Source organism: Agromyces sp. 3263 (genome assembly GCF_031456545.1).
Classification (GTDB): Bacteria; Actinomycetota; Actinomycetes; order Actinomycetales; family Microbacteriaceae; genus Agromyces.
In genome coordinates this window covers 2,099,651-2,561,023 of record NZ_JAVDUV010000001.1, presented here as the reverse complement: position 1 = coordinate 2,561,023, position 461,373 = coordinate 2,099,651, and the positions used below count along the sequence as shown (strand labels likewise).

General features: G+C 71.0%; 387 protein-coding genes, 4 tRNA genes and 1 pseudogene (1 of these 392 running past the window's edge). 168 read left to right on the top strand and 224 right to left on the bottom strand.

Annotated features, from left to right (window positions below; all coding sequences use genetic code 11):
• Window positions 1–21,791, bottom strand: partial view of a hypothetical protein gene (locus J2X63_RS11655; protein WP_309977217.1) — the 5' portion only. It extends 7,018 nt beyond the left edge of the window; only the first 21,791 of its 28,809 coding nucleotides appear in the window; the start codon lies at window positions 21,789–21,791; its stop codon lies off the left edge, out of view.
• A gap of 411 nt (window positions 21,792–22,202) precedes the next feature.
• Between J2X63_RS11655 and J2X63_RS11650 the strand changes: the two genes are divergently transcribed.
• A complete protein-coding gene (locus J2X63_RS11650; protein ID WP_309977215.1) occupies window positions 22,203–22,493 on the top strand; it encodes a hypothetical protein in 291 nt (96 codons plus the stop codon).
• A gap of 60 nt (window positions 22,494–22,553) precedes the next feature.
• Here the strand turns inward: J2X63_RS11650 and J2X63_RS11645 are convergent, their stop codons facing one another.
• Complete coding sequence (locus tag J2X63_RS11645; protein WP_309977213.1) at window positions 22,554–23,543, bottom strand: formylglycine-generating enzyme family protein; 990 nt, start codon at window positions 23,541–23,543, stop codon at window positions 22,554–22,556.
• Window positions 23,544–23,752: 209 nt separating this feature from the next.
• Here J2X63_RS11645 and J2X63_RS11640 point away from each other — a divergent pair, with 209 nt between their 5' ends.
• Genes J2X63_RS11640 through J2X63_RS11620 form a run of 5 tightly spaced genes read left to right on the top strand, consistent with a single transcriptional unit; the run spans window position 23,753 to window position 30,701 of the window.
• Complete coding sequence (locus tag J2X63_RS11640) at window positions 23,753–25,291, top strand: ABC transporter substrate-binding protein (protein WP_309977211.1); 1,539 nt, start codon at window positions 23,753–23,755, stop codon at window positions 25,289–25,291.
• Between the two features lie 55 nt (window positions 25,292–25,346).
• Window positions 25,347–26,288 (top strand): ABC transporter permease, encoded by a 942-nt coding sequence (locus J2X63_RS11635; protein ID WP_309977209.1) that lies wholly within the window; start codon window positions 25,347–25,349, stop codon window positions 26,286–26,288.
• Window positions 26,285–28,042, top strand: coding sequence for a dipeptide/oligopeptide/nickel ABC transporter permease/ATP-binding protein (locus J2X63_RS11630; RefSeq protein ID WP_309977208.1), 1,758 nt, complete (start codon window positions 26,285–26,287; stop codon window positions 28,040–28,042). The genes J2X63_RS11635 and J2X63_RS11630 overlap by 4 nt, the downstream gene beginning before the upstream one ends.
• A gap of 2 nt (window positions 28,043–28,044) precedes the next feature.
• A complete protein-coding gene (locus J2X63_RS11625; RefSeq protein WP_309977206.1) occupies window positions 28,045–28,920 on the top strand; it encodes an ATP-binding cassette domain-containing protein in 876 nt (291 codons plus the stop codon).
• On the top strand, window positions 28,920–30,701 hold the full coding sequence (locus J2X63_RS11620) for a sulfatase (RefSeq protein WP_309977205.1): 1,782 nt from the start codon (window positions 28,920–28,922) through the stop codon (window positions 30,699–30,701). Before J2X63_RS11625 ends, J2X63_RS11620 begins: the two co-directional genes overlap by 1 nt.
• Here the strand turns inward: J2X63_RS11620 and J2X63_RS11615 are convergent.
• Together J2X63_RS11615 and J2X63_RS11610 are read right to left on the bottom strand one after the other, a co-directional pair.
• Window positions 30,644–31,258, bottom strand: coding sequence for a PadR family transcriptional regulator (locus tag J2X63_RS11615; protein WP_309977203.1), 615 nt, complete (start codon window positions 31,256–31,258; stop codon window positions 30,644–30,646). The two genes, J2X63_RS11620 and J2X63_RS11615, sit on opposite strands and share 58 nt — an antisense overlap.
• A gap of 141 nt (window positions 31,259–31,399) precedes the next feature.
• Window positions 31,400–31,489 (bottom strand) — tRNA-Ser (locus J2X63_RS11610).
• A gap of 100 nt (window positions 31,490–31,589) precedes the next feature.
• On the opposite strand from J2X63_RS11610, the gene J2X63_RS11605 reads away from it, so the two are divergent.
• Window positions 31,590–32,393, top strand: coding sequence for an SGNH/GDSL hydrolase family protein (locus J2X63_RS11605; protein WP_309977201.1), 804 nt, complete (start codon window positions 31,590–31,592; stop codon window positions 32,391–32,393).
• 9 nt (window positions 32,394–32,402) lie between these two features.
• Window positions 32,403–33,770, top strand: a complete 1,368-nt coding sequence (gene radA / locus J2X63_RS11600; RefSeq protein ID WP_309977199.1) for a DNA repair protein RadA — start codon at window positions 32,403–32,405, stop codon at window positions 33,768–33,770.
• A 17-nt stretch (window positions 33,771–33,787) separates the two neighbouring features.
• Here the strand turns inward: radA and J2X63_RS11595 are convergent, their stop codons facing one another.
• From J2X63_RS11595 to J2X63_RS11570, 6 genes are all read right to left on the bottom strand, one after another.
• Window positions 33,788–34,198 carry a dehydrogenase gene (locus tag J2X63_RS11595; protein WP_309977196.1) on the bottom strand — a complete coding sequence of 137 codons (411 nt, stop codon included), beginning with the start codon at window positions 34,196–34,198 and terminating at the stop codon, window positions 33,788–33,790.
• Window positions 34,199–34,374: 176 nt separating this feature from the next.
• A complete protein-coding gene (locus tag J2X63_RS11590; RefSeq protein ID WP_309977194.1) occupies window positions 34,375–34,713 on the bottom strand; it encodes an ATP-dependent DNA ligase in 339 nt (112 codons plus the stop codon).
• A gap of 321 nt (window positions 34,714–35,034) precedes the next feature.
• The gene (locus J2X63_RS11585; protein ID WP_309977192.1) at window positions 35,035–35,688 is read right to left on the bottom strand and encodes a hypothetical protein; all 654 of its coding nucleotides are present in this window, start codon (window positions 35,686–35,688) and stop codon (window positions 35,035–35,037) included.
• 63 nt (window positions 35,689–35,751) lie between these two features.
• Entirely contained in the window at window positions 35,752–36,255 is a 504-nt protein-coding gene (locus J2X63_RS11580; RefSeq protein ID WP_309977189.1) for an amino-acid N-acetyltransferase, read from the bottom strand.
• 160 nt (window positions 36,256–36,415) lie between these two features.
• Window positions 36,416–38,941, bottom strand: coding sequence for an ATP-dependent Clp protease ATP-binding subunit (locus J2X63_RS11575; protein ID WP_309977187.1), 2,526 nt, complete (start codon window positions 38,939–38,941; stop codon window positions 36,416–36,418).
• A gap of 135 nt (window positions 38,942–39,076) precedes the next feature.
• A complete protein-coding gene (locus J2X63_RS11570) occupies window positions 39,077–39,583 on the bottom strand; it encodes a hypothetical protein (RefSeq protein WP_309977186.1) in 507 nt (168 codons plus the stop codon).
• A gap of 111 nt (window positions 39,584–39,694) precedes the next feature.
• Here J2X63_RS11570 and J2X63_RS11565 point away from each other — a divergent pair, with 111 nt between their 5' ends.
• A complete protein-coding gene (locus tag J2X63_RS11565) occupies window positions 39,695–40,690 on the top strand; it encodes a pirin family protein (RefSeq protein ID WP_309977184.1) in 996 nt (331 codons plus the stop codon).
• Between the two features lie 18 nt (window positions 40,691–40,708).
• On the opposite strand, the gene cls is transcribed toward J2X63_RS11565, so the two are convergent.
• The 18 genes from cls to tilS all read right to left on the bottom strand — a co-directional run bounded on the left by cls (window position 40,709) and on the right by tilS (window position 57,207).
• Window positions 40,709–42,184, bottom strand: a complete 1,476-nt coding sequence (gene cls / locus J2X63_RS11560; RefSeq protein WP_309977182.1) for a cardiolipin synthase — start codon at window positions 42,182–42,184, stop codon at window positions 40,709–40,711.
• Entirely contained in the window at window positions 42,181–42,357 is a 177-nt protein-coding gene (locus tag J2X63_RS11555) for a hypothetical protein (protein ID WP_203230693.1), read from the bottom strand. Before J2X63_RS11555 ends, cls begins: the two co-directional genes overlap by 4 nt.
• 37 nt (window positions 42,358–42,394) lie before the next feature.
• A complete protein-coding gene (locus J2X63_RS11550) occupies window positions 42,395–42,544 on the bottom strand; it encodes a hypothetical protein (RefSeq protein ID WP_309977178.1) in 150 nt (49 codons plus the stop codon).
• 33 nt (window positions 42,545–42,577) lie between these two features.
• Entirely contained in the window at window positions 42,578–44,125 is a 1,548-nt protein-coding gene (gene lysS, locus J2X63_RS11545) for a lysine--tRNA ligase (protein ID WP_309977177.1), read from the bottom strand.
• 144 nt (window positions 44,126–44,269) lie between these two features.
• Window positions 44,270–45,148 (bottom strand): pantoate--beta-alanine ligase, encoded by an 879-nt coding sequence (gene panC / locus J2X63_RS11540; protein WP_309977176.1) that lies wholly within the window; start codon window positions 45,146–45,148, stop codon window positions 44,270–44,272.
• A complete protein-coding gene (locus J2X63_RS11535; RefSeq protein WP_309977173.1) occupies window positions 45,145–45,903 on the bottom strand; it encodes a DUF2520 domain-containing protein in 759 nt (252 codons plus the stop codon). The genes panC and J2X63_RS11535 overlap by 4 nt, the downstream gene beginning before the upstream one ends.
• Complete coding sequence (locus tag J2X63_RS11530; RefSeq protein ID WP_309977171.1) at window positions 45,893–47,557, bottom strand: PH domain-containing protein; 1,665 nt, start codon at window positions 47,555–47,557, stop codon at window positions 45,893–45,895. The genes J2X63_RS11535 and J2X63_RS11530 overlap by 11 nt, the downstream gene beginning before the upstream one ends.
• Entirely contained in the window at window positions 47,554–48,078 is a 525-nt protein-coding gene (locus tag J2X63_RS11525) for a PH domain-containing protein (RefSeq protein WP_309977168.1), read from the bottom strand. Before J2X63_RS11525 ends, J2X63_RS11530 begins: the two co-directional genes overlap by 4 nt.
• Window positions 48,071–48,544, bottom strand: a complete 474-nt coding sequence (locus J2X63_RS11520; RefSeq protein ID WP_309977166.1) for a DUF3180 domain-containing protein — start codon at window positions 48,542–48,544, stop codon at window positions 48,071–48,073. The genes J2X63_RS11525 and J2X63_RS11520 overlap by 8 nt, the downstream gene beginning before the upstream one ends.
• Window positions 48,541–49,026 carry a 2-amino-4-hydroxy-6-hydroxymethyldihydropteridine diphosphokinase gene (folK, locus tag J2X63_RS11515; protein WP_309977164.1) on the bottom strand — a complete coding sequence of 162 codons (486 nt, stop codon included), beginning with the start codon at window positions 49,024–49,026 and terminating at the stop codon, window positions 48,541–48,543. The genes J2X63_RS11520 and folK overlap by 4 nt, the downstream gene beginning before the upstream one ends.
• Window positions 49,023–49,394, bottom strand: a complete 372-nt coding sequence (folB, locus tag J2X63_RS11510) for a dihydroneopterin aldolase (RefSeq protein ID WP_309977163.1) — start codon at window positions 49,392–49,394, stop codon at window positions 49,023–49,025. Before folB ends, folK begins: the two co-directional genes overlap by 4 nt.
• A complete protein-coding gene (folP, locus tag J2X63_RS11505) occupies window positions 49,387–50,178 on the bottom strand; it encodes a dihydropteroate synthase (RefSeq protein ID WP_309977911.1) in 792 nt (263 codons plus the stop codon). The genes folB and folP overlap by 8 nt, the downstream gene beginning before the upstream one ends.
• Window positions 50,179–50,197: 19 nt before the next feature.
• Window positions 50,198–50,794 (bottom strand): GTP cyclohydrolase I, encoded by a 597-nt coding sequence (gene folE / locus J2X63_RS11500; RefSeq protein WP_309977161.1) that lies wholly within the window; start codon window positions 50,792–50,794, stop codon window positions 50,198–50,200.
• Between the two features lie 25 nt (window positions 50,795–50,819).
• Complete coding sequence (gene ftsH, locus J2X63_RS11495) at window positions 50,820–52,838, bottom strand: ATP-dependent zinc metalloprotease FtsH (protein ID WP_309977159.1); 2,019 nt, start codon at window positions 52,836–52,838, stop codon at window positions 50,820–50,822.
• A gap of 83 nt (window positions 52,839–52,921) precedes the next feature.
• Window positions 52,922–53,638, bottom strand: a complete 717-nt coding sequence (locus tag J2X63_RS11490) for a DUF2652 domain-containing protein (RefSeq protein WP_309977157.1) — start codon at window positions 53,636–53,638, stop codon at window positions 52,922–52,924.
• Window positions 53,639–53,694: 56 nt separating this feature from the next.
• On the bottom strand, window positions 53,695–55,389 hold the full coding sequence (locus tag J2X63_RS11485; RefSeq protein ID WP_309977155.1) for an MFS transporter: 1,695 nt from the start codon (window positions 55,387–55,389) through the stop codon (window positions 53,695–53,697).
• A 104-nt stretch (window positions 55,390–55,493) separates the two neighbouring features.
• On the bottom strand, window positions 55,494–56,045 hold the full coding sequence (hpt, locus tag J2X63_RS11480) for a hypoxanthine phosphoribosyltransferase (RefSeq protein ID WP_309977153.1): 552 nt from the start codon (window positions 56,043–56,045) through the stop codon (window positions 55,494–55,496).
• A 106-nt stretch (window positions 56,046–56,151) separates the two neighbouring features.
• Window positions 56,152–57,207 (bottom strand): tRNA lysidine(34) synthetase TilS, encoded by a 1,056-nt coding sequence (gene tilS, locus J2X63_RS11475; protein ID WP_309977151.1) that lies wholly within the window; start codon window positions 57,205–57,207, stop codon window positions 56,152–56,154.
• A gap of 89 nt (window positions 57,208–57,296) precedes the next feature.
• Between tilS and ppa the strand changes: the two genes are divergently transcribed.
• The gene (gene ppa / locus J2X63_RS11470) at window positions 57,297–57,782 is read left to right on the top strand and encodes an inorganic diphosphatase (RefSeq protein ID WP_309977149.1); all 486 of its coding nucleotides are present in this window, start codon (window positions 57,297–57,299) and stop codon (window positions 57,780–57,782) included.
• Between the two features lie 306 nt (window positions 57,783–58,088).
• Here ppa and J2X63_RS11465 read toward each other — a convergent pair whose 3' ends face one another.
• On the bottom strand, window positions 58,089–59,390 hold the full coding sequence (locus J2X63_RS11465; protein WP_309977147.1) for a C40 family peptidase: 1,302 nt from the start codon (window positions 59,388–59,390) through the stop codon (window positions 58,089–58,091).
• A complete protein-coding gene (locus tag J2X63_RS11460; protein ID WP_309977145.1) occupies window positions 59,383–60,717 on the bottom strand; it encodes a M23 family metallopeptidase in 1,335 nt (444 codons plus the stop codon). The genes J2X63_RS11465 and J2X63_RS11460 overlap by 8 nt, the downstream gene beginning before the upstream one ends.
• Window positions 60,718–60,962: 245 nt before the next feature.
• Here J2X63_RS11460 and J2X63_RS11455 point away from each other — a divergent pair.
• The 3 genes from J2X63_RS11455 (at window position 60,963) to J2X63_RS11445 (ending at window position 61,325) form a co-directional block, all read left to right on the top strand.
• Window positions 60,963–61,035: transfer RNA gene (locus tag J2X63_RS11455), tRNA-Glu, on the top strand.
• A gap of 53 nt (window positions 61,036–61,088) precedes the next feature.
• A tRNA-Asp gene (locus J2X63_RS11450) sits at window positions 61,089–61,162 on the top strand.
• 90 nt (window positions 61,163–61,252) lie between these two features.
• A tRNA-Phe gene (locus tag J2X63_RS11445) sits at window positions 61,253–61,325 on the top strand.
• Between the two features lie 380 nt (window positions 61,326–61,705).
• On the opposite strand, the gene J2X63_RS11440 is transcribed toward J2X63_RS11445, so the two are convergent.
• Together J2X63_RS11440 and J2X63_RS11435 are read right to left on the bottom strand one after the other, a co-directional pair.
• Entirely contained in the window at window positions 61,706–62,164 is a 459-nt protein-coding gene (locus J2X63_RS11440; RefSeq protein WP_309977143.1) for a DUF6325 family protein, read from the bottom strand.
• Window positions 62,165–62,319: 155 nt separating this feature from the next.
• Window positions 62,320–64,443, bottom strand: a complete 2,124-nt coding sequence (locus J2X63_RS11435; RefSeq protein ID WP_309977141.1) for a LuxR C-terminal-related transcriptional regulator — start codon at window positions 64,441–64,443, stop codon at window positions 62,320–62,322.
• Window positions 64,444–65,243: 800 nt separating this feature from the next.
• Here J2X63_RS11435 and J2X63_RS11430 point away from each other — a divergent pair.
• Both J2X63_RS11430 and J2X63_RS11425 read left to right on the top strand, forming a co-directional pair.
• A complete protein-coding gene (locus J2X63_RS11430) occupies window positions 65,244–69,524 on the top strand; it encodes a hypothetical protein (protein ID WP_309977139.1) in 4,281 nt (1,426 codons plus the stop codon).
• Window positions 69,525–69,636: 112 nt separating this feature from the next.
• The gene (locus tag J2X63_RS11425; protein ID WP_309977137.1) at window positions 69,637–70,584 is read left to right on the top strand and encodes a DUF1214 domain-containing protein; all 948 of its coding nucleotides are present in this window, start codon (window positions 69,637–69,639) and stop codon (window positions 70,582–70,584) included.
• 96 nt (window positions 70,585–70,680) lie between these two features.
• Here J2X63_RS11425 and J2X63_RS11420 read toward each other — a convergent pair whose 3' ends face one another.
• Entirely contained in the window at window positions 70,681–71,106 is a 426-nt protein-coding gene (locus tag J2X63_RS11420; protein WP_309977135.1) for a PaaI family thioesterase, read from the bottom strand.
• A 143-nt stretch (window positions 71,107–71,249) separates the two neighbouring features.
• Window positions 71,250–72,152, bottom strand: coding sequence for a hypothetical protein (locus tag J2X63_RS11415; RefSeq protein WP_309977133.1), 903 nt, complete (start codon window positions 72,150–72,152; stop codon window positions 71,250–71,252).
• 61 nt (window positions 72,153–72,213) lie between these two features.
• Here J2X63_RS11415 and J2X63_RS11410 point away from each other — a divergent pair, with 61 nt between their 5' ends.
• Window positions 72,214–73,029, top strand: coding sequence for a hypothetical protein (locus tag J2X63_RS11410; RefSeq protein ID WP_309977132.1), 816 nt, complete (start codon window positions 72,214–72,216; stop codon window positions 73,027–73,029).
• Here the strand turns inward: J2X63_RS11410 and J2X63_RS11405 are convergent.
• Window positions 72,993–75,884 carry an AAA family ATPase gene (locus J2X63_RS11405; RefSeq protein ID WP_309977130.1) on the bottom strand — a complete coding sequence of 964 codons (2,892 nt, stop codon included), beginning with the start codon at window positions 75,882–75,884 and terminating at the stop codon, window positions 72,993–72,995. The genes J2X63_RS11410 and J2X63_RS11405 overlap by 37 nt on opposite strands.
• Window positions 75,885–75,991: 107 nt before the next feature.
• On the opposite strand from J2X63_RS11405, the gene J2X63_RS11400 reads away from it, so the two are divergent.
• Window positions 75,992–76,906 (top strand): alpha/beta hydrolase, encoded by a 915-nt coding sequence (locus J2X63_RS11400; protein WP_309977128.1) that lies wholly within the window; start codon window positions 75,992–75,994, stop codon window positions 76,904–76,906.
• A gap of 291 nt (window positions 76,907–77,197) precedes the next feature.
• The gene (locus tag J2X63_RS11395; RefSeq protein WP_309977126.1) at window positions 77,198–77,533 is read left to right on the top strand and encodes a hypothetical protein; all 336 of its coding nucleotides are present in this window, start codon (window positions 77,198–77,200) and stop codon (window positions 77,531–77,533) included.
• Between the two features lie 63 nt (window positions 77,534–77,596).
• On the opposite strand, the gene J2X63_RS11390 is transcribed toward J2X63_RS11395, so the two are convergent.
• Window positions 77,597–78,172, bottom strand: coding sequence for a mismatch-specific DNA-glycosylase (locus J2X63_RS11390; RefSeq protein WP_309977123.1), 576 nt, complete (start codon window positions 78,170–78,172; stop codon window positions 77,597–77,599).
• A complete protein-coding gene (locus J2X63_RS11385; protein ID WP_309977121.1) occupies window positions 78,153–78,740 on the bottom strand; it encodes a helix-turn-helix domain-containing protein in 588 nt (195 codons plus the stop codon). Before J2X63_RS11385 ends, J2X63_RS11390 begins: the two co-directional genes overlap by 20 nt.
• Before the next feature lie 91 nt (window positions 78,741–78,831).
• On the opposite strand from J2X63_RS11385, the gene J2X63_RS11380 reads away from it, so the two are divergent.
• Window positions 78,832–79,431, top strand: a complete 600-nt coding sequence (locus J2X63_RS11380; protein ID WP_309977120.1) for a dihydrofolate reductase family protein — start codon at window positions 78,832–78,834, stop codon at window positions 79,429–79,431.
• 105 nt (window positions 79,432–79,536) lie between these two features.
• On the opposite strand, the gene J2X63_RS11375 is transcribed toward J2X63_RS11380, so the two are convergent.
• A complete protein-coding gene (locus J2X63_RS11375) occupies window positions 79,537–81,042 on the bottom strand; it encodes a CitMHS family transporter (protein ID WP_309977119.1) in 1,506 nt (501 codons plus the stop codon).
• A 208-nt stretch (window positions 81,043–81,250) separates the two neighbouring features.
• Here J2X63_RS11375 and J2X63_RS11370 point away from each other — a divergent pair, with 208 nt between their 5' ends.
• The 3 genes from J2X63_RS11370 (at window position 81,251) to J2X63_RS11360 (ending at window position 84,452) form a co-directional block, all read left to right on the top strand.
• On the top strand, window positions 81,251–82,921 hold the full coding sequence (locus tag J2X63_RS11370) for an ATP-binding protein (protein ID WP_309977117.1): 1,671 nt from the start codon (window positions 81,251–81,253) through the stop codon (window positions 82,919–82,921).
• Window positions 82,918–83,586: a response regulator gene (locus J2X63_RS11365; RefSeq protein ID WP_309977115.1), complete on the top strand. Its 669-nt coding sequence runs from the start codon at window positions 82,918–82,920 to the stop codon at window positions 83,584–83,586. The genes J2X63_RS11370 and J2X63_RS11365 overlap by 4 nt, the downstream gene beginning before the upstream one ends.
• Before the next feature lie 152 nt (window positions 83,587–83,738).
• On the top strand, window positions 83,739–84,452 hold the full coding sequence (locus J2X63_RS11360) for a helix-turn-helix domain-containing protein (RefSeq protein ID WP_309977113.1): 714 nt from the start codon (window positions 83,739–83,741) through the stop codon (window positions 84,450–84,452).
• Window positions 84,453–84,465: 13 nt separating this feature from the next.
• On the opposite strand, the gene J2X63_RS11355 is transcribed toward J2X63_RS11360, so the two are convergent.
• A complete protein-coding gene (locus J2X63_RS11355; protein ID WP_309977111.1) occupies window positions 84,466–86,394 on the bottom strand; it encodes an FAD-binding monooxygenase in 1,929 nt (642 codons plus the stop codon).
• 204 nt (window positions 86,395–86,598) lie between these two features.
• Here J2X63_RS11355 and J2X63_RS11350 point away from each other — a divergent pair, with 204 nt between their 5' ends.
• Complete coding sequence (locus tag J2X63_RS11350) at window positions 86,599–87,126, top strand: N-acetyltransferase (RefSeq protein ID WP_309977109.1); 528 nt, start codon at window positions 86,599–86,601, stop codon at window positions 87,124–87,126.
• 14 nt (window positions 87,127–87,140) lie between these two features.
• Here J2X63_RS11350 and J2X63_RS11345 read toward each other — a convergent pair whose 3' ends face one another.
• A complete protein-coding gene (locus J2X63_RS11345; protein WP_309977107.1) occupies window positions 87,141–87,869 on the bottom strand; it encodes a hypothetical protein in 729 nt (242 codons plus the stop codon).
• A gap of 96 nt (window positions 87,870–87,965) precedes the next feature.
• A complete protein-coding gene (locus J2X63_RS11340; protein ID WP_309977105.1) occupies window positions 87,966–88,901 on the bottom strand; it encodes a helix-turn-helix transcriptional regulator in 936 nt (311 codons plus the stop codon).
• Between the two features lie 259 nt (window positions 88,902–89,160).
• Between J2X63_RS11340 and J2X63_RS11335 the strand changes: the two genes are divergently transcribed.
• Both J2X63_RS11335 and J2X63_RS11330 read left to right on the top strand, forming a co-directional pair.
• Window positions 89,161–89,586, top strand: coding sequence for an ATP-dependent DNA ligase (locus J2X63_RS11335; RefSeq protein WP_309977102.1), 426 nt, complete (start codon window positions 89,161–89,163; stop codon window positions 89,584–89,586).
• 50 nt (window positions 89,587–89,636) lie between these two features.
• A complete protein-coding gene (locus J2X63_RS11330; protein WP_309977100.1) occupies window positions 89,637–89,849 on the top strand; it encodes a hypothetical protein in 213 nt (70 codons plus the stop codon).
• Here J2X63_RS11330 and J2X63_RS11325 read toward each other — a convergent pair.
• Window positions 89,836–90,882 carry a PHP domain-containing protein gene (locus J2X63_RS11325; protein WP_309977098.1) on the bottom strand — a complete coding sequence of 349 codons (1,047 nt, stop codon included), beginning with the start codon at window positions 90,880–90,882 and terminating at the stop codon, window positions 89,836–89,838. The genes J2X63_RS11330 and J2X63_RS11325 overlap by 14 nt on opposite strands.
• Window positions 90,883–91,005: 123 nt before the next feature.
• Between J2X63_RS11325 and J2X63_RS11320 the strand changes: the two genes are divergently transcribed.
• Window positions 91,006–91,980 (top strand): LacI family DNA-binding transcriptional regulator, encoded by a 975-nt coding sequence (locus J2X63_RS11320; RefSeq protein WP_309977097.1) that lies wholly within the window; start codon window positions 91,006–91,008, stop codon window positions 91,978–91,980.
• Window positions 91,981–92,106: 126 nt separating this feature from the next.
• Here J2X63_RS11320 and J2X63_RS11315 read toward each other — a convergent pair whose 3' ends face one another.
• Complete coding sequence (locus J2X63_RS11315) at window positions 92,107–93,999, bottom strand: adenylyl cyclase (protein WP_309977095.1); 1,893 nt, start codon at window positions 93,997–93,999, stop codon at window positions 92,107–92,109.
• 160 nt (window positions 94,000–94,159) lie between these two features.
• Window positions 94,160–95,203, bottom strand: coding sequence for a zinc-dependent alcohol dehydrogenase family protein (locus J2X63_RS11310; protein WP_309977094.1), 1,044 nt, complete (start codon window positions 95,201–95,203; stop codon window positions 94,160–94,162).
• A gap of 204 nt (window positions 95,204–95,407) precedes the next feature.
• Between J2X63_RS11310 and J2X63_RS11305 the strand changes: the two genes are divergently transcribed.
• The 11 genes from J2X63_RS11305 (at window position 95,408) to J2X63_RS11255 (ending at window position 109,677) form a co-directional block, all read left to right on the top strand.
• Window positions 95,408–96,343 (top strand): EamA family transporter, encoded by a 936-nt coding sequence (locus tag J2X63_RS11305; protein WP_309977092.1) that lies wholly within the window; start codon window positions 95,408–95,410, stop codon window positions 96,341–96,343.
• Window positions 96,344–96,447: 104 nt separating this feature from the next.
• Window positions 96,448–97,152, top strand: coding sequence for an alpha/beta hydrolase (locus J2X63_RS11300; protein WP_309977090.1), 705 nt, complete (start codon window positions 96,448–96,450; stop codon window positions 97,150–97,152).
• A 356-nt stretch (window positions 97,153–97,508) separates the two neighbouring features.
• A complete protein-coding gene (locus J2X63_RS11295) occupies window positions 97,509–99,035 on the top strand; it encodes a sugar transferase (protein WP_309977088.1) in 1,527 nt (508 codons plus the stop codon).
• Window positions 99,035–99,523: an adenylyltransferase/cytidyltransferase family protein gene (locus tag J2X63_RS11290; protein WP_309977086.1), complete on the top strand. Its 489-nt coding sequence runs from the start codon at window positions 99,035–99,037 to the stop codon at window positions 99,521–99,523. Before J2X63_RS11295 ends, J2X63_RS11290 begins: the two co-directional genes overlap by 1 nt.
• Window positions 99,524–99,527: 4 nt before the next feature.
• A complete protein-coding gene (gene gmd / locus J2X63_RS11285; RefSeq protein ID WP_309977084.1) occupies window positions 99,528–100,646 on the top strand; it encodes a GDP-mannose 4,6-dehydratase in 1,119 nt (372 codons plus the stop codon).
• A 2-nt stretch (window positions 100,647–100,648) separates the two neighbouring features.
• Entirely contained in the window at window positions 100,649–101,647 is a 999-nt protein-coding gene (locus J2X63_RS11280; RefSeq protein ID WP_309977082.1) for a GDP-L-fucose synthase, read from the top strand.
• A complete protein-coding gene (locus J2X63_RS11275; RefSeq protein WP_309977081.1) occupies window positions 101,644–102,351 on the top strand; it encodes a hypothetical protein in 708 nt (235 codons plus the stop codon). The genes J2X63_RS11280 and J2X63_RS11275 overlap by 4 nt, the downstream gene beginning before the upstream one ends.
• 71 nt (window positions 102,352–102,422) lie before the next feature.
• Window positions 102,423–106,049, top strand: coding sequence for a fibrinogen-like YCDxxxxGGGW domain-containing protein (locus J2X63_RS11270; RefSeq protein WP_309977080.1), 3,627 nt, complete (start codon window positions 102,423–102,425; stop codon window positions 106,047–106,049).
• Between the two features lie 58 nt (window positions 106,050–106,107).
• Window positions 106,108–106,800 carry a CDP-alcohol phosphatidyltransferase family protein gene (locus J2X63_RS11265; protein WP_309977078.1) on the top strand — a complete coding sequence of 231 codons (693 nt, stop codon included), beginning with the start codon at window positions 106,108–106,110 and terminating at the stop codon, window positions 106,798–106,800.
• Complete coding sequence (locus J2X63_RS11260; protein ID WP_309977076.1) at window positions 106,797–108,179, top strand: O-antigen ligase domain-containing protein; 1,383 nt, start codon at window positions 106,797–106,799, stop codon at window positions 108,177–108,179. The genes J2X63_RS11265 and J2X63_RS11260 overlap by 4 nt, the downstream gene beginning before the upstream one ends.
• Window positions 108,169–109,677, top strand: a complete 1,509-nt coding sequence (locus tag J2X63_RS11255; RefSeq protein WP_309977075.1) for an oligosaccharide flippase family protein — start codon at window positions 108,169–108,171, stop codon at window positions 109,675–109,677. The genes J2X63_RS11260 and J2X63_RS11255 overlap by 11 nt, the downstream gene beginning before the upstream one ends.
• A 43-nt stretch (window positions 109,678–109,720) precedes the next feature.
• Here the strand turns inward: J2X63_RS11255 and J2X63_RS11250 are convergent, their stop codons facing one another.
• The 3 genes from J2X63_RS11250 to J2X63_RS11240 are packed head-to-tail and all read right to left on the bottom strand — an operon-like array spanning window position 109,721 to window position 111,646.
• Window positions 109,721–110,284, bottom strand: coding sequence for a glycosyltransferase (locus J2X63_RS11250; protein WP_309977073.1), 564 nt, complete (start codon window positions 110,282–110,284; stop codon window positions 109,721–109,723).
• Window positions 110,281–110,730: a UDP-N-acetylglucosamine--LPS N-acetylglucosamine transferase gene (locus tag J2X63_RS11245; protein ID WP_309977072.1), complete on the bottom strand. Its 450-nt coding sequence runs from the start codon at window positions 110,728–110,730 to the stop codon at window positions 110,281–110,283. The genes J2X63_RS11250 and J2X63_RS11245 overlap by 4 nt, the downstream gene beginning before the upstream one ends.
• Before the next feature lies 1 nt (window position 110,731).
• Window positions 110,732–111,646 carry a glycosyltransferase family 2 protein gene (locus tag J2X63_RS11240; protein WP_309977070.1) on the bottom strand — a complete coding sequence of 305 codons (915 nt, stop codon included), beginning with the start codon at window positions 111,644–111,646 and terminating at the stop codon, window positions 110,732–110,734.
• A gap of 108 nt (window positions 111,647–111,754) precedes the next feature.
• Between J2X63_RS11240 and J2X63_RS11235 the strand changes: the two genes are divergently transcribed.
• On the top strand, window positions 111,755–112,858 hold the full coding sequence (locus J2X63_RS11235; protein WP_309977069.1) for a Gfo/Idh/MocA family oxidoreductase: 1,104 nt from the start codon (window positions 111,755–111,757) through the stop codon (window positions 112,856–112,858).
• A complete protein-coding gene (locus tag J2X63_RS11230; protein ID WP_309977067.1) occupies window positions 112,855–113,736 on the top strand; it encodes a hypothetical protein in 882 nt (293 codons plus the stop codon). Before J2X63_RS11235 ends, J2X63_RS11230 begins: the two co-directional genes overlap by 4 nt.
• 9 nt (window positions 113,737–113,745) lie before the next feature.
• Here the strand turns inward: J2X63_RS11230 and J2X63_RS11225 are convergent, their stop codons facing one another.
• Window positions 113,746–114,594, bottom strand: a complete 849-nt coding sequence (locus J2X63_RS11225) for a Wzz/FepE/Etk N-terminal domain-containing protein (RefSeq protein WP_309977065.1) — start codon at window positions 114,592–114,594, stop codon at window positions 113,746–113,748.
• A gap of 185 nt (window positions 114,595–114,779) precedes the next feature.
• On the opposite strand from J2X63_RS11225, the gene J2X63_RS11220 reads away from it, so the two are divergent.
• Window positions 114,780–116,336, top strand: a complete 1,557-nt coding sequence (locus tag J2X63_RS11220) for a family 16 glycosylhydrolase (protein ID WP_309977064.1) — start codon at window positions 114,780–114,782, stop codon at window positions 116,334–116,336.
• Window positions 116,337–116,434: 98 nt separating this feature from the next.
• Window positions 116,435–117,778: a hypothetical protein gene (locus J2X63_RS11215; RefSeq protein WP_309977063.1), complete on the top strand. Its 1,344-nt coding sequence runs from the start codon at window positions 116,435–116,437 to the stop codon at window positions 117,776–117,778.
• A gap of 10 nt (window positions 117,779–117,788) precedes the next feature.
• Here the strand turns inward: J2X63_RS11215 and J2X63_RS11210 are convergent, their stop codons facing one another.
• The 4 genes and pseudogenes from J2X63_RS11210 to pip all read right to left on the bottom strand — a co-directional run.
• The gene (locus J2X63_RS11210) at window positions 117,789–118,658 is read right to left on the bottom strand and encodes an alpha-1,2-fucosyltransferase (RefSeq protein ID WP_309977061.1); all 870 of its coding nucleotides are present in this window, start codon (window positions 118,656–118,658) and stop codon (window positions 117,789–117,791) included.
• A 70-nt stretch (window positions 118,659–118,728) separates the two neighbouring features.
• Window positions 118,729–119,490: an alpha/beta hydrolase gene (locus tag J2X63_RS11205; protein WP_309977059.1), complete on the bottom strand. Its 762-nt coding sequence runs from the start codon at window positions 119,488–119,490 to the stop codon at window positions 118,729–118,731.
• Between the two features lie 10 nt (window positions 119,491–119,500).
• Entirely contained in the window at window positions 119,501–120,379 is an 879-nt protein-coding gene (locus J2X63_RS11200) for a neutral zinc metallopeptidase (RefSeq protein ID WP_309977057.1), read from the bottom strand.
• A gap of 264 nt (window positions 120,380–120,643) precedes the next feature.
• Window positions 120,644–121,600: pseudogene (gene pip / locus J2X63_RS11195) on the bottom strand (prolyl aminopeptidase); the annotation flags it as partial.
• Window positions 121,601–121,727: 127 nt separating this feature from the next.
• Between pip and J2X63_RS11190 the strand changes: the two are divergent.
• Genes J2X63_RS11190 through J2X63_RS11175 form a run of 4 tightly spaced genes read left to right on the top strand, consistent with a single transcriptional unit; the run spans window position 121,728 to window position 124,271 of the window.
• A complete protein-coding gene (locus J2X63_RS11190; RefSeq protein ID WP_309977055.1) occupies window positions 121,728–122,222 on the top strand; it encodes a DUF427 domain-containing protein in 495 nt (164 codons plus the stop codon).
• Window positions 122,223–122,253: 31 nt separating this feature from the next.
• Window positions 122,254–123,264, top strand: a complete 1,011-nt coding sequence (locus J2X63_RS11185) for a malate dehydrogenase (RefSeq protein WP_309977053.1) — start codon at window positions 122,254–122,256, stop codon at window positions 123,262–123,264.
• Window positions 123,265–123,272: 8 nt separating this feature from the next.
• A complete protein-coding gene (locus J2X63_RS11180) occupies window positions 123,273–124,067 on the top strand; it encodes a glycoside hydrolase family 16 protein (protein ID WP_309977051.1) in 795 nt (264 codons plus the stop codon).
• 30 nt (window positions 124,068–124,097) lie between these two features.
• A complete protein-coding gene (locus J2X63_RS11175; RefSeq protein ID WP_309977049.1) occupies window positions 124,098–124,271 on the top strand; it encodes an HPP family protein in 174 nt (57 codons plus the stop codon).
• Here J2X63_RS11175 and J2X63_RS11170 read toward each other — a convergent pair.
• The 10 genes from J2X63_RS11170 to J2X63_RS11125 form a co-directional block, all read right to left on the bottom strand.
• The gene (locus tag J2X63_RS11170) at window positions 124,249–125,043 is read right to left on the bottom strand and encodes a TetR/AcrR family transcriptional regulator (protein ID WP_309977047.1); all 795 of its coding nucleotides are present in this window, start codon (window positions 125,041–125,043) and stop codon (window positions 124,249–124,251) included. The genes J2X63_RS11175 and J2X63_RS11170 overlap by 23 nt on opposite strands.
• A 72-nt stretch (window positions 125,044–125,115) precedes the next feature.
• Complete coding sequence (locus tag J2X63_RS11165; protein ID WP_309977045.1) at window positions 125,116–127,245, bottom strand: acyl-CoA dehydrogenase; 2,130 nt, start codon at window positions 127,243–127,245, stop codon at window positions 125,116–125,118.
• A 203-nt stretch (window positions 127,246–127,448) separates the two neighbouring features.
• Window positions 127,449–127,850, bottom strand: a complete 402-nt coding sequence (locus J2X63_RS11160; RefSeq protein WP_309977043.1) for a hypothetical protein — start codon at window positions 127,848–127,850, stop codon at window positions 127,449–127,451.
• A gap of 50 nt (window positions 127,851–127,900) precedes the next feature.
• Window positions 127,901–128,332 (bottom strand): hypothetical protein, encoded by a 432-nt coding sequence (locus tag J2X63_RS11155; RefSeq protein ID WP_309977041.1) that lies wholly within the window; start codon window positions 128,330–128,332, stop codon window positions 127,901–127,903.
• Window positions 128,333–128,485: 153 nt separating this feature from the next.
• Window positions 128,486–130,315: a glycoside hydrolase family 3 N-terminal domain-containing protein gene (locus J2X63_RS11150; RefSeq protein ID WP_309977039.1), complete on the bottom strand. Its 1,830-nt coding sequence runs from the start codon at window positions 130,313–130,315 to the stop codon at window positions 128,486–128,488.
• A gap of 99 nt (window positions 130,316–130,414) precedes the next feature.
• On the bottom strand, window positions 130,415–130,846 hold the full coding sequence (locus J2X63_RS11145; protein WP_309977037.1) for a hypothetical protein: 432 nt from the start codon (window positions 130,844–130,846) through the stop codon (window positions 130,415–130,417).
• 105 nt (window positions 130,847–130,951) lie between these two features.
• Window positions 130,952–132,865, bottom strand: coding sequence for a DNA helicase RecQ (gene recQ, locus J2X63_RS11140; protein WP_309977909.1), 1,914 nt, complete (start codon window positions 132,863–132,865; stop codon window positions 130,952–130,954).
• 152 nt (window positions 132,866–133,017) lie between these two features.
• Window positions 133,018–133,665 (bottom strand): copper resistance protein CopC, encoded by a 648-nt coding sequence (locus J2X63_RS11135; protein WP_309977035.1) that lies wholly within the window; start codon window positions 133,663–133,665, stop codon window positions 133,018–133,020.
• Window positions 133,665–134,378 (bottom strand): YcnI family protein, encoded by a 714-nt coding sequence (locus J2X63_RS11130; RefSeq protein WP_309977033.1) that lies wholly within the window; start codon window positions 134,376–134,378, stop codon window positions 133,665–133,667. The genes J2X63_RS11135 and J2X63_RS11130 overlap by 1 nt, the downstream gene beginning before the upstream one ends.
• Before the next feature lie 71 nt (window positions 134,379–134,449).
• Entirely contained in the window at window positions 134,450–135,079 is a 630-nt protein-coding gene (locus J2X63_RS11125) for a hypothetical protein (RefSeq protein ID WP_309977032.1), read from the bottom strand.
• Between the two features lie 104 nt (window positions 135,080–135,183).
• Here J2X63_RS11125 and J2X63_RS11120 point away from each other — a divergent pair, with 104 nt between their 5' ends.
• Window positions 135,184–136,134, top strand: coding sequence for an EamA family transporter (locus J2X63_RS11120; RefSeq protein ID WP_309977031.1), 951 nt, complete (start codon window positions 135,184–135,186; stop codon window positions 136,132–136,134).
• A gap of 70 nt (window positions 136,135–136,204) precedes the next feature.
• Here J2X63_RS11120 and J2X63_RS11115 read toward each other — a convergent pair whose 3' ends face one another.
• Window positions 136,205–138,742: a DEAD/DEAH box helicase gene (locus J2X63_RS11115; RefSeq protein WP_396133132.1), complete on the bottom strand. Its 2,538-nt coding sequence runs from the start codon at window positions 138,740–138,742 to the stop codon at window positions 136,205–136,207.
• An 81-nt stretch (window positions 138,743–138,823) separates the two neighbouring features.
• Between J2X63_RS11115 and J2X63_RS11110 the strand changes: the two genes are divergently transcribed.
• On the top strand, window positions 138,824–141,211 hold the full coding sequence (locus J2X63_RS11110) for a beta-galactosidase (protein WP_309977030.1): 2,388 nt from the start codon (window positions 138,824–138,826) through the stop codon (window positions 141,209–141,211).
• Window positions 141,212–141,239: 28 nt separating this feature from the next.
• On the opposite strand, the gene J2X63_RS11105 is transcribed toward J2X63_RS11110, so the two are convergent.
• Window positions 141,240–141,998, bottom strand: coding sequence for a hypothetical protein (locus J2X63_RS11105; protein ID WP_309977028.1), 759 nt, complete (start codon window positions 141,996–141,998; stop codon window positions 141,240–141,242).
• 226 nt (window positions 141,999–142,224) lie between these two features.
• On the bottom strand, window positions 142,225–142,887 hold the full coding sequence (locus tag J2X63_RS11100; RefSeq protein ID WP_309977026.1) for a TetR family transcriptional regulator: 663 nt from the start codon (window positions 142,885–142,887) through the stop codon (window positions 142,225–142,227).
• 97 nt (window positions 142,888–142,984) lie between these two features.
• On the opposite strand from J2X63_RS11100, the gene J2X63_RS11095 reads away from it, so the two are divergent.
• Window positions 142,985–143,302 carry a hypothetical protein gene (locus J2X63_RS11095; RefSeq protein WP_309977024.1) on the top strand — a complete coding sequence of 106 codons (318 nt, stop codon included), beginning with the start codon at window positions 142,985–142,987 and terminating at the stop codon, window positions 143,300–143,302.
• A 75-nt stretch (window positions 143,303–143,377) separates the two neighbouring features.
• Window positions 143,378–145,438, top strand: a complete 2,061-nt coding sequence (locus tag J2X63_RS11090) for a hypothetical protein (RefSeq protein ID WP_309977022.1) — start codon at window positions 143,378–143,380, stop codon at window positions 145,436–145,438.
• 9 nt (window positions 145,439–145,447) lie between these two features.
• Here the strand turns inward: J2X63_RS11090 and J2X63_RS11085 are convergent, their stop codons facing one another.
• Both J2X63_RS11085 and J2X63_RS11080 read right to left on the bottom strand, forming a co-directional pair.
• Complete coding sequence (locus J2X63_RS11085; protein ID WP_309977021.1) at window positions 145,448–146,227, bottom strand: DUF1353 domain-containing protein; 780 nt, start codon at window positions 146,225–146,227, stop codon at window positions 145,448–145,450.
• Between the two features lie 38 nt (window positions 146,228–146,265).
• A complete protein-coding gene (locus J2X63_RS11080; protein ID WP_309977019.1) occupies window positions 146,266–147,186 on the bottom strand; it encodes an AEC family transporter in 921 nt (306 codons plus the stop codon).
• Between the two features lie 169 nt (window positions 147,187–147,355).
• Here J2X63_RS11080 and J2X63_RS11075 point away from each other — a divergent pair, with 169 nt between their 5' ends.
• Window positions 147,356–147,823 (top strand): aromatic ring-opening dioxygenase LigA, encoded by a 468-nt coding sequence (locus J2X63_RS11075; protein ID WP_309977017.1) that lies wholly within the window; start codon window positions 147,356–147,358, stop codon window positions 147,821–147,823.
• A gap of 109 nt (window positions 147,824–147,932) precedes the next feature.
• On the opposite strand, the gene J2X63_RS11070 is transcribed toward J2X63_RS11075, so the two are convergent.
• From J2X63_RS11070 to J2X63_RS11040, 7 genes are all read right to left on the bottom strand, one after another.
• Window positions 147,933–148,745: a hypothetical protein gene (locus J2X63_RS11070; RefSeq protein WP_309977015.1), complete on the bottom strand. Its 813-nt coding sequence runs from the start codon at window positions 148,743–148,745 to the stop codon at window positions 147,933–147,935.
• Window positions 148,746–148,973: 228 nt separating this feature from the next.
• The gene (locus J2X63_RS11065) at window positions 148,974–149,963 is read right to left on the bottom strand and encodes an aldo/keto reductase (protein WP_309977013.1); all 990 of its coding nucleotides are present in this window, start codon (window positions 149,961–149,963) and stop codon (window positions 148,974–148,976) included.
• 81 nt (window positions 149,964–150,044) lie between these two features.
• Entirely contained in the window at window positions 150,045–150,902 is an 858-nt protein-coding gene (locus J2X63_RS11060; RefSeq protein WP_309977011.1) for a PhzF family phenazine biosynthesis protein, read from the bottom strand.
• Window positions 150,903–150,949: 47 nt separating this feature from the next.
• Window positions 150,950–151,555, bottom strand: coding sequence for a hypothetical protein (locus J2X63_RS11055; RefSeq protein ID WP_309977009.1), 606 nt, complete (start codon window positions 151,553–151,555; stop codon window positions 150,950–150,952).
• Window positions 151,556–151,694: 139 nt separating this feature from the next.
• Window positions 151,695–152,135 carry a VOC family protein gene (locus tag J2X63_RS11050; protein ID WP_309977007.1) on the bottom strand — a complete coding sequence of 147 codons (441 nt, stop codon included), beginning with the start codon at window positions 152,133–152,135 and terminating at the stop codon, window positions 151,695–151,697.
• A 40-nt stretch (window positions 152,136–152,175) separates the two neighbouring features.
• Entirely contained in the window at window positions 152,176–152,649 is a 474-nt protein-coding gene (locus tag J2X63_RS11045) for an SRPBCC family protein (protein WP_309977005.1), read from the bottom strand.
• Complete coding sequence (locus tag J2X63_RS11040) at window positions 152,646–153,053, bottom strand: metalloregulator ArsR/SmtB family transcription factor (RefSeq protein ID WP_309977004.1); 408 nt, start codon at window positions 153,051–153,053, stop codon at window positions 152,646–152,648. Before J2X63_RS11040 ends, J2X63_RS11045 begins: the two co-directional genes overlap by 4 nt.
• A gap of 108 nt (window positions 153,054–153,161) precedes the next feature.
• Here J2X63_RS11040 and J2X63_RS11035 point away from each other — a divergent pair, with 108 nt between their 5' ends.
• Together J2X63_RS11035 and J2X63_RS11030 are read left to right on the top strand one after the other, a co-directional pair.
• The gene (locus tag J2X63_RS11035; protein ID WP_309977002.1) at window positions 153,162–153,692 is read left to right on the top strand and encodes a GNAT family N-acetyltransferase; all 531 of its coding nucleotides are present in this window, start codon (window positions 153,162–153,164) and stop codon (window positions 153,690–153,692) included.
• 81 nt (window positions 153,693–153,773) lie between these two features.
• The gene (locus J2X63_RS11030; protein ID WP_309977000.1) at window positions 153,774–154,211 is read left to right on the top strand and encodes a VOC family protein; all 438 of its coding nucleotides are present in this window, start codon (window positions 153,774–153,776) and stop codon (window positions 154,209–154,211) included.
• Here the strand turns inward: J2X63_RS11030 and J2X63_RS11025 are convergent.
• Window positions 154,208–154,645 carry a MarR family transcriptional regulator gene (locus tag J2X63_RS11025; RefSeq protein ID WP_309976998.1) on the bottom strand — a complete coding sequence of 146 codons (438 nt, stop codon included), beginning with the start codon at window positions 154,643–154,645 and terminating at the stop codon, window positions 154,208–154,210. The genes J2X63_RS11030 and J2X63_RS11025 overlap by 4 nt on opposite strands.
• 122 nt (window positions 154,646–154,767) lie before the next feature.
• Between J2X63_RS11025 and J2X63_RS11020 the strand changes: the two genes are divergently transcribed.
• From J2X63_RS11020 to J2X63_RS11000, 5 genes are all read left to right on the top strand, one after another.
• Complete coding sequence (locus J2X63_RS11020; protein ID WP_309976996.1) at window positions 154,768–155,997, top strand: MFS transporter; 1,230 nt, start codon at window positions 154,768–154,770, stop codon at window positions 155,995–155,997.
• Between the two features lie 75 nt (window positions 155,998–156,072).
• The gene (locus tag J2X63_RS11015) at window positions 156,073–156,909 is read left to right on the top strand and encodes an aldo/keto reductase (protein ID WP_309976995.1); all 837 of its coding nucleotides are present in this window, start codon (window positions 156,073–156,075) and stop codon (window positions 156,907–156,909) included.
• 48 nt (window positions 156,910–156,957) lie between these two features.
• Window positions 156,958–157,659 carry a type 1 glutamine amidotransferase domain-containing protein gene (locus J2X63_RS11010; protein WP_309976994.1) on the top strand — a complete coding sequence of 234 codons (702 nt, stop codon included), beginning with the start codon at window positions 156,958–156,960 and terminating at the stop codon, window positions 157,657–157,659.
• A gap of 98 nt (window positions 157,660–157,757) precedes the next feature.
• Complete coding sequence (locus J2X63_RS11005; RefSeq protein ID WP_309976993.1) at window positions 157,758–159,941, top strand: glycogen debranching N-terminal domain-containing protein; 2,184 nt, start codon at window positions 157,758–157,760, stop codon at window positions 159,939–159,941.
• Window positions 159,938–161,056 carry a glycosyltransferase gene (locus J2X63_RS11000; RefSeq protein ID WP_309976992.1) on the top strand — a complete coding sequence of 373 codons (1,119 nt, stop codon included), beginning with the start codon at window positions 159,938–159,940 and terminating at the stop codon, window positions 161,054–161,056. The genes J2X63_RS11005 and J2X63_RS11000 overlap by 4 nt, the downstream gene beginning before the upstream one ends.
• Before the next feature lie 168 nt (window positions 161,057–161,224).
• On the opposite strand, the gene J2X63_RS10995 is transcribed toward J2X63_RS11000, so the two are convergent.
• The 3 genes from J2X63_RS10995 to J2X63_RS10985 form a co-directional block, all read right to left on the bottom strand.
• The gene (locus tag J2X63_RS10995; RefSeq protein WP_159602901.1) at window positions 161,225–161,431 is read right to left on the bottom strand and encodes a cold-shock protein; all 207 of its coding nucleotides are present in this window, start codon (window positions 161,429–161,431) and stop codon (window positions 161,225–161,227) included.
• 99 nt (window positions 161,432–161,530) lie between these two features.
• Window positions 161,531–162,484: a fatty acid desaturase family protein gene (locus J2X63_RS10990; protein ID WP_396133131.1), complete on the bottom strand. Its 954-nt coding sequence runs from the start codon at window positions 162,482–162,484 to the stop codon at window positions 161,531–161,533.
• A 284-nt stretch (window positions 162,485–162,768) separates the two neighbouring features.
• On the bottom strand, window positions 162,769–163,431 hold the full coding sequence (locus tag J2X63_RS10985) for a UdgX family uracil-DNA binding protein (protein WP_309976991.1): 663 nt from the start codon (window positions 163,429–163,431) through the stop codon (window positions 162,769–162,771).
• Between the two features lie 66 nt (window positions 163,432–163,497).
• Between J2X63_RS10985 and J2X63_RS10980 the strand changes: the two genes are divergently transcribed.
• On the top strand, window positions 163,498–164,370 hold the full coding sequence (locus J2X63_RS10980) for an NAD(P)-dependent oxidoreductase (protein ID WP_309976990.1): 873 nt from the start codon (window positions 163,498–163,500) through the stop codon (window positions 164,368–164,370).
• A gap of 103 nt (window positions 164,371–164,473) precedes the next feature.
• Here J2X63_RS10980 and J2X63_RS10975 read toward each other — a convergent pair whose 3' ends face one another.
• Window positions 164,474–164,677: a cold-shock protein gene (locus tag J2X63_RS10975; RefSeq protein ID WP_022893782.1), complete on the bottom strand. Its 204-nt coding sequence runs from the start codon at window positions 164,675–164,677 to the stop codon at window positions 164,474–164,476.
• A gap of 369 nt (window positions 164,678–165,046) precedes the next feature.
• Here J2X63_RS10975 and J2X63_RS10970 point away from each other — a divergent pair, with 369 nt between their 5' ends.
• The 4 genes from J2X63_RS10970 to J2X63_RS10955 are packed head-to-tail and all read left to right on the top strand — an operon-like array spanning window position 165,047 to window position 167,038.
• Window positions 165,047–165,604, top strand: a complete 558-nt coding sequence (locus tag J2X63_RS10970; RefSeq protein ID WP_309976986.1) for a VanZ family protein — start codon at window positions 165,047–165,049, stop codon at window positions 165,602–165,604.
• A 4-nt stretch (window positions 165,605–165,608) separates the two neighbouring features.
• The gene (locus tag J2X63_RS10965; protein ID WP_309976984.1) at window positions 165,609–166,418 is read left to right on the top strand and encodes a sulfite exporter TauE/SafE family protein; all 810 of its coding nucleotides are present in this window, start codon (window positions 165,609–165,611) and stop codon (window positions 166,416–166,418) included.
• Window positions 166,415–166,735, top strand: coding sequence for a DUF2510 domain-containing protein (locus J2X63_RS10960; protein ID WP_309976982.1), 321 nt, complete (start codon window positions 166,415–166,417; stop codon window positions 166,733–166,735). The genes J2X63_RS10965 and J2X63_RS10960 overlap by 4 nt, the downstream gene beginning before the upstream one ends.
• A 9-nt stretch (window positions 166,736–166,744) precedes the next feature.
• Window positions 166,745–167,038: a DUF1905 domain-containing protein gene (locus tag J2X63_RS10955; RefSeq protein WP_309976980.1), complete on the top strand. Its 294-nt coding sequence runs from the start codon at window positions 166,745–166,747 to the stop codon at window positions 167,036–167,038.
• A gap of 25 nt (window positions 167,039–167,063) precedes the next feature.
• Here J2X63_RS10955 and J2X63_RS10950 read toward each other — a convergent pair whose 3' ends face one another.
• Window positions 167,064–168,305: a DUF6596 domain-containing protein gene (locus tag J2X63_RS10950; protein ID WP_309976978.1), complete on the bottom strand. Its 1,242-nt coding sequence runs from the start codon at window positions 168,303–168,305 to the stop codon at window positions 167,064–167,066.
• Between the two features lie 24 nt (window positions 168,306–168,329).
• Window positions 168,330–168,704 (bottom strand): YciI family protein, encoded by a 375-nt coding sequence (locus tag J2X63_RS10945; RefSeq protein WP_309976976.1) that lies wholly within the window; start codon window positions 168,702–168,704, stop codon window positions 168,330–168,332.
• A gap of 198 nt (window positions 168,705–168,902) precedes the next feature.
• Between J2X63_RS10945 and J2X63_RS10940 the strand changes: the two genes are divergently transcribed.
• The gene (locus J2X63_RS10940) at window positions 168,903–170,042 is read left to right on the top strand and encodes a YbdK family carboxylate-amine ligase (protein ID WP_309976974.1); all 1,140 of its coding nucleotides are present in this window, start codon (window positions 168,903–168,905) and stop codon (window positions 170,040–170,042) included.
• Between the two features lie 27 nt (window positions 170,043–170,069).
• Here the strand turns inward: J2X63_RS10940 and J2X63_RS10935 are convergent, their stop codons facing one another.
• From J2X63_RS10935 to J2X63_RS10925, 3 genes are all read right to left on the bottom strand, one after another.
• On the bottom strand, window positions 170,070–170,555 hold the full coding sequence (locus tag J2X63_RS10935) for a hypothetical protein (RefSeq protein ID WP_309976972.1): 486 nt from the start codon (window positions 170,553–170,555) through the stop codon (window positions 170,070–170,072).
• A gap of 332 nt (window positions 170,556–170,887) precedes the next feature.
• Entirely contained in the window at window positions 170,888–171,472 is a 585-nt protein-coding gene (locus J2X63_RS10930) for a hypothetical protein (RefSeq protein WP_309976970.1), read from the bottom strand.
• Window positions 171,473–171,573: 101 nt separating this feature from the next.
• Entirely contained in the window at window positions 171,574–171,801 is a 228-nt protein-coding gene (locus J2X63_RS10925) for a hypothetical protein (RefSeq protein WP_309976968.1), read from the bottom strand.
• A 125-nt stretch (window positions 171,802–171,926) separates the two neighbouring features.
• Between J2X63_RS10925 and J2X63_RS10920 the strand changes: the two genes are divergently transcribed.
• From J2X63_RS10920 to J2X63_RS10910, 3 genes are all read left to right on the top strand, one after another.
• Window positions 171,927–172,631: a GAF and ANTAR domain-containing protein gene (locus J2X63_RS10920; RefSeq protein ID WP_309976966.1), complete on the top strand. Its 705-nt coding sequence runs from the start codon at window positions 171,927–171,929 to the stop codon at window positions 172,629–172,631.
• Window positions 172,628–173,350 carry a GAF and ANTAR domain-containing protein gene (locus tag J2X63_RS10915; RefSeq protein ID WP_309976964.1) on the top strand — a complete coding sequence of 241 codons (723 nt, stop codon included), beginning with the start codon at window positions 172,628–172,630 and terminating at the stop codon, window positions 173,348–173,350. The genes J2X63_RS10920 and J2X63_RS10915 overlap by 4 nt, the downstream gene beginning before the upstream one ends.
• 136 nt (window positions 173,351–173,486) lie before the next feature.
• On the top strand, window positions 173,487–173,837 hold the full coding sequence (locus J2X63_RS10910) for a hypothetical protein (RefSeq protein WP_309976962.1): 351 nt from the start codon (window positions 173,487–173,489) through the stop codon (window positions 173,835–173,837).
• Here the strand turns inward: J2X63_RS10910 and J2X63_RS10905 are convergent.
• The 8 genes from J2X63_RS10905 to J2X63_RS10870 all read right to left on the bottom strand — a co-directional run bounded on the left by J2X63_RS10905 (window position 173,819) and on the right by J2X63_RS10870 (window position 182,196).
• Window positions 173,819–174,133, bottom strand: a complete 315-nt coding sequence (locus tag J2X63_RS10905; RefSeq protein ID WP_309976960.1) for an ATP-dependent DNA ligase — start codon at window positions 174,131–174,133, stop codon at window positions 173,819–173,821. The two genes, J2X63_RS10910 and J2X63_RS10905, sit on opposite strands and share 19 nt — an antisense overlap.
• A 124-nt stretch (window positions 174,134–174,257) precedes the next feature.
• Window positions 174,258–175,142, bottom strand: coding sequence for a MurR/RpiR family transcriptional regulator (locus J2X63_RS10900; protein ID WP_309976958.1), 885 nt, complete (start codon window positions 175,140–175,142; stop codon window positions 174,258–174,260).
• Entirely contained in the window at window positions 175,132–176,199 is a 1,068-nt protein-coding gene (murQ, locus tag J2X63_RS10895; RefSeq protein WP_309976956.1) for an N-acetylmuramic acid 6-phosphate etherase, read from the bottom strand. Before murQ ends, J2X63_RS10900 begins: the two co-directional genes overlap by 11 nt.
• On the bottom strand, window positions 176,196–177,446 hold the full coding sequence (locus tag J2X63_RS10890) for an anhydro-N-acetylmuramic acid kinase (protein WP_309976955.1): 1,251 nt from the start codon (window positions 177,444–177,446) through the stop codon (window positions 176,196–176,198). Before J2X63_RS10890 ends, murQ begins: the two co-directional genes overlap by 4 nt.
• Window positions 177,443–179,011, bottom strand: coding sequence for a glycoside hydrolase family 3 N-terminal domain-containing protein (locus J2X63_RS10885; protein ID WP_309976953.1), 1,569 nt, complete (start codon window positions 179,009–179,011; stop codon window positions 177,443–177,445). The genes J2X63_RS10890 and J2X63_RS10885 overlap by 4 nt, the downstream gene beginning before the upstream one ends.
• Complete coding sequence (locus tag J2X63_RS10880) at window positions 179,008–179,919, bottom strand: carbohydrate ABC transporter permease (protein ID WP_396133152.1); 912 nt, start codon at window positions 179,917–179,919, stop codon at window positions 179,008–179,010. The genes J2X63_RS10885 and J2X63_RS10880 overlap by 4 nt, the downstream gene beginning before the upstream one ends.
• A gap of 5 nt (window positions 179,920–179,924) precedes the next feature.
• Entirely contained in the window at window positions 179,925–180,827 is a 903-nt protein-coding gene (locus J2X63_RS10875; RefSeq protein WP_235934459.1) for a carbohydrate ABC transporter permease, read from the bottom strand.
• A 73-nt stretch (window positions 180,828–180,900) separates the two neighbouring features.
• Complete coding sequence (locus J2X63_RS10870) at window positions 180,901–182,196, bottom strand: sugar ABC transporter substrate-binding protein (protein ID WP_309976947.1); 1,296 nt, start codon at window positions 182,194–182,196, stop codon at window positions 180,901–180,903.
• Window positions 182,197–182,359: 163 nt separating this feature from the next.
• On the opposite strand from J2X63_RS10870, the gene J2X63_RS10865 reads away from it, so the two are divergent.
• The 3 genes from J2X63_RS10865 to J2X63_RS10855 are packed head-to-tail and all read left to right on the top strand — an operon-like array spanning window position 182,360 to window position 185,163.
• Complete coding sequence (locus tag J2X63_RS10865) at window positions 182,360–183,379, top strand: BadF/BadG/BcrA/BcrD ATPase family protein (RefSeq protein WP_309976946.1); 1,020 nt, start codon at window positions 182,360–182,362, stop codon at window positions 183,377–183,379.
• 16 nt (window positions 183,380–183,395) lie between these two features.
• Entirely contained in the window at window positions 183,396–184,673 is a 1,278-nt protein-coding gene (gene glsA / locus J2X63_RS10860) for a glutaminase A (protein ID WP_309976944.1), read from the top strand.
• Between the two features lie 34 nt (window positions 184,674–184,707).
• Entirely contained in the window at window positions 184,708–185,163 is a 456-nt protein-coding gene (locus tag J2X63_RS10855) for an NUDIX domain-containing protein (RefSeq protein ID WP_309976942.1), read from the top strand.
• A 292-nt stretch (window positions 185,164–185,455) separates the two neighbouring features.
• Here the strand turns inward: J2X63_RS10855 and J2X63_RS10850 are convergent, their stop codons facing one another.
• The 5 genes from J2X63_RS10850 to J2X63_RS10830 all read right to left on the bottom strand — a co-directional run bounded on the left by J2X63_RS10850 (window position 185,456) and on the right by J2X63_RS10830 (window position 191,419).
• Window positions 185,456–187,114: an acyl-CoA dehydrogenase family protein gene (locus J2X63_RS10850; protein ID WP_309976940.1), complete on the bottom strand. Its 1,659-nt coding sequence runs from the start codon at window positions 187,112–187,114 to the stop codon at window positions 185,456–185,458.
• 75 nt (window positions 187,115–187,189) lie between these two features.
• A complete protein-coding gene (locus J2X63_RS10845; protein ID WP_309976938.1) occupies window positions 187,190–188,191 on the bottom strand; it encodes a glycoside hydrolase family 43 protein in 1,002 nt (333 codons plus the stop codon).
• Window positions 188,188–189,090, bottom strand: a complete 903-nt coding sequence (locus J2X63_RS10840; protein ID WP_309976937.1) for a carbohydrate ABC transporter permease — start codon at window positions 189,088–189,090, stop codon at window positions 188,188–188,190. Before J2X63_RS10840 ends, J2X63_RS10845 begins: the two co-directional genes overlap by 4 nt.
• On the bottom strand, window positions 189,087–190,109 hold the full coding sequence (locus tag J2X63_RS10835) for a sugar ABC transporter permease (RefSeq protein WP_309976935.1): 1,023 nt from the start codon (window positions 190,107–190,109) through the stop codon (window positions 189,087–189,089). The genes J2X63_RS10840 and J2X63_RS10835 overlap by 4 nt, the downstream gene beginning before the upstream one ends.
• A gap of 2 nt (window positions 190,110–190,111) precedes the next feature.
• The gene (locus J2X63_RS10830) at window positions 190,112–191,419 is read right to left on the bottom strand and encodes an ABC transporter substrate-binding protein (protein WP_309976933.1); all 1,308 of its coding nucleotides are present in this window, start codon (window positions 191,417–191,419) and stop codon (window positions 190,112–190,114) included.
• Between the two features lie 179 nt (window positions 191,420–191,598).
• Between J2X63_RS10830 and J2X63_RS10825 the strand changes: the two genes are divergently transcribed.
• Together J2X63_RS10825 and J2X63_RS10820 are read left to right on the top strand one after the other, a co-directional pair.
• Window positions 191,599–192,609, top strand: coding sequence for a LacI family DNA-binding transcriptional regulator (locus tag J2X63_RS10825; protein ID WP_309976932.1), 1,011 nt, complete (start codon window positions 191,599–191,601; stop codon window positions 192,607–192,609).
• Window positions 192,610–192,707: 98 nt separating this feature from the next.
• Entirely contained in the window at window positions 192,708–194,531 is a 1,824-nt protein-coding gene (locus J2X63_RS10820; RefSeq protein ID WP_309976930.1) for a glycoside hydrolase family 2 TIM barrel-domain containing protein, read from the top strand.
• Window positions 194,532–194,541: 10 nt separating this feature from the next.
• On the opposite strand, the gene J2X63_RS10815 is transcribed toward J2X63_RS10820, so the two are convergent.
• Window positions 194,542–195,198: a TetR/AcrR family transcriptional regulator gene (locus J2X63_RS10815; RefSeq protein WP_309976929.1), complete on the bottom strand. Its 657-nt coding sequence runs from the start codon at window positions 195,196–195,198 to the stop codon at window positions 194,542–194,544.
• A gap of 108 nt (window positions 195,199–195,306) precedes the next feature.
• Between J2X63_RS10815 and J2X63_RS10810 the strand changes: the two genes are divergently transcribed.
• The 4 genes from J2X63_RS10810 (at window position 195,307) to J2X63_RS10795 (ending at window position 201,582) form a co-directional block, all read left to right on the top strand.
• Window positions 195,307–195,993 (top strand): DUF998 domain-containing protein, encoded by a 687-nt coding sequence (locus J2X63_RS10810; RefSeq protein WP_309976927.1) that lies wholly within the window; start codon window positions 195,307–195,309, stop codon window positions 195,991–195,993.
• A gap of 208 nt (window positions 195,994–196,201) precedes the next feature.
• Window positions 196,202–197,935 carry an ABC transporter ATP-binding protein gene (locus tag J2X63_RS10805; protein ID WP_309976925.1) on the top strand — a complete coding sequence of 578 codons (1,734 nt, stop codon included), beginning with the start codon at window positions 196,202–196,204 and terminating at the stop codon, window positions 197,933–197,935.
• Window positions 197,936–198,000: 65 nt separating this feature from the next.
• Complete coding sequence (locus J2X63_RS10800; RefSeq protein ID WP_309977903.1) at window positions 198,001–200,067, top strand: ABC transporter ATP-binding protein; 2,067 nt, start codon at window positions 198,001–198,003, stop codon at window positions 200,065–200,067.
• A gap of 177 nt (window positions 200,068–200,244) precedes the next feature.
• A complete protein-coding gene (locus tag J2X63_RS10795; RefSeq protein WP_309976922.1) occupies window positions 200,245–201,582 on the top strand; it encodes an MFS transporter in 1,338 nt (445 codons plus the stop codon).
• A gap of 197 nt (window positions 201,583–201,779) precedes the next feature.
• On the opposite strand, the gene J2X63_RS10790 is transcribed toward J2X63_RS10795, so the two are convergent.
• Both J2X63_RS10790 and J2X63_RS10785 read right to left on the bottom strand, forming a co-directional pair.
• Entirely contained in the window at window positions 201,780–204,824 is a 3,045-nt protein-coding gene (locus J2X63_RS10790; protein WP_309976920.1) for a DEAD/DEAH box helicase, read from the bottom strand.
• A 98-nt stretch (window positions 204,825–204,922) separates the two neighbouring features.
• Complete coding sequence (locus tag J2X63_RS10785) at window positions 204,923–208,810, bottom strand: S8 family serine peptidase (RefSeq protein WP_309976918.1); 3,888 nt, start codon at window positions 208,808–208,810, stop codon at window positions 204,923–204,925.
• 75 nt (window positions 208,811–208,885) lie between these two features.
• Here J2X63_RS10785 and J2X63_RS10780 point away from each other — a divergent pair, with 75 nt between their 5' ends.
• Both J2X63_RS10780 and J2X63_RS10775 read left to right on the top strand, forming a co-directional pair.
• Complete coding sequence (locus tag J2X63_RS10780; protein ID WP_309976916.1) at window positions 208,886–209,896, top strand: helix-turn-helix domain-containing protein; 1,011 nt, start codon at window positions 208,886–208,888, stop codon at window positions 209,894–209,896.
• Window positions 209,897–210,072: 176 nt separating this feature from the next.
• Window positions 210,073–213,183: a M14 family zinc carboxypeptidase gene (locus tag J2X63_RS10775; protein ID WP_309976915.1), complete on the top strand. Its 3,111-nt coding sequence runs from the start codon at window positions 210,073–210,075 to the stop codon at window positions 213,181–213,183.
• 78 nt (window positions 213,184–213,261) lie between these two features.
• Here the strand turns inward: J2X63_RS10775 and J2X63_RS10770 are convergent, their stop codons facing one another.
• Window positions 213,262–215,334 (bottom strand): hypothetical protein, encoded by a 2,073-nt coding sequence (locus J2X63_RS10770; RefSeq protein WP_309976913.1) that lies wholly within the window; start codon window positions 215,332–215,334, stop codon window positions 213,262–213,264.
• Between the two features lie 206 nt (window positions 215,335–215,540).
• Here J2X63_RS10770 and J2X63_RS10765 point away from each other — a divergent pair, with 206 nt between their 5' ends.
• On the top strand, window positions 215,541–216,365 hold the full coding sequence (locus tag J2X63_RS10765; RefSeq protein ID WP_309976911.1) for an MOSC domain-containing protein: 825 nt from the start codon (window positions 215,541–215,543) through the stop codon (window positions 216,363–216,365).
• Window positions 216,366–216,374: 9 nt separating this feature from the next.
• Here J2X63_RS10765 and J2X63_RS10760 read toward each other — a convergent pair whose 3' ends face one another.
• Window positions 216,375–217,166 carry a zinc permease gene (locus J2X63_RS10760; RefSeq protein ID WP_309976909.1) on the bottom strand — a complete coding sequence of 264 codons (792 nt, stop codon included), beginning with the start codon at window positions 217,164–217,166 and terminating at the stop codon, window positions 216,375–216,377.
• 157 nt (window positions 217,167–217,323) lie between these two features.
• Between J2X63_RS10760 and J2X63_RS10755 the strand changes: the two genes are divergently transcribed.
• Together J2X63_RS10755 and J2X63_RS10750 are read left to right on the top strand one after the other, a co-directional pair.
• Window positions 217,324–218,796 (top strand): maltokinase N-terminal cap-like domain-containing protein, encoded by a 1,473-nt coding sequence (locus J2X63_RS10755; RefSeq protein ID WP_309976907.1) that lies wholly within the window; start codon window positions 217,324–217,326, stop codon window positions 218,794–218,796.
• A gap of 10 nt (window positions 218,797–218,806) precedes the next feature.
• Entirely contained in the window at window positions 218,807–219,229 is a 423-nt protein-coding gene (locus J2X63_RS10750; protein ID WP_309976906.1) for a nitroreductase family deazaflavin-dependent oxidoreductase, read from the top strand.
• A gap of 24 nt (window positions 219,230–219,253) precedes the next feature.
• On the opposite strand, the gene J2X63_RS10745 is transcribed toward J2X63_RS10750, so the two are convergent.
• Both J2X63_RS10745 and J2X63_RS10740 read right to left on the bottom strand, forming a co-directional pair.
• Entirely contained in the window at window positions 219,254–219,976 is a 723-nt protein-coding gene (locus tag J2X63_RS10745) for a hemerythrin domain-containing protein (protein ID WP_309976904.1), read from the bottom strand.
• A gap of 191 nt (window positions 219,977–220,167) precedes the next feature.
• Window positions 220,168–220,425, bottom strand: coding sequence for a hypothetical protein (locus J2X63_RS10740; RefSeq protein ID WP_309976902.1), 258 nt, complete (start codon window positions 220,423–220,425; stop codon window positions 220,168–220,170).
• Between the two features lie 165 nt (window positions 220,426–220,590).
• On the opposite strand from J2X63_RS10740, the gene J2X63_RS10735 reads away from it, so the two are divergent.
• On the top strand, window positions 220,591–223,503 hold the full coding sequence (locus J2X63_RS10735) for an AAA family ATPase (protein WP_309976900.1): 2,913 nt from the start codon (window positions 220,591–220,593) through the stop codon (window positions 223,501–223,503).
• Between the two features lie 96 nt (window positions 223,504–223,599).
• On the opposite strand, the gene J2X63_RS10730 is transcribed toward J2X63_RS10735, so the two are convergent.
• On the bottom strand, window positions 223,600–223,872 hold the full coding sequence (locus tag J2X63_RS10730) for a DUF4242 domain-containing protein (RefSeq protein ID WP_309976898.1): 273 nt from the start codon (window positions 223,870–223,872) through the stop codon (window positions 223,600–223,602).
• Between the two features lie 104 nt (window positions 223,873–223,976).
• On the opposite strand from J2X63_RS10730, the gene J2X63_RS10725 reads away from it, so the two are divergent.
• A complete protein-coding gene (locus J2X63_RS10725; RefSeq protein ID WP_309976897.1) occupies window positions 223,977–224,276 on the top strand; it encodes a hypothetical protein in 300 nt (99 codons plus the stop codon).
• A gap of 37 nt (window positions 224,277–224,313) precedes the next feature.
• On the opposite strand, the gene J2X63_RS10720 is transcribed toward J2X63_RS10725, so the two are convergent.
• Complete coding sequence (locus tag J2X63_RS10720) at window positions 224,314–225,030, bottom strand: nucleoside/nucleotide kinase family protein (protein ID WP_309976895.1); 717 nt, start codon at window positions 225,028–225,030, stop codon at window positions 224,314–224,316.
• Between the two features lie 125 nt (window positions 225,031–225,155).
• Between J2X63_RS10720 and J2X63_RS10715 the strand changes: the two genes are divergently transcribed.
• Together J2X63_RS10715 and J2X63_RS10710 are read left to right on the top strand one after the other, a co-directional pair.
• Window positions 225,156–225,887 (top strand): DUF1345 domain-containing protein, encoded by a 732-nt coding sequence (locus tag J2X63_RS10715; protein ID WP_309976893.1) that lies wholly within the window; start codon window positions 225,156–225,158, stop codon window positions 225,885–225,887.
• Between the two features lie 100 nt (window positions 225,888–225,987).
• Complete coding sequence (locus tag J2X63_RS10710) at window positions 225,988–226,404, top strand: CBS domain-containing protein (RefSeq protein WP_309976891.1); 417 nt, start codon at window positions 225,988–225,990, stop codon at window positions 226,402–226,404.
• Window positions 226,405–226,410: 6 nt separating this feature from the next.
• Here the strand turns inward: J2X63_RS10710 and J2X63_RS10705 are convergent, their stop codons facing one another.
• The 5 genes from J2X63_RS10705 to J2X63_RS10685 all read right to left on the bottom strand — a co-directional run bounded on the left by J2X63_RS10705 (window position 226,411) and on the right by J2X63_RS10685 (window position 231,611).
• The gene (locus J2X63_RS10705; protein ID WP_309976889.1) at window positions 226,411–226,923 is read right to left on the bottom strand and encodes a methylated-DNA--[protein]-cysteine S-methyltransferase; all 513 of its coding nucleotides are present in this window, start codon (window positions 226,921–226,923) and stop codon (window positions 226,411–226,413) included.
• Window positions 226,924–227,154: 231 nt separating this feature from the next.
• Window positions 227,155–228,171 (bottom strand): LacI family DNA-binding transcriptional regulator, encoded by a 1,017-nt coding sequence (locus tag J2X63_RS10700; protein ID WP_309976887.1) that lies wholly within the window; start codon window positions 228,169–228,171, stop codon window positions 227,155–227,157.
• An 80-nt stretch (window positions 228,172–228,251) separates the two neighbouring features.
• Entirely contained in the window at window positions 228,252–229,079 is an 828-nt protein-coding gene (locus J2X63_RS10695; protein WP_309977902.1) for a carbohydrate ABC transporter permease, read from the bottom strand.
• A 161-nt stretch (window positions 229,080–229,240) separates the two neighbouring features.
• A complete protein-coding gene (locus J2X63_RS10690) occupies window positions 229,241–230,227 on the bottom strand; it encodes a carbohydrate ABC transporter permease (RefSeq protein ID WP_396133130.1) in 987 nt (328 codons plus the stop codon).
• A 76-nt stretch (window positions 230,228–230,303) separates the two neighbouring features.
• On the bottom strand, window positions 230,304–231,611 hold the full coding sequence (locus tag J2X63_RS10685; RefSeq protein ID WP_309976885.1) for an extracellular solute-binding protein: 1,308 nt from the start codon (window positions 231,609–231,611) through the stop codon (window positions 230,304–230,306).
• A 197-nt stretch (window positions 231,612–231,808) separates the two neighbouring features.
• On the opposite strand from J2X63_RS10685, the gene J2X63_RS10680 reads away from it, so the two are divergent.
• On the top strand, window positions 231,809–233,893 hold the full coding sequence (locus J2X63_RS10680) for a beta-galactosidase (protein ID WP_309976883.1): 2,085 nt from the start codon (window positions 231,809–231,811) through the stop codon (window positions 233,891–233,893).
• 162 nt (window positions 233,894–234,055) lie between these two features.
• The gene (locus tag J2X63_RS10675; RefSeq protein WP_309976882.1) at window positions 234,056–236,257 is read left to right on the top strand and encodes a glycosyl hydrolase 53 family protein; all 2,202 of its coding nucleotides are present in this window, start codon (window positions 234,056–234,058) and stop codon (window positions 236,255–236,257) included.
• A gap of 283 nt (window positions 236,258–236,540) precedes the next feature.
• Here J2X63_RS10675 and J2X63_RS10670 read toward each other — a convergent pair whose 3' ends face one another.
• From J2X63_RS10670 to J2X63_RS10655, 4 genes are all read right to left on the bottom strand, one after another.
• Entirely contained in the window at window positions 236,541–237,950 is a 1,410-nt protein-coding gene (locus tag J2X63_RS10670; protein ID WP_309976879.1) for a DUF222 domain-containing protein, read from the bottom strand.
• A 153-nt stretch (window positions 237,951–238,103) separates the two neighbouring features.
• Window positions 238,104–239,453 carry a hypothetical protein gene (locus J2X63_RS10665; protein ID WP_309976877.1) on the bottom strand — a complete coding sequence of 450 codons (1,350 nt, stop codon included), beginning with the start codon at window positions 239,451–239,453 and terminating at the stop codon, window positions 238,104–238,106.
• A gap of 89 nt (window positions 239,454–239,542) precedes the next feature.
• Complete coding sequence (locus J2X63_RS10660) at window positions 239,543–239,761, bottom strand: hypothetical protein (RefSeq protein ID WP_309976875.1); 219 nt, start codon at window positions 239,759–239,761, stop codon at window positions 239,543–239,545.
• A 421-nt stretch (window positions 239,762–240,182) separates the two neighbouring features.
• Window positions 240,183–240,398, bottom strand: a complete 216-nt coding sequence (locus J2X63_RS10655) for a hypothetical protein (protein ID WP_309976873.1) — start codon at window positions 240,396–240,398, stop codon at window positions 240,183–240,185.
• A 161-nt stretch (window positions 240,399–240,559) separates the two neighbouring features.
• On the opposite strand from J2X63_RS10655, the gene J2X63_RS10650 reads away from it, so the two are divergent.
• The 4 genes from J2X63_RS10650 (at window position 240,560) to J2X63_RS10635 (ending at window position 244,556) form a co-directional block, all read left to right on the top strand.
• The gene (locus J2X63_RS10650; protein WP_309976871.1) at window positions 240,560–241,198 is read left to right on the top strand and encodes a DUF4232 domain-containing protein; all 639 of its coding nucleotides are present in this window, start codon (window positions 240,560–240,562) and stop codon (window positions 241,196–241,198) included.
• A gap of 83 nt (window positions 241,199–241,281) precedes the next feature.
• Window positions 241,282–242,604 (top strand): NAD(P)/FAD-dependent oxidoreductase, encoded by a 1,323-nt coding sequence (locus J2X63_RS10645; protein ID WP_309976869.1) that lies wholly within the window; start codon window positions 241,282–241,284, stop codon window positions 242,602–242,604.
• Complete coding sequence (locus J2X63_RS10640) at window positions 242,594–244,264, top strand: cytochrome b N-terminal domain-containing protein (protein ID WP_309976867.1); 1,671 nt, start codon at window positions 242,594–242,596, stop codon at window positions 244,262–244,264. Before J2X63_RS10645 ends, J2X63_RS10640 begins: the two co-directional genes overlap by 11 nt.
• A 40-nt stretch (window positions 244,265–244,304) precedes the next feature.
• Window positions 244,305–244,556: a hypothetical protein gene (locus J2X63_RS10635; RefSeq protein WP_309976865.1), complete on the top strand. Its 252-nt coding sequence runs from the start codon at window positions 244,305–244,307 to the stop codon at window positions 244,554–244,556.
• 51 nt (window positions 244,557–244,607) lie between these two features.
• On the opposite strand, the gene J2X63_RS10630 is transcribed toward J2X63_RS10635, so the two are convergent.
• Window positions 244,608–245,108, bottom strand: coding sequence for a MarR family winged helix-turn-helix transcriptional regulator (locus tag J2X63_RS10630; RefSeq protein ID WP_309976863.1), 501 nt, complete (start codon window positions 245,106–245,108; stop codon window positions 244,608–244,610).
• A 107-nt stretch (window positions 245,109–245,215) separates the two neighbouring features.
• Between J2X63_RS10630 and J2X63_RS10625 the strand changes: the two genes are divergently transcribed.
• Window positions 245,216–246,178 (top strand): NADP-dependent oxidoreductase, encoded by a 963-nt coding sequence (locus J2X63_RS10625; protein ID WP_309976861.1) that lies wholly within the window; start codon window positions 245,216–245,218, stop codon window positions 246,176–246,178.
• Between the two features lie 298 nt (window positions 246,179–246,476).
• Here J2X63_RS10625 and J2X63_RS10620 read toward each other — a convergent pair whose 3' ends face one another.
• Window positions 246,477–246,728 (bottom strand): hypothetical protein, encoded by a 252-nt coding sequence (locus tag J2X63_RS10620; protein ID WP_309976859.1) that lies wholly within the window; start codon window positions 246,726–246,728, stop codon window positions 246,477–246,479.
• A gap of 218 nt (window positions 246,729–246,946) precedes the next feature.
• On the opposite strand from J2X63_RS10620, the gene J2X63_RS10615 reads away from it, so the two are divergent.
• Entirely contained in the window at window positions 246,947–247,222 is a 276-nt protein-coding gene (locus J2X63_RS10615) for a DUF1876 domain-containing protein (RefSeq protein WP_309976857.1), read from the top strand.
• A 38-nt stretch (window positions 247,223–247,260) separates the two neighbouring features.
• Here the strand turns inward: J2X63_RS10615 and J2X63_RS10610 are convergent, their stop codons facing one another.
• The 3 genes from J2X63_RS10610 to J2X63_RS10600 form a co-directional block, all read right to left on the bottom strand.
• Complete coding sequence (locus J2X63_RS10610) at window positions 247,261–248,841, bottom strand: DUF3482 domain-containing protein (RefSeq protein WP_309976855.1); 1,581 nt, start codon at window positions 248,839–248,841, stop codon at window positions 247,261–247,263.
• Window positions 248,838–250,346 carry a DUF2868 domain-containing protein gene (locus tag J2X63_RS10605; protein WP_309976853.1) on the bottom strand — a complete coding sequence of 503 codons (1,509 nt, stop codon included), beginning with the start codon at window positions 250,344–250,346 and terminating at the stop codon, window positions 248,838–248,840. Before J2X63_RS10605 ends, J2X63_RS10610 begins: the two co-directional genes overlap by 4 nt.
• Window positions 250,347–250,456: 110 nt before the next feature.
• Window positions 250,457–250,945 carry a DUF6326 family protein gene (locus J2X63_RS10600; protein WP_309976851.1) on the bottom strand — a complete coding sequence of 163 codons (489 nt, stop codon included), beginning with the start codon at window positions 250,943–250,945 and terminating at the stop codon, window positions 250,457–250,459.
• A gap of 212 nt (window positions 250,946–251,157) precedes the next feature.
• Here J2X63_RS10600 and J2X63_RS10595 point away from each other — a divergent pair, with 212 nt between their 5' ends.
• The 7 genes from J2X63_RS10595 to J2X63_RS10565 all read left to right on the top strand — a co-directional run bounded on the left by J2X63_RS10595 (window position 251,158) and on the right by J2X63_RS10565 (window position 260,160).
• Window positions 251,158–251,832: a TetR/AcrR family transcriptional regulator gene (locus J2X63_RS10595; RefSeq protein ID WP_309976849.1), complete on the top strand. Its 675-nt coding sequence runs from the start codon at window positions 251,158–251,160 to the stop codon at window positions 251,830–251,832.
• A gap of 122 nt (window positions 251,833–251,954) precedes the next feature.
• On the top strand, window positions 251,955–253,790 hold the full coding sequence (locus J2X63_RS10590; protein WP_309976847.1) for a tyrosinase family protein: 1,836 nt from the start codon (window positions 251,955–251,957) through the stop codon (window positions 253,788–253,790).
• A gap of 31 nt (window positions 253,791–253,821) precedes the next feature.
• On the top strand, window positions 253,822–254,685 hold the full coding sequence (locus J2X63_RS10585) for a DUF2182 domain-containing protein (RefSeq protein ID WP_309977898.1): 864 nt from the start codon (window positions 253,822–253,824) through the stop codon (window positions 254,683–254,685).
• Window positions 254,686–255,563: 878 nt separating this feature from the next.
• Entirely contained in the window at window positions 255,564–255,956 is a 393-nt protein-coding gene (locus tag J2X63_RS10580) for a helix-turn-helix domain-containing protein (RefSeq protein WP_309976845.1), read from the top strand.
• Window positions 255,953–258,712 (top strand): protein kinase domain-containing protein, encoded by a 2,760-nt coding sequence (locus tag J2X63_RS10575; RefSeq protein WP_309976843.1) that lies wholly within the window; start codon window positions 255,953–255,955, stop codon window positions 258,710–258,712. The genes J2X63_RS10580 and J2X63_RS10575 overlap by 4 nt, the downstream gene beginning before the upstream one ends.
• Before the next feature lie 29 nt (window positions 258,713–258,741).
• Complete coding sequence (locus J2X63_RS10570) at window positions 258,742–259,416, top strand: VWA domain-containing protein (RefSeq protein ID WP_309976842.1); 675 nt, start codon at window positions 258,742–258,744, stop codon at window positions 259,414–259,416.
• Window positions 259,417–260,160 carry a PP2C family serine/threonine-protein phosphatase gene (locus J2X63_RS10565; RefSeq protein ID WP_309976840.1) on the top strand — a complete coding sequence of 248 codons (744 nt, stop codon included), beginning with the start codon at window positions 259,417–259,419 and terminating at the stop codon, window positions 260,158–260,160. It begins immediately after the preceding gene.
• Here J2X63_RS10565 and J2X63_RS10560 read toward each other — a convergent pair.
• From J2X63_RS10560 to J2X63_RS10510, 12 genes are all read right to left on the bottom strand, one after another.
• On the bottom strand, window positions 260,157–262,457 hold the full coding sequence (locus tag J2X63_RS10560; protein WP_309976838.1) for a DUF262 domain-containing protein: 2,301 nt from the start codon (window positions 262,455–262,457) through the stop codon (window positions 260,157–260,159). The genes J2X63_RS10565 and J2X63_RS10560 overlap by 4 nt on opposite strands.
• Entirely contained in the window at window positions 262,454–264,199 is a 1,746-nt protein-coding gene (locus J2X63_RS10555) for a DUF262 domain-containing protein (protein WP_309976836.1), read from the bottom strand. Before J2X63_RS10555 ends, J2X63_RS10560 begins: the two co-directional genes overlap by 4 nt.
• A gap of 151 nt (window positions 264,200–264,350) precedes the next feature.
• A complete protein-coding gene (locus J2X63_RS10550; RefSeq protein WP_309976834.1) occupies window positions 264,351–266,414 on the bottom strand; it encodes a DEAD/DEAH box helicase in 2,064 nt (687 codons plus the stop codon).
• Window positions 266,414–267,754 carry a BREX system ATP-binding protein BrxD gene (gene brxD / locus J2X63_RS10545; protein ID WP_309976832.1) on the bottom strand — a complete coding sequence of 447 codons (1,341 nt, stop codon included), beginning with the start codon at window positions 267,752–267,754 and terminating at the stop codon, window positions 266,414–266,416. The genes J2X63_RS10550 and brxD overlap by 1 nt, the downstream gene beginning before the upstream one ends.
• A 10-nt stretch (window positions 267,755–267,764) precedes the next feature.
• Entirely contained in the window at window positions 267,765–268,547 is a 783-nt protein-coding gene (locus J2X63_RS10540) for a hypothetical protein (protein WP_309976830.1), read from the bottom strand.
• Window positions 268,548–269,071: 524 nt separating this feature from the next.
• Window positions 269,072–271,705 (bottom strand): BREX-2 system phosphatase PglZ, encoded by a 2,634-nt coding sequence (gene pglZ, locus J2X63_RS10535; RefSeq protein ID WP_309976828.1) that lies wholly within the window; start codon window positions 271,703–271,705, stop codon window positions 269,072–269,074.
• A gap of 29 nt (window positions 271,706–271,734) precedes the next feature.
• Window positions 271,735–275,406 carry a hypothetical protein gene (locus J2X63_RS10530; RefSeq protein ID WP_309976827.1) on the bottom strand — a complete coding sequence of 1,224 codons (3,672 nt, stop codon included), beginning with the start codon at window positions 275,404–275,406 and terminating at the stop codon, window positions 271,735–271,737.
• The gene (pglX, locus tag J2X63_RS10525) at window positions 275,403–278,975 is read right to left on the bottom strand and encodes a BREX-2 system adenine-specific DNA-methyltransferase PglX (protein ID WP_309976825.1); all 3,573 of its coding nucleotides are present in this window, start codon (window positions 278,973–278,975) and stop codon (window positions 275,403–275,405) included. Before pglX ends, J2X63_RS10530 begins: the two co-directional genes overlap by 4 nt.
• A complete protein-coding gene (gene pglW / locus J2X63_RS10520) occupies window positions 278,972–283,108 on the bottom strand; it encodes a BREX system serine/threonine kinase PglW (protein ID WP_309976823.1) in 4,137 nt (1,378 codons plus the stop codon). Before pglW ends, pglX begins: the two co-directional genes overlap by 4 nt.
• Before the next feature lie 553 nt (window positions 283,109–283,661).
• Complete coding sequence (locus J2X63_RS18955; RefSeq protein WP_396133129.1) at window positions 283,662–284,123, bottom strand: winged helix-turn-helix domain-containing protein; 462 nt, start codon at window positions 284,121–284,123, stop codon at window positions 283,662–283,664.
• A gap of 138 nt (window positions 284,124–284,261) precedes the next feature.
• Window positions 284,262–285,203, bottom strand: coding sequence for an HNH endonuclease (locus J2X63_RS10515; protein ID WP_309976821.1), 942 nt, complete (start codon window positions 285,201–285,203; stop codon window positions 284,262–284,264).
• 36 nt (window positions 285,204–285,239) lie between these two features.
• The gene (locus J2X63_RS10510) at window positions 285,240–285,647 is read right to left on the bottom strand and encodes a DUF1761 family protein (protein WP_309976819.1); all 408 of its coding nucleotides are present in this window, start codon (window positions 285,645–285,647) and stop codon (window positions 285,240–285,242) included.
• A gap of 171 nt (window positions 285,648–285,818) precedes the next feature.
• Between J2X63_RS10510 and J2X63_RS10505 the strand changes: the two genes are divergently transcribed.
• Window positions 285,819–287,615 (top strand): acyl-CoA dehydrogenase, encoded by a 1,797-nt coding sequence (locus J2X63_RS10505; protein WP_309976817.1) that lies wholly within the window; start codon window positions 285,819–285,821, stop codon window positions 287,613–287,615.
• Between the two features lie 31 nt (window positions 287,616–287,646).
• Here J2X63_RS10505 and J2X63_RS10500 read toward each other — a convergent pair whose 3' ends face one another.
• Window positions 287,647–288,948, bottom strand: coding sequence for a hypothetical protein (locus J2X63_RS10500; RefSeq protein WP_309976814.1), 1,302 nt, complete (start codon window positions 288,946–288,948; stop codon window positions 287,647–287,649).
• Between the two features lie 45 nt (window positions 288,949–288,993).
• Here J2X63_RS10500 and J2X63_RS10495 point away from each other — a divergent pair, with 45 nt between their 5' ends.
• Window positions 288,994–289,470, top strand: coding sequence for a nuclear transport factor 2 family protein (locus J2X63_RS10495; protein WP_309976812.1), 477 nt, complete (start codon window positions 288,994–288,996; stop codon window positions 289,468–289,470).
• Window positions 289,471–289,563: 93 nt separating this feature from the next.
• Here J2X63_RS10495 and J2X63_RS10490 read toward each other — a convergent pair whose 3' ends face one another.
• Window positions 289,564–290,910, bottom strand: coding sequence for a hypothetical protein (locus J2X63_RS10490; RefSeq protein ID WP_309976810.1), 1,347 nt, complete (start codon window positions 290,908–290,910; stop codon window positions 289,564–289,566).
• A 102-nt stretch (window positions 290,911–291,012) separates the two neighbouring features.
• Between J2X63_RS10490 and J2X63_RS10485 the strand changes: the two genes are divergently transcribed.
• The gene (locus J2X63_RS10485; RefSeq protein WP_309976808.1) at window positions 291,013–292,173 is read left to right on the top strand and encodes a DUF2510 domain-containing protein; all 1,161 of its coding nucleotides are present in this window, start codon (window positions 291,013–291,015) and stop codon (window positions 292,171–292,173) included.
• On the opposite strand, the gene J2X63_RS10480 is transcribed toward J2X63_RS10485, so the two are convergent.
• From J2X63_RS10480 to J2X63_RS10465, 4 genes are all read right to left on the bottom strand, one after another.
• The gene (locus tag J2X63_RS10480; protein WP_309976805.1) at window positions 292,157–293,458 is read right to left on the bottom strand and encodes a DUF6596 domain-containing protein; all 1,302 of its coding nucleotides are present in this window, start codon (window positions 293,456–293,458) and stop codon (window positions 292,157–292,159) included. The genes J2X63_RS10485 and J2X63_RS10480 overlap by 17 nt on opposite strands.
• A complete protein-coding gene (locus tag J2X63_RS10475) occupies window positions 293,440–293,823 on the bottom strand; it encodes a YciI family protein (RefSeq protein WP_309976803.1) in 384 nt (127 codons plus the stop codon). The genes J2X63_RS10480 and J2X63_RS10475 overlap by 19 nt, the downstream gene beginning before the upstream one ends.
• Before the next feature lie 193 nt (window positions 293,824–294,016).
• A complete protein-coding gene (locus tag J2X63_RS10470; RefSeq protein ID WP_309976802.1) occupies window positions 294,017–294,682 on the bottom strand; it encodes a response regulator transcription factor in 666 nt (221 codons plus the stop codon).
• Window positions 294,679–295,800, bottom strand: a complete 1,122-nt coding sequence (locus J2X63_RS10465; RefSeq protein ID WP_309976800.1) for a histidine kinase — start codon at window positions 295,798–295,800, stop codon at window positions 294,679–294,681. Before J2X63_RS10465 ends, J2X63_RS10470 begins: the two co-directional genes overlap by 4 nt.
• A gap of 128 nt (window positions 295,801–295,928) precedes the next feature.
• On the opposite strand from J2X63_RS10465, the gene J2X63_RS10460 reads away from it, so the two are divergent.
• The gene (locus tag J2X63_RS10460; protein WP_309976798.1) at window positions 295,929–296,873 is read left to right on the top strand and encodes a hypothetical protein; all 945 of its coding nucleotides are present in this window, start codon (window positions 295,929–295,931) and stop codon (window positions 296,871–296,873) included.
• A gap of 22 nt (window positions 296,874–296,895) precedes the next feature.
• On the opposite strand, the gene J2X63_RS10455 is transcribed toward J2X63_RS10460, so the two are convergent.
• The 8 genes from J2X63_RS10455 to J2X63_RS10420 all read right to left on the bottom strand — a co-directional run bounded on the left by J2X63_RS10455 (window position 296,896) and on the right by J2X63_RS10420 (window position 305,332).
• Window positions 296,896–297,504: an ankyrin repeat domain-containing protein gene (locus J2X63_RS10455; RefSeq protein WP_309976796.1), complete on the bottom strand. Its 609-nt coding sequence runs from the start codon at window positions 297,502–297,504 to the stop codon at window positions 296,896–296,898.
• The gene (locus J2X63_RS10450; protein ID WP_309976794.1) at window positions 297,501–298,991 is read right to left on the bottom strand and encodes a chlorohydrolase family protein; all 1,491 of its coding nucleotides are present in this window, start codon (window positions 298,989–298,991) and stop codon (window positions 297,501–297,503) included. The genes J2X63_RS10455 and J2X63_RS10450 overlap by 4 nt, the downstream gene beginning before the upstream one ends.
• A gap of 7 nt (window positions 298,992–298,998) precedes the next feature.
• Window positions 298,999–299,859 carry an ATP-binding cassette domain-containing protein gene (locus tag J2X63_RS10445; protein WP_309976792.1) on the bottom strand — a complete coding sequence of 287 codons (861 nt, stop codon included), beginning with the start codon at window positions 299,857–299,859 and terminating at the stop codon, window positions 298,999–299,001.
• Window positions 299,856–300,707 carry an ABC transporter ATP-binding protein gene (locus tag J2X63_RS10440; protein ID WP_309976789.1) on the bottom strand — a complete coding sequence of 284 codons (852 nt, stop codon included), beginning with the start codon at window positions 300,705–300,707 and terminating at the stop codon, window positions 299,856–299,858. The genes J2X63_RS10445 and J2X63_RS10440 overlap by 4 nt, the downstream gene beginning before the upstream one ends.
• Window positions 300,704–301,594 carry an ABC transporter permease gene (locus J2X63_RS10435; protein ID WP_309976787.1) on the bottom strand — a complete coding sequence of 297 codons (891 nt, stop codon included), beginning with the start codon at window positions 301,592–301,594 and terminating at the stop codon, window positions 300,704–300,706. Before J2X63_RS10435 ends, J2X63_RS10440 begins: the two co-directional genes overlap by 4 nt.
• Complete coding sequence (locus J2X63_RS10430; protein ID WP_309976785.1) at window positions 301,591–302,541, bottom strand: ABC transporter permease; 951 nt, start codon at window positions 302,539–302,541, stop codon at window positions 301,591–301,593. Before J2X63_RS10430 ends, J2X63_RS10435 begins: the two co-directional genes overlap by 4 nt.
• A 4-nt stretch (window positions 302,542–302,545) precedes the next feature.
• The gene (locus J2X63_RS10425; protein ID WP_309976783.1) at window positions 302,546–304,177 is read right to left on the bottom strand and encodes an ABC transporter substrate-binding protein; all 1,632 of its coding nucleotides are present in this window, start codon (window positions 304,175–304,177) and stop codon (window positions 302,546–302,548) included.
• Between the two features lie 84 nt (window positions 304,178–304,261).
• A complete protein-coding gene (locus J2X63_RS10420) occupies window positions 304,262–305,332 on the bottom strand; it encodes an amidohydrolase family protein (RefSeq protein WP_309976781.1) in 1,071 nt (356 codons plus the stop codon).
• Window positions 305,333–305,418: 86 nt separating this feature from the next.
• Between J2X63_RS10420 and J2X63_RS10415 the strand changes: the two genes are divergently transcribed.
• Both J2X63_RS10415 and J2X63_RS10410 read left to right on the top strand, forming a co-directional pair.
• Window positions 305,419–306,102, top strand: coding sequence for a FadR/GntR family transcriptional regulator (locus tag J2X63_RS10415; protein WP_309976779.1), 684 nt, complete (start codon window positions 305,419–305,421; stop codon window positions 306,100–306,102).
• Complete coding sequence (locus J2X63_RS10410) at window positions 306,086–307,333, top strand: MFS transporter (protein WP_309976777.1); 1,248 nt, start codon at window positions 306,086–306,088, stop codon at window positions 307,331–307,333. The genes J2X63_RS10415 and J2X63_RS10410 overlap by 17 nt, the downstream gene beginning before the upstream one ends.
• A 61-nt stretch (window positions 307,334–307,394) precedes the next feature.
• Here the strand turns inward: J2X63_RS10410 and J2X63_RS10405 are convergent, their stop codons facing one another.
• A complete protein-coding gene (locus J2X63_RS10405; RefSeq protein WP_309976775.1) occupies window positions 307,395–307,826 on the bottom strand; it encodes a DUF1761 domain-containing protein in 432 nt (143 codons plus the stop codon).
• A gap of 286 nt (window positions 307,827–308,112) precedes the next feature.
• Here J2X63_RS10405 and J2X63_RS10400 point away from each other — a divergent pair, with 286 nt between their 5' ends.
• Window positions 308,113–309,732, top strand: coding sequence for a glycosyl hydrolase family 28 protein (locus J2X63_RS10400; protein ID WP_309976773.1), 1,620 nt, complete (start codon window positions 308,113–308,115; stop codon window positions 309,730–309,732).
• 79 nt (window positions 309,733–309,811) lie between these two features.
• Here the strand turns inward: J2X63_RS10400 and J2X63_RS10395 are convergent, their stop codons facing one another.
• The 5 genes from J2X63_RS10395 to J2X63_RS10375 all read right to left on the bottom strand — a co-directional run bounded on the left by J2X63_RS10395 (window position 309,812) and on the right by J2X63_RS10375 (window position 316,006).
• Window positions 309,812–310,153: a gamma-glutamylcyclotransferase family protein gene (locus tag J2X63_RS10395; RefSeq protein WP_309976771.1), complete on the bottom strand. Its 342-nt coding sequence runs from the start codon at window positions 310,151–310,153 to the stop codon at window positions 309,812–309,814.
• A gap of 99 nt (window positions 310,154–310,252) precedes the next feature.
• Window positions 310,253–311,536 carry an extracellular solute-binding protein gene (locus J2X63_RS10390; RefSeq protein ID WP_309976769.1) on the bottom strand — a complete coding sequence of 428 codons (1,284 nt, stop codon included), beginning with the start codon at window positions 311,534–311,536 and terminating at the stop codon, window positions 310,253–310,255.
• Between the two features lie 70 nt (window positions 311,537–311,606).
• Window positions 311,607–312,431: a carbohydrate ABC transporter permease gene (locus tag J2X63_RS10385; protein WP_309976767.1), complete on the bottom strand. Its 825-nt coding sequence runs from the start codon at window positions 312,429–312,431 to the stop codon at window positions 311,607–311,609.
• A complete protein-coding gene (locus tag J2X63_RS10380; protein WP_309976765.1) occupies window positions 312,431–313,378 on the bottom strand; it encodes a sugar ABC transporter permease in 948 nt (315 codons plus the stop codon). Before J2X63_RS10380 ends, J2X63_RS10385 begins: the two co-directional genes overlap by 1 nt.
• 42 nt (window positions 313,379–313,420) lie before the next feature.
• Complete coding sequence (locus J2X63_RS10375) at window positions 313,421–316,006, bottom strand: hypothetical protein (protein WP_309976763.1); 2,586 nt, start codon at window positions 316,004–316,006, stop codon at window positions 313,421–313,423.
• Between the two features lie 93 nt (window positions 316,007–316,099).
• Between J2X63_RS10375 and J2X63_RS10370 the strand changes: the two genes are divergently transcribed.
• Entirely contained in the window at window positions 316,100–317,140 is a 1,041-nt protein-coding gene (locus J2X63_RS10370) for a LacI family DNA-binding transcriptional regulator (RefSeq protein ID WP_309976761.1), read from the top strand.
• On the opposite strand, the gene J2X63_RS10365 is transcribed toward J2X63_RS10370, so the two are convergent.
• Genes J2X63_RS10365 through J2X63_RS10350 form a run of 4 tightly spaced genes read right to left on the bottom strand, consistent with a single transcriptional unit; the run spans window position 317,124 to window position 320,996 of the window.
• Window positions 317,124–318,035, bottom strand: coding sequence for an NAD(P)-binding domain-containing protein (locus J2X63_RS10365; protein WP_309976759.1), 912 nt, complete (start codon window positions 318,033–318,035; stop codon window positions 317,124–317,126). The two genes, J2X63_RS10370 and J2X63_RS10365, sit on opposite strands and share 17 nt — an antisense overlap.
• On the bottom strand, window positions 318,032–318,694 hold the full coding sequence (locus tag J2X63_RS10360) for a bifunctional 4-hydroxy-2-oxoglutarate aldolase/2-dehydro-3-deoxy-phosphogluconate aldolase (RefSeq protein WP_309976758.1): 663 nt from the start codon (window positions 318,692–318,694) through the stop codon (window positions 318,032–318,034). The genes J2X63_RS10365 and J2X63_RS10360 overlap by 4 nt, the downstream gene beginning before the upstream one ends.
• Entirely contained in the window at window positions 318,691–319,770 is a 1,080-nt protein-coding gene (locus J2X63_RS10355) for a hypothetical protein (RefSeq protein WP_309976756.1), read from the bottom strand. Before J2X63_RS10355 ends, J2X63_RS10360 begins: the two co-directional genes overlap by 4 nt.
• On the bottom strand, window positions 319,770–320,996 hold the full coding sequence (locus J2X63_RS10350; protein ID WP_309976754.1) for an enolase C-terminal domain-like protein: 1,227 nt from the start codon (window positions 320,994–320,996) through the stop codon (window positions 319,770–319,772). The genes J2X63_RS10355 and J2X63_RS10350 overlap by 1 nt, the downstream gene beginning before the upstream one ends.
• Before the next feature lie 144 nt (window positions 320,997–321,140).
• Here J2X63_RS10350 and J2X63_RS10345 point away from each other — a divergent pair, with 144 nt between their 5' ends.
• Window positions 321,141–321,959 carry an NAD(P)-dependent oxidoreductase gene (locus J2X63_RS10345; protein WP_309976753.1) on the top strand — a complete coding sequence of 273 codons (819 nt, stop codon included), beginning with the start codon at window positions 321,141–321,143 and terminating at the stop codon, window positions 321,957–321,959.
• A gap of 124 nt (window positions 321,960–322,083) precedes the next feature.
• A complete protein-coding gene (locus tag J2X63_RS10340) occupies window positions 322,084–322,809 on the top strand; it encodes a hypothetical protein (RefSeq protein WP_309976752.1) in 726 nt (241 codons plus the stop codon).
• On the opposite strand, the gene J2X63_RS10335 is transcribed toward J2X63_RS10340, so the two are convergent.
• The gene (locus J2X63_RS10335) at window positions 322,810–323,376 is read right to left on the bottom strand and encodes a DUF1697 domain-containing protein (RefSeq protein ID WP_309976751.1); all 567 of its coding nucleotides are present in this window, start codon (window positions 323,374–323,376) and stop codon (window positions 322,810–322,812) included. It lies immediately after the preceding gene.
• A gap of 122 nt (window positions 323,377–323,498) precedes the next feature.
• Between J2X63_RS10335 and J2X63_RS10330 the strand changes: the two genes are divergently transcribed.
• Window positions 323,499–323,954: a hypothetical protein gene (locus J2X63_RS10330; protein ID WP_309976749.1), complete on the top strand. Its 456-nt coding sequence runs from the start codon at window positions 323,499–323,501 to the stop codon at window positions 323,952–323,954.
• A gap of 13 nt (window positions 323,955–323,967) precedes the next feature.
• On the opposite strand, the gene J2X63_RS10325 is transcribed toward J2X63_RS10330, so the two are convergent.
• The 3 genes from J2X63_RS10325 to J2X63_RS10315 form a co-directional block, all read right to left on the bottom strand.
• Entirely contained in the window at window positions 323,968–325,755 is a 1,788-nt protein-coding gene (locus J2X63_RS10325; protein ID WP_309976747.1) for a hypothetical protein, read from the bottom strand.
• 122 nt (window positions 325,756–325,877) lie between these two features.
• Window positions 325,878–326,372 (bottom strand): hypothetical protein, encoded by a 495-nt coding sequence (locus J2X63_RS10320; protein WP_309976745.1) that lies wholly within the window; start codon window positions 326,370–326,372, stop codon window positions 325,878–325,880.
• A gap of 35 nt (window positions 326,373–326,407) precedes the next feature.
• Window positions 326,408–326,773, bottom strand: a complete 366-nt coding sequence (locus tag J2X63_RS10315) for a helix-turn-helix domain-containing protein (protein WP_309976743.1) — start codon at window positions 326,771–326,773, stop codon at window positions 326,408–326,410.
• 94 nt (window positions 326,774–326,867) lie between these two features.
• Here J2X63_RS10315 and J2X63_RS10310 point away from each other — a divergent pair, with 94 nt between their 5' ends.
• Window positions 326,868–327,764, top strand: coding sequence for an SDR family oxidoreductase (locus J2X63_RS10310; protein WP_309976741.1), 897 nt, complete (start codon window positions 326,868–326,870; stop codon window positions 327,762–327,764).
• Window positions 327,765–327,809: 45 nt separating this feature from the next.
• Here J2X63_RS10310 and J2X63_RS10305 read toward each other — a convergent pair whose 3' ends face one another.
• Both J2X63_RS10305 and J2X63_RS10300 read right to left on the bottom strand, forming a co-directional pair.
• Complete coding sequence (locus J2X63_RS10305; protein WP_309976740.1) at window positions 327,810–329,099, bottom strand: hypothetical protein; 1,290 nt, start codon at window positions 329,097–329,099, stop codon at window positions 327,810–327,812.
• A gap of 181 nt (window positions 329,100–329,280) precedes the next feature.
• On the bottom strand, window positions 329,281–329,745 hold the full coding sequence (locus J2X63_RS10300) for a pyridoxamine 5'-phosphate oxidase family protein (protein ID WP_309976739.1): 465 nt from the start codon (window positions 329,743–329,745) through the stop codon (window positions 329,281–329,283).
• 139 nt (window positions 329,746–329,884) lie between these two features.
• On the opposite strand from J2X63_RS10300, the gene J2X63_RS10295 reads away from it, so the two are divergent.
• Complete coding sequence (locus J2X63_RS10295) at window positions 329,885–330,868, top strand: DUF2510 domain-containing protein (RefSeq protein ID WP_309976738.1); 984 nt, start codon at window positions 329,885–329,887, stop codon at window positions 330,866–330,868.
• A 192-nt stretch (window positions 330,869–331,060) separates the two neighbouring features.
• Window positions 331,061–332,176 carry an epoxide hydrolase gene (locus J2X63_RS10290; RefSeq protein WP_309976737.1) on the top strand — a complete coding sequence of 372 codons (1,116 nt, stop codon included), beginning with the start codon at window positions 331,061–331,063 and terminating at the stop codon, window positions 332,174–332,176.
• A 6-nt stretch (window positions 332,177–332,182) separates the two neighbouring features.
• On the opposite strand, the gene J2X63_RS10285 is transcribed toward J2X63_RS10290, so the two are convergent.
• Complete coding sequence (locus J2X63_RS10285; RefSeq protein ID WP_309976735.1) at window positions 332,183–332,836, bottom strand: NAD(P)-binding domain-containing protein; 654 nt, start codon at window positions 332,834–332,836, stop codon at window positions 332,183–332,185.
• 178 nt (window positions 332,837–333,014) lie between these two features.
• Here J2X63_RS10285 and J2X63_RS10280 point away from each other — a divergent pair, with 178 nt between their 5' ends.
• Both J2X63_RS10280 and J2X63_RS10275 read left to right on the top strand, forming a co-directional pair.
• A complete protein-coding gene (locus J2X63_RS10280; RefSeq protein ID WP_309976733.1) occupies window positions 333,015–333,731 on the top strand; it encodes a hypothetical protein in 717 nt (238 codons plus the stop codon).
• Between the two features lie 25 nt (window positions 333,732–333,756).
• Window positions 333,757–334,578, top strand: a complete 822-nt coding sequence (locus J2X63_RS10275) for an NAD(P)-dependent oxidoreductase (RefSeq protein ID WP_309976731.1) — start codon at window positions 333,757–333,759, stop codon at window positions 334,576–334,578.
• A 60-nt stretch (window positions 334,579–334,638) separates the two neighbouring features.
• Here the strand turns inward: J2X63_RS10275 and J2X63_RS10270 are convergent, their stop codons facing one another.
• Both J2X63_RS10270 and J2X63_RS10265 read right to left on the bottom strand, forming a co-directional pair.
• On the bottom strand, window positions 334,639–338,439 hold the full coding sequence (locus J2X63_RS10270) for a hypothetical protein (RefSeq protein WP_309976729.1): 3,801 nt from the start codon (window positions 338,437–338,439) through the stop codon (window positions 334,639–334,641).
• Between the two features lie 183 nt (window positions 338,440–338,622).
• Entirely contained in the window at window positions 338,623–339,186 is a 564-nt protein-coding gene (locus J2X63_RS10265) for a helix-turn-helix domain-containing protein (RefSeq protein ID WP_309976727.1), read from the bottom strand.
• A gap of 105 nt (window positions 339,187–339,291) precedes the next feature.
• Here J2X63_RS10265 and J2X63_RS10260 point away from each other — a divergent pair, with 105 nt between their 5' ends.
• Entirely contained in the window at window positions 339,292–340,491 is a 1,200-nt protein-coding gene (locus J2X63_RS10260) for an FAD-dependent monooxygenase (RefSeq protein WP_309976724.1), read from the top strand.
• Between the two features lie 268 nt (window positions 340,492–340,759).
• Window positions 340,760–341,674 carry an NADP-dependent oxidoreductase gene (locus tag J2X63_RS10255; RefSeq protein WP_309976721.1) on the top strand — a complete coding sequence of 305 codons (915 nt, stop codon included), beginning with the start codon at window positions 340,760–340,762 and terminating at the stop codon, window positions 341,672–341,674.
• 9 nt (window positions 341,675–341,683) lie between these two features.
• Here J2X63_RS10255 and J2X63_RS10250 read toward each other — a convergent pair whose 3' ends face one another.
• The 5 genes from J2X63_RS10250 to J2X63_RS10230 all read right to left on the bottom strand — a co-directional run bounded on the left by J2X63_RS10250 (window position 341,684) and on the right by J2X63_RS10230 (window position 346,517).
• Window positions 341,684–342,859 (bottom strand): FAD-binding oxidoreductase, encoded by a 1,176-nt coding sequence (locus J2X63_RS10250; RefSeq protein WP_309976719.1) that lies wholly within the window; start codon window positions 342,857–342,859, stop codon window positions 341,684–341,686.
• Between the two features lie 85 nt (window positions 342,860–342,944).
• Window positions 342,945–343,997, bottom strand: coding sequence for a Gfo/Idh/MocA family oxidoreductase (locus tag J2X63_RS10245; RefSeq protein WP_309976717.1), 1,053 nt, complete (start codon window positions 343,995–343,997; stop codon window positions 342,945–342,947).
• Window positions 343,997–344,767, bottom strand: a complete 771-nt coding sequence (locus J2X63_RS10240) for an amino acid ABC transporter ATP-binding protein (RefSeq protein ID WP_309976715.1) — start codon at window positions 344,765–344,767, stop codon at window positions 343,997–343,999. Before J2X63_RS10240 ends, J2X63_RS10245 begins: the two co-directional genes overlap by 1 nt.
• The gene (locus J2X63_RS10235; RefSeq protein ID WP_309976713.1) at window positions 344,764–345,552 is read right to left on the bottom strand and encodes an amino acid ABC transporter permease; all 789 of its coding nucleotides are present in this window, start codon (window positions 345,550–345,552) and stop codon (window positions 344,764–344,766) included. The genes J2X63_RS10240 and J2X63_RS10235 overlap by 4 nt, the downstream gene beginning before the upstream one ends.
• Window positions 345,553–345,638: 86 nt before the next feature.
• Window positions 345,639–346,517: an ABC transporter substrate-binding protein gene (locus J2X63_RS10230; protein WP_309977896.1), complete on the bottom strand. Its 879-nt coding sequence runs from the start codon at window positions 346,515–346,517 to the stop codon at window positions 345,639–345,641.
• Window positions 346,518–346,741: 224 nt separating this feature from the next.
• On the opposite strand from J2X63_RS10230, the gene J2X63_RS10225 reads away from it, so the two are divergent.
• Window positions 346,742–347,845, top strand: a complete 1,104-nt coding sequence (locus J2X63_RS10225; protein WP_309976711.1) for a LacI family DNA-binding transcriptional regulator — start codon at window positions 346,742–346,744, stop codon at window positions 347,843–347,845.
• A 26-nt stretch (window positions 347,846–347,871) separates the two neighbouring features.
• Here the strand turns inward: J2X63_RS10225 and J2X63_RS10220 are convergent, their stop codons facing one another.
• Entirely contained in the window at window positions 347,872–348,207 is a 336-nt protein-coding gene (locus tag J2X63_RS10220) for a hypothetical protein (protein ID WP_309976710.1), read from the bottom strand.
• Between the two features lie 83 nt (window positions 348,208–348,290).
• Window positions 348,291–348,842 carry a dihydrofolate reductase family protein gene (locus J2X63_RS10215; RefSeq protein ID WP_309976709.1) on the bottom strand — a complete coding sequence of 184 codons (552 nt, stop codon included), beginning with the start codon at window positions 348,840–348,842 and terminating at the stop codon, window positions 348,291–348,293.
• A 177-nt stretch (window positions 348,843–349,019) separates the two neighbouring features.
• Here J2X63_RS10215 and J2X63_RS10210 point away from each other — a divergent pair, with 177 nt between their 5' ends.
• Complete coding sequence (locus tag J2X63_RS10210; RefSeq protein WP_309977894.1) at window positions 349,020–350,060, top strand: nitronate monooxygenase; 1,041 nt, start codon at window positions 349,020–349,022, stop codon at window positions 350,058–350,060.
• A gap of 30 nt (window positions 350,061–350,090) precedes the next feature.
• On the opposite strand, the gene J2X63_RS10205 is transcribed toward J2X63_RS10210, so the two are convergent.
• The 7 genes from J2X63_RS10205 to J2X63_RS10175 form a co-directional block, all read right to left on the bottom strand.
• Complete coding sequence (locus tag J2X63_RS10205; RefSeq protein ID WP_309976708.1) at window positions 350,091–350,774, bottom strand: VOC family protein; 684 nt, start codon at window positions 350,772–350,774, stop codon at window positions 350,091–350,093.
• A 100-nt stretch (window positions 350,775–350,874) separates the two neighbouring features.
• Window positions 350,875–351,831: an EamA family transporter gene (locus J2X63_RS10200; RefSeq protein WP_309976707.1), complete on the bottom strand. Its 957-nt coding sequence runs from the start codon at window positions 351,829–351,831 to the stop codon at window positions 350,875–350,877.
• A 147-nt stretch (window positions 351,832–351,978) separates the two neighbouring features.
• The gene (gene gap, locus J2X63_RS10195; RefSeq protein ID WP_309976706.1) at window positions 351,979–352,977 is read right to left on the bottom strand and encodes a type I glyceraldehyde-3-phosphate dehydrogenase; all 999 of its coding nucleotides are present in this window, start codon (window positions 352,975–352,977) and stop codon (window positions 351,979–351,981) included.
• Window positions 352,978–353,096: 119 nt separating this feature from the next.
• Entirely contained in the window at window positions 353,097–353,282 is a 186-nt protein-coding gene (locus tag J2X63_RS10190; protein WP_309976704.1) for a hypothetical protein, read from the bottom strand.
• Window positions 353,283–353,371: 89 nt separating this feature from the next.
• Complete coding sequence (locus J2X63_RS10185; RefSeq protein WP_396133128.1) at window positions 353,372–353,917, bottom strand: metallophosphoesterase family protein; 546 nt, start codon at window positions 353,915–353,917, stop codon at window positions 353,372–353,374.
• Between the two features lie 19 nt (window positions 353,918–353,936).
• The gene (locus tag J2X63_RS10180) at window positions 353,937–354,797 is read right to left on the bottom strand and encodes an ion transporter (RefSeq protein ID WP_309976702.1); all 861 of its coding nucleotides are present in this window, start codon (window positions 354,795–354,797) and stop codon (window positions 353,937–353,939) included.
• Between the two features lie 76 nt (window positions 354,798–354,873).
• Window positions 354,874–355,830 carry a helix-turn-helix domain-containing protein gene (locus J2X63_RS10175; protein ID WP_309976700.1) on the bottom strand — a complete coding sequence of 319 codons (957 nt, stop codon included), beginning with the start codon at window positions 355,828–355,830 and terminating at the stop codon, window positions 354,874–354,876.
• A gap of 90 nt (window positions 355,831–355,920) precedes the next feature.
• On the opposite strand from J2X63_RS10175, the gene J2X63_RS10170 reads away from it, so the two are divergent.
• The 5 genes from J2X63_RS10170 to J2X63_RS10150 all read left to right on the top strand — a co-directional run bounded on the left by J2X63_RS10170 (window position 355,921) and on the right by J2X63_RS10150 (window position 362,830).
• Window positions 355,921–357,540 (top strand): response regulator transcription factor, encoded by a 1,620-nt coding sequence (locus J2X63_RS10170; protein WP_309976698.1) that lies wholly within the window; start codon window positions 355,921–355,923, stop codon window positions 357,538–357,540.
• Between the two features lie 107 nt (window positions 357,541–357,647).
• Window positions 357,648–358,769, top strand: a complete 1,122-nt coding sequence (locus J2X63_RS10165; protein ID WP_309976697.1) for an NAD(P)/FAD-dependent oxidoreductase — start codon at window positions 357,648–357,650, stop codon at window positions 358,767–358,769.
• A 229-nt stretch (window positions 358,770–358,998) separates the two neighbouring features.
• Entirely contained in the window at window positions 358,999–361,290 is a 2,292-nt protein-coding gene (locus J2X63_RS10160; protein WP_309976695.1) for an immune inhibitor A domain-containing protein, read from the top strand.
• Window positions 361,291–361,373: 83 nt separating this feature from the next.
• Window positions 361,374–361,772 (top strand): hypothetical protein, encoded by a 399-nt coding sequence (locus J2X63_RS10155; protein WP_309976693.1) that lies wholly within the window; start codon window positions 361,374–361,376, stop codon window positions 361,770–361,772.
• A gap of 29 nt (window positions 361,773–361,801) precedes the next feature.
• On the top strand, window positions 361,802–362,830 hold the full coding sequence (locus J2X63_RS10150; protein WP_309976692.1) for an aldehyde reductase: 1,029 nt from the start codon (window positions 361,802–361,804) through the stop codon (window positions 362,828–362,830).
• A gap of 55 nt (window positions 362,831–362,885) precedes the next feature.
• On the opposite strand, the gene J2X63_RS10145 is transcribed toward J2X63_RS10150, so the two are convergent.
• The 4 genes from J2X63_RS10145 to J2X63_RS10130 all read right to left on the bottom strand — a co-directional run bounded on the left by J2X63_RS10145 (window position 362,886) and on the right by J2X63_RS10130 (window position 368,118).
• The gene (locus J2X63_RS10145; protein ID WP_309976690.1) at window positions 362,886–364,826 is read right to left on the bottom strand and encodes a beta-L-arabinofuranosidase domain-containing protein; all 1,941 of its coding nucleotides are present in this window, start codon (window positions 364,824–364,826) and stop codon (window positions 362,886–362,888) included.
• 2 nt (window positions 364,827–364,828) lie between these two features.
• The gene (locus J2X63_RS10140; protein ID WP_159606217.1) at window positions 364,829–365,755 is read right to left on the bottom strand and encodes a carbohydrate ABC transporter permease; all 927 of its coding nucleotides are present in this window, start codon (window positions 365,753–365,755) and stop codon (window positions 364,829–364,831) included.
• The gene (locus J2X63_RS10135) at window positions 365,755–366,687 is read right to left on the bottom strand and encodes a sugar ABC transporter permease (RefSeq protein WP_309976687.1); all 933 of its coding nucleotides are present in this window, start codon (window positions 366,685–366,687) and stop codon (window positions 365,755–365,757) included. Before J2X63_RS10135 ends, J2X63_RS10140 begins: the two co-directional genes overlap by 1 nt.
• 138 nt (window positions 366,688–366,825) lie before the next feature.
• Window positions 366,826–368,118 carry a sugar ABC transporter substrate-binding protein gene (locus J2X63_RS10130; protein WP_309976685.1) on the bottom strand — a complete coding sequence of 431 codons (1,293 nt, stop codon included), beginning with the start codon at window positions 368,116–368,118 and terminating at the stop codon, window positions 366,826–366,828.
• A 168-nt stretch (window positions 368,119–368,286) separates the two neighbouring features.
• Between J2X63_RS10130 and J2X63_RS10125 the strand changes: the two genes are divergently transcribed.
• A complete protein-coding gene (locus J2X63_RS10125) occupies window positions 368,287–369,315 on the top strand; it encodes a LacI family DNA-binding transcriptional regulator (RefSeq protein ID WP_309976683.1) in 1,029 nt (342 codons plus the stop codon).
• 7 nt (window positions 369,316–369,322) lie between these two features.
• Here J2X63_RS10125 and J2X63_RS10120 read toward each other — a convergent pair whose 3' ends face one another.
• Together J2X63_RS10120 and J2X63_RS10115 are read right to left on the bottom strand one after the other, a co-directional pair.
• On the bottom strand, window positions 369,323–370,570 hold the full coding sequence (locus J2X63_RS10120) for a serine hydrolase domain-containing protein (RefSeq protein ID WP_309976680.1): 1,248 nt from the start codon (window positions 370,568–370,570) through the stop codon (window positions 369,323–369,325).
• A gap of 106 nt (window positions 370,571–370,676) precedes the next feature.
• Window positions 370,677–371,165: a nucleoside deaminase gene (locus tag J2X63_RS10115; protein WP_309976678.1), complete on the bottom strand. Its 489-nt coding sequence runs from the start codon at window positions 371,163–371,165 to the stop codon at window positions 370,677–370,679.
• Between the two features lie 98 nt (window positions 371,166–371,263).
• Here J2X63_RS10115 and J2X63_RS10110 point away from each other — a divergent pair, with 98 nt between their 5' ends.
• Window positions 371,264–371,551 carry a hypothetical protein gene (locus tag J2X63_RS10110; RefSeq protein ID WP_309976676.1) on the top strand — a complete coding sequence of 96 codons (288 nt, stop codon included), beginning with the start codon at window positions 371,264–371,266 and terminating at the stop codon, window positions 371,549–371,551.
• A 46-nt stretch (window positions 371,552–371,597) separates the two neighbouring features.
• Here J2X63_RS10110 and J2X63_RS10105 read toward each other — a convergent pair whose 3' ends face one another.
• Entirely contained in the window at window positions 371,598–373,295 is a 1,698-nt protein-coding gene (locus tag J2X63_RS10105; protein WP_309976673.1) for a DUF885 family protein, read from the bottom strand.
• A gap of 101 nt (window positions 373,296–373,396) precedes the next feature.
• Window positions 373,397–373,840, bottom strand: coding sequence for an Hsp20/alpha crystallin family protein (locus J2X63_RS10100; protein ID WP_309976671.1), 444 nt, complete (start codon window positions 373,838–373,840; stop codon window positions 373,397–373,399).
• A 212-nt stretch (window positions 373,841–374,052) separates the two neighbouring features.
• Here J2X63_RS10100 and J2X63_RS10095 point away from each other — a divergent pair, with 212 nt between their 5' ends.
• Window positions 374,053–374,721 carry an NAD(P)H-binding protein gene (locus tag J2X63_RS10095; RefSeq protein ID WP_309976669.1) on the top strand — a complete coding sequence of 223 codons (669 nt, stop codon included), beginning with the start codon at window positions 374,053–374,055 and terminating at the stop codon, window positions 374,719–374,721.
• Between the two features lie 36 nt (window positions 374,722–374,757).
• On the opposite strand, the gene J2X63_RS10090 is transcribed toward J2X63_RS10095, so the two are convergent.
• Window positions 374,758–375,546, bottom strand: coding sequence for a transglutaminase family protein (locus J2X63_RS10090; protein ID WP_309976667.1), 789 nt, complete (start codon window positions 375,544–375,546; stop codon window positions 374,758–374,760).
• 108 nt (window positions 375,547–375,654) lie between these two features.
• Between J2X63_RS10090 and J2X63_RS10085 the strand changes: the two genes are divergently transcribed.
• The 5 genes from J2X63_RS10085 (at window position 375,655) to J2X63_RS10065 (ending at window position 382,472) form a co-directional block, all read left to right on the top strand.
• On the top strand, window positions 375,655–376,689 hold the full coding sequence (locus J2X63_RS10085; protein ID WP_309976665.1) for an FUSC family protein: 1,035 nt from the start codon (window positions 375,655–375,657) through the stop codon (window positions 376,687–376,689).
• A gap of 131 nt (window positions 376,690–376,820) precedes the next feature.
• Window positions 376,821–377,663 carry a tryptophan-rich sensory protein gene (locus J2X63_RS10080; protein WP_309976663.1) on the top strand — a complete coding sequence of 281 codons (843 nt, stop codon included), beginning with the start codon at window positions 376,821–376,823 and terminating at the stop codon, window positions 377,661–377,663.
• Window positions 377,664–377,760: 97 nt separating this feature from the next.
• The gene (locus J2X63_RS10075) at window positions 377,761–380,730 is read left to right on the top strand and encodes an aminotransferase class III-fold pyridoxal phosphate-dependent enzyme (RefSeq protein ID WP_309976661.1); all 2,970 of its coding nucleotides are present in this window, start codon (window positions 377,761–377,763) and stop codon (window positions 380,728–380,730) included.
• Between the two features lie 9 nt (window positions 380,731–380,739).
• On the top strand, window positions 380,740–381,795 hold the full coding sequence (locus tag J2X63_RS10070; RefSeq protein WP_309976659.1) for a DUF2207 family protein: 1,056 nt from the start codon (window positions 380,740–380,742) through the stop codon (window positions 381,793–381,795).
• Window positions 381,792–382,472 carry an alpha/beta family hydrolase gene (locus J2X63_RS10065; protein ID WP_309976657.1) on the top strand — a complete coding sequence of 227 codons (681 nt, stop codon included), beginning with the start codon at window positions 381,792–381,794 and terminating at the stop codon, window positions 382,470–382,472. The genes J2X63_RS10070 and J2X63_RS10065 overlap by 4 nt, the downstream gene beginning before the upstream one ends.
• Before the next feature lie 11 nt (window positions 382,473–382,483).
• On the opposite strand, the gene J2X63_RS10060 is transcribed toward J2X63_RS10065, so the two are convergent.
• Window positions 382,484–383,428, bottom strand: coding sequence for an NADP-dependent oxidoreductase (locus J2X63_RS10060; RefSeq protein ID WP_309976655.1), 945 nt, complete (start codon window positions 383,426–383,428; stop codon window positions 382,484–382,486).
• 123 nt (window positions 383,429–383,551) lie between these two features.
• Between J2X63_RS10060 and J2X63_RS10055 the strand changes: the two genes are divergently transcribed.
• Window positions 383,552–385,231: a molybdopterin-dependent oxidoreductase gene (locus tag J2X63_RS10055; protein WP_309976653.1), complete on the top strand. Its 1,680-nt coding sequence runs from the start codon at window positions 383,552–383,554 to the stop codon at window positions 385,229–385,231.
• Between the two features lie 247 nt (window positions 385,232–385,478).
• Entirely contained in the window at window positions 385,479–386,195 is a 717-nt protein-coding gene (locus J2X63_RS10050) for a hypothetical protein (RefSeq protein WP_309976651.1), read from the top strand.
• A 2-nt stretch (window positions 386,196–386,197) separates the two neighbouring features.
• Here J2X63_RS10050 and J2X63_RS10045 read toward each other — a convergent pair whose 3' ends face one another.
• The 5 genes from J2X63_RS10045 to J2X63_RS10025 all read right to left on the bottom strand — a co-directional run bounded on the left by J2X63_RS10045 (window position 386,198) and on the right by J2X63_RS10025 (window position 391,838).
• Complete coding sequence (locus J2X63_RS10045; protein ID WP_309976649.1) at window positions 386,198–386,953, bottom strand: SDR family NAD(P)-dependent oxidoreductase; 756 nt, start codon at window positions 386,951–386,953, stop codon at window positions 386,198–386,200.
• A 131-nt stretch (window positions 386,954–387,084) separates the two neighbouring features.
• Window positions 387,085–387,456, bottom strand: a complete 372-nt coding sequence (locus tag J2X63_RS10040) for an HNH endonuclease signature motif containing protein (RefSeq protein WP_309976647.1) — start codon at window positions 387,454–387,456, stop codon at window positions 387,085–387,087.
• Window positions 387,457–387,475: 19 nt separating this feature from the next.
• The gene (locus tag J2X63_RS10035) at window positions 387,476–389,233 is read right to left on the bottom strand and encodes an amidase (protein ID WP_309976645.1); all 1,758 of its coding nucleotides are present in this window, start codon (window positions 389,231–389,233) and stop codon (window positions 387,476–387,478) included.
• Window positions 389,230–390,276, bottom strand: coding sequence for an agmatine deiminase family protein (locus J2X63_RS10030; RefSeq protein ID WP_309976643.1), 1,047 nt, complete (start codon window positions 390,274–390,276; stop codon window positions 389,230–389,232). Before J2X63_RS10030 ends, J2X63_RS10035 begins: the two co-directional genes overlap by 4 nt.
• The gene (locus tag J2X63_RS10025; protein ID WP_309976641.1) at window positions 390,273–391,838 is read right to left on the bottom strand and encodes a cytosine permease; all 1,566 of its coding nucleotides are present in this window, start codon (window positions 391,836–391,838) and stop codon (window positions 390,273–390,275) included. Before J2X63_RS10025 ends, J2X63_RS10030 begins: the two co-directional genes overlap by 4 nt.
• A gap of 93 nt (window positions 391,839–391,931) precedes the next feature.
• Here J2X63_RS10025 and J2X63_RS10020 point away from each other — a divergent pair, with 93 nt between their 5' ends.
• Window positions 391,932–392,558: a TetR family transcriptional regulator C-terminal domain-containing protein gene (locus J2X63_RS10020; RefSeq protein WP_309976639.1), complete on the top strand. Its 627-nt coding sequence runs from the start codon at window positions 391,932–391,934 to the stop codon at window positions 392,556–392,558.
• 86 nt (window positions 392,559–392,644) lie between these two features.
• Window positions 392,645–396,256, top strand: coding sequence for a TM0106 family RecB-like putative nuclease (locus J2X63_RS10015; RefSeq protein ID WP_309976637.1), 3,612 nt, complete (start codon window positions 392,645–392,647; stop codon window positions 396,254–396,256).
• Window positions 396,257–396,292: 36 nt separating this feature from the next.
• Here the strand turns inward: J2X63_RS10015 and J2X63_RS10010 are convergent, their stop codons facing one another.
• Entirely contained in the window at window positions 396,293–396,727 is a 435-nt protein-coding gene (locus J2X63_RS10010) for a YdeI/OmpD-associated family protein (protein ID WP_309976635.1), read from the bottom strand.
• A gap of 81 nt (window positions 396,728–396,808) precedes the next feature.
• On the opposite strand from J2X63_RS10010, the gene J2X63_RS10005 reads away from it, so the two are divergent.
• Window positions 396,809–397,087 carry a glutaredoxin family protein gene (locus J2X63_RS10005; protein ID WP_309976633.1) on the top strand — a complete coding sequence of 93 codons (279 nt, stop codon included), beginning with the start codon at window positions 396,809–396,811 and terminating at the stop codon, window positions 397,085–397,087.
• A 30-nt stretch (window positions 397,088–397,117) separates the two neighbouring features.
• Here the strand turns inward: J2X63_RS10005 and J2X63_RS10000 are convergent, their stop codons facing one another.
• Window positions 397,118–398,110 carry an LLM class F420-dependent oxidoreductase gene (locus J2X63_RS10000; RefSeq protein WP_309976631.1) on the bottom strand — a complete coding sequence of 331 codons (993 nt, stop codon included), beginning with the start codon at window positions 398,108–398,110 and terminating at the stop codon, window positions 397,118–397,120.
• A gap of 164 nt (window positions 398,111–398,274) precedes the next feature.
• Here J2X63_RS10000 and J2X63_RS09995 point away from each other — a divergent pair, with 164 nt between their 5' ends.
• Window positions 398,275–398,670 carry a hypothetical protein gene (locus J2X63_RS09995; RefSeq protein ID WP_309976629.1) on the top strand — a complete coding sequence of 132 codons (396 nt, stop codon included), beginning with the start codon at window positions 398,275–398,277 and terminating at the stop codon, window positions 398,668–398,670.
• Here the strand turns inward: J2X63_RS09995 and J2X63_RS09990 are convergent.
• Both J2X63_RS09990 and J2X63_RS09985 read right to left on the bottom strand, forming a co-directional pair.
• Entirely contained in the window at window positions 398,667–399,851 is a 1,185-nt protein-coding gene (locus tag J2X63_RS09990; protein ID WP_309976627.1) for a hypothetical protein, read from the bottom strand. The two genes, J2X63_RS09995 and J2X63_RS09990, sit on opposite strands and share 4 nt — an antisense overlap.
• 98 nt (window positions 399,852–399,949) lie before the next feature.
• Window positions 399,950–401,410: an FAD-binding oxidoreductase gene (locus tag J2X63_RS09985; RefSeq protein WP_309976625.1), complete on the bottom strand. Its 1,461-nt coding sequence runs from the start codon at window positions 401,408–401,410 to the stop codon at window positions 399,950–399,952.
• 224 nt (window positions 401,411–401,634) lie between these two features.
• Here J2X63_RS09985 and J2X63_RS09980 point away from each other — a divergent pair, with 224 nt between their 5' ends.
• Window positions 401,635–402,684, top strand: a complete 1,050-nt coding sequence (locus J2X63_RS09980) for an LLM class flavin-dependent oxidoreductase (protein ID WP_309976623.1) — start codon at window positions 401,635–401,637, stop codon at window positions 402,682–402,684.
• Window positions 402,685–402,768: 84 nt separating this feature from the next.
• Here the strand turns inward: J2X63_RS09980 and J2X63_RS09975 are convergent, their stop codons facing one another.
• Entirely contained in the window at window positions 402,769–403,185 is a 417-nt protein-coding gene (locus tag J2X63_RS09975; RefSeq protein ID WP_309976619.1) for a transferase, read from the bottom strand.
• Window positions 403,186–403,389: 204 nt separating this feature from the next.
• Here J2X63_RS09975 and J2X63_RS09970 point away from each other — a divergent pair, with 204 nt between their 5' ends.
• The 3 genes from J2X63_RS09970 (at window position 403,390) to J2X63_RS09960 (ending at window position 407,397) form a co-directional block, all read left to right on the top strand.
• On the top strand, window positions 403,390–404,694 hold the full coding sequence (locus J2X63_RS09970) for a nucleotide disphospho-sugar-binding domain-containing protein (protein WP_309976617.1): 1,305 nt from the start codon (window positions 403,390–403,392) through the stop codon (window positions 404,692–404,694).
• A gap of 133 nt (window positions 404,695–404,827) precedes the next feature.
• On the top strand, window positions 404,828–406,549 hold the full coding sequence (locus tag J2X63_RS09965; protein ID WP_309976615.1) for an energy-coupling factor transporter ATPase: 1,722 nt from the start codon (window positions 404,828–404,830) through the stop codon (window positions 406,547–406,549).
• Window positions 406,546–407,397: an energy-coupling factor transporter transmembrane component T gene (locus tag J2X63_RS09960; protein ID WP_309976613.1), complete on the top strand. Its 852-nt coding sequence runs from the start codon at window positions 406,546–406,548 to the stop codon at window positions 407,395–407,397. Before J2X63_RS09965 ends, J2X63_RS09960 begins: the two co-directional genes overlap by 4 nt.
• Before the next feature lie 247 nt (window positions 407,398–407,644).
• On the opposite strand, the gene J2X63_RS09955 is transcribed toward J2X63_RS09960, so the two are convergent.
• Window positions 407,645–408,607 (bottom strand): FKBP-type peptidyl-prolyl cis-trans isomerase, encoded by a 963-nt coding sequence (locus J2X63_RS09955; protein WP_309976611.1) that lies wholly within the window; start codon window positions 408,605–408,607, stop codon window positions 407,645–407,647.
• A 108-nt stretch (window positions 408,608–408,715) separates the two neighbouring features.
• Here J2X63_RS09955 and J2X63_RS09950 point away from each other — a divergent pair, with 108 nt between their 5' ends.
• Window positions 408,716–409,603 carry a class I SAM-dependent methyltransferase gene (locus J2X63_RS09950; RefSeq protein WP_309976609.1) on the top strand — a complete coding sequence of 296 codons (888 nt, stop codon included), beginning with the start codon at window positions 408,716–408,718 and terminating at the stop codon, window positions 409,601–409,603.
• 1 nt (window position 409,604) lies between these two features.
• Here J2X63_RS09950 and J2X63_RS09945 read toward each other — a convergent pair whose 3' ends face one another.
• Window positions 409,605–410,462 carry a sulfurtransferase gene (locus J2X63_RS09945; protein ID WP_309976607.1) on the bottom strand — a complete coding sequence of 286 codons (858 nt, stop codon included), beginning with the start codon at window positions 410,460–410,462 and terminating at the stop codon, window positions 409,605–409,607.
• Between the two features lie 161 nt (window positions 410,463–410,623).
• Here J2X63_RS09945 and J2X63_RS09940 point away from each other — a divergent pair, with 161 nt between their 5' ends.
• The 6 genes from J2X63_RS09940 to mnhG are packed head-to-tail and all read left to right on the top strand — an operon-like array spanning window position 410,624 to window position 416,951.
• Entirely contained in the window at window positions 410,624–413,662 is a 3,039-nt protein-coding gene (locus tag J2X63_RS09940) for a Na+/H+ antiporter subunit A (protein WP_309976605.1), read from the top strand.
• Window positions 413,659–414,120, top strand: a complete 462-nt coding sequence (locus J2X63_RS09935; RefSeq protein ID WP_309976603.1) for an NADH-quinone oxidoreductase subunit K — start codon at window positions 413,659–413,661, stop codon at window positions 414,118–414,120. Before J2X63_RS09940 ends, J2X63_RS09935 begins: the two co-directional genes overlap by 4 nt.
• Window positions 414,117–415,709 carry a Na+/H+ antiporter subunit D gene (locus tag J2X63_RS09930; protein ID WP_309976601.1) on the top strand — a complete coding sequence of 531 codons (1,593 nt, stop codon included), beginning with the start codon at window positions 414,117–414,119 and terminating at the stop codon, window positions 415,707–415,709. The genes J2X63_RS09935 and J2X63_RS09930 overlap by 4 nt, the downstream gene beginning before the upstream one ends.
• Window positions 415,710–415,729: 20 nt before the next feature.
• The gene (locus J2X63_RS09925) at window positions 415,730–416,323 is read left to right on the top strand and encodes a Na+/H+ antiporter subunit E (protein WP_309976599.1); all 594 of its coding nucleotides are present in this window, start codon (window positions 415,730–415,732) and stop codon (window positions 416,321–416,323) included.
• Window positions 416,320–416,592 carry a monovalent cation/H+ antiporter complex subunit F gene (locus J2X63_RS09920; RefSeq protein WP_309976597.1) on the top strand — a complete coding sequence of 91 codons (273 nt, stop codon included), beginning with the start codon at window positions 416,320–416,322 and terminating at the stop codon, window positions 416,590–416,592. The genes J2X63_RS09925 and J2X63_RS09920 overlap by 4 nt, the downstream gene beginning before the upstream one ends.
• Entirely contained in the window at window positions 416,589–416,951 is a 363-nt protein-coding gene (gene mnhG, locus J2X63_RS09915) for a monovalent cation/H(+) antiporter subunit G (RefSeq protein ID WP_309976595.1), read from the top strand. Before J2X63_RS09920 ends, mnhG begins: the two co-directional genes overlap by 4 nt.
• Before the next feature lie 114 nt (window positions 416,952–417,065).
• On the opposite strand, the gene J2X63_RS09910 is transcribed toward mnhG, so the two are convergent.
• The 7 genes from J2X63_RS09910 to paaA all read right to left on the bottom strand — a co-directional run bounded on the left by J2X63_RS09910 (window position 417,066) and on the right by paaA (window position 423,701).
• Window positions 417,066–418,829: a cell wall-binding repeat-containing protein gene (locus J2X63_RS09910; protein WP_309976593.1), complete on the bottom strand. Its 1,764-nt coding sequence runs from the start codon at window positions 418,827–418,829 to the stop codon at window positions 417,066–417,068.
• A gap of 101 nt (window positions 418,830–418,930) precedes the next feature.
• Entirely contained in the window at window positions 418,931–419,716 is a 786-nt protein-coding gene (locus J2X63_RS09905; protein WP_309976591.1) for an enoyl-CoA hydratase/isomerase family protein, read from the bottom strand.
• 62 nt (window positions 419,717–419,778) lie between these two features.
• Complete coding sequence (paaE, locus tag J2X63_RS09900; RefSeq protein ID WP_396133151.1) at window positions 419,779–420,891, bottom strand: 1,2-phenylacetyl-CoA epoxidase subunit PaaE; 1,113 nt, start codon at window positions 420,889–420,891, stop codon at window positions 419,779–419,781.
• A gap of 89 nt (window positions 420,892–420,980) precedes the next feature.
• Window positions 420,981–421,508 carry a 1,2-phenylacetyl-CoA epoxidase subunit PaaD gene (paaD, locus tag J2X63_RS09895; RefSeq protein WP_309977892.1) on the bottom strand — a complete coding sequence of 176 codons (528 nt, stop codon included), beginning with the start codon at window positions 421,506–421,508 and terminating at the stop codon, window positions 420,981–420,983.
• A gap of 23 nt (window positions 421,509–421,531) precedes the next feature.
• Window positions 421,532–422,410, bottom strand: a complete 879-nt coding sequence (paaC, locus tag J2X63_RS09890; protein WP_309976587.1) for a 1,2-phenylacetyl-CoA epoxidase subunit PaaC — start codon at window positions 422,408–422,410, stop codon at window positions 421,532–421,534.
• A complete protein-coding gene (paaB, locus tag J2X63_RS09885; protein ID WP_159601545.1) occupies window positions 422,407–422,712 on the bottom strand; it encodes a 1,2-phenylacetyl-CoA epoxidase subunit PaaB in 306 nt (101 codons plus the stop codon). Before paaB ends, paaC begins: the two co-directional genes overlap by 4 nt.
• A complete protein-coding gene (paaA, locus tag J2X63_RS09880; RefSeq protein WP_309976584.1) occupies window positions 422,712–423,701 on the bottom strand; it encodes a 1,2-phenylacetyl-CoA epoxidase subunit PaaA in 990 nt (329 codons plus the stop codon). The genes paaB and paaA overlap by 1 nt, the downstream gene beginning before the upstream one ends.
• A gap of 140 nt (window positions 423,702–423,841) precedes the next feature.
• On the opposite strand from paaA, the gene paaI reads away from it, so the two are divergent.
• From paaI to J2X63_RS09860, 4 genes are all read left to right on the top strand, one after another.
• Window positions 423,842–424,261, top strand: a complete 420-nt coding sequence (gene paaI / locus J2X63_RS09875; RefSeq protein ID WP_159601541.1) for a hydroxyphenylacetyl-CoA thioesterase PaaI — start codon at window positions 423,842–423,844, stop codon at window positions 424,259–424,261.
• Between the two features lie 117 nt (window positions 424,262–424,378).
• The gene (gene paaK, locus J2X63_RS09870; protein ID WP_309977890.1) at window positions 424,379–425,638 is read left to right on the top strand and encodes a phenylacetate--CoA ligase PaaK; all 1,260 of its coding nucleotides are present in this window, start codon (window positions 424,379–424,381) and stop codon (window positions 425,636–425,638) included.
• Between the two features lie 36 nt (window positions 425,639–425,674).
• On the top strand, window positions 425,675–426,331 hold the full coding sequence (locus tag J2X63_RS09865; protein WP_309976582.1) for a TetR/AcrR family transcriptional regulator: 657 nt from the start codon (window positions 425,675–425,677) through the stop codon (window positions 426,329–426,331).
• 46 nt (window positions 426,332–426,377) lie between these two features.
• On the top strand, window positions 426,378–426,764 hold the full coding sequence (locus J2X63_RS09860; RefSeq protein ID WP_309976580.1) for an STAS/SEC14 domain-containing protein: 387 nt from the start codon (window positions 426,378–426,380) through the stop codon (window positions 426,762–426,764).
• A 10-nt stretch (window positions 426,765–426,774) separates the two neighbouring features.
• Here the strand turns inward: J2X63_RS09860 and J2X63_RS09855 are convergent, their stop codons facing one another.
• Genes J2X63_RS09855 through J2X63_RS09840 form a run of 4 tightly spaced genes read right to left on the bottom strand, consistent with a single transcriptional unit; the run spans window position 426,775 to window position 429,174 of the window.
• Window positions 426,775–427,581: an ABC transporter permease gene (locus tag J2X63_RS09855; RefSeq protein ID WP_309976578.1), complete on the bottom strand. Its 807-nt coding sequence runs from the start codon at window positions 427,579–427,581 to the stop codon at window positions 426,775–426,777.
• Window positions 427,578–428,339 carry an ABC transporter ATP-binding protein gene (locus tag J2X63_RS09850; protein ID WP_309976576.1) on the bottom strand — a complete coding sequence of 254 codons (762 nt, stop codon included), beginning with the start codon at window positions 428,337–428,339 and terminating at the stop codon, window positions 427,578–427,580. The genes J2X63_RS09855 and J2X63_RS09850 overlap by 4 nt, the downstream gene beginning before the upstream one ends.
• Window positions 428,336–428,911 carry a TetR family transcriptional regulator gene (locus tag J2X63_RS09845; protein ID WP_309976574.1) on the bottom strand — a complete coding sequence of 192 codons (576 nt, stop codon included), beginning with the start codon at window positions 428,909–428,911 and terminating at the stop codon, window positions 428,336–428,338. Before J2X63_RS09845 ends, J2X63_RS09850 begins: the two co-directional genes overlap by 4 nt.
• A gap of 23 nt (window positions 428,912–428,934) precedes the next feature.
• Entirely contained in the window at window positions 428,935–429,174 is a 240-nt protein-coding gene (locus tag J2X63_RS09840; protein ID WP_309976572.1) for a hypothetical protein, read from the bottom strand.
• Window positions 429,175–429,298: 124 nt separating this feature from the next.
• Here J2X63_RS09840 and J2X63_RS09835 point away from each other — a divergent pair, with 124 nt between their 5' ends.
• The 3 genes from J2X63_RS09835 to J2X63_RS09825 all read left to right on the top strand — a co-directional run bounded on the left by J2X63_RS09835 (window position 429,299) and on the right by J2X63_RS09825 (window position 432,878).
• On the top strand, window positions 429,299–430,351 hold the full coding sequence (locus tag J2X63_RS09835) for an LLM class flavin-dependent oxidoreductase (RefSeq protein WP_309976570.1): 1,053 nt from the start codon (window positions 429,299–429,301) through the stop codon (window positions 430,349–430,351).
• A gap of 19 nt (window positions 430,352–430,370) precedes the next feature.
• Window positions 430,371–430,682, top strand: coding sequence for a YciI-like protein (locus J2X63_RS09830; protein WP_309976568.1), 312 nt, complete (start codon window positions 430,371–430,373; stop codon window positions 430,680–430,682).
• A gap of 63 nt (window positions 430,683–430,745) precedes the next feature.
• Complete coding sequence (locus J2X63_RS09825; RefSeq protein ID WP_309976566.1) at window positions 430,746–432,878, top strand: DEAD/DEAH box helicase; 2,133 nt, start codon at window positions 430,746–430,748, stop codon at window positions 432,876–432,878.
• A 46-nt stretch (window positions 432,879–432,924) separates the two neighbouring features.
• Here the strand turns inward: J2X63_RS09825 and paaZ are convergent, their stop codons facing one another.
• The 7 genes from paaZ to J2X63_RS09790 all read right to left on the bottom strand — a co-directional run bounded on the left by paaZ (window position 432,925) and on the right by J2X63_RS09790 (window position 444,025).
• Entirely contained in the window at window positions 432,925–435,024 is a 2,100-nt protein-coding gene (gene paaZ / locus J2X63_RS09820) for a phenylacetic acid degradation bifunctional protein PaaZ (RefSeq protein ID WP_309976564.1), read from the bottom strand.
• Window positions 435,025–435,145: 121 nt separating this feature from the next.
• A complete protein-coding gene (locus J2X63_RS09815) occupies window positions 435,146–436,015 on the bottom strand; it encodes a 3-hydroxyacyl-CoA dehydrogenase family protein (protein WP_309976562.1) in 870 nt (289 codons plus the stop codon).
• Entirely contained in the window at window positions 436,012–436,797 is a 786-nt protein-coding gene (locus J2X63_RS09810; RefSeq protein ID WP_309976560.1) for an enoyl-CoA hydratase/isomerase family protein, read from the bottom strand. Before J2X63_RS09810 ends, J2X63_RS09815 begins: the two co-directional genes overlap by 4 nt.
• Window positions 436,797–437,993, bottom strand: coding sequence for an acetyl-CoA C-acyltransferase (locus J2X63_RS09805; RefSeq protein WP_309976557.1), 1,197 nt, complete (start codon window positions 437,991–437,993; stop codon window positions 436,797–436,799). Before J2X63_RS09805 ends, J2X63_RS09810 begins: the two co-directional genes overlap by 1 nt.
• Window positions 437,994–438,255: 262 nt before the next feature.
• A complete protein-coding gene (locus tag J2X63_RS09800; RefSeq protein WP_309976555.1) occupies window positions 438,256–440,523 on the bottom strand; it encodes a family 43 glycosylhydrolase in 2,268 nt (755 codons plus the stop codon).
• A gap of 188 nt (window positions 440,524–440,711) precedes the next feature.
• Window positions 440,712–443,015, bottom strand: coding sequence for a DEAD/DEAH box helicase (locus tag J2X63_RS09795; protein ID WP_309976553.1), 2,304 nt, complete (start codon window positions 443,013–443,015; stop codon window positions 440,712–440,714).
• A gap of 281 nt (window positions 443,016–443,296) precedes the next feature.
• Window positions 443,297–444,025: a hypothetical protein gene (locus tag J2X63_RS09790; RefSeq protein ID WP_309976551.1), complete on the bottom strand. Its 729-nt coding sequence runs from the start codon at window positions 444,023–444,025 to the stop codon at window positions 443,297–443,299.
• A 165-nt stretch (window positions 444,026–444,190) separates the two neighbouring features.
• Here J2X63_RS09790 and J2X63_RS09785 point away from each other — a divergent pair, with 165 nt between their 5' ends.
• The 6 genes from J2X63_RS09785 to J2X63_RS09760 all read left to right on the top strand — a co-directional run bounded on the left by J2X63_RS09785 (window position 444,191) and on the right by J2X63_RS09760 (window position 450,580).
• Window positions 444,191–445,204: an alpha/beta hydrolase gene (locus tag J2X63_RS09785; protein WP_309976549.1), complete on the top strand. Its 1,014-nt coding sequence runs from the start codon at window positions 444,191–444,193 to the stop codon at window positions 445,202–445,204.
• Window positions 445,205–445,281: 77 nt separating this feature from the next.
• Window positions 445,282–446,313, top strand: coding sequence for a YihY/virulence factor BrkB family protein (locus J2X63_RS09780; protein ID WP_309976548.1), 1,032 nt, complete (start codon window positions 445,282–445,284; stop codon window positions 446,311–446,313).
• A 91-nt stretch (window positions 446,314–446,404) separates the two neighbouring features.
• On the top strand, window positions 446,405–447,697 hold the full coding sequence (locus J2X63_RS09775) for a sensor histidine kinase (RefSeq protein WP_309976546.1): 1,293 nt from the start codon (window positions 446,405–446,407) through the stop codon (window positions 447,695–447,697).
• Window positions 447,694–448,365, top strand: coding sequence for a response regulator transcription factor (locus tag J2X63_RS09770; RefSeq protein WP_309976544.1), 672 nt, complete (start codon window positions 447,694–447,696; stop codon window positions 448,363–448,365). Before J2X63_RS09775 ends, J2X63_RS09770 begins: the two co-directional genes overlap by 4 nt.
• A gap of 148 nt (window positions 448,366–448,513) precedes the next feature.
• A complete protein-coding gene (locus J2X63_RS09765) occupies window positions 448,514–449,908 on the top strand; it encodes an acyltransferase (protein ID WP_309976542.1) in 1,395 nt (464 codons plus the stop codon).
• 72 nt (window positions 449,909–449,980) lie between these two features.
• Entirely contained in the window at window positions 449,981–450,580 is a 600-nt protein-coding gene (locus J2X63_RS09760; protein WP_309976540.1) for an antibiotic biosynthesis monooxygenase, read from the top strand.
• Window positions 450,581–450,589: 9 nt separating this feature from the next.
• Here the strand turns inward: J2X63_RS09760 and J2X63_RS09755 are convergent, their stop codons facing one another.
• Window positions 450,590–451,381 (bottom strand): IclR family transcriptional regulator, encoded by a 792-nt coding sequence (locus J2X63_RS09755; protein WP_309976538.1) that lies wholly within the window; start codon window positions 451,379–451,381, stop codon window positions 450,590–450,592.
• 90 nt (window positions 451,382–451,471) lie between these two features.
• Here J2X63_RS09755 and hutH point away from each other — a divergent pair, with 90 nt between their 5' ends.
• The 4 genes from hutH to hutI all read left to right on the top strand — a co-directional run bounded on the left by hutH (window position 451,472) and on the right by hutI (window position 457,791).
• Entirely contained in the window at window positions 451,472–453,046 is a 1,575-nt protein-coding gene (hutH, locus tag J2X63_RS09750; RefSeq protein WP_309976536.1) for a histidine ammonia-lyase, read from the top strand.
• Window positions 453,047–453,186: 140 nt separating this feature from the next.
• Entirely contained in the window at window positions 453,187–454,713 is a 1,527-nt protein-coding gene (locus J2X63_RS09745; RefSeq protein WP_309976535.1) for a peptidoglycan DD-metalloendopeptidase family protein, read from the top strand.
• Window positions 454,714–454,801: 88 nt separating this feature from the next.
• Window positions 454,802–456,523, top strand: a complete 1,722-nt coding sequence (locus tag J2X63_RS09740) for a urocanate hydratase (protein WP_309976533.1) — start codon at window positions 454,802–454,804, stop codon at window positions 456,521–456,523.
• Window positions 456,520–457,791, top strand: a complete 1,272-nt coding sequence (hutI, locus tag J2X63_RS09735) for an imidazolonepropionase (RefSeq protein ID WP_309976531.1) — start codon at window positions 456,520–456,522, stop codon at window positions 457,789–457,791. The genes J2X63_RS09740 and hutI overlap by 4 nt, the downstream gene beginning before the upstream one ends.
• A 61-nt stretch (window positions 457,792–457,852) precedes the next feature.
• On the opposite strand, the gene J2X63_RS09730 is transcribed toward hutI, so the two are convergent.
• The 4 genes from J2X63_RS09730 to J2X63_RS09715 form a co-directional block, all read right to left on the bottom strand.
• Window positions 457,853–458,149 (bottom strand): DUF503 domain-containing protein, encoded by a 297-nt coding sequence (locus J2X63_RS09730; RefSeq protein WP_309976529.1) that lies wholly within the window; start codon window positions 458,147–458,149, stop codon window positions 457,853–457,855.
• Window positions 458,150–458,193: 44 nt separating this feature from the next.
• Window positions 458,194–458,451 (bottom strand): DUF6510 family protein, encoded by a 258-nt coding sequence (locus tag J2X63_RS09725; RefSeq protein ID WP_309976527.1) that lies wholly within the window; start codon window positions 458,449–458,451, stop codon window positions 458,194–458,196.
• The gene (locus tag J2X63_RS09720; protein ID WP_396133150.1) at window positions 458,451–459,191 is read right to left on the bottom strand and encodes an FAD-binding oxidoreductase; all 741 of its coding nucleotides are present in this window, start codon (window positions 459,189–459,191) and stop codon (window positions 458,451–458,453) included. The genes J2X63_RS09725 and J2X63_RS09720 overlap by 1 nt, the downstream gene beginning before the upstream one ends.
• Window positions 459,192–459,277: 86 nt before the next feature.
• Window positions 459,278–459,868 (bottom strand): sulfite oxidase-like oxidoreductase, encoded by a 591-nt coding sequence (locus J2X63_RS09715; RefSeq protein WP_309976523.1) that lies wholly within the window; start codon window positions 459,866–459,868, stop codon window positions 459,278–459,280.
• Between the two features lie 129 nt (window positions 459,869–459,997).
• Here J2X63_RS09715 and moaA point away from each other — a divergent pair, with 129 nt between their 5' ends.
• Both moaA and J2X63_RS09705 read left to right on the top strand, forming a co-directional pair.
• Window positions 459,998–461,065: a GTP 3',8-cyclase MoaA gene (gene moaA, locus J2X63_RS09710; protein ID WP_309976521.1), complete on the top strand. Its 1,068-nt coding sequence runs from the start codon at window positions 459,998–460,000 to the stop codon at window positions 461,063–461,065.
• Entirely contained in the window at window positions 461,058–461,318 is a 261-nt protein-coding gene (locus J2X63_RS09705; protein ID WP_309976518.1) for a MoaD/ThiS family protein, read from the top strand. The genes moaA and J2X63_RS09705 overlap by 8 nt, the downstream gene beginning before the upstream one ends.
• Window positions 461,319–461,373 lie beyond the last annotated feature (55 nt).

Below are 461,373 nucleotides of genomic sequence, written 5' to 3'. Positions count from 1 at the left end.
TCGTCGTGCCCGGCGTTGTCGCCGCGGATCACCGCGATCTTCGCCCGGATGCAGGTGCCGCCCTGGCAGATCTCGACCCACTGTCCCTCGGCGAATCCGTCGGCGAGCCAGCTGCCCGAGAGCGGCCGTACGAGGCGCCAGGCGCCGCCGACGAACTCGGTCGTCGCGGTGCCGTCCCAGATGCCCGAGCGGGTGAGGAGGTTGATGCTCGAGCCGGTGCCCGAGCCGCAGCCCGCGACCGACGCGTTCAGCACGAGGCTCTTGCCGTCGGCCGGAACGCCCACGATCGTGTAGACGGTGACGCCGCACGAGGAGATGCGGATGCGCTGGCCGGCGACGAAGCCCTCGTCGACGAAGCTGCCGAGGTCGCTGCCGTTCGCCCGGGTGACGGTGTTGCCCGCGAAGCCCAGGTTGCCGAGGAACCGGCGGCTCGGGACGTCTCCGCCGACGACCTGGTAGCCGGCGGGGGTGACCGCGACGCCGCCGACCGAGACCACGTCGACGAGGCCGTCGGTGAGGAGCGCGATCGTCACGGTGCCGTTCGGCGCCTTCGTGAGCCGGATCGTGTACCCGTCGGTGCCACCGGGGATCGTGCAGGCCTCGTTGCCGCACTTGACGATGACGGTGTCGGTGCCGGTCGGGATGGACACGACGTTCGGGGTCTCGTCGTCGTAGACGAGCACGTCGGTGCGCTGCGGTCCGCTGCGGAGGTTCGGGAACGGGTAGGCGGCTGCGGCGGCCGGCGTGGTGAGCAGCGCGTCGAGCTGGTAGTTGATGACCGCTGTGAGCGCGTCGCCCGGGTCGGAGTTGTTGCGGGCGTGCACGATGATGCGCAGCGGCACGTTCCAGTTCGTCGAGTCGAAGCTCACGGCGTAGTAGGTGCCGCCGTTGCCGTCGGAGAACTGCTGCCAGCGCGCCGCGGGCACCGCCGAGAAGTCGAGGGTGATGAGGCGCTGGCTGTCGGCGTCCATCCAGATGCGCACCCAGATGGTGTCGCCCACGGCCGGCTTCTTCGCGAGCGAGAGCAGGATGTCGTCGGTCCGCTCGGTCGCGGCGCTGCCCTCGATGACGATGGTGCGTCCGTCGACCGTGCTGCCGCCCGGGGTCACCGGCACGGCGTAGACGCCCGGGGTGTCGTTGTCGTAGACCAGCGCGTTCACCTGGCGCACGGCCGCCCCGTGGAAGCGCAGGTCGTCACTGATCACCGAGTGCTGGATCACCACGATGCGATCGCCCTCGGCACGCGGGTCGTCGACCGCCCACAGGTAGACGCGCTGCGGGGTCTTCCAGTTGTCGCCGACGGTGGTGAAGGTGAGCACGACCGCGCGGCCGTTCTCGTCGACCACGACGCCGTTCACGACCTTGTGACGCTGGAACTCGCTGAACTCGTCGCACTGGCTGTCGGCGGTGCCGATGCAGAGCCAGACCGTGTCGCCGATGCCGTCGGCGAGCGGGGCGGGGTTGAGGTCGGCGCCATTCGCCTCCTGCGACGGCGACCACGCCGCCGAGACGGTCACGTAGACGTTCGCGGTGGGCTTCACGGCGAGCTCGACGGTGTAGTAGTCGTAGCTCTTCACGACCTCGGAGCCCGCCGCACCCTCCCGCACGGCCGTGCCGCCGGTGTGCTCGCGGATGACGACGATCCCGCCCGCGCCGGTGGCCACGTTGTAGGGCACGCCGTCGGTCGGCAGCCCGTCGTAGCCGGGGTCGTTCGGCGCCGTGACGAGGTGGTCGACCGCGCCCGAGAGCCCCTCGAGCTCGCGCGTCACGATGTCGGCGGTGACGTCACCGGTCACGCTGATCAGGTCGGAGCCGAGCCCGCCGATGACCCGGTAGGCCACCCCGTAGGCCGTCGACTGCACGAAGAACTGGTCGTCGCCCTCGAGCCCGTCGACCTCGACGATCTCGACGGTGGTGTACTTCACGTTGAGCCCGCCGCCGTAGATGGCCGTGTCGGTGATGGCGAAGTCGTCGGCGAACTCGGTGCCGAGGATGACGAGCTTGTCGAAGCCGGTGCCGCCGTCGACGTTCACGGGGGCGTTGACGTTGTACTGCACCTCGTCCTCGCCGCCGCCGGCGCGGATGTCGAGGGGACGCGAGGTCGAGAAGCCGAGGCCGATCACGGGCACCGCGACGCCGTTCGCATCGAGCGGGATGACGTCGTCCTCCCACATCGTGTGGTCGAGGTCGATGTTCGAGCCCGCGAGGTGGGTGAACGTGAGGTGCGCATCGGCGTTGTTGCAGACGTTGTCGTTGTTGTTGTCGAAGCGGATGTACCCGCCCGCGAGCACGCACTTGCCGTCGTCGGCGCCGTCGGCGGCGTCGGTCGGGAAGACGCCGTTCGCCGGGCGGTAGTCGACGTCGGTGAGTCCGCAGCCGGCGATGTTGTCGGCGTTCGCGTCGCAGACCGCGGCGATCGCGAAGGCCCGCACGACGAACAGGTCGTTGTGGTCGTCGCCGTTGAGCTGGAGCTCGGCCTGGTTCGAGTAGACCGTGAACCGGTCGTTCCCGGTGCCGCCGGTGGCGAGGAGCGGGGCGTGGGTGCCCGGGCTCAGCCAGCCGCGCGTCGTCGGCACCAGCGACGGGAAGGTGTCGGCCGGCAGCAGTGCCCCGCCGTCGGGCGCCGACTGCCCGTCGCGCTGGGTGCCGAAGATCTGGCCGATCTGGAACGTGTCGTTGCCCGCGCCGCCGTCGAGCGTGATCGTCGCCGTCGTGTCGTCGACGTAGAACGCGTCGTTGCCGCCCTGCCCGAAGACCGAGATGCGGCCGTTGATCGCGGTGTCGTAGTTGATGCGCTGCACGAGCGGGCTCGGCTCGTTGCCGGCGATGCGGTCGCGGTAGCTGCCGATACCGCCGTCGGCCGCCCCGGAGCCGGCCAGGAGGGCGACGAAGGCCGGGTGGTTCGCGAGCTCGGTGGGAGTGAGGCATCCGCTCGGCACGCCCGCGCTCAGGGCGAACGGGCTCTCGTCGTCGATGCACTTCAGTGCCCGCAGCAGGAAGATGTCGTCGGTCGCGGCGTTCGTCGTGGTGCCCGGCAGGTACCCGTTGTACGCGGCCGCGAGGTTGTCGGCGCCGTAGATCGCGAGCTCGTCGACGCCCGCGTCGGGGGCGCCGGTGTCGAGCACGTTGATGACGTAGTTGCGGATGTTGCCGTGGCTGCCGTTCGTGTACACGGCGTAGGAGTCGCTCTCGCCCTGGCCGTCGAGGTTCAGGGTGTGGCCGGCTCCCGTGCCCGTCTGCAGGCCGGTGGGGCTCGTCACGACGTTCATCGACTGGAGGTACCAGACGGTGATGCGGTCCTCACCGTCGGCGGTGCCCGAGGCGAGCGTCGCGTTGCCGTGGATCGTCGCCTTCGAGCCGAAGAAGATGTACCCGGGGTCGCCCAACTGCTCCTTGTTGAGCGCCGCGTTCGTCGTCTGCGCGAGGTCGAGGCCGCTCGGGTCGCCGAGGTCGATGAGGTCGACGTCGCTGCCGCCCCAGACGTTCGTCTGGCGGCCGGCGACCGGGTTCGCGGCCGACGGTGCGCAGGTGCCCACGGGGTAGCCGGAGGCGCCGCCGAGCGTGACCACGCAGTCGGCGATGATGCGGCCGCGCAGGATCATCGTGGTGCCGTGCTCGGGGTCGGGCACGGCGAGCGTCCCGTTCGTGTCGAGGTTGCCGAAGTCGCCGCGGAGGTCGATCGAGAGGTCGGCGAGGATCTGCGAGTTCTGGTGCAGCGTGATGTCGTCGCCGACGCGCAGCTCCACGCTCCCCTGCTCGGCGAACACCGTGCCGTTCGGGATGTCGCGCAGGTGGTCGGGGCTGTTGCCCGGCGCCGTCGAGTTGTCCTCGGCGAAGTTCGCGCTGCCGTTGCGGATCAGGTAGAGGTCTTCGTCGAACTCGGCCGACTCGCGCACCGTGATCCGGATGTTCCCCGCGGTCGCGTGGGCGAAGAGCAGGCGCAGGTAGCCGTCGGTCTCGGTGAGGAAGATGCCGGCGGATGCTTCGAGCGCGACGTCGTCGGCGAGAGCGGCGAGACCCGCATCCGAGGTGCCGTTCGCGTTGTTCGCGCAGTTCACGTTGGTGCACGCGAACGGCGAGTCGACGAGGGAATCGATCTCGAGGTCGTTCGCCGCGGTGCCGATCGAACCGTCGTGGGCATCGAGGTCGATCGTCTGGCCGATGACATCGGCGGCCGCGTCGTTCTGGGCGTCGAGGATCGAGCCGGCGCGGCTGCGGAGCGACACGTTGCCGGTCGAGAGCGAGTCGTCGCCCTCGGTGTGCACGATGCCGACCTGCAGGTCCCCGGCCACCTGGTCGATGAAGATGCCGGCGGTCTTGTCGTCGTCGGCGGCGGTGTCGTACGCGTCGAGGTCGCCGAGCGGCCCGCCCACGGCGTTCACCTGGATCTCGAGGAAGTCGCCCGGCAGGCCGATGCCGCCGACGCCCGAGACGCTGCCCGGCTGGCCGAGGAGATTGTCGCCGGCGTACAGGGTGATGTTGCGCCCGGTCACGTCCACGCCGTTCGGGGTTCCGGCCGCGCAGTCGAGGTCGTAGACGTCGACGCAGGTGCGGTCGTCGTCGGTGTCGATGACCCCGGCGTCGAGCTCGGCGTCGAGGATCATCCGGGGCGAGCGCAGGGTGACGTCGGCGTCGATGACGGCCTGGCCGCACGCCGTGGCGACGGCGCCGGTGCACAGCCCGGTCGCGTGGATGTGGCCGACGCGGAGGTCGCCCTTGGCGCTCTGCTCGACGACCACGATCGAGCCGTTGGTGAGCACGTCGATCTTGCCCGAGCCGTTCGTGACGCCGTGCGTCGCACCCGTCTCGTCGTCGGTCCACGTGGCGTCGACGTCGGTGGAGGCCGTCACGGTCAGCTCGGTCGCGGTGGACGGGTGGAAGATCGCGATGTTGTGTCCGGCGCGGATGTCGCTGAAGGTGTAGCTGGACTTCCGCGGGCTGAGGTCGGTGCCGAACGCGACGAGCACGACCTGGCCGCCCACGATGACGGGGGCGTCGATGCCGCCCGAGCATCCGGCGCCGTCGGGCCGGAAGTAGCAGGTGGTCGGCACGCTCTCGAGCACCGGGCCGCCCGGCAGGTTGTCGGGGGTGAAGATCTGCACGTTCACGTCTGCCACGAGTGCCGGGGCGATGCCCTCGGCGCTGTCGCGGAGGATGACGACGGCGTCGTGGCCGGCCTTGATCGACGCGATGACCGGGGCGAGCGGTGCGGTGTTCGCGACGAGCGAGTCGCGGCGGACCACGGTCAGGTCGAGGAAGAGGTCGACTCCCGCCTCGGCGTCGAGGTGGATGAGCTTGAGCGTCGCGGGAACGCCGACCTCGCCGGTGTGGGTGATCTGGTAGAGCACCAGGGTGATCGGCTGGGCGACGGTGCCGATGGAGCCGAGCTCGGAATCGAGGGTGACGCGGTTCGCGAAGAAGATCTCTGCGCCGGCATCCGCACCCCGGAGGATGGAGCCGCGGTCATTGGTGATGCGCAGGGAGCCGATGGTGTTGACGATGTCGCCGTCGATGGTGAGGTCGAAGCCGGTGGTCGCGGTGGTGCGGAGGCTCTCGATGACCACGTCGGTGGCGGGGAAGATGTGCTCGACTTTCCAGAACCAGAGCGTGGCCGGGGGCGCGTGCGGCCCGTTGTCGACCGAGACGTTGATGGTCGCCTCGGGCGTCGTGGTCAGGTGCGAGTTGAGCGTGTTGATCGACTGGCTCGGCGTGCCCGCCGTGCCCTTGATGAAGATCGCCTTGTCGGAGGAGTTGCGGGTGAGCAGCGTGTTCCACGTCTCCTGCATGTAGAACATGCCCTGGGTGCCGTGGATGACGCCGTTGCACGAGCTCGTGCAGCTTCCCGGGTGGTTGGCCTCGAAGAGCGCCTCGGGCTGCTCGTCGTAGAGGATCGGGTCGATCCAGATCGTGCCGCCGCCGATGGTGTCGCCGATGCCGAGGGCAGGCCCGAACTCGCTCGCCCGCACAGTGACGTTGTCGGTCTTGGCGATGATGGTGCCGCTCGCATCGACGATGAGGATCGGGTTCGGCTCGCCGAGCAGGTAGACGGTGGACTCCCACAGGATGTCGCGTGCCGGCGCGTATGAGAGCGTCGCGTCGGCGCTGCCGAAGTCGAACAGGCCGCCCGAGCGGTGCGCGTGCACGTACAGCTTCGAGAAGTACTGGTAGGCGGCGACGTGGAGGCCCGAGGTGCGCAGCACCGACTCGTCGGCGCCCACGACCGCGGAGGTGGTGCTGACGCTCACGTCGGCGCGGGCGTCGGTGTCGCCGCCGCCGCAGCCGCAGTTCGCGTTCGCGTCGGCCTGCAGGTTGAGGTTCTCGTGCGCGGCGCGGATGAAGATGTCGGCGCCCTCGACCGACGAGCCCGTCAGGAGACTGACCGTCGCCGTGCTGTTGAGCTTCACGTACGCCCCGGCGTCGGAGTCGGCGCCGAGGGCGTACGCGTCGGCGTCCGACCGGGCGATGCCGCGCGCCTCGAGCAGCGCGCCCTGGATGTCGCCGTTCGCGGCGTTCACGGTGTACTGGCGGCCGACGGCGGCCGAGAGCTGGATGTCACCGCCGAGGATGCTGCCGGTGCCGCCGACGGTCGTCGAGACGGATGCCGCGTGGTCGTGGCCGATCTGCACGCCCTGGCCTGAGTCGTCGTTGGCGTCGGCGTTGGTGCCGAGGCCTCCCGAGCCGGACGAGGCGTGGGCGGTCGCGTCGAAGCCCGCTGCCGCGTCCACGAGCACGGTGCGGTTGGCGAACAGGTCGCCGGCGACGAGGGTACGGACGTCGAAGCCGAGCTCGAGGTCGATGTCGGTGTCGGCGCCCGAGATGAGCCCGCCCGTGCGGTTGACGCCCTCGCCGTTCGCGGTGATGAAGCCGACGGCGGTGATCTCGATGTCGCTCGAGGAGAAGATCGAGGCGCCGTCGGCGACCGTGACCGTCACGGTGTTCACGACGTCGGCGTTGGCGTTCGCGGCGCCGAACCCGACGAACCCGCCGCCCTTGGCCACCGAGCTCACTGCGGCGTTCGCGTACGAGGTGCCGTTGACCTTCACCGAGCCGCCACGGAGCGTTCCGCCCTGCACGTCGACGGTCACCGTGGGCCGCACGTCGACCTCGGAGAACACGTCCTTGAAATCGAACCCGCCACCGCCGATGCCGGTCGAGGTGGCGCTCGGCACGCCGTTCACGGAGCCGTTGAGGTCGGCGAGGAGCGCGCCCGGGCCGCCGACGCCGATGAGCACGTGCGGGGCGCCGACGAGGGCGCCGCCCGGCAGGTCGAGGTACAGCTGCTGGGTTCCGGTGCCGCCCGAGACGGTGGCGATGCCCTCGTCGACGAGGCGGTGCGTGCCGAGCTTGTCGACGAGTCCCGTCTGCACGGTGCCGGCGGCGTCGAGGAGCTGGAACTGCGTCCCGTTCAGCACGTCGATGAAGTACATGTTCCCTTCGACGAGTCCGATCGACTCGTGGCCGACGCGGCGCAGCCGGTGGTCGGCCTTCAGCCCGGCGACGGAGGTGTCGGGCACGAGGGCGATGATCTGGATGTTCGTGCTGCACGGAGTGTTGTTGTCGGCGTTGTTCGGTCCGCCGGGAGTCGGGTCGTAGGTGCCGATGCCCGCGTGGCACGCGGAGTCGGCGAGGCGGATCATGTGGTCGCCGGCCCCGAAGCCGCTGATGTTCTCGAGCACGATCCACACGTGCTGTCCGTTGAAGAGGCCGCCGATCGCCGGGCCGCCCGTGACCGTGTAGATCCACTCGGAGTCGTCGATCGCGCCGTGGCTCGGGGCGTAGATCGTGTTCCACGAGGCGGTGTGGCTGATCGCGCCCGAGCTCTGGTCGAGCTTGCCCGCGCCGTCGGTGTGGATGTCCACGAGGCTCGACTTGAAGTCGATGGTCGCGGGCGCGTGGTACACGACGGCGCGTCCGTCGAGGCCGGCGGTGCTGCCGACGGTGAAGATGCTGCCCCCGGTGACGTCGGGGTTCACGAGCGAGACGACGGTGCTGCCCGCCTGCGTGAGCGGCGTCGTCGAGAGTCGCAGGTCGAACTCGTCCACCGCGTAGACGTAGTAGGCGTTGCCGCACGTGAGGCCGCTGACCGGAAGGGTGCCGAGGGCGCCGCCGCCGTTGCAGTTGTAGACGACCTTGTCGCCCGTGCGCAGGTTGTGCCCGCCGGGGAAGTGGAGGGTGGCGGTGGCGACCGAGACGATGCCCGCCGCGTTGAACTGCACCCCGAGGCGCAGGGTGTTGTCGTCGACCTTGATGACGCCGTAGGTGCGGCCGTCGCCGAGGCCCGCGATCGCGTTCGGGTTCGGGATCGTGCCGGCTTCGACGTCGGGGTCGGTGGATGCCGGTGCGCTGTAGGTGATCGTGCTGCCGGTGTCGATGCCGTGCGGGAGGGCGAAACAGATGGTGTCGGCGCCGTTGCAGTTGATGGCGAGGATCGTGCCGTCGGAGAGCGTGGCGAGCGCAGCGCCGTGCCGCGCCGTGAGCGAGAGGAGCCCGCCTGCCTGTGCGAAGCCGCCGGTGACGGTGGACGAGACGACCGGCTTGTCGACCGACTTGGCAGTGAAGCCGGCGGTGATCGAGATGAGGCCGCCCGTGGTCGCGTTGGCGAAGGAGTCGGCGTCGGTGAGCGACTGTGCGAGCACGGTGAGCGTCTGCGTCGCGGTCACCTCACCGCCGCCGAGCCTCGCCGAGACGGTCGGTGCGGTGTTCGCCTCGGCCGTCGAGGCATTCACCGCGAGGATGCCGGCCGAGAAGCTGTCGACGCTCGCGTTGGTGGCATCGTCGCCGATGGCCTTGACCTCGATGACGAGGGCGCCGGCGTCGCCGACCTTGCCCGCCGCGGCATCGATGTGGGTCGTGCCCACGTCGCCGTCGAGCTCGGCCTTCGTGACGGCCTGGTCGATCGCCGTGGGCGAGACGGTGCTGATGCTCACGCCGCCGGCCGCGATGCCGCCCGAGACGGCGGTGGCGCGGTTCACCGAGTGTGCGAAGAGCGTGAGCTTCTGGGTGATGCCCGACATCTCGGCCGGGTCGCCGACGACCGCCGCGGTGACGGTGGCGTTGGTGATCTTCGCGGTGGCTTCTCCGCCGTTCACTCCCGCGAGCCCGGCCGCCACCGCGTTGAGCTTGGCGTACACGGTGTTCGTGCCACTGGCCTCGACGGTGAAGTTGCGTGCCGCGATGACGGTGCCGTCCCAGCGGGCGGTGGTCGGTGCGGCGATCGTGGCGATCGGCGCGCCGACCGCGATGCCGGCGAAGGCGCCGATCGTCATGACGTTCGAGACCGCGGTCGCCGAGTTCACCGAGGTGGCGAGGAACGAGACATCCGCGCCGGATGCCGCCATGGAGCCGGCTCCCGTCGCCGACACGGCCGAGGTGACCTCGGCGTGGGCGATGCCGACCGCGAGGCTCGCGAGCGCCACGGCCGCCGTGAGCACCCGTGCCTCGGCGGTGCCGTGCGCGTCGGCCGACACCTCGACGAGGCCCGCGCCCGTGATGGCGCCGTTCATGCTGGCGCGCACCTCGTTGTCGACGTCGGCGAGGGCGATCATGGCCTTGAGGTCGATGAGCCCGCCCGAGACCGCGTCGACGATGCTCTTGGCGAGGTTGCCGTCGCCGTGGGTCTTCGCGGTCACGCGGATGGTGCCGGTCGAGGAGAGCGTGCCGCTCGAGACGAGTGCCCGGATCCACGCGTCGCCGGTGATCTCGGTGCTGGCCCACGCGCCGCTGATGCCGATGAGGGCGATGGCGCCCATGAACGTGTCGGCGGTGGCGCGGTTCTCGGCGTCGGCCTCGACGGTGAGGCCCGAGGCGCCGAGCACGTTGCCGGCGATCTCGGCGAGGGTGTGGCCCGAGAGCACCGCGAACACGACCTGGATCTGCACGCTGACGCCGCCACCGCCGCCGCCCGGCGCGACGACGGCCGCCTCGTTGTCGGCGGTGGCGCGCACGGTGACCGCGCCGGTCGTCGTGGTGGCCCCGCGGAGCACGGCCTCGAGGTTCCGCGACGAGTTCGCCCGGGCGACGGTCGCGCCGAGCGCGAATGCCCCGATCGTGACGTTGAGGGTCTTCACCGTGACGTGACGATCGCCGTCGGCGGTGATCGAGACGCCACCGCTGCCGATGGTGCCGACGGGGGCCGCCGAGGCGGCCGCGATGCCCGAGAGGTCGACGAAGGTGATGACGCCGCCGATGCCGATCGCGCCGCCCGCGAGCGAGATGGCGAGGGCGTCGATCGTGACGTTGTCGGTGACCTTCGCGATGTAGCGGCCGACGGTGCCGGCGCCGCCCACGGCGACCGTTCCGGTGAGGGTCTCCGCCCGGTTGTCGCCGGCCACGCTCACGTAGGCGATCGCGAAGCCGACCGCTCCGGCGCCGACTGCCACGCCGATCGAGTAGACGTTGAGCGTGCGGTTCGCGCTCGACTCCACGAGGATGCCGAGTCCGGCCCGTCGCAGCTCCGCTCCGCCCTCGATGTGCGCCCGCTGGGTGCCCGTGTCCTTGATCACGGCGACCTGGCCGCCGATGCCGACGAAGCCGCCGCCGGCCGCGAGGCCGAAGGCCAGCGAGTCCTCGACCATGATCGCGCGAACGCTGATCTCGTCGGACCCGCCGCCGCCGGCCGTGATGACCGCCGTCGAGCCGATCGAGGCATCCGTGCGGCTCCTGATGTTGAGCACGAGCACCGAGCCGCCGCCGCCGACGAAGCCGCCGCCGATGGCGCCCGCGATGCCGAGCACCTGCAGGTCGTCGATCGCCCAGACGCGCACCGAGTGGCCCGCCGTCACGAGTCCGTCGATGCTCGCCGTGGTGCCGTCGCTCGGCGGGGTGCCGAGGGCGCTCGCGGTGAGGCCGTTCGTCGGTGCTGCCCCGGCGATGCCCGAGGAGGCGCCGGCCATGGCGGCCGAGACGCGGTCGTTCGTCTTCTCCTCGCCGTCGACCATGACCCACTCGCTGGGCGTGGCCTCGGGGTTCGCGCCGACGGTCGTGGCGTGCACCTTCGCGCGGTACTTGTGGCCGTTGAAGGTCACGTACGAGTTCGCGTCGTCCATGTCGTAGGAGGTCGCGGCGTTCCACGCGGCGTACGTGCGGGTGCTGGTGGTGCCGCCGAGGGCGTCCTTGTAGCCGCCGTCGCCCTTCGCGATGTCGTCGGCCTCGTCGGTGTTGTCCTTGGCGGTGGGCGCGGCATCCGTCTCGCCCTGCCACTGGCCGTCGGTGCCCGGCGTGCTCGTCGCGTGCTCCTGCGTCGCCGCCCAGCGCTTGCCGCCGTAGGTGACCACGTCGCCCTTGCGGTAGAAGAGGTTCACGTCGCCCGCGGTGGCGGCCGAGAACTCGCCGCGGAACGGTCCGCCATCGGCCTCGTGGTAGGTGCCCGACTGCTGCGTGCCGATGGCCCAGATCGAGAGCGAGATCGCGAGACCCACCGCGCCGCCGGCGATGCTCACGGCGATCGAGCTCACGTCCTTGATCGAGAGGGCGAAGACCTCGACGTCGTCGTTGGCCTTCACGGTCGCGCCCGAGCCGATCGAGGCCTGCACGCTCGTGTCGGCGATGCCGATGTCGATGCCGCCGGCGACGCCGACGAAGCCGCCGGCCGCGCCGCCCGCGATGGTGAGCGACTTGAAGCGGTCGACCGCCGAGACGTTGACGCTCTGCGATGCGGATGCCCCGGCCGAGAGGTTCACCAGCGAGCCGCCGCCGATGAACGCCTTCACGATCACGTGGAGGAGGGTGACCGCGATGCCGCCGGCGACGCCGACGAAGCCGCCGCCGATCGCGGGCACGAGGCCGAAGATGTCCTCGGAGGAGTAGGCCTGCACGGCGACGCCGTGGAACGGTGCGCCCGCACCGTAACGGCCGAAGCCGTTGCCGACGATCGTGCCGCTGTAGACGTCGGGCAGCCCGGTGCCGGTGGCGAGGGCGTCGACGACGGAGCCGGCACCGAGGAACGCCTGGGTGTTCTTGTCGAGGAGGGCGATGCCCACCGCTGCGCCGACGCCGACGAGGCCGCCCGCGAGTGCGGCGGTGATCAGGATCGCCTTGCTGTCGTCGCCCGCCAGCACGAGCACGTTGTTGCCGGCCTTCAGCGTGGCGCCGCCGGTGGTGCAGGCGACCCCGTCGCCGGCCGGGTCACCGGTGCACGCGAAGGTGCGGGTGTTGAGGATCGACACGGCGAGCGTCGCGGCGACGCCCACGGTGCCGCCGCCCGCGCCGACCACGACCGAGACGACGGCGTCCGTGGCGGTGGCGATGATCGCGATGTCGTTCCGGGCCCGCACGATCGCGCCGTTGCCGACGTGCGCGCGGGTGTTGAGGTTGACGACCCGCACGCCGATGGGGATCGCGACGCCCGCGGTGCCGGCGATCGAGAGAGCCCCGGCGATGCCGAGGTGGTAGAACTGGCTGGCCGTGGCGACCCGCACCGACTGGGCGGCGTTGGAGCCGACGGCGACGTCGGTGCAGCCGGCGTTGCAGTTGATCTTGGCGTTCGCGCCGATCCAGGCGTAGGTGTGGATGTCGTCGACGTTCACGGCGCCGGCCAGGTTCACGGCGGCGGTGCCGGCGACGCCGGCCGAGATGCCGACCACGGCGATGTCGTCGCTGCTGTTCGCGGTGACCGCGACCCCGCGGAACGTGTCGGTGCCGGCGGTGATGAGCCGGGGGCCGTAGGCGGCCGCGTCGCCGCCGGGGGTGACGCCGCTCTTGACGATGCTGTGGCTGCGGCCCGACGTGGAGGTGACGTTCAGGCCGGTGAGGATCACGCCGCCCTTGTCCTCGGGCTTGTTGCGCAGCTTCAGCTGGTTCGGGCCGAGGCCGGTGGTCTCGGCATAATAGGTGGCGCCGTCGATGAGTCCGCCGATCGGCACGCCGCCGCCGGAGCTGTAGACGATGGTGTCGCCGTCGGCGAAGCCGTGGTCGTAGGGCAGGGTGATCAGGCTGCCGCCGGTGACCGCGCCGCCCTTCAGCGGGTTGAACCGCAGCGACTCGTCCTGGCGCACGCCGGCCTGGTCGGTCGGGATGAGCCGGTGGCTCTCGCCCGTGCCGCCCGACACGTTGATCGCGGCATCCGACAGGTCCTGCACCTTGTGGAGCTTGACCCGGAACGCGTCGATGACCTCGACGTAGTAGACCTGCTGCGGGGTGACCTCGTCGCCGGGGGTGTCGCTCAGGCCGGCGATGTTCGCGCCGTAGCCCGAGTCGTAGATGACCTCGTCGCCGTTCTGGAAGCCGTGGGCGAAGCCGAGGTTGATGACGTCGCCGCCCTCGAGGGCGATGGAGGCGTCGAAGCGGGTGTCCTGCGTGGTCACCGTGTAGCCGCCGGTCGCGACGGTGAGCGGGGTGCCGTTGCCGAGCCCCACCACGACCGAGAACGCGCCGAGGTAGGCCCGGGTGTGCTTCGTGACGACGGGAACACCGACCGCCGCACCGACCGCCGCCGTGCCGCCGCCCGAGATGTTGCCGGCGATGACGTTGAGGCGCAGGCGGTCGTCGGCCGACACGCGCACGCTGCCCGACACCTGCAGGTCGGCGCGGTCCGCGGCCGAGGTGCCGTCCTGCACGTAGGCCGTGGTGTCGACCGTGATGACCGAGACGCCGGCGTTCACGTTGACCGCGGCGGTGCCGCCGAAGCCGCCACCGACCGAGAGCGAGTCGATGCCCTCGGTGGAGCGCGCGTCGACCGTGAGGTTGCCGCTCGCCCGCACGACCGAGCCCCTGCCGATCCACGCCTCGGTGGTCTTGTGGAGGACCTCCACGTCGACGCCCGCGCCGACGCCGGCGGTGCCGCCGTAGGTGAGCTGGCCCGCGAGCGAGAGGGTCGTCGTGTCGTCGGTCGCGAGCACCGCGACGTTCGTCGTCGGCTGGCTGGCGCTGCCGAGCAGGCTCGCCCTCGTGACATCCGTCGTCGTGTTCACGACGACCGAGCCCGCGACCCCCGCGGTGCCGCCGCCCGAGCCGCCCACCGCGATGAGGAGGAGGTCGCTCGACTGCGTCGCCGCGATGGTGAGGCCGGCGCCACCCGCCTGGATGTCCGCGCCCGCGGCGACCTGCGCCTCGACGACGGACCCGCGAACGACGACGACTGCGGATGCCCCCACGCCCGCCGAGCCGCCGCCGATCGCGAGGTTTCCAGCGGCCACGTCGGCGTCGGCGTCGCGGCTGGCAGTGATGGTGACCGCGCCGAGTGCGTGCACGTCGGTCGCGGCGCCGATGTGCGCGCGCACCTTCGGGCTCGATCCGCCCTGGTTGACGACGAAGACGATGACCGCGCCGGTGACGGCGACGGAGTTCAGGCTGACGCCGCCCGCGATCGCCAGCAGGAACCAGTCCTCGGTCGCGCCGGCGTCGACGGTGACGGAGCCGCCGGTGCGCACGTCGGCCGAGTCTCCGATGAAGGCCAGCACGTTGGAGTTCGCGACGACGACGATCACGGTGATGCCGACGCTCGCGGAGCTCTGGCTGAGCGAGAGCGTGCCGCCGACGTCGTCGACGGTGAGGCTGTCCTCGGCCCGTACGGTGACGGTCTGGCCCGCGCCCCCGACGACGCCGGCCTGGTTGACCTGGGCGCCGGTGCCGATCCACGCCTGCGTGTCGAAGTCGAAGATCTCGATGATGAAGGCGCCCGAGACCGCCGCGCCGCCCGAGCTGGCGCCGCCGGCGATCGCGACCGAGGTGAGCTTCAGCCAGTCGATCTTGCCGTCGAGCGGCGCCGGCACCTCGGGCACGAGCGAGAGCAGCGTCGAGGTGGCGGTGACGGCGATCGCGCCCGAGGCGTCGGCCGTCGTGACGTTGCCGGCTCCGGTCGCCGAGTCGATCGCGGCCTTCGTCGTGACCTCGAGGTAGTTGACCGAGAAGGCCGCGCCGATCGCGGCGTCGTTGCCGGTCGAGAGCGCCCCGGCGATGGCGAGGTTCTGCAGGCCCATAAGCTGGGCCGCGCCCACCGTGATGCCGCCGGCCGGCGCGTCGAGGTCGGCGCCCTGGCCGACGAGCGCCTCGGTGGTGAGCAGGAGGATCTGGACGGCGGCGCTGCCCGCGAACGAGGTCGACTTGCCGCCGCCGGCTGCGAAGCCCCACACCACGAAGTCGTTGCGTTGCGGCACCCCGCCGACGCTCGGGGTCGTGGCCTCGACCGTGATGCCCGAGTGGCCGCTGACCCCCGCGTCGGCGCCGACCGCGGCGCGGTTCGTGAGGTCCTGCACGTTGAGGCCGATCGCCGCACCCACGCGGGTGCCGTTCGACGAGAGGTCGATGGCCGAGCCCATCGCGAGGGCCTTCGCGTTGGCCCAGAGCGTCGAGCGCACCACGACGGCCCCGGTCGTCGCGGTCACGTCGACGTTCGCGGCGATGCGCGCAGTGCTCGTGGCGACGACCCAGTTCACGGCCACGGCCGCGGCGACGGCGGTCGTGCCGCTGCCGGTGCCCGACTGGCTCGACGACTGGCTGCTCGCGCCCGTGGCGCCGTTCGAGCCGTTCGTGCCGCCGTTCGACGACGGCATCGCGGCGGTGCTCGACGAGGTGCCCTGCGTGTTGGGGTTCGAGCCGTTGACCTGCTCGTTCGACTTCTGGTCGCCGTTGGAGTCGGACTCGTCGGCGCCCTTCGCGCTCGCGACGGCCTTGGCCTCCGACCGGATCTCCGAGATCGCCAGCGCGTTCACGGCGCTGCCGGTGGTGTTCCGTGCGACCTCGGCGAGCGTGGCCCAGTCGACGACGGCGTTGATCGAGAGGTCGGCGCCGACCGCGGTGCTCTTGCCCGCGGCATCCGCGTTGCCCTCGGTGACGATGTGCGTGAGGTGCGTCGCCCGCACCGTGACGACGCCGGTGCCGACGTAGGCGGTGCCCGAGGTGCCGAGCCGTGCGGTGACCCGGTCGCCGACGCTCACGACGAGCGCGACCACCGGGGTGACCGCGGTGCCGCCCTCGGTGCCGCCCTCGGCCGTCGTGATCATCTCGCGGAAGCCGAGCGCGTCGATCGTCAGTGCGGAGCCGCCGGTCAGGGTCGAGCCGTTCTGGGCCTCGGCGCGCACGTCGCTGCCGTCGATGACCTGCAGGGCGACGGATGCCCCGACGCCGGTCGCCGAGCCGACCTCCGCCTTGCCCGAGGCCGATGCCGCATCGCGCTCGTTGCTCTGCGCCGAGATGGCGACCGCGCCGCTCGTGAGCGTGGCGGAGGCTCCCGGCTGGAGGAGCGCCTCGGTCGTGTTGTCGAGGATGTTGATGGCGAGGGCTCCGGCGACGCCGACGCTCGTCGACTTGCTCGCGCCGGCCCGTGCGGTCGCGGTGACCTCGTGCTCCCACAGCCGGAACAGCTGGTCGGTGCTCGGGCTCCCCGGGAAGTGGTCGCCGTCGGTGACGGTGACGCCGGCCTGCAGGATCCACTCGTGCGATCCGTTCCGCTTGTAGAAGCCGGGCGCCTTGGAGCCGTCCTGCTCGGTCAGGCGGAACCAGTCGCCCTCTGCGGTCTCGTCCTTCGGCAGCTCCGACTTCTCGTTGACGACGTCGGCGGTGATCCACACCCACGTGGTGCCGTTGTACTTCCACACGCTCTGGGCGGGCTTGCCGTCGCGGGCGGTGGTGAGGAGGAAGTAGTCGCCGCTCGCGGGCGAGCCGGGCAGTGCGGCACCGCTCGCGATGGTGGTGTCGGTGTCGATGGCCCAGTTCGAGCCGTCGAACTTGTAGATGCCGTCGTTCCCGCCGGTGCCGCCGTTGGTCCTCACGTACGCGAGGTCGTCCTTCGACGGGCCGGGCAGCTCCTTGCCCTCGTCGACGATCTTCCACTCGGTGCCGGTCCAGCGGCGGATGACGTCGTTCGCGTCGCCGCCCGCGAGCCCCGCCGTGAGCACGAGTCCCGTGCCCGTGATGGTCGCGGTGCCGGTGACGGCCCGGTTGACGATGCCCACGGAGTTGACGGCGACGCCGGCGCCGATGCCGACCGAGCCGTCGGTGGCCGAGTCGCCCTTGGCGTTCGCCGAGACATCCGTGTTCGCGAGCGACTTCAGCGTGACCACGCCACCCGACGCGATCACCACGCCGTTGCCGAACCAGGCGCGCGAGGTGGTGACGACCACGTTGATCGCGATGGCGCCGGCGATCGAGAGCGAGTTGCCGCCGTCCTCGTTCGACGCGGCCTTCGGCGTCGACGACGACTGAGTCTGCCCGCCGTTCGTGTTGCGCGACTGGTTCGCGTTGCCCAGGTTCGCGTCGGCCTTCTGGTTGACGTCCTTGCCGCCGCCGTCCTTGCCCTCCGACGGCGAGGCGCCCTTCGCGGATGCCTCGGCAAGCGTCGTGGCCTCGACGGCCTGCGTGGCGCCGAACGTGACGGCACCGGTGGCGGTGATGCTGCGAGCACTGCCCGAGTCGACGACGACGCTGTCGAGGACGGCGAGTGCGAGCGAGACACCGATGCCGGCGGTGGACCCCGCCTGGGTGTCGCCCTTGGCGGTGGTGCCGGCCTTCACACCCTGGGTGGCCTGGGCGGTGACGCTCGAGGCCGTGAGTGCGGTGGTGCTGCCGCCCAGCGATGCGCTGGTGCGGATGGTGGCCAGCGTGATCGCGATGGCCGGGACGACGGTGACCGATCCGGATGCTCCGCCGGCTTCCGCTTCCGTGGTGAGGGTCAGGTCCTCGGTCGCGGTGATGGTGAGGGCGCCGGCGCCGGTGAGCGGCGGGCCGCGGGTGGGATCGAGCACCTGGTCGATGCCCGCGTACACCCGGTGGGTGACGAGGTTGAGCGCGAACGCGGCGCCGATGCCGACGGTGCCGGTGCCCGACTGGGTCGCCTTGCCCGACGCCTTGTCGACGGTCTTCGACTGGGCGATGAGCGTGACGGCCCCGCCGCCGGTGACGACCACGCCGGGCGTGGGGCTCGGCGCCGATCCCGGGGCTTGGCTGCCGTGGATGACGCCCAGCGTGGTGGCGTCGACCAGGTTGAGCGCGAATGCGCCGGCGATCCCCAGCGTGCCCGACCCGTCGGTCGCGCCGGCCTTGGCGATCGCCTGGAAGGTGTGGGTCGTGTCGGATGCCACCGGCTTCACGGTCGCGCTGAGCGTGAGGCCGTTCGCGGTGAGCGCCGCGCCGACCCCGGTGCTCGCCTCGTTGCGGAGGGTGACGCGGTTCACGGCGAGGCCGGCGCCGACGCCGACCGAGGTGGCGCCGGTGGACGAGCCGTCGGCCGTGGCCGAGGCATCCGTGTTGTTGCGAGTCGTGAACGACGCCGGGCCGGTGGCCACGAGCACGACGCCGTCGCCGAGGCGGGCGGTCGTGGTCGAGTCGACGAGGTTGAAGGCGATGGCCGCGGCGACGGTGACGGCCGTGCCGTCCTCGTTCTTCGCGGCCGGGGTGCTCGACGCGCCACCGCCCGAGGAGCGGCTCGACGCGTTGCCGAGCTTGGCGTCGGACTTCTGGTTCGCGTTCTTCCCGGTGGAGTCGCTGTTCTCGTCGGGTGCGGCCGCGGCGCTGGCCGTCGCACTCGTAGCGGTGGTCGAGACGCCGTCCGCGGCCATGCTCACCGCGCCGCCCGACGTGAGGTTGCGGAGGATCGACGAGTCGGCCTCGTGGTCGGCCGAGGTGAGCGCGAACGAGATCGTGGCGGCGAGGCTCGACCCGCTGCCCGCGGTCGTCGCACCCGTGGCGGTCGTGGTGGCCTTCGCCGTCTGGTCGGCCTTCGCGGTGACGGCGCCCGACGTGGTCAGCGCGGGGCCGGCGAGGATCGAGGCGACGGTGCGCACGTTCGAGATGGCGATGCTCGCGACGCCCGTGAGCGAGGCCGTCGAACCGCCGCCCGCGCCCCCCTGGGTCTCGGTGGTGGTGTCGTCGAGGCCGGTCGCGAGGATGTTCAGCGCCTTCACGCCGGTGATGGCGGATGCCGCGGCGAGCCCGGCCCGCACGCCCACGTTGATGATGCTGATGGCCACTGAGGCGCCGACGCCGACGGAGCCGCCGTCCTGCTTCGAGGTGGCCTTCGCGGCGTTCTTGTGCGAGCCCCGGGCGGTGAGCGCGAGGTTCGCGTTGTTCACGGAGTTGCCGGCGCCGCGCACCTCTGCGACGGTGTCGCCGGTCACGGAGTTGAACGCGAGCGAGCCGGCGATGCCGACGCTGCCGCTGTTCTTGCGGCCTGAGATCGACGTGGCGGCGAAGCTCGAGTCGCCGGTGGCCGGCCCCCGCGCCTCGACGGCGACGCTCGCAGCCTGGAGGGCCGCGCCCGCGCCGATGAACGCGGCGGTGGCGACGTCGATGACGTTGATGGCAACGCCGATGGCGAGGCCGAAGCCGTTGCTGCCCTGGGTGGTGCCGTCGGCGGTGCCGGCGTCGGCGGTCGTGGCGACGGTGTTCTTCGCGGTCGCCTTCACGCTCTGCGCGCCGGTCGTCGTCACCTTGGCGCCGGTGATGTGGGCCTTCGTGTCGGTGTTCAGCACGGCGACCGAGAGGGCGCCCGCGATGTCGATGCTGCCGTCCGAGGTGGAGGACTGCCCGTTGCCGCGGCCGGGCGAGTTCGCCGACTGGTTGTTCTGGGTCGCGCCGCCCTTGCCGGCCTTCGAGGTGGCCGTGACGGATGCCTCCTGCTCGGCGAGGATCGCGAGCGAGGCGGCCGTGGTCGGGGTGGCGCTCGTCGAGGTGATGCCGGCCTCGGTCGTCTGGTCGAGGTGCACGATGGCGACGCCGGCTCCGGCGGTGGCCTCCTTGGCGTCGCCGACGCCGGTGAGGGTCGCGTGGTTCGACGCGGTGATCCCGAGGCCGCCGGTGACGGCGAGGCGCGCGGTCCCGGTGACGAGGCTCTTCGACGTGGCGGTGACGCTGACGACCGCGACGGCGGCGTCAAAGCTCGCCGAGCTGCCGTCGGCGCCGGCACTGCCCTCGTCCTTGCTCGCGTCGGCCTGCGGGGTGGCCCCCGCGTCGACCGTCGAGGTCGCGGTCAGTGCGACGTCGCCGCCCGCGGTCACGACCGAGGCGCCGCCGACCGTGACGGTCGCGTCGGAGAAGACGATGGCGGCGTCGCCGTACTGCTTGTTCAGCGTGAAGGGGCCGACGATCGAGTCGGCGGTCATGGTCACGTCGCCGGTCGCGGTGATCGTCGCCGCGCCGCGCAGTTCGATGGTCGCGCTCGAGTTCACGATCGCCGCGTAGGCGGTGGCGGCCGTGGCATCCGGGATCACGGTCGCGTCGGCGTCGAGCACGACGTCGTGGCCGGTGATGGATCCGCCGTCGATCACGATCGACACGTCGGCGTCGTGGTCGAGGCATCCGATGATCGAGAAGTCGTCGAAGTCGGTGCAGTCGGCCGCGTTCAGTCCCTCGGTGGTCGTCTCGGCCGCCGTCAACGTGACGTCGCCCGTCGTCGAGATCGCGCCGGTGAGGGTGATCTGCTCGACGTTGATGACGAGGTTCGCGCCGGCGAGGGCGATGGTGCCGAGGATGGTGATGGTGTCGTGCCCGTCGCCGCCGTTGATCGTGAGCGAGACGGTGGGGCCGGTGAAGTCGGTCTGCTCGAACGAGCCGTTGGTGCTGCGCAGTCGCAGCCCGCCGACGATCGACTCGAGCACGGCCTGGTCGTCGTTGCCGCTCAGCGTGAAGACGACGTCGGTCGCCGTGCCCACGTTCGTGATGGGCTCGATGTGCGAGTAGACGACCGTCGTCGCGCCGAGGTGCAGGATGCCCGACGATCCGTCGGCCGGCAGCGAGAGCAGCGATCCGGCGCCGACCGTGACGAGCGTGTCGAAGCCGTCGGCCCCGTCGAACACGACCGTGATGGCCGCGTCGGCCGCGCGGCGGTCGAGGGTGAGCACGTCGTCGCCGGCGGAGCCGATGATGCGGATCTCGGTGATGCCGGCGAGCGAGCGGGTCTCGTCGCCGAAGGTCACGGTGCCGTCGGCGTTGAACACGAGGGTGTCGGCGGTGCCGTCCATCGTGAGCTGCCAGACGGCCGGCATCGGGGGGCCGGATGCCTCGGGCGCGGCGCCTCCGGCGGTGCCGGTCGCTCCGGGGCCGGCCGAGCCGGCGGGCTGGGCGGGCTGGTCGTTGTGCAGCGCCTCGGCGGTCGTGGACGGCGCGGACGCGGCATCCGTCGAGGCGGCGTCGCCCGACGTGGTGGCACTGCCGGTCGCAGCCGCCGGCTCGGCGGCCGGGTCACCCGGGGCGGGCGCCGGGGCGGCATCGGGAGCGGGAGCCGGGGCGGCCTCGGGCGCCGGGGCGGGCTCAGGTGCCGGCGCGGGCTCGGGCTCGGGCTCGGGCGCCGGGGCCGGGTACATCCGGTCGTCGCTGTTCCAGCGCTGCTCGCCGGGCGAGAGCACGCGGCTCATCAGGTCGCCGCCGCCCTCGAGGTCGCCGAAGCCGGCGATGTGGCCGTACTCGTGGGCGAGCACGGTCGCCAGGTCCATCGCGCCGCCGTACGCCGACCAGCCCCAGCCGGCCGCGTCGGGGTCGACCGCGATGCTGTCGCCGTAGGTCACGGCGAGCGTGGCACCGGGCAGGTCCTCGAGGTACAGCCCCGCCCAGCTGACGTCCCAGCCGGGCCACTGCGCGGCGGCGGATCCGGCGGTGGCCCAGAGGTCGCCGTCGGAGATGACGCCGGTTCCCGGGGCCGGGCCCACGTCGGGGGCGTCCTGGTGCTCGCCGCGCTGGAGCAGCTCGAACAGCTGCTCGGACGTGAGCGTCACGGGCACCGAGCGTTCGTGGGCGGCGCTCGTCGGAGATGCGAGCGCCGCGGCCGGGCTCGTGCCCGGCATGCTCATCACGAACGCCGTGAGGAACGCGACGACGGCGGCGACAGCCGTCCGTGTCGTGCGTCCCAGCGCGTTCGATGCCATGCGTCCGTTCCCCGTGGTTCGGTCGTACGTCAGTGGAGGCGGGCAGGCGCACGCGCCTGCCGAACCTGTCGCCGCGGATGCGGTGACCTGCGTGCAGTACGTCGAACTTCCTCCGGGGATGCGCTGGAACAGCCATCGTTCCTGCGCCGGGTTGAGAAGGCTCAGTCGAGGACAGTACGCCCGGCCCGACGCCAGCGTCAATGACCGCCACGCCGTTCCGGTCCGCGGAACGCGCCCCAATTCGGGGGCCACCTGCGGGCACCGGCCGACCGATGCGCACGCGGACATCGACACATGCCGCGACCTGCATGTCAGCCGTTCCGGGCCCATGAGTCGGTAGGTTCCGGGCCCATGAGTCGGTAGACTGACCGCTTACCCGATGGTCGCCCTCACACCCGAACGAGGAACACCGTGCTCACCAGACGAGGAAGTCTGTACGTCATCCATGCCGGCGTCGCCGTGCGGTATGACGACGGCGAAATCACGCTCACCCACGCCGATCGTTCGATCGTCACCTCCGACCCCGACTTCGTCGAGGGCGTCCTGACGGCGGCGGTCCGGCAGGGGATCCGCGTCGCGACGAAGCGCCCTGTCGCGAGCAGGAATCCCGCATCCGGTGACGCCGCCGGTCGGCCGTCGGTGCCAGCCGACGAGCGCCCCGAAGGCAATGTGCAGCCTCACGGCGGATCCGCCTGGCACTGAGCCCCGCTCCGCGCGCGGCCCGAGCCGACCTCACCCGGCAGAAGTGCGGGCTCGACGGTTTCAGGGCTGGAGCGCGACGGTACGGAAGCCGGCGTTGCTCATCGACGCATCCGGAGCAGTGGAGGAGCGCGCCGAGTTGCGGAACCGGTTGCAGTAGCTCGGGTGGCAGAGGTACGAGCCGCCGCGCAGCACTCGGCGGGTGCCCGTCGATGGGCCGTGCGGGTCCGTGTCGGAGGCGTCGGAATATGCGTCGCGGTGGAACCAGTCGCTGCACCACTCCCAGACGTTGCCGACCATCTGCCACAGCCCCCACCCATTCGGTTGGTACGACTCCACGGGAGCGGTGGTCGCCCACCCGTCGGCGGCCGTGTTCGTGGCCGGGAACCGGCCCTGCCAGATGTTCGCCCGCCAGCCTGGAGCATCGACCGGCTCGTCGCCCCAGGGGTAGGTCGCGCCGTCGATGCCCGCCCGGGCGGCGTACTCCCACTCGGCTTCGGTCGGGAGTCTGCGGCCCGCCCACCTGCAGTAGGCCCACGCGTCGTTCCAGCTGACGTGCACCACGGGGTGATCCTCGCGGCCGGCGGTGGTGGACAGCGGGCCGTCGGGGTGCGCCCAGTCCGCGCCGCGCACCGCGACCCACCAGGGGATGCCTCCGGCCGGGCCGACGACGTCGGCGCGGTTCGCCGCGACCTGGAGGTGGAAGACCGCAGATGACCCGAATCGCTCCGCATCCGTGACGTAGCCGGTCGCGCCGATGAACACGGCGAAGTCGCGGCTGCGCACGGTCGTCGCGTCGATCGAGAAGGCGCTGAGCCCGACCCGATGCAGTGGGAGCTCGCCATCGCCGTCGTTCCGGTCGCCGCGCGCGTCGCCCATCACGAAGGCGCCGGCCGGGATCGGCCGCTGCTCGACCGCATGCCGGCTGCGGGGCGAACCTGCGAACGAGGCGACGGGCACCATGCTGGGCGCCGCCACCAGGCTCGGAGTGGTCGCCGTGGTCGACGCGCAGGCGCATCCGCAGTTCGACTGCGCGTTCCGCGGTGCCGGCATCATCGCCCCTCTCAGTGGCCCGCCTCCATGAGGCAGCCGGTCGGTTTCGGATGCTCCGCCATATCGCCACCTCGGCGGTCACGGTCTTGACAGCCGACGTGGACTCGATACTATTTGACGAATCTATTAGAGGACAAGTCATCTAGTGGATCCCCGCCCACACCGCGCTCCACCGAGTCCGCAGCGCAACCCATTCAAAGGAGAATGACGTGCAACCTCGCACTTCCCGACCGCTTCGGCGGATCGCCACCGGGGCCCTCGCGCTCGCGCTGGCCGGCACCGCCTTCACCGCCTGCTCCGCGGGAGGCGAGCCCGATGCTGAACAGTCCGCAGGCGCGACGCTGACGATCGCCTCCATATTCGACAACAACTCGTTCGACCGCGGCGCGCTCGAGATCGGGAACCGCGTCCACTACTGGATGCCCGTCTACGACACGCTCCTCGTGCTCGATCCCGACGCGCAACTGCAACCGAACCTCGCGACCGAGTGGTCGTACAACGACGACAACACCGTGCTCAGCCTCACCCTCCGCGACGGCGTGGAGTTCACCGACGGAACGCCGTTCGATGGCGAGGCGGTGAAGGCCAACCTCGAGTACCTGAAGGCGGGCACCGGCCAGAACGCGTACATGGCTGCGTCCATCGACGAGGTCGAGGTGGTCGGCGCCACCGAGGTGAACCTCAGGCTCACCGCCCCCGACCCGGGGCTGTTGAACTACCTGGCCGTGGTGGGCGGTGCGATGGCCAGCCCGACGACCCTCGGCGCGGGCGACGAGGCGACCACGGCGATCGGAAGCGGACCGTACGTCCTCGAGAAGGCCACGCCCGGCAGCGAGTACGTGTACGAGCGCAACGAGGACTACTGGAACAGCGAGGCATTCCCCTACGACGAGATCGTCGTCAAGCCGATCTCCGACTCGACGGCCCGGCTGAACGCGCTCAAGTCCGGCCAGGCCGATGTGGCGCTCGTGGACCCGCCGCAGGTGTCCGAGGCCGAGGGCAGTGGGCTGACCGTCGAACGGTACCCCACCGACTGGCAGGGTCTGTTCCTGAACGACCGCGCGGGGGCGACCGTTCCGGCGCTCGCCGACGTGCGGGTGCGTCAGGCCATCAACCTCGCGATCGACACGAGATCCATCCTCGAGAACCTCGCCCGCGGCGAGGGGGAGCTCACGTCGCAGACGTTCAACACGAGCAGCGACGCGTTCGTCGCCGACCTGGACGACGCGTATCCGTACGACCTGAAGCGGGCCAAGGCCCTGATGGCCGACGCCGGCTTCGAGGACGGCTTCGCGGTGACGATGCCCGACCTCTCGTCGTTCCCGCAGATCACGCCGATCCTCAAGCAGCAGCTCGGCCAGATCGGCATCGACGTGACGTTCGAGAAGATCGCGGCGGATGCCACGATCCCGGAACTCCTCTCGGGCAAGTACCCGATGTTCTGGTTCTCGCTGGGAAGCCAGTCGCCGTGGCAGGACTTCCGCAAGTTCGGCACCGCCGGCTCGCCCTGGAACACTTCGCATGTCGACGACCCGACGATGACCGCCCTGCTGGAAGCGGCGCAGTTCTCGACCGGCGACGAGCAGGTGGCGGCGTTCCAGGCCGCCAACGAGTATCTCGTCGACCAGGCGTGGATGGCTCCGTGGTTCCGCGCCAACACGCTGCTGGCCACGTCGACCGACGTGCGGGCGACGCCGCAGGCGTGGAACGTCGTTCCCTGGATCCGGAACTTCGCACCCGCACAGTGATCGACCCGGAGGGCGGCCGGCGTGGCCGCCCCTCCGGCATGAATGGAGCATCCGCATGACGTTGTTCATCCTGCGCCGGGCCATGGCCGGTGTCGTCCTGGTCTTCGTGATCTCGACCGTCTCGTTCCTCCTCATCTCCTCGACCGCGGCCGATGCGGCACGCAACATGCTCGGCGAGAGCGCGACCGAGGCCGAGCTCGCCGCGAAGGCCGCGGAACTGGGATTGGACCGGCCCCTGATCGAGCAGTACCTCGACTGGCTCGCCGACGCCCTGCAGGGCGACTTCGGCGTCTCGTGGTTCACGAGCGAACCGGTCACCGACATGGTGTCGAACCGGCTTCCCGTCACGCTGTCGATGGTGATCCTCGCGGTGCTCGCCACTGCCGTGATCAGCCTCGTCCTCGGCGTGACCGCCGCGGTCCGCGGCGGGGCCGTGGACAAGGTGCTCCAGTTCGTCTCCGTGATCGGATTCTCGCTCCCGAACTTCTGGGTCGCGCTCATGCTGGTGCTGGTCTTCGCCGTGAACCTCTCGGTGTTCCCTGCGACCGGGTACGTGCCGTTCGGCGACGATCCGGGTGCGTGGGCGCTGAGCCTGGTCCTGCCGGTGACGGCGCTGGTGGTCGGTGGCATCGCGTCCGCGGCCCAGCAGATCCGCGGCGCCTTCCTCGACGTCCTCGAGCACGACTACGTGCGCACGCTCGAGGCGCGTGGCGTGCGACGCAGCTCGCTGCTCCTGCGACACGTGCTGCGCAACGCTGCGCCGCCCGCGCTCACGGTGCTGTCGCTGCAGTTCATCGGGCTCCTCGGCGGGGCGGTCGTGATCGAGCGCATCTTCGCTGTTCCCGGGCTCGGCACCCTGACTGTCAACTCCTCCATCCAAGGCGATGTCCCCGCGATCATGGGCATTGTCGTGGTGCTCGTCATCCTCGTCGTGGTGGTCAATCTCGTGATCGACCTCGCGAGCGCGTGGATCAGCCCGAAAGCGAGACTGCAATGACCGGCGCACCCTCCACCGTGGCGATCGCCGCGGCCGCCCGACCGCGGACGTCCGTCACCCGGGTCGTCCTCGGGAATCCGCTGGGACGCACCGCCCTCATCGTGCTCGCATTCGTGGTGCTGCTCAGCATCGTCGGCCCGTTCCTCATGGCGAACTCGCCGACCGCGGTGCGGTTGGACATGATCCTGGCGCCCCCCGGCAGCGACTACCTGCTCGGGGGCGACAGCGTCGGCCGCGACATCCTCAGCCGACTCGTGTCGGGCGGGCGGAACACGCTCATCGGCGCCCTCATCGCCGTCTCGATCGCGCTGGTCCTCGGCACATCGACCGGTCTCGTCGCCGGCTACTTCGGGAAGTCCTTCGACAGCGCCTCCAGCTGGGTGTCGAACGCCATCATGGCGCTCCCGGCCATGATCGTGCTGCTCGCCCTGTTCCAGACGCTCGGCGGGTCGGTCTCCGCGAGCATGGCCGTGTTCGGCGTGATGCTGGCACCCGGCTACTTCCGTCTCACGCGCAACCAGGTCATCGCGGTCAGGCACGAGCTGTACGTCGATGCGGCGCGGGTCTCGGGCCTGAGCGATGCGCGCATCATCGCACGGCACATCCTGCGCGTCGTCCGGTCCCCCATCATCATCGACACGTCGATCGTCGCCGGCATCGCGATCATGATCCAATCCGGACTCGAGTTCCTCGGCCTCGGGGACCAGAACACCCCGACATGGGGCGGCATGCTGCAGGACGCCTTCTCGAACATCTACGTCGCGCCGCTGACCGTGGTCTGGCCCGGCCTGATGATCTCCCTCACCGTCGCCGCGCTCGTGCTCTTCGCGAACGCCGTCCGCGACGCGCTCCAGGGCGGCCGGACGGACGGGGCGCCGAGCTCGTCGAAGACCCCGACGCCACTCCGGGCGGCGGTCGACGGCGACCCCGCCGTGCTGCTGTCGGTGCGCGGACTCAGCGTCGCGTACGGATCAGCCGAAGAACCGACCGTCGTCGTCGAGGACGTGGGATTCGACATCCGGGACGGCGAGATCGTCGGCGTCGTGGGTGAATCCGGCTCGGGCAAGACGCAGACGGCGTTCTCCATCCTCGGGCTGCTCCCGCGAGGCGGGCGCGTCGTCGCCGGGTCCATCCTGTTCGAGGGAACCCAGCTCGCCGGGGCGGATCGCTCCGCCTTCCGGGGGCTGCGGGGCACGGGCATCGCCTATGTGCCGCAGGAGCCCATGAGCAATCTCGACCCGGCGTTCCGGATCGGCTTCCAGCTCGTCGAGCCGATGGTGGCCGTGCTCGGCATCTCGAACCGGGAGGCCGAACGGCGGGCACTGGCCCTGCTCGCACGGGTCGGGATCGCCGACCCGAAACGCACATTCGCCGCCTACCCGCATGAGATCTCGGGTGGGATGGCGCAGCGCGTGCTGATCGCCGGCGCGGTGTCGTGCAATCCGAGACTGCTCATCGCCGACGAGCCGACGACCGCCCTCGACGTCACCGTCCAGGCCGACGTGCTCGACCTCCTGCGCGACCTGCAGCAGGAGTCCGGGATGGGCGTCATGCTCGTCACCCACAACCTCGGGGTCGTCGCCGACCTGTGCGACCGGGTGGTGGTCATGCGCCGCGGCTGCGTCGTCGAACAGGGCCCGGTGCACGACATCTTCCGGCAACCGCGACACCCCTACACGCGCATGCTCCTCGAATCGACCCTCGACGGCGTCGAGGCACGGGGCGAGCTCGTGTCCGACGCGAAGGAGAACTGACCATGGGCACCGCCACGACGGGAGCACGCCTGCTCGACGCCCGCGATCTCGTCGTCGAGTTCCCGGTGAAGGGCTGGCGCAAACCCCCGTTCCGCGCGCTCAACGGGGTGTCCATCGACATCCGCCCGGGCGAGACGCTCGGCTTGGTGGGCGAATCGGGCTCGGGCAAGACCACGCTCGGCCGGGCCATCCTCGGGCTCGTGCCGATCGCGAGCGGCGGCATCGAGTTCGCCGGACGCGACATCTCGCATCTCGGCGCCAGGCAGCGCCGGGCGCTCTCGACGGACATCCAGGTGGTGTTCCAGGATCCGTACAGCTCGCTCAACCCCGCCATGACGATCGGCGAGATACTCGGTGAACCGCTCTCGGTCCAGCCGCAGGGCAGGGCGGAGGCCGAGCGCCGCGTGCAGCAACTGCTCGACGCCGTCGACCTCCCCGCGGATGCCGAGCACCGGTATCCGCGCGAGTTCTCCGGCGGGCAGCGGCAGCGGGTCGCCATCGCCCGCGCCCTGGCCCTGGATCCGAAGCTCATCGTGTGCGACGAGCCGGTCTCCGCCCTCGACCTGTCGACCCAGTCCCGAGTGCTCGACCTGCTCATCGAGATCCAGGAGCGCACCGGGGTGTCCTACCTGTTCATCTCGCACGACCTGTCGGTGGTGCGCGCGATCAGCCACCGGGTCGCCGTGATGTACCGCGGGGACATCGTGGAGATCGGCGACGGCGACACGATCACCTCGAATCCGCATCACGCCTACTCGAAGCGGCTCCTGATGGCCGCCCCGATCGCCGACCCGATCATGCAACGCGACCGCCGAGCAGCGCGGCGACGGTTCCTCGACTCGCAGATGCTCATCACCCAGCAGCAGGAGGCCATGTAGTGCGTGCCATCGTCGTGATGTTCGACAGCTTGAACCGCCGTCTGCTGCCCGGGTACGGAGGCGCCGACGTCGACGCACCGAACTTCGAGCGCCTTGCGGCGCGAACCGCGGTGTTCGACCAGTGCTACGCGGGCAGCATGCCCTGCATGCCGGCACGGCGGGAACTGCACACCGGCCGGCACAACTTCCTCCACCGTTCGTGGGGGCCGTTGGAGCCGTTCGACGATTCGGTGCCCGAGATGCTCAAGCAGGCCGGGATCTACACGCACCTCGTGACGGATCACGCGCACTACTGGGAGGACGGCGCGGGCACGTACCATAACCGCTTCAACACCTACGAGTTCTTCCGCGGGCAGGAGGGCGACCTGTGGAAGGGCCACGTCGCCGACCCGGAGCCACCCGCCAACCTCAACCCCGAGCACTTCCTCGCCAGGCAGGACTGGATCAACCGGCTGTACCTGACCGATGAGGCGAAGCATCCGCAGACCATGACGTTCGACGCCGGCCTGCAGTTCATCTCGACGAACCTCGACGAGGACGGCTGGCTGCTGCACCTCGAGACATTCGATCCGCACGAACCGTTCTTCAGCTACGACCGGTACCGGCAGCAGTACGGACTCGGCGACGAGGAGATCGTCTTCGATTGGCCGTCGTACCGTCGGGTCACCGAGACCGACGATGAGATCGAGATCGCCCGACGCTCGTACTTCGCGCTGGTCTCGATGTGCGACCGCTCGCTCGGTCGCGTGCTCGACGTCATGGATGAGCACGACCTGTGGCGGGACACGATGCTCATCGTCTGCACCGATCATGGCTTCCTCCTCGGTGAGCACGGCTGGTGGGGCAAATCGGTGATGCCGTGGTACGACGAGTCCATCCACACGCCGCTGTACATCTGGGACCCGAGGACCGGCGTGCACGGCGAGCGGCGCGAGAGCCTCGTGCAGACGGTCGACATCGGCCCGACCCTGCTCGACTACTTCTCGATCGGCCTCACGCCCGACATGCAGGGCCATCCGCTCGGCGAGGTCGTCCGCTCCGATACGCCGGTGCGCGAGGGAGCACTGTTCGGCGCGCACGGCGGTCACGTCAACGTCACCGACGGACGGTACGTGTACATGCGCGCCTGCGCCGATCCATCGAACTCGCCGCTCTTCGAGTACACGCTGATGCCCACGCACATGCGCAGCCGATTCGCCGTGGAGGAACTGCGCGAGGCGGAGTTCGTCCCGGGCTTCGACTTCACCAAGGGCGTGCCACTGCTCAAGGTGCCCGCGTGGACCCTCGGCAACCCCTGGGAGTACGGCACGCTGCTCTTCGACCTGCAGACGGATCCGGATCAGGACCATCCGTTGCGCGACGACGAGCTCGAGCTGCGGATGGCGTCGCTGCTGGTCGACCTCATGCGCGCGAACGATGCGCCGGCCGAGCAGTTCGTGCGCCTCGGGTTGCCCGCCGAGGGCGACGTCACGCGGAAGCACCTTCAGGTCGACCGGCACTGGGAACAGGCCGAGCGATCGCGCAGCACCGCTGCACGGCGGACCCAGTTCCCCGATGACTCCGTGCTGCGCACGACGCCCCTCCGGGACCTGCTCGCCGACGACCGCGCCCGCGCCGTGCTGGACCGGATCGTCCCGGAGCTCGGTTCGCCGTTCGTGTCGGACTTCGCGGGAGCGGACCCGGTCGTCCTGGCCGCCGCGGCCGTGCCCGGCATCAGCGGGGATCAGCTGGCGGAACTGGCATCCGAGCTGGACGACGGGGCCGGGCTGCTCGATGCGTGATCGCCGTAGCGCGACCACCGTGCCCGCATCCCGTCGAGCCACTCCAGCCACGCGTCAGTCGCGTCTCGGCCCTGCTGGTCGAGCTCGTCGATGAGCTCGGCGAGCAGGTCGGTGTCGTAGTCGATCAGGCCGCTGCCCGCCTCCTCGGCGAGGGAGCGTTCGCGGAATCGGCGCACCTGATCGCGGCGGAACGCGATCTCGCGGTCGATGATGTCGACGATGGTCTCGGGCCGGATCGGACCGAGCAATGCCAGTCGCGCCGTGAAGTCGACCTCCTGCCACCGTGCGGGCGGCTCGTACGGCCTCGCGGCGAGCTCCCGAAGGTAGTCCGCCCCCGCGGTCGTAATGGCGTACACCTTCGCCTCGGGGCCGCTCTTGCGCATGGTCTCGTGCATGATGAGACCCCGCTTCTCGAGACGGCGAAGCGTGCGGTAGATCTGCGACGGATCCGCGTTCGCACGCAAGAAGATGCCCTCGACGTCGAGCCACTTCTTCAGCTCGTACCCACTCCGGGCGCGGCGCGAGAGCAGTGCGAGAAGGACGTCGTCGAAGTTCATGGTGCATCGAGTCTAGGAGCGGCGTCCGACGAGCTGGAGAAGGAGCGTCGGAACTGGGGACGCGGGGACGCTCGGTGCGCAGGCCACACACCGAGAAACCCCCCAACTTCCGCGGAATCTGCGGGAGTTGAAGGGTTTCACTGGCGGTACCGGTGGGATTTGAACCCACGGTGCGCTTTCACGCACACAACTTTTCGAGAGTTGCACCTTCGGCCGCTCGGACACGGTACCGAGGACGATCTTAGACGACATCGCGGCGACGACCAAAACGAGCGGATGCCGCGCCCACGCGTTCAGCAACCGTCCAGCGTGCTCCCATACCGTCGGCGAGGTGGTGACGTCCGACCGAGTCCTGCGCACGACCGCCGTGGCGGCCGCGATCGGGGCTGCCGGAGCGGCGGCCCTCGGATGGCGCCGCTTCCGCGCCCGTCTCACCGCGAACTCGCTCGTGCTGAACGAGACGCTCCCCGTGCACTCGAAGTGGTGGCGCGACCGCGCGAAGGTGCGGGGCGAGCTGCTCTACGTCGCCATCGGCGACAGCGCCGCGCAGGGCATCGGCGCGTCGAGCCCCGACCGCAGCTACGTGGGCGTGCTCGCGGAGGAGATCGGCGCCATCACCGGGCGCTCGGTGCGCGTGGTGAACCTCAGCGTCTCGGGTGCCACCGTGGAGCTGGCGGTCCGCGACCAGCTCCCCCGCTTCCTGAAGCTCCGGCCCGACGTCGTGACCGTCGCGATCGGGGCCAACGACATCGCGCAGTGGGATCCCGCAGCGTTCGAACGCGGCATCCGCACCATCTTCGCGGCCCTGCCCCCGCACGCGCTCGTCGCGAACCTGCCGTTCTTCTACTTCCCGCGCAACGAGCGCAAGGTCGCCGTGGCCAACCGCATCCTTCGCGCCGTGGCCGCCGAGCACGGGCTCACCGTCGTGCCGCTGCACACCGAGACGCGCCACCAGGGCATCCCGGGCATGCTCACCCAGTTCGCGATCGACATGTTCCACCCCAACGACCACGGCTATCGGGTGTGGGCCGACGCGTTCGCGCCATCGCTCGCGGCGCAGCTCGTCGAGCGGTTCCCGACACCCGAGACGGCGGCTCCGGATGTCGCGCCCGCCGTTGTCGGAGGCGACGCCTAGGCTCGGGGCATGGCCAAGCCCACCTCCGCGTTCCGATGCACCGAATGCGGGTGGAGCACCGTGAAGTGGGTCGGGCGTTGCGCCGAGTGCCAGCAGTGGGGCACCGTCGTCGACGCGGCCGAGCAGACCGGCATCCTGCGGTCCCTGCAGGCCGTGGTGCCCACGGCCGCGCGAGCTGCGCGCCCCATCAGCGAGGTCGACGTGGAAGACTCGGCGGCGCATCGCCCCAGCGGCATCGGTGAGTTCGACCGCGTGCTCGGTGGCGGCATCGTGGCCGGGGCAGCCATCCTGCTCTCCGGCGAGCCGGGCGTCGGCAAGTCCACGCTGCTCCTCGAGGTCGCCGCGCGCGTCGCCGCCACCGGGCGCCGCGTGCTCTACGTCAGCGCCGAGGAGTCCACGGCCCAGGTGCGCCTCCGCGCGGGCCGCACGGGCGCGCTGCACGACGAGCTCTACCTCGCCGCCGAGACCGACCTCGCCACGATCCTCGGCCAGGTCGACCAGGTCTCCCCCGAGCTGCTCATCGTCGACTCGGTGCAGACCGTCTCGAGCTCGCTGTCCGACGGGCTGCCGGGCCAGCCGAGCCAGGTGCGCGAGGTCGCCTCCACACTCATCCGTGTTGCGAAGGAGCGGCAACTGCCGGTGCTCCTCGTCGGGCACGTCACCAAAGACGGGTCGATCGCGGGCCCCCGGCTGCTCGAGCACCTCGTCGACGTCGTCTGCCAGTTCGAGGGTGACCGGCAGACGGCGCTGCGCTTCGTGCGAGCGCTGAAGAACCGCTTCGGCCCCACCGATGAGGTCGGCTGCTTCGAGATGACGGGCGACGGCATCGCCGAGGTGCCCGATCCCTCCGGGCTCTTCCTCAGCCGCTCGCGCAACGCCGTGAGCGGCACGTGCGTCACCGTCGCCCTCGAGGGCCGGCGGGCACTGCCCGTCGAGGTGCAGGCACTGGTCGTCTCGACGAAGGCGCCGCAGCCGCGTCGGGTGGTCAACGGCGTCGACCCGTCGCGCGTCGCGATGATCATCGCCGTGCTCGAGCGCCGCGCGGGCCTCCGTCAGCTCGGCGAGCACGACGTCTACGTCTCCACGGTCGGCGGCGTGCGCCTGGCCGAGCCCGGTGCCGACCTCGCCATCGCGGTGGCCATCGCGTCGGCCATGCGCGACCGCGCCGTCCCGCACGAACTGGCGGCGTTCGGCGAGATCAGCCTGGCGGGCGAGGTGCGCCCCGTCACCTCGGCGAAGCAGCGCGGCAGCGAAGCACGCCGGCTCGGCTACTCCACCATCCTCGACGTCGAGGCCGGCAGCGTGCGCGCGGCCGTCGAGCAGGCGATGATGGCGTCGGCTTCCAGTCGCGAGCGCGAGCTCGACGCCGCATTCTGACGGCCCGGCAGCGCCCGCTACGCCTCGAGCGCGCGGAGCAGCTCCCCCGGAGGCGCCTGCATCGGATGCGGTCCCGCGATGTCGAGGAACACCGTGGTGATCGTCGACTCGTACCGGGTGAGGAAGCTGCGCAGCCAGGCCGGGCTCTGCAGTCCCACGGCCGGGGGCAGGTTGGCGGGCTTGTTCGCGGCATCGCTGAACAGCAGCAACGCCACGTCCCCGGTGCTCGGGTCGCGGTACGTCCACACCTCCCCACCGTCGAGGGGCGTGTCGCGCGGGCCGGGCTTGACCAGTGGCACCACCGTGTTGCCATGGCGCAGCGCGAGGGCCACCGCGGCGATGTCCTGCCGCTCGAGCGCCTCGGCGAGCGCCTGCGACCGGAACTCGACGGGCGCGCTGGGCTTGCCTGACTTCTTGCGCTGGGCCATGCCACCAGCGTACCGAGCGGATGCCGCGACGAGGGCGGCTCGCAGCCGGCATCGTGGGGTCGACGGGGCCGCCTTCGTCTTCGTCGACGCGCCTCGGACCCTCACGATTCCGGCTGCGAGCACAGCCTAGGTCGGTTCCCGCGCCATAGGCGGTGAGTCCGCTGTGAACACCGGGATCATGTGGCGACCGCCTCCTCGACGATCGGTGTCGCGGGCTCGTGGTGGGCCACGGCCGACGGTTCGGGGAGCAACCTGAGGCCGCCCATGGAGTTCGCCGACACGGCGAGCTCTTCGATCCACTCGCGGTTGAGCGTGGGGTGCCTGTTGCCGGAGTACACGAACTGCACGGCGGTCTGCGGGCAGACCCAGACGCTCAGCGTCCGCTGATCATCGCGAAGCGTGAGTGCGAAGCTCTCCTGCCTGCGGAGCTTGTTGATGATCACCACCTGCAGGTGCGCCAAGGTGCGATCATCCATCTCGACCGTGGCATCGCGGTCGTACACGAAGCGTCCCATGCTGCATCCCACCTTCGAGAACGAAGCAACCGACATGGCACGGGCGACGCCGAGGCGACAGCATGCATCACGATCACTCAGCGGGGTCCGGGCCAAGCAACTCGTGCGAATTCTACTCCGGTGAGAACCACGCGTCGAGGCCGAGGGCGGCGTGCAAGCGGGCACGTCACAGCCCCCGGATCGCCTTCACCCACCGACGATCGCCGGTGGGTGAAGGCTGTCCAAGCGCAATGAGCCCAGTCACTCGAACTGCCGCTCACACTACAAGGGCTCGAGACGTTCCAGTGTCGGCGTTTCGGGGGACACGCCACCGTCGGCGGCTCAGTAGAGCTGGAACTGCTTCGATGCCTCCGACGCGATGCCGTCGACGGTGACCTCGAGGTGATACGACGCCCCGCCGGCGGGCACGGCTTCACGCGGCCCCTCGCACGTCTCGGCGCTGGACCGGGTGCGGTCCCAGACGATCGGCACGCTCGACGAGATCGGCGTGCCCGGCGTCAGCGACACCTCGGCGTCGATCGGGTCCACCTGACAGTCGGTGGACTGCCAGTAGAGCTCCTCGCCGCTCTTGATCGTGAACACCTGGGCGTTCGTCCCGGCGTTCAGCACGCACACGTTCTTGCCCGTGTTGGTGATCGTCACGGAGAGCTGCGGCTGCTCGCCCGCCTCGTACACCGTCTTGTCGGTGACGGCTTCGACCACCACGTTCTTCGCGGTGCAGGGGTCGCCGTCGACCTCGGTCGCCTCGGTGGGGATCACGGTCGGCGGCGCGGTCGGCTCGCCGGTGGCGTCGGGGGTGGCCGTCGGCGCGGCGCCGGCCGCGTTATCCGGCTCATCGCCCTGGCTCGAACCCGGCCGCACGATCACCAGCACGATCGCGATGATCACGGCGACGAGTCCGAGGAGCACCAGGAGCCGACGACGTCGGTACACCTGCGGCGACTGCCGCCGTGCCGGTGCGGGATTCGTCGACATGCCCTCAGGGTACGACCGGGAGGCCATTCGTCCGGGCAGTCGCCCGGCGCGCCGGATGCCCGGTCAGAGCCGTTTCAGCATGCGCGTGTTGCCCAGCGTGTTCTGCTTCACCCGGGCGAGGTCGAGGAACTCGGCGACGCCCTCGTCGTGCGAGCGCACGAGCTCGGCGTACACCGCGGGGTCGACGGTCTCGTCGCCCATGTCCTCGAATCCGTGGCGCCCGAAGAACCCCACCTCGAAGGTGAGGCAGAACAGCCGGCTGAGGCCCAGCTCGCGCGCCTCCGACTCGAGCGTCTCGAGCAGGGCGTGGCCGACGCCTCGCCCGAGCCACGCGTCGTCGACCGCGAGGGTGCGCACCTCGCCGAGGTCCTCCCACATGACGTGCAGCGCGCCCGCCCCGATGACCTCGCCGTCGGCGGCCTCGGCGACCCGGAACTCCTGCACCGAGCCGTACAGGTCGACCCGCTCCTTGCCGAGCAGGATGCGTCGGGACACGAGCGGCTCCACGAGTGCGATGATCTTCGGCACGTCGCTCGTGCGCGCGCGGCGCACCGTGAAGTCGGTCATCACGTCATGCTATCCGCGCCCGGCAGGCGCGCGGCGCGGAGGCCGCCACGAACCGACACCCTCCGGGCGAGCGGCAGCCGCCACGCCAGCGGACACCGCGGCCGAAACGGCGAAGAGCGGATGCCGCGTGGCATCCGCTCTTCGAACCGTGCGTGGTCGGCTACTCGGCCGCCGCCGCGAGGTCGGGGCTCACGGGCCCCGTGCCGATCGCGGCGCCGGTGTTCACTCCCACGCCGACGGGCAGGGCCCGCTGCGACGTGGTGAACACGAACTCTCCGTCGCGGAAGTCGACGTGCACGTGGTCGCCCGAGTTGAGCTCGCCGTGCAGGATCTTCTCCGACAGGCGGTCCTCCACCTCGCGCTGCACCGCTCGGCGCAACGGCCGGGCGCCGAGGGCGGGGTCGAAGCCGACCTCGATCAGCCGCTCCTTGGCGGGCACCGTCAGCTCGACGGTCATGTCGCGGTCGAGCAGGCGCTCGCTGAGGCGCTTGAGGAACAGGTCGACGATCTGGAGCAGCTCGGGCTTCGACAGCTGCGGGAACACGATGATCTCGTCGACGCGGTTCAGGAACTCGGGCTTGAAGTGCTTCTTCAGCTCCTCCTTCACCTTGCCGCTCATGAGGTCGTACCCGGTGCGGGTGTCACCCTCGAGCTGGAAGCCCACGGGGCCGCTCGAGATGTCCTTCGTGCCGAGGTTCGTCGTCATGATGATGACCGTGTTCTTGAAGTCCACGACGCGACCCTGGCCGTCGGTGAGGCGGCCCTCCTCCAGGATCTGGAGGAGCGAGTTGAAGATGTCGGGGTGCGCCTTCTCGATCTCGTCGAAGAGCACGACGCTGAACGGCTTGCGCCGCACCTTCTCGGTGAGCTGGCCGCCCTCCTCGAAGCCGACGAACCCGGGAGGGGCGCCGAAGAGCCGCGAGACGGTGTGCTTCTCGCCGTACTCCGACATGTCGAGCGAGATCATCGCCGCCTCGTCGTCGAACAGGAACTCGGCGAGCGCCTTTGCGAGCTCGGTCTTGCCGACGCCCGTGGGCCCGGCGAAGATGAACGAGCCCGATGGGCGCTTGGGGTCCTTCAGTCCGGCGCGGGTGCGGCGGATGGTCTTCGACAGTGCGGAGATCGCCTCCTCCTGGCCGATGACCCGCTCGTGCAGCGCCTTCTCCATGAAGACGAGTCGCGACGACTCCTCTTCGGTGAGCTTGAACACGGGGATGCCGGTGGCCTGTGCGAGGACCTCGGCGATCAGGCCCTCGTCGACGACCGCGGTGGTCTTGACGTCGCCCGACTTCCACTGCTTCTCGAGGCGCAGGCGCTCGCCGAGCAGGTTCTTCTCCTCGTCGCGCAGCGACGCGGCCTTCTCGAAGTCCTGCTCCTCGATCGCGGTCTCCTTGGCGGCGCGCACCACGGCGATCTTCTCGTCGAACTCGCGCAGCTCGGGCGGCGACGAGAGGATCGAGAGGCGGAGGCGCGCGCCGGCCTCGTCGATCAGGTCGATCGCCTTGTCGGGGAGGAAGCGGTCGCTGATGTAGCGGTCGGCGAGGTTCGCCGCGGCCACGATCGCGCCGTCGGTGATGGACACCTTGTGGTGCGCCTCGTAGCGGTCGCGCAGTCCCTTGAGGATGTTGATCGCGTGGGGCAGCGAGGGCTCCTGCACCTGGATCGGCTGGAACCGGCGCTCGAGCGCGGCATCCTTCTCGAAGTGCTTGCGGTACTCGTCGAGCGTGGTGGCGCCGATGGTCTGCAGCTCACCGCGGGCGAGGAGGGGCTTCAGGATCGACGCGGCGTCGATCGCGCCCTCGGCGGCGCCCGCACCCACGAGGGTGTGGATCTCGTCGATGAAGACGATGATGTCGCCGCGCGTGCGGATCTCCTTCGTGACCTTCTTCAGGCGCTCCTCGAAGTCACCGCGATAGCGGGAACCGGCGATGAGCGAGCCGAGGTCGAGCGAGTACAGCTGCTTGTCCTTCAGCGTCTCGGGCACCTCGTTCTTCACGATCGCCTGGGCGAGGCCCTCGACGACGGCGGTCTTGCCGACGCCGGGCTCGCCGATGAGCACCGGGTTGTTCTTGGATCGACGCGAGAGGATCTGCATGACCCGCTCGATCTCCTTCTCGCGCCCGATCACGGGGTCGAGCTTCGACTCGCGCGCGGCCTGCGTGAGGTTGCGCCCGAACTGGTCGAGTATCTGCGAGCCGCCCTGCGGCTGCTGCTGGTCGTTCGCCCCCACCTGCACCTGCTCCTTCCCCTGGTAGCCGGAGAGCAACTGGATGACCTGCTGGCGCACGCGGTTGAGGTCGGCACCGAGCTTGACGAGGACCTGGGCGGCGACGCCCTCGCCCTCACGGATCAGGCCGAGCAGGATGTGCTCGGTCCCGATGTAGTTGTGGCCCAGCTGGAGCGCCTCGCGCAGCGACAGCTCGAGGACCTTCTTCGCGCGGGGCGTGAACGGGATGTGCCCCGTCGGCTGCTGCTGGCCCTGGCCGATGATGTCCTGCACCTGCTCGCGCACCGCGTCGAGCGAGATCCCGAGCGACTCGAGCGCCTTGGCGGCAACGCCCTCACCCTCGTGGATGAGACCGAGCAGGATGTGCTCGGTGCCGATGTAGTTGTGGTTCAGCATCTTGGCCTCTTCTTGGGCCAGGACGACGACACGACGGGCTCGGTCGGTGAATCTCTCGAACATCCTCAACTCCTCACCGGCGCCGGCTGGATTCGGGGGCGTCGATACATCGAGCGTAAACACTCGGGATGCCGCGTGGGCGGCTGTTCGCCGTGGGCGCAGCGCCCGTGTCACATCGCGTCGATGGGAGGAGCGTGCCTACTTGATGGGAATGGTGAGTTCGTTGCCGGCGACCTCGACGACGAGCGGCTCGGTCGTGGTGACGTCGGTCGGCGTCCAGAACACCGTCGTGTGCGGCACGAGGTCTTGGGTGCAGATCTCGGTCTCGGGGCGCTGCACGAGGTCGATGGCGACGCGGTTGCCCTCACCGGCCTTCTCCAGGGTGCGGATCTGCTGGCCGACGGTCGGGCAGGTGGAGCTCCCGAAGACCACCATGACGATCTGGCCGCCCTGCTCCCACCACGCGACCTGGGGCTCACCGCTGTCGCTGTCCCACTCGACGCCCTCGACCTCCTCCTCGGAGGCGTCGTCGATCTCGCCGCCCGCCTCGGGGTCGACGTCGATCGGCTCGGCCTCCTCGGCCACGGGGAGGCCGGAGAAGCTCTCGGCGACATTGCCCGACGGGTTGCACGCGGAGAGCAGGAACACGGACGCGAGCGCGACGGCGGCGAAGCCGACGCGACGGAGACGCACGGAGGGAGCCATGCCGCCATGCTAGCGGGCGGTGGCGGCAAAGCGAGGGCTCCGACGCGAGTTGCGTGGCCCCCGCTGCGCGCATCCCGCACCGGTGTCCTGTGGCGCGGGTAGCATGCCGACATGAGCAACCTCGAACGCGATCCGGTCGAGCTCCTCTGCCCGCCCGACGCGCCGACCGGTCCGGTCGTGCAGGTGCTCGCGCCCCGCGACGTCCCACTCGGGGGCCCCCGGGCCATGCGCGTGCGGCGAACGCTCCCGCAGCGGGGGCGCACGACCATCGGCGCGTGGTGCTTCGCCGATCATTACGGCCCCGACGACGTCGCCGAGTCGGGCGGCATGGTCGTGCCGCCGCATCCGCACACCGGGTTGCAGACGGTGAGCTGGCTGTTCGAGGGCGAGATCGAGCACCGCGACAGCGCGGGCAGCCACGAGCTGGTGCGACCCGGCGCCGTCAACCTCATGACCGCCGGTCGCGGCATCTCGCACTCCGAGGTCTCGACGCCGGGAACGACGCGCCTGCACGGCGTGCAGCTGTGGGTGGCCCTGCCCGAGGCATCCCGCCGCATCGGGCCGTTCTTCGAGCACGCCGAGACCGTGCCCGTCGCGGTCGGCGACGCCATCGTGCGCGTGTTCGTCGGCGCGCTCGCCGGCGTCGACTCCGACGTGACCGTGTTCTCGCCCCTGCTCGGTGCCCAGGTCGACCTGCCCGCGCATGGGCGCACCGAGCTCGAGCTCGACCCCGCCTTCGAGCACGGCGTGCTCGTCGACGCCGGGCCGGTGGCCATCGAGATCGACGGTGCGGGTGCCACGACCGAGGTCGCCTGGTCGGAGCTCGCGTACGTCGAGCCCGGTCGCCGCCGACTCGTGCTCGCGGCCGGGGCGGAGCCGGTCCGGGTCGTGCTGCTCGGCGGCGTGCCCTTCGGGGAGGAGCTCGTGATGTGGTGGAACTTCATCGGTCGCAGCCACGACGAGGTCGTGGAGTTCCGGCGCGAGTGGCAGGCCGACGTCATCGGACGCGACAACCCCGACGGCCGGTTCGGCGTCGTCGACGGGTTCGACGGCGACCCGCTCCCTGCCCCCGAGCTTCCCACCGTGCGGCTCAAGCCCCGGCGCTGACGACGGGTCGTCCGATCGCTACTGCAGCGCGGAGGTGAGCCGCGCGAGGTTGTCGAGGATCGTCGACCGCAGGGGCTGGGTCAGCCACTCGTCGAGCGTGAGCTCGCGGCTGTTGCGCCGGTAGCCGTCCTCGACCGCGCGCATCTCGCGCACGAAGGACGCGCCGCGGACGAGGAGCGACACCTCCATGTTGAGCTCGAAGGAACGGATGTCCATGTTGCTCGACCCGATCACGGCGACGTCCTCGTCGATCGTGAAGTGCTTCGAGTGCAGGATGTACGGCGACTGGTAGAGCCAGATCTTCACGCCGGCGCGCAGCAGCGCCTCGTAGTACGACCGCTGCGCATGGTAGACGAGCGCCTGGTCGCCGATCTCCGAGACGAAGAGCTCGACGTGCACGCCGCGCTGGGTGGCGCCGCTGATCGCCCGGAGCATCGCCTCATCGGGTACGAAGTAGGGACTCGTGAGGATGATGCGCTCCTGCGCCGCGTACATGAGGGCCAGGAACAGCTTGAGGTTGTTCTCGTTGTTGTACCCGGGACCGCTCGGCACGACCTGGCAGTCGAGGTCCTGCACCTCGCTCTCCTGCCCGAGCGGAACGATCTCGCGCATCGGCGCCTCACCGGTCTCGAGGTACCAGTCCGTCAGGAAGATCGCCTCGAGGCCCGACACGATCGGCCCCTCGACGCGGGCGACCAGTTCCTTCCACTTCAGGCCCCGGCGGATGTTGGACCGCTTGTTGTACGAGCGGTCGATGATGTTCTGCGACCCCATGAATCCCACGTCGCCGTCGACGACGAGGATCTTGCGGTGGTTGCGCAGGTCGGGGCGCTGGTAGCGGCCCTTCATCGGCTGCACGGGGAGCATGAGCTGCCAGCGCACGCCCATGCGGTCGAGGCGCTTCAGGGTCTTGCGGTAGCCCTTCACGCGCAGCGACGCGATGTGGTCGAGCAGCACTCGCACCTCGACGCCGCGCGCGACGGCGGCGCCCAGCGCATCGAAGAACCCGGCCGTGGTGCGGTCGTAGGCGAAGATGTAGAACTCGACGTGCACGTAGCGCTCGGCACCGTCGATCGCCTCCGTCATGGCGTCGAGCGAGCCCTGGTAGTCGCCGATCAGGCTGGCGCTGTTCGAGCCGATGAGCGGCATCGCGCCGAGCGTGCGGTTGAGGCGCACCACCCCGTCGAACCAGCGCGGCCACGTGGTGCTGTCGCTGACCCGCTCGACGCCGTGCGTCGACTCGCGGATGAACTCGTCGACCTCGGCCTGCTTCTCACGGCGGCGCTTGGGAAGCTTCGGATTGCCGATCAGCCAGAAGACGAGGATGCCGAGGATGGGGATGAAGAAGATGGCGAGCAGCCATGCCATGCCCGCCGTCGGGCGGCGGTTTCTGGGCACCACGATCACCGCGATGACGCGGATGACGAGGTCGATGACGATGACCGCAGCAGCGACGAGCGCAGTGATCTGCGACGCCGAGATGTCGATCGTCATCCGGCGGGGTGTTCGCGCCCGAGCTTGGCTCGCTCTTCCGCCTCGATGCGGGCGTACGCCTTGCGCTCACTGCGGTCGGCGCGGATGATCGCGCGCATCACGAACCAGAAGATCAGCCCGATGAGCACGGTCGGCGCGACCGACCAGATCGCGTTCGCCCAGAATTCGTTCATAGCCCCTCAAGGATACGGGTTCGGCCCGGTTTCGGTGTCAGCCGCCGGTGACGATGCCCCAGATGCCCGAGCCGAGCAGGTACAGGCCGATCGCGCCCACGATGATCCAGATGGCCAGGCGCGTGTTCGACGGGCGCTTCGGGTCGGGGTCGGGCTCGAGCTCGCGCTTCGGGAGGTAGTCGTTCATCTGCGGCATCCGCTCATCGGTGGAAAGGTCGGCTCACTTGACCAGGGGGAAGAGGATCGTCTCGCGGATGCCGAGGCCGGTGAGCGCCATGAGCAGTCGGTCGATGCCCATGCCCATGCCGCCCGACGGCGGCATGCCGAACTCGAGCGCGCGCAGGAACTCCTCGTCGAGGCGCATCGCCTCGGGATCGCCGCCCGCCGCGAGCTTCGCCTGCTCGACGAAGCGTTCGCGCTGCACGACGGGGTCGACGAGCTCGGAGTACCCGGTGGCCAGCTCGAAGCCGCGCACGTAGAGGTCCCACTTCTCGACGACGCCCGGCGTCGAACGGTGCGCGCGCACGAGCGGCGAGGTGTCGAGCGGGAAGTCCATGACGAACGTGGGGCGGTGCAGGGAGCCCTTGACGTGGTGCTCCCAGAGCTCCTCGACGAACTTGCCGGGCAGGGGGTGGTCGATCTCGATGCCCTCGGCGTCGGCGAGCTCCTTGAGCCGCTCGATCGGCGTCTCGGCGGTGATCGGCTCCCCCACCGCATCCGACAGCGTGCCGTACATCGAGATGCGGTCCCACTCGCCGCCGAGGTCGAACTCCGTGCCGTCGGCCCACGTCACGACGTGCGAGCCGCTCGTGGCGATCGCGGCATCCTGGATCAGCTTCTGCGTGAGGTCGGCCATCGTGGTGTAGTCGCCGTAGGCCTCGTACGCCTCGAGCATCGCGAACTCGGGGCTGTGCGTGGAATCGGCGCCCTCGTTGCGGAAATTGCGATTGATCTCGTAGACGCGCTCGATGCCGCCGACGACCGCGCGTTTGAGGTAGAGCTCGGGTGCGATGCGCAGGTAGAGCTCGGTGTCGAATGCGTTGGAGTGCGTGACGAAGGGGCGGGCGGATGCGCCGCCGTGCATGACCTGGAGCATCGGGGTCTCGACCTCGATGAAGCGCAGCCCGTCGAAGGTGCGGCGCAGGCTCGCGTTGACCTTGGCGCGGTCGATGACGTTGCGGCGGGCCTGCTCACGAGCGATGAGGTCGAGGTAGCGGCTGCGCACGCGCGTCTCCTCGGACAGCTCATTGTGCAGGTTCGGCAGCGGCAGGATCGCCTTCGATGCGATGCGCCACCCGGTGACCATGATCGACAGCTCGCCGCGGCGGCTCGTGATCACCTCGCCCTCGACGAAGACGTGGTCGCCCAGGTCGACGAGCTCCTTCCACTCGGCGAGCGACTCCTCGCCCACCTCGGCCAGCGACACCATCGCCTGGATGCGGCTGCCGTCACCCGACTGGAGGGTCGCGAAGCAGAGCTTGCCCGTGTTGCGGGAGTAGACGACGCGACCCGCGAGGCCGACATGCTCGCCGCTCGCCTCGTCGACGCCGAGACCCACGAAGCGGTCGCGCACCTCGGGGATCGTCGCCGTGATCGGCAGGCGCACCGGGTAGGCGCCGAGCCCGAGGTCATCGGATGCCGCGATCAGCCGTTCGCGCTTGGCGAGCCGCACGGCCTTCTGCTCGGAGATCTCGTCGGCGCTGATCTCGTCGGCGCCGGTCTCGGGGGCCGTGGGCTCGGTCGCGGCATCCGTCTGGGTCTGGGCCATCGTTCACTCTCGGTTCGCGGAAACGTGCGTGCACCAGCCTACTTGGGCGAGCCTGAGCGGATGTCGCGGGCCTGGGCCCTGGGACCTCACGCCTCGAGACCCACGCCTCGAGACACCAAGCCTCGAGACCTCAGCCTCGAGAGCTCAGCCCGCCCCGCCGACCTCGACGTAGGCGTTGTCGATGAGGCGGGTGGAGCCCACCAGCGCCGCGACGAGCACGAGGGCACGGCCCCTGAAGTCCTCGGTCACGGGAAGGAACGTGTCGGGGTCGACGACCACGAAGTAGTCGAGGCTCACGCCGTCGTGGTCGCCGAAGGCCGCCACGCCCTCGGCGAGGAGCTCTGATGGGCCCTCGCCGGCAGCGGCCTCCGCGGCCCGCAGCGACTCGGCGAGCACGAGCGCGGCGCGTCGCTCGTCCTCGCCGAGGAAGCGGTTGCGGCTGGAGAGCGCCAGGCCGTCGGGCTCACGCACCGTGGGCACCGTCTCGATGCGCAGCGGCAGGTCGAGGTCGGCGACCATGCGGGAGACGAGGTGCACCTGCTGGGCGTCCTTCTGCCCGAAGATCGCCACGTCGGGCTGCGCGATGCCGAACAGCTTCGCCACGACGGTGAGCATGCCGTTGAAGTGCCCGGGGCGCGACGCGCCCTCGTAGCGCTCGCCGATCGGTCCGGCCTGCACGGTCGTGCCGGCGTCACGGCCGCGCGGGTACATCTCGTCGACGGACGGCGCGAACACCACGTCGACGCCGAGCCCGGCGAGTGCCGCGACATCCGCGTCGAGCGTGCGGGGGTAGCGGTCGAGGTCTTCACCGGGGCCGAACTGCAGCGGGTTCACGAAGATCGACACCACGACCACGTCGGCGAGCTCGCGTGCGCGGCGCACCAGGGCGAGATGGCCGTCGTGCAGTGCGCCCATGGTGGGCACGAGGGCGACGGATGCCCCGGCGGCGCGTCGCTCATCGAGCAGGGCCCGGAGCTCCGCGATGGTCGGCACCGTGCGCGTGCCCGCGGCGACCTCGGTCACTCGCCACCTCCCAGCGGCCGATCCGTGTCGACCTCGTCGATCGTACCCGCCCCGTCGACGAGCGGTCCGGCGTCGTGCCTGGCGAGCGCGTTCTCGACGGAGCTGCGCACGAGCTGCGCGAGGACCGCGCCGGGGCGACCGACGCCGATGCCGTCGAGGAGGCCGCTCGCCTGGTCGACGATCGCCGTGGAGAACGACACGGCGGTGTCGATCGCCTCCGCGTAGGCCGCGCGGTCGCCCTCGGCGACCACGAACGGCTCGCCACCCATCTCGACGACGAGGGCCTGGGCGATCGGCAGCACGGGCGCGGGCGCGGTGACGGCGAACCAGGTGCCGGGCAGCCGGGCGAGGTCGATGCTCGTGCCCGTGAACGACATGGCGGGATGCGCGGCGAGCGGGATCGCCCCGGCCCGTCGCGCCGGGTCGAGCACTCCCGTGCCGAACCGGGCGGCCGTGTGCAGCACGAGCTGCCCCGGCTGCCAGACCCCGGCATCGGCGAGCCCGCCCACGAGGGCCGCGAGCTCGGACTCGGGCACGGCGAGCAGCACGAGCTCGCTGCGCTCGACGATGTCGGGGATGGGCAGCACGGGGACGCCCGGCAGCATGACCGCGGCGCGCTCTCGGCTCGGCGTCGAGACCGCAGCGATGCCGGTGAGCGCATGCCCCGCGTTGGCCAGCGCGGACGCGAGCACCGCACCCACCCGCCCCGCGCCGATCGTGCCGACGCCGAGCCGGCCCGCGCGTTCAGCCGGCATCGGTCGTCTCCCCCGTCGGGGCGGCGACGGACGGCGGCGCGCCCCAGTGGTGCGACGTATCGCTCGCGGCCCGTTCCACCGCCTCGTCGGCCAGCCGCTGGAAGAGGCGGTCAGCCTCGTCGCGCTCGGCGTCGGGCAGGTTCGGCACCACCGGCCCGGCGACCGTGTGGATGCGCACGGAGGCGAGCCGCAGCATCCGCTGCACCGGACCGACGCTCACCGCGACCGACTGCATGCGGGCGAGCGGCACGAACGCGAGGCTGCGCAGCAGCCACCCCCGGCGGATGAGCACGACGCCGTCGCCCGCCGCCCACCCGATGCGGCGCCAGGAGAACGGACGCAGCCAGGCGGCCCGGCGCGGCGTGCGCGAGAATCCCCCGCCGCCGTCGCGGCCGGTGAGGCCCGCGTCGACGAGCGGATCGACCGCCGCCGCCGAGTCGGGGAGCAGCAGCCCGAGCACCCGGTGCACGTCGGCGACCGTGCCGACGGGGAGCACGAGGGTGCGCTGCGCGGCATCGTTGCCGGCACTCACCGACTGGCCCGCCACGTTGATGCGGATGGTCCACCACCCGAATGCGCGCCAGAGGATCCACTGGTTCGCCTCGATCGCATGGATGCGACCCGGCGGGATGGTCTGGTTGCCGGTCGAGAGCAGGCCGTGGCCGATGCGCACCCCGTCGAGCGTGCCGGCGATCGAGTACCGCAGCGACTTCGTGATGCGCGACCAGACGTAGCTCACGAGGCCGATCGCGGCGGGCACGAACGAGAACAGCACCCACAGCTGCCCCGTGGTGACGCCGACCACGATGATCGCGACGAGGATGACCGCCCACGCCGTCGAGCCGCCGAGGAGCGTGGAGCCGATGACCCGGCCGAGGGGCAGGTGCACCACCGACTCGGGGGGCGCGAGCGACGGGTCGAGCTCGGGCGCGAGGAACTCGTCGACCCGCTGGCCGAGCACCGCGGAGACGTTGGCGCGCTGCTGGGTGTCGGGCGCAGGGCTCGACGAGTCGGGAAGCGTCGCGCCCGCGGCATCCGCAGCCTGCGCCGCCCGCTCGGCGCGCGCGCCCGACGCGAGCCGGAGCACGTCGGCGCGCAGTCCGTCGGCGAGGGCCGACCCGAGGTAGGAGAGCTGGACGTTGGCCGACTGCCCCGCCACGGAGACCTCGAGCTTGGCCGTGCCGAACAGGCGCGCGAAGAGCGGACGGGTGACGTTGATGCCCTGGATGCGGTCGAGCCGGGCGCTCCGATGCGAGCGGAACAGGATGCCGCTGCGCACCTCCACCGCCTCGTTCGTGATGCGGAACGTGTGCATGCGCCATGACAGCCAGAACCCGATGATCACCGCGACGATGACGAGGGCGACGGCGAGGATGGCCCAGCCGACGAGCCCGTTCGTGACGATGCCGCCGATCGGGTCGTTCGCCCAGTCGCCCTGCCACTGCTCGTACTGCGCGTCGAAGCCGTCGTCGAGGTCGGGTGCGAAGAGCACGAGGAACATGTCGACGACGCGCTCGCGGAGGTTGGCGACGATGAAGCCGAGCACGGCGATGAACACGAGGCCGCCACGCAGGAGCGGGCTCGCGGGATGCAGCCGGTGCCACTCGCCCTCGGCGAGGTTCGTGACCGGCGGATGCCGGACCGGTGCGGTCACAGCCCCGCCCGGCGGGTCTCGGCGAGCGCGACGAGCTCGTCGCGCAGCCGATCGGCCTCCTCCATCGGAAGGCCGGGCACGGTCACGGCGGTCGATGCGGCGGCCGTCACGAACTTGAGGTCGGCGAGGCCGAGCGCCCGCGCGACGGGGCCGCGGGTGATGTCGACGAGCTGCATGCGGCCGTAGGGCACGGCGACCTGCCGCTGGAACATGATGCCGCGCCGGAAGAGGAGGTCGTCCTCCCGCAGCCGATAGCCGATGGAGCGCACGCGCCGCGGCTCGAACGCGATGCCCACGAGGGATGCGACGCCGATGACGATGGCGGCCCAGAGCGCCCACCACTGGCCCCACAGCAGGTAGGCGATGGTGAAGGCGCCGACGAACACGACCATTCCGATGAGCGACCCGACCACCTCGACGACGACGTACTTCGGCGAGACGCGGAGCCACCCGGTGTCACCGGGTGCCGCAGGCTCGACCGCCGGCGGCTCGCCGGCATGGGCGTCGCGGATCTCAGGCATGCACGTGCCCTTCCTTCTCGGTCTCGGGCTCGTCGGGCGGGAGGGTGCAGAACGCCTCGGCGACGAGGCCGCCGGCGAGCAGGAGGCCTGCCCCGATCGCGGTCGCGAACGCGATCCAGACCGTCTCGGGCGAGGGCACCACGCTGCGCGTAAGGAGGAACACCGTGATGCCGAGGCCGAACCCGAACACGAGCGATCCGCTCAGGCTGCACGCCTTCGCGAGCACGGCCGTGCGCATCGCCCGGAACGGGTCGAGGTGCTTGGTCGCCTTGCCCTTGACGGCCCGGCGCACCGGCCACGCGAACGCCACGACGAGCACACCGACGCCCGTGAGGGTGATCGGCAGCGACAGGGGCGGCACGATGGCGTTCGCTCCGGCGGAGACGATGCCCAGATCGATCAGGTAGCCCGCGACGATGCCGGCGAGCACGAAGGCGACGATCGTGGACGCGTGGGTGCGCTTCATCGGCGCACCACCTCGTCGCGGGCGGCGCGGCGCAACACGGCGACGGGCCCGCGGCCGGTCAGCACGGCGTCGGCCTCGACGTCGAGCCACGGCTGCAGCACGAACGCGCGCTCCCAGGCGCGCGGGTGCGGCAACGTGAGCCGCTCGCTCGCGAACTCGATGCCGTCGACGTCGATGAGGTCGAGGTCGAGGGTGCGGTCGCCCCAGTGCGTCGTGCGCACGCGGCCGTGCGCCGTCTCGATGGCCTGCAGGACGTCGAGCAGGTCGAGCGGCGGGAGCGCCGTGTCGATCACGAGCACGCCGTTGAGGTAGCCCGGCGCGTCGGCGTCGACGCCCGCATCGGTGATGGCGGCCGTCTCGTACACGGGCGACACCGCGACGAGCTCGACGCCCGGAGACTCGGCGAGGGCGCGCGTCGCGGACGCGATCGTGGCCTCGCGTTCCCCGAGGTTGGCGCCGAAGGCGATGACGGCGCGGCTCATGCGCGCCCCCGCACGACCGTGACCGCGACATCCGCGAACGGCACAGGGATGGGGGCCTCGGGCTTGTGCACGGTGACCTCGACCTCGTCGACCGCCGGGTAGCCCAGCGCGACGGCGGCCACCCGCTCGGCGACCGTCTCGATGAGGTCGACCGGGTCGCGCTCGACGGCCGCGACCACCGCCTCGGCGAGCTCGCCGTAGTGCACGGTGCTGCCGAGGTCGTCGCCGGATGCCGCGACGGCGAGGTCGACCGCGACGGACACGTCGATCACGAACTCCTGCCCCTGCTCGCGCTCGAAGTCGAAGACGCCGTGGTGCGCGCGCACGCGCAGGCCGGTGAGGGTGATACGGTCGCGCGTCCTAGCCACGTCGTCCACTCTGCCACGCCCCGAGGACGTCGAGCGCCCGCCTGGTGCCGCGCACGTCGTGCACGCGCACCCCCCAGGCTCCGGCCTGTGCGGACAGGGCGCTGATGACGGCGGTCGGGAGGTCGCGGTCCTCCATCGGCGACCCCTCGGGGAGCAGTGACCCCACGAACCGCTTGCGCGACGCCCCCACGAGGATGGGCAGCCCCAACTCGCCGAGCACGTCGAGCCGCCCGAGCAGCTCCCAATTGTGCACCCCGCGCTTCGCGAAGCCGAGGCCCGGGTCGAGGATGATCCGGTCGGAGGCCACGCCCGCGGCGACGAGCGCGTCGACGCGGGCCGCCAGCTCGTCTCGCACCTCGGCGGCCACGTCGCGGTACTCCGCGAGCGAGTCCATGCGGTCGGAGTGCCCGCGCCAGTGCATCGCCACGTAGTGCGCGCCCGTCTCGGCCACGATGGGCGCCATCGCGGCATCCGCGAGCCCCGCCGAGACGTCGTTGATGATCTCGGCCCCCGCCTCCACGGCGGCGACGGCGGTGGCCGCCCGCATGGTGTCGACGCTGACCCGGATGCCGCGGCCGGCGAGTTCGCGCACGACGGGCACGACCCGGCGCAGCTCCTCGTCGGGCTCGACGCGCGCCGCACCCGGACGCGTGGACTCGCCGCCGACATCGAGCACGTCGGCGCCCTCGGCGGCGAGCTCGAGGCCGTGCGCGACGGCGGCCTCGGCGTCGAACCAGCGCCCACCGTCGCTGAACGAGTCGGGCGTCACGTTGACGACGCCCATCACCAGCGTGGGCACCGGGTCAGTCACGTTCGTGGGCTCCGATGAGCGTGATGATCTCGGTGCGCGCGGCCGGCTCGGCGAGCGCGCCGCGGCTCGCGATCGTGATGGTCGAGCTGCGCTCCTGGCGCGAGCCACGGGTGGTGACGCAGCGGTGCTGCGCGTCGAGCACCACCAGCACGCCCTTGGGGTCGAGACCCGCCTGCAGGGTGTCCGCGATCTCCTCGGCGAGCCGCTCCTGCAGCTGCGGCCGCGCCGCGAGCGTCTCGATCACGGCGGGGATGCGGCCGAGCCCGACCACGCGGTCGCCGGGCAGATAGGCCACGTGGGCGGTGCCGACGAAGGGCAGCAGGTGATGCTCGCACACCGACCGGAACGCGAGGTCGCGCAGCACGACGGCGTCGGAGGTCGCCGGCACCCCGGCATCCGTCGCCCCGATGGGCACGGTGTCGGCGAGGTGGCTCAACGGGTCGACCTGGAGGCCGCCGAAGAACTCGGCGTAGGCCTCGGCGACCCGCTGGGGGGTGCGCTCGAGGCCGGGCCGCGCCGGGTCCTCGCCGATCGCGAGCAGGATCTCGTGCACGGCGCGCTCGATGCGCCCGGTGTCGACACCGGCCATGGCACCCCCTCTTCGGGTCGGTCGACTAGGCCGTCGCGGGGCGAGGCTTCGAGCGCGAGGCGCGCGACGCGGCCGGCTCCTCGAGGGGCGTGTCGCCCGAGTCCACGCCGCCGTCGACGGCGCCCTGGTCGATCGGCGCCTTCGCGGTGGGGAAGGCGATCGGCGGGCGGTCGGAGACGGGGCGACGGTCGCTCGAGAGCCAGAGGGGCCGCTCGGGCAGGCGCTTCACGTCCTTGAAGATCTCGGCGATCTGGTTGTGGTCGAGCGTCTCGTGCTCGAGCAGCTCGGCCGCGAGGTGGTCGAGGATGTCGCGGTTGTCGTTGAGCACCTGCCAGGCCTCGTCGTGGGCCTGCTCGATGAGCGAGCGCACCTCGGCGTCGACCCGCTCGGCGATCTCCTCGGAGTAGTCGCGCTGGTGGCCCATGTCGCGGCCGAGGAAGACCTCGCCCTGCGACTGGCCGAGCTTCACGGCGCCGACGTTCGCGCTCATGCCGAACTCGGTGACCATCTTGCGCGCAGTCGAGGTGGCCTTCTCGATGTCGTTCGACGCGCCCGTCGAGGGGTCGTGGAACACGATCTCCTCGGCGACGCGGCCGCCCATCGCGTAGGTGAGCTGGTCGAGCAGCTCGTTTCGGCTGATCGAGTACTTGTCTTCCAGCGGCAGCACCATCGTGTAGCCGAGGGCGCGACCGCGCGGCAGGATCGTGATCTTCGTCACGGGATCGGTGTAGTTCATCGCCGCCGCGGCGAGGGCGTGGCCGCCCTCGTGGTAGGCCGTGATGAGCTTCTCCTTGTCCTTCATGACGCGGGTACGGCGCTGCGGACCGGCGATGACGCGGTCGACGGCCTCGTCGAGGGCACGGTTGTCGATGAGCTGCGCGTTCGAGCGCGCCGTGAGCAGCGCGGCCTCGTTGAGCACGTTGGCCAGGTCGGCGCCCGTGAAGCCCGGCGTCTTGCGCGCGAGCACCTCGAGGTCGACGCCCTTGGCGAGCGGCTTGCCCATGGAGTGCACCTCGAGGATGCGCTGGCGGCCCTTGAGGTCGGGCGCGTCGACGCCGATCTGGCGGTCGAAGCGGCCCGGGCGCAGCAGTGCGGGGTCGAGGATGTCGGGGCGGTTCGTCGCCGCGATGAGGATGACGTTCGTCTTCGGGTCGAAGCCGTCCATCTCGACGAGCAGCTGGTTCAGGGTCTGCTCGCGCTCGTCGTGGCCGCCGCCGAGGCCCGCACCGCGGTGCCGGCCGACGGCGTCGATCTCGTCGACGAAGATGATCGCCGGGGCGTTCTGCTTGGCCTGGTCGAAGAGGTCGCGAACGCGGCTCGCGCCGACGCCGACGAACATCTCGACGAAGTCGGAGCCCGAGATCGAGTAGAACGGCACACCGGCCTCGCCCGCGACGGCGCGCGCGAGGAGGGTCTTGCCCGTTCCGGGAGGACCGTAGAGCAGCACGCCCTTGGGGATGCGGGCACCGACGGCCTGGAACTTCGCCGGCTCCTTGAGGAACTCCTTGATCTCCTGGAGCTCCTCGATGGCCTCGTCAGCACCGGCGACGTCGTCGAAGGTGACCTTCGGGCTCTCCTTGGAGACGAGCTTGGCCTTGGACTTGCCGAACTGCATGACCCGGTTGCCGCCCCCCTGCATGCCGGACAGCATGATCCAGAAGAAGAGGCCGATCAGCACGAGCGGCAGCAGGATGCCGAGCATCGACAGGAACCAGTTCGGCTGCGGCACCTCGTCGTTGAAGCCGTCCTTCGGGTTCGCCGCGTCGACCGCGTTCACCACGTCTTCGCCGCGAGGCGTGACGTAGTAGAACTGCACCTGCGACCCGAGCTCGTCGTCGGGCTTGGCCAGCGTGAGGTCGACGCGGTTCTCGCCGTCGACGATCTTCGCCGAGGCCACCTTGCCGTCGCTGAGGAGCTCGAGGCCCTGCTGGGTCGAGACCTCCTTGAAGCCGGAGGCGGTGATGAGGCTCGATCCGATCCACACGGCGACGATCGCGAGCAGGATGTAGATGATCGGCCCGCGCAGGATCTTCTTCATGTTCATGGTGGTGCAAGGCTACCGTCGCGATGCTGGATGCAGGCCACGTGTTCGCTGAGGGCTGGTCAGCAGCCGTCGGCCGCGGCTGCTCAGCCGGCGGATGCCGCGGCGCGATACTCCTTGAGCCCCACCATGTAGGGCAGTCCCCTGCCGGCCGCCGCGAAGGTGCGCCCGAGTCGGCCGCCGAGCGACGGGGCGGGCAACGGCTCCGCCGAGCCGTCGAGGTCGCCGACGTCGACGAAGTAGGCGTGCACCGGGCCGAAGCCCTCGAGTTCGGGTTCGACCTCGTGCACGGGGCCGCGCATCGCGTCCTCGCCGGTGCGGTACAGCTCCTCGGAGAGCAGGACGTACTCGGGGATCCCGACCGGGTTCTTCAGCAGGCGGTGCACGAGGATGACGTCGATCCCGACGAGCTTGACCCGATCGCGGATGCTCTGGATGGCCACGTCGCCGACATGCGCGACGAACTTCAGCTTGAGGTCGGCCGCGCCCTTGCATCCGTTGCAGGGGCACAGGTTCGCCGCGACGTACCGTCGCTCGAGGTGGAAGGCCCGGTGCATCGCGAGGGCGGCGTCGAGGATGTCATCGACCGCGGCATCCGTGTCATCGTCGGCGGCCTGGCGGGAGAGGAACGCGGCGTCGCCCTCGATCTCGATGAGGTCGAAGCCCGGGGCGGCGTCGATCATCTTGTCGAGCATGCGCGCGGTGTTCACCTCGGCGTGCGCGAGGCTCATCCGATGGGTGCTCATGTACTCGGTGTAGCCGCCGATGTCGGCGATGAGCAGGACGGCGCGGCCGGATTCCATGCCCAAGGGTCGCACCAAAGCCCCCGGTGCACAATGAACCCGTTCGGGGCGCCCGCTCACGGAGTGGGCGGCGGCGGCTCCCCGTGGGGCTCCGTCGGCTCGTAGCGGTGCAGCAGGTCGTCGACCGTCGACGCGGCCTCGATCGCGCTCGCGGTGTAGCCGAGGACCACGGGGAGGAACCGCTCCGACCCGAGCGACTGCAGTTCGAGCAGGCTCCTCGCCACGACGGTCGCCGTGCGACGGGTGCGCCGGAGCAGGGCGATCTCGCCGAAGCCCTCGCCCGGGCCGAGCGACGCCACGACCCGGCCGTCGCCCACCACGTCGGCGTCGCCGGACGCGATCACGTAGTAGCGGTCGCCGATGTCGCCCTGCGTGAACACGGCCGCGCCCGCGGGGACGGCGACCGGTTCAAGGCCGCGTGCCAGCCGCTCGATCGACGGCAGTGGCAGCGGCCGCAGCATCGGCACCCGCTGCAGCAGCCCGATCCGGGCATCGAGCGCGTCGACGGACCGGTCGAGCCCTCGCAGCCGATGCCAGCACACCACGGCGAGCACGGGGCACACGAGCCCGATCGCGATCAGCGCGGTCTGGACCCCGAACCACTCGATCGTCGTCGAGGCGACGACGGCACCGATCCCGATGAAGACCGCCACGAGGCTCTCCAGCACGCCGAAGACGCGTCCGAGCACCTCGTCGGGAGCCATCCTGGCGATGAGGGTGAAGCCGGCGAGGTCGATCAGGGCGTTGCCCACCCCGATGAAGGCGAGCAGCGCCAGCGCCGCCGATTGGTGGGGAACGAGGGCGACGAGCGTGAGCGGCAGCCCCCAGAGACCCACCCCGACGGCGAACCACCCACCGAGGCGCCCGGATCCGACGAGGAGCGACGCGGCGAGCGACCCCAGCACCGCGCCCACCCCGACCGCGGTCATCAGCGCCCCGACGCCGGGCTCGCCCGTGCCCAGGAGCTCGATGGCGACCACCACGGAGAACACCGTGAGCGCCCCGCGGGTCAGCGCCTGCGCCGCCGCGAGCCCGAGGATGAGGGTCAGGTCGCGATTGCCGGCGACGGCCCGCACCCCCTCGACCGCCTCACGGATGAGGTTCGGACGGCTCGGCGCGGCCGGCCGGGGAGGGGCGTCGTAGCGCAATCGCACCAGGAGGGCCGCCGCCAGGAACGAGGCGCCTGCGGCCACCCAGAAGACGACGTCCACCCCTGTGAACTGGAGGAGCACCGCCGCGAGCAGCGGCCCGACCAGGGTCGCCGCGGAGTCGAGCAGGCCGCGAACCATGTTGGCGCTGGCGAGCTCGTGCCCGGTGCTGCACAGCGAGGGAAGGAGCGCGGAATGCGCCGGGCGGTAGAGGGTGGCCGCGATCGTCGACAGCACGGCGAGCGCGTAGATGACCACCGAGGGGCCCGAGACCGCCACGACGACGGCGGCAGCGGCGGTGGCGATGCCGCGCACGATGGAGACGAGGATGAGGACCCGCTCGCGGCGCCCCCGGTCGGCGATCGGCGAGAGCAGCGGGGCGAGGATCGCGGAGGGCACCATGCGCAGCAGGCCCACGAGCCCGACGGCCGCCGCACCGCCGTCGCGGTAGGCGACGATGCCGAGCGCCACGGTGAAGGCCCACTCGGCAGTCCAGGCGCCCAGGAAGCTGAGTTGCGCCCGGCGCAGGTTCGGGTTCAGCCAGTTGCTCGCGAAGGCAGCGCCAGCGTCGCGCAGAGTGGTGCGGCGCCGGCCATCGCCCATGGCGATGACTCTAGGGCCTGCGTGGGCCGCGGCACAGGGCCGGAAGCCGGGCGGTCAGCCGCGGGCCGGCATGCAGCGCAGATCCGCCAGGGGGCGCCGCCCGCTCAGCTGTAGACGTGCGGCGCGAGGATCGCCACGTCGCGGAGGTTGCGGTACCGCTCGGCGTAGTCGAGCCCGTAGCCGACGACGAACTGGTTCGGGATGTCGAAGCCGAGGTACTTCACGGCGACCTCGACCTTGGCGGCATCGGGCTTGCGCAACAGCGCGCAGATCTCGACCGACGCGGCCCCACGCGACTCGAGGTTGCCGAGCAGCCAGCTGAGCGTGAGGCCCGAATCGATGATGTCCTCGACGATGAGCACATGGCGCCCGGTGAGGTCGGTGTCGAGATCCTTGTTGATGCGCACGACGCCGCTCGACTGCGTGCCCGCGCCGTACGACGACACCGCCATCCAGTCCATGTTCACGTGCGGTCGCAGCTCGCGGGCGAGGTCGGCCATGACCATGACGGCGCCCTTCAGCACGCCGACGAGCAGGATGTCCTTGCCCTCGTAGTCGGCCTCGATGCGCCGGGCGAGCTCGGCGAGCTTCGCGTGGATCTCGGCTTCGGTGACGAGCACCTCGGTCAGGTCGGCCTCGATCTCGCGCGCGTCCATGCCTGTGCTCCCTGGTGTCGTGGGCGAACGGATGCCACGAGCCTACGCTGTGCCCGCCGGCGTAGTGGCCGCGGGCTCAGTGCCCGCGGGCTCAGTGGTCGTGGGCTCAGTGGTCGTGCGGCAGCACCTCGGTCGAGCCGGTGGTGGAGAAGACGACGTGCCGGCCCGAGCGCGACGCCTGCACGCCGCCGGGCAGGTCGAGCGGCCCCTGCCCGTGCCAGTCGGTCACCAGCCGGGCGACCTCGAGCGTCTGCGCGCGCGAGAGGGCGACGCCGAACTCGCTCGAGAGCACGTGCCGGATGATCCGCTGCCGCAGCGCCGCGGGGTTCGCCTCGAGCACCCCGACCGATACCGCGATGCCGGCCTCGGCGGGCTCGCAGATCTCCTCGATGAACTCGTCGATCTGGCTAGTGAACGCCTCGTCGTCCTCGCGCAGCTGCTCGGCCGTGCGCGCGAGCGCCTCGGCGACTCCCGGCCCGAGCTCCGCCTCGAGCACGGGCAGCACCCGCTCCCGCACGCGGACGCGCGTGTAGGCGGGGTCGGCGTTGTGCGGGTCGTCCCACGGCTCGAGCCCCGCATCGAGGCACGCCTGCCGTGTCGTCGCTCGCCGGGTGCCGAGGAGCGGCCGAGCGTAGCGACCCCAGCGCGCGGGCATGCCGGCGAGGCTCGCGGTGCCCGATCCGCGCGCGAGCCCGAGCAGCACCGTCTCGGCCTGATCGTCGAGGGTATGGCCGAGCAGCACCAGCGCCGCGCCGGTCTCGGCGGCGGCCGCGTCGAGCGCGGCGTAGCGGGCGTCGCGGGCGGATGCCTCGGGGCCGCCCTCCCCTGTGACCTCGACCCGGCGCACCACGACCGGGTCGAGCCCGAGGGCGCGCCCGGCGTCTGCGGCTCGCGCCGCGACCTCGGCGGAGGCATCCTGCAGCCCATGGTCGACGATCACCGCGCCGGCTCGGAGTCCGGCGCGCGGCGCCTCGAACGCGGTGGCGGCGGCGAGGGCGAGCGAGTCGGCACCGCCCGACAGGGCCACGAGCACGAGCAGTGCGTCGGCGGGCGAGGCCGCGTCCGCGGCATCCGGAAGCACCGCCCTGACCGCACGACGCACGTCGGCGATCGGCGGCGTCAGGCGGGGACGACGCACGGCAGGCAGCTCGTCGGAAGGCATCAAGTAACCTTATTCCGCCGATCGCGCCCCGTTCCGACCGGGCCGCGGGCCGAGTTCGAGCACGAGCTTCCAACCACGAGGAGAACCACATGGGCGAGTACGCCGCGATCATCGAGATCCCGAAGGGGAGCCGCAACAAGTACGAGGTCGACCACGAGACCGGTCGCGTGTTCCTCGACCGCGTGCTCTACACGACCTTCGTCTACCCCACCGACTACGGCTTCTTCGAGAACACGCTCGGCGACGACGGCGACCCGCTGGACGTGCTCGTGCTGCTCGACTACCCGCTGTTCCCGGGCGTGGGCGTCAAGGTGCGTCCCGTGGGCGTGTTCCACATGACCGACGACGGCGGCGGCGACGCCAAGGTCGTCGCGGTGCCGGCCGGCGATCCCCGCTGGAACCACATCCAGGACGTGAACGACATCCCCGAGTTCACGCGCAAGGAGATCGAGCACTTCTTCGAGCACTACAAGGACCTCGAGCCCGGCAAGTGGGTCAAGACCGAGGGCTGGGCGGATGCCGCAGAGGCCGAGTCGCTCATCGCCAAGGCGATCGAGGCGTTCCCGGGTCACTGACCAGGGCATGAACCGAGCGGATGCCGCGAGCCCGCGACCTCCGTCACGACGAAGGGGCGGGCCTGACGGCCCGCCTCTTCTCGCGTCTGCGCGCCCGCGTCGCCGGGCCGCGCCGCGCGTTCGCCCGTCGTCCTCGCCGCTCCCGTCTCGTCTCGTCTCGTCTCGTCTCGTCTCGTCTCGTCTCGTCTCGTCTCGTCGAAACCTTGTGTTCGGTGCACGCAGCACGCCTCGTGCGCACCGAACACAAGGTTTCGACGCCCCGGAGTGGGGTCGGAGCGGGAGCGGACGTCGGAGCGGGAGCGCTGGTCAGCCGGCGGGGCGGGCCGCCGCGGAGGGCGAGCCCCAGATGAAGTACTCGCGCACGGGCACGCCCTCGCGGGGCGCCTCGAGGATGCGGCCCCCGCCGAGGTAGATCGCGACGTGGTAGTAGTCGCCGCCCGAGCCCCAGAACAGCAGGTCGCCCCGCTGGATCTGCGACAGCGGCACGGCGAGGCCGCGCCCCGCGAGCGTGTAGTACTGGTTCGTCGCCGAGTGCGTGCCGATCGAGATGCCGGCCTGCGCGTACGAGACCTTGGTGAGGCCCGAACAGTCCCAGACGTTCGGGCCGGCGCCGCCCAGCCGGTATGGCTCGCCGAGCTGCTGGCTCGCGAACCAGATGGCGGTCTCGACCGCGCCCGAGTTCGGCGGGGCGGGGGCCGGGTTCGGCGCGGGAGCGCCGCCGCCACTGCCGCCCGAGCCGCTTCCGCCGCCTCCTGAAGCGCCGCCCGGCGAGGCGGGCTGCTGCGCGGCCGCCGCGGCCGCCGCAGCCGCTGCCGCGCGGGCGGCCGCCTCCGCGGCCTCCTGCGCCTGTCCCTCGACGCGCCGCCGCTCCAAGTCGGCCGTCGTGTCCTTGAGGCTCGCGAGCTGAGCGTAGAGCTCGGTCGACTTCTCCTCCTGCTCGGCCACCGCGGCGGCGGCCGCATCGGCGGCGGCACGGGCCTCGTCGGCGCGCTGCTCGGCCAGCGCTGCCAGGCGCTGGCGCTCGGCCGCGGCATCCGCTGCCTGGTCGCGAAGCGAGTCGGCGGTGTTCCGGTCGGCGACGGCCTGCTCGTAGACCTCGTTCGACTGCTCGCCGAGCTTCGAGGCCATGCCGAGCTGCTGCAGGAGCTGCGTCGAGTCGTCGCCCGAGAACACGAGCTCGGCCGTGAGGTCGGCGCCCGCGGTCTTCGCGAGGTGCGCGGCAAGCAGCCCCGCGCGCATCTTGGAGATCTCGGCGATGGCGTCGGCCTCGTCGGCCTGCGTGCCGAGCGCGCGCTCCCGCTCCGCCGCGCGATCGCGCTGGTCGATCGCTATCCGCCACGCCTCGTCGGCCATCATCGAGGCCTGCGCCGCGGCATCCGCGGCCTGCTGCAGCCCGACGAGCAGCGCGCCGACCCGGTCGATCTCGGCCTGCTTGGTCTGCTCGTTCTGCTTGGCCTGTTCGATCTCGCTCCACGACGGGTAGTCGGGCTCGGCCATCGCCGGCCCGCCCGCCGCGACGACCGACGCGGTGACCGCGCCGACCGCCACCGTGGAGAAGACGGTCGCGGGCTTGACCCGGGAGACGGGACGCGTGCGATGGTCAGCCAAGACGGATCCCCCGATCGGCCATGAACGGCACCGGGTCGATGCGGCTGCCGCCCGAGTAGACCTCGAAGTGCAGGTGGCATCCGGTGGACGCACCCGTGGTGCCGCTCGAGGCGATGTTCTGTCCGGCCTCGACCCACGCCCCGACGCCGACGAACCGGCCGCCGTCGCGGATGTGCGCGTAGCCCGTGGAGATGCCGCCGCCGTGGTCGATCTTGATGAAGTTGCCGTAGGTGCCCGACCACCCCGAGAACGTCACGACGCCGCTGTTGGCCGCATAGATCGGCGCGGAGCATCCGGTGCCGAGGTCGACGGCGTAGTGGAACGAGCCCGAGCATCCGTCGCCCGCGCAGATCGGCGAGCGGGGGCCGAAGTCGCCCGTGATGGCGCCGCCCGCGGGCTTCGCCCATCCCGAGGAGGCGACCGTGCCGGGCGAGCCGCTGCGAAGGGCCTCCTGGCGGCGGCGCTCCTCCTCTTCCTTGCGGATGCGCTCACCCTCCTGGTAGGCCGCCGCGGTCTGCGCCTCGGTGTCCTGCAGGAACTTCAGCTGCTGCTCGAGCTCGATCTTCTTCGCCTGCGACTCGGCGAGCGCGGCCTCGGCCGCGGCCTGCGCGGCCTGCGCCGCGGCGAGCGCCTCCTCCGCCGCGATGCGGAGCTTCTCGCGTTCGGCGCGCGCGACCTCGGCCTGCCCGGCGAGCGACGTCGCGGAGTTCTGCTTCTCCTGCGCCCGGTTGTAGATGCCCGAGGTGCGCTCGACCATCTTCTCCATGCTGCCGAGCTTCGCGAGGAGCTTCTCGGTCGCCTCGGCGTTGCCGGCGTCGAGGAAGAGGTTCACGCCCACGTCGCCCGTGCCCGCGCGGTAGAGCTGCGCGGCGACTTGGCCCGCATTGCGCTCCGCGGCCGCGGCCTCGGCTGCGGCGGCATCCGCCTGCGCCTGGATCTGGTCGGCGCGGGCGACGGCGTCGTCGAACTTCTGCTGCGCCACCATGAGCTCGTCGGTGCGGAGCTCGGCCTCGGCGCGCGTCACCTGCACATTGGTCTCGAGCTGGGCGATGAGCGACGTGACCTGGTCGACCGCCGCAGCGCCCGCAGCGGTGTTCGCCTTCGCGGCCTGCAGCTCGTCCCACGTCGGATAGGTGGCCGCCTGCGCGCTCGCGGGAACGGCGACCGCACCGACGAGCGCCATGGTCGCGATGGAGAGGCCGGCCACGAGGTGGCGCGCGCGGCCGCGCAGCGTGCCGGTGCGGCCGCGCAGCGTGCGGGTGCCGAGCGTCCTGGCGCCGGGCATCCGGGCGCCGGCGGTCGGCGTGCGCTGGCTGGTTCGGTCCATGGTTCCCCGTCCACGCGGGCTCTGCGCCCCGCGCTCCTCGCTCTCGTGCGGGCAGTGGCAGCCTTCACGATAGGTGTGGGCCCGGCGCTTTCCGGGCATTTCGGGCGCGTGTGGCGGATGCCGCAGACAAGCGCTCGCGGCATCCGGAACCCTCGTTCCGGCCTCTGTCGGTGCTCGTTTTGCGCTTGTGCGCGTTGGCACGTATGCTTGGCTGTCGGCGGCCGAGCCCCTGGGCAAAGCCACCCGGCCCCATCGTTTAGTGGCCTAGGACACCGCCCTTTCACGGCGGCAGCACGGGTTCGAATCCCGTTGGGGTCACACGACGAGGTCCAGTACAATTCAATAGCCGGTGTTGCAAGACACCACATCGAGGCCCTGTAGCGCAGTTGGTTAGCGTGCCGCCCTGTCACGGCGGAGGTCGCGGGTTCAAGTCCCGTCAGGGTCGCTCAGGCGACAAGCCCTTTCCCTTACGAGAGAAGGGGCTTTCTCCTTATTCGAGGCAGTGCCTCCGATTTCGATCGGTCGGATGCCCCGAGGCTCTGTAGCTCAGTTGGTAGAGCGTTCGACTGAAAATCGAAAGGTCACCGGATCGATGCCGGTCGGAGCCACAAACGAAAACCCCCGGGAGACCGGGGGTTTTCTTGTTTCAGGAACGTTCTGGTTCGGCGTCGCGCTGAGCCCGGGACATCTCGGACGCGGTCAGCGCAGCCCCGAGACGCACGGGTCGCCACGAGCGGTCATTGCAGCTGCTGGTCCGACCGCCCGCTGAGCACATGGGCGGTGCGGTCTTCGCTGCGCCGCTGCATCCCGCCGTCGGTCACGACCTCCGGGTCAGATCCGGCGGCGGCCCGGTGTCACGGCGGCCGCGACCACGGCGGTGCGGGCGACCGGCGCTCGCCCCGGGGTCACTGCAGCGCCGACGACGGCGGCCTTCGCCACGGGCGCACGCACCACTCCGACGCGCCCAACACGTGCTGGTCTCAGCATCTCAGTCTCCGACCTTCTCGAGTTCCTGGTCCGCCTCGAGCGAGGCGATGATGTCCTGCATGGGGATGCGGCCATTCGCGATGAGCTGGCCACCGGCTCGACGCGCCGCCGATGCGAACGGGGCTGCCCAGAGGTTCTCGTAGACGATCACGCCGGCGACGCTGCCCGGGTCCATCGCCGCAGCGAGGTTCTCGACGTCTTCTTCGGCGAGGAGCTCAGCCAGCTCGGCTTCGAGCCGCGCCAATGGCCCCAGGTTCTCCGCGTCCGAGAGTTCCAGCGCGTCGACGGTCCCGTCGTCCGCCTTCTGGAGGATCAGGATGTCGATCACCCTGATCGTGCCGGCGTCGGTGAGCCTGAGCAGTTCCTCGGCCATCTCCCCGGTGAAGTTCGACTGGCCGACGGGGAACTCCACGATCACGAAGTCGACCGGTCCCAGTTCGTCGAGCGACGATTCTGTCATTGCTGATCCTTCCGTCGTGCATGTTGCGCGGTTCGGCGCGTTCCGGAATCACACGGACTCCACCACGGCACATCCGAGATCTGTGACCCCTCCTTCCACCTTGGGGGGTTGCTCCGCACCGCGCGTCGTTCCTTCTGCGTGATCTTCGGCCTGGTTCACTCCCCGAGGAGTCCGACGGCGATCGCCCGTTCGACGGCGTCACTCCTGGAGGTGACGTCGAGTTTCCGATAGATCGATCCGAGTTGCGAGCTGACGGTATTCCTCGAAATGGAGAGCCGGGTGCCGATCTCACGGATCGTGAGGTGGGTCTGGAGGTACGGCAGCAGCCTGAGCTCCGCAGGGGTGAGCGGTATGGCGCCGCCCCAGCCTGACATGCGCTCGATCCGACGCTGCAACACGGCCGCCTCCTCGCGCAGGAGCCCGAGCCGCGGACGGCGATGGATCAGCTCTCGGATCTCGCGCATGAGGTGGATCGCGGACGATGGGTCGCCCAGTTCGACGAACGCCTTCGCGAGTTGGAGTCGAACTTTCAGCGAGACGAACGGAAGCACGTAGGTGCACTGAACCCGCGCGCGCATGGCGCGTGCGAGGTACCGCTCTGCCTTCGTGACGTCGCCGGACTGTATCGACACCCGCGATGCCACCGCCAGCGCCAGCGCCGTCGTGCCGTAGCCTTCCATGTGATTCGCGTCGACGGTGCCCAACGCGACACGCACATGCTCCTCGGCAGCACGCCAGGCGCCGTCCTCGACGTCGAGGAGGGCCAGCTCCGCCTGGCTGAACACGGCCGCTGCCGTATTGCCCGTCGTCATTGCTGTCGCAGCGGCACCCGTGAGGGCGCGGCGAGCGGAGCCCGCGTCACCGACGAGGAGGCACAACGATCCGTAGGTGTAGAGCGCTGGGCCCCGCCACGGGCTCCAAGCCGGTTCATGTTCCAGCGCGAAGCCGGCGTCCTCCAGCGCACGCTCTGGACCATCGGCGCACATCGCGGCACGGAGGAGCCTGCGCACCGAATCGAACGCGCGGCGTTGCTCCGCCGAGACGCTCGGAAGCTCGCTCCGGTCCAGGGCCGACACCCACCGCTCGGCTTCAGCGGCCTCACCCGTCAGGGCGGCCTTCCACGCCGCCAGGATCGCCAAGGGCGGGTAACCCTCGACGGCTGGCTCACCGAGCTCCGCGATCCAGCGGTCGAGGACCGCCACCTGTCCGGAATGGTACGTCGGCATTGCAAGATGCGCGACGAGTCGGGCGGACCGATCACGTTCGCCCGCTGCCAGTAAGTGCTCCACGGCCTGCGCGGGGAACCCATTGGCTTCGAACCACGTCGCTGCTCGCAGGTTGAGGTCGGTGGCCTCCGTCGGGTCCGCCGCCAACAGCTCCGCGAGGAGGAACTCGCGGAACAGCGCGTGGTACCTGTACCACCCGCGTCTCCGGTCGAGCGGAATGAGGAAGAGGTTCAGCGACTCCAGCTCCCGTAGCCGCGCGGTCGAGTCCCCGGCCTCCAGCACCGCGTCGCAGACGTCGCCGGAGAGCTGCTCCAGCACTGACGTTCTGCGGAGAAATCGCTGGGCCTCGTGGGACAGCTGCCCGACGCACTCGCGGTAGAGGTAGTCGGTGATGAACGCGACGCCTCCCGTCAGCGGGAGCGTCTCGCCGCCGGCCCGCGAGAGGAGCGCGCAGAGGAAGATCCCGGTCGGCCAGCCTTCGCAGCGGTCCACCACGGCGGTGAGTCCGTCCGATTCGACGTCGACACCGGCCTGGTCGAAGATCGTCCGTGCCCCATCGATGCCCAGCCGAAGGTCCTCCACCCCGATCTCATGCGCGGCACCGATCGCGCGCAGTCGCGCGAGATGCGGTTGCTGATGACGACTCGCGAGCACCACTTGCGAACCTTCCGGCACCCCGGCCAGCACGATCTCCAACGCGTCCCGGCACGCCAGCGAGTCGGCGAGGTGAAGGTCGTCGACGAAGAGCACGAACGGCGTGGCCGTCCGCCTGAGCGTTGCGGCAAGCAAGGGTGCGGAACGCCCCAGCACCGACGCGCCGACGCCCCGCATCTCGGGGACGATTCGTGCTGCGGACGGCGAGATCGTGGAGCAGGCACTCGCCAAGAGCCAGAGGAGCGCCGCGGCGTCGTCATCGAAGCGGTCGACCGTGGCCCAGGCGACGGCGCGATCCTCGAGAGCCGCCCATTCGGCGAGAACCGTGGACTTGCCGTATCCCGCCGGTGCGGTGATGCCGATGACCCTGGCGCCGCTGGCGCGTGCTTCCTCGATCACCCTTCGTCGGCTCACCCCTCCGGCGGCAGGCGCCGGAATACTGACCTTTCCGTCAAGGAGCACCTGTCGCAGATCATCCCGTGTCCCGACCGCCCCCGAAGTCGACTCTCCCACCGTCGCATCCTATGGCGGCGCAGTGGACCCGTCGGCGAAGCCGCCCCGACCGCAGGCCGCCATCGACGCGACAGTTCGGCGAAACGCGGGCCGGCGCGTCATCCGTCGTCCGTGACGAATTTCACCCGATCTGCACTACGCGCCGCCCTCCCCCGTCGCCTCTACTGAATGCGTATGCCGCATGCGGCACAGGCGCCGATTGTCGGCGCCGCTGGGGGACGCGCTCATGAGCGCGGAAGCGATCGGGGGAGATTGCGTATGGAGTCCTGCACGCCTGGAATCGAGTCGGCGAAGCGGCGCGAACCCGTTGCCACCCGCATCGGCGTGGGGGTTCACGAATGACTCGGCATGGCGTGTCGACTGGTCCGATTCGTTCGGATCGCGGACTCCGACGGCGTGCGTGGCGTCTGTGTGCGGCGCTGTGCGCGTTCGCACTCTGCCTGGCGACGATCTCCCTCGAGAGCACGCCGGCGCTCGCGGCCGGCACGGCCAGCGTCACCATCTCACCGACGGCCTCGACGGTCCAGAGCGGGCAACAGGTCCAATACACCCTCACCCTGCAGTGCAGCGTCACCGATGGCCTCGGTTGCGAGGGCACGACCATCAGCTTCCCCTCGACCGCGATCACGGGTGATGGGGCGGTGACCGACTTCGCCTCGTGGGTGGGCGGTTCCTCATGTCCCGGCGTGACTCGGACGGTCGCGGCAGGTGTCGTCTCGTTCAACTACGGCTTCGTTCCGAACGGCACCAACCAGTGCACCTTTCCGGTGACGACCCCGGGGTATCGCACCATGAACGGCACCCAGGTCACCATCACCCCGACGCTCAGCGGCACCAACTTCCCCTCCGCCACCGGGGCACCAGCGACCCTCACCGTGACGGCGGCCGCGCAGGGTTCGTTCGCGAAGAGTGCGCCCGTGACGATCGGCACCGGCGCGGGCATGCAGTTCTCGCTCACCATCGGGTGCGGCGGCATCACCGGGGTGTATTCGATCGAGACCCTGACCGTGACCGACCCGCTGCCTGACAATTTCACCTTCGCGTCCGCATCGGTCACCGCGCCGATGCCCGGTACGCCGACCTACGACCCCGCCACCCACACGCTCACGTACTCGGGATCCGCGGGCAGCATCTGCAATGGAACCATCACGGTGCGTGGCTTCGCCCGTGACGACGGGGTCCCGGATGCCACGGGCGAGACCATCTCGAACACGGCGACCGCGACGTGGACGTACTGGGACGGCACGACCGGTTCGGGGCAGAGCTCCACGACCACCCGCGTCGTCCCCGTGGTGCCCCAGCCCTTCCTCAGCAAGGGCGTGGGCTCGCAGGCGTTCCCCGACAGCGGACAGTACACGTTCCCGCCTGACGGCCAGAGGTATCCGTACACGTATCCCGGCGACTGGAACCAGTCCGGCAGGTCGGCCTGGTACGACATCGGACTGCAGACGGTCGGAACCAATTCCGGCGTCGTCTTCTCCGTGAAGGACCCGATGCCATGCCTCGACACCCTCTCGGCCCAGGTGTACTCCTCGCTCCCTGCGGGCGGACCGTATTGCACGAACCCCGCGTTCATCCCCCGGCTGATCCAGGCAACGGGCTTCACTCCCATCGCATCGAACGCGATCACGGTGATCCACACCGACGGCACCTCCGCGGCGATCCCGTTCACGCCGGGCACGGGATGGGTGATCCCGGCATCCCCAGCCGTCGCAGAGATCGACTTCCCACCGTTCGCCACCCAGGCGGCGAACACCGCGGCACAACTGCACTTCGTCGTGAACGGGTACAGCGCTCCGTCGGTCGCCACGACCACGCTCCTCAGGAACACCGCGACCGCTGACGCGTATCTCATCGACCTGCAGGACACCCCGGTGGTCCCCACCGAGACGGCGAACCGAGACCTGATGGTCGTGAGCCCGAACGCGCCCAGCGGTGTCGTGGTGAACGCCGTCCACGGCGTGGCGTACGACGGCGGCTCCAGCTGCACCACCAGCTCCTCGCTCGGCAACGGCGAGTTCGCGACCATCGAGCTCGGCACGGCGCCGTCGCAGGCGATCTACTTCGACTGGCTCACGCCAGCGGGATCCACGCTCATCGTGAGCCCGAACACCGCATTCCGGCTGACCAGCGTGTCCTTCCCCACCAATCAGTACACGTCTCCGATCGTCACACCCACGATCGTTCCCGACTACAACGGCACCGGCAGAACCCTCTACCGATGGGTGATCCCGGCCGGCGTGATCCAGGCGCCGGGCAACTACGCACTGGTCACCACGAACAACATGAAGCTGTCCCTCGGCGCCGGCTGCGGCGGCACGTACACCAGCGACGTCACCGTCGGCTACGGGAACCCGGTCACGGCCTGCCTGGGCTCGCCGACCGCCCCACCGCCCGGACAGAAGTCCCCGAACCTGGCGGTGCTGCGAGCGAACGGCTCCCCCATCCCGGGCAACTTCTGCGGCGTCGTCGCCACGTTCGCGGTGGCTCCGATCAATCCCGCCTTCTCCGTCGGCAAGACCGTGCAGGGCAACCTCGACGCCGGTCCCGTGTCCGCCGGCGGCGTTGGCAGGGTGAGCCCCGACGGCGGGCTCGCCCGCTACGACGTCGTCTTCACCAACACGGGCAGCACCAACCTGAAGGACCCCGTGCTCTACGACCTGCTCCCCCGCATCGGCGACACCCAGGCATCGTCATCGACCCCTCGGGGCTCGGAGTTCCCCGTCACACTGACCGACGTCGGCCCGGTGCCGGCCGGGGTCACGGTGTCCTATTCGACGGCGACGAACCCCTGCCGACCCGAGGTGCTGCCCACCAACCCCGGCTGCGTCGACGACTGGTCGACCACCGCTCCATCCCCGATCGCGCAGACCACCGCACTTCGATTCGCGTACGACGGCCTCGTCTACGTCGCCGCGTCGGCGAATCAGCCGAAGAACATCAGCATCCCGATCGAGGTCTCCACGCCCGACCAGATCGCCGGCCTCACGGCATGGAACACCGTCGGAAGCACCGCGACGGCGGGTGACCAGCGGATGCCCGCAGCCGAGTCGTCGACCACGGGGCTGACCGCGGCGGACCAGATCCTGACGCTCACCAAGGCGGCCGATGTGGCCGAGGTGCAGAATCCGGCCCAGCCCGGCGACGTGATCACCTACACGTTCACACTGACGAGCGCTGCGGCCGTCACGCTCACCGACGTCTCGATCAGCGACCCTCTGCCTGACCTCTCCACGCTGGAGTACACCTGGCCAGGCACCCCGGGCACGCTTGCCCCCGGTCAATCCGTGACCGCCACCGCAACCTATGCGCTGACACAGGCGGACATCGATGCCGGCCAGGTCGCCAACACGGCCCAGGGCCAGGGCACACCGCCGACCGGCCCGGTCGCCCAGTCGAACCCCGCGTCGACGGACACGCCGCTGGCTCAGGCGGCCGAACTCTCCATCGTGAAGTCGGCATCTCCATCGAGCGCCGACGACTACGAGGAAGGGCAGCTGGTCACGTACACCTTCGTCGTGACCAACGAAGGCAACGTCACCCTCTCGGACGTCGCCGTCGATGAGACCGCGTTCTCCGGAACGGGTACGCTGTCCGCCCTCGACTGCCCCGCGGCGATGAGTCGGCTCGACCCGCAGGAGCAGCAGACCTGCACAGCCGGCTACACGCTGACCCAAGCCGACATCGAAGCCGGCGAGGTGACCAACAGCGCCACAGCCACCGGAATCGCGCCCGACGAGACATCCGTGACGACCCCGCCGTCCGATGCCCTGGTGCCGATCGATCCGGCGCCCGCGATCAGCCTGACCAAGACCGCGACCCCCGACACGGCCTCAGCCGCCGGCACGACGATCACCTATTCGTTCCGCGTGACGAACACCGGAAACGTCTCCGTCAGTGATCCGACGATCGTGGAGACGGCGTTCACGGGCACGGGATCAGCGCCCGAAGCCGACTGCCCCACAGGGTCCGTGCTCCCGGGACAGTTCGTCACCTGCAGCGCCACGTACGCGGTGACCCAGGCGGATGTGGATGCGGGCACCATCGCGAACACCGCCACCGCCGCGGCCACCGCCGCCAGTGGCGACGACCCCACCTCAGCACCGTCCACGGCCACCGTGACGCTCGCGCAGACGCCCGAGCTGAGCCTCGTGAAATCAGCGAGCGCGCCGGCGCTCGAGGAACACGTCGTCGGCGAGACGATCACGTACTCGTTCGTCGTGACCAACACCGGCAATGTGACCATGACGAACATCGCCGTCGAGGAAGGCGCGTTCACCGGCTCCGGGCCCCTTCCTGCGCCGAACTGCCCGGCTGAGTCCGCCCTTCTCGACCCCGGCGACCAGGTGGTCTGCACCACCAGCTACACCGTCACGCAAGCCGATGTCGACCACGGTGAGATCGTCAACACGGCGACCGCCCTCGGCCTTCCGCCGGGGTCGGAGACACCGACCCCGTCCAACCCCTCGACGATCACCCTGCCCGAGTCGCCGAACCCGTCACTCACGCTGGCCAAGACGTCGGACACGGACACGGTCACGGCTGCCGGTCAGGTGGTGCGGTACTCGTTCACCGTCATGAACACCGGCAACACCACGCTCGCCGATCCGTCCATCGTCGAGGGCGCCTTCACCGGACATGGCGCGTTGACGACACCCGTCTGTGAGGACGACGGCGCGCTCGTGCCGGGCCAGACGATCGTCTGCACGGCCCGATATACGGCCGTCGCCGGCGACCTCACGGGACAGCAACTCGTCAACACCGCCACGGCGTCGGCGACGACGCCGAGCGGCGGCGACGTCGCCTCCGACCCGTCGACCGCTCGCATCCCGACGGTCACGGCCACGACATCCGACCCGCTCGCGTCGACGGGCACGGGATGGGCCTTCTCGGCCGGCGTCGCCGGCATCGCGCTCCTCGTTGCGGGCTGCGCGGTTCTCGTCACCCGACGCCGCCAGACACGATGACCCGTCAGACGCCGGATCGAAGGTGGGACGCTCACGGTCGCTCCGTCCGCGCCCGCGATATCGTGAGCGCAACCGTGCTCGTGGATGGCCCACGGCGGGACCAGGGGGAACGATGACGATCAGCGTCGACAACGAGAACTTCGTCCGAGCCGAGACGGATCGGATGCTCGCCGGTCTGCAAGCTGCTGCCGGCGGCGTGAACCGCTGGAACCACTATCGTGAGCCCACCCCGATCGACAAGCAGACCATCATTCGCATGAACCGCGACACGCTCTACAGTCTCGCGGTGGTCGACGCGTCGAAGGGAGTGACGCTCACAGTGCCCGAGTCCGGCGAGCGATACGTCTCGGTCATGGTCATCGACGAAGACCACTACGTGAAGCGCATCTTCCACGCGGCGGGGACGTACACCCTCACGGCCGACGAAATCGGCACCCCGTACGCCGCCCTGGGCGCGAGGGTGCTCCTCGATGGGACCGACCCCGGCGATCTCGAGCGCGTGCACGCGATCCAAGACGGCTTCGCCATCGACGCGCCCTCGAACGAGCCGTTCGTCATGCCCGACTACGACGAGGAGTCGTTCACCGGGACCCGCCAGGCCATCCTCGCCGAGGTGCAGCGGGTGGGTCTCGACAGCGGGACCCACGGGATGTTCGGCGACAAGGACGACGTCGACCCCAGGCAACATCTCCTCGGAACCGCAGCCGGCTGGGGAGGCCTGCCCGAGACCGAGGCGTTCTACGTGTCCGAAGAGCCGCACCTGCCCGTCGGCGAGTATCACCTCACAGTCAAGGACGTGCCCGTCGACGCCTTCTGGTCGATCAGCCTGTACAACTCGGCGGGCTTCTTCGAAGAGAACCCGCTGGGTGCCTACAGCGTGAACAACATCAACGGTGTGAAGAACCACGACGGGTCGATCACCGTGCGCTTCGGCGGCGATGGCAGCCTGCCGAACACCCTGCCGCTCACCGACGGCTGGAACTACCTCGTGCGGATGTATCGACCCCGGCCCGAGGTGCTCGACGGGTCGTGGACCTTCCCGAAGATCGCACCGGTCTGACGTCAGGGCGGGACGCGAACCTCGAATCGCTCCGACGCTCGCGAACGCACACCGGCTCGACCGGCGCGGGTGCCGCATCGGCGGCTCGGTTCGGCGTCAGGTGATCGGGAACACCAGCAGCGAACTGCTCGCTGCGGCGACGACGTTCCCATCCGCGTCCAGGACCTCGCCCTCGGCGAAGATGACCCGCCTGCCTCGCTTCGTCACCGTGCCGATCGCGGTCAGCTTCCCGGCGCCGAACTGAACGGGACGGAGGTAGCTCACCTTGATCTCGATCGACGTGTATCCGACGCCGACGGGGAGGGTCGAGTGCGCGGCACAGCCCAGTGCGGAATCGAGGATGGTGCACATCACGCCGCCGTGGACCGACCCGAGCGGGTTCGCGAGGGACTCGTCGGGCTCGCACGAGAAGGCGACTCGTCCGTCGTCGACCTCCTCCAACCGCATCAGCATGGGCGACGAGATCGGAGCCGGTGGGAGCTCACCATCGCGGATCGCCCGCAGGAAATCGAGTCCCGCCATCTGTGGCAGTGCAGCCAAGCCGGTGGCGGTGTCGTCCCAGCGAACCGTGCGTTCGCGCACATCTCCAGAGGATTCCGGTTCCACGTCGCTCCGCTCGCCCAGGGTTCCGCACGCTCGACTCGTCGGATGACGCGATCGAGCCTTCAACTGAACTGTATGCCGCTCAGCTCGACCGTGATGGGCGTGCGGCTGGTGTCGGGTGATCGATCGAGCCGTCGCATGTGCACCCGGCGTTTCGTCGGCAGCGTGATGCCGTCGATCTCGACGTGATCGTGAACGTACTGCGCGGTCGGTGAGTAGTCGTTCACCTCGGGTTGCAGGTCTGTGCGTCTCAGGTGATAGGCGTCGTCGAAGTAGTACAGCTGCGTCTGGTTGTGGCTGTCGACGCCGTCGGGAAATGTGACGCAGAGGCCCCGCCAATGCTCGCCGTGCTCGGCGTGCTCGTCGATCTCGCCGCTGGTGATGCCCGGAACGGCGAAGACGAAGGGCTCGACCAGGTAGTGCCAGGTCGTGTAGCAGCGGAAGTATGCCACTTGCCCCTCACTCCACGGGGAGTGCCGCGTGTATCCGCCGAATGTCCGGCGTGGACTGTGCAACTCTTCGATGACCTCCCCGTTGCGGTCCATCACGGTGATCCGATCCAGCGACCGATCGAAGATCATCTGTCGGCCGCCGACGACATCGGTCTGCCGGATCCATTGCCGGTGCGCGCTGGCTTCGACGATCGCGGATCCGGCGAAGCTCGGGTGGCCCTTGAGGTCCCAGAAGGTGCCGCCGTAGTCGACCACGGCGGTGACGTGGGAGACGGAGGCGAACCGGGCGGCCCCATTGGCCTCGAGCACCAGTTCGAGCAGTGACGGCATCAGCTCCTCGTCCCACCGACCGCGACACGAAAGGTCGGGCATCATCGCCGCGGCGAGCGAGCGAGAGGCATTCGCCGCTACCGATGAGTCTGCCGCCCGCTCGCACGGTGTGCCCACGTCCGAGGGCCAACCGTCCGGGTGTCGCCGCGCATCGCTCGCTCGACACGAGGAGTGCCGGAGCATCGTCTGGAGGGTATCCTCACGGCCAGGAGGCTGTCGTCATGGCGCGAGCTGGGAGCCGCAAATGGGACGTGGGCGATTTCACGCGTGGGTGGTACAAGTCCCGGGGAACGGGTACATCGAGGAACGCACGCTCTATTTCGACGCCAACGGCGTCCGGGTCGAAGCACAGCTCCGCGTGATGTGGAACGACGGAACCCGTTCGACACAGGTGATCACGTTCCTTCCCGGTGGAGAACTCAAGAGCGTGGGCGAATTGAGCTACCCCGACGACACCCAGGTCTCGATGCGATTCCACGACGACGGCACCTGGGAGATCGTGCACCGGCATCCAGGCTCAGATGACGTGACGACGTGGCGATACAGCTCGGACGGGTCGGCGCTCGTCAGAGAAGTACGGCCATGCCACGATCTGGACTCCCACGGTGGCGTGATGAAGCTCTGGAACGTCCGTCCCGACGGCTCGCCCGCCGGCGACCTGCAGATGTGGGAGGAGCTGAACGAGACCGCCGGCGGCCAGCGATGCACCATCCACACCAAGGAAGACCGCGATGGCACGTGGACCGTCACGAGGAAGGTATGGGACAGCTCCGGGAGCATCGCGCGCGAGGACGACGCAACACACCGGCCCCCGCCGGCACCTGCACCGGCGCCGCCCACGTCGACGGTGTCGACCGCACCGACGCCGACGGGGGGCACGGAGGTCTCACCGTTCGCAATCATCGGCATCTCGAGACTGCCCGAACCCTCGCTGGCTGCCGGCGCCGGCTGGGCGGGTCCGGTTCCTCCGTCAGTGGATCACATCGTCGATCATTGGCACGAGTACCCGCCCGGCGTGATCACCTACCTGGGATCCGAGGTTGCCGTCACGGAGTCGTAGGACCCCAGACCTGGCCCTCCTGGTCGCAGGGTGGCCCGAAGCCCCTTGCGCGACTCGACCCCGAGCTTGGTGAACACCTTCCCGAGATGCCACTCGACCGTCCGCGGGCTGAGGAAGAGTTGAGCCCCGATCTCGGGATTGCTGCGGCCTTCCGCGGCAAGGCGGGCGATGAGGGTCTCCTGTGCGGTCAGGTCGTTCGCCGTGTCGACGGAGCGGGCGCGAACGGTCTCGCCGGTCGCAGCGAGCTCGCGTCGGGTTCGTTCGACGAAACCCTCCAGGCCCGCGTCGGCGAAGAACTCGAGGGCGGGTCGCAGCTGCTCGCGCGCATCCACTCGCCGACCGATTCGGCGGAGCCATTCGCCGTAGAGCAGCTGGGCGCGGGCCCGAGCCATGCCGATGCGGGTGCGACTGAGCCGTTCGACCGATTCGCGGTACAAGGCCTCGGCATCTTCATCGCTGCTGAGCAGGGCGCGGCAGCGTGCCAGGACGCCGAGCGACCAGTCGCCCGCGCCCGCGACGGCGATCTCGACCAGGTGATCGAGCGCGACAGCCGCTCGACCGGGCTGGTCGCTGCGCACGGCCGCCTCGATGAGTTCCGGATAGACCCAGGTGGACAACCCCAACTCGAACGGATGCTCAGCCGCACGCTCCGCAGCAGCCAGCGCCTCTTCGTAACGTCCGTAGCTGTTGAGGAAGACCGAGCTCGTCAGTTCGGTCCCCATGAGCCAGACCCCCTCACCGCGTGCAGCCACATCGGTGCGGCTGGCGTCGATGAGCGCCCGCGCTCGGGTCTCGTCACCACGCCAGGCGGCGAGCAGGAACGGGATGTGCGGACTCAGTTCGTTGCCCGTGGCGGTGGTCACCGCCTCCGCCTCGACGGCCAGCGCGAGCGCGGCTTCGAGATCCCCGGTGAACAGCTCGACGCTGACCCGCTCGGCGAGGGCGATGGGCAGCGTCCCGAGCGCGCCGGTACGTCGCGCGAGCTCGACGTGTCGACTCGTGAGCTCCAGCCAGCTGACGTCGTCGCCCACCGCTCGGGCCGCGCGAGCTGCCGGCCACAGCCACGGCAGGACGTCTTCGCCGCTGAACGGATCGCTTCGCATGGCATCGAGTGCACGCCGAAGCATCGGGGCGCCCGCGGCGTACCCCTGTTCGACGAGGGTTGCGAGTCCATCGAGAAGCAGCGCAGGCGCCGACGGCAGCCGGCGGTTCGTCTCGTCCCAGCGCGCATCGAGGATGGCTCGCGCCACGTCCTCGAGTGCCGCACCTCCGTCCGCGAGGCGTCCGGCGAACAACGCCGCCGTGAACGCCTCGAGATACGTCTCGCGGGCAAGGGTCGCGTCCAAGGGCTGGAGCCTCTTGGCCGCGAGCAGCAGCAGCGACGGGGCCTCGCGACCCCGGGTCGAAGCGAAGGTGATCTGGGCTCCGAGCAATTGCGCTCGCGCGTCGTCGAGGTCGCTGAGCGGCCCGGCTCGGGCGATCGCGAGCATCGAACGCGCTCCGTCGGTGGAACCCGCCTGAAGTCGCGCGAACGCGGCCGCGAGGGCTCGCCGCGCTCGCTGCTCGGGGTCCGGGGTGAGTTCCATCGATCGTGCGAGGAAGGCTGCGGCCGCCGTCCAGCCACCGCGCACCTGCGCTCGGGCGGCGGCGAGTTCGAGGTCACCGGCGACGACGTCATCCAGACCACTCGCCGCCACTCCCCTGTGCCAGGCCAGGCAATCCGCATTCCCGTCGCCGACCATCGCGTCGGCGAGGATCCGGTGCGCCCTCCTCCGATCGCGCTCGGTGGCGGCGCGATAGATCGCCGACCGCATCAGCGGGTGACGGAATCGAACCTGACCCCCCAGTTCCACGAGGCCCGCGTCCTGCGCCGGTTCGATGGCGTCGACGGGGATGGCCGAGAGCGTGGCCGCCCGCCAGAGCAGGCTCACGTCCCCCATCGGTTCCGCTGCGGCGATCAGCAGCAGCTCGCGCGTGGCTGCAGGAAGCGAGTCCATGCGGCGCACGAAACCGGATTCGATTCGACTGGAGATGGAGCCACGCTGGACGGGGACGATCCCGAAACCCGACTCCGGACGATCGAGCTCGAGCGGCAACTCGATGAGGGCGAGCGGATTTCCTCGCGCTTCCGCGAGGATGCGGCTGCGCACCCGCTGATCGAACGGCCCTGCCACAACCGAATCCAGCAGGACAGCGGCATCCGCCTCGCCCAGGCCGTGGACGGCGAGCGCCGGGACGGCATCGAACGCATCGCCCTCATCGCCCTGGACCGCATCGCGCACGGCGAAGACGATCGCGATTCGCTCAGCAGCCACGCGTCGAGCCACGAACGTCAGCACCTGCGCCGACAGCGCATCGACCCACTGCGCATCGTCGAGGATGCAGAGGAGGGGGGTCGTCTCAGCCACCTCCGCGAAAAGACCCAGGACGGCGAGCCCGACGAGGAATCGATCAGGACGCTCGCCGCCACGCGCGCCGAACGCCGTGTCGAGGGCGTGTCGCTGCGGCTCAGGAAGGTGGGCGGCGACGTCGATGAACGGTGCGCACAGTTGTTGAAGGGTCGCGTAGGAGAGGTCGACCTCCGACTCCACGCCCGAGGCCCGCGAGATCACGAACCCGGCTGCGTGTTGCGCGAGATATCCCAGCAGGGCGGACTTCCCGACGCCCGCCTCGCCACGGAGCACCAGCACTTCGCTGTTCCCTGAGGCGGCGCTCGCCAGAAGCCGGTCCAGCTGTGCGCACTCCTCGCGCCTGCCTCGCAGTGCGCGGTGCTCCTCATTCCTCATGGGCAATCCACCGCCGGTTCCGACAGTAGAGATCGGCGTCCGCGCAGGCAAGAGGCCGACGTTCCACACCCGGGAGCGACCGGGGAGGCAGACCCGGGCATCTCCCGGGCGCGACGCGAGCGCGCCAGGACGAGGGTTGGTGGCATCACAACGAGATCTCGTGAAAGGGGATCATGATGAACACCACAACCAACACCGTCACTCGCTCGACGCTCGACGTGGGCACCGCGCTTCGCGACGGCTACGCCCAGGTCGGCGACGTCGACCTCCACTACGTCGAGGCGGGCGACGGACCACTCGTGCTCCTGCTGCACGGCTTCCCCGAGTTCTGGTACAGCTGGCGCGACCAGATCGCCCCGCTCGTGAACGCGGGCTACCGGGTGGTCGCGCCCGACCTCCGCGGCTACAACCTGTCCTCGAAGCCCGAGGGATTCACCGATTACACGGCTGACAAGCCGGCGGCCGACATCAGTGGTCTCATCCGCGAACTCGGGGCCGGTTCGGCGGCGGTGGTCGGACACGACTGGGGCGGATCGGTCGCCTGGTCACTCGCCATGAACCACCCCGAGGTCGTGAACCGCCTCGTCATCTTGAACGCGGCGCATCCGCGCAAGCTGAACGAGGGGCTCCGCAACCCCCGCCAGCTGCTGCGGAGCTGGTACTTCTTCTACTTCCAGTTCCCCGGACTCCCGGAGCGCCGCGCCGCCCGCGACGGATGGAAGTTCTTCAAGGGATTCCAGCGCGACGCCCGCCCGCCATACACACCGCAGGAGAACGATCGCTACGTGGAGGCCTGGTCCCAGCCCGGGGCCGTGAAGGCGATGATCGACTACTACCGCGCCGCAGTTCGGCTCGGATCCAAGCAGAAGGTCCTTCCGATCGCAGCCCCGACCCTGGTGATCTGGGGACAGGGCGACCGCTACCTCGGTCCCGACCTGGCCGAGCCGCACCAGGAAGACGTGCCCAACCTCGACCGCGTCGAGCGCCTTCCGAACGCCTCCCACTGGGTGCACCACGACGAAGCCGAGCGAGTGAACAGCCTGCTCATCGACTTCCTCGCCCCGGCCCTCGGGAGCCGCAGCCCCCGATGAATCAGCCGCCCGACAGGGCGACCCGTTGAGGGCACCACGTACGCCGAGCACCCCGTGGCCGCCGCCTGCAACACCAGGCGGCGGCCACTGGCCTGGGTGCGGACCGTGCCGTTCTGTCGACCGAGCGATGAGCGACGGCCTTCGACTGCGTCACACGAGCGTGGACATGATCGCCCCGCGTCGCCCGCGCCGCGGCATCCGATCACACGAGTCGTGTGCTGTGCTCTGCCGCGTCGGCCCGGCGAGGTCAAGCCCTGTCGCCCGGCGATCAGGCCGCGTGACGATGGATGCATGGACCGGATACATTACGCGGGCGACTCCGTCGTCACTGGTTCGGAGATCGCTCGAGCAGTGCTGGAGTACGCGAAGGCCTTGGCGAAGGCGAACCAATCCGCGACCGTGGAGATCCCCACGCTCGCGCCCGACGGGTCGATCAGCAGGTCGACACTGCTCATCGGTCCCGCGAGTCAGCTGATCGCCGACGCCGAGGAGGAGGCTGACGGCGAGGAGATCGTCGACGACGAGCTGGTGGGCTACTTCCACGCCGAGACGGCGAAGTTGACGCAGCACGCGTATCCGGCACGCGCGAACGAGACGTCCGACCCTGCCTGGATGGACGAGCTCTGAGCACCGCCGCACGGTGAGCCGGGCGACGGGGACGGTGGCGGGGTCCACCGTCCCGCGCCGCGCTCACCCGGGGTACGGCTCGATGCCGGCCGCGATCGCGACCTCACGGTAGGCCGACGTCAGGTCATCGAGCGAGGCGTGGGCGTTGAGGCCGCTCGGGTTCGGCACGACCCACACCTGGGCGGCGTCCCAGTCGCGCGGCTGGCGCCCGACCCGGGCGTGCGGCTCGTCGAACGCCACCCGGTACGCACTGATCCCGAGGACGGCGACCACCCGGGGTCGCACGGTCGCCACGCGTTCCCGCAGCGCGACGGCTCCCGCTAGCAGCTGCGATGGCGTCAGCTCGGCGGCGCGGGCCGTGGCCTGCGGGACGATGCACGTGAAGCCGACGCCCCGTTGCTCGAGATGACGCACGTCATCGGAATCGAACCCCTTCGATGCGTCGATGAGCCGATCGGTGACGCCGGCTCGATACATGGCGGGCCAGAAGCGGTTGCCGCGCCGCGCGAAGTGCGCCTGCACCGCCACGGTGAGCAGCCCCGGGTTGATGCCGACGACCAGGAGCCGCGTCGGCTGCGGGATGAGGTCGGGAAGCGTTCGGCCGGCGAATGCCGCGAGCTCAGCCCGGCTGAAGGGCATGCCGCGTCGCGGTTTCGTGGCCGTCGGCCCCGTCGCCGTCCGTCCCGTCGCCATCCTGCTCGGCGCCGTCGCGCTCACGCTCGCCGCGGGCGAGCTCGGCCTCGTAGGCGGCACGGAGTTCCCCGAACGGCGACGGCTCGCCCGGCGGTCGCGGCACCCCCAGGTGCTGCTCGCGAAGCTCGTCCATGAACCGATCCCAGAACTCGGGGCCGCCGCGCTCGAGCAGTTCGGCGCGCACGGAGAGCTCGCGGCTCGCCGGCAGGTGACGGCGCCCCCAGGCCCCGAGCTGCGCCAGCACGGGCACGAGCTGGATGGCCGGCTCGGTCAGGCTGTAGACGACCTTCTGCTTGTGGCTCGGGTCGGGCGCACGGGTGACCATGCCGAGCTCGGTGAGACGGCGAAGCCGGTCGGCGAGGATGTTCGACGCGATGCCCTCGTCGGATTCGGCGAGCAGTTCGTTGAAGTGCCGCCGATTGCCGAACATCATGTCCCGGATGACGATGAGCGACCACTTGTCGCCGAACACCTCGAGCGACAGGTTGATCGGACATCCCGACCGCTGTTCCATGTTCGACCTCCGATTTCCGCTTGCAGTCTACAACTGGTCTGCGATAGCCTGCCAACCAATTGCAGATCACAACCAGTTGAGGAGTTCGATCGTGGGCAAGGTGTACAGCGACATCGCCGTCTCGCTCGACGGCTTCGCCGCAGGCGTGAACCAGCGCGAGGAGAAGCCGCTCGGCGAGATCGACGAGAACTGGCTGCACGGGTGGATGTTCGAGACGCCCGACGAGAACCGGGCGGAGATCGACGCGATCGTCGACTCGGGCGCGACGATCATGGGCCGCAACATGTTCGGACCGGTGCGCGGCGAGTGGGACCGCGACTGGCGGGGCTGGTGGGGCCCGAACCCGCCGTACCACGGGCCGGTCTTCGTGCTGACCCACTTCGGGCACGACCCGATCGAGATGGAGGGCGGCACCACCTTCCACTTCGTCACCGACGGCATCGAGTCGGCCATGGAGCAGGCGCGCGACGCGGCCGGCGACCGGGACATCTCGATCGCCGGAGGCGCATCGACCCTGAACCAGTACCTGGCGGCCGGGCTCCTCGACGAGCTTCGGCTGCACGTGACGCCCTGCATCCTCGGCGCCGGCGAGCGCGTCCTCGACGGCGTGCCCGCGCAGCAGCTCGAGCTGGTGTCCGTGCGGCCGGCGTCACGCGTGACCCACCTCACCTATCGAGCCGCGCGACCGTAGGCGGATTTGCCCACGCTCCCCGAGATCGTCCGCGAGCGCGACTGACCCGCGTCATCCGAAGCGCGACTGACTGACCCGCGTCATCCGAAGCGAAACCGACCCGCGTCATCCGAACGGGATCGCCCCGACGACCACGCCGACGGTCAGCATCACGAGCGAGACGATCACGGCGCGCCAGAGCACCTTCTTGTGGTGGTCGCCGAGGTTCACGCCCGCGAGCGACACGAGCAGGAGGATCGCCGGCACGAGGGGGCTCTGCAGGTGCACCGGCTGGCCGGTGATCGACGCGCGGGCCATCTCGACGGGGTCGATGCCGTAGGTCGCCGCGCTCTCCGACAGGATCGGCAGGATGCCGAAGTAGAACGCGTCGTTCGACATGAAGAACGTCATCGGGATGGAGAGGATGCCGGTGATGACGGCGAGGTACGGTCCGAGCGCCTGGGGCACGACGTCGACGACCCAGTCGGCCATCGCGGTCACCATGCCCGTGCCGTTGAGCACGCCGACGAGCACCCCGGCGGCGAGCACCATCGAGACGACGCCGACGATGCTCGGTGCGTGCGCGACGATCTCATCGGCCTGCGCCCGCACCTTCGGGAAGTTCACGATGAGCGCCACGGCGGCGCCGATCATGAAGACGAACGGGAGCGGCACGACGTCGATGACGAGCAGCACCATCACCGCGAGCGTCAGCGCCAGGTTGAACCAGATCAGCTTCGGCCGCAGGGTCGCACGGGCGGGGTCGAGCACCGTGTCGGCCATGACGGTGTCGCGCTCGTCCTCGCCGACGGTCATCGTCCCGGTCGATCCGCCCACCGGGGTGATCGTCATCACGTTCGTCGTCGACAGGGTCGCCCTCGCCCCGACCGACGCCTGCGCCCCGCGCAGGAGACCCAGCCGGTTCCGGATGCTGCCGGCGGCGCCGCGAAGCCCGGACGCGGCATCCGTCGCCCGCTCCCCCGCCCACTCGCTCACCATGAGGTCGCCCGCGGCGAGGGTGCCGAGCCGCTTGCGCTCGCCGAGGCCGAGCATCCAGGCGAACGCGAGCGAGACGGCCAGGCCGACTGCGAGCGAGGGCAGCATGGGCACGAAGATGTCGGTCGGCGAGACCTGCAGCGCCGACGCGGCGCGCACGGTGGGACCGCCCCACGGAACGATGTTGAGTGTGCCGTTCATGAGGCCGGCCACGCAGGTGAGCACCACCGGGCTCATGCCGAGGCGCAGGTAGATCGGCAGCATCGCCGAGGTCGTGATGATGAACGTCGTCGAGCCGTCGCCGTCGAGCGAGACCGCCCCGGCCAGCAGCGCCGTGCCGAGCACGACCTTCGCCGGGTCGTTGCCCAGCAGCCTCGTGATGAAGCGGATCAGCGGATCGAACAGCCCGACGTCGATCATGATGCCGAAGAACATGATGGCGAACATCAGCAGGGCCGCCGTGGGCGCGAGGGCGCCGATGGACTCGAGCACCATGTCGCCGATGCCGAGCCCCGCGCCGGCGAACAGGCCGAAGATCGTGGGGACCACGATGAGGGCGACCATCGGCGTGAGCCGCTTGGTCATGATCAGCGCCATGAAGGCGAGGATCATGGCGAATCCGAGTATGACGAGCATGTCGACTCCTTTGTCGGGCTGGTACGGGTACGGGCACGCTACGCACCGGATGCCCCGTGCGGCGGGTATCGCGCATTGCCCGCCGTTGTGCGCATTGACCGGGTTCTGCGCATTGTTCGCGACGGGTCGCGGACGAAGGGGACGCGGCATCCGGGCGTAGCGTTGGGGCAGGCCCGCGAACACCGCGGGGTGACCGACGGAGGTCGACGTGCGCTTCGCCGACTCGATGCTGCTGCTGGTGCTCGGATGCGTCGTGGCGGTCGTCGCGGTGTGCCTCGCGGTCTTCGCGTGGCTCGGCGTGCAGCAGTTGCGCACGCAGACCGAGGGCGAGGCGCTGAGCATCGCGCGCACCCTCTCGGAGGACCCGGACCTGCGGGCTGCCGTCGCCGGCTACTCCGCGCGGGCCGCGGCTCCCGCGGTCGACGAGCTGCGGGGCGGGCCGATCGCCGCGGCGGCGGGGGCCGTGCAGGCGCGCACGGGTGCGCTGTTCGTGGTCGTGACCGACGACCGCGGCATCCGGCTCGCACACCCCGACCCCGACCGCATCGGCGAGGAGGTCAGCACGAGCTTCGCCGCGGCGCTGGCCGGCGAGGAGACCGTGTCGTGGGAGCGCGGCACGCTCGGCGAGTCGGCCCGGGCGAAGGTGCCCGTCTACGCGCCCGGCACGGCGCGACCCGTGGGTGAGGTCAGTGTGGGCTTCGCGCCCGCGAGCGTCTTCGACGACCTGCCCACCCTGCTCGCGGGCGTCGCCGTCGCCGCCCTGGCCGCGCTCTCGATCGGCGTGCTCGTCGCGGTGCTGCTGCGGCGGCGGCTCGAGCGGCTGACCCTCGGCCTGCAGCCCGAGGAGCTCACCGCGCTCGTGCAACAGCAGGCGGCCGTGCTCGACGGCGTGGGCGACGGCGTGGTCGCCATCGCACCTGACCGGATCATCCGGGTGTGCAACGCGGTCGCCGAGCGGATGCTCGGGGTCGACGATCCGGTGGGCGCCCGCGTCGACGCGCTGGGCCTCGCGCCGGCGCTCGCCGCCGTGCTCGATCCCGCGGCACCTCCGCCCGACCCGACCTCGGCCTTCCCAGCGGGGGAACGCATCCTCTACGTCGACCGTCGCCCGGTGCGCCGGCTCGGCCGGGACCTCGGCGTGGTGTTCGTGCTGCGCGACCGCACCGACCTGATGGCGCTGTCGGAACGCCTCGACGCCGTGGGCTCGATGACGAACGCCCTGCGAGCCCAGCGGCACGAGTTCGCGAACCGGGTGCATGTCGCCGCCGGCCTCATCGACGCCGGCCGGGTCGAGGAGGCGCGCTCCTTCCTCGACGAGCTCCGCGGCCGCGGCCCGATCGCGGCCCCCGGCGGCCGTCTCGAGCGCATCGAGGAACCCCTGCTGCAGGCCATCGTGGGCGCGAAGGCGATCGAGGCGGCCGAGCGGGGCGTACGGGTGACCGTCGCCGAGGGCACCTTCGTGCGCGGCACGCTCTCGGCGCCCGAGGATGTCGGCGCGGTGCTCGGGAACCTCATCGACAACGCCGTTCGGGCCGCGCTCTCCGCCGAGCGCACTCCGAGGCAGGTGGAGGTCGAGCTGCTCGACGACGCCGACGTGCTGGCGATCACCGTCGCCGACTCGGGAGCCGGGGTGGCCGACCCGGCACGGCTGTTCCCCGGGGGCGACGACGCAACAGTGGCCGGAGCGCAGGCCGGGGCGGGGGCGGGCCGAGCGCCGGCCGACGCGGTGCACGGCCACGGCATCGGCTTGCCGCTCATCCGCGACCTCGCCCGCCGGCGCGGCGGCGACGTGTGGCTGGCCGACGCGGGCGGGGGCGAGGGCGGAGCCGTCTTCTGCGCGCGCCTGCCCGGCGTCATGTCCCCTCGGGAGGAACTGTGACTGAACCCGTGCTCGTGCTCATCGTCGACGACGACTTCCGGGTCGCCGGGCTCCACCGCGAGATCGTCGCCGGCCGATCGGGCGTGCAGGTGCTCGAGCCCGTGTACACCGCGGCCGCCGCACGGGCGGCGGTGCGCGACCATGCACCCGACCTCCTGCTCGCCGACGTCTACCTGCCCGACGGCGACGGTATCGCGCTCGTCCGGGAGCTCGACGTCGACGCGTTCGTGATCACCGCCGCATCGGATGCCGCGACGGTGCGCCGCGCGCTGCGGGCCGGCGCCCACGCCATGCTGATCAAGCCGTTCCCGCCCGCGCTCCTGGCTGAACGCATCGACGCGTTCGTGCGCTTCCGCAACGTGCTCGGCGCCGACCGGACGCTCGACCAGGAGGCCGTGGACCGTGCGGTCCGCATCCTGCACGGCAGCGCCTCGCCGATCGCGTCACGATCGCCGACCGAGCAGCTCCTCCTCGAGCGGCTCGGCGATGGCGAGTGCTCTGCCGCCGAGGCCGCCGAACGCGCAGGCATCTCCCGGGCGACCGCCCAACGCCACCTCTCGGCCCTCGTCGACCGGGGGCTCGTGGAGGTCTCGCTCCGCTACGGCACCACCGGCCGCCCCGAGCACCGCTATCGGCGTCGCGCCGGTGCCGGCCACGTCGGCTGATCCCGGGCCCGCACGGGAATGTCGGACTCGGGCATGGACGTCGATGCCGGCTTCGTCGTCGGCGCCATCGTTCGATCATCGAACACATCGTTCATACTGTGATCGAGCGGGACGCCGCCGCTCACCCGACGCACGCTCCTGAGGAGACCGACATGGCCGACGAGACCACTGCGGCGCCGCAGTCGCAGACGCTGTCACGCGGCATCCGGGTGCTCGAGATCCTCGCCGACGCACGCGAGCCGCTCACGATCGACGAGCTCGCGAGCCGCTTGGGCGTGCATCGCTCGGTCGCCTACCGCCTGCTGCGCACCCTCGAGCACCACCGCCTCACGGTGCGCGACGCGCGCGGCCGCATCGTGCTCGGCGCCCGCCTCGCGGCACTCGCCGCCGGAGTCGCCCACGACCTGCAGGCGGAGGCGCTGCCCGAGCTCACGAGCGCGGCGAACGAGCTCGGCATGACCTGCTTCCTCGCCGTGCTCGACGGCGACGAGATCGTGACGCTGACGAGCATCGAGCCGCGGCATGCGATCGCATCGGTCGCGCAGCGGCCGGGCACGCGACACGCGATCGGCATCGGCGCACCCGGCAAGGTCATCCTCGCCGGCCTGCCGAACGCCGACTGGCCGACCGATGCGGATGCCTCGCGGCGGGCCGAGCTCGACGAGGCCCTCGTGCGCGGGTACGCGACGAGTCACGACGAGGTCATCCCCGGACTCCGCTCGACCGCCGTGCCGCTCGCGCTGCCGAGCGGCCAGCCGGCCGCCCTGGCCGTGGTCTACGTGTCGAGCGCGCGAACCGACGCCGAGATCGCGGCGCGGCTGGGCGAGGCGTCGCGATCGATCCGCGGTGCGCTCGGCGCCGCCTAAACCGTCGGCGCCCTCACACCTCTGACGCCGTCACCGGCTGATCCGCCCGTAGGATGGGCGCGAAGAACGCGGCGAGCTCGTCGGTCGCACTCAGCGGCAGCACGTTCGCCACGTACTGGTCGGGGCGCACCACGACGACGACGCCGCCGCGGTCGACGCCCCGCTCCTCGAAGAGGTCGTGCTCGGGGTCGGCCGCGTACACCTTCTCGTAGTCGACGAGCTCGAACGGACCCGACCGCGGCAGGAACACTTCGGGCACGACGCCGAGGTCGACCTCGGTGTAGGGCTGCTGGTAGACCACCTTGACGTCGAACCAGGCGTCGCGGTCGGCGCCGTCGGGGGTCGCCGCCAACGGCGAGTCCGCCGCGGTGTCGAGCCACTCGGCGAGGGTCGCGACACCGGATGCCGCGCCGGCGCGTGCGGCGTCGGCGAAGACGTAGATGCGCCACCGCCCGTCGGCGGTCGCGTGGTGGCCGAGGTGCACCGGGTTCGCGTCGCACACCCGCACCACCTCGGCCGACCTGAACCGCTTGCCGATCGGGAAGCCCTCGGCGAGCGCCTGGTGCGAGGCCTCGGCGACGACGAGCGACGGCGCGTACTGGGTCATGAAGCCCGCGGGGAACTCGAATGTCTGCGCGTAGAACTCCTCGAGCTCCGACGGCGAGGCGAACTCCTCGGGTTTCTTCGCCATCATCGTCGACCACTGCTTGTCGAAGTCGATGAGGTTCTGCGCGACGACCTGCCGTTCGGCCGAGTACGTGGCCAGCAGGGCTTCGGGGGCGCGCCCCTCGAGCACGTGCCCGAGCTTCCAGCCGAGGTTCCAGCCGTCCTGGATGGAGACGTTCATGCCCTGGCCGGCCTTGGCGCTGTGGGTGTGGCAGGCGTCGCCGGCGATGAACACGCGCGGGGTGCGCGAGCCCGCGGCATCCGTCGGCACGTCGTCGAACCGATCGGTGAGGCGGTGCCCGACCTCGTAGACGCTGTGCCACGCCACGTGCCGCACGTCGAGCGTGTAGGGGTGCAGGATCTCGTTCGCGCGGGCGATGACCTGCTCGATGCCGGTCTGGCGCACGTGGTGGTGGTCGTCGGCCGGCACCTCGCCGAGGTCCACGTACATGCGGAAGAGGTAGCCGCCCTCGCGCGGGATGAGCAGGATCGAGCCTGCCTCCGACTGGATCGAGCACTTGGTGCGGATGTCGGGGAAGTCGGTGACCGCGAGCACGTCCATGACGCCCCACGCGTGGTTGGCCTGGTCGCCGGCCATGTGGCATCCGATCGCAGCGCGCACCCGGCTGCGCGCGCCGTCGGCGCCCATCACGTACTTCGCGCGCACGATGCGCCGCTCGCCCTCGTGCTCGCCTGACGTGTGACGGAGCGTGACCGTGACCGGGTGCGCGCCGTCCGCCCCGCCGTCCTGCGCGTCGTCGGCGACCTCGAGGCCCTCGAACTCGTAGCCGAAGTCGGGGGCCAGGCGCGTCGGGGCGTTGGCGGCGAACTCCGCGAAGTAGTCGAGCACGCGCGCCTGGTTGACGAGCAGGTGCGGGAACTCGCTGACGCCGGCCGGGTCGTCGGGCGTGCGCTTGGCTCGCACGATGCGCGACGGGTCGGCCGGGTCGGGCTTCCAGAACACCATCTCGGTCTGCCAGTAGGCCTCGGCGACGATGCGCTCGGCGAACCCGAACGCCTGGAACGTCTCGACGCTGCGCGCCTGGATGCCGTCGGCCTGGCCGATCTCGAGCCGCCCGGGGCGGCGGTCGATGATGCGGGTCGTCACATTCGGGAACATCGCGAGCTGCGCCGCGGCGATCATGCCCGCGGGGCCGGCGCCCACGATGAGCACGTCGACCTCGTCGGGCAGCTCGGCGGGGCGGTCGAGGCCGACCCCGGCGGCGGGCAGCACCCGCGGGTCGCCGGACACGTAGCCGTGGTGGTGGAACTGCACGGGTTCTCCTCACATCATCGTGCGGTGGTCTCGACCGATCACGGTCGATGCGTGTTCGATAATCGAACTTGCAATTCACATATAGCGCATACACGATGCTAGGCGCGGCGGTGCGGGGTGGCAAGCCGGGGTCCGCAGACGCGTCCATGCCTCGCAGGTGGGTCGAGCCGTGCGCCGGGCCGCCCGCCCGCATACACTGCTGCGGTGATCCGACCAGAGCGCCCCGACGACGCCGACGCCATCCACGAGCTCACCGTCATCGCCTTCGACCCGATGCCGTTCAGCGACGGGACCGAGGCGCCCATCATCCGCGCCCTGCGCGCAGCGGGCGAGCTCACCGTCTCCCTCGTCGAAGTGGAGGACGGCGAGGTCATCGGCCACGTCGCGTTCTCGCCGGTCACCGTCGGCGGGGCCGACGTGGGGTGGTACGGCCTCGGGCCGATCTCCGTGCACCCCGGCCGCCAGCGTCAGGGCATCGGCAGCCGGCTCGTCGCGGCCGGCCTCGACGAGCTCCGCGAACGGGGCGCACGCGGATGCGCGCTCATCGGCAACCCCGCGGTCTACGGCCCGATGGGCTTCGTCGGCGACGACGGCCTCACCTACCGCGGACTCGGCGAGGGGCTCGTGCAGCGCGTCGTGCTCGAGGGCGAGTCGGTGCACGGCGAACTGCGGTTCGCCGACGCGTTCGAGGCGTACGAGGACGAGGACCAGGGCAAGGACGCCCACGAGTAGCGGCAGGCGACCCGTCAGGGCACGATGAGGCCGAGCGAGACGGTGCCCGCCGTGCTCAGCCGGGCCACCGCGAGCCCGTAGCCGTCGGGGCCGTACTCCACGCTGAGCCCGTCGAGCGGGAAGATGCCCTGGGTCGTGCACTCTCGCCGGAACGGCCCCGTCGGAAACGCGAGCACGAGGCAGACGTCGGCGCCGTCGAACGCGCGCACGACGAAGGCCGAAGGACCGTCGGTGCGAGAGGCGACCAGCCGAACCGACGCCGGGTCGACCGAGTCGTCGATCCCCGCGATGCGAGCGGCCTCGTCGGCGAGCGGAAGGCGATCGAACAACTGCGGGATCCTCGTGTCCTCGACGGGCACTCCCGGCTCGGGCGTCGACACGATGCCGAACCGCGACGACGAACTCGACGTCGCGGGCACCCGCTGCGCCGTCGACCAGCCGAGCGCCCCTCCCACGAGCAGCCCGACGGACGCCGCGACCGCGGTCCAGCGCACGAGTCGGCATCGCGCGGCATCCGTCCTCGTCACGCCCCGATCGCCGGGTACGACCGCCTCGGCGTCCTCGATCGACTGGCCGGGCTGGACCGATTCGACGCGTTCGACGGGTTCGGCGCGCGCGACCGGCTCGACGCGCCGCGACAGGTCCTCGAGCTCCGCCATGGCCTCGGCCCGCTCCTCGTCCGTGGCATCCGCGCCGTAGGCGATCCGCTGCAACTCGCGGATGCGGCGCTCGGTGGCGTTCACGCCCGGCCCCCTTCACGGCTTCGGAGCCAAGCATGCATCCGCATCGGTCGAGCGGCAAGGGGCTGGATGCCGGTCGGTCCAGCCCGCGGCAGCGCGTCAGCGGGAGCGCAGGGTCTCGGAGGGACGCTCGCCGAATGCCCGCCGGTAGGAGTCGGCGAACCGCTGGTGATGCGCGAACCCCCACGCCCGGGCGACCTTCGCGACCGTCGCATCGGCCCCGGCCGCGCGGAGGTCCGAGCGCGCCCCCTCCAGCCGGATCCGCCGCAGCACCTGCGCCGGCGACTCCCCCAGTTCCCGGGTGAAGGCGAAGTGCAGGCCGCGGGTGGAGATGAACACGGCGCTCGCGACATCCGTGATCGTGATGGGCTCACCGGCGTGCGCGTGCATGTACTCGATCGCCCGGCGGACGACCGCCGAACCACCCCGGCGCTCGTCCGGCGACTCCAGCCAGTTCGTCGGGAACGCGTGGAGGAACGCCGTGGCGAGGTGGTGGAACGTCGCGTTCGCCACGAGCGGCGCATCCAGCAGGCCGGGCTCCCGCGCGAGCGACGACCGGATGCCGCGCAGCACCGTCACCCAGTGATCGGCGAGCTCGGGCGAGTTGGCGACCAGTCCGGTCCGCCGCAACCGAAGCGCGTCATACCCCGTGGCGGCGCGCGCGATGCGCTCCACGGCGGCGAACTCGAGTGCGACGACCGAGGTGCGCCGTTCCTCCCACCGGACTGCGAGTCCGTCGGCCGGCGCCAGGAGCGGCTGGCACGCGTCGAGATCGGTCGGGCCCTGGGTCAGGCGGTACCCGCGACCCGCGCCGCTGATGACCGTCAGCTCGTGCGTCCCGCCGGTCGCGGTTCCCGGCGCGGTCCATGCCGAGTCGATGAAGGAGAACCGGCCGGAGGTCGACATGCTGACGCGCACCCCGAACCGCCCATCCTGATCGACCCCGAACCGGCGCTCGGGAAAGTACTCCGCGAACCACTCGTGGGCGGAATCGACGTCGTCGAACGAGCGGGACTGGTGCTCCAGCTCGGGCATGCTGCGCTCCTCCTGACCTGCTCGGCCCACTTCGACCTCGACGTTCGTCGCTCTGCGGTCCGATCGTCCGCGATCGGTACAGCTCCGTCCGAAGACGGAAGAAGCGCCCGCTGTCGAGGGATCCTCAGACTCACCCGATCGTACCGTGGACGCGTGGTGGGCTCGAATCGACGGTCGGGGGAACCGTCGAACGAGGCGTGCGCACCACGTCCGCGTCGGCGACCCGACGACGCGGATGCAGGACGAGTTGGAGGCTCCCATGGGCATGCTGGTCTACCACAGCACCACGACCCTCGTGATCGATGACCGCGTTCTCGCACACCTGCAGGTCGTCATGATCAACAAGCTTCGTCGCCGGGAGTCGTTCACCTTCACGTGGCGCGACGAGGGCGGCCAGGACTCGGTGTGCTGGATCGGCCCGTCGGTCGCGCTGGAGTTCGTCTACTCGGGCAATCGGCACCCGCTGCTCAACCGCGAGTGGCTCGAACTGCTTGCGCGCGCCGCGAACTCGAACTCGGGGCTGATGGTCATGCCCGAGCCGGCTCCGGCGACGCGCATCGACCAGCCGATCCAACCGCGGACGCCGTCGAGGCCGGTCCCCCTCGATCCGCCGCCGAACCGGCCCCAGCCCGTTCCCGTGTCGGCACGTCGACGTCAGCCTTCGAAATCCCCTGCCGACGCGTGAGACCGCTGTCAAGGGGCGGCGGCGAGCGCCCGCCCATGTCACGCTGAGGCATGGACACCCAGGACGCACCCATCGAAGACGGCCACGACGAGGCCACCAGCGACGAGAAGATCGAGGGAGTCGCGCAGCAGATGCGGGGCGACGACCAGCTCGGCCACGTCGACGACCTGCGCTCGATGGCCGAGCAGCGCCTGGCTGAGGCCGGCCTCCCGGTCGACGACGCGACGGTCGACGCCGTGGTGGACGCCGTCAGGCGCCCCTAGCACCACGCTCCTCGCGCTTCGCCGCCGCCCACTCCAGCAGGCGGTCGGCCGGCCACGTCGTGACGATGCGCTCGGCGGGCACGCCGTTGGCCTCCGCCCGGGCGGCGCCGAGGTCGAGGAACGAGAAATGGCCCGGCGCGTGCGCGTCGGTGTCGATGCTGAAGAGGCATCCGGCCTCGAGCGCGAGCTGGATGAGGTCGTCGGGCGGGTCCTGGCGCTCGGGCCGGGAGTTGATCTCGACGGCCACGTCGTGCTCGGCGCACGCCGCGAACACGGCCTTCGCGTCGAACGTCGACTGCGGCCGCGTGCCGCGCGAGCCCTCGACGAGGCGGCCCGTGCAGTGGCCCAGCACGTTCATGCGGGGGTCGGCGATGGCGCGCAGCATCCGCTGGGTCATCTCGCGCGACTCGGTGCGCAGCTTCGAGTGCACGCTCGCGACCACCACGTCGAGCCGGTCGAGCATCTCGGGCGACTGGTCGAGCGTGCCGTCGAGCAGGATGTCGGTCTCGATGCCCGAGAGCAGCCGGATGCCGCCGCTCGCCTCGTTCGCCGCATCCAGCTCGTCGAGCACCTCGAGCTGCTGCGCCAGCCGCTCGGCGCTGAGCCCGTTGGCGATGGTGAGGTTCGGCGAGTGATCGCTGATCACGAGGTACTCGAGACCCACGAGCTGCGCGGCGCGGGCCATCGTGCCGATCGGCGTGGTGCCGTCGGACCACTCGGTGTGGCTGTGCAGGTCGCCCTTGAGCTGCGCGCGCAGCCCGGCCGCGGGGACCGCCGGGCCGTGCTTCTCGCGCAGGTCGGCGAGGTACGACGGAACGTCACCGGCGACGGCCTCGGCGATCACCGCGTAGGTCGTGTCGCCGATGCCCTTGGTGCGCTTCAGCCGACCGTCGTGCACCCGGGCCGCGAGCTCCTCGGCGGAATAGCCGCCGATGACGTCGGCCGCCCGCCGGAACGCCTTGGACTTGAACGACGATGCGCGGTCGCGCTCCAGCAGGAATGCGATCTCCTCGAGTGCGGCCACCGGATCCATCTGCCCATTCTGGCCCGGGAGGCGTGCGCGGCGACACCCTGCGACGACGGTTCCGGATGCCTCACGGCGACGCATCGCCGCTCGCGCGACTAGGGTGCAGGCAGGCGAGGATCCGGAGGTGCCGTGGGCGGAGTGACGAGTGCGGATGTCGCACGCGAGAGCGGGGTGTCGCGGACGACGGTGAGCTACGTGCTCAACGACAAGGCGGGCGTCTCGGTGTCGCCATCGACCCGACGGCGGGTGCTCGAGACCGCGGCACGACTCGGCTACGCGCCCTCGGCGGCCGCCCGGGCCCTGCGCAGCGGACGCAGCGACCTCGTGCTCTGCGTGCTGCCCGACTGGCCGGTCGGCCCCGTCGTGGAGACGATGCTCGACCACCTCGCCGACGAGCTCGCCGAGCGCGACCTCTCGGTACTCGTGCACCACGTGCGCGGCGATCGCCCCCTCGCCCACCTGTGGCGGGCGGTCACCCCGCGCACGGTGGTCGGGCTCGCGCCGTTCGACCCCGCGGACGTGCGGGCGATGCGGCAGGCGGGCGTCCAGGTCGTGGGCGACGACGTCGATTCGGCCGAGGCGGCGGCGCTCGAGGATCCGCAGCCGCGCATCGGACGGATGCAGGCCGAGCGGCTCATCTCCCGCGGCCGCCGCCGCCTCGGCTACGCCACGACCGACGATCGGCGGGTCTCGGACTTCGCGGAGCGGCGGCTCGCCGGCGTGCGTGCGGCGTGCGTCGAGCACGGGCTCGCCGAGCCGCTCGTGATTCCGGTGCGCGTCGACCCCGGGTCGGCGGCGTCGGCCGTCGCCGCCTGGACGCAGGCCGACGTCGACGGGGTCGCCGCCTACAACGACGAGGTCGCGTTCGCCGTGCTCGCGGGGGCGAGGGATGCCGCGCTGGCGGTGCCCGCCGACCTCGCCGTCATCGGCGTCGACGACGTGCCGCTCGCCGCGCTCGCGTCGCCGCCACTCACGACCGTGACCCAGTCGATCGAGCACGAGGCGTCGTACCTGGCGGCGTGCGTGCTCGCCGCACTCGACGGCGAGGCTCCCCCGACCCGGCCGCATGACCCGCCGACGCTCGTCGCGCGCGAGTCCGCGTAGCGGCGCCGGCAGGACGCGAATCGCCGGCGATGGCCGGCCCCGGGGCATCCGGAGCATCCGGAGCGGTCATCGCCGGCGACTCGACGTGCGGTGCTTCAGTGCGTCAGCGCGTCAGCGCGTCGCGCGTCACGGCAGCGGGTAGTCCGTGACGTACTGGGGCGTGCCGATCACCGAGGTGTCGGCCGTGCCGCCGTACCCGTTCACGACGTGCTCGATGACCCCGGCGCTGAGGTTCACCGTCATGATGTGGTGCAGCGAGATGCCCTCGCCCTCGGGCGTCTCGAACCCGTTCGCGGTGACGATCGACGGGTTGTTCTGGTTGAACACGTAGACGCCGGCGCCGTAGAGCGCATGTTCGGTCACGTTGTCGGCCACCTTGTAGCCGGGGTAGCCGAGCGTGCCGTCGGGCTGCGTCCAGTCCGCCTGGGTGGGCGGGTCGTAGGGCAGCTCGTTCTGGTAGAGCACCGTCGTGCCCCGCTCCCCGTTCCAGACCGTGTTGTACGTCTGGAAGTGCTCGACGAACAGGCCCGTCGCGGTGACGTCATCGCCGTTCACGACCACGCCGACACGCCCGGTGTTCGTGTTCCAGCGGTCGGTGTCGCCGTTCACGCCGTTCGTGAAGCCCTCGACGCCGTGATCGCCCCGCCACACCCAGGTGTGGTCGATGAGCACGTGGTCGCTGTTCACGACGAGCGCGGTGTCGGCCTTGCCGATGTGGGGGCCGCCGACGCGGAAGTACACGTCGGAGAGCGTGATCGGGTTGGCCGGGTCGAGCTGCTTCGCGTGACCCTTGCCGGGCTGGCCGACCTGCAGCAGCACGGGCGACTCGACCGTGCCGGCGTCGATGGTGACGCCCGCGACGACGATGCCGGGGGCGTCGTGCACCTTGAGCGGCACGGCGCCGTCGACCGCCGTGAGCGTCGCGTGGCCCATGCCGAGCACGACGGTGTCGGCGCGCTTCACGTTGATGCTGCTCGCGATGTCGTACACGCCGGGGGTGAGCAGCAGGTGCTTGCCCTTCGCGAGGGCGGAGTTGATCGAGCCGACCGAGTCACCCGGCTTGGCGATGTGGAAGTCGGTGATCGGGATGGTGCGTCCGGGCGTCTCGCCGTCGGCCCAGGTGATGCCGCGGGTTCCCGTGCTCGCCGAGGGCACGCGCACGGCGTAGCGTCCGCTCTCGTCGACGAAGAGGTACGGCTTCTCTCGGCTGACGGGCGTCGCGTCGAGCGTCGTGTACGGCGGGTTCGGGAAGGTCGCGTCATCCGGAGCGCCCTCGACGCCCGAGAAGACCTGGTTCCAGACCGCGTTCGACCATCCGGCGACCACGCTGTCGCGCGTGAGCCACTGCTGCTGGGATCCGCTCACCACGAACGGCAGGCGCGAGTCGGCGATGAAGCCGCCGCTCGCGTACTGGGGGCCTGCGGTGCAGTAGTCCATCAGCGAGAGGTTGCCGCCCGAGATGTCGAGGCGCCGCATGGACACCGCCTGCGACACGGCCCAGAAGTTCGCCGACCCGCGGCATCCGTCCTGGCCGGTGCCGTTCACCTGCAGCGACAGGTTCGAGATCGTGCGCCAGAAGTTGACGAGCGCAAGGCAGTTCGACGTGCCGCCGTCGGCGAGGCAGCGGTTGTAGACCTCGATCTTGCCGGTGACGTCGACGTCGTCGGGCGAGGCGCCGAGCCCGGCGATCTCGGTGTAGTAGCCGACGCGCGCCTGCAGCGGGTCGTCGGCGGTGCCGTAGGCGCCGGGCAGGAAGAGCACGCTGTGCCGGGCGGTCGACATCTCGGCGTCGACCTGTGCGTCGGCGAGGTCGTCGAGCATGGCCTGCACCTCGTCCTGCGGGGTGTCGGGCGAGACGATCGCCACGTTCGGCCCGAAGTCGGGTGCGAAGGGATCGATCTGCTGGCCGGGTGCGGCGTTGGCGGCGCCCGCGGCGCCGGCGACGGTGATCACCGCCGTGACGGTGACGGCCGTGGCGATGCGTCGCGACCGGCGCGCGCGTGGTGATGTGGTGCTCATTCGGTCGTGTCCTCCTCGTCGAGGGTGGGCGCGCACCACGCACGGCCGGGCGTCGTCGCTGACGTCGTCGTGGCACGTGACGCGGTGAGTGACTCGTGTCACCTGATGGCGTATCGCTCAGGCTAGGGAACGCCGGCCGTTCCCACAAGGGGGTGCGAGGCTACAGCTCGACGACGGTCATGCCCGAGCCGGATGCCCCGGCCGTGCCCATCGCCGCGAGGGCCGCGGGCACCTCGTCGAGCGTGATGCGGCGACCGACGAGCTCGATCGGCCGGAAGTCGCCCGACGCGACCGCGCCGAGCATCGACGGGTACTCGTGCGCCGCCATGCCGTGGCTGCCCAGGATCTCGAGCTCTCCGGCGATGACCGCGTCCATCGGCATCGCCGCGAGCGCGCTGTCGCCGAACATGAGGCCGATCTGCACGTGACGGCCGCGCTTCTTCAGGCTCCGCACCGAGGCGAACGACGTCTCGCCGCTGCCGAAGGCGTCGACCGACACGTCGACGCCGCCACCGGATGCCGCGAGGATGCGCTCGGCCGCGCCCTCGCCGCCGCGCACCGGCACCGCCCCGAGCTTCTCGGCCGCGTCGAGTGCGGCGTCCGAGACGTCGACGCCGAAGACCGTCACGCCCGCGGCGACCGCGATCATGATCGCCGAGAGGCCGACGCCGCCGCATCCGTGCACCGCGATCTGCTCGCCCGGAGCGAGCCGACTGCGCGACACGATGGCGCGGTAGGCGGTGGCGAACCGGCAGCCGAGCGACGCCGCCTCGACGAAGCCGAGCGAGTCGGGCAGCCGGATGAGGTTGAGCGCGGCCTCGTCGACGGCCACGAGCTCGGCGAACGAGCCCCAGTGCGTGAACCCCGGCTGGGACTGCGCGTCGCACACCTGCTCGTTCCCGGCGAGGCATTCGGGGCAGCGGCCGCACGCGCAGATGAAGGGTGCGGTCACGCGGTCGCCGACCTTCCAGCCGGCCCCCGGGTCGACCTCGGAGCCGAGCTCGGCGATCTCGCCGGCGAACTCGTGGCCGGGCACGTGCGGCAGCACGACGGTGTCGTCGTGGCCCATCCAGGCGTGCCAGTCGCTGCGGCAGACGCCGGTGGCGCGCACGCGGATCACGGCGCCGCGCGGCGGGCACGCGGGTTCGGGAACGTCCGCGAGGGTGGGCTGCTCACCGAAGGCGTTCACGAGCACGGCGCGCACAGGGCTCCTCCGATTCGGGTCGACGGATGTCGCGGCGGCTCGGTTCGGGTGGCCCGGCGGATGCCGCGGGGCGGGCACCCGTCGCAGCCGGTCGCCCGCGACATCCGCGAGCCTACCGGCCCGCGAGGGGGTGCGAGGCCACGGGCGGAGCGGCGCCAGCCAGGGACTTCCACCGGCTCGTCATGGATTGTGTAACAATGTGGGATGCGATTCGTGGTGGCCGTGCTGCTCGCCTCGGTGTGCTTCGGCACCACGGGGACCGCGCAGGCCCTCGGGCCTGACGCGAGCGCGGCATCCGTGGGCGCCGCGCGCATCCTCATCGGCGGCGGTGCGCTCGGACTCCTCGCCCTCGCCCTCCACTTCGCCGGGCGTCGACGCGGCACGGGGACATCCACCGCATCGACGCCCGGCGTCGGCACGCGGCATCCGCTGCCCTCCTGGGTCGTCGTGGCCATCGGCGCCGCCGGCGTGCTCGCCTACCAACCGGCCTTCTTCGCGGGCACCGCGACGAACGGCGTCGCGGTCGGCACCGTCGTCGCGCTCGGCTCGGCTCCGGTCATCACCGGCGCGGTCGACTGGATGCTGCGGCGGCGGTATCCCGGACACCGGTGGCTCGTCGCCACCGCGATCGCCACCGCGGGCGTCGCGATCCTGGCCACCGCGACCGACGCGGGCCACGCCGCGGCCGACCCGCTCGGGCTGCTCGCGTCGCTCGGCGCCGGCGCCTCGTACGCCGTCTACACGCTCGCGGCCAAGGCGCTGCTCGACCGCGGGTGGACGCCGACGGGCAGCATGGGCGCCCTCTTCGGCACGGCGGCGGTGGTGAGTGCCCCGATGCTCGCGATGACGGATGCCGCATGGCTGGCCACCGGGCCCGGACTCGCCATGGCCCTCTGGCTCGGGCTCGTCGCCACGACGCTCGCGTACGTGCTGTTCGGAGCGGGCCTGCGCGGGCTCGCCCCGGCCACCGTGTCGACGCTGACCCTCGCCGAGCCGCTCACCGCCGGGATCCTCGGGGTCGCCGTACTCGGCGAGACGCTCACCGCCGGCGGGGTGCTCGGGCTCGTGGTGCTCGCCGCCGGCATCGTCGTGCTCGCCACCGGCGGGGCGCGGAGGGCGCCGGCGGTCGTCGCCGCCTGAGCGAGCGACGTCGCGCGGCCGCGGGTCGGAGGCCGCCCAGGCCCGCACCGGGTCCGACGCCGCCGTACGGCTCCGGTGTCGGCGGCCGCCAGTAGCGTCGAGCCATGGACCTCATCCTCGTTCCCGGCTTCTGGCTCGACGCGTCCTCCTGGGAGCGCGTGACACCGGTGATCGAGGAGGCCGGGCACCGGGTGCACCCGGTCACGCTGCCGGGCCTGGAGTCCGTCACCGCCGACCGCGCGGGCATCGGACTGCTCGAGCACATCGACGCGGTCGTGCGGCTCGTCGACACGTTCGACGAGGGCACCCCGCTCGTGCTCGTGGGGCACTCGGGCGGCGGGGCCGTGGCGCACGGCGTGGCCGACGCACGACCCGACCGCATCCACCGGGTGGTCTACGTCGACGCGGGGCCGCTCGCCGGCGGCAGCGCCGTGAACGACGGGCTCCCAATCGTCGACGGCGAGATCCCGCTGCCCGACTGGTCGGAGTTCGACGACGCCGACCTCGTCGACCTCGACGAGGGGCTCCGCGAGGAGTTCCGGGCGCGCGCGATCCCCGAGCCGGTCGGCGCCGCCTACGACCCGATCACGCTCACCGACGACCGCCGCTACGACGTGCCCATCACCGTCATCGCGTGCGAGTTCCCGAGCGCCGCCCTCGTCGAGTGGATCGCGGCGGGTTCGCCCTTCACGGCCGAGCTGGCCAAGGTGAAGCACGTCGACTACGTCGACCTGCCCACCGGCCACTGGCCCCAGTTCACCAAGCCCGTGCAGCTCGGGCAGGCGATCGTCGCGGCGCTCTCGAGCTGACCGTGTCCCCCGAAGACCGCCTCGCGGCCGAAACGACGAATCCTCGCGAATAGCCGTGGCCGGGTCAACCCCCCCACCGCCCCCCGTTCTGGGTAACGCGGCAAGGCGGTTGCAAGCGTAACGTCAGTGAAACATCTCTCCCCTGTGAGATGAACTCATCCTTCCCCTGGGATGGCACACCGCACGACCAGCTGCCGTATCCTGCACGACAGCAGGCCGCTTCCAACCGGTCCCCTCCGGTCATTCTTCGAAACCCGAGTCCCCAATCGAAGAAGCACGATGAAGCCTGCATATTGTCGGCGACCTCGCCGACCCTTGAACACCCGCCCATCCTCCATTCGCATCCGGTCGCACACATGAGCGGCCTGCCGTCGAGGATCACGCCCGCCGCACCGTCGACGGCGCCTCCCGACGTCGCAGACCGACGCGTGGCCGCGGCATCCGACCGCGTCTGGTCAGCCTCCGGCCTGCGGTGGGCGCGCCGCTATCGCGATCGGCTGCGGTTCACCGACGTCTCCGTCGTGGTGGCCGCGACGCTCGCCGCCGTCACGGTGCGGATCATGGTGCTCGGGCCGCCGGTCGCGGCCGATGGGTGGCTTCAGCCGGCGGGTATCCCGGTCATCACCGCGGCGATCTGGCTCATGGCGCTCAGCGCTTTCCGCTCGCGGGATCCGCACGTGATCGGCGTGGGTGCAGCCGAGTACAAGCGCGTGCTCAACGCGACTGCGACCGCCTTCGGGCTCGGCGCCATCCTGCTCCTCGTCCTCCCCGAGACCCCAGGCGCGCGGTGGTACCTCCTCGTCGCCGCCCCGACCGGCGCGATCGCCCTGCTGGTCGGTCGCTGGAAGTGGCGACGGTGGCTCTTCCTCCAGCGCCGACGAGGCAACTACCTCTCCCGAGCGATCGTGGTCGGCGCGCGCCACGACGTCGAATACGTCGCCCGGCAGATCGCACGCGACGCCGGAGCCGGGTTCGTCGTGGTCGGCGCGGCGGTCGACGACGACCGGACGGAACTGACGGTGGCGGGGAGCAGCATCCCCGTCGTCTCAGGCACCGCCGGCGCCGCCACCGCCGCGTCGGCCCACCACGCCGACGCCGTGATCGTGACCGGGCAGTACGGCGACGGCGGCGACGCGATCCGGCAGCTGAGCTGGGATCTCGAGGGCACGGCGACCGAGCTGGTGCTGTCGTCGCGGCTCACCGACGTCGCCGGGCCACGGGTCCACTTCCGCCCCGTCGAGGGCCTGCCGCTCCTCCACGTCGAGATTCCGACCTTCGCCGGGTGGCGCCATGCGGTCAAGCGCACGTTCGACATCGCGTTCTCGGGCACGGCGCTCCTGCTGCTCTCCCCGCTCATGCTCGTCATCGCGCTGCTGGTGCGGCTCGACAGCCCGGGCCCGATCCTGTTCCGGCAGACCCGGTGCGGGCGCGACGGCCAGACGTTCGAGATGCTGAAGTTCCGCTCCATGGTGCAGACCGCCGAACGGGACCTCGAGGGACTGCTCGACCAGAACGAGGGCTCGGGCGTGCTCTTCAAGCTTCGCAACGATCCGCGCGTCACGCGCATCGGCCGGAAGCTGCGCTCGCACTCGCTCGACGAGCTGCCCCAGTTCTGGAACATCCTCGTCGGCGACATGAGCGTCGTCGGACCGCGGCCGCCACTCGTCGCCGAGGCGGAGTGCTACGAGAAGAAGGTGAAGCGTCGGCTGATGATCAAGCCCGGCCTCACGGGCCTCTGGCAGATCAGCGGACGCTCCGACCTGAGTTGGGAGGAGAGCGTCCGGCTCGACCTCTACTACGTCGAGAACTGGTCGCTCCTCGGCGACCTCATGATCGTATGGCGCACGGTGAAGACGGTGCTTCGTCCCAAGGGGGCGTACTGATGGCCGACATCGAGCAGACCGTCGCGCGCCCCGAGGGAGCGCGCATCGGCTACGCCGGGGGCGCCTTCGACCTCTTCCACATCGGCCACCTCAACATCCTCAAGCACGCACGCAGCGCGTGCGACTATCTCGTGGCGGGCGTCGTCGCCGACGAGGCCCTCGTCGCCACTCGCGGCCACGGTCCGATCGTCCCGCTCAGCGAGCGGCTCGAGATCGTCCGGCACATCTCCTTCGTCGACGAGGCGTACCCCGAAACCGCCGTCGACAAGCTCGAGACGTGGAACGAAGTCCGGTTCGACATCTACTTCAAGGGCGACGACTGGAAGGGCACGCGTCGTGGTCGCGACCTGGAGCGGGCGTTCGCGAAGGTCGGCGTCGAGGTCGTGTACTTCCCCTACACGGTGACGACCTCGAGCACCATCCTCCGGCGAGCACTGGCCGCACTCCAGGAGCCCGACGCTCCGGAGCGCAGCGAGGGCGAGGGCTGACGCCATGGCCAAGCGCGCACTCATCACGGGAATCACGGGCCAGGACGGCTCGTACCTCGCCGAGTTCCTCCTGGAGCGAGGCTACGAGGTGCACGGCATCAAGCGCCGTTCCTCGCAATTCAACACGCAGCGGATCGACCACATCTACCAGGACCCGCACGCCGAGGACGCGCAGCTCTTCCTGCACTACGGCGATCTCACCGACGCGTCGAACATCACGAGGATCGTGCGCGACGTCGAGCCCGACGAGATCTACAACCTGGGCGCGCAATCGCACGTCGCCGTCAGCTTCGAGGAACCCGAGTACACGGCCGACGTCAACGCCCTGGGGACGCTGCGGCTGCTGGAGGCGGTCCGGCTCCTGCGTCTGGACCAGGTGCGGTTCTACCAGGCCTCGACTTCCGAGCTGTTCGGGAAGGTGCAGGAGGTTCCGCAGCGGGAGTCGACCCCGTTCTACCCTCGGTCGCCGTATGCCGCGTCGAAGCTCTTCGCCTACTGGATCACGGTCAACTACCGGGAGTCCTACGGCATGTACGCCTGCAACGGCGTGCTCTTCAACCACGAGTCGCCCCGGCGCGGAGAGACCTTCGTGACCCGCAAGGTGACCCGCGGCGTCGCGAACATCGCCCAGGGCCTCGAGCGCTGCCTGTACCTCGGCAACCTGGACTCGCGACGCGATTGGGGGCACGCGCGGGACTACGTGCGCCTGCAGTGGATGATGCTGCAGCGCGAGGAGCCCAAGGACTTCGTCATCGCGACGGGCATCCAGCACTCGGTCCGCCAGTTCGTGCGGTGGGCCGCCGAGGAGGTGGGGGTCACCCTGCGGTTCGAGGGCTCGGGACTCGGCGAGGTCGGCGTGGTCGACGAGGTCATCGGCGACGACGCACCGGGTGTGGCGCCCGGCGACGTCATCGTGCGGGTGGACCCCCGGTACTTCCGGCCCGCCGAGGTGGAGACCCTGCTCGGCGATGCGACGAAGGCGAAGCTCGAGCTGGGCTGGATGCCCGAGATCGGTGTCCGTGAGCTCTGCGCCGAGATGGTCGCCGCCGATCTCGACGTCGCCAAGCAGACCGCGCTGCTGAAGTCGCTCGGCTACCCCACGCTGGTCACGGCGGAGGGATGAGCATGCACCCCACCGACCTCCGAATCTTCGTCGCCGGGCACCGTGGAATGGTGGGCTCGGCGATCGAGCGGCGCCTCCGTTCGCTGGGCTACGCCGAGATCGTCACGCGCACCCGCGCCGAACTCGACCTCACCGACCAGGCCCAGGTCCGGCGATTCTTCGCGAGCGAGCACATCGACCAGGTCGTCCTGGCCGCGGCGAAGGTGGGCGGCATCTACGCGAACAGCATGCTGCCCGCGGACTTCGTCTACGAGAACCTGATGATCGAGGCCAATGTGATCTGGGCGGCTCACGCCCGCGACGTCGATCGACTCCTCTTCCTCGGTTCATCGTGCATCTACCCCAAGTTCGCCACCCAGCCGATGGTCGAGGAGGCGCTGCTCACGGGTCCTCTCGAGCCGACGAACGAGCCCTACGCGGTCGCGAAGATCGCCGGGATCACGCTCTGCGCGAGCCTCCGCACGCAGTTCGGCCGCGACTACCGGGCCATCATGCCGACCAACCTCTACGGCCCGGGCGACAACTACCACCCCACGCGGAGCCATGTCATCCCGGGACTCATCCGCCGCTTCCACGAGGCGCGCGAGACCGGCGCCCCCGAAGTCGTCATCTGGGGCACGGGCGAGCCGCGGCGGGAGTTCCTGCACGTCGACGACCTCGCCCGAGCGAGCGTGCACGTCATGGAACGACCTCGGTCCGAGTTCGACGAGGTGCTCGGCGGAACGCTCGCGCATCTCAACGTGGGCACGGGCGTCGACCTCACCATCCGTGAGCTCGCCGGCCTCGTCGCAGGTGCGGTCGGCTTCGAGGGCCGACTCGAATTCGACCCGACGATGCCCGACGGCACGCCCCGCAAGCTGCTCGACGTCTCCCGCGTGACGGCCCTCGGCTGGAACGCGGAGATCACCCTGCGCGACGGCCTCCGCTCGACCGTCGACGACTTCATGCTCCAGTACGCGGCCCGCTCCGGGGCCGTCGACCCCCTTGGGAGCACGCCATGACCCCACGACGCCTCGAAGACGACCTCGGTCCCGAAGACGAGCTCGGTCCCGAAGACGAGCTTCGGCCCGAGAACCCGCGTTCGCGTCGTACGCGCTGGATCATCGGCGCGGCCCTCGTCGCGGGCGGCGCGGTGATCGCCGGGGTGATCGCCCTCTCCGCGAACCTGACTCAACCACCGGTCGACACCTCGGCGCAATCGACCGTCGAGCCCACGGAGGAACCGCCGCCGCCGCCGCTCTCCGTCGCGACTCCCGAGCCGGCCCCTCTCGGCGATGAGGAGACCGCGACGGTCGCCGCCACGGTGGCGGTCGAGGACCTCGTGGCCGCGGGCAACGAGATCCTGCAGCGCGCCGACGGCGGCACCGAGGGGATCGACGCGATCGCGACGGGCTTCGTCCGCGGTGAACTCGAGGCGCTCGCCGTCGAGCGGAAGCAGCTCGGCTACACCCAGGTCGGCGCCGCCGAGGTCACCAGCGTCGCCGTCCGTTCCATGGACCTCACCTCCGACCCTCCGACCGCCCTCCTCGAAGTCTGCGTCGACACGAGCGGACTCGACGTCCTCGACAGCGCCGGCAAGTCCGTCGGCGATCAGCTCTACCAGCCCGGACACCCGGTGCTGCACCTCTATGGCGCCGTCTTCACGGACGACGTCTGGAGAATCTCGACCCACGAGATCCCCGATGGCGCCTCATGTCCCGAATGAGCAAGGAAACCATGATGAACACCCACACCTCGCCCCGAAGCCGACTCGGAGCACGAACGACGATCGCTCTCATGGCCACCGCCGCGATGGCGGCATCCCTGCTGATGTTCACCGGCTCGCCCCCGTCACCCGCGGCGGCGGCCGAGCCGACGCCCGACGGGCTGAGTCAGCGCACCGCGGCCGGCTCGTGCTGGGAGGTGAAGCAGAACGTTCCCGCGTCTCCCGACGGCGTGTACTGGCTGCTCACGCCCGCACTGAAGGCGCCCGAGCAGTTCTACTGCGACATGACCACCAGCGGTGGCGGATGGGTCCTCGTCGGCCGCGGCCGCGAGGGCTGGAAGAACTACTACCACGGCCTGCGCACCCCCGACGTGCTCCGCAACACCGTGACCGGGCCCGACGCATTCACCGTGGCGCAGCTTCCGTCCCAGATGATCGACGGCCTGCTGAACAACGGCAAGGTGAGCGCCGTCCCCGATGGAATCCGGCTCCGTCGTGCGACCAACACGACCGGCACGACCTGGCAGGAGGCGCGGTTCACGATGCCCAAGCGGGACCGCTGGGTGTGGACGTTCCGGGGTGAGCATCCGGTCGGCACCTACCAGTTCGACGGGGTCGCCGGCTCCGGCGGCACGACCGCCAACTTCGGCAGCAACTCGCAGTTCCGGCGCGTCGACCAGAGCATCAGCGCGGCGCAGGGCTGGGTCGGTGGATTCTCCTTCGGCTCCCAGGTGCTCGGCCAGACCGCTGCCACCTCCTACCTCTACTCCGCGACGAACGGGCTCGGGGGCGCTCGTCCGTTCACGCAGGTGTACCTCCGACCCCAGCTGCGGATCTCCCAGATGGACTTCGGCACCATCCCCGACGGCGGGGCACCGGCGCAGACCCTCCGGCCACAGCCCGACAGCGATGCGCTTCGCACGGTGTGGGGCGTGACCGGCCAGGCGAACGGCGTGGACGGCGAGCTCAACACCGAGGTGGCCGCGTTCGGCCAGGTGGGAAGCACCGTGTACGTGGGCGGCAACTTCCGCTACGTGCAGAAGTCGGCGACGTCGACGGGCACCAGCAAGATCGAGCGACCCTACCTCGCGGCGTTCGACGTGAACACCGGGGAGTTCAAGCCGACCTTCGTGCCGCAGTTGGACAACCAGGTGAAGTCCATCATCGGACTGCCCGACGGACGCCTGGCGGTCGGCGGCCAGTTCACCACGGTGAACGGTCAACCGCATTCCGGCTTCGTGGTGCTCGACCCGGCCACGGGCCAGACCGCGCCCGGCTGGCAGGTCGACGTGGAGAACCGCACGGCGGGCGGAACCGTCCAGGTCCGGGGCTTCTCGCTCCAGGGCGGATTCCTCTACCTGTCGGGCTCGTTCACGCACCTCGTCGGATCCAATGGCGTGACCTCGAGCTCGTGGAACGGCGGACGGATCAACCTCGCCGCCGGCGGCCCCGACAACCAGTGGAACCCCAACCTGAACGGCACCAGCGTCGGGGTGGAGGCCGCCGGCGACGGCACGCGGGCGTACTACTCGGGCTACTTCCGCCAGAGCGGGGCCACCCAGACGCTGAGCGACGCGGCCTTCCAGACCGCCAGCGGCGCGCCGCTGGTGCAGCCCCTGTGGGCCCCGCAGTTCAGCAAGCCCGGCACGAACTTCACGGGCAACATCTGGCAGCTCGGCGTCGCGGAGGCGGCCGGCAAGGTGTACTCGGGCGGATCCGAGCACAGCCTGTTCGGCTACGACCGCAACACGTTCACCCGAACGAGCGGGAGCATCACGAAGGCCGGCGGCGACTTCCAGGTGGTCGAGGCGAATGCCGACACCGTCTTCGGCGGATGCCACTGCGGTGACTTCTCGTACGAGAACGCCTTCGCGTGGTCGGACGTCGGCACGAACTGGACGCAGGGCGACAGCATCAACCTGTTCGGCGGGTGGGATGCGGCGACCGGCAAGTACCTCCAGGACTTCAACCCGATCACCCAGGCCCGTCGCGGGTTCGGCGTGTGGGCGATCTTCCAGGACTCGACCGGCACGCTGTGGGCGGGCGGAGACCTCCTGTACTCCACCCGGGCCGGACAGGTGAACCAGTGGGCGGCCGGCTTCTCGAGGTTCGCCCCGCGTGACGCGGCCGCACCGTCGGCGCCGACCGCGTCGGTCACCCCGACGGATGCCACCCACGCCCTGCTGTCCTGGACCGCCTCGACCGACAATCGCGGCGTCGCGAAGTACGAGGTGATCCGGGGGAACAAGGTCGTCGAGTCCACGACCGCGCAGGAGCTCTCGGTTCCCGTCGAGAGCGCGCCGGTGAAGTACTTCGTGCGTGCCGTCGACGCGGCCGGCAACCGCTCGGCGACGTCCTCGGTCGCTCTGGTGAACCCGCCGAGCGCGAGTGATCTCACCTTCGCGTCCACCGGCGATTCGTGGCGCTGGCGCTACGACTCCACGGCTTGGGCGACGAACTGGCGCGACATCGGCTACAACGACGGAGCCTGGGCGACCGGTGCGTCGTTCCTCGGATTCGGGTCCTCGACCATCGCGACCGACATCTCGGTCGGAGCGCCGAGCCCGCGCCCGCTGAGCGCGCAGTTCCGCAAGTCGTTCACGGTGAGTGACCCAGCGACCGTGATCAACGGCGTCGTGTCCGTCGTCGCCGACGATGGCGTGGTGGTGTCCGTGAACGGCGTCGAGATCGGGCGGGCCAATATGCCGTCCGGCACGATCGGCCAGAACACGTTCGCCAGCGCGGCTCCGCGAACGACGGCCGCGGCATCCAGCCGCGTCCAGTTCACGGTGCCCAGCGGGCTGCTCGTCAGCGGGACGAACGTGATCGCCGCCTCGACGCATCTCAACTACCGCACGTCGCCCGACCTCAGCTTCGACCTGAGGTTCACGGCGAAGCGGGGCACGCCGGCGCCGCTCGCGGCACCGACCGTGACGGCGAGTGCGACGAGCTTCTCGACGGTCGACGTCTCGTGGACGCACCCCTCGCCCGGGAGCGTCACCGAGTACGCCGTGCGGCGGGACGGCGTCGAGGTGGCGCGCGTGCCGGGGTCGACGATGAGCTTCGCCGACAGCGGCTTGACGGCATCGACGACCTACCAGTACAGCGTGGTCGCCATCGCCGGCGCCTCGACGTCACCTGCCGGGACCGCACAGGTCACGACGCCTGCCGAACCGGTCGACCCGAACGTGACCCTCGTGCCGCAGACGGCGAACTGGCGCTGGGATTACGACGGCAGCACGTGGGAGGCGGACTGGCAGCAATCGGGCTTCGACGACTCCTCGTGGGCGGTCGGCCCGGCCCCGCTGGGGTTCAACTCGACCGGTCTCGGCACCGACATCTCGGTGGGGGCGCCGTCTCCGCGGCCCTTGAGTGCCCGGTTCCGGCACGCGTTCACCGTGAGCGACCCGAGCGCGCTCCAGACGGTCACGCTGCGGTTCGTGGCGAACGACGGCGCGATCGTCTACCTCAACGGCACCGAGATCGGTCGCGCGAACCTCCCGGCCGGCACGATCAGCCAGTCGACGTTCGCGACGGCTGCACCTCGCACGAGCACGGCGGTGGCCAACCAGGTCGAAGTCGCTGTTCCTGCGGGCCTCCTGGTCGCCGGGACGAACGTCCTGACGGCGTCCACCCACCTCAACTACCGCACATCGCCCGACCTGAGCTTCCAGCTCGTCCTGTCGGCGACACGGTGACATGGCACCGGGACCCCGATTGACCCCTGCAGGCGAACGACGGAACTACCGTGAGGCGGTGAGCCGGCTCGCGGCGGCGCAGAAGCCGGGCGCCGGAGTTCCCGCCTACCTCCGCTGGGTCAATCGGGGCCTCGGACGCCGTGCCGCTGCGGCTGCCTATGTCCTGCGGCTGTCCCCGAACCAGGTGACGCTCCTCAGCGGCATCCTGTCGCTTGCCGGCATGCTCGTGCTGGTGCTCGCGCCGCCCTCGCCGGCGGCGGCGATCGGCGCCTCGGCGCTGCTCCTCGGCGGGTATGCGCTCGACTCCGCCGACGGCCAGCTCGCGCGGCTCACGGGCTCCGGCTCCGTGGCGGGTGAATGGCTCGACCACGTCGTCGATGCCGCGCGATTGCCGCTGTTCCACATCGCCGTCCTGGTCTTCCTCGTGCAAGCCGGTCAGCCACCGGTGTTCGTGTCGACGGCCGCCGCGTTCGCCCTGCTGTCGTCGGTGTGGTTCTTCGCGCAGACCCTGGCGGAGAAGCTGGCACCGGGCGGCGAGGCGCCCCGACCGGATGCCCCGGTCTGGCTGTCCTTCGCGAAACTGCCGTACGACGTGGGAGTGACCTACCTCATCGTCGCGACGTCCGCCTGGATGCCGGTGTTCCTCACCGCGTACGTGGCCCTGTTCCTGTTCACCGCGGGGGTCGCCGCGCTCTCGCTGGTCCGCAAGTACCGAGCGCTCCGCGCCGGAGTCCGGACTCCGGTCGCGTGACCGTCACCGTCGGCAGGTCCGGACGAGCGGCCACGGCCGGCGCCGGCGTCGGCGCTGCCGTGGGCGCGCGCGCCGGCTCGGGCGCGCACGTGGCCGCGACAATGCGACCGGCGACCCGGCGCGAACTGCCTGCCTGGCCCATCCTCATCCTGCTGTGGGGGCTGCCTGCGTGGTGGGCGTTCGGCCTGCTGCCCTTCTACCTGCTGATCGTCTCCGTGCCGATGCTCGCCTACCTCGTCCATCGCGGGCGCGTCGAACTCGTCCCGGGCACCATCCCCTGGCTGGCCTTCGTCGTCTGGATGCTGCCGTGCGCGCTCATGCTCGACTCGCTGGGCCGAGTGCTGGGCTTCGGCATGCGCTTCGCCCAGTTCGCGGGTGTGGCGATCGCGCTCGTCTACCTCATCAACGCCCGCTCGACCCTGACGCCGCGGCGCGTGCTCGCGGGCCTCACCTTCACGTGGTTCTTCATCATCCTGGCCGGATACCTCGGCATCCTCTGGCCCGACGGGATCCTGACGTTCACGGTCGGGCGTCTCCTTCCCGGTGGGATCCTCGACAACGAGTACGTCAACGACCTGGTGTTCCCCAAGTTCTCCGAGGTCCAGGACCCATGGGGCGCCGAGGAACCGTTCGTGCGCCCATCGGCACCCTTCGCATACACGAACGGCTGGGGCGCCGCGCTCGTGATCCTCACGCCCGTGGCGGTGGCCTGGGCGCTCGAGCGCGGCACGGCGCGCGCCCTGCTCCTCGTGCTCTTCGGCGCGGCGCTGGCGGTACCGCCGGCCGTGGCCTCGAGCAATCGTGGCCTGTTCATCGGCGTCGCGGTGGGCCTCGCATACGTCGTCATCCGGTTGCTCCTACGGGGCAAGTGGCTGGCGTTCCTCTGGGTGTGCGTCCTGAGCTCGGGCGTGATGTTCCTGTTGTCGATCTCCGGCGCACTCGAGGCGATCGTCGAGCGGCAGGAGGTCGTCGACACGACGCAGGGGCGGAGCCTGCTCTACGAGGAGACCTTCGCCCGCACGCTGGAGTCGCCGATCCTCGGGTTCGGCGCACCCCGCCCCTCACTGACGAGCGAGATCACCATCGGCACCCAGGGCGCCCTGTGGAACACCATGTTCTGCTTCGGCTTCGTGGGACTCCTCCTCTTCGCCTGGTTCCTCCTCGGCGGCATCGCCCGCACGTGGTCGGCGCCCAACACGGCGACCCTCTGGCTGCACGCCGCCGTGATCAGCGGCACCGTGGTCAGCGCCTTCTACGGACTCGACCGGCACATGCTCAGCCTCTGCCTCATCCTGGGCCTGCTGCTCCGGGAGCGGTACACGCCAGGTTCGAAGCTCTGGGTCCCCAAGCTCGACCATCGGCCACCGCATGCGCGTTGAACGCCTTGCGCGCAGCGGTCTGCTCAGCCTGATCGGATCGGTGGCATCCGCGCTCTCGGCGCTCGTCATCGCGGTCATCATCGGCAACGCGCTCGGCGCCTATGGCACCGGCCTCTTCTTCCAGGCGGTCGGCTTCTTCACCATCGCGAGCCAGGTGCTCCGGCTCGGGACCAACAGCAGCCTGGTACGGACGATCTCCGAACACCAGGCGTTCGAGCGTCGCGGCGAGACCTGGCGCGTCGTCGTCATCGCCGTCATCCCCGTCGCCGTTCTGGGGATCATCGCCGGTGCGCTCGTGTGGGTGTGTTCGGAGCCACTCGCGAACTGGCTCGCCTCGCCGGGCGAGAGCGCCCAGCTGCGGCCGTTCCTGGAGTTGATGGCGCCGTTCATCAGCGTGGGCGCGCTGCTCGCCGTGCTCCAGATCGCCTCCCGCATGGTCAACGGCATCTCGGCGTACACGCTCGTCCATACGATCATCTACCCCGCCGTGCGACTCATCGCCGTGGGCGTGGTCGTGTACGCCGCGGGCACCGCGTTCACCGCGTTCGGCGCCTGGCTCGCGGTCATCCCGCTCTGGGTGCTCGTGAGCGTCGGACTGCTCGTGTCGCCCCTGCGCCAGGACTGGCGACAGCGCGCCCAGGCGGTGGAGCCGCTCGGCGAAGCGAGTGGCAGGTTCTGGCGCTTCAGCGCGACGAGGGCGGTCGGCGGTTCGCTCGAGATCCTCCTCGAATGGACGGACGTGCTCATCGTCGCGGCCATCGCCTCGCCAGGCGAGGCGGGCATCTACGCGGTGGTCACCCGCACGGTACGGGCGGGCCAGGTCGTCGACCGGGCGATGCGCCTCGCGGTGAGCCCTCGCATCTCGCGACACCTGGCGAAGGGGGAGCTCGCGGAGACCCGGGAGCTGCACACGACCGTGACCCGGGCGATGATCCTCGTCAGCTGGCCCTACTACCTGACGCTCGCCATCATGGGGCCGTCGGTGCTCCTGGTGTTCGGCGCGGAGTTCGAGGGCGGCGCCGTGCCACTGCTCATCCTGAGTCTCACCATGCTCGTCACGTCCAGCGCGGGCATGTTGCAGAGCATCATCCTGCAGGGCGGCAGGAGCTCATGGCAGGTGCTCAACAAGTCGATCGTCCTGACCACCAGCGTCGCGCTCAACCTGGCCCTCGTGCCGATCGTGGGCATCATCGGCGCCGCGATCACCTGGGCCGTCGTCGGCCTCACCGATACCGGCATCGCCGCGTGGCAGGTGCACCGCAGGATGGGCGTGTGGTTGCGACCGCGTCCGTTGCTCCCGGCGATGCTCATCGCGAGCGGGGTCTTCGGAGTCGGCATGGGCATCGTCCGCCTGACGCTCGGCACGTCGCTCGGCGCGCTGGTCGTCGGGCTCGCGGTCGTCGGCCTGGCGTACGCCGGCGCCCTCTGGATGCTCCGCCGCCGGCTGGGCATCGTCGCCCTCTGGAGGGAATTCCCGCTGCTCGGTCGCTTCGCCTGATCGGCCCGGCTCGGCAGGTCAGCGCTTGGCGCGGTCGGCGCACTCAGCGACCGAAGAGGATGCCGCGGACCGAGCGGCCGAGCCGTGCGACCCTCGCCGGCACGGGCAGTCGCTCGGGCAGCGTTCCGAGCACGGATGCCGCGGCCACCACCCCTGGCGTCGGCTCGGACCGTGGCGCCGACGTGGCGATGCTGCCGTCCAGCATCCCGTCGAGGCAGGACCAGAGCTGCTCACGCGTGATCGCCCGATGCACCGTGCCGAGCCGCTCGGCCCGTTCGGTGAAGATCAGTTGGTGCTCGTCCACGACCTCGGCGTCGACGGGGACCCGTGGAACCACGATAGGGACGCGGCCGATGGCCCGCATGTCCATGACGCCCCCGGCGCCGCCCTGCAGCACGATGGCGTCGGCGGTCCGGCACCGATCGAGCAGCTCGCCGTACGGGAGCACGTCGTGGTTCTCGGCACCCGGGAGCGGATGGCTGGGACCGTGCTGCATGATCACGTGCACCTCGGGGTGCTCGGCGACCCACGGCGTCATCCAGTCGACAAGCCGCTGGAACGGCAGGTGGTAGCTCCCCGCGCTCACGACCACGGTCCTGGCACTCACAGCACGACTCCGATGTCGCGGGCCTCGGGATAGACCGACTGCAGCGACGCCCACTGCACGAGGAAGGCGTCGGAGAACGGGTAGACGAGTCGGCCGCTCAGCGATGGCGTGGTGATGCGGTCGACGGGCTCGAGGAACGCGGTGCGAGCGCCGTAGTGGTGCGCCTGCGTGAAGAACGGAAGGGCGATCGCCGCCCCGGTGCTGAAGACGAGGTCCGGTCGCACCTCGCGGAGCACGCGGCGCGCCAGGCGGAAGTTCCGAAGGAGGTTGGGGAGGTTCCGCACGGTCGGGTAATGCGCCTCCACGACGTGCTCGCCGACGAGGCGGGATCGGGCGTCCTCGGTGGGCAGGGTGACCCACGATCGCTCGTGCTGAGCCCACCAGTCCCTGAGCGCGAGCGCCTGGGTCAGGTGACCTCCCGACGAGCAGACGATGAGCACCCGCATCTCAGATGCCCTTCCCGAACCGCTGGACGATCCGGGTCACCTGCTCGGTGGTGAGCACCCGCGCGGCGATGAGCATGGCGAGTGCGGCCTTGACCTGCGTCGGGGAGTGGGCGAGCGAACGCCTCGCCCATCGGAGCCCGTCCTCTCGCTGCCCCGCCGAGACGCGCGCGAATGCGATCTGCGATTCGATCCGCCCGACGGCCCTCCGGTGCTCCGCGAAGTCGGGATGCTTCGCGAGGAGGTACTCCAGGGCGTCCGCGTAGTCCTTCCACCGCCCGAAGAAGTACGACTGTCCCTGCCAGGTCACGGTGACGAACGGCTCGTCGACGACGACGACCTCGCCCAGCGCGGTCGCGCGCAGGAGGAGGTCGTAGTCCTCGCCATAGCTGCGGGGCAGCGCCTCGTCGATGAGCCCCAGGTCGCCCATGAGCGCGGAACGGCGCACGACGAAGCTGCTGGAGTGCAGGCCGGGGAGCCGGTCATGCAACAGCATCGTGTGGTCGACGAGGGTGGAGCCGACCAGGCGTTCGTGCGTCCGCTCACCGTCGTCGACGATCATCGCGGTACCGACGAGCACGGCCGCGGGGTGACGCGCGAACGCCTCGGCCTGCACGGTGAGCTTGCCGGGCATCCAGGCGTCGTCGTCGTCGAGGAACGCGACGAGCTCATGCGATGCCCCCGTGATGCCGGTGTTCCGCGCACCGGCGAGGCCGCGGACGCGCTCGTTGACCACGCCGTGGAGGGTGCGCCCCTCCGGGATGTCCACGTCGGGCAGCACCGGGTCGCACGCATCGAACACGACGATGACCTCGATCGGTCCGTCATATTCCTGCGCCAGAATACTTTCGACCGCCCGCCGCATCATGTCGGGACGATTGTGAGTGGGGACGACAGCAGTGATCGGGGGCGAGCTCATGCCACCTCCCTGCCACTCGTTGAAGGGGTGCCTGCATCCTATCGGCGGGATGCCCGGCGCAGATAGGATGAGGCCAGAGACATCCGTGCGCGGCATCCGGGAGGTCCGATGGTCAGGATCGGGGTCGTCGGCGCAGGGAAGATGGGCCTCTCGCACCTGTCGATCTTGGGGGCGCACCCGTCGGTCGAGGTCGCCGGCGTGTGCGACTCGATGGGCTACCTGCTCGACGTGCTCGAGAAGTACACCGGCGTGGCGAAGTACACCGACGCGCAGCGCATGCTCGACACCGCAGACCTCGACGGAGTGCTCATCGCGACGCCGTCGGCCTCGCATGTCGACCTCGTGGGTGCGGCGCTCGACCGCGGGATCCACGTGTTCTGCGAGAAGCCGCTCTCGCTGAGCGCGGCCGACTCCATGCGCCTCGCGGAGCGAGCCGCCGAACTCGGCCTCGTCAGCCAGGTCGGCTACCACAACCGGTTCGTCGGCACCTTCGGCGAGGTGAAGCGGCTGCTCGACGCCGGCGCCATCGGCCAGGTCAGTCATGCGCTGGCCGAGGCCTACGGGCCGGTGGTCCTCCGCCCCAAGGGCGAGACCTGGCGCAGCCGGCGTTCGGCCGGTGGCGGAGCGCTCTACGACTATGCGGCGCATCCGCTCGACCTGCTGGGCTGGTACCTCGGCGAGCCCGACTCCGTGACCGGTGCGGTGCTCGGCCGGGTGTTCTCGGCCGAGACCGACGACGAGATCTACGGCACCCTCGGATACGCGAGCGGTGCGAGCGCGCAGTTGTCGGTGAACTGGTCGGATGAGTCGTACCGCAAGATGACCACGCGAGTCACCCTGTGGGGCGACCACGGCAAGATCCTCGCCGATCGCCAGGAGATCCAGGTGTTCCTTCGCGACACCGCGTCGGTGCCCGACGGGTACCGGCGAGGCTGGACCGTGGCGAACACGACGGCCCTGACGCCGCCGGTGGGCTTCTACCTGCGGGGCGAGGAGTACAGCGCCGAGCTCGACCACTTCGTGCGCTCGGTCGAACGAGCGAAGCGCGGCGAGACGTGGGACCCGGTCAACGACTTCACCAGCGCGGCCGTGACCGACGTGGTGATCGAGCGCTTCCTGCACCCCGACGACGCCAGCGCGAAGGTCGTCGAGCCGCAGGCGCACGGATGGCGAGCGGCACGGGCGGCTCGCAGGTCGGAGCGGCACGCATGAAGCTCGATCGGCTCCTCTTCGGCGACAACCAGTTCTTCGGCGTGAACCACATGTCCGAGGAGCGGGCCCGCCAGAGCGCCATGCGGTTCCAGGACACGGGCGCGATCATCGAGGTGATCGACAGTGCCTACGCGGCCGGCGTACGTTCGTTCATGTGCACGACGCACGAGCGCATCGCCGAGGTCGCGGAGCACGTGCGCGCGCATCCCGACCGGTATGACGGCTTCACGTTCCTGCCGTGCATGCCGTATGCGCACAAGTACGCCAACGCCGTCACCGAGCACGGCATGCTGGGCGCCCTCCGTCACTTCCTTCCCGACGAGGGCTACCTCAACGCGGCGATGCGCGGCGGGCGGGCGTTCGCCGGCAAGGACGTCGAGGGCCTCGTGACGCTCCTCGTGGATTCCGAGATGAAGATGTTCCGGGGGCTCTCGACGCCGGTCGTGTTCCTGCAGAATGTCGTCGTCGACCTCCTGCTGGGGCTGCGCTTCGACGCGGCGTTCTCCATCTTCGCCGACCACGTGCGTTCCCGATACGGTGCGGAGCCGGGGTTCATCACGATGAACCTGCCGCTCGCGCTCGAGACCCTCGAGCGCGCCGGGATCGAGAACCCCATCGTGTGCTCGAACATGAACAAGCTGTCGTTCCGGGTGTCGGGCGGCACAGCCGCCTACGACGAGGTGCTGGCGACGCGTCGATTCCGGCCGATCGCGATGTCGGTCTTCGCGTCGGGCGCGATCCCGGCGCGAGAGGCGCTCGAGTGGGTGCATGCCCGGCCCCAGATCGAGTCGATCGTGTTCGGGGCGTCGTCGCGCCAGCACATCGAGGCGACTGTCGACATCGTCGAGGAGCTGTGGGGCGAGACGGTCGCGCGCTGAGCGCCGTCGTCAGGAGGAGGAACCCGGGCCCGCCGGTGCCACGTCGCGCACGCCGGCGCTCGCCGGGCTTCCGAGGTCGACCGCCGCTGCATCGTCGGCCGTCCGGGGCTCGGCCCGCTCCAACCCGACGTCCTCCGCCGCTCGCTCGCCACGGCGGGCGAGCCGGTCCCTGATCAGCGCCACGAAGGCGCCGAGAAACAGGCCGAGGAAGAATCCGGCCGCCACGAAGACATAGAGCTTCGGCTTATCCGTGTCGGTCGGCGCGACGGCCGGGTCGATGAGTGCGCCCGCGTCGAAGGAGGTGGCGATCAGCACCGCGCGCTGGTCCTGCAGCGCCTGCACCTGGCTCTCGAGCGAGATGCGCCTGGGGTCGTCGGGGGCGAGGCCGGCGGCCTGCGCGGCGAGTTCGTCGGCGGTCGAGGTCAAGGTCGCGGACGCCTCGGTGATGCGCTCCTCGACGGCCGCCGTGCGCTGTTCCAGGTAGGCCTCCGCGATGGCGTTCGCCTGCTCGGCCGCGGCCTCGGCCGACGGCGCGGTGACGATGAACTCGAGCACCTGCGAGCCACGTGGCACATTCACCTGCAGGGCGCCCCGCAGCTGGGCGACCGACACGTCGTCGACGTTCTCCGCGGCGATGGAGAGCACCTCGGTCGACCGGGCGACGAGCCGCTGGGTCTCCATGTTGACGTCCTGGGTCTGCTCGCCGATGGTGATCGACTCGACCGTGACCGATGCGGTGGCGGTGTACCGGTCGGGCCAGAGGAGGCCGAGCGCGAGCCCGAGGAGCGTCATCAGTATCGTCACGCCGACAAGCCATCGCCAGCGTCGCGCGATGCTGTGAAAGACGTCGTCGAGCATGCGGCCCCCTCGCCATCCGGATGAGTCATCGTAACGTGGCCCCGACGCGGAACCGGTGGAGGCGGGGCCGCAACCGCTCCCACCATCTTCCCGACGGATTCTCAGTTTAGTTTGGCGATCGAGAACCGTGCCCTTACAGTGGGCGTCTGATTCGTGACCAAGTCGAGATGTTAGGTTCCCCAATTTTGCTCAAGGCCAAGCCCCCGCTGACCCCACCGAACAAAACCCCCAACCGCAGATCCCTCACCCGCGTCGCCATCGGCGGCGCCATCGCAGCCGCGCTCGCCATCAGCACGATGGGCGCCGCGGCCATCGCGACGGACGCCACGGCGTCGGCCGCCGATTCCCAGGCCACCGTCCTCCCCTTCGCAAGCTCCGGGTGGTCGTACTACCGGGGCTCCACCGCCCCCGCCTCGTCCTGGACCAGCGGCTCCACGTCGTGGTCGACCGGCACGGCGCCGCTCGGGTTCGGCCTGAACCCCGGCCAGCTCGGCACGCAGCTGGAGCAGGGCAGCCCTGCACCGCTCGCGAGCTACTTCGCGCGTGGCTTCTCGCTCGCGGCAGTGCCCGCGTCGGGCCTGACCCTGCAGACGTGGGCCGACGACGGCGTCGTCGTCTACGTCAACGGCGTCGAGGCGGTTCGCCGCAACATGCCCGCCGGGGCGATCGGCCCGGGCACGTACGCGACGTCGGCTCCGCAGAGCACGGCGGCGCGAGCCGACCTGATCACCGTGCAGGTGCCCGCATCGTCGCTTCGCGCCGGTGCGAACGTGATCGCCGCCGAGGTGCACTCGAACTGGCGCAAGACGTACAACACGAGCTTCGACGCGGCGCTCACCTACACCGTGCCGTCCGAAGCGGACGCGCCGACTCCGCCGGCTCCAGGCACGGGCTCGGACAGCGGCGAGATCGCCGGATGGGGCGCCCCCACCTGGCGCGACGAGTTCACGTTCAAGAACTCCAGCGGCCAGCCGGCCATCGACCCGACGAAGTGGAACGTCCGTGACCGCTCGGACCTCGGGCTCCTGCAGGACGCGGCTGAGCCCGAGTCCAGCCAGGTGAGCGTCGACGCCGCCGGCATCGCACACCTCAAGGCCGACTGGCTCGACCAGCCGTTCAGCCGACCGGCCGGCCAGGCCGGCGTGCCGACCATCACCCACAAGACCGGTTACATGGACCAGCGCAAGCTGCAGTCCGACGACATGTCGTACTCGCAGCAGTACGGCCGCTGGGAGATCCGCGCCAAGACGCCGACCGGGCCCAAGACCTTCGGGTCGCTGGCCGCGTTCTGGCTCCGCAACAGCCAGAGCGGCGAGATCGACATCATGGAGGCGTGGGGCTACAACGAGACGGCGGCCCCCGGCGGTCAGCGCATCGACACCGCGACGACCACGGTGCACACGCAGACGTCGGGCTCGGGCAACCAGAAGTACTACTGGACCCACGCCGACTTCGGCGCGGCCACTCCCGTGTGGGATGACTTCCACACGTACGCATTCGAGTTCACGCCCACCTACGCGGCGATCATCGTCGACGGCAAGCAGCTCACCCGAGTGACGCCGGCCACGCACCCGAACCTGTGGAACCCGTCGTTCTTCGGTTCGCCCCTGCACGTGCGACTGAACCTGCACGTCGGCCCGTCGGCGACGTACTGGGGCCTGCCCGACCCGAACAACAAGTCGTGGACGCAGCCGCTGGACTACCAGGTGGACTACGTCCGGATCTGGAAGTACCAGGGCTGATCCGAGCCCCTGAATGACCGATCGGCCGGTGAGCACCCCTGTGTGCTCACCGGCCGATTGCTAGGATCAGGCATCCCAGCGCGACGGAGGGAAACCGCATGTCGGGCGCATTCGCACGAGGCGTGTTCGAGTTCAAGACGAAGATCGCGCAGCGGCCCGACCGCGCCCACGCCCGCGTGATGCGGCAGGCGGAGCGACTCCCGGGCGAGGTCCTCGCCGCTCGGGCTTCCGAGCGTGCGATCGCGCTGGCGGGGCACGCCTTCTGCACGACGGCCTTCTACCGCGAACTCTACGGTGATGCCGGTTTCACCGAGCGCGATTTCGAGGATGCCTCGAACTTCGCGCACCTGCCCGTGCTGGAGAAGGACGGGCTTCGCGATGCGGGCGATGCGCTTCGCTCCTCGACCGCCCCGCCGAAGCTGCTGCAATCGACGACCGGGGGCAGCACCGGCCGGCCCCTGGTCGTCTGGCAGGATCCCCGCACGCCTGCGGCGTCGCTCTGGTGGCGCGCGAACCGCTGGTGGGGGATACATCCCGCCGACGATTCCGCCTCCGTCTACCGCCGTTCACGGACCCCTGGTCAGGAGGTGGTGCACCGGCTGGAATGGTGGCCCACGCGGCAGATCCTCCTCGACGCGCGAGCCATGGACGACGCGTCGATGCGCTCCTTCACGAGGCTGTGGCAGCGGGTCCGGCCCGCACTCTTCACGGGCTACGTCGACGGCCTCCACGAATTCGCGCAGTTCATCACGAGGGCGGGCCTCGACCTGGCCCCGCCGCGGGCCATCGCCTCCACGGCGTCGGTGCTGACGCCGTCGAAGCGCGCGTTCATCGAGTCCTGCCTGGCCGCTCCGGTCTTCGACTGCTACCGCAGCGCCGAGGTTCCCTGGATCGCCGCGCAGTGCGCGAAGCGCGACGGGCTGCACGTGTTCGGCGACGTCCGGATCGCGGAGGTGGTGGATCAGTCGGGTGAAGCCGCCCCCGAGGGAGTCGAGGGCGACGTCCTCGTCACCGACCTGCTCAATTCGGCCTTCCCGATCATCCGCTACCGGATCGGCGATCGATCGGCGATGCGCTCGGGGCAGTGCGCATGCGGCATGACCCTCCCCCGCATCGATCCCATCCAGGGGCGGATCGTCGACGTGCTGCGGACGCCCGACGGCACCATGGTGACCGGCGGGCTGAGCACCCTCTTCAACGATCGTCCGACGGCGGTCACCCAGTTCCAGTTGCACCAGCACGCCGACTACGCGGTGACCCTCCGCTACGTGCCCGGGGACTCCGGCGAGGTCGCGGCCGCGGCGGCCGAGGAGGTCGCCGAGCGGGTGCGCCGGATGCTCCGTGGCGACGTCGTGGTGCGCCTCGAGCCGGTGGACCGGATCGAGCACCTCGGCGGCAAGGCCAGGCTCGTCACGAGCGACCTCACGTCCAACGCGCCGTAACCGGCACGGATCACAGCCGCACCCAGCTCTCGGGCACGAGCTCGCTCGCATCGCTGTGCCCGTCGGCGAACCAGGCGACGGGCGCGATCACCGGATGCTGCGGGGTGCTCGCCGCGCCGAGCCATCCGCCCCACCAACTGAAGCTGCTGTTGGCGATGATGCGCGTCGAGCACGCGGCCATGAGTGCGATCTCGCCGCCGTCGCGCACGATCGCGTCGGCGGGGCAGAGGCGGTCGCCGTCGCGTGCGAGGTGGTCGCGCACCCAGTCGAGGTCGTCGCTGAACCAGACGCGGTTGACGTGCCCGAGCGCTTCGGCGTGCGCGAGTGCCGCGCCGTAGTACGCCGCGCCCAGCACGCCGTGCCGCGCGTTGGCCGCCTGGAGGTAGTCGCCCCGGCGCACGTGCACCGCGACGCTGTGGGGGTCGTCGCGGAGCGTCGTGGCGAGCGCCCTTCCACGGTCGGTCAGCATGCCCTCGAGCAGCCGTCGGACCTCTGCCCGCACCTGGTCGGCTGACGCCTCGAAGTAGTGCCGGGACTGGAAGTAGCCGAGCAGGTAGCTCGTGCGATCGAGCCGCTCGTCGACCGACGGGTCGAATCCCGAGCGCCGTTGTCGCACGAGGCGCAGGCTCGACCGGTCCGACAGGAGCCCTGCCTTCGCGGCGACCGCGAGTGCGAGGCCCACGGGGCGGGCGAGGCGCGCGGCGCTCGGCACGATCGGCCCGAGTTCGAACGGTCGATCGCCTCCGAGGCGCGTGAGGTCGAAGACCACCCGTCGACCACGCGCCGCGAGATCCGTGGCGTAGGCCCACTGGAAGAGCTGGTTGCCGATGCCGCCCTGCAGGCCGAGCACGATGTCACGGGAACGGATGCGCCACACCATCGAACTCCGCCCTCGTCGACGTTTCGTGGCGCCAGCCTACCGACTCGCGATCCGGATCACGGGTCGCGCCTCACGACGACGGCTGCCCGAGGAATTCCGCGACCGCGGCGGTGATCCCGTCGCGGGTCTCCTCGTCGGACGCCGTCGCCGCGCCGTCACCGGGCTGCGGCCCGTAGTCGCCGAACGCGGCGTGGTTCGCGCCCTCGAGCAGCACCGACACGGTGTCGGGCGGCAGCAGGCCCGCCGACGCCTCGACCTTGGCCGGCGTCGACAGCCCGTCGTTCTCGCCGACGAGCGAGAGCACGCGCAGGTCGGTGTCCGAGAGGTCGTTCGCGCAGTAGCTGCCGAACAGCACGAGCCCGACCACCTCGGGGTCGGCCGCGGCATCCGTGCCCGCCTCGGCGAGCTGGCAGGCGCGCACGCCGCCGAGCGAGTGCCCGCCCACGTACCACTGCGACACGCCGGGCGCCTCGGACGTGAACGTCGAGAGCGGCCGCTGGTCGAAGAACGCGAGGTTCAGCGTGGGCTCGGTGATCACCACGGTGACGCCGGTCTCGGCGACGATCCCGCTGAGCTTCCAGAGGTAGGCCGACGGGTCGACGCGGGCACCGGGGATGAACACGAGGCCGACGTCGCTGCCGCCGTCGGCCGGCTCGATCACGAACGACGAGTCGGTGTGCCGGATCGTGACCTCGGAATCGGTCCACGCCTTCAGCGACTCGGGGCGCTCCCCCGCGAACACCGTGTGCGCCCAGACGAGGAACACCACCACGGCGAGCGCGAGCACCGCCGCCACCCAGAGCGCGATGCGCCCGATGCGGCGGGCTATCACGGCCGCGCCCTCACAGTTGGGAGCCGTCGATGGAGAACGTGTCGCAGGCGCCCGCGCCCTGCTCGTAGCCCGTCTCGAACCAGTTCACGCGCTGCTCGCTCGTGCCGTGCGTGAACGAGTGCGGGTTCACCTGGCCCTGGGTGGCCTCCTGGATGCGGTCGTCGCCGACCGCCGCGGCCGCGTCGATCGCCTGTGCGTACTGGTCGCGCGTGATCGGCTGGAGGAACGGCACTCCGTTCTCGTCGACGGTCTGCGAGGCGGCAGCCGCCCAGGATCCCGCGAAGCAGTCGGCCTGCAGCTCCGTGCGCACCGAGTTCGAGGTGGGTCCGGTGTCTCCGTCCTGTGCGCGCTCGAGGATGCCCGCGAGGTTCTGGATGTGGTGCCCCCACTCGTGCGCCACCACGTACATCTCGGCGAGGGGGCCGCCCTCGGCGCCGAACTGGCTCTCGAGCTGGTCGTAGAAGCTCGTGTCGATGTAGATGGTCTGGTCGGGCGGGCAGTAGAACGGCCCGGTCGCCGACGACGCGTTGCCGCAGCCCGTTCCCGTCGCCTCGGTGAAGAGCACGATGGGCTGCGGGCTGACGTAGTCGAGGCCCACGTTCGGCGCCTCCTCCTGCCAGTAGGCGTCGAGCGATGCCGCGGCGCCCTTCATGCGGCAGTCGATGCGCTCGTTCGCGTCCTGTCCGGTCTGGCATTCGGTGAGCGCCGAATCGCTGGCGGCCGGGTCGCCGCCACCGCCGCCCACCAGTCCCGTGAGGTCCACGCCGAGGAACTGCGAGAGCACGAAGAGGGCGATCACGCCGAGGCCGCCGCCGACCGCGATGCCCGTGTTGCGGCCGCGCCGGGAGACCCGGCCGCCGCCGATGTCGGAGTTCGGGTTGAACGTCATGCTCAGAAACTACCCCGCTGGGTGTCCGGGCCCCCATTCGCGGCGTTCCTCGCCCGACGGGTTGACATCGGGCTCGGATGCCGCGTCGTCATCCTCATCGTCGTCATCGTCGTGGTCATCGCGATCGTCGTCGCGCGCTTCGTCGTCATCATCGTCGTCGTCGTCGTCGTCGTCGTGATCGTCGTCGGCGTGATCGTCATCGGCGTCATCGTCGGTGCCGCGGTCGTCGTCGCCCGGGTCGCCGTCGCGCGCCACGTCCTCGGGGCTCCGCCCGAACCGGTCGGTCGCCCGGATCAGCGCGTCGAGGATCCCGGGCTCGTCGAACGCGTGCCCGGCGTCGCCGATCATGTGGAACTCCGCCTCCGGCCAGGCCCGGTGCAGGTCCCACGCGGTCATTGGCGGCGTGCACATGTCGTACCTGCCCTGCACGATCACCGCGGGGATCCCGGCGAGCCGCGGGGCATCGCGGATGAGCTGCCCCTCGTCCCACCAGCCGCCGTGGCGGAAGTAGTGGTTCTCGATGCGCGAGAACGCGACGGCGTACTCGGGGTCCGTGAATCGCGCGATGGTGTCGGCCTGCGGCAGCAGCGTGATCGTCGACCCCTCCCACTTCGCCCAGGCGATCGCGGCGGGCTCGTGCACCTCGGGATCAGGATCGGCCAGCAGGCGCGCATAGGCGTCGATGAGGTGGGTGCGCTCGAGCACGGGCACCGGCGCGATGAAGTCCTCCCACAGGTCGGGGAACACCGCGGAGGCGCCGCCCTCGTAGAACCAGTCCAGCTCCTGTCGTCGCAGGGTGAAGATCCCGCGCAGCACGATCTCGGTCACGCGCTCGGGGTGCGTCTGCGCGTAGGCGAGCGCGAGGGCGCTGCCCCACGATCCCCCGAAGACCTGCCACCGGTCGATGCCGAGGTGGTGGCGCAGCCGTTCCATGTCGGCGACGAGGTGCCACGAGGTGTTCGCCGAGAGGTCGGCGGCGGGTTCGGAGGCGTGCGGGATCGACAGTCCGCATCCGCGCTGGTCGAAGAGCACGATCCGGTACCGCTCCGGATCGAACAGCCGGCGGTGCACCGAGCTGGTGCCCGCGCCCGGTCCGCCGTGCAGGAAGACCACCGGCTTGCCCTCGCGGTTGCCCGACACCTCCCAGTAGATGTGCTGGCCGTCCCCCACGTCGAGCATGCCCGTCTCGAGCGGCTCGATCTCCGGATACAGGTCTCTCATGACCTCACGGTACGCGACGAGCCGATGCCGCGGTCGGATGCCGCGCCGCGCCGTTGTCCGGTTCGGCAGACACCCTTCCAGCGTCGATCCGATGCCCGCTCACAGGATGAAGGCCTAGCCTCCGGCAATGCAGCCAGTACCGGAGCCGATCCGTCCGGGCCAGGAGTCCGTCTGGGATTATCCTCGGCCGCCGCGCGTCGAGGGGGTCGACGTGCGGGTCACGATCGACCTGGGCGGCGAACGCGTGGTCGACACGCGCGACGTCGTGCGGGTGCTCGAGACGAGTCATCCGCCGGTCTACTACCTGCCGATCGGCGCCTTCGTCCCGTTCTCGCTCACGCCCGCGCACGGCTCCTCGTTCTGCGAGTTCAAGGGCGCCGCCCGCTACCTCGACGTGCGGGGCGGCGCCAGGGTCGCCGAGCGCGCGGCGTGGAACTACCCGTCGCCCGAGGCGGGCTACGAGGTCCTCGCCGAGCGCGTCGCCGTCTACGCGGGCCTGGTCGACGAGTGCACCGTGGGCGGCGAACGCGTGACCCCGCAGCCTGGGCACTTCTACGGCGGCTGGATCACGTCGGCCATCGCCGGCCCGTTCAAGGGCGCCGCCGGATCGCTCGGCTGGTGATCGCGTCGGTGCCCCGGCGTAGGCTCGCACCATGAGCGTCAAGCCGGTCACCATCACCATCACGGGCGCCGGAGGGCAGATCGGCTACGCGCTGCTCTTCCGCATCGCATCGGGCGCCATGCTCGGCCCCGACACCCCCGTGCGGCTGCACCTGCTCGAGATCCCCCAGGGCCTACGCGCGGCCGAGGGTGCCGCGCTCGAGCTGCACGACTCCGCGTTCCCGCTGCTCAGCCACGTCGACGTGTTCGACGACGCGGCGGCGGCGTTCCGGGGCACGAGCGTGGCGCTGCTCGTCGGCGCTCGGCCGCGCGGCCCTGGCATGGAGCGCGGCGACCTGCTCGCCGCGAACGGCGGCATCTTCGGACCCCAGGGCGAGGCGATCAACGCCGGTGCCGCCGACGACGTGCGCGTCGTCGTGGTGGGCAACCCGGCCAACACGAACGCGCTCATCGCGGCGGCGCACGCCCCCGACGTACCGGCCGACCGCTTCACGGCGCTCACGCGGCTCGACCACAACCGCGCGCTCGCGCAGCTCGCCCCCACGGTCGGCACCCCGGTCGGCGAGATCCGCGACGTCACGATCTGGGGCAACCACTCGGCCACCCAGTTCCCCGACATCTCCCATGCCACGGCGGGCGGGCAATCGGTGCCTGCGCTCCTCCAGGCCCGGCTGGGCGGCCCCGAGGGCCTCCGCGAGTGGCTCGTCGACGACTTCATCCCGCGCGTGGCCAAGCGCGGCGCCGAGATCATCGAGGTGCGCGGCTCGTCGTCGGTGGCCTCGGCGGCGAGCGCCACGATCGACCACATGCGCGACTGGGTGCACGGCACCTCCGGCGGGTGGACGAGCGCGGCCGTCGTCTCCGACGGCTCGTACGACGTTCCCGAGGGACTCGTCTCCTCGTTCCCGGTCGAGTCGGTCGACGGCGCCTGGCGCATCGTACCGGGCCTCGAACTCGACGCGTTCGCGCGGCACCGCATCGCGGCATCCGTCGCCGAGCTCCAGGAGGAGCGCGACGCCGTGCGCTCCCTCGGCCTCATCTGACGATCACGATGACGGATGCCGCGCTCGACCTCTCGGGCTACGAGCTCGTCGTCGACGAGCAGTTCGAGGGTGAGGCCCTCGACGAGACCCGCTGGTTGCCGCACTACACGCCGCACTGGAGCTCCCGCGAGGCGACCCGCGCCCGGTACGAGGTCTCCGGTGGCACGTTGAAGCTCCGCATCGACGCCGACACGGCGCCGTGGTCGCCCGAGTACGACGGCGAGGTGCGCGTGTCGCACCTGCAGACTGGTCAGTTCTCCGGCCCCGTCGGCAGCCCGGTGGGCCAGCACCGGTTCCGCGCCGGCCTGGTCGTGCGCGAGGCGCAGGACGAGGAGCGGCTGTGGCTGCCGCACTTCGGCGTCATCGAGGCGCGCGCCCGCGGCATCCGGCACCCGTCGGCGATGGTCGCGCTCTGGCCCGTCGGCTTCGAGGACCAGGGGGCGAACTGCGGCGAGATCTGCATCTTCGAGATCTTCGGCAGCGAGATCGGCGAGCACCACGGCCTCGTCGGCGTGGGCGTGAAGCCGCAGCGCGACCCCCGGCTGGTGCTCGACTTCGAGAAGATGCGCGTCGACGGCGACCTCACGCAGTTCCACGACTACGCGGTCGAGTGGCTGCCGGGCCGGCTCCGCTTCTTCGTCGACGGTCGGCTCGTGAAGACCGTCGAGCAGTCGATCGACTACCCGGCGCAGCTCATGCTCGACGTGTACGAGCTGCCGACGGATGCCCCGCGCGACACGTCGGCTCATCCGTTCGTCTTCGAGGTGGAGTACGTGCGCGAATACCGCCCGCGAGCCGCCTGAGCCGCCTGAGCCGCCGCCTAGGCTTGGACCATGGCCTCCGAATCGAGCAGCTCCGCCCGCCGCACCCAGATCATCGTCGGGCTCGTGGTGGGCGCGATCGTGGGCGTGGGGATCAGCCTCTGGACGGGGTTCTGGCTGTGGCTCGCCGCCGGCATCGTGCTGGGCCTCGCGGCGGGCGCCATCATGAAGCCGCCGGCCCGCTGAGGCCCGGCTTCGCGCGCGCGGCCACGTAGGACTCGATCCCGTCGATCACGCGTGCCAGCCCGAAGGCGAACGCGCGCTCGGGATCGCCCGACGCGTCGTGCGCCTTCACGGCCCGTCCGACCCGTGCCGCGATGGGGTAGCGGCCCGGCTCGGCGACCCGGTCCAGCACGGGCGCGTTGCGCTCCCACCACTCCTCGTCGCTCTCGGTGGAGGCGCGGTGCAGCCGTTCGGCATCGACGTACGCCCGGGCGGGGCCGACCACGAACGCGGTCACGAGCGTGATGACCCGGTCGAGCTCGACATCGGAGAGGCCCAGTCCGTCGATCGCGCGGAGGCTCCACTCCCACCGGTCCGACACGTTGGGACCGAGCGGCGGACGGCTCGTGTCGATCGAGAGCAGCCACGGATGTCGCAGGAACTCGTTCCACGTCAGGCGCGCCACCTGCTCGAGTCGCGTTCGCAGGGAGCCGCCCGGCTCCGGCAGCGGCTGCTCGCCGGCCACCCGGTCGACCATGAGGTCGATGAGCTCCGCCTTGCCGGGCACGTAGGTATAGACGGACATGGGCCTGAGGCCGAGGCGCTCGGCGACCCGGCGCATCGACAGTGCCTCGATGCCCTCGTCGTCGGCGATGGTGATCGCGGCATCGACGACGGCGTCCACGCTCGTGCGCTGCTTCGGGCCCCTCGAGCCGACGGGCTGGCCCAGGCGGTCGCGCCAGAGCAGGCGCAGCGCGCGGTCGGGCTCGCCTGAGGCGAGGGGTTCGGTCGACACGGCGGTCAGCCTACCGCCGCCGTGGGCCGCAGGGGGCATCAACCCCGTACGGCCCACGGCGATTCGCGGAGGCTACCTCTTCGACTTCTCGGGCACGGGCAGGGTGCCCGCCGCCCGCTGCGCGGCGTAGTACGCGCGGGCCTCGTCCTGGCGCTCCTGCTCGGCGCCCGACGCGATCTTCGCGCGCAGGTGCTCGGGCTTGTACCCGAACGCGTCGACGAGGTCCTGCGCGTGCGGCCGGAGCCGCTCGATGAGGCGGTCGATGTAGGCGGTGACGGCCTGCGCACGCTGCGGTGACAGGCGCCCGTGGATGAGGTACCACGAGAGGTGCTTCTCGAGGAGGCCCAGGCCGAAGAGGTCGCGCACCCACGTGAGCACCTGCTTCGTGCCCGGGTCGGTGGTCTGCGCGAGGCCGCGCGAGAACGCCTCCCACTGGAGCAGCTCCGCGTGCGCGCGAGCCGCCTCGATGAGCTCGTTCTGGTTGCGGTTGAACGCCGCGGCGGCGTCGACCTTCGGCAGCTTGCGCGCGTCACGGAGGCGCCCGGCGATCTCGGCGATCATCGTCTCGACGCGGTCGGTGAGCAGCTCGCGCTGCGTCTCCTCGTCACGCAGCTCGGAGACCGACCGGCGGGTCGACCCGAAGTCGGCGATGGTCTGCGCCAGGCGGCGGAGGCCGGTGCCGTGGTAGGCGCGCTCGGCCGTCTGCGACACGACGTACCGCGCCATCACGCCGGCATCGGCCTTCGCGAACTGCTTCGAGAAGTCGGTGAGCAGGCGCTTGGCGACGAGCTGCAGCAGCACGTTGTTGTCGCCCTCGAAGGTGACGTAGACGTCGAGGTCCTGGCGGAGGCCGACGAGGCGGTTCTCGGCGAGGAAGCCCGATCCCCCGCACGCCTCACGCGCCTCCTGGAGGGTCTCGAGCGCGTGCCAGGTGGAGAGCGGCTTCAACGCGGCGGCGATCGTCTCGAGGTCCTGGCGGTCGTCGTCGGTGTCGGCCTTGCCCGAGAACACCGCGTCGAACTTCACGAGGAACTCGTCGTGGGCGAAGATCTGCGCGTACGTGGTGGCCAGCTTCGGCAGCAGGCGGCGCTGGTGGCGCTGGTAGTCGAGCAGCACCTCCTCGTCGGTCTCGCTCGCGGCGTTGAACTGGCGGCGCTGGTTGCCGTACGTGATCGCGATGGTGAGGGCCATCGCGGCGGCCGACGTGGCGGCGCCATCGAGGGAGACCCGGCCCTGTACGAGGGTCCCGAGCATGGTGAAGAACCGGCGGCCGGGGCTCGAGATCGGGCTGGAGTACGTGCCGTCTTCGGCGACCGAGCCGTAGCGGTTCAGCAGGTTGGCGCGGGGAACCCGCACGTTCGTGAAGTGCAGGCGTCCGTTGTCGATGCCGTTGAGGCCGCCCTTGAGGCCGTCGTCCTCGCCGCCGATGCCCTTGAGGAATCCGCCCCTGGCGGTGCGGATCGGCACGTAGAACGCGTGCACGCCGTGGTTCACGCCCTTGGTGATGAGCTGGGCGAAGACGACCGCGGCGGTGCCGTGCACGGCCGCGTTGCCGAGGTAGTCCTTCCACGCGCCGCGGAACGGCGTGTTGATGACGAACTGCTGCTTCGCCTCGTCGTAGGTGGCGGTGGTGCCGATCGCCGCGACATCCGACCCGTGGCCCGTCTCGGTCATGGCGAATGCGCCGGGCACCTTGAGCGACATGATGTCGGGCAGGAAGGTGCGGTGGTGGTACTCGGTGCCGAGGTGCAGCACGGCGGCGCCGAAGAGGCCCCACTGCACGCCCGACTTGATCTGCAGGCTCGGGTCGGCGAGGACGAGCTCCTCGAAGCCGGCGATGTTGCCGCCGTGGTCATCGTGACCGCCGAGCTCGGTCGGGAAGGCGCGGTGCACGGCACCCTGCTCGACCAGGATCTTCAGCTGCTGGAGTACGCGCTCGCGGTGCTCGGCCATCGTCTGGCCCTCGATGCGCTGCAGGTCGGGATGCGCGGCCCGCTCGCGGGCGATCACGCGCAGGTCGGCCCAGGTGCCGAGCAGCTGGCGGCCGAGGAGCTCCGTGTCGACACGCGGCGACGCGGGCTGCGCGTCGGCCCGGGGCGCCGGGATCGGCGCGGACACCGCGTCCCGGGCCGGCTTGGGCGGCACGGTCGCGGCGCGCTCGGGCGACTGCTTCGAACTGGTACGGGATGCCGTGTCAACCATCGTCGGATCGTCCTTCGTCTGCGCGGTCACGTGTCGTTCCACGCTAGGACGGCGCCGTCGGGACCGGAAACGAGGCGTCCGGCGCCTACAAAGGGCGCGCTGGACGGTTCGCCAAGGCCTGTCGGCTCCCTACAAACGGGCGCACGAAGCGGGTGTCCGTGTCCACAAGCGTCGGACGCGGCATCCGCTCGCCGACCGGCGGGTCAGTCGCGGAAGAACGCGGTCGCGCTGCGCGTCCACAGCAGGAGCAGCACGATCGCCGCGACCGCGATGCTGAAGTACTCGCCGATGGCGCCGGCCGGGTACGCGATGGCCAGGAACACGGAGCCGACGATCGAGAGGATCTCGAAGATGGTGATCACGATGCGCGACGCGTTGTTGCCGCGCAGCAGTCCGATCGCGACCACGATCACGACCACGCCGATCAGGATCTCGAGCAGCGCCGAGGCGATGAGCTGGCTGGCCCCGCCGAACTGCTCCACCGTCGCGGTCACGCTCGTCTGGAACAGCAGCAGCGTGCCCCCGATGACGTCGAGCAGGCCCGAGATCCACGCGATCACCGCGACCAGGGTGACGCCGCCGGGCCGGCGCATCGAATCCGACATGACCACTCCTCACGTCGGCGCCGCCAGGACGCGGCGCACTTGGGGCGATGCTAGCGCGCGGCGACCTCGCTGCCGCGGAAGTACGCGCTCGACGGGCGCGTCCAGAGCAGGATCATGACCAGCGCCGAGAAGAAGACGCTCGCCCACTCGCCGACCGGGTTGCCGAGGTTGGCCACGGCGAGGAACAAGGACTGGATGAGCGACAGCGCCTCGAGGACCGTGACGATCATGCGCGCCACCCAGCGGCCGAGCCAGATGCCGAACGACAGGGACAACACGATGACGCCGAGCAGGATCGAGCCGATCGACGCGGCCAGTACGCCGTTCGGTCCGCCGAACGCGTCGGCGATCTCGGGATTGCCGCCCTGGAACATCAGCAGGATGCCGGTGATCACATCGACGATGCCCGAGAGGCCTGCCAGCACGGCCACGATCGCGACGCCGATCGGCCGGTGGACTGCTGGTGCTGCTGCTTCCGACATGATGCGCTCCCCACTCGTGCGCGTCGTCCCAGGCGACGACCCTGGCCCGATGCTAGCGCGGCGACGGATGCCGCGGCGAGAGGCCGGGGCATCCGTCGACGCGTGGCGCGCCCGGGTCGTCGGGGGCCTGGTGGCGGTGCGGTGCGGTTCGGGTCAGCCGGCGTAGCGCAGGCCGTGCCCGAACCGGAACAGGGGCTCCGCCGTGTCGAAGGGCACGTCGGGCCGGCTCGCCTCGACGGCGGCCATGCTCGACGGCAGGTCGAACGGCAATGCGCCCTGGGGGGCGGCGTCGCCGACGAGCACATCGAACAGGGCCCGCGGGTTCGCACCCCAGTTCGCGGTGAGGGCGGCGAGGTCGTCGACGAACGGCGAGAGGATCGCCGGGCGGTCGAGGAACACGTCGACGACGGTCGGCACCGCCGCGGCGACCTCGCGCACGTGCGCGACCTGCTCGGCCGGGAAGTCGAGCGAGCCCGAGTGGAAGAAGTTCTCGAAGAACGTCGGACGCTGCTCGAACGGCGCCTGCAGGCGAAGGATCGCGACGTCCGCGTCGGCCGGCGAGGCGACGACCTCGCCGTACTCGGCGGCGACCTCGGCCGGGACGCCCTCGACGTAGAGGCGCAGCCCGCGAGCGAGCGGGAGCACGGGACGCGGCGCGCCCGAGGCATCCGGCCGCTCGCGATTGACGAGCAGGGTGATCGCCGCACGCTGTGCGGCCTCCCCCGCCGCGAGGAACTCGGGCGAGCCGACGACGCGCTTCGCACGCTCGACGTCGACGAAGGGCTGGTCGAACAGGCCGAGCACGAACTTCTCACGCAGCAGGCGACGGGCCGAGACGTCCAGCCGCTCCTCGGTGATCTCGCCCGAACGCACCAGGTCGACGAGCATGGCGGGGTCGGCCTCACCGCCGAACTGGTCGACGCCCGCGTCGATGACCTTCCTCATGCGCTCGCGCGGAGTGAGGTGCTCGACGCCCCACGCGCGCGCCGGGAAGGGCTCGCCCATGATCTCCGAGTCGTTGATGAGGCCCCAGTCGGTGCAGACGATGCCGTCGAAGCCGTACCGCTCGCGGAGCAACCCCGTGATGACCGACCTGTTGAAGCCGAAGCCGACCTCCTCGTACTCGGTGCCCACCGGCATGCCGTAGTACGGCATGATCTGGCTCGTGCCGGCCTCGAACGCCGCCTCGAACGGCTTCAGGTGGGTCTCGAACTCGTCGCCGGGATAGACCTGCTCTCGGCCGTGCGCGAAGTGCGGGTCCTCGCCGTCCTTCTGGGGGCCGCCGCCCGGGAAGTGCTTCGTCATGGTGGCGACCGACTCGGGGCCGAGCTCGGCACCCTGGAAGCCGCGGATGTAGGCGGCCCCGAGCCGGCCGGCCAGGTCGGGGTCCTCACCGAACGTCTGCAGGGCGCGCGACCAGCGTGGCTCGGTGGCGAGGTCGATCTGGGGATGCAGGGCGACGCGGATGCCGACGGCGGTGTACTCGCGCCGGGCGATGTCGCCGAACCGCTCGACGAGCTCCTCGTCGCGGGTGGCGGCGAGCCCCAGCGTCTCGGGCCAGACCGAGAACGACCCGGCGAGCATGCCCGCGAGCGGATTGTCGGTGTAGGAGTGGCGCGGGTCGGTCGACACGGTCACGGGGATGCCGAGGCGGGTCGCGGCCGCGGCCTCCTGCAGGCGGTTGTGCCACTCGGCGATCAGCTCGGGCGTCGGAGGGAGGGCGAGCACGTTGAAGTGGTTCATGAGCCTGCCCGAGACGACCTCGTCGGTGGACGGGAGGCCGAAGGCGTCGCCGCCCTGGGAGAGGGAGCCGTCGTCGCCCGCGGCGATCATGGTCTGGAAGAAGAGCCCGGCCTTCTCCTCGAGCGTCATCTGCGCGAGCAGGATCTCGACGCGCTCGGCGGTCGGCAGGCTCGCGTCGCGATAGCGGGCGTCCAGTTCGCGGGCCGCGGACGTTCCGGTCGTGGTCGTGGTGTCGGTCATCCGCAGCACTCCTTCATGCTCGGGCCGGCAGCGAGCGTCCGGCATCCGGTCCATCATAAACCGAATGTCGCTAGGTTTTGGTCTGACGTTCGTGCGCGATCAGCTGGTGGGCTGATCGGGCGAGAGTCCCTTGAAGTAGCGCGTGGCGTCGGCCGACCAGAGCAGCATCAGGATGGCGAGGGCGACCAACGCGCTCACGATCTCGGTCGACAGTGTGGCGGGCTGCGCGATCCCGATCCAGATCGAGCCGGCGAGCGAGAACGCCTGCACGATCGTCGCCGCGATGCGCGAGACCGTGTTGCCGCGGAGGAGCCCCACCGCGATGAGGATCATCACGATGCCGAACGCGATCTCCATGACGGCGAGCGACGTGGCGACGCTCGCGCCGCCGAACGCGTCGGCCGTCGTCGGGTCGGACTGCATGGAGAGCAGCACGATGCCGCCGATGAGGTCGAAGACCCCCGAGACGACCGCCAGGGCGGCGACGATGGTGACTCCGAGCGGACGCTTGGGGCCGAGCTGGTCGGACATGGCGCACTCCTTGGTCGAAGGCACGGATGCCGCGGCCACGGCCCGCTTGCCGCGATCCTAGCCTCGGGGCGAGCGCCCGGGAGGGCCCCACGCGGCATCCGCTGGTTACGCGGCCGCGACCACCGCGAGCAGCGCCTCGCCATAGGCCTCGAGCTTCTTCGCGCCGATGCCGGTGATGCCGTCGAGGTCGCCGAGCCGCGCAGGCCTGGCCACCGCGACCGCTCGGAGGGTGGCATCGCCGAAGACGATGTAGGCGGGCACGCCCTGCTCGCGCGCCTCGCCCGCCCGCCACGTGCGCAGCGCCTCGAACAGCTCGGCCTGGGCCGGTTCGAGGTCGGCCGCCGCGGCCACGGCCTTGGGACCGCGCGACCGCGACGACGGCCGGTCGGCCTCGGTGCGGAGCATCACGCTGCGGGCGCCCGACAGCACCTCGGCCGCGGCATCCGTGATCGTCAGGGTGCCGTACTCGCCGTGCGTCGCCAGGAGACCCTGGGCGAGGAGCTGACGGACGACGCCGCGCCACTGCTGCTCGGAGAGGTCGGCGCCGATCGACCACGTCGCGAGGGCGTCATGGCCGTACTGGCGCACGCGCGGCGTCTCCTTTCCGCGGAGGATGTCGATGAGGTGGCCCGCGCCGAACTTCTGGCGGCGCTCGCGCTGGAGGCGCACGATGGTCGACATCAGCTTCTGCGCGGGCACCGTGCCGTCCCACGCCTCGGGCGGCTCGAGGCAGGTGTCGCAGTTGCCGCACGGCCGGCTCGGCTCGCCGAAGTAGCCGAGCAGGTTCTGCCTTCGGCACTGCACCGTCTCGCAGAGGGCGAGCATCGCGTCGAGGTGCTCGGACAGGCGGCGGCGATGCGCGAGGTCGCCGGGGCTTTCGTCGATCATGCGGCGCTGCTGCACGACGTCCTGCAGGCCGTAGGCCAGCCACGCGGTCGCGGGCATGCCGTCGCGGCCCGCACGCCCCGTCTCCTGGTAGTAGCCCTCGACGGACTTCGGCAGGTCGACGTGGGCGACGAATCGCACGTCGGGCTTGTCGATGCCCATGCCGAACGCGATGGTGGCGACGATGACCACGCCGTCTTCGCGCAGGAATCGCTCCTGCGTGCTCCGGCGCAGCCCCGCGTCGAGGCCGGCGTGGTAGGGCAGCGCGTTGACGCCGTTGGCGGCGAGGAACGCCGCGAGCTTCTCGGTGCTCGCCCGGGAGAGGGCGTAGACGATGCCCGAGACGGGCGCGCCCGAGGCGTCCCGGCCCTCGGTGCGGACGAAGTCGAGGAGCTGCTTGCGGACCTCGATCTTGGGCGCGATGCGGTACTGGATGTTGGGCCGGTCGAAGCTCGACACGAAATGCCGGGCGCCCTCGAGCGAGAGGCGCGTGGTGATCTCTCGGTGCGTCGCCTCGGTGGCCGTGGCCGTGAGCGCGACGCGCGGCACCGCGGGCCAGCGCTCGGCGAGGTCGGAGAGAGCGAGGTAGTCGGGCCGGAAGTCGTGACCCCACTGGGCGACGCAGTGCGCCTCGTCGATGGCGAAGAGGGCGACCCGACCCCCCTCGAGGAACCGCTTGGACGCCTCGGAGTTCAGCCGCTCGGGCGCGATGTAGAGCAGGTCGAGCTCGCCCGCGAGGTAGGCGCGCTCGACCGCCGCACGTTCGGCCGGCTGCTGGCTCGAGTTGAGGTAGGCGGCGCGCACGCCGTTGCGCACGAGCGCGTCGACCTGGTCATGCATGAGGGCGATCAGGGGCGACACGACGACGCCGGTGCCCTCGCGGAGGAGCGCGGGGATCTGGTAGCAGAGGCTCTTGCCGCCGCCGGTGGGCATGAGCACGACGGCGTCGCCGCCACCCGCGACCTGCGCGATGATCTCGGCCTGCTCGCCGCGGAACGACTCGTAGCCGAACACCGTGTGCAGCGCCTCGGCGGCCGACGCGAACCTGGCGGGGGCGGCGCGGATGCCTCGTGGCGGGACGGCCACGGAGGTCGGAGATGCGGCGACGGGGCCGGATCGAGCCGGCTGCGGCATCCACGCGTCATCGGGCGGCGGCGGGGCCCACTCGTCGTCGGGCGGCGGCAGCTCATCGGGATCCCAGGGGACCTCCTCGGCGCCGTGGGGTTCCGGGTTCCAGCTCACCCGTCGAGTGTAACGACGGCCCCCGACGGGTGAGCCGGTTCTCCTCAGGTTCGGCGGCGCACCGCGAACCAGGTGACGAGGGCGGCGACCGCCGCGGCGAGGACGCCGCCGACGATCCAGAGCGCGTCCGTCGGGAAGCCGGCCGGCGCGTCGTCTCGGGATCGCGTCGAGTCGGTCGCGTCGCCGGTGTCGCCGGTCTGATCGGCTCCGGGCGTGCTGACGACGGCCGTGCCCCCGCAGTCGCCGGGCGCGTCGGATCCCTCGGCGAGCGCCACCCCATCGGCGGGCTGCCAGGTGAACGCCCACGTGCCCGAGATCGGGTGGCCGTCGGTCGAGACGACCCGCCAGGTGACGGTGTAGTCGCCCGGAGCGCCGAGCTCGGCCTCCATCGCCGCGGTGGCTCCGTCGACGATCGTGCAGCCGTCGCCGTAATAGCGCCCGTCGGGCCCCTGCACCTCGATGACGGAGCCGCCGTCGAGCTCGAGCAGCTCGTCGTTCGTCTCGAGCGAGATCGCGCCCGGCTGCTCGGTCACCGTCGCGCCCTCGGCAGGCGTCGTGGCGACCACGTAGTTGTGCGCCGACGCGGGCAGCGCCGGCAGCACGACGAGCACTGCGGATGCCGCGACGAGCGCCGCACCCGCTGCCGCGGCCCGGCCCACGTGCCGGCGCCCGGCGTCCCGCTGCACGCGCATCACGCGTCCGACCGGGGACGGCGGCGTGCGGTGACGGCCAGCACGATGCCGACCACGCCGACGATGAGCCCGCCGATGCCGAGCACCCGTGCCACGCCGTCGGAGGCACCCGTGCCGGCGGCCGTCGTCTCGGCGGTCGCCGAGTCGTCGTGACCGGTGTGCTCGTCGCCCTCGGTTCCGGCATCACCGGCGACGGCCGCGCCGTGGCTGTGCTCGTCGCCCGTGGCCTCTGTCACGACGATCGAGGGAGCGGGGCTCTCGGGCTCCGCCTCGCCCTCTTCGGCGACCTGGTTCCAGTTCGTCTCGCCGACCTCGCACGACTGCAGCACCGGGAAGGAGAGCGTCTCGCCCGCGGCGTCCTCGGGCAGCTTCACCGACAGCTCGACCGTGTCGCGGTAGCCGCTCTCGAGCGGCGTGATCGCCGTGTAGACGACCTGCGCGGTGCGGTCGCCGTCGGCCACCTTCTCGATGGTCCAGTTCGGGTTGACCGTCGGCGCGACGCTGTCGATGCCGTCGGGGAGGTCGAAGGTGAGGCTGGTGGTCGGGGATTCCTCGCAGCCGTGGCTGAGCGAGAACGTGAGCACCGAGTAGCTGCCGGCGGCGGTGCTGCTCGGCGTGACGCTGACGTGGGCGCTCGCGGCGAGGGGCGCGGCGGCGAGGGTGATGGCGACGCCGGCGGTGAGGCCGACGGCGGAGAGGCGTGCGATACGCATGTCGAAGTCTTTCGTGGTCGTGTCCGGGCGCGGTTGCGGCATCCGGGAAGTGATTCGGAGTCGTCGGCGGTTCAGGCCGCCAGCGCGGCGACCGGGGGACCACGGGACCCGATCGAGGCGAGGAGGGGCAGGCTGAGCAGGCGGCGCACGGCGGCATCGGCGGGTTGCCGGCGCGGCCGCGCGTCGACGGGCACGGGCACGCTCGTGAGGCGGCGCACCAGCGCGAGCACGGCGCTCACGACGGCCGCGACGGCGCGGTTCGCGCTCACCAGTGCGAGCACCGTGATCGCCGCTGCGACGAGGTGGGCCAGCGGCATCCAGGCGTGGCCGTGGTCGAGTGCGACTCCCGGCGGCATGGTGAGGGTGTGGGTCACGGTGGCACGCCCGGCGTGGCCGGCATGCCCGGCCGAGCCCACGCCGCCCGCGTGCCCGCCTGACGGGGCGATGGGCCCGGCCGAGCCCAGCGCGTAGCAGAGGTGCAGCGACGCCTGCGCGACGAGCGCAGCCACGATCGTGCGGGCGAGGCGCGCCCGCGCCCCCGTGACGAGCATCGCGAGCGGCACCGAGAAGGCGAGCGCGATCAGGAGCGCCACCGGCCCGGGCGGGGTGCCGCCGCCGAGCGTGTGCGCGAGGGACGCCACGAAGGTCGCGAACACGGCGACCGCCGTTCCGCGGATCGCGCGCGCACCCCGGGACATCACCCGTCCAGCCTAAACGTCGCGCGGCAGCCCGCCCTGGGGGCTGGCCCCCGAACGCGAGTGGGGCCGGCACCACCACCGGGCGGCGCGGATACGCTGGGACGACCATGGTCACCGCCGTCTTCTCGCTCCTCGGGGCCTTCGTCTTCGGCGCGGCCGACTTCCTGGGTGGGCTGGCCGCCAAGCGCGTGAGTTCCGTGCTCGCCACGGCGGTCGCCGCGCTCACCGGGTTCGTGCTCCTCGCCGCCGCCGCGCCGTTCCTCGGCGGCGACTGGACCGGCCACGACGTGTTCTGGGGCGTGGTGTCCGGCGTCACCGGCGCGGTGGCCATCTCGCTGCTGTACGCCAGCCTCGCGATCGGGCCGATGAGCATCCTGTCCCCGCTCACCGCCGTGGTGTCCGCCGTAGTCCCGATGGTGTGGGGCCTCGTCATCGGTGGGGAGCGGTTCGCGGCGCTCGGCTATTGGGCGCTCGGGCTGGCCCTCGTCGCGGTCGTGCTCGTGGGATTCGTTCCCGAACGCGGCGCCGTGCGTCCGAGCCTCCGCGGCATCCTCATGGCGATCGGCTCGGGCATCGCGATCGGCGCATTCTTCGTGACGATCGACCAGACCTCCGAGCAGAGCGGCGTCGTGCCGCTGCTCCTCAACCGTGCCGTGACGGCGACCATCATGTTCGCCGCGTTCGGCGTGCTGGCCGTCGTGACCGCGCGCCGCCGACGGGGCGGGACCGCAGGGCCGGCGGCATCCCCCGACGATGTGGTGGACCAGCGGATGCCGCGGCCCGCCGCCGTGGGCACGGTCGTCGCCCCGACCCGTTCCGCCACCGCGGCGGGCGTGCGCCTCGCGGTCCTCTGCGGCGCCGTCGACGTGACGGCGAACGGCCTGCTGCTCATCGGCATCCGTGCCGGAGACCTCTCGGTCGCGGCCGTGCTCGGCGCCATGTATCCGGCGGGCACCATCCTGCTGGCCGCGATCGTGTTGAAGGAGCGCATCGCCCCGGTGCAGTGGATCGGGCTGGTGCTCGCGCTCGTGGCCGCCGGGATGCTCGCGCTGGCGTGATACCGGGGCGTCCGGGGCGGGGCATGCCGGCGCGCCCACGCCGGGCGCGCGCAGGCTCGCAGCGAGCGGGCTAGAGCCGCACGACCTCGGTGACGTGCACCACCGCGGCTCCCGCCTCGGCCGACGCCTCGAGGTCGACCTCGCCGCGGATGCGCCAGTCGTGGTCGCCGGCCGGGTCGTCGATCGTCTGCTCGACCCGCCAGATGCCGCTCGCGGCATCCGTCTCGTCGATGGCGACCAGTCGGGGCGACCGGGCCGGCGCGCCCGTCAGGATCTCGTCGTGCTCGGCGTAGTAGCGGTTCAGCGCGTCGGGCCAGAGCTCACCGGGGTCGAGCAGCTGCAGCTCGTCGTCGTGGTCGAGCGCCGCGAGCTGCACACGGCGGAACAGCTCGTTGCGCACGAGCACCGTGAACGCGCGGCGGTTCGTCACCACCGAGGGCGGTGCGGGCGGCACGACCGGCACGTCGTCCTCGGGCAGGTGCGAGGTGGGATCGACGAGCTCGTTCCACTCGTCGACGAGGCTCGAATCGACCTGGCGCACGAGCTCGCCCAGCCACTCGATGATGTCGAGGAGCTCCTCGTCCTTCGCCTCGGTGGGCACCGTCTGGCGGATCGCCCGGAACGCGTCGGAGAGGTAGCGCAGCACGAGCCCCTCGCTGCGCGCGAGCTGGTAGAACGACACGTACTCGCCGAACGACATGCTGCGTTCGAACATGTCGCGCACGACCGCCTTCGGGCTGAGCTCGAAGTCGCGCACCCAGGGCTGGCTCGATGCGAACGTCTCGAACGCCTGGGCGAGCAGCTCGTCGAGCGGTTTCGGCCAGGTGACCTCCTCGAGCAGCTCCATGCGCTGCTCGTACTCGATGCCCTCCTGCTTCATCGCGCCGACCGCTTCGCCGCGGGCCTTGTACTGCTGCTGGGCGAGGATCGGTCGCGGGTCGTCGAGCGTCGACTCGATGACGCTCACGACGTCGAGCGCGTAGTGACCGGTGCCGACGCCCGTGCCCGGCGCGCCGTCGGGATCGAGCAGCTCGATGGCGGCGAGTGCGAACGGCGAGAGCGGCTGGTTGAGCGCGAAGTTCGGCTGCAGGTCGACGGTGAGGCGCAGGTCGGCGAGCCGCCCCGGCGCCGACGCCCGGAGGAGGTCGACCACGCCCGCATCGCGCAGCGTGCGGAGGATGTCGAGAGCGCGGCGGGCGAGCTCGAATCGCCGCGCCCGCGGCTCGTGGTTGTCGAAGCAGAGCGAGCGGATGCCGCGAGCCACGTCGCCGCCGCGGCCGATCACGTTGATCAGCATCGCCGCCGTGAGCTTCAGCTGCGGCGTGAGCGGCTCCGGCTCCGCCGCGACGAGGCGCTCGAACGACCCCTCACCCCACGTGATCTGCCCGGCCGGGGCCTTCTTGCGCACGATCTTCTTGATCTTCTTCGGGTCGTCGCCGGCCTTGCGCACGGCGGCCTCGTTCTCGATCTCGTGCTCGGGAGCGAGCACCACGACGGTGCCCGCCGTGTCGTAGCCCGCGCGGCCGGCGCGGCCGGCGATCTGGTGGAACTCGCGGGCCGAGAGCTGTCGCATCTTCTGGCCGTCGAACTTCGACAGCGCGGTGATGAGCACCGTGCGGATGGGCACGTTGATGCCGACACCGAGTGTGTCGGTGCCGCAGATGACGCGGAGCAGCCCGCGCTGTGCGAGCGTCTCGACGAGCCGCCGGTAGCGCGGCAGCATGCCGGCGTGGTGCACGCCGATGCCCGCCCGCACGAGCCGGGACAGGATCTTGCCGAATCCGGTGTTGAACCGGAACCCGCCGATCGCGTCGGCGATCTCGTCGCGCTGCTCGCGCGACACCACCCTGATCGACGAGAGCGCCTGCGCCCGCTCCATCGCGGCGGCCTGGGAGAAGTGCACGATGTAGACGGGCGCCTGTCGGGTCTCGAGCAGCTCCTCCACGGTCTCCTGCACCGGCGTCTTCGCGTAGGAGAAGTGCAACGGCACGGGCCGGTCGACGCCGGTGACCCGCGCGGTCTCGCGCCCGGTGCGGCGGGTGAGGTCGTCGGCGATCGCCGTCACGTCGCCGAGCGTCGCCGACATGAGGATGAACTGCGCGCGGGCGAGCGTGATGAGCGGCACCTGCCACGCCCAGCCGCGGTCGGGATCGCCGTAGTAGTGGAACTCGTCCATCACGACCTGGTCGACCGCGGCATCCGCCCCATGCCTGAGGGCGAGGTTGGCGAGGATCTCGGCCGTGCAGCAGATGATGGGCGCGTCGGGGTTCACCGAGCTGTCGCCGGTGACCATGCCGACGTTCGCGGCCCCGAAGATCTCGGCGAGCTGGAAGAACTTCTCGCTCACGAGCGCCTTGATCGGCGCCGTGTAGTAGCTGCGACCGCCACGGGCGACGGATGCCGCGTGCGCGGCCACGGCGACGAGCGACTTGCCGGTGCCCGTCGGGGTGGAGAGCACGACGTTCGCGCCCGAGACGATCTCGATGATCGCCTCGTCCTGCGCGGGGTAGAGCGCGAAGCCCCGGTCGTCGGCCCACTCGACGAAGGCGTCGTACATGGCGTCGGCGTCGTAGGGGCGCGGAACGCGGTCGAGCAGGGGCTGGGTCACCCGTCCGAGTCTGTCACGCGCGGCGTCACGACCGGGCCGTGATACAACTGGGAGCGCACACAGTCGAAGGAGCAGCCCGTCGTGACCACCGCCCCGCCGCCCGCCGCCGCGACGACGACGCCGCTCACGGTGACCCACCGGCCCCACGACCGCCCGCTCCGGCGGCCGGCGATGAGCAACACCGTCGACCACCACGACCGCATCGCCCTCACGAACCGGTACGTCGAGATCGGCGGCCGTCCGGCGATCCCCGTGTCGGGCGAACTGCACTACAGCCGCGTGCCCCGCGACGAGTGGGAGGAACGGCTGCGGCTCATGCGCTCGGGGGGCATCACGGTCGTCGCCACCTACGTGTTCTGGAACCACCACGAACCCGAGCGCGGGCTGCGTGACTTCTCGGGCGCGCTCGACGTGGGCGCCTTCGTCGACGCCTGCGCTCACGTCGGGCTCGACGTGGTGCTGAGGCTCGGCCCGTGGGCGCACGGCGAGGCGCGCAACGGCGGCTTCCCCGATTGGGTGCAGGGCGCGCCGGTGCGCCACCGCACCGACGACCCCGCCTACCTCGCCCTTGTCGACGAGTGGTTCTCCGCGCTCGGCGCCGAGCTCGCATCGCGCTGCGGACCGGACGGCAACGTCGTGGGCATCCAGCTCGAGAACGAGCTCTACGACCAGCCCGGCCACCTCGTGACCCTCAAGGCGATCGCGCGTCGCCACGGTCTCGTGGCGCCGATCTGGACGGCCACCGCCTGGGGCGGCGCAGAGCTCCCCGCCGGCGAGGTGCTCCCGCTCTACGGCGGCTACGGCGACGGCTTCTGGGTCGATGCCGACCAGCCGTGGGACACGACCTTCCGCGAGCACTTCTTCTTCTCGCACACCTGGGACGACCCGGGGATCGGCGCCGACCTGCGTGAGCACCCCGGCATCGGCGGCCGCGGCGACGGGCCGACGACACGCCTGCCCTCCCCCGACTTCCCCGCCGCGACGTGCGAGCTCGGCGGGGGCATGGCGACCGCCTACCACCGCCGCCCGCTGCTCGGCGCGCTCGATATCGCCGCGGTCGCGCACGACAAGATCGGCAACGGCTCGGGCTGGCAGGGCTATTACATGTACGGCGGGGGCGTGAACCCGCGCCCCGCGCTGCAGGAGTCGCAGGCCACCGGCTACCCCAACGACCTGCCCGAGTTCGACTACGACTTCCACGCGCCGATCGGCGCCGCGGGCGTGCTGGCGCCGAGCCATGCGGAGCTGCGGCGCCAGCACGCGTTCCTCGCCGCCTTCGGCGAGCGGCTGGCAGACCTGCCGTCCACCCTGCCCGACATGCTGCCGACCGGCGTCGACGACGGCGAGACCCTGCGCTGGGCGATCCGGTCCGACGGCACGAGCGCCTGGGTGTTCCTCACCTGGCAGCAGCCGCACGTGCCGCTCGAGCCCTACCGCGGGGCGCGGTTCTCGGTCGGCCTCGACCACGAGCGCGTCGAATTCCCCCACCTGCCGGTCGACGTGCCGCCGGGCACGATCGCGCACTGGCCCGTGAACCTCGAAGTGGGCGGCGTGCGGCTGCGCTGGCTCACGGCGTCGCCACTCACGGTGCTCGAGGCCGACGGCGACGGCGACCATGGTGCAATGCTCGTCGCGGTGGCCGAGGCCGGCATCCCCGTGGAGCTCGCGGTCGACGAGGCGACCACGACGGTGACGGATGCCGCGGGCGCGACAAGGGAGGCGGCGGCCGGGGTCTTCGTGGTCGACGCCGCCGAGCCGCGGATCGTCACGGTCTCGCGGGGCGAAGCGCGGCTCCGCGTGCTCGTGCTGCCCGCGGCATCCGCGTCGGAGCTCTGGGTGCTCGACACCACACGGGGTCGTCGCCTGCTGCGGTCGGCCGCACCCGTGCACGTCGACGCCGCCGGCAGGCTGGTCGCGCGCTCGCCCGAGCGGCCGACCGTGCTCGAGTTCGACGCGGAGACGGCCGGGTTCGTGCCGGTCGACTTCGACGCCGACGAGGCGGGGGCGGCGCCTGGCGTCGACGTCGCCCTCTCGACGGAGCCCCTGGCCACGGGAACGACACCGCCGGCGAGCTACGGGAAGCGCGAGCACCGCGCCGCCGCACCAGATGCCGCGGCCATCGCGCGCCACGCGTCGACCTGGACGATCACCCTCCCCGAGGGCGCACCCGGCCGGCGCGTGCTCGTGGTGGACTGGGCCGGCGACGTGGCGGTGCTCGAGGTGGACGGGCGCGTGGCGCTCGACCGGTTCTGGGACGGCACGCCCTGGCTCATCGGCCTCGACGCCCTCGGCCCGAAGGCCGCCGGCGGCTCGCGCATCACGCTGCGCATCCTGCCGCTGCATCCCGAGGCGGCCGTGCGCCTCCCCGCCGATGCCGAGGTCCGCCGCCGTTCCGTCGACGGCCCGCTCCTCGCCCTCGACGGCGTGCGGCTCACGAGTTCGCCGGCCTGGCGCGAGACGGAGGGCTGAGCCGGCGATCGCCGCGGCTCGGGCGCGATCAGGCTCGAGGGGCGAAGCCCGAATGCAGCCGGTCGAGCGACTCGTGGTCGACGCCGGGCTCGCCGGTCGCGCAGCCGGCATCGAGCGCGACCTCGGGCCCGCGCGCCGCCGACCAGGTGATCGAGCCGTGCTCGAAGCATCCGCTCATCGCACCCGTGGCCCGGTCGTCGACGACGTCGGCCACCGGCACGCCGAGCGGCGAACGCTCCCAGCCGAGCAGCGCCCAGATGTCGCGGACCATGCCGTGCACGATGGCCGCGCCGTGGCGGGGGGTCCAGTACACCGAACCGCCCCGGAAGTGCGCGAACCCGCCCGATCCGCCGGCGTGGGGTGCGTCGTCGGCTGCGGCATCCGTGTCGATCAGCAGCCGCTGCACGTCGGTCGTGGGCAGTCCGAGGAAGGACCGCTCGGCACCCACCGCGCGCCAGCGCGCCGCGATCTCGCCGTGCACCTCGTGCGCTCCCGTGCGCTCCGACCAGTAGACGGCACCGTGCTCGTACTCCCGGCGATACACCTCGGCGTCGCCCATGCGCGTGTGCACCGTCACCGCCTCACCCAGCCAGGGGTGCTCGGCGCGCTTGGCACTGATCGCGGGAACGGCGAGCAGCATCCGATTCGCCGGGTCGTAGCGCACGGCGGTGCGGAAGTCCGACCAGCTCACCGCGCGATCGAGCCGCTTCGGCAGGAGGCCGGCCTGCGCCTGGCGCGCCTGCCCGATGTCCCGGTGCGGTGTCATCCGGTCATTGGGCTCGTGCATGGGTGCTCCGCTCGTCGTCGCCGGACCGTGCCGGGCTTCGTCCCGGCCGAACCGGGAGACAGGGGAAGCCGGCCGGCACCCGTACGCGACGAGGTGCAGGCCGGCTGTCCGATCGACCGGCCGCGATTGACAGTTCCCCCTGCGGTTCGCGGCCCGGCGATCGGGTTCCACGTTACGAGCGGCGAACGCGCAGAGGATCAGGGGTATCCCTGATGTTCTGCCCGGGTCAGGAGCGGGCGGTGTCGGATGCCGCGTCGAGCGCCCGGTCGGATGCCGCGTCGACCGTCGTGTCCCCGGTCGCTCCGGCACGTGCGAGCGCGTCGCGAGCGAGCACCGTGGCGGTCGCGACGACGACGGCGCGGCGCCGGTCGGCGGCGTCGGGCCCGTCGCCCACGAGGAAGGTGTCGAGGTGGCCGAGCACGGGCCACGCGTTCACGAGGGAGACGATCGTCAGGAGGAGCTGGCCCGCGGCCTCGGCGCCGACGCCCGGGAGGAGCCGCCGGAACAGCTCGACCTTCTCGGCGTGATAGGCCGCGCGGTCGAGGTCGGCGGCGGTGGCAGCACCCCGTTCGAGTCCCTCCCAGAACACGAGGCGCGGGATGACGCCGTCGGCGAGGTGGTGATCGAAGAGTCGGCCCGCATACTCGCCGACGGCCTCGGGGCCGGTTCCCGTCATCTGCACCTCGTCCATGGAGGCCCGGAGGCGGCCGGCGAGCACTCGGGCGAACAGCTCGTCCTTCTTGCCGAAGTACTGGTAGATGCGCTCCTTGTTGACCCCGGCGGTCGCGGCGATGCGATCGATGCGGGCGCCGGCGAGGCCGTAGGCACTGAACTCGGCGGTCGCGGCGTCGAGGAGCAGTCGCTTCGTGCGTTCCGTGTCCCAGGCCATGGCGACAGTCTAGCAATTTCCAACCGGGTAGTTGTGGATAGCCTTCCGATGTGCTTCAATTACAACTGTTCAGTTGGAATTGACCAGAGGAGCTCCCATGGAGACCAGCACAGGAACCGTCGCCGCCATTCCCGCGACGCCCTCGACCACGGCCGCAGCCCCGGCCGCATCGGCCCCCGCCGGTCCACCCTCGGTGCACGTCCGAGCGGTCATCACGTGGCTCGCGATCTTCCCCCTCGTCGCCCTCGGCATGACGGTCATCGGCCCGATCTCCGACGGGTGGCCGCCCGTGCTGCGTGCCTTCGCGCTCACGGTCGTCGTGGTGCCGCTCGCGGTCTACCTGGTGGTGCCGCAGCTCCTCCGCGGGTACGGCGCCCTCCGCCGGCGCAGCACCCGTTCGCGGGGGAACGCTTGATCCAGCCGATCGCGGCGCACTAGCGTTCGCTCAAGCCGTCAACGCATCGGCGCGCCGTCGACGCAGGAGGACCTCATGCTCATCGCCCCCGCAGCGGGCTCGGAATCGGCCAAGGCGCCCGACGATGGCGCGTTCGACGTCGCCCTGGTCGTGGTCCACGGCATGGGCAATGCGTTCAAGAGCCAGATCCTGCTCGAGTGGGCGGAGCCGCTCCTGGAGCGTATGGACTGGGTCGCACGGGACCGGATCATCGGCGCCGACGAGAGTCATGGGGTGACGATCCACGACTCGGACCTCTCGGGCGACACGCCCGTGGTCACCGCCACCGTCCGGTTCCCGAAGCGCCGTGATCCCGCTGCCCCGGATGCCCCACCCGAGACCGTCGAGCGCAGGATCGCGATCCTCGAGGCCCGCTGGTCGGAATCATTCGTGCCGATGACCCGCGCACAGGTGTTCCGCTGGGCGGTGCCGTTCATGTGGCGGGTGATCACGCGCACGCTCGACCTCTTCTGGAACACCATGGTGGTGCTCTCGGCGCTCACGCTGGGGCACCACCTCCGTGCACCCCGCCAGGCGCTGCTGCTCCCCCGCACGATGAACTTCCTCGTCGACGGCATCCGCCTGCTCGTCAACACGATCGCGTTCGCCGTGGTCTGGCTGTTCCTCGTGCTCCTCGGCGTCGTGCTCACGCCGATCCTCCCGTTGTTGAGCCCATTGCTGCTCATCCCGTGGTTCAAGAACATCGCCCAGGGCGTGCTCGACGGCCTCGTCGAGTCGATCGGCGACGTCGCCTCCTGGAAGGAGCGGCCCGTGCGCGCCTCCGCGATGCGGCTCGTCGTGCGCGACGCTCTCGCCCACGCGAAGCAGCTCGTCGGCGACGACGGCGAGGTGCACCTGTTCGCTCATTCTCAGGGCGCCGCCGTCGCGACGTTCGCCCTGTTCGAGGAGCTCGAGCCGAAGTCGTTCAACGTGCGGCGACTCACGACGGTCGGAGCCGCGGTCGTGCTGCTCGGACGGGAGAAGTGGCAGGGCCGCAAGGACGAGTACACGCCCGTCAAGACCTGGATCGAGCGGAACCGCGACGCCGCGCCCGAGGACCGGGTCGCCTGGGCGAACCATTGGGCGATCTGGGACCCGTTCTCCGCGGGCCCCATCGCCGACACCCCGGCTGACGCTCGCAAGCGCTGGCAGGCCGCGTACTTCCCCTCGGATGAGACGCTCGCCCTCGGACCCGAGGAGCATGCCGTGCACAACACGAGCCAGCCCTGGCTCGACCACGGCGTCTACTACGCGAACACCGTGCAGGTGGTCGAGCCCACCGTCCGACACCTGCTCGGTCCCGACTTCCCGACCGTCGCGGCCCCCGTCGACTACATCCGCAACCGCCTCGTCGTGATCGACAAGAAGTCCCTCGGGCTGAGCACCATCGCCGCCCTGTTCATCGCCGCGATGCTGCCCGGGCTGTCCGGCATGTCCGCGGTCTTCGCCTGGCTCATCACGACCATCGCCGGCGCGATCGGATCGGCCATCGCACTCGTCCCGGGGCTCGACGGCTCCGCCGCTTCCGCCTCGGTCGCGTTCCTCATCGACGACGATGCCGACCCGCCCCGCCTCACGGTGATCGGCTGGGTGATCGCCTCCGCGCTGCTCGCAGCGCTGCTCATCTGGCTGAACCAGCTGATGCAGAAGCAGACCGAGCGGTCGATCGTCTGGGACCGTTGCCCGCTCGACGTTCGGACGTGGCTCGTGCTCACCGCGGTCCCACGCGCGCTGTACGTGATCGGTGCGGCCGTGGTGGTGTGGTTCGCCATCCTCGACTGGTGGGAACCGCAGCCCGATGCCGCGTCGCTCGCGATCGACGCGGCGCTCCTCGCGATCGTCGCAGCGTTCGTCATCGTCGAGCCGCGGTTCTCGCCCGCGCCGCGGGTCGTTCCCGAGCAGCGGACGCTCGACGACCGTGCGACCGTGCTGCCCCCGACGGAGCGGATGCGGCTCGGCGTCGCGATCGCGAGCCAGGAGTACCAGGCGGAGCTCGCCGCTCGCCGGGCCCGCCTCCAGCCCGACGGGCCCTGGGCGACGTGGTGGGCGAAGCACTTCCACGGGTGGACCCCCGGTCAGCAGCCGCCCGGGGCCTGACCGGGCCGGTCAGTCGGCGTCGCTCGGCGACGCCGGCAGCACCGTGGGGCGCACGACTTCGCGCGGGTCGCCTCCGCCGAGCACCTCGACGATGGCCTCCACCAGCCGGAACAGGGCGAGCGCGACGAGGTGCACCGCCAGCAGCGGGCCGAGCACCACGAGCGAGCCGGTGAGCACGAGCACGAGCGGCGCCAGCGACCGCCACGGCAGGGCGGCCAGTACCACGATGGGCAGTGCGACCAGCCACCACGGCTGCCAGAACGCGGCGACGGACGCCCCGAGCCCCACGATCGTGCCCACGATCACCTGCACGAGCAGCAGCACGCCGGCCACCCCGCCGAACTCGCGCTCACGGTCGGCGGCCACCCATGCCCACATCAGCCACGACCGGAGCAGCGGCACGCGCTGCTCGCGGAGCCCCGTGCGGAACACCCGGTCGTCCTCCCGGCGCTGGGCGAGCGCCGCCCGCCGATCGCCGAGTTCCGCGGCGTCCACCGAGCGCTCGTCGTGCAAGATCGCCGGCGCCGACTGCCGGCCGTAGCTCGCGATGAAGCTCCAGAGCCACATCGGCACCGAGGCGAGGTCGGTGATGCCGTGCACGCGCGGCTCGCGCTCGTCGGGTCGCGGGTCGGGTGCACCCGGCGGACGGGCCGGCACGCGGTAGCTCCGCCCCGACACGGGGTCCTCGTACACGAACGGGGCGCGTACGTGGAAGCGGTAGCCGTCGGCGGGCCGCTGCGCGAGCACGAGCTCGTCGAGCGGGCGTCCGTCGTCGGTGAGGAACGGCATGCGATCTCCTTCGTTCGCGACCATCCTGCCGCGTCGGGTCAGCCCAGCAGCAACGCCACCGCGAGGAGCACGGGGACCGACCCGATGGTGGTGAGGAACACGGTGTCGCGCGCGACGACCTCGGCCGTCTCGTAGCGCTGCGCGAACACGAAGACGTTCTGCGCGGTCGGCAGCGCCGCGAGCACGGTGACCGCGTAGAGGTCGAGGCCGTCGAGGCCGAACACGAACCGACCGAACGCCCAGGCGGCGACCGGCATGGCGACGAGCTTCAACACGCTGGCGACGAGCACGTCGCGGCGGCCGGTGCCCGGTTCGAGCAGGCGCTGGCCGTGCAGCGACAGGCCGTAGGCGATGAGCATGAGCGGCACGGCCGCATGGCCGATGAGCTCGATCGGCTCGAGCACGATCGGCGGCAGCTCGATTCCCGTGACCGCGACGAGCACCCCGAGGAGGGATCCGACGATGATCGGATTCGTCAGGGTGGATCGCACGATCACCCACGCCGACGTGCGCCCCTCGACCGTCGCGCCGAGCACCGCCAGCGCGAGCGGCGCGAACAGCAGCAGCTGCAGCAGCACGACCGGCGCCGAGTAGGCGGCGTCCCCGAGCATGTACACGGCGATCGGGATGCCGAAGTTGTTGCCGTTCACGTAGCCCGACGCGAGCGAGCCGATCACGGTGCGCGGCAGCCCGCGGCGCCAGAGGATGAGCGACACGAGCGCGAAGACGAGCATCATCGCGATGGCGGCGAGCGCCGACACCGGCAGGAGCGCCGAGAACAGCGACCGAACGTCGGCGGTCGCGAGCACCGAGAACAGCAGGAACGGCGCGAGCACGTTGAAGTTGAGCTTCGCCAGCACCGGCCGGGCGCCCGGCCCGAGCACGCCGACTCGGGCCGCGAGCCAGCCCACGAAGACGGCGAGCGCGATCACCGCGAACCCGGTGAGGATGTCGATCACGCGCGCCGTGCCGGATGCAGTACGGCGGGTGAGCGGCTCATCGCACGAGCCTATCCGTCGCGCCGGACCCTCGGCCCGCAGGTCCGACGAGGCCCTTCCATCCCTCCGACCCCCGCCGGTACGCTGCACGCGTGGGCGGAGGGGCCGCACTGCGAGGGGGAATCAGGCCATGGGGGATCAGATCGACAGCGCGACCGCCGCGAGCACCGAACAGCCGGGTCGAGCCGGCGGACCTTCCCGCTTCGCGGGCATCGTCGGCATCATCGTGGGTGCCTTGATGGTCGTCGGCGGCATCGCGGCGTGGATCGGCGTGACGGTCCAGCTCTCCGAGGAGAACATCACCGTCGCCGAGGACGCGGCGTTCATGCAGGGTGCTCCGGTCACCGACCCGCTGACCGCCTGGGCGCAGGCCGAGGTCATCCAGAAGCACACCCTCGAGTTGACGGGCGGCAAGACGTACGCCGAGCTCGACCAGGACGACCCGCTGCGCGAGACCGCCGCCACCGCCTCCTACCTGCGCACCTCCCTGTTCACCTCGATCGTCGCCTTCGGCGTCGCGCTCCTGGCCGCCGGTACCGGCGTGATCGCGATCCTCTACGGGTGGTCGTTGCTCGCCATCGGGAGGCGGCCGTACTGAGCGGCGAGCGGCGGGTGGCGCCGGAACCGGCGCCGCTTCACCACCGACCGCGTCGGGCGCCCCGAATCAGGAACGCCCGACGCGCTCGCGGTGCTCGCCGTCGCTTCGGCTAGGCGTGGCAGCCCCACCGATAGGTGTCGCCGACGAGGATGGGCACCATCTCCTTGCCGGTGCACGGGCCGCAGTCCTCGTCGCGCGGTGCCGGCGGAAGGCCCGGGTAGAGACTGGCGTCGAAGCCGGACGACTCGGCGGCGGCCGGCGCGGCGGCCGAGCTCCCCCCGCCGGTGCCTCCCGTACCTCCGATGCCTTCGGACTCGAACGCGGACTCGGCCTCCGCTGCCGCTGCAGCTGCGGCGCTCGCGGCAACCCTCGCGGCCTCGGCCGCCGCGGCGGCCTCCGCAGCGATCCGGGCGGCCTCGGCGGCGCGATGCTCGGCGAGCGCGGTCGCGACGACGGCCGCTTCGGCCCTGAGCGCGGCTGCGCGCTCGGCGAGCGACGGCGCGGAACCGCCGAGGCGCGCAGCGGCCAGCAGGCCGTCGCGCAGCGACGAGAGCCCGGCGACCCGGTCGGCGCCGAGCTCGGCACTGGCGGCATCGAGCGTCGCCTGCACCTCCACCGTGGCGTCGGTGGCCAGCGAGGTGGCCGACCGCAGCTGCGCCGCCGCGACGTCGAGGCCGCTCGCGCCGATGCCGACCCGGTCGCCGACGGCGGCCACGGCGGCCGACCTGGCCCGTACGAGTTCGGCGGCGTGGGCGGCCTGCGCCTGATGCACGACGCCCAATGCGACGACCATGAGACCGGCGGCGGCGAGCGCGGCCGTGCGTGCGGCCGGCGTTCGAACGCCCAGCGAGCGCAGCCGCACCCGCGCCGCTCCCGCTCCCGCTCCTGACTGCTCCGAAGTGATGTCCCCCAGTGTGTTCACCCGGCATTCCTTCCATCGATGGGATCGGGGTGCCGATCCATCGCGCGCCACATCGCACGCCGAGGGAATGGGTTCTGGACCGCGCGCCGCAGCACGAAGTTCCGTCGGCCGCTGCTTCGCGCCCGACTCGAGTTTCCGTCAGCCCCCCGCCGACACCCCACGTGTGCAGCGTATCGACTCCGGGGGCCGCTGTGGGAAATCGTTTCCTGATCCCCGGCGCGGCGCCGGTTACCAGCGGGAGTGCACCTGGGCGCGGATCTCGCGGTCGTACAGCCCGCGCACCGACTCGTCGAACCCGGCGGGCAGCTCGAGCGATCCGGCCGCGGCGTTCGCGCGCGCCTGCTCGGGGTTGCGCGCCCCGGGGATGACCGAGCTCACGCCGTCCTGCGCGGCGATCCACGCGAGGGCGACCTGCGCGGCCGAGGCATCCGGTGCGGCCGCCCTCGCCAGCTCGGTGAACTCGCCGGCAGCGCGCACGCCGGTGGCGTAGTCGACGCCCGAGAAGGTCTCGCCGACGTCGAAGGACTCGCCGTGGCGGTTGAAGCTGCGGTGGTCGTTCGCGGCGAACTCCGTGTCGAGCGTGTAGCGGCCCGAGAGCAGCCCGCTCGCGAGCGGCACGCGGGCGATGATGCCGACGCCGGCCTCCCGGGCGGCGGGCAGCACGTCGTCGAGGGGCTTCAGCCGGAACGCGTTGAGGATGATCTGCACGGATGCCACGTGGGGACGCGCGATCGCGGTGAGTGCCTCCTCGACCTTCTCGACGCTGACGCCGTAGTTCGCGATGGCGCCTTCCTCCACGAGGGTGTCGAGCGCGTCGAACACGCGGTCGTCGCCGTAGACGGAGGTGGGCGGGCAGTGCAGCTGCACGAGGTCGAGGGTGTCGACGCCGAGGTTGGCGCGTGAGCGATCGGTCCAGGCGCGGAAGTGCTCGAGGGAGTAGTTCTCGTGCTCCTGCGGCATCCGTCGGCCCATCTTCGTGGCGACGGTGACGCCCGAGTCGGGGTGCTCGCGCAGCCACCGGCCGATGAGCGTCTCGCTGCGGCCGTCGCCGTAGACGTCGGCCGTGTCGAAGAAGGTGACGCCGGCCTCGTGGGCGGCGTCGAGCACGGCGAGCGCGTCGGCCTCGTCGACGTCGCCCCAGTCGGCGCCGAGCTGCCAGGTGCCGAGGCCGATGACCGAGACGGTGCGGCCGGTGCGTCCGAGGGTGCGGGTCTGCATGGGAAACCTCCGAGTTCGCGTGGCGGGTCGAGCACGGGCGACGGATGCCGCGTGGCGCCGCGTTCGAGCCTAGACCCGCCCTCAGCGCATCGGCACGGCGCGACCGCTGACGACGACGCCGCCGTGCTCGGGGATGTCGACCACGAGCTCGCCGGGACGCCCGACGTGCCGCCCCTGCTCGATGCGCACGCGCTGCGGCGGGCGCACCGCGCCGAGGCCGCGAAGGTACCCGCCGACGGCGGCGGCGGCAGACCCCGTGGCGGGGTCCTCGGTGATGCGCCCCACCGGGAAGAGGTTGCGCGCCTCGAACCGCATGACGCCGTCGGGGGCGTCCATCGTGCGATGCAGCACGGTGATGGTCGCAGGCCAGCCCTGCGCGTCCATGAAGGCCCGCACGGCGCCCGGATCGAAGCGGAATCCGTCGAACGCCGCCGGCTCCGTGATGACGATGACCGGGTGCCAGTTGCCGGCGAACGCGAGCCGCGGCGGGTAGCGCTCGTCGAGCTGGGTGCGGTCGACGGCGATGAGCTCGAGCAGCGCGTCGAGCACGAACTCGGGGAAGTGCGCGAGGTCGGTGTCGACGCTCGTGAACGCCGCCCGCGGACCCGACCCGTCGTCGCTCGTGTCGATGACGATCTCGCCGACGGGCGTGTCGAACGTCACCCGGCCGGAGCCCTCGTGCTCGGCGATGACCACGGCGGTCGCGATGGTGGTGTGCCCGCAGAACGGCACCTCGGCGATCGGCGAGAAGAACCGGAGCACCCGGGCGTCGCCGTGGCGCCCGGTGACGAACGCCGTCTCGGCGAAGTCGACCTCTGCGGCGATCCGCTGCATCTCGGCATCGTCGAGTGCGGAGGCGTCGAGCACGATGCCCGCCGGGTTGCCCCCGTCGGGGTCGTCGGTGAACGCCGCGTACCGCAGCACCTCGACCCCGCTCACGACGACCGCCCGCTCATCGCTGCACCCCGCTCATCTCCACCACCCGCTCACGACGCCCGCACCGGCGAGTACCTCGTCGCCGACCAGGGGCCGCCGACCGCGCTGACCTTCGTGTCGCGCCATCCCGCCGAGCGCATCACCGCGCGCACCGCGTTGTCGCCCGGGGCAGTGCTCTCGCGGCCCTTGCCGTGCACGACCCACACATGCGTGCCGATGCCGCACTCGCGGAACCACACCGGCAGCGCGTCGAGCTCGTCGTCGCTGCGCACCACGACCACGACCACGTCGGACTCCCACGGCGGCACCCGCGCCGCCCCGGCGAGCGCGTCGTCGAGCTCGGGCAACGGCAGGTCGCCCCGCACCGCGACGGTCTCCCCCTTCGCCACACCGAGCTTCTCGGCGAGCGTGGGCGGCGGCGTCGTCAGCGCGCGGACCCACGCCGCGGCGGTGCTGCCGAGGCGGAACCGGTAGGTCTCACCATCTGCCACGAACGACACCACGCCGTCGGCGGCCTCGACCTCCGACCACGCCGACCTCGGCACCTGCGCCCGGCGCTCGCCCGAGATCTGCAATCCGGCGGCCTCCAGATGGAGCGTGACCGCCGCCGCACGACCGTGCTCGCCGATCCAGGTCGCCTTCGCCTGCCTCCCCATGCATGAACCCCCCGGTTCATGATCCACGCCGGGCCGGTCGCGCGCAATGCCCCGAGCGTGCACGAGACACGGATGCCGCGGCCGACCCCCTCGCGTGAAGGGACCGGCCGCGGCATCCGCTCGCCGATCGCTGCCGGCGTCAGCCGTCCTGCTCGGCGCCGAACCGCTGCCTGGCCTCGACGGGGATGAGGGGATGCGCGGCGCGGGCCTTGATCTGCTGCACGGCCCACGTGTTGCCGTCGGGGTCGGCGAAGCCGAAGAAGGTGCCGCCGTCGCGCTCGTCGAAGACGGTGATCTCACTGCACTCGACACCGCGGGAGACGAGCTCGTCGCGGGCGGCGGCCGCGTCGGCGACGACGAGCTGGAGGCCCCGCATGGAGCCGGGCGCCATCTCGGTCTGCGCGGGCAGGTCGCCGATCACGATCGAGCAGCCCGACCCTCTCGGAGTGAGCTGCACGACGTGCATGTGCTCGTTGCGGGTGTCGTGGTCGAGCGCGAACCCGACCTGGTCGCGGTAGAACGCGACGGCCCGGTCGATGTCGCTCGACGGGATGAGGACGACCTCGAGCGTCCAGTCCATGGTGTGCTCCGTTCCTGGTGGTCGTGCGGTTCGCGTGCGTTCAGCCGGCGACGAGGGCGTCGAGCCGCTCGTAGCCCTCGCGGAGGCCGGTCTCCATACCGCTGGCGACCATGCCGTCGCGGGCCTCGACCGCGGGGTAGGTAGAGTGGATGCGCAGGCGCGTGCGGCCGTCGCCGAGGTCCTCGAACGCGATGGTCTCGATGGCCACGACGTCGGGCATGCCCTCGAACTCGAAGGTCTGCACGGCGAACTCGTTCTCACGCACCGAGTGGAACGTGCCGTTGAACGCCCACGCGTCGCCGTCGGGCGTGCGGTGCACGTAGCGGTAGCCGCCCTGGGTCGTGAAGTCCCAGCGCTCGATGTCCATCTCGTAGCCCTGCGGGCCGAGCCACTGCCGGACGAGCTCAGGCTCGCGGTGGGCGTTGAACACGGCCTCGACAGGGGCGTCGAAGTCGCGGACGATCTCGATGAAGGGGAGTCCTTCGGGTGCGGTGATGGTGACTGCGTTGGTCATGATTCCGGTTCTTCCTGTGCGGTGCCGGCGCTGTGGCCGGGCTCTGGCGATGCGGCATCCGTGCCGCTGGTGGTGGTGCCGGCGAGCAGCGCGTCGAGCGATCGGAACTGCTGCTCGTGGATCAGCCGGTAGCGGTCGATCCACGCGGTGAGGGCTTCGAGCTGGGCCGACTCGAGGTGCACGGGCCGACGCTGCGCGTCGCGGGTTCGCGAGACGAGCCCGGCGTGCTCGAGCACCTGGATGTGCTTCGAGACGGCCTGCTTGGTGATCTGGAACGGCTCGGCCAGTTCGTTGACCGTGGCCGGTCCGCGGCTGAGGCGGGCGACGATGCGGCGGCGGACCGGGTCGGCCAAGGCCATGAAGGCCCGGTCGAGGCGGTCGTCACTGCTCGGATCGACGATCATCGTGCGCCTCCTCGCCATTCTCGTGATCAACTATTTACTTGATCAACGGGTTGATTGATTACAACGTACGCCTGCCACAAGGACGTGTCAACACGCAGAATCGACTCCATGGATGCCGACACGCCCACGCCGCTGACCGCGCCGCTCTCCGCCCTCGCCTTCCGCCGCGCCACGGTCGACGACCACGCGCGGGTGGTCGCCGCGATCCCCGACTGGTGGGGCCTCCCCGGCACCGAGTCGCTCTGGCGCCTGCTCCCCCGGCTGTTCTTCCAGCACTTCGCCGACACCTCCACGATCGTCGACGATCCCCATGCCGACGGCGGCCTCGCGGCCTTCCTCATCGGCTTCCGCTCGCAGTCGTCACCGGATGCCGCGTACATCCACTTCGTCGGCGTGCGGCCCGACCTCCGCGGGCACGGGCTGGCACGCATCCTCTACGAGCGCTTCTTCGACGAGATGCGGGCGAGCGGATGCCGCCGCGTCGACGCGATCACGGGACCCGGCAATCACCGGTCGCAGGAGTTCCACCGGGCGATGGGCTTCACGGCCACGGGAGACACCGAGGTCGACGGCGTCCTGGCCTGGCGCGACTACGACGGCCCCGGCGAGCACCGCGTCGCGTTCACCCGCCCGATCTGATCCGTTCACGAACGACCCTCGCGTCGCTGCGCGGATCGGAGCAGAATCGGGCGGAGGAACGACGACGATCTGGAGGCCACCATGCCCGTCACGCTCAACCCGTACCTGAACTTCAAGGACAACGCCCGCGAGGCGCTCGAGTTCTACCACTCCGTCTTCGGCGGCGAGCTCAACGTGAGCACCTTCGCCGACTTCCAGTCGGCGGAGGATCCGGCCGACAGCGACCTCGTCATGCACGGCCAGCTCGACGGCCCGGGCCTCACCCTGATGGCCGCCGACACGCCCAAGCACATGGAGTACCGCGAGCCGGCCGGGTTCTCCGTGTCGCTCTCGGGCGACGACGACGCCACCCTGCGCGCCTACTGGGACAAGCTCGCCGACGGCGGCACCGTGCTGCAGCCGCTCGAGGTCGCGCCGTGGGGCGACGCTTTCGGCATGGTGACCGACCGGTTCGGCGTCACCTGGCTGCTGAACATCTCGGGCACCGGTGGTACGACCGGAGCCGACGCGCCCGCCTAGACGGGCGTCAGCGCCTCGACCACGGGGGCCAGCTCGGGCTGCTCCGCCGCGTCGGCGAGCACACGCTCGAGCGCCTCGTCGTGGATGGGCCGTGCCCGCTCGACGAGCGCCCGCCCGGCCGCCGTGAGCTCCGTGTAGATGCCACGGCGGTCGTCGGCGCAGAGCACGCGCGTGAGCAGCATCCGATCCTCGAGGCGATTGACGAGCCGCGTGGTGGCGCTCGGGCTCAACGCGGCCGCGCGGGCGAGCTGCTGCATGCGCATGTGCCAGCCGTGCTGCCTGCTGAGCGCGTCGAGCACCGTGTACTCCACGACCGAGAGGTCGACGGATGCCGCGAGCGCGCGTTCGAGCTCGGACTCGATCATGCCGTGCAGCGCGGCGAGCGTGCGCCAGCCGTGCGCGCGGACCTCGACGGCGTCGTCGGCGATGCCCATGCGATCCTCCTGGTCCGTGAGATAGTTGCTTGCGCTTTCTATTTGCGTGTGCAACCATTGAGCCCGCGTTCGCAATAGCGCGCGTTTGCAACTACTACGACGAGTGTATCGGAGTTCTGCGCATGCCACTCGGCCTTCTCGCCCTCGCCATCGGCGGATTCGGCATCGGCCTCACCGAGTTCGTCATCATGGGCCTGCTGCCCGAGGTGGCCGCCGACTTCGGCGTGACCGAGGCGCAGGCGGGCTGGTTCATCTCGGGCTACGCCCTCGCCGTCGTCGTCGGCGCGCTCGGCCTCACCGCCGCCACGATCAGGCTCCCCCGCAAGCCCGTGCTCATGGGCCTGCTCGTGCTCTTCATCGCCGGCAACGCGATCTCGGCCATGGCCCCCACGTACGAGCTCATGATGACCGGGCGTATCGTCGCCGCCCTCTGCCACGGCGCCTTCTTCGGCATCGGTTCCGTCGTGGCCGCGAGCCTCGTGGCTCCCGACCGCGCGGCCGGAGCCATCGCCATCATGTTCACCGGACTCACGGCCGCGAACGTGCTCGGCGTGCCGCTCGGCACCTTCCTCGGCCAGCAGTACGGCTGGCGGTCGACGTTCTGGGTCATCTCGGCCATCGGCGTCGTCGCGCTCGTGGGCATCGCGACGCTCGTGCCGAAGCCCGCCGCCGGCACGCCGATTCCCAGCCTGCGTCGCGAACTGGGCGCATTCCGGTCGGGCCAGGTCTGGCTCTCGCTCACCGTCACCGTGCTCGGCTTCGGCGGCATGTTCGGTGCGTTCACGTACATCGCCTACACGCTCACCGAGGTGAGCGGCTTCGACTCGGGCGCGGTGCCCTGGCTGCTCGTGCTCTTCGGCGCCGGCCTGGTCGTCGGCAACTGGGTCGGCGGGCGGCTCGCCGACCGCTCCATCGACGGCACCCTGCTCGGCTTCATCGCCGCACTCGTCGTCGTGCTGGCGCTCTTCGCCTGGCTGGCGTGGAGCCCCGTCGCCACGATCGTCCTCCTCGTCGCCATGGGCGCGCTCGGCTTCGGCACCGTGCCCGCCCTGCAGAGCCGCGTCATGCGCTCCGCCGCCGACGCACCCACGCTCGCCTCGGGCGCCAACATCGGCGCGTTCAACCTCGGCAACGCGCTCGGCGCCTGGGCCGGCGGCACCGCGATCGCGGCCGGGCTCGGCTACACGTCGCCGATCTGGGTCGGCGCCGCCATCACCCTGGGCGCGCTCATCGTGATGGTCGTCGCCGCGACGTCGGCGCGGGCCGCGCGGTCGACCCGCTCCGAGCGCGTCGCCGGCCCCGGCGAGCGCGACGCCTCGGCCGACACGCGCCCCGTGGCATCCGTCGCCTGACGCCCGCTCCACCCTCCCCGCCCTGCTCCCACTCCAGCCCTGCTCCCACGCCAGTCCGACCACCGAAAGGAACGCATGACCACCGCGACCGTCCCCACCCTCACCCTGAACAACGGCGTCCGGATGCCGCAGCTCGGCTTCGGCGTCTTCCAGGTGCCGAACGACGAGACGCAGGCCGCGGTCGCCGCCGCCCTCGAGGTCGGCTACCGGAGCATCGACACCGCCGCTGTCTACGGCAACGAGGAGGGCGTCGGGCGTGCCATCGCCGCGTCGGGCCTCACCCGGGACGAGCTGTTCGTCACCTCGAAGGTGTGGAACTCCGACCAGGGCCACGACGACACGCTGCGCGCCTTCGACGCGAGCCTCGCGAAGCTCGGACTCGAGCAGCTCGACCTGTACCTGATCCACTGGCCGACGCCCGACCGCGACCGCTACGTCGACACGTGGCGGGCCCTCGAGCGCCTGGCCGCCGACGGCCGGGTCCGTGCGATCGGCGTCTCGAACTTCGAGCCCGAGCACCTCGACCGCCTCGTCGCCGAGGGCTCGGTCGTGCCCGCGGTGAACCAGGTGGAGCTCCACCCGGCCCTGCAGAATCGGAGGGTCGTCGCTGCGAACGACCGCCTCGGCATCGCGACCGAGGCATGGAGCCCGCTGGCGCAGGGCGCCGTGCTCGACGACCCCGCGATCACCGCGATCGCCGCCGCACACGGTCGTACGCCCGCCCAGGTCGTGCTGCGGTGGCACCTGCAGCAGGGCCGCATCGTGATCCCCAAATCGGTCACCCCGGCCCGCATCGCCGAGAACTTCGACGTGTTCGGCTTCGAGCTCGCGGCATCCGAGCTCGCGGCGATCGACGGCCTCGAGCGCGACGGACGCACCGGCCCGCACCCGGCCGAGTTCCACCGCGCCTGACGCGGGCCCCCCATCCACCACCGCAACGACAGAACGGAAGCACCACCCATGAGCGACATCCTCATGATCGTCACCGCCGCCACCAGCCTCACCATGAAGGACGGTTCCGAGCACCCCACCGGCTTCTGGGCCGAGGAGCTCGTGACCGCCCACCGTGATCTCACGGAGGCCGGACATGCGGTCACCATCGCGACGCCGGGCGGCGTCACGCCGACGGTCGACGCCGTGAGCCTCGATCCCGCCGTCGTCGGCAGCGCCGACACGGTCGAGCAGCTTCGCGGGTACCTCGCGTCGATCGCCGACGAGCTCGCCGCCGCCGTGCCGATCGCCGACGTCGACGCGTCGGCCTACGCCGCCATCGTGCTCCCCGGCGGCCACGGCCCGATGGCCGACCTCGCGTTCGACGCCGCGACGGGACGGGTCCTGATCGCCGCGGACGCGGCGGGCACCATCATCGCGCCGTTCTGCCACGGCCCGGCCGCACTGCTGTCCGCGAAGCTTCCCGACGGCTCGAACGCGTTCGCCGGCCGACGCCTCACCGTCTTCACCGACGAGGAGGAGCGCACCGGCGGAACGGGCGAGAACACGCCGTGGTGGGTGGAGTCGACGCTCCGCGAGGCCGGCGCGACCATCGACTCGGCGGCCCCATGGAGCGACCACGTCGTCGTCGACGGCAACCTCATCTCGGGGCAGAACCCGCAGTCGAGCGCGTCGGTCGCGCGTCGGGTCGTCGAGGGGCTCGCCGCCTGATCGGCACAGGCAGAGAACGCCACGACTGTCAATCCCCTGGCATCCGCCGCACCGCGACGTAGCGTGGGGCCCGGAGCGGACGCGCCCTCCTGGGTATCGTGCGCCCGCTCCGGACGGAGGTCGCGAAGACGATGCCCGGCTGGAACACGGACACCCTTGCGAGCCCGGCGGGAGCCGGGGCGGTCACGATCGTGGAGGGCTCGGCGTTCTGCGTCTCGGCCGCCAACGGCGACATCGTCCCCGAGCTGCCGCACGGCGTCTTCTTCCATGACACGCGCCTCGTCTCGAGGTGGTCGCTGCTCATCGACGGCGATCCCGTCGAGCCGCTCTCGTCGTCGACCCCGCGCCCCTATCGCTCGGTCACCATCGGACGCTCCGGGCACATCCCCGGCCGCGCCGACACCCCCCTGATCGTGGAGCGCGACCGCAAGGTCGACGGCGGGCTGCGGGAGGAGATCACCCTCCGCAGCTATTCGCGCGAACCGATGGCCCTGCGGGTCGAGCTCGTCCTCGAATCCGACTTCGCCGACATCTTCGAGGTGAAGGAGGGCCGTGCCGCCCGACGTCCCCGCCGGGCCAGGCTCGAGGCGCCGGGCGTGGTCCGCGTCGACTCGCCCCGCGACGAACGGCTCGGACTCGTCGTCACCGCGCCGGGCGCCACGTTCGACGGCGACCGGCTCGCCTTCGACGTGGTGCTCGAGGCCCGGGGATCATGGTCGCGCGTCATCCGGCTCGCACCCACGACGCTGCAGGACGAATTCACGATCGGGGGCGACGGCGGCGACGGCGAGTCCGCCGTCCCCGTCGGTCCCGCCCGTCGCTTCCTCGCCTGGCAGTCGCACGTGCCGGTTCCCGACGTCGAGGACGACGCGATCGAGCGCGTGATCCTCCAGAGCCAGGAGGATCTCGGATCGCTGCGGATCTTCGACCCCGCGCATCCCGACCGTCCGGTCGTCGCGGCGGGCGCGCCGTGGTTCATGGCGTTGTTCGGCCGCGACTCGCTGCTCACGGCGATGATGTCCCTGCACGTCGACCCGGAGGTCGCCCTCGGGACACTGCAGACCCTCGCCGAGCTGCAGGGCACCGAGTTCGACGCGGCGTCCGAGGAGCAGCCCGGTCGCATCCTGCACGAGGTGCGGCTCGGCGCCACCACGAACCTCGCCCTCGGGGGCGGCTCGGTGTACTACGGCACGGTCGACGCCACCCCGCTCTTCGTCGTCGTGCTCGGCGAACTGGCGCGGTGGGGCGGCCTGCCCGACGACGCGGACAACCTCATCGACGCGGCCGACCGTGCGCTCGAGTGGATCCTGCGCGACGGCGACCGCGACGGTGACGGCTTCGTCGAGTACGCCCGGCTCAACGAGCACGGCCTCGTGAACCAGGGCTGGAAGGACTCCTGGGACGGCATCACCTTCGCCGACGGCTCCCTCGCGCGCGCGCCCATCGCGTTGTGCGAGGTGCAGGGCTACGTGTACGCGGCGTACGTGGCCCGGGCGGAGCTCGCGGCTGCCCGCGGCGACGAGGACACGGCCGCCCGCTGGTACGAGCGAGCGTCCGTCTTGAAACGGGAGTTCAACGAGGCCTTCTGGCTGCCCGAGCTCGGCTACTTCGCGCTCGCCCTCGACGCCGACAAGCGACCGGTCGACGCGTGCGCCTCGAACATGGGCCACTGCCTGTGGAGCGGCATCGTCGACGACGACAAGGCGGCTGCGGTGGCCGCGCGCCTGCTCTCCGACGAGCTGTTCACCGGGTGGGGCGTGCGCACCCTCGCCTCGGACATGGGCGCCTACAACCCCGCCAGCTACCACAACGGCTCGGTCTGGCCGCACGACAACGCCATCGTGGCCGCCGGACTCATGCGGTACGGATTCGTCGACGAGGCCAATCGGATCGTGCAGGGGATGTTCGAGGCCGCGAGCCGGTTCGGCGGGCGCCTGCCCGAGTTGTTCTGCGGCTTCCCGCGAACGCACTACCCCGAACCGGTCTCGTACCCCGCCTCCTGCTCACCTCAGGCCTGGGCCGCGGCGACGCCCTTCTCGCTGCTCCGGACGACGCTGCGCTTCGACCCCTCGGTGCCCACGGGCGACGTCTGGCTCTCGCCCACCACGTCGGCCGGATTCGGCGACATCCACCTGCGCAACGTGCCGTTCGCCGGAACGCGCATCTCGATCGATGCGTCGCGTCGCGGCGCCTCCGTGGTCGGTCTCCCGGCCGGCCTCACCCTGCACCCCGAGCCGCGTCCCGCCGTGGTCCCGGTGCCCGTTCGAAGGAACCCGACATGAGAATCGGCATCATCGCTCCGCCGTGGATTCCCATCCCACCCGACGCCTACGGCGGCATCGAGTCGTTCATCGACGTGCTCGCAAGGGCGCTCGTCGATGCCGGACAGGACGTGCTGCTCGCAGCGTCGAGCGACAGCACGAGTCCGGTGCCCCGGCTTCCGGGCTTCGAGGCATCCGACCCCGCGAAGATGGGCGTGACCTCCCACGAGCTGCAACACCTCCTCCGGGCGTTCGCGGGGCTCGCGGAGGTCGACGTGATCCTCGACAACACGCTCGCGGGACCGATCCTGGCGCGGTTCGCGACGACGCTCCCCGTGGTCACCGTCGCCCACGGCCCGCTCATCCCCATCGAGCAGGAGCTCTACTGCGCGGCCTCGCCCGACGTGGTGTTCGTGGCGATCTCCCACAACCAGGCCTCGCTCGCCGGACCCGTTCCGATCCGCCGCGTGATCCACCACGGCATCCAGGTCGAGGACGTGCCGGTCGGCCCTGGCGGCGACAGCGCATGCTTCGTTGGCAGGATGCATCCGTCCAAGGGCATCCCCGAGGCCATCGAGGCCGCGGCCATCGCCGGGATCCCCCTGCGGATCGCCGCCAAGATGCAGGAGCAAGCCGAGGAGGAGTACTTCCAGGAGGTGGTCAAGCCCATGCTCGGGTCGCGCGCGGAGTACCTGGGCGAGCTGTCCGCCGAGGAGAAGTACGAGCTGATGGGCAACTCGTGCGTGCTGCTGAACCCGATCCAGTGGGACGAGCCGTTCGGACTCGTGATGATCGAGGCGATGGCAACGGGCACGCCGGTCGTCGCCACGCCTCGTGGTTCGGTCGGCGAGATCGTGGAGGAGGGGCGCACCGGCTTCATCCGCTCCGATCCCGCGCAGCTGGCGCTCGCCCTGGCGGAAGTGCCGACACTCGACCGTGCGTCGTGCCGCGAGGCCGTCGAGACCCGGTTCAGTTCGCACCGCATGGCGGGTGACTACATCGAGCTGTTCGAGGAGCTCGTCCGCCAGCGCCGGCCGAGCGAGCGAACCGGGGCCGCGCGGGCCGCAGCGGTGACCATGCCGGACGGGTCGCCTTCGTCGTCGGGCGTCGGCGGTTCGTCGATGCGTTCCGGCTAGACGGCCGCCTCCCACGCGGCTCAGTCGACGAGCTCGAAGAGCCGGCTCTCCTCGCCTGGAACGAAAGCGAGCGGATGCCGCGCCATGCGCCTCACGGGGAGGCGCCGGCGTGCGGCATCCGCTCGTCGATCACGCGGCGCGAAGGCCGCGGATCAGGGGTGCGAGAACTTAACCGATGACGGTGATGTTCTCGGCCTGCAGGCCCTTGGGGCCGCGGGCGGTCTCGAATTCGACCTTCTGGTTCTCCTCGAGCGAGCGGTATCCGCCGGACGCGATCGCGCTGAAGTGCGCGAAGACGTCGGCCGAGCCGTCATCCGGGGCGATGAAGCCGAAGCCCTTGTCGGCGTTGAACCACTTGACGGTTCCGGTAGCCATATTCTTTTCCTTCTGTAAAGCCGAGCCGCCGGAGCGGCTGCGACGTGCACGACCTCAGGTCGTGCGGGGTTCCGCCGGCGAAATCCACCGACGGAAGTCTCAGACCCGACGGAACTGATTCACCATCGGGCAGTCGAACGGGTCGCGTGCGGCGAGGCCGACGCGATTGAGGTACTCGATGACGATGCCGTACGACTTCAGGATCGTCGTCTCGGTGTACGGCACGTCGAGCGTGCGGGCGTGCTCGCGCACGATCTCGCGGGCCTTGGCCAGGTGCGGTCGCGGCATGTTCGGGAACAGGTGGTGCTCCACCTGGTAGTTGAGGCCGCCGAAGAGCACGCTCGCCCAGAAGCCGCCCGAGACGTTGCGCGAGGTGAGCACCTGCTTCGAGAAGAAGTCGAGCTTCGCGTCGGCCGGGATGATCGGCATGCCCTTGTGGTTCGGGGCGAACGACGCGCCCATGTAGATGCCGAAGACGGCCAGCTGCACGCCGATGAAGGCGAAGGCCATGCCGAGCGGCAGCATCCAGAAGATCGCGCCGAAGTAGATCGCGAACCGCACCGCGATGAGGCTGAGTTCGACGCCGCGGCCCTTCACGGGACCGCGGTCGAACAGGGTGCGGATGGAGGTGAAGTGCAGGTTGACGCCCTCGAGGGTGAGCAGGGGGAAGAACAGGTATCCCTGCTTGCGCGTGATGAGCGCCATGAGCCCGCGCTGCTTGGCGGCGTCGGCCTCGACGAACGAGATCGTGTCGAACTCGATGTCGGGGTCCTTGCCGATCTTGTTCGGATTGGCGTGGTGCCGCGTGTGCTTCGTCATCCACCAGGCGTAGCTGATGCCGACGACGCCGGCGGCGATGCCGCGGCCGAGCCGGTCGTTCGCCGGGCCGGACTCCAGCACCTGCCGGTGGGAGGCCTCATGGGCGAGGAACGCGAACTGCGTGAAAATCAGGCCGAGCGCGCCCGCGATGAGCAACTGGAACCACGAATCGCCGAGCAGGATGAACCCGGCGATCGCGCCGCCGAGGGCGACGAGCAGGATGCCGATGAGCATGAGGTAGAACCAGCGAGTGCGATTCAGGAGGCCGGACTCGCGAACGACCCGGGAGAGTGCCGTGAAGCTCCGCGTGATGTCAGCGGAACCGGTGCGGGGCTTCGTCGCCCGTACCGCACCGAGGGTTTCGGTGTGAGAGATGTGAGTACGTCCCAGCTGGTCGTCGACTTCCCAGCCGGGGTTCGCGGGTAGACCACCCGCTGTAGATGTCCCCACTCTAAGGGCAGCGGATGGGAAGGCGCTGTGAATTCTCCATCATATGCCGCAATCGGTATGAGCTCGCGTCAGAGGACGTCACCGGCCGTGTCGGCCGCGGTGCGCAGGTCCTCGACGAGCGCCTCGAACGCCGCCGTGCGATCGGCGGCGTCCTCGATGCGCAGCAGCGCCGACGGATGCGTCGTCACGAGCACCGGCGCCGGCAGCGCGGATGCTCCGCCCGCGGCATCGGGCGGCAGCACCCGGCCGCGCACCTCGCCGATGCGCACGGTGCGTCCGAGCACCGACCTTGCGGCGGTCGCGCCGAGGGCGACGACGACCGACGGCTGCACCGCTTCGAACTCCGCCTCGAGCCAGGGCCGGCACGCGACGATGTGCGCCACCGACGGCTTCTCGTGGATGCGCCGCTTGCCGCGCAGCCGGAACCGGAAGTGCTTCACCGCGTTGGTGACGTAGACGCGGTCGCGGGGGATGCCCGCGGCGTCGACCGCGTCAGCGAGCAGGCGCCCCGCCGGACCGACGAACGGCTCGCCCTCGAGGTCCTCGCGATCGCCGGGCTGCTCGCCGACGAGCATGAGGGGAGCGCCCTCACGGCCGCGCGAGAAGACGACCTGCGTGGCGTCGCGCCAGAGCTCGCAACCGCGGCAGTCGGGGGCGGCGCGGCGGAGCTCGTCGACGGGAGCGCCCTCGGGCACCCATGCGTCGGCTCCTGGACGCTCCACGTCGGCCATGCAGGCGAGCGTACGAGTCGACTGGCCTCGGCGGCAGGGGGTTGCACGCGGTGCGAGACTGGAGGCATGCGCATCGCCGTCACCGGAGGGTCGGGCAAGCTCGGCCGCACCGTCGTCCGCACGCTTCGCGACGAGGGCCACGAGGTCGTGAACCTCGACCAGCAGGGGGACCGCGCGCACGTCACGCGCGTCGACCTCACCGACTACGGCCAGGTGATCGACGCCATCGCCGGCGTGGACGACCGTCACGACGGCGTCGAGGCGATCGTGCACCTCGGCGCGATCCCGGCGCCCGGCATCCTCAGCGACGTGGCGACCTTCCACAACAACATGCTGTCGACGTTCAACGTGTTCCAGGCGGCCCGGCGCCTCGGCATCACCCGGGTCGTGTACGCCTCGAGCGAGACCGTGCTCGGCCTGCCGTTCGACGTGCCACCGCCATACATTCCGGTCGACGAGGAGTACCCGGCGCTACCCGAGAGCACATACTCGCTCGTGAAGCACCTCGAGGAGCAGATGGCCATCGAGTTCGTGCGCTGGAACCCCGAGCTGTCGATCACGGCGCTCCGCTTCTCGAACGTCATGGATCCTGCCGACTACGTGGACTTCCCCTCGTTCGACGCCGACCCGAGGCTGCGCAAGTGGAATCTCTGGGGCTACGTCGACGGGCGCGACGGAGCACAGGCGGTCAGCCTGGCGCTGGCCAAGGCGTGGCCCGGCTTCGACCGGTTCATCATCGCCGCGGCCGACACGGTCATGTCGCGCCCGAACGCAGAGCTCGTCGCCGAGGTCTTCCCGGATGTCCCGTTGCACGGTGATCTCGGCGTGCACGACACCCTGCTCTCGATCGACAAGGCCCGGCGGGTGCTCGGCTACGAGCCGCGCCACTCATGGCGCGATGAGGTGGGGGATGCCGCGGCATCCGTTCGTCCCAGCTGACAGGCAGCGCGAACCGCCGCGCTGACGCGGAGCCCGGGTCGACCCGAGGAAGACGAACGCCCCCGCCAGCCGGAGCTGACGGGGGCGTCCTGAGAGCCGAGACCTAGAGGCCGCGGATGTTCTCAGCCTGCAGGCCCTTGGGGCCCTGTGCGACCTCGAACTCGACCTTCTGGCCCTCTTCGAGCGAACGGTAGCCGTTGCCCGAGATGGCGCTGAAGTGTGCGAAGACGTCGGCGCTGCCGTCGTCGGGAGCGATGAAGCCGAAGCCCTTTTCGGCGTTGAACCACTTGACGGTTCCGGTTGCCATACTGCTGTCCTTCTGTCCTATGGGCCGCTGAGTGCGGGCCCGATGCGATCGGGGTCGATCGCGTCCCCGACGACACGGTGCCGCCGAAGCTGGGGGCGAGGGGCGGGTGTGCGCTCAGGCATCCGCCGTCTCGTATCGGGTCATGCCACGCGGATCGTGCCGCCTCCGGGCAATCAGGTGGAGGCGCGGGCGTCTGCCCGCTTGATGGAGGAATCGTTGAGCCTACCCTAGTAGGCCGCGCGCGCGAGCGCACCAGTCCGCGACCGGATCGTGACCTGAGATGACGGAATTCCAGTTGACGCGCCGACGATCAGCGGACATGCGGGGTGGTGCCAGCCCGCTCATAGGCGAGCACACCAGACTGGAGCGGTGAACCGCCGCCCCCTGCGATTCGTCGCCCTCGCCTACGCCGCCGTCGTGCTGTGGGCGACCGTCGGCCCAGCGCCGTGGCGCACGAGCGGCAACCAGCTCGAGGGCGGCATCCTGAACCCCGACGCGTGGACGGCCCCCGTCACGTGGACCACCGGCTACCTGTCGGAGATGGCGTTCAACGTGGCGATGTTCGTCCCGGTCGGGCTGCTCGCCGCGCTGCTCGTCCCGCGTCGGCGCTGGCCGTTGGCACTGCTCGCCGGGTTCGCGTTCACCGCGGTCATCGAACTCGTGCAGGTGCCCGAGCCCGATCGCATCTCCGATCCGCGAGACCTCGTCATGAACACCGGGGGCGCCGTGCTCGGTGTGCTGCTCGTGCTCACGGCCCGCATGGTGCGCCGCTCGGTCGCCGTGGCGGCCGTGCCCATCCGCACGCCGGCGGACGACGCGATGTCGTCGTCGGGTGCGGCCACGGCGACGGATGCCCCGGTGCCGGCCTCGTTCGACGCGGCGGCCTCGGCGGGCGAGCTCGTCGGCTCTCCCTCGCGGATACAGTAGGCGGGTGACCTCCCCCGACACGCCCGCCGTTCGCGCGCGCTCCTGGTGGGTGCGTCTCGCACTGATCGGGGCGGCCGGCGGGCTGCTCTCGGGGGCGTTCGGCGTCGGCGGCGGCATCCTCATGGTCCCGCTCCTCATCACCTTCGCCGGCATGGACCAGCGTCGTGCGTCGGCCACCTCGCTCGCCGCGATCGTGCCCGCCGCGATCGCCGGCTCGATCACCTACTTCGCGAACGGTGAGATCGACCTCGTGGTCGCCCTCATCGTCGCCGTCGGCGGCATCGTCGGGTCGTGGATCGGCACGTGGATGCTGCGCCGGCTGGCCCTTGGCTGGCTGCGCTGGCTCTTCGTGGCCCTGCTCATCGCCGTTGCCGTGCGCATGCTGCTCGTCGCACCAGTGCGCGGCGACCGCATCGAGCTCGACGTGCTGCCCGTCATCGGCATGGTCGCGCTCGGCCTCGTGGTCGGCATCGCGTCGGGCCTCTTCGGTGTCGGCGGGGGCATCATCATGGTGCCCGCGTTCGTGGCGTTCTTCGGCATGAGCGACCTCGTGGCCAAGGGCACGTCGCTCGCGGTGATGATCCCGACCGCCGTGAGCGGCACCGTGTCGAACGCGCGAGCCGGCATCGTCGACCTGCGGGTCGGGCTGGCGGTGGGCATCCCGGCGACGATCGCCTCGTTCGGCGGCGTCGCGATCGCATTCCTCCTCTCCCCCGAGTGGTCGGCGCGCCTGTTCGCGGCGCTCATGGTCGTCGCCGCGGTGCAGCTCGCGGTGCGCGCCATCCGCCTCCAGCGGAAGGGGGCAGCGGCGTGACCGCTGGGCCCGCAGGCGTCGCCGGCTGGTACGACGACGAGACGGATGCCGCGCTGCTGCGCTACTGGGATGGGCGGCGCTGGACTCCCCACACGGCCGCCAAGCCGCACGAGCCGCGTGGCACAGCCGACCTCTTCGACCTCTTCGCGGACTCGGCGATGCCGAAGCACACCGTGCTCGAGCACACCGACATGCCCGAGCACACCACCGTGTTCGAGCACACGAGCGTGCTGGAGCAGACCACCGAGCCCCTTGCGCCCGCACCCGACGCGCGCCGAACGCCGCGACGGCCCTGGCGCGTCGGTTGGCGCCGGTAGCATCCGACCATGCGATTCCGCTTCACCGCGCCACTCTGGGAGTGGGGCGCCCAGGGCGGCTGGTTCTTCGTGACCGTCCCCGAGGAGTTCGCCGCCGACATCCGCGAGGTGCCGCGCGTGCCCCGCGGCTTCGGAGCGGTGCGGGTGCGGGTCACGGTGGGTTCGACCAGCTGGTCGACGTCGATCTTCCCCGACTCGAAGCGAGGCAGCTACGTGCTCCCCCTGAAGAAGGCGGTGCGCACCGCCGAGGGCATCGGCGAGGGCGACGACGTCGACGTGCGGCTCGAGGTGGTCGACGCATGAACGGCTGCGCCGAACGGCGCGCCCCTCAGCGGACCTGACGCAGCGACTCGGCCTTCGCGGCGAGGTAGCGCTGCTCGGGGCCGTTGCGCGCGCGGCGCGCGGCCTCGGCGAACGCCAGCGACGCGGCATCCGTGCGTTCCGAACGCTCGAGGAGGTGCGCACGTACCGCCCAGGTGCGGTGGTGGTCGGCGAGCGCCGACCCGGCGCCGTCTCCGCCGGACTCGGCCCGGTCGAGGGCGGCGAGGCCCGATTCGGGACCTTCGACCATGGCCAGGGCGACGATGCGTCCGAGGGTCACCATCGGTCCGGGCGTCAGGCGTCCGAGGAGGTCGTAGAGGCCGAGGATCTCGACCCAGTCGGTCGCCTCCGTCGACGGCGCCTCATCGTGCACCGCCGCGATCGCCGCCTGCAACTGGTAGGGGCCGATGGGCGCGCGGTCGAGCACGTGCGTGACGAGATCGACGCCCTCGTGGATCGTCGCGCGGTCCCAACGCGACCGTTCCTGGTCGTCGAGCGGCACGAGCGCACCCGCCGCGTCGGTGCGCGCGGCCCTGCGGGCGTCGGTGAGGAGCATGAGGGCGAGCAGCCCGGTGGTCTCTCCCGAGGCATCCGGATCGGTGGCGTGGAGTTGCCTGGTGAGCCGGATCGCCTCCGCAGACAGGTCCACGCGAGCGAGCGCCTCGCCCGAGCTGGCGGTGTGCCCCTCGGTGAAGATGAGGTAGAGCACGTTGCGGAGGGCGACCAGCCTGTCCTCGAGCTCGTCGGGCTGCGGCATCCGGAACGCCTCGCCGCTCGAGCGGATGCGCGCCTTCGCCCGCGAGATGCGCTGGGCGACGGTGGCCTCGGGCACGAGCAGGGCGCGGGCGATCTCGGCGGTGGTGAGTCCACCGACCGCACGCAGGGTGAGCGCGACCTGCGCCGGCCGGGTGAGCGCGGGGTGGCAGCACAGGAGGAACAGCGTGAGGGTGTCGTCGACCGCGGGAACTCCGGGCGTTCCGCCGAGCGGCGGCTCGAGCTCGACGGCGAGGGCCTCACGGCGCCGGCGAGCGACATCCGACCGCACCTGGTCGATGTAGCGGCGCGACGCGACCCGCACGAGCCAGGCTCGCGGGCTGTCGGGCACCCCCTCGCGAGGCCAGGCATCGGATGCCGCGACGAGGGCCTCCTGCATGGCGTCCTCGCACGCCGCGAAGTCGCCGTAGCGGCGCACGAGCACTGCGAGCGCCGACGGTGCGGCGTCTCGCAGTGCCCGGACGGCGTCGCTCACGGCATCGCGGAGGTGCCGGCGACCTCAGAGGTCGCCGCCACCCGTCATCTCGAGCACCGGGCGCACCTCGATGAGCCCGAACCGGGCCTCGGGGAAGCATGAGGCGATCTCGACCGCGCGCGACTCGTCGTCGACGTCGACGAGGTAGAAGCCCGCGAGGAGCTCCTTCGTCTCGGCGAAGGGCCCGTCGCTCGCCACGGTGCCGGCCTCGTCGTTGGTGACGCGCTTGGCGAGCGAGATGTCGGCGAGCGCCTCGCTCGCGACGAGCTCGCCACGCGAGGCCAGCTCGCCGCTGATCGCCTGGTAGGAGGCGTAGCCCTCGACCTGCTGCTCGGGCGTGAAGCTCTCCCACACCGCGCGCGACTCGGGGTTGCTGTAGATCTGGATGAGGTACTTCATCGGAAATCGCTCCTTCGATCGTTCGTCATCGTCGTTCGTTCGGGAGGCGGACCGCGCTCCCACCAGTATGTCGAGGCTGCGCGCCGTTTCTCGACATGGTGCCGCTACTCGGCGTCCCCCGGTTTCGCGCGGGCTTGACAGGCGGTCCGGCCGCGGAGAGAGTTCGATGGGGGCTTCCCGTCGAAGGGTAGGGCGCACATGCGGACGTTCGGTGTCGAAGAGGAGTTCCAGTTCCTCGATCCCGAGACCCTGCGTCCGGCGAACGTCGGGGCGGCGGTCTTCGAGCGGCTCTCGCAGGAGCCCGACTGGGCGGGCGTGACCCACAAGGAGTTCCTCGCGTCACAGGTCGAGCACGCGTCATCCGTGTTCACGACGCTCGACGAGGCGCGCGCGGCGCTCCTCGGGTTCCGCCACCGCGTCGCCGATCACGCGGCCGACTTCGGCGTCGTGGGTGCGAGTCTCGGCACCGCGCCCGAGACCACGCCGTTCCCCGACATCACCGAGAGCGAGCGCTATGCGCGCATCGTCCGCGACCTCGGCGGCCTGATCGCCGACCATCAGGTGAGCGGCCTGCACGTGCACGTGGGCGTGCCCGACCGCGAGGCCGGCGTCATCGCGCTCAACGCGGCGCGGCCCTGGATGCCGCTGCTCACCGCGATCGGCACCAACTCACCGCTGTGGCGCGGCCATGACACGGGCTTCGACAGCTGGCGCACCGTGCTGATGCGCCGGTGGACCACGGCCGGATGCCCGCCCTCGTTCCTCGACGCCGCGGACTACGACCGCCGCACCCGCCAGCTGCTCGGCATCGGGGGCACGGCCGACCTTGCGCTCATCTCGTGGGACGTGCGGCTCTCGGAGCACCTGCCGACCATCGAGTTCCGCATGGGTGACGCACAGCTCGACGCCGAGAGCACCCTGCTGATCACGGCGCTCTCGCGCGCCCTCGTGTCGCACGCGCTCGAGGCACCCGGTGCGACGGATGCCGCGGCGACGGCCTCGGCGGATGTGCCGCCCGAGCTGCTCAGCGCGGCCGTGTTCCACTCGGCGCACCACGGGATGCGGGGCGAGGTCTTCGATCCGCTGTCGGGCGCCCTCGCACCCGCGGCGGACGCGCTGCGCGGGTTCGTGCGCCTGCTCGAGCCGCAGTTGACCGAGGCCGGCGATCTCGACGTGGTGCGCGCCTCGGTGGAGCGGCTCCTGCGCGACGGCACCGGCGCGATGCGGCAGCGGGCCGCCTTCGAGGCCGACGGCATGGCGGGGGTGCGGCGACTGCTCGATGCGTCGATCGTCGCCGACCGGCACCGCAACGGCGAGCCGTCGGCCGCGGCCCGGTAGCCGGGACGAGCTGGTCAGTCGGCCCGGTCAGCAACCGGGCCCGTCGGGGTTCGCGTTGCAGTCGCCCTGCGTCAGGACCGTGTCGAACTCGCCGACGAGCACCCGCTGCGGTGCGCCCGCCACGGTGAGTGTGCCGGCGATGGCGCGCCACGGTGAGCCGGCGAACCGGTACTCGGCGCGCAGGGTCGCTGCGACGTCGACCGTGTACTCGCCGGACGTCGCGTAGACGTGGCTCGTCGCCGTCTCGGTGAACTCGCCCTGACCGAGCGCCGCCCAGGTCGCGCCCGGGGTCGCGCTGTCGACGACGGCCCCGTCGCTGTGGCTCCACCGGTACCCGATCGGCGTGAACCGTACGTCGGCCGGCTGCCCGAGCAGCGTGCCGGACACGACCTGCACGGATGCCGCGGCCACGAAGTTCGCCGGCAGGCCCTCGACCGCCCATCCGGCGGGCTCCATGCCGTTGCCGGGCGCAGCGGGCCGGAACGACGCGATGTCGCGCAGGGTCACCACCACGGGCGCCGCCGCGGGCTCCTGCGGGACGGTCGGGTCGACGGCGCACAGCGCGATGTTCGAGGGGCTGCAGTTCGCGGGCGGGGCCGGAGCTGCGGGCGCGGGTGCAGCGTCGCCGCCCTCGTGCTGTGCGTCAGAGTTTTCGCCAGAACGGCCATTACCCGGGCCGGCCCCGCCCGTCGATGTCGTGCTCTCTCCAGACAACTCGACATCGCCGAGGTTTGGGTTCATGACGCTCTTCGCGGCACAGGTGCCGGTCAGCACTTGTTCCTTGGAACACATCTCATCCGCCTCAGCGGGCGTCGCCACACTGACGAGGACGACTGATACAGCGATCAACCAAGGCAGAAATTGTCGCGAGCCCACAATTCCCTCTTACTCACCAGAAGCGATGTTGCGTCGCCTTCGAGAACGACTGTGTATGGGACATCGACGACTCGGCCGTCGACCACCATCGAGCTTCCGCTCGCGTCGAGAACGTCAAGATCTCGAAGGTCGTCACAGACGTACACGGTCACTTGAGCCAGCCCCTCAGCAACATCGTTGGACTGGAGGTCGTTGACTCGAAATCGTATCGATCCCGTGGTTCGGAGTCCTTCAGCTTGAAACTCCGAGGCTGCATCGATTTCCTCTGCAAGGGCGGCCCCCGTAGCCACCGTCTCAAGTCGCTCGGGGTCACTTCCCCCATCACTGGTCACGGCGGTGGAGACCTCGAGGAATCGCTCATAAGCCGCCTCGGCGGCGGCCAGCGCCTCCTCGTCGGTGGCGAAGATCGGGTCCGCGGCGGCAGACGAGGCGGGAGCGGCGGTGGGGACCGGGGCCCCGGTGCATCCGGTCACGGCCAGCAGCGTCACCCCCGCGATCGCGGCCAGCGCGCCCGCGCGAAGTCGCACGCGGAGGGGGGCGGGTGACTCGGGCATGGCGTCGAGCCTAAGCGAGCAGTCGGTGCGGGCGGGTCGTTATCCACAGCGGCACGGGCGCCCGGGACGGTGCACCCGCGACGAGCGAGGGCGAGCGCGCCTCAGCTCATGAGATCGCGCACGAGCTCGCCCCACTCGAAGCCGCACTCGCGGCAGTCGAACAGCGGGTCTTCGTGGGCGAACGCGTCGGCCGCGGCATCCGTCGACTCGATCTCGACGACCGCGTGGAAGGACGAGGTGACGACGACGCGAACCGTGGTCGACCCGCAGCGCGGGCACGGCTCGTCGAGCACATCGTGCGCGACGCTGGTCTGCAGCTGGTTCCTCATGGCGCCCACGGTACGCCGCGCCGCCGACATCGCCGGGCGCACACGCGCGGTGCAGACGAGTGGCAGCAAGGGCTTTCACATCCTCACGGGGGCCAGTAGCGTCGAGGACAGGAGGCGGTGGCGTGATGACAAGCTCGTTCGGTGCGGCGTTGGAGGCACTGGACCGGTCCTCCGGTTCTCCCGCGGGGTTCTGCCGCCCGTTCCTCGACCTGTTCCCCGTGAGTGGGGCCGCCGTCTCGACGGTGGGCAACGTGCTCGGCAGCGAGACCCTGTCCGCCAGCGACGAGATCGCTGCCCGCCTCGACGAACTGCAGTTCGACCTGGGTGAGGGCCCGTGCTGGGATGCGGTGCGCTCCGGGTTGCCCGTGCTCGAACCAGACCTGCACAGGGCGCCTTCCCGCTGGCCGGCCTTCACCGCTGCGACCCGTGACGACGGGCTGCGCTCGATCTTCGCCTTCCCGCTCGCGATCGGCCCGCTGCGCATCGGCGCGGTCGACCTCTATTCGCTGCGGCCGGTGGAGTTGAACCGCACCCAGATCCGACAGGCCGATGCGATGGCGGGGGTGGTCGGCCGCCATGTGCTGCGCCAGGCGCTCGGGGAGGTCGGGCGCGACCTCGACGACAAGGGCAATGCCTTCTCCCGCCGCATCGTCCACCAGGCGACCGGCATGGTCCTCGCCCAGCTCGACCTCTCACCCGACGATGCGCGACTCGTCATCCAGGGGCATGCGTTCGCCACCGAGCGCACGATGATGGAGGTCGCACAGGACATCATCGACGGCCGGCTCCGCTTCTCGAACCAGCACGACGCGATCGAGGCGAGCGAATGACCGAGCAGCGAACGAAGGAGACGCAACTCCTCCAGACGTTCGCGATCCTCGCCGACACGCTCGTCGACGGATACGACGTGGTGGACCTGCTCCAGCTGCTCGTCGACAGCTGCGCCGAACTCCTCGACACCACTGCGGCGGCCATCCTGCTCGCCGACGGCCATGGCGAGCTCGACGTGATGGCGTCCACCAGCGAGGCGAGCCACCTCGTCGAGGTGATCCAGCTCAGCGCCGAGGCCGGGCCGTGCGTCGAGTGCTACCGCTCGGGCGAGGTCGTCGAGGTGCCCGACATCGCGGCCAGTCCGGTGGAGTGGTCGCGGTTCCGCGACCGAGCCCTGGAGCTCGGGTTCGAGTCGGTGCACGCGCTGCCCATGCGGCTCCGTGACAACACCATCGGCACGCTCAACCTCCTCCGCGACCGACCTGGCACCCTCGACGAGGAGGACCGCATCGCAGCCCGGGCGTTCGCGGATGTCGCGACGATCGGGATCCTCCACGAGCGCTCGATGCGCGAGACGGCTGTGCTCGCCGAGCAGTTGCAGGGTGCGCTGAGCAGCCGGGTGGTCATCGAGCAGGCCAAGGGCGTCGTGGCCTACACGAACGGCGTGACCATCGAGCAGGCGTTCGAGCTCATCCGACGGTACGCGAGGTCGCACCAGCTCGGGATCAGCAAGGTCGCCGCCGCGATCGTGGACCGCTCGCTCCGGCTCGGCGACTGAGGCGCACCGTCCGCCCGCGCGCATGCGCACGACGCACGACGGGACATCTGGCGCCGCGCGGCATCCGGATTTAGAATTGGATCGGTGCCCCGGACCCCGGCAACCGCTCAGACGTCGAGCCGACGGGGGGACCGCCATGAAGCTCATCACCAGCCGCGTCGGGTCGTACCTGACCGGGACCGAGATCGCCGACGCCGTCATGCGCTACGGGCTCGCGCTGGCCCGGAAACAGGAGCTCGACCTCATCGAGATCCCGTTCGTGTCGAACGACGGGTCGGTGCGCCGGGCGCAGTTCACGATCGGGTGGCAGGTCGAGACCGCCTCGATCTCACGCGTCGAGCCGAGCGACGAGCTGCTGGAGGCCGACACGGCGCAGTCGCTCAACGCGAAGGCCGATCGGGTGGGCGTGGTCAGCGCCAGGCCGTTCAGCGCCGAGGAGCTCGCCGACTTCGCGACGGTGCAGATCGACTACGTCGAGTCGTGCTGAAGCTCTGCAGATGAGGGCGGCTCCGGAACCAGGGTCAGCACGCCGGTGAGCCCGACCTCGCCGGCGAGCTGCTCGAGCCACGCGTGGTTCAGCACCGGCCGCCGGTTGCCGTGGTAGACGAACTCGATGGCCGTGCGGGGGCTCACCCAGTACGACACCATGCCGCGTTCACCCCGCAGGGTCAGTGAGAAGTGCTCCCCGCGGCGCAGCTTGTCGATGATGACCACCTGCAGGTGCGCCAGCGCACGATCGTCGAGCTCGATCGGCTCGCCTCGGTCGTAGATGAGGAAGCCCATGATGGCCTCGATGCTTACGGGCGCGGTGTCGAGGGGGTGACGGCACGCCCGCCCGCCGTTCACTTGATTGTCGCGCGTTCGGCACCGGTCCGATAGAGCCGGAACCACTCCGAGAGGGCGCGGATCAGTCGCGCCGCTTGCGCGCCGCCACCTTGTGGCTGGCAGTCACCTCGAAAGTGCGGCGCAGGGGGTCGGCGACGTCCTCGTGCCGGCGCTGGGCGACCCGCACGAACACGAAGTCCACGACGGCGAGCTGTGCGATGCGGCTCGACATCGCGCCCATGCGGTAGGGCGATTCGCGTGCCTGCGTGGTGAGCACCGCGTCGGCCACCTCGGTGATCGGTGAGTCGGGCGAGTTCGTGAGGGCGACGGTCATCGCGCCGGCGTCCCGCGCGACGGTGAGCGCGTGGATGGTCTCGCTCGTGAGCCCCGAGTGGGAGATGCCGATCGCGACGTCACCGGGTTTCCGCAGCGCCGCCGTCACGAGGGCGAGGTGCACGTCGACCGAGCACGACGCCGAGATGCCGATGCGGGCGAGCTTCTGCTGCAGGTCCTGGGCGGTCAGCCCGCTCGCGCCGAACCCGTAGAGGTCGACGTGCCTGGCACCGGCGATCGCGTCGACCACCCGGTCGAGCACCTCGACGTCGAGGCCCTGCACGGTCTGCTCGATCGCGAGCACCTCGTGGAACGCGATCTTCGCGACCACGTCGGCCGCGGCGTCGTCTGGGCTGATGTCGGAATCGGCCAGGCCGAACCGGTCGCGCTCCGCGGCCTCGCGGCTGATCGCGCTCGCGACCTCCATGCGGAACTCGCGGTAGCCGCTGTAGCCGAGGGTCTGGCAGAACCGCGCGACGGTCGACAGGGAAGTGCCGCAGAGCTGCGCGAGGTCGGTGATGGTCAGATCGACGACGATCCCGGGATCGGCGATGATCGCCTCCGCGACGCGCGCCTCGGACGAGCTCAGGCGCGGCAGCGCCTGGCGCACGTTGGAGAGCACGTCACGAGCCATCGTTCTCCTCTGCTCGGGTCGCGGGCATGGATGTCGCGCGAACCTCATTCAGAGCATCTCGCAACACCCCATCGTGCGACGAGAGGCGCGCGATCGCGTCATCGGGAGTCACCCCAGTAATGGTCACGAGGATAGCGGCCTTCACCGAACCGCCCACCGATTCGAGGGCAGCGGATGCCGCAGCGGCATCCGTGCCCGTCGCCAGCATCACGATGCGTTCCGCACGTGCGCGGAGCTTCGCGTTGGTGGCCTGCACGTCGACCATGAGGTTGCCGTGGACCTTGCCGAGCCGAACCATCGCGATGGTGGAGATGGCGTTGAGCACGAGCTTCTGGGCGGTGCCGCCCTTGAGACGGGTCGAGCCGGCGACGATCTCGGGGCCGACGACGGTCTCGATCGCGAGGTCGGCGACGTGGCCGATCGTCGATCCGGCGTTGCACGAGAGCCCGACGGTGAGTGCCCCGAGTCGTCGTGCGTGTTCGAGGGCCCCGACGACGTAGGGCGTGCGCCCCGAGGCGGAGATGCCGACGACGGCGTCGGCGGCCGTGAGTCCGATGGCGTCCAGGTCGGCCGCTCCGCGCGCGGCGTCGTCCTCGGCGTCCTCGACGGCGGACCGCAGGGCCACCTCGCCACCCGCGATGACGCCGACGACGAGGGCCGGGTCGGTGCCGAAGGTGGGCGGGATCTCGCTCGCGTCGAGCACGCCCATGCGTCCGGCGGTGCCGGCGCCGAGGTACACCAGGCGGCCACCCGCGCGGAGGCGCGGAACGATCGCGTCGATGGCCGCGGCGACCTGCGGCGCGGCATCCGTCACCGCGGCGACCGCCTGGGCGCTCTCCTCCTGCATCGCGGCGAGTTGCGCCTCGGTCGCGAGCAGGTCGAACTCGCCGTGCGCGTCGTTGACGCCCTCGGTGTCGAGCTCGCCGAGCAGCTGGCGCAGTGCGGCATGCTGCTCGGTCGCCCTGGCCTGCGTCGCCTCGGCATCTTCGGCCGCCGGCCGCGTCGCGGGCTCGGACTGCGCCGACCGCACGGCATCGTGCTGGGCGGTGTGGTTCATGACGGTGTTCCCCCGGATTCGGTGCTGCTGATGCTGACGGATGCGACGCCGGTGAGCGGCGGCGGAAGGTGCAGACCGGCGGGGCCGGGCGTCAGGCGGCCGGCGATCCTGGGCTCGCCCCGCGCGTCGCCCGAGAGGCGCGCGGGCACCCCGTGCCAGCTCAGGAAGCCGAGGAACGCGAACATCAGCGATTCCTTGAACGACGGGTCGATGCCTCGCCGGTCGCTCGTCTCGACGGCGAGGCCGCGGTCGGCGGCGAGCGCGGTGATGCGGGCCATGAGCGCGGGGTTCAGCGCGCCTCCGCCCGAGCAGAGGAGCAGTGCGGGCCCGTCATCGGCCACGTCGAGGCTCGCATCGCCGCCCGGTGCGACGGCGTCGACCACGGTGCGCGCGGTCAGCTCGGTGAGCGTCGCAGCGAGATCCTCGAGCGGGAGCGCCTCGGTTCCGGATACCGCGACCGCCCGGTCGACGACGCCGAGGTCGAACGTCTCGCGCCCGGTGGTCTTCGGCGTCGTCGCCGAGAAGTAGGGATGCCGCAGCAGCGCGGCGAGCAGCGCAGGGTCGACCCGTCCGGCGGCCGCGAGGCGACCGTCGGCGTCGTAGCCGAGGGCGCCCTCGGTCGCGCGCGCGACCACGGCGTCGATGAGCCCGTTGCCCGGGCCGCTGTCGAAGGCGAGCACGTCGCCGTGCGGTCGCACCAGCTGCACGTTCGCGATGCCGCCGAGGTTCGCCGTGGCGATCGCGCGGCCGGTCTGGGCGGCTTCGGCGCCGAGCCAGGCCGCGTCGAAGACGGCCATGAGCGGGGCGCCCTCCCCGCCCGCGGCGATGTCGGCCGCGCGCAGGTGCGAGAGCACGGGCGCGCCCACGCGCTCGGCGATCCACGAGGGCTCCCCGAGCTGCAGGGTGCCGCGGGCGTGCCCGTGCTCGACCCAGTGGAAGATCGTCTGGCCGTGCGAGACGACGAGGTTGGGCACGGCCCCCGTCGCCTCCATCCCGGTCGCCGCGGCATCCGCGAAGGCCTGGCCCAGGAGGGTGTCGAGCTCGCAGAACGCGCCGGCGGTGAGCGACTCGCCCGCCGAGGCCGCGAGGATGCGGTCGCGGCCCTCGGCCGACCACGCGACGGTCGCGGCGTGCAGCAGCCGCATGCCCACGGACGGCCGTTCACCCGCATCGTGGGCGGCCACCTCGACGACCGCGACGTCGATGCCGTCGGCCGACGTGCCCGACTGCAGCGAGAGCACGATCATGCCGTCACCTCGTGCCGCGTGCCCTCGGCGAGGAACTCGCCGACGGCCTCGGCGGCGAGGCGGCTCGCCGCGCGCGTGTGCACGGCCGCGAGCGGCAGTGGACCGCCGGGCATGCCCACATTCACGACGATCGCCGCCGGACGCACGGCGGCGAGCTGCTCGATCACGTCTCGCTGCGGGCTGTGCGCCCCGATCGCGTCGACCAGGAGCACGAAGGGCTCCCGGGCGCCCGTGGTCTCGGCGGCCACCGCGACCTGTCGGCGCAGGTCGCCGCCCGATGCGCTCGAGCCGCCGGCCGTCGCGACGCGGATGACGCGACCTCCCCCGGCGAGCACGTCGGCGACGTAGTCGGCGTCGCCGTCCACGGCGATCGTCGACCGTCCACGCACGTCGAGCACGGTGCGGGGGCCGGTCGAGGCGGGAACCTCCCCGTCGACGGAGAGCGCGGCGCGGGCGACGGATGCCGTGTCCCACGACATCCGCCCCCCTTCCGCTGCGGCCCCGACACCAGGGCCGCCCTGCTCACCGGTGAATCCCCCACCGGCGAGCGAGTCGCCGAGCGCGCGTACGCGTGCTGCGGCGGTCTCGAGCACGGCGACGGGCAGGCTGCCGTCGTCGAGCGCCGCGAGGATGGCGTGCTGCACCTCGCGGAAGTCGCGTTCGTCCTGGTCGGGCGCGGCATCGACGCCCGGGTTGCGCGGATTGCCGATGCACAGCAGGTCGGCCCCGGCGAGGAGGGCCAGCACGGCGCCCGGCCCTGCCCCGACGGTGGCGCGCACGGCCGCCATGTCGAGCGCGTCGGTGATGATGACGCCGTCGAAGCCCATGGCGCGCAGGCGCCCCAGGATCGCCGGGTTCAGCGTCGCCGGGGCATCGCCCCACTCGGGCACCACGAGATGCCCGGTCATCACGGCGGCGACGCCGACGTCGATCGCGGCGCGGAACGGCAGCAGGTGCATCCGCTCGATCTCCGCGGGCCCGATGGCGAGCGTGGGCAGGGCATGGTGGGAGTCGACGTGCGTGTCGCCATGGCCGGGGAAGTGCTTCACGCACGCCGCGGCGCCCGCGGACTGGATGCCGCGCACGGCCGCCGCGACGTGCCGCGAGACGACCTCGGGCTCGTCGCCGAAGGCGCGCACGCCGATGACGGGGTTGCGCGGGTCGGTGTTCACGTCGGCGACGGGAGCGAGCACGACGTTCGCGCCGACCGCGAGCGAGCGCTCGGCCAGTGCGACGCCGACGGCGGTCGTGGCATCCGTGTCGTCTACGAAGCCGAGCTGCGCGGCACCGGGCAGTGAGGAACCCGTGGCCGCCTCGAGCCGGGTGACGTTGCCGCCCTCCTCGTCGATGCCGACGACGAGGCCCGGGCGGATGCCGCGGAGCTCCGCTGCGAGCGCGACCCGCTCAGCCTCGTCGCCGAGGTTGTGCGAGAAGAGCACGACTCCCGCGAGTCCGCCGTCGGCGAGCTCGGCCCGAAGCCACGAGGGCACGGCGCGGCCGAGGAAGCCCGGCCAGAGCACCCCGCCGACGAGCGCCCGGAGCGCCGGATCCTGAGCCGCGGTCATCCCTTGACCGCTCCTGCCACGAGGCCGCTCGAGAGGCGGCGCTGCACGATGACGAAGAAGATCATGACGGGGATGGTGATGATCGTCGACGCGGCCATGATGTAGCCCCACTCGTTGGAGTGCTCGCCGAAGAACTGCTTCAGGCCGATCGCGACCGTGTAGTTCTCGGTCGCGCCGCCGAGGAGGGTCATCGCGAAGATGAACTCGTTCCAGGCGGTGATGAACGAGAACACGCTCGTGGCCACGAGGCCGGGCATCACGAGCGGGAGCAGCACCGACCGGAACATCCGGCCCCAGCTCGCGCCGTCGATGTAGGCGGCTTCCTCGAGCTCGATGGGCACGGCCGCGACGAAGCCGCGCAGCATCCAGATGCCGAACGGCAGCGAGAGCGCGACGTACACGACCATCAGGCCGAGCAGCGTGTTGAGCAGCTGCAGGTCGCGCACCTGCACGAACAGCGGGATGACGAGCGCCTCGAGCGGCACCATCTGCACGACGAGGATCATGAGCAGCATGCCGGTGCGGAACCGGAAGCGGAACCGGGCCACGGCCACCGAGGCGAGGAGGGCGAGCACGGCGCTGGCGAGCACCGTGACGAGGGCGACGATCGCCGAGTTGCGGAGGAAGACGTCGAAGCCGCCCTCGGTGAGCACGTACTCGAAGTTGGCGAGCGTCCACTCGCGGGGCAGCAGCGTCTGGCCGCCGGCGCCGGCCGACTTGTCGAAGGCGCTCGAGAGCATCCAGAACGCCGGGAAGAGCGTGAAGCCGAGCAGCAGCACGACCAGCACGGCCTTGATCGCGGCCGAACGGGTCTTGCGTGCGGTGCGGCGCGTGCGCGGGATCGTGCCCCGCGAGGTGTCACCGGTGGCTCCGGATGCCGCGGGCGTGGTCACCGGGGCGGGCGTCATGGTGCTCACAGCTCGTCCTCCTTCAGCATGGTGCGCACGTAGACGACGGTGATGCCGAGGAGCACCAGGGTCAGGAGCACGGCGATGGCCGAGCCGAACCCGTAGCGGTTCTGGCCGAACGACTCCACGTACGACCAGACGCCGAGGTTCAGCGCCTCGCGGTTCGAGCCCGAGCCGCCGGGCATGAGGTAGACCTGCGCGAAGACCTTGAAGTCCCAGATCGTCGAGAGGATGATCACGACGGCGAAGACCTGCTTGAGGTTCGGCACGATGATGCGCCAGAACCGGCGCCAGGCGCCCGCGCCGTCCATCTCGGCGGCCTCGAGCATCTCCTTCGGCACCCCGAGGAGCCCGGCGAGGATGGTGATCGCCACGAACGGGAAGCCGTGGTGCACGACATTGAGCAGCACGATGGCGTAGAAGGTGTAGCGGTTGGTGAACCAGTTGACCGGCTCGTCCTGGAGCCCCAGCGCCTGGAGGGTCTCGTTGAAGATGCCGCGGTCGGCGTCGAAGATCCAGATCCAGACGTACGTGCCGGTGACCGCGGGCATCGCCCAGGCGATCATGATGGCGCTTCCCACGACGGTGCGCCAGAGCGGGCCGAGGGAGGCCATGAGCACGGCCACGCCAGTGCCGAGGGCGACGGTGCACGCCACGGCGAGCACCGCGAACCCGACGGTGTTGGGAAGCACGACCGTCCACAGCGTGGGGTCGGTGAAGATCTCGCCGTAGTTGGCGAGGCCGATCCAGTTCGGCTCGCCCGACACGATCTCGCGCAGGCCGTAGTCCTGCAGCGAGAAGAGGAACACGCGCACGAGCGGCCACAGCAGCAGCACGGCGAGCACGGCCAGTGCCGGACCGAGCAGCAGCCACGGCCGCAGGCGCGTCAGCGGGCTCCTGCGCTGCACGGGGCCGCCGCCCGCGCGGGGGGATTCAGCCCCCCGCGCGGGCGTCGGAACCTGGATCGTCGAGGTCACGGACTCAGTTGCCGTTCATGATCTCGTTCATCTCCGCTGCGGCGTCGGAGGTGGCCTGCTCGACCGTCTTCTGCCCGGAGAGGATCGCCTGGATGGCGGTGTTCGTCGTCTTCTTCGCCTGCACGGCGCCGAACTTCGGCGTCACCGGCACGGTGCCGCCGCCGTCGACGAGCTGCGTCGCGAACGGCGCCACGAGCGGGTCGTCGGAGCTCATCGTCTCGGTGAGCAGCGACTGCTGGCCGGGGAAGTAACCCGACTGCTCGCCCCACTGCGCGGCGAAGTCGCCCGTGGTCATGAGCTTGATGAACTCCCACGCCAGGTCGGGGTTGTCGGCCGTGTTGAACATCGACAGGTGGGAGCCTCCGAGCACCGACGGGGCGATGCCGCCGTCCTTGCCGGGGATGGGGGTGGCGGCGAACTTGCCCTCGAGCTCGGCGTTCTTCTCCACGATCGCGGCCGGGGTCCAGGAACCCATGAGGGCCATGGCGACGTTGCCCTGCGCGAAGTTGTCGAGGACGTCGGTCTCCTTCCACGTGGTGGCGCCGGCCGACGAGAAGCCGTGCTTCAGCGCCAGGTCGGTGTAGAACTGGATGCCCTCCTGCGACTCGGAGCTGTCGAGGCCCGAGACCCACTCGTCGCCGTCCTTCGTCGCGACCTCGCCGCCCGCACCCCAGACCCAGGGGTACACGCCGAACTCGGCGTCACCCGGAACGGCGAACGCCATCATCTCGGGGTGCGCGGCCTTGATCGCCTCACCGGCGGAGACGATCTCGTCCCAGCTCGTCGGGGCCTCGAGGCCGAGCTCCTCGAAGATGTCGGAGCGGTAGACGAGCGAGCGCACGCCGGCGTACCAGGGCATGCCGTAGAGCTCGTCGTCGTAGGTGCCCGAGGTCACGAGGCCCTCGACGAGGTCGCCGCCGAGGTCCTCTTCATCGACGTAGTCGCCGATGGGCGCGAGCGCGCCGGCGTCGGCGAACTCGGCCGTCCACGTGGTGCCGGTCTCGGCGACGTCGGGGGTGGTGCCGCCGGCGATGGAGGTGACGAAGCGGTCGTGGGCGTCGGCCCACTGCACGAACTCCACGTTGAGCTTCGCGCCGGTCTCCTTGGTGAAGGCGTCGCCGACCTCGTCGAAGAACGCGTCGGAGTCGGGGTTGGTGCCCTCCATGATCCAGACGTCGAGGGTCTCCCCCTTGGCGCTGACGTCTCCCTTGTCGTCGCCGCCGGTCGATCCGCCCGCACAGGCGGTGAGCCCGAACGCGGCCGTGACGAGCACGGCGACGGGCAGCAAGCGCTTCTTCATAGATGCCTCCTCATTGAAATCTCTGTGGCGCTGACCCGCGCCGGGGAATGTGACTCTGGAAGTAGTATTCGTGAGTCATGCATTGTTTGCAAGAAGTTTCCGAAATCGTGATCATGTCGCGATCTTCGATTCCGACTCCTCGCTGCTCCCCTAGGCTCGGGCCGTGAAGAGTGTCGCATCGGCCGGCTGGGAGAGTGACGAACGGCCCGGCGGCACGTGGGTGCTCGGCATCGATGTGGGCGGCACCGGCTCCCGGGCGGTCCTCGCACCGTCGGGGGCGACCGTCGCGGCGTCCGGCGAAACTTCGGCGCGCCGACTCGAGGGCGGCCGAGTCGCCGTCGGCGAGGGCGGTTCGAGCGTGTCCGACGTCGTCGTCGCGCTGATCGGCGACGTGCGGCATCGGTGGCCGGATGCCGCGATCGCCGGCGTCGGGGTCGGCGCCACCGGCCTCGCCTCACTCGTCGGATCGCCGGACGCCGCCGCCGCGCGGATCTCGGACGCGACTGCCGGCGCCCCCGTCGCGCTCACGATCGACGCCGTCACCGCGCACCTCGGCGCACTCCGCGGACGCGGCGGCGCGGTCGTCGCCGTCGGCACCGGCGCGATCGCGATCGGCACCGACCTCGCCGAGCACTGGAAGCGCGTCGGCGGCTGGGGACACCTCTACGACGACCGCGGCTCGGGCGCATGGATCGGCATCGAGGCGCTCAAGGCCGCCATCCGCACGCACGACGGCGTGACGACGGATGCCGCGGCGCTGCTCTCGGCGGCCGTCGAGCGATTCGGTGCCGCACCGAGCTGGCCCGCGCAGCTCCTGACCCGCCCCGACCGTGCCGGGCTGCTCGCCGGGTTCGCGTCCGACGTGGCCGGGCTCGCGGCATCCGGTGACCGCGTGGCATCCGACATCATGACGCGCGCGGGTGCCGAGGTCGCAGCGACCCTGGCGGCGGCGCTCGACACAGGTGTGCCGGCGCTCGCCGCGGGCACAGGTGGCGTGTTCGGCGCCGGCGGCGGCTTCACCGCGGCGTTCGAGGGCGAGTTCGCGCGGCTGGCCCCGCATGCCGAGCTCGTGGCGTCGGGTGGCACCCCGCTCGACGGCGCGGTTCGGCTCGCGCGGCTCGCCGCGGCAGGCGACGCGCCGCCGCAGCATCCGCCGTTCATCTGGACCTCGCGACCCAGCTGAGGCCTAGGCTGGCGCCATGGCCGACGCCGAACCGTACGAGCCCACCATCCCGGACCTCCGGGATCCCGTCCGCGCCGCATTGGACTCGGTGCTCGACGTCGCCCGACCGCACACCGACGGCGCGCTCGCGTCGTACATCCCCGAGCTCACCAGGGCCGACCCCGAGGCGTTGGGCGCCGCGCTCGCGAGCGTCCGCGGCAGCGTGCACGAGTCGGGCGACAGCGAGACGACCTTCACCATCCAGTCGGTGTCGAAGCCGTTCGTGTTCGCGCTCGCCCTCGAGCAGTCGGGACTCGCCGAGGTGATCCGCCATGTGGGCGTCGAGCCGAGCGGCGAGCCGTTCAACGCCATCAGCCTCGAACCCGCAACCGGACGGCCGCTGAACCCGCTCATCAACGCTGGCGCGATCGTGATGAGTTCGCTCATCGCGGGCGACACGGCCGAGGAGAAGTTCGCGGTCATCCACGCCGGCCTCAACGCCTTCGCGGCCCGCGAGCTCGACCTCGACGAATCGGTGTTCGAGTCCGAGCACGCCACCGGCGACCGCAACCGCGCGCTCGCCTACCTCACCCAGTCGGCCGGCACCCTTGGCTCGACGGCCGAGGTGGCGACGGGCGCGTACTTCCGCCAGTGCTCCGTGTCGGTGAACGCGCGCGACCTCGCCATCATGGCGGCGACACTGGCGAACGGCGGCCGCAACCCGATCAGCGGCGAGCGCGTCATCGGCGAGGACGTCGCCCGCTGGACCACCTCGGTCATGACGAGCTGCGGCATGTACGACGCCTCCGGGGACTGGCTCGTGCACGTGGGACTGCCCGCGAAGAGCGGCGTCGGCGGCGGCATCGTCGCGATGCAGCCCGAGGAGTTCGGCATCGGCACGTTCAGTCCGCGGCTCGACGCGCGCGGCAACAGCGTGCGCGGCATCGTCATGCTGCGCACGCTGTCGGAGCGGTACGGGCTGCACATGCTGCAGCATCGCGGCGCGCCGCATTCCCCGATCGCCCAGCTCGAGCGCGACGACCGGGTCGACGAGAGCGGGCGCGGCGGCGGCGACACCATCGCGCGGCTGCGTGGCGAGGTGTTCTTCGCCGGTGCCGAGGAGGTGCTCACCAGGCTCGCTCCGCTCGTCGGCGATGGCGGATGCCTCGTGCTCGATTTCTCGAACGTCACCCGTGTCGGAAGTGCGGCGGCCTCGCTGTTCCGCGGCCTGTCGGATGTCGCGGGCGTCGGCCCCGACGGCCGTCCGCGCGTCAGGGTGCTGGATCCCGAGGGCGTGCTCGTCGGCGACGCCTGACCGCCACGTCGCGCCCGCCGGGTAGCGTGTCGTCATGGCCGAGACCAGTGCGGGCATCCTGCTCTACCGACGACAGCCGCGGCTCGAGTTGTTCATCGGGCACATGGGCGGTCCGTTCTGGCGGGGCAAGGACGCTTCAGCGTGGTCCATCCCGAAGGGCACCTACACCGACGAGGAGCCGCTCGCCGCGGCGCTCCGCGAGTTCGCCGAGGAGGTCGGGCGGCCCGCGCCCGAGGTGGCGTACGAGGAGCTCGGCGGGTTCCGGTACGCCTCGGGCAAGCTCGTGACGGTCTTCATCGGCGAGTCGGACTTCGATGCCACCGACGTGCGAAGCAACCTGTTCGAGATCGAGTGGCCGCCGCGCTCGGGCCGCCGCCAGTCGTTCCCCGAGCTCGACTCCGCGGGCTGGTTCACCCCCGACGAGGCTCGCGAGCGGCTCGTCAAGGGCCAGCGGCCGGCGGTCGAGGCCCTGGTGCGCCGCGTCGGCTGAGCTGAGCTCCTGCGCACGGCACCCCGCACGCCGCAGTCGCACCCGCACCCACGCCCCCCAAGCATCATTCCCTTCGCGAAGTTCCGGTACTTCGGTACTTCGGTACTTCGGTACCGAGATCCGAGGGGAGCGTACGTGCGCCGCGCCCCGCGCTGTGTCCAGAGACGGCACCGCTCGCTCCGCTCCGCATCTCCGGCACTCCGGCACTCCGGCACTCCGGCACCGACATCGGCGAAGGAAGGCTCGCGCGCGAAGCGCCACAGGCGCGGGATGAGATGCCGAGCGCGGGCGCTCAGGCGCGCGCGAGGATCGGCGCGATGTCGACGCCCGGCGGAAGCGCGCCGTAGAGGAGTCCGCCATCGCCCTCGATGCGGGTGCGCACGAAGGCGTCGGACACGGCCGCGGGCGCGTGCTGCACGAGCAGCGACGCCTGCAGCACCAGGGCGAGGCGCTCGGTGAGCTCCCTGGCCCGGGCGGCCGCGCCCGCGGCATCCGCCGACACCTCGAGCACCACCGCCTGCGCCTCGGCGATCTCGAGGTCGAGCGCCGCGTGCGCGCCGGTCGCCTCGGCGACCACCGCGAAGAACGCGTCGAACGCCTCGGGCTCGCGCGCGAGCACCCGCAGCACGTCGAGCGCGATGACGTTGCCCGATCCCTCCCAGATGGCGAGCAGCGGCTGCTCCCGGTAGCGGCGGGCGAGCGGGAACGCCTCGGTGTACCCGTTGCCGCCGAGGCACTCGAGCGCCTCGGCGGCATGCCCGGGGCCGCGCTTGCAGATCCAGTACTTCGACACCGCCGTCGCGAGGCGGCGGAACGCCTGCTCTCCCGCGTCGGCGTCGTCGTCGTAGGCGCGGGCCAGCCGCATCGCCGTGACCGTCGCGGCCTCGGACTCGACCGCGAGGTCGGCGACGACCGCCGCCATGGCGGGCTGGTCGACGAGCAGCGAGCCGAACGCCGCGCGATGGCGCACGTGCCAGGCCGCCTCGGCGACCGACTGCCGCATGCCCGCCGCCGTGCCGATCACGCAGTCGAGCCGGGTGCGCGTGACCATCTGCACGATCGTGGCGATCCCGCGGCCCTCCTCGCCGACGAGCCACCCGGTCGTGCCGTCGAGCTCGATCTCGCTGGAGGCGTTCGAGCGGTTGCCGAGCTTGTCCTTCAGGCGCTGGATGCGGAACACGTTGCGCGACCCGTCGGGCAGCACCCGCGGCACCAGGAAGCAGCTGAGGCCGCCCGGCGCCTGCGCGAGCACGAGGAACGCGTCGCTCATGGGCGCGCTGCAGAACCACTTGTGGCCGGTGAGCCGGAACTCGCGACCCCACGCGTCGTCGACGCCCGTCGGATCCGCGCGCGTCGTGTTCGCGCGCACGTCGGACCCGCCCTGCTTCTCGGTCATCGCCATGCCGACGAGCGCCGAGGGCTTGGCCGGGCCGTCGAGGTCGGGTCGGTACTCGCGGCTCAGCAGCCGCGGCATCCAGTGATCGCGAAGTCCGGATGCCGCGAGCTCGAGCGTTGGCACGGCGGCGTGGGTCATCGACACCGGGCAGGCGTGCCCGGGCTCGACCTGCGCGAAGAGGAGGAACGCCGCGGCGCGGTCCACGTTCGCCCCCGGGCCCGGATCGGCCCAGGCCCACGTGTGCGCACCGGCACCCACCGCCGCGGCCATGATGCGGTGGTACGCGTCGTCGTACTCGACCTCGTCGATGCGCCGGCCCCACCGGTCGTGCGTGTGCAGCACCGGCGGGTGCGTGTTCGCCCGCTCCGCGTCGTGCTGGAAGGCGGCCGTGCCGACGTGCCGGCCGACCTCGTGCAGCGCGGATGCCGCGACCGCACCGCCCTCGGCGCCCCTCCTGCCCCAGCGCGCCACCGCCTCGACGAGCGGCGCGTTCGTCGCATACTCGTCGATGCCCTCGCGGGCCGGCACCTGGTTCGAGACCTCATGCGTGATCATCGTCGACCTCCGGTTGCCATTCTGGCCCCCGGATCACACGCCGTGCGAGCACACGTGCGAGCAGGCGATCGGGGGTCAGGGCACGACAACGCGGGGCGTTCCCTCGTCCCAGACCAGCGGCAGCGTGTAGACCTTGCGGGCGAGGAAGTCGGGGTCCCAGGCGTGGAACACGAACACGTCGTCGCCCGCGGCATCCGTCACGATGTCCTGCCCGCCGGGGCCGATGAGCGCGCCGTCGGTCGAATCCGTGGAGAAGAACGGCTCGGGGTCCTTGGTCCACGGTCCGGTGAGCGCCGGCGCGGTCGCGTGGCCGACGGCGTAGGTCTCGTCGCCGTAGGAGTTGGCCGAGTAGAAGAGGTGGTAGACGCCGTCGCGCTTCACGAGGGTCGGCGCCTCGACGAGGTCGCCCTCCCACGCGAGGTCCTGCTTCAGCAGGCGCACCGGAGGACCGGTGAGGCTCAGCCCGTCAGCGCTGAGCGGCGCGGTCTGCAGCCAGGTGTCGAGCCCGCAGCAGTTGCCGTCGTTCTTCCACACGAGGTGCAGGCTGCCGTCGTCGTCGCGGAAGGTCGACGCGTCGATGGCGCCACCCTCCTCGTCGGGGCAGACGAGCATGCCGTCGCCCTGGACGACGAACGGGCCGGTCGCCGACTCCGCCGTCGCGACCGCGATGCACTGTCGGGACGGCGAGAAGTTCGTCGTCGTCGTGTACATCACGAACTGCCCCGGCGCGACCTCGGTCACCTCGGGCGCCCACGTCTTGCCCGGGATGACCCAGTCGGGCAGTTCGGGCAGGGCGTCGTCGTCGAGCACCTCCCACTCGACGAGGTCGGCCGAGCGCGCGACCTGCACGTTCCGGCGCGAGTCGTTCGTCGCGTAGAGGACGTAGCCGTCGTCGGTCGCGAGCACGTCGGGATCGGGGAAGTCCTCGTCGATCACGGGCGCGAACGGCGATTCGGATGCCGCGTCGGGCGCGGCCTCCGTCGCACCCTCGCCCGCACCCGCGGAACACGAGACCAGTGTCGCCGCGGCGGCCAGCGCGAGGCTGGCCGCCGCGACCCGTCGGAGCCGCAGGGTCACCCCTTGAGCCCCTGACGCGAGACACCCTCGATGATGAACCGCTGCAGGAACACGAACAGCAGCAGCACCGGCACGCTCGCGATGACGGCGCCCGCCATGAGCAGGTCGTACCGCACGGCGTTCGCCGACTGCAGCGTTCCGAGGCCCGCCGGCAGGGTCTGGACGTCGGCGCTGAACAGCACGTACACCGGCCAGAGGAAGTCGTTCCAGTTGGTGAGGAACGCCAGCAGGGCGAGCGTCGCCATGGCGGGCTTCGAGAGCGGCAGGATGATCCGCAGGAAGATGCTCCAGCGGTTCGCGCCGTCGATGAGCGCCGCCTCCTCGAGCTCGGCCGGCAGGCTCAGGAAGAACTGGCGCATGAAGAACACGCCGAAGGCGGATGCCGCGGTCGGGATGATGATCGCGACGAGCGAGTTCAGCCAGCCCAGGTTCCCGACGATGAGGTAGTTCGGGATGATGAGGATCACCGGCGGGATCAGCAGGGTGGCGATCACGATGCCGAACACCAGGCCGCGCCCGCGGAACCTCATTCGCGCCAGCGGGTAGGCGGCGAGCGAGGCGGTCACGACGACCAGCGCCGAGTGCAGCACCGCCGCGATGAGGCTGTTCGAGAACCAGATGAGCACCGGGGTGCCGCTGGCCGTGAGGATCGTCTCGTACGCCTGGGTCGTGAACGGGTTCGGGATCCACGTCGGCGGGATGCCCGCGGCATCCGCCCTGGTCTTGAACGAGGTCACCAGCATGAAGATGATCGGGCTGATGTAGAGCAGCGCGAGCACGCCGAGCAGCACGTAGCGCAGCACGATGGCCCACACCGGGGTGCGTCCCGTGCGCGCCTCGCCCTGCCGTTCGACGGCGGTCACGGCGGCCGGCGTGGCCACGCGCTCGATGGCGGTCATCGCAGTGCTCCTTCGCGCGCGGCCGACGGCTCCTGGGGCATCGGCTTCTCCTTCTTCTCGCGGAACAGCCAGAACACGATGACGCTGATCACCATGAGGAAGAACGTGAGCACGTAGCTCATGGCGGCCGCATCGCCCATCTGGAAGTTCCGAAGGCCCGTCTCGGCGATCTGGTAGATGGCCGTGCGGGTCTCCCGCCCCGGGGCGCCCTGCGTGATGATGTACGACTGGCCGAACATGTTCGCCGAGGCGATCAGCGTGTTGATCGTCACGAACGTGAGGATCGGCCGGAGACCCGGGAGCGTGACGTTGCGGAACTTCTGCCACGAGTTCGCCCCGTCGACGGATGCCGCCTCGTACAGCTCGGCGGGGATGTCCTGCAGCGCGGCGAGGTAGATCACCGAGTTGAACCCGAGGGTCCACCACACCGTGACGCCGACCAGCGCGACCCACGCGGCCGGGACCGACGTCGTCCAAGCGGTGTCGTCGGGCAGGCCGAACAGGCCCAGGTAGTAGTTGACGAGGCCGATGTTGTTGTCGAGCAGGTAGCGCCACATCAGGCCGACCACCGCGACGCCGAGCACGTAGGGCGCGAAGTAGACGGCGCGGAAGAAGTTGCGCCCCGGGAACGACTTGTTCATCAGCAGTGCGACGAAGAGCGGCAGCACGAGCAGCAGCGGCACGCTGAAGACCGTGAAGATCGCGGTCGCGCGCATCGAGGTCCAGAACGAGCCGGAGTTGACCGAGTTCGGATCGAAGAGCTCGACGTAGTTCTCACCGCCGACGAACGGCTTGTTCGGCAGCGTGTAGTCCCACTCGTGCAGGCTGATCCAGATGCCGAACACCGACGGCACGATCACGAAGACCGTGAACAGCAGCAGGTAGGGCAGCAGGAACAGCCACGGCGTGAAGGGCTTCTGACGGGTGGGCGACACCCCGGCGCGCCGGGCGGCCGCCCCATCGGATGCCGCGGTGGGCGCCTCCGTTGCGAAGGCGCCCACGCGCGTCTGGGTGCTCATGCTCAGCCGCCGAACTTCTCGAGGTTCTCCTGCATGAGCTTGGTGGCGCGATCCGCCTCGCGCTGCAGCGCCTCCTCGGGGCTCGCCTTGCCGAGCACGCCGTCGGCGACCGCCACCTCGAGGGTCTCCGCCTGCACCGGGCCGAGGCCGGGCACCGCGGGGAGGAAGCGCATGTTGTCGATCTGCTCGGCGATCGGCTCCTGCACCGTGCCGCCGATGACCGACGAGCGCACGGACTCACGCGCGGGGATCATGCCGGCGCCCGCCCACTCACCCGAGTTCTCGCTCATCCACGCGATGAACACCTTGGCCGCGTTGGCCTTGTTGTCGTCGGGCTTGGCCTGGCGGGGCAGGAAGAAGTTGTGCGAGTTCGCCCACACGGCCGGGTCGCCGCCGATCGCCGGCACGGGCGCGGCCGCGAACGGGATCCCGGACTCCTTCAGGTCGTTGATCTGCCAGATGCCGTCCCAGGTGATGGACGTCTCGCCGTTCTTGAAGGCGACGTACTGGGCGTCGGCCGCGACATCCGCCGGGCTGTAGCCCTCGTCGACCATCGACCGCATCCAGGTGAGGCCGTCGACGCCCTCCTCGGAGTCGAAGGTCGCCTCGCTGCCGTCCTCGGAGTACGGCTCGCCGCCGGCCTGCCAGATCAGCGACAACTCCATGAGGTGCGCGGGCCACAGGGCCGGCATCCAGAACGGGGTCTCGTAGCCGGCGGCCTTGAGCTTGTCGAGCGCTTCCTGGAAGGACGCCTCGTCGGTCGGGGGCTCGGTGATGCCGGCGGCCGCGAAGTGCTCGGTGTTGTAGTACATGGCTAGCGAGTGCACGTCGAGCGGGATGCCGTAGCGGGCGTCGTTGTACACGCCGGCGTCCCAGACCTCCTTGCTGAAGTCGTCGGCGCTCAGGTCGAGCTCCTTTGCGAGGTCGTCGACGGGCACGATGACGTTGCGGGCCGCCATCGTCGCCAGCTGGTCGAGGTGCATCACGCCGACGTCGGGGCCTTTGCCCGCCGTCACGGCCGCGGGCAGCTTCTGGTAGAAGTCGCTCCACTCCTGCGTCGTGGACTCGATCTTGATGTTGTCGTGCTCGGCCATGAACTGGTCGACCATCTGCTCCATGAACGGGCCATCACCGCCGGTGAACCCGTTCCAGTACTGCAGGGTGACCTCGGGGCCGTCGTACTCGCCCGTGAACTCGCCGCCGGCGCTCTGCGCGCCGCCCTGTCCGCTGCAGCCGGCCAGCGCCAGCGCGCCGACGGCGGCGATCGCCGCCCCCTGCATGAACCTCGTGAACCTCAGCCTCTTGCCCACCGGTCGTCCTCCTCGTTGAAAACGGTGTCGCGCCTTCGCGCGGACCTGCCGTCGAAACTGACGGCCTCCGACAATGTACAGCGCTGTAAAGTGATCTGTCGAGTGGGTTGATTCTCGGCGTCCGACTTCGTTCGGATTTCGGGAGCGCACCTAGACTCGACTCGACGTGAGGAGGGGCGATGGCTCGGGTGAGGCTCATCGACGTCGCGGAGCGCGCGCAGGTGTCGATGAAGACGGTGTCGAACGTCGTCAACGGATACGCCCATGTGCAGCCCGACATGAGGGCACGCGTGCAGGCCGCCATCGACGAGCTGGGCTATCGGCCGAACCTCACCGCCCGTCGACTGGCCACCGGCCGCACCGGCATGATCGCGCTCGCCATGCCCGAGATCGACCATCCGTACTTCGGCGAGATGGCGAGCCATCTGGCCGAGATCGCGCTCGAGCGCGGGTACCGGGTGATCATCGAGCAGACCCTGAGCGACGCGACCGCCGAGAAGGCCGTGCTGCAGGACCGCGAGGCGGGTCTGGTCGATGGCGTGATCTTCCAGCCGACGCGCATGGCCACGCTCGACCTGGCCCGGCTGCACGACGACCTTCCGCTCGTGCTCCTCGGCGAGGTGGACGCGCCCGTCACCACCGACCACGTCATGATCGACAACGTCGCCGCCGCCCACGACGGGGTGGCCCACCTGCTGGGCCTCGGTCGGCGGCGGGTGGCGTTCCTCGGCCTCGTCGACGGCGACATCACGATGACGAACCGGCGGCGACTGCTCGGCTACCAGGAGGCGCTGGTGGGGGCCGGCGTGCGGCTCGATCCCGAGCTCGTGCTGCACGCTCGCGGCTTCGACTCGCACGACGCCGAGGCGGCCGTCGAGCTGGCGCTCGACCGCGGCCTCGCCTTCGACGCCATCCTGTCGCGGGACGACCGGTTCGCGGCCGGAGCGCTCACCGCGCTGCGGCGCCGAGGGCTGTCGGTCCCAGGCGACGTGGCGGTGATCGGCTGGGACGACAGCGCCATCACCGGCTACACCACGCCCACCCTCACCTCGGTCGCGCCTGACAAGCGGGCGCTCGCGACGCGGGCGTTCGAGCTCCTGCACGAGCGGATGCACGGGCATCACGGTGCCGGACGCCATGTCGTGGTGCCGCACGGCATCTCGGTGCGCGCCAGCGCCCCCGACGCCTGACGGCCGACGCCTGACGCCTGACGGCTCAGCCGACCGGCAGCTTCGACCACCGTCCCTGCGACTTTACAGCGCTGTACAAATGCGCCATGATTCCATGCATGCGTGATTCCTCGATGATGCGGGCCTCCAAGCAGGACGGCAGCTACCCGCGGCCCCAGCTGATGCGCCGCTCCTGGTGCGACCTCGGCGGCGATTGGGAATTCGCGTTCGACGACGACGACACGGGCCTCGACGACGGCTGGCACCTCGGCGAGACGCCGTTCGCCCAGCGCATCGTCGTGCCGTTCCCGCCCGAGTCGCCCGCGTCGGGGATCGGCGACACCGGCTTCCATCGCGTGGCCTGGTACCGGCGCGTCATCGAGCCCGAGCAGCTTCGCACCGCCGGCCTCGGCGACGACGCACCTCGCATCGTGCTGCACTTCGGCGCGGTCGACTTCCGCGCCTCGGTCTGGGCGAACGGACGCCTGCTCGGCTCCCACGAGGGCGGCCAGACGCCCTTCTCCTTCGAGCTGCCCGAGGATCTGCTCGGCGGCACCGTCGCGCTCGTCGTGCGGGTCGAGGACGACCCCCACGACGTCTCGCAGCCGCGCGGCAAGCAGGACTGGCTCGAGGAGCCGCACGTGATCTGGTACCACCGCACGACGGGCATCTGGCAGCCGGTGTGGCTGGAGGCCGTGGCATCCGACCGCGTGACGCGGGTGAACTGGATCCCCGACATTCCGGGTGCCGACGTGGCGCTGCAGCTCCGCCTCGCAGCCCGGCCGACGAGGCCGCTGTGGCTCGAGGTGGAGATCGAGCACGAGGGCGAAGAGCTCGGCACCCTGCGCACCCGCCTGACGGAACCCGAGCACCGTGTCGTGGTCGCGCTACCCAGGCAGGCGAACGGGCAGGGCTACGAGCAGCTGCTCTGGTCGCCCGAGCACCCGACGCTCCTCGACGCGCGGCTCCGGCTCGTCGACGAGGCAGGCACGGTCGTCGACGACGTGGCGTCCTACCTCGGGCTCCGCAGCGTCGACGAGCACGGCGGCCGCTTCCTGCTGAACGACCGCCCCTACTTCCTCCGCTCGGTGCTCGAACAGGGCTACTGGCCCGAGACGCACCTGGCCGCACCGAGCGCCGACGCCCTGCGGGCCGAGGTGCAGCTCATCAAGGACCTGGGCTTCAACGCGGTGCGCCTGCACGAGAAGGTCGAGGATCCCCGCCTCCTCTTCTGGACCGACCGCCTCGGCCTCCTCGTGTGGGGCGAGATCGGCAGCGCCTTCGAGTTCTCGCCGCGTGCGATCGAGCGCACCGTTCGGGAGTGGATGGACGTGATCGCGCGTGACGCGGCGCATCCGTCGATCGTGACCTGGGTGCCCGTGAACGAGAGCTGGGGCGTGCAGCACGTGTCGCACGACGCCGCCCAGCTGCACTACGTGCAGGCGCTCTTCCACCTCACGAAGGCGCTCGACCCGACCCGGCTCGCCGTCTCGAACGACGGCTGGGAGCACGCGCAGTCGGACCTGCTCACCATCCACGACTACGCGACGACCGGCTCGGCACTGCGCACCAATTACGCGGATGCCGCATCCATCGAGGCGATGCGCGAGGGCGTCGGCCCGGCCGGACGCCGCTTGGTCGCCCTCCCCGCGGGCACCGCCGGCAAGCCCGTCATGGTCACCGAGTTCGGCGGCATCACGTTCGCGCCCGACTCCGACATCGAGACCTGGGGCTACTCCGTCTCGGGGTCGGCCACCGAGTTCGAGGAGCACCTCACCGAGCTCGTCTCGGCCCTGCACGCCTCTCCGGTGCTCGCCGGGTTCTGCTACACGCAGCTCACGGACACCCGGCAGGAGGCGAACGGCCTCGTCGATGAGCGCCGGGTGCCGAAGCTGCCCGTCGAGACCCTCCGCGCGATCGTCACCGGCCGGGCCGACGCCTGAGCCCCGCCGCTCAAGCCGCGTAGGCCCGGAGGAACACGGCGGCGCCGCGCTCGGCGCGCTCGACCGCGTGCGTCGCCGTCGCGGCATCCGTGTCGCCGGCGACGTCGAAGAGGGCGCGGTCGAGCGACGGGCCGATCGCGAGGAACGCGAAGTGCTCGGCGGCGACCTGCGCGTCGTCGATGCGCAGCAGCCCCCGTTCGCCGAGCCTTCGCAGCGCGTCGGCGATCGCGGCCATCACGCGGCCCGGTGCGCGCTCGTAGTAGTCGGCGGCGAACCCGGGGAAGCGGGACGCCTCGCCGATGAGCAGGCGCCGCAGGGGGACCACGCGGCCGCCCAGCACGGATGCCGCGAGCTCGCGAGCGAGCGCGACGAGCGCCGCCTCGAGGTCGTCGGCGTCGGCCGTCGTCGACGCGAAGTCGAACGAGAATCGCTCGGCCGTCTCGATGGCGCGGCCGATGATCGCACGGAAGAGCTGCTCCTTGTCGTCGAAGACGTTGTACACGGTGCGCTTCGAGACGCCCGCCTCGGCGGCGATGTCGTCGACGCTGGTGCCGGGATATCCGCGCTCGAGGAACACCCGGGCGGCCGCATCCATGATCAGCGCGCGTGAACGGGTGATCCGCGGGTCTTCGTAGTCGGTCCGGTCGGCCATCGGCTGCGTGCTCATCGATCCTCTTCTGCACTCGCGCGTTTACTTTTGCATCGCTCGGTGCAATACTACACCCATGAGGGCAATACACACCTCGACACCACACTGATCAGGAAGGTGCGCACGATGTCAGCGACAACTCCCGCCCCCTCATCGGCCCCCACCTTCGACCGGGGCCGCGCCGTCACGAAGTCGCTGCTGGGCTGGGGCATCGTGGCAGGTCCGTTCTACCTCGTCGTCGGGCTCGCGCAGGCGCTGCTCGTGCCGGGCTTCGACCTGTCGCGACACGCGCTCAGCCTGCTGCTGCTCGGCCCGCTCGGTTGGATCCAGGCGGCCAACCTCGTACTCACCGGCCTCATGGTGCTCGCCGCGGCCGTCGGGTTCGCCCGGCTGCTGCCCGGACGTCGCGGCACGTGGGCGGCCGTGCTCCTCGGCCTGTACGGCGTCAGCCTGTTCGCTGCAGCGGTCTTCCCGCCCGACCCTGCGGGCGGGTTCCCACCGGGGGGCGCGGATGCCACGACCGCGTCGCCGAGCGGACTGCTCCACCTCGCGGCCGGCGCGACCGGATTCCTCAGCCTCGCGGCCGCGGCGGTCGTCATCGGCACGTGGTTCCGCAGCGAGGGGCGCGGCGCAGCAGCGACGATCTCGTTCGTCGCCGCGGCGGTCATCGTGCTCGGGTTCCTCGGCGGCGCGGCGCTCGCCACGGTGCCCGCCGGTGTCGGACTGCTCTGGCTGGCGGTGATCGCCGGTTTCGCGTGGCTCGCGTTCGCCTCGCTCACCGCCTACCGCATGGCGCCGCGGCCCGACTGCTGACCGGTTCGGGCCGCGACCCCGAGGCTGCCCCGGTGTCTTCCCGAGTCGGGCCCGTGATTGCGCTCTCAGCGATATCAGCCGAGCGGATGATGTCGGAGGGTAGGGGTTCGATGCAGACTAGCGGGTGCGATATCGAGCGGGGGTTCGAGATCGCCGCCGGCGGGTCCCTCCTTCGTCTCCCGCCTTCACCTCTTCCATTCGGAGAACCATGCTCGGAAAACTCCTCATCCGGTACCTGAAGCCCTACAAGTGGTTACTGCTCGGCGTCCTGGTGTTCCAGTTCATGTCTGCGCTCGCGAGCCTCTACCTGCCGAGCCTCAACGCCGACATCATCAACAACGGCGTCTCCAAGGGCGACACGGAGTACATCTGGTCGACGGGCATGTTCATGCTCGCCATCTCGCTCGGGCAGATCATCGCGGCCATCATCGCCACGTACTTCGCCGCGAAGGCCGCCATGCGCGCCGGCCGCGACATCCGCAACGACGTCTTCGACAAGGTGAGCGCGTTCTCCGAGCGGGAGGTCTCGCAGTTCGGCCCCGGCTCGCTCATCACCCGCAACACGAACGACGTGCAGCAGGTGCAGATGCTCGCGATGATGGGCGCCACCATGCTCATCAGCGCGCCGCTGCTCGCCGTCGGCGGCATCATCATGGCCCTCTCGCAGGACGTCGGCCTCAGCTGGCTCATCGGGGCCTCGGTGCTCGTGATCCTCGTCGTCGCGATCATCGTCATCAGCCGCATGGTGCCGCTCTTCCGCAGCTTCCAGGTGAAACTCGACGCCGTGAACCGGATCCTCCGCGAGCAGCTCACCGGCATCCGCGTGGTGCGCGCGTTCGTGCGGGAGCCCATCGAGGAGGAGCGGTTCCGCGGCGCCAACGCCGACATCATGGACGTCGGCCGTCGCGTCGGCACCCTCTTCATCACGCTGTTCCCGTTCTTCATGCTCGTCATCAACGTGACGATCATCGGCGTGATCTGGTTCGGCGCCATCGAGGTCAACGAGGGCGACGTGCAGATCGGCACCCTGTTCGCCTTCATGCAGTACATCGGCCTGATCCTCGGCGGCGTCCTCATGGCGGCGTTCACCACGATCATGATTCCCCGCGCAGCCGTGTCGGCCGAGCGCATCAGCGAGGTCCTCGCCAGCGAGTCCACCCTGACGCGTGCCGAGAACCCCGTGTCGGCCTTCCCCGAGGTCGGATCGGTCGAGTTCCTCGATGCGGAGTTCGCCTACCCGGGCGCCGAGTCCCCGGTGCTGCACGGCATCACCTTCCGGGCCGAGCCCGGTGAGACCGTCGCGATCGTCGGCTCCACCGGTGCGGGCAAGACGACGCTCGTCTCGCTCATCCCGCGGCTGTTCGACGCCACCGGCGGCGCCATCCGCGTCAACGGCGTCGACGTGCGCGAGGCCGACCTCGACCGGCTGTGGAAGACGATCGGCCTCGTGCCGCAGCGCCCCTTCCTCTTCGCCGGCACCGTGGCCTCCAACCTGCGCTTCGGTCGGGAGGAGGCCACCGACGCCGAGCTCTGGCACGCGCTCGAGATCGCCCAGGGCCGCGACTTCGTGGCCGAGATGGAGGGTGGGCTGAACGGGCGCATCGCCCAGGGCGGCACCAATGTGTCGGGCGGCCAGCGCCAGCGGCTCGCGATCGCCCGGGCGATCGTGCACAACCCCGACATCCTCGTGTTCGACGACTCGTTCTCGGCGCTCGACCTCACGACCGATGCCAGGTTGCGGCAGGCGTTGTGGCGGGAGCTGCCACACGTGACCAAGATCGTCGTGGCGCAGCGCGTCTCGACCATCACCGACGCCGACCGCATCATCGTCCTCGACGACGGCGGCATGGTCGGCATCGGCACGCACGACGAACTCCTGCAGACGTCGACGACGTACCGCGAGATCGTCGAATCCCAGCTCGGAGTGGAGGCAACGGCATGAGCGCCGACACGAACAAGACGAACGGCCGTGCCCGCGGACGGGCCCGGCAGGCAGAACCCCAGGAGATGACCGAAGAGGAGCGCATCGAGCACGAGCTGGCCGAAGAGGCGCGCCGCAACTCGGGGTCGTGGGACAGCGTCGCGCCCGGAAAGGCGCAGGACTTCGGCGCCAGCTTCCGTCGCATGCTCGGACTCCTCTCCCCGTGGAAATGGTCGTTCGCGTTCGCCTCCCTGCTCGGCGCCATCGGCGTCGTGCTCACGGTCATCGCGCCGAAGGTGCTCGCCGAGGCGACGAACCTCATCTTCGAGGGCGTCATCTCCCTGCAGCTGCCCGCGGGCGTCACGCAGGAACAGGCCGTCGCCGGCCTGCGGGCGGCAGGCCAGGAGGACCTCGCGAACATCGTCGAGGCTGCGGGCACCCTGACGCCGGGCGAGGGCATCGACTTCGTCGCCCTGAGCCAGGTCGTCATCGTCGTGCTGATGCTCTACATCGCCGCATCGGTGCTGTCGTGGGTGCAGGGCTATGTGATCAACGTCATCATGGTTCGGGCCATGTTCCGCCTGCGCGAAGACGTCGAGGCCAAGGTGCACCGCCTGCCCCTCAGCTACTTCGACCGCGTGCAGCGCGGCGAGCTCATCTCGCGGGTCACGAACGACATCGACAACATCACGCAGACGATGCAGCAGTCGCTGTCGAGCGCGCTCACGAGCGTGCTGACCGTGGTCGGCGTCGTGATCATGATGTTCTCGATCTCGTGGCAGCTCGCGCTCGTCACCCTCGTCTCACTGCCGCTCATGGGCGTGATCTTCGGCGTCATCGGTCCGAAGTCGCAGGCCGCCTTCGGCATCCAGTGGAAGAAGGTCGGCCGGCTCAACGCACGCGTCGAGGAGTCCTTCTCGGGCCACGCGCTCGTGAAGGTGTTCGGCCGCGAGCAGGAGTCGAGCCGGAGCTTCCGCGCCGAGAACGAGGAGCTCTACGACGCCGCGTTCAAGGCGCAGTTCCTCTCGGGCATCATCATGCCCGCCATGATGTTCATCGGAAACCTCACGTACGTGGGCATCGCGGTGCTCGGCGGACTCATGGTCGCGAGCGGCCAGCTGCGACTCGGCGACGTCCAGGCGTTCATCCAGTACTCGCAGCAGTTCACGCAGCCGCTCTCGCAGCTCGGCGGCATGGCGGCCGTGGTGCAGTCGGGCACGGCCTCGGCCGAGCGGGTCTTCGAGCTGCTCGACGCCGATGAGCAGGAGCCCGACGCGGTCCACGCTCCCGCGGCGATCGACGGCGACGGCACCATCGAGTTCCAGAACGTGTCCTTCGCCTACACCCCCGAGCGTCCGCTCATCCGCGACCTGTCGTTCCGGGTCGAGCCCGGGCAGACCGTCGCGATCGTGGGGCCGACCGGTGCGGGCAAGACGACGCTCGTGAACCTCATCATGCGGTTCTACGAGCTCGACGGCGGACGCATCCTGCTCAACGGCCAGGACATCGCCGAGCTCACCCGGCACGACGTGCGCGCACGCACCGGCATGGTGCTGCAGGACCCTTGGCTGTTCGCCGGTTCCATCCGCGAGAACATCCGCTACGGTCGCGAGTCGGCGAGCGACGACGAGATCCTCGAGGCGGCACGGGCCACCTACGTGGATCGGTTCGTGCACTCGCTGCCCGAGGGGTACGACACCGTGCTCGACGAGGACGCATCGAACGTCTCGGCCGGCGAGAAGCAGCTCATCACGATCGCCCGTGCGTTCGTGGCGCAGCCGTCGGTGCTGATCCTCGACGAGGCGACCTCCTCGGTCGACACCCGCACCGAGCTGCTGCTGCAGCACGCGATGGCGGCGCTCCGAGAGGGACGCACGTCGTTCGTGATCGCGCACCGCCTCTCGACGATCCGCGACGCCGACCTCATCCTCGTGATGGAGCACGGCGACATCGTCGAGCAGGGCAGCCACGACGAGCTCATCAAGCGGGAGGGCGCGTACTGGCGCCTGTACAACTCGCAGTTCGAGCAGGCCGCCACCGACCTCGACGCCGACGCGGTACTCGTGCAGCCCGAGGCCGAGCCGGCCGGCGCCGCATTCGAGGCCGGGTACGAGGCGAAGGTCGACGCCGCCGCGGAGGGCGCCGACCTGTAGCACCGGCGCAGCGCGCCGACGGCGCGCGAGTGCATCGAACGAGCGGATGTCCCTCCACGGGGCATCCGCTCGTTCCCGTTCGGGGCGCTGGGAACGGGCGTCGACCGGTCCGGTTAGGCTGGAACGGCGGCGGCTCGCACCGGAGGCCGCCGTCATCCGTTTCTCCCTGAAGGTCTCGTGACGACTGCCATCCCTCCCGTGCGCGCCTGGCGCCTGTGGCTGGTGTGGGGTGTCGGCGTGGCGGCCTACGTGGTCTCGGTCACGAACCGCACGTCGCTGTCGGCGGTCGGCGTCGACGCGGCGGTGCGCTTCGACGCGGATGCCTCAGTGCTGTCGCTGTTCGCGGTGGTGCAGCTCGCCGTGTACGGCGCGATGCAGATCCCAGTGGGCCTGCTGCTCGACCGGTTCGGGGCGAGACCGATCATCACCGCGGGCATGTTCCTCATGGCGGTCGGCCAGCTCGTCATGGCGTTCGCGCCCGACGTGGGCACCGCGATCTTCGCGCGGATGCTCGTCGGCGCGGGCGACGCCGCGGTCTTCCCGAGCGTGCTCCGCGTGGTGGCGGTATGGTTCCCCGAACGGCAGGCGCCGTTCCTCGTGCAGATGACGGGCATCGTGGGCCAGACCGGGCAACTCCTCGCGATCCTGCCGATGGCCGCCATCCTGCACGCCTCGACGTGGAGCGTCGCGTTCGGCAGCCTCGCCGGCCTCGGCGCCCTGTTCACGGTGCTCACCTTCGCGGTCATCCGCAACCGGCCTCCCGATCGCGACGCGGACATCTCGGTGGACACCGCCACCGGCGCCATCCACGCGGTGACGTCGTCGGCCGACCTGCGCGAGGGCTTCCGCGAGTCGTGGGCGCACCCGGCGACCCGGCTCGCGTTCTGGTCGCACTTCACGACGCCGTTCTCGGGCACGGCCTTCATCCTGCTGTGGGGCTTCCCGTTCCTGACGGTCGGCGAGGGGCTCTCCCCCGCCATGGCCTCGCTGATCTTCAGCGTGTACGTGATCTTCGGCATGGTCGCCGGTCCGGTGATCGGGGCGCTCTCGAGCCGGCATCCGATGCGGCGGTCCCGGATGCTGGTCCTCCCGGTCATCGGCATCCAGGCGCTGGTCTGGCTGGTCGTGATCGCGTGGCCGGGCCCCGCGCCCATCTGGCTGCTCTTCCTGCTCGCGTTCGCGTTGAGCACCGGTGGCCCGGCCTCGATGATCGGATTCGATCACGCCCGAACCTTCAACCCGAGTCATCGGCTCAGTACGGCCACGGGCATCGTGAACGTCGGCGGGTTCCTCGCGGCGCTGCTCGCGATCCTCTTCATCGGCATCGCGATGGACGCGCAGGGCGCGGGCTCTCCCGACACCTACAGCCTGGAGGCGTTCCGCATCGCGTTCCTCACGCAGGTGCCGCTCTGGGCGGTCGGCTCGGCGTGCATCGTGTGGGAACGGAAACGCACGCGCGTGCACATCGGCCTCGATGAGCCGCGCACGCGTCGACGCGACCGCTGGACGCGCTAGCAGCGCGGCGCAGGGCCTCAGGATGCCGGACGCGCGCCTCGGGGCTTCAGCCACCGAGGCGCGACGTCGTAGGGTATGCGGCGGCCCGGATCGGGCCTGACGCGACCCTTCGGGTGTGGGTCAAGCGTCCCAGTGAGCGTAGCAGACCGTTTTCGAGTGAAGCTCAGCATTCGGTCAGGAAGCGGCCGCCGACGGCTTCAGCCGTCGAGCAGCGCACGCAGGTCGTCGGCGCTGATCGTGTCGGCACCGTCGAGCACCGCGGCATCCGTGGCGTCGGCGCCCGCGTCGAGGATCGACGCCACGAGTTCGCCCTTGCGGGCCTTGAGGTCCATCACCTTCTCCTCGATCGTGTCCTGCGCCACGAGCCGGTAGACCATGACCTGCTTCGCCTGCCCGAGGCGGTGCGCGCGGTCGACGGCCTGCGCCTCGCTCGCGGGGTTCCACCACGGGTCGAGCAGGAACACGTAGTCGGCCTCGGTGAGGTTCAGGCCGAACCCGCCGGCCTTCAGGCTGATCAGGAACACGGATGCCTCGCCGGCACGGAAGCGCGCGATCTCGGCGTCGCGGCGGCGCACCGGCGTCGACCCGTCGAGGTAGGCGTAGGGCACGCCCGCGGTGTCCAGCCGGCTCGCCGCGCGGCCGAGGAACGAGGTGAACTGGCTGAACACCAGCGCGCGGTGGCCCTCCGCGAGCACGTCGTCGAGCTGCTCGAACAGCGCGTCGAGCTTGGCCGACGGGTAGCCGGCATAGCGCTCCTCGTCGACGAGCGTGGCGTCGAGGGCGAGCAGGCGCAGCAGGGTGAGTGAGCGGTACACGATGAACCGCTGCCGGTCGAGGTCGTCGATGAGCCCGAGCAGCTTCTGCCGCTCTCGCTGCAGCACCGTGTCGTAGAGGCGCCGGTGGCGCGGGGCCAGCTCGACCGCCAGCACCTGCTCCTGCTTGGGCGGCAGCTCAGGGGCCACCACCTCCTTCGTGCGGCGCAGGATGAGCGGCCGGATGCGTCGCCGCAGGCGCTCGCGCCGCTCGGCGTTGCCGTCCTGCTCGATCGGCCTGCGGTACCGCTCGTCGAACGCGCGGCGCGACGGGAACAGGCCGGGCGCCACGATCCGCAGGATCGCCCAGAGCTCGCCGAGGTGGTTCTCGATGGGCGTGCCGGTCACGGCGAGGCGGAACGGTGCGCGGATGCCGCGTGCCGCCTCGTGCGCCTTCGTCGCCGCGTTCTTCACGAACTGCGCCTCGTCGAGCACCAACCCGCCCCATTCCACCGCGGCGAATGCCGCGGCCTCGAGGCGGAGCACGGCGTAGGTCGTGACGACGAGGTCGGCCGACGCCGCGGCATCCGCGATGCGACCGCGCCGTTTCGCCTCGGTCGCGGTGACGCTCGCGACCCTGAGACCGGGCGTGAACCGCTCGGCCTCGCGCACCCAGTTCGAGGCGACGGAGGTGGGCGCGACGACGAGGAACGGGAGCCGGCCGTCGGGCTGCTCGACGGCGTGGGCGATGAGCGCGAGCGTCTGCGCCGTCTTGCCGAGCCCCATGTCGTCGGCGAGCACGCCGCCGAGGCGGTTCGCCCAGAGGAACGCGAGCCAGCGGAATCCGGCCAGTTGGTACGGGCGGAGCGGCAGGGCGAGCCCGGCCGGTGGCTCGAGCTGCTCGACGCGCCCCTCCTCGAGCGCGGCCACGGTGCGACGCCAGTCGACTGCCGGCTCCGCGACGTCGGCGAGGTCCTCGAAGTCGGCCCAGAGGCTCGTCTGCGAGCGGTGGAGGCGCAGCCCGGTCTCCCACTCGGCGAGCGTGCCGGCCTCCTCGATCAGCTCGCGCAGCGGCGCGAACACCGGCTGGTTGAGCATGAGGTAGCTCTTGTCGACGAGCAGGAGTCGCTTCTGCCCCTTCGAGAGCGCTCGGAACAGCGGCATGAAGGGAACCAGCTTGCCGTCGACCGTCAGCACCACGCCGAGGTCGAACCAGTCGCGCTTGAGCGTCTCGACGGTGGTGACGGTGACGACGGGCTCGGCGGTGGCCTCGCGGTACTCGGGTCGCTCGCCTGTGACGTCGATGCGCAGGGCGCTGCCGGCGGCGAGGCGTTCGAGTCGCGGCAGGCGCTCGGCGGTGAACTCGGCCGCGTCGACGCCCCGCAGCACCACGGCATCGAGCGGCACCCAGCCGAGTTCGTCGGCGACCCGGGCGAGCAGGTCGTCGTCGAGATCGGGGTCGGCCGCAGCCGTGTCGACGGATGCCGCAACCGCCGCCGTGCGCCCGTCGGCGTGCTCCCAGTGCCACGCGAGCCGGAGCACGTCGTCGGGCTCGAAGCGCGCGTCGAGCACGAGCGCCGCGGGCGGCAGCGGCGGCGGGTCGAAGCTGCCGTCACGGCTGGTGACGGTGATCGACCGGGCGAGGGCATGGAAGTGCCCGCGGAGGAACTCGGGCACCTCGTCGGCGGGCACCCGCACGGTGCGAGGCTGTTCGAGTGCCGAGCGTTCGGCCGGGGCGAGGGGTCGGGCCAGGGGTGCCAGCTCGAGGAGGCCCGCATCGAGGTCGAACCGGTAGAGGCCGTGAAGAGCGACGAGTCGCGCGTCGCCGACGGCTCGCACGATGCCCGGGCCGCCGCTGCCGCCCGAGGCGAACTCGAGCCGCGGCACGAGCTCGAGGTCGCCGCCGTCGTCGATCGTCGCATCGAGCACGACGGATGCCGCGCCGAGCACCTCGAGGTCGGGCGTCACGTCGGAGCCGACCAACTCGATGCCGAGCCGCGCGGCCTCGCCGAACAGGGCCCACAGCAGGGGGCTCTCGAACTCGTCGAGGGTGATCCACTCGGAGCCGTAGGTCGCGAAGACGCTCGGTGAGGAGCCCTTCAGCAACGCGAACTGGGCGAACCAGCGCGACTGGGCGGGGTCGTACCCGCCGGCCGTGGCCTGGAAGCCCACGTTCTGCCAGGTGAGCCCCGCCTTGATCCACGCGCCGCGTGCGCCGCGCGTGACCGGGCGCACGGCGAGCCGGTCGACGGACCCGGCACGACGGGCGGGCTCGTCTCGGGGACCCTGCCATTCCCCGGGCCGGCGCGTGACCCGGCGGCGCAGCTCGAACTGCAGGGCGAGCGGCCGTCGCGGCGCGGCATCCGACGCGGCCCGCGGCTCATCGCCGGATGCCGCGTGCCCGTGTCGCGGCGTGAACGGGGCCAGGTCGCGACGCCAGTCGCCGGCCGGGGCACGGCGCCCGCCACGGGGTGCGGGATCGGCGGGCATGCACCCATGCTCGCACGCGGTTCCGACACACGACGCGGCGCCGACCGATCCGTGGATCGGGCCGACGCCGCGTCGCTGCTGCGGGTCAGTGCCTCAGGTCAGGCGTGACCACCGTGCGGGCCGTGGGGGCCGTGGCCGCCGTTGCCGCCGTTGCCGCCGCCGTGGCCGCCCTTCGCGGGCGCCGCCTCGAACGCCCGCTCGATCTCCTGCGAGAACGTGTTGCCGGCGGCATCCTTCGCGGTCACCCGGAGGTCGACCCACGCGCCGGCGTCGGGCACCGGCAGCTGCGCGGTGTACGACTCGAGGAACGGGCGATCGACGGGGTAGACGATCATCGGGCTCACCGAGGCCGCGTCCGCCGCGGCATCCGCGATCTCGACAGCCCGCCATTCGCCACCGGGCACGCGCATCTCGAGCGTCGCGTCGGTGAGCTCGGCCATGCCGTCGGCGCTCTCGATGTGGCTGAGCTCCAGGCCGAACTCGACGGGCTTGCCGGCCTTGCGGCCGGCTCCGACGGCACCCGCGGCGTCGGCGTCGACGTCGTAGTAGGCCTGGATCATCGGCAGCGTCTGCTCGGTGTAGTCGTCGGCCGACCCGGTCGACTCGAACGTCCACTCGGTGACCGTCCTCGTCGAGCCCGGCGTGTACGTGCCGTCGTGCACCGCGGTGTTCAGCACGCGCCACTCCATGGTGCCGTCGGGGATGTCGAACACCGTCGCCGACTGCCAGGGCGAAGACGCCTTGAGTTCGCCGTCGAGCCAGACCTCCGTGAGCTGCGACCGGTCGTCGCGCTGCTCGAACACGTCGAAGGCACCCGTGTGCTGGGCGCTTCCGCCATCGCCCCACGACGGGACGTTGACCTGCGCGAACGAAGCGACGCGCTCGGGAGCCCAGTAGCCCGGTCCGACGAACGGACGCACGATCGGGCCGTAGAAGGTGTCCTCCGAGACCGAATTCGGCTCATACGAACGACGCAGGTCGCGCATCTCCCAACTCGCGTCGATGAGCATCGTGCCCTCGTTCCACTGCACGTCCTCGGTGTTGACCCAGTCCGTGCGCTCGAGTCCGCGCTCGGTACGGAGCATCTGGCCGATCGAGTACTGCGTCACCGGGTCGAAGTCCCAGCGGAACTCGCCGATCAGCTCGCCCGTCTCGCCGTGGAACGTCGTGTCGATGCGGGCGAGGTCCGTCGCCCGGTAGTCGAGATCCTCGGGGATCGAGCCGTCGCTGAACCGGAGGATGTCGAACACCTCCTCGGGGGCGGCCTCGACCGCTCCGGAGATGGTGAGCTTCTTCGACCCGATCGACTTCAGGAGCGCACGTCCCTGGACGCCGCTGATCGACGCCACCGGCAGGTCGACCTCGCTCAGGTAGTCCTCGCTGCCGACCCACGTCGTGAACTCGCCGTCGGCGTCGTTCACGATGAGCAGGGCCACGGCACCCGCGGCGCGGGCGTTCGCCGCCTGCGCGGAGGGCGACACGTCGCTCGAGCGCGTCACGACCGCGACCTTGCCGGCCGCCTTGGCCGTCGCGAACTCCTCGGCGCTGCCCAGACCGGCGTCGACGGCAGCGGCCTTGAGCGTGGCATCGCGCAGGGCCGACCCGGCCAGCGGAATCAGGTCGAGCGATTCCTTGCCCGCCTTGAGGTCCATGATCGGCTTCGCGAGCCGCCACCGGCTCGTGAACGCGAACGTGTCGGTGTTCGGCGCGGTCATCGGCTGGGCGTAGAACCCGTCGCTCGTCACCGAGTCGATGTAGCTCGACACGAAGGCGTCGGCGTGCACGTCGAGCCGGTTGAACCACGGGGTGAGGCCATCGGTGCCGACGTCGACGGTGACGGGCTTCGTCGCCCGGGCGTCGAAGGCCACCTCGGCATCGCCGTCGAGCACCAGGTCGGGATCGCCGACGAGCACGGTCACGGATTCGTCGGCGGCGTGATCGACCGTCATGTAGGCCATGACGGCGTACTCGCCGTCGGGCAGGCGCATCGTGGACTCGCCGCTCACGAAGATCGGCTCGTACCAGTCGTTGGCCACGTCGTAGAGCACGGCGTAGGTCTCGACGGGCTCGCCGTCGAATCCGGTCGCGGTGATGGTGAGGTCGTAGCGCTCCTGCTCGGCGATGGTGCCGAGGGCGGTGCGCGCGACGGCCGTGCCGTCGACGCTGGCGACGAGGGCGCCCGAAAGCTGCGTGCCGGTCTCGACCTTCGCCGGGTCGACGGTCAGCTCGACCGAGCGGGTCTCGCCGGCCGGGATCGTGAGCTGGTCGTCGGCCATGGTGAGGACGCCGTCGGGGGCGCCGTCGAGCGAGGCGACCAGGTCGACGACGACCTCGTCGGCGCCGCGGTTCGTGTAGTCGATCGTGCGCGTGACGAGCTCGGGCTCCTCACCCCAGGCGAGCATGCCGAAGTCACCCGAACCCGACGCGATGACGGGCGCGTCGATCGCGGTCTCGAGGTCGACGACGCCGGAGCCCGCCTCGTACGAGCGGAGCCCGACGTCCTTCGCGGTGCTGAGGAGCGCGGCACGCAGCTGGTCGGCGGTGTACTCGGGGTGCTGCTGCTTGAGCAGCGCGGCGGCACCGGCGACGTGCGGCGTCGCCATCGAGGTGCCGCTCATCGCCACGTAGGAGCCCTCGCCGGCGCTGTCGGCCGAGCGAGCGGCGGTGATGTCCTCGCCGGGGCCGGCGAGTTCGGGCTTGAGCGCGCCCGAGAAGGCGAGCGGGCCCTGGTTGGAGAAGTACGAGAGCGCCCCGGTCGGGTCGGCGACGGAGGCGACGGTGAGCGCCTCGGCTGCCGCTCCGGGCGCGCCGATCGCCTCGGGCGCGCCGTTGTTGCCGGCGGCCACGACGAACAGGGCGCCGGTCTGCTCGGCGATCGTGTTGAGCGCCTCGGACATGACGTCGGTGCCGTCGGACGGCTCGGAGGAACCGAGGCTCATCGACACGATGTCGGCGTGCTCACCAGCCCACTGCATGGCCTCGATGATCCACGAGTCCTGGCCGGAGCCGTCGGCGCCGAGCACCTTGCCGACGAGAAGGTCGGCGCCGTCGGCGACGCCGCGGTTGGCGCCGTCGCTCGCCGCACCGGTGCCGGCGATCGTCGAGGCGACGTGCGTGCCGTGCCCGTGCGGGTCGGAGGCGGGGTCGTCCTCGCCGGGCACGAAGCTCTTCGAGTCGGCGGCGAGGACCCGGCCGGCGAGGTCGGGGTGGGTGTCGTCGTAGCCGGTGTCGAGCACGGCGACGGTGACGCCCGCGCCGGTGTAGCCGGCGTCCCAGGCGGCGGGTGCGCCGATCCACGGCACCGAGCTGTCGAGGGTCGCCTGCACCTTGCCGTCGAGGTGGATCGCCTCGATGCCGCCTCCGAGCGACACCTCGGTGCTGAAGGGCGAGGCGCCGGATGCCGCGGTGAGCGCGTTCCACGTCGAGGCCGCGGTCGCGTGATCGGCTGTGGCCGCGGCGCCGCCGACGCTCTCGAGCGTCGCACCGATGGCGACGCCGGGCAGCGGTGCGCTGAACGCCGCGGGGCCGTCGGCGTACTCGAGGATGACGGGCGTCGCGCTGACCGACGCGTCGTCGTAGCCGTACTCGATGAGCTGCGAGACGTTGAAGAGGTCGCGATCGACGACGCCGGCGGCGAGATACGGCATCGCGGACTGCGGCAGCACGTTGAGGTCGCCGTCGACCTCGACGGTCTGCACCGCCGCGCCCGGCACGGCGGTCTCGACGTCGACGGTGTGCGTGCCGTCGGGGAGGTCGGTCACCTTCACGCGGTCGCCCGTGATGAGGGTCACGGTGTGCGTGCCGCCCGCGGCAGCGGCAGGGGAGGCGCCGGATGCCGCGGGCGGTGCACCTCCCCCGTCGGTCGGGTCGGCGATCGCGGGGAGTGCGGCGGCGCTGACGCCGACGACGCCGATCGCGATGCCGCTGATGGCGGCGGCGATCGAACGGCGGCGGCGTTGCGCGGCAGTCCGGCTGCTTTGTGGCATGGGGGAACCTCTCGCATGTGTTGCTGGCTTGCAAGCACGCTGTCACACGACGACGGCTATGGTGGTGGCGGAGAGATGCCATGGCCGCGATTCGCCACGGCGCAGACGACGGGAGCGGCGCTCGTGCTCGACGCGATCGGACTGGACGACGAGCACACGTCCGTCTACCGACTCCTGCTCGCGGCGCCGTCGGCCGACATCGGGGAGATCGCCCGGGGTGCCGCGATGCCGGTGGCGCGCGTGCAGGCGGTGGTCGACGAGCTCGAGCGCATCGGGCTGCTCGCCAGGCAGGCGTCCGCCCCCGATCGCGTCGTCGCCTCGCCACCGGCCCTCGCGCTGCGGCCGCTGCTGCTCGAACGCGAGCGCCGGCTGACCGAGGCGCACGAGACGCTCGTGCAGCTCAGCGAGCTCTACCGCCAGGGGGCGGTGCAACGGGAGGTGCCCGACGTCGTCGACGTCGTGCTCGGTCCCGAGGCGGTGCGCCAGCGGCTGGGGCAGCTGCAGGCGTCGGCCGAGCGACGGGTGGACGCGTTCGTGCTGCGCGAGGTGGCGCTCATCGACGGCAGCGAGAACACCGAGGAGGACCGGGCGCTCGCACGCGGCGTGCGCTACCGGGTCGTCGTCGAGGCATCCGTGCTCGAACGTCCGAAGTTCCTCGACCAGGCGAGGGAGGTGATGCCGCTGGGCGAGGAGATCCGCGTGCTGCCGACTCTCCCGACCCGCCTGTTCATCGCCGACGGCATTCTCGCGCTCCTCCCCATGTACTCGCACGGCGACCGCAAGGTGTCGGGCGCCCTGCTGGTGCATCCGAGCGGGCTGCTCGACCTCGTGAACGCCATGTTCGAGGAGTACTGGCGTACGTCGACCCGGCTCGTCGAGGACGGCGGGCTCGCGAGCGAGGTCGAGGCGATCGACCGCGACCTGTTGAAGCTCCTGCTCCTCGGGATGACGGATGCCGCGGCGGGCGCGCAGCTCGGCATCTCGGTGCGCACCGTGCAGCGGCGGGTCGCCGAGTTGATGGACCGCGGCGGCGTCACCACGCGCATCCAGCTCGGCGCGGAGGCTGTGCGCCGCGAGTGGGTCTGAGGACCTCCCCGACGCGCCTCGCATGAGGAAGACTCACGGATTCCTTGACAGTCGGCCGCCGATCGCAGCAGGCTAAGCCCTAGGGTCCGCAGTGAGCACCAGAGACGTGGCGAACAACAGGCACCCCGACGATGTCGTCACGCATGTCTGGCCGGAGACGGGCCGAAGGAGTCGTCATGGCCGGAACCCGATCGTTTCCACTTCGCCCCGTCCTCGGCATCGCCGCACTCGCATTGGCGTTCTCGGTGCTCGGACCTGTCGGCGCGAACGCCGCCGTCGATGACGCCGGCGCGCTCGACATGTACACGGCCGACGTGAGCAGCACCGAGGCGGCGGAGATCGCGGCGGGCGGCTTCGACGTCGCCGACAGCAGGATCACGGACTCCGGCGTGAGCCTCGACCTCGTGCTGTCCGCGGGCGAGGCGAAGGGGCTCCAGGCCCGCGGCCTCGACGTCAAGGTGAAGAAGAACAAGGACGGCAAGTCGGCCAAGCAGCTGGCGACGGAGCAGGCCGCGTCGGGCTACAACGTCTGGCGATCGTGGGACGAACCCGGCGGCATCCGTGACGAGCTGTACCAGCTCGCCAAGGACCACCCTCAGCTCGTGAAGCTCGTCGTGCTCGGCCACACGTATCAAGGGCGCGAGATCATCGCCCTCAAGATCACGCAGGGCGCGAGGGGCGTGCCGGACGGGGCGCGGCCGGCGGTGCTGTACAGCTCGACGCAGCACGCGCGCGAGTGGATCTCGACCGAGGTCAATCGGCGGCTGATGCACTCGTTCATCGACGGCTACGACGCGAAGGACAAGGAGACGAGGAGCCTCCTGCGGAGCAACGAGTTCTGGTTCGTGCCCGTCGCCAACCCCGACGGCTACCAGTACACGTTCGACCACGAGCGGCTGTGGCGCAAGAACCTGCGCGACAACGACGGCGACAACCAGATCACCCGCGCCGACGGCGTCGACCCGAACCGCAACTTCCCCGAGCACTTCGCGTGGGACGAGGAGGGCTCGTCGTCGGTGATCTCGAGCGACACGTACCGCGGTCCGTCCGCGGCGTCCGAGCCCGAGACGCAGGCGATGATGTCGCTCCTCGATCGGGCGAACCCCGAGTTCCAGGTCAACTGGCACTCGTTCGGGCAGTACCTGCTCTACGCCGAGGGCTGGCAGACGGCGACGCCGACCGCCGACGACCCGATCTACTACGCGCTGTCGGGCAACCGCGACGATCCGGCCATACCCGGCTTCGAGCCCGGCCTGTCGTCCGACGTGCTGTACGTGACGAACGGCGAGACGACGGACTTCGCGCATGTCCAGGACGGCACGCTCGCCTGGACCCCCGAGCTGGGCCAGGGCGATGAGGAAGGCGGCTTCGTCTTCCCCGACGACGAGGCGCAGGTGCAGGCGGAGTTCGAGCGTGCGCTGCCGTTCGCACTCGACGTGGCCAAGTCCGCGGCCGACCCCGACGACCCGGTGTCGCACCTCGGCATCGACACGAAGCCCTTCTACCTGAAGAGCGACGACACCTACAAGTACGGGCTGCCGCTGGCGAACTACACCTTCGACTACTCGTACGGCGACCCGCAGGAGGTGCGCGTCATCGCGAAGCGCAGCCTCGGCGACGTGACCGTGAAGTACTCCATCAACGGTGCACCAGCCGTCAGCGCGGGCACCGAGGAGTGGAACGGCGGCGACCGCTACGGCGGCAGGACCGACGTCTACTACCACGTGGTGAGCGGTGTCGTCACGGGCACCCAGCCCGGCGACAGCGTCGAGGTCTGGTTCGAGGGCGGCGGCGAGACGAGCGAGTCGTTCACCTACCAGGCGGTCGAGGAGTCGACCGACGACGTGCTGATCGTCGCGAACGAGGACTACACGGGCGCCTCGCCCGTGCAGGGCGTGACCGCCCCGAAGTACCTCTCGTACTACGAGGACGCGCTCGCGGCCGACGGGGTCGGGTACGACGTCTACGACGTCGACGCCCGCGGGCGGATCGCCTCGGACAACCTGGGCGTCCTCTCGCACTACGACGCCGTGATCTGGTACACCGGCGACGACGTCATCACCCGCACGGCCGGATGGGCCGGCGGGAACGCCACCCGCGCCGCGATGGACCAGATCCTCGAGGTCCGCGACTTCCTGAACGAGGGCGGCAAGGTGCTCTACACCGGTCAGTACGCCGGGACCCAGTTCTCGTCGAACACCGAGCAGCTCTACGACCCCACGGCGGCCGATGAGCAGTGCACCGCGAGCGACGAGGTGCTCGTGCGCTGTCGGCTGCTCGGGGGCTCGCCGTCGAGCGACCACACGAATGACACGCTGCAGTACTGGCTCGGCGCGTACCTCGCCGTCGACAGCGCGGGCAACGCCGATGAGGGACTCCTCGACGTGCTCGGCGTGGACACGCCGTTCACGGGACTCGACTGGGGCTTCAACGGCGCCGACAGCGCCGCGAACCAGGACCACAGCAACTCGTTCATCACGACGAGCGGCATCCTGGACCCGGCGACCTATCCGCAGTTCGAGAGCTGGGTCTCGGCGCGATGGGATCGCGAGGGCGGCCCGTTCGAGCCGCACACCGGCGACGCCTACGCGTACTCGCAGATCGCCGACGTGTCCTACAAGCGGCTGACGCGCACGATCGACGTCCCGGCCGGCGGCGCGAGCCTGTCGTTCTGGACGTCGTACGACACGGAGGCCGACTGGGATCACCTGATCGTCGAGGCACGCACGCCGGGCCAGGACGACTGGACGACCCTGCCGAGCGAGCACACGACCACCAGCACGGGCGAGAGCTGCCCGGCCGGCTGGCGCGAGCTGCACCCGCAGCTCGACCACTACCAGACGGTCATCGATGACACGGCCTGCGAGTCGAGCGGCACGACGGGCACCTGGAACGCCGCCTCGGGCAATTCGGGCGGCTGGCAGCAGTGGAACGTCGACCTCTCGGCCTACCAGGCGCAGGGGCAGGTCGAGGTCTCCATCAGCTACGTCAGCGACTGGGCCACCCAGGGGCTCGGCGTCTTCGTCGACGACATCGTGGTGTCGACCGGCCAGGGCACGACGTCGTTCGAGAACGGCGACACGGGCGGATGGGAAGTCACCGGGCCGCCGCCGGGCAGCGCACCGAACCCGAACGACTTCATCATCACGACGGCGGCGGGATTCCCCGAGGCCGCGGTGGTGGCCACGCCGCACTCGCTGCTGAGCGGGTTCGGGTTCGAGGGCATCACGGATGCCGCCCTCCGGGCCGAGTGGATGGGCCGGGCATTGGATCACCTGCTCGGTTGAGGTCTGACGGATGCCGCGTCGCGAGTGCCCGCGACGCGGCATCCGTCATGCGGGGCGGATCGCCCGACGCGACATCCGTCAGTCGCGGGATCGCGCGAGCACCCCGCCGACGTAGCCGAGCACGGCGCCGAGCCACACCAGGAGGATGCCGAACGCGAGCTCGGGCACGAACGCCGCGATCGCGAGGAACACCAGGAACCCGGCGCTGAGCAGCACGATGAGGATCGCCGACTTGCGGGTGAGCCCGCCCGACTTGCCGTTCAGCCCGAACGCCATCGTGATGGCGAGGATGAACAGCAGGAGCCGCAGCGCCGGCTCGACGATCAGGCCGGGATCGAGGCTGGACGACTGCACGAGCATCCGCACGAGCTCGACCGCCGGCAGCAGTGGGTCGAACTGGGCGAACCAGGGGCTGAGCGTGCCGATCACCACGAGCACCGCGCCGAGGATCACGAGCCAGACGCTGACCGGTCCCCTGCGGCTCGGTGCGGTCTGGGTGAGCTCGGCGTTCCCGGCGAGCTGCTGCGTGCCGTCGCTCGCGGTGACCTCGAGCCGGCGCACGACCGTGCCGTTGCGGGGCGGATGCGGCGCCGTGACCGTCATCCACGTGTGCCCGGTGGTTCCGGGCGGCACCACGAGCTGGGGCGGCGCGAACGTCGCCCGCGCCTGCCCGTCGTCGGACCTCGCGGCGAACGCGACCTGCACGGCCTCCGCCCCACGGCGGTTGTCGATGTCGACGCCGAAGGTGCCCTTGCCGTGCGTGCCGATGTCCTGGCGCTGCGGGTTGACGCTGAGACTCGCGGTCGTGATGGCCGCGGCCGAGCTGGTGATCTCGAGGACGCCGGCGGCCTCGGCATCCGTCGTGCCGTCGGAGGCGACGACGGTGAACGGATGCGACGCGCTCGCGCCGCGAGCGGGCAGGTTCGCCCGCACCCGCCCGTGGGCGCGGGTGATGTGCCCGGCGACGGCGACGAACCTCACCGGTGCGAAGGCGAAGGCGAGCCGCCGCTCGGGATCGGCGCCCGTGAGCGTGACGGTGACGGGGGTGTGGCCGCCACGGTTGTCGACATTCACGTCGAAGTCGGCGTCCTGCGCGTCGAGGAGACGCAGCGTGCTGGGCTGCAGTTGCACGCGCAGCGGCGCGTCGACCGGCTCGGGGGCGGTCTCCTGCACGAGCGTGACCGTCGCGGTCACCGGCCCCTCGTCGTTGGTCGCCGAGATGGTGAGCTGGCGGTTCAGCACCGCACCCGGCTGCGGCGGCGGTGCGACGAAGTCGACGGATGCCTCGACGATGGCGCCGGCGGGCACCTCCACCACCTGTGGGGTGAACGTGAACCGCACGACCGACTCGGGGTCGTCGCCGGAGAGGCCCACGGTCTGCGGGAAGTTCGCGCCGCGATTGTCGAGCCGGAGCGAGAACGAACCGGTCGCGGCATCCTCGAGCCGGATGAGCATCGGCCGCGCCTCGATCGCCAGCCGCGCCCCGCGCGGAGGGACCGTCGCGACCACGTGGATCGTCGCCATCCGTTCGGCGTCCTCGAGCGAGCGCACGGTGAAGGCGAGCGGCCGCCGCTGCGCGAGCACGAGCACGCCGGGACGGATGGCGAGCGACAGCATGACCGTGCGGGCCTCGCCCGGCATGAGGTGCGCGTCGGGCGGCGTGAGCTCGAGCCAGGCCGGCGGGTCGACGGCGTCGATGTCGTAACCGTCGACGATGGTCGACGTGTTCTCGATGAGGAGCTCGATCCGGGCTGGGGCCTCGGGCGTCAGGACCACGTCGGGTGTCGTGACGGTGACGGTCGGCGGGTCGTGGCGCGCGGGCTTGCGTCGCGGCGGCTCCTGCTCGGGCTGGGGCGCACGCTCGGCGGCGGGCGCGGTCGGCGGCGTCGCGGTGGGCGACGCGGGCGGCGGGGTCGTGGGCGAGGCGGGCGGGGTCGTGGGCGTCACGACCGGCGCGCTGACGGGCGCCGTCGCCGGCTCGGGTACCGCCGTCGGCACCGATTGCACGATCTTCGGGATGGTGCCGGTGAGCGCATCGCCGTCGAGCGTCGAACGCCCGACATCCCAGCCGAGGTAGGAGTCGCAGTTCACGCAGAACCGCGCCTCGGCGTCGTTCCTCGTGCCGCACGTCTCGCAGATGCGTTCGGCCATCTCACCCCTCCGGCCGCAGCGTCGCGACGTCGGGCGGTCGCGATACCGCCGATGCTACGGACGCCCGGGGGGTCGCCTGCCGCATTGTGCCCGGACGGGCAACGAACTCTGCGCGACGATGACGCCGAGCACGCGGCGCGACAGCGACGCCATCGGCGTCGGCATCGGCGTCGGCATCGGCGCCGGCGTCGCGGTAGCGTGCTCTGATGCAGGTGACCCGGCTTCGCGTCTATCCCGTCAAGTCGTTCGCAGGCCTCGACGTCCGCTCGGCGTCGGTGCTGCCGTGGGGGCTCGTCGGCGATCGGCGCTGGGCCGTGGTCGACTCGACGGGCGATCTCGTCACGGCGCGAGAGGCGAACCGCCTGCTCGCGCTGACCGCCGAGCCGCTCGCCGACGGAGGCCTGCTGCTCGCCGACCGCGACGGCGGCGGCGCGCCCCTGCGGGTCGACGAGCCGACGGATGCCGCGCCCGTCGCCGTGACGGTGTCGCGCCAGCGCACCGCGCTTCCTGCCGGGATCGAGCCCGACGAGTGGCTGAGCTCCCGGCTCGGGCGTCCCGTGCGCCTCGTGTGGCAGTCCGACCCGCGGGCGCGCCCGGTCAATCCCGCCCACGGCGGCCTCGCGAACGACCGGATGTCGCTCGCCGATGCCGGCCCGCTGCTGCTCGCGAGCGAGTCCTCGCTCGCCCAGCTCGACCGGTGGACCGACGGCGACACGCCACCGCTCGACATGCTGCGGTTCCGTCCGAACGTCGTGATCGACGGCGATCCGGCCGAGCCGTTCGCCGAGGACGGCTGGCCGTTCGTCCACCTCGGCGGCGTGCGTTTCCGGGTCAGCGGCGTCTGCGACCGCTGCGTCATGACCACGATCGACCCGGTGTCGCTGACGCGCGGCAAGGAGCCCATCCGCACCCTGGCGAAGCACCGCAGGTGGGATGGCAAGACGTGGTTCGGCATCTGGCTCGTGCCCGACCTCGACGCCTCGTCGGGGGCCGACACGATCTCCGTCGGCGACCCCGTGACCGTCGGCTGACCCCGGCCCTCAGGCGAGCGAGAGCACGAACGCGAGCACGAATCCCGCGGCGGTGCTGAGCGCGACGGCCGGCCCGCCGTGCTCGTAGGCCTCGGGCATGATCGTGTCGGCGAGCGCGGCGATGACGGCTCCGGCTGCGAACGCGAGCGGGAACGAGACGACCTCGGGGTCGCTGCCCGAGAGCGGGCCGGCGCCGATGACGACGGCGAACACGAGCACGGCCGCGCATGCGCCCCAGAGTCCCATGATCTGCAACAGCGAGCGGCCCTGTTCCCGCATGGACGCCGCGCCCACGAGCGCCTCCGGCAGGTTCGACACGAAGATGGCGGCGAGCAGCGCGACGCCGCCCGTTCCCTCGCTGATCGAGATGCCGAGGGCGAGGTTCTCCGGTGCGCCGTCGAGGGTGGCCGCGGCGAGCAGCGCGAGGCCGGCCGCACCCTGCACGGACGCCGCCGTGGCCGGGCGGCCCTCGGCGGCGGCATCCGTGTCGAGCTTCGCGCTGCCCCGGTACTCGTCGGCGGGCGTCGGATCCGAGCCGGCCTGGGCCCACCGGTCGAGGAGGGCGCTCAGCGTCGTGAAGACCACCGCGCCGACGAGCAGCCCGACGGCGGCGATCCAGATGCCGCCACGCTCGTAGGCATCCTGGAACAGCTCGAAGCTCAGCGCCGTGATGAGCATGCCCGCCGCGAACGACAGCATGATCGCGAGGAAGCGCTTCGGCAGCGTGAACCGCCCACCGATGAACGCCCCGATCACGAGCGCGGCCGATGCCACGGCACCGAAGAGGAACGCCATCCACATGCGCCCAGTATCGGCACGCGGCGGCACGACGGTCAGCCCCTTGTGCACGGCCGCCGAGGCTGGTTCGCACGTGCGACTCGCGACCAGCGATAGCGGCTCCGCCCTCCACTCGGCGTCTCGCCTCGACATCCGCCGCGGCTCGCCGTACGGTTCAGGCATGGACAGGGCCGTTGCCGCGATCGCCGGGTGGATGCCGCAGCAGCGCTGGTTCGGCGGCAAGGGGCACGCGCCCGAGCTTCGCGTCATCGGGGCGCTCGAGTCGCCCACCACCGAGGAGGGCGCGTACGTCCGCACCCTCTTCCTCATGGACGACGCCTCGGAGCCGCCGATCCTCTACCAGGTGCCGGTGGTCGAGCGGGCCGAGCCCCAGGCGTCGCCCGCGGCATCCGAGCACCTCATCGCCCGGTTGCCCGCTCGAGGCGGCGTGCCGGGCGGCGCGCCAGAGGGTGGCGACCGGTGGCTCTACGACGGACCGCACGACCCCGCCTACACCGACGCGCTGCTCGCGATGATCGTCGACGAGGGCGAGGCGATCGCCACGGGCCCCGGTGCCGCGACCGCGCGTGGCCGCTACTCGGGCGACGCGGCGGCATCCGCTCGACCCCCGCGGAGCGCGCCGGCGACCGTGCTCGGCGGCGAGCAGTCGAACACGTCGATCATCTACCGCCCGGCCGGGTCGGCGCCGATCATCTGCAAGGTGTTCCGGCAGCTGCACGACGGCGACAATCCGGATGTCACGCTGCAGACGGCACTGGCCGGGGCCGGCTCGCCGCACGTGCCGGCGACGGTGGGCGACGTGCTGGGCGAATGGGACGACGTCGGCCGGCCCAGCGGCCGGGCGCGCGGCCACCTGGCGTTCGCGCAGGAGTTCCTGCCCGGTGTCGAGGACGCCTGGCGTGTGGCGCTGGCCGCCGCATCGGCCGGGACGCCGTTCGACGACGAGGCGCGCGCGCTCGGCGCCGCGGTCGCCGAGGTGCACCTCTCGCTCGGCGAGCTGTTCCCGCGCGAGCGGCCCGAGCCGGCGCTCGTCGACCGCATCACGGGCGCGTGGACGCGTCGGCTCGGCATCGCCGTGGCCGAGGTGCACGAGCTCGGCCGGCACCGCCCGGCGATCGAGGCCGTCTATACGCGCGCCCGGGCGGGCGCCTGGCCCGAGCTGCAGCGCATCCACGGCGACCTGCACCTCGGGCAGGTGCTGCTCGTGCCCGGCCGCGGGTGGGTGCTGCTCGACTTCGAGGGCGAGCCGCTTCGCCCGATGCGCGAACGCTGCCGCCCCGACCTGCCCGCGCGCGACGTCGCGGGCATGCTGCGCTCGTTCGACTACGTCGCCGGATCGACGGCGCTGGCACTGCCCGAGCGGGCGGCCACGGCGGCACGGTGGGCGGATGCCGCACGCCGGGCGTTCCTCGACGGCTACGTCGCGGCATCCGGGCTCGACCTCAGCGCCTACCGCGACCTGCTCGCCGCGTTCGAGCTCGACAAGGCCGTGTACGAGGCGATCTACGAGACCCGCAACCGCCCGACGTGGGCGGCCATCCCGCTGAACGCGATCCTGCAGTTGCTCCAGTCGGCGCCGTTGCAGGCGTCCGTGGCCCCGAGCGCCGGTCGGCCCTCCTCGATGGCGGAGTGACGGGCGCATCATGGCACGGAGCACCGGCGGTCCGATCAAGCGGGCATGGCTCTGGACGATCAAGCACGCGCTCAATCCGTTCACGCTGCGGATGGCCCATGCCGGTTTCGGGCCGTTCTCGCTCGTCCGGCACACCGGCCGCAAGTCGGGCGGGGTGTTCGAGACGCCCCTGATCCTCGCCCGCGTGCCCGATGGCTTCGTCGCGGAGCTCACCTACGGCACGGGCGTGAACTGGTACCGCAACGTCGAGGCGGCCCACGGTCGGTGCACGGTGGTCTGGCGCGGACGCGACTACGCGATCGACGGCATCGCCCCCTGCACGACCGACGCGGGCCTCGCGGCGTTCGGACCGCCCGCGAACGTGGTGCTGAAGCTGCTGCGCCGGCACGAGTTCCGGATGCTGCACGAGGCGCCGTCGCCGCCGCCGCCCTGAGCACGATGGCCGAGGGCACCTCCGCTACGGCCGGCGGTCGCCGACCAGCTCTGCCCGGTTCGCCTCGTACTTCGAGCGGCCGACGACGCGCCAGATCACCCGGACCGGCCCGGGCAGGTGCGCCTTCTGCCAGGCGATCCCTCCGTCGGGCTGCGCAGCGAGGATCGCGCCCAACTGCAGGAACATCTGCCCCTTCGGCGTCGCCTTCCGGCCGTGGGTCGCGAGGGCGTCGACCTCCTGCTGCGTGATCACCGTCTCCATCACGGGCACGATGTTCGACTCCTCGTCGGGGAGGTGGTCGGCCAGCGCCCCGTTGATGCCGTTGAGCGCGGAGAGCAGCGCCGCGGCATCCGTCGATGCACCGCGCGATCGCCAGGCGGGCAGGGCCGCGTCGAGCTCGAGGAGGTGGACCAGCAGCTGGGCGTGCTGGGCCTTCATGCGCTGCACGTGCACGCTGCACGACGGAGCCCGCTCGCCGAGCGCATCCCAGAGCATGGTGTCCTCGCCCTCGTGGTGGGCGTGCAGGCCGGCCGACAGCATGCGGAGGTGGTCGCTCACCACCTCGGCGTGCACCACGTCGCCGTCGGCCACCCCGGCGACGAGCGACGGCGCCTCACCGAATCCGGCCCGGAACATCCGATGGATGTCGGCCATGCCGCTCGCATCGCACGACTTGTGCCCGACGCCGGCGCCCGGTCCGGGCTCGGGCCGGCCATCACCACTGGAGGGCAGCGCGGTTGCGGACATGGTGACTCCGATCGGGTCTGGGAACGCAGTCGTTGGTGAGACTACGAGGTGCCCGGTCGAGCGACAAGCCCACGGATGGGGGGCACCGAGCCGCTTCCCCGCACTCGCGCCGCCGCCCCACCGCGGTGAGCGGCAGGGCGACGGCGTCGTTGGAGGGTGTCGGCCAGTCGGTGGAGGGTGTCGGTCGGTGGTCACCGACCGGTCGCGGGCGACAGGTCGTCGTCGACCGCGGAGGTGTCGGCACCGTTGCCGTCAACGCTGTCGCAGGCGCCCTCGGGCGCCCGCTCCCTGATGTAGGCGGGAGCGCTGCAGACCCACGTCGACGGGGCCTTCACGTGTGCGGCACCGGAGCCCGCGCCGGCACCGGATGCCGCACCCGTCTGTCCGCACCCGGCGAGCACGGCCACGACCACGGCCGCCGGGATGATGAGGAACGCACGAACGTCCATGATCTGATTCCCTTCATGATCCGACGGTCCGGAGGATCATCGTGGGGTTCACGCTAGGAACGCGGTGGAGGCGCCGCATGACGTGGGCTGCCCATCTTCCGGCGGCGGAGAGACTAGTCAATTCGGACCATCGCCGCCGGCGCGCGCCGGGAATATGGTGGGCAGATGCGGGAATGGTCCGCCCCGGCGCTGCCGGCGGGATGGACGACGTCCGGTCAGCCGCCATTCATCGCCCGGCACGACGAGGTCGAGGCGCTCCACGCAGCGTGGGCCGACGCCGTGGGCGGCGCGGGGCGCGCGATCTTCCTCAGCGGCGAGCCGGGCTCGGGCAAGTCGCGCCTCGTGAGCGAGGTCGCCACCGACCTCCACGGCGACGGCGCCGCCGTGCTCGTCGGCGCGTGCATCCAGGAGCTCGGCGCGCCGTTCGAGCCCTTCGGCGATCCGCTGCGCGTGCTGGCGCCTGCGTTCCTCGACGGCGCCACCGACGCTGCCGACGTGGAGACGGCCGACCTCCTCACGCGAATGCTCGAGCGCACCGAACCCGGGGTCGCGGGGGCCGGGGCGCCATTCCTCGGTCAGGAGCGCATGTTCGAGGCGGTGGTCGAGGTGCTGCGCGCTGCGACGGGGAAGCGTCCGATGGTGCTCGTGCTCGAGGACCTGCACTGGGCGGGCCCCGCGGCGATCCGGCTCCTCGGTCGCATCGTCGAATCCATGACGGCATCGAGGCTGCTCCTCATCGGAACCCTCCGCGCCGCACCACCCGACCGTTCCGACGCGTTGGCCGAGACCCTCGCATCGCTCGAGCGGCTCCGCGGCGTGCAGCGGATCGAGCTTCCGCCGTTCACGCTCGACGAGATCGCCCACTACGTGGTCGTCCGCGCAGGGGTGTCACCGTCGGATGCCCGCGAGTCGGCCGGCGTGCTGGCGGAGCTCACGGGCGGCAACCCGTTCCTCCTCCGCGCGATGTGGCGGCGGGTGGTCGAGGCGGAGCGAGTCGGCGATCGACGCGTCATCGAGTTGCCGGACTCGGTCGGGGACCAGGTGCGCGCCCGTGCGGCCCTGCTCGACGGCGAACAGCGGGCGGTGCTGGAACTCGCGGCCGTGCTGGGGCAGGAGGTCGACCTGAGCGAAGTACTCGGAATCAGCGAGGCACCCGTCGACGTCACGCTGCAGGCGATGGATGCCGCGACGCGGACGGGCCTGCTGGAGGCCCCCCGGCAGGCGGGCGACCGGTACCGGTTCCCCCACGCCATCGCGCGGCAGGCGGTCGTCGACCTCATGCCGGGAACCGAGCTCCTGCGCGTCCACGCTCGAATCGCCCAGGTGCTCGAGTCGGACTTCCCCGCGGCTCCCCGGCTCATCCAGCGACTCGCCCATCACTACGCCGCCGCGCGGGCGCTCGGATTCGGCGACCGCGCGGTCACCTACCTCGTGCGCGCCGCCCAGCTCGCCGAGGATCGGGTCGCGTACGAGGACGCCGGGCGACTGTTCGAGCGCGCAGCGGAGATCACGCCCGACGCCGACGAACGCGCCGAACTCCTCTTCCGCGCGGCGGAGAGCTGGAACCTGGCGTCCGACACGCCCCGAGCGCGCTCACTCTACGAGCGCGCCAGTGGGGCGTCGGGCGATCCGCGGCTGCGCGTCCGTGCGGCCATCGGGTTCGAGGATGCCTCGTGGCGCCCGGGGCTCCCCGGCAGCCGAGCCCTCGAGATGCTGTCCAAGGCACTCGCGTCCATCCCGCCCGACGAGCGCGACCCGCTCTACGTCGAGGCGCTGGCGTCGATGGCACGGGCCACTGCGTTCACCGGCGCCGTCGACGAGGCCGAGCGACTCGGCGATCACGCCGTCGCACTCGCGCGCGCTCTGCGGGACCCGCACCTGCTCACTGCGGTGCTGCGTTCGACCGTCTCCCTGACGCTCCGTCCCTCCGGCGTCGAGCGCCGCCTCGAACGGGTGCGCGAGCTGCTGCCGCTGGTGCGCCTCACCGGCACGGAGTGGATCGGTGCCGCCGCGCTGCAGCTGGGGGCGAACGCCTACCTCGTCGGCGACCGCGCCGCCCTGGACGAGGCGGAGCGGGACTGCGTGGAGCTGAGCCGGCGATGGACCCGGCATTGGGACTACTGGGTCGACAGCGTGCAGTTCACCCGCGCGATCATCGCCGGCAGGCTCGCCGATGCGGCGGACGCCTGTCGGCGGATCCAGCACGACGAGAGCTCCTTCCGGTCCGACGCCGACTCGAGTGCGTCGGCGCTGCAGAGCTACATGGTGCGCCGCGAGACGCGCCGGCTCGAGCGGATACGCCCCTTCGTCAGCGGCGACGAGTCGCCGGCCGACCGCTGGGCGCCCGGGCTGCTGGCCCTCTACACCGAGCTCGGGCTCGTCGAACCGACGCGTCGCACGCTCGACTGGATGCTCGAGCACATCGGCGACATCTCCCCCGACTCGAGCGACTGGCCCGCGCGCCTGGCGTTCATGACGGAGGCCGCGCTCTGGCTCGAGGACGCCGACGTCGCACAGCGCCTGCACCCATGGCTGTCGGACTATTCGGGCCTCAACCTCATGTCCGGCCTGTTCGTGGCCCCCTTCGGCCCGGCCGACTGCTACCTCGGGCAGGTCGAGTCGCTCTGCGGCACCGGCTCCCCGCCCGATCGATTCGCCGTCGCGCTCGACCTCGCAGAGCGAACGGATGCCGCGCTCCACGTTGCTCGCACGCTCGCGGCGACCGCGGCGCACCTCGACCGCCTCGAGCCGGGCTCCGCAGAGGCGGCCGCGCATGCGGCGCGAGCTCGTGCCCTCGCCGAACCGGCCGGGATGGCACGGGTGCTGCACGAACTCGACGTCGGCTTCGCGCCAGCCGCTGCAGACGCGGGCACCGGCACCGGCGACGGCATGCTGACCGCCCGCGAGCGCCAGGTGATCGGGCTCCTCGCCGAGGGGCGGAGCAACCGCGACATCGCCGGAGCACTCGTGATCAGCGAGCACACGGCCGCGAACCACGTGCGCAACATCCTGACGAAGATCGGCGCCGCCAACCGCACCCAGGCGGCGATGTATGCGCGCGAGCGCGGACTGGCATGAGCACCGTCGCCGTCGAGCGCGGACTGGCGTGAGCACCGTCGCGCGAGCGCGGACTGGCATGAGCACCGTCGCGCGCGAGCGCGGACTGGCGTGAGCTCAGCTGATCGCCTGCAGGAGGCCGTTCGGCATGACCCGGCCGGTGAGCTCGGTCACCACGTCGGCCGGCAGCCCCGCCCGCACCGCCGCGGCGCGGATCGCCTCGATGGACGGCGCCTCGTACAGGCAGTACGTCTTGCGCCGGTCGACCGAGAGGAAGGAGTACAGCCAGCGCACCTCTTCCTCGTCGTTGATGAGGTTGATGTTCAGTGCATCCGAGACGGGGGTCTGCACCTCTTCGGCGAAGTTCCGCTCGATGATGTAGTACGGCATGGGCGGCTCCTTCGGGTCCCACGGCTGCCCACAAGGGTACTCCTCGCGGCGCCGACCGGCCCCGAGGGATGTCGCGACGGCATCGCCGGGAGTACGGTACGGGGATGACGGAAGCGAACGCGGGCGGCCCGGTGCCGCTGTCGGACGAGACCCGCACCCGGATCCTCAGCACCGAGGTCGCGCGCTACGTGCAGCGCGGCTGGACCGTGCAGACGTTCACGGGCGGGCAGGCGGTGCTCTCGAAGAACAAGCGCATCGGCTGGTTCTGGAACCTCATCCTGGTCATCCTGACCGGCGGACTCTGGCTGATCTACATCGCGTACCGGGCGCTGAACCGCAAGAAGCTCACGACGGTCGTCACGGTGGATGCCTCGGGCCGGGTGACGGCCGACACGACGGGCTGATACGGCCTCGGGCTCCGAGCGTCGGGTCTCGGGCCGCTCAGCGGTCGAGCGACTCCCAAGTGACGCCCGACACCACCAAGTCGGCCCGGTTGCGGCTGGGCTCGATGCCGCGCGCGTTGGCGCCGTCGACGTCGGCCGCCCAGGCGTGGGCGTCCTCGGGTGAGCGGCCGAAGGCCGTGTGCCGGTGCACGAGCCGCGACATCCGCTCGTCATCGGCGGCGTCGCAGAACCAGGCCTCGTCGAGCAGCGCCCGCACCCGGCTCCACGGCTCCCTCTCACCGAGCAGGTAGTTGCCCTCGACGACCACGATGCGCGCGGCCGGCTCGATGGCGATCGCGCCGGCGACCGGCTCGTCGACGTCTCGCTCGAACGCGGGCGCGAAGACCGTGCGGTCGACCTCGCGTCGCACCCGCTCGAGCAGCGCCACGAAGCCCCAGCCGTCGAACGTCTCGATGGCACCCTTTCGGTGCCGCAGCCCGAGCCGGTCGAGGGTCGAGTTCGCGAGGTGGAAGCCGTCCATCGGCAGGTGCACGGCCAGGCCCGGCGCAGCGGCGGGCACTGCGGCGGCGTCCGCGTCCCTGTTCAGCGCGGCGACGAGCGACTGCGCCAGCGTCGTCTTCCCCGCGCCCGGGCTCCCGGTGATGCCGAGCACGACGCGTCCAGCGGATGCCGCGTGCCGCCGCCGCACGCGATCGGCCAGCACCGCGAGGGCGGCCTTGGCCTCGGGCGACGACGGAGCTGCGAGAGCGGGCATGCGTCCAAGCATGACGGATGCCGCGACATCCGCCCGCCTCTGGCCACGGAGCCCCGCGCCGGTGCACCATAGGGGGACGCGCCGCGCACGGCGTCGCGGGCTCGGTGCTCACGGGGGAGGCGCGCATGTCGGAGGCCACGGCGTCGCGGGTCGTCGTCGCCACCCGGAGCGCGGGCCGGGTGCTCAACCTCGTTGCGCTCGGGATCGTGCTCATCGTGGGCGTGGCGTTCGTGTTCGCCGATCAGGGGACCGACTTCCAGATCATCTCGCTCGCGCTGTGGTGCCTGCTCTCGACCGCGTACATGATCGGCTGGATGATCGTGCTCGGGCGCATCTCGCGCAGCTCGTGGCGAAGCTCGCCCACCCTCATCTCGACGAGGCCGCCCGGGCGCCTCGCGTCGCTGCTCATCACCATCGTGTCGAGCTTCATCGGCGTCTCGGCCGCGAGCGAGCTGCTCGTGCTGCGATCCGACCCCGCGTTCGGCACCGCGATCGACTTCTTCGGGGTGTGGGCGATGCTGCTCGCGTGGGGGTTCCTGCACTGGGGCTTCGCGCAGATCTACTACCGCGTGTACCACCAGGGGCCGGGCCGGGTGCGGCGCGCACGTGCGGACGGTGCGGCCCCGGCAACGACCCCGGCCGCGGCATCCGAGCCGCCGCTCGTCTTCCTGCACACGACGGAACCCACCCTGCTCGACTTCGTCTACGTGGCGTTCATGGTGGGCACGAGCTTCACGCCCAACGACGTCGAGACGACACCGCGCATCCGGTGGACCGTCGTCTGGCACTCGGTGCTCAGCTTCTTCTTCAACGGCTTCATCATCGTGCTCGCACTGAACACGATCATGGGCAAGTAGGCCTCGGGGCGAGCCGGCCGGGCACCTGCGTCAACCCCCGCGCGGTGACGCCGGCGCGTGCGTAGCATGCCGCACACAGCGCAGAGAAAGGACGACTCCGATGACTGTGGCACGCGATCTCATGACGCCCGACCCCCAGTGCGTGAAGGAGGACCAGACGCTCGTCGAGGCGGCGCGGCTGCTGCGCGACCTCGATGTCGGCGCGATGCCGATCTGCGGCAACGACAACCGGCTGAAGGGCATGCTCACCGACCGCGACATCGTCGTGAAGTGCATCGCCGAGGGCGGCGACCCGAACACCGTCACGGCGGGAAGCCTCGCCGAGGGCAAGCCGGTCACGATCGGCGCCGACGACGACATCCGCGAGGCGCTCGAGGTGATGCAGGACCACCAGGTGCGCCGCCTGCCGGTCATCGACGGGCACGACCTCGTCGGCATCATCGCGCAGGCCGACATCGCTCGCGAGCTGTCGGTCTCGCAGGTCGCCGAGACCGTCGCCGAGATCTCCGAGGACTGAGGCCGCTCAGAACAGCCGGGCCTGGGCGACCACCGGCGCGCCCTCGAGCTCGAGCAGGAACCGCTTGCGCTCGAGGCCGCCCGCGTACCCGGTGAGCGATCCGTCGGCACCGACCACGCGGTGGCACGGCACGACGATGCTGATCGGATTCCGCCCCACGGCGTTGCCCACGCGGCGGGCGAGGTTGCGGTCGCCCAGCCGGGTGGCGAGCTCGCCGTACGAGGTCGTCTCGCCGTAGGGGATCTCGCGCAGCATCATCCAGACGGCGTGCTGGAAGGCGTCGCCGTCTGGCGCCAGCGGCAGGTCGAACGCGGTGCGCGTGCCGGCGAGGTACTCGCCGAGCTCGGCAGCGAACCGCTGGAACAGCTCGTCGTCGCGAGCGTCGACCTCGACGCCGATGGTGCCGGATGCCGGTGGGTGCCAGTGCCCCGGGAAGTAGACGCCGTTGAGGCCGCCCTCGTCCGCGACGACGAGCAGCTCGCCGAGGGGTGTCGGCAGCGTGGCGTGGCGGCGGGTCATGCCTCCATCCTCACCCCGCCGCGGCATCCGCGCGCCGCATCCGGTGGCGGGAATCGGACCTGACGCCGGGCGCCCCGACGCGTCCCGCCGCTCGGGATCGGTGGGCCGCGGCATCCGCCCGGCCCGTGGCTCACCGAAAACGCAGGATATTCCGGCACATGAGTCGATATACGGACCCAGAGGTCGGGATATCCTGCGTTCTCGCCACCGAGGACAGCGCCGAGCCCGCGGCTAGGCCGACGCGCGGCGGACGAGCTCGGTGGGCAGCGTCATCCGCCCGGCCGGACGGCCGTCGATGACGTCGAGCAGCATGCGCACCATCTCGTGCGCGATGCGCTCGAACGGCTGGCGCATCGTGGTGAGCTCGGGTGAGACGCGGGTCGCGATGGGCGCGTCGTCGAAGCCCGCGACGGCGACGTCGTCGGGCACGCGGATGCCACGCTCGCGCAGCACGTCGAGGGCGCCGGCGGCCATCACGTCGTTCGCCACGAACACCGCGTCGAGGTCGGGCACGCGATCGAGGAGCTCGGCCATGGCCCGCGTGCCGCTCGCCCGCGAGTAGTCGCCCTCGGCGACGAGGCGCTCGTCGAACGCGTCGCCGAGCTCCTGTTTGTAGCCCTCGAGGCGCCCGATGCCACCCGAGGTGTCGGGCGGTCCGGTGATCGTGGCGATGCGGTGGCGGCCCGTGTCCCGCAGGTAGGCGACGAGGTCGCGGGCGCCCTCGAGGTCGTCGGCGGCGACGTAGCCGATGCGGCGCTCGTACCCGAGTGGCACCCCGCACGCGACGACCGGCACCTCGGCGGCGACGAGCTCGGCGAGGAATCCCTCTCGGCCCCGGTGCGACGACACGAGCAGCGCGCCGTCGACGTGGCCGCCCATGATGAACTCGGTCGCGCGCCGCTGCTCGTCGTCGGATCCGGCCATGAGCAGCACGAGCGGCAGGTCGCGTTCGGCGAGCGCGTCGGCCGCGCCACGCATGAGCGTGGAGAAGTTGGGGTCCTCGAACAGGCGGTCCTGCGACTCGGTGAGCAGGAACGCGATGGAGTTGGCGCGGGCGGTCGCGAGGTTCCTGGCGTGCGGGTTGATGCGGTACCCGGTCTTCTTGATCGCGCGCTCGACGGCCTCGCGGGCGGTCGGGCTCACCCAGTGGCCGCCGTTGAGCACCCGCGACACCGTGCCCCGGGAGACGCCCGACTCACGGGCGACGTCCTCGATCGTCGGTCGCCGCTTGGGCGCGTGCTCGCTCACGTGGCCAGTGTAGGTGCGGCCGGCGCCGCCGCGCGGCGAACGAGCCCGTGCGGTCCCCCCGCCCGCGGCATCCGCTCCACTCACGCCTTCACGGCGCCGGCCGCGAGGTCGACGCGCCAGTACCGCTGCAGCACGAGGAACAGGACGATCAGCGGGATCACCGAGAGCAGGGCGCCAGTGATGACGAGCGTGTACATCGCGGGCAGCGAGGCGCCCTGGTTGAGCAGGCCCGAGAGCCCGACCGTGATCGGGAACAGCTCGTCGTTGCCGAGCATGATGTACGGCAGCATGAAGTTGTTCCACACCGCCACGAACTGGAACAGGAAGATCGTCACGAGCCCCGGCCCCATCATCGGCAGGGCGATGCGATGGAAGATGAACAGCTCGCGCGCCCCCTCGGTGCGAGCCGACTCGATGATGTCGGTCGGCACTGCGGCCGCCGCGTAGATGCGGGCCAGGTAGATGCCGTAGGGGCTGATGAGCTGCGGCAGCAGCACCGACCAGTACGTGTTCGTGAGGCCGACCTGCGCGAGCAGCAGGTACTGCGGGATGGCGACGATGACGCCGGGCACGAGCACGCCCATGAGCAGCACCTTGAACACGACGCCCTTGCCCGGGAACGTGTACTTCGCGAGCGCGTAGCCCGACAGCGCCGACACGTACGTCGACACGACGGCGCCGAAGCCGGCGTAGATCGCCGTGTTCAGCATCCACCGCCAGTAGAGGCCGTCGCGGTAGTTCGTGAGCTCGACGATGTTGTCCCACAGATGGGTCGAGGGGGCGAAGGTGAACGTGGAGAACAGCTCCGACGCGTCCTTCGTCGACGCGATGACGACCCACGCGACGGGCAGCAGGCAGTACAGCGCGCCGAGCAGCAGCACGGCCGTCGAGCCGGGGGCGAGCGGCATCCGCTGGTCTCGTCCGGTGCCGGCGGCTCCGCCGGCACCGCCACGGCCGCGACGGCCGGCACGACGAACGGCGCGGCGATCCTCGGATGCCTCGGTGAGCTCGGGCAGCACGACCGCGCGGGTCTGGTTGGTGATGGTCACGGCTCAGTCCTTGTCATGACTCAGTCCTCCTGGCCGAAGGCGCGTCGCTGCACGACGCGGAGGAAGAAGAAGGAGATGGCGAACGTCGCGACGGCGATGATCACCGAGGTCGCGGCCGCCGAGTAGATGTCGTCGCGCGTGAACGCGTCGCGGTAGACGTACATGAGCGGCGACCACGTGGTCGAGAGGCTGTTCGTGAGCGGGCGCAGCGTGGTCGGCTCGGCGAACACCTGCAGCGTCGCGATCATCGAGAAGAGCGCGGTCATGATGAGCGCGGGCATGATGATCGGCACCTTGATGCGCAGGGCGATCTGGCGCTCGGATGTCCCGTCGATGCGTGCGGCCTCGTAGATCTCGGTCGGCACCGCCTTCAGCGACGTGTACATCACGATCATGTTGAAGCCGACGCCGCCCCAGAGCCCGATGTTGGCGATGGCGAAGATCACCAGCCCCGGCGAGAGGAGCGACGGCACGTCGTCCCAGCCGAGCTGCTCGAAGATCCAGTAGAACGGGCTGACGGCCGGCAGGTAGAGGAAGCCCCAGAGCAGCGACGAGATCACCGCGGGCACGGCGTAGGGCAGGAAGATCGAGACCCGCGAGAAGCCCTTCGCGCCCGTGCGGCGGGCGTCGAGCAGCAGTGAGAACAGCAGCGCGAGGCCGAGCATCGTGGGCACGAGGATCACGCCGTAGAGCAGCACGCGCCCGACGCTCGCGAGGAACTCGGGGTCTGTGAGCGTGGCGACGTAGTTCTCGAAGCCGGCGAACGTGCGGGTCTTGGAGCCCGAGCCGAGCCCGAGGCCCTTCACCATCTCCTTCTGGAACGACAGCACGACCGTGTAGAGGATCGGCGCCGCCATGAACACCGCGAAGAGCACGATGCCGGGCGCGAGCATCATCCACGGCGTGAGGTGGCGTCGGGTGGCGCTGCGGCGGCCGGCGCCGTGCGGGGTGGCGCCGTGCCGGGTGGCGCTACTGCGCGGGGGCCGCGTTTCGACCGTTGCGGTCATCGTCGGGTCCTTCCTGGTTCCTGCTGCTCGTGGCCGGACGAGGGGGCACCGGCATCCGGCACCCCCTCGCCCTCGGCTACTTCGCGACGGTGAAGCCGCTCGACTCGAGGTCGTCGACCGTGATCTGCTGCATGGCGGCGACCGCGTCGAGGAACGCCTGGCGCGTCTTCGACTCGGCGGCCTTCGCGAATTCGTCGTTGTAGGCGCTGAACGTGACGTTCACGTTCGGTCCGTACTGGAACGGCGCGACGGCCTGGGCTGCCTCGGCGGCGACGTCGTAGAAGTCGGGCTGGTTGCTGAAGAACTCGGGCGCCTCGGTCAGGGCGGATGCCGCGGCATCCGTCGACGCGGGGTAGATGCCGGTCTCGGTGACGAGTGCCTGCACGGCCCCGGGGTCGGTGTTCAGCCAGGTGGCGAACTTCACCGCGGCGTCGACGTGCTTGGACTGCGAGGTGACCGCCGTGGACGAGCCGCCCCAGTTGCCGTTCGACACGTCGGAGCCCCAGTTGGGCAGCGGCGCGGCCTTCCAGAGGCCGGCGGTGTCGGCGGCGTTGCCGCTCAGCACGCCCGGACCCCAGACGGCGCCGAGCCAGCCGGCCTGCGTGCCGTCGTTGAGGGCCGCGTTCCACTCGGGGGTGTACATCGGCTTGTTGTCGATGACGCCCTCCTCGACGAGGCCGCCCCAGTAGTCGGCGACCTGCTGGGTGGGCTCCTCGTCGATGCCGACGCCCCAGGCGTCACCGTCGATCGACCACCACTCGGCCTTCGCCTGCTGCGAGAGTCCGGCGAACCAGCCGGCGTCGTTCGACGAGAACGTGCCGAGGTACTTCGTGGGGTCTGCGGTGTGCAAGGCGCGGGCGGTCGCGGCGTACTCCTCCCACGTGGTGGGCACCGTGAGGCCGAGCTGGGTGAAGATGTCGTCGCGGTAGAAGAACATCATGGGGCCGGTGTCCTGCGGGATCGCGTAGAGCGCGTCGCCGCCGAGGGTCACGGAGTCCCACACGCCGTCGGGGAAGTCACCCGCCAGGTCGGCGGCGTCGGTGCCCGCGAGGTCGGCGAGCGCGTCGCTCGACACGAGCGTGGGGATCTTCTGGTACTCGGCCTGGATCAGGTCGGGTGCGCCGCTGCCGGCCTTGATGGCCGTGAGGAGCTTGGTGATCGCGGGGTCGCCGCCGTCCTGCTTGTTCACGGTGACCTGGATATCGGGGTTCTGGTCGTTCCAGAGGTCGACGACCTTGTCGAGGTTGGGCGCCCAAGCCCAGTAGGTGAGCTCCACCGGGTCGTCGGCGCTGCCGCCTGAGCCGGCGTCGGCCGAGCAGCCCGTCATGATCAGCGCCGCGGCTGCAACGGCGGCGATGGCGCCGGTGCGGAATGCTGCACGCATTCGTCCTCCTTGTCGAAAGCTGTGATTGCGGATGCCCCGTGGGCGGTGCGCGATCGAGAAGGACTGCGCTGTGCCTGTGAGCGATCCCAGTAACGCACAGCCCAGCTTTCGTGTCAACTCCTGAGTCCGCCGATGGCGCAGCGCGGTGCTGCTGTGTTACAACTGTGACCGCACACAGTTTCAAGGGAGATCGCTCGATGCCTTCGAAGACCGCGCCGCACACGGCTGCCGCACCGGATGCCGCAACGGATGCTGCCGCTGACGCCGCCGCGCGCAGCGGCTGGATTCCCGGCACCTCGGCGATCCGCTTCGGCGGCGACTACAACCCCGAGCAGTGGACGCGCGAGACCTGGCTCGAGGACATCGAGCTCATGCGCGAGGCGGGCGTCAACCTGGTGAGCGTCGGCATCTTCTCGTGGGCGCTGCTCGAGCCGCGCGAGGGCGCCTACGACTTCTCGTTCCTCGACGAGGTGCTCGACCTGCTCGCGGGCGCCGGCATCGACGTCGACCTCGGCACCCCCACGACCGTGCCGCCGGCGTGGTTCTGGAAGGCGTACCCGCAGGCGCGACCCGTGACCCGCGAGGGCGTCACGCTCGGGTTCGGCTCGCGCGGCATCGTGTCGCCGAGCTCCCCCGAGTACCGGCGCGCAGCCGCCGCCATCGCGGAGCGGCTCGCCGAGCGATATGCGCAGCACCCGGCCGTCGTGATGTGGCACGTGCACAACGAGTACGGGGCGCCGGTCGCCGAGAGCTTCGACGAGGCATCCGTCGCGAATTTCCGGGTCTGGCTCGAGTCTCGTTACAGATCGCTCGACGCCCTCAATGCCGCGTGGGGCACGACGTTCTGGGGCCAGGTGTACGGCGCGTGGGACGAGGTGGATGTCCCGCGGCAGTCGGCGAGCGTGTCGAACCCGGCGCACCAGCTCGACTTCAAGCGGTTCAGCTCCGACGCGCTGCTCGAGTGCTTCGTACTCGAGCGCGACGCGATCCGCCGTCACGCGACGCAGCCGATCACCACGAACTTCATGGCCACCAGCTGCCCGGCGATCGACTACTGGCGGTGGGCGCCCGAGGTCGACCTCGTGTCGAACGACCACTACCTCACCGCCTCGCGCGCCGACGCGCACGTGATGCTCGCGATGGACGCCGACTTCACGCGCTCGCTCGCCGGGCGCACGCCGTGGGTGCTCATGGAGCACTCGACGTCGGCCGTGAACTGGCAGCCGCGCAACGTCGCGAAGCGCCCGGGCGAGCTCGCCCGCAACAGCATGTCGCACCTCGCGCGGGGCGCCGACGCGATCATGTTCTTCCAGTTCCGGGCGAGCCGGTTCGGCGCCGAGAAGTTCCACTCCGCGATGCTCCCCCACGCCGGGCGCACGTCGCGGGTGTGGAACGAGGTCGTCGCGCTCGGCGACCTGGTGGGCGACCTGTCCGAGCTGCGCGGCAGTCGCGTCGAGGCATCCGTCGCCATCGTCTGGAGCACCGAGTCGTTCTGGGCGCAGGAGCTCGAGTGGCGGCCGTCGGTCGACCTCTCGCACCGCGAGCGGCTCGAGGCGTTCTACGCCGAGCTGTGGAAGCTCGGCGTGACGGTCGACTTCGTGCACCCGTCGCACGACCTGTCGGGCTACGCGGCGGTGTTCGCCCCGTCGCTGTACCTGCTCGACGAGGCGTCGGCGGCGAACCTGCGCGGCTACGTCGAGGGCGGCGGGGTGCTCGCGGTGTCGTACTTCTCGGGCATCGTCGACGAGTCCGACGCGGTGCCGGCGGGCCCGTTCCCTGGGCGTCTGCGCGACGTGCTGGGCCTCACGATCGAGGAGTTCCAGCCGCTGCGCGAGGGGGGTCGCGTCGCCGTGACCGGCGGCTCGACCGGCACCGTCTGGACCGACGAGATCGTGCTCGAGGGCGCGTCATCCGTGGAGCACTTCATCGACGGACCCGCCGCCGGGCGCCCCGCGATCACGCGAAATGCGCTCGGCGACGGAGCCGCCTGGTACCTCTCGACGCGGTTCGAGGGCGCCACGCTCGGAGCCTTCATCGACGACGTGCTCGCCGACGCGGGGCTCACGGTCGTGCCGCCGCCGACGGGGCTCGAACGCGTCATCCGCGTCGCCGACGACGGCACGCGCTACCTCGTCGCGATCAACCACGCCGAGCGCGATGCCGTGATCGATGCGCCGGGCACGGATGTCGCGACCGGTGCCGTGACGGATGCCGCGACCCTCGTGCGGGCGGGCGCCACGCGGGTCATCCGGCTTTCGCGCACCGCGGGCGCCGCGAGCTGATCGGCTCCCTGCCGGAGCTCGCCACCGCCACCCACAACTCCATACCCACCAGCACCACCGCGTTCGGTCCACCCGGACGGAACGACACCGCAGCGTCGCGGACCCGTTCGCCCTCACGGGCGGCGACCCTCGAGGCTGCCGAACCCAGAGGGAGCACGGATCGTGCAGAGACAGTTCAGACGAGCGGGGGTCGTCGCGTTCGCGGCGGCGCTCGCCACCCTGGTCGCGGTGCCCGCGGGCGCGTCGGCGGCCGTGGCATCCGGATCGACGGTCGCATCGGAGCCGGCCGGGACCGGCGACGGTCCGGTCGACGCGGGCATCTTCGTGCAGAAGGTCGACGGGCTCGCGCCCGACTTCATGAACGGCGTGGATGTCTCGAGCGTGCTGTCGCTCGAGGAGAGCGGCGTCGTGTTCCGCGACGAGTCGGGCGCGCCGGCCGACCTGTTCGACGTGCTCGCCGACGACGGCGTGAACGCGGTGCGCATCCGCGTGTGGAACGACCCGTTCGACGCATCCGGCCGGGGATACGGTGGCGGCAACGTGGATGTCGCGCGCGCCGTGGAAATCGGGCAACGGGCGACCGCGGCCGGGCTCAGCGTGCTCGTCGACTTCCACTACTCGGACTTCTGGGCCGACCCCGCCCGGCAGCTCGCGCCGAAGGCGTGGGCGGGCCTCACCGATGCCGAGACGGTCGCCGCGCTGCACGACTTCACGGCCGACGCGCTGCAGTCGTTCGAGGACGCGGGCGTCGACGTCTCGATGGTGCAGGTCGGCAACGAGACCAACAACGGCATCGCAGGGCACGCCCGTGCGGGCACCGCGATCGACGCGCAGTTCGCGGCGCTCGTGTCGGCGGGCAGCGCGGCGGTGCGCGAGGTGCTGCCCGACGCGCTCGTGGCCGTGCACTTCACGAACCCCGAGACGCCGGGACGCTACGCGACCTACGCCGCGGGCCTCGCGTCGTTCGGCGTGGACTACGACGTGTTCGCGAGCTCGTACTACCCGTACTGGCACGGCACGACGGAGAACCTGACGGCGGTGCTGTCGCAGATCGCGACCACCTACGGCAAGCAGGTCATGGTCGCCGAGACGTCGTGGGCGCGCACGCTCGACGACGGCGACGGCTACCCGAACGTCATCGGCGCGGACACCATCACCGACCAGTACCCGGCGAGCGTGCAGGGCCAGGCCACCGCGCTGCGCGACGTGATCGCGGCGGTGTCGGCCGTCGGCGACGCGGGCATCGGGGTCTTCTACTGGGAGCCGGCGTGGCTTCCGGTCGGTCCGCCGTCGACGGTCGAGGCGAACCGGCTGCTGTGGGAGCGCGACGGGTCGGGGTGGGCCACGTCCGCGGCATCCGACTACGACCCGGTCCACGTGGGCGAGTACTACGGCGGATCGGCGTGGGACAACCAGGCCCTCTTCGCGTGGGACGGCACGCCCGTCGAGTCGCTGCGCACGTTCGAGTACGCGCGCACGGGTGCGGTCGCTCCGCGCGAGATCGTGTCGGTCGAGCAGGTCGAGCTGTCGGTGACGGATGGCGCGCCGGTGTCGTTGCCCGCCACGATCACCGTCACCTACAACGACGGCACCACGGAGCATCCGTCGGTCGCGTGGTCGAAGGCCGTGTCGTGGATCCGGGGGCCGGGCGAGTACACGATTCCCGGCACCACCTCGACGGGGCTCGCCGTGGAGGCATCGGTCACCGTGCTCGCGGCGAACCTCGTGCAGAACGGGTCGTTCGAGTCGGCCGACCTGAGCGCGTGGACCCTGAGCGGGCCGGCGGCGCGAACGCAGACCGGCGACGCGTCGGACGGCGACTACGCCGTCACCTTCTGGAACGGCCAGGCCTACACGGCTTCCGCAACGCAGCGCATCACGGGCGTGCCGGCAGGCACCTACTCGCTGCAGGCAACGACGCAGGGCACGGGTTCGCCCGCGAGTGACTCGCGCGTGCTGTCGGCGACGACGGCGGCCGGCACGGTGAGTGCCCCGATGTCGTTCACGGCGTGGAACGAGTTCCACACCGCCGTGGTGCCGAACGTCGTCGTGGGTGCCGACGGAGTCGTCGAGATCGCGGCGTCGTTCGCGCTGTCGGCGGGCGCGTGGGGCGTGTTCGACGACGTGCGGCTCGTGGCCGCGTCGGCAGCGGCGCCGGTCGACACGACCGGGCTGGCGACGGCGCTCGCCGCTGCGGCATCCGTCGACCGTGCCCTGTACACGGATGCCTCGTTGGCGACGCTCGATGAGGCGGTCGCGATCGGGGAGGTCATGATGGCGGGTTCGACCGCGTCGAAGTCCGACGTGAAGGAGGCCACGAAGCTCGTCGACAAGGCGGTGAAGAAGCTGAAGCGCGTGAAGTAGCAGCAGGCCGCCTCCCTCGGGTGGGCGGATGCCAGTCGGCAGCTGCCGCGTTGCATCCGCCCACCCGCAGGTGCGGCTCAGGCACCACACGCAGCACGCCTCACGGCTCGCGTCCACGGCTCGCGCACCCCACGCCCCACGCAACGCCGTCGCGCCTCGCGCCCGCGCGTCACCCACGCCACGCCTCACGCCTCACACCTCTCGCCTCACGCCTCACGCCTCACGCCTCAGGCGTCAGATTTCACGCCTCACGCCTCACGCCTCACGCCTCACGCCTCACGCCTCACGCCTCAGGCTGGTTCTTCGGCCGCCGGTCGCGCTGATCCGCGAGCCGCGTCGGGGACTTCGTCACCGGGCGCCAGCCGCCGCCCGGGTCGAGCCAGGCGGGAGGGCGGATGTGCGGCACGCCCCGCAGCATCCGGATGGCCCACCCCGAGGTGTCGATGGTGCGGTGATGGAACCAGCACAGGAGCACGCCGTTGTCGGGGTGAGACGGGCCGCCATCGGCGTCGGGGATGACGTGGTGGATCTCGCACCACGCGGCGGGCACGGAGCACCCGGGAATGAGGCATCCGCCGTCGCGCACGCTGATCGCCCGGCGCTGGTGCGGCGTGAGGCAGCGCTCGGGGGAACCGAGCCGGATGATGCGGCCGTCGTCGTCGAAGACCACCGATTGGGTGCCGCCCGTGCAGATCATGTGGCGCGCCGCCCGCAGCGAGACCGGAAGGTCGACACCGTCGGCGTGCGCGACGCCGCGGTCGGCCGCGAGGTCGGAGGCTCGCACGCTCACGAGCACCGTCGGCGCGCCACCGCCGATGGTCGGGTGCTCGCCCGACCTGGCGGCGGTGTCGAGCGCCGCCGCGAGGACGTCGTGGCGCTGCTGATCGGCGGTGGGCTGCTCGCCCGATTCGGCGAAGCTCGCGCGTTCGTCGGCGGTGTGGAAGCCGAGGCCGGCGCGCTGCGAGAGGTGCGCGTCGAAGAGTCGCGTGAGCCTCGCCGCGACCTCGGGCATGAGCTCGCCCGTGAGCGGCACGAGTCCGTCGCGCGCCCGACCGAGTCGGAGCCCGCGGCGACGCATCGCCCGCTCGTCGTCGGGCTCGCGGCCGCCTTGGTCGAGGAACGTCGACCACGCCTGCGCCTGCACCCGCAGCTCGTCGGAGGTGCAGCGGACCGGCCCGCCGTCGCCTCGCCCGAGCGCTTCGCCCACCAGCGCCTGCTCGGCCGCCGCGAACTCGACCGGGTCTGCGTTGCGACGCGCTCGGTCGAGTTCGCGGATGATCGTGCCCGCGGCATCCGCCCCGAGCTCTCCCGCGGCGAGCGCCGCGGCGACCTTCGGGAACTCGGGCTCGATCGGCTCGCCCGAGAAGCCGACGCGCGCCCGAGTGGCCGACCCGAGCGAGATGCGGCGTCGCGCCTCGAATGCCGACACCAGGGTGACCCGCTCGAGGAGCTCGGCGGCCGATCGGCAACCACGGCGCGTGGAGAGGCGCTGGTCGCCGAACTCGACGCGCGAGCGCTCGCCGACCTCGCCCGCGAACGCCGCTCGACGCGCATCGACGACGCGAACCAACGCCTCCAGCGCGCTCACCACGGCGAGGAGTTCGTCGTCGCCCAGGCACGACGCCTCATCGAACGGGAGCAGGTCGCCGAGCCTCGAGCGGAGCTGCTCGAGCGCGTCGGGGATGCCGGTCATACGACCATTCTCGCGGGGGCCACTGACATCGATCGGGCTCGAAAAGCGCCGGTCAGCCTGTGTATTCGGTGCGTGAAACGCGCCCTGTTGAGGACAAGTCCGCCGACTCAGTTCCCCGCCGACTCACTTCCCCGCGGGTCAGTTTCCCGCGACTCAGTTCCCCCCGCCGCCGTCTCCCCCGCCGCCACCGTCGAAGCCGCCGAACCCGCCGCCATCGCCGAAGCCGCCACCGCCGCCCCCGCTGTCGAACCCGCCCCCGCCACCGTCGAACGCGCCCCCGTCGCCGCCTCCGAAGCCGGACGCCCACGCCCCTCCGCCGTCCCCCGCGAAGTACCCGCCACCCCATCCCCACCGGGTGTCCCCGATCATCGGCACGCCGAACCGCGAGTCCTCGCTGCGACGGAGCGCACCGCCGCCGACCGCGATGGGCTGCGACAGCTGGGTCGACACGATGGTGAGGCACGAGGTGAGGCGCTCGGCCGAGAACGGCGCGGTCGAGCGATACCAGGCGGGCGGGTCATCCGATGCTTCGGATTCCTCGGCGAAGCGGCGCAGCACGGATGCCTCGTCGAAGAGCACCGCCCAGGGCAGCAGCTTCTGGCCCATCGCGGCCGTCGTGACCTCCGTCCCCGCGACGACCTCGCGGAGCTCGTTGGCGCGTTCTCGCAGGTGCAGTCCGGCGTCGTTCAGCGGGATGAAGCGCGGGAGGAACACGCGCAGGAGAAGCGACACCCCGCCGATGAGGATGGCGCTCCAGGCGATGGAGTTCGTGGCATCGTCGCCGAAGCTCAGGGCGAGCAGGCCGAAGCCCAGGCCGGCGATGCCGCCGATGGTCGCCGCCCGGAGCCGGCCGCCCGGGCGCCGCTCGCGATACCAGTCGGCGGCGTCGCGGAATCCCTCGCGGGTCACCGTCAGGAGCGGCCCGTTGTCCTTCACGACGCGGCCGACGTCGACGCTCGCCCCGGGCCGCAGCATGAGCGACCCGCCCGAGAGCCCCGGCGCGAGCATGGCGAGCAGGGTCCCGTCGTGGCGGTCGCCCGCCTCGGCATCCGTGCGGAACACCGACAGCGGGAACTCGCCGTCGTAGACGAGGTGGATGTCCTTGGCCTGCCCCGCCGCATCGGCCGTGCCGGCGGCGTGCCCATCACCGCTCCGGATGCCGCGCCGATCCTCGATGCCGATGACACCGTTGGCCGCCAGCATCATGACGGTCGCCGGCAGCCACCGCCCCGCCGCGGCGCCCGAGACGAACCCGACCGGAAGCAGCCCCGCCGTCTCGGGGTCGGTGACCGCAAGGCTCGTGCCGCGATCGGGCCTGCGCAGCCACCCGACGACGAGCGACCCGACGCAGACCGCAGCCGTCAACGACCCCACGAGGGCGAGCAGCGGGAGCACTGCCAGCCCGAGCTCGGTGCTCGCGGACACCGCCATCGCGTCAGTGCCGCCGGCGTCGGCGAAATCATCGATGACCTGCCGCAGCGCTGCGACGATCGTGCGTCCCATGAGCGGAGGCTACTCGACTTCGGCCTCGCACGGCGAGGGCACGCACCACCCCTCTTCGGGCAGGTGCGGACCTGTCAAAACCCGCCCCCTCAGTGCGCGATCGGCAGCCCCTGGATGCGGTCGTGCTGCCGTCCGCGCCGCCACTCGGCGAACCGGTGCCCGAGCCCCTGGCCGTGCCGCTGCTCGGCCCGCTCGCCGTCATCGGCGCGGCGCTCGGCGGCGATCCGGCGCTGCTGGTTGACGCGAGCTGCGACGAGCTCGTCGTGGGTCTGCAGCGTCTGCGCGACGTATGCGTATGCGAGTTCCATGGTGCCGATCCCTTCGGGCCTTCGCGGTCATGCTCCGGCCGCTGAGATCAGATTCCTCGCTGAGGTGGGGGCGCCGTATCGGGCGGGTGCCCTATGTTTCAGGCGCATGCCGGCCGGCAGGTACCTCAGACGCTGCGCGGCCACCTCAGACGGCGAGCGGATGCCTCAGGCCGAGCGGATGCCTCAGACGACGAGCGGATGCCGCCGCGCCGACGCCGCGGGTTGCCCATGCGGCATCCATGGTGATCAGGTCTCGGTGGCGGGTGGGACCAGCCGTGGTCTGCTTGGCGCATACCTCCGCACGGGGGAATGGAGGCCGCCTGAAACCCAGTGCTCCCGCTCTTCTCTCACGACTCGACCAGACCTGTCACGAGTTACGACCCCGCAGGCCGCGAAGTTGTGACGGATGCCGCCGGCGCCGCTACTCGCGCGGCGTACGGTGCCCGCCGCCGAGGTCGAGGTCGTCGCCGCCCTCGAGGTCGGGACCGTCGCTCTCGGTGATGTTCGCGCCCTCCCAGAACGGGTCGACGCCGAGCTCGCGGTCGTGCTCCTCCTTGAGGCGCGCCTGCTCGCGCGCACTGTCTGCGAACTCCCGCTCGTCGGGCAGGTCCTGGTCGCGTCCCCTGCTGTCGCTCATACTCGACCTCCTCGCCGGGTTGGTGCAGCCCGTTCGCCCAACAGAGTAGTGCGACGGATGCCACGCCGCACCCGGTCGCACCCTGCCGCCCGCGGCGCTTCTCGCGAGTCCCACGGCGAGCCACGCCGCCTCGCCCACAGTAACCGCCATAGCCTGAACCCGTGACCCGCATCGCCGGAACCGCCACCGCCGCCGCACGCACACGCGCCGCGACCGCACTCGCCGCCACCGCCCTGGCCGTGCTGCTCACCGCGTGCGCGGGCGGCGGCACCACGCCGACCACCCCGCCCGCGACCTCGGCCGCCCCGACCCAGACCGCGACGCCGACCGCGACACCGACCCCGCCCGCGAGCGTCGATCCGAACGCCCCCGCCGGCCAGTGCGCCGACGCCGCCCTGAAGGTCGACGTCCAGTACGTCGATTCCAGCGCGGGCCACCTCGACTACAACGTGGTGTTCACGAACACGGGCAATTCCTCCTGCGAACTCCGCGGGGCGCCCGGCGTCTCGGTGGTCGACGCCTCGGGCGTCGAGATCGGCGAGGCCGCCACCCGGGTGGGCGATGACGACCCGCAGACGCTCACGCTCGAGCCCGGGACATCCGTCGCCGCGCCGCTCGCTGCCGTGAACATCGACCCCGACGGCGGGCCCCTCGACGACTGCCCGGTGGTGCAGGGCGCCGCGTGGCTCGTGTATCCGCCGCACAGCTTCACCGCCGTCACCGTCTCGACCGGCCAGCCCGTGCCGGCGTGCGAGAGCACCGCCGAGTTCCTGACCGTGAGCGCGGTGCAGCAGGGCTGACGGCCTGCGAAGTAGCAACCCCGAACCTGTCACAAATCACCCTCCCGCGGTGTCTTAACTGATGAAGACACAAGGAGGAGGACATGCGCAGGATCGTGATCGTCGGCGGCGGGTACGCCGGGTTCTACACCGCGTGGAAGCTCGAGAAGCGCCTCAAGCCGCGTGAGGCCGAGCTGGTGATCATCGACCCGCGGCCGTACATGACGTACCAGCCGTTCCTGCCCGAGGTCGCCGCCGGATCCATCGAGGCGCGCCACGCGGCGGTCTCGCTGCGCTCGCACCTGAAGCGCACGCGCATCATCGCGGGCGGCGCGACCATGATCAGCCACGCCGAAAAGACCGTGACGGTGCGCCCGGCTGACGGCCCCGACTTCACCGTCGACTACGACCTCATCGTCGTGACCGCCGGTGCCGTCACCCGCGTGCTGCCCATCCCGGGCGCCGAGGAGGTGGCCATCGGCATGAAGCACGTCGAGGAGGCCGTCGCCATCCGCGACCGCCTGCTCACGGCGTTCGACCGCGCGTCGGTCATGGAGCCCGGTCCCGACCGACGGCGCCTGCTCACCTTCGCCTTCGTGGGCGGTGGGTTCTCGGGCGTCGAGGGCTTCGGCGAGCTGCTGTCGCTCGCGACGGCGCTGCTGAAGTCGTACCCCGAGATCCGCTTCCCGGAGCTCGCGTTCCACCTCGTCGAGGCGAACGACCGCATCCTTCCCGAGGTGACGGATGCCCCGGGCCGCTGGGTCGTCGACTCGCTCCGCGCCCGCGGCGGCCACGTGCACCTGAGCGCACGCGTCATGTCGGCGGTCGACGGGCACGTGGTGCTCTCGAACGGCGAGGAGTTCGACGCGAACCTCATCGTGTGGACGGCCGGCAACGCCGCGCATCCCGTGATCGCGAAGCACACCGACCTTCCGACCGACGAGCGCGGCCGCGTCATCGTGCGGGCCGACCTGCAGGTCGGCACGGCGGACGCCCCGGTGCCCGACGCGTGGGCCGCCGGCGACAACGCCGCGGTGCCCGATCTCGCCGTCGCGGCATCCGGAGCCCTCACCGTGCCGAACGCGCAGCACGCGGTGCGGCAGGGCAAGCGCCTCGCCGCGAACATCGCCGCGACCCTGCACGGCGAGATGCCGCGCGACTACCGGCACGACTCGCTCGGCGTCGTCGCGACGCTCGGGCTCGGCCGGGGCATCTTCCAGTACAAGAACCTGGTGATCACCGGGTGGCTCGCGTGGCTGATGCACCGCGGCTACCACGTGCTCGCCATCCCGACGTGGGAGCGCAAGATCCGCGTGCTCGTCGTGTGGCTCACCGCGTTCGTGCTCGGGCGTGACATCGTGTCGCTGCTCTCGGTGCAGCAGCCGCGCGAGGCGTTCGTCTCAGGAGGTGTCCCTCATGCCCGTTGACCGCCGGCACGCTGAGCCCACGCTCGACGAGCCGCTGACCACTGAGCGACGGATGCCGCGGCCCTCCATGAGCGACCGGCTCGCCCGTGGCATCCGGAACCTGACCTTCTTCGGCCACCGCGTCGGCGACGTCGAGGCCGAGGCGCGCCGGCGCACGGTGCCGCGGCACTGGACGAACCTGTTCGGCGTGGTGACCCTCGCGTGCATCGTGGTGCTCATGGTCACGGGCGTGCTGCTGATGTTCTTCTACACGCCCTCGAGCGACCCGACGACGTACACGGGCGGCTACCTGCCGCTGCACGGCGCGACGGTGTCGGAGGCGTTCGCGTCGACGATGTTCATCACGTTCGACCTGCCGGGCGGGCTGCTGATCCGCCAGGCGCACCACTGGGCGGGGCTGCTGCTCCCCGCGGCGATCATCATGCAGCTGCTCACGACGTTCTTCACGGGCGGGTTCCGCCGGCCGCGTCGGGGCATGTGGGTGCTGCTGTTCCTCATCTTCGTGACCGCGCTGGCCACCGGATGGAGCGGCTACGCGCTGCCCGACGACCTGCTGTCGGGCACGGGCCTGCGCATCACCGAGGGCATCACACTCGGCATCCCGGTCGTGGGCACGTGGCTGTCGTACCTGCTGTTCGGCGGCGAGTTCCCGGGCGAGGTGATCGAGCACCTCTACCCGCTGCACGTGGCGGTGTTCCCGGCGCTGCTGCTGCTCTTGGTGGCGCTGCGCGGACTCGCCGCGTGGCAGCACGAGCCGCCGCAGTTCCCGGGCCTCGGGCGCACCGAGGGCAACGTCGTGGGCGACCCCCTGCCCGTGGCCGCCGCCCGCGCCGGCGGACTCTTCGCGATCGTCACCGGCCTGCTCGTGCTCGTCTCGGCGGCGGTCACGGTGAACCCGATCTGGCTCTACGGCCCCGCCGACTCGGGCAGCGCCGGCGCGGGCAGCCAGCCCGACTGGTACACCGGATTCCTCGACGGCGCGCTGCGGCTCGTGCCGCCGGGCTGGGAGTTCGAGTGGCTCGACCGCACGTGGACACTCGCCGTGCTCGTGCCCCTCGCCGTCGTGACCGCGTACCTCCTGCTCGTCGCCGTCTACCCGTTCGTCGAGGAGTGGATCACGGGCGACCACCGCGAGCACCACCTGCTCGAGCGCCCGCGCAACGCGCCCACCCGCACCGGCATCGGCGTCGCCGCGGTCGTGTTCTACGGCGTGCTCTGGCTCGCGGGAAGCGCCGACCTCATCGCCACGCACTTCTCGTTGACGTTCGAGGGCGTGATCCTCGTGCTGCAGGTGCTCGTGGTGCTCGGGCCGGTGCTCGGCTTCTTCGTCGCGCACCGCGTGTGCCTGGCGCTGCAGAAGAAGGACCGCGAGCTGCTCCTGCATGGCTACGAGACGGGCCGCATCGTGCGGCTGCCCGGCGGCGAGTACGTCGAGGTGCACCGCCCGATCAGCGAGGCGGAGCGGTGGCGCATCGCCGTTCCGGATGCCCCGCGGGCGCTCACCCTGCGACCTGACGAGCGCGGGCGGGTGAGCGTGGCCCAGCGCCTGCGGGTACGGCTCTCGCGGTTCTTCTTCGAGGACCGGATCGTGGTGGGGGCGGCGGAGCCTCCGGCGGTCAAGCCCTTGTCGCACGCCGGGGAGGCTCGCAGAGTGGAGTGAGGACGCGATGCGCGCGGCCAGCGGAACGGAGGGACGACCGATGACCGACTCCACCACCCCGAACGGTGACACGCCCGACCCCGACGAGGTCGGCATCAGCACCGAGAGCCAGACCACGACCGACACCGAGCAGGCCGACCTCGACGAGGCCGCACTCGACCGCTCCAAGAACTCGAAGCCGGGCGGCGACACGCCCGTCAGCGACCAGCCCGCTGCCCCAGGCAACTCGGAGCCGCTCACCGACTCCACCGACGGCGGCCTCGACGGCGGCGACCCGGGCGTCGAGGAGTAGCGGCCGCCCGCGGCATCCGCCCCGCTGACGGAGGCCGGAAGGGCCGCGAGCTCAGGACGGCGGCGACGCCCGCCGCGCCGAGCGAGTCGGTCGCGACCGCAGGTGCCGCAGGACCATGCCGAGCAGGCGGGTGAGCTCGTCGCGGTCGGCGTCGTCGAGCGCGTCGACGAGCACCTCGCGCGTCACCTCGACGTGCCCGGGCAGCACGCGTTCGAGCAGCTCGGCCCCCTTCGGTGAGAGCGTGACGTTCACGCCCCGCTCGTCGTGCGGCGACGGCACGCGCTCCACGAGCCCGGCCTTCGCGAGCTGCCCGACCTGGTAGGTGAGGCCGCTCTTGCTGTGCACGAGCCGGTCAGCCAGGTCGGTCATGCTCTTCGGCGACGATGGGTCCTCGCCGCAGGTCGCCAGGATCTGGAATTGCACGAAGCTCAGGCCGCCGTCGCGCCGCAGCTGGCCCTCGACGCCCTGCTGCACGAGCGCGCTGACCTCGAGCAGGGCGAAGTAGACGCCGAACTCCGGGGGCAGGGCCGGGGGCATGACGACGTCGGACATGCCCGAATCCTACGGCAGAAACTTGTTCGAATTGGAAATAGAACCGGCACGGCGTCGGTTGTGACGAGTATCAGTTAGTTCGAATTCGAATGAGATAGGGACCACAGATGCGCGCCATCCAGTTCACCCACTACGGCGAGCCGACCGTGCTCGAGCCCGTCGAGCTCCCCCGGCCCGAGGCTGGCCGCGGCGAGGTGCTCGTCCGCGTCGCGGGCACGACCTTCAACGAGGTCGACGCCTCCATCCGCGCCGGCCACCTCACCCAGGTGTTCCCCGTCGACCTGCCCCACGTGCCGGGCATCGACGTCAGCGGCACCGTCATCGCCGTCGGCGAGGGGATTTCGGCCGAGCTCGTCGGCCAGGACATCGTCGCGTTCCTCCCGATGACCCGCCCCGGTGCATCCGCCGAGTATGCGGTCGTGCCCGCCGACCTGATCGCACCCGCGCCGCGTTCGATCTCACTTCCGGATGCCGCGGCCCTCGCCTCGAGCGGGCTCACCGCCTGGCAGGCGATCGTCGAGCACGGTGACGTTCGTGCGGGCCAGCGAGTGCTCGTGAACGGCGCCGGAGGCGGGGTCGGTGGCTTCGCCGTGCAGCTCGCCGCCGCGGCCGGCGCGACCGTGATCGCCACGGCGAGCGCGCGAAGCCGTGATGCCGTGACCTCGCTGGGCGCCTCGCAGGTCATCGACTACACGACGACCTCCGTGGTCGACGCGGTGACCGAGCCCGTCGACGTCGTGGTGAACCTCGTGCGCACGTCGCCCGAGCAGACCGCCGCGCTCGTCTCGCTCGTGAAGCCCGGCGGCGTCTTCGTCTCGACGACGACGCCCGGCGAGGTGCCGCCCGGCGCCGACCTTCGCACCGTCAGCATCCTCACGCGCAGCGACGCCGCACAGCTCGCGCACCTGGCCGAGCTCGTCGACGCCGGCGAGCTGCGCGTCGATGTGAGCGCCCACTACCCGCTCGACGAGCTCGCCACCGTGCACGCCCTCGGCGAGGCCGGCTCCCTCCGAGGCAAGGTCGTGCTCACGCCGACGCGCGAGGGCGTGGACGACGGCGACCTGCGGTAACGCCCGAGCCCGCGGCATCCGCCCCGTCACCCAGACGCCAGAACGGATGCGCCCATGGCGGGCGCATCCGTTCGGCATGTGCAGGCATCGGCGGGGCGGCGGCGCATCGGCGCATCGGCGCATCCGGGCTTCGGCCTAGATGGCCGGCGTGCGGCGGTAGCCGTCGCGGCGGAACTGCACCAGCGACGACGTGACCGCCGTCGCGGCGAGCAGTCCGAGCAGGATCATGGTCGCGAACATCACGCACCTCCCTTCGGTCGCAGAAGTCAGTGAGTCACGGGCTGGGTGGGCTCGGCCGTCACGGCCGGCTGGGGAGGGTGGCCGTGTGCCCGTGCGAGCCGCTCGGGGTGAGCGCGCCGACCATGCGGTTCCAGCGGGAGCGGTCGGGTGCGGCCGACGTGATCTCGTTCGACAAGGCTGAGGCCGTGGCCGCTTGCGCCTCGAGCGCGCGACGCTCGGCCGCCCGCCGGCGGTACGCGTTGATGCGGTCCGCCGCAGCGAGGTTCTGTTCGTGCATGGTGTGGGCCAGGTACCCGTTTGCGAGGTCCATGGTTCCGTTCCCTTCGGGTGAGTGTGGTGGCGTTTTCGCCTGAGACCACACTCCTCTCGGGAGCGTTCGCGCGAATCGGCAGCGACTACCGATGTTGCGCCGGCGCGCTACCGACGTCACGGATGCCGCTGCCCAGCACCTACCGAGAAGACCCTCGCCGCGCGTTCGGCAGGTGACTACGCTGACCCGTGGAACCAGACCGGAAGGTGGTGAGTTCCATGTCTGCGACGAAGCAGTGGAGCATCACCGTCGAGATCGACGAAGACGACGACGAAGACAGCACGCTGGCGCACCTCACCCTGAGCACCCCGGCCGGCCACGTGGTGACCGGCGTCGGCACAGCGCAGCGCAATCCGCACGACCCCAGGGTGCCCGAGATCGGCGACGAGCTCGCCGTCGCGCGCGCCTTGCGCAACCTCGCCGAGCGACTGCTGCACACGACGGAGAACGACATCAAGGGCGCCACCGGCGAGCAGGCGCATCTGCACCGCTAGCGCGAGCGAAGCGGATGCCGCGGCATCCGCTGCCCGGTTCAGCCCGTGGTCGGGACCGAGTCGGTCTCCTCGTCGAGCGCCCCCGGGTACAGCTCGTCGAGCAGTTCCAGCGCCATGTCGGCGAGCAGCTCCTCGAGTTCGCGCTGCAGCACCTCCTCGCCCTGGCCGCGACGCGACCAGAGCACCGCGAGCCGGTCCTGCTCGGCGACGACCAGGTCGACGACCATCGGGCGCCAGTGCGGGGGATACTCGCCCTCGCGCCAGGCGCCGCGACCGCGACCGTAGTGGGCGACGGCGAGGTAGCGCAGCAGTGCCGAGGTGACGAGCCCGTCGAGGAACGCCTCCTCCCACCGGAGGCTCGACTCGTCGCGTCCGCGCACCACGTTGACCCCCTGCGCGACGCCCGCGCCGCCGAGCGCACCGAGGATCGCACCGACGACCATGCCGGCACCGAACGTGAGGCCGCCGGCCAGCAGGTCGGCGCCGAGCCCGGTGAGCGCGCCCGACACGACGCCGCCGACCGCGGCCGTGCGCGTGGTGTCGAGGGGCGCGTCCATGTGGATGTCGCTCGCCACCCGCTCGAGCACCTCGTCGGCGGCCCGCCCCTCGAGGCGGTGGATCGCGATGAGCCGCTCCATGCCCTGCCGCAGGTCGGCCTGCAGGCGGGCGGCCATCCGGTCGGCGGCATCCGTTCGCGCCTGCGCCTGCGCCGGACTCGGCAGCCCGAGCGAGCCGCCGACCCGCTTCGCGAGCGACTCCGACTTCGACTTCGACCCCGACGTCGACGATGGCGGCGTCAGCGTCACGCGCTCGACGGCGGCCCGGGCGATCGGCCCGGCGAGCGCCGACACGGCGGCGGAGAACTCGTCCATGCGCTGGTCGCGCCACGCGGCCGACAGGCGGGCGAAGGCCGGCCGCGAGGCATCCGGAACCAGCGGTTCGATCGCGTCGAACAGTGTGAACTCCTGCACCCAGCAGCGGGCGAACGCGTCGAAGGCGAGCACCTCGCGCACGTGGCCGGATGCGGCGAGCGCGGCACGCCAGCGTGCGGCATCCGCGTCTTCGGCTGCACGCTCGCGCGGCGGACCGGTCTGGTTGAGCAGCACGAGCACGGGCTTGCCGACCCACTCGAGCACCTCCAGCTCGGGTGCGAGGTAGCCGGCGTCGGCGGGCGCCTCGGCCGCGTTCACGAGGTAGAGCACCACGTCGGCCTGCTCGGCGACGTTGCGCACGGCGAGCTGGCTGAGCCACAGCACGCGGTCCTGGTAGCGGTCCCACACCTGCGACAGGAACCAGCCGATGGGGTTGCCGTCCTGCCGCAGGCGGCGCGCGAGCCGCACGCTGTCGCCGAAGCCCGGCGTGTCCCACAGCGTGAGCAGGTCGCCGTCGGCCGTCTGCACGAGCGGGAACGGCGTCGCCTCGGCGGTGACATGCGGGGCGTCGCGCACCTCGCCGACGTCGCGTCCGAGCAGCGTGCGCGCGAGCGTCGTCTTGCCCGCGTTCGTGTGCGAGATGAGCGACAGCGAGATGGCGCCGGCGTCGAGCCCCGGGATCGCCGGTCGAGTCGCGTCTGGGCGGCTCGGCTGGCTCAGCCCAGCGGATGCCGCGCGCTCGCTCATCGCCGCCGCCTCGCGTCGGGCGTCGCCGCGTCGCCCTCGTGCGCGGATGCCGCGTCCGCGAGCTGCGCCTCCGCCGCCGCCAGGTCGGGGTCGGCGAGGTCGACGAACACCGGCACGCCGCCGTGCGCTTCGACGAGCTCGCGCCACACGGCGCGGCGTTCCTCGCGGCGCGAGTCGCCGCCACCCCAGCGCGCCACGAACGCGGACTCGTCGACGAGCACGACGGTGGGTCCGGATGCCGCACCGCGGCCGCCGCTCGCGCCGAGCTGCCCGAGGAACGCGCCGTGCGCATCGGCTTCGGGCGTGGCCGTGAGGCTGAACAGCGGCAGGCGGATCTCGGGCGCGCCGGCGAACCCCGTGCCCGCGGCATCCGTCAGCGGGCCCAGCCATTCGTCGTCGCCCCACCCGACGGGCTCCTCGATGGCCGGGGCGGCGTTGCCGTACGCCCGCGCGAGGATCGCCTCGAGCCCCGCCCGCGCCTCGGGCGTGAGGGTGTAGCTGTACGGGATGACGCGCACCCGCGTGGGCTCGCCCACCCACGCGGCGACGAGGCGGCGGTAGTACGGCTCGGTCAGCGGCAACGAAACGTGCTTCGCGCGACGCCGCTCGACGAGCCCCGAGACGATGGCGAGCACCAGCCGCGGGATGATCACGACGACGGCGACCGTTCCGGCCATGAGGTGCATCCACATCGCGGCGTTCTCGCTCGCGGGCGCACGGATGGCCTCGATCGCGGCGACGTCGGGCACCGGGATGCCGGTGAGCCACGAGCCCGGCGCGAGCGTCACCGAGAGGAGCGCGTGCACCTGCTCGGCGCCGAGGAACGTGCTCTCCCACGACGCGCGGTACTCGAACGCGAGCCCGCGCGTGTACAGGCCGGCGAGCACGCCGAGCGCGGTCGCCGCCGCGGCTAGGTGCAGCACGCGGGCGGCGCGGGCTCCATAGAGCGGTGCGGCGACGCGGGCCCACTCGCGGGGCAGCGCGGCGAGCACGGTGCGCCGGGCTGCCGTCGCGGCATCCGCTCGGCTGCTCTCACCGAGGCCCCCACGCACCGACGCGATGCGGATCACGAGCGCTCGCAGCGGGCCGACCGCGCCGCCGCGGAGCACCAGCGGCCGCACGAGCAGCCAGACGTACACGACCAGGTTCCACACGACGAGCGCGAACACGGGCGGCGCGAGCAGGTTGATGCTCGACCCGCCGCCGACGCGATCGATGAGCACCCCGAACGCGAACGCCGCCAACACCGTCACGACGCCCACCCACGGCCGCCACCGGATGCCGCGCACCGTGCGCGTCACGGCGGGCTGGCGTGTGCCGATCCGTTCGAGCACGAGTTGCGCCCGCCGCCCGAGGAACTCCTCGGCGCTCGCCCGCTCCCCCACGATGGCCGCCGCCGCTCGGCTGGCCCACTCGCGGTCGGCGTCGGTCCACAGCACCCGATCGCGGTCGGCCGTCTCGACGGCGCGCGCCGCGGTCGTGTCGAGGGCGGCCGACTCGTCCATGCTGCGGAGTCTATGCCGCCGCGAGGAGCTCGTCGCAGGGTGGACGCGCCGCCGTTCGTGTGGCCGGCGAGCCGAACACCGTCGGTCGCCGGCCGCTTCTCCAGATCGCCCTACTGTCGAAGTGCCTCTCGAAGGTCGGTCGTCGCGGGAGCGGCGTCGACGGCGGGGGTTCGGGGCCAGGTCCAGGCGGAGCGCAGGATGAAGGCCAGGAGCAGCACCTCGATTCCGATGGAGAGGCCGTAGAAGAAGGCCCAGTCCCAAGTCGCCCCTGCCGCGTTGAACAGCGAGTAGGGGATGTAGAGCGATGCGACGACGAGGTTCGTGGCGCGGTTCACCCGCGCGGGCAGCGTCATGGAGAGCATCACCATCAGGGCCGGGATCGCCACGGACGCGAGCATGACGGTCAACAACGTCGGGCTGACGTCGAACTTCCAGACGAGGCCCTTGAGGATGCCGTCGACGACCCCGGGCTTGTAGAGGTTGAAGAAGTCGACGTAGATGTACAGGAACATGAAGCTGGTCCATGCGGCAGCGAGCTTGGCGCGCACCGAGATCGGCTGGTTGTCGAGCAGGTTCGCGGTGTTCGTTCGGTGGTTCATCGGTTCATCTTTCGCGAGGAGCGGTCCGGTCGCCGGGTGGCGGCAGGTCTGGGCGTGCAGACGCACGGGTTGAGTCGTTCTCGTCGTTCCTGTGGTCCGAGCTGCGACCTCCGTTGGCCTCGTACACCGTACGCGTACATTGTACGCGTACGGTGTACTCTGACACGTACGCTGTACGCTTGTCAAGTCCGGTCGAGAGAACGAGGAGACCCGTGTCTGCGAGGGAACAACGCCAGGTCGCGTCAGACATGGGGCTGAGCAAGCAGCGGGTGGCGCTCGAGGCGGTGCGGCTCGCTGACCGCGAGGGGGTCGACGGGCTGAGCATGCGCCGGCTCGCCGGCGCGCTCGGCGCGGGCGCGATGACGCTCTACCGCTACGTGGCGAGCAAGGACGAGTTGCTCGACGCCATGATCGATATCGTGTTCGCTGAGATCGAACTCCCGCCCGAAGACACCGACTGGCAGTCGGCGATGCGACGGGAGGCGCTCTCCGCCCGATCGGTTCTCGCACGCCACCCGTGGGCGATCGGCCTGATGGAGTCGCGGACCTCGCCGGGGCCCGCGAACCTCCGCCACCGCGAAGCAGTCACCGCCTGCCTGCGAAGGGCCGGCTTCTCGGTCGTGACGGCGACGCACGCCAACTGGTTGCTCAACAGCTATGTCTACGGTTACGCCCTGCAGGCAGCGAGCCTGCCGTTCGACACCGCCGACGAGCTCGCGGACATGACCGAGGAGGTCTACCTGCCCCAGCTTCCTCCGGAAGACTTCCCCTATCTCAACGAGTCCGCCGCGACGCTCGCCGCTGCCGGCTACGACCCCTCGGAGGAGTTCATCTTCGGCCTCGACCTCGTCCTCGCCGCCCTCGAGCCCCTGAGAGCCTCCGCCTAGCGACGCTCTCAGGGCTGACCCCGGGACAGCACGGCGGTCACGGGGGTAGTCTGCCCCCGATCGGAGCGCGTTCGCGACGATGCCCGCCGCGCCCCGCCCCGACGCAGAGACGGGGGACCATCGTGCTCACATCGCAACTCTTCGCCGGCGACGACCTGCTCGAGCACATCGCCGGCGGCGGACCCGAGCGCCTCTCGGAGACGCAGCACCGCACCGACCCTGCGGTCGGCAAGGTGCAGGCCGCGCTGCTCATCTGGCGACCCGACGTGCTTCCGTTGCACGGCGCCGACTCCGAGTACAGCAGCGAGACCGCCGCCGCGGTCGTGACCTTCAAGGTCGAGGAGCTCGGCGTGGCCAACCCGATCCCCGACGTGGGGCCGCTCACGGTGCAACGGCTCGACGAGATCGCAGCCGCCGCCGAAGCGCCGACGCCGCCCACGACCCCGCGCATCCGGGAGGACATCTGGGCCCTGCAGCCGACGGATGGCCCGTGGCATCCGTTCGTCGATGCGTATGAACGGGCGGTCGGCGCCCTGCGCGACCCCGCCCGCACGCCACCGGAGCGGTGGGACTATCAGGCCGCCCTGCACGGCACGCCGTTCGCCACCAACGATCCGCTGCTCGCGAAGTGCCAGCACGGAACCTGGTACTTCCTGCCGTGGCATCGCATCTACCTCGCGCACTTCGAGCGCATCCTCATCGACGTCATCGCCGAGCTCGACGAGGTCGACGACGACACCAAGGCGACCTGGGCCCTGCCGTACTGGAACTATCACCGGCCGGCGACGGCGTTCCTGCCGCATCCGTTCCGCTCGCCGTTGCGCCGCGACGGCGCGCCCAACCACCTGCACGACCCGCTTCGCACCCTCGTCGACACGCTCATCCCGCCGACTTCGCTCGACACGGCCGGATGGCTCGACCGCAACCTCCAGTTCAGCGGCCTGTTCGACGCCCAGGCCAACGTGACCTTCGGCGGCGAGCGGACTCCGCCGACCCACGTGGCCGCCGGCGGCACCGGCCAGCTCGAGCGGTCCCCGCACAACTCGGTGCACAACGCCGTCGGCGGGCAGATGCTCGATCCCGCGGTCGCCGGTCGCGACCCGATCTTCTGGCTGCACCACGCGAACATCGATCGCCTCTGGGAGCTCTGGCGCGTGACGCAGGGGGTCGGTCGCGACGAGACGGCGGGCGCCTACCTCGGCGAGCCGTTCCCGTTCCTCGAGCCCGACGGCACCGTCGAGCCGTGGCATCCGTCGGACGTCGTCGACACCCCGCCGCTCGGGTACGCCTACGACGACCTCTCGAAGCCCGCGCCCGTGTTCGTGCTCGGCGTCATGCAGCCCGAATGGGTGGATGCGCTGAACGGCGTGTTCCCGCCGGCGCCTCCCGGCGGCGGCGATGGCGGTGGTGGCGATGGCGGTGGAGGCCGTGCGCCGCGTGGGCCGGAGCGGCGGCGGGAGCCCCTTCCCGAGCCGCAACCGCGTCGGATGCAGCGGATCGGCGCACTCGATCGCACCCTGCGCCTCACGGCCGGCGAGTCGCCTACGCTGGAGTTCCCGCTCGACGCGCCGCCGCCTCCGTCCGTTCCACGGGCGCCGGAAGACCGCCCCGCGCCGGAGCCGCCCACGCGCTACTTCCTCAGGGTCGAGCACATCTCGGTCGACCGCAATTCCGATCGGATCTACGAGCTCTTCCTCGACCCCGACGGCGACCGACCCGAGGCCGCGCGCTTCGTCGGCACCCTGCCCACCTTCGGCGCCGAGCGGGCCGACCACCCCGACGCCGAGCACGGCCTCTCGTTCACGTTCGAGATCACCGAGCTCGTCGAGGACCTCATCGCGAGCGGCACGTGGGACCCGACGAAGGCCCGCATCACCCTCCGCCTCGGCGGCGAGGCGACCGACCGCTCGCCCGACCCCGAGCTCTCGATCGGCAGCATCGACCTCTTCGCCGGGTGAGGGCGGGGCAAGGAGTGCGGCAGTGAGCGGCATGACGACGACGGATTCCCCGACGCGCGCGATCCCGCGCGCCGGAGCCGCCTGGCTGGCGGGCCGTCGACCCGAGGAACGCGCGCTGCTCGCCGTCGCGATGGTGGCGTGGGTCGCGTGGGTGACGATCGCGCTCGTGTCGGCTGGGGCATCCGGCCGGGAGGTGTGGTTCATCGGCGGTCACGGGCATGCGGTTTCGGATGCCGCGGGGCTGGCGACACCCCCGGGCGCCGATGCCGATGCCGGCGCGGGCGCGGCGCCGGCACTCGTGGGCGGCCTGGTCGGCGCCGCAGGACTGCTGTCGTTCCTCACGATGTGGACGCTCATGGTCGCCGCCATGATGCTGCCGACCGTGCTTCCGGCCGTGCGGTACGTCGCGCAGGTGAGCCGCCCGAGCCGCCGCACGGTCATGGTCGCGACGTTCACGATCGCCTACCTCGCCACCTGGACGGCGCTCGGCTCGGTCATCGCGGCGCTGGGCTGGGCCATCGGCGAACTCGACCTCCCGGCCGGCGCCGTGCCCCGCACTGCGCTCGTCGTCGCGATCATCGCGGCGGCGGTGTGGGAACTCACCGCGAGCAAGCGGCGTGCCCTCGCACGCTGCTGCCGCACCTCGCCGATCCGCCTCCGTGGAACGGCCGCGTACGCGTCAGCCGCGACCTTCGGCCTTCGCAACGCGGCGGTGTGCCTGGTGGCCTGCGGCCCGGCGATGGCGGTCCTGACGCTCGCCGGCCATCCGCTGGTCGCCACCGTGCTCGTCGGTGCTCTCCTCATCGGCGAGAAGGTCTGGCGGCGCGGGGACCGCCTCCGCGTGTGGGCGTGCGCCGCCGGCCTGCTGCTCGCGGCCGCGGCCGTGGTCGCCTGAGCCCGGCAGCCCGCTCGCCGTCCGGCTCCAGCACGCTGGCCGGGGGTGTGTCAGCGGTTGCGAACCGACGGAACACAGCGCGGCGCAGCACCAGCGGTCGCACGAGCAGCCAGACGTCCACGACCAGGTTCCACACGGGACGAGCGCGAACACCGGCGGCGCGAGCACGTAGATGCTCGACCCGCCGCCGACCCGGTCGAAGCGAGGCATTGACCGGTCACCTCGCACCCCGACCTCGCTCGCCTCTCAGCGCACTCCGCGGCCCCATTGTGCGGGGGTCACTGCAGAGTTCGCCGGCCCGCAGGCGACTGACGAGGGGGTTGGGCCGCCGCGTTCGAACTGGTCCGAAGCATCCGCTCGCTCTTCAACCGCATCGAGAAGATCGCACTGCTGGTCACGCTCTACGGCGATGACCGCCCGTACTGGCAGAGCGTGCTCGACTACTGCGCCGACGGCAACTTGAAGGCGTGCACCGTGGTGAGCGCGCACGTGTTTGTTTGTGGATGCCAGTAGGTATACAAAAGGGCGGGTGAGCGGGCGGGGTGGGTGATTGCTAATTTCATGCCCTCTTTAGCCGGCGTCTGGGGAGAAAAAAGAGCCGCAAAAAGAACCGCACAGCGCGGGCCCCTCAGGACCTCCTCGCTAGGGCACGATGACCACTGAGGGGCCAGAGGCGCGGGACCTAGGGCACTCGAGCGAGCACGCGGCGGTGGAGATGCTAGGTCGCGGCTGCATTCGACGCCTGGCTCGCATGACGACCTGGGGAAATGAAGCTGGATTTTGCTCACGGCGCCCTCGCGGTCCCACCGTTGACGTCACTTGCAGCAGTTGATTACAGTTATTACAGTTAGTTTCGTCTGCTTCAGTTGGAGGTGAACATGCCGGACATCCTTCCCGACGACATCCAAGCGCTGCGTGACGCCCTAGACGCGTCGCGGGATGAGGTGACGGTGACTCTCAACTTGACGCGTCGGAGCGCCGAGAAAGTGCTGGAGTTGCTCGAGGCGGAGCATTCGACCGGAGCCGTCGTGATTCTCGCCAAGGACCTCTTCACAAGCACCGAGGCCGCAACCATGCTCGGCATGTCTCGACCAACCCTGATGAAGCTCGTCGATGCGGGCACGGTCGAGCATGTCCGCGTCGGGACCCACCGGCGCATTCCGATGCGCGCGATTGCGAAGTATCAGCGAGAGCGTCAAGTGGAGCATGAAGAGGCCGCTGCAGCGTTAGAGGAGTTCCGCAGCAACATCTCGTTCGGCGATGCGCAATGAGCGCTCGTTACAGCACGGACGACTGGACTGATCAGGATGAAACCGACGACTGGGTCGACGAGGAGTCGCCGGGAATCAACCTTCCCGACGAAGGCAAGGTTGTAACAGGAGTTGTGGTGAACGTCGGCCACGAGCAGATCCTCATCGACCTCGGCCTCGGAACACTCGGTCGTCTCCCGTTGCGCGAATTTCCTGTCGAGGTAGGGGGGAAGCCGGGCGATACCCTTTCCGTCGGTGCCGAGATTGAGGCGGTGGTCCTTGACTCCCGGTACGGGAGTCTCCCGATTGTCTCCGTCGCAATGCTTCAGGAGCGACTTGCCTGGTCGGAGTACCCGGCCGGGGACGGCGCAACAGGCGACGCCCCTGACGATCGCTCCACAGCAACAGGCGCTCGGCGCAGTCGACCATCAGTTCCCGTCCGGCCTCACAAGTCCGGTCCCGAAGCTCCGCACCTGCAAGAAGATGGAGAGGACGTAGTGCCCAACGCGATCGAGTACAGGCTCCTCGACCCCCTCGAGTTTCTCCAGCCGAATCGGCGGCTATTCATCGATACGAACGTCTTCATGGACACAGACACACGCCGCGCTGGCGGATTGAAGCGCCTCTTCGAGCGCGGCCAGAGCGAGATCCTCGCGAATGGCAATCCTGTCGTCGTGCCGACGAAGGTTGTCGGCGAACTCACCAAGCAGAGCCAGATCGATCCCTCCGGCGAGACGGCCGAGCGCGCCGAAGCGATCAGGAAGGCCGGTGCCGCGCTGACCTTCCTGGAGAGCGCGAGCAACGTCGGGCTCGTGCGCAGCGACCTCGGCGACGACACCAACCCCTACGCTGACGACCTCTTTCTGAAGCTCTTCGAGCGATTCGCCGGCATGTACGAGATGTGCTTGCTCACCCATGACATCACGATCAAGCTGCGGATCCGCCTTCTCGCGCATCGGATCGGCAAGCGCCTCGTCGTCGGGGTCCTCACAAGGGATGGCGACCTGGAGATCGATTCCGACGAGTCGTTGCTCGAGCGCGGGTTCCGCAAGTACAACCGCCACGCAACACACATTGCTGAGGGAACCGGTCACTTCAAGGACGAGTCCGAGGTCAAGGTGCTGAAGCCGCTTCTGGTTGATTTCGGCAAGGCGTTCGCGCTGAATGAACCCACAGTCAAGCTGAGCCCGAGGGCAGCGAAGTCACCGTCGCCGGCACCGCGACGTCCGACCGCTGCGTCAACACCGACCAACCCGTTCTCTGCGCGGGCAAGGCTCAAACCGAGCGATACGCCACTCGACTTCTCAGCACGCCCAAAGCAGGGAGACCATGTCACGTGGGCATCCGCGGACCGGAGTGGCTCGCTCATGCTCGGCGCGCTGCTTGGTGAAGGCGGCGAGGGGGCCGTATACGAGGCCGATCGCAGCACGGTCGTCAAGATCTTCGACAAGGACCACCTCACCCGCCACCGCAAGGAGAAGATCGAGCTGCTTGTCAGCCGAAACCTCCGCGCGAAGGGCCTGTGCATCCCCTCGGCGGTCGTCCGCAATAGCCACGGCGAGTTCGTCGGATACGTGATGCCGAAGGCCAGCGGGCGCGAATTTCAACGAACGATCTTCAACAAGCGGAAGTTCGAGCGCGAGTTCCCCAGCTGGAGGAAGGCCGACCTTGTCGACATCTGTATCTCGTTCTTGGAGATGGTCCAGTACCTCCACTCCATGAACGTGATCGTCGGCGATATCAACCCCAAGAACCTCATGGTCGATGAGAGGAAGAACGTCTTCGTCATTGACGCTGACTCCTGGCAGCTGGAGGGCTACCCCTGCCCCGTCGGCACGCCGATGTTCACCTCACCCGCGATGCTCGGGAAGACCTACTCCAACGACTTGCGCACAATGGAGGACGAACTCTTCGCCGTCGCGACAATGCTCTTCATGATCGTCATGACCGGACAGTTCCCCTACATCCGAACGGGAACCGACGGCGACATGGTTCAGCTGATCAAGGAGGGCAACTTCGCCTTCCAGTACGAGAACCGCAACAACAAAGACCAGCCGGACGGCGACTGGAAGTACATGTGGAGCCACATCCACAAGCCCGTCAAGGACCTCTTCTGGCACACCTTCCATCGCGAAGGCAGGCGCTACAAGAGTCGTCCGACAGCCGGTGAGTGGCTTGAAGCCTTCAAGGCCTACAAGAACTATCTGGGCAACAAACGGATGAGCTTCGACCCGATGTCGAACGATGTTTACCCGATCCGCAACAAGGCGTTCAAGCAGGACACCCCTGTCCAGAACTGCCCAACCTGCGCACGCCAGAACGCGATCGCTGGCATTTGGAACGACGACACCCAGGAGTACTTCGTCCCACGGCAGTGCAACAAGTGCCGTGATCAACAGCCGGGCCGTGCTCCTGTGCCATGCCGAGATTGCGGCCTGACCTTCCCGAAGAGCCAGCTGAGGTACGGACGGTGCCCGTCGTGCGCGCAAAAGGAAGACGAACGGCAAGCGCGCGCCAACATGCTCGACCCGTCTCGTCTCTGCGCCCGGTGCCAGAAGCCCTACATCACCTATGGAAACGTCGAGTGGCACCAACGGAACGGCAGAGCGGTCCCCATAACTCACAAGGCCGGCTCCGGCGGGCGCTACCCCGCCGGTTGCGTTCCGACGCTGCCACCCACAATCCGGACCGGTGCCACCGCCTCCAATCCCAAGCCGAGCGCGCAGCCCCAGGTGGGCTTCTGGGCACGGCTCCGGAAATGGATCGCCGGCAGCTAGCAGCAACAGCTTCAACGAAAGGATGCACCATGGCACGTCTTAACATCGGAGCCGACGACCTCGTCGACAACCCCACCCCGCGCGTACCCGTCTCACTCTGCCTCGATACCAGCAGCTCGATGAACGGTTCGCCGATTGAGGAACTCATCCGCGGCGTCAACCTCTTCTACGACGCGATCGACGAAGATGACGACGCTCACGACTCCGCCGAGATCAACATTGTCGAGTTCAATTCGTCTGCGGGCCTCGTCCATGACTTCGCAAGCATCGAGCGACTGCAGCGGATCTCGGCCTTGAGGGCGAGCGGCACCACCGCAATGGGCGCCGGTGTCAACCTCGCTCTGGACACGCTCGAGAAGAGAAAAGCGACTTACTCCGGGAGTGGCGTCCTCTATTACCAGCCGTGGCTGGTGCTCATGACGGACGGCGCGCCCACCGACGACATCGACATCGCCGTCGGGCGCGTCATCGACCTGGTCGAGGCCAAGAAGCTCACTGTGTTTCCGATCGGCATCGGGGGCGGCGCCGACATGAGGACGCTCGCCCGTTTCAGCCCAAACCGTCCTCCGCTGCGCCTCGACGGGCTGAAGTTCAAAGAGTTCTTCGAATGGCTCTCTCGGTCAGTAGCGCGAGTGTCGCGGTCGACGCCCGGTGACGCTGTCAAGCTCGATCTCGAAGGGCTCGCTGGCTGGGCGGAGCTGTAGGTGTTCAAAGAGTTCCACTACCAGGCGAGGGGGCGTAGCCACCTGCGCGACGGCACGCCGGTCCAAGACCGGACGAAGTACCTGTCTCGCGGGGGCGTCCAAGTCCTTTGCCTGGCCGACGGGGCGGGCTCAGCGTCCCACTCGGAGTTCGGCGCCCAGGCGGTCGTTGATGAAGGGTGTGCCGTACTCGTAGAACAGTTCGCCGATTACGCTGAATCCAACGACGGCGTCCAGGTGAAAGTGGATCTCCTCGGTCGACTTGTAGCCAAGGTGGCAGCCGCCGCGGAAAGGCACCATGCATCACCCGATGATCTCGCCTCGACATTCCTTTGTGTAGCCGTATTCGGCAACAGGTTCCTCGGCGCGCATGTCGGAGACGGGGTCGTCGGGTATCTGAAGCACGGCGACTTGAAGGTCATCTCGGGTCCGGACAACGCCGAGTTTGCGAACCAAACAACGTTCGTCACTTCGGCGCGTGCACTCGAGTCATTGCGACTCTTCCGCGGATCCCTCGACGGAGTCAGCGGATTCATCCTCATGAGTGATGGCACGGGAGACAGCCTGTACGACCCGCGCACTGGCGAGCTGGCGGGCGCATGCTCCAAACTCATCGCCGCCGTCGGCACGGCACCCGGTCAGCAGAGCAAGAACTCCGAGTACAGGAAGCGGCTGCGGCGGCTCGTGGATAGCACCATCCGGAATGCGACCAACGACGACTGCTCAATCGGTATCTTCGGCCGCTAAAGGCCCACCTCGACGAGCGCCCGGACGAGAGCCGCGCCCTTCAGGACGCGGTCTTCCGTGTCAATCAGCTCACCGTCGACCTCTACCTGGCGAACCGGCAGAAACCCCGAGTCCGTCACACCACGTGCCTCGCAGACGGCATTGAATCGGTTCGCGGCGTCGAAATCCTGTGGTGCTGCAAGCTCGAAGCCCTCCTCCACACATCTGATTCCGATGCCACTCCTTGAGAGCCGGAGCCACCTCGGTGTTGTTTCATACCCGCGGAACCAGGGGTCGTTGAGCCGGTCCTCTACGGCGCTGATGCGATAGATCGCGAGCAAGTATGGGTCTCGATAGTATGCGCTGCCCGTGAGGGACGCCGTCCTCAGCATGCACATGGAGTAGCCCCAGACGTCGCGGGTAGATCGATGTTCGCCATAGTAGATTCCCGTTGTTCCCTCACGCATTGCCGGGTAGGCAACCATGTAATACCGCCAGTCGAGCCGGCCAGTTGCGCGTCGGGCGGCGAGAAACTCAGAGGATATGCGCTCTAGGCTCTCCACGGCGGGATCGCTCGATGCTGCGACCTCGTCGAGCAGTGCTCCGAGGGCCGTGCGTAGCGCACCGTTTCGTCCTCGCCCAGTGTGCGAGAGCACTTCGCGCCATCGAGACGCTTGGTTCGGAGCTCCCGTTCCGAATTGCCTGACGCGGCCACTACCGAGATCAAAGCCATAATCGCCCTTCGCAAGCAGAGCAGCGGCGAGGCGCCCCCACGCATGCGGCTCGGCCACGCGGCCGAAAGCAACCGCTCGCGACGGAAGCGTTGATGGCTCCAGATCGAACGCGAAGATTCGGCCACGGAGAAGTGGATGGTCTTCAAGACGATGAATCACCGGCTCGAGATCGCTGCCGGTGAATGATCGCTTCGTCTGCTCGTCTCGGATGCGATCGGGATTGAAGCCGCGGAGTTCGTCGAGCGACCCATTCGTGATCAACAGGTCCACACCGGGAACAAGGTCGGTCATGCGAGCTTCGCGGACCTCGTCATCGGCCAGATCGATGAGGTTTCGCAAGACTCGAACGCGGCGGGCGAAGTCCGGTGTCTGGTGCTGACGATGGACAATGACTGCGAGCAGGAAGAGCGTTTCTGCCAAGGAGAACTGGCGCCCCCGACCACGCTTGATCCCGTAGGTGCGCAAGCACGATGCGAACAGATTGATGTTCGTCGCGTCGAAGAGCGGAATCTTCTTCTGCTCTGCGGCGATCGCTGCGCCATCCGCGTCGGTGAACACGTCTGCGAAAGCCGCATCGACGTCGTCAACGCCCACCCATGTGTCGAATGCATGCTCCAGGAAGTCCAGGTGCGTCTCGCGCCTGGGATTGGTTGACCCAAAGGCTCGCTCCGCGCGCTCGAGAAGGGTCGCAGCCTGCATCGGGTCGCCGTCCCGCCATTCGCAGACCTCGACCACGAACTCGAAGTACCTCAGAAACTCGTCGTCGATGACGTCGTCGCCGCCGTCGAATTGCCAGAGGACATCGGTCCACACGCCGTCGATCTTGTGGGTGATGCGGTCAAACCTGCTGCTATCGGTAGTGTCATCCAGCAACTTCTCGAATCGAGCCTTGAAGTTCTCGAAGTCAGTCAGGGGCTTACCGCGCGAATTCATCTTGATGTACAGCTCGTCCCCAGAGGGCATGTCGTCGATGGGGAGGAAGTAGAACGATATCGCCGGCGACTCCGTGTCGGTGAGCCGCGCCCATGCGGCGCTGAGATCTACATGCTCGTGTCCGAGTCGATCGTGAATAGCGTCCAGCATCACCAGCATCGCCTGAACGGTCGGGTCGTGCCTCCACGCGTACAAGTACCAGGCCTGGTTGGTAATCCATTTTGAAGGCGTGGTGAATTCGTCCGTGAGGGGATGCTTCGGGTTCACAAGCTGCCGACAGAAGAGCTCGGCCGTGGGACGAGTAGCGTACGTGAGCTTGAGAAGTCCAGCCGCCTCGCCCAATCGGCCAGTACGCGCCGCGATGTACCAGTGCAGCAGGAAGAGGGTTGTGAGTCGCTGTTGCCCGTCCAGAGGCTTGAGCGTGGAGCCCTCGATCTCCCCGTAGACGAAATCGAGATCCAGAGGGTCGCTGCCTGCTATCGCTGCGATGAGCGCTCCGAGGAAGTCATGCCTAATGGCTTCGACGAGCGGGCCTCTCCGGCCCTGTGCGTAGTCCCGCTGGATAAGCGGGATCTCTACACGCGCGACTTGAGGCATTCCTCCCTCGGCGGCTGCGAACATTCCGACGAACGATGTCCTGAGCCCCTTCATGTAGCGAGCTCCTGACTGTCTACCTCGGGGTCGGGTCTCAAGTAGGGCGCAACCGCCGCGAGGATCGCTCGAAGGTACGCCTCACGGTCCTGCACGCCCCAGAAGTGGATCTGTTGGTCGTCGGCCTCGGTGTAGTACTTCAAGAAGACGTTCCGGGTGCACGCGGGGATGTATGAGCCGTTCTTGTCGCGGCCGATGATCTCCCGTCGCTTGACTTCGAACGTCGAGTTCGACAGAGCGCTGTTGTCGCCGCTCGCCAGTAGGGCAAGGTTCGAGATCGTGTGCACGCCGTCCTCGCTATCGTCTTCCCTCGCGGTGAGCGCTTGCTCGACGCGAGCCTTGACCTGGTCGAACTGAGTGCCTATCGCGACGACCCGCGGGTCGGCGATCGCCTCAAGGACGCCGTCGATCTCGGCAAGGAGATCTGAGCGGAGGGCCTCATCGAGGCTCGGGACGTCAGCGACGGCGTTGCGGTGGAGTCGGAGCCACTCGGCCCACACCTTCTCGTCGCGCTTGATATCGAGCGCGTTCTGCGCATGAATGTGCTCGAGCGACCAAACTCCTCGCGAGTGGGCATGGAACGAATAACGCTCGGTCGAGTCTGCGCGAAGCCGGACGGTCTCCACGTTCATGAGGAGAAGGACGTCCGAGCACTTGGAACTCGACTTCTGGTAATCGAGATCGGCGACCTGGCCGGCAGTCAGATTCAGGTGCACGGCAATGAAGCCATCGAGCTTCGCCTGAAGCGCGGGCCGCGTCAAACCGGCGACGGCTGACAGAAGACTCGCGAACGTGTGCTTGCGCGTCGCGATGAGGTAGCCGACCTTGTGGAAGATGTCACGATCCTCGTACCAGCCGACGATGAGGGAGTGCAGGGCTACGACGTCGTCCCAGAACGACTGAGGGTCAGCATCGATCGCCGGTCGAAGCGTCTCGAAAGTGTAGTACCGCGGCCGATGCTCGCCTGGTGGTGGGCCGCCGAGACGATCCGCGAGCGTGTCAAGGATCAAGCTGATTCGCGTCGGGTCATCCTCATCGCGGGTGGTTACGAACGACCAGACTTCGGGTACCCGGAGTTCACGTTCGAACTGATCCCATTGCGCCGCCGTCTGCTCGCTGCGATCGGAGAATCCCGCGCGATGGTGGAGTTTCGCGAGCAGTTGTGCCTTTACCAGCTCGGCATCCGACAAAGGGATCCGTCCGACGTTGAGCCGAGTGAAGAGCTCGATCGAGTCGAGCTCCTTGGGTGCCTCGTACCAGATCACGCGCACCGACTCGAAGAGGTAGTCGTAGAAGCGATTCGCCGCCCATTGTTTCCGATGGTCAAACTGATCGAACCATCGATCGATGTACGCGTAAGCGGCAAAGATGTGATGGAAGTCGATGTTCTCCCGCCGGCGGTCCTCCGACGGATTACTCAGAAAGTCCGAGCTTCCGCCTCGCGTTTCATACTCGAGCGTGAATCCCGCACCGGCGTTCTGCAGGCCCTCAGTCATCATGTATTGGAAGATCAGGAACAGCGTCGTCAGCCGTTGCTGTCCGTCGATCAGCTCCCACCTTCCATCTGGCAGCGACTTCACGACGACAGGCTGCAGGTAGTAGGGATCACCCCCACTTGCCCAGACGTCGTCGAGCAGCCGCCCGACTTCCTCATTCCCCCACCGATAGCCGCGCTGGTATGCGGGGACGAACAAAGACCCGGTGATGTCTCCGACGGCTCGTCGCTCGAGAATGGCATCCACGCGCCCACCCTATTCCGCGCAAGCAGCTCAGGCGGTGGACGTCGGCGGCCCGCTTTCCTTCAAGGGCTCGATCATGGTGATCTCAGGCTATGGCGCCCCCTCCTGGCAGGGCGGAAAGCGGCGATCGGGTGTGGAGGTGCGCGCACCGTCCTCAGTGCACTGCGAGCGGAGACGCCACAACGCGTTCAGCACCGCTCCGATCCACGAACCGCTCCGAGAGAGTCGCCGTCGCCATCTCGACGGGCAGCGCGGCCGAGAACTTGAGCCCCGCAACTGCCTCGGGTGGCACCGCAGGCAGCGCGCCCGAGACATCCGCCGACCTCAGGTCGGCGACCGAGACTCCATCCGGGAACCGGATCATCTCGTTGTCGGCGACTGCTTCCGCAGCGACCTCGCCGAGTGCTGCGATCAGAGTCTGATGCGCGCGAAGACCGGCGAAACCCCAAAGGGTGGCCCCTTTCGCGCCCTTGCTCAAGACGGTCCCCTCGGCGTCGACGTCAGCCGCACGCAGTTCACGAACGTACGCGAGCCGCCGCACAGCCCGAGCCGAGAGGGTCACCGGCGGGTCCTCCCCCAGCAACACGTCACGCCGAGCGCGCAGAAGCTCGAACGGCTCGGCGACCGAGCCGCTCGACCAGCGCACCTTGCCCTTTTCTGCGTCCGGCGTGACATATGTCACCCGCTTCTCCCAGTCGACGTCGGTGATCCTCCACGCGCGACCGTTGAGTAGGAGTGGCCGAAGCCCATCCGCGACATCCTTCGGCAACGAGATCGGTGCAACGGACCCGATCTCCTTGGTGCCTTGGAGCACACGGATCTCGAGGTCTGCGATGAACGAGGACAGGAGGTCCATGAAGTTGCGACGACCGAATGCACGCTCGGCCGTAGGTCCGATGACCAGCAGGTCGCCATCGGCGACGAGAAAGTCGGATCCCACGAGGTAGTCAAGCACCTCGGTCGCGCCATCCATGACCGCGGAACCCGCCCACCAGTCTTCCCAGCCTGCGATCGGGATGCGACCTTCCTGCAGCGCGAGCGCGAGCAGCTGCTGCGCAGCGATGTGTCGCGGATGCGGCGGGGCGACGATCGGCTCGACGAAGCCACGTGACCACAGCAACAGGAGGCCCGCCGCTCGAGCGAACGCATCGAGCTCGGTCGCGAGGAACAACGCGTTCCGCGATGTCCCTGGCCGCCGCCCGGTGCGACCGAGTCGCTGCAGAAACGCCGACACCGAGAACGGCGCATCGATCTGGATCATCCGGTCGAGGTCGCCGATGTCTATGCCGAGTTCGAGCGTCGATGTGGCGACGATCACGCAGTCGCGCGCTTCTGCGAACGCCCGCTCGCTGATGCGCCGCTCATCGACCGACAGCGAGGAGTGGGAAACATACGTGGTCACGCCCCGCTGTCGCAGTTCGAACGCGAGTTCCTCGGCCTGAGCCCGCGATTGGCAGAAGACGAGCCGCTTCTCCCCCACGAACAGCCGCGACAGGATCTCAGCGGCGTTCTCGAGCGAGCCAACGTAGTCGAGCGTGATCTCGGGCTCAGCAATCGTGCTCGAGTCGCGCACGACCTTTGCGAACACACCGCGAGCCCGGTTCGAGCCCTGCAGCCAGTGCAGCACGTCCTCCGGGTTGCCGAGCGTCGCCGACAGCCCGATTCGCTGGATCGGCCGGTCGGCGATGCGCTGCAGCCGCTCGAGTACCGCGAGCAGGTGCCAGCCACGATCGGATGCCGCGAACGAATGCACCTCGTCGACGACGATCGCGCGGATGCTCCGGAAGAACTGATGATGCAAGACTCGCCGCGAGACGAGCATCGCCTCGAGCGATTCCGGCGTGGTGAGCAGGATGTCTGGCGGGTCAGCGAGGATGCGTCGGCGATCGCCATCGCCGACATCGCCGTGCCAAAGCGCCACCCTGCGGCCGACCCACTCGGTGTACTTCTCCAAGCGCGGCAGCAGGTTGTTGAGCAGCGCCTTGAGCGGGGTCACGTATATGACGGTGAAGCCGTGCCACGAGTCATCCATCATGCTCGAGAGCAGCGGGAAGACCGCCGCTTCCGTCTTGCCTCCAGCGGTGGGCGCAACCAGCAGGCAGTCGGCCCCGCTGCAAATCGGGGCGACCGATGCCTCCTGCAGCGGTCGCAGCGACGGCCAGCCGAGTGAGTTGACGACGTGATATTCGATCGCCGAGTGCAGGCCGGCCGCGCCCATCAGATGCCGAGGTCGATATCGTCGACGCCTACGGGAGTCGGCACACGAACCTCGCCGCGGCGGATGGCTGCCTGCTCCTCTTCAGTGAGCGACGTGAGCGGACCCGCCTCGCCGAGCGCTTCACGCCTCGGGTCGTAGTCGACGTAGAGGTCGACCTTGTCCATCACGTCGATGAGCTGGCGAAGGAACACTCGCGGGGCGATGCCGACCTTTCCACCGAGCTGCCCGGCGATCTTGGCTGCGTAGGAGTCGATGAACCTGTCGTCGACGGCGCTGGCGACTCGGTATCCGTTGTCGGCACCGTCGGCGTAGATATCGCGGATGCGTCCGCCGAGCTCGTGCAGTGACTCGTACGTGAACCCCGTGAGCCGGAGCTGCGGGGCGCGCGGGTTATCGAAGCGCGGGTTCGTCTCGAATCGAGTCTCGAGGCGTTGCGCGAGGGGAGCCAGTCGCTGCACTCCCTGCTGGCCATCGAAGAAGGCAGGCGTGCCGGTGATGAGGAGATACAAGCCAGGGAACCGGCCCGCATCAACCTCGTCGAGCAGCTGCCGCAACGAGTTGAGTGACTTCTCACGCACATCAGACCGCACCCGCTGCAGTGTCTCGACCTCGTCGAGAATGACAATAAGTCCGGCATACCCGGCGTCCTTGAGCACGGCGAGCAAACCCTGTAGAAAGCCGAGCGCGCCGAAGTGGTCGAGTTCGCCCTTGATGCCCGCGTAGCGTCGCACGCTCGCGGCGACGTGCGGTTGTCCACCCAGCCAGGCGATGAGGCCATCTGCCTCGGCGGAGTCTCCTCGTTCAACCGCTGAACGATACCCGCGCAATGCCGTCGCGAACGCGGGCGCGGTCCTGCTGACGTTGGCGAGCCGCTTCTCGATGAGTTCGTCGGTCGCTCGCGCGATGGCTTGGCGGTCGTTCGGGTCCACTCCCCCATCGACGACGTCGCCTTCGAGATTGAAGAACCAACTGTCGACGATCTCCTTGAATGCGCTCGGCTGCGCCGACGACGTCGAGATGCTCTCGACGATGCGCCGATACACGGTCTCGAGCTTGTGCAACGGCGTCTCCGTCTCGGAGATCTGCACCTCGGCGGTCGCGAAGTCCGCGGCCTTCGCGGTCTCGCTCATCCAGCGTGCGAAGAACGTCTTCCCTGAGCCGTACTCGCCGCGCACTGCCTTAAACTGGGCCCCACCGTTCGCGACAACGCCAAGCTCAGCCTTGATCGTCGGCGCGAAGCGATCAAGTCCGACCGCCATCACGTCGAGACCTCGCTGGGGAACGGTACCGCGGCGCAATGAGTCGACGATCTCCTGGCGACGTCGGGGGCTCACCTGCATATCTCTGCTCCTACCTCAGACTGAACTGCTCACGCAGCAACGCACGATCGATCACGATGCTCGCCTGATCTGCGTCAGTCGAAACCGTCTCGAATCCATCGACGTTGAGTGTGCGACGAAGGACCGCGAGCACATTGTCCACGCCTCCAAGCGTCACTCCAAGGATGTCAGCGAGCACTTCGCGGCGCACTCTCCCGTCTCGATCATCCGCAGCGTCGACGATCCGCGCGACGACCGAATCATCAAGGGCACGACGAACAAGTCGCTTCTTCTGCAAGGCGTAGGTCTCTGAGGCGATCAGCAACGTGCTGATACGAACCGCTGGCTCAATGACTCGTGGGGGCGTGGTCTCAGGGTCAGAGAGATCGAGTTCGATTGTGCGGCTGTTGTCTTCGGCGGTGTCCAGATCCGGGAGTGCGACCTGCACTGCCGTCCTGGATAGGGGTGTCCGATCGTCGAGCTGCGGCGCTCCCCAGGCGGCCGGCAATTCCGACACGTCCGCTTCGATACGACGCGCCATCGCGGTCGAATTCCGGAGCGCCTCGAGCGTCCGTTGTGGGTCGAGCGCTTGCCGCCGGAAGGTTCGTCCGACATCGTTCTCGCCGAACAGTTCCCCAGCCTCGGGATCGAAGATAAGCAGGGCGACGTAGCTTGAATTCGCCAGCGCGATGGCTTCTCGGCAGTGAACCTCGCACTGGTGAACAGGAGCGGCACTCGACCTCGTTCTGCGGCCGAATCCCTGAGACCTCGCACGGTCACCGCATCCACATGACTCGCGCTGTGGATCACCCACGCCACGTAGAAGCGCGAGATGACCTCGACGAACCCGTCGCTGGCGCTGGCTTCGGTTTCGATGCGCGTATCAGCCACACCGAGATGTCGAAGCCAATCGCGAACCAGCGCCGCCGACCCGCGGAAGGACACCCCGTACGGTTGCGGGCCGGGTTGCGGACCCGAGGCAACCTCCGTTGCCCCCGAACGTGGGTCGTCCCGTTTGGTCGGTGCAGACCAGGACGAGGGATCCGCCAACCGGCTGTGCATTCTGTTCGCGGCCAGCCCCCAAAGCCAGGTCTGAACGTGATCGCGCATATCACGCTTGGCTCTCGCCGCCCATGAACGCCTGGTCGACCAATCGTCGGCGTCGAAATCGATCTGCTCGAGGAGCCCGTCGATGGCGGCCCTGAGCTGCGCTTGTGATGCGGGAGAGGGGTTGGTCATGGACCATTCGCCGGCCATCGCATCGGCGTACGCAAGCATCCTCGACTGTGCAGCGCTCGGAGTCAGGCGCCGACCGTTCGCTATCCACGTCACGGGCGCCTACTTCAGATTGAACTGTTCGCGCAGCAGCTCGCGGTTGAGAACGATCGTGACCTCGTCGGCATCGGTGGTAACGGTGTCGTATCCGTCGATGTTGAGCAGTCGCCGGAGCACCGTGAGCGTGAGGTCAAGTGCAGCCGGTGCGAGCTGAAGCCGCGCGGCGAGCACGTCTCGGTGGACACGACCGTCACGTTCGTCGATGAGGTCGACAGTGCTCGCGACCACGGCATCATCGAGCGGGTGTCGGCCCAGCCGCTTGCGCTGCTCGACGTACAGCTCTGACGCGAGCAACATCTCGCTCAGGAGATCGGATGCCAGGGGTTGCTTGTCGCTCGACTCGTCGACGGCGAACTCGAACATCGGCACGACATCGGCAGGCTTTGCTGACCGTTTCGTTGGCTTGGCGACTGGGGCGTCTGGCACCGCAATATCTGCGGATGCCTCAGCCGGCACCCGCTCGTACCACCAGTCGGGCGCCTGGGGCGGCGCATCGTGCCATCCCTTCGGCGCTTCGGCACCTGCGGGCCGGAAGACCACGATCGGCACGGTGAGTTCCGCAAGCGCCGCCCCGCCGTGGTATCCGGCGGCTTTGGACGTGTAGCGGAGCCCTTCGGCTCGCGCGAGCACTGCTGAGCCGCCGGGCGCAAGCACTCTGGCTCCCGACACGTGTACCTCGTCGGCGGCCGGGGCGCCGGTCGCCGTGCGCCAGCGTGCTCCACCGCTGTCGTTCGCGCGGTACTCACCGCCGCGTTCGATGACGTGGCCGTGGTCGGAGGTGAGTACGACAGTTCGTCCAGCGGCGGCAGCCGCAGCGAGCAAGGGTGCAAGGTTCGCGACACGATTCAGCGTCCAACGTGTCGAGTCGGGGTCCGCTTTCGCGAGGTCGTCATCGATGGTGTTGAGCACCACGCCGACGACCTTGGGACCCGCCGTCGAGACAGCCGTCTCGACGGCACTTGGCAACAGTGCGCCCGCCGACGAGCGCAGGTCGTCCTTGTGGAAGAGCATCCCTCCGGTGAGTTTCGCGAACGCAGTCTTCTCCGTGCTCTGGTTTCCGTCGGTGAGCCGGCCGGCGAAGAGCGACGAGCGCGAGTAGCGAGTGACGCTCGGGAGCGTCGCAAGCGCTGCCTCACGCTTGGTGAGGTCGTTCGGCAGGACTTCCACCCAGCGGAGTCGTCCAACCTCGTCGGCGAGCTCAGCGGCGACTGCTGCCGACATTCCATCGAGCACGATGAGCAGCACGCGCTCGCGCGCAAGCGGTTCGACGACCCTGGCCAGCAACGACTCGATCGGCGCGATGTCGGTTGGCACGTCTCCGGTGAGCACAGCTGCTGCGGCAGCGTCCTCAGCGCCGCGCCGTTCGCCAACCCGCTCGGCGAGCGACCGATACGCGCTCGTCAATGCGGTGCGAGCCGAGCCGTTCCAGATCACGCTGAGGGCGCGATCGGCCCAGGCCGAGTCGTGCAGGTAAGTAGTTGCTGCCTCCCCGAAGGATGACGGGAGAACTGACGGTTCGGACGCGAGCCAACGGGTGAGTCGGGTCGCCATCTCGGCCCCAAGCAACTCGCCAGCATCATGCGTCGCGAGCAGGTGCGCGCGCACCTCGGCAAGCGCGTCGTCGACTGCGCTTGTGCGGCCTTCGGATGCGTCAGCAGCCGCTGCTTCGATTGCCGCCGCGAGCTGCTCGTACCGACGTTCGAGTCCCGCGGGCAGCACCGACGAGTCGGACGCGCCGTCGGTCCAATCGAGGTCAGCGAAGATCGCCTCGGCCTGGCGAAGCACATCATTGAGGTGCACGTCTGCAGCTGCTTCGCGACGCAGAATGATGGCCCGGGCAGCGTCACCGAGCAGTCGCACGTCGGTCTCGGCAGCCTTACCGCCGAGAAAGCGTTCATCGAAGCGCACACGTGCGGTGGCGTCGGCCTGACCGTTCCACAGCATGTCGGCCACGAGCGCCACGGCGAGCGTCGAGAACGACTTCGATCGCGCCTTCGACTCCACTGCGAGGGCGGCGCTGCCGCCCACGTGTCGTTTAGTGGCGGCAAGCACGCCGGCGAGTTCGTCGGCCTTGTAGTCGTATAAGCGCGCAACGGTTTGAGGTTCGTCGATGTGTTCGAGCACGGCGAGTAGGTCGACCTCGTCGGCGCTGTCGACACCGATGAGATCGGCAAGGATCGCCCGTATGACGTGGTCGCCGCTGAGCGTGCCCCCGCGCGCGATGGGCCACCCCGCCGAACGCTGGCGGGTCAGCAGGAACGGCGGTAGCCAACTGCCGAGTTCCCGGACGCTGCGGTCGACGACGGGGTCGCTGACCTTGAACAACCCGGGCACGAGTTCCCAGGCGTCGACAGACTGCACGGCGTACCGCTCCGCTCGCAGCCGCACGGCGCTGCCGAGCTGCTGGTCGTCGAGGTGGGTGAGTACGACGATCGGCTCGCCAGAGTACTGGTGTACGGCGTCGAGCACGGCGAGCTGTGAGATGCCGTTGATGACGTGCACGTGCTCGTCACCGACGGTCAGCGACGAGGGCCCGCTCCACGTCGGGTTGGCGCGAAGCAGCAGCATGTTGGCTCGTCGTTTGCCGTCGTCGCGCCACTGCCGAAGCCGGCCCCGCAGGGTCGCCTCATCGAGCACCGGTGCCCAGGATGCTTCGCCGGCCAAGGTCACTCAACCCACCAGTCGATGCGCACGTGCTTGTTCGGATTCGCACCGAGTGCTGCCTCGAGCGCCTTCTGCAGACTCGAGATCGTCGAGTCGAGTTCGCCAGGAGCCGCTGACGTTGACCCGCTCGTCGGCCCGTCAGGACGAGCAGGGCCAGGCGGCATCGGCGCGGGCGGCGTCGGCGCATGAGGATTCGGCGGGGTCGGCCCAGGCACATTGATGACCGCATCACGCGCGACGCGCGCGGCCTCGGTCAGTCGAGGAACGAGCTGTGCGATGGCCTCGTTGGAAGCGGCGGCGTGCTGAAGTGTCGCGATGGCGTCGTCGACCTCTGCGCGACCAAGCGTCGCCGCCTTCGCGATGAAGTCCCAGCCCGCTCCCTCGAGCGCCCGAGAGACGGCATCTGCGTTCGCGATCGACTTGCCGACCACGTCTGCCGAGTCGACGAGCGTCGTGTCGGCGAGCCGGATGATCGCAAGCCTCGGTTCGTTCTCCTTCGCGAGCAACCCGAGCAGCTCCGACGCGTTACGTGCGGTCGCGAGCCGCCCGGTAACCGCCGTCGTGTCGATGCCAAGTTGCCCGGCGTGCGCCTCGAGCTGCGAGACGAGCTCGGAAGCTGCGGAACTCTTCGACTTCGCCGCGTCGACGATCGCCGCACCGAGCCGCCGCACCGCCCCTGAGTTGCGGTACGTCTCCGCCCTGATACCGAATAGCGGCGCAACGACCGAATTCGCCCGCGTCCACGAATCTTCATCGGGCAGATTCGCGGCTCGGAGCACGAGGTCATCCGTGACCGAACCGACTGCTGGTCGGTCGACGGCGGCGGCCCCGCGCACCCATTCGCGGTCGGCGACGATCGACCAGCCGAGCAGCACCGTGTCTTCGAGATCGCGCGACATGCCCCAGGGCTCGAGCCGCGCGCGTAGGGCGGCTGCCGTAAGTGCAGCGCCGAGTTCGGCCTCCCAGCGCGTGAAATCGTCGCGCCATCCGAACTGAGCGAGCTGGGCGGTGAAGATGTTCTCGTTGCGCACGCCGAACTTCAACGGCACGGCGACGGCAGAAGCGACTCGTTTCTGGGTCGGGTTCAGCGACTCCAGACGTCCAGAATGCTCGGCCGTCTCGGCGAGCAGCGCCAGCGTCTCGTCGAGCTCCCGGCGCTTGACCTCGACAGTGCCAAGATCGGGGTGGTTCGGGTACGCGTTCTTCCACGCCTGATCGAGGACACCGGTGAGGCCGCCCGCGAGCGTGCCGGTGACCGGCGGTTGTAGGGTGAGCCCGTGCACGAGTGAGGTGAACGTCTCGCTCGGCAGGAGCTGCTCGTCGACGTCGGCGGCGTCGGGCGCAGAGACTCCGTACGCCCTGAGCAGTGCGCGACCGAACGATTCGCGCAGGTTGCTGCGGTTGTTCTCGAGCGCCTGCCTTGCGGCGGGACGGTCGCTCACGGGCAGGTGATCGGCGTACTGATCGAAGCGGTTCTCGGTGAGCAGATACTCGAGCACGACGAGTCGCCCGAGGTCGCTCTGCCGCGGCGCCGTCAGGAAGTTCGGCAGCCACGCGATGGTGTCGGCGACGATGCCCTTCTCGCGAAGCTCGGTGATCCGCGCAAGGTCGTCGCGCGGACCGGTTTGCCCGTCGGCTGCGTAGGGGAAGTCGATGAAGACCTTCCACTCGCCCTCGGCGGTCTCGAAGTCGTAGTCCTTGAAGTCGTTGCTGCCGCTGTGGATGTTGCCGAACCAGATCGACGCGGTGCGCTTCTGCCCGCGCCACACGTGCGGGAAGGGGGTGCCTTGGCCGAGCATCCCGACCGTGGCACCGAGTCCGAGACCCTCGAGCACAAGCTTGCGTACGAGTGCGCGGCGCGCGGGCTGGCTGTCTTCGCCGCGCACGCGGTCGAGGATCGAGTCGTAGTCGACACCCGAGAGCTGCACTGAGATGACGGGGTCGACACCTTCACCAACGTGGATCTCGCCGAACTCTTCAGCCCATTTGCGCACGAGCCCGAGCGTCTGCGCAGTCTCCGCGCCAGGCACGAACGCGGTGACCGAGCCGAAGTTGAGCGAGTGCAGCTTCGAGGCGGTGAGGTTCTTCAACGAAGCTGCGCCGGGGGCGAGCGCCGCGACGAGCAGCGTCTTGGCGAGACGGTCTTCGTTGCGGAACGGGTGGATTCGCGGCAGCCCCGCGGCGGCTTCCTCGCTGAGCGCATGCTTATTGAGCAGGTATGGACGAAGCTTCTCGACGTAGAACGTCGCCGAGATCGCGAAGTGCTGCTGCATCGTGTCGTCCAGCGGCTTGAGCGTGCCGAGCGCGACCGGCTCGTACAGGTCGCCAACCGGGATGACGTCGCCGGCAGTGAGCTCGTCGCGACCGTCGACGAGCAGCTCACCCATGAGCTTCAGCGCGGTGCGCTCCCGCTGCATGAGATTTGAGAGGGCGACCATCGCGTCGACGAGCGCGGGCGAGAACGGATACACGCTCGAGAACTCGGCTTCGCCCGAGGATGCCTCGTCGGCGAGGAGGTTGTTCCAGGCGGTGTTGTCGTGGCGCACGCGGGCGAGCGCCGACTTGAGCGTGTCGTCGGCGTCCTGATCGACTGGCTGCAGCAGGCGCTGCTTGACGATCTTCGGCAGGTCGGCCGCGCGCAGCTGGATCTTGTCGAACCGGTCGTCCCAGTAGTTGAAGGTCTGCTGCTGCGCTTCACGCTCGACCCCGAGCGTGCTGCTGCCGAGGAACTGCGCGAGGTCGCGCTGCCGGGCGACGAACGAGATGAAGGGCACGGGAAGGCTACCGGTCCCGGTCTCGACAAGCTTGGCGACCTTGGATATCTCGCCCTGCACGAACTCCTGGTTGGAGATGTGCTGGCCGAGCCAGAGCACGAGTTCGTCGAGGAACAGCACGACACCGTCATAGCCGAGGCTCTGAGCGTGGTTGCTGATGGTCTTCAGACCCGTCGAGATGTCGACCCAGGCGCCGGCGTTCGTGTAGCCCTTGAACAGGGTCGAGGTGAGGTCGCTCACGAGTCGGTCGCGGTCCGCGTTACCGGTCGACTGCGCAATCGCGGCGTCGAAGGATGCCGCATCCCATCCGGTCGCCAGCGCACCCCAACCGCCGCCGGTGCTGTCGGTCGAGACGGCCGCGAAGAACTGGTCGTCGCCGAACGTTGCGCGCTGCTGCTTGGCGTCTTCGAGAAGCTGGTCGCTGACGTGGAGGAACGGCAGAGGTGATTCCGGATGCTTCGCCGCGACGGTGTCGAGGTAGCCCGAGAACAGCGCCGACTCGAAGCTCTTCGCCCCGATCAGGTGGTAGTCGACGGCGAAGAAGCGCTTTTCGAGCACGTCGAGGTGCTTGCTCACCACCGGCCCGATGCCCGGCACTTCGCGCGCGGGCAAGTGCTGGGTGAGGAGCAGGTGCAGCACGGCCATGAAGTGCGACTTACCGGCACCGAACGAGCCGTGGATGTACGTGCCGCGCGACGTGCGGTTCGTCACGGCATGCTCGACGAGACCGAGTGCGTCGTCGAACGCCTCGGCAATGGCGTCGGTGACTACATAGTCGGCGAGAGTGCGGTCGGCAGCGGCGACGCCGTCGTGCAGTTTGAGCACGAAGTCGGCGGAGTCGATGCGCGTCGGAATCGTGATGAGGTCACGAAGCGGCGTGGTGAGCGGCAGGGCGGTCATTTGGTGCCTTTCGAGGCGGCGCGGCCACGAGTCGCGACGGGCGGTTGCCACCCGGTGACACTGTCGCGCGCGAGCTGGAGTTGGGTGAGCAACTGGTCGGTCAGGCCGCTGATCGCCAACGCAGGGCTGACGCCGAGGTTAGGGTCGAGCTCGGCGTGCCACTGATCGAGCCACGGCTGCAGTTCGATGAGCCCACCGATCAGGGGTGCGAGGTCGTCGGACGTTGCGCCAGCCGCGAGCAGCTCCATCGGGAGGCGCGCAAGGGCCTGAGCCCGATCGGCGTGATTCCAGCCGGCCCAGCCGTAGACCGGGCTCGGGTCGTTGGCTCGGTTCGTGCCGGGGTAGGAAATGAAGCGCTCTTTCGGCACGTCGAGTTTGCCGCGTGCCTTCCAGTACGTCGACTTGCGGAAGTCACCCTGCCCGTACTTCGACGGCACAGGCACCTCGACGCGCTCACCCCGATCTTCAGCGCGCTGTAACTCCCACGTGTGTTCCCACGCCCGGAACTTCTCGAACCCACTCGGCTTGTAGCGCAGCGCCGCCAAGTAAGGCACCGACTCGTCGTCGAGCAGCTTGCCGATGACCGTGCGGAGATCGGCATCGGCGCCGTACGCAAGCGACGCGAGTTCCACGAACCAGGCGTCGGACTTCAAGAGATCAGCGAGTTCGTTGACCGAGCGGGTCACCGGGCGGCCGTTCATGTCGGTCCAGTGTGCGGCGGACTCCAGGTGGTTGAGCATCGCGTCGCGGAGCGCATCGGCGAGCTGATCGTCCCACGACCGCGTCGCCCAGCGTCGCTTGAACTCGGGTCGTTCAAGCAGGCGCACCCCCGGATTCGCGGCAAGCGCTTCGAGCCGACGCTCCACGACGGCGCGGTAGTCTGTCGGCCATTCGACCGGCAGTTCGGTGATTGGAGTCGAACCATGCCTTGCGAACCACATGGTCTGCTCATCACCAGCGGCAACGCGACGTGCAAGGGCAATTTCGAAGGCGCGCTGTCCGAGATCGAGCCCGTCAAAGTCACCTGAGTACGTCAGGTCATCGTCGATCAGTCCATACAGGCGGTAGACATCCCAGTCCAGTTCTTCCTGCTCGAAGATCATGCGGCCTCGAAACAGATTCCATGATGCGCCCATCTTCGCTGCGCGTTCGGAAAAGTCTCTCCGGGTTCCAGTGCCATTCAGCATGGCGCTAGCATCAGCGCTCGAGACATGGCGAGATAGCAGCGCCAGCTCCTTGCCGCGGACGTTCGGGAGCTGGTCTGGCAACGGCATTCTGGTGACGTTCGTCGCGTTGAATGCGAACCGACTGCGCCATTCTTCAGGCGAACGATCCTTTGGATAGCAAACCTGGCGTAGGTAGAAGCAACCAACTGAAGAATTGAGGACACCGAGGAGTCCCTCGATGTCTTCGCCCGAGACACTGCCGGCAAACTTCAAGATCGGCGCGGTTTGCTTAAACGCATACGATCCGGAATCAAGTGAAAAGTGATTGTGCGTAGCTACCTCCGCCCAAACAATTGATACGGCACTAGCACCAGAATCAAGAGGAAGTTGGTGCCAGCCGTGCCATGGACGCCCCTCCGCCGCGTACGAGAGGCCCGAATATGAGGCCCTTCCACCTAACGAGGAACGGAGCGGCCAAAGGAATCGTGCGGGTTCGCCATCTAGCACGTGCGTCGAGGAATACGGAAAATAGACTTCTTCATTCGCGTCCACGGCGTAGTCACGAACTCCGTCGCCGATTGCGAGCCTTCGAAAACTGCTCTCAAGATGAACTCTGCTCGCAAAGCCCTGCGGAACCACGAACGCGTCATCCACGCCGACGACACCAAAGAACCCAGCTCGTGCAACCATGCCACGAACGCGACGTCCAGATGACGCCATCATTTGGTCCAGAAGCGGCTTTGCTCCGTGTCGGAGAACCCAGGGGTGCTCAGCAATCAGACTCCGCGGGGATTCCTCGGCCGCCACGAACTCGCCAGACAGAAGTTCCCCGTTGGCCGCAGCGACTATCTCCTGCCAGGTGGCGCTACGGGAAGGGACCTCCGGTCGTCCCGCTTCGCTTCGGATGCTTTCGACCACGCGCACGGTGGTTGAAATCGGCCGTCGCCTCCTGCCGAAAAGCATTACGGTTGGAGTGCCTTCGAAGTTGTGGCCAGGGATCCATGCGCCCGCTGAATCGACCACCAATGTTAGATCGACCGGACTGGCAAGGTCGTTCCCTGACAAGAAGTCACGAACCAGAGTTTCGCCGAATTCGCGTTTCGAGAAGGAGTCGGACGTAATCTGTCCCACATAACCGGATCCGGCCGTTGATTCGCTTCGTACCGCGAGTTCGAAGAACAACTGCATGAAGGGCACCGAGAGAACCCAATGACCGGAGCACGCGGAATAGAGTTGCCCATAGGTCTTCTTTTGGGCCCGGTCGGATACAGCAATGTAGGGCGGGTTGCCCACGACGACGTGGTACTGGTTCTGCTGCAAGATGCCGTGGTATCCCGCGAGGTCTTCGACTGAGTACTCGAATGCATCAGCATTCTCACCGTCGAAGAGCCTCACGCTCGACGCCTGCGAGCCGAGCAGCGAGTCACCGATTGCGAGCTTGAGGTGATAGTCAGGTGCGGCGACAAGCGTTCGGTCGCCCGCCGCTTGCAACGCGGCGACCGTGAGCCGAAAGCGCGCGATCGCGACCGCGAACGGGTTGAGGTCGACGCCGTGCACAGAGGCGAGCGCCTTCGCAACACGCTCTCGAGCATCCAATGCCGGTGCTTCGACGGTCCACGCGTCCACGAGCCGGCCGAATGCACCAAGCAAGAAGTGCCCCGAGCCGCACGTCGGGTCGATGAGCTTCAAGCTCTCGAGCCCAAACTCGGCGATCGCCGGGGTCAGCGTCTGGTCAAGGATGAACTCCTCGACGAACACCGGAGTCTGCAGCAGGGCGTACTGCTTCTTCGCGAACTCCGAGAGGTCTTGGTAGAGGTCGCCGAGAAACCGGGTGTCAAGCGCGGAGTCGGTGAAGTCGCGCACAAGCGCACCACTCGAATCCGTCACGCGCCAAAAGTCGAGCAGCCGGTCGGCCGCTTCACCCGAGATCGGCGCCCTCCACACCGGCGAGTGCGCGGGGTCGACGAGCGCGCGCCCCGCGGGCAGCGACGCGAGCGCCGAGAACGACTGCTTGAGCCAGTCCGGGCCAGCCGCCGTCGGGTTCGCCGTGAAGAACGCTGACTGGTGCTCGACCGCCCGCTCCAGCCTTTCGCCGGGGCCGGCGAACCAGGGCAGTGCCGCGCGTGCACCGTCGATCGTCACACCCTCGAGCAGATCGTTGTCTTCGGCGAAGCGGATGAACACCGTCGCGAGAATCCAAGCCACCGCGGCCTGGGCGACCTGGCCGTTGCGCCAGTCGATCCACGGCAGGCCGGTGCGTTCGCGCGCCGTCGCGTTCGCGTGCTCGGTGCGGAGTGCTGCACCCCACCCGTTCGTCACATCATCGGCGCGCGCCGTCAGGTCGGCCTCGAGCAGCTTGAGCTGCCCCTTGAGGTCGGCAAGGAGCTGGGCGGAGTCGATCACTTCGTCACCTTCGTGGGTTGCGTCGGCAGCACCGCTGCCAGATTCGTGGGGAGTTCGATCCAACGATCGGCACCGAACGGCATCGGCACCCCGTCGAGGTCGGGCACTGCGGCGGCCGAGCGTTGCGGAAGGAGGAACCAGCGTGCGCCGGCACGGGCGGTCGTCAGGTCCATCGCGCGCCCGATGAGGTCGACGAGCCCAAGGTGAGCGAGCACCGCCGGGTCGGTGAAGAGCAACGGTTCTGTGCGAGCCTCGAGTCCGGCCCACGCCTCGGTGACCGCCCGCTTCGCGAGCTCCTGCAGGTTGCGTCGGTCGCCAGCCCCCGCCGACGGTGCGTCCGCACCGACCACGACCGCCCAGTCGGCACCGAGCTGCGCCGCGGCCTCATGCAGTCGTTCAACCACGAGCGCGGCCAGGTCGACGACCTCGAGGCCGAATCGGGCGCTGAGCGTCGCCGCGGCCGCGTCGTAATGCGACCACGCCGTCGTGAGCGCTAGGGCACTGCGCTCCTGCACCGACCCGGCGAGGGCGCGCGCCAACTGGTCGTTCGGGAGGGAGCCCTGCAACGTCGTCACCGATCGCGTCGAGGCGCCGAACGTCGACCCCTCGCGCACCGCGTAGCGCCCGGAGTTCCACTCCAGGTGCGGATGCGTCCGCTGAATGATCTCGTCGAGTGCAGGCCGGGACGGGATCGCCGCGATACGCCTGAACCGTCCGCGCACACGGCGCTCGATGCTGTCGATGGAAAGCTCACGTACGGCGACCCCGGCGAGTGTCACCTCGATCGCGCGGGCGGGCGTGAGATCCACCGAATACACCTCGTCGAGACTCGACTTCGCACCCGTCGTCGACGCCGCAACGGCGAGCTCGAGCAGTCGGGCATCCGACAGCGACACCTGATCGGGAACGAGTCGTCGAAGTCGGTCACGCACGGCTGCGGCAGGGGCCACATCCTGGGTACGCAGGAGCTTGTCGACCTCATCGCCGAGCTGCCGCCCCATCGCAAGCAACTGCTCCGACGACGGCCGGTCAGCGTCACCGACAATGGCGAGCAACACGGGAGCCTGGTCATCACGCGGGCGACGCTTGTCGAGCCGCGGGGTCTCCGCGGCGGCATCCAGCTCGATGACGGCCCGCACAAGCCCACGTGCGTGCCGGCGACGCTCATCGCCGACCTTCGACGAGCCGTAGTCCATCAGCAACTGGTCGGCCACCTCATCGAGCGTCGCCACGAGCCCGGCGTCGGCGACGATACGCACGACGTCGTTGACCGCGATCTGCAGGAGCTTGCTGTCCTTACGCCAACGACGCACCGCCTCGGTCACGAGACGCGACACCGCCGCCACTTGCAGGCCGAGGCGATCAGCGATCGACGTCAGCGTCGGCCAAGCCACGCCGCCCGGCGTCTCGTCTTCGCCGAGCAGGAGGCGAAGCACTTCGATCTGTTTGGAGTTCTCAGCCGTACGGCGCTGCGGAATGAGCTTCGACCGGAACTGCTCGATCGACTGCCGACCGGCCGGCGTCTCGGTGGCTGCGGGACTCGATCCCGCAGCCAGTCGCGTCCGCCACTCGCGGACGCGACGCTGTACCTCTTTGCGATGCAACTCACCGAGGCCACGAATCTGGTTGATCTGCATCGGCGGTACGCCAAGGAGTTCTCCGACCGTCGACACTCTGAGGCGGGTGAGGCCCGAGCGGGCGCGAGCGCTCAACCCAGAATCGGAGAGCGGAGTGTCGAGCGTCGCCGATGCGGCCAGGGCGTCGAGTTGCTCGGTCGCCGAGTCATCTTGGACCACCAGATCAAGGGGCGTAAAGACGCCCTGCCAAGCGGCCGCGAAGGTCTCGAGGGTCTCGAATCGGTCACGCGCGACCGGAGCGAGCGCCCGGGTGAAGAACTCCGTGAGTGCCGACGCCACCGACTCCTCGAACTGGCTCGCCTGCACCACCGCCGCCTCGTCGGGACGCTCTGGTGCGTTGCCGCCAGGCCAGAACGGCGGCACCCCGGCCGACATCTCGAACAAGGTCGCCGCCACCGAGAAGAGCTCCGCCGCCCGGTCGAACTCGCGCCGCCCCGGCTGATCGAGATACGGGTCGAGATACGGGCGGGAACCCGACTTCGTGTGCGTGAGCGGCTCGCGAGCGAGCGAGAGATCGAACAGCGTCAGTCGCGGCTTACGGGTGCCCGGGTCAGGCGCGATCGCCAGGTTCGCGGGCTTGATGTCGCGGTGGAAGATGCCCCTCGAGTCGAGGTACCGCACCGCTTCGAGGAGGTCGCGCCCGTAGTTCTCAAGCTGCTCGAGCGTCGAGCGACCCTCAGTCTGCAGCCGCGTGGCGAGCGTCTCCGCGCCCGCATCGCTCAAGAGGAGCCCCGCCCGGCCACCCACCTCGAGCGGGCCATCGAGGAGTCTCACGACGCGGGGATGATCGAGGCCACGAAGGACCTCGGCCTCAACCGCGAGTCGCGCCGCGGCATCCTCATCTCGTGCGAGCTTCAGAATCACGCTTTCGCGACCCGAGTCGTAGTCGTCCACGAGCAGGGCAACACCCGTCGTGCCCGAACCGCGCCGCGCCTTGATCTCGAAGCGCTCGCCAACGATCTCACCCGGCGAAGCATCCAACGGGTCGATATCGACGGCGACCGGCTCAGCCCAACCTGCGTAGTCGCGGAACGCATCCTCGAACAGCGCGAGCAAGGCGCCGACATCGGTCGGGCGATGAGCCTCATCGAACGCCGTCGACTCGCGCACGACCTTCGCGAACACCTCGGGAAGATCCGGCTGCACCGCGATCGGATCAAGCGACGATGCCGACTGGTACAGCTCGTGTAAGTCCTTGCCGTTCTCAGCAGGGTCGCGATCCGTCAGGATGCGGTATGCCAGCGCGCCGAGACCGTAGACATCGAGCGCGATCGGCGATGGTTCGCCGAGATACTGCACCACCTCGGGCGCGAGATATCCCCACTGCGCTTCGTCGATCGCCTCGGGGATGTCGTTTGTTCCAAGCAACGTGCGCGACAGCGTCGAACCCTCGCTCGTGCGCTGACCGGCGAACCAGTCGCGAACCGCGACCGTCGCGCCCTTCTTCTTGCTCGCGCGCACGGTAACGCGCAGTGGAGAGAGCGCGCGGTGCATCACCCGCCGCGAATGCGCCGCCTTGATGACTTCACCGATCTTGCGGATCAGCGCCACCCGTTCGTCGAGCGAAAGCGTTGCGGCGTGCTCGGTGAGGTAGTCGGTGAGCGGCTGCTCTCGCTCGTCGTATGCGAAAACGAGCGCCGGGCCGACCTCGGAATCCACGTATTCGAGCGGACGGGTGATACCAGGGTGTGAGATGCCGTTCGTCAGTCGGTACTCACGGAGCGCGTGACGCTGGATGTCGGACGCCATCTCCTTCGACGCGCCGCGGGGCACCTTGAACACGCGGATGCGACGGCGATCCTTCGTGATCGGGTGCGTCGCGAGGAGGTCCGTCCACTCCTCGTCCTCCCCCAGCGGGTCAGCGTCGGCCAGGTCGTAGTCACCAACCTTACGAGTCTTCGGAGTCGGCTTCAGATCGGCGGCGGCGATCACGGCTCGGATCTGCTTTGCCTTCGCCTCGCTGACCAGATCGTCAGCGTGCGTCGCCGGCGTCGCCAGGAACTTCGAGAAGGACACCCCGTCGCCCTTGAGGCTCACACTGTAGCCGTCGAGTGTGGTCAGCGCTTCGATCTTGCCCTGCACCACGACGTTGGAATTCGCGCCGTGCAGCACCATGACCGATCGCACGAACGGCAGCTTGAACCCGGCAGCGTGCTTGATCGTCACGCCCTGCAGCAGCCCCGACAGTCGCTTGGCCTTGTTGTTGTTCGCGACGGGCGGGTTGCCCATGTCCTTACCGTTCTGGAACCAACGGTTCGGCTTGACCAGCACCGTGCCATGCCAGCCCTTGAGCTCCACGACGAACAGGCCGTTCTTCGTCAGCAACAGCACGTCGACCTCGTTGAAGCCGCCCTGGTTGTCGACGAACGTGACGTTCACCCACCCCGTGGTGATGCCGTCGTCGGGCAGCAGGTCGCGCAGCTTGTTGAGGGCAGCCTGTTCAGCCGGCGACGCAGCCGGACCCATGACGATCCATTTCGGGGAGTCTGCCTTCATCGAGTCGACTCCAAGGCGCACGGCACACCGACCAGCGGCAGCGCAACAGCAACATTCATTCGGATCCTCGGCACGAGTCACTCGCCAAGTCGGTCGGAGAGCGTATTCAGCATTGTTTCAGAGTCCACAGACAAGGGCGGGAAGGGTGGCGGGTATGCGCGCCCCACGTTCGGGGGTGCTTCGTTGATTGGGCTCCCGAACGAAGACAATCGAGTGACCGACGCGCTCTCCCTCTTCGGTGACGGACCTGCTCCGACCGCTCCAGACAGGGGCGTCGACGCACATCTAGGAGTCCGCGACGGCGGATATGCCGGGGAATCTCGAGCCCGCTAACCCTGCGCACGGTCGCAACGGTCCATCCGTCGCCGGTTGCGCATCCAGCTTTGTCCGGTGCGAAGCCGGCGATCGTTCCGGCGGGTGATGACGGTGTCGCCGACGGATGCCGCGGTGCCATCATGCAGCTTCGCCTCCCGGAGCGCGTCGACTCGCCCCTCGAGGATGAGTTCCGTCCGTGCTCGCACGTTGAGGGCGGACACCGCTTCGTTCGATTCGCTTATCCGCAAACTCGAGTTGCCATGGAGGGCATCGGCGCGCCACGCGAGTTACGCGGCACCCGCCATCGCCTCCGTACTGCCCCCGAGCACACGGGCGTGCGTGCGAGGCATGAACGCCATGTCGGCCACTCGAGCAAGTCTTGTTCTGAGTACTCGGTCAAACCGCGGTCTGCTACGGCACGACCATCCTCGGTGATCCAATACCAGCTCCGGCGCTCCCTCTCGAGAAGTCCCGCACGATAGAAGGACGAGCAGGCTCGGTTCTCCAGTCGGCCCTGCCCGGAACTGATCTTCTGAGCGACGACATGATCGTCGAGTTGGAGCACGTCGGTGACGCCCTGGATGATCTGTTGGAGCGAGCGCACCTCCCCCTCGGCCAGATATCGCAAGACAGCCGGCGGCAGCCGTCGATCGTCGGAACCCCATCCGGTGCAATCTGAGCCATGAGGTCCCTCCCGCATGCAGCGTAGCGATCGGTGAGGAGTGGCTTCGGCTCCGATCGCGCTGAAAGGTCGTTCGACCGCGCCACCCGACCAACGAATCTCGCGTTCATAGCGTGCAGTGCTTGTCGACTCTCCGTCGGCAGGGCTTGCGGCGATTCAGACTTCCCACTTCACGCCAAGTCGTTGCGCGAGGTATTCCGCCCTCGGCGGGTTGCTCGAGGGGAGCTCGAGTAAGCGGCCGTCGAACGGCATAAGGAACGCAGCCAGCGCGCTGTCGACCGCGACTCGGTCGTGAATGACGCCCACTCGTCCTTCCGGCGAGATTGAGATGAACCCGAGGTCGAACGCGCGATCCACAAGGGTGGAAAGACAGATCCCGTTCGAGGGGTCGAGCCGGATTTCCTCGTCCTCTGACCAAGGGACAATGTGGGATGCAATAAGGAAGTCGGGGCTGGTGATACCGGTGATCGCGCACCGGTACCCGTAGTTTCGCTTGACGACGCCAGCGAACGCCCGTTGCGCGCTACCCCGGGTTTTCGCCGTGGCATACTCGTCCCGCACAGCGAATCGCCCATCGCGAATCGCACGATCAAACTTCGTGACCTCGTCATCGTCGGACGGCAGGTGCTCAGCAACGCCGTCAGCGGGTCCGCCTGTGACCCGGAGGACGGCCCCAATCTGGGCGGCTACGCTCGCGGGAACGCGCATACGCCCTTGTGGCGCTGAGCTCAGACCATGCTGCTTCAGCTCTCCCAGGGAGAGCAGTTCGCGTTGCCGCCCTGAGAACGTGCGTTGGAGTCGGAGTCGCATCCATGTCCGATCCCGCCGCTCTTCGAACGCCGAGGGGTCGCGCCAGAACTCCCGGTCGTCGATCACCTCATCGTAGGAGAGACCCCGGTCCACGACGACACACTCGTGCGTCAATGCACTGACCGGCGCCGTCCCGTACAGGAAGACACGGTCGCCGATCTCAATTCGTGCGGACCTGGTCTCGCTCCAATCGATCTCCCCGAGACTCGCAAACGCAGCATCCGCATTGAACATTCCAAGATTGGAAGCGACCAGCCACCCAACACCGTCCACGTCAGCATCGGCCATGGGACGAGGGTACCGTCGGTCACAGTCACACGCGCGTCAGTGGGCCGTAGCATCGCCGTCGTGGCGAGCTAACCAATGCAATGACCCGCCCTGCGGCCCCCGATCCGTCAAGGAACACCAGCACCATCCGCGCCGGTTCGCCGGTGGCCGCCTCGAGAGCTCGAGCGTAGGGGCGAAGCTGCGGCGCGTAGTGAACGCCGCCGTGAAGCCTGCCCACAGGATGACGGCCGCGAGCAGCGTTGCCACGAGGTATCCGCCGCCGTAGAAGTGCCACGCGATCGTCGAGGCGCCCGCGAGCACCCCCGCCGTGACGAAGCTCACCAACACCGTCACGGTGTGCGGCATCACCGCGCTCGCGCCCGGGCGGTCCATGTCGTCGTTCGCGAGCTTCGCCCACCGGGTGCCGAACACGCCACGGGCGTACCAGATCACTCCGGCGGCCATGCTCGACGCCGTTGCCACAGGACCGCCAGTAGTTGATCTCGGGGAACAACTTCGACGGTTTGAGGCGGCGCGTTGTGGAATGCTGCCAAACCGGCGAGCGGCCGGATGACGCGCATCGTGGAACCCGCAGAGATCACGACCCGCCCACGGAAGCGGAGTTACGCTGCGGGCATGAGCGCACTCCGACTCCCGACAGCCGACATCGCCTTCATCCTCGAGCACGTCGTGGACTACGACGCGGTCGCGCAGCTCCCCGGGTATGAGCACGCCGACCTCGAGACGGTCTCGGAGATCCTCGACGAGGCCGGCAACTTCATGGCCGAGGTGGTGGCACCCACCAACCGTGCCGGCGACCTCGAGGGAGCGCGGCTGAACCCCGACGGCAGCGTCAGCACGGCGACGGGATTCAAGGAGGCGTACGCCGCCTATGTCGACGCCGGCTGGGGCTCGGTGCCGTTGCCCGAGGAGTTCGGCGGCGGCGGATTCCCGCGCACGGTGGGCCTCGCCCTCCAGGAGCTCATGACGACCGCGAACATGGCGTTCGCGCTGGCGCCGCTGCTCACCCAGGGCGCGATCGAGGCGCTCCTCCACTACGGCAGCGATGAGCAGAAGCAGCAGTGGCTGCCGAAGATGGTCAGCGGCGAGTGGGCCGGCACCATGAACCTCACTGAGCCGCACGCCGGCTCCGACGTCGGCGCCCTCACCACGAAGGCGGTGAAGCGCGCCGACGGCAGCTACGGCATCACCGGCCAGAAGATCTTCATCACCTTCGGCGACCACGACCTCAGTGAGCAGATCGTGCACCTCGTGCTCGCCCGCATCCCCGACGCGCCCGCAGGAACGAAGGGCATCTCGATCTTCATCGTGCCGAAGTTCCTCATGAACGACGACGGCTCGCTCGGCGAGCGCAACGGGGTGCACACCGTCGGCGTCGAGCACAAGATGGGCATCCACGGTTCGCCCACCTGCGTGCTCTCGTACGAAGACGCGACCGGGTACCTCGTCGGCGCCGAGAACATCGGCATGCGCATCATGTTCGTCATGATGAACAGTGCCCGCCTCTCGGTCGGCATGCAGGGCCTCGCCGTGTCCGAGCTCGCCTACCAGCAGTCGCTCGACTACGCGCGGGAGCGCATCCAGGGCCGTGCGATCGGCGCGACGCAAGACTCCCCCATCATCGACTTCCCCGACGTGCGCCGCATGCTCATGACGCAGAAGGCGTACATCGCCGCGATGCGCCGCATGATGCTGCTGACCGCGACCTACACCGACGTGTCGACGCACCACCCCGACGCCGCCGTGCGCGCCCGGGCGAACGAGATCGTCGGCCTGCTCACGCCCATCGCCAAGTCGTTCGGCACCGACCTCGGCAACGAGCTCACCTCGCTCGCGCTGCAGGTCCACGGCGGCATGGGGTTCATCGAGGAGACCGGCGTCGCCCAGCACTACCGCGATGTGCGGATCGCGGCGATCTACGAGGGCACCAACGGCATCCAGGCTGCGGACCTCGTGGGCCGGAAGATCCCGGTTCGCGACGGGGCATCCGCACTCGAGTTCATCGCCACCATGCGCGAGCTCGACGACGAGCTCGCGGCGGCCGGCGACGAGTTCGCCTCGATCCGCACGCAGTTGAACGCGCAGCTCGACACCCTCGAGCAGACGACGGCGTGGATGCTCCGCACCGGCGCCACCGACGCCAACGCCGTGCTGTCGGGGTCGACCCCCTACCAGCGCATCTGGGGGCTCGTGCTGGGTGGCTGGCTCATGGCGAAGTCCGCACTCGCTGCCCGCGAGCTTGACGCCGACGGCATCGCGGAGTCGCAGCTGCCGCTGGCCCGGTTCTACGCCGAGCAACTGCTGCCGCAGGCGGCCGGCCTCGCCGGCGCCGCCACGGCCGGCTCGCGTGACCTGTTCGCCCTCGACGCCGACGCGCTCGGCGACGTCGTGCGCCGTGGGGCGCGCGTCTGAGTTCGTGCCGGGGCATCCGCTCAGGGGTGCATCACGACAGGAGCGCTGCGTCGCCCTGCGATGCCGAAGGCAGGCGGCGCGGGCGCAACCGATCCGGCGACCGTGACGCGTCGAGGTCGCGCCGGGCCAGTTCCAGGGCTTCGCTCGCGCGGGATGCGACCCGCTGGGCCATCGCGAGCATCTGCGATCGATCGTCAGGGTCGGTGACCGCGACCGTCGGCGCTGCCGAGCTGCCGAGCGCGTGGCTGAGATCGATTCGGAGGCGCTCGGACTCGGCCAGACGTGTGAGGGCCTCGACGCCGATGCAGCCCGGGTGAGCGGCGACCAGGTCACGAGCGACGTCGAGCCGGCGATCCGCGGCCTCGATGGCGCGGCGCACCTGGGTCATCGACGGAACCGGATGCGCGGCATGGTCGCGAGCCGCGGCGACCGCGGTCTCCAGCGCAGCGTGCGCCTCTCGCAGTCGGCGCAGGTGGGCGAACGGGTCGGTGTTGACACCGGCGGTCGGCAGGGCCGCGAGGGCCGCCCGCAGCTCGGCGATCGCGCTCGCGACGCCGCGGCCGGCCGCGTGGCCGTGCGGCTCGGCGAGCGCGGCGGCGAGGTCGCGACGGGACTCCACGACGAGTGCGGCGAGCAGGGATTCCGCTCGCAGCGCGTCGACCTCGAACGTCTCCACCGCGTCGAGCAGCGTCGCGGCCCGGCTCATCGATTCAGCGGATGCCTCGAGAGCGAGGGCGACCTGGTCACGCTGCCCTCCCTCGCGACTGCGTTCGGCCACGCCCAGGCTGTGCTCGGCGAATGCGAGCAGCTGCGCGGCATCCGCGACGTCGGCCTCGACGTCGGCGAGCGCATCCGGCGCGTAGCGGGCGGCCAAGCGTTCGATGGTGGCTCGGGCGCGCGGAAGACGGGCTCGCAGTCGCTCGGCGTCGGCGCACAGGCCGGCGATGAGCTCGGGCGCACGACGCGCCAGCGCGATCCGCTCGGCGAGCACCCCGAGCTGCTCGTCGAGCTCGCGATCGATCGAGTCGCAGAGCTGCAGGATGCGCTCGTACCGCGCCCGGATCTCGTCGGCGGCGCCGGGGATCGCCTCGTGGTTCAGCCGGTGCAATCGGAAGGCGTCGCCCAGGTGCCGGCGCGCGGCATCCAGCGCCTCGGTCGCCTGCGTGATCGACTGGGGTCCCAGCTGCGCCTCGGCGAACCCCAGCTCGTCGGCGGTGCCGTGGATGCGTTCGTCGGCCGCGACCAGCGCCGCACCGGCCCGTCTCGCCAGCTCGGCGTCGTGAACGCCCTGCTGTTGCGCCGGGCGCCTGCGCCCGGCCGGAAACGCGACCATGGTCCATCGTAAGTTCGCAGCCGCCGCCCTGCTAGCGTGTGCCGCATGCCAGCACCGGTGCAGCACCTCATCGAGTCGATGTTCGCGGGCGTCCAGGCCCTCGACGTGGACGCCGCGACCGCAGCGATGCACGACGACATCGTGCTCTATGACCCGCACTACCCGTATCCCGACATGGTCGGCATCGCCGCCGTGCGCGAGGGACTCGCATGGGCGTTCACGCAGATGACGAGCATGCGGTTCGACATCGAGCGGTGGTTCTTCGACGAGGCCGGCACCTCGGTCGTCGTCGAGACCTCGACCCACCACGTGTTGAACATGGGCAGCAAGCGCCTCGACTTCCCGCAGGTGTTCGTCATCGACACCGACGGCGAGCGCATCACGAAGATGCGCGCCTACGAGCCCTACGGTCCGCACGGCTCGACGGGCTTCGGGCTGAAGAACGGCCACGCCGTGTACCGGATGTCGCACCGGCGATCGGCGAGCGCCCACCCAGCGAGCGCGCAGACGTCGCGCACGTAGCCGCCCCGGCGGCCGAGCGGATGCCGCGGGCCTCGGCCGACCCGTACCCGCACCCAATCGGCGAGCGCCGGTCGCGGCATCCGCTCAGTGGGGTCAGTCGATGAAGCCGTCGAGGATGCTGCCGATGACCAGGCCGCCGAGGATGCCGCCCATCATGTCGCCGCCGCCGCTGCGGCGACCGCCGCCCCAGCCCTGGCCGCCCCACTGGCCCTGGTCCTGCGGACGCGACGCATCGATGTCGCGCTGCGCGAGCTGCAGGGCCTCGCCCGCGAGGTACGCGACCCGCCGCGCCATGTGCATCGCCTGCTCGCGGTGGTCCTCGTCGATGACGGTGACGAGCGCCGCGGGCGAGCCGAGGAAGCGGTCGAGGTCCAGCCGGATGCGCTCGGACTCGGCGAGACGGGTGCGCGCGTCGGCGCCGATCCAGCCGCGGTAGCCGGCGAAGACGTCGCGGGCGACCGCGAGCTGGCGGTCGGCGTCATCGATGGCGTGACGCACGTGCTCCAGTGGCGGGATCGGGCGGGCCGCGCGCTCGCGGGCCGCCGCGATCGCGGCATCCAGCCCCGCGTTCGCCTCGCGCAGGCGATTCAGCTGCGCGAACGGGTCGGTGTTGACGCCGGCCCGGGGCAGGCTCGCGAGGGCGGCCTGCAGGTCGGCGATCGCCTTGGTCACCCCCGGTGACTGCGGCTCCTTGAGCGCGACGACGAGGTCGCCGCGGGAGTCCTCGACGATCGCCGCGAGCGTGGACTCGGCGCGCAGGGCCTCGACCTCGAAGGTCTCGACCGCGTCGAGGAGTGCGGCCGCCCGGCGCACCGACTCGGTGGACGCCTCGAGCGCCAGATTGGCTTGCTCACGCTGCCCGGCCTCGCGACGGCGCTCGGCCACGCCGGCGCTGTGCTCGGCGAATCCGAGGAGCTGGTCGGCCTCGGCGGGGTTGGCCTCCACCTGCGAGAGCGCCTCGGGTGCATAGCGGGCCGCGAGCCGTTCGACCGTCTCGCGGGCGTGGGGGATGCGAGCGCGCAGGCGCGCGGCATCCGCTCGCACGCCGGCGATGATCTCGGGAGCCCGACGTGCCCGCGCGACCTTGTCGGCGAGCGCGGCCGTGCGCTCGTCGAGCAGGTCTTGCGCCCACTCGCAGAGCTGCACGATGCGCGCGTTGCGGGTGCGCAGCTCCTCGGCGGTGTCGGGGATCTCGTCGAAGTTCAGCTGATTCAGCCGGAACGCCTCGCCCAGGTGCTGCCGCACCGCGGTGAGCGCGGTGCGCAGGTCGGCGGTCGCGTCGGGCCCCAGCTCGGCCTCGGCGAACACGAGCTCGTCGGTGGTGACGCGAATGCGCTCGTCGGCGGCGACCAGCGCCGTTCCCGCCCGCTTCGCCAGGTCGGCGTCCTGCGCGGCGAGCTCAGGATCTTCGCGCTTACGTCTGCCCCAGAATCCGGCCATGGGTTCGATCCTAGGCGCGGCGCTGGGTGGCGGCTGTGGGTTGCGGACGACGCTGGGAACTCGACCGGTGCGGCGGCGGGCCGGCTCTGTCACCATCGAGAGATGAGCGACCCGACGAGGGCGCCCGCGGGGTGGTACGAAGACGGGTCCGGCGGGCGGCGGTACTGGGACGGCGAGGCCTGGACGCAGTACGTGGCGCCCGCCGCCTCGGGCGAGCCCGGGTCGCAGGTCGGGGTCGAGTCGGGCAGCACTGAGGCGACGGATGCCGCGGCGACGCAGCCCGTGGGAGCGACCGGTCCGACGATTCCGTTCGTCTGGGGCTCCGGCGGGTCGGATGCCGCGGGGTCGGGCTATGGCGGCGGCGCGGGTGGGTCGAGTGGTTGGTGGGATGCATCGGGTGCGAACCCGGCGGACGCGACGACCGTGCCGTTCGAGACGGTGAGCGCAGCCCCAGCCGCGGGTCCCACGAGCGTGCTGCCGCAGCATCCGTTCACCGAGCCGTCGAACCCCGGGCCGAACGTGGTGGGCATCATCGCGCTCATCGTGGCGGTCACCGGGCTGGTGTTCGTGTTCATCCCGGCGCTGAGCGGCGTCGCGTGGACGCTCGTGCTCGTCGCGTTCGTGCTGTCGCTCATCGGCCTGTCGCTGCGCGGCGCGAAGTGGGCGGCGATCACCGGGCTCGTCGTGTCGATCATCGCGGCGATCGTCGGCATCGTCATGCTCGTGATGCTGCTCTTCGGGTGGATCGGCGACGTCGTCGCCGGCGTCGAGGATGCTGTTCCCGACGTGCCGGTGCCGGTGTTCCCAGTGCCAGAGGTCCCGGGTGCGGATGACCCGAATGCGGACGACTCCGCCGTGGCAGGCAATCTCAGGTTCGGTGAGACGATGACGTGGGACGACGGCGTCGCCCTCACGGTCTCGGTGCCCGAGCCGTACACGCCGAGCGACTTCGCGGTCGGTGCGACGCGGGCGACCTCGGTCGTGTTCACGCTGACGCTCACGAACAACTCGACCGGCGAGCTCCAGCCCCTGCCGCTGCCGACCCTCACCGCGGGCGACCAGGAGGTGAGCGAGATCTTCGACGTGGGGGCCGAGGTGTTCGACCCCGCGGACGACGTCGGGTTCCCGCCCACCGCCACGATAGAGCCGGGCGGGTCGGTCAGCTGGCGGGTCGCTTGGTCGCTCGACGACTCCAGCTCGCTCACGATGGAGGCGGCGCCGAACCTGCTGTACCCGAGCGCGACCTTCACGAACGCGCCGTAGCCTCCCGCCGGGCCAGCAGGTAGGTGCGCACGGCCGGGTCATCCGCCAGCTCGGCGGCATGGGCGAAGGCATCGGATGCCTCGGAGCCGCGGCCCGCACGGGCGAGCAGGTCGGCGCGCGCCGCCCACCAGGGCTGGAACGTCGACGTCTCTGGCTCCGCCGGGAGCGCCGCGAGACCCGCCGCGGCGCCGTCGAGACGCCCGATCACCGCGGCGAGCGCGACCGTCGCGCCGAGGCTCGGAGCGACCGCGTTCAGCGCGACGTAGAGCGTGCGCAGCGCCGCCCAGTCGGTCGCGCCCGTGCGACGGCGATCGCAGTGCACGGCCTCGATGGCGGCCTCGAGCTGGAAGCGGCCCGGCGGCCGCCCCGGCGCCGACGCACGTCGGAGGTACTCCTCGCCCTCGGCGATGAGCGCGGCATCCCACGTCGACGGGTCCTGCTCGTCGAGCGGGACGAACGGGCGCGAGTCGGTTTCCGAATCGCGGCTGGCGCCACCTCGACTCCCCCGCCGCGCGAGCGACAGCGTCACGAGCGCCGCGAGGCCCCACGCCTCCGTCTCGTGCTCGAGCAGGGCCGCGAGGGTCACCGCGAGGTACTGCGCCTCGCCGGCCATCGAGTCGGGAGCGTCGGCCGGGGCGCGCCACGCGATGGCGTGGCATCCGTAGACCGCCTCGAGCACCGCGGGTAGCCGCTCGGGCATCGCGCGACGGTCGGGCACTGCGAACGGGATGCGCGCATCGCGGATGCGCCGCTTCGCCCGCACGAGCCGTTGGGCCATCGCCGCCGGCGGCACCGCGAAGGCCGTGGCGATCTGCGCCGCGTCGAATCCGAGCACGACCTGCAGCATGAGGGGCGTGCGGACGGCGGCGTCGATCGCCGGATGCGCGCACACGAACAGCAGTTCCAGCCGCTTGTCGCCGATCGCGAACGGGTCGAGCTCGGCCAGGGGGTCGACGGATGCCGCGGGCGCCGCCGCGGCGCCGGCCTCGGCGTCGTCATCAAACGGCGCGGTGAGGCGGCGTTCCGCCGACTTCCACGCGTCGCGCTGGCGATTGCGGGCCACGGTCAACAGCCACCCCTCGGGATTGTCAGGCACACCGGCATCCGGCCACCTCGTGAGCGCCTGCTCGAACGCGCCAGCCAGGGCGTCCTCGGCGAGCGCGAGATCACCCGTCGAGGCCGCGAGCAGCGCGACCAGCCGGCCGTACGACGCGCGGGCGACCAGCTCGCCGGATGCCGCAGCCGCCGCCCGCGCGCCATCGGCGTTCACTCGTTGGGAGTCCACACGCCGTCGACGGTGTACACGGCGCCCGGACGCACCTCGACGCCGCCCGCGCCGTAGTCCATCGAGGGAGCCTGCTTGGCCCACTCGATCGCGGTGTCGAGGTCGGGCACGTCGATGACGAACGTGCCGCCGAGCTGGTCCTTCGTGTCGGCGAACGGGCCGTCCTGCACCTGCAGGGCGCCGCCGTCGGCGCGCAGGGTGGTCGTGCTCGACGACGGCTGCAGGACCTCGGCGCCGAGCAGCACGCCCGCCGAATGCAGGGTCGCGGCGTAGGCGGTGAAGGCCTGCTGACCTTCGGCGAGCGCCTCGTCACCGAGCTCGTCGGCGGTCATCTCGGGGTAGTGAAGCAGCAGTGTGTAGCGCATGGTGTTCCTCCTCGACCCGATCCAGCGACAGGGTACTCGCGCACCGCCGTCGCCGGGGTCATCCTCGTTCGCTCCCCTGCGGGAGTGGGCCGGATGTCGGCCTCTACGGTGATGACGACCGAGCGGCAGGTCGATCGACAGGCAGTGCCGTCGGTGTGGCGGCCGCGTCGGTGGCGGCGGACCGACGCATCCGTCACTCTGGGCGCAGCCCCGCGTCGTAGGCGGCGATGATCGCGGCGGCGCGGTCGCGGGCGCCGAGCTTCATGAAGATCGCCGAGACGTGGGACTTCACCGTGCGCTCGCCGACGTGCAGCTGCGCCGCGATCTCGCGGTTGTTCGCACCAGCGCAGATGCGGCGCAGCACCTCGAGCTCGCGCGGGGTCAGCTGCTCGAGCGCCCGGCTCGCCGTCGGCGACGTCGGCGCACGATCCTTCGCCCGCGCCAGCACCCGCGGCAGCACCCGTGGGTCCAGCCAGGCTCCCCCGGCGGCGACGGCACGCACCGCCGCGATGAGGTCCTCAGCCGGGCTGTCCTTGAGCACGAAGCCCGCGGCCCCCGCCGTCAGCGCTCCCCAGAGCACCGCGTCGTCGTCGAAGGTCGTCAGGGCGAGCACGGGCGGGGCGTCGGATGCCGCGCGCAGCTGCCGTGTCGCCTCGGGGCCGTCCATCCGCGGCATGCGTACGTCCATGAGCACGAGGTCGGGGTGGTGCGCGCGGACCGCCGGCAGCACGCCCGTGCCGTCGCCACACTCGGCGACCACCTCGAGGTCGGGCTCGGCGCCGAGGATGAGCGCGAGACCGGCCCGCACCATCGCCTGGTCGTCGACGAGCAGGAGGCGAAGCGGGGCGGTCTCGGTCACGCCGCACCTCCGACGGGAAGCCGGCACTCGACGACCCATGCGTCGCCATAGGGACCGCTGCTGAGCTCGCCGCCGAGCGAGGCGGCCTGCTCGCGGAGTCCGACGAGCCCGTAACCATCAGGAGCGTGGTCCACCACGGCATCCGTCGCGGTGGACGGGATGAACGCGTTCGAGATCCGGGCGAGCACGGTGTGGTCGTCGATCCCGATCTGCACGGCAGCGGATGCCCCGGGCGCGCTGTGCCGGGCTGCGTTGGCCAGCGCCTCCTGCACGACCCGGTAGAGCGTGAGCCGGATGGGCAGCGACAGGGGTTCGGGGGTTCCGACGATGCGCAGCTCGACCGGGAGTCCGGCCGAACGGTAGGTCGTGATGAGTCGCTCGAGGTCAAGTGATGCCCACTCGGACTCGTCGTCGTCCCGGAGCATCCCGACGGCGCCGCGAATCGCGTCGAGGCTCTCGCGCGACACCCGTTCGGCTTCGATGAGGGCCGCCTCAGCGGCATCCGGATTCGAGCGGATCACCCGTCGGGCGCCGCCGACGTGCAGCACCACGACCGTCAGCGAATGCGCGACGAGATCGTGCACGTCACGGGCGATGCGATGCCGCTCCTCGCGGGCCGCGGCATCCGCCAGCTCGCCCTCGGCGGCGCGCAGCTCGTCGGCCAACCGCGTGGCGCGCCGCAGCAGCACGCCGATGAGCACGGCGAAGGCGCCGCCGAACGCGAAGTAGATCGCGCCCACATCCCACTCGACGCCGAACAGGAACGGCACGAACGGGAGCACCATGATGACGACGGTGACCGAGCCGATCAACCAGCGGTCATCGGTGCGGCTGGCGATGCGGCTCGCGGCCGCCAGGCTGAGGAAGAGCGCCGCGCCGATCTCGGAGAGGGCGATGACCGGGATGACCGGGATGATCGCGAGGGCGGCGAACGCGAGCAGGGGGAGCTCGATGCCGAAGACGAGGAGTGCCCACGGCACCAGGGCGATCAGCATGGCCACGACGACCACCGGAGCGAACTGGGCATTGACCACGGCCAGGACCGCGGCGACCAGGGCGGTTCCGGCGTAGACGAGGTCGGTGACCCGTGAACCCGCCGCGGCTGAAGCTCGCGTCATGCGTCGCTCCTCTCGGGCTTCGCCTCAACGAAACCGTATCGGACGGGTTCGCGCCTCGTCCCGTGGTACGAGAACGAGGCGTTCCACGGTGCGATGACGGCCGGATGCCGCGCGCGGAGCATCGGGGCATGACCACTTCACTCGCAACTCCGCCCCGTCTCTCCTCCCCTCGCCCGTCGACCGCGGCGGTTGCCCGCGCCGTGCTCGCGGCCGGTGCCGGCCTCAGCGCTGCCGCCTTCGTGATCGCGATCGTCGGGCTGGTCGTCGATCAGACGGTGATCACCGGTGCGCCCGCCTGGATGAAACCCGCCAAGTTCGCCTTCTCGATCGCGGTCTTCCTGCTGACGCTGCGCTGGATCCTGTCGTACGTTCGAGGCCACGATCGGCTGCTCGCGGTGCTCGGCACCGTCATCACCGTCGCCCTCGTCGCCGAGATCGCCCTCGTCGAGATGCAGGTGCTGCGCGGCACGACCAGTCACTACAACGAGGCGACCGACTTCGACGCCGCGGTCTTCTACGCGATGGGCGGCATCGTGTCGCTCGTGGTGATCGCGACCATCGCCGCCGGCGTGCTCGCGCTGCGGCAGCGCGGCCTGGACCCGGGACTGGCGACCGGGCTCCGCTGGGGCATCGGCATCAGCGTGCTCGGCATGCTTTCGGCCCTCGCGATGATCTTCAACACGGGCTGGAACGACTCGGGCGGGCACACCGTCGGGGCGGCCGATGGCGGCGCCGGCATGCCGATCACCGGGTGGAGCCTCGAACACGGCGACCTGCGCATCGGGCACTTCGTCGGCCTGCACGCGCTGCAACTGCTGCCGCTGCTCGCCTGGGCGCTGCTGCGGTGGACGCGCCTCGACGCGACGACCCGAGCCCGCCTGCTCGCCGTGGCCGGAGCGACCTACACCGCGGTGGTGCTGCTCGTCATCTGGCAGGCGATGCGCGGGCAGAGCGTCGTTCGTCCCGACGGCGCGACGCTGGCCGTCGCTGCGGGGCTTACGGGACTCGCGGCCGTTGCCGTGGTTGCGGTGCTGCGACGGAGCCGCGGGCGGACCCCGTCGCGGCGGTCGTGAGTGGCTCGCGGCATCCGCTCGGCTATGACAGCAGGGCGGCGATCTGGGCGTAGCCGCGGGAACGGGCGTGCTCGAGCGGCGTGACGCCGTCGTGGTCGGCGATCGACGGATCGGCACCCGCGTGGAGGAGCACGCGCACGGTCTCCCGATGCCGCGGGCCGCCGTCGCCGAGGATCACGGCTTCGAGCAGGGCGGTCCACCCGAGGTCGTTCACGTGGTTCACGTCGATGTCGGTCTGCAGCACCCGCCGCAGGTACTCGACGTGACCGCGCTCGGCCGCCGGGATGATCGAGATGCCGCCGAAGCGGTTCCGGATCGTGAGGTCGGGATTCGCCGTCAGCAGCACCTCGGCCATCGCCACACTGCCCGTGACACCCGTGACGAGCCACGGCGTATCGCTGCGGTCGTCGAGTGCGTCGGGGTCGGCTCCCGCGCCGACGAGCACCTTCGCTGCGTCGACGTGATCGCCGGTCGCCGCGAGCAGGAGGGAGGTGCGCTGCTGGGCGTCGCGGGCCTCGAGGTCGGCGCCCGCACGCACGGCGAGGTCGACCGTGGCAGCATCGCCGGTTGCCGCGGCGGCGAGGAGGGTTGCGTCGGGGCCGGCCGGCTCGGGTACTGGGACCTCGGTCATGTGCACATCCTCTCGGGAAACACCGACGGGAAGAGCTCGTCGGCCAGCGGCGCCGCCGCCCGATGGTCGCGCTCCCGATAGGCGGCGCGCAGCTTCTCGAAGATGCGCTGCCCCTCGCCGCGCAACCCGTCGACGTCGGCGCCCGGAATCACGCCGTCGCGCATGACGACCCGGCCTCCGACCATGCTGAAGCGGGCGTCGCGCGCCGTGCCGCTCAGCACGAGCGTGCGGAGCGGGTCCTCGACCGGCCCGAGGCGCACGTCGTCGAGCGCGAAGGCCACGAGGTCGGCGCTGGCGCCCGGCGCGAGACGACCGAGGTCGGGTCGGCGCAGCGCGCGAGCGCCGCCCAGCGTCGCGGCCTCCACGTACTCGGCGAGCAGTCCGCGCGACAGGTCGCCGTGCTGCTGCTTCGCGAGCTGCACGCCGGCGTCGATGCCGCGGACCAGGTCGGGCGGGAACGAGTCGGTGCCGAGGCAGATGTTCACCCCCGCATCGAGATAGCGCGAGAGCCGCTCGAGCAGGAACGCGTACCGGTTGTTCGTGAGCGGGCAGTGGATGACCGACACCCCGGCCGCGGCGAGCGTCGCGAGCTCGCCACGGTCCTCCCCCTCGACCTCGGAGTGCACGTCGAGGTAGACGCCGTGCGCCAGGAGCACGCGTTCGTTGAGCAGGCCGACGCGCTCGAGCAACCCGATCGGCGTCGTGCCGCGGTCGGCCGCGATGAGGGCGCGCTCCTCGAGCCCCTGCAGCGCGTGCACCCGCACGAGCACGTCGCGCGCCGCGGACTCGCGGGCCGTCGCAGCGAGCAGCTCCTCGCGCACGGTCTCGATGCGGCACGGCGCGAGCACCCCGGTGATGAGCGGGTCGCCGAGCGCTTCCACGGTGTCGAGGAACCGCACCGCCTCCTCGAATCCGCGGCGGCCCTCGTCGTCGTTCCAGGCGACGGAGACCGTGCCGTCATCGCCCGCGACGTTCGCGCCCGAGCGGTACGACGGGCCGAGGAAGGCCCGCAGTCCGAGCCCACTCGCGATGCGCGCGACATCCGCAAGGTCGTCATGGGTCTCGGCCCAGGACGAGTGCACCTCCGAGGCGATCGGCATGAACGAGGTGATGCCGTGCATGGCGAGCTGCGTCAGCGCGTAGCGCCGCATCGTGCTGCGCTCGGTTGGGCTGAGCACGTCGCGCCGACCCTCGGCGAAGTAGGAGGCCGACCATTCGAGCCGCGCGGACCCCGCGGCATCCGACCAGGAATCGAGGATGAGGTGATCGATGTCGGCGAGCGCGTCGAGGTCGATGAGCCCCGGCATCAGGAGGCTCTCGCCGAGCGCGACCCGCTCGTCGACGGCAGTCGACCCACGGGGGAATTCGCTCGCCGGTTCGACGGCGACGATGCGACCGTCGTCGATCAGCACGGCGCCGTCGCAGAGCTCGACATGACCCGAGCCGTCGTGCGCAAGCACATGGTCGGCGGTGATGAGCGTGCGCATGCGCCCCCTATGCAGCCGGTGCCTGGGGTGCCGCCTGCGCGAGGCGTTCGCGGCGCACCGGCTTCCACCCGGGCCGAGGCACCGCGGCGCGCAGCGATCGGGTGTACGGATGCACCGGATTGGCGAGCAGCTCGGCGGTGGGGCCCGCATCGACCACGACGCCCCGCTCCATGACGATCATGCGCTCGGAGATCTGGTTCACCACCGAGAGGTCGTGCGAGATGAACAGGTAGCTCACCTCGCGCTCGGCCCGGATGTCGCTCAGCAGGTTCAGGATCTGGGCCTGGATCGACACGTCGAGCGCTGCGACGGCCTCGTCGAGCACGATCACCGCCGGGTTCGCCGCGAGCGCCCGCGCGATGGCGACGCGCTGGCGCTGCCCGCCCGAGAGCTGGTGCGGGTACTTCTCCGCGAACTGCGAACCGAGCCCGACGCTGTCGAGGATGTCGCGGGCTGCGGTGCGGGCTTCGCGCTTGCCGGGGATGCCCCGCGAGTGCAGTGCCACGCTCGACTCGACGATGTCGCCGATGCGCTGGCGGCCATTGAGCGAGGAGTACGGGTCCTGGAAGACGTACTGCACCTCGCGCGCCCACCGGCGGCGGTCGGCCAGCCGCTTCACCCCGTCGGCTCGTGATTCACCGCGCACCGTGAGCTCACCGGCGGTGACGGTCTCGAGGCCCACGAGCATGCGCGCGACCGTGGTCTTGCCCGAACCCGATTCGCCGACGATGGCGAGGCACTCGTTCGGGTACAGCTCGAACGAGACCTCGTCGACCGCGACGATCGGCGCGCCCTTCGAGCCCCGAGGAGCCGGGAACACCTTCTGCAGCTTGCGTGCGACGACGATCGCCTCGCTCGGATTGCTCATGCCTCTGCCCTCAACATGTCGTGGGTCTCCCGGTTGTAGCGCAGCACCGGAAGCCGGTCGTAGCGCTCGTCGATGCTCGGGCGTGCGCCCATCAGCTCGACCGTGTAGGGGTGGGTCGGTGCGTCGTAGACGTGCGCGCCCTGCTCGACGATCTCCCCGGCGTACATCACGGCGAGCCGGTCGCAGCACGCGGCCGCGAGCTCGAGGTCGTGCGTGATGAAGAGCAAGGCGAGCCCGCGCGCACGGCGCTGCTCGTCGACGATCGCCATCACGTCGGACTGGGCGGTCACGTCGAGCGCGGTGGTCGGCTCGTCGGCGAGGATGAGCCTCGGCTCGGCGAGCAGGACGCTCGCGATCATGACGCGCTGCAGCAGTCCGCCCGAGAGCTCGTGCGGATACTGGCGCAGTCGCTGCTCTGCGTTGTGCACGCCGACCTCGTCGAGCAGCACGACGGCGCGTCGCTCGGCCTCGTCGCGACGAACGCCCCGGGTGTGCACGAGCCCCTCCGTGAGGAAGTCGCCGACGGTGTGCACGGGATTCACGTGGGCCCGCGGGTCCTGGAAGATCATGCCCACGTCGCTCACGCGGTACCGACGCAGCTGCGCGGCGTTCATGCCGAGCACCGAGGCGCCATCGAAGGTGATCTCGCCCGAGACCCGGAACCTCGGGTCGAGCATGCGGGTGATCGCCCGGGTGGTGAGTGACTTGCCCGAGCCCGACTCCCCGACGAGCCCGAGCGCCTCGCCGGCCTCGATCGTGAACGAGACGCCGTTCAGCAGGGTCTGCTCCGTGCCACCTGTCTGCAGGGTCGCGCGCACGTCGTCGAGACGCAACAGTGGTTCGGTCATCGGATGCTCCTTGCACTCGAGGTGAGCCGATCGCCGATGATCGTGACGCAGCAGACGATGACGACGATGAGGCTGCCCGCCGAGATCGCCTCGATCGGATAGCCGCGCAGCACGGAGTCGAAGCCGCTCTTGACCATGAGGCCGAGGTCGGCGGTCGGCGGCTGCACGCCGAGGCCCAGGAACGACAGCGCGGCCAGGTCGATCACGGCGAAGCCGAGCGACGACACGGCCTGCGCCACCACGATCGGCTGCACGTTCGGCAGCACCTGCGTGAAGCTGATGCTGGTGCCCGAATGGCCCTGCAACCAGGCGGCCGAGACGTATGGCATGCTGCGCTCCCGCAGGGCCGCGCCGCGCACCACGCGTGCCACGTACGGCACGTAGGCGATGGCGAGGCCGCAGACCACGGTGGCGAGGCTCGGCCCCCAGATCGCGACCGCGATGAGGCCGAACACGATGCCCGGCACCGAGAACAGCACGTCGAGGAACCAGGAGATCCCCGTGTCGGTGCGACCGCCTCGCCAGGCGGCGAGCAGTGCGAGCAGCGTGCCGACGACCGTCGCGATGACGATGACGAGGCCCGGCCCGGCGAGCGTGATGCGGGCACCCCAGATCAGTCGCGAGAGGATGTCGCGGCCGAGGGCGTCGGTGCCGAGCAGGTGCTCCGGCGTGGGGCCGCTGAGCGACGCGAGCAGGTCGGGGACGTCGGGGTCGTATGGGGCGACGATCGGCGCGAACGTCGCGGCGAGCGCGATGACGAGCAGGATGCCGGCGGCGGTGCAGCCGGCGATGCCGAGGCGACCGGTCGCCACCCGGGCGAGCCCCGGTGCACGCCGTTCGCGCGCGACGTGGGCGACGGCGAGGCTCGTGGTGGATGGGGTCGTCATTGCCGGCTCCCGAGCGCGATGCGCGGATCGATGAAGGTGTAGAGGAAGTCGACGATCGCGTTGACCACGACGAAGGCGACCACGAGCACGAGGATCACGGCCTGCACGACCGCGAAGTCGCGCTGCAGGATGGCTCGCACGAGCAGTGAGCCGAGACCGTCGAGGGCGAACACGTTCTCGATCACCACCGCACCGGCGATGAGTGTGGCAATGGTGAGGCCGAGCACGGTGACGATCGGGATGAGGGAGTTGCGCAGCACGTGATGGCGCACGATGCGCTGCGGTGCGAGGCCTCGCACGGTCGCCGTCTGCACGTGCTCGCGACCGCTCTCCTCGAGCACCGCGGCGCGCGTGATGCGGGCGAGGTACGCCGCGCTCGCGACCGAGAGCGCGATCGCGGGCAGGGTCAGGTGCCAGAGCGTGTCCACCCCGCCGGTTCCCGACCCGAAGGTGGGGAACCAGCCGAGGCCGACGGCGAAGACGCTGATGAGCGCAACGCCGATGACGAACGACGGCGTCGAGAGGCCGACGGCGGCGAAGGTCGAGGTGAGCTGATCACCCCATCCGCCACGCAGCGCCGCGAAGGTGCCCGCCCCGATGCCCACCACCGCGATGATGATGGCGGCCATCGAGACGAGCGCCAGCGTCGTGCCGACCCGCCCCGAGATGAGCGCGGAGACATCCTGCCGGTAGACGATCGAGTAGCCGAGATCACCCCGAAGGATGTCGCCGAGCCATGCCGCGTACCGCACGACGAACGGGTCGTCCAGGTGGTACTGCTCGGTCACCATGGCGATCTGCTCGGGCGTGCCGCCACGCGGTCCGAGGATGAAGGCAAGGGGGCTGCCGGGTGCGAGGTACAGCAGTCCGAACACGAGGAACGAGGTCACGAGCAGGACGAGCACCAGCCCGCCCGTCCGCCGCAGCAGGTAGGAGCCGACCGACATGCGCTTACTTCACCCCGCCGATCGTCGCGGCCCACGGCGCGTACAGGTAGGCGAACGAGGCCGTCGCACCCGAGATCCGCGTGTTCTGCACGAGGGTCACCGGCTCGTAGGCGAGGGGGATCCACGACAGGCCCTTCGTGATCTGCTCCTGGGCCTCGATCACGAGCTCGGCGCGCTCGGCCGGGTCGGTCGTGGCGCGTGCTTCCGCGAGCGGCGCATCGGCTCCGTCCCAGCCGGAGTAGTTGTGGCTGTCGGCGGTGTGGAACATCGTGTACACGTCGAGCGGGTCGGCGAAGTTGCCGTAGTTCGTCGTGAAGAAGCCGTCGAGTCCCTCGCGGGCGCTCTCGTCGAAGTAGAGGTTGCCGAACTGCTCGACTGGGATGACCTTCGACTCGATCGTCAGGCCGATCGCCTGACCGGCGGCCTGGATGAGGTTCGCGGTCTGCTCGTGCACGGCGGAGCTGCCCTGCACCGCGAGCACGATCGGCTCGGCCGGAGCGCCGGCCTCCGCGACGAGCTGCTTCGCCCGCTCGAGATCGACGTCGGCAGAGAACTCCTCGTACGCCGTGGCGAAGGCGTCGGACTCGTAGCCCCAGTAGTCCGGGCCGGCGAGGGTCGTGGCCGGCACGGCCGCGCCCTGGAAGACGACCTTCGCGAGCCCCTCCCGGTCGATCGCGAGCGAGAGTGCCTCGCGGATCCGCTCGTCGGCGAGGCCACCCGTCAGATTGGTCGTGATCATCGTCCAGAACACGAGCGACTTGCCGTACGTCGTCGTGACGTCATCGCCGTTCTCGAGCTGCGAGAGACCGGCGGGCGGAAGGTAGAAGAACTGGCCGTCGACCTCGCCCGTTCGGAGCGCGTTCACCGCGGTGGATTCATCGGCGATGAAACTGAAGCTGAGCCGCTGCACCTTCGGCGCGAGCGCCGGATCCCAGTAGCCCGGGTTCGCGGTGAGCTCGATGCTCCGGCCGGAGTTCCAGGCGTCGAGCTGGAACGGCCCCGTGCACTGCAGTCCTCCGTCGGGGGTGCCGAACGCCTCGCCTGCGGCTTCGGCGGCCGCCTTCTCGACAATGGCACCGGCCGCCGTTCCCATCGCCTGCGCGAAGAGCACGTCGGGCTGCTTCAGCTTGACCGTCACTTCGCTCGGGCCGCTCACCTCGACCGAGTCGACGTTCACGAAGTAGCTGGCGAAGTAGCTCGTCGCGGTCTCGCCGACCTGGCGCTGCAGGGAGTACGCCACGTCGTCGGCAGTGAGCGGGTTGCCGTTCCAGAAGGTGACACCGTCGCGGATGGTGTAGACGAGCGTCGTGTCGTCGGGCTGGGCGACGGCCGTCGCGAGTCCGGGTTCGGTCGAGAGGTCGGGCGTCATGCGCACGAGGCTCTCGCAGAGGTTCGCGGTGACCGTGTTCTCGGCGTAGTTGAAGCCGAAGATGGGGTCGAGGGACATCGGTTCGTAGGGCAGGTTCCACTTCACCTCGTCGACCGGCTCGGTGCCCGCCGTCGTGGTCGTCGCAAGGTTGTCGAGGTCGAGGCTGAGACCCGTGTGCGTCTCGCTCGCGTCGGCGGTGCAGGCGGTCAAGAGCAGGGCGGCGGCGGCAATGGATGCCGCGGTGATCATCGTCTTCGGGGGGAACACGGGAACTCCTTCGTTGCTGTGTCGTGGGGCTGCGGTCGGTGATGGAATGGGCGCGCCCGGCGTCGCCTTCGTGGGGCGGGTCGGCTACGGGATCAGGTGGTGCACCTCGCGCCCGGCGCGGATGACGCGGCTCGGCTCGGGGCGGTCGACGACGAGCTGGGCGACGGATTCGGCCTCGAACTCGAGGCGGGTGTCGCTCGACGGACCCGGCCAGTCGGCGAGTTCGGGGATGCCGAGCATGCGCCCGCCGGCCGTCGAGGCGAGGTCGTAGCAGTGCTCGAGCTCGGCGTCGGTGATCGCGCCCGAGCGATAGGCGAGCAGGTGGGCGCGGTCGACCATGCTGCCGGTGCCGAACGGCGACCACGAGTCGCGCACCCCGTCGGAGCCGACGGCGAGCTGCACGCCGTGCTCGGCGAGCAGGGCCAGGTCGGGCACCGGGTCGGCGCCGAGTGCGCACGTCGTGATCCAGAGGCGGGCCTTTGCGACTCGGTCGAGCGTGTCGTGCAACGAGGGGGCGGATGCATCCGCGAGCGCGAAGGCGTGGCTCACGGTCACTCGACCCTGCATGCCGGCGGCTTCGGTTCGCGCGGCGATCTCTCGAATCTGCGCCAGACCCGGCTCGCCGCCGTCGTGCAGGTGGATGTCGAGGTCGCGGCCGGCGCGCTCGGCCAACCCGAAGACCGCATCGAGGTGCCCGGCGACATCGCGCTCGAGACCGAGCGGATCGATGCCTCCGACGAGGTCGGCGCCACAGTCGAGCGACGCGGCCATGGCCTCGACGGTGCCGGGATTGGTGAGCAGGCCGAACTGCGGGAAGGCGACGATCTGGACGGTCAGCTCAGGTGCCAGCCGTTCGGCCGCCGCACGAACGCCCTCGACGTTGGCGGTGCCGAGCTCGCTCGAGACGTCGACGTGCGCCCGCATCGCGAGCGTGCCGCTGCGGAGGGCGGCGCTCAAGAGCGCGTGAGCCCGCTCCTCGACGCTGCGCGTGAAGGCGAGCTGCGTCGCGAGGTCGTTGGCGATGAGGTCGGAGAGCGAGCGCGCAGGGCGCCGGCTCATCCACGGGCCGCCCCACGACGTCTTGTCGGGGTGGATGTGCGCGTCGACGAGTGATGCAGCGACGAGCTGCGGCCTCTCGGAACGAGTGGTGGACACCGATACCTACTTCTTCGGAGATGGTCATTGTCTGAACCAGTTGTCAGACGATATGATAACCATACGTTTCGTAGATGAGGAAGTGTATGAAGCAGATCGCACGGGTCTCCCTGGTCGACACGGTCGTCGATCGGCTGCGCCATGAGATCGTCACGGGCGCTTGGCCGGTCGGCACCCGCATCCCCACCGAGGCCGAACTCGTCGAGGCGCTCGGGGTCAGCCGGCCGTCGGTGCGCGAAGGCGTTCGCGCACTCGCCCAGGTGGGCCTGCTCGAGAGCCGCCAGGGCGATGGCACCTATGTCATCGCCGACAACGAGACGGCCGTCGCGCTCAAGCACGCGCTGCACGTCGCCGATGTTCGCGAGGTGCTCGCCGTTCGTCGAGCGCTCGACGTCGTCGCCGCGCGCGAAGCGGCGTCCCGCCGCACCGACGACGACCTGCACGACCTGCGGGCCGCCCTCGACGGGCGCCGTGCGGCCGTCGAGGCAGAAGACGTCGATGCCTTCATCGATCACGACGTCGCCTTCCACATCGGTATCGCGCGCGCCTCGCAGAACGCGCTGCTCTTCGAGCTCTACCGCAGCTTCGAGGACTCACTTCGCGACTCGGTGAGCCGCACCAACTGCTTCGTCAACGGCACCTCCGACCACGACGACTTCCACGCGGCGATCCTCACGGCCATCGAGACCGGCGACGACACGGCCGCGACGCTCGCGGCGCTCAGCGTGCTCGACGACCAGGAGCAGTCGCTGAATGACGTCGCGCCCTGATCACCGCGAGGGCCTCACGGCAGCGGCCCTCATCCTGCTGATCGGGCTCAACCTGCGCGACCCCATCACGAGCGTCTCAGCGGCGCTCGCGCCGATCAGCGTCATGTTCGGCCTCACCCCGATCAGCGCGGCGACGCTCTCGAGCCTCCCCGTACTCATGCTCGCCCTCGGCGCGCCGCTCGCGCCGGTGCTCGAACGTCGCATGGGGCTGCACGGCGCCGCCCTCGCACTCACGGCTCTGCTCACCCTCTCGCTCGCGCTGCGCCCCCTCGACACCACGACGATGTTCGTCGGTACCGTGCTCGCCGGCTTGGGCATCTGCGGGCTCAGCGTGCTGACGCCCCAGCTCATCCGCATCCACCTCGCGGGCCGCGCGGGCGTCTGGTCGGGCCTCTTCTCGACGAGCTTCGGCGTGAGCGCCGCCCTCGGCGCGAGCCTCACCATCCCGCTCATGTTCGCGACCGGCTCAGTCAGGGCGACGCTCGCTTTGTGGGCCGGGCCAGCTGCCGTCGCCACGACGGTCGCCGCCATCGCCGCCGCACGAGTGCGGACGGCTCGACGTCGCACCGCGCTCACGCCCCCGGCCGCGGCGACGCCGAACTCGGTCCTCCGGCTCAGGCTCGATGCGACCGCCCTCTCCGTCACCGCCTTCTTCGGCAGCCAGGCCCTCTGCTTCTTCGCGATGACGGCGTGGTTGCCTACCATCTTCGCCAGCCGTGGGATGGCGCCGGCCGAGGCGGGCTGGCTGCTCGCATGGATGAGCATCGCGGGGTTGCCGGCCTCGCTCCTGATCGCCGTCATCGCGGGACGACGGGCCTCGCAATCGGTGGTGGTGCTCGTCGTGAGTGCACTTTCGGCGGTCGGGATGATCGGCGTCGCCTGGGCGCCGGAGGCGCTCGCCCCCGTCTTCGTGGCCGTGCTCGGGTTCGCCCAGGGGGCCGCGTTCGGGCTCGCGGTGATGCTCATCGTGCTGAAGGCACCACCCCACGGCTCGATCGCCGGGTTCTCCGCCTTCGCGCAGGGGGTCGGCTACGCGTTCGCCGCCCTCGGGCCACTCGCACTCGGACTGCTGCACGACGCCGGCCTCAGCTGGCCCGTCGTCGTGTCGATGCTGCTCCTCGTCATCGCGGTACAGGCGGTGATGGGCTGGATGGCCGGCAAGCCCGGGCCCGCGGGATCCGCCGATGAAGCCCCCGAACGACTGCGAGCACCGCGGCCCGCACGCAGGTAGCGGGGGGCGGCGGCGAGCGGTGTGGCGGGTCGACGGGGTGCGGCGCGAGCCTGGTCGGTGCTCAGACGGTGCCGGCGGGCGGCCAGACGCCGATGATGATCGCCATGATGACGATCGTGACGAGCTCGTGGGCGATGTTCATCACGGTGAGGGACGACGGGCGGCCCTCGAAGACGTCGTGCGTGATGAATCGCGCGGCGGTGAAGCCGGCCCAGAGGATCACCCCGGTGAGCAGCGCTGCGACCAGGTAGCCGCCGCCGTAGAAGTGCCACGCGATCGTCGAGGCGCCCGCGAGCACCCACGCCGTGACGAAGCTCACGAGCACCGTCACGATGAGCGGCATCACCGCACTCGCGCCAGGACGGTCCATGTCGACGTTCGCGAGCTTCGCCCACCGGGTGCCGAACACGCCCCGGGCGTACCAGATGGCGCCGACCGCCATGCTCGACGCCGTCGCCACCAGCACCGCCCAGTAGTTGATCTCGGGGACCATCTCCGCCTCCTCGCCGCGGCCGGAGCCGCGGATCGCCGCGCAGCGCGCCCGCGCCGTCGCTGGGCGAGAGCGTACTCCCGCGGTAGTACAGGCCGGCGGCAGCGCGCCGCAGCCGGCGGCTGGATCGGGGCACCGCCCGTTGACACGGTCTTCAGCAGTCGCGTAATCTCGCAGTCGGTGCCGGTTGTGAATCGATTCACGATTCGCCCTGGCCCGCCGGGGCTGCGCGGCGCGAAAGCGGCCCCTCTCCGCCCACCGATGACGGTGGCAACCGAGAGGAAGTGCAATGAAGCACCTCGACCGAATCATGGGAGCGGTGGCATCCGTCGCCACCGGAGCCCTGCTCGCCACGCTCATCGCGATCGCGAGCCCGGCCCCGCCGGCGAACGCGGCACCGGCGCCGCTCGACATCTACCCGTTGGCCTCCACGTATCCGGCCTCGCCGGACTTCGTGATGACCGTGAATGGGCAGGGCGTGCCGGTGCAGGACTGCGCCGGCTACGACATCGCGCAGTTCGCGATGGGCGCGGGGGAGGCGACGATCTCGATCACGAAGCGCAACAACACCGCGATCGGCGCGTTCTCGATCAGCCCGCTCAAGCTCGGGTTGACGGGCACGAAGAGCGGGCCGACGCTGACGTTCACGGTCACCCACGACGAGTACCTGATCGTGAAGATCGACGGCCGGCCCGAGCTCGTCATCGCGATCGACCCGCTCGAGACCGACCGGCCCCCGAGCTCGGGCACGGGAATCTTCAACGTCACCGCCGCGCCGTATGGCGCGCAGCCCGGCGTCGGGTACTCGACGACGGCCTTCCAGACCGCACTGAACGACGCCGCGGCCTGGGGTTCGGCGAACGCCGGGCAGGGCACCGTCTTCGTACCAGCCGGTGTCTACACGCTCGGCACCTTGTACCTGCGCTCCAACCTGAGGCTGTATCTCGCGCCGGGGGCGGTGCTCAAGTACACCGGCGAGCGCGACCACTACGACGTGCACTGGCGCAAGCTCTCGCAGCAGCGTGACGTCACATGGTTCCTGTCGACGCGGTACTCGACGACCAACATCACCATCTCCGGGCGCGGCATCATCGACGGCGACGGCATGGCGTCCCTCCAACGCGGCAACCTCGGCGTCAACCTGCTCGTGCCGATCTACACCGACGACTTCATCGTCGACGGCATCACGTTCCGGGAGTCGAGCAGCTGGGCGGTCATGCCGACCCGCTCGACCGATTCGCAATTCCGCAATATCAAGATGTTCAACCGGTTCGACATGGGCGAGAACGACGGCATCGATGTCATGGAGTCGACCAACGTCTCGGTGACGAACGCGATCGGCATCGGGCTCGACGACCCGTTCAGCACGAAGACCTGGGCGAACCACATCGACCTGTTCGCGAAGGTCCCGGGCGACCCTCGCCCGCTGGGCGACGTCACCTTCGACGACCTGGTGAGCTGGACGTGGTGCTATGGCCTGAAGGTGGGACAGGGCGTGTTCCAGCAGCAGACGAACGTGACCTTCAAGAACGCCACGATCTACGACTCGGCCGTCGGGATCGGCGTGCATCACAAGTACGGCACGGCGGGCGCGGTGAGCATCCAGTTCGAGGACATCGACATCGAGCGGGTGACGAAGGACAACGACGGCAACACCACGTGGATGGCCCTCTGGACCGGCAACACCGCCGAGGGCATCGGCCCCGTCGCCGACGTCGACCTCACCCGAGTGAATGTGCGGAGCGCAGGCACGACTCCCGCGCGCATCAATGGCGTGCCGGGCGCGCCGATCACGGACGTGAAGTTCGAGAAGATCCGGATGCCGGGCAGCACATCCACCGCGACGACGCTGCAGCAGATGAATGTGACCAACGTCTCCGACTCATCGAACATCCAGATCGTCCCGTAGCAATTCCAGCAGCGAACGGATGCCTCGAGCCGCACTGCGGGCCCGGGGCATCCGCGCGGCGGCCGGAAGGCCGCCCGGATCAGCCCGCCGCGTACACCCAGGCGTCGCCGCCCGACACGAGCCGCGCACGGACGCGACGGTAGTCGTCGACCTCGTACTCATCCGCGGCGGCGAGCTGCGCGGCGGTCACCTCGAGCACGGCCCCGTCGACGCGATCGTCGGGGTCGTCGGTGCGCTCGAGGATCGGATGCTCGGCCTCGCCGCTCAGCGTGACCACGTCGGGATCGGTGATGCGCAGCATCCGGAGCCGCCACCCGACGAGCGCGTCCGCCGACGTGGGCAACTCCGTGCCGAAGAGCTCGCGTTGCACCCCGGGGAGGCGCAAGGTGCCGTAGCTGAAGAGGCGTTCGGTCGCAGGCATGCGTCGAGGGTAGCGGCCGCGCCGCGGCATCCGGAGCGCGTAGGCGCAACGCGACGAGGCGGGGTGCAGCACGCACCCCGCCTCGTCGCGAACCCCCGACTAGTCGTCGGCGAACGCGGTGTCCATGCGCTGCAGCAACTCGTCGACCGTGATGCTGTTGTTGAAGAGCTCCTGGATGCCGGTGAGGTGCTCCTGCTGCACCTTCGTGTTCGGCCAGAACACGTCGGGGAACGGACGCGCGCGGCCGTCGGCCTGGTACTCGGTGATCGCCGCGAGCACCGGGTCGGGCTCGAAGTCCGTGGACGGCAGGGCCGGGGCAGCCCCCGCGGCGGTCGCGTAGACCGACTGACCCTCGCTCGACGCGAGGAAGTCGATGAACTTCTTCGCCAGCTCGGGATTCTTCGCCTTCGCATTCGCCGAGTACACGATGCCGACCGACACGGGCAGGTTCGTGTCGTCCGCGTCGTCCGTCGCGGGGAAGGGCGTCATCGAGAACGTCGTGCCCTCGGGTGCGTACTGCTGCGCGTTCGCGCCGGCCGAGGTGATGTGGATGGCGCCGAGCGCGTCTCCCTGTCCCAGCATGGTCATCTGCTCGTCGTAGCCGATGCCGTTCGGGTTGTCGTTGAAGCATCCGGCATCGCGCAGCTCGAGGTACTGCGACTCGGCGTCGTTCCAGCCGGAGTCGACGAACGACGCATCGCCGTCGAGCTGCTGGTCCGTGAAGTCGGGATCGGGGCCGTACACCGTGGTCGCGGTGAGCGCGTACGGCACGAGCTGGGTGACCCACGCCGACTTCAGGCCGAGCGCGAACGCGACCTTGCCCGCGGCCTTCGCGTCGGCGCAGAACTGCAGCACCTCGCTCCACGTGGTCGGCGTCTCGAGGCCGGCCGCCTCGACGGCCTGATCGTTCCAGATCGCGCCGATGCCGACCATCGTGACCGGCACGCCCACGAGCTTGCCGTCGGCATCCTCGACGACCGGGCGAACGGAGTCGTCGACATCGCCCGCCCACTCCTCGTCGTCGAGCGAGAGCAGCAGGCCGTCGTTGCTGAGCGCCACGATCGAGGTCGCGTTGCCGTTGCCGGGCCAGACGCGGAACACGTCGGGCGCGGTGCCCGCCGAGAGCTGCGTGCGCAGGGTCTGCTGGTAGGACTCGTCGTCATTGGCGAACGTCGCGTCGACCGTCACGCCGGGGTTGGCCGCCTCGAACGCGTCGATCGCCGCCTGCGCCGGAGCCTCCCCTGCCGCCGTGAACGTCAGCACGTTCTCGTCGCCGGAGCCTCCGCTCGAGCCGCCGTCGGTCGAGCAGCCGGCGAGCACGAGTGCCGCGACGGCCGCGACGCCGATCGCCGCGCCCGCCCGGCGAGTGGGATTGAGCTTCACTATTCCTCCTTGAATGTGGGCTGGATGCCCGTGGTGCATGGGTGATTGCGCGCCGCAGGGACGGGTGCTGCTATCCCTTGAGTCCTCCCGCGAACCCCTTGATGACGTACTTCTGCAGCGAGAAGTAGACCGCGAGGATGGGGATGACGCTGATGACCAGTCCGGCGAAGACGAGCGGCCAGACGGTGACGTATTGACTGACGAAGCTGTAGATCGCGACGGGCGCCGTCGCGTTGCCGCTGCCCGACAGGTAGAGGAGCGGGGTGAAGAACTCGTTCCAGATGCCGACGAGGTTCAGGATGATGACAGTGCCCGTCGCGGGACGCACGAGCGGGAAGACCACGCTGAGAAACGAGCGAACCGGCCCGCAGCCGTCGAGGAGGGCCGCCTCCTCATAGTCCAGGGGAAGGTCGCGCATGAAGGTCGTGTACAGGAAGATCGAGAACGGCATCGCGGTGCCGATGTTGATGAGGATGACGGACCAGAGCGATCCCAGGAGCCCGATGTCGCGCATCGTCGAGTAGAGCGGCAGGAGCGCCAGCTGCGCCGGGATGAGCAGGCCGCCGAGGAGGCCGTAGAAGGTCCACCGCGACCACGCCCGCGTGACCCGGGCGAGCGGATACGACGCGAGGGCCGAGATCGCGACGATGAAGGCGATGCTCACGACGGCGACGATCGTGCTGTTCATCAGCGCGGCCCCGAGGCTCGCCTCCTCCCAGGCCCGGCCGTAGTTCTCGAACGTCGGCGGCCAGGCGAAGGTGAGCGCGTTGGTCTGGCTGTTGCTCGGCTTCAGCGACACGTTCACGAGCGCGAGGATCGGGATGAACCAGACGACCGCGACCCCGATGAGGACGATCTCGCGGACGAGCGTCAGGCCGGTGTAGCGCGTCTGCATCAGCTGGCCTTCCGAAGGGTGAGTCGGTACTGAATGGCGGAGAGCCCGGCGATCAGGATCGTCATGACCACCGCGAGCGCGACCGAGAACGGGTACTCGCCGAGCAGGAACGCGTTCTTGTAGATGAGCGTCGAGATGGTCTCGGTGGCCGTGCCAGGGCCGCCGCCGGTCATCGCGACGACCTGGTCGAACTGCTTGAGGCCGCCGATGAGGCTGAGCATGACGTTGATCACGACGGCGCCGTTCAGGAGCGGGAACGTCACGCTCCAGAATCGCCGCCACGGGCCGGCGCCGTCGATCGTCGCCGCTTCGAGGATCTCCTCTGGCACCGCCTGCAGGCCTGCGAGGAAGATCACCATCGAGTAGCCGGCGAACTGCCAGACGACCGCCGCCACGACGGAATAGAGCGCGTACTGCGGGTCGCCGAGCCAGTCCTGTGCGAGGAATCCGAGCCCGAGGCCGCGCAGCACCTCGTTCACCGTGCCGTTCGGCGAGAGGAGGTAGCTCCACACGTAGCCCGAGACGAGCGGGGTGAGCACGACCGGGGCGAAGAACACGACGCGCAGGATGTACCGCGACTTCACCATGGTGTGCAGGCCGACCGCGAGGGCCAGGCCGATCGCGTTCTGGATGACGGTGCACAGCACCGCGAGCACGAGCGTGTTCCAGAGGGCGGCCTGCGCGGCCCGGTCGGTGAAGACGTCGGCGAAGTTCTCGAAGCCCACCCACGACCAGTCGCCGGCCAAGCCGTTCCAGTCGGTGAACGAGAAGAACGCCCCACGCGTGCTCGGCACCACGACGATGAAGACGTAGATCGCGACGGCCGGCGCGACGAACCACCACGGGGCGACCACGCCGGCTCGGCGCGCTCGCCGCCGCGGCGACGGGGTCAGGGACGCGGCAGCAGGCAAGGCCGCCGCGCGTTCCTCCAGGAGGGTGCTAGCCACGGGTGTCACTCCTTCGTGATCGTGAATCGATTCACAACACGGCTACTTTACGAGCGTGGTTCGTGAGTTGTCAATGTCGCCGAGTGCGACCGACTCGACCGGTGCGCCGAGTGCGCCGGATGCCGCGTCCGACGCCTCGACGAGGCCGGAGGTGGCGCGCGAGAACACCGCCGCGTCGGGGAGCACCAGCCGGCGCACCCACCACGTCTCGAGATGCGTGTGCAAGGGAGCGTCATCGAGATCGGCGTAGTTGCGCTCGCCCTGCATCTGCGCCGGACTGACGACCGCCGGGTCGCCGACGTAGTGGTGGTGCGGCCCGTACCGGTTGAAGCTGCTCGGCGTCAGCCGCAGGCGCACGCGAGCAGCTCCGACCGCCTGGACCGGCGCGGCCCATCCCGAGGCGCCCCAGTCGACCCATCGCCACCGCACGGGCCCGTCGTCGAACCTGATGCCCGCGGCATCCGCCACCCCGCCGGTGAGCGTGATGACGTCAGCACCCAGTGGGACATCGACATCGGCGACGAGCTCGAGCGGCTCGAACAGGAAGGGGAACCCCGCCTCCACGAGCTCACGGTCGAGGTGCTCGGATGCCGCGCCGAGTCGGAACGGCCCCGCGAACGACGAGACCACTCCGCCCCGCGCACGCAGCTCGCCCCGCACCCGGAACGTGCCCGCGATCCAGGCGCGCGGCACGGTCCCGGGCGGCAGCGACCAGCGCGGACGGAACCGCAGCACGAGGCGCGCACCCGACTCGATACGCACGGCGCCGACCCAGACATCGCCGGCACGGCGCACCGGCACCGGCACCGGCTGGGTCCGTTCGCCCCAGGCGACGGCAGCCGGCTCGTCGGCCAAGCGCAGCTCGAGCTCGCCCTCGAAGTCGAGCGACTCCACCTCGGCGATCCACTCGTCACCCGACCTGGTCGGCTGGAGCACGAGCTCGTTGACCGGGCTGCGCTCGAGGCGCCACCGCAACGGCGCGGGTGCGTCGGCGTCGGCGGCGTCGGCGGCGGCGCGGTCGGCGTCGGCGTCGGCGTCGGCGTCGGCGTCCACCGTCGGCCACGGCGACACCGCGGCGGGGGCCGCGGGCGCGTCGTCCAGCAGCCCCTCGTCATGCAGCGGCTCGAGCGCGGTTCTCAGCCCGGGGTCGAGTGCGGCCGCGGGCGGCACGATGACGCGGGCGTAGCGGGAGCGGCCGAGCACGAGGCATCCGTCGACCACCGCCCCGTCGCGCTCGAGCGTGCGCTCGTCGGCGAACTCGTAGGCGACATCGCCCGCTCGCAGCCGCTCGACGAGGCGCAGGAAGTCGCCGTTGATCGCGCCGGCCGACGTCGCCGGGAAGTCGTGGGCATCATGCACGTTCGTCGCGACGAACTCCCACGGCTCGAACACCCGGGCGAGCGCTCGCTGCGGCACCACCACCAGCACGTCGGCGGGCGGGCGCGGGTCGACCTCGATCCCCTGCCGCACGGCGCCGAGCACGTCGGCGTAGGCGGCCGACCAGCTCACGTGACGAGGATGCGATGGCGGCCAGTCCTCGATGGCCGCGGAGTCGAGCCGGTACTGGCTGAGGTGCAGCACGAAGTCGGTCACCCCGTGGCCGCCGAGCCAGCGCAGGTACCGCTCGAGGTCGGCGGGCGACGCACCCCACCCCGCGCCGCCGAACGCCTCGGCCATCGTGCGGCCGTCGCCGAACTGCCGGGCGGCCGACGACACCTGTCGTGGGTAGAAGTCATTCAGCGGGTGCCGCCCCAGGGCGTCGATGCCCGGCAGGCCGACTGCGCGCGCGACCGGGCCGAGTGAGCCCACGGTCGGCAGCTGGAACAGCGGATGCTCCTCGCCCTTCATGTGCGCGGTGAACCGGAGCCCGCGGGCGCGGCACCAGCGATCGAGCGTCGTGAGGTACCGCTCGGCGAAGAGGTCGGCGGCGAGCTCCCAGAACCGCTCGCGCGCCACCGCCGATCGCTCCTCGGTGAGGAACACGGCGGGGAGCAGCTCGAGCAGGTCGTCGCCATGGCGCTCGGCGAACCGCTCGGGCAGGTCGGGTGTCCACGGGATCGCGCCGTGCGGCGAGAGCTCGTGGTGCGCATGCCCGAGGCCGAACTCGGGCTCGTCGGAGAAGAAGCCGGCGACGCGCGCGAACGCCTCGGGTGCGAGCCCATCGGCGTAGCGCGCGTAGCACAGCTCGATGAAGCGCTCGGCGAGCGCGGGGGCGAGGTAGTCGACCCCGGCGCCGACCCGCTCGACGATCGCCCACCGCGCACCGTCCCGATCGAAGCGCGCCAGGGCGGGTTGCCCGGTGTCACGCTGCAGCTCGACCCAGCGCTGGCGCAGCTCGGGATGGCGTTCGAGCATGCGGCCGCCGACCGTGCCGCTCGGCCAGCCGTTCTCGTCGTAGATCCAGAACGCGAGTCCCCGATCGCTCGCCTCGATGATGAGTGCCGAGACGATCGCCAGGTAGTCCTCGGCGAGGTATCGCGGCTCTTCGGGGTAGAACCTCGGGTGGAACACGACGCCGTCCAGTCCGGCCACGACGAAGGCGTCGAGTTGCCTGCACAAGTCGTCGAGGTCGAGCGGCCCGTTGACGGCCCACAGCGTCGAGAACGTCGGATTGATCGGCACAGCCATCCCTTCAGACCGTGAATCGATTCACGATTTCCGCTACGCTAGCGTACGGCCCACGGGCACGACAAGCAGCTGCAAGGGAGCGAGATGCCGAGCGTGAAACGCACAGCGCCAGCGACGATCAAGGACGTCGCCGACCACGCCGGCGTGTCGCGGGCGACTGCGTCGTACACGTTCACGCAGCCGTCGCGCGTCTCGGAGCCGCTGCGCAAGCGGGTCCTCGCGGCCGCCGACGAGCTCGGCTACGTCGGCAACGACGCCGCCCGCCGCCTGCGAATGGGCCACAGCCTCGCCTTCGGGCTGCTCATCTCGAACACCGCCAACCCGGTCTACGCCGAGGTCGCGGCCGGCGCCGAGCGCGAGGCATCCGCCAACGGGCGCTTCATCATCGTCGTCAACAGCGACGACGACCCGCAACGCGAACGCGACTACGTGAACTTCTTCGAGTCCCAGCAGGTGAGCGGCATCATCGCGGCACCCGTCGGCGGCGTGCCCGCCGAGCTCCTCGCCCTGCGCGACCAGGGCACCCCGTTCGTGCTCGTCGGCCTCGCCGAGGGACCGCACGACTTCCCCGCGATCTCGGGCGACAACGAGCAGGGCGGATACCTCGCGATGCGGCACCTGCTCGAGCAGGGCCGCAGGCGACTCCTGTTCGTCGGTGGCCCGCACCCGCATGTCGACGCCCGCCTGGCGGGCGCACGGCGGGCGCTTCGGGAGGCTGGAACGGACACCTCGGGCGGCGCGGGCTCCCCGGCTCCTTCCCTCGAGGTCATCCGCACCCCGGCGCAGAACGCCCGCATCGGCGAGGAGGTGGCCGTGGCCCTCGGCGAACTCGCGCCCGGCGACCGTCCCGACGGCATCTTCGCCGGCAACGACCTGCTCGCGCTGGGCCTGCTGCACGGACTCATCGTGGCCGGCATCGCGATCCCCGACGAGCTCTCACTCGTCGGCTACGACGACATCGAGTTCGCCGACTTCGCCATCGTGCCGCTCACGACGATCCGGCACCCGTCGGCCGCCTTGGGCGCTGCAGCCGTGCGCCTGCTGCTCGGTCTGGAGACCGAGGCGAACCTCGAGGGCCGGTTCGCCCCCGAGATCGTCGTGCGCGCCACGTCGCTCCCTACGCCGCGGGCGTGACCTCGCGACCGTTCATGCGGTCGACGCCCCGCAGCAGCGCCGTGTGGTCGAGAGCGCCGTCGCCGTTGGCGACCGCCGACTCGAGCAGCTGACCCACCACGGCACCCGCCGGCGACACCACGCCGGCATCGCGCGCCGCGGCGAGGTAGATGCCGAGGTCCTTCCGGTGCAGTTCGATGCGGAATCCCGGTTCGAACCGGCGCTCGATCATGCCCGCGGACTTGCGGTCGAGGATCCGGTTCCCTGCGAGGCCACCGGCGAGCACGCGCACCGCTGCCTCGACGTCGGCGCCGTGCTGCTCGAGGAACACGAGCGCCTCTGCCACGAGCTGGATCGTCCCCGCCACGATGAGCTGGTTGGCCGCCTTCACCGTCTGGCCCGCCCCGACGTCGCCGACGTGCACGATCGTCGATCCGATCGCCTCGAGCAGCGGTCGAACGGCGGCCAGGTCGTCGGCGGCGCCGCCCACCATGATCGAGAGGGTGCCCTCGATCGCTCCCTGCTCGCCGCCGCTCACGGGGGCGTCGAGGTAGCGGATGCCGCGTGTCGCACACACCTCGGCGAGCCGCCGTGACGTCGCCGGCGCGATCGAGCTGAGGTCGACGATGCACGTACCAGGCCGTGCGGCGACGAGCACGCCGCCGCCATCGCCGTCTGCTCCGGAGTCGTCGCCGAGCACGACCCGTTCGACGTCCGGCGAGTCGGGCAGCATGAGCATGACGACCTCGGACGCCGCGACAGCATCCGCGAGCTCGGCGGCGCGTCCGCCTGCGGCGATGAAGCGCGCCACCGGGCCGTGTGAGCGGTTGATGCCGATGACGTCGTGGCCGGCGGCAAGCAGGTTGCGCGCCATGGGCGCCCCCATGATGCCGAGTCCGATGAACGTGACGGTCATGCGTGTCCTTTCGGGGTCGAGACGGGCCGATCAGTCTGATCGAGGGCGGCGAGGGGGACGAGTGCCGCGCGGGTGCGCTCCTCGAGCGCTCGCAGGTCGCCGCCGACGAGCGCGTCCTGCAGGAGCAGCGCACTCACGCCGACGTAGGCCGCGCCCGCGTCGAAGTACGCGCCGAGCTCGTCGGGACGCACGCCACCGGTCGGGAAGAGCGGGATGTCGGGCAGCGGACCCACGAGCTCACGCAGGTAGGACACACCACCGACCGGGCCGATCGGCGAGACCTTCACGAGGTCGGCGTCGAGGGCGGCCCGTGCGATCTCGCCCGGCGTCAGCGCACCGGGGATGTACTCGATCCCGGTGCAACGAGCCGCCTCGGTGAGCGCCGGGTCGTGGTACTGGCTCACGACGAAGTCGGCGCCGGCATCCGTGGCGCGGCGCACGTCGGCCGGGGTGCGCGCCGTGCCGCACCCGACGGCCAGGTGCGGCAGCGCTCCCTTGGCCGCCGTGATGGCGTCGAGCGTGCCGTCGCTCGTCAGCGTGAACTCCAGCCGCGAAAGCCCGGCGTCGGCGAGCACGGAGGCCACCTCCGCGAATCGCCGGGCGCTCGGCGCCCGCAGCACGGCGATCACGTGCTCCCGGCGCGAGGTCGACGTCCTCATCGGATGCTCCCGGCGGCCGCGACGCCGGCACGCAGCCGCCGCGTCGATGCGAGGCCCGCGTGGTACACGTGCAGGCGATGAGCACCCGACGCGACGAGCCGCTGCCAGTGCGCGGCGAAACCGTCCGGATCTCCCGAGAGGATGTCGACGTACGCGGTCGCTCCGGTGTCGCCGGCCTTCCGCGCCAGCGCGTCGACGCCGCGGTCGACGTCGCCCCAGCAGTCCACCAGGCGTTCGATCGGAAGCCTCACCCCGACGGCGTCCGCGGCACCGAGGCTCACCTCACCGGCACCCGAGTCGCGGGCGAGGGCCACGAGTTCGGTCGCGATCTCGGCCGCCACCTCGGCCCGGTACTGGCGCAAGGCCGCGAGGGGCCCGTCGCTCGCGGCATCCGCTCGGTACACCGGATCGCGGCCATCGCTCGCACGGCGTTCGGTCGCACGACCGACGGCCGGCTGGTCGATGGCCGCACGCAGCGACTCGGCGAGCACCTCGGCGTCGATCCCCACCGCACGGGCGCAGGCCGCGCAGACGCACATCGCCAACAGTTCCGCGGCCGCCTCGCCGAGGTCGGCCCCGTGCAGCTTGTCGTGCAGGGACCCGTGCGCGAGCCCCTGCCAGCCGACCGCCTCGAGGTGCAGCGCAGCTCCGGCACTCGCCCGAGCCGCCGCCCCCACCAGCTCGCGGAGGAACGCTCGGGTGGGGGCCTGCGAGAGGCACGGGGCATGCGGCATCCGGTCGCCGAAGGCGTTCTCGACTCGCGGAACCCCGGGTGCGGCGCCGTCGACGTGGCCGATCACCGCCCAGGTGTCGACCCGCATGCCGACTCGCTCGAGTTCGTGACGTGCGCCGTCGAAGGAGAAGGCGCCGAGCGGCAGCGGTGCGGGTTCTCCGAGATAGCTCGCCGACCCAGGAAGGTCGACGATGCGATGCAGCGGATGCCGCGGCGTGATGGTGCGCGCGCCATGGTAGGTCGCGGCGAGTGCGATCCGGGCGACGCCCTCGGCGCGCAGTCGCACCGCCGCGTCCGGATCTCCCTCGACATCCCACGGGAAGAGTCGGAAGGTGGCCTCCATCAGAACCTCGGCAGGGTGGGGTCGTAGGCGGGGTCCACCGTGCGGGCGTAGGCCGTGTCGTCGCGCACCGTCCGCCCCGACTCGAGGTAGGCGCGGTGCAATCGGTCGACGACGTCGCGCCGCACGTCGACCCCGAGGCCCGGGCCGTCGGGCACCCGCACCGCGCCGTCGCGGAAGGCGATCGCCCCAGGCACGACGATGTCGGATGCCGCATTCCAGGGGTAGTGGGTGTCGCAGGCGTGATCGAGCTCGGGTGTGGCGGCCGCGGCGTGCACCATCGCGGCGAGCGAGACGCCGAGGTGCGAGTTCGAGTGCATCGAGAGTCCAAGGCCGTACGTGGCGCAGGCGCGCCCCAGCTCGCGGGTCGCAGCGAGGCCGCCCCAGTAGTGATGGTCGGCGAGCACGATGTCGACGGCGCCGGCCTCGACGGCCGGCTCGAGCGTCTCGGGAGAGACGACGACCATGTTCGTCGCCAGCGGGAGTGTCGTCGACGCCCGCACGGCGGCCATGCCGTCGAGGCCGAGCGTCGGGTCCTCGAGGTACTCGGCGACGCCCTCGAGCCGGCGCGCGACCTCGATGGCGGTGTCGACGCGCCAGGCTCCGTTGGGGTCGATGCGCAGAGGCACCTCGGGGTAGGCGGCCCTGAGCGCCCGCATCGCCGCGATCTCGCGCTCGGGGGCCAGCACGCCCGCCTTGAGCTTCAGCGAGCGGAATCCGTAGTCGTCGATGAGGCGCCCCGCGAGAGCCACGAGACCTTCAGCCTCGTCTGCCGCACCCCAATCGTCGGGAGCGGCTCCGGGGTGGCCGGCCCACTTGAAGAAGAGATAGCCCGCGAAGTCGATGGCGTCGCGCTCGCGGCCGCCGAGCAGTTCGCTGGCGGGCACGCCCTCGAGCCTGCCGAGCGCGTCGAGCGCCGCCACCTCGAAGGGCGCGAAGGCCTTGCGGAGTTCGATCGCACAGACGTCGGCGTCGAGCGTGGCCATCACCGCGTCGTGGAGGGCGGACGGCTCGTCGACCCGCAGGCCGACGAGCCGCGGCGCTGCGGCCAGGAGCCGCCCGAGGAGCGGCGCTTCGCCGCTCGTCTCGCCGAAGCCCACCGTGCCGTCGTCGAGCGTCAGGATCACCAGCGTGCGGAGCGCGAGGGGCTCGTGCACTCCCCAACTGTTGAGCAGCGGCGGGTCGGGAAACGCCATGGGCACCACTTCGACCGTGCGGATACGACTCATCGACCTGTTCCGGATGGCTCTGCGGGGCGGATCGGCGGCGCGCGGCCCACCCCGCAGAGGTCTGAGCTCACAGCGTCCCGCGGCGGGTCGACCGGGGGTACGCTGTTGTGAATGGATTCACAACAGTAGGGAAAGGACCGGGTGTTGTCAATCGAGCAGACCGTCGTCATCACGGGTGCTGCGGGCCGGACCGGGCGCGCCCTCGTCCCACGGCTCCGTCGACGGGGCCGGGCGCTGCGGCTCGTCGACACGAGCAGGGCGGGCCTCGAACTCGACGTCGAGCCCCGAGACGTCTCCTGGCATGACGTGTCGATCGAGGATGCCGACGGGATGGAGCGGGTCATGCACGGGGCATCCGCGCTGGTGCATCTCGCGGGGCTGTCCTCGGAGCGCCCATGGGCGGACCTGCTGCGGGTCAACATCGACGGCACCCACACCGTGCTCGAGGCAGCACGGCGGGCCGGAGTCCGGCGGGTGCTGCTCGCGAGCTCGATCCACGCGGTGGGCTTCCAGCCGGTCGGCGCCGCCGCCTCGACCACGCCGCTGCTGCCCCGTCCCGACACGTACTACGGCGTCAGCAAGGCGGCCATGGAGGCACTCGGCAGCCTCTACGCCGACCGGTTCGGCATGTCGGTCGTGAGCGCACGGATCTGCACCTTCCTCGAGGAACCGGGCGACGGCCGCGCGGTCGCACAATGGCTCTCACCCGACGACATGGCCCGACTCGTCGAGGCGAGCGTCGCCCTCGACGACGGCTCCCACCATCTCGTGTGGGGTGTGTCGGCGAACGCGCCGGCCTGGTTCTCGCTCGAGGCCGGCCACGCGATCGGGTACCGGCCGCTCGACGACGCCCGCGCGGTCTCGATCGAGCGCGACGGCGTGGTGCCGCCCGACCCCGACCCGACCGCCCCGCTCGGAGCCGCATTCACCGACGAGCGGCACCCCGTGGGCGGCACGTGGTGACCTGAGCGCGCCTCACGGCGAGAACGTCGGAGAGAAGACGCGCCCGCGACATCCGCGCGAAACCTCGCGCCCATAGGCTCGGCACGCGCCACCCGATGTTGCTGCCCGCTGAGCCGGAGGTACCATGCCCGACGCGTCGCCCTCACGCTCCAGGACGCTCGGGCTCTCCGGCCGCCCGATCGCGACCTTCGCCGTGCTCGTCGTCACCCTGCTGTGCGCGACCGTCGGCACGATCGGCGTGACGTCGTCGCACGCCGAGCACGAGACGCAAATGGAGGCCGAGGCACGCGCTGCGGCGGTGCATCTCGTGGCCGGACACGTCGGCATCGGCGCGGCTGAGTTCGATCCGACGGGGGCACGGATCACGGTCGACACGAACGGCGCGAGGGCGGCCCTCGAGGCGGCTCGCGCTGCGGCGACGGATGCCACGGGCAAGGCCTCTGCGGAGTCGATCGCCGCCCTCGCGGCATCCGTCGACCAGCTCGAACACGACCTTGCGGGCGACGGCGGCGGCGGGGCGTGGTACTTCCCCCGGGTCCATGAGTTGCGCCGACTTCGCGACGCGGTGGCGAGCTCGGCGATCGCGTGGCAGGCGGCGGAGGAGGCGGCGATCCTCGCGGCCGCAGCCGAGGATGACGGCGGAGGGAGTGATGGGTCGAGCGAGCGGGCCGCGCCGGGGCAGATCGACTTCGACCTGAACGTCACGCCAGGCCTGATCCCGGTCCCGCCGCTCGGCCCGTGGGAGGAGGATCCGCACCTGTACGACTACGCCTGCCCGATTCTCAGCGGGTACTACTGGTCGCCGACGCCGTGCTTCGAGGAGGATACGACGGAGGTGCCGGGCGAATAGTCAGGCGGCCCCATCCATCTCGTCGAGCTTCTCGAGCAGCTTGGTGCAGGTGCCCCACGTGCGCACGGTCATCTGCTGGAAGACCGGCATCGCCATGAACTTCTGGATGCGGGTCTTCGTCGCCCGCGCGGCCACCCGCGAGAAGTAGATCGCCCCCGGTCCGGCCGCCACCGCGTCGACGCCCTCGCGCAGTTCGGGCATCTCGGCGAGCGCCGCCTCGGCGGTGAGCGGGTGCTTGAGGAAGAAGACGTCGCTTCGCAGCTTCGGTGATCCATGATCGGCGGGGGCGGCCTCGATGGTTCGGGCGAGCTCGTCGCGCGATCGGATCACGACGAGCAGCGGCATCCCGAACCGCTGCTCGAGCATCGCCTCCACGTCGGCTTCGAGCTTCTGGCCGCCGGGGCGACCCCTGCCGCCGGGCTGGAACAGCACGTTGCCGCTCTGCAGGTAGGTGCCCACGTCCTCGTATCCGGCGTCGCGGAAGCACTCGGCGAGCTCCGGCATGCGAATCGGGTTCCGTCCGCCCACGTTGATGCCGCGCAGCAGGGCGACGTACGAGCCGGACATGTGCACCTGACTACCAGAGCCGAGCGGATGCCGCGAGCGCGAGGCCGCCCGTTGCCGCGCCGAGCCACCCGGAGTAGATTCCCGACGTCTGGTGGAGCGGGTGGCCGAAGGGGACGATCGAGATGAGTGACGAATCAACCGGGCTCGAAGCGACGATCGCGATCACGACGGCTGACTCGCCCGAGATCATGCGCATCGTGGCATCCGACGGCGAGGTCGACACCTACCTCGAGAGCGCCGGCGTACCGGCGGAGGTGTTCGGCGACGACACGGATGCCGCAACGGCTCGATGCGCGCGCGAGCGCGCGGCGCTCGGCAGTGCGCTGCTCTACGCCGTGGAGGTCGGCGAGGTGACGGATGCCTCGGAGTCCGGAGGGACGCTGACGCTGCCGGCGTCCGCCGTCGTCTCGCTGATGGCCTCGCTGACCGAGGTGAGCAAGGAGGGGCTGCTGCTGGCCGAATGCCTCGAGGCGGAGCATCCGGATGCCGCGGGGCGGCTGCGCGAGACGTTCGAGCTGCTCGAGCTCGACGTCGACCGCCTGCGGCGCGCGGTGGACCAGCGGCCGAACGGCGGCTGACGCCGCGAGGTGCTCAGAACGCGAGGTCGAGGTGGAAGTGGTTCACCAGCGGCCCATGCCAGTTGATGTTCGTGATGTCGCCCGTGCGACCGCGGCTCGTGTTGGCGACCTCGATGATGCGGCGCTGGCCGAGCCGTTCGTTCACCGCGCGGGCGACCGAGAAGTCGTCGTAGATCACACGCCACTCGACGCCGATCGCTGAGGCGGCGCGGTCGATGGCCAGGCCGAACGTGATCGCTTGGGCTGCGTCGAAGAAGCCGTCGGCGCGGCGCTGCGGGATCGTGAGATCGAGCGAGCGCCCGCGGCCTGCGAAGCCGCCGCCGCCATGACCGCCGTAGTTGTCGGCCGTGAACCCGGCGCCGTACGCGTCGATGAGCCAGAGCACGAAGATGGCCGTCGTCGTCATGACCCCGATGCTGTTGCGCCCCCACACCGAGCCCCACGCGGGCCGGCCGTTCGCGTCGAGCTCGTGCACGTTCTCCCAGCCGCGTTCCTCGATGTCGATCGCCGCCTCCCGCACGGCGGCGTCGACCTGCTGCTGGCCGCCGAACTTGCGGGTCTCGGCGGCGACGATCGCGGCCTCCTCTCCGGCGGCATCCAGCGTCGCCTTCGGGTCGCGGGTGCGACGCCGGAGTGCGGATTCGGCCTGGGCGATCGCCCGGGCCCGCTCGGGGTCGGTGAGCGCGCGGTTGCGCGCGGCGAGTCGACCACGCACGAGGGCGACGGCGTCGACGTTCGGGAGGGCGCCCGGCGCGAAGTTCCGCAGTTCGCGCACACCGCGCTGGGTGACCGTGGTGAAGTCGAGGTGCTCGCGCCGCTCGAGCATCCAGCCCCAGGCTCCTTCGGTGAGGTGCGACACGATCTTGTCGACGAAGAGCTGCCGTTCGACGACGAGCTCGGCCTCGAGCTGTGCGCTGCGCTCATCGGCAGTGAGCGGGCGTCGTCGGCCGTTCTCGACGACGCGCCGGTTCGCGACGGCCTGCGCGAGCCGTGTGCGTCTCCCGTTGAGCTGGCGAAGGACCGCGGCGTCGAGGCCCGCGAAGGGAGTGCTGAAGCTGCTGCGCTGGTACCAGCCCTGCATCGTCTCGTCGAAATCGGTCACGAACGACGCTCGCGTCGCGGCCACGTCGACGGTCTGCCCTTGCGCGGCGCGACGCGTGCGCCATCCGTCGACGAGCTGGTCGACGTAGGCGGCGACCCCGGCGACGCCCCAGAACTCGACCGTGGTGTCGATGCCGTGCACGGGCGCGGTCTCGGCGGCCGGCGGCGCGGCCCCAGCCACGACGACGGGTGTGCCGCGCGCGACCTGGATGCTCGGCCGGGCGGGCGGATAGGGCACGTCGGTCGTGTCGACGTCGCGCGGCGCGGCGGTCGCCGGCTGCGCCGCTCCCTGCTGCGGCACGCCCTGCGCGGGCTGCTGCCCCGGGGTCTGGGCCGGCGTCCGGGTCGGCTGCGGTCCCGGCTGCTGCCTCGGCGTCTGGGTGGGCGCCTGGGCCGGTTGCTGACCCGGGGGCTGCGCCTGCGCATCGGTCGGGGCATCCGCATCGACGCCGGCATCGGCCGGCTGGCGCTGCAGCCGCACGATGCCACCGGACGCGCGGGCCGAGACCCCATCGGATGCCACGAGCTCCGCTGCCGCGCGATTTCCGGCGACGCGCTGCACGCCGGCGAGGGTGAGTGGCGCCGCCTCACGATCGGGGGCGACGCCGGCCGCGGGCACCACGGCGGAAGCCGGTCGGCCGTTCCCGATGCGCCGGCCGGTGTCGTCGGCCTCGTCGTCGCCGACCTTGCGATGCCGCATCCTCACTCGGACGGGTCGCCGACGGCTGGCCCGCCCGTCCTCCTCAGTGCGAGGCTAACCGCGGCCACGCTCGGCGAGCGCGCAGTGTGCCCGATCGGGCAGGGAACCCTGCGCGCGGCGGGCTACCAGAGCGTGCCCGCGCCCACGAACAACGAGAGGAACGCGAGCCCGCCGAGGATGAGGCCGATCAGGGCCATGACGAAGCCACGGCCACCGGAGGCGTTCGCGCGCACGATTCCCAGAATGCCGAAGACGACCGCGAGGAGATCGGGCAGGCCGCCGAGCACCAGGCCGATGAAGAACGGGATCCACGTGACGAGGAAGCCCCAGATGCCGAGCACGAGCGCCGCCACGGCGAAGCCGTTCGTCGCCGACGACGGAACGACGGCCACTCGGGCGACCGGCCCGACATACCCGGCCGGCATCTGGTCGTGGTAGACGCCCCAGCTCGAGCCGTCCCACCAGCGGTAGCGATTCGAGACGGTCTCGAGGTGCCATCCGGCGGGCGACACGGCCGCGTAGGGATTCGCCTGGGCAGGGGTCGGCTGGGCAGGAGTGGTTCGGGCCGGGGCGGGCTGGGCAGGCGTGGGCTGGGCAGGCGTGGGCTGGGTGGTCATCGGGGCCTCTCGATGCGATGCGGGACGCGCACAGGCTATCCGACCGGGATGACGCGGCCGGCGTTCGCCGCGACCCACTCGACGAGCGGCAGCATCCGGTCCATCAGGTCGCGCCCGATCTCGGTGAGCGAGTACTCGACGCGCGGGGGCACCTCGGGGTAGGAGCGGCGTTCGACGAGCCCGTCGCCCTCGAGGGTGCGCAGCGTCGAGGCGAGCATCTTCTCGCTGATGCCCTCGACCTCGCGGCGCAGCTCTCCCCAGCGATGCGTGCCGTCGGTGAGCGCGAGTAGCACGAGCACGCCCCACTTGCTCATGATGTGATCGAGCACGACGCGCGTGGGGCATCCCTCGGTGAACACTTCGCCGGACGTTTCGCGGATCTGCGCAAGACTTACCACCATGTGGGTACCTTACTTCAAAGTGGGTACACGATCTCGGGAAGGTTGGCGAACGGCATCCGGTTGGCCCTCGATGTACGCAATCGGAAGGACCATCATGACCATCCTCGTCACCGCAGCCTCGGGCCAGCTCGGCCGCCTCGTCGTCGACGCATTGCTCGAGCGCGGCGCCCGGCCCGACGACCTCGTCGCGAGCGCGCGCGACACCTCGAAGCTCGCGGACGTCGCGGCACGCGGCATCCGCACCGTCGAGCTCGACTATGCGCGCCCCGACACCATCGCGGCCGCCCTCGACGGCATCGACGCCGTGCTGCTCATCTCGGGCTCGGAGCCGGGCTCGCGCCTCACCGGCCACCGCAACGTGATCGACGCAGCGAAGGCCGCGGGCGTCGCGAAGCTCGTCTACACGAGCGCACCGCAGGCGGCCACCGCCGACTACGCTCTCGGCGCCGACCACAAGGCCACCGAGGAGGCGATCGCCGCATCGGGCGTGCCCGCCGTGATCGTGCGCCACAACTGGTACACCGAGAACTACGCGGCGGATGTCGCGCGCGCCGCCTCGACCGGCACCATCGCGGCGTCCGTGGCCGACGGTCGCGTGGCCAGCGCCACCCGTGCCGACTTCGCCGCCGGCGACGCGGCCGTGCTCCTCGAAGACGGGCACCTCGGCCAGGTCTACGAGTTCGGCGGCGACGCGGCGTGGAGCTACGCGGAGCTCGCGGCGGCCGCCTCTGAGGTCGTCGGGCGTCCCGTCTCGTACGCGTCGCTCACGACCGAGGAGCACGTGGCGGCGCTCGAGTCGGCCGGTCTCGACGCCGGCACGGCCGCGTTCGTCGCGGGCATCGACGACGCGATCCGCCGTGGTGTGCTCGACGTGCCGACCGGCACGCTGTCGCGCCTCATCGGGCGGCCGACGACGTCGCTCGTCGACGGGCTTCGGGCGGCCGTGCCGGCGCAGGAGCAGCGCCTGGCCCAGGCGACGAACGCGGCGTAGCGCACCTCGCCGATCGATGACGCGGGAGCTGCGGGGAATGAGGCCTCAGACCTCGCCGAGCAGCTCGCGCGCGTGGCGGTACCGCTCGGCGAGGACCACCTGGGTCTCGTAGTCGAGGCGGCGCGTGCGCCACGGCGCGGCGTTGTCGTCGATGGCCGCGAGCTTCACGCGACGCGCGACCGGGTGCCGGCGGATACGGGCGTGGAACTCGTCGTCGGCGACATCCGGAGTGCGCGTCATCAGGTGCACGACCTCGACGATCTCCGGCAGGACGCCCGCCTCGAGGAGCTCCTGGGCCGTCACGACCGTGCCTTCGAGCACCTCGTGCAGCCACGCGGATGCCGCGGCGATCGGGTCACCGATCGGGTCGAAGCGCTCGGCGACGCGCCCCGGGTGGTCGATGTAGGCGGCGCCGACGCGGTCGACCTGGCCGCGGTGCGCGACGAACGCGATGCCCTTGGCGAGTGACACCTGCGCGACGGCGTCGAGCAACGGCTGCGCGATGGCGTCCTGCGCGACCTGCGGTTCGTCGGCGGTCGGGGCGGATGCCTCGGGTGCGACCTGCTCGTACGTCGTCGTGGATCCCATCATCACGGCCTCGAACTCCTCAATCGTCCAGTCGGGCAGGTCGCCCGCGTCGTCGTCATCGTCATCGGTTAGGGTCGCGGTCTCCGTCACCGGATGCGGCGGCGCAGCGGCATCCGTCACCGGGGGTTCAGGCGGCGGCGGTGCAACCGGCTCGAACGGTGCCTCGACGGCGGCGGCAACCGGCCCTGGCGGTTGCGCGGCGACCGGTGCCGGTGCGTCGTCCTCCTCTGCGTCCTCCTCTGCGCGGCGCGCCTCAACCGGCTCATCGGGCGGCTCGATCTCGAGCAGCGGGTCGCGTCCACGCACCGAGCGCACGAAGCGCAGCTCGGCCTCGAGTTCGCCCATCTCGCGGTCGTCGAGCTCGAGCATCGAACGCGCGCCGCTCTCGCGGAGGAGGTCGAAGTAGTCCTCCTCGACCTCGGTCAGCCGACGGCCGTCAGCTGTCGTGAAGTACCGGCGCCGCCCCGCATCGGAGACGGCCACGATCACCTCGACGAACTCACCGTCGGGCTCCATGCAGCAGAGGTAGTAGCGCTGGATATCGGCCGCCTCCGGCGCGGCGGCCCCCGGCCTCTCAACGCGGGCGGGCTCGCCGGGGTCGCGCTGGGCCTCGGACTCCGGCGGTGCGGCCGCCAGGCGCCGCGGCCGCAACCCGTCGCCAGGTGCGATGTGCCGGCGGGGGCGATGCTCGAACGGGTCGGCGGGCACGACGAAACTGGGCAGGTCGTGGTCAGCGGGTATGGTCACTGGGGCTCCGGGGGCGGGGGCTCGCACACCGTCGGCACCGCCATGGAGCCGACGTCACGCGCTCCCCCGATGCTACGACCGTGTGCACGGATGCCGCACCCGGCTCGCCGCCAGACCGCGCCTCATTCGCCGGCACCGGCAGCGACGCACGACCGACCCGCGGCGGTCAGATCCGCTCCGATCAGACCCGCACCCGCTGCTCCTTCGGGTCGAGCACGAAGACCTCGGTCGCGCGCGCCACGTAGAGGCGATGGGGCGCGTCACCCGTGACATCCGCTTCGTTCCACACCCGGATGCCGCGTGCCACCGACTTCCCAGCGAACACGGCGAGCGCGGCCCCCAAGTCGGCATCCTCGACCTGACCCGCCAGCGCCTGGACGTACACCGCTTCGGCCTCGCCGACGGGGGTGGTCGAGTCGAAGATCGCGAGCGCGACCTCTGGACGCTCCTCGATGTTGTGCGAGTGCCGGCGAGTCATCCGCGACACCCAGAAGAACTGCGCCAGATCGTCGGCGGCGAACCACACCGGAGTCGCCCACGGCGTGCCCTCGGCGCCAGCGGTCGCGAGGGTCAGGTAGTCATTGTTCTCGACCACCCGCCGGGCGGCGGCCGCAGCCTGCTCGCGATTCCACACCGAAACGTCCATGCCGCTCACGGTAGTCGCGGTGCGGGCGGGCGTCACGCGGACGTCGGGGTTGGGACCCGACGGCGATCCCTCCCTGTACCCCGATCTGGGGTACAGCGTTCCTGGCCGCGGCATGCGATCCTCTGCCAGCATCGAACGCATGAGCGATGCACCGGGGACTCCTGCAGGCTGGTACGACGACGGATCCGGCAGCGGAACGCTCCGATACTGGGACGGGAATGCCTGGACGGACCACACCGCGCCCGCCGCCGGCGCGGCCGCCGCCGGTCCCGCTGCCACTGGTGCCGCCCCCACCGCGCCCGAATACGCAGCGGGCGAGACGCAGACCGCGTACGGGCCGGGCGCAACGAGCACGGTCATGACGACGGATGCCGCGCCCGCCGCACCAGCGGGCAAGCCGCACGTGCTCGCCATCATCGCCCTGGCCGTCGCGGCGATCGGGTTCATCTTCGCGTGCATCCCGGGCGCGCTCATCGTCGGATGGGTGCTCCTGCCGATCGCCTTTGTACTGTCCCTCGTCGCCCTGTTCCTCAAGGGCGCGAAGTGGCCCGCCATCACGGGCCTGGTGCTGTCGATCGTCGGCACCATCGTGGGCGTGGTCGTGTTCTTCACGGTCGTCTCCACCTCGTTCGACGAGGCCTTCGAGGACATCGACGGGGCGATCGCCGAGGCATCCGAGTCCGCCGAGGACGCCGCGGAGGAGCCGCTCGCCGAGGAGCCCGCGCCCGACGCCGTCGACACGCTGTCCTTCGGGCAGACGATGGTGTGGGAGGACGACGTCGAGCTCACCGTCTCGGCACCCGAGCCCTACACGCCCAGCGAGTACGCGGCGGGCGCCGACCTGCCGAGCAACCTCGTCTTCACGATCACGATCACGAACAACTCGACCGAGAACCTCGAGCCGCTTCCGTATCCGCGCCTCGCCTCGGGCGGCCAGGAGGGCAGCCAGATCTTCGACGTGTCGGAGAGCGGCGACATCGGCGTGCCGCCGACCACCGTCATCCTGCCCGGGCAGTCGGTCACCTGGCAGTCCGCATGGTCGGTCGCCGACCCGAACTCGCTGACCATGCAGATCTCGCCGAGCTTCGACTACGACGACGCGGTCTTCACGAACCTGCAGTGACTCCGGATGCCGCGAGGGCGACTCGCGGCATCCGATCACTCTGCCTGCACCGAGCGGATGCGCTCGCGCGGTCATGGCGTCGAGCGAGTCCATGAGCCGGAAGTGCGGGTGCGGCGACGTGGAGTTGCCGGTGTGGCCCACGCGTCCGAGCTCGTCGCGGCGCATGTCGGCAGCCCGGAGTAGCTTCGGCGCATGGTCACCAGGGTTCAGCCATTCGAGGTCCACGTCTCCGACGACGTGCTCGACGATCTGCGCGAGCGCCTGGCGCGCACGAGGTTCCTGCCCGACTCGCCGCGCACCCCCGCCTCGGGCATGAACGCGGCCTACCTGCGCGAGCTCGTCGACAGCTGGCTCGGGTGGGACTGGCGGGCACGCGAGGCCTGGCTCAACAGCCATCCGCAGTTCATCGCCGAGATCGACGACGCCGACGTCCATTTCGTGCACCTGAGGTCCTCGCAGCCTCATGCCCCTGCGTTGCTGGTGATGCACGGCTGGCCGCACACGTTCGCGCTCCAGCTCGACTTCGCCGACCAGCTGCCCGACTTCGACGTCGTCGTGGCGAGCCTGCCGGGGTTCGCCTTCTCGTCGCCCTACGCCGCCGGCCCGATGACCGAGCGGCGACTCGCGGCGACCATGCACGCCCTCATGACCGACGTACTGGGCTACGAGCGCTACGTCACCTACGGCGAAGACGTCACGGCGAACGTCAGCGACCTCATCGCCGCGCGCTACCCCGAGCACGTCGCGGGCATCGTCGCGACGCACGCGCACTTCCCCACCGGCGACGAACGCGAGACGCTGACGGATGCCGCTGAGCGCGCGTTCTTCGACGACCTCGCCGCGCGCCACGGCCCCGATGGCGGATACGGTCACATCCAGGCGACCCGCCCCGACCTGCTCGCGGCCGCGCTCAACGACTCCCCCGCGGGGCTCCTCGCGTGGCTCGCCGAGAAGCTCGTCGGCTGGAGCGACACGCCGCCCGGCGATCCGGCTGCGGTCGAGCGGCGCATCTCGCGCGACCGCATCCTCACCGAGGCGATGATCTACTGGGTGACGCAGTCCATCGGATCCTCGTTCCGCCCCTACTACGAGGGTGCCGACCAGCCCGACCCGATCCCGCCCACGTCGGCACCGGCCGCCGTGTACATCCAGCGCCACGAGGGCACGTACCCCGAGTCGATCGCTCGCCGTCACTACCTCGACCTTCGGGAGTTCGACCGCCTCGACGAGGGCGGGCACTTCGCCATCGGCGAGGTGCCCGCCGAGCTCGCTCGCCGTGTGCGCGCGTTCGTCGCCACGCTCAGCTGAGGCGTGCTACGCCGTGGTGACCTTGCGCTCGGCCTTCGCAAGGTTGGCGACGAGCTCGTCGCGGGTCTGCGCGCCGGCCGAGTAGGCGGGCTGGTCGCGCTCGACGCGCCAGCTCTCGGCGAGGGGACCGACATTCACGGTGTCGAAGCCGAACCGGTCGTAGAGGTCGGTCACGAACTCCGCGGCATCCGCGAAGTCGCTCGCCGTCGCCAGCGCGCGGCGGCCGGGCGTGCCGGCCGGAGTGCCGTCGGTCGTGATGTCGCGAGCGGTGATGTGGTTGAAGCCCTTCGCGACGCGGCTCTCGGGGAGGTGCTGCTGCAGCATCCCGGTGACCGTGTTGCGGCCCTCATCGAGCTCCGCGACGTGGCCGTCGCGCTCCCAGTAGTAGTTGTTCGTGTCGATCACGACCTTCCCGGCGAGCGGCTCGACCGGGATCGCGTCGAACGCCTTGAAGGGCACCGTCACGACCACGACGTCACCCGACGCCGCGGCATCCGTCGCCGTCGCCGCACGCGCCTTCGGGCCCAGCTCGGCCACGAGGTCGGCGAGCGTCTCGGGCCCGCGAGAGTTCGCGATGACCACCTCGTACCCGTTCGCGATCGCGGCCCGCGCGACCTGGCTGCCGATGTGTCCTGCTCCGATGATTCCGAGTGTCGTCATGCTCAGGGCCAACGGCGCGCATGGTCACGGTGTTCCCAGCCTGCTCGAATTTCGGGGCATCCCTCAGACTGGGCCTTCCGCACTCGGGTGCGGGGTGGGAGGCTCGTCCGAAGCGCGCCCACCCGAGGGCGCGCACCCGCCCGCGCGGCAGCGCGCACCTCACCCGAAGGCCCACCCGATGACGGCACCGCAGCCCGAGACCAGTCGTGACCCCGCCCCGCCCCGACCAGCGGCGCCGGCCCCGGCCCCGGACGCGGCGCCGCGCGGCGCCACCGCGCTGGCGTGGACTTCGCTCGTGCTCGGCATCTTCGGCATCCTGGGCTCGGTCAACCTGTTCCTCGCCGACCCCGCGACCATCGTCGTCTGTGCGGTGCTCGCCGCGAGCGGCCTCGCCACGGGGATCATCGCCGTCGTCCGGATGCGACGCCGCAGTCGATCGGCGACGGGCATCGGCATCGCCGGACTCGTGGTCTCCGCGATCGCACTCGTGCTCGCCTGCCTCGGCGCGCTGCAGTTCGCGTTGCTCTTCGTCTTCGCAGAGCGCCTCGAGTCGCCCGAGCCGACACGGTCGAGTGCCGAGGTCGCCGCCGAACAGGCCGCGACCGAGCGCGAGTACCGCGCGGTCGCCGGCGCAGCGGCCGACAGGCTCGAAGCCGTGCGCCTTCCTGACGGCACCTACCCCACGCGGCTGGCCGTGACGACCGACCAGCAACAGCTCATCACGCCCGACGGCGAGGTCATCGCCGAACTGCCGTTCGACACGGAGGTGGGGTACACGGTGTACATGGACGCCACGACCTACGAACTGCGGCTGTTCGGACCGAACGGCACGCGGGCGGTGGTCGACTCCCACGACGGCATCACCGTCGAGCATGTGGAGTACGCCGACTGGTGAGACCGAACGAGGAGAGGACCGCGAGGTGCCCGCAGAGACCGAGACCATCGTCATCACCGGCGCCGCCGGACGCATCGGGCGCGAGGTCGTGCCATTGCTCGGCCGTCCAGGTCGTGAGCTCCGCCTCGTCGACACGGCCCCGGCACCGAGCGGTGTGGACCTGCCCGACGGGGCGAGCTGGCACGACGTCGCGATCGAAGACGACGCCGGCATGCGGAAGGTGCTAGCCGGGGCATCCGCCGTCGTGCACCTCGCGGGGCTCTCGTCGGAACGGCCATGGGCCGACCTGCTTCGCGTCAACATCGACGGCACCCAGCGCGTGCTCGAGGCCGCCCGCCACTCGGGAGTGCGACGCGTGCTGCTCGCCAGCTCCATCCATGCCGTCGGCTTCGCGCCCGCCGTCGACGCGGCATCCGACGCCCCCCTGCTCCCCCGCCCCGACACGTTCTACGGCGTGAGCAAGGCCGCCATGGAGGCACTCGGCAGCCTCTACGCCGACCGGTTCGGCATGTCAATCGTGAGCGCGCGCATCTGCGCGTTCACGTCCGAGGCCGGCGATCGTCGCGGCGGCGCCCAGTGGCTCTCGCCCGGCGACATGGCGCGGCTGATCGAGGCGGCGATCGTCCTCGACGACGGCCGGCACCACCTCGTGTGGGGCGTCTCCGACAACGCCGACGGGTGGTTCTCGCTCGAGGCCGGGCACGCCATGGGCTACCGGCCCGAGGACGACTCGCGGGAGGCACGCCGGCTCTCCGACGGCACCGCCCCGGCACCGTTGGCGCCCTTCGGCCCGCTCGGCGGGGTGTTCACCGACGACGCGCACCCGGTGGGCGAGACCTGGGGGTGATGCCCGCATGCGGAAGGGGCCGGCAGCGGATGCTCCCGGCCCCTCCGCGCTGAGCGGCGGCTACTTCACCGTCACCGTGACGGGCTTCGACGCCGTCTCGCCGTTCGCGTTCGCGAACACCGCGGCGAGCGTGTGCTCACCGGATGCCACGCCCGAGAGCTTCACCGAGGCGACCTGCGCCGACGGCGTGGCCGCCGCGAGCGACCCCGATCCGACGACGACCCCGTCGAGCTCGAACCGGTAGGAGGTGGCGTTCGTGCCCCACCACAGGTTCGCCGTGGCCGTGAAGGAACTCGCCCCCTTGCGCTGGTCGGTGCTGACGACGGGCGTGCCGGGTGCGGCATCCGTCACCTTCACGGTCGTCGACGTCGTCGCCGTCGAGCCCTTCGAGTTGATGAGCTCGGCCGTGTAGACGTAGGTGCCGTTCGGCCTGCCCGCGAACGAGACGCCCGTGGTCTGGCTCATGCCGGCGGTGTCGCCAAGCACCTTCGTCGCCACGAGCGCGCCGTTCTCGTAGAGGCGGAAGATGCTGCCCGGCGTGCCCCACCACAGGTTCATGACCACGTCGTATGTGCCGTCGTGCAGGCCGTACTCCCAGCCGCTCGTGTTCGAGAGGGTGCCACGACCCGGTGCGGAGGTCGCGCCGTCGGCGGGCACGACGAGGACCGTGCTCGACGACTCGGTGACGAGCCCCGCGTGGTTGGTCGCCCGCACGGTGACGGTGCGCTCGCCGGCGAGCCCGGTGAGGTCCACCGCCGCGTCGGGCGCCACCGCCTCGCCGTCGAACGTCACCTCGAGCGAGCGGATGCCGCTCTCGGGGTCGTCCGCGGTGACGGCCAGCTGCAGCGGGGCGTCCGCCACGATCGTGCCCTCGGGGAGACCCGCCACTGTGGGCGCCGTCTCGTCGGCAGCCGGAGCCCCGACGTACGCGATCGACGCCGCCGGCGGCTCCGCCATGCCCTCGCCGATGAAGAACGACGGGTTCGGCGGCTGGTTGTACGCCGAGTTCTGCCCGGCCACGCCCACGCGGTACTGCGCGTCGTGCATCAGCGTCGGGATGCGCGTGTCCGTGGCATCCGTTGTCGTGTAGATGCGGATGCCGCTGCCGTCGGCCAGCCGCACGGCGAGCTCCTCGCGCCAGTCGCCGAACAGGTCGGCCTGCAGCACCGGGTTGCCCTTCGTGGTGTTGTTCGTGAGGGTGCCGTCGAGGCGCAGCAGCTCGACCTCCTTCTCGGCCGCCGGGTCCCACTTCGAGATCGTCGGCACGCCCGAGGCGTTCGCCTCGGAGTAGTCGTGGTCGGTGATCTCGCGCAGCGGGTCGCCGTCCCACCAGGTGACGAAGTTCGCCGCCGGGATGTCGGTGGAGAGCACCTCGCCGTCGGCGGACTTCAGCGTGCCGACGGGCGAGTTCCACGCGGCGTCGCCGCCGATGTTCCACGCCTCGGCGCCCGGATGTGCCGGGTCGATGTCGGCTGCGAGGCCGCGACCGGTGTCCTTCGTGGCCTTCGTCGACCAGAGCACCGCGCCCGTCTCGGCGTCGCGCATGGTCGCACCGATGCCGCCGTTGCCCGAGACGTCCTCGTGCACCCCGAAGCTCTCGAGGCCGGGACGGTCGGTGACGAAGTCGCCGACGTGCAGCGCGTCACCGTGGAACAGTCGCGTGTTGTAGAGCGGCGTGCCGTCGTCGTCGATGGTCATCGCGCCGAAGACGATCTCGTCGAGGCCGTCGCGGTCGACGTCGGCGGGGATGAACTGGTGGTTGCCCTGCCCCTCGTACGTCTTGCCCGCGACATCCGAGTCGAACGTCCAGCGCTGCACGAGCTCGCCGCCGACGAGGTCCCACGCGGCGATCACGGTGCGCGTGTAGTAGCCGCGGCTCGTGATGAGCGAGGGGTGCTCGCCGTCGAGGTAGGCCACGCCCGCGAGGAACCGGTCGACGCGGTTGCCGTACGCATCACCCCACGCGCTGACCGACCCGCGGCCGGGGACATAGTCGACCGTGTCGATCGCCGCGCCGGTCTGCCCGTCGAAGACGGTGAGGTACTCGGGTCCGCTCAGGATGTAGCCCGACGCGTTCCGGTAGTCCTTCGTCGCGTCGCCGATCACGTTGCCGACGCCGTCGACCGTGCCGTCGGCGGTCTTGAACGCGACCTCCGAGCGGCCGTCGCCGTCGAAGTCGAACACCTCGAGCTGCGTGTAGTGCGCACCGGCGCGGATGTTCACGCCGAGGTCGATCCGCCACAGGCTCGTGCCGTCGAACTCCACGGCCTCGGCGTACACCTTGCCGGTGTAGCCCGACTGCGAGTTGTCCTTCGAGATCGACGGGCTCCAGAGGAACACGAGCTCGTACTCCCCGTCGCCGTCGACGTCGCCGACCGTGCCGTCGCCCGGCCAGTAGGTGACGGTCTTGCCGTCGGGCAGCACCGCGTCGGTCGGCTTGTTCAGCGGGATGTCGAGGAACTGGTCGCTCCACACGCCGAAGTCGTCGGCGACGGTGACCTCGCGGGCCGTGTCGCCCTCGCCCTGCAGCGCGGTGACGAGGTACGTCGAGTCGGCGGTGCCGTCGGCGTCGACGTAGTTCGTCGTGTCGGTGATGGGCTCGTCGGTGAGGCGGACGCCGTCGCGATACACGTTGAAGCCGAGGTCGCGGTCGTCGAGTCCCAGCAGACGCCAGCCGAGGTAGACGCCCTCGTCGGTCTTCACGGCGACGGGCGCGCGGTCGAGGTACTCGACCTGGCGTACGAGCGTGGTCGCGACCTCGGTCGCGTACGACGCGGATGCCGCGGACGAACCGCCCGCGTTCTGCGCGACGAGCTGGTAGAGGTAGGGGCGCGTCGTCAGCACGTCGGTGTCGGTGAAGGTCGGCTCGGTGACGGTGGCGACCTGCTCGAACGGGATGTCGGCGCGCGTCGACCGGAACACCTTCCACTGCACGGCGTCGCCGGCGTCGGTCCACGTCAGCGTGACCGAATTGCGCTCGATCGCTGTGGTCGCGATGCCCGTGGGCACGGCGGGGGCGGGCACGCTCGCGTCGACCACGGCGACGGTCACGCGGTCGGACTGGCGCGACGTGCGGTCGCCCTTGAGCGTGGCGACGGCGTAGTCGTAGCTCTCGCCGAGCTCGACGTCGGCGTCCTGGAAGGCGGGCGCCGCCCCGTCGGCGGGCGCGGGCACGGTGCCGATCTCGGCGAGCGAGCCACCGGGCGCCGCACGGAACACGGTGTAGCCCGTGGCATCCGGAACCGACTGCCAGCCGAGCGTGATCGTCTCGTTCGTCGCGTCGACGGCGGATGCCGCGAGCCCGGCGGGTGCGGCCAGCGGCGTCTGCACGCGGATGCCGTTGATCCGGCCGTCGCCGCCCGTCACCCGGATGCTCAGCTGCCCGTCGGCGACCTGGATCGCGGGGAAGTAGGCCTCGTGCACATTGCCGGTGGTGGTGCGGGGCCCGGCGTAGGCGGTGCCCTCGATGTCGAAGTTCGTGCCGTTGCTGGCGATCAGGTCGCCGGCCCAGGTCGTGACCTCGTAGGTACCGTTCGGCACGTCGACCGCGAAGGCCTGCGTGTTGCCGATCGTGAAGTCGCGCGCCATGAGGTCGTCGCCGCCGCGATCACGGAAGCCATTGGAGGCGGGAGCCGTCGTGAAGCCGTACCCCGTGGCCGTGGAGTAGACGGTGCCGGGGTGCACGCCGATCCAGCCGGCGGCGACGGGCGTGGCCGGACCGCCGAAGTCGAAGGCGAGATCGACGTCGGATTCGGCGGCGGCCGCCGGGGCGGCGGTCAGGGCGGCGCCGGCGACGAGCGCGGCGCCGGCGAGCGCGGCGATGATCGGCCGCGCGCGGGCAGTTCGGACGTGTGGACCCACGTGGATCTCCTTCGATCGTGTGCTGTGCTGGTCGGCAGCGTCCGTGCTCGCCGCGGGCGACTCGATCGAGACACGCGGGAAAGCGCTTTCTCGATGAATCGTCTCAATCCTCGCCCGCGAGGACCGCGTGCGTCAAGCCCTCCTGCGATCCGACGGGCGAGCCAACTCGATGCGCAGTGGTCCCTAGGCGTCGACCGCGTCGAAGGGTGGGGGCAGGAGCCGCCCGAGCTGCGCCCCCGACGGCACGATCGACGGGTCGATCAGCCACACGACGGCCAGGCCGTTCACGAGGGCGAAGTAGTACGCGGCGAGCGCCCGCAGGTCGTCGTCGCCGAGCCCGGGAAGCTCCTCGGCGAGCAGCTCGGCGATGCCGTCGATCGCGCCCGACTGCGCGGAGCGCAGACGCTGGGCGACGACCGGGATCCGGTCGATCTGGGCGAGGTTCTCCATGCTCGCCGCCAGGAGCTGCCGTTGGTCGCCGAACGCCGTGAGCGACGCATCCCAGATGCGCCCGAGCAGCTCGGCCTTCGGGGCGCCTCGGAGCGCGACGTCGAGCGCGTCGCCGATCTGGATGCCGGTGCCGAGCAGCGCCTCCGACATCAGGGCCTCCTTGCTCCCGAAGTGGTAACCGATGGCGGCGAGGCTCACGCCGGCGGCACCCGCGATGTCGCGCGCCGTGGTGCGGGCGTAGCCCTTCTCGATGATGCAGCGGCGTGCGCCGTCCAGGAGGTCCTCACGATTACCCATGCCCACATCCTATCCGTGATTCAGACATTCGTATTAGACATTTGTCTTATACGCTCGTACTATCGAGGCAGCCGCAGACGCGGCGAACGGCTTCGAGGAGGAATCATGAAGGTGCTCATCTCCGGCGGCGGCATCGCCGGCCTGACCGCGGCCCACGCACTCAGTGACGGCGGACACGACGTGACGGTCGTCGAACTCGCCCCCGACCTGCGGCCCGGCGGGCAGCTCGTCGACCTGCGCGGCACCTCCCGCGAGGCGGCCGCCCGCATGGGCCTGCTCGAGGCGATCACCGCCGCGCAGCTCCCCCAGCGCGGCATGCGCTACGTCGACGACCGCGGCCGCACGCTCGCCGAGCTCGGCGTCGAGATGTTCGGCGGCCAGGGCCCGGTCGCCGACCTCGAGATCCTGCGCGGCGACCTCACCCGCGTGCTCTTCGAAGTCGTGGCCGGACGCGTGGACCTGCGATTCGGGGAGTCGATCGCCGCACTCAGCGCCGACGATGACGGCGTCGACGTGGCGTTCGAGCACGGCGGCCCCGAGCGGTTCGACCTCGTGGTCGCCGCCGACGGCCTGCACTCGAGGGTGCGGCGTCTCGTGTGGGGACCGGAGGCCGACTACGTGCGTTCGCTCGGCGGGGTCACCTCGTTCTTCGACGTGCCCGAGCCCGAGCCGCTCGACGGCTGGTCCCTCATGGACATCCTTCCCGGGCGCCGCATGGTGATGATCCGGCCGGATGCCGCGCCCGGGCGCTCGAAGGCGATCGTCACGTGGTTCGGCGAGCACGACCTGCCCGACCGCCGCGACGTCGATGCCCAGAAGCAACTCGTGCGGTCGGCCCTCGCCGACGGTGTGTGGCACCTGCCGGCGCTCTCGGCGGCGCTCGACACCACCTCGGAGTTCTACTTCGACGCGCTCGTGCAGGTGCACACGCCCGAGCTCTCGCGCGGTCGCGTCGTCCTGCTCGGCGACGCCGGCTACTGCACCTCACCGCTCAGCGGCCAGGGCACCGCGCTCGCGCTCATCGGCGCATACCTCCTCGCGAGCGAGCTCGGCCGCCGCTCCGACCGTGACGTCGTCGAAGCGCTGGCGGCGTACGAGCGCGAGATGGCGCCGCACATCGAGGCGGGACGTGAGCTGCCGCCGGGCTCGGGCTCGTTCGCGACCCCGAAGTCGCGCCTCGGCATCCGCGTGCTGCACGGCTACATCCGCCTGTCGGCGCGCCGGCCCCTGCTCACCGTCGTCGAGAAGGCCATGAGCAGCCGGCACGACGTGCCGCTGCCCGCGTACGACGCCGTCGGGGTGTGACGACGGATGCCGCGGCGCCGACGCGTGGCGCCGCGGCTGGAATGCATCGCGCGCCGGCGGAGCCGAGTCGCCTTCTTCTCTGCGAACGTCCGGTACTTCGGTACTTCGGTACTTCGGTACCGGTTTCGCAGCGGGGAGCATCCGTCGGTGCGAGTGCCGCGGGTCGGCAGTCGTTGCCGCCGATGCAGGCGAGGAGTAGCGTTCGACGTTCCGCCGGGGACCGATCGGCAGGGCGAGACGACGCGCAGCGCAGGCTGAGGAGGACGTCATGAAGGCCGTCATCGTGACCGATCAGCGCCGCGGCGTCGAGGGCATGACCCTGACCGACCTCGACTCGCCGCACGCCGCTGAGAACGACGTCATCGTTCGCGTGCACGCCGCGGGATTCACAAGCGGCGAGCTCACCTGGCCCGCGACGTGGACCGACCGCGCCGGTCGCGACCGCACCCCCAGCGTGCCGGGCCACGAGCTCGCGGGCGTCGTGGTCGAACTCGGCTACGGCACCACCGGGCTCACCGTGGGTCAGCGCGTGTTCGGGCTGGCCGATTGGGCTCGCAACGGCGCCCTCGCCGAGTACACCGCGGTCGAGGCGCGGAACCTCGCGCCCCTGCCCGCGAACGTGGACTTCGTCACGGCAGCGGCCGTGCCCATCTCGGGACTCACGTCGTGGCAGGGGCTGTTCCAGCACGGCCGCCTGGAGACGGGACAGTCCGTGCTGATCCACGGGGCGGGTGGTGCGGTCGGTTCCATCGCCGTCCAGCTCGCACACGAGATCGGCGCGCGGGTCATCGGAACCGGCCGCGCCGAGCACGAGGACTCGGTCCTCGCACTTGGTGCGGACGAGTTCGTCGACCTGGAGTCCGGCCGGCTCGAGACCCTCGACCCGGTCGAGGTCGTCTTCGACGTCATCGGCGGCGAGGTCTTCGAGCGGTCTCTCGGCGTCCTGCGCCCGGGCGGGCGGATCGTCACCATCGCGGCCCCGCCACCGCGTCAACCCGAGGACGGCCAGGCGATCTTCTTCGTCGTGGAGCCCGACCGTGCGCAGCTCGCCGAGCTGGCCCGGCGCCTGCAGGACGGGCGCCTGAAGCCCCTCGTGGGCGCCGTGCGATCGCTGGCCGACGCCGCCAAGGCGTTCGCGCCCGGCCCTCGCGTGCGGGGTTCCACCATCATCGCCGTGGCGTGACTCACACCTCTATCGCTGCGGCACCGGCGCCCACGCGCCGGTCGGCACGGCCTCGGGCGCGGCATCCGCCCCGAACCGGTCGAGGCGGAACGACGTCAGCACCGGCGACGGCGAGCCGGTGAGGATCTCCTCGGCGAGGAGCTCGCCGAGGATGAGCCCGAGCGTCGCGCCCGAGTGGGTGAACAGGGTGTACAGGCCGGCCACCGAGGGCACCGCGCCCACGACCGGCTCGCCGTCGCCCGGGATCGGTTTGAGCCCTGCGCCGACGTGATGCGCGGTCAGCCGCGGGCTTCCGGCGAGCACCTTCGACGCCTCGTCGAGCAGCCCCTGCACCGACTCCTCGGGTACCGTGAGCGCGCCGTCGTCACCGACGACGATCGACTGCTCCGCCCAGTCGGCGTCGAGCACGAGCCGGCCGTCGGGCGTCGGGCGGACCGCGACGCGCGGGGTGTTCAGCACGGTCGTCACCTCGACGTCCACGGGATCGGTGAAGAGCACGAAGGCCGCGGGCGTGGCATCCGGAACCATCACCCCCAGAGCCTCCAAGTGGGCCGGCACCGCGGGGCCCGTCGCGAGCACGACCCGATCGGCCGCGACCCGCGTGCCGTCGCCGAGGACCACGCCGGTCGCCGAGCCGTCCTGCACGTCGACGCGGGCGTCGCCGGCGTGCTCGATCACGCGCGCGCCGTCGGCAATGGCCTCCTCGACCAGCGCGGCGATGAGGTCGGGCAGGCTCACCCAGCCCTCGCCGGGGTTGAAGATCGCGCCCTCGTCGGCGACCGCGTCGGGGTTCACGTCGGGCGCGAACTTCGCGATCTCGTCGCGCTCGAGCCAGACGGCGTCGTAGCCGCCGGCGCGCTCGAACCCGAAGGTCTCGCGGAAGCTCTCGCCCGGCGCGGCCCACTTCAGCGCGCCGTCGAACCGCAGGTATGCACGGCTCTCGGGGTGGCGCACGCTCCACGTGCGGTATCGGTCGAGCGCGAGCAGGCGCAGGTAGTGGTACTCGGCCGAGCGGTCGCCCGACGAGTTCAGCCACGCGATCGAGCGGCCGGATGCCCCGTCAGCGAGTGATCCGGCGGTGACGAGCGTCACCTGGGCCCCGCTCCTGGCGAGGTGCGCGGCGGTCGAGGCGCCGAGGATTCCCCCGCCGATGACGACGACGCGGGTGGGCTGTGTGGTGGGCATGCTGATGGTTCTCTTCCTTGTCATGAAGTCAGGTCGTGAGGGTGACGGGTCTCTGAGGGTGACGGGTGTCAGGCGGTGACGGGTGTCAGGCGGTGACGGATGCCGCGGCGTGCGCGTGCTCGATCACCTCGAGCACCGCGACGGCGTCGGCGGGATCGACCGGCAGGGGGCCGCCGTCGCGGAGCGCGACCGCGAGCAGTCGGTAGAACTCGCCGTAGTCGCCGCGTTTCGTCGGCACCGGGCGGGTGTCGCCGTCGGCGCCGAGCACGCCCCAGCGCGCCTCGGGCGTCTCGCCGAACCCGGGATCGGTGGGCAGCGCGCCGGCGAGGAGTGCCGGCTCCTGCACGTCGAGCCCCCAGCTCGCGTAGCCGGCACGGGAGCCGAGCACGTGGAACCGCGGCCCGAAGAGGGGGGCCACGGCGCTCATCCACAGGTGCGAGGTGACGCCCGAGGCGTGCTCGAGCGCGAGGAACACGTCGTCGTCCGCCGCGGACCCGGGCCGGCGGCGGCCGAGCTCGACGTACAGGTCGGGCACCGGCCCGAACAACTGCATGGCCTGGTCGATGAGGTGCGTGCCGAGGTCGTAGAGGATGCCGCCGCCCTCGCGCGCTGTCGCCTCCGTCTTCCACGACGCGGCCGGCTCGGGCTGCCACCACTCGAACCGCGACTCGAAGCGGCGCACCTCGCCGAGCGCGCCCGCATCCACGAGCCCCCGCAGCGTGAGGAAGTCGCCGTCCCACCGCCGGTTCTGGAAGACGGTGAGGCGCCGGCCGTGGCGCTCGGCCTTGGCGATGAGTGCCCGGCCTTCCTCCGCGGTCACGGCGAACGGCTTGTCGACGACCACGTCGAGCCCGGCGTCGAGGGCCGCGTCGGCGAGGCCGGCGTGCGTACCGCTCGGCGAGCCGATCACCACGAGGTCGAGCTCGGCGGCATCCGCCCACAGCTCCTCGGGCGTCGCAATGACCCGGGCCAGCGGATGCCGCGCCGCGGCCGCCGCCCGCCGCGACGGGTCGCGCGTGACGATCACGTCGAGGGAGTAGTCGGGGCTCGCCGCGAGGAACGGCGCGTGGAAGATGCGTCCCGAGACGCCGAAGCCGATGACGGCCGCGCGGATGGGACGGCGCGCGGCATCCGTCATCACAGCACCTCCGAGAGGAAGCGCTGCAGGCGCGGGCTCTGCGGACGGTCGAAGAGGTCGCCGGGCTTGCCCGACTCGACGACGCGGCCCTCGTCCATGAAGACCACCTGGTCGGCGACCTTCCGGGCGAAGCCCATCTCGTGCGTGACGACGAGCATGGTCATGCCGCGCTGCGCAAGGCCGGCCATGAGGTTGAGCACGCCCTTCACGAGCTCGGGGTCGAGGGCGCTCGTGGCCTCGTCGAAGAGCATCACCTCGGGCTCCATCGCCAGCGCCCGGGCGATCGCCACGCGCTGCTGCTGGCCGCCGGACAGGTCGCGGGGCCGGTGGTCGGCGCGCTCGGCGAGCCCCACCTCGTCGAGTCGCTCGCGGGCGATGCGCACCGACTCGGCCTTCGAGAGGCCCTTCACGTTGCGCAGCGCGAGCGCCACGTTCTGCTCCGCGGTGTGGTCGGGGAAGAGGTTGAAGTGCTGGAACACGAGGCCGATGCGCTTGCGCACGGCGTCGGGCTTCTGGGTCAGCACGCTCTCGCCGGCGAGGCGCACGTCGCCCGACTTCGGCTCGTGCAGGCGGTTCACACCCCGCAGCAGCGTCGACTTGCCCGAACCCGAGGGCCCGATGATACAGGTCGTGGTGCCGGGCGCGACCGTGAGGCTGACCTCGCGGAGCACGTCGATGTCGCCGTAGGCCATGGTGAGGTCGATGAGCTCGAGGCTCGAGCCCGCGTAGAAGTGTCCGTCGGTGACGGGCATCGGGGACGTGTAGGTCATGAGTTCTCTCCGTAGGTGAGCGTCGGAGTCGGGTTCTGCTCCTCGACCTCGTCGAGGCCGCTCTTCGGCGGCGCAGCCTTGCGCCGTCCGGTGCGGAAGCGGTTGTCGAAGTAGTTCACGAGGTGCGTGAGCGGCACGGTGATGGCCAGGTAGAACAGGCCGGCCGCGACGAGCGGCGACAGGTTGCCCGTCAGCACCGCGGCATCCTGCCCGACGCGGAACAGCTCACGCTCGGACACCAGCAGCCCCAGGAAGTACACGAGGCTCGAGTCCTTCACGATGGCGATGAACTGGTTGACGAGGGCGGGGAGCACCCGGCGGACACCCTGCGGCACGACGACGAGCCGCATGGCCTTGCCGTAGCTCATGCCGAGCGCACGGCAGGCCTCGAGCTGACCACGGTCGACGCTCTGGATGCCGGCCCGGAAGATCTCCCCCATGTAGGCGCTCGCAATGAGGCTGAGGGCCAGGATGCCAAGCGGGTACGGCGAGGGGCCGAAGACCTGCTGGCTGAACCGGGCGAAGCCCTGGCCGATGAGCAGGATCGTGAGGATCGCGGGGAGCCCGCGGAAGATGTCGGTGTAGATCCGCGCGGGGATCCGCAGCCACCGCGAGGGCGAGATGCCCATGATGGCGATGACCATGCCGAGGACGATGCCGATCACGGTCGCCCAGATCGAGATGACCAGCGTATTGACGAGTCCGACGGCGAACAGCTGCGGGAGCACCTGCAGCATCGCATCGAAGTCGAAGAAGGTCGTGATGATGTTGTCGAGCCAGTCCATGGTTCGCTTCCTTCAGATGAGGAGTGGGGCGGTGCGGGCCGACGGGGCCAGGCGAGGCCGACGAGCGACCCGCACCGCGGGCCCGGCTACTGGGCCGGGGCTTCCGACTCGGTCGGAGCCGACGTCTGCTCGGCCTTGGGCAGGTACTGGTCGGGCATCGGGGAGCCGGGGAACCACTTCTGGTAGAGCTCCTTCCAGGTGCCGTCCTCCATGGCCGCGTGGAGGGCCTCGTTGAGCGCGTCCTTGAACTCGGTGTTGCCCTTGGCGATGGCAAAGCCGGCCGGAGCGTCGAACGACGGGATGTCGATGGCGTTCTCGAGCCCGTACTGCGCCGAGTACTCCTTCGCCGCCTCGTAGTCGAGGAAGTGGGCGTCGATCGCGCCGCTGTTCACGGCCGAGATGGCGGCGTTGTTGTCGGGGAAGCGCACGAGCTCCGTGTCGGTGAAGTGCTTCACCGCGTACGCCTCCTGCAGGGTGCCCTGCACGACCCCGAGCCGCTTGCCGGCCAGGTCGTCCTCGTCGGAGATGTTCGCGTCGGGGCTCGACATGACGGTGAGGTAGCCGGCGAGGTAGCCGTCGGAGAAGTCGACGGTCTGCTTGCGCTCATCGGTGATGCCGATGGCGGCGACGCCGACGTCGAACTGCCCGTTGGCGACCGCGGAGAGCAGGCCCGAGAAGTCCTGGCCGGTGAACACGACGTCGTCGATGCCGATGCGGTCGGCGACATCCGTGAAGAGCTCGACGTCGAATCCGGTGAACTCGCCGTTCTCGTCGGTGAACGTGTAGGGCTTCGCGTCGCCGAGGCTCGCGACCCGGATCTGCCCCGGGGTGATGAGGTGGTAGGGGTTGTCCTCGGCGGACGCGCCGCCCGTGCTCGCGCCGGCCGAGGAGCAGGCGGCGAGGGCGAGGGCGGCCGCCGCGGCCGCTGCGGCGATGCCGGCCCGGCGGAAGGTGGTGCGGTTGATCACGATGATCCTCTCGTTGCGGTGATTGTCGTGCGGTGCTGCGGTTGCGGGTATCCCGTTGCGGCCGGGCGGCTTCGCGTGCTGCGAATGACGACCGCGGGGTTCTGCTCTTGTTGAGACCGGTCTCAATCCGGTATGTTGAGACCGGTCTCAATGCGTTTTCTGGGACAGTACGCGACGATTCGGGTCGCGTCAACACTTTTCTCACTTTCGCTGGAGGAGCGGTGGGCGAACCCCCCAACGGGCACGGCAACGGCCACGGCCATGCGAACGGCAACGGCCGCCGCGAGGTGACCGTGAGCGACGTCGCGGCCGCGGCCAAGGTCTCGAAGGCCACCGCCGCCCGCGCGCTCGGCGACTACGGTGCGGTCAGCGAGGCCGTGCGCGACCGCGTCCAGGCGGCCGCCGAACAGCTCGGCTACCGCCCCAACGCGCTCGCCCGCACCATGAGCACCGGCCGCTCGAACACGCTCGGCATCGTCGTCGGCGACATCGAGAACCCGTTCTTCGCCCAGGCCACGCGGGGGGCGGCGGATGTCGCGAACGCGGCCGGATTCGACCTGATCCTCTCGAACTCCGACGAGGAGGCCGAGACCGAACAGAAGGCGATCGGGGTACAGCTCGCCAAGCGCGTCGACGGGCTGCTCGTCGCGCCCGCGTCATCCGTCGACCTCGACAACCTGCGCACGATCATCGACGCGGGCCGTCCGCTCGTGCTCTTCGACCGCGCCGCGCCCGACCTCGACGTCGACACGGTCATCGCCGACAACCATCGCGGCGCCGCACAGCTCACGGGCCTGCTCACCGCCACCGGCCACCGTCGCATCGCATTCATCTCGACCATCCGCCACCCCGGCGGCTACCGTCGCGGCGATACGCTCGGCTCGTCGTCGGTCGCCGACCGCGTGCAGGGATTCACGGACGCGCTCGAGGGCGCCGGCATCGCCGACCCCGAGTCGTTCGTGCACCTGAACGCCCGGCAGGAGGGCGTCGAGCCGCTTGCGCGACGCCTCCTCTCCGACGACCGCGGCATCACCGCCATCGTCGCCTCCGACAGCCTCATCGCGCTCGGCGTCTTCCGTGCGGCGCGAGCCCTCGGCCGCAGCATCCCGCACGACCTCTCGCTGGTCGCGTTCGACGACGCCGACTGGACCTCGGTCACGACCCCCGCGGTGACGGTGATGGCGCAGCCGATCCACGAGATCGGCGCCGAGGCGGCGCGGCTGCTCATCCGCCGCATCGGCGGCGACGGCAGGCCGGTCGTGACGCGCACCCTTCCCCAGCACCTCATCGAGCGCGACTCGGTGGCGCCGCCGGCGCCGGCCTGAGCGGATGCCGCGAGCCCGCCGCGAGGCTAGGGCAGGGCGTCGCCCGGGAAGCCGACCACCGGGTGCAGCTCGAACTCGAGCACGCCCGCCTGCACGGCCGGATCGCCCCGCATGACCTCGGCGGTCTCGTCGGCCGAGAGCGCGAAGACGGCCAGGCCCGCCAGCTCGGAGTCGTCCCGCACGGGCAGCACGATCGCGAGGCGGCCGTCGGCGCGGAGCTCGAAGTTGCGCCGGCCGTGCTCCCAGATGATGCGGTCGGCGCCATCCGTGCCGTACTTCGGTCCGGCGCGGAGGAGCATCGCCGTGTACGGCTGCGCGTGCTGCAGCTCGGCACGCATGTCGTCGTCGGTGAACGTCGTCATGCAGCAGAGGATGGCACGAGCGCCCGACATCCCGCCACGGCTCAGTGCCGCTCGCTCCGGCTTGATGCTCGACCCGCTCCGGATCAGTGCTCGACGTCGAAGACCGACTTCACCACGCCGTTCGAGTACGCCTCGTGCTCGACGAGCTTCAGCGTGCCCTGCTCGCGCCCGCTGAACAGGCGCTTGCCCTCGCCGAGCACGATCGGGAACACGAGCAGATGGTAGCGGTCGACCAAGCCGGCCTCGCCCAGCGCCTTCGCGAGCGTGGGGCTGCCGTGCACGAGGATGTCGCCGCCGTCGCCCTGCTTGAGCTCGGCGACCTCGTCGAGCGACCGCAGCACCGAGGTGTTGTTCCACTCGGGGTCGCTGAGCGTCGTCGAGACGACGTACTTCGGCATGGCGTTGTAGTCGTCGAACTCCGCCATCTTCGGCCAGACCGGCGCGAACTCGTCGTAGCTCTGCCGGCCGATGAGCATCGCGCCGGCCTCGACCTGCTCGCGGCCCTTGATCTCGTAGGCGTCCGCGACGAACGGCACCTCCTTGAAGGTCCAGCCGGCGCGCGGGTGCTCGCCGCCGCCGGGCGAGTCGACGACGCCGTCGAGGGTGATGAACTCGGTGACGATGAGGGTGCGCATGATCGTTTCCTTCTCTGAACGTGCGAGGCGGGCGGTCCGCCTCTCATTCTGGACGTCGAACGGATGCCGCCGCAGATCGACATCGTCGGGAAACCCGTCTCGGCCGGGCGTAGCGTGGACCGAGGACTGAGACACCGGAGGACTGACGTGGCGGATCGCACAACCGAGCTCACCAGGATGCTCGGCATCGACCACCCGATCGTGCTCGGCCCGTTCGGCGGGCTGTCGTCGGTCGAACTCACCGCCGCCGTGAGCGAGCTCGGCGGGCTCGGCTCGTTCGGCCTCTACGGGTTCGACGCGGGTCGTATCGCCGAGGCCGCGGCGGCGATCCGGGCGGCGACGGGTCGTCCGTTCAACCTCAACGTGTGGCTGCCCGTCGAGGCGGATGCCGCAGCCGACGCCCCGCTCGCCCCTGACGGATTCACGTCCGCCGTCGACGCGGTGCGCCCGTACTTCGAGGAGGTAGGCGTGCCCGTGCCGTCTGCGCCGCCCGCCGCCTACCTGCCGTCGTTCGAGGAGCAGTGGACCGCCGTGCTCGAGGCCCGGCCCGCCGTGGCGAGCTTCGTGTTCGGCGTGCCCTCGGCCGACGTGGTGGAGCAGGCGCGGGCGCGCGGCATCCGCCTGGTCGGCACGGCGACGTCGGTCGACGAGGCGGTCGCCCTCGAGGCGAGCGGCGTGGACGCGATCGTCGCGACCGGGCTCGAGGCGGGCGGACACCGGGTGTCGTTCCTGCGCCCGGCCGAGCAGTCGCTCATCGGGTCGATCTCGCTCATCCCCCAGGTCGTCGACGCGGTGTCGGTGCCCGTCATCGCCGCCGGCGGCATCGCCGACCGCCGCGGCGTCGCCGCCGCGCTCGCGCTCGGGGCCTCCGGCGTCCAGGTGGGCACGGCCTTCCTCCGCGCGCGGCAGTCGGCCACGAACGACGCGCACCGTGCCGCCATCGCCGGCACGGCGGCGCACGAGACGGTGCTCACCCGTGCGATGAGCGGGCGGCTCGCGCGAGGAGCGCGGAACCGCGTCGTGCGCGAGATCGAGGCATCCGGCGCCATCGCGCCGTTCCCGGTGCAGAACTGGCTGACCGGGAAGTTCCGCGCCGAGGCGGTGCGCCAGGGCCGTGGCGAGCTGCAGTCGCTGTGGATGGGCCAGTCGGCGCCGCTCGCGGTGCACGAGGATGTGCGCGACGTGTTCGCCGAGCTCGTGGCCGGGCTTTCCGGCTGACGCGCACAGGGGCGGTCGGCGATCACCCGCTCACGCGTCGCGCGCCTCCTCGAGGCGCGTGGACTCGCGGCCCCGCCAGGTCGTCACGTCGACGCCGTGGTGCTCGGCGTCGGCGAGCGTCCACCACTCGGGTGCATTCGAGTCGTCGGCGATCCGACCGCCGGCCGCGAGCGCCGCGGCGATGCGGGCTTCGACCTGGTCATGCGGCACGCACACGTCGACGTGCATGCGGCCCCGGCCGGACGCGATCCGCTCCTCGGGCTGGAGGAAGAACGATGAGTTGCGCCGCAGCGGGTCGACGAGATGCGTGTCGTTCGGCCGCACGTAGCCGAGCACCGCCCCCCAGAACGGGGTGACCTCCGCCGACGGCGGCGAGGCCACGGCGGTCTGCACGACCTGCAGCACCGACGGGTCGGCCTCGAGACCGAGATCGCGGGCAGCCTCGGAGATGCGGCGTGCGAGGTCGACATCTCGCACGCTGAGGTCCCGGATGCCGCGGGTCACGAGCTTCACGGCGACGCCCTCGCGGCGCAGGTCGACGTCGGGGTCGTGCCGGGTCGGCGCCGCGAGCTCGGCGATGGCGGCGACGAGGGCCGCCCCCTGCGAGTACGACGTCGCGCGGAAGAAGGCATGGGCTCCCCAGTAGAGCACCCGCCAGTCGTCGACGCCGTCGGCCTCGTGGAACTGCTTCGGGGTGATCGGCTCCGCGTCCATGACCCCATGGTGTCGCGCACCGCCGACACCGGCGAGGACGGCCGACTATCGCGGCTGCTCGGTCGCCCGCTGCACCGCAGACACCGGCGAGGACGGCCGACTATCGCGGCTGCTCGGTCGCCCGCTGCACCGCCGGCGTGGAACCGGTCGCCGTCTGCTCCGCGACCGCAGCCTCTGCACCCTCGGCCGTGACGGCCTCCTGCCGTTTTCGCGTGACCAGGTAGGAGCCGGCGAGCACCAGCGCGAAGCCGACGATCGTCCAGATCGTGACCCGCTCGCCGAGCACCACCACGCCCGCGATGATCGCCACGGCCGGGTTGACGTAGGTGATCGTGGTGGCCTTGACCGGCCCGATCTCGGCGATGAGGCCGACCATGAGCAGGAACGCGAGCGCGCTGCAGACCACGGCGAGCACGATGACCGACACGATCACCGCCGTCGACGGCACCTCGGTGGGCCATCCGCCGGTGAACAGCACGAACGGCACGTACACGACCGCCGTGGCCGCGAGCGACACGGCGACCACGCCCACGCCGGGCAGGTCGGACATCCACCGCGACAGGATCGCGGGACCCAGCGCGTACCCCACCACCACGACTGCCATCTGCACGACGGCGATGAGGTCGGAGCCGGCCATGTCGAGGCCGACGAGCGCTGCGACGCCGAGCATGCCGAGGGCGATGCCGAGCCAGTTCACCCGTGAAAGCCGCTCGGGGCGGCCCATCAGGAAGGCGATCGCCACGCCGGCGAGCGGGACCGTGGCGAGCAGCAGGCCCGCGGTCGACGACGGCAGGTGCTGCTCGGCCGAGCTGAGGAAGTACCACGGGAGGATGATCTCGACGATCGTGTAGGCCAGCATCGGCTTCCATCGACGGACCACCGACCACACCTCGCGGCGGAAGAGCGCCAGCGGCAGCAGCAGGATCGCGGCCAGCGCCGACCGCCCGAGCACCACCATGCCGGGATCGAGCTCGCTCACCGCGACCTTGATGAAGAGGTAGGGGATGCCCCACGCGATGCCGAGCGCGACGAAGAGGATCAGCCCACGACGAGTCACCCGCTCATTCTGGCGGTTGCCTCCGACAGCGGCCGACCTGCGCCTGCCGACTGCGCGCGATATCCCGCCAACCGCACGGCCGGTCGTCGGGAACGAGGCAGCGGATGCCGCGACGCTGCCGCCGCGGCATCCGCTCGTCGCGCGCGATCAGTCCTGCGCCAGCAGCTCCAGTGTGTCGATGACGCGGTTCGAGAAGCCCCACTCGTTGTCGTACCAGGCGACGACCTTGACGTGCTTGCCGTCGACGCGGGTGAGCGCGGCGTCGAAGATCGACGAGGCCGGGTTGCCCGTGATGTCCGACGAGACCAGCGGGTCCCCGGAGTACTCGAGGATGCCGGCGAGCGGCCCCTCGGCCGCGGCGCGGTAGGCGGCGAGCACCTCGTCGACCGACACCTCGCGGGCGACGGTGGTGTTCAGCTCGACGATCGAGCCGACGGGCACGGGCACGCGGATCGAGTCGCCCGACAGCTTGCCGTCGAGGCCGGGCAGCACGAGGCCGATGGCCTTGGCGGCACCGGTGGTGGTCGGCACGATGTTCACGCCGGCGGCGCGGGCGCGGCGCGGGTCGCGGTGCGGGCCGTCCTGCAGGTTCTGCTCCTGCGTGTAGGCGTGCACGGTCGTCATGAACCCGTGCTCGATGCCGGCGAGGTCGTCGAGCACCTTCGCGAGCGGAGCGAGGGCGTTCGTCGTGCACGAGGCGTTCGAGATGATCGTGTGGGCGGATGCGTCGTACGCCTCGGTGTTCACGCCGTAGGCGAGCGTGACGTCGGCGCCGTCGGCCGGAGCGCTCACGAGCACCTTCTTGGCACCGGCGGCCAGGTGCGCCGATGCTGCCTCCTTCGACGTGAACCGGCCCGTCGACTCGAGCACGATGTCGACTCCGAGCTCGCCCCAAGGCAGGTTCGCGGGCTCGCGCTCGGCGAGCACCTTGATGCGGCGACCGTCGACCACGAGCGTGTCGCCGTCGACCTCGACCGGGCGGCCGAGACGTCCGCCGGTGCTGTCGAAGCGCAGCAGCTGCGCAAGGGCTTTCGGGTCGGTGAGGTCGTTCACGGCGACGACCTCGAGGTCGGAGTCGCGCTCGAGGAGGGCGCGGAGCACATTGCGGCCGATGCGGCCGAATCCGTTGACGGCGATGCGAGTCATGGAGGGTGGATCCTTTCGTTCCCCTCCACCATCGTCGGTCGGGTGGCGCGCCGCGAGTGGCGGGAACGTCAGTGTGCGCAAGCTTCGCGCCACGTCCCCGCGATTAGACGGCTGGGCCCTCAGATGCTGCCCTCACCAGGTCCGGCGCGTTCACGCCGCTCCTGGTCGAGCCGCGCCTGCTCTTGGGCTGCCCGCTCGGCTGCGGCATCCTCCGATGGAGCCCGCGAACGCCCCCACGCCCGGATCGCCAGGACGATGATCACCGCGAGCACTGCGAGCCCGACGATCCACCACAGCGGATCCATGACGCACCTCCCGTGCGCGACGCCGCCTGGGCGCCGCTCGCGCACACGGTATGCCCGACGCCTCACCGCCGCAACGGGGCAGCCTCGGCTCAGCGGGCGACGGGCACCAGCGCCACCTCGCGCAGCTCCCCGCCATCGGCGATCGCCGTCATCATCGTGCAGACCGGTTGGCGGCGGCGATCGGTCGGCGAGCCCGGGTTCAGCAGGCGGATGCCGCGGGGCGTCGTCGTGTCCCACGGGATGTGACTGTGCCCGAACACGAGCACGTCGAGGCCATCGGGTGCATCGGGAGCGGCGTACGCGGCATCCATGCGCGCCTCGCGCCCTCCGGCTGCCCCCGTCTCGTGCACGACGCCGAACCGCACGCCGCCCGCCTCGAACCGGGCGAACTCGCCCAGCCGCGCGTGCAGCTCGGGGCCGTCGTTGTTGCCCGCCACGCCCACGACCCGCGCGGCCCGCGCCTCGATCGCGTCGAGCGTGGCCACATCCACCCAGTCACCTGCGTGCACCACGACCTCGGCGACGTCGATCGCACGCCACACGTCATCGGGCAGCCGCCGGGCCCGCGCGGGCACATGCGTGTCGGAGATGAGGAGGAGCCGCGTCACCGTCCCATCATCGCGCGGCCGCGGCATCCGGAGCGGGGCGGCCCGATCAGCGCGGCGAGGGGTCGGGCCCGTCCAGCAGGAGCTTGATCGACTCGAGGTTCGCCTCCGACGAGGACAACAGGGCGCGGATCTCCTCGAGTCTCCCGCCGGCGTCGGCGAGCTCGGGCTGGGGCGCGGACGGCGCCTGCACGAGCGTGGGCTCGGGCGCAGGGGCGGTCTCGGGCTCAGGCGCGGCCGCGGGCTCGGCGTCCTCCTTCCGTGGCCCCAGGAACAGGTTCGCGAGATATCCGGTGAAGGTGCCGAAGATGCCCACCCCGACCACGATGATGACGACGCCGGCGATGCGACCCGAGTTCGTGACGGGGTAGTAGTCGCCGTAGCCGACGGTCGAGATGGTGACGACGGTGTACCAGAGCGCATCGGACGCCGTGGTGATGTTCGCTCCGGGTGCATGCTCCTCGAGGTAGAGCATGGTGAGGCTGCCGAACTCCAGCACGAAGACGCCCATGAGCAGCAGTGCGTACAACGCGCTGCCCGCCCGGTCCCTGATCAGCGTTCGCCAGATGGTGCGCGGCCCGACCTCGCGCATCAGGCGGATGACCCGCACCACCCGGAAGAGGCGGAGGATCTTCAGTTCGGCGAACGGGAGGCTCGCCAGGAGGTCCGCCCAGCCGTAGTGCCGGAAGAAGTAGGCGCCGCGCTGCGGGGCCGTGGTCAGCCGGTACGCGAAGTCCGCGAGGAAGATGCCACTGAAGAGGATGTTCATGACCCGGAGCACCGTGTTCAGCGCCTCGTCGTCCACCACGGTGAGCATGAGGACGAGGTTGACGATCGACAGGATCGACAGCACGCCGATGAAGATCTCGTAGCCCGTGCTCTTCAGCTCGCTGCGCGCCGCCCTCGCCATGCGAGGAGTCTGGCACGCGCGCCGCGTGCGGAGCGGACGCCACGGCGGACCGCCGCATCGGGAGTTCGGACTGCGCTCACTCCCCCGGCTGCACGAACGTGTGCCGGTACTCGCTCGGCGACGTGCCGAGGATGCGGTGGAAGTGCAGCCTCAGGTTGGCGCCCGTGCCGAGGCCGACGCGGTCGGCGATCTGCTCGACGCCGAGGTCGGTGCGCTCGAGCAGCTCGCGGGCGAGGTCGACGCGGGCGCGCAGGATCCACTGCATGGGGGTGGAGCCGGTGTCCTCGAGGAACCGTCGCGAGAACGTGCGCGGCGACACGTTCGCGTGCCGCGCGAGGTCGGCGAGCGTGAGGGGCTGCTCGAGGCGCACCAGCGCCCACTCACGGGTCGCCGCGAACACCGCGCCGAGCGGCTCGGGCACGCTGCGCGGCACGTACTGCGCCTGGCCGCCGCTGCGATACGGCGCCGCGACGAGCCGCCGCGCGACGTGGTTCGACAGGGCCACGCCGTGGTCGCGTCGCACGAGGTGCAGGCACAGGTCGAGGCCCGATGCCGCGCCCGCCGAGGTGAGCACGCGCCCCTCGTCGACGAAGAGCACGTTCTCGTCGACGTGCACGAGCGGATGCCGCGCCGCGAGCGCCTTCGTGTAGTGCCAGTGCGTCGTGGCCCGGCGTCCGTCGAGGAGCCCGGTCGCGGCGAGCGCGAACGCGCCGGTCGAGATCGCGGCGAGCCGGGCACCCCGTTCGTGCGCGCCGCGGAGCGCATCGATGACCGGCCGCGGCGGGTCCTCGCGGTCAGGGTGCCGGTAGCCGGGGATGAAGACCGTCTCAGCCCACTCGAGCGCCTCGAGTCCGTCGGCCACGTGGTACGAGAGGCCGTCACCGCCCGTCACGAGTCCCGGTGCAGCGCCGCACGCGCGCACCTCGTACGGCATGCTCTGCCTGGTCGTGAACACCTGGGCGGGGATGCCGACGTCGAGGGGCTTGGCGCCCTCGAGCACGAGCACGGCGACCCGGTGATGCCTGCGCGTCATCCGGCCAGAATCGCACGCCGCGCAAGCATCCCGCCAGCGACGGGCGGCGACCCGGTTGCCGGGTGCCGCGGCGGGGCGCACAATGGCCACATGCCAGCAGGGACCGCAGCGCGGGCGGCCGACTGGGTCGCCACGTACGACGCGCTGGCGAGCCGGCGCGACACGCTGTCGCCCGCGGAGCTCGACGAACTCGGCCTCGCCGCGTGGTTCCTCGGCCACGAGTCCGAGTGCGAGCGCACCTGGGACGCCGCGCATCGCGCCTACCTCGAGGCCGGCGAGACGGATGCGGCGATGCGCTGCGTGTTCTGGCTGGGGTTCACCCTCGCGGACCGCGGCGAGGTCGTGCGCGCCGGAGCGTGGATGGCGCGCCTGGCCGAGCTCAGCGCTGCGAGCGCCCCGTCGCTGCTCGGCGACGCGGCCCTGGCGCTCGCGCAGGGGGCGACCGCGTACGCCCAGGGACGGGTCGAGGAATCCGTCGGGCTCTGCGAACGGGCCGCCGCATCGGCTCGGGCCGCCGGGGACCTCGACCTGGAGGTGCTGGCCACCATGTCGCTCGCACGGTCCCTGGTGTTCAGCGGCCGCCCGGTCGAGGGGTTCGCGGCCATGGACCGCGTCATGCTCGCCGTCTCCTCCGGGCGCGTCAGCGATCGCGCCGCCGGCCCCGCGTACTGCGCGGTCATCGCGAGCTGCATCGACCGCTGGGACATCGACCGGGCCCGCGTGTGGACCCGCGACCTCAGCGAGTGGTGCGACGCGCAGCGCGGCCTCGAGCCGTTCCGCGGCGAGTGCTCGGTGCACCGCGCCAGCGTGCTGCAGTTGCTCGGTGAATGGGATGAGGCCGCCGCCACGCTCGCCGACGTCTGCGAGCGGGAGCGCCGTGCCCTCGCCCTCGAGCACGCCTACTACGGCGTGGCGGAGCTGCACCGGCTCGCGGGCCGTCGCGACGAGGCCGAGGCCGCGTACCGGCGCGCCGCGGAGCTCGGCCGAGAGGTGCAGCCCGGCCTCGCCCGCCTGCGGCGCGACGAGGGCCGCACGGCCACGGCCCGGTCGGGCATCGTCCGCGCCCTCGAGTCGGCGCCGAGCCTGAGCATCCGCGCCGAGCTGCTCGCCGCGCAGGTCGAGCTCGAGGTCGAGCACGGCGACCCGGCGGTCGCCGCCGGCGCCGCCGCCCAGCTCCGCGCCATGGCCGACCTGATGGCCACGCCCTACCTCGGTGCGCAGGCCGATCGCGCCGACGCGCGCCTCCTGCTGCAGGCGGATGCCGCAGACCGGGCGCTCCCGCTGCTGCGACGCGCGTGGTCGGCGTGGCGGCAGCTCGAGGCGCCGTACGAGGCCGCCGTGACCCGGGTGCTGCTCGGGCGCGCGAACCGCGCGGCCGGCGACGAGGAGGCCGCCCAGCTCGAGTTCGACGCGGCGCGCACGGTGCTCGCCGACCTCGGCGCGGTGGCCGACCTCGACCGGCTCGAGCGCACGGCGGCCGGAGCCGGGCGATCGGCGGCCGCGGCATCCGCCGGACTCACCCGGCGTGAGGTGGAGGTGCTACGGCTCATCGCCGGCGGACGGACCAACCGGCAGATCGCCCAGGAGCTCTTCCTGAGCGAGCGCACGGTCGCGCGGCACGTGAGCAACATCCTCGGCAAGCTCGGTCTCGCCAATCGAGCCGGCGCCACGGCGTTCGCCTTCGAGCACGGGCTCGCCGCGGCATCCTGACGCGGCATCCCGAGGCCCGCGGAACTGGTCATTTCTGCCGACGCGGCGGCGACGCGGCATCCGTAGCGTCGCGGGCACCAGCGATCCGGATCCTCCAGGAGGCCATCATGTCCACCACCGCCATCGACACCGCCGTCATCGGCGCAGGCGCCGCAGGCCTCACCGTCGGCAGGCACCTCGCCGAACGCGGCGCCGACTTCGAGCTGTTCGACGAGCACGCCCGCATCGGCGACTCGTGGCGCGAGCGATACCGCTCGCTGCGGCTGTTCACCCCCCGCCCGTACCTCAGCCTGCCCGGGCTCCGCATCGACCTCGGGCGGTTCGCCTACCCGACCGGCGCCCAGCTCGCCGACTACCTGGAACGGTACGCGTCGCACTTCCGCCTGCCCGTGCGCACCTCGGCGCGGGTCGTGTCGCTCACGCGCGCCGGCGACGGGCGGTTGCGCCTGGAGCTGGCGGGCGGCGACGAGGTGCTCGCGTCGAAGGTCATCGTCACGACCGGTGCGCACCGTCGGCCCGTCACGCCCGGCTTCGCCGCCGCGCTCGACCCGTCGATCCGGCAGCTGCACGCACTCGACTACCAGGGGCCCGAGCAGCTCGCCGACGGGCCGGTGCTCGTGGTCGGCGCCGCGAACTCGGGCACGGATGTCGCGCTCGAGGCCGCGCGCGCCGGCCACGCCGTGACGCTCGCCGGGCGGCATCCGGGGCACGTGCCCGTCGACATCGACCGACCGCTCGGCAACCTCATGACCGGCATCTTCATCCGTCGACTCCGGAACACGACCATCGACACGGAGCGAGGGCGCGCCGTCAGGGCGGAGCGCGCCGAGCACGGGGTCATGCTCGTGCGCAACTCGCCGAAGGATCTCGTGCGCGCCGGCGTCGTGCAGGTCGACCGCATCGACCGCGTCGAGGCCGGGCGACCGGTCACGGCCGACGGCACGGCGATGGACGCCGCGACCGTCGTGTGGTGCACGGGATCCCGGCCGGACCTCGGCTGGATCGGCATCGAGGGCGTCGTCGACGAGCACGGGCTCCCCGTCGAGGAGCGGGGGCTCGCGAGCGGATGCCCCGGGCTCGGGTTCGTGGGCATGCCGTTCCAGTACTCCGTGGCGTCCGAGACCCTGATGGGCATGGACCGCGACGCGACCTTCGTGGTCGAGGCGCTGCTCGGCGGCCGTGCGGCGACGGCGGTCGAGGCCGAGGCCGCGCCGGAGGTGGCTGCCTGATCGGAATCGGCACGTATTTTCGCCCGAAGGCGCGATCTGCACAAGAGGTCGCGCCCTCGGATTCGTTGCGTCGTTCGCAGGTAGTGCGACGCGGATGCAGCGCGCGATAACGATTCGGGTCGTTTCGGAACATGACCGAGGTCAACCTCTTCCCCGAGGGGAAGGTCGGTGTTAGGTTTCCCGCACCGTGCCCGGCGATCCCGGGCGCATTTCCATGTAAGGAGAACTCGTGAATCGACGTATGCGCGGCGTGGTCGCCGTCGCGGCGGCGGGCATGACGGTCATGGCGGGTGCGGCCTTCGGGCCTGCAGCCGTCGCCGCCCCCGCCGACGGTCCCACCTCGGACACGGCCGCGGCCCAGCGGCTCGACAACCGCCCCGGCCCGCTCACCGAGCGGCAGAACCAGCGCCGCAAGGCCGCCCAGAAGCTCATCCTCTCGGGCCAGGCCTCGCCCGGCGAAGACGGCGTCGTGCAGCTCGACACCGACAAGTACTACCAGGCGGCCGTGACCGGCACCGACCGGGTGTTCACGATCCTTTCGCAGTTCGGCGACCAGACCGCCGGCAAGCTCGGCTCCACGCCCGGGCCGCTGCACAACGAGATCCCGCAGCCCGACCGCACGGTGAACAACAGCACGCACTGGCTGCCCGACTTCAACCAGGACACCTACGAAGACCTCTTCTTCGGCGACGGCGAGTCGTTCAAGGACTTCTACGAGAAGCAGTCGTCGGGCAACTACTCGATCGACGGCGAGGTCAGCGACTGGGTGACGGTGCCCGGCAACGCGTCCACCTACGGTGACAACACGGTCGAGGACTTCGGCGGCTCGTGGCAGTTCATCGAGGACACCGGCAACGCCTGGTACGACGCGCAGGTGGCGGCCGGCAAGACCGACGCCGACATCAAGGCCGAGCTCGCCTCCTTCGACGTGTGGGACCGCTACGACGCCGACAACGACGGCAACTTCGACGAGCCCGACGGCTACCTCGACCACTTCCAGGCCGTGCACGCCGGCGAGGGTGAGGACGCCGGCGGTGGCGCGCAGGGCGAGGACGCCATCTGGTCGCACCGCTGGTACGTGAACTCGACCGACTATGGCACGACCGGCCCCGACGGCGCCAAGTTCGGCGGCGCGCAGATCGGCGACACCGGCTTCTGGATCGGCGACTACACGGTCGAGGCGGAGAACGGCGGCCTCGGTGTGTTCGCGCACGAGTTCGGCCACGACCTCGGCCTGCCCGACTTCTACGACACGAACGGCGGCGAGAACTCGACCGCGTTCTGGACGCTCATGTCGAGCGGCTCGTGGCTCAACCACGGCACCGAGGACATCGGCACCACGCCCGGCTACATGGGCCCGTGGGAGAAGCTCCAGCTCGGCTGGCTGGACTACTCGGTCGTCGACCCCGGCCAGAGCGGCTCCTACACGCTGAGCCCGGCCGCCCTGCAGGCCGACGGCCAGGACCAGGCCCTCGTCGTCGACGTGCCCGACGCGCCCGTCACCAACGACTACGTGACGCCGAACGGCGGACACGCGTGGTGGACCTCGAGCGCCGACGACCTGAACACGACGCTCGAGCGCACGCTCGACCTGTCGAAGGTCAAGACCGCGACGGTCTCGGCCAAGGCCTGGTACGACATCGAGGCCGGCTTCGACTACCTCTACGGCGAGTACTCGACCGACGGTGGCGCCCACTGGATCACCGTCGGCAGCCTCTCCGACACGTCCAACGGCAAGTGGACGACGCTGAAGTACTCGGTGCCGGGCGGCAACGCGAACACGCTGTTCCGCTTCCGCTACCAGTCCGACGGCGGCGTGCACCTCGCCGGCGCATTCCTCGACGACATCGTCGTGAAGAGCGGCGGCACCACTCTGCTGAGCGACAGCGTCGAGGGCGGCGCCAACGGTTGGACCGCCGCGGGCGGCTTCAAGATCAGCACCGGCTCCGAGACCAGCACGGGCGACGCCTACTACCTGGTCGAGAACCGCACCTACGTCGGCTACGACGACACGCTGCGCAACGGCCCGTACCAGTTCGACGCGGCCTACACGAAGCCCGACCACGTGGAGCGCTTCCCGTTCCAGGACGGCATGCTCGTGTGGGCGGTCGACGAGACCTACACCGACAACAACACGATCGATCACCAGGGCCACGGCCTCGCGCTGCCGATCGACGCCGGTGTCGTCCCGATGACCTACCCCGACGGCACCAAGCCGAGCAACCGTCGCCAGCCGTACGACGCCACCTTCGGCCTGCAGCCGATCGACCAGGTCGCGCTGCACAAGGAGATCCTCGTCGGCAAGGGCAAGAACCAGACGGTGCAGTCCGTCGCGGCGGTCGTCGGCGACGGATCGCAGCGGCAGCAGACCGCGACGTTCACGGATGCGGTGAAGGATGCGTTCATGAGCCCGCTCAACCCGCTGGGCGGAGTCCTCGTCGCCGGCCACGGAGTGACCGCCACGGTGACCAGCCAGGTGGAAGGCGGCGCGATGACGGTGGACGTCGTCAACCCGCAGTAGCCGAACCGCTCGCACCACGGTGGGCCCGTCTCCTCGGAGGCGGGCCCACTCGCGTTCCCGGCCGGCGTGCGATGATCGAGCCGATGAGCGAGTGGATGCGGTGGGGCGGCGATGCCGCCGAGGGTGTCGGCTGGGCCCGGTTCTTCGGCTGGTCCTCGGTCGGCATCGGCGTGATCACGACGCTCACCTGCTTCTTCGTGCCGCTGGAGGGGCAGTACGAGCGCACGGCGTGGCTCGTGCTCTTCGGGTCGCTGGCGGTCTGGCTCGGCGGCATGTCGGCGTCGCGGTACCGCTCGCTCGGGCGGCGCAAGGCACCCCTGCCGATCACCGGCATCGTGCTCGGATGCCTCACGATGGCCGTGATGATCTACGCGTTCACGGTGCTCGTGCTCGCCTCGTACGGCATCGTGTGGCCGGCGCCCGCGATCTGGCTGGCCCCCGTCGGCGCCCCGCCGCAGTCCCCACCCGGCGTCGCGAGCTGACGGAGTAGAGTCCCACCCGTGGGGGCTGGATGAGCGGGGAACTCGTGCTCGTGACCGGCGGAACGGGCTTCGTCGGCGCGCACTGCATCGTCGCGCTGCTGCGCGAGGGCTACCGCGTGCGCACGACGGTGCGATCTCTCGACCGGGCCGGCCAGGTGCGCGACCTCGTGCGCGCGGGCGGCGAGGACCCGACGGGGATCGAGTTCGTCGTCGCCGACCTCATGCAGGACGACGGCTGGCTCGACGCGGTCGACGGCACCCGGTACGTGCTGCACGTGGCATCCCCCCTTCCCGTTCGCCAGCCGAAGGACGCGAACGACCTGATCGAGCCGGCACGCGAGGGTGTGTTGCGCGTGCTGCGGGCCGCCCGCGACACGGGCGTGCGACGCGTGGTGCAGACGTCGTCGTTCGCGGCCATCGGCTATGGCACCGACCCCGGCCGCCCGTTCACCGAGGTGGACTGGACCGACCTCACGGCGCCGCACCTCACGCCCTACATCCAGTCGAAGACGCTCGCCGAGCGGGCGGCGTGGGAGTTCATCGAACGCGAGGGCGCCGGCCTCGAGTTCGCCACGGTGAACCCGGTCGTGATCTTCGGGCCGGCGCTCGGCGCCGACTTCTCGACGTCCATCCACGTGCTGCTGCGCCTGCTGAACGGCAAGGTGCCGGCGGTGCCGCCCGGCACCACGACCGGGGTGGACGTGCGCGACGTGGCCGACCTGCACGTGCTGGCGATGCGGCATCCGGATGCCGCGGGCGAGCGGTTCCTCGCCGTCGCGGGCGACCCGATCTCCTTCCACGACATGGCGATGCTGCTGCGCCGTCACCTCGGCGCCGACGCCAGGCACGTGCCGACGCGCACGCTGCCGCGCTGGCTCGTGCGCGCCGGCGCCGTCGTCAGCCCCGAGCTGCGCGCCATCGCCCCGCAGCTGCGGCGAGCGCGCGGCGCCTCGCACGAGAAGGCCACCCGGATGCTCGGCTGGAACCCGCGCACCCCGCAGGAGGCGATCCTGGCGTCGGCGCGGAGCCTGCTCGAGCTCGGGCTCGTCAAGCCCTGAGGCGCGGGCTCCGAGCAGACGCGCCGGGCCCGGTCGCGGGCCGCCGCGCCGCGCCCTACGCCCCCACGACGGGCATCCACACCCGCATCTGCGACGGCCCGCGCTCGGCCCACTCGTGGTACCGCACGAGGGCGACCTCAGCCCGCGCGCCGGTGCGCGCATCCACGATGGTCGCGAGCACGCCCGCGCCGCCGTCGGGGCCCGCGGCGTCGCGCAGGCCGGCCGCGGGGTCGACCCGCAGGTCGGCGAAGTCGGATGCCGCGAGCGACGTGCCGCCGAGGTCGACCGACTCGAGGGCGAACACCTCGGGGCCGCGCTCGACCACGAGGCATCCGCGCACCGCGTCGACGCGGGGGTCGGGAGCGGCGAACCGCGGCTCGACCGGAAGCTCCAGCTCGACCACGTCGCCGGCGGTGAAGGCGCGCGTCCACGACGCCATGCCCGGTTCCGCGTCCTGCGCCTGCACGTGGTCGGCGCCCGCGGGTCGCAGGGTGAGCCGCGCGCCCGCCGCCCACGCCGGCACTCGAAAGGACAGCGTCCAGGGCTCCGCGGCATCCGTCTGCACCGTCACGCGCACGCCGCCCGAACGCGGGTACTCGGTCGCGACTTCGAGCGCGACCTCCTGCCCGGTCTCGAGCGTGGTGCGGAGCGCGGCCGGCGCGTACTGGTGCAGCTGCACGCCCGAGGCGTCCGCCGTGGCGAGGTAGCCCGCGAGGCTCGCGAACGTGCGGGCCGTGTTCGGCGGGCAGCACGACACGTCGAACCACGGCGCGCGCAACGACGACTGCGCCCTCGGCGACACCGTGTCGGCGTCGGCCACCGCACCGGGCCGGCGCTGGTGCAGGGTGTTCGCGTAGTAGAAGGTCGTGCCCGAGACACTCGGCGAGGTCTCCACCACGTTGAACAGCGTGCGCTCGATGAGGTCGGCGAAGCGCGGTTCCCCCTGGGCGAGCAGCAGCCGCCAGCTGAACATGACGGAGGCCACGGCCGCGCAGGTCTCGGAGTAGGCCCGGTCGCTCGGCAGCTCCCAGTCCTCGCCGAACGCCTCGTCCTGGTGGTGCGAGCCCTGCCCGCCGGTGACGTAGGTGCGACGCTCCACGGTGGTCTCCCACTGCCGGTCGAGCGCACCGAGCAGCTCGTCGTCGCCGGTCTCGATCGCGACGTCCGCCGCGCCGGCCGCGAGGTAGTTCGCCCGCACCGAGTGCCCGCGCAGCACGCCCGCCTCGCGCACGGCGATGTCGTCCTGGTAGTACGAACGGCCCCACTCGATCTCGCGTAGCGTGCCCCGGCCGTGCCGCTCGACGAACAGGCGGGCCTGCTCGACGTAGCGCGGCTCGCCGAGCGCGCGGCCCAGCTCGGCGAGGCCCACCTCGACCTCGGCGTGTCCGCAGATGCGCTCGTCGCCGCCAACGCCGAAGACCCCGCACACGAGGTCGGCCGCCCGGCGCACGATGCCGACGAGTGCGTCGTCGGCGTCAGGGCGCGTGCGCACCCGGGCGACGGCCGCCTGGAAGAGATGTCCCAGGCAGTACAGCTCGTGGCCCCACTCGAGGTCCGACCAGCGCGCGCCCTGACCGGGTCGCCCGAACCGCGTGTTCAGGTAGCCGTCGGGCTCCTGCGCGGCCGCGATCCGCGCCACGACCGCACGGAACCGCGCCTCGAGCTCGTCGACGGGCTCACCCACCGCGTCGCGACGGCCGATCTCCCAGGCGATCGCCTCGAGGTACTTGTAGACCTCCGAGTCGGAGAACTCGCGCCCGCGACGTCCCTCGGGAAGTGCTCCGGATGCCGCGAGGTCGAAGTTCGCGAGCCAGCCCTCGCGCTCGAGCCACGCGCCGATGTGGTCGATCGTGGCGGTGCCGTTGACGGCCTGCCGGCGGCCCCACAACCCGCCGGTGATGGTCACCTCGTCGAGGCCCAGCGGGCGCAGTACTCCGGCACTCGGTGCGACGGGAACCGCATGGGTCGTGGTGGTGGTGTTCGTGGTGAGCGTCATGGTCATCCCTTGAAGGCGCCCGACATGAAGCCGCGCACGTAGTGACGTTGGAGGATCAGGAAGAGCAGGATGCACGGCACGGCCAGCACGACCACGCCGGCCTCGGTGGCGCCGTAGTCGACGACTCCCTGCACCTGCCCGCGGAGGTTCGAGACGGCCAGCGGCAGCGTCATCTTGTTCGAGTCGTTGATGAGGATCAGCGGCGCCATGAAGTCGTTCCACGCCGCGAGGAACGCGAAGAGCGCCACCGTGATGAGGCCCGGCTTCACGGCGGGGATCAGCACGCGCCAGAGCACCGTGAAGCTGGAGCATCCGTCGACCATGGCGGCCTCGTCGAGCTCGCGGGGCACGGCCTCGAACGAGATGCGCATCATGAACATCGAGAACGGCAGCTGGAACATGGTGAGCACCAGCGCGACGCCGACGAGCGAGTTCGACAGCCCGACCAGGTTGAGCAGCACGTAGAGCGGGATCAGCAGCGTCGTGTACGGCACCATCAGGATCGCGAGCGTCGCGAGGAACAGGGCGTTCTTGCCGGGGAACGAGAACCGCGCGAACGCGTAGCCGCCGAGCAGCGAGATGACGAGAGTCAGGGCCACGGTGAGCAGCGACACGAACACCGAGTTGAAGAGGTAGACCCAGATGCCCGCCTGGTAGTTCGCGAGCGTCACGTAGTTGCCGAGGCCCCAGCCGTCGACCTGGTTCGTGCCCGCCCGCGGCGAGAACGACGCCACCGTCGTCCAGATCAGGGGGTAGAGGAACAGCACGGCGAGCGCGCCGGTGACCACCCAGTAGGGGGTGCGCAGTGCGATGCCCGCGAACGAGGTGGGCGGATGCTTCCGCGCCACCCCATACCGCGTGCGCGGGCCGTGCGCCGCGGCATCCGTCACGATCGCCCGGGTGGTGTCGGGCGCGGTGTCGATGCTCATCAGTCCTCGGCCTTCCTGCTGAACGCGCGGATCTGCGCGACGTTGATGACGACAAGGGCAATCAGCACGATCACCGAGAGCGCCGCGGCCACGCCGAGGTTGTTCGGGCCCTGGAACGCGACGCTGTAGATGAGCTGCACGATGGTGATCGTGGAGTTGTCGGGCCCGCCCTTGGTGAGGATGTAGAACTGCTCGAACGCAAGCAGCGAGCCCGTGACGCAGAGCACCGTCGTGAGCGCGAGCGTGGGCCGCAGCAGGGGCAGCGTCACGCTGCGGAACGTCTGCCACCGTGAGGCGCCGTCGATGCGGGCGGCCTCGTAGACGTCGTCGGGGATGCCCTGCAGGCCCACCAGCATGAGCAGCATGTAGAAGCCCGCGTACCGCCAGACGATGAGGAAGATGGTCGACCAGAGGGCGCCGTCGGGGGTGCCCAGGAAGGTGAAGCCCCACGCCGCCATGAGGTCGGCGAACGGCCCGGCGATGGGCGAGTAGAGCACGTAGAAGAGCAGCGACGCGGATGCCAGGCCGAGCGCGCTCGGGATGAGGAACGAGGTGCGCAGGAGCCCCTTCCAGCGCGACGACTCCTGCACGAGCAGGCCGAGCCCGAGCGCCAGGGCGAGCAGGATCACGGTGGTGAGGATCGTGTACTTCAGGGTGAACGCGACGGAGTCCGTGAAGAACCGGTTCGTCACCGCGTCCTCGTAGTTGTCGGGCAGGTTCCAGCCCTGGTTGCCGCCGAGCAGCGGCCAGTCCGAGCCCGACATCTGCAGCACGAGCATCAGCGGGAGCACGAAGAGGAGGATGACGAAGAGGGCGGTCGGCGTGGCGTAGAGCCAGCCGGCGAGCGCGCCGCCGTGCGTCGCGCGGCGCTTGCGGCGCGTGGAGCGCCTCGGCGGCGACGCCGTCTCGGCGGGAGGGGCCAGGGCGGTCATGTTCGGGCCTTTCGTGTGGTGCGGGGTCTCGTGCGTGTCGCCTGCGTGGTGCCAGGTGGCGCCTTGGTGGTGCCGGGTGGTGCGCTGGTGCGGGCGGCCGGCGCCGACCTCGCGATCGGCGCCGGCTGCCCGCATCCCCTATTGCGAGAGCACCGCCGTGATCTCGTCGTTGTCGGCGTCGACGGATGCCCCGTCGCCGAGCACGGCGTCGCGGACCAGGGTCAGCCACGGGCTGTTCGGCGCGTTGAACGCCTCCTGGAAGTGGATCGCGACCGGGGTGTCGCCGTTCGCGGCCACCTCGTTGATCGTGACGAGGCGCGGGTCGGCGTCGGAGTACTCGTTGCTCGAGAGGTCGCCGCGCGAGACGACGTCCTTGTCCTTCGCGAGCACGCCGACCTGGGCCTCCTCGGACATCATCCAATTGAGGAAGTTCCACGCCTGCGCCGACTTCTTCGAGTCCTTCGAGATGCCGATGCCGTCGCCGCCGACGAACGTGGAGGCGCCGCCCTCGGGTCCGACGATGCCTGAGACGCCGGCCTCGAACGGCGTCGACGAGAGCAGCGTGGCGGGGTAGAACATGAGGCCGACCTTGCCCTCGGTGAAGCCCGCGGTCCACGTCGGGCCCGCTTCGTCCTGCGACGACGGGAGCACGGCGCCCGAATCCCAGAGGTCCTTCCAGGTGGCGTAGATCTCCTTGGCGGTGTCGCTCGCGAGCAGCGACTCGGTGCCATCCTCGTTCATGACTTCCTCGCCGTCGGCCCAGACGCTCGGGAACCACGTGAATACGAGGCATCCGCCGCAGTTCAGGCCCGTGGCGGTGCCGTAGGTGTCGGGCTTGTTCAGCGCCTGGATGGCCTTCGCCCACTCGGCGTACTCCTCGAGGTTCGCAGGCCCCGCTTCGGCGTCGAGGCCGGCCTCGGTCGCGAGCTCCTTGTTCCAGAACAGCATCGAGAGGTCGAGCACGAACGGCAGCACGTGCTCCTTGCCGTCGACCGTGCCGGCCGAGAGATGGCCCGGGTTGATCTCGTCCTTGAAGTCGAGGCCGTCGATGTTCGCGGTGAGGTCCTGGAAGAGGCCCTGCTCGACCCAGTTCGGCACGTAGACGATGTCGGCGGCGAAGAGGTCGGGCAGGCCGTTGGAGCCCGCCGCGGCACCGACCTTGGCGACGTAGTCGTCGTTCGGAACGACCGTGAGCTCGACCTGGTTCTCGTGGCTCTCGTTGTAGGCATCGACGAGCAGGTTCGCCTGCTTCTCGAGGGGGGCCCGGGTCCAGAGCGTGAGCGTCGACCCGTCATCGACCCCTTCGGGGCCGGCATCCGACAGGTTGCTCGCGGGCTCGCTGCCGGCCGCACAGGCGGACACGCCGACCAGCAGTGCGCCGGCGGCGAGGACGCCGGCGATTCTTCGCATCCGGCGGGTGGTGCTGCTCATGGTCTCTCCTCTGACTCGTCGTTGAGCGGGCTGGGGATGCCCGGTGCTGCGACACTCGGGGCGCGCGACCGCGAAAATCCCGAAATGCTTTTCGGCACGTTACTCTTGGGAATCCGGGGACGTCAAGAGCAGAATCCGGTAACGTTTCCGACACGAAAGGGGGCCGCGATGGCGCGAGTGGAACACCCGGGCAGCGCGCGGGCATCGACGCTCAGCGACGTCGCCAAGCTCGCCGGCGTCTCGATCGCCACCGCCTCGAAGGCCATCAACGGCCGCGACGAGGTCGCGCCGGCCACCCGCCGTCGCGTGCTCGAGGCCGCCGAGCAGATCTCGTTCACGCCCAACCAACTCGCCCGGAGCCTGCTCGCCGGGCGCACCGGCACCGTCGGCCTGCTCACGAGCGACCTCGAAGGCCGGTTCGTCATCCCGATCCTCATGGGCGCCGAGGACGCGTTCGGCGCCGGCCAGGTCAACGTGTTCCTCTGCGATGCGCGCGGCGACGCCATCCGCGAGCAGCACCACCTGAAGGCGCTGCTGAACCGCAGGGTCGACGGCATCATCGTCGTCGGCCGTCAGACCGACCCGAGGCCGTCGCTCGGGCAGGACCTGCCGGTGCCGGTGGTGTACGCCTACGCCCCGTCCGACGACCCCGCCGACCTGTCGATCACGCCCGACAACCGCGCCGGCGGGCGCCTGGCCGTCGAGCATCTCGTCTCGTGCGGGCGTTCGCGCATCGCGCACCTGAGCGGCGACCCGGCCTACGCGGCGGCGCAGGACCGCCTGCTCGGTGTGCGCGACGGGCTGCAGGCCGCGGGCCTCGAACTGGTCGGCGAGCCGATGTTCTCGGCGTGGAGCGAGCACTGGGGCCGCGATGCGGCGGCGATGCTCCTCGCGCAGCATCCCGAGGTCGACGGCATCGTGTGCGGCTCCGACCAGATCGCCCGCGGCGTGCTCGACACGCTCCGCGACCTGGGCCGGAGCGTGCCCGAAGACGTGGCGGTCATCGGCTACGACAACTGGGAGGTGCTCGCCACCAACTCGCGCCCCGAGCTCACGAGCATCGACGCCAACCTGCAGCAGCTCGGGCGCACGGCGGCGAAGCGCGTGTTCACCGCCCTCGACGACGAGCTGCGTTCGGGCACCGAGTACCTGCCGGTGCGGCTCGTCATCCGCGGCTCGACGATTCCGCGGCGCTGAGGGCGCGCTACTGCGCCGGCCGCACGGGTGGTGCGTCATCTGGCGCGAGGTAGGCGCCGATCCTGCGGAACAACTCGTCGCCGCCGTTCGAGTACCCGCCCTCGTCGTCGAACGCCGCCTCGTCGTAGGTCACGGCGACCGCGATCGCGACCTTCTCCGAGGGCAGGTAGGCGTTGACCGCCGCGTATCCGTAGAAGAGCGGGTTCTGCAGCAGCCAGTCGCCCGAGATCCACAGGCCGAGCCCGTACGTCGCGAACTCGTCGAGGGGGCGGCAGTTGACGCATCCGTCGATCGCGCTCGTCCGTCCGCGCAGGTCGGTCGACGTCATCTCGTCGTACGACTCCTCGGAGAGCAACTCGCCGGTGCCCACGGCGATCGCGCTCGCGAGCAGGTCGTCGATGTTGCTCGTCTCGATGGCGCCCTGGGCGATGGTCCACGACGGGTTCCACGACGTCGAGTCCTCGTAGAACGGCGTGCCCGCGGGGATGCCGAAGAACGACCGCCGCTCCGAGCTGTAGGCGTGCAGCACCGGCTCGGGGATCTCCGCGGTGAGCGAGGCCGTCGTATTCGTCAGGCCCAGCGGGTCGAGCACCCGCTGCTGCAGGGCGTCCTCGAGCGGCATCCCGGTGACCTCCTCGAGCACCAGGCCGAGGATCACGTAGTTGGTGTGGGCGTACGCCCAGTTCGTGCCCGGCTCGAACCAGAGCGGCTTGTCGACGGCGAGCGCGAGCTGGTCCTCGGTCGTCCACGCCTTGAACACGTCGGCGTAGGCGATCTCGGCGAACTCCTCGTTGCCGAGCACGAAGTCCTGATATCCCGAGGTCATCTGCGCGAGCTGGCGCACCGTCACCTCGTCGGCGTGCGGCAGGTCGGGCAGGTACATCGACACCGGGTCGTCGAGGGTCATCATCCCCTCGTCGACGAGCTGCAGCAGCAGCGTCGCGACGTACGAGATCGCCACGGCGCCATTGCGGAAGTGCATGTCGGGGGTGGCCGGCACGCCCGTCATCGAATCGCCCACCGCGGCCCGCACGATCTCCTCGCCGTCGACCGTGGCGCGCACGATGACCGCCTTGAGGTGCGCCTCCTCCATGTAGTCGCGCACGATCTCCATCACCGCCTCGGCCTGCTCGGGGTCGGCCGTCTGGTGCTGCGCCGCGTCCGAACCCGGCGGCGCCGACGGCGACGACCCGCCCGCAGTGCAGCCCGTCACGAGCACGAGGGCGGAGATGGCGACCAGGACTTCCCCGAACACGGGGACGCACCGCGATGTACGCATACGCGAGTCTCTCGCCGCCCGAATCCGAACGGCAACACTTCGGCCGTTCTGGGGGTGCGCGCCATCCGCTCGCGACCTCGACTCAGCCCCAGAACCCGTCGTGCAGCGTGATGGCCTCGGGCAGGTCGGCCGGGCCGGCGACCGTGACGGGCCGGCCGCCGCGGGCGAACACCTCGCGGCACGGGAGGGCCATGGTGGGCACGCCCTCCTGCTCGGCGACGATGTCGCGCAGCCCGTCCTCGCCGAGGGCGTACACGACCCGGGCGATGCCGCTCCAGTAGATCGCGCCGGCGCACATCGCGCAGGGCTCGGTGCTCGTGTAGAGCGTGCTCGTCGCCAGCACCTCGGCGGGCAGCACGGATGCCGCCGCACGCACGACGTTCGTCTCGGCGTGCCCGGTGGGGTCGGCGTGGGTGACGACCGAGTTCATCGCCTCGACCGTGCGTCCGTCGGCGGTGACCACGAGCGACCCGAACGGATGGTCGCCCCGGGCGCGGGCGGCGGAGCCGAGGTCCACGCATCGGCGGAGCCACGCCAGGTCGGCCTCGGTCACCACGGTTCCGTCGGTCATGCGGCCCTCCCTCGTCGGTGAGTCCATTGTCGTGCGTGTCAACCCCGCGCCGGCGCGCCGACGGGCGTGTGATCGTGAGGAGGTCAGGGGAGGACACCATGAGCGACGCAACCGCGCACCACGACCCCGAGGGCACGAAGAAGCCCGACGGCCTCGGCGGGGAGGGCACGATCCCGAACGAACCCGACGGCGTGGGCGTCGGTGCGGGCGAGCCGACGACGTTCGAGCCCGAGGAGGATCCGGATGCCGCCTCGCAGCGCGACCCGGATGCGCCCGGCCCGGATGCGACCAGCCCAGACACGACCAGCCCAGACACGACCGACCCCGACGAGTCCGACGAGTCCGACGTGGACGGCCCTGACGCGGCGGAGGGCGTCGCGTTCTGACACGCCCCGCCTGCCTCAGCGCCCGCAGACCTCACCCCCGCTGAGTTCAGCTCCCGCTGACCTCCGCACCCGCCGGCGCCGACTCCCACCACGCGCCGGCGGCGTCGAGCGCGTCCACGTCGCCGCGGTCACCGAGCAGCTCCCAGCGCAGCAGCGACATCGGCACGTTGCCGTTGCGCCACACGGCGTCGTGCACCTCGCGGAGCGAGAACTCGGTGCCGTCGAGCGCGGCCGCGACCGCGGCATCCGCCACCAGCCGCATGACCTCGTGCTTGCCGACCAGGTACGACATCGCAAGGCCGGGCGTCGCCACGTAGTAGGCGGTCTCCTCGGTGGCGGTGCCGACGTCCATCGGCACCATGCGCACGAAGAAGTCGACGGCCTCGGGCAGGCTGAACGCCCCGGTGGCGAGGTTCACGTCGACGACGACACGCAACGCTCGCAGCCGCATGAAGTTGTGCACGATCACCCGCGAGTGCGGGGCGTCGGCGAAGAGCCCCGCCGTGAGCATGAGCTCCTCGTTGTAGTGCGCGATGCCCTCGTTGGCGACGGAGTCGATGAAGTGCCGCCGCATCGGGTCGGGCTGCGCCCACGACAGCGCGAGCTGCTGGCTGTGCGCGCCCTCGTGGATGATGCCGAGGCGCGGATCGCGCGCGTTCGCCGCGTCGAAGTACGGCAGGTCGGCAGACGGCTCGGGCACGTACGAGGTGGCGTCGTCGGCCACGCGCCGGACGCTCGTGAGGTCGTCGTTCACGCCGAGGAACGCGAGCGGCTCGAGGTAGGGCGGCGTCGGCGCGAAGCGGTAGCGGCGCAGCGTCTCGGGCTGGGAGAGCAGGCCCGCGGATTCGTAGAAGGCGCGCACCTCGGCTTCTGCCGCGGCCTCGGCCGTCGACTCGGCCTCGGCTGAGACGGCGAGCAGGGGCTCGGCGACGTCGCGGAAGCGGGCGCGGGTCGCCGCCTCCGCCACGATGCTGCGGTTCGCGTCCTGCATCGCGGCGCGCACCAGCTCCTCGGGATCGTGCGTCACGAGCGCGACGTGGCGCAGGTACCACGTGAAGGCCTCGCGTCCGACGGGCACGTCGGGCCCGAGCCGATCAGCGGATGCCGCGAGCCAGCCCCGGAACCGCTCGAGGTCCGCGCTCGCCCCGGGCTGAGCGGCGCGCAGCGCGGCGGCGGCCGTGGCATCCGTCAGCGGCACGACCTCGGCCACGGAGCGCTCGAGCCGCGCGCCGATCTCGTGGAGGTCGGCCGCCGCCACCCGGGCGAGGGTCGCGACGCCGGCGCGCTCGAGGTTCGTGATCGCCTGCTCCACGGCGGCGGGGATCGCCTCGAGCACGCGCACGAGGTCGGCCTGTCGCCGCTCGTCGAACGGCGGGGGCGGCAGCAGCAGGTCGAACCACGGGCCGAGCACCTGCGACGTGAGGAACACGGCGTCGCGCTCCCAGTTGCGGAGCACCTCGAGCTCCCAGTGCACTCGCGCGAGCGCGGCGCCGAGCAGCCGGTGGTCGACCTGCGTGCCGACGGGCAGCGCGCCGAGCCCCTCGGCATCGATCGCCTTCCAGCGATCGGCGAAGCCGGCGAGCGCGAGCGTGAACTCGTGGATCGCGGCACGGTCGAAGCGCGGCAGCCACCCGGCCGGGCGCTCGACGCGCGGGATGTCGTCGGACGTGCGGAACGAGGTGGCGTCGCGCCATTCCCAGAACTCGGCGCCGAGTCGTGCGAGGTCGGTTGCGAGCGACGTCATGCCCTCCACGCTAGACCCGGCCACCGACGGCAACAGCGGTGCACCTGGCAGGAGCCCGCCCCGCCGGGCGGCGGTGCGGGCTCCAGGTCGGTTCGGTCGCGTCAGCTCCCGTTGCCGCGGCCGGCCGTGACGGCCTGCTCGCCGCGGGAGACGGACTGCACCTCGACCTTGCGCGGCTTCGCCTGCTCGCTCACCGGGATGACGACGCTCAGGACGCCGTTCTCGTAGTGGGCGCTGATGCCCGAGGTGTCGAGCCCGTCGCCGAGGGTGAGCTGGCGCAGGAACGATCCGCTCGGACGCTCGCGCACGAGCCACTGCGCCTGCTCGTCGGAGCGGAGCGTGCGCTCGGCGCGGATGGTGAGCAGCTGACCGTCGATGTCGACGTCGACCGAGCCTGGGTCGACGCCGGGCAGGTCGGCGTTCAGCACGTAGTGGTCGCCATCGCGGTGCAGGTCGATCGGCATCACCCGCGGCCCCTGCCTCGAGTCGAGCATGGTCGCAGCGAGGCGGTCGAGGTCACGGAACGGGTCCCAGTACATGGCCATGATCGGCATTCCTCCCTGTGTCGCGGCCCTCGTCGGGCCGGTGTCCAAGACTTGAGTCGATCTCGCTCAAGTAGCTTCAGATTAGCACTCGCACCGCGAGAGTGCCAAGGGTGCAGGGGGTGACATCCGTCCGGAATTCGGGGCGACCGATCGTCACTGTGTCGCCGCCCGGAGCGCTTGCGGCAGCGACGCTCACCGCGTTGACTGGGGCGATGCGCGTCGTCATCGCCGGAGGTCACGGCAAGATCGCCCTCATCCTCGAACGCCTGCTCGCGGAGGCCGGTCACGAGCCTGTCGCGATCATCCGCAATCCCGACCAGCGCGCCGACGTCGACGCCACCGGTGCGGTCGCCGTGGTGCTCGACCTCGAGCACGCGTCGGTCGACGAGGTCGGCCAGGTGCTGAAGAACGCGGATGCCGCGGTGTTCGCCGCAGGCGCCGGCCCGGGCAGCTCGGCCGAGCGCAAGTTCACCGTCGACCGTGACGCCGCGATCCTGCTCGCCGACGCCGCCGAGGCCGCCGGTGTTTCCCGCCTCGTCGTCGTCTCGGCGATCGCGACCGACGAGTTCGACGCCGACTCCGACGACGTCTTCCAGCTCTACCTGCGTGCCAAGAGCGAAGCGGATGCCTCGGTGCGCGAGCGCGACCTCGACTGGACCATCGTGCGACCCGGCGGGCTCACGAACGAGCCCGGCACCGGGCGCGTGCGCGCCGCCACCGCGGTGCCCCGGGCATCCATTCCCCGTGCGGATGTCGCGGCGACGATCGCCGCCCTGCTCGCATCCGGCGCGGCATCCCGCACCCAGTTCGAGCTCGTGTCGGGTGACGACCCGATCGACCAGGCGCTGGCGTCGCTCGGCGGGCCCGACGCGGGCGACTGACGCGCGGCTGGTCGCCGGCCGGTCGGCGCCTGCCGTTCAGCCGAGCCGCACGAGGCGCGTCACGTCGTCGTCGGGCAGCTCGTCGGCGATCGCCGTGACCAGCATCGACTCGAGCGTCACGTTGCCGCCGTACGAACTGAGGAACGCCGTGTCGGCGGCGTCGCGCCCGGTCGCGATGCGCACGAGCGTCGACCGCGGCGCGAGCGTGGTGGCGTCGACGACATGCCATGCGCCGTCGACATGCGCCTCGGCGACCGCGTGGAAGTCCATCGGGTCGAGGCCCGGCGCGTAGACGGCGGCGAGGCGAGCCGGCACGTCGAGGGCGCGCAGCAGCCCGATCACGAGGTGGGCGTAGTCGCGGCACACGCCCTGGCCGGCGAGCAGCGTCTGCACCGCGCCGTCGGTCGGCTGGCTCGAACCGGGCACGTAGCTCAGGCGGGTGCCCACCCACGAGCTCACGGCGGCGAGCAGGTCGGCGCCGGCGAGCCCCGCGAACTCCGCGTGCGCGGTCGGCGCGAGCCGGTCGGCCTCGCCGTAGCGGCTGGGCCGGAGGTACTCCAGCAGTTCCAGCTCGGTTCCGGATGCCTCGTCGGCACGCCCGTCGACGGTGGCGCCGTAGTCGAGCGTGACCGTGCCGGGCGCGACGTCGACGACGTGGATGCGCGTGCCCGCGGCATCCGTCACCTCGCGGGGCTCGATCGCCTCGCCGTCGTGGCGGAGGTGGAGCCGCTCGGCAGGCGGGCGCGACGCCACGGCGACGATGAAGGCGAGCCGCGCCGGAGCGGCGACCTGCAGGGTGAGCTGGGCGGAGACGGATCGCTGCATGCGTGACACCTCGTTCGTCCTCGAAGGGCGTGCCGGGTGGCACCGTCCCATTCTCACCCGCGGCGACCCATCTGCCCAGCCCTCCCTCGCGCGGCTAGCCTGAGGGGCATGGGCATCTCGGCCACGCTGCGGGCCACGAAGCGGGTACCCCTGCTGCAGGTGGCGAAGTCGGCCGTCGCGACGATCGCCGCCTGGCTCATCGCGGGATGGCTGATCCCCGGGCCGCTGCCCGTGTTCGCCGCGATCGCCGCCCTGCTCGTGGTGCAGCCGAGCGTCAACCAGTCGCTCGGCAAGGCGGTCGAGCGCTCGATCGGGGTGATCCTCGGCGTCGTGATCGCCACGGGCATCTCGCTCGTGTTCGGGCAGAGCACCTGGATCATCCTGCTGGCCATCGTCGTCGCGATGCTCGTCGCCTGGACGCTGAAGATGACGCCGGGCACGTCGAACCAGGTCGCGATCAGCGCGATGCTCGTGCTCGCGCTCGGCGCGTCATCGCCCGAGTACGCTCTCGACCGCGTGCTCGAGACGCTCATCGGCGCGGCCATCGGCATCGTCGTCAACGTGGCGATCGTGCCGCCCGTGGCGGTGGCACCCGCGCGCGAGCACGTCGTCCGGCTCGGCGCCGAGCTCGCGGCATCCGTCGACCGGCTCGCGACCGCGCTCGAGTCCTCGCAGGCGCCCGCCGACGTCGAGGCGCTGATGATCGAGGCGCGGCTGCTGCGTCCGATGCGGGATGCCGCGGAGGCCGCGATCGACGCCGGCGAGGAGTCGCTCACCCTGAACCCGCGCCGGTCGGCGCACCGCGAGGAGCTCGCGGCGCTGCGCGACCTGCTCGACCTGCTGAGCCCGATCGTCACGCAGCTGATCGGCATGACACGGGCCTTCGCCGACCACTACGACGACGCGCTGCGCCGGGAACCGACCGTGCGTGCCATCGCCGAGCAGCTGCGCCGGGTCGCGCACGACGTGCGGCTCGCCGTGCGCGTCGCCGAGCCCGAGCCCGGGCCGGTCACGTCCGAGACGCCGGCGCTCACGTCGGCGCTCGTCATCGCGCCGCCGACGTCGGGGCACTGGATCCTCGTCGGCTCCCTCATGGAGGACCTGCGGCGCATCCGCGAGGAGCTCGGCGCCGGGTCGGCGTAGCCGCGAGGGTGCGCGCGGCCGTGACAGCCGGCGGGGGCATCAACCGAAGGTTCGACGCGCGCGCGGCGCCCCCCTGCCTAGGCTGGCGACGCAACCCGACCGGGATCCACCAGACGACGGCAGGAGCGACCATGACCACGACGTCCTCGACCACGACGACGACCGGCACCACCCGCAGCGGCCTCGCGAGGCAGCTCACGGTGGCGGTGAGCGCGGTGCTGGCGGTGATCGGCTCGTTCATCGGCTCGGGCGCGGCGGGCGGGCAGCCGATTCAGGATGCCGCGGGCGGCGCGCTCGCGGCGGACGCCACCCTGATCGCCCCGGGCACCGGCGCGTTCAGCATCTGGTCGGTCATCTACTTCGGCCTGCTCGCCTACGCGGTGTGGCAGTTCCTGCCCGGCCAGCGCACCGACGCCCGGCACCGCCGGCTCGGCTACCCGGTGGCCGCGTCGCTCCTGCTGAACGCCGCGTGGATCCTGAGCATCCAGTTCGACCTGCTCTGGCTCAGCGTGCCCGTGATCGTGGCGCTGCTCATCGTGCTCGTCGTCGCGTTCCGTATCTGCCTCGCGATGCCGCCGAGGAACGCCCTCGACGCGCTCGTGACCGACGGCACCATCGGTCTCTACCTCGGCTGGGTGATCGTGGCGACCGCGGCGAACATCACGGCGGCCCTCACCGCCACCGGCTGGGACGGCTGGGGCATCCCGCCCGAGACGTGGGCCGTGGTCGTGGTCGCCGTCGCGGGGCTCATCGGCATCGCCCTCGCCGTCTGGGACCGCGGGCGCGTCGCCCCCACGCTCTCGCTGGGCTGGGGACTCGCGTGGATCGCCGTCGCCCGCCTCACCGACGCGCCCGCGTCGACCGTCGTCGGCGTGACCGCGATCATCGCCACGGCGGCCGTCGTGCTCGTCACGGTCGCCGTGCGCGTGGCGGTCGAGCTGCGCCGCCGCCGCGCCACGGCCGCGCGCTCGTAGCCCCGCGCCGGCGGCGAGGCGGCGCCGACGACTTCGCCACGGCGGCCATGCCGGAGCGGCGACGCGAATCGCTATCGTCGAAGCGGAGAGGGGCACCATGTCGCAGCCGGGCGAGGGCGTCGCAGCACGCGGATTCGACTTCTTCAACGCCGGCGAGCTGCCCGCGCCGCAGCTGCCGTCGGACGAGGTGGTCGAGATCGTGCGCGCGGCGTGGGACCTCGACGTCGAGCTCACTCCCCTCGGCAGCCAGCAGGACCAGAACTTCCTCGCCCGCGCGCAGCCCGCCGAGGTCGACGCCGGCACCGGCGGCGCGGCGCCCATCGGCGTCGTGAAGATCACGAACCCCGCCTTCACCGCCGTGGAGCTCGCCGCCCAGGAGCTCGCCGCCGAGCGCATCGCGTCGGCCGCCCCGCACCTGCGCATCGCCACGACGACGACGGATGCCACGGGTGCGCCGCGCTCGATCCTCGCTGACACGAGCGAGGGCCCGCTCGGCATCCGCCTCATCGCGTACCTCCCCGGCGGCACCCTCACGGGCGGCTCGTACCTCTCCCCCACGGTGGTGGCGCGACTCGGACGGCTCGCCGCCGAGACGAGCCTCGCCCTCGCCGACTTCGACCACCCCGGCGTCGACCGCGTGCTGCAGTGGGACCCCCGGTTCGCGCCCGAGGTCGTCGGACTCCTCGCCCGGCATCACCCCGACCCCGCGAAACGTCAGCGGGTGACGGATGCCGCGGCGGCGGCCTGGGCGCACCTCGCCGCCGTCGCATCCGACCTGCCGCGCCAGGCCGTGCATCTCGACCTCACCGACGACAACGTGGTCTGCACCTCGGAGCGCGGCATGCGGATCCCCGACGGGCTCATCGACTTCGGCGACGTCACGCGCACCTGGGCCGTGGCGGAGCTGGCGATCACCGTCTCGTCGGTGCTGCACCACGCGGGCGCGGAGCCGGTCTCGGTGCTCCCGGCGATCACGGCCTTCCACGCGCTGCGCCCGATGTCGGCCGCCGAGGTCGCGGCGATCTGGCCGCTCGTCGTGCTGCGCGGCGCCGTGCTCGTGGTCAGCGGCGAGCACCAGGTGCAGCTCGACGGGGGCGACAACGCGTATGCCGCAGAGGGCATCGACCGCGAGTGGCAGATCTTCGAGCAGGCGACCTCGGTGCCGATCGAGGTGATGACGGGCGTGATCGCGGCGGCGATCGGCGTCTCGCCCTCGGCGGCGAGCGACGCGGCGAGCGACCTGATGGCTGCGACGTCGCCGCTCCGGCCGCTCCCCGGGGTCGACGCGGCGACGGCGGTGCGCCTCGACGTCTCCATCGAGTCCGACGACGTCGACGCCGGCGCATGGCTCGACCCCGGCCTCGAGGATCGGATCGCGCTCGCGGCGCTCGACGCGGGGGCCTCCGCCGCCTGGCTCGAGCGTGGAATCGCGCGACTGACCGGGAGCCGCATCCATTCGGCCGTCTCGTCGGCGACGATCCCGACCGGGATCGACGTGTGGTTCGGCGAGCCGCAGGCGCTCGGCGACGAGCCCTCGGTCGGCGGCGCACGCCTCGTCGCAGAGGGCGTCCTCGACGGCACGGCACCGGCCCGCACGCGCATCCGTTTTCGCGTCGAGCGCGACGGCGCGCCGCCCGTGCCGCACCTCGTTCGTCCCGAGTACGCGCCGGGATGGCTCGCGCTGACCCTCGACCCCGCCCCGCTGCTCGGACTCCGCGCGGGGCAGCCCGCGGCATCCGTGGCCCTCGGTCCCTCGGCCGACGCGACCGTGCTCATCACCCGTCGCGACCGCGCCTTCGCCGAGGTGCAGGAGCACTACTACGACGCCCCGCCGCGCATCGAGCGCGGCTGGCGCGAGCACCTCCTCGGCACCGACGGACGCGTGTACCTCGACATGGTCAACAACGTGACACCCCTCGGCCACGGGCACCCGAAGTTCGCCGCGACTGTGGCGCGACAGCTGCGCACCCTCAACACCAACTCGCGCTTCAACTACGGCGCGGTCGTCGAGTTCTCCGAGCGGCTCGCCGAGATGCTGCCCGACCCGCTCGACACCGTGTTCCTCGTGAACTCGGGCTCGGAGGCGGTCGACCTCGCCCTGCGCATCGCGCTCGCCGCGACGGGCCGGCGCGACGTCGTGTCGGTCCTCGAGGCCTACCACGGCTGGACGTACGCCTCCGATGCCGTGTCGACCTCGATCGCCGACAACCCCGGCGCCCTCGCGAGCCGGCCCGACTGGGTGCACGTCGTCGAGGCGCCCAACCCGTTCCGCGGTGCGCATCGGGGGGCGGATGCTGCGCGCTACGCGCCCGAGGCCGCCGCCGTGATCCGCCGGCTCGCCGCATCGGGCCGTCCGCCCGCCGCGTTCGTGGCCGAGACGTTCTTCGGCAACGCCGGCGGCATCCCGCTGCCCGACGGCTACCTCACCGAGGTCTACGCGGCCGTGCGCGAGGTCGGCGGCCTCGCCGTGGCCGACGAGGTGCAGGCCGGATACGGCCGCCTCGGCCGTTGGTTCTGGGGCTTCGAGCAGCAGGGCGTCGTGCCCGACGTCGTGGCGGTCGCGAAGGCGGCGGGCAACGGGTACCCGCTCGGCGCGGTCGTCACGACCCGCGAGATCGCCGCGCGGTTCGGGTCGCAGGGCCCGTTCTTCTCCTCGACCGGGGGCAGCCCGGCGTCGAGCGCGGCCGGCATTGCGGTGCTCGACGCCTTCCGCGACGAGGGACTGCAGGAGAACGCCGCGGCGGTCGGCGCGCACCTGAAGGGGCGACTCGAGGAGCTCTCGACGCGGCATCCGCTCATCGGCATGGTGCACGGCCTCGGCCTGTACCTGGGGGTCGAGTTCGTGCGGGACCGCGCCACCCTCGAGCCTGCGACCGAGGAGACGGCGGCGATCTGCGACCGGCTGCTCGAGCTCGGCATCGTCATGCAGCCGACCGGCGACCACCGGAACGTGCTGAAGGTGAAGCCGCCGCTCTGCCTCGACGGCGCCTCGGCCGACTTCTTCGTCGACACGCTCGACCGGGCGCTCCGCGAGGGGCGCGAGGGGTGGACACGACCCCATCCCTAGACTGGGCGCGTGCTTCCTGCCGTCATCCTGCTCGCGGTCGCGCCAGCGCTCGTCATCCTCGTGCTGGGGATCGTGGCGCGCGCCATCGCTGCGCAGCGGGTGACGGCGCTCGTGGTGCAGTACGCACCCGAACGCGACACGACCGTGCTGCGCGATGCCCTGCTCGTCGACGCCGACCGCCGGGCGGCATCCGCGGCCCTGATCGACTTGGCCGTGAAGCGCAAGGTGCGGCTCATCGCCGGGTCGAAGCGCGAGCCGATCGGCGTCGAGATGGCGCCGAACGTGGTGCTCACGGCCGACGAGCTCGCGCTGCTCGAGGCGCTCTTCGGCCCCGAGCACACGCCCGGTCGCGTGCGGCGGTTCTCCTCCGACCGACGCGCCCTCGCGGCGCGGCTGCGCACGGTCGTGCAGCACACCGAGCATGCCCTCGCCCGCGATGGGCTCGTCGCCCCGCGGCGCATGACCTGGCCCGGCACCACGCTCAGGATCCTCGCGTACCTCGGCATGCTCGTCGAGGCGCTGTTCATCGTCTTCGCCCTCATCGACGGGGACTGGCCCGCCCTCATCGCGACCGTGGTGGCGCTCGCGGCCACGATCGCGACGATCCTCGTGACCCCGGCCTCGTGGCGGCGCTACCTGCCTCCGGCTCGGTCCAGGCGCGAGCATCTCGAGGGCCTGCGCCGGTACCTCTCGCTCGCCGAGGCGGAGCGTCTCCGGGTGCTGCAGTCGCCGAGCGGGGCCGAGCTGCGGCCGACGGATGCCGCGGCCGAGGAGCCCGACGAGCCCCTCGCCCGCTTCCACCTGCACGAACGACTCCTCCCCTATGCCGTGCTGTTCGGCGTCGAACGCGAGTGGATCGCGAAGCTCAAGCTCGAGCACGCCGCCCTCGATCGTGCGAACCTCGACGCCCTCGCCGACGCGGTCGATATCACCGTCGAGGTCGCCACCGCGCTCGACGCCGCGGGCTCGGTGCTCGAGCTCACGGCGGCGGTCGGCGATCTGGTCGACTCCGGCGGCGCGGTGGTCGACGGCATCGGCGGCATCTTCGAGGTCTTCAGCTCGTGAGCGACGAGACGGCGATCAGCATCGACGTCGACGGCACGCCGATCTCGGCGGTGACCTCGCGCCCGGCGGATGCCGCGGGCACGATCATCGTGGCGCATGGCGCCGGCGCCGGCATGGAGCATCCGTTCATGTCGGGATTCACTCGGGCGATGCACGACGAGGGCTTCGCCACGCTGCGCTTCAACTTCCCGTACCGCGAGGCCAATCGCCGGTTCCCCGACCGGCCGCCGGTGGCGATCGCGACGTGGCGTGCGGTCCTGGATGCGGCGTCGGCCCTGGCCGCGGAGGCCGGATCTCCCGATGAGCCCATCTGGGCATCGGGCAAGTCGTTCGGCGGGCGCATGGCGTCGATGGCCGTCGCCGACGGGATGCCGGCCGCCGGGCTCGTGTATCTGGGCTATCCGCTGCATCCGCCCGGGCGCCCCGAGAAGGCGCGCGACGAGCACCTGCCCGGAATCTCCGTGCCGATGCTGTTCCTGCAGGGCCGCAACGACCCGTTCGCGATTCCGAACGCCCAGCTGGACGAGGTCGTGGCGCGCATCGGCGCCTCGGCGACGCTCGAGTGGATCGAGGACGCGAACCACTCGTTCGAGGTCAAGGGCGCGAAGCGGCCGGCCGCCGAGGTCGCAGCCGGGCTGGCGCCGCGCGTCGCCGCGTTCCTGCGCGCGCACGCCTGAGCCCGCGCCCGCTACGGGAGCAGCACGATCTTGCCGCGTACATGCCCGGTCTCGCTCTGCCGATGGGCTTCGGCGGCTTCCGCGAGCGGATAGCGATGCGCGATCTCGAGCTCGAACTCGCCGCGGGCAGCCAGTCGGGCGGCGAGGGGGATGGCTTCGGCGCGAAGCGCGCTTTCCTCCGGAGTCAGCGGCACGGGGCTGCCGCCCGACCAGGCCCGGATGCCGAGCTCTGCCGCACGCCAGCCCAGCACGATCGTGCCGATGCGGTGGTGGTCGGCGACGAGTTCCTTCGACACCTCGATCGCCTCGTCGGTGCCGGCGGCGTCCAGGGCCACGTCGACGCCCTCAGGCGCGGCGGCCCGCACCCGGTCGGCGAGCCCTGGGCCGTACGCGACGGGGATCGCGCCGAGCTCGCGCAGCCGGTCGTGGTTCGCCTCGCTCGCGGTGGCGATCACGGTCGCGCCGCGTCGCCGGGCGAGCTGGATCGCAGCCTGGCCGACGGCCCCCGAGCCGCCGTGCAGCAGCAGTGCGTCTCCGTCGCCCACCTCGAGTGAGGCCAGCACCTGGTAGGCGGTCGACACGGGCACGGGGATGGCGGCCGCGGCCTCCCAGCCGAGCTCGGCCGGCTTCGCGGTGAGCTTCGATGCGTCGACGACCAGCTCGGTCGCGTAGGCATTCGAGATGCGCGCGACGATGACCTCGTCGCCGACGGCCCAGCCGTCGACGCCCTCCCCGACGTCCACGATGACCCCCGCTGCGTCCGAGCCGAGCCGCCGGGGAGTCGTGATGGGCTTCGACGGCCGAGCGCCGGAACGCAGCTTCCAGTCGATCGGGTTCACGCCGACGGCGCGGACCTCCACGAGGACCTCGCCCGGGCCGGGCAGCTCGTACGGGATCTCACGGTATTCGAGCACCTCGGGCCCGCCCAGACGGTCGTATTCGATGGCGTGGGGCATGCGGGACCTCTCATTCGTGCGGAGTCGGAGATGCTCCGCCCACCATAACCGTCGCTCCCGGCCCGATGACGGCGCACCCGGAGCTCGAAGCAGGCACGCAGGCATCGGCCCTACGCTGTGCCCATGCCGCAGACGAGTGGTCGCCCCCTGGGCTGGGTGCTGCCCGGGGTGGCGGGCGTCGCATCGGTCCTCTTCGGCGTGGGGATCGGCGAGCTCGCGGCGGCGGTGCTGGCCTCGGCGTCGAGCCCGTTCGTCGTCGTCGGCTCCCTGCTCATCGACCTCGCCCCGCCGTGGGCGAAGGATGCCGCGATCGCACTGTTCGGCACCGGCGACAAGGCCGCGCTGCTCGTCGGCATCGGGCTGGTGCTCTTGGCGGTCGCCGCCGGCGCCGGTGTGCTCGAGGCGCGGCGGCCGCCGTGGGGACAGGTGCTCATCGGACTCATCGGCCTGGTCGGTGCGATCGCCGCGTCGACGCGCGCCAATGCGCCCATGCTCGCGATCGCCCCCTCCGCACTCGCGGCGATCGCCGGGGTGATGGCGCTGCGGCTCCTCGTGCAGCGGCTGCCCCGCGAGGCGGTCGCCCCAGAGCCGGCCGTCGCGATCGTGCCCCATGCCGCGATGGCGACTGATGCCGCGATGGTGCCGGATGCCGCGACCGAGCCCGCCGCACCGGCGCCGCCCGCGACCGACCTCGCACCGACACCCGGACCCCGGCCGACCGCATCCGAGCCGTCCGGCGTCGACCGCCGGCGCTTCCTCGGCTGGGCGGGCGGCGCGGCCGTGCTCGGCGTCCTCGCCGCAGCCGGTGGGTACGCCCTGCAGGCCGGCACGCGGGCCGTCACGGCGATCCGCGAGGCGATCACGCTTCCGAAGCCGGTGACGAGCGTCACGGTGCCCGCGACGGCGCAGTTCGACATCGAGGGCCTGCCGCCGGTCGTCACGCCGAACGCCGCCTTCTATCGCATCGACACCGCCCTGGCCGTGCCGGCCGTCGACCCGTCGATGTGGAGCCTCCGCATCCACGGGCTCGTCGATCACGAGGTCACCCTCACGTGGGACGAGCTCCTCGCGCTCCCCCTCGAGGAGAGCGTCACGACGCTCACGTGCGTGTCGAACGAGGTCGGCGGCGGACTCATCGGCAACGCGGTGTGGCTCGGCTACCCGATCCGCGAGCTGCTCGCCCGCGCGGCGCCGACGGCCGACGCCGACATGGTGCTCTCGCGGAGCGTCGACGGCTTCACCGCGTCGACGCCGCTCACGGTCCTCCAGGACGACCGCAACGCGATCCTCGCCGTGGGCATGAACGGTGAGCCCCTGCCCGCGGAACACGGGTTCCCGGTGCGCATGGTGGTGCCGGGGCTGTACGGCTACGTGTCGGCGACGAAGTGGGTGGTCGACCTCGAGGTGACGCGGTTCGACGCGGCCACCGCGTACTGGACCGACCGCGGCTGGAGCGAGCGCGGCCCGATCAAGCTCTCGTCCCGCATCGACGTGCCCCGCACCGGCCAGTCGCTCACCGCCGGCCCGGTCACCGTTGCGGGCGTGGCGTGGCAGCAGCACGTGGGGGTCCAGGCGGTCGAGGTGCAGGTCGACGACGGCCCGTGGGAGCCGGCGACGTTGGCCACGGCGATCTCGGACGACACGTGGGTGCAGTGGCGCTACGACTGGGACGCGACGTCGGGCGGCCACACACTCCGCGTCCGTGCGACCGCGGCCGACGGGGAGGTGCAGACGGCCGACGAGCAGGGCGTCGTCCCCGACGGCGCCACCGGCCTTCACGAGCGCAGCGTCCAGGTCAGCTGACCGCTCCTCCACAGCCACCCTGAGCCGAGATCTTGTCCTCCCCAGCCGCTTTGAGGTACGCACTGCATGACGCGGCCACACCTGGAGGCTGGCCGTTCGCGCTCTCGGCCTTGAATTGCGAGAGACGTTCCCCTTCGTGAAGTTCCGGTACTTCGGTACCTCGGTACCTCGGTACCGAGTTTCCGTGGGGGAACCGTTTTTCCGCCGTGGCCGGCGGAGTCCGTATGCCGTCAAGGAGGGCCACGTCATGGGCGAGAAGCCGATCAAGGTCGACGAGGGCACCGACGAACTCGTGACCGAGCTCGCGTACTTCATGCGGTGCTCGAAGAAGTCGATCGTGCGCGAGGCGGTAGCAGACTACGCCGAAGCACGTCGCCGCTCCGTCACGCTGGCACGACGGGGCGACGGCGCCGCGAGCGGCCTGATGACATTCGCCGGCCCGGCCGACCCGCCACGCCAAGCGGATACCGCACGTGCGAGTTCGGGAGGCGCGGGAAGTCCGGAAGACACGGCAGGCGCGGCAGGTCCGAGCGGCGCCGCAGGTCCGAGCGGCGCCGCAGGTCCGAGCGGCGCCGCAGGCGAGAGCGGTTTGGACTTCAGGCCACGCGCGGATGGCACGGCCGGCGGCCGGACGTTCGACGACCTGGATCCGTTCGAGCGGCTTGCGCTGCGGCGGAGCGAGCTGATCCGCGAGTTCGCGCGGCACGGCGGAACGAACGTCCGCGTGTTCGAGCGCGACCCGAAGTACGCGTCGGGAGCGGTGTCCGCCGACGACGCGGCGTTCGAGGAGATCCTCCTGCTCGCCGACACCGACCTCGACGCAGGCGGCGCCGCCGTGCCCATCCTCGAAGGGGTGGCACGGCGCGTGCTGCGCAGCCGCGTCACGGTGCTGTCGCTCACCGCGCTCCGCCTGTTCGATCCGGTCCGACTCGAGCGTGCGCTCGCCGGGTCGCAGCCCCTGTAGCGTCAGCGGGCGGTGTAGCCACCGTCGACGAGGTGGTAGCTGCCCGTGATGAAGCTCGCGCCGTCGCTGGCGAGGAACACCACCAGGTGCGCGACCTCGTCGGCCTCGCCGAGGCGGCCGAGCGGGTGCATGCCGACCAGGAACTGCTGGGCGGCATCATCGAGGTTCGCATCGATGAGCGGCGTCTTGATGAAGCCCGGGCCCACCGAGTTCACGCGCACGCCCTGGTCGGCGTACTCGAGCGCGGCGTTCTTCGTGAGACCCACGACGCCGTGCTTGGCGGTGACATACGCCGATGAGTTCGCGAATCCCACGCTGCCCAGGATCGACGCGACGTTCACGATGGCGCCGCCGCCGTTCGCCGCGATGGCCGGGAGCTGGCGCTTCATGCCGTGGAAGATCGAGTTGAGGTTGATGTCGATGACCTTCGCCCAGCTGTCGTCGGGGTACTCCCCGATCAGCGCAGAGGCGCCGCCGATGCCCGCGTTGTTCACGGCGATCCGCAGCGGGGCGAGCCGATTGGCCGCCTCGACGGAGGAGTCGATCCACGCGGTGTCCGTCACGTCGCCGACGGATGCCTCGGCTCGGCCACCGGCATCCGTGATCTCCGAGACGACCGAATTCGCGTGGTCGCCGTCGAGGTCGTTCACGATCACCGCGGCGCCGCTGTCGGCGAGCCGGAGGGCGATCGCCCGCCCGATGCCGCTGCCCGCGCCCGTCACGATCGCCGAGCGTCCGGATACGTCATACGTGGCCATGGTGGCCTCCCCCGGGCGGGCGCGGAGCCGGGAACCCTTCTCGGGCGGCCCGTCCATCGCCAGCCTAGGGAGGTCGAGCGGCCTCGACGCGAGGGTTGACGAACCGGGAGAAGTGCGCTCGCCTCGAGCGGTCAGGGAGCCGCGGCATCCGGATCCGCGAAGCGCGCGAGCAGGAGCAGGGCGATCTCACGCTGCCGGAGCAGGAAGCCGCGCTCGTCGAGCTTCTTGCGTCGCAGCCACGACGTGACCTCGTCGTTGCACTTGCTCGCGTTGCACGACCCGCACGCCGGCACCACGTTCTCGAGTGTGTACCGGCCACCGCGTGAGATCGGCAGCACGCAGTCGCGCTGCAGGGCGCGATCCCCGACGCCGCAGTAGGCGCAGCCGCCCCACTCGGCGGTGAGCGCCGCCCACTGTCCATCGGTCAGGTCGTGCGCGACCCGGCCCATGCGGCGCTTGCGTCGTCGCGCGTACACCGCAGCCCGTGATCGACTGGCCGCCATGCCCGCAGACTAGCCGTCGTCAGAGCGGCGGGGTGCGCGGCGGCGGGGTGCGCCGGGAACCGGTCGCCTCGAAGGCCGCGGCGAGGCGGAGGAGGGCCGTGTCGTCGTAGGCGCGTCCGGCGAACGTGAGACCCACCGGCATCTGGATGTCGCGCATCGTGCCCATGGGCACCGTCACGGTCGGGATGCCGAGGTGTCGTGGCACGAGGTTGCCGTTCGCGACCCACACGCCGTTGCGCCAGCCGAGGTCGGCGGAGGCCCGGTTCACGTCCATGTCGGCGGGGCCGACGTCGGCGACCGCGGGGAACACGACCGCGTCGAGACCCAGGTCGTCCATCCATGCCTCCAGGTCGACGCGTCGGGTCTTCTCGAGGCCGCGCAGGCCCGATTCCAGCTCGGGCATGTCGTCGAGGGTGGCGCCAGGGTGGGTGCGCGCCCACTCGGGGTACTCGGCGATGTCGTCGTCGAAGCCCGTGTACCGGTCGGGCAGGGCGCCCTCGGGGTGCGGGAAGATGCGGGCACCGTCGACATCGGCGAGCGAGCGCAGCGCGGGGTCGCCGTTCGCGTCGAGGAAGTCCTGCCACGACCATGCGGAGAGATCGACGATCTCGCGGCGCAGGTACTCGGGGGAGACCAGGCCGCGCGTTGCGACGGTGGGCGCGCCAGGGCGGTCGCCCTCGTAGTTCGACACGACGGGGAAGTCGACCTCGACCACCTCCGCACCGGCCGCCTCGAGGTCGCGGCGGGCCGCTTCCCACAGCTCGATGACGGAGGCCCGGGTGTCGATGCGCTGCCCGGTGGCGCCGCCGATGCCGGTGCTGCGCCCTGGCTTGGCCGTGCCGGCGTCGGGGTCGGCGTTCACGTACATGCGCGGGATGCCGAGGCGCCTGCCGGCAAGCGCGGCGCGGGCGGCGGGCGCATCCGGAGCGCCCGCGGCATCCGTCGGCTGCAGCGCGAGGTACGACTCGGGCCGCACCTCGGACGACCGCGGGATCGACACCCAGGGCTGCACGCGCCAGAAGTCACCGCGCGTCTCGGGGTCGTCGGCGACGATCACGTCGAGCACCTCGAGCAGGTCGGCCATGGTGCGCGTGTGCGGCACGACGACGTCCATCGTGGGCACGAGCGGCCAGTTGCCGCGCACCGAGATGACGCCGCGCGACGGGGTGTAGGCGCACAGCGCGTTGTTCGACGCCGGCGCGCGGCCCGACGACCAGGTCTCCTCGCCGAGGCCGAACGCCGCGAACGACGCCGCCGTCGCGGTGCCCGAGCCGTTCGACGAGCCCGAGCCGAACGCGGCCGTGAGGTACGCGGCGTTGTACGGGCTCTCGGCACGGCCGTAGACGCCGCGCTGCATGCCGCCGTTGGCCATGGGCGGCATGTTCGTGAGCCCGATGAGCACGGCGCCGCCGGCTCGCAGCCGCTCGATCGTGAACGCGTCGCGCTGGGCGACGAGGTGCTCGAACGCCGGGCTGCCGGCGGCCGCGGTGAGCCCCTTCGCAAGATAGCTGTCCTTGGCGGTGTACGGGATGCCGTCGAGCGGGCCGAGCGTCTCGCCGCGAGCGCGGCGCGCGTCGGAGGCGCGGGCGTCGTCGAGCGCCGACGGGTTCATCACCACGAGCGCGTTCAACTTCGTGGGCGTGCCCGGCCGGTCGTACGCCTCGATGCGGTCGAGGTACGCGCGCGTGAGCTGCTCGCTCGTCACGCGTCCGGCGTCGAGCGCGGCGCGCAGGTCGGCGATCGAGGCCTCGACGACGTCGAACGGCGCACCGCTCATCGCGTCACCTCCACCGTGAGTGCGGGCTGCTGCTGCGTGATGCAGTGGATGCCGCCGCCCCGGGCGAAGATCTCGCGCGCATCGATCGTGACCACCTGGCGGCCGGGGTACGCGTCGGCGAGGATCTCGCTCGCCGCGGCATCCGCCCGCTCCTCGCCGAAGCCGCAGGCGATCACGCCCCCGTTGATGACGAGGTGGTTGACGTAGCTCCAGTCGACGAAGCCCTCGTGATCGCGCAGGGTGTCGGGAGCCGGGAGGTCGACGATCTCGAACGGGCGGCCAGCGGCATCCGTCTCGCCCTCGAGCTGCGCGCGCAGGTCGCGCGTCACCTCGAAGTCGGGGTGCTCGGGGTTGCGCTGCGCGTGCAGGAGCAGGCGGCCGGGCGACGGGATCGTCGCGACGATGTCGACGTGGCCGTTCGTGCCGAAGTCGTCGTAGTCGCGCGTGAGCCCGCGCGGCAGCCAGATCGCCTTCGTCGTGCCGATCGTGCGCGCGAGCTCGGCCTCGACGCGAGCCCGGTCGGCGTATGGATTGCGGCGCGGGTCGAGCTGCACCGTCTCGGTGAGGAGCACCGTGCCCTCGCCGTCGACGTGGATGCCGCCGCCCTCGTTCACGAGCACGCTCGACACGAGCTCGGCCCCCACGCGATCGGCGACGACGCGCGCGATCTCGGCTGACTTCGTCCACTCGGCCCAGTCGGGCGCACCCCAGCCGTTGAAGATCCAGTCGACGGCGCCGAGCACGCCCGGGCGCTCGTCGTCGAGGACGAACGTCGGACCGAAGTCGCGCATCCAGAACTCGTCGAGCGGCGCCTCGACGAGCTCGATGGCCCCATCGAGCATGCGGCGGGCGCGGGCGGTCTCGGACGGGTCGACGACCATGACCAGGGGCTCGAACGGCACGATCGCGTTGGCCACCGCACTCCAGGCCGCGTAGCCGGCCTCGCGGTCGGACTCGCGCTCGCCGAGGGTCAGCCCCTCGCGCGGGAACGCCATCCACGTCCGGTCGTGCGGCGCGGTCTCTGCGGGCATGCGCCAGCTCATGCGGGAACCTCCTGGTTGCGGTGAGCGGATGCCGCGGCATCCGTCGTGCTCTCATCATGGTCGTCGAGGTCGGTGGCGGGGCGTGTGGCGCGGCCTGCGGATGCCGCGGGCCGCCGCGACGGGTCGCGGTACGGCGTCATCGCGAGCCACAGCACGGCGTAGATGCCGCCGCCGAGGATCGGCCCGGCGAACGCGGAGAGGTCGGCTCCGCCGAACGCCGCCGCGATGGGACCGACGTAGAGCGTCGTGTTCGCCATGAGCACGGCGACCGTCGTGGCGACGACCATGGCGATCGTGCCCGGCCAGAACCAGCCACCCGAGTACCAGAACGGGCTCGTGCGGCGCTCGTCGCTCAGCGCGACGCCGTCGTAGCGGTTGCGGCGCAGCCAGATGTCGACCGCGTAGACCGCCACGAGCGGGCCGAGCACCGTGACGCTGAGCTCGAGCGACGCGTTGAGCGTGTCGAGGAAGCTCGGCGCGAGGAAGACCGCCCAGCCGGCGAGCACCGTCGCGATGAGACCCGTGACGATGACCGTGGCCGCTCGGGAGACGCGGAAGCCGAGACCCTGCGCGTAGAGGCCCGTGGAGTAGGCGACGAGCACGTTGTTGGTGATGCTGCCGAGCACGACGATCGCGAGGAACACGGGCGTGAACCACGCCGGCACGATCTCGCCGATGGTGAGCTGCGGATCGGTCATGTCGATCGCCGTCGCGGCGACGATGCCCAGGGTGCCGATGAGCACCGCGGGGATGAAGCCGCCCAACGCCGTCCACCAGGCGACCGCGCGCTTCGACGTGGACTGCGGCAGGTACCTGGCGTAGTCGGCGCCGGTGCCCCACGAGAGCGGTCCGGAGGCGATGATCGCGTAGCCGAGGAGCAGCATGGCCCAGTGCTCACCCACCGGCATGGGCGCCGGCGTGTACGAGAGGTCGGCGGCGGCGAGCACGAACACGGCGAGCACGACGAACGCCACGGCGAGGGCCGCCGAGAACACGGGCGCGAGCTTCAGGATGGTGGCGTGCCCGTAGACGCTGAGCACGAAGCTGAGCGCCGCGACCACGACGAGCACGATCCACTCGGCGCCGGCGGGCAGCGGCACGCCGAGGATGCCGAGCAGTGCGTTCGCGGCGAGGGTGGCGACCGCGATGTTGATGATCTCGTAGAAGAGGCCGATCGCGACGCCGAGCCCGCCCCCGAAGACGCGGTTGCCGCGGATGCCGAACATGGCGCGCATGATCGCCACGCTCGGCGTGCCCGACGCCGGGCCGCTCACCGCAAGCCAGCCGACGGCGGCCCACCAGAGGTTGCCGATGACGGTGATCGCAAGCGCCTCCCAGATCGAGAGGCCGAGCAGCACGAGCACGCCGCCGAGCACGAAGTAGAGGTAGTTGACGTTCGCGGACATCCACACCCAGAACAGCTCACGGGGCCGGCCGTGCCGGTCGGAGAGCGGGATGACGTCGATGCCGTGCTGCTCGACGTGACCGGCGCGGTCCGCGGCCGGCTCGGCGGACGGCACGGGAGGCGGCTCGATGGCCGGTTCGATCGCTTCGTTGCGCATGATGGGGGACTCTCTCGACACGGCCGGGGACTCGACCTATTATTGATCACACGATCAATAAGCTGCAGCGACGTTACCTACACTGAGGTCACGATGTCAAGAGCCCCCCGCAAGAAGGCCGCCCGCAAGTCGCCGGCAGAACGCTCCGCCGAGATCGCGGATGCCGCGCGCGACGTGGCCCTCGAGCACGGCCTGTACGCCGTCACCCTCCGCGCCGTCGCCGCCCGCATCGACGTCGCCCCGGCTCTCGTCGCGCACTACCAGCCCGACATGCACGCGCTCGTCGCCTCGACGTTCGGAGTGATCGTGTCGGCCGAGCTCGAGGAGGTCGAGGAGCTCGTCGAGCCGCTCCCCTCGCCCAGCGTGCGCCTCGCCGTGCTGCTCGACACCCTGCTCGACGGCAGTCGTGACGACGTCACCGTCGTGTGGGTGGAGGCGTGGGCGCTCGGCCGGCGCAACGAGGTCCTCGCCGCCCGGGTCCGCGACGAGATGGACGCGTGGCGCGCCTTCGTGCAGGGCATCGTCGAGGCGGGCATCGCCGCCGGCGAGTTCGAGACGGATGACGCGGCATCCGTCGCGTGGCAGCTGCTCGGCATGATCGACGGCCTCAACGCGCACGCGCTCGTGCGCTGGGAGGACGCCGACGACCGCGGCTCCCGGATCGGGCACGCCGTCGAGGGCATGCTCGGGCTCGGCCGCGGAGCGCTCGCGGGCCGCTGAGGCGCGCCCGCGCGATGAGACGGGCCCGGCGCCGATGTCGGCGGCCGGGGTTACGGTGAACACCGGACGACGAAGGGATGCCGCAAATGTACGTGGTCGACGGCACCGTCGTGACGAGCGCGAGCGACCTCAAGAAGGCGTCGGAGTGCGAGTTCGCGTTCCTGCGCGAGCTCGACGTGAAGCTCGGTCGCGACACCCTCTTCGAGCCGGTCGCCGACGCCATGCTCGAGCGCGCCGGCCGCATGGGCGACGCGCACGAACTGCGCGTGCTCGAGGCCTACCGCGAGCAGCTCGGCGACGGCGTCGTCGAGATCGAGCGGCCCGACCTCCGCGATCCCGATGCCGTCGCGGCGGCCGTCACCGCCACGCGCGACGCGTTCGCGGCGGGTGTGCCGGTGGTGTTCCAGGCGACCTTCGTCGACGACGGGTTCATCGGCTTCGCCGACTTCATCGTGCGCCAGCCCGACGGCCGCTACCTCGTGCAGGACTCCAAGCTCGCCCGCCGCGCCCGGGTCACCGCGCTCCTGCAGCTCGCGGCCTACGCCGAGCAGCTCGAGCGCCTCGGCGTGCCGTGCGCCGATACCGTCGAGCTCCTCCTCGGCGACGGCACCACGAGCGTGCACCGGCTCGACGACATCGAGCCCGTCTACCGCCTGCGCCGTGCGCGCCTCGGGCAGATCGTCGACGAGCGGCTCGCGGCCGACGGGCCGGTCGAGTGGGGCGATCCCCGCTACACCCTCGACGGCCGCTGCCCCACGTGCGACCTCGAGGTGCAGGCGCACCGCGACGTGCTCCTCGTCGCGAGCCTGCGCGTCACCCAGCGTGTGGCCCTCTTCGACGTCGGCATCACCACGATCGACGCGCTCGCGGCATCCGACGGCCCGGTTCCCGGCATCCTCGACGCGACGCTCGAGAACCTCCGCATCCAGGCGCGCCTGCAGCTCGAGGCCGAGGCGACGGCCGCGATGACGGATGCCGCGGGCGGGCGCTCGCCCGACGATCCCCCGCTGCCGCCGCCCGTGGTCGTGCGCGACGCGGCGTCGCTCGCGGCGATCCCCGAGCCCGACGCCGGCGACCTGTTCTTCGACTTCGAGGGCGACCCGCTCTACACCGAGGGCGCGGCCACCGATTGGGGCATCGACTACCTGTTCGGCATGGTCGACACCGACGAGCGCTTCACGCCGATCTGGGCGCACTCGTTCGCCGAGGAGCGCGTCGCCCTCGAGCAGTTCCTCGCCCTCGTGGCGGCCCGGCGTGCGGCCCACCCGAACATGCACATCTACCACTACGCGAGCTACGAGCGCACCCACCTGCTCACCATGGCGGCGCGTCACGGCGTCGGCGAGGCCGCCGTCGACCAACTGCTCGCCGACGGGGTGTTCGTCGACCTCTACCCCATCGTCAAGCGTGCCGTGCGGGTCGGCAGCCGTTCGTACTCGATCAAGAAGCTCGAGCCGCTCTACATGGGCACCGAGCTGCGCGAGGCCGAGGTGAAGTCGGGCGGCGACTCGATCCTCGAGTACGTGCGCGCTCGCGAGCTGCTCGCGACGGGCGAGCTCGACCCGGCCACGGGCCTCGTCGGCGCCGAGGCCGCGCAGCACGTGCTCGACGATCTCGCCGACTACAACCGCTACGACTGCGTATCGACGCTGCGCCTGCGCGACTGGCTGCTCGCCATCGCCCGGCGCTCCGGTGTCGAGCCGGTGCCCGAGTCGCTCCTCGTCGAGGCGGCGAAGGCGGCCGGCAAGGTGTACGCCGCCTCGCCCCTCGCGGTCGAGCTGCAGCGGCTCGCCGGTCCGCCCGACGATCCCGACCGCGATCCCGATCACACCGCGCTCGCGCTGGCTGCCGCCGCGATCGACTACCACGACCGCGAGGCGAAGACCTTCTGGTGGGGGCACTTCTTCCGCGTCGAGCAGCCGCTCGAGGCCTGGGAGGACCACCGTGACGTCCTCGTCGTCGACCCGGCCGCGTCGCAGGTGTCGCAGCGCTGGTATCGCGAAGACCAGCACCGCACCGACCGTCGCGAGCTGCGGCTCCGCGGGCGCATCGCGCCCGGCTCACGCTTCGGCGTGGGGGGCGAGCTGTTCGTGCTGTACGACTCGCCGGCGCCATTCCCCCGTCAGGGCCTCCGCCCCGGCTCCCGCACGCCGAACTCGGTGCGCGTGCTCGAGGTGCTCGACGACGGCCTCGTGGTCGAGGAACGCTCGGTCGCCGGCGTCACCTGGTCGGAGCTGCCCATGGCGGTGGTGCCCGGCACCCCGCCGCCCGCCGGCCGGCAGAAGGATGCGATCCTCGAGTGGGCGCAGGAGCTGTCGAGCCTGTACCCCTTCGCGTGGCCGAAGAACCCGGGCATCGACATCCTCCGGCGCACGCCCCCGCGCACCCGGCCTGAGATCGGCGGCCTCGCCCCGCTCGGCGCCGAGCACGACTACGTGTCCGCGACGGTGGCCTCGCTGCGCTCGCTCGACGACTCCTACCTGGCGGTGCAGGGGCCTCCCGGCACGGGCAAGACCTACGTGGCCTCGCACACCATCGCCCGGCTCGTCGCGCAGCACGGCTGGCGCATCGGCGTCGTCGCGCAGTCGCACGCCGTGGTCGAGAACGTGCTCGACGCCGTCGTGCGTGCCGGCCTCGCGCCCGACCTCGTCGCCAAGGCGCCGAAGGACCGCAACCAGCCCGGCGACCACGAGTACACGATCATCGCGAAAGACGGCGTGGCCGAGTACACGGGCGCGCACGCGGCATCCGGATTCGTGATCGGCGGCACCGCGTGGGACTTCGCCAACGCCGACCGCGTACCTCGCCGCTCGCTCGACCTGCTCGTCATCGACGAGGCCGGCCAATTCTCGTTGGCCGCGACGATCGCGTCGAGCGTGGCCGCCCGCAACCTGCTGCTGCTCGGCGACCCGCAGCAGCTGCCGCAGGTGAGCCAGGGCAACCACCCCGAGCCGGTCGACGAGTCGGCGCTCGGGTGGGTCGCCGACGGCCACGACGTGCTGCCCGGCGAGTTCGGCTACTTCCTCGCCGAGAGCCGCCGCATGCACCCCGCGGTCTCCGATCCCGTGTCGCACCTGTCGTACGACGGGGCGTTGCACTCGCACGCCGTCGCGTCGATGCGCTCCCTCGAGGGCGTGGCACCCGGACTCACCGCTGTGCCCGTCGAGCACGCGGGCAACGCCACCGAGTCGCCCGAGGAGGCCGCGGTGGTCGTCGGGCTCGTCCGCGAGCTCATCGGGCGGCCCTGGGTCGACGCCTCCGATGCGGTGGCGGCCGCAGCCGCCCGGCCGCTCGCGCAGCGCGACCTCATCGTCGTCACTCCCTACAACGCCCAGCTGTCGGCCGTACGGGCCGAGCTCGACGCCGCCGGCTACCCCGACGTTCCCGTCGGCACGGTCGACAAGTTCCAGGGCCAGGAGGCCGCGGTGGCCATCGTGTCGCTCGCCGCGTCTTCCGCCGCCGCGGCACCACGCGGCATCGAGTTCCTGCTGCTGAAGAACCGGCTGAACGTGGCCATCTCCCGCGCGAAGTGGGCGGCCTACCTGGTGTACTCCCCCGGGCTGCTCGACGCGCTGCCGCGCACGCCCGAGGGCGTCGCCCAGTTGAGCGCGTTCGTGCGCCTGGTGGACGCGGACCTGCCGCGTCCTGCCGGCCTCGCGACGCCGCAGGAACCGGTGCTCACGAGCACGAGCCCATAGGCACTCGCCGGCGTCGGCACGGCCTCGCGCCGGTCCTCAGCCGGCGAGCTTCGCGATGATCGCGTCAACGCGACGCTGCCGGGTCTCGGCGGCCTTCGCCGACTCGACATTGGTGACGTGCGCCTTCCTGGCGCTCGGAGCGAGCGCGTCGAAGGCCGCGCGAGCGCCCGGTGTCGCCTCGAGCGCCGCCGCGAGGTCGTCAGGCACCTCGACCGTGCGCGGTGCGGTGTCGACCTCCACGTCGACGACGATCGGGTCGCCGCCCTGGATGCCGGTGGCGGCCCGCTTGTCGGAGCTGAACGGGATGAGGTGCCGGCCGCCCATCACCGCGACCGTGCTGCGGTACTCGTAGCCGTTGACGCTCACCGTCACCGCAGGCTTGCGCCCGGCGCCGAGCGCCTCGATCACGTCGGGCGGCACCTCGATGCCGGTGTTGTTGCCGGTCAGGAGCATGGTGGTCTCGAACCGCATGCGCCGAGTCTGCCACCGGCACCGGCGCACCCGGAAGCGAAGCTGGGAATACCGCACAGGCGCGATGCGTAGGTTCTCGGTATGACCTCCCCTGCGAATCCCGACCTGAACCCTGCCCGCATCACGATGTACGGCGCCGAGTGGTGCATCGACTGCCGCCGCTCGAAGGCACTGCTCGACCGGCGCGGCGTCGAGTACGACTACGTCGACCTCGAGGTCGTCATCGACGGCGCTGACCGCGCGAAGGCCATCAGCGGCCGCACCCAGATCCCCGTCGTGGTCTTCCCCGACGGCACGCACTTCACCGAGCCGACCGACGCCGAGCTCTCCGAGAAGCTCGACGAGGCCATCGCGGCCTAGCCCGGCCGTCGTGTCGAGGTCGTCCCCGCGCTACTGCAGCGCGGGGATGACCTCCGACGCCCACAGCTCGAGCCCCGAGCGGTCGTAGGCCGCCTCGGGGAAGTACGAGATGACGTACCCGAGCCCGAGCTCGCGACGCTCCTCGAGCTTCGCGATCACCTGCGCGGGCGTACCCACGGCCGCGTTCGGGCTGCGGAAGTCCGCGAGGTAGTCGGCGGTCTTCTGCGGGCCGAGGAACGGTGCGACCCGGGCCTCGATCGCGGCGAGGCGCCGCTCCACGTCCGCCTCGTCGACGCCGACGACGGTGTTGAAATTCGACGACCGCGTGATCGCGTCGAAATCCGTGCCGAGCCGTTCGCAGTGCCCGCGGAGCACCTCGCTCTTGTGGGTGAACTCCTCGGGGCTTCCGGCGAAGTTCGTGTACGACGCGTACTTCGCCGCGATCTTCAGCGTCACCTTCTCACCGGCGCCCGCGACCCAGATCGGGATGCCGCCCTCCTGCAGCGGCAGCGGCCGCACGATCGCGCCGTCGACCTGGTAGTGCTCGCCGTCGAGCGTCGCCGTGCCCGTGGTCCACGCCTGGTGCATGATGTCGACGCCCTCGCGGAGCCGTGCGAGGCGCTCGGGCACGGGCGGGAAGCCGTAGCCGTATGCGCGCCACTCGTGCTCGTACCAGCCGCCGCCGATGCCCATCTCGACGCGTCCGCCCGAGATGACGTCGACCGTCGCGGCCACCTTCGCGAGGTAGGCGGGGTTGCGGTAGCTCATGCAGGTGCACATCTGGCCGAGCCGCACGCGCGAAGTGGTGGCCGCGTAGGCGGACATCAGCGTCCACGCCTCGTGGGTCGCCTCGGTGTCGCTCGGCACGGGCACCGTGTGGAAGTGGTCGTACACCCAGATCGACTCCCAGGGGCCGGCATCGGCGAACTCCGCGAGGCCGCGCATGGCCTCCCAGTGCTCGGCCGGCTCGATGCCGACGAGATCGTGACGCCAACCCTGGGGAACGAACATTCCGAATCGCATGCGGACCAGCCTAGGGCGACGCGCCCTCCGAGGAAGGCGCTTGCCAACCGCTGGCGGGTGTGGTGAGCGGACCCGAGCGGATGCCGCGCGCCGCCGCCCGCGGCATCCGGATCTCAGCGTCAGCCCTGACGCCGACGAGCGCGGCGCGGCCTAACGTCGCTCCCATGACTGCGTCGAACCACTGCGATTTCTCTGCGGACGACTTCGAGGCCATCGCCATCGAGACCTCCGAGGGCCGCCTCATCCGGGTGACGGGGAGCGGCCTGTGCCCCTCGAGCGGCTGGGAGCTGCGCCTCGTGGCCGCCAACCCGGGCGTGGTGCCGCACCCCGAGAGCCTCTGGCTGGAGCTCCGGGAGGAGCCCTCGACCCGCGGGCCCCGCGTCGTCACCGACACGGACGTGGAGGTGATGGTCGAGGACTCGCACGCACAGGAGGTTCGGATCCGCTTCCGCTGGCGTGAGGGCTTCACCCTTCCCGTGGTGCCCGCGTCAGCACCTCCCCAGCAGTCCGGCGGCGGCGCGCGACGTCGAGCGGATGCCGCGGTCGCAGCCGCCCGCTAGGCCAGCGCGAACCGCAGTTCGGCCATCGCCGGACCCGACCACACGTTGCCGTCGAGGTCGTCGCTGCGCACGGTGACCACCTTGCCGCCCTTCGCGATGACGAGGAGCGCCAGCTGGGGGAGCAGGTCACCGGCGTGCGTGCCGTCGTGCAGCGCGTCGCCCTCGCCGTTGCCGGTGGCGAACTCGATGGCACCCGACTCCTGGTCGAGCGTGCCGTTGACCGAGGTGGTGAAGTCGAACCACAGCGTCTCGACGGCGCCGTCGGCGGCGAGGCGCCCGATCGCCGCGAGGTCGCGCTCGACTCGGCCCGCGCTGCCCTCGGCGAGCCCGTGCAGGGCCGTCTCGGCCTCGCTGATGTTCAGGGCGGCCAACTGGTGCCGCACGGCCTCGTCGATCTCGGCGGCGCCGAGTCGGTCGGGCGCGCCCGGCACCGGGACGACCCGGCGGTGGTTGCGTGCGCGTTCGATGAACTGGCTGAGGGTGGGCTCGGCGGCGAACACGAACAGCGGAACCCGATCGCCCGGGTCGTGCAGCTGGAGTTCCTGCTTGACGGCGTCGGCGACGCGCTTGGCGTAGATGTCGAGGGTCGACGCGCGGCGGTCGTCCTCGCTGGCGCCGCGGTCGCCGTGACCGCCCACTCGACGCGTGCCGGCATCGCCGGCCTCGCGGTTCGCCGCCTCGTCGGCATTCTTGGGCAGCGTCGGGTCGGTCGGCATCTGCGCGGCCCGGTCGGTGGGAGTGGCGTGCCAGAGCGCCCACTCGTTGGCCGACACGGCCACGGCGTACGCCTCCTGGTCCTGGCTCGGTGCGCGCAGCAGCTGCCCGAGCGTGAAGTGCGAGCCGACGTGCAGCGCGTCGTCGAGCTGGTTGGGCAGCACGAACACCTCGGTGAAGTCGGGCGCCACGAAGATGGCCAGCGACCTGGCGAGTCCGGCCCAGAGCTCCTGGTCCGCGATGATCCCGTCGCGGGCACGACGCAGCGCCTCGAGCTCGGCGGTCGACGCGCCCGACGCCTTCACCTGCTCGATGGCCTCGTCGAAGGCGCTCTTCACTGCGACCTCGGCGCGCTCCCGTTCGCTGACGACCGGTGACGTCGAGGCGTAGACGGTGATGGCCGGATGATGCGGTCCCGCCAGCGCGGCGAAATCGGCGGTCGTGGGCAGTTCGTAGTGGACCGTCATGCGTTCCTCCCCAGGTGTCGCGACAGCGACGTCGCTCGCACCCCAGCCTATGAAGGGCGGGGCACGAGCGACAGTCCCCGTGCAGACCCGGGACCGGATCAGCGATGCACGGGATGGTTGGAACGGATGAGCCGCGAGGGATCCACCGCGTCCTTCACGGCGCGCAGTCGCTGCACGCGGTCCCCGAAGAGCCGTTCAGCCGGGCGGGCGTGCTCAGCGAAGTTCGCGTAGTCGACCGGCGCCCGCCACGGCTCCATCCGGGAGAGGAGACGGCCGAGGGATGCGGCGAGCGCCTGCTCCGAGCCCGGCGCGGCGATCCCGACGGCGAAGAGGAGGTACTCGGCGTCGAAGCCCGCCACGGCGCCGGGGGCCGGGGTGCGCTGCTCGGCGGCCGATGCGGCTGCGGCCGCGGGCGCGAGGGCGCCGCCGACATGACGGATCTCGGCCGACAACAGGGCGGTGTCGGCTCCGGGCCCGACCGCCGCGAGGAACGCGCGCACCGACGCGGGCGGCAGGTCGGCGAGCAGCATGCCGTCGCCGCCGCCGGGCATCGGGCCGGGCGGGTCCATGTGCAGCTGGAGGAGCTCGGCGACGGGCTGCCGGTGCACCGTGTCGATCTCGGCCCCCAGTGCGCGGAGCGGGGCGAGCAGTTCCTCGGCGCGCTCGGGTGTCTCCTGGATGGCCGCCTCGACCACCACGAACGACCGGCCCGACAGGAACGGCGGCAGGTCGGGCATCGGCGGGAAGCGGAGCACCCGGCCCACGGAGGTGACGCTGCGCGGCACGGTCGTGGTCCACGCGGCCCAGGCCTGCAGCACCTCCTCGGCCCGCTCGAGTGGGAAGAAGAGGGTGCCGGCCACGACCTCGGCGATCGGGTAGAGGCGGAACTCGAGTGCGGTGACCACTCCGAAGTCGCCGCCACCGCCGCGCACCGCCCAGAACAGCTCGGGGTCATGCTCCGCGTCGACCCGCCGGAGCATGCCGTCGGCGGTGACGAGTTCGACGGCGAGCACCGAGTTCGCGGCGAGGCCGTGCGATCGGCCGAGCCAGCTCAGCCCGCCGCCGAGCGTGTAGCCCACCACGCCGACGTCGTGCGACGATCCGGCGAGCGCGGCCAGCCCGTGCGGCGTCGCCGCCGCGACCACGTCGCTCCAGAGCGCGCCGGGCTCGACGCGCGCGACGCGCAGGTCGGGGTCGACCAGCACGCCGCGCAGCTCCGAGGTGCGCAGCAGCAGCGCATCGGCGAGGCCGTCGCCTGCGGTGAGCGGTCCGGCGTTGTGGCCGGTCGCCTGCGGGGCCACGGCGAGCCCGAGCCGTGCCGCCGCGCGCACGGTCTCGGCGAGGTCGTCGACGGAACGCGCCACCACGACGGCGAGCGGCCGCTGGTCGACGGCGAGGTTCCAGGCGCGGCGGGCGTCGTCCCAGTCGGGGTCGCCGGGCAGGTACACGCGCCCGGCGATCCGGTCGTCCAGGAGGGCGAGGCCCTCCTGCAGCGAGAAGGTGGTGATCTCGTCGTGGTCGGCGCGGGTCACAGTTGCGGCGGGCACAGGGGTGTTCACGGATGCTTCCTTTCGAGGTGGCGCGGTCGCGGGCCCTGCTCCTCGCTCGGGAGGGCGGCCCCTCCAGAGGGCGGGCGGCCGCGGGGGATCCCGGCGGCTCGCACGAACGCACGCTCCATTCCAGGGCGAGCGGATGTCGCGCACGTCAGGGGTCGCCCTCCGAGCACCTCAGGGTTCTCCCGGAACACGGAATAGCGCGCCCCCGCCCTCCGTTGGCACCAGCGATGACTGACACGCTCCGACTCTCCGTGCTCGACCTCGTTCCGGTGCGCAGCGGCCAGACGAGCGCGGGCGCCGTCGCGGCATCCGTGCGCCTGGCGCAGCTCGCCGACCGCACCGGCTACACCCGATACTGGTTCGCCGAGCACCACAACATGCCGGCCGTCGCCTCGACGACGCCCCCGGTGCTGATCGCGGCGACCGCGGCGCGCACCGAGCGCATTCGCGTGGGGTCTGGCGGCGTCATGCTGCCGAACCACGCACCGCTCGTCGTGGCCGAGCAGTTCGCCGCGCTCGAGGCGCTCGCGCCCGGGCGCATCGATCTCGGCATCGGCCGCGCGCCGGGCAGCGACCCCGTGATCACGCAGCTGCTGCGCATCTCGGGGCCGACCGCCGACGTCGACCGGTTCCCCGATCACATCGCCGACATCCTGAGCCTGCTCTCCCCCGACGGCGCGTCGCTGCGCCTGACGAGCGGGCGCGAGTACGCGATCACCGCGACGCCCGCGGCCGCCGACGTGCCGACGTTGTGGCTGCTCGGCTCGAGCGACTACTCGGCGAAGCTCGCCGCGTCACTCGGCCTGCCCTACGTGTTCGCGAACCACTTCTCGGGCGAGGGGCTCGAGCGTGCGCTGGAGCTCTACCGCACCGAGTACCAGCCGAGCGAGGCCCATCCCTCGCCCGAGACGTTCCTGACCGTGAACGCCTCCGTCGCGCCCACCGTCGAGGAGGCGCGGGCTCGCGCCCTGCCGCAGCTGCGGTCGATGGCGCGCCTGCGCACCAACCGTCCGATGCGTCCGCTCGAGACGATCGAGGAGGCGGCTGCGGCCCCCGCGGACTCCATCGGCGACGAGCTCATCGCCGCGATGGAGCGGCGGTGGATCATCGCGGATGCCGCTGGCGCCGCCTCCGAGCTGCGGCGCCTCGCCGCGCGGCACGGCATCGACGAGGTCATGGTCGCCCCGATCGCGGGCTCGCACGAGTCCGAGCCGACGGATGCCGCACCCGGCCGCGAGCAGACGCTCGAGCTGCTGGCGGGCGAACTGCTCGGCTGACGCCGCGCGGACATGAGTATGCCCCGGGCGCTCGCCCGGGGCATCCGTCTATCTGCTGCGGTTCCGCGTGCCGTACCGACGCCGTCAGGCCGCGAGGCCGAGCCGGCGCAGGTCGTCGCCCGTCGCCCGGAACTCGTCGCCCTCGGCGACCGTCATCTCACGGGGGACCCGTGCGCCGTTCTGCACGCGCGCGTCGTCGCCGACGCTGGCGTACGGACCGATGACGGCGTTGCGGCCGACCACGGCGCGACGGCCCACGTGCACGTTGACGCCCACCACGGCGCGCTCCGCCACGATGGCGTCGCGGTCGATCCAGGCGCCGTGCCCGATCTGGGCTCCGCGCTGCACCTCGGCACCGGGGTCGACGTAGGCGGTCGGGTCGACGAATGCCGTCGCGTCCACCTTCGCGGTCGTGGCCACGAGGCCCCGCCCGTTCGCGTGCTTGCGGTAGCGACGCAGGACTCCGGCTTCGTCTTCGAACTCGACGTAACTGATGCCCACGTTCTCCTCCTTCCGACGTGGTGGCTCCACGTCCGGACATTGATACAACCTCTGGGCTGATCGGGGCATTCCCGAGCCTGCGCTCCAAAACCTACCGTCTGCTGCGAATCCGCTCGGTGCCAGCCCTGAACTTCGCCCGGGACAGCACCGAACGGCGCCCGAATCGCTTGCCGCGGCATCCGGACGCTCGTAGCTTCGCTGCACATGTCCACCTACCTGCTGTGCGCGAGCCCCATCCAGGGTCACGTCGCGCCCCTGCTCGCCATCGCCCGCGACCTCGTCTCGCGCGGTCACGACGTCACCATGCTCACCGGCTCCCGGTTCCACGACGCGGTCGTCGCGACCGGCGCAGCCCACCGCGCCCTGGGCGGCATCGCCGACCTCGACGACCGCCGCATGGCCGAGCACCTGCCCGACCGGGACCGCCACCGCGGCATCGGCAAGCTCCAGTACGACGTGCAGACCATCTTCGTGAAGACGGTGCCCGACCAGTTCCGGGGGGTCGAGGCCGCCCTGACGGAGGTCGCTCCCGACGCGATCCTCGTCGACGCCGCGTTCGCGGGCATCCTGCCGCTGCTCCTCGACGACCCGGCGACCCGCCCGCCCGTGCTGGCCGTCGGGGTGGTGCCGCTCAGCCAGTCGAGCCCGGATGTCGCGCCCTACGGGCTCGGGCTCGCGCCGATGCCCGGGCGTGTCGGGCGGCTCCGCAACCGCGTGCTGAACGTGCTCGTGCAGCGCGTGCTGTTCCGGGCCACGCAGCGGCTCGCGAACGAGACCATGCGCTCGCTCGGCCGGCCCGACCTCGACGCGTTCGTGCTCGACTTCTCGCGCCGGTTCGACCGGTTCCTGCAGCTCTCGCCCGCGGAGTTCGAGTATCCGCGCAGCGACCTGTCGCCGAACCTGCGCTTCGTCGGCACGGTGCTGCCGCCGGCGCCCGTGGCAGGCGCCCTTCCCGCGTGGTGGGACGAGCTCGACGGCGATCGACCGGTCGTGCACGTGACCCAGGGCACCATCGACAACGCCGACTTCGGCCGCCTCGTGCGCCCCACGCTCGACGCGCTCGACGGCGGCGACGTGCTCGTCGTCGTCGCCACCGGCGGGCGGCCGGTCGAGGAGGTCGGCCCGCTGCCGTCGAACGCGCGCGCCGCCGAGTTCCTGCCCTACGACCTGCTCATGCCGAAGGTCGACGTGTTCGTGACGAACGCCGGGTTCGGCGGCACCCAGTACGCCCTGAGCCACGGCGTGCCGATCGTCGCCGCCGGCGACACCGAGGACAAGCCCGAGGTCTCGACGCGCGTCGAGTGGGCCGGCGTCGGCGTGAACCTGAAGACCGGGACGCCGCCCGCCGCCGACGTCCGGGGGGCAGTGGAGCGCGTGCTCGGCGACCCCGGATACCGCGAGCGGGCGCGGACACTCGCCCGCCGCATCCGGGACATGGACACGTTCGGGATGATCTCCGCGGAACTCGAGGCGGCGTCGGCGAGGACTGCGGGCTCGCGGGTCGGCTGACGTCCCACGGGTCGGTGCGCTCGCCGGCCGCCGATCGACCGCCGGTGCGGCAAGTTAGGCTGTCCTAAGCCGGCATCGTCGGCGATGTCTCCGCTCCGCCGGCCCCCGCCGGCTCCGAACCGGGAGCCGCCCCATGACCGCCCCGCTGCTCGAGCTCGATGCCGTGCGCATCCGGCACGAGGGCACCGCCCGCGCGACGCCCGACGGCGTGTCACTCGACATCCGGGCCGGCGAGGTCGTGCTCGTGCTCGGGCCGTCGGGATGCGGCAAGTCGACGCTCGCCCTCGCGCTCGACGGGCTCGTGCCGCACGCCGTGGCGGCCGAGCTCGAGGGGTCGGTGCGGGTCGCCGGCGCCGACACGCGGGAGCGCACCGTGGCGGAGCTCAGCGAGCACGTCGCCATGGTCTTCCAGGATCCCGACGCCCAGGTGGTGACGGGCACGCTCCTCGACGAGGTCGCATTCGGCCCCGAGAACCGGCTGGTTCCCGCGGCCGAGGTGCTCGAGCGTGCCGAGCGCGCCCTGAAGCTCGTCGGGCTGTGGGACCGCAGGCGCGACAACCCCGACGTGCTGTCGGGCGGCGGCCGACAGCGACTCGCGATCGCGTGCGCCCTCGCCCTCGCCTCGCCGGTGCTCGTGCTCGACGAGCCGACCGCGAACCTCGACCCGGCTGGCATCGACGAGGTGTACGCGGTGCTTCGCGAGCTGGCCGACGACCGCGACCACGCCATCGTGCTCATCGAGCACAACCTCGACGCGGCCGTCGACCTCGTCGACCGCGTGGTCGTGCTCGACGCGGCGGGCCGCCTCGTCATCGACGGACCCGTGCGCGACGTGCTGCGGGGCCGGGCGGGCGAGCTGCTCGAACTCGGCGTGTGGCTGCCCGTGTCGACCCTCGCGGCGATGCGCCTGCGGTCGGCGGGAGTGGCGATCGATCCGCTTCCGCTCACGCCGTCCGAGCTCGCCGGCGCGCTCGAGGCGATCGACGTCTTGCCCGCACCCGTCAGGACGCCCGCGACCGCGCTCGCACCCTCTGCCGCACCCGCCATCACGGTGCGCGACGTGTCGGTGCGTCGGGGCGGCCGCCGCGGCCCGGTCGTGGTGCAGGGGGTCGACCTCGACGTGGCATCCGGCGACTTCCTCGCCATCGTCGGCACGAACGGCGCCGGCAAGACCACCCTGTTGCAGGCGATCGCGGGCGTGGCGCCCCGCGCGGGCGGGCTCGTCGACGTGCTCGGCATGGACCCGCAGCGGGCCGACGCGCGCGACCGCGCACAGCGCATCGGCTTCGTGTTCCAGAATCCCGAGCACCAGTTCGTGGCCGACACCGTCGCCGGCGAGCTCGACACCGGCCTCCGGTTCCAGGGCGTTCCCGAGGCGGAACGACACGATGAGGTCGAGCGGATGCTGCGGCGCTTCGATCTCGTCGAGCACGCCGGCCGGCATCCGTTCCTCCTGTCGGGCGGGCAGAAGCGGCGACTCTCGGTCGGCACGGCCCTCGTCGCCGGAGCCCCGGTGCTCGCCCTCGACGAGCCCACGTTCGGCCAGGACCGGGCCCGCGCGACCGAGCTCCTCGACCTGCTCCGCACGCTGAACGGCGAGGGCACGACGGTGCTCGTCGTCACGCACGACCTGCAGCTCGTGGCCGACTACGCGACCCGGGTCGCCGTGATGCGGGACGGCCGTGTGGTCGGCTCCGGCACGACCGACGAGGTGCTCGCAGGTCCGCTCATCGAAGAGGCCGGGCTGCGGCATCCGCCCCTCGCACGTGCGATGCGGAGCCTCGTACGGCATCCCGAGTGGCAGACGGTGACGCGGATGTCGCAGCTCCCCCGCTCGGATCGGGTCGCCCGATGAGCGTCCCGACCGCGCCGGTCACCGCCGCGCGCGACCCGTACGCGGCGGCGCGGCCGGCGCCGCCCGCGCGATTCCTGCACGGACTCAACCCGATCGCCAAGATCGCCGCGCCCCTGCCGGCGATCGTCGCGTTGCTCTTCACGCGCGGCCTCGCGATTCCCCTCACCTTCGCCGTGCTCGGGCTGCTGCTGCTCCTCGTCGGTGCGCGGCTGTCGGGCAGGGTGGTGGCCGCGCTCCTCATCGCGACGCCGGTGGGCGTGGCGCTGCTCGGGCTGAGCCTCGGCCTGTGGGTGGACCCGGCCCGCGTCGAGGCGGCCGGCCCCGCGGCATCCGTCGTGCTGATCGAGGTCGGCGACTGGACCTTCACGCTCGGCGCCTACGTGATCGGCGTGGCGACGGCCCTGCGGATCGCCGCGATCCTCATGCTCACGCTCATCGCGGGCCTCACCACGACCGGGCCCGAGCTCGTGCGGGCGCTCGTGCAGAACCTGCGGATGCCCTACCGGGTCGGGTACACCGCGCTCGCGGCCCTGCGGTTCGTGCCGCGGTTCGGCCACGAGCTCGAGGTCATCCGCGCTGCGCACCGGGTGCGCGGCGCCGGTCAGGGACGCGGTCCGATCGCCGCGCTTCGGCGGGCGACCGGGTACGCGATCCCACTGCTCGCAAGCGCCATCCGGCATGCCGAGCGCGTGGCGCTGGCGATGGATGCGCGCGCGTTCGGGGCGCATCCGACCCGCACCGAGCGAACGGTCAGCCGGTGGCGGGCAGGGGACACGGTGTTCGTCGTGGCGTTCCAGCTCGCGTCGGCGACGATCTTCGCGGTCGCGCTGGCGACGGGGAGCCGCTGAGCAGGACGGCGTCCATGCGCCGAGCGGCGCTCCGCGGCATCCGTGTCGCCGAAATGGAGGAAGAATCGGGCCGCCGGACGGCGTGTCGGCACGCGCGAGCCGGCGTGTCGGCTGGCCCTTCCTCCATTTCGGCGCAGAGCCCGGGCGGCGAAGCCCGGCGAGCGCAGGCGGCGAGGCCCGGCGAGCACCGCGAGGGAACGCGAAAGGGCCCGGGCGATCACTCGCCCGGGCCCCCACGTCGTGTCGGCTACTTCGCGTCGGTCGCCGGCGCGGTGTCCTGGATCTCGACGAGGAAGACCAGCGTCTGGCCGGCCAGCTCGCCGCCCGAGGAGTCCGTGCCGTACGCGTACTGCGGCGGGATGGTGACGATCAGCTTGGTGCCGACCTTCTGCCCGACCAGTGCGGCGCCGAAGCCCTGGATGACCTGGTCGGTGGAGAACTGGGCGGGGTCGCCGCCGTAGCTCTGGTCGAAGACCTGCTTGGTGTCCCAGCTGGTGCCCTGATAGTGCAGGGTCACGTTGTCGCCCGACTGCACGACGTCGCCGTCACCCTCCTCGAGCACCTTCAGCTGGTACTCGGCGGGCGGCGCGGTGTCGGGCAGCGTCACGGTGGGCGCCTCGCCCTCGGCGCCGAACTTGACGTCGGGCACGTTCTCGGTCCACTCGGCGGGCTTCAGCGGCTCCTGCACGTCGACGACGATGACCAGGGTCTCGCCGGGCGCGACGCCGATGGTCTCGTTGCCCTGGTCGCCGTAGAGCGTCGAGGCGGGGGCGATGGTCACGGTGCGCGACCCGGTCGGCACGCAGTCGATGCCCGCGAGGAACGCCTCGAATACGGTGTCGTCGCCGGCGGTGATCGTGGCGGGCTGCGAGAAGACCTGCTCGCCCGAGGTGCCCGAGTAGGCGCTCACGATGGCGTTGACGTCGTCGCCCGCCTTCGTGGTCTCGCCATCGCCCTCGATGACGACGGTGCGCTCGAGCTCGTCGGCCTCGAGCGGCGTGGTGAAGGTGGCGGTCGGCGAGGTGCCGAAGTCACCCTCGACCGTCACGCCGTCGCTGAGGTCGCCCGACGACAGGTCCATGCATTCGGCCGCCTCTGCGGTCGGCGTCTTGGAGGCTTCGGGGCTGGTGCTGCCTGCACAGCCCGCGAGGAGCAGGGCGGCGGCGGAGACCAGCGCGACGGGCGCGGCGCGGCGCAGGGCACGGTTCATGTGAAGATGCTCGTTTCGATTTGGGAACACGAAGGTCCAAGTCTGCCCGTTCCACATCTCGATTGCCTGAATCTGCGATTTCCACCAGATCAGGGCGACAATGGGCAGATGGGGGACACGACGACCGTACCCGATTTCGCTGAGGAGTCCGTCGACGCGGCGGCCTCGTCGGCGGAACTCGATGGGGTGCTCTGGGATCCGATCTCGACCGCGGCCGTCTCACGGTCGCATCCACGCTTCGACGAACGCGTCCTCGACGCGTGCTGCGGCGACGGGGCGTCGGCCCTGCCCACCGCGGAGCTCGTCGGGATCGGCGGCCTCGTCGACGCCGTCGATGACGACGCGTCGCGCGTCGCGCTGGCTCGCGAACGAGCGGGCGAGCGGATGCCGCAGCTGCGGTTGCACGTCGACGACGTCACCGCGTGGGAGCCGACGGGCTACGACCTCGTGCAGTGCGTGCTGGGCCTCGAGCGGTTCGCCGAGCTCGACGCGGCCACGCGGCACCTGATCGAGCGGGCACGTCCCGGCGGGCGGGTGGCGATCACCGCGTGGGCGAAGGGCGCGCTCGAGCCGCTGCCGGAGCTGGTCGCGGCTGCGCTGTCCGAGGAGCATGGCGCCGAGGCGGGCGATCGCGGCGACGGCGAAACGGACGACCACACCGGCGACCCCGGCGACCCCGGCGATCACGACCCCGGCGATGACGAGCCCGGCGACCACGCCACCGCGATCCCCGATACCGCGGGCACCCTCGCGCACTGGCTCACCGAGCTCGGGCTCGTCGGGGTGCGCGCCGACGCGGTGCAGCGCCACGTCGACCTCACGCCCGACCTCGCGTGGAGGCTGGTGCAGGGCACGGGCATGCGCGCCATGCTCTCCGGCCTCGACGAGGAGGCGCGGGCAGACGTGCGCGAGCGATTCCTCGCGGCGATCGCCGAGGACGACGTGCAGCGCGTCGACCTGGCGACGTTGATCGCGGTGGGTCACCGCCCCGAGTGACTCAGCCGGGTTCGGCGCCGGTCGCGACGGGCCGCTCGTCCTGGTTCGACCACTGGCTCCACGAGCCGGCGTAGAGCGCCGCGTCGACGCCCGCCAGCGCGAGCGCCGCGACCTCGTGTGCGGCGGTCACGCCCGAGCCGCAGTACGCCGCGGCAGGGGTGCCGGTCACGATCCCGACCTCGGCGAAGCGCGCGCGCAGCACCGCGGGCGGCAGGAACCGCCCGTCGGCGTCGAGGTTGCCGGCGGTCGGAAGTGACCGTGCGCCGGGGACGTGGCCGGCGCGCGGATCGATCGGCTCGACCTCGCCGCGGTAGCGCTCGGCAGCCCGGGCGTCGAGCAGCACGCCGTGCGCGGGCAACTCCGCGGCGCCGTCGGCGTCGATCACCGGCATCGCACCGAAGTGCGCGGTGGCGTCGCCGGGTTCCGGCGCGACGTCCCCCGTGGCGAGCCCACGCCCCGCCGCGACCCAGGCGGCGAGGCCGCCGTCGATCATCCGCACGTCGGCGAAGCCCGCGTGCCGCAGCAGCCACCAGGCGCGAGCGGCCGACTGGTTGCCGAGGTCGTCCATGACCACGGCGGTGTCGCCCTCGTGGAGGCCCCAGCGCCGCATCGCCGCGGTGAACGCGCCCTCCGACGGCAGCGGATGCCGCCCCTCCCCGATCGCGTCGTGGTCGGCGAGCTCGTGGTCGAGGTCGACGTAGACGGCGCCGGGCACGTGCCCGGCGCGGAACGCCGGGCGCCCGTCGGGCACCGCGAGGCTCCACCGCACGTCGAGCACCACCGTGTGCGAGTCCGCGCGCCCCGCGCGCTCCTCCTCGAGACGTCGGGCGAGCTCGTCGGCGGAGATGAGAATTGGCATGCCTCCATCCTGCCCGGGTCACGACCACGGTCCCGCTCTGTCCCGCTCGCGGCATCCGTCAACCCTCTCGATTCCGCTCTCGGCATACGACTCGCCCCGGGCGCCGCGGAACCCGCTCGGTAGACTTGCAGGACGGAACGGTGCGAGCGCGAGGAGTGTGGATGATCGCCTGCCTCGCTGCGTTCGCCGCCGTCGCGTTGCTGACGCCGCTCGCCGCGAGGTTGCTCGGGCGCCGGGTCTTCGCGGTCATCGCGCTGCTGCCGGCCGCCGTGTTCGTGCTGCTGCTCACCTGGCTCCCTGGCGTGCTCGCGGGGGACCCGGTGGTCGAGTTCGTGCCCTGGGTGCCGCAGCTCGACCTGGCCCTGTCGTTCCGACTCGACGCGCTCGCGCTGCTGCTCGCGCTCATCGTCACCGGCGTCGGCGCCCTGGTGCTCCTCTACTGCACGCACTACTTCGCCGACGACGAGCCCGCGCTCGGGCGGTTCGCCTCGCTGCTGCTCGCCTTCGCGGGCGTGATGCTCGGCCTCGTCACCGCCGACGACGTGTTCCTCCTCTTCATCTTCTGGGAGGCGACGAGCGTGCTCTCGTACCTCCTGATCGGGCACTACACCGGCCGCAAGGAGAGCCGCGGTGCGGCGCTGCAGGCGCTCACCGTGACCACGTTCGGCGGCCTCGCCATGCTCGTGGGGCTCGTCGTGCTCGTGGCCGCCGCAGGGACGAGCTCGCTGTCCGAGCTCGTCGCGCATCCCGTCACGGGCACGGCCGGGGAATGGGCGATCGCGCTCGTGCTCGTCGGTGCGATCTCGAAGAGCGCGCTGGTGCCCTTCCACTTCTGGCTGCCCGCCGCGATGGCCGCACCCACCCCCGTGTCGGCCTATCTCCACGCCGCCGCCATGGTCAAGGCGGGCGTCTACCTCGTCGCGCGGCTGGCCCCCGGCTACGCCGACCTCGAGGTGTGGCATCCGATCGTCATCGTGCTCGGCGTGCTCACGATGCTGGTGGGCGGATGGCGCGCCCTGCGTCAGTACGACCTGAAGCTGCTGCTCGCCTACGGCACCGTCAGCCAGCTCGGCTTCCTCGTGCTCGTGACCGGGTTCGGCACCCGCGACGCCGCGCTCGCGGGGGTTGCGCTGCTGCTCGCGCACGCGCTGTTCAAGGCCTCGCTCTTCCTCGTGGTGGGCATCGTCGACCACTCGGCCGGCACCCGCGACTGGCGCAGGCTCTCAGCGCTCGGACGACGGATGCCGGTGATCGCGACCATCGCCATCGTCGCCGCCGCCTCCATGGCGGGCCTCCCGCCACTGCTCGGCTTCGTCGCGAAGGAGGCCGTGTTCACGGCGTTCCTCGAGGCCGTCGCCGCCTCGGAGCCGTGGGCGTGGATCGCCCTCGTGGGCGCGTTCCTCGGCTCGGTGCTCACCGTGGCCTACTCGGTGCGGTTCGTGTGGGGCGCGTTCTTCACCCGCGAGGGCCTCGACCCCACGCCGCTGCACGCACCGAGCCGGGCGATCGGCATCGCGCCGGGCATCCTCTCGGCCGCGAGTATCGTGTTCGCGTTCGCGATCGGGTTCATCGAACCGCTGCTCACCGCCTACGCCGACGAGCTGCCGGGCTCCGAGGCCTACCACCTCGCACTCTGGCACGGCCTCGAGCCGGCGCTGTACCTCTCGCTGGTGGTCTTCGCGCTCGGCGGCCTGCTCGTGTGGGAGCGCCGTCGGATCGCACGCCTGCAGGCGGCGGTCTCCCCCGTGGTCGACTCGGCCCGGGGATACCTCGGCATCGTGTCGGTCGTCGACCGGGTCGCGGCATCCGTCACGACGGCCATCCAGCACCGCGGGCTGCCCGGCTACCTCGCGATCATCATCACGGTGTTCATCGGCGGCCTCGGCGCCGCGTCGATCATGAACACGACGTGGCCCGACGAGCTGCGGCCCTGGGACTACCCGTCGCAGCCGTTTCTCGCCTTCGTGATGGCGATCGCCGCCGTCGCCGCGGCCACCGTGCGCCAGCGCATGACCGCCGTGCTGCTCGTCAGCGTCACGGGCTACGGGCTCGTGCTGCTGTTCGGCATGGCCGGCGCACCCGACCTCGCGCTCACGCAGGCCCTGGTCGAGACCATCGTCGTCGTGGTCTTCGTGCTCGTGCTGCGCCGGCTGCCGAAGCAGATCGCCCAGCGCAACCCGCCCGTGCACAAGCTGGCGCGCGGCATCATCGGCGCGCTCGCGGGCATCGTGATGGGCATCGTCGGACTCATCGCGCTCGGCGCGCGTATCCAGCCCACGATCGCCGGCGGCCTGCCGGCCCTCGCCCTCGAGGCGCACGGCAAGAACATCGTGAACGTCATGCTCGTCGACCTGCGCGCCTGGGACACGCTCGGCGAGATCTCGGTGCTCGTCGCGGTGGCGACCGGCGTCGCGAGCCTCATCTTCGTGTCGGGCCGCACCGGTGGGGCGCCGCGACTCGACGACCTCGACGACGACGTGGCGCCGGTGAACCGCCGCGAGCGCCTGCAGCCCGTCCCCGAGCCCGCCTCGAGCATCCGCGCGCCACGCACGAGCCTCGCCGACACCGATGGCGAGACGGATGCCGCAGCCGACGCGGCCTCGACCCGGCAGACGTGGCTCCTCGCCGGGCGCACCCTCTCGCCGCGCAACCGCTCGATCCTCATCGAGGTGCTCGTGCGCCTGCTCTTCCACCCGGCGATCATCGTGTCGGTCTACCTCCTCTTCGTCGGCCACAACGCGCCGGGCGGCGGCTTCGCCGGCGGCCTGCTCGCCGGGCTCGCGCTCGTCGCGCGCTACCTCGCCGGCGGGCGGTACGAGCTCGGCGAGGCGGCCCCGGTCGACGCCGGCCGGCTGCTCGGCACGGGCCTGCTGCTCGCGGCCGGCACCGCGACGGCGTCGCTGTTCTTCGGCGGCATCCCGCTCGAGTCGGCGTGGTTCGAGGCGGAGGTGCCGGTGCTCGGCACCCTCTCGATCGGCACCTCCACGCTCTTCGACATCGGCGTCTACCTCGTCGTCGTCGGGCTCGTGCTCGACATCCTTCGCTCGCTCGGCGGCGAGGTCGACCGGCAGGAGGAGCTCGCGGGCGACGAGGGCGAGGAGGGCGGCGACCTGGACTCGGGCGGCCGCGATGCGGCATCCGGCATCGACGCCGTCGAGCAGGGCGAGGGTCCCGAGCTCGCCGAGGAGCTGGCCCGATGACCGCATCGCTCACGCTCGTCGTGCTCATGGCCGTGCTGTTCGGCGCCGGCATCTCGATCATGCTCGAGCGCAGCCTCACACGGGTGCTCATCGGCTTCCTGCTCGTCGGCAATGCCGTGAACATCCTCATCTTCCTGATGAGCGGCGCCCCCGGCCTCGCGCCGATCCTCGGCGAGGGGGTCGATCCCGACGAGATCTCCGACCCGCTGCCGCAGGCGTTCGTGCTCACGGCCATCGTCATCAACCTCGGCATCACCGCGTTCATGCTCGCCCTCATCTACCGGTCGTGGTGGCTCGCCCGACTCGGGGAGAAGGGCGATCTCGTCGACGACGTCTCGGAGGACATCGAGGACGCCGAGCAGGCCGCCGACCTCATCAGGTCGTCGGCCGCCGACGACCGCGCGATCCAGGACATCATCGACGCCAGCGACGAGGAGCCCGAGGAGGTGCCCCGATGACCGCGACCGGCGTGCTCGTGCCGCTCGTCGTGCTGATGCCGCTGCTCGGCGCCGCGACCGCGCTCATCCTCGGACGCCACCGGCGCGCGCAGATGGCCGTGAGCGCCACGGTGCTCGCGAGCGTCGCCGTGATCGCCGCGGTGCTGCTCGTGGCCGTCGACGCGGGCGAGCCCACGGTCGTGGCGATCGGCGGCTGGGAGCCGCCGTTCGGCATCGTGCTCGTCGTCGACCGGCTCTCGGCGATCATGCTGCTCATCTCGGCGGTCGTGCTGCTCGTGGTGCTCGTGTACGCCGTCGGACAGGGGGTCGCCGACCGGCATCGCGAGACGCCGGTGTCGATCTTCCACCCGAGCTACCTGATCCTGTCGGCGGGCGTGTTCGACGCGTTCGTGGCCGGCGACCTGTTCAACCTCTACGTGGCGTTCGAGATCCTCCTGTCGGCCAGCTACGTGCTGCTCACCCTCGGCGGCACGGGCGAGCGCATCCGCGCGGGCGTCACGTACATCATCGTGAGCCTCGTCTCGTCGCTGTTCTTCCTCAGCGCGATCGCCCTGATCTACGGCGCGACCGGCACGGCGAACATGGCCCAGCTCTCGGTGCGCATCGCGGAGCTGCCCGAGAACGTGCAGCTCATCCTGCACCTGCTGCTGCTCATCGCGTTCGGCATCAAGGCGGCCATCTTCCCGCTGTCGTTCTGGCTGCCCGACTCGTACCCGACCGCTCCGGCTCCGGTCACCGCCGTGTTCGCCGGCCTGCTCACCAAGGTGGGGGTGTACGCGATCATCCGCACCGAGACGGTCATCTTCGCCGACAACGACCTGACGGTGCTGCTGCTGGTGGTCGGGGGGCTCACCATGCTCATCGGCATCCTCGGCGCGCTCACCCAGGCCGACGTGAAGCGCCTGCTCTCGTTCACCCTCGTGAGCCACATCGGCTACATGATCTTCGGCATCGGCGTGGGCACCCAGCTCGGCTACTCGTCGACCATCTACTACGTGGTGCACCACATCACCGTGCAGACGACCCTGTTCCTCACGACGGGGCTCATCGAGCGGTTCGGCGGCGCGACATCCATCAACCGGCTCGCGGGGTTGCTCAAGGCGTCGCCGTACCTCGCCATCCTGTTCTTCATCCCGGCACTGAACCTCGGCGGCATCCCGCCGTTCTCGGGCTTCCTCGGCAAGATCGGCCTGTTCCTGGCGGGCGCCGACGATGCGAATGCGACGGATGCCGCCGGCCCGGCCTGGCTCGTCTGGGCGGTGATCGCCGCCGGCGCGATCACCTCGCTCATCACCCTCTACGCCCTGACGCGCTTCTGGAACATGGCGTTCTGGCGCGGACGCGACGAGCTCGAGGGCTACGAATCGGTGCTGCTCGGCTCGGTGCAGGAGGCGCCCGAGGGGGCGACCGTGACGGCGACCCGCACGACGCCCGTGCTCATGGTCGCGGCGACGACCACGCTCGTCGTGGTCACGCTGCTGCTCACCGTGTTCGCCGGACCCATCTTCGAGTTCACCGATCGTGCGGCGGCGAACCTCATCGACCCCGACGTGTACGTGTCGCTCGTGTTCCCGGGGGGCATCCGATGAGCCCGCGGCACGAGACGTCCGTGTCACGCTGGGGCTCGGTGTGGCGGCAGCTGCCCCTGCTCGTCGGTCTCGTGGCGCTGTGGCTGTTCCTGTGGGACCACATCGACGCGCTCACGATCGTCACGGGCCTCCTCCTCGCGATCGGCGTCACGCGCGTGCTCTACCTGCCGCCGGTGCTGCTCAGCGGGCGGTTCAACCCGTGGCGGGGGCTCCTGCTCGGCCTGCGGATGATGGTCGACGTCGTCGTCGCCTCGCTGCAGGTGGCGTTCCTCGCCGTGAACCCGCGCTGGCAGCCGATCAGCTCGATCATCGCGGTGCAACTGCTCACGCGCTCCGACCTCGTGACGACGCTCACCGCCGAGGCGATCTCGGTGGTCCCCGGCACGGTCGTCGTCGACATCGACCGTGAGCGCGGACTGCTCTACCTGCACGCCCTCGACACGCGCACCCACGCCGACATCGACCGGGTGCGCCGCGAGGTCCTCGGCACGGAGGAGCGGATCGTGCTCGCCATCGGCACGCGCGAGCAGGCGGCATCCGTCCGGCAGGCACGCCGTGACCGCCGCGCGGCATCCGATGCGCGGGCGACTACCCAGAAGGAGGAATCACGATGACCTTCCTCACCGTCGTGAGCGTCGCCGCGGGCATCATGTTCGGCATCGGCGCCCTCGCTGCGGTCTACCGGATCATCCGCGGGCCGTCGATCCTCGACCGTGCGCTGGCCACCGACGTGCTGCTCGCCATCGCGATCTGCGCGCTCGGAGCCGAGATGGCGGTCAACAAGCACACCGACACGCTCGTGGTCATGCTCGTGCTCGCGATGTTCGCGGTCGTCGGCTCGATCTCGATCGCGCGGTTCATGGCGAAGCAGGATGCCTCGTGAGCGCCGCCGAGATCGCGGTGGGGCTGCTCATCCTCGTGAGCGCCTTCCTCTCGATGGCCGCCGGCATCGGCATCGTGCGCTTCCCCGACGTGCTGACCCGGCTGCACGCCGCGACGAAGCCGCAGGTGCTCGGGCTGGCCGCGGTGCTCGTCGCGATCGTGCTGCAGGTGCCGACGTGGGGCGTGCTGACCACGGCCGTGCTCGTGATGACGTTCCAGCTGCTCACCCAGCCGATGACGGCGCACATGCTCGGCCGTTCGGCGTACCGCAGCGACCACGTGCGCTTCGACCTCCTCATCGAGGACGATCTCGGGCACGACATCGAGGAGCACGACCAGGAGGAGGGCGCGGCGCGCTGACCCCCACTGCCGGGCCGCGGCTCGTCGCATCCAGGCGCTTCGGTCGCAGGCGCGCGTCCGCGGAGCGTTGCGGGGGCGCGGGCGGCGCGGGCGGCGAGGAGGCTGCTCCCCGTCTCAGCAGCTCTCGATACCGGCGACACGATCGCCCAGCGCGGCACGCCCTCCGAGCAGGACGACCTGGCTCTCGTTGTTCCAGTTCATCACCTTCCGGGTGCTGCTCGGAATGCAACCGGGCCGGGACAGGCGCAATGGCGCGCCGACGGCGGCTGCGACCGTCGCCCCCGAGAGCGCATCGGCGAACCCATCACCTTGGGCGAGGAAGACCACGTCGTTCAACGGGTGGGCGCCGTACCAGATGTTCAACTGCTCACTCGTCTCGTAGCGATCCTGCCCGACCGCCCCCCACACCTCGCCGACGAGGCCCGATCGCTCGAGCTCATCCATCAGGTACCTCGGCATCACGGCGGGTCCACCCACGTAGAACCCGCGAGCGGGAGCGATCCGTTCGATCGAATCCCTCGTCGCCTCATCGAGGTACCCCTGGGCGGTGTTGAGAAGCAGGAGCGGCTCGCCACGCCGGCCGGCGATCGGTGCGGCGGACAGCGCATCCGGGAAGTTCATTCCGGTGGCGAGGAAGATCGAGTGATATGCGCCCACGGGGAACGCGTCCGCGATGAGCGCTCGCGAGGTGGCATACCGATCCGCACCGCCGATTCTCGTGGTGTCGGGAACGATCGCCTTGACCTGTGCGAGGAGCGCATCGGACATCGACGCCGGACCTCCGGCGATGATGACACGCTTCGGCTGAAGGCGGCGGATCTCCGCCTCCACGACAGGGAGGAGTCCACGCGGATCGCTGAGGAGCAATGCGCCGGCCTGCTTCGACGCCGCAGGGCCGGCACTCAGCGCATCGGGCCAGTTCTCGCCGCTCGCGAGGTAGAGCACGGGGACCCCTGGCCCGAACGACAGCTGGGTGGAGTTGACCGAAGTCTCATACCGATTCGCGCCGTCGACACGATGAACGAACCATTGGAAGGTCTTCATGTCGAAGTCGATGTCACTCAATGCGTCACCCGGCGCGAGGTCGATGGTCACCGAATCACCGAGGCTGTCGGCATGGTCGAAGTACTGGGCGGCCTGATTCGCATCACCATTCGCGATCCTGATCCGCAACACGTAGTCGCCGGGCGAGAGCGACATCGAGTACACGCCGGTGTCCGGGTCCACGAAAGCGACCTGAAGGCAGGTCAGCTCGGGCGTGGCAGGGTCGGCACGCCATGCTTCGACGACGGCGTCTCCGGCGGGAGTCTCTGAGAAGCTCGCCTTCCCGCTCACCGACGACGCCGTCGGCATGGTGATGACGATGTCGACCGTCGAATCGGAGTACCGGGTGGCCTGACCGTCGTATGGGGTGTCGCCGGCATAGGTTGTCGCGTAGCGTCCGCTCGCGTCTCGCGCGACCAGGAAGTAATCCTGCCCGCCCCAGAGTCCAGTGAACGAGAACGTGCTTCCAGAGCTGGTGCCCACGAGTTCGTGTCGATCAGGGGCGTGGAGTTCCACCACCGTCGTCGCCCCGGCGCTCGGCCCGGGGTGCCCGTCGGGGTCGAGGTACGCGATGGTACCGCTCAGCGAAATGACGTCGGCAGCGTCGACGGCGCCAAGGTCGGGCACGGCTCGCTCGCTCGTATCGGCGCTCCCGGATGCCGAGGCAGCGTCGCTCGCGTCGCGCAGCCGCGGATCGGGCTCCAGTCGGGGCGTGTCGGTTTCGACGACCATGGGGTCGTCGGACTCTGCAGAGGTTGCGCTGGTCGGTGCGCTGATCATCGAGGCGCTGAGGATGATGACCCCGAGGATGCCCGGGATTGAGACGCGACGCAACGATGGACTCCAGCGCAGTGAGAAGGACCGACGGAACCGATCGTGCCGTCATCGTGAGAAAGTGCTCCGAGCATAGCGTCCGGCGACGAGCCGCCGCTCGCTCAGCCGCGGCCGTTGAACGCCGGCTTGCGCTTCTGCTGGAACGCCGCGAACCCCTCGCGGTAGTCGGCGGTGTCGCAGAGTGCCGCCTGCGCCCGGTTCTCCTGGTCCATCGACTGCCAGAGGCCGAGGCGGTCGTCGCGGAGTGCGGCGACCAACGCCTTCGAGGCGATGAACGCCTGCGTGGCCCCGGATGCCGCGGCCCGGGCCGCCGCGCGGGCGGCATCCGTCACCTCGTCGGCCGGGAACACCTGCGAGAACAGGCCGGCGGTCACGGCCTCGGTGCCCGACATCAGGCGGCCGGTGACGATGAGGTCCATGGTCTTGTGCGCGCCGAGGCGCTCGACGAAGAGGGCGTGGCCGCCCGAGTCGAGGGTCGCGCCGAGGTTCGCGAACGGCGAGCCGATCTTCGCCGTGTCGGCGACATAGACGATGTCACTCGCGATGAGCAGCCCCAGCCCGACGCCGAGGCAGGCGCCGTGCGCCACGGCGAACGTGGGCACCGGCAGCGAGGCGATGCGCTCGAGGAGCGGCTGCACGAGACCGCCGAGGTAGCCGAGCACGTCGTCGTCGCGCGGGTCGACGCCCGAGATGTCGCGGCCCGCACAGAACGCCCGGCCCTCGCCGCGCAGCACGAGCGCGCGCACGTCGCCCGCTCCTGCGAGGCGTTCGGCCTCGCCGTACGCCTCCGAGAGTTCGGCGAGCGCCGCGGGGTCGAGCGCGTTGAGCTTGTCGGGCGCGTTCAGCACGACCTCGGCGACGGCGTCGGCCACGGTGAGTTCGATCATGGGGCTCCGTTCATCGGGGCGCGGATCGACCTCGGTGTCGATCCGTTCGCAGGCTACCGGCGTCAGACGTCGTAGTCGACGACGACGCGGTCGGACTTGGGGTGCGACTGGCAGGTGAGCACGTAGCCGCGCTCGAGCTCGTCGGGCTCGAGCGCGTAGTTCTCGGTCATGTTCACGCTGCCCTCGACGACCCGCGCGCGGCAGGTGCCGCACACGCCGCCCGCGCACGCGAACGGCACGTCGGGCCGCACGCGGAGCGCCGCGTTGAGGATCGACTCGTTCGCAGACACCGGGCTCTCCACGGTCGTCGACTGGCCGTCGAGCGTGAACTCGATCGCGACGGTCTGCTCCCCCTGCTGCACCTCGACGGGTCGGCCGTGGCGGGGCTCGACGCGATCGGCGTCGGTGGTGAAGAGCTCGTAGCGCACGTGCTCGACCGGCACGCCCTTGGCGGCGAGGGTGTCGCGGGCGAGCTGCACGAGTTCGAACGGGCCGCAGAGGAACCACTCGTCGACCGTCTCGGGACGAATGAGCACGTCGAGCATCTGCTCGAGCTTCGGCGCGTCGATGCGGCCCGAGAGCAGCGGAGCCGTGCGCTGCTCGCGCGAGAGCACGTGATGCAGCGCGAGGCGCGACGGGTAGCGGTCCTTCAGCTCGGCCAGCTCCTCGAGGAACATCACGTCGAGCGTCGACCGGTTCGTGTAGACGAGCTCGAACTCCGACGTCGCCGACCGCGAGAGCACCGTGTGGGCGAGCGCCATGAGGGGCGTGATGCCGCTGCCGGCCGCGATGCCGACGACGTGCTTGCCGTCGAGCGCGTCGAGCGTCGAGGTGAACGTGCCCTGTGGACTCATCACGTCGAGCGTGTCGCCGGCCTTCAGCTCGGTGTTCGCCCACGTGGAGAACACGCCGCCGAGGTCGCGCTTGATCGCCACGGAGAGGCTGCCGCGCTCGGGCGGGCGGCAGATCGAGTAGCTGCGCCGGCGCTCGTGGCCCTCGAGCTCGGCGCGCAGCGCGACGTACTGCCCGGGCAGGTACGTGTAGTCGTCGGCGAGCTCCTCGGGCACCGCGAAGGTCACCTCCACGGCGTCGGCGGTGAGCGGGCGCACCTCGGCGACCTCGAGCGAGTGGAACCGCGCGCGGTGGCGCTTCGGGCCCCGCCCGGTGGACGGCACCTCGCCGCCGACCGTCGACGCGAGGAACGCCGACGCCACCGCGGTATCCGCCGGCCGGGTCGTCGTCGACCCCAGGTTGCGCGCGGCCATCAGAGCACCTTGAAGTAGTCGAACGGCTCGAGGCAGTCGCGGCACTCGTAGAGCGCCTTGCACGACGTCGAGCCGAAGCGGGCGAGCTCTCGCGTGTTCAGCGAGTCGCAGCGGGGGCACTTCACGGCGAGCTGCAGCCGCACCGGGCCCGACCCGCGCGCCGGCGCGTTGCCGGTCGGCGCCTGGATGCCGTAGCGGCGCAGCTTCTGCTTGCCCGCCTCGCTCATCCAGTCGGTGGTCCACGCGGGGGCGAGCACGAGGTCGACGCGCACGTCGGCGTAGCCGGCATGGGTGAGCGCCAGCAGCACGTCGTCGCGCATGGCCTCCATGGCGGGGCATCCGCTGTACGTGGGCGTCAGCTGCACCCGCACGGCACCGTCGTCGCCGAGGTCGACCGAGCGCAGCACGCCCAGGTCTTCGATGGTGAGCACCGGGATCTCGGGGTCGGTCACGGTCGCGGCGACGTCCCACGCGCGACGGGCGGCCGGGTCGTCGGGCAGGGGCCGGGCGACGGATGCCTCGCGCACGGCGCCATCTGCGACGGCCGCGGTCACCACGATGCCCCCGGGTGCTGGCGGGCGAGCACCTGCATCTCGGCGAGCAGCGGCCCGAGGTGCTCGGTGTGGCTGCCACGGCGTCCGCCGCCGGATGCCACGAACGCGGTGCGCCCCGTGGGCGGCTCCAGCTCGGCCTCGGCCATCACCGCGTCGATCACGGCGTCGAACGCAGGTCGCAGCGACGACGGCAGCACCGCCACGCCCTCGGCGGCGAGATGCTCGACGAGCTCGTCGTCGACGAACAGCTCGTCGATGTACGGCCACGTGTCGGCGATCGCAACGGTCATGCGACGACGGGACTCCTCGGTGCCCCCGGCGAGCCGGAGCGTCCACTGGGTGGCGTGGTCGCGGTGGTAGTCGACCTCCTTGACGGCCTTGGCGGCGATCGCCGCGAGCGTCGGGTCGGTCGACTCGGCGAGCGCGGCGTAGAGCTCGACCAGGTAGGTGGCGGCCACGAGCTGCCGCGCGATCGTGTGCGCGAAGTCGCCGTTGGGCTGCTCGAAGAGCCAGGCGTTGCGCCATTCGCGCTCGTCGCGCCAGTAGGCGAGGTCGTCCTCCCTGCGCCCCGAGGCGGTGCCGGCGTAGTGCAGCAGGGAGCGCGCGTGCCCGATGAGGTCGAGGCCGATGTTGCCGAGGGCCACGTCCTCCTCGAGCTCGGGAGCGCGGGCGATCCACATGCCCAGCTGCTGGGCGAGCACGAGGGCGTCGTCGCCGAGCCGAAGCGCGTACTCCGCGGCATCCGCCGACGCCGTCGCGCCCGTGCCGGTGATGCCGGCGCCCGCGAGCTCCTCGGCGAGCTCGACCTCGTCGACCGAGACGTCGCCGTGCACGTCGAGTTGCCCGCCGTGCGGGTCGAGGTCGGCGCCGCTCACAGGTGCTTCACCCCTTCGCTCTTCACGTAGTAGCGCGCGTGGCGGTAGTTCTTGCCGGCCGGGCTCTCGAAGAACGCGCCCTTCGCGTCGGGGTCGCTCGTGGTGATCGCGTCGGCGGGCACCACCCAGATCGACACGCCCTCGTTGCGGCGCGTGTAGACGTCGCGGGCGTTGCGCACCGCCATGTCGGGGTCGGGTGCGTGCAGCGACCCCACGTGCACGTGGCTCAGGCCGCGGTTGGCGCGCACGAAGACCTCCCAGAGGGGCCAGGCCTCGGTTCCCATCTCGCCCGGGGTCGACATCAGGCCACCGCCCCGGATGCCGCGAGCGCACGCTCGGCCTGCTTGCGCGCGTACTCGTGCGCGGCCTCGCGCACCCAGGCACCCTCCTCGTGGGCCTCACGGCGACGGCGCAGGCGCTCGGCGTTCGCGGGACCGCGGCCGGCGAGCACCTCGTTGAACTCGGTCCAGTCGATCTCGCTCATGTCGTACTCGCCGGTCTCATCGTTGAACCTGAGCTCAGGGTCGGGAAGCGTCACACCGAGCACTTCCGCCTGCGGGACGAGCATGCCGACGAAGCGCTGGCGCAGCTCGTCGTTCGAGAAGCGCTTGATGTTCCACGCCATGGACTGCGCCGAGTTCGGCGACTGGTCGTCGGGCGGCCCGAACATCATGAGCGACGGCCAGTACCAGCGGTTCACGGCGTCCTGTGCCATCTCGCGCTGCGCGGGCGTGCCCTGCATGAGCTCGAGCAGGATCTCGAAGCCCTGCCGCTGGTGGAACGACTCCTCCTTGCAGATGCGCACCATCGCCCGGCCGTAGGGCCCGTATGACGCACGGCACAGCGGCACCTGGTTGCAGATCGCGGCGCCGTCGACGAGCCAGCCGATCGCGCCCATGTCGGCCCAGGTGGGCGTCGTGTAGTTGAAGATCGACGAATAGCGCGCCTTCCCCTCGATGAGCTGCTGCATCATCTCCTCGCGCGAGATGCCGAGCGTCTGGGCGGCGGAGTAGAGGTAGAGCCCGTGACCCGCCTCGTCCTGCACCTTGGCCATGAGGATCGCCTTGCGCTTGAGGCTCGGCGCGCGCGTGATCCAGTTGGACTCGGGCTGCATGCCGATGATCTCGGAGTGCGCGTGCTGGCTGATCTGGCGGATCAGCGTCTTGCGGTACGCGTCGGGCATCCAGTCGCGCGGCTCGATGCGCGAGTCCCTCGCGATGAGGTCGTTGAACTGCTCCTCCTCGGGGGAGAGCTCTCGTTCGACCACGCTGAGGTCAGCGGGAGAGGTCATCGTCGACTCCTGAGTCTTCGCGGCATCCGAACGCGCATCTGCTGCTGCGGCATCCGGCATTACTAACCGATCGTTCAGTTAGTATATAGTCAAGTCGAGCGCCGCAGCAACGGCGCCGGGAACTCGACGAGGAGCCTCGAATGACGGATGCCGCGACCGACGTCACCACCGCGAATCGCGCCATGATGCAGCGCGACCTCGCCTCGGCCGCCCTCGGCATGGTCGTCGAACGCGACGAACCGGGTCTCGCGGTCGTGTCGATGCGCGTGCGCGACGACATGACGAACGGCTTCCGCATCACCCACGGCGGGCTCGTCTTCACCCTGGCCGACACGGCCTTCGCGATCGCCTGCAACGAGGACGACACCGTCACCGTCGCGGCGGGCGCCGACATCACCTTCCTGAAGTCCACCGTCGCGGGGCAGACCCTCACCGCGACCGCCGTCCGCCGCACCCGGTCGGGCCGCACCGGACTCTACGACGTCTCGGTCGTCGACGAGCACGGCGACGCGGTCGCCGAGTTCCGCGGCCGGTCGATCTCCACGAACCGCACCATCTGACCACCCGGCCGCGCGGCCGCCCAGCCTTCGGAGTTCCACGTGTCGACGACGACCATCTCCCCCACCGTCTCGGGCCTCGAGCCCGTGTCTGCCGAACACCTCGACCCCGAGGAGCGGATGTCGCGAGCCGAGATCGAGGCCCTCCAGCTCGAGCGGCTCCAGCAGACCGTGCGCCACGCCTACGCGAACGTGCCCCTCTACACGCGCAAGTTCGACGAGGCGGGTGTGCACCCGAGCGACATCCGCTCGCTGTCGGATGTCGCGAAGCTGCCGTTCACCACGAAGGCCGACCTCCGCGAGACCTACCCGTTCGGCATGTTCGCCGTGCCGATGGAGCAGGTCGCCCGCATCCACGCGTCGAGCGGCACGACCGGGCGGCCCACCGTCGTCGGCTACACGAAGGCGGACCTCGACCGCTGGGCGACGCTCGTCGCGAGGTCGCTGCGCGCCAGCGGCATCCGGCCCGGCATGAAGGTGCACAACGCCTACGGCTACGGGCTCTTCACCGGCGGGCTCGGCGCCCACGCCGGCATCGAGCAGCTCGGGGCCACCGTCATCCCGATGTCGGGCGGCCAGACCGCACGCCAGGTGCAGCTCATCCGCGACTTCGAGCCCGACGCGATCCTCTGCACGCCGAGCTACCTGCTGACCATCGCCGACGCCATGGTGGCGGCCGGCATCGACCCGCGCTCCACCTCGCTGAAGGTCGCCGTGCTCGGCGCCGAGCCGTGGACGAACGAGATGCGCCACGAGCTCGAGCAGCGCCTCGGCCTCGACGCCCTCGACATCTACGGCCTCAGCGAGGTCATGGGCCCGGGCGTCGGCAACGAGTGCCTCGAGACGAAGGACGGCCCGCACCTCTGGGAGGACCACTTCCTGCCCGAGGTCATCGACGGCGACACCGGCCTGGTGCTGCCCGACGGCGAGCTCGGCGAGCTCGTCTTCACGTCGCTCACCAAGGAGGCGTTCCCCGTCATCCGGTACCGCACGCGCGACCTCACGCGCCTGCTGCCCGGCACCGCCCGCCCCGGCATGCGGCGCATGGAGAAGATCACCGGCCGCAATGACGACATGATCATCCTGCGCGGCGTGAACCTCTTCCCCACGCAGATCGAGGAGCTCGTGCTCGGCATCGAGCAGCTCACTCCGCACTTCATCCTCGAGCTCACGCGCACGGGCACCATGGACGACCTCACCGTGCGCATCGAACGGCACCCCGAGCTCGACGTCGAGGTGTGCCAGGCCGCCACGGTCGTGCTCGCCGGGCGCATCAAGGAGTTCATCGGGTCATCCGTCACCGTGCGGCTCGAGGAGCCCGGCACGCTGCCCCGCAGCGAGGGCAAGTACCAGCGGGTCTACGACCTGCGCGCCAAGTGAGCGGATGCCGCGGCGGCGAGTGCCAGACTGAGGGCGATGTCTGAGAACGGAACGAGCGGCGCGAACGGCGCGAACGGAGCGCTCCGGCGGGGTCGCCCCGGGTACGACCAGCAGGGGATCCTCGACGTCGCCGTGGCCGCGTTCATCCAGTACGGCTACGACGCGACGTCGATGGGCGTGCTCGCCGACCGCCTCGGCCTCTCGAAGTCCGCGATCTACCACCATTTCTCGTCGAAGGACGAGATCCTCGAGCGCGCGCTCGACACCGCACTCGGCGCGCTCGAAGGCGTGCTCGAGCAGACGGATGCCGCGGGCGGCCGCGCCGCCGACCGGCTCGACCTCGTGCTGCGCGGCGCCGTGCACGTGCTCGTCGAGAAGCTGCCCTACGTCACCCTGCTGCTCCGGGTCCGCGGCAACACCGACGTGGAGCGACGCGCCCTCGCGCGCCGGCGCGCGTTCGACAAGCGGGTCACGGCACTCGTCTCCGAGGCGCAGTCCGAGGGGTCGCTCCGCAGCGACCTCGACGCGAGCGTCGTGTCGCGCCTGGCCTTCGGCATGATCAACTCGATCGTGGAGTGGTACCGACCGGGCGGAGCCGAGGACGCCGACACGCTGGCCGACGACGTGGTCGCCGTCGCCCTCGACGGCCTGCGCATGCCGACCTCGAACCGGGTGCAGGAACTGCTCGGCTGAGACCACGCCGGGCGGAGGGGCCGCCCGGCGGATTGGGGGGAACCACATGCTCGAACCGCTCGCGGGCCTGCCCGCCGACGTGGTGGGCTTCCGCGCCGTCGGCACCATCGAGGCATCCGACTACCGCGATGTGCTCACGCCCGCGTTCGACGACGCGTTCGAAGAGCATGGCCGCGTCAACTGCGTCGTCGTGATGGGCGACGACTTCGACCACGTCTCGCTCGGGGCGATGCTCGAGGACGCGAAGCTCATCAGCATGCCGCGCGACGCGTGGGGGCGGTCGGCATTCGTGACGGACCACGACGGGCTGGCCGGCATCGCCACCGCGTTCGGCGGGCTGGTGCCGGGCCAGTTCCGGGTGTTCCCGCTCGCGAAGCAGGCCGAGGCCGTCGCGTGGGTCGCTGCGGCGGAGCAGCCGACGCCTCCGGCCTGATCCGGCCGCGTCAGCGGTCGAGCTGCAGGCGCGACCACGCCAGGGTGCACAACGCGCCGAACACGAGCGGCACGCTGGGCACGGTGAGGAGCGCTGCGGCGGGCTCCGTGTCGGGCGCGATGGCCCAGAGCGCCGGTGCCACGATCGGCACCCAGGTGCCGACGTCGGCGATGGCCAGCACCTGTGCGACGACGATGATCCCGATGGTGGTCGCGATTCCGGGGAGCAGGCCGCGCCCGAGGGTCGAGGCCCACGCTGCGGGCACCGCGAGCAGCGCCGTGAGCACCACGAGCACCGGGAGGCGGGCGAGTTCGCCGAACCCCGCGGCATCCGTCGCCCCGTACCCCAGCACGAGGCCGACGCCCGCGACGACGATCGTGAGCAGCACGGCGACCATGATCGACCAGACCGCGAAGACGATGAGCTTGCCGAGGGCGATCGCGGCACGCGGCACTGGCAGGGCGAACAGCGCGGCCACGGTGCCGTCGGCGAACTCGCGCCCGAACATCCAGCTGAGGGCCACGCCGAACGCCGCGAGTCCGCCGGCGGCGGTGACCTGCACGACGATGCCGACGAGGCCGGCCCAGCCGCCCACGCCCGCGAGCGGTCCGAGCTTGGCGATCACCTGCTCCTCACCGGCTGCCACGGCGGCGAGGATCCCGAGCGTCAGGGCGCCGATGCCGACGACGAGGAGCACGGTCGTCCAGAGGATCACGTGGGCCGACCGCGACTTGCGCGCCTCGACGGCGATCGCCGCGCGGAGCAGGCCACGCGGGGCGACGCGGCCGGCGGCGCCCGCTGCTGCCGCGGCGGTCATGCCGCGCTCCCGGTGGTGTCGTCGCGGGCGGCGTCGTCGCTGAGCACAAGGTCGAAGAAGGCACGTTCGAGGTCGGCGCCGTCGGGGGCGAGCGCGCCGATCGCGCGGCCGTCGTTGATCACGGTGATCCGGTCGGCCACGCGTGCCACCTCGTCGAGATGGTGGCTCGAGACGAGGATGCCGGCGCCCGCGGCGGCCCGGCGCAGGAGCGACTCGCGCAGCAGGATCACGCCGGCGGGGTCGAGCGCGTTCGTCGGCTCGTCGAGCACGATCACCTCAGGGTCGTGCAGCAGCGCCGACGCGAGGCCGACGCGCTGCCGGTTGCCGAGCGAGAGCCGGCTGGTGCGTACCGGCGCGTAACGTCCGAGGTCGAACTCCCCGATCGCATGGTCCACCCGCTCGCGCACCCCTGCTCGTTCGACGCCGTGCAGGCGTGCGGCGATCTCGAGGTTGCCGCGAGCGGTGAGCTCCGCGTAGGCGAGCGGCTGCTCGACGAGGTGGCCGACGCGGGCCCACGTCGCGGCATCCGCCGATCGGAGCGCGACGCCGTCGACGAACACCTCGCCGCGATCGGGCCGGAGCATGCCGAGCAGCACGCGCATGAGCGTCGTCTTGCCGGCGCCGTTCAGCCCGACGATCGCATGGATCTCGCCGGCGGCCACGGTCAGGTCGACGCTGCGAAGCCCCGCCCCGCCGCGGAACGTGCGCACGAGGCCGCGGCCCTCGAGTCGCAGCGACGCGCCGGGCTGCGTGGTCATGCCGCCACCTCGATCACGTCGAGAGCCCGCTCGATGGCCTCCCCGAGCGATCGCTGCTCGTCCTCGGCCCAGATGAACAGGCCGGCCACGAGGGCCGCGAGCACGGATGCCGCCGCCACGCGCGCGACGTCGGGGGCGGCGCCGTCCGCCACGAGCTGGTCGATGATCGCCTGCTCGGTGTTGCCGGTAGAGCGCCACACGGCCCCTCGGAGGGCGGGCGTGCTCGCTGCGATGCGCACCCGGCGCCGGATCACGGGCGCCTCGGGCTCGGGCAGCGAGCGCCACGACGCGCGGACGCCGCGCGCCGCGCGGAGGAACGGCGGGAGTTCCCTCGGCTGGGCGGCGATCGCCGCAGTGATCTGCGGATCGTACGGGTCGTCGAGGAGCAGGTGCTCCTTCGCGGGGAAGTAGCGGAAGAAGGTCATCTCCGTCACGCCGGCGGCGCGCGCGATCTGGGCCACCGTGGTCTGGTCGTACCCCTGTTGCTCGAACAGGTCGAGTCCTGCATCGAGGAGCGCAGCGAGGGTGCGCTCCCGCTTCGTGGGTCGCGTCCGCACCGGCGCTGAGGTCATGCAGGAATGTTAGTCGCTAACATTCACTGCGGCAAGGCCGCCCCGAGTGACGTCTCGTGGCTCACGGCGTGCCCACGCGGCATCCGCTCGCCTGATCGCTGCCACCAGGCGTGACGACGTCGCGTCGGCGACCCGGTCGTCCCGCCGGCCATGGCCGCCTCCTCGGCCCGCTCCCGGGCGACCCGACGCCGCTCGAGCTCCTGCTCGACGCGTGCGTCGTGGGCGGCCTGCAGGTGCGGGAAGGACTGCTCGGTGATCAGCATGGTTCGCTCCGGTTCGTGTTCGTACCGGTCACGTTCCTCGCTAAGGCGCGTGCCCGGGATCGGGCGGATGCCGTATCTTCGTGGGCACGACGGCCGTCGGGCCTCAGGCGAGGGGAATGAGCGGATGCCGCAGGGCGCTGTACCGGGTGTGACGAAACGCATCGGATTCCTCTCATTCGGCCACTGGTCGAACACCCCCGGGTCCAAGACCCGCAACGCGTCCGACGTGCTGCTGCAGTCGATCGACCTGGCCGTCGCCGCGGAAGAGCTGGGCGCCGACGGCGCGTACTTCCGCGTGCACCACTACGCGAACCAGCTCGCCAGCCCGTTCCCGCTGCTCGCGGCCGCTGGGGCGAAGACGAACCGCATCGAGCTCGGCACGGGCGTGATCGACATGCGCTACGAAAACCCGCTCTACATGGCCGAGGACGCGGCCGCCGCCGACCTGATCGCGGGCGGCCGACTGCAGCTCGGCGTCAGCCGCGGCTCACCCGAGCAGGTCGTCGACGGGTACCGCTACTTCGGCTACGAGGCCCCCGAGGGCCAGACGATGGCGGATGTCGCTCGCAACAACACCGAGGTGTTCCTCAAGGTGATCGACGGCGCCCGGTTCGCCGAGCCGAATCCGCGCCCCATGTTCCCGAACGCGCATCCCGGTCCGCTCGGCATCCAGCCGCAGTCGCCGGGGCTGCGCGACCGGATCTGGTGGGGCGCCGCCTCCGATGCGACCGCCGTCTGGGCCGCGGAGCAGGGCATGAACCTCATGAGCTCGACGCTCAAGACCGACGAGACGGGCGAGCCGTTCCACGTGCAGCAGCGCAAGCAGATCGAGGCGTTCCGGCAGGCATGGACAGAGGCGGGGCACGAGCGCGAGCCCCGCGTCTCGGTGAGCCGTTCGATCTTCGCGCTCGTGAGCGACGAGGACTTCGCCTACTTCGGCGGAGGCCGGCGCGAGGATTCCGACCAGTTCGGGGTCATCGACGATTACCGCGCCGTGTTCGGCCGAAGCTACGCCGCCGAGCCCGACGAGCTGATCGAGGAGCTGCGTGAGGACGAGGCCATCGCCGCCGCCGATACGCTGCTGTTGACGGTTCCCAACCAGCTGGGCGTCGACTACAACGCGCACGTGCTCGAGGCGATCCTCACGCACGTCGCTCCCGAGCTCGGCTGGCGCTAGTGCCTCCGGAAGGAAGATGATGCACGCGATTCTCGAGTACGCCTACGGCGACGACTACCTCGAAGCCCGTGAGGCGCACCGCTCGGCTCACCTCGCGGTCGCCTGGCAGGCGGTCGAGCGTGGCGAGCTGCTGCTCGGCGGCGCCGTCGGCGACGGTCCGTACACGGCGCTGCTCGTCTTCGAAAGCGATGATCCGGTCGAGCTCGCGGAGCGGTTCGCCGCGGCCGACCCCTACGTGCTCGGCAACGTCGTGACGTCATGGACGGCCCGCCCCTGGACCACCGTCGTCGGTCACGGCGCGGCGACGCCGGTGCAGCCGCCGGTCGAATAGGCGCGCAGCGCCGTATCGAGGCCCCGACGGACCCCTGTCAGCGGCATCGGGCATGCTTGCAGGATGACTGCCGCCGTCGCCGACCCCGCGACCGACACCAGGGCCGCAGCGCTCGCCGCGCTCCGCGAGCTCGTCGGGCGTGACGACGCCGAGTTCCACGACGGGCAGTTCGAGGCGATCGAGGCGCTCGTCGACGGGCGGCGTCGCGCGCTCGTGGTGCAGCGCACCGGGTGGGGCAAGTCGGCGGTGTACTTCGTCGCCACGCTGCTGCTGCGCCGGCGGGGCGCCGGCCCGACCGTGCTCGTCTCGCCGCTGCTCGCGCTCATGCGCGACCAGATCGCCGCCGCCGAGCGGGCGGGCGTGCGGGCGGTGGCGATCAACTCGACGAATCCGCACGAGTGGGGCGACGTGCTCGGCCGGCTCGACCGCGACGAGGTCGACGTGCTGCTCGTGTCGCCCGAGCGGCTCAACAACCCGTCGTTCCGCGAGCAGCAGCTGCCGGCGCTGGTGCGCCGCATCGGCCTGCTCGTCGTCGACGAGGCGCACTGCATCAGCGACTGGGGGCATGACTTCCGCCCCGACTACCGGCGGCTCCGCGACCTCATCTCCCAGATGCCGGCCGGCGTGCCGGTGCTCGCCACGACCGCCACCGCGAACAGCAGGGTGGTGGCGGATGTCGCCGAGCAGCTCGGCACGGAGGCTCCCGAGTCCGGCGCCATGCCGGTCGATGTCGTCACGATCCGGGGCCCGCTCGCGCGCACGTCCCTGCGGCTCGGCGTGCTGCGACTGCCCGACTCCATCACCAGGCTGGCCTGGCTGCTCAGCCACCTCGACGACCTGCCGGGGTCGGGCATCATCTACACGCTCACGGTGGCGGCCGCCGTCGACACGGCACGGCTGCTCCGCGAGCGCGGGCATGACGTGCGCGCCTACACCGGGCAGACCGACCCCGACGAGCGCGAGGAGTCCGAGGCGCTGCTGAAGGCCAACGGCGTGAAGGCCCTCATCGCCACGAGCGCGCTCGGCATGGGCTTCGACAAGCCCGACCTCGGGTTCGTGGTGCACCTCGGGGCCCCGTCGTCTCCCGTCGCGTACTACCAGCAGGTCGGCCGTGCCGGGCGTGCCAGCGAGAGCGCCGACGTGCTGCTGCTGCCTGGCAGTGAGGACCCGGCCATCTGGCACTACTTCGCGACGGCGTCCATGCCCGACGAGGAGCGCGCCCGGCGCGTGATCGACGAGCTCTCGGATGCCCCGGTGTCGACGCCGGCGCTCGAGGCGCGCGTCGACATCCGCCGCACGCCGCTCGAGCTGCTGCTCAAGGTGCTCGACGTCGACGGCGCCGTGCGGCGGGTGCAGGGCGGGTGGGTGGCGACCGGCGAGCCGTGGTCGTACGACGCCGACCGCTACGCCCGCATCGCCGCCGCACGCGAGGCCGAGCAGCAGCACATGATCGACTACGAGCAGACCGACGGATGCCGCATGGAGTTCCTCCAGCGCTCGCTCGACGACGAGACGGCGACGCCGTGCGGCCGGTGCGACAACTGCGCGGGCGCCTGGTACCCGGGCGGCCTCGCCGAGGGCGCCGCCGAGTCGGCCGCGGGAGCACTCGACCGGGTGGGCGTGCCGATCGAGCCGCGGCGTCAGTGGCCGACCGGGGCCGACCGGCTCGGCGTGCCGGTGAAGGGCCGTATTGCGCCTGGCGAGCAGGCCGGCGAGGGCCGCGCGCTGGCCCGTCTCACCGACCTCGGCTGGGGCACCACCCTTCGCGAGCTGTTCGCGACCGGTGCACCCGACGCTCCCGTGCCACCACAGGTGCTCGCGGCGTGCGTCCGCGTGCTCGCCGACTGGGGCTGGGCCGAGCGTCCGGTCGCCGTCGTTTCGGTGCCCTCGCGCTCTCGTCCCCGGCTCGTCGATTCGCTCGCTCGCGGGCTCGCCGAGGTCGGCCGGCTGCCCTACCTCGGTGCGCTCACGCCGGTCGGCGGCGGACCCACCGGCCAGCCCGGGGGCAACAGCGCCTTCCGCCTCGCCGGCGTGTGGGAGCGGTTCGGCGCCGACGGGCTCGACGTGCCGAACGGCGGGATCCTGCTGGTCGATGACCAGGCCGACAGCCGGTGGACCCTCACGGTAGCGGCTCGCGCCCTGCGGCAGACGGGCGCCACCGAGGTGCTGCCGTTCGTGCTCGCGCTCCGCGGCTGACGGGCCGCCGCACCAGACCGAGCCTCGCCGCTCGACCGAGGGGCGGCTACGCCGCCTCGGGCGCCAGCTCCTTGGCCACGAGGGTGAGCACGTCGTAGGTCGCCACGAGCTCGTCGTCCTGGTTCTTCAGCACCGCGTCCCAGCGCACCTCGCCGTACTCGTCGGTCTCGCGCGGCGTGATCTGCTTCGCGGTGAGCTCGACGCGGATCGTGTCCCCGGGCGAGACCGGCGTGATGAACCGCAGGTTCTCGAGCCCCGAGTTCGCGAGCACCGGCCCGGGTGCCGCATCCACGAAGAGCCCGGCCGCCCACGACACGAGCAGGTACCCGTGCGCGACGCGCCCTGGGAAGAAGGGGTTGGCCGCGGCGGCCTCCTCGTCCATGTGGGCGTAGAAGGTGTCGCCGGTGAATGCCGCGAACGTCTCGATGTCCTCGAGCGTCACGGTGCGCGACGCCGACACCACCTGGTCACCGAGGCGCAGCTCGGCCAGCGACTTGCGGAACGGGTGCACGCCGTCGGGCTGCGACGCCGCGCCCTGGTGCCACACCCCGGTGAGCGCGGTGAGCATCTCGGGCGATCCCTGCACCGCGGTGCGCTGCATGTGGTGCAGCACCGCGCGGATGCCGCCGAGCTCCTCGCCGCCACCGGCGCGACCCGGTCCGCCGTGCACGAGGTTCGGCAGCGGCGAGCCGTGGCCCGTCGACGAGCGGGCGTCGTCGCGGTCGAGGAAGAGCACGCGCCCGTTGTACGCGGCGATCCCCGACGCCAGCGCGACCGCCACCTCGGGGTCGTGGGTCGCCACGCTCGTCACGAGCGATCCGCCGCCGCGCGCCACCAGCGCGGCGGCCTCGGCGAGCGAGTGGTAGCCGACGATCGAGGCGACGGGTCCGAACGCCTCGACCTCGTGCAGTGCGGGGCTGGCGGCATCCGTGAACCGCAGCAGCATGGGGGCGACGAAGGCGCCGTCGGATGCCGCGCCGGTCGCGCCGTCCGCCTGCACGACGCTCGGGGCATCCGTCGACCCGATGACGAGCTCGCCGCCCGACGCCTGCAGCTTCGCGACCTGGCGGAGCACCTCGTCGCGCTGCCCGGTCGACGCGAGCGGACCCATCGTGACGCCCTCGGCGCGGGGGTCGCCGAGCACCACGCGTTCGGCGATGCGCGCGCGCACGGCGTCGATCACCGAGTCGACGGATGACGCGGGCACGATCGCCCGGCGGATCGCGGTGCACTTCTGCCCCGCCTTGCTCGTCATCTCGACGACGAGCTGCTTCACGTACGCGTCGAACTCGGGCGTTCCCGCAACCGCGTCGGAGCCGAGCACGCTGGCGTTGATCGAGTCGGTCTCGACGGTGAACCGCACGCCGCCGGTCTGCACGGCCTCGTGCTGGCGCAGCCGCTCGGCGGTCGACGCGGAGCCCGTGAACGCCACGAGGTCCCCGAGCCGCAGGTGGTCGAAGAGGTCGGGCACGCTGCCCGAGACCAGCTGCAGCGAGCCCTCGGGGAGCAGCCCCGACTCCACCAGGATGCGGACGAACGCCTCGGCGACGTAGCCAGTGGGCGTCGCCGGCTTCACGAGCGTGGGCACGCCGGCGAGGAAGGCGGGCGCGAACTTCTCGAGCGAGCCCCATACCGGGAAGTTGAACGCGTTGATCTGCACGGCCACGCCCGGCAGCCGCGTGTAGATGTGCCGACCGAGGAACGAGCCGTCCTTCGAGAGGTTCTCGAGGTTGCCGTCGACGTAGACCTTCGAGTTCGGCATCTCGCGACGGCCCTTGCCCGAGTAGGTGAAGAGCACGCCGATGCCGCCGTCGATGTCGACCCACGAGTCCTGCTTCGTGGCCCCGGTGCGGCTCGACAGCTCGTACAGCTCGGCCTTGCGCTCGGTCAGGGCGAGGGCCATCTGCTTGAGGAGCACCGCCCGCTGGTGGAACGTGAGCTCGCCGAGGCTCGCCTGTCCGACCGTGCGGGCATACTCGAGCGCGCCGCCGAGGTCGAGGCCCTCGGTCGAGACACGCGCCACGACCTCGCCGGTCGACGCGTCCCGCACCTCGGTCGCGCCGCCCGCGGCGTCGACGGCGGCCGCATCGGGGGACCACCACGCACCCGTCACGTAGCTCGGCAGGATCTCGTTCGTCTGGCTCATCGTCGTGGCCCTTCCAATTCGTCGAAACCTCGTGTTCGGTGCAGAACCCGCCTCGATTCCCGCACCGAACACAAGGTTTCGAGTGCGGGGTGCGCGTGCGTCGAGGGGGAGGTGGTCGCGATCACGGCGCATCCCACAGGTAGAAGCCCTCGCCCGTCTTGCGGCCCAGCTTGCCCTCGTCGACCATGCGACGCAGCAGCGCGGGCGGCGCGAACCGCTCGCCGAGCGTCGACGACAGGTACTCGGCGATCCCGAGGCGCACGTCGAGCCCGACGATGTCCGTCAGCCGCAGCGGACCGACCGGATGCTTGTAGCCGAGGGTCATGGCGGCGTCGATGTCCTCCGCCGAGGCCACGCCGTCCTCGAGCATGCGGATCGCCTCGAGCCCCAGCGCCACCCCGAGCCGCGACGACGCGAAGCCCGGGGCATCCGTGACGACGATCGGGGTCTTGCCGATCGCGTGCACCCACTCGCGCGCCTCGGCCACGAGCACGCCGTCGGATGCCGCGCCGCGCACGATCTCGACGAGCGTCGAGGCGGGCACGGGGTTGAAGAAGTGCATCCCGAGGAATCGCGAAGGGCGTTCGAGCAGGGCGGCGAGCTGGTCGATCGAGATCGACGACGTGTTCGAGGCGAGCGCGGCCTCGGACGGCAGCACCGCCTCGACGCGCGTGAGTGCGTCGATCTTCAGTTCGAGGTCCTCGGGCACGGCTTCGACGACGAGCCCGCAGCCGGCGAAGTCCCGCACGTCGGTGCTCGTGGCGAACCGGGCGGCGATGGCCGACTCCTCATCGTCGGCGGTGCCGCGGGCGACGGATGCCGCGACGGACTCGAGCACGCGCGTCGAGGCGGCGGCCGCGGCATCCGCGTCGCGTTCGACGACCGTGACCCGCGACCCGGCCAGCAGGAACGCGTGCGCGATGCCCGCGCCCATGCGCCCGCCGCCGAGCACGCCGACGTCGGACGGGGCACCGGTCGCGGTCGCGGTCACTTGGGCTTCCTCTCGGTGGCGCGTCGCTCCAGGAACTCGGTCATGCGACGGAACTTCTCGGGGCTCTCGAAGAGCGCGGCCTGCGCCTCGAGGTCGACGGCGGGGTGGTCGGCGCGCGGCGCGCGGAAGACCCGCTTCGTCGCGATCGTCGCCGCGGGGTCGTTGCGGGCCATGCGATCGGCGATCGCGTGCGCGGCGGGCAGCAGTTCGTCGACGGGATGCAGCTCGCTGACGAGTCCGATCTCGCGCGCCTCGTCGGCGTCGATCGCCCGCCCGGTGAGCAGCAGCTCGATCGCCCGGGCCTCGCCCACGATCTCCTTGAGCCGCCAGCTCGCACCGGCCGCCGCGATGATGCCGAGCCCGGTCTCGGGGTTGCCGATGCGCAGGCGCGGCGTCGCGATGCGGATGTCCGCGGCGTAGGCGAGCTCCGCGCCACCGCCGAGGGCGTACCCGTCGAGTGCGGCGATGACGGGCATCGGCAGCTCGTGCACGCGCACGAACGCGTTCGCGTTGATGCCGCGGCGCGCATCATCCGCTCGCCGTTCCCGGAGCTCCGCGATGTCGGCGCCCGAGGCGAAGACTCCGCCGGCGCCCGTGAGGATCAGGATCCGCGGGATCGCCTCGAGCTCGGCGCAGAGCACGTGCAGCGCGTCGATCGTCGCCTGGTCGATCGCGTTCTTCTTCTCGGGCCGGTTGAGGGTGGCGACCACGCGGTCGTCGAACCGCTCGACGCACAGCGGGCCGTCGGCGTCGCCCTCGGGCAGGGGATGCGCCGCGCCCATCACACGCGCTCCACGATGAGCGCCGTGCCCTGACCGACGCCCACGCACATGGTGGCGAGGCCGTAGCGCGAGTCCTCGCGCTCCATGCGGCCGAGCAGCGTCACGACGAGGCGCGAGCCGGACGAGCCGAGCGGATGCCCCAGGGCGATGGCCCCGCCGTCGGCGTTCACGCGCTCGGGGTCGAGCCCGAGGCGGCGGATGCACGCGAGCGACTGGGTGGCGAAGGCCTCGTTGAGCTCGACGGAGCCGATCTCGTCGAGGTCGAGTCCGGCGCGCTCGAGCGCCTTCTCCGTCGCGGGCACGGGACCGAGGCCCATGATCTCGGGCGCGAGGCCGGCGCTGGTGCCGGTGACGACCCTGGCGCGCGGCGTGAGGCCGAGACGCTCGACCGCGGCGGAACTCGCGACGAGGATCGCGGAGGCCCCGTCGTTCAACGCGCTCGAGTTGCCGGCCGTGACCACGGAACCACCGGCCACGACGGGCCGCAGCCCGGCGAGCGCCTCGAGGGTCGTCTCGGGGCGGGGACCCTCGTCGACGAGGACCTCGCCCTTGTGGGTCGGCACGCCGACGATCTCGGCCTCGAACCTCCCCGCGGCGATGGCGGCGGCGGCGCGCTGCTGGCTGCGCAGGGCGAACGCGTCGGCGTCGGCGCGCGTGATGCCGTCGACGCGGGCGACCTCCTCGGCGGTCTCGGGCATGGCGTACGTGGCCTTGTCACGGGCCTGCAGCTTCGGGTTCGGGAAGCGCCAGCCGATCGACGTGTCGTAGGCGGCGCCGGGCCTCGCCCACGCCTTGTCGGGCTTGGCCTGCACCCACGGCGCCCGCGTCATCGACTCGACGCCGCCCGCGATGATGAGGTCGGCATCGCCCGCGCGGATGGCCTGCGCGGCCATCGTGATCGCGGACATGCCCGAGGCGCAGAGCCGGTTCAGGGTGACACCGGGCACCTCGTCGGGAAGGCCGGCGAGCAGCACCGACATGCGGGCGACGTTGCGGTTGTCCTCGCCGGCCTGGTTGGCGGCGCCGAGGATGACCTCGTCGATGGCGCCGAGCTCACCGGCCGTGTCGAGCCCGGTGCGCCGCACGAGCTCGCCGACCACGAGGGCCGCGAGGTCATCGGGTCGCACGCCGGCGAGCGCGCCGCCGTAGCGGCCGACCGGGGTGCGCACGCCGCCGACGAGGTAGGCCTCAGCCATGCCAACACTTCTGGACACAGAGTCTCCTGACCGCACTGTCTCGGATCGAACGCCGCGCCTCCCAGCGTAGGCGGGAGGCCGGCCGACGTTCCGGTCGGAATTCCCGACCGACCGTTCAGGAAGTAATTATGGCATGCGACTCGGAAGGGACGCTACGCTCCGGCACGGCGTCGCACCGGCCGTGGGCGCCCCACGGCTCGCAGCATCGAGTGCGGCACCGGGAGCGCCCACGACATCCTCAGTGACGGATCCGGCCGGGGCGTCAGCCGCAGGACCTGGCCGCGTACGGTGCATCCACCGTCTGCGTGACGGTCGAGCCGCCGACGAGGCCGGTGACCGTGGCGCTGACCGATCCGGCCGGGATCCGAGCCTTGCGCGTGGCGAAGTCGTACGTGCCGTTCGCGCCGGGAGCGATCGAGGCGAGCCGCTTCGTGCCGTAGGCGGACTCGAAGGTCACCGCGACGGGCACCTGGGCGGCGTTGCGGAGCGCGGCCGTGAGGACGACCCGCTTGGCGACGCAGCGCGTGCTCGCGGTGATCTCGACCTCGAGGGCGGGCACCGCGATCTCGTCGGCCGTGACGATCAGCCAGCTCAGCTGCACATCGGGGCCGCGCGTGGGGCTCAGCGACACCTCGATGCGCCCGTCGGCACCGACCGCGATCGCGGAGTACGCCGCCGTCTGGTTGCCGGCCTCGTAGTCGTGGTCGGCCTCGACGACGGCGCCGTTGACGGCGACCCTCGCGCCGCGGTCGGCCCACTGCGCCCAGGGATCGGAGTACCCGGCGTACACCGTGTACCTCCCCGGCTCGAGCCCGTCGAAGCGGTAGGTGAGCGCAGCGCCGCCCGTCGCGTACCGCAGCGTCGAGAACATCGTGCCGCTCTCGGTGCCCGCCGAGGCGCTTGCGTCCCCCAGGTACCCCCAGGTCGCGTGCGTGGTCGGGTCGACGCCGTACTGCTGGTCGGGTCGACTGTTGCGAACCGGCGACTCGGCGGATGCCGCATCGACGAGTGCGGTCCAGTCGGCGGTTCGCTGCCCGCCCGCGTTGACGGCGTATCGCACGCCGTCGGGCACGACGACGACCGTGCGGGTGAAGGTGCGACCGCCGAATCCGGGGAGGGTGCCCGTCACGGTCACGATCCCGGGCTGGTCGAAGGAGCCGTCCGCGGCCCATTGGACCGGCTGCGACGTCGACACGCCGTTCTGGGTCACCGTCACGGTCGGCACGTCGAAGGCCTCGCCGATCCGGATCGTCGCGGGCACGCCGGTGACGTCCCATGCGGCCCACTGATCGAGCTCGTCGAGTGTCCACTCGTCCCAGATCTCGACCGAGAGCGTGTCGCCGCCCTCGCCCATGTTCAGGGGGAGCCACACCATCTGCGCGTTCTTCAGGTCGGTGCCGCCGTTCCACCGGTCGCCCATGTAGATGTACTTCCCGTGCTCGCGATCGACGGGGATGACCGAGGACGGCTGCGAGTTCCACGAGTCGGCCTGCGCCCACCACGGGAACGGGTCTCCGATCTCGGTCCAGTCGCCCATGAGGTCGGTCGCCGACGCGTACCTCGTCGGGTTCGGCGCCCAGCCGCTCGTGCCCGAGGTGAGCAGGAAGTAGCGCTCGTCGTGCTTGAAGAGGGCCGGCGCCTCGCGCGACCAGCCGACGAAGATGCGGTTGAAGTCCACGCCCTCGACGGCCTCATCGGCCGGGGTCGCGAGGTCGGTGTACTCGTCGTTGAGCTTCGAGATGAACATGGTCCCGTTGCCTTCGCTCGAGTAGATGATGTAGCCGGTGCCGTCGTCGTCGACGAAGAGGTTCATGTCGCGCGCCATGCCCGGAGTGTCCCAGCCGTCAGGCGAGGAGTTCAGGTAGAAGCTGTCGATGTAGCGGAACGGCCCGAAGGGGGAGTCCGCGATCGCCACGCCGGCCTTCGCCTTCGCGTACTGCGCGCTCGAGGTCTCGCTCGGTCCGTCCATGTGCGCCCACATGACCCATTTGCCGGTGCGCTCGTTGTAGATCACCTTCGGCCGCTCGATGATCGGCGGCGTCACACCCGACACCGGCGTGGTGCCGAGGTCGCGATAGACGGCGTCCTTCTGCGCCTGGGTGTAGTCGCCGTAGAGCGCCTGGAAGTACGGCTCCTCGAACTGCGCCGTCGAGGAGAGCGCACGCAGCGCGACACCCTGATCGGTCCAGTTGTACAGGTCGTACGAGCTGTAGACGTGCACGCCGGGCGACGAGTGGTACCCGTTCGTGCGGTCCTCGCCGTAGAGGTAGTAGACGGTGCGGCCCTGGTCGTCGGTCGACGGCACGACCTGACCGCCGTGCGCCTGGATCACGTTGCCGTCCGTGTCGAGCCATTCCTGCCCAGGACGGAAGCTCGTGGAGGTGGAGGTGGACGTGGCGGTAGCGGTGAGCACCGCGCCCGGCGCAGATGCGGAGGCGGCGAGCGGCATGAACTGCAGGGAACCTGCCACGGCGGCTGCGGTGGCGACCGCCACCGCGACGGCACGAAGGCGTGATTTCAGTTGGGACACCGTTGTCTCTTTCGATCAGGAATGTTGACGTCAACACTCAGATGTTGACGTCAACATAGCGAATGCGTCCCGCACTGTCGAGAGCCTTCCTCGAATCTGCCGAAGGTAAACGTTGCAGATCCGGCGAGACGGAAAACGGGCCCGCACCGTCACCGATGCGGGCCCGTTCGATCCGGGAAGCAGATGCCTCAGACGGCCGCGTTCCCATCGTCGTCGGATGCGACGGCGTGCACCTCCGCGTCGGCGTCGACCTCGGCCACGAACTCGACCGACTCGCCCCAGACGTCGTCGCCGAGCGCGACGCGCTCGAAGTCGACGTCGATCTCGGCGCGACCGAGGAGGTCGGTCATGCGACGCTGGCGGTTGCCGGGGATGAGCGTGACGACGCGACCCTCCTTGCCGGCGCGGCCCGTGCGGCCCGAGCGGTGGAGGTACGTCTTGTACTCGTCGGGCGCGTCGGCCTGGATCACGAGGTCGATGTCGTCGACGTGGATGCCGCGGGCCGCGACATCCGTCGCCACCAGCACGTTGACCCGGCCGCTCGTGAGCTGCTGCAGGTTGCGCGTGCGGCGCGACTGGTTCAGGTCGCCGTGGAGGGCGACGGCGCGGATGCCGTAGTCCTCGAGGTGCTCGGTGAGGTCTTCGGCGAAGGCGCGGGTGCGCGAGAACACGAGGGTCTTGCCCTCGCGGTTGGCGAGCTGGGCGACCATGTCGCGCTTCTCGCGGTTCTCGATGATGAACACGCGGTGCTCGATCGTCGACGAGGCCTGGTCTTCGCCGGCGACCTCGTGCACGGCCGGCTCGACGAGGAACTCGTCGACGAGCGTCGCGACGCCCTTGTCGAGGGTGGCCGAGAAGAGCAGCTTCTGGCCGCCCTGGGCCGTGCGGCGGAGGATCCGCTGCACCGGCTCGAGGAAGCCGAGGTCGCACATGTGGTCGGCCTCGTCGATGACGGTGACGACGACCTCGGACAGGTCGAGTCGACGCTGCTCGATGAGGTCCTCGATGCGGCCCGGCGTGCCGATGACGATGTCGACGCCGCGCTGGAGGGCGCCCACCTGGCGGGCCTGGGGCACGCCGCCGTAGATCTGCGTGGTGAAGAGGCCGACGCTCTGCGCGATCGGCTGCACCGTACGGTCGATCTGCAGGGCGAGCTCACGGGTCGGCGCGAGGATCAGGGCGCGGGGCTTGCGACCCATCTGGCGCTTGCCGCCGGCCTTGCCCGACTCCGCCCAGAGGGTCATGAGGCGCTCGACGGTGGGGGCACCGAAGGCGATCGTCTTGCCCGAGCCGGTCTTGCCGCGGCCGAGGACGTCGCGGCCCTCGAGCACGGCGGGGATCGTCGCGGCCTGGATGGGGAACGGCGACTCGGCGCCGAGCTCCGCGAGCACGCGGACGACGTTGGCGCCCAGGCCGAGGTCGGCGAACGTCACGCCGTCGACCTCGGTCGCCTGGATGGCGTCGGCCTCGAGGCGCTCGAGCACGACGTCATCGTTCGGCGAGAAGCGGTGACCCTGCTCCTTGGCCGGGTAGAAGCTCGACTCGCGGCGACCGGAGTCCTTGAAGCCGGGGCGGTCGACGTCGCGGCGGGGCGCGCGGTCGTCGCGGTCGTATGACCGAGCCGGACGGTCACTGCGATCGAACGAGCGGGCAGGACGCGCGTCGCGGTCGAACGAACGTGCGGGGCGGTCGTCGCGGTCGCGGCGAGGCGCACGGTCGTCACGATCGAACGAACGAGCAGGACGGGCATCACGGTCGAACGAGCGAGCCGGGCGCGCGTCGCGGTCGAACGAACGCGCGGGGCGGTCGTCGCGGTCGCGGCGAGGCGCACGGTCGTCACGATCGAAGGAACGCGCCGGGCGCGCGTCACGGTCGAACGAGCGAGCCGGACGGTCGTTGCGGTCGAACTCGCGACGGGGCGCGCGGTCGTCGCGATCGAACGAACGAGCAGGACGGGCATCACGGTCGAACGAACGAGCAGGACGGGCATCACGGTCGAACGAGCGAGCGGGGCGCGCATCGCGGTCGAACGAACGGGGAGCGCGGTCGTCACGGCGAGGCGCGCGGTCGTCACGGTCGAACGAACGGGCCGGACGGTCCTCGCGGTAGTGCGAGCGAGCCGGGCGGTCGTTGCGGTCGAACTCGCGGCGGGGGGCACGGTCGTCGCGATCGAACGAGCGGGCCGGACGTGCGTCGCGGTCGTCGCGGCGGGGGGCGCGGTCGTCGCGCTCGAACGAACGGGGGGCGCGCTCGTCGCGGCCGTCGCGCACCGAACGGTGGGGGGCGCGGCCGGTGGCGACGCGCTCGTCGCGCGACCAGCGCTCCTTGCGGGGGGCGTCCTCTTCGGGGCGGTAGCCGCGGTGGCCCGCGCTGCGCGAGCCGGGCTTGGCCGATCCGGCGCGCGCCGGGCCGCCCTTGGAGCCGCCCTTCGCGTACGAGGGATCGAAGTTCTTGGCCGGTCGTCCGCCGGCGGGCTTCTTGTTCTTGGGCATGGGTGACACTTCCTGGGTTGTACTGAAGTACATGGCAGGCCCGCCGGGCGCACGAAGCGCGCAGCAGGTCTGAGAACCCGGAACATCGTCGACCGGGGCCGTTCACATACGGTGACTATCCGAGGGCCGTTCGCCTCGAAACCGGCCCTTTGGACTCACAAACCCATCCGCGCACCGCGCGGTGTCCAGAACCGACTCGGCAACGATACCGGAAATCGGCTGGGAAAGCGCCGAGCGGCACCCGCGATGTCGGATGCCGCTCGGTCACGTCGTTCCGCGAATCAGCCCTCGGGCGCGGGAGTCGGCTCCGCCGTCGGCTGCGGCGTGGCCGGCGGGTACACCAGCGTCCACGCGTCCTCGCCGCACTGGTAGAACGAGACCGGCGCGGTCGAGGTGTCGATGTAGATGTCTCCAGGGGCCGTGCAGGCGTCGGCTTCCGGCTCGCCCTGTCCGAGCAGGATCTGCGTCCCGGGCGCACCGGGCGCACCAGCCTCGCCCTGCGCGCCGGTCGCGCCGGTGGCCCCGGTCTCACCGGTGGCGCCCGTGGCCCCCGTCGCACCGGTGAGGTTCTCGGCCGCGGACGTGCGGATGTTGCCGACGAGCGTCCACTCGCCGTCTTGGAAGAGGTACACGTCGGAGTTGGAGATGTCGATGTAGACGTCGCCCTCATAGCCCTTGCCCTCAGCGGGCACGCCGGTGCCCGCGCGCACGGCCGATCCGGCGGGGAGGATCTCCTTGATCGCCTCCTCGTAGGCGGCCTCGTCGAGCTGCGCCTCGGTCGCCGTGGGCGTGGGCGCGGCCTCCACCGTGTCGTTCGACCTGGCGAGCGAGGCGCCGAGGAACGAGGCGAGGAAGGACAGCAGCACGATCGCGACACCGACGCCGATGAGGAAGCCGCGGCTCACCCCCGACGAGCGCTTCGGCTCGGCGGCGGGAGCGGTCTGAGCGGCGGAGGCCCCTGCCGGTGGCGGCGTGGAGGGGTTCGGCGTGGTCTGCGGGTCGTCGGTCATGTGGAGCCCCCTCGCGTTCTCGCGCTCCGGGTCGGACCGTCGATGAGCGGACCCCAGGCACGTCGCGCCCAGCGTAGTGAGCGGCCCGGAGGCCGACGCCACGCAGACTGCATGAAATCGCGAAGGTGAGATAGCATCACTGCACCCCTGAACCCGGAGCCCGGTGTGACCTCGACCCGAATCGCAGGCGGTCGAGGCATCCGCTCCAGGCGGGCAGCCGCGGCCGCGCTGGCCGCCATCGCGGCCATCGTCGGCGTGGGAGCGCTCTCCGGGTTCCACACGCAGCTGCGTGAGATCGACCCGACGGGTCCGGATGCCGCGAGCGAGGTGGGCAGCGCCGACATCATCGGCATCCGCACCTTCACGCCGCCCGCCGGCATCGACGTGCAGGCCGATCTCGAGTACGGCACCCGCGAGGACGGCACCCTGCTGACGCTCGACGTGTGCAGCCCCGCGCCCGACGCGCTCGTGGCCACGCGCCCGGCGGTCGTCTCGATCCACGGCGGCAGCTGGGCCCGCGGCGACAAGGCCAACGCCGACTGGCGGAACGTGTGCGTGTGGCTTGCGAGCGAGGGCTTCGTCGCGGCATCCGTCAACTACCGGCTCGTGCCCGACGCGCGCTTCCCCGCCGCGATCGACGACGTGGCGCTCGCAGTCGAGTGGCTCCGCGCGCCAGCGCAGGCGGAGCGGTTCGGCATCGACCCGGCGCGCATCGGCGCGTTCGGCGGGTCGGCGGGCGGCAACCTCGCGGCACTGCTCGGCACGACCGGCGAGGGGCCGCTCGACGAGGGGTCGCGGGTCGCGGCGGTCGCGGAGCTGTCGGGCCCGGTCGGGCTCTCGGCGGCAGAGCTCGCGGCCGACGGCGGGTCGGCGTGGCTCAGCGGCATCGTGGGCGAGTACCTCGGCTGCGAGCCGGGCGCGGGCCTCGATGCGTGCCCGCAGCAGGCGGAGGCCTCGCCGGCGAACCGGGTCGACCCGACCGATCCGCCGTTCTTCATCGGTCACGCCCAGCAGGAGATCGTGCCGCTCGCTCAGTCGCAACGGTTCGCCGACACCCTCGACGCAGCAGGCGTGCCCGTGCGGCTCGAGGTGGTGCCGGGCGCCAACCATTCCATCGGCATCCTCGACGACGCGCTTCGCCCCCGCGTCGCGGCGTTCCTGCACGCGTATCTCGGCTGACCCGCCCCGGCAACCCCTGTCCGCCCCACCGCGCCCGCCCGTAGGCTCGCATGGGCCGGTCCACCAGGGAGGACATCATGTCCGACGACTCACCAGTGCAGCTCTCGACGGGCGACTGGCGCGTCATCCTGATTCGCACGTGGCATTCGTTCCGGATCAGCCAGGCCTATGACATCGCGGGCACGCTGACGTACTACGGCGTGCTCTCGATCTTCCCCGCGCTCCTCGCGACGCTGGCCGCGGTCGGGGTGTTCGGGAGCGCCGAGGCCGGCGCCAAGAACGTGCTGCAGGTGGTCGAGGACCTCGGCGGCAGCGAGTTCGCCGGCGCGATGCAGGAGCCCCTGGCGGGGCTGGTGGATGCCTCCCACGCGACCCTCGCCTTCATCACCGGCATCGTCGCGCTGCTCTGGGCGGCGTCGGGGTACCTCGGGTCGTTCGGCCGTGCCATGAACCGCATCTACGGCGTGGAGGAGGGCCGGCCGTTCTGGGAGATGCGGCCGGCGATGGTGGGCACCTCGGCCGTGGTCGTCGTCCTCGTCGCGATCGCCGCCGTCGGACTGGTGCTCACCGGACCGGTCGCCGAGTCGGTCGCGCACGTGTTCGGCCTCGACGTGGGCGTCGTCTTCTGGTGGGACCTGCTGAAGCTACCCGTGCTCGCCGGCATCGGCATCGTCGTGATGGCGCTGCTGTACTGGGCGACCCCCAACGTGCGCCGACGCCACTTCCGCTGGTTCAGCGTCGGTGCGGTCGCCGCGCTCCTGACCTGGGTGCTCGCCACCACGCTCTTCGGCGTGTACGTCTTCGGGCTCGGGCAGTACGAACGCACCTACGGGGTCGTCGGCGGCGTGATCGCCTTCCTGCTCTGGCTCTGGATGTCGAACCTCGCGATGCTGTTCGGCGCGGTGCTCGACACCGAGGTGGAGCGAGCCCGCCAGTTGCGCGCCGGCGTGATCGCCGAGGAGCACGTGCAGCTCCCGCTGCGCGACGACCGGCTCATCGCCACGAACCGCGAGCAGCTCGCCCGGGACATCCGGGCCTCGGCGGCGATGCGGCCTCCGACGGCCGTCGACGGACTCGTGCCGTCGGCCGAGGAGTCGCAGCGGGGCTGAGGGGCGCCTGACCCCCTACCGATGTACGGGGTGGGATTCGCTCCGGCGAGGGATGCCATGGCCCCGCTCGCCGTGACAGGCTGCTGGCACCATGGACGACACCCAGCATCCTGCCGCACCTCCGATCGCACCCGATCCGCCGCACGCCGCGGGCCGGGCGACCGTGGGGTGGGCGCTCGCCGACGACCGGCGCCTGCGCGCCTGGCTCTGGCTCGCCACGTGCGTGCTGGCCGTGCTGCTCCTCGCCGTCTCGGTGCCGCTCGCCGCCACTCTCTACGGCGTGCACCTGCTCGCCGCCTTCGCGACGAGCCTCGCGCTGTCGGCCGCGATCCCGCTCGCCGTGCGCTTCCACTGGGTGGCGGCCGCACTCGCGACGGCCGGCATCCTCGCCTTCGCCGTGCTGTCCGCCCCGTCGGATGGTGCCCCGTGGCCGTGGCCGGTCACGACGATCATCGGGCAGTTCGCACTGCTCCTCGTGCTCGGGCTCATGCGCGTGAGCTGGGCCGGCATGTTCGGCGTCTGGCTCGCCGGCGTGGTGGTCACGGTGCCGTTCGCCTTCGTCGATGTGGGCGCGGCAGCGAATGAGATCGCCGCGGCCGCGATCACCGCGGTCGCCCTGCCGATCGCGCTGCTCATCACGCAGCGCAGGGTCGTCACCGCGGAGCTCTTCCGCGAGCGGGCGCACTCGGCCTCCGAGCAGGAGCGGCGGGTGCTCGTGGAGGAACGCAACCGCATCGCCCGCGAGCTCCACGACGTGGTCGCCCATGGCCTGTCGATCATCCACGTGCAGGCGACGAGCGCGCCGTACCGCGTCGAGGGGCTGAGCGATGAGGCGAAGGCGGAGTTCGCCGAGATCGCGGCATCCGCTCGAAGCGCCATGACCGAGATGCGCCAGCTCCTCGGCGTACTGCGCAGCGCGGAGGCGGCTCCGGAGACCACCCCGCAGCCCGGCCTCGGCGAACTCGCCGCGCTCGCGGCATCCGTCGATCGCGCCGGTGTCCCCGTGACGCTCGAGCTCGGCGAGCACCTACCGCAGGACGGCCTCGCGTCGACCGCGGCGTATCGCATCGTGCAGGAGGCCCTGAGCAACGTGGTGCGCCATGCGCCCGGGGCGACCGCGCACGTCGGCGTGGAGGTGCTCGCGGGCGACCTCGTCGTCTCGGTCGAGAACGATCCGGCCCCGGGCCCACCGGATGCCGCGGGGTCGGATGCCTCGGGGTCGGATGCCGCGGCGCCCGACTCCGTCGGCAGCGGCCACGGGCTCGTCGGCATCGGTGAGCGCGCCACCCTGCTCGGCGGGCGTGCCGAGCACGGGTCGCTCCCGGGCGGCGGCTATCGTGTGCTCGCGACCCTGCCGCTCGGCGCGGACGGAGGAACGGCGTGACGATCTCGGTGCTCATCGCCGACGACCAGGCGATGGTGCGCGCCGGGTTCGCGGCCGTCCTCGCCGCACAACCGGGGATCGAGGTCGTCGGACAGGCCGCCGACGGCGCCGAGGCCGTCGCACTCGCCCGCGAGCTGCGCCCCGACGTCGTCGTGATGGACGTGCGGATGCCGCAGCTGAACGGCATCGAGGCGACGCGCGCGCTGCAGACGCCGCCGCGAAGCAGCGACTACGTGCCGCGCGTGCTGATGCTGACGACGTTCGACATCGACGAGTACGTGTACGAGGCGCTCCGGGCGGGTGCGAGCGGCTTCCTGCTCAAGGACGCCATGCCCGAGGAGCTCGTGGCCGGCGTGCGGATCGTCGCGGGCGGCGACGCGCTGCTCGCGCCCAGCGTGACCCGCCGGCTCATCGAGGACTTCGCCCGGTCTGCGCCCGCACCCAAGCCGTCGGGCAACCGGCTCGCCCAGCTCACCGACCGGGAGCGCGAAGTGCTCACGCTCGTCGGTCGCGGCATGTCGAACTCCGAGATCGCGTCGGCCCTGTTCATCGCCCAGCAGACCGTGAAGACGCACGTCTCGAAGATCCTCCAGAAGCTCGGCCTGCGTGACCGGGTGCACGCCGTCGTGCTCGCGTACGACACCGGCCTGGTGCAGCCCGGCGCATAGCGCCCCCGCGCCGCACGGCACCGCGCCGCACGCGCCCGGCCCCTACGCCGGTAGGGGTGCGAGACGGCTCTGCCGGGTGATGTCCCGCTCATCGCCGCGTCCCTAACCTGCCCCGCGAGGGCGGACGGGCCGCCCGGGATGGGGCACCATGACCGACACGATCGAGCGCCGCGCTGCGGCATCCGCGCCGCCCGCGGCATCCGCTGCACGAATCGCCAGGGGCACGCGGGTCGCCCGCGACCCGAGCGTCGACGCCATCCGCATCGTGCTGCTCGTGGCGGTGTTCCTCCTGCACGCGATGATGTGCGGCGTCAGCGTGGGCGCGGCCGGCCCGGTGCTCGAGAACGCGCTCGAGGGCCAGGCGTGGTTCGGCCCGGTGAGCTGGGTCGTGCAGATCATGCCGCTGTTCTTCATCGCGGGCGGGTTCTCGAGCTTCCACCACTGGCGCTCGATGCGGGCGGGGGGCGCGACGCCTGCCGACTACGTGCGCTCCCGGCTCGAGCGGCTCGTGCGTCCGGCGGTCGCGCTCGTCGTGGTGGTGTCCGCAGCGCTCGCCGGGCTGGCGATCGCCGGCCTGCCCGCCGACCTCGTCGCGACGGCCGGGTACCGCATCGGACAGCCGCTCTGGTTCCTCGGCGTGTACGTCGCGATCTCCGCGCTCGTCCCCACGATGCTGCGCGCCCACGAGCGTGCGCGGATCCTCACGCCGCTGGCACTCCTCGCGGCGGTCGTCGCCGTCGACATCGTGCGGATGGCGACCGGCGTCGAGGCGATCGGCTTCGCCAACCTCCTGCTCGTGTGGCTCCTCGTGCAGCAGCTCGGCTTCCGCCTGGCCGACGGCACGCTCGACGGGTTCGCTCCGGGCACGCTGCTCACGGTCGCGGGTGGCGCCCTGGCCGCCCTCGTGGCGCTCACCGTTGCCGGCCCCTACCCCGTCGACATGCTCGTGAACCTCAACCCGCCCACCGTGTGCCTGGTCGTGCTGGGCGTGGCGCAGCTCGCGCTCTTCCAGGTCGCCCGCCCACGCATCGCGGCATGGGTCGAGCGAGCGGATGCCTCGCGGCTCATCTCGTCCGTCGGCGAACGCGCCATGACGGTCTACCTCTGGCACCTGCCCGTGCTCGTCGCGCTGGCGGGCCTCAGCCTCGTGGCGAACGCCGCGATCGGGCTGCCGCTGCCCGAGCCGCTCAGCCTGGAGTGGTGGGCGACCCGCCCGCTGTGGCTGGGCGTGGCGGCGGCCGCCGTCGTGCCGGTGGCGCTGGTGTTCGGGCCGTTCGAGCGACCCCGGGCTCGCAGGCAGGTCGTCGGCCGGCGCGAGGCATCCGGTCGTGCCGCCGAGTCATCCGTCACCTCGTGGACCGCCGCGGTCGACACGCTGTGCGGGGTCGCGGGCGTCGCCGTGGTGCTCGTGGTGGGCTTCGCGCCGCTTCCGGCCGCGGTCGCCCTGGTGCTGCTCATCGTCGCGCTCGCCGGCAGCGGGCGCATCACCGCGGCGGCCCTGCGGACCCGCACGCGCGCTCGGGCACGGGTGGACGTGGCCTGAGGAGCGGGAGCCCGCGGCATCCGTTACGGCTCGGAAACCCCGATGCGGCGGGAGATGCGGTGGGATGGGTGCATGGCCACTGATCCGATCACCGTGTCGATCCGGCGCGAGGTCGACCCCGCGCACATCGCGGAGGCGACCGCGTGGGTGCAGACCGGGGTGAACCTCGCGAACAAGTACCCCGGCTTCCTCGGCTCCGGCTGGGTGCGCGCGGGCGAGCGCTCGCAGGTGTGGCACATGCTCTACCGCTTCGCGAGCGAGGAGACCCTCGAGGCGTGGGAGCGGTCGAGCGAGCGCAGCTGGTGGCTGTCGATGGGCGAGGGCTTCGTGAAGTCGGAGCGAAGCCGGCGGCGCACGGGCATCGAGGGCTGGTTCGACGAGCCGGCGACCGGCTCGGTGCCCGCGGCGGATGCCACGACCGGCGCCGAGGCCGACCTCGAGCTGCCGCCCGCCCCGCCGCGCTGGAAGCAGGCGGTCACCATCTGGCTCGGCTTCTTCCCGGTGAACCTCGTGTTCACGCTGCTCGTCACCGCGTTCGTGCCGGGCTGGAACGAGCTCGCCGTGGTGTGGAAGGTGCTCGCGACGACGCTCGTGCTCACGCCGATCATGACGTACTGGGTGCTCCCCTTCGTCACGCGGACGTTGCGGAGCTGGCTCGCGCCGCACGCCTGAGGCCGCGGCCTACCTCACGCCGCGGATGCGCCGCGAGAGCGTCGACGCCGCCTCCCGCACGGCCTCGACCGCGCGCTCCTGCAGCTCGGGCGCCGCATCGTCGGGGAAGGTCACGGCGATGGCGGCGGCCGGCCATCCGAGGTGGTCGACGACGGCGGCCCCCGCCGAGGCGAGGCCGGTGGTGACCTCGCCGTCCTCGTCGGCCCAGCCGCGCGTGCGCACGTCGGCCAGCACGCGCTTCAGCCGACCGTAGCTCCAGTCGGCGGCATCCGATTCGGCCCCCTCGCCCTGCGGATGCCGCGACGCGAAGGCCGCCCGGTCGGGATAGAGCGCGCGCAGCTGCGCCGGCGGCAGCTCGGCGAGCATCGCCCGGCCGGTCGCCGTGAGGTGCGCTGGCAGGCGCACGCCCACGTCGGTGACCAGCGACGGACGGCGCGGCGCGCGCTCCTCGACGAGGTAGAGCACGTCACGTCCGTGCAGCACGGCCAGGTGGCCCGACTCCCCCAGGCGGTCGACGAGCGTCGCCACGAGCGGGCGGCCGAGCCGCGCGAGGGGCTGCTGGCGGCTGAACCCGCTCGAGAGCTCGAAGGCCGCGATGCCGAGCCCGTAGCGACGCTCCTCGGGCAGGTGCACGACGAAGCCGCGCTCCTGCATGACCGCGAGCAGGTGGTAGACCGTCGAGCGGGGCAGCGCGAGCGCGTGCGCGATCGTCGCCGCCGGCACCGGGCCCCGCTGTGCCGCGAGGTGCGCGAGGATCGCGAGCGTCTGGTCGGCCGCGGGCACCTTCGATGGCTCGGTCACGCGCCCAGCCTACGCGCGCGTCCGGGATCCCGGACGGATGCCGCGGCTGCGGCGTTCCCGCGCGCGCGGAGGCGGTGTGGAATCGGAGGCATGAGCACCATCGCGCCCACCCAGCCCACGGCCGTCGCGGCATCCGTCACCGTCGGCATCGGACCGCTCACGATCGACGAGGTCGTCGCCGTGGCCCGGCACGGAGCATCCGTCGTGCTCGACCCGGCCGCGCTCGACGGCGTCGCCGCGAGCCGCGCGATCGTGGAGGGCCTCGCCGCCGATCCCGAGCCGCACTACGGCATCTCGACCGGGTTCGGCGCGCTCGCCACGACCTTCATCGCGGAGGACCGCCGCGCCCAGCTGCAGGCGAGCCTCGTGCGCTCGCACGCCGCCGGCTCGGGCGCCGAGGTCGAGCGCGAGGTCGTGCGCGCGCTCATGCTGCTGCGCCTCTCCACCCTCATGACCGGCCGCACCGGCGTCCGCCGCGTGACCGCCGAGACCTACGCGGCGATTCTCAACGCGGGCATCACGCCCGTCGTGCGCGAGTACGGTTCACTCGGGTGCTCGGGCGACCTCGCGCCGCTGTCGCACTGCGCGCTCGTCGCGATGGGCGAGGGCGACGTGCGCGACGCGCACGGCGAGGCGACGGATGCCGCGAGCGCCCTGTCGGCCGCCGGCATCGCACCGCTCCGCCTCGCCGAGAAGGAGGGCCTCGCCCTCATCAACGGCACCGACGGCATGCTGGGGATGCTCGCCCTCGCGATCGACGACATGCGGATGCTGCTCACGACCGCCGACGTGGCCGCCGCGATGAGCGTCGAGGGGCTCATGGGCACCGACGCCGTGTTCGCCGCCGACCTGCACGCCCTGCGCCCGCAGCGCGGGCAGGCGGTGTCCGCGTCGAACCTCCGACGCCTGCTCGCGGGCTCGCCCATCGTCGCGAGCCACAAGGGCCCCGAGTGCACCCGGGTGCAGGACGCCTACTCGCTGCGCTGCGCGCCCCAGGTGCACGGTGCGGCCCGGGACACCCTCGCGCACGCGGCATCCGTCGCCGACGCCGAGCTCGCGAGCGCCGTCGACAACCCCGTGCTGACCCTCGACGGGCGCGTCGAGTCGAACGGCAACTTCCACGGCGCCCCGGTCGGGTACGTCCTCGACTTCCTCGCGATCGCGGTGGCGGACGTCGCGTCGATGAGCGAGCGTCGCACCGACCGGTTCCTCGACCGCGCCCGCAACCAGGGCCTGCCGCCCTTCCTCGCACACGAGGTCGGCGTGGACTCGGGCCTCATGATCGCGCAGTACACCGCGGCGGGCATCGTGTCCGAGCTGAAGCGGCTCGCCGTGCCGGCGTCCGTCGACTCGATCCCGTCGTCGGCGATGCAGGAGGACCACGTGTCGATGGGCTGGGCCGCCGCGCGCAAGCTGCGCCGCGCGATCGACGGGCTCACCCGGGTGCTGGCGATCGAGGTCATGACCGCCGCCCGTGGCCTGGCACTGCGTGCGCCGCTCGAGCCTGGCGCGGCCACCCGCGGCGTCGTGGCCCTGGCCGCCGAGGTCGGTGCAGTACCGGGCGCCGACCGCTTCCTCTCCCCCGAGATCGAGGCCCTCGCCGACCTCGTCGCCTCGGGTGCCGTGGTTGCGCGGGCGTCGGCGGCGACCGGCGCACTCGACTGAAACGTGCGAAAAGTTCTTGCGGGGTGATCAGGACGTCCCCCCGACTGGGGCAGGCACGAAGGGGCAGAACGGTTGTCTCCCCCACGCCTCGATGTCAGACTGGACCGCAGCGGCCTCGGCCGTGACCCGAACGGAACCACATGACGCAACGCTGCACGGACTTCGGCGAGGAACGCCCCTGGTATGCCCGGGGCGCACGCCGTGGTGGCGTCGCCCTCGCGGCGGCCACCGTCGTCGTCATGTTCGGCGCGTTCGGCGCGGCCCCCGCCTCCGCGGAGGAGATCCCCCCGGCCCAGACGTCCGACGCCACGTCGTCGGATGCCACGGCGACTGAGACGCCGGCGCCGACCCCTCCTGCCACCGACGAGGCCACCGACCCTCCGTCGACCGACGAGCCGAGCGACCCCGGGGCGACCGAGGAGCCCGCTCCGCCGACGGAGACGCCGACGCCCACTCCCGACCCGACGCCCACACCGACGCCCACTCCGGATCCGACGCCGACTCCCACGCCCGACCCGACGCCGACCCCCGATCCCACCGAGCCTCCGGCCACCGGCGACCCGACGCCGCCGCCCGGAACTCCGGCGCCAGGCACGGAGGCGCCCGCGCCCTCCGTCGGCTCGCCGCGCACGAGCTCCTCCTACCGCCCGACCACGCGAACCGTGTCGGCAGCGGCCCAGGCCCAGAACGCCGCACTGGTCGCCGCCCGCGCGGCGATCACGCAAGCCACGACGGAGCTGCGCGAGGCGGAGGCCGCCCTCGCCGACGCCCGTGCCACGCAAGAGGTGGCCCGCGCGATCGCGCAGCGCCTGCAGGACGTCGCCGACGCCGCCCAGCAGGATGTCGATGCGGCGAAGCGCGTCTACGTCGCCGCGGCACGCGGTGGCGGCAGCGCCACGCTCTCCTCGATGCCCGCGGCGTTCGGCGCGGGCCATGACCTCCTCGCCGGACTCGGCGGGTTCGCCCGGGTCGAGCAGATCTCCGGCGATGCCGAGAAGCTGCTCGCCATCGTCGAGAAGCGCACGGCCGAGGCCGAGACCGCGCAGGAGCGTGCCGACGCAGCCTGGACGGCCGTCGACGAGGTGCCGGTAGAAGCCCTCGAAGACGATGTGGCGAACGCCGAGCAGGCGCTCGCCGACGCTCGGCAGGACCTCGAGGACGTGCAGGCCAGGGCGGCTGAGGACAGCCGGGTCGCCGCCAGCAGCATCTCGCTCATCCAGTCGCTGCCGGCCGACGCCGGGCAGCTGAGCGACCAGGGCTGGGCGCTCCCCGTTGCCGGACGCATCACCGACGGCTTCGGCCTTCGCCCGGTCAAGCCGGTTCCCGGCGTCAACGACTTCCACCGCGGCACCGACCTCGCGGCCGCGTGCGAGACCCCGGTGTACGCGGCGACCGACGGCGTCGTGGCCGACGCCGCCCCGAACGGCAGCCTCGGCAACTGGATCCTCATCGACCACGGCTCGGGCGTCGCCACGGGCTACGGTCACCTGCTCGCGGGCGGCACGTTCGTGATGCCGGGCCAGACGGTCACCGCCGGCCAGCTGATCGGCGCGGTGGGCAGCACGGGCGCCTCGACGGGATGCCACCTCCACTTCGAGGTGCACCTCGACGGGGTCGCCGTCGACGCGGTCCCGTTCATGGCGGCCCGCGGCATCCCGCTCGGCTGACCCGGGCTCGCACCATTTGTCTGGCATCCCAGACGGGCACCCCGCGGCATCCGTTGTCGCCGGATGCCGCGTGCGATGAGATCGAGGCATGACCGACGCACCCACCGCAGCCATCACCGGCCCGCGCACCGTCCGCGCCGCGCGCGGCACCGAGCTGACCGCGAAGAGCTGGCAGACCGAGGCGCCCCTGCGCATGCTCATGAACAACCTCGACCCCGAGGTCGCCGAGCGCCCCGAGGACCTCATCGTCTACGGCGGCACGGGCAAGGCCGCCCGCAACTGGGAGTCGTTCGACGCGATCGTGCGCACCCTCGAGGACCTCGAGGCCGACGAGACGCTGCTCGTGCAGTCCGGGAAGCCCGTGGGCGTGTTCCGCACGCACGAGTGGGCACCGCGGGTGCTCATCGCCAACTCCAACCTCGTGGGCGACTGGGCGACGTGGCCCGAGTTCCGACGCCTCGAGCAGCTCGGCCTCACCATGTACGGCCAGATGACCGCCGGCTCGTGGATCTACATCGGCACGCAGGGCATCCTGCAGGGGACGTACGAGACCTTCGGCGCGATCGCCCGGGCTCTCGCCGCCCGCGAGGGCGGGCCATACGAGCGCAGTGCGGGCACCCTCGCCGGCACCCTGACGCTCACGGGTGGCTGCGGCGGCATGGGCGGCGCGCAGCCGCTCGCCGTCACCATGAACGGCGGCGCCGTGCTGATCGTCGACGTCGACGAGTCGCGCCTCCGGCGCCGTGTGGAACACGGCTACCTCGACGAGTACCACACCGACCTCGACCAGGCGATCGCCCGGGTGGTCGCGGCGAAGGACGCCGGCGAGGCTCGCTCCGTCGGCGTGGTCGGCAATGCCGCCCTGGTGTTCCCCGAGCTGCTGCTGCGTCATCGCGCCGGTGCGCTCGCCGTCGACATCGTGACCGACCAGACGAGCGCCCACGACCCGCTGTCGTACCTGCCCGTGGGGGTCCCCTTCGAAGACTGGCAGGCCGAGGCCGAGCGGGACCCCGAGGGGTTCACCGATCGCGCACGGGGGAGCATGGCCAAGCAGGTGGCCGCGATGGTCGGCTTCCAGGACGCGGGCGCCGAAGTGTTCGACTACGGCAACTCCATTCGCCGCGAGGCCGAGCTCGCCGGCTACGACCGCGCGTTCGAGTTCCCCGGCTTCGTGCCCGCCTACATCCGGCCGCTCTTCGCCGAGGGCAAGGGACCGTTCCGCTGGGCCGCGCTCTCGGGCGACCCGGCCGACATCGCCGCGACCGACCGCGCCATCCTCGAGCTCTTCCCCGAGGACGAGCACCTGCGCCGCTGGATCACTCAAGCCGGCGAGAAGGTGCACTTCGAGGGCTTGCCCGCGCGCATCTGCTGGCTCGGCTACCAGGAACGCCACCTCGCCGGCCTGAAGTTCAACGAGATGGTGGCCTCGGGCGAGCTGAGCGCTCCCGTCGTGATCGGCCGCGACCACCTCGACTCGGGCTCGGTGGCAAGTCCCTACCGCGAGACCGAGTCGATGGCCGACGGCTCCGACGCGATCGCCGACTGGCCGCTGCTGAACGCCATGCTCAACACGGCGTCGGGCGCGACCTGGGTCTCGATCCACCACGGCGGCGGCGTCGGCATCGGCCGCTCGATCCACGCCGGCCAGGTCGTCGTGGCCGACGGGACCGACCTCGCCGCCGAGAAGATCGCGCGCGTGCTCGTGAACGACCCGGGCACCGGCGTCATGCGTCACGTCGACGCGGGCTACGACCGCGCCGTCGAGGTCGCTCGCGAGCGCGGGCTGCGCGTGCCTATGCTCGACGCATGAGCGACGGCGCCGCAGCGACACGCATGCTGTTGACGGGCGTCGCCGAGCTCGTGACGAACGACCCGGCACCCGACCGCGACGGCGGACCGCTCGGCATCGTGCGCGACGCGGCCCTGCTCGTCGAGGACGGGCGCATCGCCTGGGTCGGCCGCGCCCTGCACGCGCAGGAGCATCTCACGGGCGGGGGTGGCCCCGCCGAGCGCGCCGACCGCCGCGAGGCCGAGGAGCACCGCACCCTCTGGGACGCCGACGTGGAGATCGTCGACGTCGGCGGCGGCGCGGTGATCCCCGGGTTCGTCGACAGCCACACGCACCTCGTGTTCGGTGCCGACCGGGCCCAGGAGTTCGCCGCGCGCATGGCGGGGCAGCGCTACGAGGCGGGCGGCATCCGCTCGACCGTCGCCGCCACCCGTGCCGCGACCGACGACGAGCTGCGGGCGCGGCTCGCCGGCTTCGTGGCCGAGCTGCACGCCCAGGGCACGACCACGTTCGAGGTGAAGTCGGGCTACGGCCTCTCCGTCTCGTCCGAGGAGCGGATCGTGCGCCTCGCCCGCGAGGTCACCGACGAGGTCACCTTCCTCGGCGCGCACGTCGTGCCCGCGGAGTACGCCGACCGGCCCGAGGCGTACGTCGACCTCGTCGTCGGCGAGATGCTCGACGCCTGCGCGCCCCATTCGCGTTGGGTCGACGCGTTCTGCGAGCGCGGGGCGTTCACGCCCGAGCAGTCCCGGCGCGTCCTCGAGGCGGGCGCCGCCGCGGGCCTCGGCGTGCGGGTGCACGGCAATCAGCTCGGCGAGGGCGGCGGTGTGCAGCTCGCGGTCGAGCTCGGTGCGGCATCCGTCGACCACTGCACCTACCTGAGCGATGCGGATGTCGCAGCCCTCGCGGCATCGGACACGGTCGCGACGCTGCTGCCGGGGGTCGAGTTCTCGACCCGCCAGCCCTACCCCGACGCGCGCCGGCTCATCGACGCGGGCGTCACCGTCGCGCTCGCGAGCGACTGCAATCCGGGGTCGAGCTTCACGAGCTCGTTGCCGTTCTGCATCGCCGTCGCCGTGCGGGACATGGGAATGACCCCGGCCGAGGCGCTCTGGGCGTCGACCGCGGGCGGTGCGGCGGCGCTGCGACGCACGGATGTCGGGGCGATCCGCCCGGGCGTGCGCGCAGACCTCACCCTGCTCGACGCGCCGAGCCACGTGCACCTCGCCTACCGTCCGGGGGTGCCGCTCGTGGCGCGGGTGTGGAAGGACGGCGCGGCCGTCGCCTGAGCGTGCGCACTGCGTGTGGCCGGCGGCACCGCCGCGCGCCGCGGCATCCGCTCGCATCCGCTCAGTCGTCGTCGCTCTGCCGAAGCCGCCGACGCGCCGAGAGCAGCGTGATCTCGGGACGGCCCGCCACGAGCCGCTCGGCACGATCGAGCACCTCGGTCACCCGGTCGACGCCCGACGCGACCACGCCGACGCCGATCTCGGCGCGCCGGTGCAGGTCCTGGTCGCCGACCTCGGCGACGCTCGCCTCCGTCGTGCGGCGCAGGTCGGCGAGGATCGGGCGGACGATCGCTCGCTTCTCCTTCAGCGTGTGCACGTCACCGAGGAGCACGTCGAACTCGATCCAGCCGATCCACATCGGCGCACCTCCCTGAAGCGCACCCCGCGCAGCGGCGCGGCACCTCAGCCCCGCGGAACCTCGATCGCGCTCACGCCGCTGAAGCCGATCCAGGCGCGGTCGCCCGCCTCGACGAGCGTCGCGAGCACGTGGTCGCACGACCCGCAGCGCACCACCGTGCCCGCACCGCTGCGGTAGACCATGGCGCGGGCGAGCTCGGCGATCGTGCCGCAGCCGTTGCACCGGGCGGTCGCCATCGTGACGTCGAACGAGAAGAACTCGGCGAGCGGGCCGGCGAGGGCGTTGCCGTCGACGTGCTGCATCAGGTGCCTCCGTAACGCTCGGTGCGGATCGACCTCGGGTCGTGGCCGAGGCCCACGAGCCAGTCGGCGACGAGCTCGACGAACCCGGTCGAGCCGCAGACGTAGACCCGCGGATGCTCCGACGCGGGCAGCACCGCGGCCTCGAGCGCTTCGCGGGTGATGCGCCCCGGGGCAGCCCGCCAGCCGTCGGGCGCCCTGCGCGTATAGACGAAGTCGAGGTGGAGGGGCGCGGATGCCGCGGCGAGCGCGTCGAGCTCGTCCGCGAAGTACACGTCGTCGGGCGTGCGCACCGAATAGAGCAGGCGGAACGGGGTGGGGTCGCCGGCCTCGGCGTGCGCGTGCGCCATCGCGTAGAGGGGCACCACGCCGGAGCCGCCCGCGATGAGCTGCACCGGCCGGTCGTCGCCGGTCTCGGCGGCCGGTGCCCAGACGAAGAACGCACCGAGCGGGCCGTGCACCTCGAGCATGTCGCCGGCCCGCACCTCGTCGACGAGGTACGGCGAGACCTCACCGTCGGGCAGCTTGTCGACCGCGAGCACGACGCGCGTCGAGGAGCCCGATGAGGCGATCGAGTACGAGCGCGTCGCGGTGTAGCCGTCGGGCGCCGTGAGCCGCACGTCGAGGTGCTGCCCCGCCGCGTTGCCGGGCCAGCCGTCGACGTCGAGCTCGAGGCGCGAGGCGTTCGGCGTCTCACGGTGCACCGCGGCGACCGTGGCGGCGTGCCAGCCCGAGCGGGGCACCGCACGCAGGGCCGCGCTGAGCGCATCGGTCTGCGCCTGAGGCTGCCCCTGAGCCTGCGCCTGCGCGACGGGCGCCGTCGTGTCGCTCACCAGTAGCGCTCTTCCTTCCAGGGGTCGCCGTGGATGTGGTAGCCGTTCTGCTCCCAGAAGCCGGGCTCGTCCTGGTCCATCATGGTGAGCCCACGCACCCATTTGGCGCTCTTCCAGAAGTAGAGGTGCGGCACGAGCAGCCGCGCGGGGCCGCCGTGCTCGGGGTCGAGCGGTTCGCCGTCGAACTCGAACGCGACCCACGCCTTGCCGTCGAGCAGCTCGTCGAGCGGCACGTTGGTCGTGTACCCGCCGTAGCTGTGCGCCATGACGTACTCCTGCTCGGTCTCGATGTCCTCGAAGAGGGTGTCGAGCGAGACGCCGCGCCAGCTCGTGCCGAGCTTGGACCAGTGCGTGACGCAGTGGATGTCGGTGTCGACGTCGTCGATCTTCAGCGCCATGAACTCGTCCCAGTTCCAGCGGTGCACGCCCGACTCGGTGCGGATCGTGAACTCCCACTCGTCGGTGTCGACCTCTGGCGTCGGCCCGGCCGAGAGCACCGGGAAGTCGCTGACGAGGGTCTGGCCGGGTGGCAGGCGATCGTCGCGTTCGCGACTTCGCCCGCTGAACCCTCGAGTGATGAACGACATGACGTCTCCTCCCGACTCGTCAACGATAGTGATGACGGCATCCGCTGTCATCGTTCCAGGGCCATCGGGCGCGACATGATCAGCAGATCGACATCGGCGCGAAACGTGGAAGCGCCTAGTGTGGAGGGCATGGCCGCCCTCTCTCTCGGCATGCCGGCCGTGCGCCGGCCGCCTTCGGCTGCGCCCTCGATCGAGGGGCGTCCGGATGCCGCGGGGCTGGTCGATCGCTTCGGCCGCGTCGCGCACGACCTCCGGGTGTCGATCACCTCGGCCTGCTCGCTGCGCTGCACGTACTGCATGCCGGCCGAGGGCCTGCCGGTGATCCCCAAGGACGAACTGCTGTCGGCGCCCGAGATCGCCCGGCTCGTCGGCATCGCCGTGCACGACCTCGGCGTGCGCGAGGTGCGGTTCACGGGCGGCGAGCCGCTGACGCGGGCCGACCTCGTCGACATCATCGCGCTGAGCTCCGCCGCAGCGCCCGGTATCCCGCTCGCCCTCACCACGAACGGCATCGGGCTCGACCGCAAGGCGCAGGCGCTCAAGGACGCCGGGCTCACGCGCGTGAACGTGTCGCTCGACACCCTCGACCGCGAGCACTTCACGCGGCTCACCCGCCGTGACCGGCTTCCTCGCGTGCTCGACGGCATCGCCGCGGCGCACCGGGCGGGCCTCGGTCCCCTCAAGGTGAACGCGGTCGCGATGCGCGAGACCCTGCACGACGCGCCCGCCCTGCTCGCGTGGGCGGTCGAGCACGGCTGCCGCCTGCGCTTCATCGAGCAGATGCCGCTCGACGCCGACGAGCAGTGGAAGCGCGACAACATGGTCGACGCCGACGAGCTGCTCGAGGTGCTCGGCGAGCAGTTCGCCCTCGAGCCCGTCGCCCGCGAGGATCCCTCGTCGCCCGCGGAGGAGTGGTTGGTCGACGGCGGTCCCGCCACGGTCGGCATCATCGCCTCGGTGACCCGCTCGTTCTGCGCGGCGTGCGACCGCACGCGCCTCACGGCCGAGGGTTCGGTGCGCTCGTGCCTGTTCAGCGACGACGAGACCGACCTGCGCGGGATGCTGCGGGCCGGCGCGTCCGACGCCGAGCTCGCCGACCGGTGGCGCGCGGCGATGTGGGGCAAGCAGGCCGGTCACGGCATCGACGCCGCGGACTTCCACCGCCCGGTGCGGTCGATGGGCGGGATCGGTGGCTGACGTGGCATCCGTCACCGTGCGGTACTTCGCCGCTGCCGCCGAGGCCGCGGGCATCGAACAGGAGACCCTGGCGGCATCCGAGGCCGGCGCGACGGTCGGCGAGCTGCGCGAGCGCCTCGTGGAACGCTACGGACCGACGATGGCCCGGGTCGTGGCCAACGGGTCCTTCCTCGTGGATGGCATCGTGCGACGTGACGCCTCGGCCGCGCTGGGCTCGAACGTCGACGTGCTGCCGCCGTTCGCCGGCGGCTGATCGCACCCGCCGGCCACACGGCGCCGCTGACCCCTTCCGGCCGACGCGCGACGGC

Coding starts and splice junctions, on each gene's coding strand:
- J2X63_RS11645 (WP_309977213.1), bottom strand. CDS start 23,543: ATGCCGGCACCGCGGAACGCGCAGTCGAACTGCGGATGCGCCTGCGCG.
- J2X63_RS11635 (WP_309977209.1), top strand. CDS start 25,347: ATGACGTTGTTCATCCTGCGCCGGGCCATGGCCGGTGTCGTCCTGGTC.
- J2X63_RS11630 (WP_309977208.1), top strand. CDS start 26,285: ATGACCGGCGCACCCTCCACCGTGGCGATCGCCGCGGCCGCCCGACCG.
- J2X63_RS11625 (WP_309977206.1), top strand. CDS start 28,045: ATGGGCACCGCCACGACGGGAGCACGCCTGCTCGACGCCCGCGATCTC.
- J2X63_RS11615 (WP_309977203.1), bottom strand. CDS start 31,258: ATGAACTTCGACGACGTCCTTCTCGCACTGCTCTCGCGCCGCGCCCGG.
- radA (WP_309977199.1), top strand. CDS start 32,403: ATGGCCAAGCCCACCTCCGCGTTCCGATGCACCGAATGCGGGTGGAGC.
- J2X63_RS11595 (WP_309977196.1), bottom strand. CDS start 34,198: ATGGCCCAGCGCAAGAAGTCAGGCAAGCCCAGCGCGCCCGTCGAGTTC.
- J2X63_RS11590 (WP_309977194.1), bottom strand. CDS start 34,713: ATGGGACGCTTCGTGTACGACCGCGATGCCACGGTCGAGATGGATGAT.
- J2X63_RS11585 (WP_309977192.1), bottom strand. CDS start 35,688: ATGTCGACGAATCCCGCACCGGCACGGCGGCAGTCGCCGCAGGTGTAC.
- J2X63_RS11580 (WP_309977189.1), bottom strand. CDS start 36,255: ATGACCGACTTCACGGTGCGCCGCGCGCGCACGAGCGACGTGCCGAAG.
- J2X63_RS11575 (WP_309977187.1), bottom strand. CDS start 38,941: ATGTTCGAGAGATTCACCGACCGAGCCCGTCGTGTCGTCGTCCTGGCC.
- J2X63_RS11570 (WP_309977186.1), bottom strand. CDS start 39,583: ATGGCTCCCTCCGTGCGTCTCCGTCGCGTCGGCTTCGCCGCCGTCGCG.
- J2X63_RS11565 (WP_309977184.1), top strand. CDS start 39,695: ATGAGCAACCTCGAACGCGATCCGGTCGAGCTCCTCTGCCCGCCCGAC.
- cls (WP_309977182.1), bottom strand. CDS start 42,184: ATGACGATCGACATCTCGGCGTCGCAGATCACTGCGCTCGTCGCTGCT.
- J2X63_RS11555 (WP_203230693.1), bottom strand. CDS start 42,357: ATGAACGAATTCTGGGCGAACGCGATCTGGTCGGTCGCGCCGACCGTG.
- J2X63_RS11550 (WP_309977178.1), bottom strand. CDS start 42,544: ATGAACGACTACCTCCCGAAGCGCGAGCTCGAGCCCGACCCCGACCCG.
- lysS (WP_309977177.1), bottom strand. CDS start 44,125: ATGGCCCAGACCCAGACGGATGCCGCGACCGAGCCCACGGCCCCCGAG.
- J2X63_RS11535 (WP_309977173.1), bottom strand. CDS start 45,903: ATGCCGGCTGAACGCGCGGGCCGGCTCGGCGTCGGCACGATCGGCGCG.
- J2X63_RS11525 (WP_309977168.1), bottom strand. CDS start 48,078: ATGCCTGAGATCCGCGACGCCCATGCCGGCGAGCCGCCGGCGGTCGAG.
- J2X63_RS11520 (WP_309977166.1), bottom strand. CDS start 48,544: ATGAAGCGCACCCACGCGTCCACGATCGTCGCCTTCGTGCTCGCCGGC.
- folK (WP_309977164.1), bottom strand. CDS start 49,026: ATGAGCCGCGCCGTCATCGCCTTCGGCGCCAACCTCGGGGAACGCGAG.
- folP (WP_309977911.1), bottom strand. CDS start 50,178: ATGGGCGTCGTCAACGTGACGCCCGACTCGTTCAGCGACGGTGGGCGC.
- folE (WP_309977161.1), bottom strand. CDS start 50,794: ATGGCCGGTGTCGACACCGGGCGCATCGAGCGCGCCGTGCACGAGATC.
- ftsH (WP_309977159.1), bottom strand. CDS start 52,838: ATGAACATGAAGAAGATCCTGCGCGGGCCGATCATCTACATCCTGCTC.
- J2X63_RS11490 (WP_309977157.1), bottom strand. CDS start 53,638: ATGGAATCCGGCCGCGCCGTCCTGCTCATCGCCGACATCGGCGGCTAC.
- J2X63_RS11485 (WP_309977155.1), bottom strand. CDS start 55,389: ATGGGCGATGGCCGGCGCCGCACCACTCTGCGCGACGCTGGCGCTGCC.
- hpt (WP_309977153.1), bottom strand. CDS start 56,045: ATGGACGCGCGCGAGATCGAGGCCGACCTGACCGAGGTGCTCGTCACC.
- tilS (WP_309977151.1), bottom strand. CDS start 57,207: ATGCCTTCCGACGAGCTGCCTGCCGTGCGTCGTCCCCGCCTGACGCCG.
- ppa (WP_309977149.1), top strand. CDS start 57,297: ATGGGCGAGTACGCCGCGATCATCGAGATCCCGAAGGGGAGCCGCAAC.
- J2X63_RS11460 (WP_309977145.1), bottom strand. CDS start 60,717: ATGGACCGAACCAGCCAGCGCACGCCGACCGCCGGCGCCCGGATGCCC.
- J2X63_RS11440 (WP_309977143.1), bottom strand. CDS start 62,164: ATGACAGAATCGTCGCTCGACGAACTGGGACCGGTCGACTTCGTGATC.
- J2X63_RS11425 (WP_309977137.1), top strand. CDS start 69,637: ATGACGATCAGCGTCGACAACGAGAACTTCGTCCGAGCCGAGACGGAT.
- J2X63_RS11420 (WP_309977135.1), bottom strand. CDS start 71,106: ATGGCGGGACTCGATTTCCTGCGGGCGATCCGCGATGGTGAGCTCCCA.
- J2X63_RS11415 (WP_309977133.1), bottom strand. CDS start 72,152: ATGCTCCGGCACTCCTCGTGTCGAGCGAGCGATGCGCGGCGACACCCG.
- J2X63_RS11410 (WP_309977132.1), top strand. CDS start 72,214: ATGGGACGTGGGCGATTTCACGCGTGGGTGGTACAAGTCCCGGGGAAC.
- J2X63_RS11400 (WP_309977128.1), top strand. CDS start 75,992: ATGAACACCACAACCAACACCGTCACTCGCTCGACGCTCGACGTGGGC.
- J2X63_RS11395 (WP_309977126.1), top strand. CDS start 77,198: ATGGACCGGATACATTACGCGGGCGACTCCGTCGTCACTGGTTCGGAG.
- J2X63_RS11390 (WP_309977123.1), bottom strand. CDS start 78,172: ATGCCCTTCAGCCGGGCTGAGCTCGCGGCATTCGCCGGCCGAACGCTT.
- J2X63_RS11385 (WP_309977121.1), bottom strand. CDS start 78,740: ATGGAACAGCGGTCGGGATGTCCGATCAACCTGTCGCTCGAGGTGTTC.
- J2X63_RS11375 (WP_309977119.1), bottom strand. CDS start 81,042: ATGCTCGTCATACTCGGATTCGCCATGATCCTCGCCTTCATGGCGCTG.
- J2X63_RS11360 (WP_309977113.1), top strand. CDS start 83,739: ATGGCCGACGAGACCACTGCGGCGCCGCAGTCGCAGACGCTGTCACGC.
- J2X63_RS11340 (WP_309977105.1), bottom strand. CDS start 88,901: ATGCCCGAGCTGGAGCACCAGTCCCGCTCGTTCGACGACGTCGATTCC.
- J2X63_RS11335 (WP_309977102.1), top strand. CDS start 89,161: ATGGGCATGCTGGTCTACCACAGCACCACGACCCTCGTGATCGATGAC.
- J2X63_RS11330 (WP_309977100.1), top strand. CDS start 89,637: ATGGACACCCAGGACGCACCCATCGAAGACGGCCACGACGAGGCCACC.
- J2X63_RS11325 (WP_309977098.1), bottom strand. CDS start 90,882: ATGGATCCGGTGGCCGCACTCGAGGAGATCGCATTCCTGCTGGAGCGC.
- J2X63_RS11315 (WP_309977095.1), bottom strand. CDS start 93,999: ATGAGCACCACATCACCACGCGCGCGCCGGTCGCGACGCATCGCCACG.
- J2X63_RS11305 (WP_309977092.1), top strand. CDS start 95,408: ATGCGATTCGTGGTGGCCGTGCTGCTCGCCTCGGTGTGCTTCGGCACC.
- J2X63_RS11300 (WP_309977090.1), top strand. CDS start 96,448: ATGGACCTCATCCTCGTTCCCGGCTTCTGGCTCGACGCGTCCTCCTGG.
- J2X63_RS11295 (WP_309977088.1), top strand. CDS start 97,509: ATGAGCGGCCTGCCGTCGAGGATCACGCCCGCCGCACCGTCGACGGCG.
- J2X63_RS11290 (WP_309977086.1), top strand. CDS start 99,035: ATGGCCGACATCGAGCAGACCGTCGCGCGCCCCGAGGGAGCGCGCATC.
- gmd (WP_309977084.1), top strand. CDS start 99,528: ATGGCCAAGCGCGCACTCATCACGGGAATCACGGGCCAGGACGGCTCG.
- J2X63_RS11280 (WP_309977082.1), top strand. CDS start 100,649: ATGCACCCCACCGACCTCCGAATCTTCGTCGCCGGGCACCGTGGAATG.
- J2X63_RS11275 (WP_309977081.1), top strand. CDS start 101,644: ATGACCCCACGACGCCTCGAAGACGACCTCGGTCCCGAAGACGAGCTC.
- J2X63_RS11270 (WP_309977080.1), top strand. CDS start 102,423: ATGGCCACCGCCGCGATGGCGGCATCCCTGCTGATGTTCACCGGCTCG.
- J2X63_RS11255 (WP_309977075.1), top strand. CDS start 108,169: ATGCGCGTTGAACGCCTTGCGCGCAGCGGTCTGCTCAGCCTGATCGGA.
- J2X63_RS11245 (WP_309977072.1), bottom strand. CDS start 110,730: ATGCGGGTGCTCATCGTCTGCTCGTCGGGAGGTCACCTGACCCAGGCG.
- J2X63_RS11240 (WP_309977070.1), bottom strand. CDS start 111,646: ATGAGCTCGCCCCCGATCACTGCTGTCGTCCCCACTCACAATCGTCCC.
- J2X63_RS11235 (WP_309977069.1), top strand. CDS start 111,755: ATGGTCAGGATCGGGGTCGTCGGCGCAGGGAAGATGGGCCTCTCGCAC.
- J2X63_RS11230 (WP_309977067.1), top strand. CDS start 112,855: ATGAAGCTCGATCGGCTCCTCTTCGGCGACAACCAGTTCTTCGGCGTG.
- J2X63_RS11225 (WP_309977065.1), bottom strand. CDS start 114,594: ATGCTCGACGACGTCTTTCACAGCATCGCGCGACGCTGGCGATGGCTT.
- J2X63_RS11215 (WP_309977063.1), top strand. CDS start 116,435: ATGTCGGGCGCATTCGCACGAGGCGTGTTCGAGTTCAAGACGAAGATC.
- J2X63_RS11210 (WP_309977061.1), bottom strand. CDS start 118,658: ATGGTGTGGCGCATCCGTTCCCGTGACATCGTGCTCGGCCTGCAGGGC.
- J2X63_RS11200 (WP_309977057.1), bottom strand. CDS start 120,379: ATGACGTTCAACCCGAACTCCGACATCGGCGGCGGCCGGGTCTCCCGG.
- J2X63_RS11190 (WP_309977055.1), top strand. CDS start 121,728: ATGCAGCCAGTACCGGAGCCGATCCGTCCGGGCCAGGAGTCCGTCTGG.
- J2X63_RS11185 (WP_309977053.1), top strand. CDS start 122,254: ATGAGCGTCAAGCCGGTCACCATCACCATCACGGGCGCCGGAGGGCAG.
- J2X63_RS11180 (WP_309977051.1), top strand. CDS start 123,273: ATGACGGATGCCGCGCTCGACCTCTCGGGCTACGAGCTCGTCGTCGAC.
- J2X63_RS11175 (WP_309977049.1), top strand. CDS start 124,098: ATGGCCTCCGAATCGAGCAGCTCCGCCCGCCGCACCCAGATCATCGTC.
- J2X63_RS11165 (WP_309977045.1), bottom strand. CDS start 127,245: ATGGTTGACACGGCATCCCGTACCAGTTCGAAGCAGTCGCCCGAGCGC.
- J2X63_RS11160 (WP_309977043.1), bottom strand. CDS start 127,850: ATGTCGGATTCGATGCGCCGGCCCGGCGGCGTCACCCTGGTCGCGGTG.
- J2X63_RS11155 (WP_309977041.1), bottom strand. CDS start 128,332: ATGTCGGAAGCAGCAGCACCAGCAGTCCACCGGCCGATCGGCGTCGCG.
- J2X63_RS11150 (WP_309977039.1), bottom strand. CDS start 130,315: ATGACCGACACCACGACCACGACCGGAACGTCCGCGGCCCGCGAACTG.
- J2X63_RS11145 (WP_309977037.1), bottom strand. CDS start 130,846: ATGTCCGACCAGCTCGGCCCCAAGCGTCCGCTCGGAGTCACCATCGTC.
- recQ (WP_309977909.1), bottom strand. CDS start 132,865: ATGCCGCAGCCGGCTCGATCCGGCCCCGTCGCCGCATCTCCGACCTCC.
- J2X63_RS11135 (WP_309977035.1), bottom strand. CDS start 133,665: ATGCGCGTGCAGCGGGACGCCGGGCGCCGGCACGTGGGCCGGGCCGCG.
- J2X63_RS11130 (WP_309977033.1), bottom strand. CDS start 134,378: ATGCGTATCGCACGCCTCTCCGCCGTCGGCCTCACCGCCGGCGTCGCC.
- J2X63_RS11120 (WP_309977031.1), top strand. CDS start 135,184: ATGGTCACCGCCGTCTTCTCGCTCCTCGGGGCCTTCGTCTTCGGCGCG.
- J2X63_RS11105 (WP_309977028.1), bottom strand. CDS start 141,998: ATGCACGAGCCCAATGACCGGATGACACCGCACCGGGACATCGGGCAG.
- J2X63_RS11100 (WP_309977026.1), bottom strand. CDS start 142,887: ATGGCCTGGGACACGGAACGCACGAAGCGACTGCTCCTCGACGCCGCG.
- J2X63_RS11095 (WP_309977024.1), top strand. CDS start 142,985: ATGGAGACCAGCACAGGAACCGTCGCCGCCATTCCCGCGACGCCCTCG.
- J2X63_RS11090 (WP_309977022.1), top strand. CDS start 143,378: ATGCTCATCGCCCCCGCAGCGGGCTCGGAATCGGCCAAGGCGCCCGAC.
- J2X63_RS11085 (WP_309977021.1), bottom strand. CDS start 146,227: ATGCCGTTCCTCACCGACGACGGACGCCCGCTCGACGAGCTCGTGCTC.
- J2X63_RS11075 (WP_309977017.1), top strand. CDS start 147,356: ATGGGGGATCAGATCGACAGCGCGACCGCCGCGAGCACCGAACAGCCG.
- J2X63_RS11065 (WP_309977013.1), bottom strand. CDS start 149,963: ATGCAGACCCGCACCCTCGGACGCACCGGCCGCACCGTCTCGGTCATC.
- J2X63_RS11055 (WP_309977009.1), bottom strand. CDS start 151,555: ATGGGGAGGCAGGCGAAGGCGACCTGGATCGGCGAGCACGGTCGTGCG.
- J2X63_RS11050 (WP_309977007.1), bottom strand. CDS start 152,135: ATGGACTGGACGCTCGAGGTCGTCCTCATCCCGTCGAGCGACATCGAC.
- J2X63_RS11045 (WP_309977005.1), bottom strand. CDS start 152,649: ATGACCAACGCAGTCACCATCACCGCACCCGAAGGACTCCCCTTCATC.
- J2X63_RS11040 (WP_309977004.1), bottom strand. CDS start 153,053: ATGATCGTCGATCCGAGCAGTGACGACCGCCTCGACCGGGCCTTCATG.
- J2X63_RS11035 (WP_309977002.1), top strand. CDS start 153,162: ATGGATGCCGACACGCCCACGCCGCTGACCGCGCCGCTCTCCGCCCTC.
- J2X63_RS11030 (WP_309977000.1), top strand. CDS start 153,774: ATGCCCGTCACGCTCAACCCGTACCTGAACTTCAAGGACAACGCCCGC.
- J2X63_RS11025 (WP_309976998.1), bottom strand. CDS start 154,645: ATGGGCATCGCCGACGACGCCGTCGAGGTCCGCGCGCACGGCTGGCGC.
- J2X63_RS11020 (WP_309976996.1), top strand. CDS start 154,768: ATGCCACTCGGCCTTCTCGCCCTCGCCATCGGCGGATTCGGCATCGGC.
- J2X63_RS11015 (WP_309976995.1), top strand. CDS start 156,073: ATGACCACCGCGACCGTCCCCACCCTCACCCTGAACAACGGCGTCCGG.
- J2X63_RS11010 (WP_309976994.1), top strand. CDS start 156,958: ATGAGCGACATCCTCATGATCGTCACCGCCGCCACCAGCCTCACCATG.
- J2X63_RS11000 (WP_309976992.1), top strand. CDS start 159,938: ATGAGAATCGGCATCATCGCTCCGCCGTGGATTCCCATCCCACCCGAC.
- J2X63_RS10995 (WP_159602901.1), bottom strand. CDS start 161,431: ATGGCTACCGGAACCGTCAAGTGGTTCAACGCCGACAAGGGCTTCGGC.
- J2X63_RS10990 (WP_396133131.1), bottom strand. CDS start 162,484: ATGCTCATCGGCATCCTGCTCGTCGCCCTCGGCGGCGCGATCGCCGGG.
- J2X63_RS10985 (WP_309976991.1), bottom strand. CDS start 163,431: ATGGCCGACGTGGAGCGTCCAGGAGCCGACGCATGGGTGCCCGAGGGC.
- J2X63_RS10980 (WP_309976990.1), top strand. CDS start 163,498: ATGCGCATCGCCGTCACCGGAGGGTCGGGCAAGCTCGGCCGCACCGTC.
- J2X63_RS10975 (WP_022893782.1), bottom strand. CDS start 164,677: ATGGCAACCGGAACCGTCAAGTGGTTCAACGCCGAAAAGGGCTTCGGC.
- J2X63_RS10955 (WP_309976980.1), top strand. CDS start 166,745: ATGCGATTCCGCTTCACCGCGCCACTCTGGGAGTGGGGCGCCCAGGGC.
- J2X63_RS10945 (WP_309976976.1), bottom strand. CDS start 168,704: ATGAAGTACCTCATCCAGATCTACAGCAACCCCGAGTCGCGCGCGGTG.
- J2X63_RS10940 (WP_309976974.1), top strand. CDS start 168,903: ATGCGGACGTTCGGTGTCGAAGAGGAGTTCCAGTTCCTCGATCCCGAG.
- J2X63_RS10930 (WP_309976970.1), bottom strand. CDS start 171,472: ATGCCCGAGTCACCCGCCCCCCTCCGCGTGCGACTTCGCGCGGGCGCG.
- J2X63_RS10925 (WP_309976968.1), bottom strand. CDS start 171,801: ATGAGGAACCAGCTGCAGACCAGCGTCGCGCACGATGTGCTCGACGAG.
- J2X63_RS10920 (WP_309976966.1), top strand. CDS start 171,927: ATGACAAGCTCGTTCGGTGCGGCGTTGGAGGCACTGGACCGGTCCTCC.
- J2X63_RS10915 (WP_309976964.1), top strand. CDS start 172,628: ATGACCGAGCAGCGAACGAAGGAGACGCAACTCCTCCAGACGTTCGCG.
- J2X63_RS10910 (WP_309976962.1), top strand. CDS start 173,487: ATGAAGCTCATCACCAGCCGCGTCGGGTCGTACCTGACCGGGACCGAG.
- J2X63_RS10905 (WP_309976960.1), bottom strand. CDS start 174,133: ATGGGCTTCCTCATCTACGACCGAGGCGAGCCGATCGAGCTCGACGAT.
- J2X63_RS10900 (WP_309976958.1), bottom strand. CDS start 175,142: ATGGCTCGTGACGTGCTCTCCAACGTGCGCCAGGCGCTGCCGCGCCTG.
- murQ (WP_309976956.1), bottom strand. CDS start 176,199: ATGAACCACACCGCCCAGCACGATGCCGTGCGGTCGGCGCAGTCCGAG.
- J2X63_RS10890 (WP_309976955.1), bottom strand. CDS start 177,446: ATGATCGTGCTCTCGCTGCAGTCGGGCACGTCGGCCGACGGCATCGAC.
- J2X63_RS10885 (WP_309976953.1), bottom strand. CDS start 179,011: ATGACCGCGGCTCAGGATCCGGCGCTCCGGGCGCTCGTCGGCGGGGTG.
- J2X63_RS10880 (WP_396133152.1), bottom strand. CDS start 179,919: ATGACGCCCGCCCCGGTGACCACGCCCGCGGCATCCGGAGCCACCGGT.
- J2X63_RS10870 (WP_309976947.1), bottom strand. CDS start 182,196: ATGAAGAAGCGCTTGCTGCCCGTCGCCGTGCTCGTCACGGCCGCGTTC.
- glsA (WP_309976944.1), top strand. CDS start 183,396: ATGGCCGACGCCGAACCGTACGAGCCCACCATCCCGGACCTCCGGGAT.
- J2X63_RS10855 (WP_309976942.1), top strand. CDS start 184,708: ATGGCCGAGACCAGTGCGGGCATCCTGCTCTACCGACGACAGCCGCGG.
- J2X63_RS10850 (WP_309976940.1), bottom strand. CDS start 187,114: ATGATCACGCATGAGGTCTCGAACCAGGTGCCGGCCCGCGAGGGCATC.
- J2X63_RS10840 (WP_309976937.1), bottom strand. CDS start 189,090: ATGACCGCCATCGAGCGCGTGGCCACGCCGGCCGCCGTGACCGCCGTC.
- J2X63_RS10835 (WP_309976935.1), bottom strand. CDS start 190,109: ATGAGCACCCAGACGCGCGTGGGCGCCTTCGCAACGGAGGCGCCCACC.
- J2X63_RS10825 (WP_309976932.1), top strand. CDS start 191,599: ATGGCTCGGGTGAGGCTCATCGACGTCGCGGAGCGCGCGCAGGTGTCG.
- J2X63_RS10820 (WP_309976930.1), top strand. CDS start 192,708: ATGCGTGATTCCTCGATGATGCGGGCCTCCAAGCAGGACGGCAGCTAC.
- J2X63_RS10815 (WP_309976929.1), bottom strand. CDS start 195,198: ATGAGCACGCAGCCGATGGCCGACCGGACCGACTACGAAGACCCGCGG.
- J2X63_RS10810 (WP_309976927.1), top strand. CDS start 195,307: ATGTCAGCGACAACTCCCGCCCCCTCATCGGCCCCCACCTTCGACCGG.
- J2X63_RS10805 (WP_309976925.1), top strand. CDS start 196,202: ATGCTCGGAAAACTCCTCATCCGGTACCTGAAGCCCTACAAGTGGTTA.
- J2X63_RS10800 (WP_309977903.1), top strand. CDS start 198,001: ATGACCGAAGAGGAGCGCATCGAGCACGAGCTGGCCGAAGAGGCGCGC.
- J2X63_RS10790 (WP_309976920.1), bottom strand. CDS start 204,824: ATGCCCGCCGATCCCGCACCCCGTGGCGGGCGCCGTGCCCCGGCCGGC.
- J2X63_RS10785 (WP_309976918.1), bottom strand. CDS start 208,810: ATGCCACAAAGCAGCCGGACTGCCGCGCAACGCCGCCGCCGTTCGATC.
- J2X63_RS10780 (WP_309976916.1), top strand. CDS start 208,886: ATGCCATGGCCGCGATTCGCCACGGCGCAGACGACGGGAGCGGCGCTC.
- J2X63_RS10775 (WP_309976915.1), top strand. CDS start 210,073: ATGGCCGGAACCCGATCGTTTCCACTTCGCCCCGTCCTCGGCATCGCC.
- J2X63_RS10770 (WP_309976913.1), bottom strand. CDS start 215,334: ATGGCCGAACGCATCTGCGAGACGTGCGGCACGAGGAACGACGCCGAG.
- J2X63_RS10765 (WP_309976911.1), top strand. CDS start 215,541: ATGCAGGTGACCCGGCTTCGCGTCTATCCCGTCAAGTCGTTCGCAGGC.
- J2X63_RS10760 (WP_309976909.1), bottom strand. CDS start 217,166: ATGTGGATGGCGTTCCTCTTCGGTGCCGTGGCATCGGCCGCGCTCGTG.
- J2X63_RS10755 (WP_309976907.1), top strand. CDS start 217,324: ATGGACAGGGCCGTTGCCGCGATCGCCGGGTGGATGCCGCAGCAGCGC.
- J2X63_RS10750 (WP_309976906.1), top strand. CDS start 218,807: ATGGCACGGAGCACCGGCGGTCCGATCAAGCGGGCATGGCTCTGGACG.
- J2X63_RS10745 (WP_309976904.1), bottom strand. CDS start 219,976: ATGTCCGCAACCGCGCTGCCCTCCAGTGGTGATGGCCGGCCCGAGCCC.
- J2X63_RS10740 (WP_309976902.1), bottom strand. CDS start 220,425: ATGGACGTTCGTGCGTTCCTCATCATCCCGGCGGCCGTGGTCGTGGCC.
- J2X63_RS10735 (WP_309976900.1), top strand. CDS start 220,591: ATGCGGGAATGGTCCGCCCCGGCGCTGCCGGCGGGATGGACGACGTCC.
- J2X63_RS10730 (WP_309976898.1), bottom strand. CDS start 223,872: ATGCCGTACTACATCATCGAGCGGAACTTCGCCGAAGAGGTGCAGACC.
- J2X63_RS10725 (WP_309976897.1), top strand. CDS start 223,977: ATGACGGAAGCGAACGCGGGCGGCCCGGTGCCGCTGTCGGACGAGACC.
- J2X63_RS10720 (WP_309976895.1), bottom strand. CDS start 225,030: ATGCCCGCTCTCGCAGCTCCGTCGTCGCCCGAGGCCAAGGCCGCCCTC.
- J2X63_RS10715 (WP_309976893.1), top strand. CDS start 225,156: ATGTCGGAGGCCACGGCGTCGCGGGTCGTCGTCGCCACCCGGAGCGCG.
- J2X63_RS10710 (WP_309976891.1), top strand. CDS start 225,988: ATGACTGTGGCACGCGATCTCATGACGCCCGACCCCCAGTGCGTGAAG.
- J2X63_RS10705 (WP_309976889.1), bottom strand. CDS start 226,923: ATGACCCGCCGCCACGCCACGCTGCCGACACCCCTCGGCGAGCTGCTC.
- J2X63_RS10695 (WP_309977902.1), bottom strand. CDS start 229,079: ATGCCGCTCGCCCCCGGCTCGACGGCCGTGCTGCTGCTCGGCGCGCTG.
- J2X63_RS10690 (WP_396133130.1), bottom strand. CDS start 230,227: ATGACCGCAACGGTCGAAACGCGGCCCCCGCGCAGTAGCGCCACCCGG.
- J2X63_RS10685 (WP_309976885.1), bottom strand. CDS start 231,611: ATGCGTGCAGCATTCCGCACCGGCGCCATCGCCGCCGTTGCAGCCGCG.
- J2X63_RS10680 (WP_309976883.1), top strand. CDS start 231,809: ATGCCTTCGAAGACCGCGCCGCACACGGCTGCCGCACCGGATGCCGCA.
- J2X63_RS10670 (WP_309976879.1), bottom strand. CDS start 237,950: ATGACCGGCATCCCCGACGCGCTCGAGCAGCTCCGCTCGAGGCTCGGC.
- J2X63_RS10665 (WP_309976877.1), bottom strand. CDS start 239,453: ATGGGACGCACGATCGTCGCAGCGCTGCGGCAGGTCATCGATGATTTC.
- J2X63_RS10660 (WP_309976875.1), bottom strand. CDS start 239,761: ATGGAACTCGCATACGCATACGTCGCGCAGACGCTGCAGACCCACGAC.
- J2X63_RS10655 (WP_309976873.1), bottom strand. CDS start 240,398: ATGAGCGACAGCAGGGGACGCGACCAGGACCTGCCCGACGAGCGGGAG.
- J2X63_RS10645 (WP_309976869.1), top strand. CDS start 241,282: ATGCGCAGGATCGTGATCGTCGGCGGCGGGTACGCCGGGTTCTACACC.
- J2X63_RS10640 (WP_309976867.1), top strand. CDS start 242,594: ATGCCCGTTGACCGCCGGCACGCTGAGCCCACGCTCGACGAGCCGCTG.
- J2X63_RS10635 (WP_309976865.1), top strand. CDS start 244,305: ATGACCGACTCCACCACCCCGAACGGTGACACGCCCGACCCCGACGAG.
- J2X63_RS10630 (WP_309976863.1), bottom strand. CDS start 245,108: ATGTCCGACGTCGTCATGCCCCCGGCCCTGCCCCCGGAGTTCGGCGTC.
- J2X63_RS10625 (WP_309976861.1), top strand. CDS start 245,216: ATGCGCGCCATCCAGTTCACCCACTACGGCGAGCCGACCGTGCTCGAG.
- J2X63_RS10620 (WP_309976859.1), bottom strand. CDS start 246,728: ATGGACCTCGCAAACGGGTACCTGGCCCACACCATGCACGAACAGAAC.
- J2X63_RS10615 (WP_309976857.1), top strand. CDS start 246,947: ATGTCTGCGACGAAGCAGTGGAGCATCACCGTCGAGATCGACGAAGAC.
- J2X63_RS10610 (WP_309976855.1), bottom strand. CDS start 248,841: ATGAGCGAGCGCGCGGCATCCGCTGGGCTGAGCCAGCCGAGCCGCCCA.
- J2X63_RS10605 (WP_309976853.1), bottom strand. CDS start 250,346: ATGGACGAGTCGGCCGCCCTCGACACGACCGCGGCGCGCGCCGTCGAG.
- J2X63_RS10600 (WP_309976851.1), bottom strand. CDS start 250,945: ATGAACCACCGAACGAACACCGCGAACCTGCTCGACAACCAGCCGATC.
- J2X63_RS10585 (WP_309977898.1), top strand. CDS start 253,822: ATGACGACGACGGATTCCCCGACGCGCGCGATCCCGCGCGCCGGAGCC.
- J2X63_RS10580 (WP_309976845.1), top strand. CDS start 255,564: ATGCCGGACATCCTTCCCGACGACATCCAAGCGCTGCGTGACGCCCTA.
- J2X63_RS10575 (WP_309976843.1), top strand. CDS start 255,953: ATGAGCGCTCGTTACAGCACGGACGACTGGACTGATCAGGATGAAACC.
- J2X63_RS10570 (WP_309976842.1), top strand. CDS start 258,742: ATGGCACGTCTTAACATCGGAGCCGACGACCTCGTCGACAACCCCACC.
- J2X63_RS10560 (WP_309976838.1), bottom strand. CDS start 262,457: ATGAAGGGGCTCAGGACATCGTTCGTCGGAATGTTCGCAGCCGCCGAG.
- J2X63_RS10550 (WP_309976834.1), bottom strand. CDS start 266,414: ATGGGCGCGGCCGGCCTGCACTCGGCGATCGAATATCACGTCGTCAAC.
- brxD (WP_309976832.1), bottom strand. CDS start 267,754: ATGCAGGTGAGCCCCCGACGTCGCCAGGAGATCGTCGACTCATTGCGC.
- J2X63_RS10530 (WP_309976827.1), bottom strand. CDS start 275,406: ATGACCGCCCTGCCGCTCACCACGCCGCTTCGTGACCTCATCACGATT.
- pglW (WP_309976823.1), bottom strand. CDS start 283,108: ATGAAGGCAGACTCCCCGAAATGGATCGTCATGGGTCCGGCTGCGTCG.
- J2X63_RS18955 (WP_396133129.1), bottom strand. CDS start 284,123: ATGCGGGAGGGACCTCATGGCTCAGATTGCACCGGATGGGGTTCCGAC.
- J2X63_RS10515 (WP_309976821.1), bottom strand. CDS start 285,203: ATGGCCGATGCTGACGTGGACGGTGTTGGGTGGCTGGTCGCTTCCAAT.
- J2X63_RS10510 (WP_309976819.1), bottom strand. CDS start 285,647: ATGGCCGCCGGAGTGATCTGGTACGCCCGTGGCGTGTTCGGCACCCGG.
- J2X63_RS10505 (WP_309976817.1), top strand. CDS start 285,819: ATGAGCGCACTCCGACTCCCGACAGCCGACATCGCCTTCATCCTCGAG.
- J2X63_RS10500 (WP_309976814.1), bottom strand. CDS start 288,948: ATGGTCGCGTTTCCGGCCGGGCGCAGGCGCCCGGCGCAACAGCAGGGC.
- J2X63_RS10495 (WP_309976812.1), top strand. CDS start 288,994: ATGCCAGCACCGGTGCAGCACCTCATCGAGTCGATGTTCGCGGGCGTC.
- J2X63_RS10490 (WP_309976810.1), bottom strand. CDS start 290,910: ATGGCCGGATTCTGGGGCAGACGTAAGCGCGAAGATCCTGAGCTCGCC.
- J2X63_RS10485 (WP_309976808.1), top strand. CDS start 291,013: ATGAGCGACCCGACGAGGGCGCCCGCGGGGTGGTACGAAGACGGGTCC.
- J2X63_RS10475 (WP_309976803.1), bottom strand. CDS start 293,823: ATGCGCTACACACTGCTGCTTCACTACCCCGAGATGACCGCCGACGAG.
- J2X63_RS10465 (WP_309976800.1), bottom strand. CDS start 295,800: ATGACGCGAGCTTCAGCCGCGGCGGGTTCACGGGTCACCGACCTCGTC.
- J2X63_RS10460 (WP_309976798.1), top strand. CDS start 295,929: ATGACCACTTCACTCGCAACTCCGCCCCGTCTCTCCTCCCCTCGCCCG.
- J2X63_RS10455 (WP_309976796.1), bottom strand. CDS start 297,504: ATGACCGAGGTCCCAGTACCCGAGCCGGCCGGCCCCGACGCAACCCTC.
- J2X63_RS10450 (WP_309976794.1), bottom strand. CDS start 298,991: ATGCGCACGCTCATCACCGCCGACCATGTGCTTGCGCACGACGGCTCG.
- J2X63_RS10445 (WP_309976792.1), bottom strand. CDS start 299,859: ATGAGCAATCCGAGCGAGGCGATCGTCGTCGCACGCAAGCTGCAGAAG.
- J2X63_RS10440 (WP_309976789.1), bottom strand. CDS start 300,707: ATGACCGAACCACTGTTGCGTCTCGACGACGTGCGCGCGACCCTGCAG.
- J2X63_RS10435 (WP_309976787.1), bottom strand. CDS start 301,594: ATGACGACCCCATCCACCACGAGCCTCGCCGTCGCCCACGTCGCGCGC.
- J2X63_RS10430 (WP_309976785.1), bottom strand. CDS start 302,541: ATGTCGGTCGGCTCCTACCTGCTGCGGCGGACGGGCGGGCTGGTGCTC.
- J2X63_RS10415 (WP_309976779.1), top strand. CDS start 305,419: ATGAAGCAGATCGCACGGGTCTCCCTGGTCGACACGGTCGTCGATCGG.
- J2X63_RS10410 (WP_309976777.1), top strand. CDS start 306,086: ATGACGTCGCGCCCTGATCACCGCGAGGGCCTCACGGCAGCGGCCCTC.
- J2X63_RS10405 (WP_309976775.1), bottom strand. CDS start 307,826: ATGGTCCCCGAGATCAACTACTGGGCGGTGCTGGTGGCGACGGCGTCG.
- J2X63_RS10400 (WP_309976773.1), top strand. CDS start 308,113: ATGAAGCACCTCGACCGAATCATGGGAGCGGTGGCATCCGTCGCCACC.
- J2X63_RS10395 (WP_309976771.1), bottom strand. CDS start 310,153: ATGCCTGCGACCGAACGCCTCTTCAGCTACGGCACCTTGCGCCTCCCC.
- J2X63_RS10385 (WP_309976767.1), bottom strand. CDS start 312,431: ATGCAGACGCGCTACACCGGCCTGACGCTCGTCCGCGAGATCGTCCTC.
- J2X63_RS10375 (WP_309976763.1), bottom strand. CDS start 316,006: ATGGCTGTGCCGATCAATCCGACGTTCTCGACGCTGTGGGCCGTCAAC.
- J2X63_RS10365 (WP_309976759.1), bottom strand. CDS start 318,035: ATGACCGTCACGTTCATCGGACTCGGCATCATGGGGGCGCCCATGGCG.
- J2X63_RS10360 (WP_309976758.1), bottom strand. CDS start 318,694: ATGAGGACGTCGACCTCGCGCCGGGAGCACGTGATCGCCGTGCTGCGG.
- J2X63_RS10355 (WP_309976756.1), bottom strand. CDS start 319,770: ATGGAGGCCACCTTCCGACTCTTCCCGTGGGATGTCGAGGGAGATCCG.
- J2X63_RS10350 (WP_309976754.1), bottom strand. CDS start 320,996: ATGAGTCGTATCCGCACGGTCGAAGTGGTGCCCATGGCGTTTCCCGAC.
- J2X63_RS10340 (WP_309976752.1), top strand. CDS start 322,084: ATGCCCGACGCGTCGCCCTCACGCTCCAGGACGCTCGGGCTCTCCGGC.
- J2X63_RS10335 (WP_309976751.1), bottom strand. CDS start 323,376: ATGTCCGGCTCGTACGTCGCCCTGCTGCGCGGCATCAACGTGGGCGGA.
- J2X63_RS10330 (WP_309976749.1), top strand. CDS start 323,499: ATGAGTGACGAATCAACCGGGCTCGAAGCGACGATCGCGATCACGACG.
- J2X63_RS10325 (WP_309976747.1), bottom strand. CDS start 325,755: ATGCGGCATCGCAAGGTCGGCGACGACGAGGCCGACGACACCGGCCGG.
- J2X63_RS10320 (WP_309976745.1), bottom strand. CDS start 326,372: ATGACCACCCAGCCCACGCCTGCCCAGCCCACGCCTGCCCAGCCCGCC.
- J2X63_RS10315 (WP_309976743.1), bottom strand. CDS start 326,773: ATGGTGGTAAGTCTTGCGCAGATCCGCGAAACGTCCGGCGAAGTGTTC.
- J2X63_RS10310 (WP_309976741.1), top strand. CDS start 326,868: ATGACCATCCTCGTCACCGCAGCCTCGGGCCAGCTCGGCCGCCTCGTC.
- J2X63_RS10300 (WP_309976739.1), bottom strand. CDS start 329,745: ATGGACGTTTCGGTGTGGAATCGCGAGCAGGCTGCGGCCGCCGCCCGG.
- J2X63_RS10295 (WP_309976738.1), top strand. CDS start 329,885: ATGAGCGATGCACCGGGGACTCCTGCAGGCTGGTACGACGACGGATCC.
- J2X63_RS10290 (WP_309976737.1), top strand. CDS start 331,061: ATGGTCACCAGGGTTCAGCCATTCGAGGTCCACGTCTCCGACGACGTG.
- J2X63_RS10285 (WP_309976735.1), bottom strand. CDS start 332,836: ATGACGACACTCGGAATCATCGGAGCAGGACACATCGGCAGCCAGGTC.
- J2X63_RS10280 (WP_309976733.1), top strand. CDS start 333,015: ATGACGGCACCGCAGCCCGAGACCAGTCGTGACCCCGCCCCGCCCCGA.
- J2X63_RS10265 (WP_309976727.1), bottom strand. CDS start 339,186: ATGGGTAATCGTGAGGACCTCCTGGACGGCGCACGCCGCTGCATCATC.
- J2X63_RS10260 (WP_309976724.1), top strand. CDS start 339,292: ATGAAGGTGCTCATCTCCGGCGGCGGCATCGCCGGCCTGACCGCGGCC.
- J2X63_RS10255 (WP_309976721.1), top strand. CDS start 340,760: ATGAAGGCCGTCATCGTGACCGATCAGCGCCGCGGCGTCGAGGGCATG.
- J2X63_RS10250 (WP_309976719.1), bottom strand. CDS start 342,859: ATGCCCACCACACAGCCCACCCGCGTCGTCGTCATCGGCGGGGGAATC.
- J2X63_RS10245 (WP_309976717.1), bottom strand. CDS start 343,997: ATGACGGATGCCGCGCGCCGTCCCATCCGCGCGGCCGTCATCGGCTTC.
- J2X63_RS10240 (WP_309976715.1), bottom strand. CDS start 344,767: ATGACCTACACGTCCCCGATGCCCGTCACCGACGGACACTTCTACGCG.
- J2X63_RS10235 (WP_309976713.1), bottom strand. CDS start 345,552: ATGGACTGGCTCGACAACATCATCACGACCTTCTTCGACTTCGATGCG.
- J2X63_RS10220 (WP_309976710.1), bottom strand. CDS start 348,207: ATGACGACGTTCACCGACGACGACATGCGTGCCGAGCTGCAGCACGCG.
- J2X63_RS10215 (WP_309976709.1), bottom strand. CDS start 348,842: ATGCGCACCCTCATCGTCACCGAGTTCATCACCCTCGACGGCGTCGTC.
- J2X63_RS10210 (WP_309977894.1), top strand. CDS start 349,020: ATGCTCGGCATCGACCACCCGATCGTGCTCGGCCCGTTCGGCGGGCTG.
- J2X63_RS10205 (WP_309976708.1), bottom strand. CDS start 350,774: ATGGACGCGGAGCCGATCACCCCGAAGCAGTTCCACGAGGCCGACGGC.
- gap (WP_309976706.1), bottom strand. CDS start 352,977: ATGACTCGCATCGCCGTCAACGGATTCGGCCGCATCGGCCGCAATGTG.
- J2X63_RS10190 (WP_309976704.1), bottom strand. CDS start 353,282: ATGGATCCGCTGTGGTGGATCGTCGGGCTCGCAGTGCTCGCGGTGATC.
- J2X63_RS10185 (WP_396133128.1), bottom strand. CDS start 353,917: ATGCCGCGGCCGCGCGATGATGGGACGGTGACGCGGCTCCTCCTCATC.
- J2X63_RS10180 (WP_309976702.1), bottom strand. CDS start 354,797: ATGGCGAGGGCGGCGCGCAGCGAGCTGAAGAGCACGGGCTACGAGATC.
- J2X63_RS10175 (WP_309976700.1), bottom strand. CDS start 355,830: ATGACGCGCAGGCATCACCGGGTCGCCGTGCTCGTGCTCGAGGGCGCC.
- J2X63_RS10170 (WP_309976698.1), top strand. CDS start 355,921: ATGCCAGCAGGGACCGCAGCGCGGGCGGCCGACTGGGTCGCCACGTAC.
- J2X63_RS10165 (WP_309976697.1), top strand. CDS start 357,648: ATGTCCACCACCGCCATCGACACCGCCGTCATCGGCGCAGGCGCCGCA.
- J2X63_RS10155 (WP_309976693.1), top strand. CDS start 361,374: ATGAGCGAGTGGATGCGGTGGGGCGGCGATGCCGCCGAGGGTGTCGGC.
- J2X63_RS10150 (WP_309976692.1), top strand. CDS start 361,802: ATGAGCGGGGAACTCGTGCTCGTGACCGGCGGAACGGGCTTCGTCGGC.
- J2X63_RS10145 (WP_309976690.1), bottom strand. CDS start 364,826: ATGACGCTCACCACGAACACCACCACCACGACCCATGCGGTTCCCGTC.
- J2X63_RS10140 (WP_159606217.1), bottom strand. CDS start 365,755: ATGAGCATCGACACCGCGCCCGACACCACCCGGGCGATCGTGACGGAT.
- J2X63_RS10135 (WP_309976687.1), bottom strand. CDS start 366,687: ATGACCGCCCTGGCCCCTCCCGCCGAGACGGCGTCGCCGCCGAGGCGC.
- J2X63_RS10130 (WP_309976685.1), bottom strand. CDS start 368,118: ATGAGCAGCACCACCCGCCGGATGCGAAGAATCGCCGGCGTCCTCGCC.
- J2X63_RS10125 (WP_309976683.1), top strand. CDS start 368,287: ATGGCGCGAGTGGAACACCCGGGCAGCGCGCGGGCATCGACGCTCAGC.
- J2X63_RS10115 (WP_309976678.1), bottom strand. CDS start 371,165: ATGACCGACGGAACCGTGGTGACCGAGGCCGACCTGGCGTGGCTCCGC.
- J2X63_RS10110 (WP_309976676.1), top strand. CDS start 371,264: ATGAGCGACGCAACCGCGCACCACGACCCCGAGGGCACGAAGAAGCCC.
- J2X63_RS10105 (WP_309976673.1), bottom strand. CDS start 373,295: ATGACGTCGCTCGCAACCGACCTCGCACGACTCGGCGCCGAGTTCTGG.
- J2X63_RS10100 (WP_309976671.1), bottom strand. CDS start 373,840: ATGGCCATGTACTGGGACCCGTTCCGTGACCTCGACCGCCTCGCTGCG.
- J2X63_RS10095 (WP_309976669.1), top strand. CDS start 374,053: ATGCGCGTCGTCATCGCCGGAGGTCACGGCAAGATCGCCCTCATCCTC.
- J2X63_RS10090 (WP_309976667.1), bottom strand. CDS start 375,546: ATGCAGCGATCCGTCTCCGCCCAGCTCACCCTGCAGGTCGCCGCTCCG.
- J2X63_RS10085 (WP_309976665.1), top strand. CDS start 375,655: ATGGGCATCTCGGCCACGCTGCGGGCCACGAAGCGGGTACCCCTGCTG.
- J2X63_RS10080 (WP_309976663.1), top strand. CDS start 376,821: ATGACCACGACGTCCTCGACCACGACGACGACCGGCACCACCCGCAGC.
- J2X63_RS10075 (WP_309976661.1), top strand. CDS start 377,761: ATGTCGCAGCCGGGCGAGGGCGTCGCAGCACGCGGATTCGACTTCTTC.
- J2X63_RS10060 (WP_309976655.1), bottom strand. CDS start 383,428: ATGCCCCACGCCATCGAATACGACCGTCTGGGCGGGCCCGAGGTGCTC.
- J2X63_RS10055 (WP_309976653.1), top strand. CDS start 383,552: ATGCCGCAGACGAGTGGTCGCCCCCTGGGCTGGGTGCTGCCCGGGGTG.
- J2X63_RS10050 (WP_309976651.1), top strand. CDS start 385,479: ATGGGCGAGAAGCCGATCAAGGTCGACGAGGGCACCGACGAACTCGTG.
- J2X63_RS10045 (WP_309976649.1), bottom strand. CDS start 386,953: ATGGCCACGTATGACGTATCCGGACGCTCGGCGATCGTGACGGGCGCG.
- J2X63_RS10040 (WP_309976647.1), bottom strand. CDS start 387,456: ATGGCGGCCAGTCGATCACGGGCTGCGGTGTACGCGCGACGACGCAAG.
- J2X63_RS10035 (WP_309976645.1), bottom strand. CDS start 389,233: ATGAGCGGTGCGCCGTTCGACGTCGTCGAGGCCTCGATCGCCGACCTG.
- J2X63_RS10030 (WP_309976643.1), bottom strand. CDS start 390,276: ATGAGCTGGCGCATGCCCGCAGAGACCGCGCCGCACGACCGGACGTGG.
- J2X63_RS10025 (WP_309976641.1), bottom strand. CDS start 391,838: ATGCGCAACGAAGCGATCGAACCGGCCATCGAGCCGCCTCCCGTGCCG.
- J2X63_RS10020 (WP_309976639.1), top strand. CDS start 391,932: ATGTCAAGAGCCCCCCGCAAGAAGGCCGCCCGCAAGTCGCCGGCAGAA.
- J2X63_RS10015 (WP_309976637.1), top strand. CDS start 392,645: ATGTACGTGGTCGACGGCACCGTCGTGACGAGCGCGAGCGACCTCAAG.
- J2X63_RS10010 (WP_309976635.1), bottom strand. CDS start 396,727: ATGCGGTTCGAGACCACCATGCTCCTGACCGGCAACAACACCGGCATC.
- J2X63_RS10005 (WP_309976633.1), top strand. CDS start 396,809: ATGACCTCCCCTGCGAATCCCGACCTGAACCCTGCCCGCATCACGATG.
- J2X63_RS10000 (WP_309976631.1), bottom strand. CDS start 398,110: ATGCGATTCGGAATGTTCGTTCCCCAGGGTTGGCGTCACGATCTCGTC.
- J2X63_RS09995 (WP_309976629.1), top strand. CDS start 398,275: ATGACTGCGTCGAACCACTGCGATTTCTCTGCGGACGACTTCGAGGCC.
- J2X63_RS09990 (WP_309976627.1), bottom strand. CDS start 399,851: ATGACGGTCCACTACGAACTGCCCACGACCGCCGATTTCGCCGCGCTG.
- J2X63_RS09980 (WP_309976623.1), top strand. CDS start 401,635: ATGACTGACACGCTCCGACTCTCCGTGCTCGACCTCGTTCCGGTGCGC.
- J2X63_RS09970 (WP_309976617.1), top strand. CDS start 403,390: ATGTCCACCTACCTGCTGTGCGCGAGCCCCATCCAGGGTCACGTCGCG.
- J2X63_RS09965 (WP_309976615.1), top strand. CDS start 404,828: ATGACCGCCCCGCTGCTCGAGCTCGATGCCGTGCGCATCCGGCACGAG.
- J2X63_RS09960 (WP_309976613.1), top strand. CDS start 406,546: ATGAGCGTCCCGACCGCGCCGGTCACCGCCGCGCGCGACCCGTACGCG.
- J2X63_RS09955 (WP_309976611.1), bottom strand. CDS start 408,607: ATGAACCGTGCCCTGCGCCGCGCCGCGCCCGTCGCGCTGGTCTCCGCC.
- J2X63_RS09950 (WP_309976609.1), top strand. CDS start 408,716: ATGGGGGACACGACGACCGTACCCGATTTCGCTGAGGAGTCCGTCGAC.
- J2X63_RS09945 (WP_309976607.1), bottom strand. CDS start 410,462: ATGCCAATTCTCATCTCCGCCGACGAGCTCGCCCGACGTCTCGAGGAG.
- J2X63_RS09940 (WP_309976605.1), top strand. CDS start 410,624: ATGATCGCCTGCCTCGCTGCGTTCGCCGCCGTCGCGTTGCTGACGCCG.
- J2X63_RS09935 (WP_309976603.1), top strand. CDS start 413,659: ATGACCGCATCGCTCACGCTCGTCGTGCTCATGGCCGTGCTGTTCGGC.
- J2X63_RS09930 (WP_309976601.1), top strand. CDS start 414,117: ATGACCGCGACCGGCGTGCTCGTGCCGCTCGTCGTGCTGATGCCGCTG.
- J2X63_RS09920 (WP_309976597.1), top strand. CDS start 416,320: ATGACCTTCCTCACCGTCGTGAGCGTCGCCGCGGGCATCATGTTCGGC.
- J2X63_RS09905 (WP_309976591.1), bottom strand. CDS start 419,716: ATGATCGAACTCACCGTGGCCGACGCCGTCGCCGAGGTCGTGCTGAAC.
- paaB (WP_159601545.1), bottom strand. CDS start 422,712: ATGTCGACCCCGGGCGAGATGGGAACCGAGGCCTGGCCCCTCTGGGAG.
- paaA (WP_309976584.1), bottom strand. CDS start 423,701: ATGACCTCTCCCGCTGACCTCAGCGTGGTCGAACGAGAGCTCTCCCCC.
- paaI (WP_159601541.1), top strand. CDS start 423,842: ATGACGGATGCCGCGACCGACGTCACCACCGCGAATCGCGCCATGATG.
- paaK (WP_309977890.1), top strand. CDS start 424,379: ATGTCGCGAGCCGAGATCGAGGCCCTCCAGCTCGAGCGGCTCCAGCAG.
- J2X63_RS09865 (WP_309976582.1), top strand. CDS start 425,675: ATGTCTGAGAACGGAACGAGCGGCGCGAACGGCGCGAACGGAGCGCTC.
- J2X63_RS09860 (WP_309976580.1), top strand. CDS start 426,378: ATGCTCGAACCGCTCGCGGGCCTGCCCGCCGACGTGGTGGGCTTCCGC.
- J2X63_RS09855 (WP_309976578.1), bottom strand. CDS start 427,581: ATGACCGCCGCGGCAGCAGCGGGCGCCGCCGGCCGCGTCGCCCCGCGT.
- J2X63_RS09850 (WP_309976576.1), bottom strand. CDS start 428,339: ATGACCACGCAGCCCGGCGCGTCGCTGCGACTCGAGGGCCGCGGCCTC.
- J2X63_RS09845 (WP_309976574.1), bottom strand. CDS start 428,911: ATGACCTCAGCGCCGGTGCGGACGCGACCCACGAAGCGGGAGCGCACC.
- J2X63_RS09840 (WP_309976572.1), bottom strand. CDS start 429,174: ATGCTGATCACCGAGCAGTCCTTCCCGCACCTGCAGGCCGCCCACGAC.
- J2X63_RS09835 (WP_309976570.1), top strand. CDS start 429,299: ATGCCGCAGGGCGCTGTACCGGGTGTGACGAAACGCATCGGATTCCTC.
- J2X63_RS09830 (WP_309976568.1), top strand. CDS start 430,371: ATGCACGCGATTCTCGAGTACGCCTACGGCGACGACTACCTCGAAGCC.
- J2X63_RS09825 (WP_309976566.1), top strand. CDS start 430,746: ATGACTGCCGCCGTCGCCGACCCCGCGACCGACACCAGGGCCGCAGCG.
- paaZ (WP_309976564.1), bottom strand. CDS start 435,024: ATGAGCCAGACGAACGAGATCCTGCCGAGCTACGTGACGGGTGCGTGG.
- J2X63_RS09810 (WP_309976560.1), bottom strand. CDS start 436,797: ATGGGCGCGGCGCATCCCCTGCCCGAGGGCGACGCCGACGGCCCGCTG.
- J2X63_RS09805 (WP_309976557.1), bottom strand. CDS start 437,993: ATGGCTGAGGCCTACCTCGTCGGCGGCGTGCGCACCCCGGTCGGCCGC.
- J2X63_RS09795 (WP_309976553.1), bottom strand. CDS start 443,015: ATGCCCAAGAACAAGAAGCCCGCCGGCGGACGACCGGCCAAGAACTTC.
- J2X63_RS09790 (WP_309976551.1), bottom strand. CDS start 444,025: ATGACCGACGACCCGCAGACCACGCCGAACCCCTCCACGCCGCCACCG.
- J2X63_RS09780 (WP_309976548.1), top strand. CDS start 445,282: ATGTCCGACGACTCACCAGTGCAGCTCTCGACGGGCGACTGGCGCGTC.
- J2X63_RS09775 (WP_309976546.1), top strand. CDS start 446,405: ATGGACGACACCCAGCATCCTGCCGCACCTCCGATCGCACCCGATCCG.
- J2X63_RS09765 (WP_309976542.1), top strand. CDS start 448,514: ATGACCGACACGATCGAGCGCCGCGCTGCGGCATCCGCGCCGCCCGCG.
- J2X63_RS09760 (WP_309976540.1), top strand. CDS start 449,981: ATGGCCACTGATCCGATCACCGTGTCGATCCGGCGCGAGGTCGACCCC.
- hutH (WP_309976536.1), top strand. CDS start 451,472: ATGAGCACCATCGCGCCCACCCAGCCCACGGCCGTCGCGGCATCCGTC.
- J2X63_RS09745 (WP_309976535.1), top strand. CDS start 453,187: ATGACGCAACGCTGCACGGACTTCGGCGAGGAACGCCCCTGGTATGCC.
- J2X63_RS09740 (WP_309976533.1), top strand. CDS start 454,802: ATGACCGACGCACCCACCGCAGCCATCACCGGCCCGCGCACCGTCCGC.
- hutI (WP_309976531.1), top strand. CDS start 456,520: ATGAGCGACGGCGCCGCAGCGACACGCATGCTGTTGACGGGCGTCGCC.
- J2X63_RS09730 (WP_309976529.1), bottom strand. CDS start 458,149: ATGTGGATCGGCTGGATCGAGTTCGACGTGCTCCTCGGTGACGTGCAC.
- J2X63_RS09725 (WP_309976527.1), bottom strand. CDS start 458,451: ATGCAGCACGTCGACGGCAACGCCCTCGCCGGCCCGCTCGCCGAGTTC.
- J2X63_RS09715 (WP_309976523.1), bottom strand. CDS start 459,868: ATGTCGTTCATCACTCGAGGGTTCAGCGGGCGAAGTCGCGAACGCGAC.
- moaA (WP_309976521.1), top strand. CDS start 459,998: ATGGCCGCCCTCTCTCTCGGCATGCCGGCCGTGCGCCGGCCGCCTTCG.